This window comes from Humibacter albus DSM 18994, assembly GCF_000421825.1.
Lineage (GTDB): Bacteria > Actinomycetota > Actinomycetes > Actinomycetales > Microbacteriaceae > Humibacter > Humibacter albus.
Window position 1 is genome coordinate 1 of the sequence record NZ_ATXT01000014.1, and the last position, 447,369, is coordinate 447,369.

Annotated in this window: 390 protein-coding genes, 4 tRNA genes, 1 pseudogene and 5 riboswitches; of the genes and pseudogenes, 228 read left to right on the plus strand and 167 right to left on the minus strand. The window is 68.6% G+C overall.

Annotation, left to right across the window (positions count from 1 at the left end; all coding sequences use genetic code 11):
- The coding region (locus tag H623_RS18540) for a helix-turn-helix domain-containing protein (protein WP_022900325.1) at window positions 1–184 on the minus strand (184 nt) is incomplete at its 3' end.
- Between the two features lie 146 nt (window positions 185–330).
- Between H623_RS18540 and H623_RS21395 the strand changes: the two genes are divergently transcribed.
- Complete coding sequence (locus tag H623_RS21395) at window positions 331–936, plus strand: alpha/beta hydrolase family protein (protein WP_169514908.1); 606 nt, start codon at window positions 331–333, stop codon at window positions 934–936.
- A gap of 309 nt (window positions 937–1,245) precedes the next feature.
- Here H623_RS21395 and H623_RS18545 read toward each other — a convergent pair whose 3' ends face one another.
- Window positions 1,246–2,808 (minus strand): helix-turn-helix transcriptional regulator, encoded by a 1,563-nt coding sequence (locus tag H623_RS18545; protein ID WP_022900327.1) that lies wholly within the window; start codon window positions 2,806–2,808, stop codon window positions 1,246–1,248.
- Window positions 2,809–3,065: 257 nt separating this feature from the next.
- Between H623_RS18545 and H623_RS0107520 the strand changes: the two genes are divergently transcribed.
- From H623_RS0107520 to H623_RS18550, 3 genes are all read left to right on the plus strand, one after another.
- Window positions 3,066–7,286, plus strand: coding sequence for a DUF7927 domain-containing protein (locus tag H623_RS0107520; RefSeq protein ID WP_084485792.1), 4,221 nt, complete (start codon window positions 3,066–3,068; stop codon window positions 7,284–7,286).
- Window positions 7,287–7,348: 62 nt separating this feature from the next.
- Window positions 7,349–7,783: a YciI family protein gene (locus H623_RS0107525; RefSeq protein WP_022900329.1), complete on the plus strand. Its 435-nt coding sequence runs from the start codon at window positions 7,349–7,351 to the stop codon at window positions 7,781–7,783.
- 73 nt (window positions 7,784–7,856) lie between these two features.
- Window positions 7,857–9,074: an RNA polymerase sigma factor gene (locus H623_RS18550; protein WP_245558952.1), complete on the plus strand. Its 1,218-nt coding sequence runs from the start codon at window positions 7,857–7,859 to the stop codon at window positions 9,072–9,074.
- On the opposite strand, the gene H623_RS18555 is transcribed toward H623_RS18550, so the two are convergent.
- Window positions 8,974–9,639: a TetR/AcrR family transcriptional regulator gene (locus tag H623_RS18555; protein ID WP_022900331.1), complete on the minus strand. Its 666-nt coding sequence runs from the start codon at window positions 9,637–9,639 to the stop codon at window positions 8,974–8,976. The two genes, H623_RS18550 and H623_RS18555, sit on opposite strands and share 101 nt — an antisense overlap.
- Before the next feature lie 166 nt (window positions 9,640–9,805).
- On the opposite strand from H623_RS18555, the gene H623_RS0107540 reads away from it, so the two are divergent.
- From H623_RS0107540 to H623_RS0107565, 6 genes are all read left to right on the plus strand, one after another.
- Complete coding sequence (locus H623_RS0107540; protein ID WP_022900332.1) at window positions 9,806–11,164, plus strand: MFS transporter; 1,359 nt, start codon at window positions 9,806–9,808, stop codon at window positions 11,162–11,164.
- Between the two features lie 53 nt (window positions 11,165–11,217).
- A complete protein-coding gene (locus H623_RS0107545) occupies window positions 11,218–12,993 on the plus strand; it encodes a glycoside hydrolase family 3 protein (RefSeq protein ID WP_022900333.1) in 1,776 nt (591 codons plus the stop codon).
- A 58-nt stretch (window positions 12,994–13,051) separates the two neighbouring features.
- A complete protein-coding gene (locus H623_RS0107550) occupies window positions 13,052–13,570 on the plus strand; it encodes a MarR family winged helix-turn-helix transcriptional regulator (protein ID WP_022900334.1) in 519 nt (172 codons plus the stop codon).
- A 49-nt stretch (window positions 13,571–13,619) separates the two neighbouring features.
- Window positions 13,620–13,961, plus strand: coding sequence for a ferredoxin (fdxA, locus tag H623_RS0107555; protein WP_022900335.1), 342 nt, complete (start codon window positions 13,620–13,622; stop codon window positions 13,959–13,961).
- Window positions 13,962–14,002: 41 nt separating this feature from the next.
- Entirely contained in the window at window positions 14,003–15,352 is a 1,350-nt protein-coding gene (gene gdhA, locus H623_RS0107560; protein ID WP_022900336.1) for an NADP-specific glutamate dehydrogenase, read from the plus strand.
- Between the two features lie 72 nt (window positions 15,353–15,424).
- A complete protein-coding gene (locus H623_RS0107565) occupies window positions 15,425–16,063 on the plus strand; it encodes a helix-turn-helix transcriptional regulator (RefSeq protein WP_022900337.1) in 639 nt (212 codons plus the stop codon).
- 50 nt (window positions 16,064–16,113) lie between these two features.
- Here H623_RS0107565 and H623_RS0107570 read toward each other — a convergent pair whose 3' ends face one another.
- Window positions 16,114–16,548 carry a hypothetical protein gene (locus tag H623_RS0107570; protein ID WP_022900338.1) on the minus strand — a complete coding sequence of 145 codons (435 nt, stop codon included), beginning with the start codon at window positions 16,546–16,548 and terminating at the stop codon, window positions 16,114–16,116.
- A 137-nt stretch (window positions 16,549–16,685) separates the two neighbouring features.
- Between H623_RS0107570 and H623_RS0107575 the strand changes: the two genes are divergently transcribed.
- From H623_RS0107575 to H623_RS0107590, 4 genes are read left to right on the plus strand one after another with little or no spacing between them, the layout of a single operon-like run.
- Window positions 16,686–17,759 carry an NAD(P)H-dependent flavin oxidoreductase gene (locus H623_RS0107575; protein WP_022900339.1) on the plus strand — a complete coding sequence of 358 codons (1,074 nt, stop codon included), beginning with the start codon at window positions 16,686–16,688 and terminating at the stop codon, window positions 17,757–17,759.
- On the plus strand, window positions 17,756–18,601 hold the full coding sequence (locus tag H623_RS0107580; protein ID WP_022900340.1) for an EamA family transporter: 846 nt from the start codon (window positions 17,756–17,758) through the stop codon (window positions 18,599–18,601). The genes H623_RS0107575 and H623_RS0107580 overlap by 4 nt, the downstream gene beginning before the upstream one ends.
- Before the next feature lie 41 nt (window positions 18,602–18,642).
- Window positions 18,643–19,761: a M24 family metallopeptidase gene (locus tag H623_RS0107585; protein ID WP_022900341.1), complete on the plus strand. Its 1,119-nt coding sequence runs from the start codon at window positions 18,643–18,645 to the stop codon at window positions 19,759–19,761.
- Entirely contained in the window at window positions 19,758–20,681 is a 924-nt protein-coding gene (locus tag H623_RS0107590) for an arginase family protein (RefSeq protein ID WP_022900342.1), read from the plus strand. Before H623_RS0107585 ends, H623_RS0107590 begins: the two co-directional genes overlap by 4 nt.
- Before the next feature lie 4 nt (window positions 20,682–20,685).
- Here H623_RS0107590 and H623_RS0107595 read toward each other — a convergent pair whose 3' ends face one another.
- Complete coding sequence (locus tag H623_RS0107595) at window positions 20,686–21,438, minus strand: IclR family transcriptional regulator (protein ID WP_022900343.1); 753 nt, start codon at window positions 21,436–21,438, stop codon at window positions 20,686–20,688.
- Between the two features lie 101 nt (window positions 21,439–21,539).
- Between H623_RS0107595 and hutH the strand changes: the two genes are divergently transcribed.
- The 3 genes from hutH to hutI all read left to right on the plus strand — a co-directional run bounded on the left by hutH (window position 21,540) and on the right by hutI (window position 26,102).
- Entirely contained in the window at window positions 21,540–23,123 is a 1,584-nt protein-coding gene (gene hutH / locus H623_RS0107600; protein WP_022900344.1) for a histidine ammonia-lyase, read from the plus strand.
- 100 nt (window positions 23,124–23,223) lie between these two features.
- Window positions 23,224–24,879 (plus strand): urocanate hydratase, encoded by a 1,656-nt coding sequence (hutU, locus tag H623_RS0107605; protein WP_022900345.1) that lies wholly within the window; start codon window positions 23,224–23,226, stop codon window positions 24,877–24,879.
- Entirely contained in the window at window positions 24,876–26,102 is a 1,227-nt protein-coding gene (gene hutI, locus H623_RS0107610; RefSeq protein WP_026940067.1) for an imidazolonepropionase, read from the plus strand. Before hutU ends, hutI begins: the two co-directional genes overlap by 4 nt.
- A gap of 15 nt (window positions 26,103–26,117) precedes the next feature.
- On the opposite strand, the gene H623_RS0107615 is transcribed toward hutI, so the two are convergent.
- On the minus strand, window positions 26,118–26,549 hold the full coding sequence (locus H623_RS0107615) for a MarR family winged helix-turn-helix transcriptional regulator (RefSeq protein WP_026940068.1): 432 nt from the start codon (window positions 26,547–26,549) through the stop codon (window positions 26,118–26,120).
- A 208-nt stretch (window positions 26,550–26,757) separates the two neighbouring features.
- Here H623_RS0107615 and H623_RS0107620 point away from each other — a divergent pair, with 208 nt between their 5' ends.
- The gene (locus H623_RS0107620) at window positions 26,758–27,891 is read left to right on the plus strand and encodes an aminotransferase-like domain-containing protein (protein ID WP_022900346.1); all 1,134 of its coding nucleotides are present in this window, start codon (window positions 26,758–26,760) and stop codon (window positions 27,889–27,891) included.
- Here H623_RS0107620 and H623_RS0107625 read toward each other — a convergent pair.
- Together H623_RS0107625 and H623_RS0107630 are read right to left on the minus strand one after the other, a co-directional pair.
- On the minus strand, window positions 27,857–28,486 hold the full coding sequence (locus H623_RS0107625) for a hypothetical protein (protein ID WP_026940069.1): 630 nt from the start codon (window positions 28,484–28,486) through the stop codon (window positions 27,857–27,859). The genes H623_RS0107620 and H623_RS0107625 overlap by 35 nt on opposite strands.
- The gene (locus tag H623_RS0107630; RefSeq protein ID WP_051143154.1) at window positions 28,483–28,728 is read right to left on the minus strand and encodes a hypothetical protein; all 246 of its coding nucleotides are present in this window, start codon (window positions 28,726–28,728) and stop codon (window positions 28,483–28,485) included. Before H623_RS0107630 ends, H623_RS0107625 begins: the two co-directional genes overlap by 4 nt.
- Window positions 28,729–28,824: 96 nt before the next feature.
- Between H623_RS0107630 and H623_RS0107635 the strand changes: the two genes are divergently transcribed.
- Together H623_RS0107635 and H623_RS21705 are read left to right on the plus strand one after the other, a co-directional pair.
- On the plus strand, window positions 28,825–32,613 hold the full coding sequence (locus H623_RS0107635; RefSeq protein WP_245558953.1) for an AAA family ATPase: 3,789 nt from the start codon (window positions 28,825–28,827) through the stop codon (window positions 32,611–32,613).
- Window positions 32,614–32,635: 22 nt separating this feature from the next.
- Entirely contained in the window at window positions 32,636–32,869 is a 234-nt protein-coding gene (locus H623_RS21705) for a hypothetical protein (protein ID WP_157560912.1), read from the plus strand.
- Between the two features lie 39 nt (window positions 32,870–32,908).
- Here H623_RS21705 and mscL read toward each other — a convergent pair whose 3' ends face one another.
- From mscL to H623_RS0107650, 3 genes are all read right to left on the minus strand, one after another.
- Entirely contained in the window at window positions 32,909–33,379 is a 471-nt protein-coding gene (mscL, locus tag H623_RS0107640; RefSeq protein ID WP_022900349.1) for a large conductance mechanosensitive channel protein MscL, read from the minus strand.
- 61 nt (window positions 33,380–33,440) lie between these two features.
- Complete coding sequence (locus H623_RS0107645) at window positions 33,441–33,767, minus strand: FmdB family zinc ribbon protein (RefSeq protein WP_022900350.1); 327 nt, start codon at window positions 33,765–33,767, stop codon at window positions 33,441–33,443.
- Window positions 33,768–33,853: 86 nt separating this feature from the next.
- Entirely contained in the window at window positions 33,854–34,459 is a 606-nt protein-coding gene (locus H623_RS0107650) for a 5-formyltetrahydrofolate cyclo-ligase (RefSeq protein WP_022900351.1), read from the minus strand.
- 56 nt (window positions 34,460–34,515) lie between these two features.
- Here H623_RS0107650 and galU point away from each other — a divergent pair, with 56 nt between their 5' ends.
- From galU to H623_RS0107695, 9 genes are all read left to right on the plus strand, one after another.
- On the plus strand, window positions 34,516–35,457 hold the full coding sequence (gene galU / locus H623_RS18560; protein ID WP_022900352.1) for a UTP--glucose-1-phosphate uridylyltransferase GalU: 942 nt from the start codon (window positions 34,516–34,518) through the stop codon (window positions 35,455–35,457).
- Window positions 35,458–35,494: 37 nt separating this feature from the next.
- Window positions 35,495–36,142: a GNAT family N-acetyltransferase gene (locus H623_RS0107660; protein WP_425402086.1), complete on the plus strand. Its 648-nt coding sequence runs from the start codon at window positions 35,495–35,497 to the stop codon at window positions 36,140–36,142.
- A gap of 100 nt (window positions 36,143–36,242) precedes the next feature.
- On the plus strand, window positions 36,243–37,328 hold the full coding sequence (locus tag H623_RS0107665) for a hypothetical protein (RefSeq protein WP_022900354.1): 1,086 nt from the start codon (window positions 36,243–36,245) through the stop codon (window positions 37,326–37,328).
- A gap of 194 nt (window positions 37,329–37,522) precedes the next feature.
- Window positions 37,523–37,595 (plus strand) — tRNA-Ala (locus H623_RS0107670).
- 191 nt (window positions 37,596–37,786) lie between these two features.
- The gene (locus tag H623_RS22260; RefSeq protein ID WP_022900355.1) at window positions 37,787–39,274 is read left to right on the plus strand and encodes an InlB B-repeat-containing protein; all 1,488 of its coding nucleotides are present in this window, start codon (window positions 37,787–37,789) and stop codon (window positions 39,272–39,274) included.
- A gap of 250 nt (window positions 39,275–39,524) precedes the next feature.
- A complete protein-coding gene (locus H623_RS0107680; protein ID WP_022900356.1) occupies window positions 39,525–40,766 on the plus strand; it encodes a Gfo/Idh/MocA family protein in 1,242 nt (413 codons plus the stop codon).
- A 95-nt stretch (window positions 40,767–40,861) separates the two neighbouring features.
- Window positions 40,862–41,863 (plus strand): sugar ABC transporter substrate-binding protein, encoded by a 1,002-nt coding sequence (locus H623_RS0107685; protein ID WP_022900357.1) that lies wholly within the window; start codon window positions 40,862–40,864, stop codon window positions 41,861–41,863.
- A 9-nt stretch (window positions 41,864–41,872) separates the two neighbouring features.
- Window positions 41,873–42,934, plus strand: coding sequence for an ABC transporter permease (locus H623_RS0107690; protein ID WP_022900358.1), 1,062 nt, complete (start codon window positions 41,873–41,875; stop codon window positions 42,932–42,934).
- 125 nt (window positions 42,935–43,059) lie between these two features.
- A complete protein-coding gene (locus H623_RS0107695) occupies window positions 43,060–43,836 on the plus strand; it encodes an ATP-binding cassette domain-containing protein (RefSeq protein WP_026940072.1) in 777 nt (258 codons plus the stop codon).
- A 21-nt stretch (window positions 43,837–43,857) separates the two neighbouring features.
- Here H623_RS0107695 and H623_RS0107700 read toward each other — a convergent pair whose 3' ends face one another.
- The gene (locus tag H623_RS0107700) at window positions 43,858–45,081 is read right to left on the minus strand and encodes an HNH endonuclease signature motif containing protein (RefSeq protein WP_022900360.1); all 1,224 of its coding nucleotides are present in this window, start codon (window positions 45,079–45,081) and stop codon (window positions 43,858–43,860) included.
- Window positions 45,082–45,352: 271 nt separating this feature from the next.
- Here H623_RS0107700 and H623_RS20965 point away from each other — a divergent pair, with 271 nt between their 5' ends.
- Together H623_RS20965 and H623_RS0107710 are read left to right on the plus strand one after the other, a co-directional pair.
- The gene (locus H623_RS20965; RefSeq protein ID WP_022900361.1) at window positions 45,353–46,435 is read left to right on the plus strand and encodes an OmpA family protein; all 1,083 of its coding nucleotides are present in this window, start codon (window positions 45,353–45,355) and stop codon (window positions 46,433–46,435) included.
- Between the two features lie 14 nt (window positions 46,436–46,449).
- A complete protein-coding gene (locus H623_RS0107710) occupies window positions 46,450–47,079 on the plus strand; it encodes a hypothetical protein (RefSeq protein WP_157560913.1) in 630 nt (209 codons plus the stop codon).
- A 42-nt stretch (window positions 47,080–47,121) separates the two neighbouring features.
- On the opposite strand, the gene H623_RS0107715 is transcribed toward H623_RS0107710, so the two are convergent.
- Together H623_RS0107715 and H623_RS0107720 are read right to left on the minus strand one after the other, a co-directional pair.
- Window positions 47,122–47,724, minus strand: coding sequence for a bifunctional 4-hydroxy-2-oxoglutarate aldolase/2-dehydro-3-deoxy-phosphogluconate aldolase (locus H623_RS0107715; RefSeq protein ID WP_022900363.1), 603 nt, complete (start codon window positions 47,722–47,724; stop codon window positions 47,122–47,124).
- A gap of 16 nt (window positions 47,725–47,740) precedes the next feature.
- Entirely contained in the window at window positions 47,741–48,676 is a 936-nt protein-coding gene (locus tag H623_RS0107720; protein WP_084485796.1) for a sugar kinase, read from the minus strand.
- Between the two features lie 110 nt (window positions 48,677–48,786).
- On the opposite strand from H623_RS0107720, the gene H623_RS0107730 reads away from it, so the two are divergent.
- Genes H623_RS0107730 through H623_RS0107745 form a run of 4 tightly spaced genes read left to right on the plus strand, consistent with a single transcriptional unit; the run spans window position 48,787 to window position 52,817 of the window.
- Complete coding sequence (locus tag H623_RS0107730) at window positions 48,787–50,070, plus strand: type III PLP-dependent enzyme domain-containing protein (RefSeq protein ID WP_022900365.1); 1,284 nt, start codon at window positions 48,787–48,789, stop codon at window positions 50,068–50,070.
- The gene (locus tag H623_RS0107735; RefSeq protein ID WP_022900366.1) at window positions 50,070–51,671 is read left to right on the plus strand and encodes an N-acyl-D-amino-acid deacylase family protein; all 1,602 of its coding nucleotides are present in this window, start codon (window positions 50,070–50,072) and stop codon (window positions 51,669–51,671) included. Before H623_RS0107730 ends, H623_RS0107735 begins: the two co-directional genes overlap by 1 nt.
- 1 nt (window position 51,672) lies before the next feature.
- Window positions 51,673–52,404, plus strand: a complete 732-nt coding sequence (locus tag H623_RS0107740; RefSeq protein WP_022900367.1) for an IclR family transcriptional regulator — start codon at window positions 51,673–51,675, stop codon at window positions 52,402–52,404.
- A 38-nt stretch (window positions 52,405–52,442) separates the two neighbouring features.
- Window positions 52,443–52,817: a RidA family protein gene (locus H623_RS0107745; protein WP_022900368.1), complete on the plus strand. Its 375-nt coding sequence runs from the start codon at window positions 52,443–52,445 to the stop codon at window positions 52,815–52,817.
- A 2-nt stretch (window positions 52,818–52,819) separates the two neighbouring features.
- Here H623_RS0107745 and H623_RS20970 read toward each other — a convergent pair whose 3' ends face one another.
- Both H623_RS20970 and H623_RS0107755 read right to left on the minus strand, forming a co-directional pair.
- Window positions 52,820–53,959, minus strand: coding sequence for an NYN domain-containing protein (locus H623_RS20970; protein WP_022900369.1), 1,140 nt, complete (start codon window positions 53,957–53,959; stop codon window positions 52,820–52,822).
- Between the two features lie 149 nt (window positions 53,960–54,108).
- Window positions 54,109–55,038: an aminoglycoside phosphotransferase family protein gene (locus H623_RS0107755; RefSeq protein WP_022900370.1), complete on the minus strand. Its 930-nt coding sequence runs from the start codon at window positions 55,036–55,038 to the stop codon at window positions 54,109–54,111.
- 137 nt (window positions 55,039–55,175) lie between these two features.
- Here H623_RS0107755 and H623_RS0107765 point away from each other — a divergent pair, with 137 nt between their 5' ends.
- Window positions 55,176–55,757 carry a CG0192-related protein gene (locus tag H623_RS0107765; protein ID WP_022900371.1) on the plus strand — a complete coding sequence of 194 codons (582 nt, stop codon included), beginning with the start codon at window positions 55,176–55,178 and terminating at the stop codon, window positions 55,755–55,757.
- Between the two features lie 107 nt (window positions 55,758–55,864).
- Window positions 55,865–56,518, plus strand: a complete 654-nt coding sequence (locus H623_RS0107770; protein ID WP_022900372.1) for an NAD(P)-dependent oxidoreductase — start codon at window positions 55,865–55,867, stop codon at window positions 56,516–56,518.
- 19 nt (window positions 56,519–56,537) lie between these two features.
- Here H623_RS0107770 and H623_RS0107775 read toward each other — a convergent pair whose 3' ends face one another.
- Window positions 56,538–57,161: a LysE/ArgO family amino acid transporter gene (locus tag H623_RS0107775; protein ID WP_022900373.1), complete on the minus strand. Its 624-nt coding sequence runs from the start codon at window positions 57,159–57,161 to the stop codon at window positions 56,538–56,540.
- A 71-nt stretch (window positions 57,162–57,232) separates the two neighbouring features.
- Here H623_RS0107775 and H623_RS0107780 point away from each other — a divergent pair, with 71 nt between their 5' ends.
- Complete coding sequence (locus H623_RS0107780; protein ID WP_022900374.1) at window positions 57,233–58,093, plus strand: LysR family transcriptional regulator ArgP; 861 nt, start codon at window positions 57,233–57,235, stop codon at window positions 58,091–58,093.
- 28 nt (window positions 58,094–58,121) lie between these two features.
- Here H623_RS0107780 and H623_RS0107785 read toward each other — a convergent pair whose 3' ends face one another.
- Window positions 58,122–58,370, minus strand: a complete 249-nt coding sequence (locus H623_RS0107785) for a DUF2249 domain-containing protein (RefSeq protein WP_022900375.1) — start codon at window positions 58,368–58,370, stop codon at window positions 58,122–58,124.
- Between the two features lie 79 nt (window positions 58,371–58,449).
- Between H623_RS0107785 and H623_RS21710 the strand changes: the two genes are divergently transcribed.
- Window positions 58,450–59,604, plus strand: coding sequence for a hypothetical protein (locus H623_RS21710; RefSeq protein ID WP_022900376.1), 1,155 nt, complete (start codon window positions 58,450–58,452; stop codon window positions 59,602–59,604).
- A complete protein-coding gene (locus H623_RS0107795; protein WP_022900377.1) occupies window positions 59,601–62,246 on the plus strand; it encodes a multicopper oxidase domain-containing protein in 2,646 nt (881 codons plus the stop codon). Before H623_RS21710 ends, H623_RS0107795 begins: the two co-directional genes overlap by 4 nt.
- 16 nt (window positions 62,247–62,262) lie before the next feature.
- On the opposite strand, the gene H623_RS0107800 is transcribed toward H623_RS0107795, so the two are convergent.
- The 3 genes from H623_RS0107800 to H623_RS0107810 all read right to left on the minus strand — a co-directional run bounded on the left by H623_RS0107800 (window position 62,263) and on the right by H623_RS0107810 (window position 64,577).
- Window positions 62,263–63,120, minus strand: coding sequence for an LLM class F420-dependent oxidoreductase (locus H623_RS0107800; protein ID WP_022900378.1), 858 nt, complete (start codon window positions 63,118–63,120; stop codon window positions 62,263–62,265).
- Window positions 63,121–63,169: 49 nt separating this feature from the next.
- Window positions 63,170–63,376, minus strand: coding sequence for a cold-shock protein (locus tag H623_RS0107805; RefSeq protein WP_022900379.1), 207 nt, complete (start codon window positions 63,374–63,376; stop codon window positions 63,170–63,172).
- 82 nt (window positions 63,377–63,458) lie between these two features.
- On the minus strand, window positions 63,459–64,577 hold the full coding sequence (locus H623_RS0107810; protein WP_051143155.1) for a fatty acid desaturase family protein: 1,119 nt from the start codon (window positions 64,575–64,577) through the stop codon (window positions 63,459–63,461).
- A gap of 215 nt (window positions 64,578–64,792) precedes the next feature.
- On the opposite strand from H623_RS0107810, the gene H623_RS0107815 reads away from it, so the two are divergent.
- Together H623_RS0107815 and cofE are read left to right on the plus strand one after the other, a co-directional pair.
- Window positions 64,793–65,800, plus strand: a complete 1,008-nt coding sequence (locus H623_RS0107815; RefSeq protein WP_157560915.1) for a TIGR03557 family F420-dependent LLM class oxidoreductase — start codon at window positions 64,793–64,795, stop codon at window positions 65,798–65,800.
- Between the two features lie 40 nt (window positions 65,801–65,840).
- Window positions 65,841–67,331 (plus strand): coenzyme F420-0:L-glutamate ligase, encoded by a 1,491-nt coding sequence (cofE, locus tag H623_RS22330; protein ID WP_022900382.1) that lies wholly within the window; start codon window positions 65,841–65,843, stop codon window positions 67,329–67,331.
- 53 nt (window positions 67,332–67,384) lie between these two features.
- Here cofE and H623_RS0107825 read toward each other — a convergent pair whose 3' ends face one another.
- The 4 genes from H623_RS0107825 to cofD form a co-directional block, all read right to left on the minus strand.
- Window positions 67,385–68,896, minus strand: a complete 1,512-nt coding sequence (locus H623_RS0107825; RefSeq protein ID WP_022900383.1) for a flavin-containing monooxygenase — start codon at window positions 68,894–68,896, stop codon at window positions 67,385–67,387.
- Complete coding sequence (gene cofG, locus H623_RS0107830; protein WP_022900384.1) at window positions 68,893–71,340, minus strand: 7,8-didemethyl-8-hydroxy-5-deazariboflavin synthase CofG; 2,448 nt, start codon at window positions 71,338–71,340, stop codon at window positions 68,893–68,895. The genes H623_RS0107825 and cofG overlap by 4 nt, the downstream gene beginning before the upstream one ends.
- A gap of 124 nt (window positions 71,341–71,464) precedes the next feature.
- A complete protein-coding gene (locus H623_RS0107835; protein WP_022900385.1) occupies window positions 71,465–71,881 on the minus strand; it encodes a nitroreductase/quinone reductase family protein in 417 nt (138 codons plus the stop codon).
- A gap of 38 nt (window positions 71,882–71,919) precedes the next feature.
- Entirely contained in the window at window positions 71,920–72,948 is a 1,029-nt protein-coding gene (cofD, locus tag H623_RS0107840; RefSeq protein ID WP_026940081.1) for a 2-phospho-L-lactate transferase, read from the minus strand.
- 43 nt (window positions 72,949–72,991) lie between these two features.
- Between cofD and H623_RS0107845 the strand changes: the two genes are divergently transcribed.
- Both H623_RS0107845 and H623_RS0107850 read left to right on the plus strand, forming a co-directional pair.
- Window positions 72,992–73,477, plus strand: a complete 486-nt coding sequence (locus H623_RS0107845; RefSeq protein ID WP_026940082.1) for a nitroreductase/quinone reductase family protein — start codon at window positions 72,992–72,994, stop codon at window positions 73,475–73,477.
- A gap of 61 nt (window positions 73,478–73,538) precedes the next feature.
- On the plus strand, window positions 73,539–75,368 hold the full coding sequence (locus H623_RS0107850) for a cytochrome c biogenesis protein CcdA (protein WP_022900388.1): 1,830 nt from the start codon (window positions 73,539–73,541) through the stop codon (window positions 75,366–75,368).
- A gap of 9 nt (window positions 75,369–75,377) precedes the next feature.
- Here H623_RS0107850 and H623_RS0107855 read toward each other — a convergent pair whose 3' ends face one another.
- The 5 genes from H623_RS0107855 to H623_RS0107875 are packed head-to-tail and all read right to left on the minus strand — an operon-like array spanning window position 75,378 to window position 80,166.
- The gene (locus tag H623_RS0107855) at window positions 75,378–76,277 is read right to left on the minus strand and encodes a DNA-formamidopyrimidine glycosylase family protein (RefSeq protein WP_022900389.1); all 900 of its coding nucleotides are present in this window, start codon (window positions 76,275–76,277) and stop codon (window positions 75,378–75,380) included.
- Between the two features lie 45 nt (window positions 76,278–76,322).
- A complete protein-coding gene (locus H623_RS0107860) occupies window positions 76,323–77,222 on the minus strand; it encodes an ABC transporter permease (RefSeq protein WP_022900390.1) in 900 nt (299 codons plus the stop codon).
- Window positions 77,209–78,141 carry an ABC transporter ATP-binding protein gene (locus tag H623_RS0107865; RefSeq protein ID WP_022900391.1) on the minus strand — a complete coding sequence of 311 codons (933 nt, stop codon included), beginning with the start codon at window positions 78,139–78,141 and terminating at the stop codon, window positions 77,209–77,211. The genes H623_RS0107860 and H623_RS0107865 overlap by 14 nt, the downstream gene beginning before the upstream one ends.
- Window positions 78,138–79,262, minus strand: a complete 1,125-nt coding sequence (locus H623_RS0107870) for a LolA family protein (protein ID WP_022900392.1) — start codon at window positions 79,260–79,262, stop codon at window positions 78,138–78,140. The genes H623_RS0107865 and H623_RS0107870 overlap by 4 nt, the downstream gene beginning before the upstream one ends.
- Window positions 79,263–79,311: 49 nt before the next feature.
- Window positions 79,312–80,166: a DUF72 domain-containing protein gene (locus H623_RS0107875; RefSeq protein ID WP_026940085.1), complete on the minus strand. Its 855-nt coding sequence runs from the start codon at window positions 80,164–80,166 to the stop codon at window positions 79,312–79,314.
- A gap of 56 nt (window positions 80,167–80,222) precedes the next feature.
- Here H623_RS0107875 and H623_RS0107880 point away from each other — a divergent pair, with 56 nt between their 5' ends.
- Window positions 80,223–80,810 carry an isochorismatase family protein gene (locus H623_RS0107880; RefSeq protein WP_022900394.1) on the plus strand — a complete coding sequence of 196 codons (588 nt, stop codon included), beginning with the start codon at window positions 80,223–80,225 and terminating at the stop codon, window positions 80,808–80,810.
- Window position 80,811: 1 nt separating this feature from the next.
- Here the strand turns inward: H623_RS0107880 and H623_RS21715 are convergent, their stop codons facing one another.
- Together H623_RS21715 and H623_RS22055 are read right to left on the minus strand one after the other, a co-directional pair.
- Window positions 80,812–80,973 (minus strand): hypothetical protein, encoded by a 162-nt coding sequence (locus H623_RS21715; protein WP_022900395.1) that lies wholly within the window; start codon window positions 80,971–80,973, stop codon window positions 80,812–80,814.
- Window positions 80,974–81,056: 83 nt separating this feature from the next.
- The gene (locus H623_RS22055) at window positions 81,057–81,896 is read right to left on the minus strand and encodes a DUF2510 domain-containing protein (RefSeq protein WP_022900396.1); all 840 of its coding nucleotides are present in this window, start codon (window positions 81,894–81,896) and stop codon (window positions 81,057–81,059) included.
- A gap of 130 nt (window positions 81,897–82,026) precedes the next feature.
- On the opposite strand from H623_RS22055, the gene H623_RS0107895 reads away from it, so the two are divergent.
- Window positions 82,027–82,422, plus strand: coding sequence for an RNA-binding S4 domain-containing protein (locus H623_RS0107895; protein WP_026940086.1), 396 nt, complete (start codon window positions 82,027–82,029; stop codon window positions 82,420–82,422).
- 28 nt (window positions 82,423–82,450) lie between these two features.
- Here H623_RS0107895 and H623_RS0107900 read toward each other — a convergent pair whose 3' ends face one another.
- Genes H623_RS0107900 through H623_RS0107910 form a run of 3 tightly spaced genes read right to left on the minus strand, consistent with a single transcriptional unit; the run spans window position 82,451 to window position 84,483 of the window.
- Window positions 82,451–82,669 (minus strand): DUF6186 family protein, encoded by a 219-nt coding sequence (locus H623_RS0107900; protein ID WP_022900398.1) that lies wholly within the window; start codon window positions 82,667–82,669, stop codon window positions 82,451–82,453.
- Window positions 82,666–83,316: a hypothetical protein gene (locus tag H623_RS0107905; protein ID WP_022900399.1), complete on the minus strand. Its 651-nt coding sequence runs from the start codon at window positions 83,314–83,316 to the stop codon at window positions 82,666–82,668. Before H623_RS0107905 ends, H623_RS0107900 begins: the two co-directional genes overlap by 4 nt.
- Window positions 83,317–83,319: 3 nt before the next feature.
- The gene (locus tag H623_RS0107910) at window positions 83,320–84,483 is read right to left on the minus strand and encodes an acyl-CoA dehydrogenase family protein (RefSeq protein ID WP_245558955.1); all 1,164 of its coding nucleotides are present in this window, start codon (window positions 84,481–84,483) and stop codon (window positions 83,320–83,322) included.
- A 94-nt stretch (window positions 84,484–84,577) separates the two neighbouring features.
- Between H623_RS0107910 and H623_RS0107915 the strand changes: the two genes are divergently transcribed.
- Together H623_RS0107915 and gad are read left to right on the plus strand one after the other, a co-directional pair.
- Window positions 84,578–85,594, plus strand: a complete 1,017-nt coding sequence (locus H623_RS0107915; RefSeq protein WP_022900401.1) for an aldo/keto reductase — start codon at window positions 84,578–84,580, stop codon at window positions 85,592–85,594.
- 14 nt (window positions 85,595–85,608) lie between these two features.
- On the plus strand, window positions 85,609–86,997 hold the full coding sequence (gad, locus tag H623_RS18580; RefSeq protein ID WP_022900402.1) for a glutamate decarboxylase: 1,389 nt from the start codon (window positions 85,609–85,611) through the stop codon (window positions 86,995–86,997).
- A 16-nt stretch (window positions 86,998–87,013) separates the two neighbouring features.
- On the opposite strand, the gene H623_RS0107925 is transcribed toward gad, so the two are convergent.
- The gene (locus tag H623_RS0107925; protein ID WP_022900403.1) at window positions 87,014–88,225 is read right to left on the minus strand and encodes an MFS transporter; all 1,212 of its coding nucleotides are present in this window, start codon (window positions 88,223–88,225) and stop codon (window positions 87,014–87,016) included.
- A 427-nt stretch (window positions 88,226–88,652) separates the two neighbouring features.
- Here H623_RS0107925 and H623_RS0107930 point away from each other — a divergent pair, with 427 nt between their 5' ends.
- Together H623_RS0107930 and H623_RS0107935 are read left to right on the plus strand one after the other, a co-directional pair.
- Window positions 88,653–91,130 (plus strand): ribonucleoside-diphosphate reductase subunit alpha, encoded by a 2,478-nt coding sequence (locus H623_RS0107930; RefSeq protein WP_022900404.1) that lies wholly within the window; start codon window positions 88,653–88,655, stop codon window positions 91,128–91,130.
- A gap of 202 nt (window positions 91,131–91,332) precedes the next feature.
- Window positions 91,333–92,316 (plus strand): ribonucleotide-diphosphate reductase subunit beta, encoded by a 984-nt coding sequence (locus tag H623_RS0107935; protein WP_022900405.1) that lies wholly within the window; start codon window positions 91,333–91,335, stop codon window positions 92,314–92,316.
- A 517-nt stretch (window positions 92,317–92,833) separates the two neighbouring features.
- Here H623_RS0107935 and H623_RS0107945 read toward each other — a convergent pair.
- The 5 genes from H623_RS0107945 to H623_RS18585 form a co-directional block, all read right to left on the minus strand.
- Window positions 92,834–94,426, minus strand: coding sequence for an HNH endonuclease signature motif containing protein (locus H623_RS0107945; protein WP_022900407.1), 1,593 nt, complete (start codon window positions 94,424–94,426; stop codon window positions 92,834–92,836).
- 135 nt (window positions 94,427–94,561) lie between these two features.
- Entirely contained in the window at window positions 94,562–95,275 is a 714-nt protein-coding gene (locus tag H623_RS21400; protein ID WP_084485808.1) for an HAD family hydrolase, read from the minus strand.
- Between the two features lie 101 nt (window positions 95,276–95,376).
- Window positions 95,377–96,117 (minus strand): YidC/Oxa1 family membrane protein insertase, encoded by a 741-nt coding sequence (locus H623_RS0107955; protein ID WP_022900409.1) that lies wholly within the window; start codon window positions 96,115–96,117, stop codon window positions 95,377–95,379.
- 358 nt (window positions 96,118–96,475) lie between these two features.
- Entirely contained in the window at window positions 96,476–96,781 is a 306-nt protein-coding gene (locus H623_RS0107960) for a hypothetical protein (RefSeq protein ID WP_022900410.1), read from the minus strand.
- Window positions 96,782–96,790: 9 nt separating this feature from the next.
- Window positions 96,791–98,932: a DUF5107 domain-containing protein gene (locus tag H623_RS18585; protein ID WP_022900411.1), complete on the minus strand. Its 2,142-nt coding sequence runs from the start codon at window positions 98,930–98,932 to the stop codon at window positions 96,791–96,793.
- Between the two features lie 262 nt (window positions 98,933–99,194).
- Between H623_RS18585 and H623_RS0107970 the strand changes: the two genes are divergently transcribed.
- The 8 genes from H623_RS0107970 to H623_RS0108005 all read left to right on the plus strand — a co-directional run bounded on the left by H623_RS0107970 (window position 99,195) and on the right by H623_RS0108005 (window position 108,460).
- The gene (locus H623_RS0107970) at window positions 99,195–100,817 is read left to right on the plus strand and encodes an ABC transporter substrate-binding protein (protein WP_022900412.1); all 1,623 of its coding nucleotides are present in this window, start codon (window positions 99,195–99,197) and stop codon (window positions 100,815–100,817) included.
- Window positions 100,818–100,913: 96 nt separating this feature from the next.
- Window positions 100,914–102,008 (plus strand): ABC transporter permease, encoded by a 1,095-nt coding sequence (locus H623_RS0107975; RefSeq protein WP_022900413.1) that lies wholly within the window; start codon window positions 100,914–100,916, stop codon window positions 102,006–102,008.
- Window position 102,009: 1 nt separating this feature from the next.
- Window positions 102,010–103,089, plus strand: coding sequence for an ABC transporter permease (locus H623_RS0107980; protein WP_022900414.1), 1,080 nt, complete (start codon window positions 102,010–102,012; stop codon window positions 103,087–103,089).
- Window positions 103,086–104,786, plus strand: coding sequence for a dipeptide ABC transporter ATP-binding protein (locus tag H623_RS0107985; protein ID WP_022900415.1), 1,701 nt, complete (start codon window positions 103,086–103,088; stop codon window positions 104,784–104,786). Before H623_RS0107980 ends, H623_RS0107985 begins: the two co-directional genes overlap by 4 nt.
- Window positions 104,787–104,917: 131 nt before the next feature.
- Window positions 104,918–105,559: an FMN reductase gene (msuE, locus tag H623_RS18590; RefSeq protein ID WP_022900416.1), complete on the plus strand. Its 642-nt coding sequence runs from the start codon at window positions 104,918–104,920 to the stop codon at window positions 105,557–105,559.
- A 185-nt stretch (window positions 105,560–105,744) separates the two neighbouring features.
- Entirely contained in the window at window positions 105,745–106,650 is a 906-nt protein-coding gene (locus H623_RS0107995; protein WP_022900417.1) for an ABC transporter substrate-binding protein, read from the plus strand.
- A gap of 2 nt (window positions 106,651–106,652) precedes the next feature.
- The gene (locus tag H623_RS18595; protein WP_084485810.1) at window positions 106,653–107,639 is read left to right on the plus strand and encodes an amino acid ABC transporter permease; all 987 of its coding nucleotides are present in this window, start codon (window positions 106,653–106,655) and stop codon (window positions 107,637–107,639) included.
- A 68-nt stretch (window positions 107,640–107,707) separates the two neighbouring features.
- Window positions 107,708–108,460 carry an amino acid ABC transporter ATP-binding protein gene (locus H623_RS0108005; protein WP_026940089.1) on the plus strand — a complete coding sequence of 251 codons (753 nt, stop codon included), beginning with the start codon at window positions 107,708–107,710 and terminating at the stop codon, window positions 108,458–108,460.
- A gap of 257 nt (window positions 108,461–108,717) precedes the next feature.
- Here the strand turns inward: H623_RS0108005 and arfA are convergent, their stop codons facing one another.
- Window positions 108,718–110,259, minus strand: a complete 1,542-nt coding sequence (gene arfA / locus H623_RS0108010; RefSeq protein WP_022900420.1) for an arabinosylfuranosidase ArfA — start codon at window positions 110,257–110,259, stop codon at window positions 108,718–108,720.
- Between the two features lie 531 nt (window positions 110,260–110,790).
- Between arfA and H623_RS0108015 the strand changes: the two genes are divergently transcribed.
- From H623_RS0108015 to H623_RS0108025, 3 genes are read left to right on the plus strand one after another with little or no spacing between them, the layout of a single operon-like run.
- Window positions 110,791–112,137 (plus strand): extracellular solute-binding protein, encoded by a 1,347-nt coding sequence (locus H623_RS0108015; RefSeq protein WP_245558956.1) that lies wholly within the window; start codon window positions 110,791–110,793, stop codon window positions 112,135–112,137.
- Window positions 112,138–112,168: 31 nt separating this feature from the next.
- Entirely contained in the window at window positions 112,169–113,122 is a 954-nt protein-coding gene (locus tag H623_RS0108020) for a carbohydrate ABC transporter permease (protein WP_022900422.1), read from the plus strand.
- A 1-nt stretch (window position 113,123) separates the two neighbouring features.
- Entirely contained in the window at window positions 113,124–114,026 is a 903-nt protein-coding gene (locus tag H623_RS0108025; RefSeq protein WP_022900423.1) for a carbohydrate ABC transporter permease, read from the plus strand.
- 96 nt (window positions 114,027–114,122) lie between these two features.
- On the opposite strand, the gene H623_RS0108030 is transcribed toward H623_RS0108025, so the two are convergent.
- The gene (locus tag H623_RS0108030) at window positions 114,123–115,130 is read right to left on the minus strand and encodes a LacI family DNA-binding transcriptional regulator (RefSeq protein ID WP_022900424.1); all 1,008 of its coding nucleotides are present in this window, start codon (window positions 115,128–115,130) and stop codon (window positions 114,123–114,125) included.
- A gap of 189 nt (window positions 115,131–115,319) precedes the next feature.
- Window positions 115,320–118,040: a phosphoenolpyruvate carboxylase gene (locus H623_RS0108035; RefSeq protein ID WP_022900425.1), complete on the minus strand. Its 2,721-nt coding sequence runs from the start codon at window positions 118,038–118,040 to the stop codon at window positions 115,320–115,322.
- A gap of 171 nt (window positions 118,041–118,211) precedes the next feature.
- Here H623_RS0108035 and H623_RS0108040 point away from each other — a divergent pair, with 171 nt between their 5' ends.
- Entirely contained in the window at window positions 118,212–119,114 is a 903-nt protein-coding gene (locus H623_RS0108040) for an alpha/beta hydrolase (protein ID WP_022900426.1), read from the plus strand.
- 38 nt (window positions 119,115–119,152) lie between these two features.
- Window positions 119,153–119,695: a P-loop nucleotide/nucleoside kinase family protein gene (locus H623_RS18600; protein ID WP_022900427.1), complete on the plus strand. Its 543-nt coding sequence runs from the start codon at window positions 119,153–119,155 to the stop codon at window positions 119,693–119,695.
- Between the two features lie 43 nt (window positions 119,696–119,738).
- Here H623_RS18600 and hrpA read toward each other — a convergent pair whose 3' ends face one another.
- Window positions 119,739–123,776, minus strand: a complete 4,038-nt coding sequence (gene hrpA, locus H623_RS0108050) for an ATP-dependent RNA helicase HrpA (protein WP_022900428.1) — start codon at window positions 123,774–123,776, stop codon at window positions 119,739–119,741.
- A gap of 89 nt (window positions 123,777–123,865) precedes the next feature.
- Here hrpA and H623_RS0108055 point away from each other — a divergent pair, with 89 nt between their 5' ends.
- The 3 genes from H623_RS0108055 (at window position 123,866) to H623_RS0108065 (ending at window position 126,683) form a co-directional block, all read left to right on the plus strand.
- Window positions 123,866–124,603, plus strand: a complete 738-nt coding sequence (locus H623_RS0108055; protein ID WP_022900429.1) for an AzlC family ABC transporter permease — start codon at window positions 123,866–123,868, stop codon at window positions 124,601–124,603.
- Window positions 124,600–124,911 (plus strand): AzlD domain-containing protein, encoded by a 312-nt coding sequence (locus tag H623_RS0108060; protein ID WP_022900430.1) that lies wholly within the window; start codon window positions 124,600–124,602, stop codon window positions 124,909–124,911. The genes H623_RS0108055 and H623_RS0108060 overlap by 4 nt, the downstream gene beginning before the upstream one ends.
- 173 nt (window positions 124,912–125,084) lie before the next feature.
- Entirely contained in the window at window positions 125,085–126,683 is a 1,599-nt protein-coding gene (locus H623_RS0108065; protein WP_022900431.1) for a long-chain-fatty-acid--CoA ligase, read from the plus strand.
- Here H623_RS0108065 and H623_RS0108070 read toward each other — a convergent pair.
- A complete protein-coding gene (locus H623_RS0108070; RefSeq protein WP_022900432.1) occupies window positions 126,671–128,056 on the minus strand; it encodes an MFS transporter in 1,386 nt (461 codons plus the stop codon). The two genes, H623_RS0108065 and H623_RS0108070, sit on opposite strands and share 13 nt — an antisense overlap.
- Before the next feature lie 81 nt (window positions 128,057–128,137).
- On the opposite strand from H623_RS0108070, the gene H623_RS20985 reads away from it, so the two are divergent.
- From H623_RS20985 to H623_RS18610, 3 genes are read left to right on the plus strand one after another with little or no spacing between them, the layout of a single operon-like run.
- Entirely contained in the window at window positions 128,138–128,776 is a 639-nt protein-coding gene (locus H623_RS20985; protein ID WP_022900433.1) for a winged helix-turn-helix domain-containing protein, read from the plus strand.
- Between the two features lie 10 nt (window positions 128,777–128,786).
- The gene (locus H623_RS0108080; protein WP_022900434.1) at window positions 128,787–129,614 is read left to right on the plus strand and encodes an aldo/keto reductase; all 828 of its coding nucleotides are present in this window, start codon (window positions 128,787–128,789) and stop codon (window positions 129,612–129,614) included.
- 29 nt (window positions 129,615–129,643) lie between these two features.
- Entirely contained in the window at window positions 129,644–130,354 is a 711-nt protein-coding gene (locus tag H623_RS18610) for a phosphotransferase (protein ID WP_022900435.1), read from the plus strand.
- A 4-nt stretch (window positions 130,355–130,358) separates the two neighbouring features.
- Here H623_RS18610 and H623_RS0108090 read toward each other — a convergent pair whose 3' ends face one another.
- On the minus strand, window positions 130,359–130,682 hold the full coding sequence (locus H623_RS0108090; protein ID WP_026940094.1) for a hypothetical protein: 324 nt from the start codon (window positions 130,680–130,682) through the stop codon (window positions 130,359–130,361).
- Window positions 130,683–130,759: 77 nt separating this feature from the next.
- Here H623_RS0108090 and H623_RS0108095 point away from each other — a divergent pair, with 77 nt between their 5' ends.
- A complete protein-coding gene (locus H623_RS0108095; RefSeq protein WP_022900437.1) occupies window positions 130,760–132,703 on the plus strand; it encodes a thioredoxin domain-containing protein in 1,944 nt (647 codons plus the stop codon).
- A 105-nt stretch (window positions 132,704–132,808) separates the two neighbouring features.
- Here the strand turns inward: H623_RS0108095 and H623_RS0108100 are convergent, their stop codons facing one another.
- Window positions 132,809–133,126, minus strand: a complete 318-nt coding sequence (locus tag H623_RS0108100) for a hypothetical protein (RefSeq protein ID WP_245558957.1) — start codon at window positions 133,124–133,126, stop codon at window positions 132,809–132,811.
- Window positions 133,127–133,409: 283 nt separating this feature from the next.
- Between H623_RS0108100 and H623_RS0108105 the strand changes: the two genes are divergently transcribed.
- The 3 genes from H623_RS0108105 to H623_RS0108115 all read left to right on the plus strand — a co-directional run bounded on the left by H623_RS0108105 (window position 133,410) and on the right by H623_RS0108115 (window position 138,827).
- The gene (locus H623_RS0108105) at window positions 133,410–134,066 is read left to right on the plus strand and encodes a nicotinamide mononucleotide transporter (protein WP_022900439.1); all 657 of its coding nucleotides are present in this window, start codon (window positions 133,410–133,412) and stop codon (window positions 134,064–134,066) included.
- A gap of 105 nt (window positions 134,067–134,171) precedes the next feature.
- On the plus strand, window positions 134,172–135,203 hold the full coding sequence (locus H623_RS0108110; RefSeq protein WP_026940095.1) for an aldo/keto reductase: 1,032 nt from the start codon (window positions 134,172–134,174) through the stop codon (window positions 135,201–135,203).
- Window positions 135,204–135,266: 63 nt separating this feature from the next.
- Window positions 135,267–138,827, plus strand: coding sequence for a TM0106 family RecB-like putative nuclease (locus tag H623_RS0108115; RefSeq protein WP_022900441.1), 3,561 nt, complete (start codon window positions 135,267–135,269; stop codon window positions 138,825–138,827).
- On the opposite strand, the gene H623_RS0108120 is transcribed toward H623_RS0108115, so the two are convergent.
- Window positions 138,802–139,020 carry a hypothetical protein gene (locus H623_RS0108120; RefSeq protein ID WP_022900442.1) on the minus strand — a complete coding sequence of 73 codons (219 nt, stop codon included), beginning with the start codon at window positions 139,018–139,020 and terminating at the stop codon, window positions 138,802–138,804. The two genes, H623_RS0108115 and H623_RS0108120, sit on opposite strands and share 26 nt — an antisense overlap.
- Before the next feature lie 103 nt (window positions 139,021–139,123).
- On the opposite strand from H623_RS0108120, the gene H623_RS0108125 reads away from it, so the two are divergent.
- Window positions 139,124–140,413 carry a M18 family aminopeptidase gene (locus H623_RS0108125; RefSeq protein ID WP_022900443.1) on the plus strand — a complete coding sequence of 430 codons (1,290 nt, stop codon included), beginning with the start codon at window positions 139,124–139,126 and terminating at the stop codon, window positions 140,411–140,413.
- Window positions 140,414–140,488: 75 nt separating this feature from the next.
- On the opposite strand, the gene H623_RS0108130 is transcribed toward H623_RS0108125, so the two are convergent.
- Window positions 140,489–140,752: an acylphosphatase gene (locus H623_RS0108130; protein WP_022900444.1), complete on the minus strand. Its 264-nt coding sequence runs from the start codon at window positions 140,750–140,752 to the stop codon at window positions 140,489–140,491.
- 136 nt (window positions 140,753–140,888) lie between these two features.
- Between H623_RS0108130 and H623_RS0108135 the strand changes: the two genes are divergently transcribed.
- Both H623_RS0108135 and H623_RS18615 read left to right on the plus strand, forming a co-directional pair.
- Window positions 140,889–141,143, plus strand: a complete 255-nt coding sequence (locus tag H623_RS0108135) for a hypothetical protein (protein WP_022900445.1) — start codon at window positions 140,889–140,891, stop codon at window positions 141,141–141,143.
- Window positions 141,144–141,246: 103 nt separating this feature from the next.
- On the plus strand, window positions 141,247–144,267 hold the full coding sequence (locus tag H623_RS18615) for a helix-turn-helix transcriptional regulator (RefSeq protein WP_084485847.1): 3,021 nt from the start codon (window positions 141,247–141,249) through the stop codon (window positions 144,265–144,267).
- Between the two features lie 39 nt (window positions 144,268–144,306).
- Here the strand turns inward: H623_RS18615 and H623_RS0108145 are convergent, their stop codons facing one another.
- On the minus strand, window positions 144,307–144,687 hold the full coding sequence (locus H623_RS0108145; RefSeq protein WP_026940098.1) for a DUF5997 family protein: 381 nt from the start codon (window positions 144,685–144,687) through the stop codon (window positions 144,307–144,309).
- 179 nt (window positions 144,688–144,866) lie between these two features.
- On the opposite strand from H623_RS0108145, the gene H623_RS18620 reads away from it, so the two are divergent.
- Entirely contained in the window at window positions 144,867–145,490 is a 624-nt protein-coding gene (locus H623_RS18620) for a LysR family transcriptional regulator substrate-binding protein (RefSeq protein WP_022900448.1), read from the plus strand.
- Between the two features lie 67 nt (window positions 145,491–145,557).
- On the plus strand, window positions 145,558–148,167 hold the full coding sequence (locus H623_RS0108155; RefSeq protein ID WP_026940099.1) for a DEAD/DEAH box helicase: 2,610 nt from the start codon (window positions 145,558–145,560) through the stop codon (window positions 148,165–148,167).
- A gap of 11 nt (window positions 148,168–148,178) precedes the next feature.
- On the opposite strand, the gene H623_RS18625 is transcribed toward H623_RS0108155, so the two are convergent.
- Both H623_RS18625 and H623_RS18630 read right to left on the minus strand, forming a co-directional pair.
- Window positions 148,179–149,117, minus strand: coding sequence for a sulfurtransferase (locus H623_RS18625; RefSeq protein WP_022900450.1), 939 nt, complete (start codon window positions 149,115–149,117; stop codon window positions 148,179–148,181).
- Window positions 149,118–149,189: 72 nt separating this feature from the next.
- The gene (locus H623_RS18630; protein WP_022900451.1) at window positions 149,190–150,689 is read right to left on the minus strand and encodes a glycoside hydrolase 5 family protein; all 1,500 of its coding nucleotides are present in this window, start codon (window positions 150,687–150,689) and stop codon (window positions 149,190–149,192) included.
- Between the two features lie 99 nt (window positions 150,690–150,788).
- On the opposite strand from H623_RS18630, the gene H623_RS0108170 reads away from it, so the two are divergent.
- The 6 genes from H623_RS0108170 (at window position 150,789) to H623_RS18640 (ending at window position 155,797) form a co-directional block, all read left to right on the plus strand.
- Window positions 150,789–151,028: a helix-turn-helix domain-containing protein gene (locus tag H623_RS0108170; protein WP_211217987.1), complete on the plus strand. Its 240-nt coding sequence runs from the start codon at window positions 150,789–150,791 to the stop codon at window positions 151,026–151,028.
- On the plus strand, window positions 151,021–151,629 hold the full coding sequence (locus H623_RS18635; RefSeq protein WP_022900453.1) for a Clp protease N-terminal domain-containing protein: 609 nt from the start codon (window positions 151,021–151,023) through the stop codon (window positions 151,627–151,629). The genes H623_RS0108170 and H623_RS18635 overlap by 8 nt, the downstream gene beginning before the upstream one ends.
- 75 nt (window positions 151,630–151,704) lie before the next feature.
- Window positions 151,705–152,751, plus strand: a complete 1,047-nt coding sequence (locus H623_RS0108180) for a daunorubicin/doxorubicin resistance ABC transporter ATP-binding protein DrrA (RefSeq protein WP_022900454.1) — start codon at window positions 151,705–151,707, stop codon at window positions 152,749–152,751.
- The gene (locus H623_RS0108185) at window positions 152,748–153,593 is read left to right on the plus strand and encodes an ABC transporter permease (RefSeq protein ID WP_022900455.1); all 846 of its coding nucleotides are present in this window, start codon (window positions 152,748–152,750) and stop codon (window positions 153,591–153,593) included. The genes H623_RS0108180 and H623_RS0108185 overlap by 4 nt, the downstream gene beginning before the upstream one ends.
- A 30-nt stretch (window positions 153,594–153,623) precedes the next feature.
- Entirely contained in the window at window positions 153,624–154,142 is a 519-nt protein-coding gene (locus tag H623_RS0108190) for a PH domain-containing protein (protein WP_022900456.1), read from the plus strand.
- A complete protein-coding gene (locus H623_RS18640) occupies window positions 154,139–155,797 on the plus strand; it encodes a PH domain-containing protein (RefSeq protein WP_022900457.1) in 1,659 nt (552 codons plus the stop codon). The genes H623_RS0108190 and H623_RS18640 overlap by 4 nt, the downstream gene beginning before the upstream one ends.
- On the opposite strand, the gene H623_RS18645 is transcribed toward H623_RS18640, so the two are convergent.
- Together H623_RS18645 and H623_RS18650 are read right to left on the minus strand one after the other, a co-directional pair.
- Window positions 155,758–159,030, minus strand: coding sequence for an ATP-binding protein (locus tag H623_RS18645; protein WP_022900458.1), 3,273 nt, complete (start codon window positions 159,028–159,030; stop codon window positions 155,758–155,760). The genes H623_RS18640 and H623_RS18645 overlap by 40 nt on opposite strands.
- A gap of 33 nt (window positions 159,031–159,063) precedes the next feature.
- Window positions 159,064–159,858 (minus strand): hypothetical protein, encoded by a 795-nt coding sequence (locus tag H623_RS18650; protein ID WP_157560916.1) that lies wholly within the window; start codon window positions 159,856–159,858, stop codon window positions 159,064–159,066.
- A 130-nt stretch (window positions 159,859–159,988) separates the two neighbouring features.
- Here H623_RS18650 and H623_RS0108210 point away from each other — a divergent pair, with 130 nt between their 5' ends.
- Window positions 159,989–160,612, plus strand: a complete 624-nt coding sequence (locus H623_RS0108210; protein WP_022900460.1) for a class I SAM-dependent methyltransferase — start codon at window positions 159,989–159,991, stop codon at window positions 160,610–160,612.
- The gene (locus H623_RS0108215) at window positions 160,609–160,992 is read left to right on the plus strand and encodes a hypothetical protein (protein WP_022900461.1); all 384 of its coding nucleotides are present in this window, start codon (window positions 160,609–160,611) and stop codon (window positions 160,990–160,992) included. The genes H623_RS0108210 and H623_RS0108215 overlap by 4 nt, the downstream gene beginning before the upstream one ends.
- A 47-nt stretch (window positions 160,993–161,039) precedes the next feature.
- Here the strand turns inward: H623_RS0108215 and H623_RS0108220 are convergent, their stop codons facing one another.
- From H623_RS0108220 to H623_RS0108235, 4 genes are all read right to left on the minus strand, one after another.
- Window positions 161,040–161,636, minus strand: coding sequence for a CoA-binding protein (locus tag H623_RS0108220; RefSeq protein ID WP_022900462.1), 597 nt, complete (start codon window positions 161,634–161,636; stop codon window positions 161,040–161,042).
- On the minus strand, window positions 161,636–162,928 hold the full coding sequence (locus tag H623_RS0108225; RefSeq protein ID WP_022900463.1) for an O-acetylhomoserine aminocarboxypropyltransferase/cysteine synthase family protein: 1,293 nt from the start codon (window positions 162,926–162,928) through the stop codon (window positions 161,636–161,638). The genes H623_RS0108220 and H623_RS0108225 overlap by 1 nt, the downstream gene beginning before the upstream one ends.
- Before the next feature lie 84 nt (window positions 162,929–163,012).
- Complete coding sequence (locus H623_RS0108230) at window positions 163,013–164,590, minus strand: S53 family peptidase (RefSeq protein ID WP_022900464.1); 1,578 nt, start codon at window positions 164,588–164,590, stop codon at window positions 163,013–163,015.
- A 174-nt stretch (window positions 164,591–164,764) separates the two neighbouring features.
- The gene (locus H623_RS0108235) at window positions 164,765–166,453 is read right to left on the minus strand and encodes a dolichyl-phosphate-mannose--protein mannosyltransferase (protein WP_022900465.1); all 1,689 of its coding nucleotides are present in this window, start codon (window positions 166,451–166,453) and stop codon (window positions 164,765–164,767) included.
- Window positions 166,454–166,477: 24 nt separating this feature from the next.
- On the opposite strand from H623_RS0108235, the gene rsmI reads away from it, so the two are divergent.
- Both rsmI and H623_RS0108245 read left to right on the plus strand, forming a co-directional pair.
- Window positions 166,478–167,287, plus strand: coding sequence for a 16S rRNA (cytidine(1402)-2'-O)-methyltransferase (gene rsmI, locus H623_RS0108240; protein WP_026940104.1), 810 nt, complete (start codon window positions 166,478–166,480; stop codon window positions 167,285–167,287).
- Window positions 167,288–167,415: 128 nt separating this feature from the next.
- Window positions 167,416–168,468, plus strand: coding sequence for a hypothetical protein (locus H623_RS0108245; protein WP_022900467.1), 1,053 nt, complete (start codon window positions 167,416–167,418; stop codon window positions 168,466–168,468).
- A 184-nt stretch (window positions 168,469–168,652) separates the two neighbouring features.
- On the opposite strand, the gene H623_RS0108250 is transcribed toward H623_RS0108245, so the two are convergent.
- The 6 genes from H623_RS0108250 to H623_RS0108275 all read right to left on the minus strand — a co-directional run bounded on the left by H623_RS0108250 (window position 168,653) and on the right by H623_RS0108275 (window position 176,153).
- Complete coding sequence (locus H623_RS0108250; protein ID WP_022900468.1) at window positions 168,653–169,192, minus strand: DUF488 domain-containing protein; 540 nt, start codon at window positions 169,190–169,192, stop codon at window positions 168,653–168,655.
- The gene (locus tag H623_RS0108255) at window positions 169,189–169,410 is read right to left on the minus strand and encodes a hypervirulence associated TUDOR domain-containing protein (protein WP_026940105.1); all 222 of its coding nucleotides are present in this window, start codon (window positions 169,408–169,410) and stop codon (window positions 169,189–169,191) included. The genes H623_RS0108250 and H623_RS0108255 overlap by 4 nt, the downstream gene beginning before the upstream one ends.
- A gap of 142 nt (window positions 169,411–169,552) precedes the next feature.
- Entirely contained in the window at window positions 169,553–172,747 is a 3,195-nt protein-coding gene (locus H623_RS0108260; protein ID WP_022900470.1) for a glycoside hydrolase family 2, read from the minus strand.
- Window positions 172,748–172,888: 141 nt separating this feature from the next.
- Window positions 172,889–174,238, minus strand: coding sequence for an ABC transporter substrate-binding protein (locus tag H623_RS18655; RefSeq protein WP_022900471.1), 1,350 nt, complete (start codon window positions 174,236–174,238; stop codon window positions 172,889–172,891).
- A gap of 71 nt (window positions 174,239–174,309) precedes the next feature.
- On the minus strand, window positions 174,310–175,233 hold the full coding sequence (locus H623_RS0108270; protein ID WP_022900472.1) for a carbohydrate ABC transporter permease: 924 nt from the start codon (window positions 175,231–175,233) through the stop codon (window positions 174,310–174,312).
- Window positions 175,233–176,153 (minus strand): carbohydrate ABC transporter permease, encoded by a 921-nt coding sequence (locus tag H623_RS0108275; RefSeq protein WP_022900473.1) that lies wholly within the window; start codon window positions 176,151–176,153, stop codon window positions 175,233–175,235. The genes H623_RS0108270 and H623_RS0108275 overlap by 1 nt, the downstream gene beginning before the upstream one ends.
- 162 nt (window positions 176,154–176,315) lie before the next feature.
- Here H623_RS0108275 and H623_RS0108280 point away from each other — a divergent pair, with 162 nt between their 5' ends.
- The 12 genes from H623_RS0108280 (at window position 176,316) to H623_RS0108335 (ending at window position 191,628) form a co-directional block, all read left to right on the plus strand.
- Window positions 176,316–177,302, plus strand: a complete 987-nt coding sequence (locus H623_RS0108280) for a LacI family DNA-binding transcriptional regulator (protein WP_022900474.1) — start codon at window positions 176,316–176,318, stop codon at window positions 177,300–177,302.
- A gap of 203 nt (window positions 177,303–177,505) precedes the next feature.
- Window positions 177,506–178,804, plus strand: a complete 1,299-nt coding sequence (locus tag H623_RS0108285; protein ID WP_022900475.1) for an ABC transporter substrate-binding protein — start codon at window positions 177,506–177,508, stop codon at window positions 178,802–178,804.
- 19 nt (window positions 178,805–178,823) lie between these two features.
- A complete protein-coding gene (locus H623_RS0108290; RefSeq protein WP_022900476.1) occupies window positions 178,824–179,783 on the plus strand; it encodes a carbohydrate ABC transporter permease in 960 nt (319 codons plus the stop codon).
- On the plus strand, window positions 179,783–180,694 hold the full coding sequence (locus H623_RS0108295) for a carbohydrate ABC transporter permease (protein WP_022900477.1): 912 nt from the start codon (window positions 179,783–179,785) through the stop codon (window positions 180,692–180,694). Before H623_RS0108290 ends, H623_RS0108295 begins: the two co-directional genes overlap by 1 nt.
- 7 nt (window positions 180,695–180,701) lie before the next feature.
- Entirely contained in the window at window positions 180,702–181,517 is an 816-nt protein-coding gene (locus H623_RS0108300) for a DeoR/GlpR family DNA-binding transcription regulator (RefSeq protein ID WP_026940111.1), read from the plus strand.
- Window positions 181,517–183,706 (plus strand): alpha-galactosidase, encoded by a 2,190-nt coding sequence (locus H623_RS0108305; protein WP_026940112.1) that lies wholly within the window; start codon window positions 181,517–181,519, stop codon window positions 183,704–183,706. The genes H623_RS0108300 and H623_RS0108305 overlap by 1 nt, the downstream gene beginning before the upstream one ends.
- Window positions 183,707–183,923: 217 nt before the next feature.
- Window positions 183,924–186,002, plus strand: a complete 2,079-nt coding sequence (locus tag H623_RS0108310; protein ID WP_022900480.1) for an anthranilate synthase family protein — start codon at window positions 183,924–183,926, stop codon at window positions 186,000–186,002.
- Between the two features lie 42 nt (window positions 186,003–186,044).
- Window positions 186,045–187,628 carry a methionine--tRNA ligase gene (metG, locus tag H623_RS0108315; RefSeq protein WP_022900481.1) on the plus strand — a complete coding sequence of 528 codons (1,584 nt, stop codon included), beginning with the start codon at window positions 186,045–186,047 and terminating at the stop codon, window positions 187,626–187,628.
- Between the two features lie 17 nt (window positions 187,629–187,645).
- Window positions 187,646–188,551 (plus strand): TatD family hydrolase, encoded by a 906-nt coding sequence (locus H623_RS18660; RefSeq protein ID WP_022900482.1) that lies wholly within the window; start codon window positions 187,646–187,648, stop codon window positions 188,549–188,551.
- Window positions 188,551–189,387, plus strand: coding sequence for a 16S rRNA (adenine(1518)-N(6)/adenine(1519)-N(6))-dimethyltransferase RsmA (gene rsmA, locus H623_RS0108325; RefSeq protein WP_033371683.1), 837 nt, complete (start codon window positions 188,551–188,553; stop codon window positions 189,385–189,387). The genes H623_RS18660 and rsmA overlap by 1 nt, the downstream gene beginning before the upstream one ends.
- A 35-nt stretch (window positions 189,388–189,422) precedes the next feature.
- Window positions 189,423–190,364, plus strand: coding sequence for a 4-(cytidine 5'-diphospho)-2-C-methyl-D-erythritol kinase (locus tag H623_RS0108330; protein WP_022900484.1), 942 nt, complete (start codon window positions 189,423–189,425; stop codon window positions 190,362–190,364).
- A gap of 4 nt (window positions 190,365–190,368) precedes the next feature.
- Window positions 190,369–191,628 (plus strand): MFS transporter, encoded by a 1,260-nt coding sequence (locus H623_RS0108335; protein WP_022900485.1) that lies wholly within the window; start codon window positions 190,369–190,371, stop codon window positions 191,626–191,628.
- On the opposite strand, the gene H623_RS0108340 is transcribed toward H623_RS0108335, so the two are convergent.
- The gene (locus tag H623_RS0108340; protein WP_022900486.1) at window positions 191,612–192,598 is read right to left on the minus strand and encodes a hypothetical protein; all 987 of its coding nucleotides are present in this window, start codon (window positions 192,596–192,598) and stop codon (window positions 191,612–191,614) included. The genes H623_RS0108335 and H623_RS0108340 overlap by 17 nt on opposite strands.
- The gene (locus H623_RS0108345) at window positions 192,598–193,095 is read right to left on the minus strand and encodes a hypothetical protein (RefSeq protein ID WP_022900487.1); all 498 of its coding nucleotides are present in this window, start codon (window positions 193,093–193,095) and stop codon (window positions 192,598–192,600) included. The genes H623_RS0108340 and H623_RS0108345 overlap by 1 nt, the downstream gene beginning before the upstream one ends.
- 149 nt (window positions 193,096–193,244) lie before the next feature.
- On the opposite strand from H623_RS0108345, the gene H623_RS0108350 reads away from it, so the two are divergent.
- Window positions 193,245–195,653 (plus strand): tetratricopeptide repeat protein, encoded by a 2,409-nt coding sequence (locus H623_RS0108350; RefSeq protein WP_022900488.1) that lies wholly within the window; start codon window positions 193,245–193,247, stop codon window positions 195,651–195,653.
- A 14-nt stretch (window positions 195,654–195,667) separates the two neighbouring features.
- Here H623_RS0108350 and H623_RS0108355 read toward each other — a convergent pair whose 3' ends face one another.
- Window positions 195,668–197,485 (minus strand): ABC-F family ATP-binding cassette domain-containing protein, encoded by a 1,818-nt coding sequence (locus H623_RS0108355; protein WP_022900489.1) that lies wholly within the window; start codon window positions 197,483–197,485, stop codon window positions 195,668–195,670.
- A 163-nt stretch (window positions 197,486–197,648) separates the two neighbouring features.
- On the opposite strand from H623_RS0108355, the gene H623_RS18665 reads away from it, so the two are divergent.
- On the plus strand, window positions 197,649–199,121 hold the full coding sequence (locus H623_RS18665; protein ID WP_022900490.1) for an MDR family MFS transporter: 1,473 nt from the start codon (window positions 197,649–197,651) through the stop codon (window positions 199,119–199,121).
- 7 nt (window positions 199,122–199,128) lie between these two features.
- On the opposite strand, the gene H623_RS18670 is transcribed toward H623_RS18665, so the two are convergent.
- Genes H623_RS18670 through moaA form a run of 3 tightly spaced genes read right to left on the minus strand, consistent with a single transcriptional unit; the run spans window position 199,129 to window position 203,470 of the window.
- Window positions 199,129–201,456: an FdhF/YdeP family oxidoreductase gene (locus H623_RS18670; protein ID WP_022900491.1), complete on the minus strand. Its 2,328-nt coding sequence runs from the start codon at window positions 201,454–201,456 to the stop codon at window positions 199,129–199,131.
- Window positions 201,453–202,319, minus strand: coding sequence for a formate dehydrogenase accessory sulfurtransferase FdhD (fdhD, locus tag H623_RS0108370; protein ID WP_022900492.1), 867 nt, complete (start codon window positions 202,317–202,319; stop codon window positions 201,453–201,455). The genes H623_RS18670 and fdhD overlap by 4 nt, the downstream gene beginning before the upstream one ends.
- 59 nt (window positions 202,320–202,378) lie before the next feature.
- Window positions 202,379–203,470: a GTP 3',8-cyclase MoaA gene (moaA, locus tag H623_RS0108375; RefSeq protein ID WP_022900493.1), complete on the minus strand. Its 1,092-nt coding sequence runs from the start codon at window positions 203,468–203,470 to the stop codon at window positions 202,379–202,381.
- A gap of 122 nt (window positions 203,471–203,592) precedes the next feature.
- Between moaA and H623_RS18680 the strand changes: the two genes are divergently transcribed.
- On the plus strand, window positions 203,593–204,942 hold the full coding sequence (locus H623_RS18680) for a molybdopterin-binding domain-containing protein (RefSeq protein ID WP_084485851.1): 1,350 nt from the start codon (window positions 203,593–203,595) through the stop codon (window positions 204,940–204,942).
- Between the two features lie 126 nt (window positions 204,943–205,068).
- Window positions 205,069–205,647, plus strand: a complete 579-nt coding sequence (locus H623_RS0108385; RefSeq protein WP_022900495.1) for a hypothetical protein — start codon at window positions 205,069–205,071, stop codon at window positions 205,645–205,647.
- Between the two features lie 187 nt (window positions 205,648–205,834).
- On the opposite strand, the gene H623_RS0108390 is transcribed toward H623_RS0108385, so the two are convergent.
- Both H623_RS0108390 and H623_RS22060 read right to left on the minus strand, forming a co-directional pair.
- Complete coding sequence (locus tag H623_RS0108390) at window positions 205,835–206,716, minus strand: NADPH-dependent F420 reductase (protein ID WP_022900496.1); 882 nt, start codon at window positions 206,714–206,716, stop codon at window positions 205,835–205,837.
- Window positions 206,713–207,474, minus strand: coding sequence for a winged helix-turn-helix transcriptional regulator (locus H623_RS22060; protein WP_022900497.1), 762 nt, complete (start codon window positions 207,472–207,474; stop codon window positions 206,713–206,715). The genes H623_RS0108390 and H623_RS22060 overlap by 4 nt, the downstream gene beginning before the upstream one ends.
- Before the next feature lie 636 nt (window positions 207,475–208,110).
- Between H623_RS22060 and H623_RS18690 the strand changes: the two genes are divergently transcribed.
- Both H623_RS18690 and H623_RS18695 read left to right on the plus strand, forming a co-directional pair.
- A complete protein-coding gene (locus tag H623_RS18690; protein ID WP_022900498.1) occupies window positions 208,111–209,550 on the plus strand; it encodes an HNH endonuclease signature motif containing protein in 1,440 nt (479 codons plus the stop codon).
- 37 nt (window positions 209,551–209,587) lie between these two features.
- Complete coding sequence (locus tag H623_RS18695; RefSeq protein WP_022900499.1) at window positions 209,588–211,189, plus strand: flavin monoamine oxidase family protein; 1,602 nt, start codon at window positions 209,588–209,590, stop codon at window positions 211,187–211,189.
- On the opposite strand, the gene H623_RS0108410 is transcribed toward H623_RS18695, so the two are convergent.
- The 3 genes from H623_RS0108410 to H623_RS0108420 all read right to left on the minus strand — a co-directional run bounded on the left by H623_RS0108410 (window position 211,186) and on the right by H623_RS0108420 (window position 214,215).
- Window positions 211,186–211,965, minus strand: a complete 780-nt coding sequence (locus H623_RS0108410; RefSeq protein WP_022900500.1) for a nucleotidyltransferase domain-containing protein — start codon at window positions 211,963–211,965, stop codon at window positions 211,186–211,188. The genes H623_RS18695 and H623_RS0108410 overlap by 4 nt on opposite strands.
- 124 nt (window positions 211,966–212,089) lie before the next feature.
- Window positions 212,090–213,379, minus strand: a complete 1,290-nt coding sequence (locus tag H623_RS0108415) for an MFS transporter (RefSeq protein ID WP_051143159.1) — start codon at window positions 213,377–213,379, stop codon at window positions 212,090–212,092.
- Entirely contained in the window at window positions 213,376–214,215 is an 840-nt protein-coding gene (locus H623_RS0108420; protein ID WP_022900502.1) for a helix-turn-helix transcriptional regulator, read from the minus strand. The genes H623_RS0108415 and H623_RS0108420 overlap by 4 nt, the downstream gene beginning before the upstream one ends.
- A gap of 101 nt (window positions 214,216–214,316) precedes the next feature.
- Here H623_RS0108420 and H623_RS0108425 point away from each other — a divergent pair, with 101 nt between their 5' ends.
- Window positions 214,317–215,090 (plus strand): SDR family oxidoreductase, encoded by a 774-nt coding sequence (locus tag H623_RS0108425; RefSeq protein WP_026940120.1) that lies wholly within the window; start codon window positions 214,317–214,319, stop codon window positions 215,088–215,090.
- A 33-nt stretch (window positions 215,091–215,123) separates the two neighbouring features.
- Here the strand turns inward: H623_RS0108425 and H623_RS18700 are convergent, their stop codons facing one another.
- A complete protein-coding gene (locus H623_RS18700; RefSeq protein ID WP_245558958.1) occupies window positions 215,124–216,053 on the minus strand; it encodes a GNAT family N-acetyltransferase in 930 nt (309 codons plus the stop codon).
- 82 nt (window positions 216,054–216,135) lie between these two features.
- Here H623_RS18700 and H623_RS21725 point away from each other — a divergent pair, with 82 nt between their 5' ends.
- Window positions 216,136–217,107: a hypothetical protein gene (locus H623_RS21725; protein ID WP_022900504.1), complete on the plus strand. Its 972-nt coding sequence runs from the start codon at window positions 216,136–216,138 to the stop codon at window positions 217,105–217,107.
- A gap of 274 nt (window positions 217,108–217,381) precedes the next feature.
- The gene (locus H623_RS18705) at window positions 217,382–218,506 is read left to right on the plus strand and encodes a 3-deoxy-7-phosphoheptulonate synthase (RefSeq protein WP_022900505.1); all 1,125 of its coding nucleotides are present in this window, start codon (window positions 217,382–217,384) and stop codon (window positions 218,504–218,506) included.
- On the opposite strand, the gene H623_RS0108445 is transcribed toward H623_RS18705, so the two are convergent.
- Both H623_RS0108445 and H623_RS0108450 read right to left on the minus strand, forming a co-directional pair.
- Window positions 218,473–219,144 carry a GTP pyrophosphokinase gene (locus tag H623_RS0108445; RefSeq protein ID WP_026940122.1) on the minus strand — a complete coding sequence of 224 codons (672 nt, stop codon included), beginning with the start codon at window positions 219,142–219,144 and terminating at the stop codon, window positions 218,473–218,475. The genes H623_RS18705 and H623_RS0108445 overlap by 34 nt on opposite strands.
- 170 nt (window positions 219,145–219,314) lie before the next feature.
- Window positions 219,315–219,809, minus strand: coding sequence for a MarR family winged helix-turn-helix transcriptional regulator (locus H623_RS0108450; protein ID WP_022900507.1), 495 nt, complete (start codon window positions 219,807–219,809; stop codon window positions 219,315–219,317).
- Between the two features lie 141 nt (window positions 219,810–219,950).
- Here H623_RS0108450 and H623_RS0108455 point away from each other — a divergent pair, with 141 nt between their 5' ends.
- The 4 genes from H623_RS0108455 (at window position 219,951) to H623_RS0108470 (ending at window position 223,080) form a co-directional block, all read left to right on the plus strand.
- On the plus strand, window positions 219,951–220,421 hold the full coding sequence (locus H623_RS0108455; RefSeq protein ID WP_022900508.1) for an iron chaperone: 471 nt from the start codon (window positions 219,951–219,953) through the stop codon (window positions 220,419–220,421).
- Window positions 220,422–220,519: 98 nt separating this feature from the next.
- Window positions 220,520–220,591, plus strand: a tRNA-Gln gene (locus H623_RS0108460).
- A 16-nt stretch (window positions 220,592–220,607) separates the two neighbouring features.
- A complete protein-coding gene (gene glmU, locus H623_RS0108465; RefSeq protein ID WP_022900509.1) occupies window positions 220,608–222,071 on the plus strand; it encodes a bifunctional UDP-N-acetylglucosamine diphosphorylase/glucosamine-1-phosphate N-acetyltransferase GlmU in 1,464 nt (487 codons plus the stop codon).
- Window positions 222,046–223,080 carry a ribose-phosphate diphosphokinase gene (locus tag H623_RS0108470; protein WP_022900510.1) on the plus strand — a complete coding sequence of 345 codons (1,035 nt, stop codon included), beginning with the start codon at window positions 222,046–222,048 and terminating at the stop codon, window positions 223,078–223,080. The genes glmU and H623_RS0108470 overlap by 26 nt, the downstream gene beginning before the upstream one ends.
- Here H623_RS0108470 and H623_RS18710 read toward each other — a convergent pair.
- Window positions 223,052–223,873 carry a TetR/AcrR family transcriptional regulator gene (locus tag H623_RS18710; RefSeq protein WP_022900511.1) on the minus strand — a complete coding sequence of 274 codons (822 nt, stop codon included), beginning with the start codon at window positions 223,871–223,873 and terminating at the stop codon, window positions 223,052–223,054. The two genes, H623_RS0108470 and H623_RS18710, sit on opposite strands and share 29 nt — an antisense overlap.
- Window positions 223,874–223,974: 101 nt before the next feature.
- Here H623_RS18710 and H623_RS18715 point away from each other — a divergent pair, with 101 nt between their 5' ends.
- Complete coding sequence (locus H623_RS18715) at window positions 223,975–225,462, plus strand: MFS transporter (protein ID WP_051143175.1); 1,488 nt, start codon at window positions 223,975–223,977, stop codon at window positions 225,460–225,462.
- Here the strand turns inward: H623_RS18715 and H623_RS20995 are convergent.
- The 3 genes from H623_RS20995 to gndA form a co-directional block, all read right to left on the minus strand.
- Entirely contained in the window at window positions 225,452–225,790 is a 339-nt protein-coding gene (locus H623_RS20995) for a DUF202 domain-containing protein (protein WP_022900513.1), read from the minus strand. The genes H623_RS18715 and H623_RS20995 overlap by 11 nt on opposite strands.
- On the minus strand, window positions 225,787–226,146 hold the full coding sequence (locus H623_RS18725) for a YidH family protein (RefSeq protein WP_022900514.1): 360 nt from the start codon (window positions 226,144–226,146) through the stop codon (window positions 225,787–225,789). The genes H623_RS20995 and H623_RS18725 overlap by 4 nt, the downstream gene beginning before the upstream one ends.
- A gap of 92 nt (window positions 226,147–226,238) precedes the next feature.
- A complete protein-coding gene (gene gndA, locus H623_RS0108495; RefSeq protein ID WP_022900515.1) occupies window positions 226,239–227,693 on the minus strand; it encodes an NADP-dependent phosphogluconate dehydrogenase in 1,455 nt (484 codons plus the stop codon).
- Between the two features lie 135 nt (window positions 227,694–227,828).
- Here gndA and H623_RS18730 point away from each other — a divergent pair, with 135 nt between their 5' ends.
- The 7 genes from H623_RS18730 (at window position 227,829) to H623_RS0108530 (ending at window position 234,288) form a co-directional block, all read left to right on the plus strand.
- Window positions 227,829–228,365, plus strand: coding sequence for a gluconokinase (locus tag H623_RS18730; RefSeq protein WP_022900516.1), 537 nt, complete (start codon window positions 227,829–227,831; stop codon window positions 228,363–228,365).
- Between the two features lie 95 nt (window positions 228,366–228,460).
- The gene (rlmN, locus tag H623_RS0108505; RefSeq protein ID WP_022900517.1) at window positions 228,461–229,687 is read left to right on the plus strand and encodes a dual-specificity RNA methyltransferase RlmN; all 1,227 of its coding nucleotides are present in this window, start codon (window positions 228,461–228,463) and stop codon (window positions 229,685–229,687) included.
- A gap of 47 nt (window positions 229,688–229,734) precedes the next feature.
- A complete protein-coding gene (lpdA, locus tag H623_RS0108510; RefSeq protein WP_022900518.1) occupies window positions 229,735–231,132 on the plus strand; it encodes a dihydrolipoyl dehydrogenase in 1,398 nt (465 codons plus the stop codon).
- A gap of 313 nt (window positions 231,133–231,445) precedes the next feature.
- Window positions 231,446–232,066: a 50S ribosomal protein L25/general stress protein Ctc gene (locus H623_RS0108515; protein WP_022900519.1), complete on the plus strand. Its 621-nt coding sequence runs from the start codon at window positions 231,446–231,448 to the stop codon at window positions 232,064–232,066.
- A 6-nt stretch (window positions 232,067–232,072) separates the two neighbouring features.
- A complete protein-coding gene (gene pth / locus H623_RS0108520; RefSeq protein ID WP_022900520.1) occupies window positions 232,073–232,657 on the plus strand; it encodes an aminoacyl-tRNA hydrolase in 585 nt (194 codons plus the stop codon).
- 46 nt (window positions 232,658–232,703) lie between these two features.
- Complete coding sequence (locus tag H623_RS0108525; protein WP_022900521.1) at window positions 232,704–233,405, plus strand: alpha/beta fold hydrolase; 702 nt, start codon at window positions 232,704–232,706, stop codon at window positions 233,403–233,405.
- Window positions 233,406–233,577: 172 nt separating this feature from the next.
- Entirely contained in the window at window positions 233,578–234,288 is a 711-nt protein-coding gene (locus H623_RS0108530; RefSeq protein WP_022900522.1) for an alpha/beta fold hydrolase, read from the plus strand.
- A gap of 9 nt (window positions 234,289–234,297) precedes the next feature.
- Here the strand turns inward: H623_RS0108530 and H623_RS0108535 are convergent, their stop codons facing one another.
- Entirely contained in the window at window positions 234,298–234,558 is a 261-nt protein-coding gene (locus H623_RS0108535; RefSeq protein WP_022900523.1) for a hypothetical protein, read from the minus strand.
- Between the two features lie 296 nt (window positions 234,559–234,854).
- Window positions 234,855–235,427 (minus strand): YceI family protein, encoded by a 573-nt coding sequence (locus H623_RS0108540; protein WP_022900524.1) that lies wholly within the window; start codon window positions 235,425–235,427, stop codon window positions 234,855–234,857.
- A 230-nt stretch (window positions 235,428–235,657) separates the two neighbouring features.
- Here H623_RS0108540 and mfd point away from each other — a divergent pair, with 230 nt between their 5' ends.
- From mfd to H623_RS0108565, 5 genes are all read left to right on the plus strand, one after another.
- Entirely contained in the window at window positions 235,658–239,338 is a 3,681-nt protein-coding gene (gene mfd, locus H623_RS0108545) for a transcription-repair coupling factor (protein WP_022900525.1), read from the plus strand.
- 1,040 nt (window positions 239,339–240,378) lie between these two features.
- Window positions 240,379–241,341 carry an aldo/keto reductase gene (locus tag H623_RS0108550; RefSeq protein WP_022900526.1) on the plus strand — a complete coding sequence of 321 codons (963 nt, stop codon included), beginning with the start codon at window positions 240,379–240,381 and terminating at the stop codon, window positions 241,339–241,341.
- Between the two features lie 229 nt (window positions 241,342–241,570).
- On the plus strand, window positions 241,571–242,038 hold the full coding sequence (locus tag H623_RS18735) for a GntR family transcriptional regulator (protein ID WP_022900527.1): 468 nt from the start codon (window positions 241,571–241,573) through the stop codon (window positions 242,036–242,038).
- Entirely contained in the window at window positions 242,035–243,147 is a 1,113-nt protein-coding gene (locus H623_RS0108560; protein WP_022900528.1) for a DUF5808 domain-containing protein, read from the plus strand. Before H623_RS18735 ends, H623_RS0108560 begins: the two co-directional genes overlap by 4 nt.
- 33 nt (window positions 243,148–243,180) lie before the next feature.
- Window positions 243,181–244,125 (plus strand): CPBP family intramembrane glutamic endopeptidase, encoded by a 945-nt coding sequence (locus tag H623_RS0108565; protein WP_026940124.1) that lies wholly within the window; start codon window positions 243,181–243,183, stop codon window positions 244,123–244,125.
- On the opposite strand, the gene H623_RS18740 is transcribed toward H623_RS0108565, so the two are convergent.
- Window positions 244,073–245,299: a Na+/H+ antiporter NhaA gene (locus H623_RS18740; RefSeq protein WP_051143161.1), complete on the minus strand. Its 1,227-nt coding sequence runs from the start codon at window positions 245,297–245,299 to the stop codon at window positions 244,073–244,075. The two genes, H623_RS0108565 and H623_RS18740, sit on opposite strands and share 53 nt — an antisense overlap.
- Window positions 245,300–245,502: 203 nt before the next feature.
- Between H623_RS18740 and H623_RS0108575 the strand changes: the two genes are divergently transcribed.
- Window positions 245,503–246,171 carry a nucleoside triphosphate pyrophosphohydrolase gene (locus tag H623_RS0108575; RefSeq protein ID WP_022900531.1) on the plus strand — a complete coding sequence of 223 codons (669 nt, stop codon included), beginning with the start codon at window positions 245,503–245,505 and terminating at the stop codon, window positions 246,169–246,171.
- A 75-nt stretch (window positions 246,172–246,246) separates the two neighbouring features.
- On the opposite strand, the gene H623_RS0108585 is transcribed toward H623_RS0108575, so the two are convergent.
- Window positions 246,247–247,710: an MDR family MFS transporter gene (locus tag H623_RS0108585; RefSeq protein WP_022900532.1), complete on the minus strand. Its 1,464-nt coding sequence runs from the start codon at window positions 247,708–247,710 to the stop codon at window positions 246,247–246,249.
- Window positions 247,711–247,852: 142 nt separating this feature from the next.
- Here H623_RS0108585 and hisS point away from each other — a divergent pair, with 142 nt between their 5' ends.
- Complete coding sequence (gene hisS, locus H623_RS0108590; RefSeq protein WP_026940125.1) at window positions 247,853–249,139, plus strand: histidine--tRNA ligase; 1,287 nt, start codon at window positions 247,853–247,855, stop codon at window positions 249,137–249,139.
- Window positions 249,140–249,160: 21 nt separating this feature from the next.
- Here hisS and H623_RS18745 read toward each other — a convergent pair whose 3' ends face one another.
- Window positions 249,161–250,132 carry an N-acetylglucosamine kinase gene (locus H623_RS18745; protein ID WP_022900534.1) on the minus strand — a complete coding sequence of 324 codons (972 nt, stop codon included), beginning with the start codon at window positions 250,130–250,132 and terminating at the stop codon, window positions 249,161–249,163.
- 81 nt (window positions 250,133–250,213) lie between these two features.
- On the opposite strand from H623_RS18745, the gene H623_RS18750 reads away from it, so the two are divergent.
- The 10 genes from H623_RS18750 to H623_RS0108645 all read left to right on the plus strand — a co-directional run bounded on the left by H623_RS18750 (window position 250,214) and on the right by H623_RS0108645 (window position 259,448).
- The gene (locus tag H623_RS18750; RefSeq protein ID WP_022900535.1) at window positions 250,214–251,236 is read left to right on the plus strand and encodes a MurR/RpiR family transcriptional regulator; all 1,023 of its coding nucleotides are present in this window, start codon (window positions 250,214–250,216) and stop codon (window positions 251,234–251,236) included.
- A complete protein-coding gene (locus tag H623_RS0108605) occupies window positions 251,233–251,988 on the plus strand; it encodes a sugar isomerase domain-containing protein (RefSeq protein WP_022900536.1) in 756 nt (251 codons plus the stop codon). Before H623_RS18750 ends, H623_RS0108605 begins: the two co-directional genes overlap by 4 nt.
- Window positions 251,989–252,062: 74 nt before the next feature.
- Window positions 252,063–253,442 (plus strand): N-acetylglucosamine/diacetylchitobiose ABC transporter substrate-binding protein, encoded by a 1,380-nt coding sequence (gene ngcE / locus H623_RS0108610; RefSeq protein ID WP_026940126.1) that lies wholly within the window; start codon window positions 252,063–252,065, stop codon window positions 253,440–253,442.
- Between the two features lie 95 nt (window positions 253,443–253,537).
- Window positions 253,538–254,440 carry a carbohydrate ABC transporter permease gene (locus tag H623_RS0108615; RefSeq protein WP_084485821.1) on the plus strand — a complete coding sequence of 301 codons (903 nt, stop codon included), beginning with the start codon at window positions 253,538–253,540 and terminating at the stop codon, window positions 254,438–254,440.
- Complete coding sequence (locus H623_RS0108620; RefSeq protein WP_022900539.1) at window positions 254,437–255,345, plus strand: carbohydrate ABC transporter permease; 909 nt, start codon at window positions 254,437–254,439, stop codon at window positions 255,343–255,345. The genes H623_RS0108615 and H623_RS0108620 overlap by 4 nt, the downstream gene beginning before the upstream one ends.
- A gap of 175 nt (window positions 255,346–255,520) precedes the next feature.
- Complete coding sequence (gene eno / locus H623_RS0108625; protein ID WP_022900540.1) at window positions 255,521–256,801, plus strand: phosphopyruvate hydratase; 1,281 nt, start codon at window positions 255,521–255,523, stop codon at window positions 256,799–256,801.
- A gap of 40 nt (window positions 256,802–256,841) precedes the next feature.
- Window positions 256,842–257,291 (plus strand): FtsB family cell division protein, encoded by a 450-nt coding sequence (locus H623_RS0108630; protein ID WP_026940129.1) that lies wholly within the window; start codon window positions 256,842–256,844, stop codon window positions 257,289–257,291.
- A 4-nt stretch (window positions 257,292–257,295) separates the two neighbouring features.
- Window positions 257,296–257,811, plus strand: coding sequence for a DUF501 domain-containing protein (locus tag H623_RS0108635; protein ID WP_022900542.1), 516 nt, complete (start codon window positions 257,296–257,298; stop codon window positions 257,809–257,811).
- Between the two features lie 39 nt (window positions 257,812–257,850).
- On the plus strand, window positions 257,851–259,263 hold the full coding sequence (locus H623_RS0108640; RefSeq protein ID WP_022900543.1) for an NAD(P)/FAD-dependent oxidoreductase: 1,413 nt from the start codon (window positions 257,851–257,853) through the stop codon (window positions 259,261–259,263).
- A gap of 111 nt (window positions 259,264–259,374) precedes the next feature.
- A tRNA-Leu gene (locus H623_RS0108645) sits at window positions 259,375–259,448 on the plus strand.
- An 88-nt stretch (window positions 259,449–259,536) separates the two neighbouring features.
- Here H623_RS0108645 and H623_RS21420 read toward each other — a convergent pair.
- The 5 genes from H623_RS21420 to H623_RS0108670 form a co-directional block, all read right to left on the minus strand.
- A complete protein-coding gene (locus tag H623_RS21420; RefSeq protein WP_084485823.1) occupies window positions 259,537–259,887 on the minus strand; it encodes a tyrosine-type recombinase/integrase in 351 nt (116 codons plus the stop codon).
- A gap of 706 nt (window positions 259,888–260,593) precedes the next feature.
- Entirely contained in the window at window positions 260,594–260,884 is a 291-nt protein-coding gene (locus tag H623_RS0108655; protein ID WP_022900545.1) for a hypothetical protein, read from the minus strand.
- A 61-nt stretch (window positions 260,885–260,945) separates the two neighbouring features.
- Window positions 260,946–261,689 carry a hypothetical protein gene (locus tag H623_RS0108660; protein WP_022900546.1) on the minus strand — a complete coding sequence of 248 codons (744 nt, stop codon included), beginning with the start codon at window positions 261,687–261,689 and terminating at the stop codon, window positions 260,946–260,948.
- A 434-nt stretch (window positions 261,690–262,123) separates the two neighbouring features.
- Entirely contained in the window at window positions 262,124–263,251 is a 1,128-nt protein-coding gene (locus tag H623_RS18760) for a baeRF2 domain-containing protein (RefSeq protein WP_022900547.1), read from the minus strand.
- 108 nt (window positions 263,252–263,359) lie between these two features.
- Window positions 263,360–264,271, minus strand: a complete 912-nt coding sequence (locus H623_RS0108670; protein WP_033371709.1) for a helix-turn-helix transcriptional regulator — start codon at window positions 264,269–264,271, stop codon at window positions 263,360–263,362.
- Window positions 264,272–264,328: 57 nt separating this feature from the next.
- On the opposite strand from H623_RS0108670, the gene H623_RS18765 reads away from it, so the two are divergent.
- From H623_RS18765 to mctP, 9 genes are all read left to right on the plus strand, one after another.
- Window positions 264,329–265,744, plus strand: coding sequence for an MFS transporter (locus H623_RS18765; RefSeq protein WP_022900549.1), 1,416 nt, complete (start codon window positions 264,329–264,331; stop codon window positions 265,742–265,744).
- A 200-nt stretch (window positions 265,745–265,944) separates the two neighbouring features.
- Window positions 265,945–266,622, plus strand: coding sequence for a TetR/AcrR family transcriptional regulator (locus H623_RS18770; protein ID WP_022900550.1), 678 nt, complete (start codon window positions 265,945–265,947; stop codon window positions 266,620–266,622).
- Entirely contained in the window at window positions 266,619–267,896 is a 1,278-nt protein-coding gene (locus H623_RS0108685) for an MFS transporter (protein WP_022900551.1), read from the plus strand. The genes H623_RS18770 and H623_RS0108685 overlap by 4 nt, the downstream gene beginning before the upstream one ends.
- A complete protein-coding gene (locus H623_RS0108690) occupies window positions 267,896–269,158 on the plus strand; it encodes an alanine racemase (RefSeq protein WP_022900552.1) in 1,263 nt (420 codons plus the stop codon). The genes H623_RS0108685 and H623_RS0108690 overlap by 1 nt, the downstream gene beginning before the upstream one ends.
- Entirely contained in the window at window positions 269,155–270,483 is a 1,329-nt protein-coding gene (locus tag H623_RS0108695) for a D-arabinono-1,4-lactone oxidase (protein ID WP_022900553.1), read from the plus strand. The genes H623_RS0108690 and H623_RS0108695 overlap by 4 nt, the downstream gene beginning before the upstream one ends.
- Window positions 270,484–270,667: 184 nt before the next feature.
- Complete coding sequence (locus H623_RS0108700; RefSeq protein WP_022900554.1) at window positions 270,668–271,234, plus strand: LemA family protein; 567 nt, start codon at window positions 270,668–270,670, stop codon at window positions 271,232–271,234.
- 18 nt (window positions 271,235–271,252) lie between these two features.
- A complete protein-coding gene (locus H623_RS0108705) occupies window positions 271,253–272,158 on the plus strand; it encodes a M48 family metalloprotease (RefSeq protein ID WP_022900555.1) in 906 nt (301 codons plus the stop codon).
- A 165-nt stretch (window positions 272,159–272,323) separates the two neighbouring features.
- Window positions 272,324–272,635: a DUF3311 domain-containing protein gene (locus H623_RS18775; RefSeq protein WP_211217988.1), complete on the plus strand. Its 312-nt coding sequence runs from the start codon at window positions 272,324–272,326 to the stop codon at window positions 272,633–272,635.
- A complete protein-coding gene (gene mctP, locus H623_RS18780; protein ID WP_022900557.1) occupies window positions 272,632–274,368 on the plus strand; it encodes a monocarboxylate uptake permease MctP in 1,737 nt (578 codons plus the stop codon). Before H623_RS18775 ends, mctP begins: the two co-directional genes overlap by 4 nt.
- 38 nt (window positions 274,369–274,406) lie before the next feature.
- Here the strand turns inward: mctP and H623_RS0108720 are convergent, their stop codons facing one another.
- Window positions 274,407–275,624 carry a winged helix-turn-helix domain-containing protein gene (locus tag H623_RS0108720; RefSeq protein WP_033371716.1) on the minus strand — a complete coding sequence of 406 codons (1,218 nt, stop codon included), beginning with the start codon at window positions 275,622–275,624 and terminating at the stop codon, window positions 274,407–274,409.
- Window positions 275,625–275,702: 78 nt separating this feature from the next.
- Between H623_RS0108720 and H623_RS20730 the strand changes: the two genes are divergently transcribed.
- Both H623_RS20730 and ilvA read left to right on the plus strand, forming a co-directional pair.
- Window positions 275,703–276,962, plus strand: a complete 1,260-nt coding sequence (locus tag H623_RS20730) for an AI-2E family transporter (RefSeq protein ID WP_022900559.1) — start codon at window positions 275,703–275,705, stop codon at window positions 276,960–276,962.
- A 56-nt stretch (window positions 276,963–277,018) separates the two neighbouring features.
- Window positions 277,019–278,275, plus strand: a complete 1,257-nt coding sequence (ilvA, locus tag H623_RS0108730) for a threonine ammonia-lyase (RefSeq protein ID WP_026940134.1) — start codon at window positions 277,019–277,021, stop codon at window positions 278,273–278,275.
- Between the two features lie 58 nt (window positions 278,276–278,333).
- Here ilvA and greA read toward each other — a convergent pair whose 3' ends face one another.
- Both greA and H623_RS21000 read right to left on the minus strand, forming a co-directional pair.
- Window positions 278,334–278,825: a transcription elongation factor GreA gene (gene greA / locus H623_RS0108735; RefSeq protein WP_022900561.1), complete on the minus strand. Its 492-nt coding sequence runs from the start codon at window positions 278,823–278,825 to the stop codon at window positions 278,334–278,336.
- Between the two features lie 121 nt (window positions 278,826–278,946).
- The gene (locus H623_RS21000) at window positions 278,947–279,378 is read right to left on the minus strand and encodes a DUF4307 domain-containing protein (RefSeq protein ID WP_022900562.1); all 432 of its coding nucleotides are present in this window, start codon (window positions 279,376–279,378) and stop codon (window positions 278,947–278,949) included.
- 89 nt (window positions 279,379–279,467) lie between these two features.
- Between H623_RS21000 and mca the strand changes: the two genes are divergently transcribed.
- The 3 genes from mca to H623_RS0108755 are packed head-to-tail and all read left to right on the plus strand — an operon-like array spanning window position 279,468 to window position 281,886.
- Window positions 279,468–280,331, plus strand: coding sequence for a mycothiol conjugate amidase Mca (mca, locus tag H623_RS0108745; protein ID WP_022900563.1), 864 nt, complete (start codon window positions 279,468–279,470; stop codon window positions 280,329–280,331).
- Window positions 280,331–280,651 (plus strand): hypothetical protein, encoded by a 321-nt coding sequence (locus tag H623_RS0108750; protein ID WP_022900564.1) that lies wholly within the window; start codon window positions 280,331–280,333, stop codon window positions 280,649–280,651. Before mca ends, H623_RS0108750 begins: the two co-directional genes overlap by 1 nt.
- 41 nt (window positions 280,652–280,692) lie before the next feature.
- Window positions 280,693–281,886: an SLC13 family permease gene (locus H623_RS0108755; protein WP_022900565.1), complete on the plus strand. Its 1,194-nt coding sequence runs from the start codon at window positions 280,693–280,695 to the stop codon at window positions 281,884–281,886.
- A 40-nt stretch (window positions 281,887–281,926) separates the two neighbouring features.
- On the opposite strand, the gene trhA is transcribed toward H623_RS0108755, so the two are convergent.
- Window positions 281,927–282,598 carry a PAQR family membrane homeostasis protein TrhA gene (gene trhA / locus H623_RS0108760; RefSeq protein ID WP_026940136.1) on the minus strand — a complete coding sequence of 224 codons (672 nt, stop codon included), beginning with the start codon at window positions 282,596–282,598 and terminating at the stop codon, window positions 281,927–281,929.
- A 207-nt stretch (window positions 282,599–282,805) separates the two neighbouring features.
- Between trhA and H623_RS0108765 the strand changes: the two genes are divergently transcribed.
- The 3 genes from H623_RS0108765 to phoH2 all read left to right on the plus strand — a co-directional run bounded on the left by H623_RS0108765 (window position 282,806) and on the right by phoH2 (window position 286,368).
- Complete coding sequence (locus tag H623_RS0108765) at window positions 282,806–283,594, plus strand: isoprenyl transferase (RefSeq protein WP_022900567.1); 789 nt, start codon at window positions 282,806–282,808, stop codon at window positions 283,592–283,594.
- A 98-nt stretch (window positions 283,595–283,692) separates the two neighbouring features.
- Window positions 283,693–284,805: an aminotransferase class V-fold PLP-dependent enzyme gene (locus H623_RS0108770; RefSeq protein ID WP_022900568.1), complete on the plus strand. Its 1,113-nt coding sequence runs from the start codon at window positions 283,693–283,695 to the stop codon at window positions 284,803–284,805.
- A gap of 264 nt (window positions 284,806–285,069) precedes the next feature.
- Window positions 285,070–286,368, plus strand: coding sequence for an RNA 5'-3' helicase PhoH2 (phoH2, locus tag H623_RS0108775; RefSeq protein WP_022900569.1), 1,299 nt, complete (start codon window positions 285,070–285,072; stop codon window positions 286,366–286,368).
- A gap of 83 nt (window positions 286,369–286,451) precedes the next feature.
- On the opposite strand, the gene H623_RS0108780 is transcribed toward phoH2, so the two are convergent.
- A complete protein-coding gene (locus tag H623_RS0108780) occupies window positions 286,452–287,009 on the minus strand; it encodes a hypothetical protein (protein WP_022900570.1) in 558 nt (185 codons plus the stop codon).
- 86 nt (window positions 287,010–287,095) lie between these two features.
- On the opposite strand from H623_RS0108780, the gene H623_RS21005 reads away from it, so the two are divergent.
- Entirely contained in the window at window positions 287,096–287,692 is a 597-nt protein-coding gene (locus tag H623_RS21005) for a prepilin peptidase (RefSeq protein ID WP_022900571.1), read from the plus strand.
- A 16-nt stretch (window positions 287,693–287,708) separates the two neighbouring features.
- Here the strand turns inward: H623_RS21005 and H623_RS0108790 are convergent, their stop codons facing one another.
- From H623_RS0108790 to xseA, 5 genes are all read right to left on the minus strand, one after another.
- Window positions 287,709–289,130 carry a class II fumarate hydratase gene (locus H623_RS0108790; protein ID WP_022900572.1) on the minus strand — a complete coding sequence of 474 codons (1,422 nt, stop codon included), beginning with the start codon at window positions 289,128–289,130 and terminating at the stop codon, window positions 287,709–287,711.
- Between the two features lie 84 nt (window positions 289,131–289,214).
- Complete coding sequence (locus tag H623_RS0108795) at window positions 289,215–289,865, minus strand: carbonic anhydrase (protein ID WP_022900573.1); 651 nt, start codon at window positions 289,863–289,865, stop codon at window positions 289,215–289,217.
- Entirely contained in the window at window positions 289,862–290,515 is a 654-nt protein-coding gene (locus tag H623_RS0108800; protein ID WP_022900574.1) for a DUF4245 domain-containing protein, read from the minus strand. Before H623_RS0108800 ends, H623_RS0108795 begins: the two co-directional genes overlap by 4 nt.
- A gap of 4 nt (window positions 290,516–290,519) precedes the next feature.
- On the minus strand, window positions 290,520–290,804 hold the full coding sequence (locus H623_RS18800) for an exodeoxyribonuclease VII small subunit (RefSeq protein ID WP_033371722.1): 285 nt from the start codon (window positions 290,802–290,804) through the stop codon (window positions 290,520–290,522).
- 59 nt (window positions 290,805–290,863) lie between these two features.
- Window positions 290,864–292,132: an exodeoxyribonuclease VII large subunit gene (gene xseA, locus H623_RS0108810; RefSeq protein WP_026940178.1), complete on the minus strand. Its 1,269-nt coding sequence runs from the start codon at window positions 292,130–292,132 to the stop codon at window positions 290,864–290,866.
- A 60-nt stretch (window positions 292,133–292,192) separates the two neighbouring features.
- On the opposite strand from xseA, the gene H623_RS0108815 reads away from it, so the two are divergent.
- Entirely contained in the window at window positions 292,193–293,224 is a 1,032-nt protein-coding gene (locus H623_RS0108815) for a 4-hydroxy-3-methylbut-2-enyl diphosphate reductase (RefSeq protein ID WP_026940139.1), read from the plus strand.
- Window positions 293,221–293,850 carry a DUF6264 family protein gene (locus H623_RS0108820; RefSeq protein WP_022900578.1) on the plus strand — a complete coding sequence of 210 codons (630 nt, stop codon included), beginning with the start codon at window positions 293,221–293,223 and terminating at the stop codon, window positions 293,848–293,850. Before H623_RS0108815 ends, H623_RS0108820 begins: the two co-directional genes overlap by 4 nt.
- A gap of 96 nt (window positions 293,851–293,946) precedes the next feature.
- Here the strand turns inward: H623_RS0108820 and fbaA are convergent, their stop codons facing one another.
- Window positions 293,947–294,981, minus strand: coding sequence for a class II fructose-bisphosphate aldolase (gene fbaA / locus H623_RS0108825; protein WP_022900579.1), 1,035 nt, complete (start codon window positions 294,979–294,981; stop codon window positions 293,947–293,949).
- 224 nt (window positions 294,982–295,205) lie between these two features.
- Here fbaA and glpX point away from each other — a divergent pair, with 224 nt between their 5' ends.
- Window positions 295,206–296,249 carry a class II fructose-bisphosphatase gene (gene glpX / locus H623_RS0108830; RefSeq protein ID WP_022900580.1) on the plus strand — a complete coding sequence of 348 codons (1,044 nt, stop codon included), beginning with the start codon at window positions 295,206–295,208 and terminating at the stop codon, window positions 296,247–296,249.
- Window positions 296,250–296,378: 129 nt separating this feature from the next.
- Here the strand turns inward: glpX and H623_RS0108835 are convergent, their stop codons facing one another.
- Both H623_RS0108835 and H623_RS0108840 read right to left on the minus strand, forming a co-directional pair.
- Window positions 296,379–297,812 carry a DNA recombination protein RmuC gene (locus H623_RS0108835; RefSeq protein WP_022900581.1) on the minus strand — a complete coding sequence of 478 codons (1,434 nt, stop codon included), beginning with the start codon at window positions 297,810–297,812 and terminating at the stop codon, window positions 296,379–296,381.
- A gap of 101 nt (window positions 297,813–297,913) precedes the next feature.
- Window positions 297,914–298,498, minus strand: a complete 585-nt coding sequence (locus H623_RS0108840; protein WP_022900582.1) for an exonuclease domain-containing protein — start codon at window positions 298,496–298,498, stop codon at window positions 297,914–297,916.
- A gap of 219 nt (window positions 298,499–298,717) precedes the next feature.
- On the opposite strand from H623_RS0108840, the gene H623_RS0108845 reads away from it, so the two are divergent.
- From H623_RS0108845 to ychF, 4 genes are all read left to right on the plus strand, one after another.
- Window positions 298,718–300,451, plus strand: coding sequence for an ABC transporter ATP-binding protein (locus H623_RS0108845; protein ID WP_026940141.1), 1,734 nt, complete (start codon window positions 298,718–298,720; stop codon window positions 300,449–300,451).
- Window positions 300,448–302,550, plus strand: a complete 2,103-nt coding sequence (locus H623_RS18805; protein WP_022900584.1) for an ABC transporter ATP-binding protein — start codon at window positions 300,448–300,450, stop codon at window positions 302,548–302,550. The genes H623_RS0108845 and H623_RS18805 overlap by 4 nt, the downstream gene beginning before the upstream one ends.
- Before the next feature lie 22 nt (window positions 302,551–302,572).
- A complete protein-coding gene (locus H623_RS0108855) occupies window positions 302,573–303,346 on the plus strand; it encodes a class I SAM-dependent methyltransferase (RefSeq protein ID WP_026940142.1) in 774 nt (257 codons plus the stop codon).
- 83 nt (window positions 303,347–303,429) lie between these two features.
- A complete protein-coding gene (gene ychF / locus H623_RS0108860; protein WP_026940143.1) occupies window positions 303,430–304,503 on the plus strand; it encodes a redox-regulated ATPase YchF in 1,074 nt (357 codons plus the stop codon).
- A 106-nt stretch (window positions 304,504–304,609) separates the two neighbouring features.
- Here ychF and H623_RS0108865 read toward each other — a convergent pair whose 3' ends face one another.
- A complete protein-coding gene (locus tag H623_RS0108865; protein ID WP_281169287.1) occupies window positions 304,610–305,338 on the minus strand; it encodes an NADPH-dependent F420 reductase in 729 nt (242 codons plus the stop codon).
- Window positions 305,339–305,406: 68 nt separating this feature from the next.
- Between H623_RS0108865 and H623_RS21010 the strand changes: the two genes are divergently transcribed.
- From H623_RS21010 to H623_RS0108905, 7 genes are all read left to right on the plus strand, one after another.
- Window positions 305,407–305,850: a MarR family winged helix-turn-helix transcriptional regulator gene (locus H623_RS21010; RefSeq protein WP_022900588.1), complete on the plus strand. Its 444-nt coding sequence runs from the start codon at window positions 305,407–305,409 to the stop codon at window positions 305,848–305,850.
- 55 nt (window positions 305,851–305,905) lie between these two features.
- Entirely contained in the window at window positions 305,906–307,384 is a 1,479-nt protein-coding gene (locus H623_RS18815; RefSeq protein ID WP_022900589.1) for an MDR family MFS transporter, read from the plus strand.
- Window positions 307,385–307,459: 75 nt separating this feature from the next.
- Complete coding sequence (locus H623_RS0108880; protein ID WP_022900590.1) at window positions 307,460–308,221, plus strand: SDR family NAD(P)-dependent oxidoreductase; 762 nt, start codon at window positions 307,460–307,462, stop codon at window positions 308,219–308,221.
- A 192-nt stretch (window positions 308,222–308,413) separates the two neighbouring features.
- The gene (locus tag H623_RS0108885) at window positions 308,414–308,695 is read left to right on the plus strand and encodes a type II toxin-antitoxin system RelE/ParE family toxin (RefSeq protein WP_026940144.1); all 282 of its coding nucleotides are present in this window, start codon (window positions 308,414–308,416) and stop codon (window positions 308,693–308,695) included.
- Window positions 308,682–308,984, plus strand: coding sequence for a HigA family addiction module antitoxin (locus H623_RS0108890; protein WP_026940145.1), 303 nt, complete (start codon window positions 308,682–308,684; stop codon window positions 308,982–308,984). The genes H623_RS0108885 and H623_RS0108890 overlap by 14 nt, the downstream gene beginning before the upstream one ends.
- Window positions 308,981–309,496: a GNAT family N-acetyltransferase gene (locus tag H623_RS21015; RefSeq protein ID WP_022900592.1), complete on the plus strand. Its 516-nt coding sequence runs from the start codon at window positions 308,981–308,983 to the stop codon at window positions 309,494–309,496. Before H623_RS0108890 ends, H623_RS21015 begins: the two co-directional genes overlap by 4 nt.
- 478 nt (window positions 309,497–309,974) lie before the next feature.
- Window positions 309,975–310,805 (plus strand): DNA-formamidopyrimidine glycosylase family protein, encoded by an 831-nt coding sequence (locus H623_RS0108905; protein ID WP_026940146.1) that lies wholly within the window; start codon window positions 309,975–309,977, stop codon window positions 310,803–310,805.
- 15 nt (window positions 310,806–310,820) lie between these two features.
- On the opposite strand, the gene H623_RS0108910 is transcribed toward H623_RS0108905, so the two are convergent.
- On the minus strand, window positions 310,821–311,369 hold the full coding sequence (locus H623_RS0108910; protein ID WP_022900594.1) for a type 1 glutamine amidotransferase domain-containing protein: 549 nt from the start codon (window positions 311,367–311,369) through the stop codon (window positions 310,821–310,823).
- Window positions 311,370–311,435: 66 nt separating this feature from the next.
- Complete coding sequence (locus H623_RS0108915) at window positions 311,436–311,831, minus strand: PPOX class F420-dependent oxidoreductase (RefSeq protein WP_022900595.1); 396 nt, start codon at window positions 311,829–311,831, stop codon at window positions 311,436–311,438.
- 165 nt (window positions 311,832–311,996) lie between these two features.
- Between H623_RS0108915 and H623_RS0108920 the strand changes: the two genes are divergently transcribed.
- The gene (locus tag H623_RS0108920) at window positions 311,997–313,079 is read left to right on the plus strand and encodes an ATP-binding protein (RefSeq protein WP_026940148.1); all 1,083 of its coding nucleotides are present in this window, start codon (window positions 311,997–311,999) and stop codon (window positions 313,077–313,079) included.
- 31 nt (window positions 313,080–313,110) lie between these two features.
- Here H623_RS0108920 and H623_RS18825 read toward each other — a convergent pair whose 3' ends face one another.
- From H623_RS18825 to H623_RS0108950, 6 genes are all read right to left on the minus strand, one after another.
- Complete coding sequence (locus H623_RS18825; protein ID WP_157560919.1) at window positions 313,111–313,257, minus strand: hypothetical protein; 147 nt, start codon at window positions 313,255–313,257, stop codon at window positions 313,111–313,113.
- 110 nt (window positions 313,258–313,367) lie between these two features.
- The gene (locus H623_RS0108930; protein WP_022900597.1) at window positions 313,368–314,591 is read right to left on the minus strand and encodes a cysteine desulfurase family protein; all 1,224 of its coding nucleotides are present in this window, start codon (window positions 314,589–314,591) and stop codon (window positions 313,368–313,370) included.
- Between the two features lie 10 nt (window positions 314,592–314,601).
- Complete coding sequence (nadC, locus tag H623_RS18830; protein WP_022900598.1) at window positions 314,602–315,516, minus strand: carboxylating nicotinate-nucleotide diphosphorylase; 915 nt, start codon at window positions 315,514–315,516, stop codon at window positions 314,602–314,604.
- Window positions 315,510–317,207, minus strand: a complete 1,698-nt coding sequence (gene nadB / locus H623_RS18835) for an L-aspartate oxidase (RefSeq protein WP_084485829.1) — start codon at window positions 317,205–317,207, stop codon at window positions 315,510–315,512. Before nadB ends, nadC begins: the two co-directional genes overlap by 7 nt.
- A gap of 1 nt (window position 317,208) precedes the next feature.
- On the minus strand, window positions 317,209–318,507 hold the full coding sequence (gene nadA, locus H623_RS0108945) for a quinolinate synthase NadA (protein ID WP_022900600.1): 1,299 nt from the start codon (window positions 318,505–318,507) through the stop codon (window positions 317,209–317,211).
- A gap of 135 nt (window positions 318,508–318,642) precedes the next feature.
- Complete coding sequence (locus tag H623_RS0108950) at window positions 318,643–319,323, minus strand: NUDIX hydrolase (RefSeq protein ID WP_026940149.1); 681 nt, start codon at window positions 319,321–319,323, stop codon at window positions 318,643–318,645.
- A gap of 372 nt (window positions 319,324–319,695) precedes the next feature.
- A riboswitch (glycine riboswitch) is annotated at window positions 319,696–319,800 on the plus strand.
- Window positions 319,801–319,918, plus strand: a riboswitch (glycine riboswitch). It begins immediately after the preceding riboswitch.
- Window positions 319,919–320,002: 84 nt separating this feature from the next.
- Here H623_RS0108950 and gcvT point away from each other — a divergent pair.
- The 3 genes from gcvT (at window position 320,003) to gcvP (ending at window position 324,715) form a co-directional block, all read left to right on the plus strand.
- On the plus strand, window positions 320,003–321,301 hold the full coding sequence (gene gcvT / locus H623_RS0108955) for a glycine cleavage system aminomethyltransferase GcvT (RefSeq protein WP_022900602.1): 1,299 nt from the start codon (window positions 320,003–320,005) through the stop codon (window positions 321,299–321,301).
- 1 nt (window position 321,302) lies between these two features.
- Entirely contained in the window at window positions 321,303–321,689 is a 387-nt protein-coding gene (gcvH, locus tag H623_RS0108960) for a glycine cleavage system protein GcvH (RefSeq protein ID WP_022900603.1), read from the plus strand.
- 110 nt (window positions 321,690–321,799) lie between these two features.
- Complete coding sequence (gene gcvP / locus H623_RS0108965) at window positions 321,800–324,715, plus strand: aminomethyl-transferring glycine dehydrogenase (RefSeq protein WP_245558971.1); 2,916 nt, start codon at window positions 321,800–321,802, stop codon at window positions 324,713–324,715.
- A 77-nt stretch (window positions 324,716–324,792) separates the two neighbouring features.
- Here gcvP and H623_RS18840 read toward each other — a convergent pair whose 3' ends face one another.
- Both H623_RS18840 and H623_RS0108975 read right to left on the minus strand, forming a co-directional pair.
- Window positions 324,793–325,758 carry a hypothetical protein gene (locus tag H623_RS18840; RefSeq protein ID WP_022900605.1) on the minus strand — a complete coding sequence of 322 codons (966 nt, stop codon included), beginning with the start codon at window positions 325,756–325,758 and terminating at the stop codon, window positions 324,793–324,795.
- 239 nt (window positions 325,759–325,997) lie between these two features.
- On the minus strand, window positions 325,998–326,831 hold the full coding sequence (locus H623_RS0108975; protein ID WP_022900606.1) for a CPBP family intramembrane glutamic endopeptidase: 834 nt from the start codon (window positions 326,829–326,831) through the stop codon (window positions 325,998–326,000).
- A gap of 413 nt (window positions 326,832–327,244) precedes the next feature.
- Here H623_RS0108975 and H623_RS0108980 point away from each other — a divergent pair, with 413 nt between their 5' ends.
- The 3 genes from H623_RS0108980 (at window position 327,245) to H623_RS18845 (ending at window position 331,948) form a co-directional block, all read left to right on the plus strand.
- Window positions 327,245–329,005, plus strand: coding sequence for an ABC transporter family substrate-binding protein (locus H623_RS0108980; protein WP_022900607.1), 1,761 nt, complete (start codon window positions 327,245–327,247; stop codon window positions 329,003–329,005).
- A 170-nt stretch (window positions 329,006–329,175) separates the two neighbouring features.
- Window positions 329,176–330,708 (plus strand): ABC transporter permease subunit, encoded by a 1,533-nt coding sequence (locus H623_RS0108985; protein WP_022900608.1) that lies wholly within the window; start codon window positions 329,176–329,178, stop codon window positions 330,706–330,708.
- 55 nt (window positions 330,709–330,763) lie between these two features.
- Entirely contained in the window at window positions 330,764–331,948 is a 1,185-nt protein-coding gene (locus H623_RS18845) for an ABC transporter permease (RefSeq protein WP_022900609.1), read from the plus strand.
- Window positions 331,949–331,989: 41 nt separating this feature from the next.
- Here H623_RS18845 and H623_RS0108995 read toward each other — a convergent pair whose 3' ends face one another.
- Window positions 331,990–332,619, minus strand: a complete 630-nt coding sequence (locus tag H623_RS0108995) for a PH domain-containing protein (RefSeq protein ID WP_022900610.1) — start codon at window positions 332,617–332,619, stop codon at window positions 331,990–331,992.
- A 119-nt stretch (window positions 332,620–332,738) separates the two neighbouring features.
- Between H623_RS0108995 and H623_RS18850 the strand changes: the two genes are divergently transcribed.
- The 3 genes from H623_RS18850 (at window position 332,739) to H623_RS0109010 (ending at window position 337,333) form a co-directional block, all read left to right on the plus strand.
- Entirely contained in the window at window positions 332,739–334,649 is a 1,911-nt protein-coding gene (locus tag H623_RS18850) for an ABC transporter ATP-binding protein (protein WP_022900611.1), read from the plus strand.
- A 202-nt stretch (window positions 334,650–334,851) separates the two neighbouring features.
- Complete coding sequence (gene typA / locus H623_RS0109005; RefSeq protein ID WP_022900612.1) at window positions 334,852–336,762, plus strand: translational GTPase TypA; 1,911 nt, start codon at window positions 334,852–334,854, stop codon at window positions 336,760–336,762.
- Between the two features lie 133 nt (window positions 336,763–336,895).
- Window positions 336,896–337,333, plus strand: a complete 438-nt coding sequence (locus tag H623_RS0109010; protein WP_033371732.1) for a hypothetical protein — start codon at window positions 336,896–336,898, stop codon at window positions 337,331–337,333.
- Between the two features lie 72 nt (window positions 337,334–337,405).
- Here the strand turns inward: H623_RS0109010 and efeB are convergent, their stop codons facing one another.
- From efeB to efeU, 3 genes are read right to left on the minus strand one after another with little or no spacing between them, the layout of a single operon-like run.
- Window positions 337,406–338,689: an iron uptake transporter deferrochelatase/peroxidase subunit gene (efeB, locus tag H623_RS0109015; RefSeq protein ID WP_022900614.1), complete on the minus strand. Its 1,284-nt coding sequence runs from the start codon at window positions 338,687–338,689 to the stop codon at window positions 337,406–337,408.
- Window positions 338,686–339,912, minus strand: coding sequence for an iron uptake system protein EfeO (gene efeO, locus H623_RS0109020; RefSeq protein WP_022900615.1), 1,227 nt, complete (start codon window positions 339,910–339,912; stop codon window positions 338,686–338,688). Before efeO ends, efeB begins: the two co-directional genes overlap by 4 nt.
- Window positions 339,899–341,578 (minus strand): iron uptake transporter permease EfeU, encoded by a 1,680-nt coding sequence (efeU, locus tag H623_RS18855; protein WP_022900616.1) that lies wholly within the window; start codon window positions 341,576–341,578, stop codon window positions 339,899–339,901. The genes efeO and efeU overlap by 14 nt, the downstream gene beginning before the upstream one ends.
- A 106-nt stretch (window positions 341,579–341,684) precedes the next feature.
- On the opposite strand from efeU, the gene H623_RS0109030 reads away from it, so the two are divergent.
- The 4 genes from H623_RS0109030 (at window position 341,685) to H623_RS0109045 (ending at window position 345,034) form a co-directional block, all read left to right on the plus strand.
- Window positions 341,685–342,044 carry a DUF6113 family protein gene (locus H623_RS0109030; protein WP_022900617.1) on the plus strand — a complete coding sequence of 120 codons (360 nt, stop codon included), beginning with the start codon at window positions 341,685–341,687 and terminating at the stop codon, window positions 342,042–342,044.
- A 108-nt stretch (window positions 342,045–342,152) separates the two neighbouring features.
- On the plus strand, window positions 342,153–342,473 hold the full coding sequence (fdxA, locus tag H623_RS0109035; protein ID WP_022900618.1) for a ferredoxin: 321 nt from the start codon (window positions 342,153–342,155) through the stop codon (window positions 342,471–342,473).
- 13 nt (window positions 342,474–342,486) lie between these two features.
- Window positions 342,487–343,602: a succinyldiaminopimelate transaminase gene (dapC, locus tag H623_RS0109040; RefSeq protein WP_022900619.1), complete on the plus strand. Its 1,116-nt coding sequence runs from the start codon at window positions 342,487–342,489 to the stop codon at window positions 343,600–343,602.
- Window positions 343,603–343,723: 121 nt separating this feature from the next.
- A complete protein-coding gene (locus H623_RS0109045) occupies window positions 343,724–345,034 on the plus strand; it encodes a citrate synthase (RefSeq protein WP_245558959.1) in 1,311 nt (436 codons plus the stop codon).
- A gap of 4 nt (window positions 345,035–345,038) precedes the next feature.
- Here H623_RS0109045 and H623_RS0109050 read toward each other — a convergent pair whose 3' ends face one another.
- Both H623_RS0109050 and dapD read right to left on the minus strand, forming a co-directional pair.
- The gene (locus tag H623_RS0109050; protein ID WP_022900621.1) at window positions 345,039–347,711 is read right to left on the minus strand and encodes a penicillin acylase family protein; all 2,673 of its coding nucleotides are present in this window, start codon (window positions 347,709–347,711) and stop codon (window positions 345,039–345,041) included.
- Between the two features lie 63 nt (window positions 347,712–347,774).
- Complete coding sequence (gene dapD, locus H623_RS0109055) at window positions 347,775–348,815, minus strand: 2,3,4,5-tetrahydropyridine-2,6-dicarboxylate N-succinyltransferase (protein ID WP_022900622.1); 1,041 nt, start codon at window positions 348,813–348,815, stop codon at window positions 347,775–347,777.
- Between the two features lie 17 nt (window positions 348,816–348,832).
- Between dapD and dapE the strand changes: the two genes are divergently transcribed.
- The 3 genes from dapE (at window position 348,833) to H623_RS21425 (ending at window position 351,509) form a co-directional block, all read left to right on the plus strand.
- Window positions 348,833–349,903: a succinyl-diaminopimelate desuccinylase gene (dapE, locus tag H623_RS0109060; protein ID WP_022900623.1), complete on the plus strand. Its 1,071-nt coding sequence runs from the start codon at window positions 348,833–348,835 to the stop codon at window positions 349,901–349,903.
- Window positions 349,900–351,150, plus strand: coding sequence for a hypothetical protein (locus H623_RS0109065; protein ID WP_245558960.1), 1,251 nt, complete (start codon window positions 349,900–349,902; stop codon window positions 351,148–351,150). Before dapE ends, H623_RS0109065 begins: the two co-directional genes overlap by 4 nt.
- 185 nt (window positions 351,151–351,335) lie before the next feature.
- The gene (locus H623_RS21425; protein ID WP_022900625.1) at window positions 351,336–351,509 is read left to right on the plus strand and encodes a DUF3117 domain-containing protein; all 174 of its coding nucleotides are present in this window, start codon (window positions 351,336–351,338) and stop codon (window positions 351,507–351,509) included.
- 168 nt (window positions 351,510–351,677) lie between these two features.
- Here H623_RS21425 and H623_RS0109075 read toward each other — a convergent pair whose 3' ends face one another.
- The gene (locus H623_RS0109075; RefSeq protein ID WP_022900626.1) at window positions 351,678–352,310 is read right to left on the minus strand and encodes an O-methyltransferase; all 633 of its coding nucleotides are present in this window, start codon (window positions 352,308–352,310) and stop codon (window positions 351,678–351,680) included.
- 167 nt (window positions 352,311–352,477) lie between these two features.
- Between H623_RS0109075 and H623_RS0109080 the strand changes: the two genes are divergently transcribed.
- The 3 genes from H623_RS0109080 to H623_RS0109090 all read left to right on the plus strand — a co-directional run bounded on the left by H623_RS0109080 (window position 352,478) and on the right by H623_RS0109090 (window position 355,839).
- Window positions 352,478–352,801: a twin-arginine translocase TatA/TatE family subunit gene (locus H623_RS0109080; protein WP_245558961.1), complete on the plus strand. Its 324-nt coding sequence runs from the start codon at window positions 352,478–352,480 to the stop codon at window positions 352,799–352,801.
- An 88-nt stretch (window positions 352,802–352,889) separates the two neighbouring features.
- On the plus strand, window positions 352,890–354,257 hold the full coding sequence (locus H623_RS0109085) for an MFS transporter (protein ID WP_022900628.1): 1,368 nt from the start codon (window positions 352,890–352,892) through the stop codon (window positions 354,255–354,257).
- On the plus strand, window positions 354,247–355,839 hold the full coding sequence (locus tag H623_RS0109090; protein ID WP_022900629.1) for a pyridoxal phosphate-dependent decarboxylase family protein: 1,593 nt from the start codon (window positions 354,247–354,249) through the stop codon (window positions 355,837–355,839). The genes H623_RS0109085 and H623_RS0109090 overlap by 11 nt, the downstream gene beginning before the upstream one ends.
- A 25-nt stretch (window positions 355,840–355,864) precedes the next feature.
- Here H623_RS0109090 and H623_RS0109095 read toward each other — a convergent pair whose 3' ends face one another.
- The 3 genes from H623_RS0109095 to H623_RS0109105 are packed head-to-tail and all read right to left on the minus strand — an operon-like array spanning window position 355,865 to window position 358,857.
- Entirely contained in the window at window positions 355,865–357,013 is a 1,149-nt protein-coding gene (locus tag H623_RS0109095; RefSeq protein WP_022900630.1) for a P-loop NTPase, read from the minus strand.
- Window positions 357,006–357,560: a DUF1003 domain-containing protein gene (locus H623_RS18860; RefSeq protein WP_022900631.1), complete on the minus strand. Its 555-nt coding sequence runs from the start codon at window positions 357,558–357,560 to the stop codon at window positions 357,006–357,008. The genes H623_RS0109095 and H623_RS18860 overlap by 8 nt, the downstream gene beginning before the upstream one ends.
- A complete protein-coding gene (locus tag H623_RS0109105) occupies window positions 357,547–358,857 on the minus strand; it encodes a magnesium transporter MgtE N-terminal domain-containing protein (RefSeq protein WP_022900632.1) in 1,311 nt (436 codons plus the stop codon). Before H623_RS0109105 ends, H623_RS18860 begins: the two co-directional genes overlap by 14 nt.
- 83 nt (window positions 358,858–358,940) lie before the next feature.
- On the opposite strand from H623_RS0109105, the gene H623_RS18865 reads away from it, so the two are divergent.
- The gene (locus H623_RS18865; RefSeq protein ID WP_245558962.1) at window positions 358,941–359,741 is read left to right on the plus strand and encodes a YflT domain-containing protein; all 801 of its coding nucleotides are present in this window, start codon (window positions 358,941–358,943) and stop codon (window positions 359,739–359,741) included.
- Window positions 359,742–359,797: 56 nt separating this feature from the next.
- Here the strand turns inward: H623_RS18865 and H623_RS18870 are convergent, their stop codons facing one another.
- A complete protein-coding gene (locus H623_RS18870; RefSeq protein WP_022900633.1) occupies window positions 359,798–361,357 on the minus strand; it encodes an aminopeptidase P family protein in 1,560 nt (519 codons plus the stop codon).
- A gap of 156 nt (window positions 361,358–361,513) precedes the next feature.
- Between H623_RS18870 and H623_RS0109120 the strand changes: the two genes are divergently transcribed.
- On the plus strand, window positions 361,514–362,383 hold the full coding sequence (locus H623_RS0109120) for a PHP domain-containing protein (protein WP_026940158.1): 870 nt from the start codon (window positions 361,514–361,516) through the stop codon (window positions 362,381–362,383).
- A gap of 122 nt (window positions 362,384–362,505) precedes the next feature.
- On the opposite strand, the gene H623_RS0109125 is transcribed toward H623_RS0109120, so the two are convergent.
- A complete protein-coding gene (locus tag H623_RS0109125; RefSeq protein ID WP_022900635.1) occupies window positions 362,506–363,993 on the minus strand; it encodes a DEAD/DEAH box helicase in 1,488 nt (495 codons plus the stop codon).
- Between the two features lie 348 nt (window positions 363,994–364,341).
- On the opposite strand from H623_RS0109125, the gene H623_RS18875 reads away from it, so the two are divergent.
- A complete protein-coding gene (locus H623_RS18875; protein ID WP_022900636.1) occupies window positions 364,342–364,866 on the plus strand; it encodes a DUF6790 family protein in 525 nt (174 codons plus the stop codon).
- Between the two features lie 45 nt (window positions 364,867–364,911).
- Window positions 364,912–365,628, plus strand: a complete 717-nt coding sequence (locus H623_RS0109135) for a ferritin-like fold-containing protein (RefSeq protein ID WP_022900637.1) — start codon at window positions 364,912–364,914, stop codon at window positions 365,626–365,628.
- Here H623_RS0109135 and H623_RS0109140 read toward each other — a convergent pair.
- The 3 genes from H623_RS0109140 to H623_RS0109150 all read right to left on the minus strand — a co-directional run bounded on the left by H623_RS0109140 (window position 365,625) and on the right by H623_RS0109150 (window position 367,087).
- Entirely contained in the window at window positions 365,625–366,473 is an 849-nt protein-coding gene (locus tag H623_RS0109140; protein ID WP_022900638.1) for a tyrosine-protein phosphatase, read from the minus strand. The two genes, H623_RS0109135 and H623_RS0109140, sit on opposite strands and share 4 nt — an antisense overlap.
- 1 nt (window position 366,474) lies before the next feature.
- Window positions 366,475–366,789, minus strand: coding sequence for a hypothetical protein (locus H623_RS0109145; protein WP_022900639.1), 315 nt, complete (start codon window positions 366,787–366,789; stop codon window positions 366,475–366,477).
- A 73-nt stretch (window positions 366,790–366,862) separates the two neighbouring features.
- Entirely contained in the window at window positions 366,863–367,087 is a 225-nt protein-coding gene (locus H623_RS0109150; protein ID WP_022900640.1) for a DUF3107 domain-containing protein, read from the minus strand.
- 218 nt (window positions 367,088–367,305) lie between these two features.
- Here H623_RS0109150 and H623_RS18880 point away from each other — a divergent pair, with 218 nt between their 5' ends.
- The 3 genes from H623_RS18880 to H623_RS0109165 all read left to right on the plus strand — a co-directional run bounded on the left by H623_RS18880 (window position 367,306) and on the right by H623_RS0109165 (window position 374,824).
- On the plus strand, window positions 367,306–370,572 hold the full coding sequence (locus H623_RS18880) for an ATP-dependent helicase (RefSeq protein ID WP_084485859.1): 3,267 nt from the start codon (window positions 367,306–367,308) through the stop codon (window positions 370,570–370,572).
- A gap of 73 nt (window positions 370,573–370,645) precedes the next feature.
- Window positions 370,646–373,954, plus strand: coding sequence for an ATP-dependent helicase (locus H623_RS0109160; RefSeq protein ID WP_026940160.1), 3,309 nt, complete (start codon window positions 370,646–370,648; stop codon window positions 373,952–373,954).
- A gap of 141 nt (window positions 373,955–374,095) precedes the next feature.
- Entirely contained in the window at window positions 374,096–374,824 is a 729-nt protein-coding gene (locus H623_RS0109165) for a maleylpyruvate isomerase family mycothiol-dependent enzyme (RefSeq protein WP_022900643.1), read from the plus strand.
- Between the two features lie 129 nt (window positions 374,825–374,953).
- Here the strand turns inward: H623_RS0109165 and H623_RS0109170 are convergent, their stop codons facing one another.
- The gene (locus tag H623_RS0109170) at window positions 374,954–375,895 is read right to left on the minus strand and encodes a patatin-like phospholipase family protein (protein WP_022900644.1); all 942 of its coding nucleotides are present in this window, start codon (window positions 375,893–375,895) and stop codon (window positions 374,954–374,956) included.
- Between the two features lie 356 nt (window positions 375,896–376,251).
- Here H623_RS0109170 and H623_RS0109175 point away from each other — a divergent pair, with 356 nt between their 5' ends.
- The gene (locus H623_RS0109175) at window positions 376,252–376,686 is read left to right on the plus strand and encodes a VOC family protein (protein WP_022900645.1); all 435 of its coding nucleotides are present in this window, start codon (window positions 376,252–376,254) and stop codon (window positions 376,684–376,686) included.
- A gap of 24 nt (window positions 376,687–376,710) precedes the next feature.
- Here H623_RS0109175 and H623_RS18885 read toward each other — a convergent pair whose 3' ends face one another.
- Window positions 376,711–377,601 carry a helix-turn-helix transcriptional regulator gene (locus H623_RS18885; RefSeq protein WP_022900646.1) on the minus strand — a complete coding sequence of 297 codons (891 nt, stop codon included), beginning with the start codon at window positions 377,599–377,601 and terminating at the stop codon, window positions 376,711–376,713.
- Between the two features lie 19 nt (window positions 377,602–377,620).
- Between H623_RS18885 and H623_RS18890 the strand changes: the two genes are divergently transcribed.
- On the plus strand, window positions 377,621–379,066 hold the full coding sequence (locus H623_RS18890; RefSeq protein ID WP_022900647.1) for an MFS transporter: 1,446 nt from the start codon (window positions 377,621–377,623) through the stop codon (window positions 379,064–379,066).
- 76 nt (window positions 379,067–379,142) lie between these two features.
- On the opposite strand, the gene H623_RS18895 is transcribed toward H623_RS18890, so the two are convergent.
- On the minus strand, window positions 379,143–380,219 hold the full coding sequence (locus H623_RS18895) for a phosphotransferase (protein ID WP_022900648.1): 1,077 nt from the start codon (window positions 380,217–380,219) through the stop codon (window positions 379,143–379,145).
- 147 nt (window positions 380,220–380,366) lie between these two features.
- On the opposite strand from H623_RS18895, the gene nudC reads away from it, so the two are divergent.
- Entirely contained in the window at window positions 380,367–381,485 is a 1,119-nt protein-coding gene (gene nudC / locus H623_RS18900) for an NAD(+) diphosphatase (RefSeq protein WP_022900649.1), read from the plus strand.
- Window positions 381,482–383,272, plus strand: a complete 1,791-nt coding sequence (locus H623_RS0109200) for an ATP-dependent helicase (protein WP_022900650.1) — start codon at window positions 381,482–381,484, stop codon at window positions 383,270–383,272. The genes nudC and H623_RS0109200 overlap by 4 nt, the downstream gene beginning before the upstream one ends.
- Before the next feature lie 864 nt (window positions 383,273–384,136).
- Here the strand turns inward: H623_RS0109200 and H623_RS18910 are convergent.
- Entirely contained in the window at window positions 384,137–385,591 is a 1,455-nt protein-coding gene (locus H623_RS18910; RefSeq protein ID WP_022900652.1) for a zinc-dependent metalloprotease, read from the minus strand.
- 300 nt (window positions 385,592–385,891) lie between these two features.
- Here H623_RS18910 and H623_RS0109215 point away from each other — a divergent pair, with 300 nt between their 5' ends.
- The 4 genes from H623_RS0109215 to H623_RS0109230 all read left to right on the plus strand — a co-directional run bounded on the left by H623_RS0109215 (window position 385,892) and on the right by H623_RS0109230 (window position 392,052).
- Window positions 385,892–387,019, plus strand: coding sequence for a YlbL family protein (locus H623_RS0109215; protein ID WP_051143181.1), 1,128 nt, complete (start codon window positions 385,892–385,894; stop codon window positions 387,017–387,019).
- 229 nt (window positions 387,020–387,248) lie between these two features.
- On the plus strand, window positions 387,249–390,212 hold the full coding sequence (locus tag H623_RS18915; protein WP_022900654.1) for a UPF0182 family membrane protein: 2,964 nt from the start codon (window positions 387,249–387,251) through the stop codon (window positions 390,210–390,212).
- Window positions 390,213–390,216: 4 nt separating this feature from the next.
- Window positions 390,217–391,188, plus strand: coding sequence for a D-2-hydroxyacid dehydrogenase family protein (locus tag H623_RS0109225; protein ID WP_022900655.1), 972 nt, complete (start codon window positions 390,217–390,219; stop codon window positions 391,186–391,188).
- Window positions 391,189–391,275: 87 nt separating this feature from the next.
- Entirely contained in the window at window positions 391,276–392,052 is a 777-nt protein-coding gene (locus H623_RS0109230) for an SDR family NAD(P)-dependent oxidoreductase (protein ID WP_022900656.1), read from the plus strand.
- A gap of 52 nt (window positions 392,053–392,104) precedes the next feature.
- On the opposite strand, the gene H623_RS0109235 is transcribed toward H623_RS0109230, so the two are convergent.
- The 3 genes from H623_RS0109235 to H623_RS18920 form a co-directional block, all read right to left on the minus strand.
- A complete protein-coding gene (locus H623_RS0109235) occupies window positions 392,105–392,827 on the minus strand; it encodes an amino acid ABC transporter ATP-binding protein (RefSeq protein WP_084485861.1) in 723 nt (240 codons plus the stop codon).
- Window positions 392,828–392,859: 32 nt separating this feature from the next.
- Window positions 392,860–393,744, minus strand: coding sequence for an amino acid ABC transporter permease (locus H623_RS0109240; RefSeq protein WP_022900658.1), 885 nt, complete (start codon window positions 393,742–393,744; stop codon window positions 392,860–392,862).
- Window positions 393,745–393,817: 73 nt separating this feature from the next.
- Window positions 393,818–394,657 carry an ABC transporter substrate-binding protein gene (locus H623_RS18920; protein ID WP_033371634.1) on the minus strand — a complete coding sequence of 280 codons (840 nt, stop codon included), beginning with the start codon at window positions 394,655–394,657 and terminating at the stop codon, window positions 393,818–393,820.
- A 331-nt stretch (window positions 394,658–394,988) separates the two neighbouring features.
- Between H623_RS18920 and H623_RS0109250 the strand changes: the two genes are divergently transcribed.
- Window positions 394,989–396,260, plus strand: coding sequence for an MFS transporter (locus H623_RS0109250; RefSeq protein ID WP_022900659.1), 1,272 nt, complete (start codon window positions 394,989–394,991; stop codon window positions 396,258–396,260).
- Here the strand turns inward: H623_RS0109250 and H623_RS18925 are convergent.
- The 11 genes from H623_RS18925 to H623_RS0109305 all read right to left on the minus strand — a co-directional run bounded on the left by H623_RS18925 (window position 396,257) and on the right by H623_RS0109305 (window position 408,924).
- Window positions 396,257–396,721, minus strand: a complete 465-nt coding sequence (locus tag H623_RS18925; protein WP_022900660.1) for a cupin domain-containing protein — start codon at window positions 396,719–396,721, stop codon at window positions 396,257–396,259. The genes H623_RS0109250 and H623_RS18925 overlap by 4 nt on opposite strands.
- A complete protein-coding gene (locus H623_RS18930; RefSeq protein ID WP_022900661.1) occupies window positions 396,718–398,046 on the minus strand; it encodes an amidohydrolase family protein in 1,329 nt (442 codons plus the stop codon). Before H623_RS18930 ends, H623_RS18925 begins: the two co-directional genes overlap by 4 nt.
- Window positions 398,043–399,632: an adenosylhomocysteinase gene (locus tag H623_RS0109265; protein WP_022900662.1), complete on the minus strand. Its 1,590-nt coding sequence runs from the start codon at window positions 399,630–399,632 to the stop codon at window positions 398,043–398,045. Before H623_RS0109265 ends, H623_RS18930 begins: the two co-directional genes overlap by 4 nt.
- A gap of 62 nt (window positions 399,633–399,694) precedes the next feature.
- Window positions 399,695–400,642 carry a cytochrome b/b6 domain-containing protein gene (locus H623_RS0109270; protein ID WP_022900663.1) on the minus strand — a complete coding sequence of 316 codons (948 nt, stop codon included), beginning with the start codon at window positions 400,640–400,642 and terminating at the stop codon, window positions 399,695–399,697.
- A 94-nt stretch (window positions 400,643–400,736) separates the two neighbouring features.
- Window positions 400,737–401,264, minus strand: coding sequence for a universal stress protein (locus tag H623_RS0109275; RefSeq protein WP_026940164.1), 528 nt, complete (start codon window positions 401,262–401,264; stop codon window positions 400,737–400,739).
- A gap of 42 nt (window positions 401,265–401,306) precedes the next feature.
- Window positions 401,307–403,400 (minus strand): proton-conducting transporter transmembrane domain-containing protein, encoded by a 2,094-nt coding sequence (locus tag H623_RS0109280; protein WP_026940165.1) that lies wholly within the window; start codon window positions 403,398–403,400, stop codon window positions 401,307–401,309.
- The gene (locus H623_RS0109285; protein WP_022900664.1) at window positions 403,397–404,230 is read right to left on the minus strand and encodes an NADH-quinone oxidoreductase subunit B family protein; all 834 of its coding nucleotides are present in this window, start codon (window positions 404,228–404,230) and stop codon (window positions 403,397–403,399) included. Before H623_RS0109285 ends, H623_RS0109280 begins: the two co-directional genes overlap by 4 nt.
- Window positions 404,231–405,787 (minus strand): hydrogenase large subunit, encoded by a 1,557-nt coding sequence (locus tag H623_RS0109290; protein WP_022900665.1) that lies wholly within the window; start codon window positions 405,785–405,787, stop codon window positions 404,231–404,233.
- On the minus strand, window positions 405,784–407,274 hold the full coding sequence (locus H623_RS0109295) for a proton-conducting transporter transmembrane domain-containing protein (protein ID WP_022900666.1): 1,491 nt from the start codon (window positions 407,272–407,274) through the stop codon (window positions 405,784–405,786). The genes H623_RS0109290 and H623_RS0109295 overlap by 4 nt, the downstream gene beginning before the upstream one ends.
- Window position 407,275: 1 nt before the next feature.
- Window positions 407,276–407,962 carry a hypothetical protein gene (locus tag H623_RS0109300; RefSeq protein ID WP_022900667.1) on the minus strand — a complete coding sequence of 229 codons (687 nt, stop codon included), beginning with the start codon at window positions 407,960–407,962 and terminating at the stop codon, window positions 407,276–407,278.
- A 2-nt stretch (window positions 407,963–407,964) separates the two neighbouring features.
- Entirely contained in the window at window positions 407,965–408,924 is a 960-nt protein-coding gene (locus H623_RS0109305; RefSeq protein WP_022900668.1) for a respiratory chain complex I subunit 1 family protein, read from the minus strand.
- Between the two features lie 106 nt (window positions 408,925–409,030).
- Window positions 409,031–409,119: riboswitch (Fluoride riboswitch) on the minus strand.
- A 102-nt stretch (window positions 409,120–409,221) separates the two neighbouring features.
- Window positions 409,222–409,324, plus strand: a riboswitch (Fluoride riboswitch).
- A gap of 25 nt (window positions 409,325–409,349) precedes the next feature.
- Here H623_RS0109305 and eno (H623_RS0109310) point away from each other — a divergent pair.
- Genes eno (H623_RS0109310) through crcB form a run of 3 tightly spaced genes read left to right on the plus strand, consistent with a single transcriptional unit; the run spans window position 409,350 to window position 411,651 of the window.
- Window positions 409,350–410,687: a phosphopyruvate hydratase gene (gene eno, locus H623_RS0109310; protein WP_022900669.1), complete on the plus strand. Its 1,338-nt coding sequence runs from the start codon at window positions 409,350–409,352 to the stop codon at window positions 410,685–410,687.
- 44 nt (window positions 410,688–410,731) lie between these two features.
- On the plus strand, window positions 410,732–411,277 hold the full coding sequence (locus H623_RS0109315) for a fluoride efflux transporter FluC (RefSeq protein WP_022900670.1): 546 nt from the start codon (window positions 410,732–410,734) through the stop codon (window positions 411,275–411,277).
- The gene (gene crcB, locus H623_RS0109320; protein ID WP_022900671.1) at window positions 411,274–411,651 is read left to right on the plus strand and encodes a fluoride efflux transporter CrcB; all 378 of its coding nucleotides are present in this window, start codon (window positions 411,274–411,276) and stop codon (window positions 411,649–411,651) included. The genes H623_RS0109315 and crcB overlap by 4 nt, the downstream gene beginning before the upstream one ends.
- A 5-nt stretch (window positions 411,652–411,656) precedes the next feature.
- Here crcB and H623_RS18935 read toward each other — a convergent pair whose 3' ends face one another.
- Together H623_RS18935 and H623_RS0109330 are read right to left on the minus strand one after the other, a co-directional pair.
- Window positions 411,657–413,009, minus strand: a complete 1,353-nt coding sequence (locus tag H623_RS18935) for an MFS transporter (RefSeq protein WP_022900672.1) — start codon at window positions 413,007–413,009, stop codon at window positions 411,657–411,659.
- Window positions 413,010–413,018: 9 nt separating this feature from the next.
- The gene (locus H623_RS0109330) at window positions 413,019–413,525 is read right to left on the minus strand and encodes an inorganic diphosphatase (protein ID WP_022900673.1); all 507 of its coding nucleotides are present in this window, start codon (window positions 413,523–413,525) and stop codon (window positions 413,019–413,021) included.
- 200 nt (window positions 413,526–413,725) lie between these two features.
- A riboswitch (Fluoride riboswitch) is annotated at window positions 413,726–413,789 on the plus strand.
- A gap of 35 nt (window positions 413,790–413,824) precedes the next feature.
- Between H623_RS0109330 and H623_RS18940 the strand changes: the two genes are divergently transcribed.
- From H623_RS18940 to H623_RS18955, 5 genes are all read left to right on the plus strand, one after another.
- Window positions 413,825–415,444, plus strand: coding sequence for a MutS-related protein (locus H623_RS18940; protein WP_022900674.1), 1,620 nt, complete (start codon window positions 413,825–413,827; stop codon window positions 415,442–415,444).
- Window positions 415,441–416,967: a MutS-related protein gene (locus H623_RS18945; protein ID WP_022900675.1), complete on the plus strand. Its 1,527-nt coding sequence runs from the start codon at window positions 415,441–415,443 to the stop codon at window positions 416,965–416,967. The genes H623_RS18940 and H623_RS18945 overlap by 4 nt, the downstream gene beginning before the upstream one ends.
- Before the next feature lie 262 nt (window positions 416,968–417,229).
- The gene (ettA, locus tag H623_RS0109345; RefSeq protein WP_033371640.1) at window positions 417,230–418,912 is read left to right on the plus strand and encodes an energy-dependent translational throttle protein EttA; all 1,683 of its coding nucleotides are present in this window, start codon (window positions 417,230–417,232) and stop codon (window positions 418,910–418,912) included.
- Between the two features lie 5 nt (window positions 418,913–418,917).
- Window positions 418,918–419,292, plus strand: a complete 375-nt coding sequence (locus tag H623_RS21020; RefSeq protein ID WP_157560921.1) for a hypothetical protein — start codon at window positions 418,918–418,920, stop codon at window positions 419,290–419,292.
- 60 nt (window positions 419,293–419,352) lie between these two features.
- Window positions 419,353–419,952: a histidine phosphatase family protein gene (locus H623_RS18955; RefSeq protein ID WP_022900680.1), complete on the plus strand. Its 600-nt coding sequence runs from the start codon at window positions 419,353–419,355 to the stop codon at window positions 419,950–419,952.
- A 342-nt stretch (window positions 419,953–420,294) separates the two neighbouring features.
- Here the strand turns inward: H623_RS18955 and H623_RS0109365 are convergent, their stop codons facing one another.
- The 3 genes from H623_RS0109365 to H623_RS0109375 form a co-directional block, all read right to left on the minus strand.
- Window positions 420,295–422,712 carry a dynamin family protein gene (locus H623_RS0109365; protein WP_022900682.1) on the minus strand — a complete coding sequence of 806 codons (2,418 nt, stop codon included), beginning with the start codon at window positions 422,710–422,712 and terminating at the stop codon, window positions 420,295–420,297.
- A 170-nt stretch (window positions 422,713–422,882) separates the two neighbouring features.
- Window positions 422,883–423,638 carry an MBL fold metallo-hydrolase gene (locus H623_RS0109370; RefSeq protein ID WP_022900683.1) on the minus strand — a complete coding sequence of 252 codons (756 nt, stop codon included), beginning with the start codon at window positions 423,636–423,638 and terminating at the stop codon, window positions 422,883–422,885.
- Between the two features lie 13 nt (window positions 423,639–423,651).
- Window positions 423,652–424,077 carry a nuclear transport factor 2 family protein gene (locus H623_RS0109375; RefSeq protein WP_169514910.1) on the minus strand — a complete coding sequence of 142 codons (426 nt, stop codon included), beginning with the start codon at window positions 424,075–424,077 and terminating at the stop codon, window positions 423,652–423,654.
- 80 nt (window positions 424,078–424,157) lie between these two features.
- Between H623_RS0109375 and H623_RS0109380 the strand changes: the two genes are divergently transcribed.
- The gene (locus H623_RS0109380; RefSeq protein WP_022900685.1) at window positions 424,158–424,754 is read left to right on the plus strand and encodes a TetR/AcrR family transcriptional regulator; all 597 of its coding nucleotides are present in this window, start codon (window positions 424,158–424,160) and stop codon (window positions 424,752–424,754) included.
- A gap of 149 nt (window positions 424,755–424,903) precedes the next feature.
- On the plus strand, window positions 424,904–425,167 hold the full coding sequence (locus tag H623_RS0109385; RefSeq protein WP_022900686.1) for a hypothetical protein: 264 nt from the start codon (window positions 424,904–424,906) through the stop codon (window positions 425,165–425,167).
- A gap of 102 nt (window positions 425,168–425,269) precedes the next feature.
- On the opposite strand, the gene H623_RS0109390 is transcribed toward H623_RS0109385, so the two are convergent.
- Complete coding sequence (locus tag H623_RS0109390; RefSeq protein WP_022900687.1) at window positions 425,270–426,400, minus strand: DNA topoisomerase IB; 1,131 nt, start codon at window positions 426,398–426,400, stop codon at window positions 425,270–425,272.
- Window positions 426,401–426,430: 30 nt separating this feature from the next.
- Here H623_RS0109390 and prpB point away from each other — a divergent pair, with 30 nt between their 5' ends.
- Entirely contained in the window at window positions 426,431–427,330 is a 900-nt protein-coding gene (gene prpB / locus H623_RS0109395) for a methylisocitrate lyase (protein ID WP_022900688.1), read from the plus strand.
- 79 nt (window positions 427,331–427,409) lie between these two features.
- On the opposite strand, the gene H623_RS0109400 is transcribed toward prpB, so the two are convergent.
- Together H623_RS0109400 and H623_RS0109405 are read right to left on the minus strand one after the other, a co-directional pair.
- Complete coding sequence (locus tag H623_RS0109400; protein ID WP_022900689.1) at window positions 427,410–428,792, minus strand: FAD-binding oxidoreductase; 1,383 nt, start codon at window positions 428,790–428,792, stop codon at window positions 427,410–427,412.
- A gap of 231 nt (window positions 428,793–429,023) precedes the next feature.
- Window positions 429,024–429,713 carry an SDR family NAD(P)-dependent oxidoreductase gene (locus H623_RS0109405; protein ID WP_022900690.1) on the minus strand — a complete coding sequence of 230 codons (690 nt, stop codon included), beginning with the start codon at window positions 429,711–429,713 and terminating at the stop codon, window positions 429,024–429,026.
- Between the two features lie 93 nt (window positions 429,714–429,806).
- Between H623_RS0109405 and H623_RS0109410 the strand changes: the two genes are divergently transcribed.
- Complete coding sequence (locus H623_RS0109410) at window positions 429,807–430,397, plus strand: TetR/AcrR family transcriptional regulator (RefSeq protein WP_022900691.1); 591 nt, start codon at window positions 429,807–429,809, stop codon at window positions 430,395–430,397.
- Window positions 430,398–430,424: 27 nt separating this feature from the next.
- Here the strand turns inward: H623_RS0109410 and H623_RS21730 are convergent, their stop codons facing one another.
- Window positions 430,425–431,069, minus strand: coding sequence for a TetR/AcrR family transcriptional regulator (locus H623_RS21730; RefSeq protein ID WP_022900692.1), 645 nt, complete (start codon window positions 431,067–431,069; stop codon window positions 430,425–430,427).
- Window positions 431,070–431,157: 88 nt separating this feature from the next.
- Between H623_RS21730 and H623_RS18960 the strand changes: the two genes are divergently transcribed.
- Window positions 431,158–432,378: an alpha/beta hydrolase gene (locus H623_RS18960; RefSeq protein WP_022900693.1), complete on the plus strand. Its 1,221-nt coding sequence runs from the start codon at window positions 431,158–431,160 to the stop codon at window positions 432,376–432,378.
- Window positions 432,379–432,454: 76 nt separating this feature from the next.
- On the opposite strand, the gene H623_RS22195 is transcribed toward H623_RS18960, so the two are convergent.
- Window positions 432,455–432,937 carry a helix-turn-helix domain-containing protein gene (locus H623_RS22195; protein WP_245558963.1) on the minus strand — a complete coding sequence of 161 codons (483 nt, stop codon included), beginning with the start codon at window positions 432,935–432,937 and terminating at the stop codon, window positions 432,455–432,457.
- A 99-nt stretch (window positions 432,938–433,036) separates the two neighbouring features.
- A pseudogene (locus tag H623_RS22365) lies at window positions 433,037–433,282 on the minus strand (AraC family ligand binding domain-containing protein); the annotation flags it as partial.
- 79 nt (window positions 433,283–433,361) lie between these two features.
- Here H623_RS22365 and H623_RS0109430 point away from each other — a divergent pair.
- The 3 genes from H623_RS0109430 (at window position 433,362) to H623_RS21025 (ending at window position 437,256) form a co-directional block, all read left to right on the plus strand.
- Window positions 433,362–434,138, plus strand: coding sequence for an alpha/beta fold hydrolase (locus H623_RS0109430; RefSeq protein WP_026940173.1), 777 nt, complete (start codon window positions 433,362–433,364; stop codon window positions 434,136–434,138).
- Window positions 434,139–434,320: 182 nt separating this feature from the next.
- On the plus strand, window positions 434,321–436,795 hold the full coding sequence (locus H623_RS18965) for a molybdopterin oxidoreductase family protein (protein WP_022900696.1): 2,475 nt from the start codon (window positions 434,321–434,323) through the stop codon (window positions 436,793–436,795).
- A complete protein-coding gene (locus H623_RS21025; protein ID WP_022900697.1) occupies window positions 436,792–437,256 on the plus strand; it encodes a hypothetical protein in 465 nt (154 codons plus the stop codon). Before H623_RS18965 ends, H623_RS21025 begins: the two co-directional genes overlap by 4 nt.
- Before the next feature lie 3 nt (window positions 437,257–437,259).
- Here H623_RS21025 and H623_RS0109445 read toward each other — a convergent pair whose 3' ends face one another.
- Complete coding sequence (locus tag H623_RS0109445; RefSeq protein ID WP_245558964.1) at window positions 437,260–437,931, minus strand: Pr6Pr family membrane protein; 672 nt, start codon at window positions 437,929–437,931, stop codon at window positions 437,260–437,262.
- A 100-nt stretch (window positions 437,932–438,031) separates the two neighbouring features.
- The gene (locus tag H623_RS0109450) at window positions 438,032–439,726 is read right to left on the minus strand and encodes an APC family permease (protein WP_022900699.1); all 1,695 of its coding nucleotides are present in this window, start codon (window positions 439,724–439,726) and stop codon (window positions 438,032–438,034) included.
- Window positions 439,727–439,940: 214 nt separating this feature from the next.
- Here H623_RS0109450 and H623_RS0109455 point away from each other — a divergent pair.
- A tRNA-Met gene (locus tag H623_RS0109455) sits at window positions 439,941–440,014 on the plus strand.
- Here H623_RS0109455 and H623_RS22265 read toward each other — a convergent pair.
- Window positions 439,974–440,312 (minus strand): helix-turn-helix domain-containing protein, encoded by a 339-nt coding sequence (locus H623_RS22265; RefSeq protein WP_084485867.1) that lies wholly within the window; start codon window positions 440,310–440,312, stop codon window positions 439,974–439,976. The genes H623_RS0109455 and H623_RS22265 overlap by 41 nt on opposite strands.
- A gap of 98 nt (window positions 440,313–440,410) precedes the next feature.
- Between H623_RS22265 and H623_RS22370 the strand changes: the two genes are divergently transcribed.
- From H623_RS22370 to H623_RS0109475, 3 genes are all read left to right on the plus strand, one after another.
- Window positions 440,411–440,593 (plus strand): helix-turn-helix domain-containing protein, encoded by a 183-nt coding sequence (locus H623_RS22370; protein ID WP_033371642.1) that lies wholly within the window; start codon window positions 440,411–440,413, stop codon window positions 440,591–440,593.
- Window positions 440,590–441,294, plus strand: coding sequence for a DUF2637 domain-containing protein (locus tag H623_RS21445; RefSeq protein WP_084485841.1), 705 nt, complete (start codon window positions 440,590–440,592; stop codon window positions 441,292–441,294). The genes H623_RS22370 and H623_RS21445 overlap by 4 nt, the downstream gene beginning before the upstream one ends.
- A 372-nt stretch (window positions 441,295–441,666) precedes the next feature.
- Window positions 441,667–443,505: a DUF5979 domain-containing protein gene (locus tag H623_RS0109475; protein WP_157560923.1), complete on the plus strand. Its 1,839-nt coding sequence runs from the start codon at window positions 441,667–441,669 to the stop codon at window positions 443,503–443,505.
- A 347-nt stretch (window positions 443,506–443,852) separates the two neighbouring features.
- Here the strand turns inward: H623_RS0109475 and H623_RS0109480 are convergent, their stop codons facing one another.
- On the minus strand, window positions 443,853–444,146 hold the full coding sequence (locus tag H623_RS0109480; protein WP_022900703.1) for a hypothetical protein: 294 nt from the start codon (window positions 444,144–444,146) through the stop codon (window positions 443,853–443,855).
- A 496-nt stretch (window positions 444,147–444,642) separates the two neighbouring features.
- The gene (locus H623_RS0109490) at window positions 444,643–445,071 is read right to left on the minus strand and encodes an Hsp20/alpha crystallin family protein (RefSeq protein WP_033371768.1); all 429 of its coding nucleotides are present in this window, start codon (window positions 445,069–445,071) and stop codon (window positions 444,643–444,645) included.
- 138 nt (window positions 445,072–445,209) lie between these two features.
- Between H623_RS0109490 and H623_RS0109495 the strand changes: the two genes are divergently transcribed.
- Window positions 445,210–445,512: a MerR family transcriptional regulator gene (locus H623_RS0109495; protein ID WP_022900706.1), complete on the plus strand. Its 303-nt coding sequence runs from the start codon at window positions 445,210–445,212 to the stop codon at window positions 445,510–445,512.
- Window positions 445,513–445,910: 398 nt separating this feature from the next.
- Here the strand turns inward: H623_RS0109495 and H623_RS18985 are convergent, their stop codons facing one another.
- The gene (locus H623_RS18985; RefSeq protein WP_022900707.1) at window positions 445,911–446,876 is read right to left on the minus strand and encodes a diacylglycerol/lipid kinase family protein; all 966 of its coding nucleotides are present in this window, start codon (window positions 446,874–446,876) and stop codon (window positions 445,911–445,913) included.
- A gap of 238 nt (window positions 446,877–447,114) precedes the next feature.
- Between H623_RS18985 and H623_RS20735 the strand changes: the two genes are divergently transcribed.
- The coding region (locus H623_RS20735) for a transposase (protein WP_211217997.1) at window positions 447,115–447,369 on the plus strand (255 nt) is incomplete at its 3' end.

Below are 447,369 nucleotides of genomic sequence, written 5' to 3' on the forward strand. Positions count from 1 at the left end.
TGCTGGACCGATCCGCCATCCCGATCGGCCCTTCCGAGCGCAGTCGGGTTGCCCACTTTCGGGCGGTGACGGGCGAGACCATGAACATCTTCGCCGCGACCGACGGCGGCCACCCGTCCTCGACGATCAAGCGCGCCAGCCGCAGCCGGGCACGCGGAGTCAGGGCAGCATTAGCATGGGACACGAGGGCCTCCAGGTTCGTGAAGCGGTTGAACTCAATAGCTCCACTTCACAACCGGAGGTCCTCGCCCCTCAACTCCTCAAAGCCAAGTCACCGAAACAACGTCCCTGGACATCACAACTAGCGCGAGCGGGATGATATCTCTCGTAATGAGCTACGCGGGTGAAGAGCAATCTGTCTCGCGCCGAGGGGTTCACTCTTCGCTCGGACTCCGCGAGTGGCGTGACGTCGACGCGGCAATTGCCTTCGCACTTCGGTCGGGCGCAAAGCGGGTGGTGCTCTTTGGATGGTCCATGGGGGCGACAGCCGCACTTCTTTCGGGAGAGCGATCAATCAACCGCGATTCGATCGCAGCATTTGTTTTCATCGACCCGGCCACGAACTGGCGCAGCATCGTACGCTCCGCCGCGCGTCAGGCCCATGCGCCAGCCATCCTTGCGTGGCTGGCGTGTGCGATCCTGGCCGCTCCGGGGCTCTTCCGTCTGACTGGTTCGCCAGTTCGCTTGGACTTCGACGAACTCGACTGGACACGGCGGTGGAGGGTCGTAGCGCCCAGTCTCGTAATCCACTCGCATGGAGATCGGCTCGTTCCGTTCGAACTCTCCACAAGATTCGTGTCGGCTCAACAGCCCAACGTGCGGCTCGTCGTGTTCGATGACGTTCCACATTGTGCGGAATACAACGCCGACGCCGCGAGATTCGATAAGACGATTATCGATTGGCTGGGTTGCTACGTGGCTAACGACCCGAGCTGACGCGGCAGTTGTAGATCCAGCATGCGCAGCCGAACATCCCCGTCCGGCGGTCGTACCGCGACCTATCGCTACGGTTCCACAATGTGCCGCCTCATGTGCCAAACGGTGTGCTATCGACCGCGTGGCCATGCGTCTACGTATGCCGCAGAATGTCGATCGCGCGCCTTGCGCCCTGTGAATTACTGCGGTTCCAGCCGATTCATGTTGGTCCAGGTCGCTGATCAGGAATCAGTTCGGGTCCCTCCAGGGGCACCGTTGCGGATGCCTCGAACCGTTCGGTCACGCTGCCCGGGGCGGGCCATCCCGAGCTCAGAACCGCCCGTCACGGCGCAGGATCTCCACGGCGTCCGCCCGGGAGCTCGCGCCGAGCTTGCGGTAGAGGCGACGCACAGTGGCCTTGAGCGTGTTGGTACTGATGTAGAGACCCGCGGCGATCTCGGCCATCGGCTTCTCGGTCGCGAGCAAGGTGAGCACCTCGGTTTCTCGCTTCGTGAGCGAATAATCCGGAAGATCGCGGTCGTCCTTGTAGAGTGCCGCGGCCAGCGGTACCGTGACGCCGGCCAATGACGCGAGGCGCTCGAGATCCGGGGCGGGCACGCACTCGTATGCCGAGTACAGTCGCTCGTGTTCGATCAGGGCGTTCGCCTGAGCGAAGGCGTCGGCGGCGTGGCGAGTGCGACCGAGTGCTCGCTCTGCGGCGGCTGTGACGAGCAGGGCGGCGCACTGCGTGCGGGGCGGCTCGGACGCGGCCGCTGCGGCACTGGCCACCGTGATCGCCTTCTCGTACCGGCCCTTCGCGTAGGCGTGAGCCGATGAGATGACACGGTCGGCGGCCGAGAGGCTTCGTGTGGACGTGTCCTCACCGGGCGGGCGACGAAGCGCCGAGAGACGGGCCTGCGCGGCGCGCACATAACGACCGTGGGCGCCGCCATGCGCGAGCGCCTTCCCTCGACGGTTCACCTCCTCGAACAACTCGTTCTCAACGATCGCGGCGCCGGCGGGCCCGCGGGCGTGCATGGCACGCACCCACAGCGCCGCGGACCAGTACTCACCCACCTCGAGACCGTGCGCTCTCGAGAGCTCACGACCCGCGCCGGCGATGTCTCCGCGATCGAGCTTGAGCAGGGCGTCGGTCAGGTAGACGACCACCTCATAGCGGCCGCCGGTCGGCGCGAGTGCCATCGAACGGGCGAGCCAGGTTTCAGCGAAGTTCAGCCGTCCTCGCATCGCGAGCAGCCAGGCGAACTGTGCGGCCGCGCGACGTGCCACGGCCGGCTGCTCGGTGGCCATGGCGAGATCGTATGATTCCTCGTACTCGCGATCGGCACCCGGCGCATTGCCCAGCTCGAGCGAGCGTCCCCATTGGATGCGGTAATGCGGAAGCGAGACGCTCACTGCGGCCCGTTCGCGCGCGGTGGCCTCTTCCAGCGCACTGTGGGCCTGGAGCGCTGCGCGAACCGACTCGGCGAATCGTCCCTCGGTACGCAGGCTTGCCGTTTTGCCGGTGAACAGGCCGAGCGTGTCCATGAGCGTCGCCCGGCCCGAGTCGGTCGCGGAGTCCAGCCATTCGCCGTGCGAGAACGTGCCCGGCTTTCCACCGGCCAGAACGTGCTGGAGAAAATTGGCGGCCACGAGCATGGTCGGTCGCTCGATGAAGGCGTCGCCGGGCAGTGCGCGAATGGCCTCGAGAAGCCGGGCCGGCGCGCTCGAGACATAGCGGTCCCAGTGCCGTTCCACGAGCGCCTGCGCCGGTTCCCAGCCTTCCCGCTCTGCGGTGGATGCCACGACACCCGGCAGTCGATGCGGCGCTACCCAGGCGGTGCCCGGCCGATCGTCGGAGTCGGATGCTGAACCGTTTCCGTTGGACACCATGACACCTCAGTCTGTCATGGCGTGCATCACTGAAAGGAGGGCTTGACCGGAGCCGCGCACGTCGTTGACGGTCTACCCCGCAAACGGGGGCCGGAACGGTGCATTTCCACGGGCGCCGGGGTTAAAACGCTCCGCTCGGTTTGTGCTCCACGACTTCTTATCGATTGGCTTGAGAAAACCTGTGAGCACAGCCGCGCGTGGGGCGCGCGCCGAAGGAGAGCTGTGCCGTGAGTCGGTTTGAACCGGGGGATGCACCGATGGTCCGCAATTCTGTTGTGCTCAGCACGCGATCGCGAGTGACGCGCGTCACGGCAGTCGGCGTCGTGATCGCGATGCTCGCCGCGTTCCTCGCGCTTGTCACCACGGTGCAGACGGCCCAGGCTGCCGGCAATGTGCCGGGGACGAGCGGCTGGGGACACAACGTCATCTACGCGTACGCGAAGGCGGGCGAATCGGTAGTCGTCTCGGGCGGCGTCGGCACGGTTCAGGAACCAGACGGCACGGCGCATACCGGCGCGGGCACGTACCCCGCGACGACGGCGGGCGTCTGGACGATCGACCTGCCAAGCGCATCCACCTACAACTGGAACGTCACCGTCGACGCGGCGGGGGCCGAGGTGACCGGGCGGACCTGGACGAACTCGTACAGCATCGCCCAGACCAACGCCGTACCGGAGCTCAACTACTGGGTCGTCAACGACACGGGGTACCTGTACCAGGTGCACCTGCCCAGCTATAACGGCATCAATTCCACCATCCAGGCCAATTCGGTGGGCTGGCCTTCTAAAGACTGCACTCCGACATACGCCTCGTACGAGATCACGCAAGACGGTTCCAACGGCCCGCTGCCGCCGCTCCCCGACTGTGGAGAGCTGTACCGGGTGTTCTTCGAGGCGCCGTCCGCTGACCTTCCCCAGTCCGCACCGTCCGCAGCGGGCACGGTGAACGTGCTCCCGGACGTTCTCTCGCCCGCCGACCTTGCGGTGGACGACCTGGCGTTCGAGCAGGACTCGTTGAGCGCGAGCAGTGGAACGTTCAGCTACTCGATCAACCCGCGCTTCTCCGGGAGCTATCAGCTCCAGATCGACGTGGACGGAAACGGCAGCTACGACGACGCCCGGGACGTCGTGGCGCAACTCGGCGCCGATGGCAGCGGAAGCTACACGTACCACTTCGACGGAGTCGACGGCACCGGCGACCGGATCACGGACTGCACTCAGATGCATGCCCGGCTGTTCTTCGACAAGCTGGGCGAGATCCACGTGCTGCAGACCGATGTCGAGCAGCGTGGCGGCATCTCCATCACCCGCCTGAACGGCACCGGTTCACCCGACTCCACCATCTACTGGAACGACAGCACGATGCCCGGGACCAGGGCGAACGGAACCCCTCAGACCGATGGAACCGCCGGCGTCGATTCATCGACTCCTGTCCATGGCTGGGACTACAGCACGAACAGCTGGGGCAACCAGCGCGTCATCGACGACTGGACCTACCTGCCCGCGGATCTCGGAACCGGTGAAATCAGCCTGAGCGGCCGCTGTCTCTCGATAGTCAAGACGTCGACGGCGAGCAGCAGCACGCGAGTGGGCGACACCGTGGCATACACCGTGACGGCGACGAACAACGGCGACCTCGACTACACCGCCGACCAGCCGGCGACGGTCTTCGACGACCTCTCGGGTGTGCTGGACGACGCAGACTACAAGGGGGATGCGCAGGCGAGCGTGGGCGACGCGCCCACGTTCATCGCTCCGTCGTTCCTACGGTGGAGCGGCCCACTGGCGGCAGGCCGGTCAGTGACCCTGACCTACTCGGTCACGCTGAAGGCCGGCGGTGACGGAGCTGTGCGCAACGTCGCTTGGCAGCCCGAGGCGGTAACGCCGCCCGATGAACCGCCGGCCACCGTGCCGTCATGCGACATCACGGACGAGCCCGGCGCCGATCCGGCGACCGGCGAGCCCTGCGCGCCGGAGAACTTCACCCTGCCCAGGCTGACGATTGCCAAAGTGGCCGATCGCGCCGAGATCGGAGCCAACGGCGGGGTGGTCACCTACACGGTGACCGTCACCAACAAGGGACCGGGCGGCTTCACCGCCGCTGCTCCCGCCACCGCGACCGACGACCTCTCCCGGGTCATCGACGACGGTGAGTACCGGGACGACGCGTCCTCAACGGTCGGCACTGTCGTCTTCGACGACGCGCACACGTTGTCGTGGACCGGTGCGCTCGACGCCGACCAGTCCGCCGTCATCACCTACTCCGTCGCCTACGACTCCACCGCCGACGGTGATGCCTCGCTCGCGAACACGGCATGTGTTCCGGCGAACCTGGCGCTCGACCCGGCGGCGGCCTGCGCAGACGTCGTCGTGCCCGCCGCGCACCTGACCGAGTCGAAGAGCGTGAACCCGGCCGACGGCAGCAGCGTGGTGCCCGGTCAGAACGTGGAGTACACGCTCACGTTCGCCAACAGCGGTGGTGCCGCGGCGATCGTCGACACGTCGGACGACCTGTCCGGCGTTCTCGATGACGCCGATCTCGTGACGGGACCGACGGCATCCGCGCCCGGACTGACGCTCGGCGCGGTGAACGGCGATGGGGTGTTCACGATCACCGGTGCGGTTCCTGCGAACAGTACGACGACCGTCACTTACTCGGTCGCGGTGAAGGACTTCGCGGACCAGAGCGATCATGTGCTCGGGAACGTGCTGGCCTGCGATGCGAGCCTGCCGGCCTGCGACCCGCCGGCGACCTCGAACCCCGTGCGTCACATCGCCATCGACAAGGTCGCCGACCCGGCCGCCGGTGTGAACACGGGCGACACTGTCACGTACACGGTCACGGTGCACAACGACGGGGCGGCCGACTACACGGCGGGCGACCCCGCGATCGTGACGGACGACATGACCGGCGTTCTCGACGATGCCGTGCTCGACACCGACACCATCGACAGTGAGTCCGGCAGTACTGCATGGGACGACACGTCGAAGACGCTCACCTGGCGCGGAGCGCTGGCCTCGAGAGCCGTCACCTCGTTCAGCTACACCGTGACGGTGACCGATGTCGGCGACCACTCCCTGGTGAACGCGGTGACCTGCGCGGATGACTGTGCCCCGGTGACCGTCACCGTTCGGTTGCCCCACGTGGTTGCCGCCAAGGCATCGGATCCCGCCTCGGGCGCTGCGGTGCAGGCGGGCCAGGTGGTCACCTACACGCTGACGTACGTCAACGACGGAACGGCGGCCGGAGTCGTCGACTCCACCGACGATCTCAGCGGCGTGCTGGATGACGCCGACCTCACGAGCGCACCGGCGGCATCCGACCCCGCGGTATCAGCGGCGGTCGTCGACGAGAGCATTCGGGTGACCGGACCGATCGCCACGGGGACGACCGTCACGGTCACGTATCAGGTGACGGTGAAACCGGACGGGAAGCGGGGCGACAACATCGCCGCCAACGTGCTGACGCCCGACGTCCCGCAGATCTGCGGCGACGGGCCGTGCGGGCCGCCGACGACGGAACATCCGATCGGCGAGCTCACCGACTGGAAGACCGTCGACCCCGCATCCGGGACGAACGTGGCGCCCGGGCAGTCGGTGACCTACACGCTGCACTTCCGGAACACGGGCGCCGCGCCGGTCGCGATTGATCGTGAGGACGATCTGACGGGCGTGCTCGACGACGCGACGGTGACGGCCGACCCGGTGGCATCCGATCCCATCGTGTCGGTGTCGCCCCTCACCGATGGTCGTCTCGCTGTTCACGCGGATGCGCTGTCTCCCGGGCAGACGGTGACGGTGGAGTACACCGTGACGGTCAGCGCCGACGGTCAGCGCGGAGACGACCAGCTGGGCAACTTCCTGGTCGACCCGGGCGAGGCTCCGCTCGCGAGCTGCGACCCCGCCGACGACGAGTTCCCGGACTGCACCGTGAACTACGTCTCGCACATCATCGCGACCAAGAGCGTGAACCCGGCTTCGGGGACCGCCGTCAAGGACGGTCAGCGCGTGACGTACACGCTCGCGTTCACCAACGTGTCGACCAACCCCGCTGCTGCAGCCGGCCGCGTCGAGTACACCGACTACCTCAAGGACGTGCTCGACGATGCCGCCATCACCACGGCGCCACACAGCTCGGCGGCCTCGGTGAAGGCGTCGATCACCGGTGACGCCATGGAGATCAGTGGCAGCCTGGCGAGCGGAGCGGCGGCTCAAGTGACCTACACCGTGACGGTGAAGGATCACGCCAAGCAGGGCAACCACAGGCTCGGCAACATCCTCGCCGTGACCGGCGGCGACCCGATCTGCGCCCCGGGCAGCAACCTCTGCACCGACAACGGCATCACCCCGCCACCGCCGGGACTCGCCTCGACCGGCTCGAACCTGAGCCCTGCCGGGCCGCTGGGTGCGCTCTTCGCGCTCCTCGCCGGGGTCGGACTCATGATGATGCGCCGTCGGAGGAACGCCACCGACGACTGACGGTGACGGGGATCGCCCTGCACCCCTGGGCAATCCCATGGATCCCTGGCACGGTTGTCGATATGACGGTGCTCCCGTTCGTCGATGAAGTGAGCGGGTTCGACGTGAGCCCGACATTCACCTTCGAGGAGATCGAGATGGGCAAGTACATGCTGTTGATCCACGGCGACCGAGAGGCGTGGGAAGAGACTCCCGCCGACGAGCGTCGCCGCATCGAGGAGGGTCATCGAGGCTTCGTGGCCGCCGCCGGCACGAGGATCCTCGAGGGGCGCGAACTCGAGGCAGCGAGCACGGCGACCACGGTGCGCTCGCGACGCGACGGCGCCTCCGACGTGACGGACGGGCCGTTCCTGGAGACGAAGGAGGTCGTCGGCGGCTACTACGTCATCGAGGCGGCCGATCTCGATGAGGCGATCGGTCTCGCATCCCTTCTGCCCGAGACCGCCGCCCCCTACACGGCGGGCGTCGAGATCAGGCCGGTGGTCGAGCCTGTCTGAGCCTCGGTCGCAGGACACGAACGCGGTCGCCGAGGCGATCACGGCGGCCTCCCGTGACGAGTGGCCGCTGCTCGTGGCCACGATCGTCCGGCTCACGCGCGACCTCGATCTCGCGGAGGACTGCGTACAGGACGCGTTCACCGCGGCGCTTTCGCGATGGCCGCACGACGGCATCCCGAGCAGACCCGGTGCCTGGCTGATCACGGTCGCCCGGCGCCGGGCTCTCGACCTGATGCGCCGCGACGCCCGGGCCGCGCGAAATCTGCCGCTCCTGGTGGTCGAGGAACGGGATGCCGCCGATCCCGCAGACCAGGTCGCCGTCGGTCTCGACGACGACCGGTTACGACTCATCTTCACGTGCTGTCACCCGTCGCTCGAGCGGCGATCGCAGGTCGCGCTGACGCTGCGGCTGCTGTGCGGGCTCTCCACCGCGGAGGTGGCTCGCGCCTTCCTCGTGCCCGAATCGACGATGGCGGCACGCATCACGCGAGCGAAGCGGAAGATCGCTCTGGCTCGCATCCCGTTCCGCACGCCCGCTGCGGACGAGCTCGAGGAACGCCTCGACAGCGTGCTCGCCGTCGTGCACCTCATCTTCACCACGGGGCACACCGCGCCCTCGGGAGCGCGCTTGCGTCGTGACGATCTCGCCGATCGCGGCGTGCGGCTGGCGCGTCTGCTGCATGACCTCGTTCCGCGGGACGCGCGGGTGTCGGGTCTGCTCGCGCTGCTGCTTCTCATCGATGCTCGCCGCGGGACGCGGGTGTCTGCGACCGGGGAGGCGGTCATGCTCGCGGATCAGGACCGCTCGGGGTGGGACGCGGCCATGATCGGCGAGGGAACCGCGCTCGTCGCTCGAAGCCTGCGCGAGGGGACGACCGAGTACGGCGTCCAGGCCGCGATCGCGGCCGTTCACGCGACCGCCTCGTCATGGGAGGCGACCGACTGGGACGAGATCGTCGCACTGTACGGCGAGCTCCTCGAGCGGTGGCCATCACCCGTCGTCGAGCTCAACCGTGCCGTGGCGATCGGCTTCCGCGACGGACCGCAGGCCGGACTGGACGCGTTGGAACCGTTGCGCGCGGCGCCGATCTCCGGCGTGTATCCCTACGTCGCGGCCGCGTACGCCGATCTGCTTCGGCGTGCGGGGAAGCGGGACGACGCGGTGCGCGCGTATGAGGCGGCCATCGCCCTCACGCAGAACGACGTGGAGCGTGCGCTTCTGTCGCGGCACCGAGAGGAACTGCGTCGAACAGCGGCACGCACAGCACCTGCTCGATGCGGCGACGGATGACACCCGGCATGTCGACCGACTCGGGGTCGAGGAGCCACTGCACCTGCAGACCGTCCATCAGCGCCGTCAACTCGATCGCGGCATCCTCCACCTCCACGCCGTCCGCGAGGTAACCGGCGTCGCCCGCACGCCTCAGCGCCGTCGCAGTACCGCTGCGGATGCGCTCATATCGACGCACGAAGTAGTCGTGCGCAGGATGCGTCGGCGTTCCCGCCTCGGCGGAGAGCACGGCGTAGAGGCCGATGATCCCTGGCACCGCCGTGTTGTGCACCGCCAGGTCGACCATGCCGCGCAGGATGCCCATGCCGTCCGCACCCCCGGAGCCGTTCTTGCGGAAGCGCTCGAGGTCTTCGCGGTCGCGCGTCTCGAGCACCGCCTCCAGCAGCGACTCCTTGGTGGGGAAGTGGTGCGACAGACCCGCCCGCGAGATGCCGCACTCCGCGGCGACCTCGAGCATGGTGGCGCCGTTGAATCCGACCTGCCCGAAGAGCGTCGTGGCGACATCGATGATCTTCTCGCGGCGGGCTCGACCGGCGGCATATCCCTGTTCGGTGCGCTCAGACATCCCTGACATTCTGCCGTCGAAGGGTGAATGGACGCGCTCCCTGAGCATGAAAACCGGCACATTTGTAGATTTTTCTCAAGAAACCGGCAGAAGTGCCGGTTTTATGTGTTAGCGTGCATCCGATCGTCCATCCGAACCGTCGCACTCATCGCACCCAAGGAACGAAATGACACCGTCGTCAGAACCCTCGTCCTCGTCGTCCACCTCCGAACCCGTCATCCAGCAGATCGTGGAGCCGACCGCAGCTCCGATCGTGTCGGAGCCCCTCACGGAGACGACCTTCGTCGCCACTGCTGGAGGGACCGACGACCCGCCGGCGCCCGTGAAGGGCATCCGTCGCCTCCTGGTCTGGATCGCCCCGGCGAACTTCGCCGTCTTCGTGCTCTGGGGTGCGATTCCCGGTATCCTCCTTCCGCAGCAGGTGACCCTGCTGAATCCATCCGACAAAGTCGCGAACCTCGCGCTCGTGTCGACCATCGGTGCGTTCGCCGCCATGGTCGCGCAGCCGGTGGCCGGCCAGATCTCGGACCGCACCCGAGCCCGCTTCGGCCGTCGCGCGCCGTGGATGGTGCTCGGCGCGCTCGCCGGCGCCCTGTCCCTCGTCGGCCTCGCGTTCGCGAACAGCCTGTGGGGCATCGCCATCGCGTGGACGCTCGTGCAGATCACTTTCAACTTCGTGCAGGGCCCGCTGAGCGCGATCATGCCCGACCGCGTTCCGGTCGCCCGACGGGGCACGTTCGCCGCGCTCACGGGGATCGGCGCCATGGTCGGCGCGCTCGGCGGGCAGATCGTCGGCTCGATGTTCTTCAACAGCCTGGCCGCGGGCTACATCGTGTTCGCCGTGTTCACGCTTCTGGTCACGCTGCTCTTCGTCGCCTTCAACCCCGACCACCCCAGCACGAACATCACCCCCGAGCCGTTCAAGTTCATCGATTTCGTGAAGACGTTCTGGGTCAACCCGATTGCATACCCGGACTTCTTCTGGGCGTTCATCGGCCGACTCTTCCTCTACACCGGGTACTTCGCCGTTACCGGGTATCAGCTGTACATCCTGACTGACTACCTGCACGTGAAGGAGCCCCAGGAGGTCATCCCGCTCCTCGGAATCCTCAGCCTCGCCGGCGTCATCATCGCCACGCTCGTCTCCGGCCCGCTCTCCGACAAGGTCGGCCGCCGCAAGCCTTTCGTGTTCGCGTCCTCCGTGGTGACGGGTCTGGCGCTGGTGTTCCCCTGGCTCTCGCCGACGCTCGGCTCGTGGATGATCATGACCGTCGTCGCCGGACTCGGCTTCGGCATGTTCCAGGCGGTGGACACCGCGCTGATGAGCCAGGTGCTCCCGTCTGCGAAGTCGTTCGCCAAGGATCTCGGCGTGGTCAACATCGCCGCGACCCTGCCCCAGACGCTCGCCCCGGCGGTCGCCGGCGGCATCGTGCTCGCCTTCGGCTATGCGGGCCTGTTCCCGGTCGGCATCGTGCTGAGCATTCTCGGCGCATTCGCGGTCTGGTTCATCAAGTCGACCCGCTGACAGACATCCCTTGAAGGCATCCCTCACCGAGACGAATATCGAAGGAAGATCGAATGACCATGACCGACACCGCGCGCGACGCGCGCTTCCCGTACCAGGATGTCTCGCTCGGCCTCGAGCAACGCGTCGACGACCTGCTCTCGCGCATGGACACCGCCGACAAGGCCGGCGCCATGTTCCACATGATGGTCGGCGTCTCCGACCCGTCTGCCGGGAACTCCGCGTTCGGCATCCCGTCGCTGCTGGCGATGGTGCGCAACCGACGCATGAACCACTTCAACCTGCTCGGCGCGGCGCCCTCCGGACGCGAGTTCGCGGCCTGGCACAACGCGGCGCAGAAGATCGCCCTCGAGACCGGGCTCGGCATCCCGATCACGTTCTCGACCGACCCGCGCCACTCCTTCACCGACAATCCCGGTGCGGCCATGCTCGCGGGCCCGTTCTCGCAGTGGCCGGAGACGCTGGGCCTCGCGGCGCTTCGCTCGCCCGAACGCGTTCGCCGCTTCGCCGACGTCGCTCGCCGCGAGTACACCGCCGTCGGTCTGCGTGTCACACTGCACCCGCAGATCGACCTCGCCACGGAGCCGCGCTGGTCGCGCATCAACGGCACCTTCGGTGAGGATGCCGAGCTCACCTCCGAGCTGGTCGTCGCCTACATCGAGGGCTTCCAGGGCGAGAGAATCGGCGCGACATCCGTGTCGACGATGGTGAAGCACTTCCCGGGCGGCGGACCGCAGAAAGATGGCGAAGACCCGCACTTCGCCCACGGGCGGGAGCAGATCTATCCCGGCGACAACTTCGAGTATCACCTCAAGCCGTTCCGCGCAGCCATCGCCGCCGGCGCCCGCCAGATGATGCCCTACTACGGAATGCCCGTCGACACCGAGTACGAAGAGGTCGGCTTCGGCTTCAACAAGGCGGTCCTCACCACCCTGTTGCGCGACGAACTCGGATTCGAGGGCATCGTCTGCACCGACTGGGGCCTGCTCACCGACGTCTCGATCATGGGAACGCCGATGCCGGCGCGCGCCTGGGGCGTCGAGTCGCTCAGTCGCGATGAGCGCATGCTCAAGGCGCTGAACGCCGGCGTCGACCAGTTCGGCGGAGAGCTCTGCACCGATGTGCTGCTCGACCTCGTCGCCGAGCGACGCGTCACCGAAGACCGGCTCGACGTCTCGGTGCGCCGACTGCTGCGCGAGAAGTTCGCCCTCGGACTCTTCGACGACCCGTACGTCGACGAGGATCGGGCCGAGGCCGTCGTCGGCAGCGACGAGTTCGTCGCCGAGGGGCTGGATGCCCAGAGCGACTCGCTCACGCTGCTCACGAACCGAGACGCTCTGCTCCCGCTGTCGCGAGGCATCCGCGTGTACGTCGAGGGCATCGACGCGACGGCACTGGCGCCGTACGCCACCGTGGTCACGACCCCCGACGACGCGGACGCCGCGATCCTGCGCGTCAAGGCGCCCTACGAGGACCGCTCCGATCGCGGCGGTTTCGAGGGCTTCTTCCACGCGGGGTCGCTGGAGTTCCCGCCCGCGGAACTGGAGCGCATCACCGCTGTCGCGCGTGCCCTGCCGACGGTCGTCGACATCTACCTGGACCGACCGGCGGTGCTCGGCGGCCTGGAAGACGAGGCGGGGGCGATCGTCGCGGACTTCGGCGTAAGCGACGCGGCGCTGCTGCCGGTGCTCTTCGGCGACCGGGGACCGCAGGGCTCGCTCCCGTTCGACCTGCCCCGGTCGATGGACGCCGTCGTCGCGAGCCGCACCGACGTTCCGTTCGACACCGCGGATCCGACGTTCCGCTTCGGGCACGGCCTGCGATACTGACGGGCGCGAACGCACGCGCGCCTCCCCTGTCCGCTACCGTCGGCAGGGGAGGTGCGCGATGAAGGATGCGGAAGCCAGCCGCAGCGACGACGAGGTCGATCTCGTCATCGACGCGTGGTCCGGCATCCTTCCGGATGTCGATCTGTCTCCGCTCGACGTGATGTCTCGGCTCCGCCGCGTCGCAGCATCCGTGCGCCGGGTGCGAGAGCGTGCGATGAGCGAGGCAGGGCTCGCACCCTGGGAATTCGAGATCCTCTCCAGCCTGCGCACGGCGCCGCGCTCCACGCTGACGCCCTCGCAGCTGGGCGCGCAGATCCACATCTCCTCGGCGACCGTGGCCTACCGGATCGACCGGCTCGAGAAGCGACGACTGATCGAACGCACCGCCGATCCGGCCGACTCGCGCAGCCGTCCGGTGCGCATCACCGCGGGCGGTGCCGAGTCGGTGGAGAACGCGATGGTCGTGCTGGCCTCTCGCGAGGCCGAGGTGCTTTCCGCGATCTCCCGTCCGCAGCAGGATGCCCTGATCGCCCTGCTGCGCGAACTCGGACGGGTGGCTTCTCGCGCATCGAAGTAATATAAAGGAGAAACATCCTTTTTATAGTGCTTCAACAGCGGGAGGTGGGATGGTCTTCGTCATCGCCGAGCCGTGCATCGACGTCATGGACCGCGCCTGCGTCGACGAGTGCCCCGTTGACTGCATCTACGAGGGCGGCCGGTCGCTCTACATCCACCCCGACGAATGCATCGACTGCGGTGCCTGCGAGCCGGTCTGCCCGGTCGAAGCCATCTATTATGAGGATGATCTCCCCGCAGAATGGTCGGACTACCGGCTCGACAACGCCCGCTTCTTCGTCGATGTGCTGCCCGGTCGCGCTTCCCCGCTCGGCTCGCCCGGCGGCGCGCAGAAGATCGGTCCGCTGGGTGTCGACACCCCCTTGGTGGCGGCGCACCCTGTGCGGGGATGAACGCCGGAACGGAATGAACACCGAAACGATGGGAGAGCCGCGTGGCCGAACTCGAGACGAACCTGACCGAGATCTTCGAGGAAGCGACGCGTCGCAACCCGGGTGAACTGGAGTTCCACCAGGCCGTGCACGAGGTGCTGGAGAGCCTCGGACCGGTCGTGGCGAAGCATCCGGAATACACCGATGGTGAAGTCGTACGACGGCTGCTCGAGCCGGAGCGCCAGATCATCTTCCGGGTGCCGTGGACCGATGACAGTGGGCGCGTGCAGCTCAACCGCGGGTTCCGCGTGGAGTTCAACTCCGCGCTCGGGCCCTACAAGGGCGGATTGCGTTTCCACCCGAGCGTGTACCTCGGAATCGTCAAGTTCCTCGGGTTCGAGCAGATCTTCAAGAACTCGCTCACCGGTCTGCCGATCGGTGGCGGAAAGGGCGGAAGCGACTTCGACCCCAAGGGCAAGTCCGACGACGAGGTGATGCGGTTCTGCCAGTCGTTCATGACGGAGCTCTACCGACACATCGGCGAGTACACCGACGTTCCCGCGGGTGACATCGGCGTGGGCGGCCGCGAGATCGGCTACCTCTTCGGGCAGTACAAGCGCATCACGAACCGCTACGAGTCGGGCGTGCTCACCGGCAAGGGCCTCACGTGGGGCGGATCGCAGGTGCGGCCGGAGGCCACCGGCTACGGTGCGGTGTTCTTCGTCGACGAGATGCTGAAGACGTCGGGCGACTCGTTCGAGGGCAAGCGCGTCGTCGTCTCCGGCTCCGGCAACGTGGCCATCTACGCGATCGAGAAGGTGCACCAGCTCGGTGGCACCGTCGTCGCCTGCTCCGATTCGGATGGCTTCGTCGTCGACGAGGCGGGCATCGACCTCGACCTGCTCAAGCAGATCAAGAACGGCCATCGCGGCCGGGTGTCGGAGTACGCGAACGCTCGCGGGGCATCCGTCACCTACACCGAGGGCGGCTCCATCTGGGACGTGAAGTGCGACATCGCACTGCCCTGTGCGACGCAGAACGAGCTGGACGAGAAGGCGGCCCAGCACCTCATCGAGAACGGCTGCCTGGTGGTCGCCGAGGGCGCCAACATGCCGACGACACCGGAGGCGATTCATCTTCTCACCGCAGCCGGCGTGCGATTCGCGCCGGGCAAGGCGGCCAACGCAGGCGGCGTCGCGACCAGCGCGCTGGAGATGCAGCAGAACGCCTCCCGCGACTCGTGGAGCTTCGAGTACACCGAGCAGCGGCTGGCGGAGATCATGCGCTCCATCCACGATCGTTGCCTCGAGACTGCCGACGAGTACGGCGCGCCAGGCGACTACGTGCTCGGCGCGAACATCTCGGGCTTCACCCGGGTCGCCGACTCGATGCTGGCGCTCGGCCTCATCTGACGCGGCGCTGCTGAGCGTGCCACTCGGTTAAGAAGCAGAGAATTTCGGTTTAATCGGGTTATCGTGAATGACATGGATGACACGACGGCCGCACTGGAGCCGAGCGCGCGCAGACGTGTGCTCGACGTGCTCGCGGCGGCACAGCATCCGTTGGACGCCCACGCCGTCGCCGATGCGCTCGGCGTGCACGTGACGACGGCGCGCTTCCATCTCGATCAGCTCGGCGTTGCCGGACTCGTGCAGCGACGGGCGATGCAGGAGAAGCGGCGCGGGCGTCCCCGCATGGTGTACTCGCCGGCCGGCGAGGTGCGGGCGGCGGGAGCGCGGGAGCAGCTGCTCGAAGCGCTGGTGCAGGTCGTCGGCGGCGAGGACACGGGCGAACGCGCCTCCGTGAACGCGGGCCGGCGCTGGGCGGAGGCGATGCCGGAACCGGTGGTGCCGGCATCCGATGACGAGAGCGCCGTGAACGATCTCGTCGACGTGCTCGACACCCTGGGGTTCGAGCCGGAGCACGTCGGCGATGACATCCTGATGCACGGATGTCCGTTCCGCGACATCGCACGCGCACGTCCCGACGTGGTGTGCTCCGTGCATCGCGGCCTCATCGAGGGGCTGTTGCAGCGGGCCGGCACCGACGAGCCGGCGCGGCTCGTCCCCTTCGTCGAGCCGGAGCTGTGCAAGGTGTCGCTCGGCGGCACGCTGACGCGCTGACGGCGTCGCGCGACGAGGCTAGGCGGCGACGAGGCTAGGCGGCGACGAGGCTACGCGGCGACGAGGCCGATGACGCCGATCCACACCAGCAGGGCGACCTTGATCACCTCGAGGCCGACGTAGCCGAAGTGCAGGTTGTTCTTCGGCATGTGGTCGGCTGTCTTGCCATGCCGCACGCGGCGGTCCATCAGGGGACGCAGCACGAGCGCTCCGAGGATGAGCACGACCGCGAGGGCGATCGCGATCGGCAGCGACCATGCCCAGGCGGACGGCCCCTGCACGAGGACCGCCACGAGCAGCACGGCGGCGGCGACACCCTCCACCACGTTGAGCACGCCGAACACGAGGCGTCCGATGCCGACGCCGAGCTCGATCGTGATCCCCGGCGCCTGGAACTTGACCGGCGCCTCGATGAACGAGATGCCCAGCACGAGTCCGAGCCACACGAAGGCGACGGCGATCTGGAGAGCGAGAGCAGCGGACACGGGGAATGCCTTTCGGTGCGTGAGGCTGGACAATGGAGCCCAGAACGGCGGAGCGGGATGCGCGTGCGGGCTCCCTCGGCCGGCGCTCATAATTAACCGCACCTGCTTCCTTTTTATCATCAAACCAGGAGTGCCGCATGCAGACAGGATCCGCCGACCGACTCACCCGGACGCTCGGCATCGATGTCCCCGTCGTGCTCGCACCGTTCGGCGGCCTCTCGTCGGTGGAGCTGACGGCGCGCGTGAGCGAGCTCGGGGGCCTCGGGTCGTATGGGCTGTACGGGTACGACGCGGACCGCATCCGCACGACCGCCCACGCCCTGAGGGTGCAGACCGACCGCCCGTTCGGGCTGAATCTGTGGCTGCCGACCGGAACCGAGCGCGATGCCACGGCCGACGAGTACGCACGGGCGGTGGGTACGATGCTGCCCCTTTTCGCCGAGGTCGGGATCGAGCCGCCCGCGCCTCCGGAGCGCTACCTCCCGCCCTTCCAGGAGCAGTTCGAGGCGGTGCTGGAGGCACGGCCGGCCGTGCTGAGCCTCGTCTTCGGCGTTCCGGATGCTCGCACCATTGAGGCCGCACATGATCGCGGCATCGCCGTGGTCGGCACCGCCACCACGGTCGACGAGGCGGTGGCGCTCGCCGATGGCGGCGTGGACGCCGTGGTCGCGACCGGCGCCGAGGCGGCCGGCCACCGGGTGTCGTTTCTGCAGCCGGCCGAGCATTCGCTCGTGGGCCTGATGGCCCTCGTGCCGCAGGTGCGCGACGCCGTGCACATCCCCGTGATCGCCGCCGGCGGCATCGCGGACCGCCGAGGCGTCGCCGCCGCGTTCGCGCTCGGAGCTGACGGTGTGCAGGTCGGCACCGCCTTCCTGCACGCCCGTCAGTCGGCGGCGAACGACGCGCATCGCCGAGCGATCGAGGAGACGCCGGCGCACGGCAGCGTGCTCACCCGAGCGATGAGCGGCCGCCTCTCGCGCGGGGCGCGCAACCTCGCCGTGCGCACGCTCGAGGAGGCGGATGCCATCGCCCCGTTCCCGACGCAGAACTGGCTCACCGGACGGTTCCGCGCGCTCGCCGGGCAGCAGGGCAAGGGCGAGCTGCAGTCGCTGTGGCTCGGGCAGGCGAGCCGGCTCGCCCGGTTCGACGACGCGGGCGACGTGTTCGCGGAACTCGTGGCAGGCATCCCGAACGCCGCGCGGCGCCCGTGATCGGAGCACTGCTCGGTCTCGTCGCCGCGCTCGCCTACGGGTCCTCCGACTTCGTCGCCGGCGTCGCCGGCCGCCGCAGCCCCGTGCTGTACGTGACCGCCGTGACGCTCGTGGTCGGCTTCGTGTTCGGCGCCGTGACGCTGATGTTCGCCCACGGGTCGGGTCCGGCGTGCGCGCCCTTGCTCTGGGGCGCGATCAGCGGCGTGGGCAGCGCGCTCGGCACTCTCGCGCTCTACCAGGGATTCGCGGTCGGGTCGATGAGCGTCGTGGCGACGGTCTCGGGCGTGCTCACGGTGGCGATCCCCGCTGTCGTCGGCGTCGCCATTGGCAACCGTCTCTCGCCGCTCGGCGTCGCCGGCGTGATCGCGGCGATCGTCGCGGTGGCGCTCGTGTCGTGGGCCGGCGGCGGACTGCGCGCCGGAGGTGCGCTCTACGGGGTGGGCGCGGGTGCGGGATTCGCACTGCTGTTCATCGCGCTCGAGCGCGCCGGGACTGCTGCCGGGGTCTGGCCTGTCGTCACCGGCCAGCTCGTGGCGTGCCTCGTGATCGCACCGTTCCTGCTCGTTCCGCTGTGGCGAGGCGGGACGCCTTCCGCACGCACGCCCGCCCGCGGCTCGCTCCGGCTCCCTGCGCTGGCGGGCGTGCTGGCCGCCGTCGCCGCGATCGCGTACTCGGCCGGCACGGGCGAGGGCGAACTGGTGGTGATCGCGGTGATCACCTCGATGTATCCGGCGGTCACGGTGCTGCTGGCACGGATAGTGCTGAAGGAACGCTGGTCTCGCCTGCAGTCGACGGGGCTCGTGCTGTCCGCGGCGTCGGTCGCGGTGATCGCCCTGTCCTGAACAGTTCTGTCCTGACGAATACCCCGACGTAGGCTGAGCGCATGGCCGAGGAACGTTTCTCCGCATCCGTCTACGTCGCACGGCTGGCCCGCGCCGCCGAGCTCGCCCGCGACGCGGGACTCGACGCCGTGATCGTCACTCCGGGCCCCGACCTGCAGTACCTGACGGGATCCCGTGCGAGCACGTTCGAGCGGCTCACGGCGCTCGTCGTCCCGGCCGACGGCGACCCGTACGTGGTCGTTCCGCGGATGGAGCTCGCCGCGCTCCGTGCCTCTGCCGTGGGCGAGGCCGGGATCGAGGTGCGCGACTGGGTGGACGGCGACGACCCGTACGCCCTCGCGTTACGCGGCTTGGGCGTGCTGCGTCGGCTGGCCGTCGCGGAGGCGGCGCCCGCGCTGCACACGGTGCCCCTGGCATCCACGGCGGATGCCCGCCTCGAGCTCGCCACGCCCGTGCTGCGCCGCCAGCGCATGGTCAAGGACGCCGCCGAGCTCGACGCGCTGCGTGAGGCAGGTGCCGCCATCGACCGCGTGCACGCGCGTATGGCTCAGTGGCTGCGGCCGGGTCGCACCGAGCGGCAGGTCGCCGCGGACATCGCGGCCGCGATCGTGGAAGAAGGGCACGCTGTCGCGGACTTCGTGATCGTCGGTTCTGGACCGAACGGCGCCGACCCGCACCACGAGGTCTCCGATCGTGTGATCGGGGAGGGCGAGACCGTCGTCGTCGACATCGGCGGCCCGACCGCGCTCGGCTACAACTCGGACAGCACGCGAACGTACGCGACCGGTGAGGTGGGTGCAGGCATCCGCGAGGCGTATGACGCGCTGCAGCGCGCGCAGCAGGCCGCCGTCGACGCCGTGCGGCCCGGCGCGAGCGCGCAGAGCGTGGATGCCGCTGCGCGCGCCGTGCTCGCCGACGCCGGCTTCGCGGACCGCTTCATCCACCGCACCGGGCACGGCATCGGGCTCTCGGTGCATGAGGAGCCGTACATCGTGGCGGGCAACGGCATCGAACTGCAGCCCGGCATGGCGTTCAGCATCGAGCCGGGCGTGTACTTCCCGGGGGAGTGGGGCGCCCGCATCGAAGACATCGTCATCGTCACCGACGACGGTGTCGAGCGCCTCAACGTGCGGCCGCACGAGCTCGCGGTGCTGTCGTGACCGACGCCGCCAGCACGGTCGCGCCGCTGTTCGACGATCCGCACTGGCCGCGCGCGGGACGCTGGCCGTCCGCGCTCAGAGCATCCGAGTCCGTGGGCGTCGGCATCATCGGCGTGCCGACCTGGCGTACGTCGCTGTCGGCGACCGGAGCCCATGCGACGCCGGCGGCCATCAGGGCCGCGCTGCAACGCTATGGCACGTTCGCGCCGGGCGTCGATTGGCCCTCCGTCGCCGACTTCGGCGACGTGACGGAGCCGGACGGCGACGGCGAGGCGGAGGCGGTTGCGGCCGTGCGTACCGCCGCCTCGCGGGCGGGCCTCGTGATCGCACTCGGCGGCGACAATGCTCTCACCTACAGCGTCGCTCTCGGCGCCTGGTCTGCGGGTGAGGCGGGCGACCGGGTCGGTGACGCCGGTCTCATCACGATCGACGCCCACCACGATCTGCGCGACGGCATCTCGAACGGCGCGCCGGTGCGCCGCCTGCTCGAGGCAGGACTCGACGGACGCCGCACCGTGCAACTCGGCATCGCCGATTTCGCCAACTCGGCGTTCTACGACGGCCGCGCGCGCGAGGCCGGCATCACGATCGTGCCCCGCGGCGATTTCGAGGAGCGACGCCTCGACGACATCGTCGCCCAGGCGCTCGCGACCGGGGGCTCGGCGGGCGGTCCGATCCATGTGGACGTCGACGTGGATGCCTGCGACCGCTCCGTCGCTCCGGCCTGCCCGGCCTCTGTCCCCGGAGGCCTCAGCGCGTACCAGCTGCGACGCACCGTGCGGCTGCTCGCGCGCGACGAGCGCGTGACCTCCCTCGACATCGCCGAAGTGGATGCCACGCGTGACGCGGTCGACGGACGAACCGTTCGCCTGTGCGCGCTGGTCGTGCTGGAGGCGATCGCGGGCTTCGCCGAGCGCTGACGCGCTAGCCGCCGATGCGTCGGCCCAGTTCGGCCGCGGCGTGCGCGATCCGTGCGGCTGTGGCCTGCACGTCCACGTCGCGATCGGCCGCGAACGTGACGGCCACCGACGCGGCGGGCCAGCCGACGTGATCCGGCACGGCCACCGCCACCGACTTGATTCCGTCGGTGATGGACGAGTCCTCCACCGCGTACCCGCGCTCCCTGGTCGCCCGCAGCTCGGTGCTCAATTCGCGGTACGACCCGATACCGGAGCCGGTGCGGGTGGTGAACGAGCCGCGGTCGGGGTAGAGCGCGCGCACCTGTGCCGCCGGCAGGTCGGCGAGCATGGCGAGGCCCGAGGCGGTGAGATGCGCGGGAAGCCGCACGCCGACATCCGTCACGAGATAGGGGCCGTGCGGTGCGCGTTCCTCGACGAGGTAGACCACGTCGCGGCCGAGCAGCACCGTGAGATGGCCGCTCAGCCCGACCTCGTCGACGAGCCGCGCGAGCACGGGTGCCCCGACCCGGGTGAGCGGCTGCTGCCTGCTGAAGCCGCTGGAGAGCTCGAATGCCGCGACGCCCAGGCCGAACTTCGCCAGCTCGGGAATGGGTATCACGAATCCGTGCTCCGTCATGGCGGCGAGCAGTTGGTACACGGTCGAGCGGGGCAGCTCGAGCGTGCGTGCAATGGTCGCGGCAGCGACGGGCCCGCGCTGCTGGGAGAGGAGCCGCAGAATGCGCAACGTGGCGTCTGCGGCGGGGGCTTTCGGCGGCATGCCGCCAGTTTAGGCGGCGCAGGTCGATGTCATCCGGTATCCCGGACATCGATCGGCCGGCGCGGACGACGCCTCCACCGGTTCCGGCGTGCAATGGAACCATGACCAGCAGCACGACCGGAACCGACAACCGCGCCTCGTCTTCCGCCCTCGAGGTCGTCGTCGGCGTCGGCCCGCTCAGCATCCCCGACGTGGTAGCGGTGGCCAGGCACGACGCGCGGGTCGTGCTGCACCCGGATGCCCTCGCCGCCGTGGCGGAGACGCGTCGCGTCGTCGAGTTGCTCGCCGACGATCCGGAGCCGCACTACGGCATCTCGACGGGCTTCGGGGCGCTGGCCACCACGTACATCCAGAGCGAGGATCGCGAACGTCTGCAACTCAGCCTGATCCGATCGCACGCGGCCGGATCCGGGCCCGAGGTCGAACGCGAGGTCGTGCGCGCCCTCATGCTGCTGCGGTTGAGCACGCTGATGACGGGGCGCACCGGTGTGCGGCCGGCGACCGCGCAGGCGTACGCCGACGTGCTGAACGCGGGCATCACCCCCGTCGTGCGCGAGTACGGCTCGCTCGGCTGCTCCGGCGACCTCGCACCGCTCGCGCACTGTGCGCTCGCGGTGATCGGCGAGGGCGAGGTGCGCACGGCCGACGGGGTTCTCGTGCCTTCAGCACTGGCGCTGGCCGAGGCGGGCATCCGTCCGATCACCCTCGCCGAGAAGGAGGGCCTGGCACTCATCAACGGCACCGACGGCATGCTCGGCATGCTCGCGCTCGCCATCACCGACCTCTCGGCGCTGTACCGTACGGCCGATCTCACGGCTGCGATGAGCGTGGAGGCGTTGCTCGGCACGGATGCCGTGTTCGCCGCCGACCTGCAAGCGCTGCGCCCGCAGGTCGGCCAGGCGGACTCCGCCGCGAATCTGCGAGCCATTCTGGCGGGCTCGCCGATCGTCGCCAGTCACGCCGGACCCCAGGATCCGACGGTGCAGGACGCGTACTCTCTGCGCTGCGCACCGCAGGTGAACGGCGCCGGGCGCGACACGCTCGCGCATGCGCGGCAGGTCGCCGGCCGTGAGCTCGCCTCCGCGGTGGACAACCCGGTGGTCACGCTCGACGGTCGCGTGGTCTCCAACGGCAACTTCCACGGCGCCCCGGTGGCATACGTGCTCGACTTCCTCGCCATCGCCGCAGCGGATGCCGCCAGCATGGCCGAGCGCCGCATCGACCGCCATCTCGACGTCTCGCGCAACAAGGGGCTGCCGGCGTTTCTCGCCGATAAGGCAGGCGTCGACTCCGGGCTCATGATCGCGCAGTACACGGCAGCCGGGATCGTGAGCGAGCTCAAGCGGCTGGCGGTGCCGGCATCCGTCGACTCCATCCCGTCCAGCGCCATGCAGGAGGACCACGTGTCGATGGGCTGGGCCGCCGCCCGCAAGCTGCGCCGCGCCGTCGACGGCCTCACGCGCGTGCTCGCCATCGAGCTGCTCACGGCTGCGCGGTCCCTCGACCTGCGGGCCCCGTTGCAGCCGGGCCCGGCCACGGCCGCCGCGCGCGCCATGCTCCGCGAGCACGTCGCCGGCCCGGGCCCCGACCGGCCGCTCTCCGCCGAGATCGAGGCCGCAGTGGCGCTGGTCGCAGGTGGCGCCGTGCTGACCGCCGTCGAAGCCGTGACCGGACCCCTGCGTTGACAGAAGCAGGACAGAAAGCGGTTACCCGCTGAAAACAGGACGATCTGGCATGTTCTCGGCCGGATGTCCTGTTTCGGAAACGTCGAAGAAGGAGTTGCCCATGAACGGCCGAGAGCCGATCCACGCCCCTCGTGGCACGAAGCTGCACGCCAAGTCGTGGCAGACCGAGGCGCCGCTGCGCATGATCATGAACAATCTCGACCCCGAGGTGGCCGAGCGGCCGGAGGACCTCGTCGTCTACGGTGGCACCGGCCGCGCTGCGCGCAGCTGGGAGGCGTACGACGCCATCGTGCGCACGCTGAAGACCCTGGATGCCGACGAGACGCTCCTCGTGCAGTCCGGCAAGCCCGTCGGCGTCTTCCGCACCCACGAGTGGGCGCCTCGCGTGCTGATCGCGAACTCCAACCTCGTGCCCGACTGGGCGAACTGGCCCGAGTTCCGCCGGCTCGAGGCGGAGGGCCTCACGATGTACGGCCAGATGACCGCCGGGTCGTGGATCTACATCGGAAGCCAGGGCATCCTGCAGGGAACCTATGAGACCTTCGCGGCCGTCGCCGAGAAGCGATTCGGCGGCACTCTCGCCGGCACGCTCACGCTCACTGCCGGCTGCGGCGGCATGGGCGGCGCGCAGCCGCTGGCTGTCACGATGAACGACGGCGCCGTGTTGATCGTCGACGTCGACCGTGCGCGCCTGCAGCGCCGCGTCGACCACGGGTACCTCGACGAGCTCACGGACGATCTCGACGACGCCGTCACCCGGGCCTTGGCCGCCCGGCAGGCGGGGCAGGCGCACTCGATCGGTCTCGTCGGCAACGCCGCCACCGTCTTCCCGGAGCTGCTGCGCCGCGGCACGCCGATCGACATCGTCACCGACCAGACGAGCGCGCACGACCCGCTCAGCTATCTGCCCGAGGGGATCAGCGTCGAGACGTGGCACGAGGCCGCGCAGGCAGACCCTGAGGAGTTCACGACGCGGGCACGGGCATCCATGGCGAAGCACGTCGAGGCGATGGTGGGCTTCCTCGACGCGGGGGCGGAGGTCTTCGACTACGGCAACTCGATCCGCGCGGAGGCGCAACTCGGCGGGTACGAGCGGGCGTTCGCGTTCCCCGGGTTCGTGCCGGCGCACATCCGCCCGCTGTTCGAGGAGGGCAAGGGGCCGTTCCGCTGGGCGGCCCTCTCCGGCGACCCGCACGACATCGAGGTCACCGACCGCGCCATCCTCGAACTCTTCCCCGACGATGAGAAGCTGCGCCGCTGGATCACGAAGGCGCAGCAGAAGGTGCACTTCGAGGGCCTTCCGGCGCGCATCTGCTGGCTGGGGTACCAGGAGCGGCACCTGGCGGGCCTGAAGTTCAACGAGCTGGTGGCCTCCGGCGAGATCTCCGCACCGATCGTGATCGGCCGCGATCACCTCGACTCGGGCTCCGTCGCTTCGCCGTACCGCGAGACCGAGGGCATGAAGGACGGGTCGGATGCCATCGCCGACTGGCCGCTCCTCAACGCGCTCCTGAACACGGCGTCCGGCGCCACCTGGGTGTCGATCCACCACGGCGGCGGCGTCGGCATCGGCCGCTCGATCCATGCCGGCCAGGTGACCGTCGCCGACGGCACCGAGCTCGCGGCGCAGAAGATCGAGCGCGTGCTCACGAACGATCCGGGGACCGGCGTGATGCGCCACGTGGACGCCGGTTACGAACGCGCCGCACAGGTTGCACGCGAACGCGGTCTGCGGGTCCCCATGCTGGAGTCGTGAGCACGCTCTTCCTGCACGGCATCGGGTCGCTGGTCACGAACGACCCGCAGGCGCGCGGCGCGCGCGAGGGCGACCCGCTCGGCGCCATACCCGACGCAGCGCTCATCGCCCGCGAGGGAGAAATCGTCTGGGCGGGTCCCCAGGCCGACGCCGCACCGCAGGTCGCCCGCCTCCTGCAGGGCGACGTGGAGCGCGTGGATGCCGGTGGCCGCGCCGTCATCCCCGGTTTCGTCGACAGCCACACCCACCTCGCGTTCGCCGGCGACCGCTCCGCCGAGTTCACGGCGCGCATGGCGGGGGAGCGGTACGCGGCCGGCGGCATCCTGAGCACGGTCGCCGCCACGCGCGCTGCGAGCGACGAACAGCTGCGCGCCACGCTGCAGCGGTTCGAGCGCGAGCTCGCTTCGCAGGGCACGACCACATTCGAGGTGAAGACCGGTTACGGGCTCGACGTGCCGAACGAGGAACGCCTTGCCGCGCTGGCAGCCGAAGTGACCGACGAGGTCACCTTCCTCGGCGCCCACGTGGTGCCACCGGAGTACGCCGACGACCGTGCGGGATATGTCGATCTCGTGACCGGACCGATGCTGGATGCCTGCGTCGGCCACGCGCGCTGGATCGACGTCTTCTGCGACGAGGGTGCGTTCACGGCCGCCGAGGCCGAGCGCATTCTGAAAGCGGGCATGGCGCGCGGGCTCGGCGCGCGCATCCACGCCGGACAGCTCGGAGTCGGCGACGGCGTGCGCGTCGCGGTCGAGCTCGGCGCCGCGAGCGTCGACCATGCCACCTATCTCTCCGACGACGATGTCGCCGCGCTCGCCGGCTCGGCCGCGCAGGGCGTCGGCACCGTCTGCACGCTGCTTCCGGGTGTGGAGTTCAGCACGCGACACCCGTACCCGAGCGCACGCGGCCTGATCGACGCGGGCGTCACGGTGGCGCTCGCCAGCGACTGCAACCCCGGATCGTGCTTCACATCGTCGATGCCGTTCGTGATCGCTCTGGCCGTGCGGGAGTTGGGCATGACGCCCGACGAGGCGCTGTGGGCCGCCACCGCGGGCGGTGCCCTCGCGCTGCGCCGCCACGATGTCGGTCGGCTCTCCGCCGGAGCGAGTGCCGACCTCGTGCTCCTGGATGCCCCGTCGCCCGTCTACCTCGCGTACCGCCCCGGCGTGCCGCTCGTGCGTCGGGTCTGGAAGCACGGCGTCGAGCTGCGCGTGGACTGAGCCGCAGCGTGCGCGTCATGACGCGCCGAGCCGCCGCATCACCTCGTGCCAGTGCGCCTGGGCAGCTGGAGCGAGACCGCCGAATGCCTCCTCCAGCAGCTCCATCTGCGATCGCGTCAGCCGGCTCTCGAGCTCGGCCCCCGCCTCGGTGACAGTGAGCCGTCGCACCCGTCGGTCGGAAACGTCCGTCTTGATGCGCAGCAGGCCGCGCTGCTCGAGTTCCTTGATCGGCTTGTGCACCGCCTGCTTCGTCACGGCCAGCACACTCAGCAGCTCGCCGGCGGACAGGCCGGGGGTGCGATGCACGAAGTAGAGGATGCGGTGGTGCGTGCGCCCGAGGCCGCGCTCGGCGAGGATCTCGTCCGGCAGCGCCGTGAACGCGCGGTAGCCGAAGTACAGCTCTTCGATGGCGAGACGGAGCTCGGCCTCACGGTCGGCGCTGCTCATGATCTGCTGCCTTCCATTGCACGCATCTTTCGGCCCGCGTACCTGACGCATCTACGTCAAGCAGGTTGACCCGTCTCGTTCTCACCCGCATAATAAAGTCAACCACCTTGACCTATTCGGTGCGAGGGGCGACACACCCGCCGCCCAGCGCCCCTTGCGGCACGCGACACATGACGTCGGCCATCGAAGACCACCGAGGAATCACGTCATGTTCTCCGAGCGTATCGAGCGGCTGCGGCCCTCACCGATCCGAGCCATTCTGAGCGTCATCGATCGACCCGGCATGGTCTCGTTCGCGGGCGGCCTCCCCGCGACCGAGACGCTCCCCGACTGGTCGGGCACGGCATCCGCCGATGTTCTGCAGTACGGACCGAGCGAAGGGGAGCCGACGCTGCGCGCGGTGGTGTCCGACCGCCTGCGGGCGCTCGGGCTGGACGCCCCGCCCGAGCGCGTCATGCTGCTGAGCGGGAGTCAGCAGGGCATCGACCTGGTCTCCAAGCTCTTCGTCGACCCCGGAACGCCGGTGGCGCTCGAGTCGCCGACGTATCTGGCCGCCCTGCAGGTGTTCCGCCTCTACGGTGCGCGATTTCTCGACCTGCGACGCGAGCTCGAACGCGCCGCGCTGGCGTACGTCATCCCGACGTTCGCGAATCCCACCGGGGCGTGCGCCGATGACGCCGAACGCGAGGCGATCGCACGCCGCTGCCGCGACGCCGGCACCGTGCTGTTCGAGGACGACCCCTACCGCGACCTCGCCTACGACCCGTGCGAGCGCACCCCGATCGCCGCGCGGATGTCGGGCGGCTCGTGGGTCTACCAGGGCTCGTTCTCGAAGACCTTCGCTCCCGGCCTACGCCTCGGCTACCTCGCCGCGTCGGAGGACCTGTTCGGCCGGCTCGTCATGCTCAAGCAGGCCCTCGACCTGCACACCTCACGCCTGTCGCAGAGCATCGTGCTGGCGGCGATCACCGATTCCGGCTGGGATGCCCGTATCGACTCGCTCGTCGGGTTCTACCGCGCTCGCCGCGACACGTTCGAGAGCAGCCTGCGGCGGCACTTCGAGCACCTCGCCGAGTGGCAGACGCCGCACGGCGGGTTGTTCTACTGGCTGCGCCTGCGCGAGGTCTCCGGTGCCGGACCGATCGACACGCGTCCGTTGCTTGCCGCGGCGATCGATCGCGGTGTCGCCTTCATGCCGGGGGAGGAGTTCTTCCCGAACGAGCCGCTCCGGGGCACCATGCGGTTGAACTTCAGCCACGCGTCGGCGCAGGAGGCCGAACGGGGGTTGCACGTGCTCGCCGAGCTGCTCACCGAGCGCGGTGCGGCGGGGGCACCTGGATGACCTCCCGCACGTTGTCGGGCCACGTGACGGAGATCGCGTGCCCACCCCCGCCTGCCGGCGCCAGCTCGACTTCGGGGATCGACGACCCCGTGCTCCGGATGCGCAGGGGGCGGCCGTCAGCGTCCGTGCGCTGCTCTTCGACCCGAGGCATGGCCGGCGGAGAGGCGCTGTGCCGCACGGCGACGATGACCGGGTAGCCACAGGGCAGGTCCCGCACCCTCGCCAGCGGCGACGTACCGGCACGATCGCCCGTCGTCGTGTCGGCGAGGGTGATATCGCCGTCCCACGGCACGAGAAGCCGCAACTCCGAGTGGTCCTCGTCGTCACTGCCTCGCCGCGTGCAGAGGTCGACGCCCTGATGCAGGCGCGTGGCATCCAGCTCGACGTCCGCAAGTGCCGGCCCCGTCAATCGAACGCCGCGGCAGACGCCGTCGCCGTCGACGCGCACGATGCGCAGTTCCCACGGCGCGTGCACGGCGCGCACGAGGGTGAGAGGCCACCCGCCGAGCGTGGTCTGCGTGCCGGCGAACGGCATCCATTCCGTGCGTGCACCGGTCGCCGCGAGCAGCGCCACGGCGTCGGCCGGCGCCGTCACTCTTCGTGCTTGAGTGCCACACCGAGGGCGAGCAGCACGGCTACCCACTCCCCGATGAAGAGTCCCCACCGATCGGACTGGTCCCGTTCATCGTGCTTGATGCGGGAGACGACCCAGCTGAGGAAGACCAGTCCGAGCGAGACGAACGCTGCCAGGTAGGCGTGTTCGCTCCGGAATCCCCAGCCGTACAGGGTCTTGATCGGGTTGCCGCCCAGTTCGACGACGTCGTCGCGCTTGCTCATCGATACTCCCCAGGAATCACAGGTTCGAATCTGAAAACCGCCCCGCGTCAGCCTACGCCGACGGGTGCTCTTATACCCCATATTCGTCATGGACGGATGCCGCGAAACGGCCTCGCCTCACGGGCATCCGGGCCCCTGACGCATAGGGTTTCGGGTGTGCGCAGACCGGAGAAGAGACACGACGTGGATTTCACGTCGTTGGATTCGTGGGAAGACGAAGCCCTCGACCCGCGCACGGCGACGGGCCCGTACACCGTGACCCTCGGCGATCCGAATGTTTCGGCCGGCAATATCTCCGAGCCGTCGTGGGCATCCTGGCGTGAAGAGGTGGCCGCGATCGGGGGCCCGTCTCCGCTGCTGCACTTCGTCGATGCCCCGCGCACCCGCATCGAGCTGAGCTCGACGCACCCGGGCGGTCTGCCGCAGTTCATCACCGGCGACCGCACTCTGCTCTCCAGCCTCATCCGCGACGACATCGCCCTGCGCACGGCGAAGGCGGCCGCGGGAGCGATCACCGCGAAGGGCATCGAGCTGCGCGCCGTGCGCGGCATCGACGCCATCCATCTCGGCGTGGGGCTTGCACACTGGCGCGACGGTGCCGAGGAGTACGACGCCCCGGTGTTGCTGCGTCCGGTGGCGATCCGCCGCTACGGGCGCGATTTCGAGCTGAAGCTGCGTGGCCGCACTTTTCTCAACCCGGAGTTGAAGCACGCGCTGCACCAGCAGTTCCGCATCGAGCTCGATGCCGACGCGTTCGTCGCACTGTCGGAGTCGAACGGCGTCTTCAAGCCGCAACCCGTGATCGACCGCCTGCGCGGCCTCACCAGTCATCTCGAGTTCTTCTCCGTGCAGCCGCGGCTGGTGGTCTCGTCGTTCGCCGACGTAGCCAGCAGCATGTCGGCCGATCTCGGCAACTTCGATCACGACGTGCTGCTCGCGCTCTCCGGCAACCCGAGCGCCCGGGAGCGCATCGAGGGTGCTTTCTCTCCGGCCGAGGTGGTTCCGCAGGACAACCGGCCGCCCTCGATCGACACGCTCCTGGTGGATGCCGACCCCGAGCAGGAGGGGGTCGTGGCGCAGGTGGCCAGCGGCAACTCCATCGTGGTCAAGACGCTGCCGGGAACCGGCGCCACCCAGACCGTGGTGAACGCCATCGGCGCGCTCGTGGCGCGCAACCGGCGCGTGCTCGTCGTCGGCCCACGGCGTTCCAGCCTGGATGCCATCGCGCACCGCCTCGACCAGGTCGGCCTGGGCGGCGCCGCTGTGGCGACCCGTTCCGTGCGCCGGGATCTGATCAGGTCCATCACCCGCAATGAGAAGGCGGCCAAGCCCGCCACCGACGACGTCGACGACGCGCTCGTGCGACTGCGCCGGGTGCTGCTCGACTATCGCGGCGCCCTCACCTCCGCCGACCCCGCCTTCGGCGTGAGCGTGCTGGACGCCCTCGGCGAGCTCGCGCGGCTCGCTCTGCTGCCCACGCCGCCGCGCACGCGAGCGCGCCTCGATCGGGCCTCCATCGAAGCGCTCGCGCGCGACCGCACCGAGGCCGCCGGCATTCTGCGCAAGGCCGCGGCGCTCGGCGAGTTCCGCTACGGTCCGGGCGACTCGCCCTGGTACGGGGCGGACTTCGCCTCCACGTCGCAGGCGACAGCCGCGCACGCGCTGGCCAAGAAGCTCAGCAGCATCGAAGTTCCGCGGCTCATCGACCGCGCGACCACACTCATCGAGGGCACGCGGCTGCGACCGTTCGAGAACATCACCGAGCTCGGCGTCTATCTGCGGCTGCTCGCCGATCTGCGCGAGACGCTCGACCGCTTTCTGCCCGCGGTGTTCGACCGGCCTCTCGACGAGCTGATCACGGCCACCTCGAACCGGCGCGACACCCCTGGCATGTCGGGCGCGACCCGGCGCCGGCTGCGCAAGCTCGCTCTGGAGTACGTGCGACCCGGCGGTCACGTGGCCGACCTCAACGAGTCTCTGCGGCGCATCCAACAGCAGCGCAAGCTGTGGAACCGGTTCGCGGATGCGGGCGCTCCGCCGCGCGTGCCCGTGGGCGTCGCCGATGTGCAGGTCGCGTACCAGCGCGTCAGTGAAGACCTGACGAGCCTGGATGTCCCGCTCGGCCGCACCGGCACGGCGCAGTCGCTGATGACGCTGCCGCTGAACGAGCTGACGAGCGCGCTCGGCGGGCTCGCCGTCGAGTCCGAGGTTCTCATCAACCTGCAGGAGCGCACCTCACTGCTCTCCAGGCTGCGCGAACTGCACCTCGACCCACTGCTGTCGGACCTGTCGGCTCGGCACGTCACGAGCGAGAACGTGGCGGCGGAACTCGAACTGGCCTGGTGGCAGTCCGTGCTCGAGACGCTGCTGGCCGACGACACGGCGCTACTCGGCGCCAACACGCGCGTGCTCGACCGCCTGGAGGCGGACTTCCGGCTCGTCGACCAGGCGCACGCGTCAGCGACCGGCCAGATGCTGGCATCCCAGCTCTCGGTGCAGTGGAAGATCGCTCTGGCCGACAACCTCGAGCAGGCCGACGCGCTGCGCCGCATGCTCAAGGCCGGGAACGTGACACCCGCGCTGCTCGCCGAGCGCGCACCGCAGTTGAGCCGAGTGCTCGCACCGGTCTGGCTCGCGTCGCCGTACGACGTGGCATCCCTGCCCGCCTCGATGGCGTTCGACACCGTCGTGCTCGTGGACGCCGGAGCGTGCACACTCGTGGAGAACATCGGTGCGATTCGCCGCGCCCGGCAGGTGGTGGCGTTCGGCGACCCGGTGACGCAGACGCCGTCGCCGTTCCGCATCGCCGTCACCGACCCGTCGCCCGCGGCGCCGGAGCCGCACGATGTGGATGCCTGGCACGACTCGTCTGCGCTCGCGCGGCTCTCCGACCTCCTGCCCGTGTACACCCTCACGCGCAGCTATCGCTCCGTGGGCGACGACCTCGCGGAGCTCGTCAATCGCCGGTTCTACGGCGGCCAGATCGAGTCGCTGCCGTGGGCCGGGAGCTTTCTCGGGCACGCGAGCCTCACGCTCAGCTATGTGCGTGGTGGGCACGGCATGCCGGATGGCGACACCGGCACCGTGGAGAGCGTGGATGCCGAACTGGCTCGCGTCGTCGAGCTCGTTCTGGAGCACGCCCTGAACCGCTCGCGGGAGTCGCTCATGGTGGTGACCGCCAGCGCGAAGCACGCCGTGCGCGTGCAGCACGCAGTGCTGGCGGCATCCACGAAGCGGCAGGAGCTCGCGGACTTCATTCTCGGAGACCGGCCCGAGCCGTTCACCGTGGTCACGCTCGAGGAGTCCGTGGCGCAGAGCCGCGATCGGGTCATCTTCTCCATCGGCTACGGTCGCACGCCGCACGGCCGCCTGCTGTCGTCGTTCGGACCGCTCGGCGAGCCGGGCGGCGAGCGCCTGCTGGCGGTGGGACTCACCAGGGCGCGCCGGGCGATGGACATCGTCTCGTGCTTCCGTCCCGACGACATCGACGTCTCGCGCATGAAGCACGGCATCGTGGCTCTCGCGCAGGTGCTCGAAGAGGCGGCCGAGATCGAGGCGGCGGACGACGCGGTTCCCGACGACTCCGAGCCGTTGCTCATCGACCTCGCCTACCGGCTCGAGAAGCTCGGCATGAACGTGCAGCTCGGCCATCGCGGAGTGCTGCCCCTGGCCGCATCGTTCCGCGGCAAAGCCGTCGTGGTGGAGACCGACAGGGTGCTCGGCGGCGCGAGCCTGCGGGAGTCGCTGCGGCTGCGCCCGGAGGTGCTGCGCCGTCTGGGCTGGCACTACCTGCGCGTGCACAGCTTCGAGCTCTTCGCAGATCCCGAGGCCGTCGCCCAGCGCATCGGACGCCTGCTGGGCGCGATCGAGCGCGACGACGCCTAGCCAGCGCCGTACGCTGGTAGGCGTGGCCGAGCACGGAACAGGACAGCGCCGAACAGGACAGCGCACGACCGGCCGTCGTGCCCATCGCCCCGGTGCCCCGGGTGCCGACCCGACTCCGCAGGCGGGGGTCGAGGATGCCGCGGTGCCGGCATCCGAGAACACTGATCGAGCATGGGGAGAGCGGTCGCAGACGAACGATGATCGCCTGTTGCGCGACCTCCCACCGCACTGGGGCGCGGGGGACCGGCGGGGGTAGACCGCGCGCGTTCCGCGACGTCGCTACTCCGCGGCGCTGTTACTCCGCCGAGTTGTCGGCCGGCGCGTCCGCGTGCCGCCCGGCCGCCTGCAGCTTGGCGTCCGCCTGCGCCGCGAGCAGGTCGCGGATCTCGGTGAGCAGGTCGACGTCGGTGAGCGGCTCCGCCTCGGGCTCCTGCCCCGCAGCGCGACGCGCTTCGGCGAGCTTGCGGAAGTGGTTCATCGGCAGGACGAACACGAAGTAGACGACCACGGCGACCGCGATGAACTGGATGACGGCGCCGATGATCGCGCCGAGCGTCAGGTACGACGTGCCGCCCGACACGGTGGGGATTCCGACCTTGAGGGCGTCGTCGAGCGACTTCGAGTTGAAGACCGCGCTGATCAGCGGATTGATGAGCCCGGAGACGATCGCGTTGACGACCGCGGTGAACGCGGCACCGATCACGACCGCGACGGCGAGGTCGATGACGTTGCCCCGCATGATGAAGTCTCTGAAGCCCTTGATCACAGTGAACCCCCGTGTGTCTTGTGCCGCCTCTTCGGTTAGATCGTACGGAAGAAAGCGGCGATCAGGCCGCAGAACCCGCGGTCGTCGCCGCAGGAGTGCTCTTCTTCTCGCCGGAAGCGCTCTTCGTCTCGCCGGAGGAGCTCTTCGTCTCCGCGGAAGCGCTCGGAGACGAAGACTCCTTCTTCGCCGACGGCGCGGACTGCGTCGTGCCCGACCGCGAGTCGGTGCGGTAGAAGCCCGACCCCTTGAACGTGACACCGACCGAGCCGAACACCTTGCGCAGCTGCCCGCCGCACTCGGGGCAGGTCGTCAACGCGTCGTCGCTGAAGGACTGGTGGATGTCGAACGCGTGGCCGCATTCGGTGCACTTGTAGGAGTAGGTGGGCATGGGATCTCTTTCACTAGGGGCGGTGCCAGCTGTAGCGCTGTCAGCTGTAGCGCTGTCAGCTGTAGCGGGCGTCAACTGAAGCACTGTCAACTGAACCGGAGAATACGGGTCGGAGTCACCGCTCCGTTCACCGGCTCGTCGTGCCGTTCGCGGGGCACCTCGTCGAGCACCTCGCCGTCGAACACCACGGCATACACCGGTGGACATTTTTCCATGCTCCCCAAGGTTTTGTCGAAGTAGCCCCTGCCCCAGCCCATCCGCATGCCGCCGGAGTCCACTGCGGCCGCCGGAACGATGATGAGGTCGACGTCGTTGATCGCGATGGGTCCGAGCAGCTCTCCGACGGCCTCGGGCAGGCCGTGGATGCCCAGTGCCTCCGATTCCCCGTCGTCCACCGTCCAGTCCAAGAGTCCGTCGTCGCGGCTGATCGGGAGCAGCACGCGCAGCCCCTGAGCGAACGCCCAGTTCAGGAACGGGCGCGTGTTCGGCTCGTTCGGGCCGGAGAGATAGCAGGAGAGCGAATTCGCCCCGTACTGCCGTACGAGCTGCTGCAGCTGGGCCGTGATCCCCTCCGCGGCCTTCTCCCGCTGCATCGCGGTGGCGTTCTTGCGGCGCTCGCGGAGTTCGGCGCGAAGGGCGCGCTTCGCGCTGCTCGGATCCGCGGGCGACGCGCTGCTCGGGGCGGGGGCCATAGCAGGCATCCTAAAGGGATTCTCGTCGCGCTCGGCCAGCGGATACCCTGAGCAGCATGGTCATCACCAAAGCTGTCATTCCCGCGGCCGGGCTGGGAACACGATTCTTGCCGGCCACCAAGGCGATGCCGAAGGAGATGCTGCCGGTCGTCGACAAGCCCGCCATTCAGTATGTGGTGGAGGAGGCCGTGGGAGCCGGGCTGGATGACGTGCTGCTGATCACCGGCCGCAACAAGAACGCGCTCGAGAACCACTTCGACCGCGCGACCGAGATCGAGACCACGCTGCAGGCGAAGGGCGACCTCGAGAAGCTGCGCCGCGTGATGTACTCGACCGATCTGGCCGACATGCACTACGTGCGGCAGGGCGATCCCAAGGGCCTCGGGCACGCGGTGCTCCGAGCGAAGAAGCATGTTGGCGCGCAGCCCTTCGCGGTGCTGCTCGGCGATGACATCATCGACGGCCGCGACGTGCTGCTGACGCGCATGATCGAGGTGGCGCAGGAGCGCGGCACGAGCGTCGTGGCTCTGCTCGAGGTCGACCCCTCGCAGATCCACCTCTACGGCGCCGCGGCCGTCGACAAGACCGACGACGACGATGTGGTGCGCGTGCGCGGGCTGGTCGAGAAGCCGGCAGCCGAGGACGCCCCGTCGAACCTCGCCATCATCGGCCGGTATGTGCTGCAGCCGGAGGTGTTCGACGTGCTCGAGCACACCGAGCCGGGCAAGGGCGGCGAGATCCAGCTGACGGATGCTCTCCAGGAGATGGCGGCGGAGGCCGATGGCCCCGGTGTGTACGGTGTCGTGTTCCGTGGTCGGCGCTACGACACCGGCGACCGTCTCGACTACCTGAAGTCGATCGTGCAGCTCGCGGTGGATCGCGAGGATCTGGGCCCGCAGCTGCGCCCGTGGCTGCGCGAGTTCGCGTCGGGCCTGGCCGACGAGCCCTCCAGCGGACAGACGATCGACGAGCCGGGCGTCGGCAGTTCACAAGACTGAGAACGACGACTGAGGACAAGGCCGACGACTCGTGTACGTGCCCAGCTTGAACGACGGTGCGGTGGGCATCCGTCCCATTCGGTTGCGTGATGCGCGCGCCCTGGAGAAGGAGCTCGTCGACAATCGCACCTGGCTGCGGCAATGGGAGGCGACCAGCCCGCACGGGCCGGCGACGTTCGACACGCGGGCGAGCATCCGGTCGCTGCAGTCCTCGGCGCGCGCCGGACACGGGCTCCCGTTCGTCATGGAGTACGACGGCCAGCTCGCCGGTCAGCTGAACGTGTCGTCGATCACCTACGGTTCGCTGGCGTCCGCGACGCTCGGGTACTGGGTGGCGGAGCGTTTCGCCGGCAAGGGCGTGACCCCCACGAGCGTCGCGCTGGCGACGGACTACTGCTTCTTCCAGCTGGGTCTGCACCGCATGGAGATCTGCATCCGCCCGGAGAACGGACCGTCGCTGCGCGTGGTGAAGAAGCTCGGCTTCCGGTACGAGGGACTGCGTCGCCGGTACATCCACATCAACGGCGACTGGCGCGACCACTTCTGCTTCGCGCTCGTCGTCGAGGAGATACCGCAGGGCGTGCTGCGCCGGTGGCGCTCGGGCGACGTCCCCGCGGATGCCGCCACGGTTCCGCTCGCCGACATCGAGGCGGCGACGAAGCCGCTGCTGTCGCGGGGACGGTGAGCATCCTGGTTCCGGGGTGCCGATCGGGGACACAGCGCCGATCGGGGACACACGGGCTCGGCGACGGCCGGTTGCGTCGTGGTGCGCCTACCGTAGTGGCATGAACGGGGGGACGTTGAGCGGCGGTGTCGTCATCGCTCTCGCCGCGGTCCTGTGGCTCGCGTATCTCGTGCCGACTTGGCTGCGACGCCGCGACTACCTCAACGCCGAACGCAACGCGGTGCGTCTGCAGCAGACCTTGCGCATACTCGCCGAGACGGCGGAGGTGCCCGAAGAGGTGCGCGTCGAAGCGACGGCCCGTGATGTGGCACGACAGCAGAAACTTCTGAAGAAAGCCAGAGCCAACGCGGATGCCGCCGCTCGCGCTCACGCGCAGTCGGAGGCCAGGGCCGCGGCCCGGCTCGCCGCCGAGCGGGAGGCCGAGCGCGAAGCACAGGCGCAGGCGCGTGCCACCGCTCGCGACGCGATGCAGGCGCGGACCGGGTCGGGGACGGTCGCGCCGGCGACGCGTCTTCAGCGCGAGCGCACCTTCACCCACGCCGTGCGCCGCAGCCGACTCGTCACGTTCGGTGCCGTGGTCGCGTCGCTGATCGGGCTCTGCTTCGGGGCGTACGCGGCGGCCACCGCTGGATCGTGGTGGGTGTTCCTGGCCTCCGCAGCACTGCTCGTCTGTGCCATCGCCGTGCTGCGTCGGCTCGCGCTGCAGGTCGCCGCGCACCGTGCAGCGCGTCCGGCCCGGGTGGCGACAGTGCGAGCGGAGCCCGAGCTCTTCGACCACTCTCTCGAGGTCGCGACGGAGTCGCCGTCGGCGCCGGCAACGGTCACGTGGGAGCCGCAGCCGTTGCCCAAGCCGATGTATCAGTCGCCGGGGTCGCGGGCGGCCGCGGCCATGGCATCCCTCGATGCGGCGGTGGCCTTGCGCCGTGCCGCGGCGCGAGCGGAGCTGGAAGCGCGGGCGGCGAAGATCGCTGAAGCCTCCGTGCCGACGTTGCCGAAGCGGGAGGCGCCGGCCGCCCACGTCGAGGCGCCCGAGACGGAGAGCGCCGCGGTGGAGAGCATCGCGGTGGAGAACACCGCGGTGGAGAGCGCCGCGCCCAGCCGCTTCGCCCGCATGGGCGTGCTGGACGGCGTCGAGAGCGAGCACCTCGATCTCGACGAGGCGTTGCGCCGCCGTCGCGTCGGCTGACGCCAGAACAGCAGACATCGCCCGGAACAGCAGCATTCCTGCTGTTCCGGTGTCGCCGTCGGCGTGTCTGCTGTTGTCGACGACAGATGTCGGAGGTCACGTGGGGTATTTCGGGACGGCTTCATGGCGGCGGCCGGAACCCGTGCTCGATTCCGAATCGGCCCGCACCTCGTGCTAAAGTCACATACGCACTTGGGGCTATGGCGCAGTTGGTAGCGCGTCTCGTTCGCAATGAGAAGGTCCGGGGTTCGAATCCCCGTAGCTCCACCGAAGAAGACTCATGAGACCCGCTCCGGCAGGTTCTCGCCCGGCGTCTCGTACGAGAAGATTTCCTGTCGTCTGCGGCTCGGCCACCGGGGTCCGCCGTCCGCGGATCCACTAGGCTGGCGAACGCGCTGTCCAGCTGGTCGCGCCGCTCCGTGGCGACACGGGAGCTCCCCGACGAGAGTGGACCTGAGATGCCGCGCAGTGCCGTCGCCCCCGAGACCTCGGCGACCGAACGGACGCGACGAGTGGGCATGCTCGCCGCCGCCGCCGCGGTCGCTGCCGCGGCAGCCCTCGTCATCGGACCCGTCTCGGCAGCCCACGCCGACGAAGCGGTCAGCTCGATCTCCGATCTCGCGCACGCGTTCGCGACCCAGCCCTCCGGTTCGACGATCACCCTCGGCGCCGACCTCACCGGCGATGCCGACAGCGACGTCGTCAAGGTCCACGCCGGCAACGCGCTGACTCTCGACCTGAACGGCCACCGGCTCACATTGGTCGCCGGCGACGAGGACCCCGTCGGGTCGGCCGGGCTCGGCGTCCCGGTGGGAACCACCCTCACGATCGTCGACTCAGCCCCCGGCGGAGTCAACGGAGCCCTCGACGCGACCGGCAGCTACGGAGACACATCAAGTGGCGGCGGAGCCGGAATCGGCGGAGCCGACGGTGAGGACGCGGGCACGATCACGATCGACGGCGGCGTGATCGCCACCCGGGGACAGAACGGCGGAGCCGGAATCGGCGGCGGGAACGGCGGCGCCGGCGGCACCACCACCATCAACGGCGGCACTGTCACCACGACCGGTGGCGAGTGGGCTGCGGGGATCGGTGGCGGCCGTGACGGTGACGGCGGCAGGATCGTCATCGACGGCGGCACCGTGACGGCGGGAAACAGCAACGAGCAGTCCGCGGGGATCGGTGGCGGTTACTTCGGCTCCGGTGCATCCCTCTCGATCGGCGCGGGCGCCGTGGTCACCGTCGGCTCGGGGCTCAGCTCGAACGTGATCGGCCCCGGCGACGGCGTCGCGCCGGACAGCACTAACTTCGGATCGCTGTCCAACGCCGGCACCTTGATCCTGCCTCCTTTCAACCGCATCGACATCCCGGCGGGCGTCGTCGCCACCAACTCCGGCACGATCCGCAACGAGGGCACGCTCACCGTCTCCGGCACCCTCGCGAACACCGGCACCATCCAGAACCCCTACATCAGTCAGAAGCCCGACGCCATCCAGAACCCGGAGAACGTGACGGGACACAACGTCACCGTGCTGCTCGACGGCAACGGCGGTACGGTGCCGACCGCTTCCGGCGCCGTCTACGCGCGCACCTTCCAGGACGGCGAGGTCGACTTTCCCGCGGACGCGACTCGCGCGGGCTACGTCTTCGACGGATGGTTCACGCAGGCCATTGGTGGCACCCCGGTGATCGCCACAACCGACCTGGGCCTCGGCGGCCCGAAGTCGCTCACCCTCTACGCACGCTGGAGCAACCCGGCGACTGACGTCGGCGGCGATGACGACCCGCCGACAGTCGCCGCCGGCGACGCCCCGTCGGCAATCGGCGACGCCCCGTCGGCTCTCGCCAACACGGGCGTGGACGTGCTCCCGATCGGGTCCGCCGGTGCGGCGCTGATCCTCATCGGGTTCGCCCTGCGTCTGCGCAGACGCCGCACCGCGCGCTGAGCGGGCGAGCGCCGACCGGGGCCCTGCTGGCCGCATGAGGGCAGACCTCACCGGTCTACTTGCGTCTTTACTGCTCCACGCAGCGCCCACGCACAGGTGCAGGTGTCGCACGCCTTCCAGCCGGTGCACCCGAGCCGCGAACGGGCTCGGAAGCGAGACCGCGCCCGACAGACTATGTGGCCTAATGTCTTGACATATATACGTAAGTCGGTATCGTGATCATCATCTCAAGGGTGAGAGGAGGCGATGAATGGGGCAGGACTTCGACCGGCTTGGCGTGGGGCTGATCAGCGTGGGCTGGATGGGAAAGGTACACGCGCGCGCATACCGCGCGCTTCCCGAGTTCTACCCGGAGTTGGGTATCCGTCCCGTCCTCGTGCACGCGGCCGACACGGCGGCGGACCGCCTCGACTACGCGCGCGACGGACTCGGGTTCGCGCGGGCATCCACCGACTATCACGCGGTGATCGACGACCCGGAGGTGGACGTCGTCTCGATCTGCGCCCCGAACTTTCTGCACGCCGAGATGGCGACCGCGGCCGCGAGCGCGGGGAAGGCGTTCTGGATCGAGAAGCCGGCGGGCCGGGACGCGTCTGAGACACAGGCGATCGCCGAGGCGGCGGATGCCGCGCATGTCGTCACCGCCGTCGGCTTCAACTATCGGAACGCACCGGCCGTCGAACACGCGAAGAAGCTGATCGCGGACGGGGCGATCGGCCGCATCACGAACGTGCGGGGCACGATGTTCGCCGACTACTCGGCCGAACCGGCCGGCGGCCTGTCGTGGCGGTTCATCCGCTCGCTGGCCGGATCGGGAGTGCTCGGCGATCTGATGGGGCACCTCGTCGACCTGGTGCAGTATCTGGTCGGACCCATCGACGACGTGGCGGCGCTCACCAGCACCGTGCACGCCACGCGCCCGAAGCTCGCGATGGGTCAGGCCACGCACTTCGCAGTGAGCGACAGCGCCGAACGCGGCGAGGTCGAGAACGAGGACTATGCGGGGATGCTCGTGCGGCTGAGTGACGGAGCGGTCGGCACGCTCGAGGCGAGTCGCGTGGCCACCGGCCGTCGTGCGCACTACGAGCTCGAGGTCTACGGCACCGAGGGCGCCCTCGTCTGGGACTTCGAGCGGATGAACGAGCTGCGACTCGCGGTCGGGCGGGGCCCGCATTCCGGGTTCACGAGCATCCTCGCCGGTCCCGGCTTCGGTGACTTCGCGCGCTTCCAGCCCGGAGCCGGAACGGGGATGGGCTACGACGACCTCAAGGTGATCGAGGCGTCGAAGTTCCTCGCGTCGTACAGCGGCCGCGAGGCGCCGAGCGCCGACATCCACGATGCCCTCGCCGCGGCCCGCGTAGCGGCGGCGGCCGAGGCCGCTGCGAGCGACCGCACCTGGCACGCGGTTCCGCCGACTGCCGGCACGAACGGTGCAGGCACGAACGGTGCGGGGGCGAACGGCTCCGCAAGCCAGGCCGGCACGACGACCTGAAAATCCGCGGCCTCCGGGCCGCATTCGCTCCACCCCTGACGCGTCTACGCCGCGCAGGACTTCGTCACCAGACGTACCCAAAGGAGGATACGCACATGTTCCGAAGCACCAAGCAGGTCTGGCTCGCGGCTACCGCCGTGGCCGCCGGTGTCGTACTCACGCTCTCCGCGTGCACCGGCACCGGAGCCGTCGACAAACAGAAGGACTCGAACACGCAGGCCGCCGCATCGACCAGCGGCAAGTACACCTTCGCCGTCATCACGCACGCCGCTCCCGGTGACACGTTCTGGGACGTCGTCAAGACCGGAGCGATGGCCGGCGGCAAGGCGATGGGCGACAAGGTCACCTATCAGGGCGACCCCGACGTGCAGAAGCAGAGCCAGCTCATCGAGTCGGCGATCGCTCAGAAGGTGGACGGCCTGGTCGTCTCGATGGCGAACCCGGAAGGGTTGAAGGGCGCGCTCGCGGATGCCACGAAGGCCGGCATCCCGTTCGTTACCATCAACTCGGGGCTGGCCCAGTCGCAGGAGTACGGGGCGATCACGCACGTCGGCCAGGATGAAGAGCTGGCGGGCGAGTCGGTGGGCAAGAGACTCGACTCCGAGGGCTTGAAGAACGTGCTCTGCATCATTCACGAAGCCGGCAACCAGGGCCTGGAGCAGCGCTGCGACGGCATCAAGAAGACGTTCACCGGCACGGTGAAGAACGTGCAGGTCGACATCAACAACGTCGCCGACGCGGGCAACACGATCAAGAGTGCGCTGCTCTCCGACACTTCGGTGGATGGCGTCGTGGCTCTGAACCCGGAGGTCGCGGTCGCAGCGGAACAGGCGCGTGACAACGCGGGCAGCAAGGCGAAGGTAGCCACCTTCGATGTCTCCAGCGACGTGCTCAAGCTCATCGAGCAGGGCAAGATCCTGTTCGCCGTCGATCAGCAGCAGTACCTGCAGGGCTATCTTCCGATCGTCTTCCTGCACCTGTACAAGTCGAACGGCAACACGGTCGGCGGTGGGATGCCCGTCTACTCCGGACCGGGATACATCACGAAGGACAACGCCGCCCAGGTCGCGAAGTACGCGAAGAACGGAACGAGGTAAGGAGCATCCATGACCACCTCGACACTCCCCGGCGGTGCCGCACCGTCGCTCGACGAACGGCTCAAGCGCGCGAACCCGCTGGTGAAGGCGCTGCGTCGTCCCGAGGTCGGCGCGGGGGTCGCCGCGATCCTGATCTTCATCTTCTTCTCGGTCGTGACCGACTCGTTCCTGACTCCCGCCGGGGTGTCGACGTGGCTGTACTCGGCGTCGCTCTACGGCATCATGGCCGTGGCCGTGGCGCTGCTCATGATCGGCGGGGAGTTCGATCTCTCCGCCGGCGCGATGACCGGCACGACGGGTCTCATGGTCGGCGTCTTGACCACGTGGTACGGCCTGAGCGTCTGGGTGGCGCTGATCATCGCGCTGGCGTTCGCGTTGGGGATCGGCTTCTTCAACGGGATCATCGTCATGAAGACCGGCCTGCCGAGCTTCATCGTGACCCTCGGCACGTTCTTCATCCTGCAGGGCATCAACCTGGCTGTGACCAAGCTGATCACCGGCCAGGTCGCCATCCAGGGCATGACGAACGTGCCCGGGTACTCGGGGGTGAAGGCGATCTTCGGCGAGAGCATCGGCTTCGGCTCGAGCGGTTTCCACCTGGAGACCGCCGTCATCTGGTGGGTCGTGATCACGATCATCGCGACCGTGGTGCTGATGCGCACGCGTGCCGGCAACTGGATCTTCGCCGTCGGAGGTCAGTTGCAGTCCGCGCGGCAGACCGGCGTTCCTGTGAACCGCACGAAGATCGGCCTGTTCATGACCACGGCCGGCTGCGGCTGGCTCGTGGGCATGCTCTCGCTGTTCGACGTGGGCACCGTGCAAGCCACGACCGGTATCGGCGACGAGTTCATCTACATCATCTGCGCGGTGGTGGGCGGATGCCTGCTCACCGGTGGTTTCGGATCGGCCGCCGGTGCCGCGATCGGCGCGCTCATCTACGGCATGACGCTGCAGGGCATCGTGTTCGCCCAGTGGGACAACAACTGGCTGAAGGCATTCCTCGGCGCCATGCTGCTGCTGGCCGTGCTCATCAACCTGTACGTGCGACGACAGGCGGGAGGTCGCGAATGAACGAGAACGAGGAAGTCGCCGACGAACGGGTGCTCGAGAAGGCGCTCTCGCGCGACTCCGCACCCCCAGAGGCCGGTGCGGCCGGAACCGTCCCGGGGTCGGAGCTGCTGACGGATGCCGTCGACATGTCGATCGTCGGAGAGCCCGCCATTCTCGAGGTGCGTGACATCGGCAAGACGTACGGATCGATCATCGCGTTGAAGGGCGTGTCGGCCTCGGTCTCCGCGAGCGAGGTGCTCTGCGTGCTCGGCGACAACGGTGCAGGCAAGTCCACGTTCATCAAGATTCTCGCCGGTGCTCACGACTACAGCTCAGGCGCCCTGCTCGTGGACGGCGTGAAAAGACACTTCTCCAGTCCGCGTGCTGCACTGGACGCGGGCGTCGCCACGGTCTACCAGGACCTCGCCGTCGTGCCGCTGATGCCGGTGTGGCGCAACTTCTTCCTCGGATCCGAGCTGAGCTCTGCCGGCATGCTCAAGGTGCGGCAGATGAAGGCCATCACCAAGCAAGAGCTGGGCAAGATGGGCATCGACCTGCGCGACGTCGACCAGCCGATCGGCACACTCTCCGGCGGTGAGCGGCAGTCGGTGGCGATCGCCCGCGCGGTGTATTTCGGGGCCCGCGTGGTCATCCTCGACGAGCCGACCTCGGCTCTCGGGGTGAAACAGGCCGGTGTGGTGCTGAAGTACATCGCCCGCGCGCGCGACAACGGGCTCGGCGTGGTCTTCATCACGCACAACCCGCACCACGCGTATCCGGTGGGGGATCGCTTCCTGCTGTTGAAGCGCGGTGTCAGCCTGGGGCTCTACGACAAGTCCGAGATCGCGATCGACGAGTTGACCGGCCTCATGGCCGGCGGCGCCGAGCTCGAGGCGCTGGCGCACGAGCTCGCGCGGGCGTGAGGCTCGCGATCGGCGCGTTGATCAGAACGGCGGTGGATCGCTGTCGTACCCGGTCGGTGTTCGCACCCGGATTCCGCCGTTGGGCTTCGGGTCGAGGCGGATGCGCGTGGCCGACTTGAGTCGGTGCAGTCGCGGCTTGAGCGGGACGAGATTCGCGACATCCGTCACTCCGCCGTATTGGAACTCGATGATGTGATCGATCTCGGCATCGGGGGAGACGAAGGGCGCCGCAGCGTCGTCCAGCCCGTAGTTGAGGCGGAGCCAGGTGCGCTGATCGGCGGACGGCCGGTACTGCCCCTTGTCGAGCACGAGGCGGGCGGGGCGCACCGGGTCTTCGACGACGCGGCGGAACGACGGCGCATCGTGAAGCGAAGCAGCGGCGGTGCGCGGATCGATCGGACCATAGCCGAGCACCTCGGCGAACCGCCCGCCGCCGTCGATGAGGACGAACGGGTGTGCGGTGGCCGCGGTCGGAGTGCCGTCGCCGCAGAGCCAGGCGATGAAGGCATCCGCCCGCAGTTGTGCCTTGGTGCGGGCTTCGCCCGACTCCTTGCGCATGCGCGTGGCGGTCGCGCTCAGACGGGCGTCGGCGCGTGCCGCGTCTGCGAGCGGCACGTAGGCGCTGATCCACGCCATGCCGTCGTTCACCGGCTCGACGACCACGCGGCGCTTCGCGCGCTCCCGGTCGTGACGCTCCTGCAGGCTGTCGATGCTGAGCCGCTCGCGCACCAGCCTGCAGCGACGCGCGAACACGTCGGGACGAAGACCGGCAGCGACGGCAGCGAGGCGCTCGTCATACCGTTCGAGCGCCTCTGCGGGAACGCCGGTGGTGTTCTCCACGGCGGCTTTCACGTGTCGGTGACTGATGATGCCCTCGATGAAAAGGTCGCGGATGTGCGGAAGTGAGGAATCGAGCACGCGCGCCTGATAGTCGTAGTCGCGCACCACGTTCTCACTCAGGTGGAGGCGTTGGGCGAGATCGAAGGCGATCGACCGCCGTGCGAAGTCGAGATCTTCCACGCCCGGGATGGTGCTCGCCCCGACGGGCACGTAGACGCGCGGGCTCGCCAGCGCTGCGTCGAAGGCGTCGCGCACGGTGAAGATCTGGCGCGCGGCGAGCCGGTTCGCCATGAGTTGCGTCGTCTCGGCATCGTCGATCGTCCGGTCGAGGAGCTCGAACGGTGACGGCACGCGGATGCGTTGCGGCGGAAGCCCGTCGCCGATGTCTCCGTTCGCGTCGATCATAAGGCCGATTCTACCAGGAAACGGGGCGTCATAGATACGAACATATCTTCTAAACAGGATGAGTGTTCTCTCGCTCATGCAGGGTTGGGCGTACGAGCCGCCACCGGGAGGGGCACGGGGAGGACTTCCCCTGCGTGAGGAACATGGGGAGTCCTCCCCATGTCGAGGCAAGGCGAAGCTCCGTAACGTCTTCGACATGCGAGGGGGAGAAGTACGACCGGCCGTCCGCTCGACGATGCGGGGGCATCCTCGGCGACCAAGGCGAGAGGTCGTGCGCCCCTTCGCGCGCGGTGTGGCGGTGGCGCTGGGCGTGATCTGCGGGCTCGCTCTGGCCTCGCCGGCGAGCGAGGCGCCGGCACACGCCGCGACTGCACAGGCCCCTTCAGCCCAGGGGAAGTCGTCGTCGCACGGCGTGCCCGTAGCTGCCACCTTCACCTATGACCCGGCTCAGGACTCGTCGAACGAGGTGATCCACGGCGCGATCAACGCCGTGGTGCGCATTCCCGGCGGAACCGCGGTGTTCTACAGCCTGGGCGGCCCCGGCAACTCGTCGGCCTTGAACATGCCCTCGATCGGGCTGAGCACGCCGTACCGGGCGTTCGACGCGTGGGCCGTCGGCATCGTCGACACCGCGGGGCTGAAGTACTACCTGCCGCTGGTCGGTTCCGACCGTCACTGCCTGTGCAGCCGCATCGGTGACATCGGCGGTCTCAACGGCACGAGAACACCGCTGGTCGGCTACGCGGTGCTGCCGCCGCTTCCGGCTCGCATGAAGACCGCCACGATCGACTTCGGCTACGGCAACCTCGTTCAGGACGTGCCGATCACCGACGCGCTTCCGCGGCCCATCGTGGCGACGAAGCCCGTGAAGCTCGGCAGAGGATGGCCGACGCTGCCGACGAAGTCCGCGATCGACGCGGCGGACACGAGTCTGTCGATCCGACCGATGGCGACGAACACCGCGAATCCCAAAGCGGCGACGAAGGACACGCCGACGACGACCTCCATCGCGCTGAACTCCAGCGTGTTGTTCGACTTCGGGAAGTCGACGCTGACCACGGCGGCACAGGCTGTGCTGAAGGATGTCGCGACCAAGCTCTCGAAAGCGGGCTCCGGCACCGTGTCGATCGTCGGCTACACCGACAGCATCGGTGACGACTCGGACAACCAGACGCTGTCGGAGGCGCGTGCGAACGCGGTCAAGGACGCGCTGTCGACAATGGTGACCCGCTCGGGAATCTCGTTGACGGCATCCGGGATGGGCGAACAGGACCCGGTGGCCGACAACAGCACCGATGCCGGGCGCGCATTGAACCGGCGGGTGACGATCACGTTCACGACGGGAGGCAAGTGATGGAGGGGACGGGGATGACACGGCGCGGGATGTCCGTGCTCGCGACGGTCGTCGTGGCCGCGGGCCTCGTGCTGTGCGGCTGCACCGCTCCGAGTTCCACCGGCAGTACGGCGTCGCCCGGCTCGGCGGCAGGAGCGCGGGACGATACGCAGTCGCTCTCGCCGAAGGATGCGGTCACGAAGGTCATGGCGGACCCGAAGGCGCTTCCCGTTCTCGCGACGTCGAAGGGGACGATCGAGACGGGGACCGGCGCCGGCACGTCCGCCGTGATCGCGCAGGTGCTCGAAGTGCGGTCAGAGGCGAATTCGACACTCGTCGTCTGGCGCTTGAAGAGTGCGACGGGCGGCAGCGTGGACACGGCGTCGTTCCAGCTCGCGTACCCGCCGTTGATGGACACCCGATTGCTCGGCGTCGTCGACCCCGCGACGAAGACGACCTTTCGGCCATACACGTATGTGCCCGCGAACGGCGATGGCCGAGACCTGGACTGCGCGTGCAGCACGCTGCCGCAGAGCGTCGACGGTTCGGGTCAAGTGCTCTACGCTCTCGTTCCGTCGCTGCCGAAGTCGGTGCAGAAGGTCGAGATCACGATTCCCGGGTTCGCGACGACGAAGGGCATCAGCGTGGAGCGCGCCCGGGCCTAGTCGAGGTACGCGTGCGCGGTGACCCGCGAGATGCCGAACTCGCTACTTGACCAGCGCGGCGAGAGCGGGCAACTGCTCGGGATCTTCCAGCGCGGAGCCGACCGCGACCACGCGCACACCGGCTGCGAGGAAGGCGGGAGCGGTAGAGGCATCCATTCCGCCCGTGGCGACGAACGACATGTTCGGGAACGGGCCGCGCATCGCACCGAACCACCCTGTTCCGAGCAGCGACGCGGGGAAGGCCTTGAGCCAGGTGAGGCCCTCCTTGCCGGCCAACTGCACCTCCGTCGGCGTCGACACGCCGGGCAGAGAGGGCAGGCCGGCGTCGTGCGACGCTCGGACGATTTCGACATCGAACCCGGGGCTCACCGTGAACTCGGCGCCTGCCTGTTCGGCCAGACGAACGTGCTGCGGCGTGACGACCGTGCCGGCGCCGACGTGCAGACCGCGCGCACGGCCCGCTTCGGCGACGACGCGCAACGCCTCCACGTCGGTCGGGGTCTGCACCGGGATCTCGACGAGGTCGATGCCGAGCTCCCAGGCCGTCGTGGCGACGGCGAGACTGCGCTCGACGCCCATGCCGCGCAGAATCGCCATGAGCGGCACCTCGCCGAAGAGCTCGCCGAAAGAAGAGTTGTCTGTCATGGGCGCGGTCCGCCTTTCACTGAATGTGTTCCATCACGAAGTCGCTGGTCGACAGCAGAACGAGGTGCGCCCGTTCGTGCCCTGCGCGCAGACGGGAGGCGGCATCCGCGCCGTTCAGAAGCGCTGCGAGGTAACCGGCGGCGAACGCGTCTCCGGCGCCGACCGGCTCCACGACGGCGGTGGCGATGGCCGGCTCGAACGTCGTCTCGTCCCGATCGGCACCACGGTCGAACTCGGTGGCACCGATGTCGCCGTCCTTCACGACGAGTCGCGCCGGCTCGGGAAGCGCTGCGCGCACGTCGGCGGGGGTCTCGCAGCCCCAGAGTACGGATGCCTCGTCGAGGCCCACGAAGACGAGGTCCGCCCGGCGCGCGAGGGAGCGCAGAACGGGAGCGGCGGCATCCGGCGACCACAGTGGCGGACGGAGGTTGACATCGAAGCTGAGCACGGCGGCGGATGCCGCGACCCGCTCGATCACGGAGTCGACAAGCTCGGCGCAGCTGTCGGACAGCGCCGGTGTGATTCCGGAGAGGTGCACGACCTCGGCGCCCTCGAACGGCACGTGCGCGACGGCCTCGGCCGTGAGGCGGGAGGCGGCGGATCCGCGTCGGTAGTAGAGCACACCGTTGCCGGGGTCTTTGAAGTACACGCCGGTCGGCGCGTGCGGATCGCTCGTCACCCAGCGCACGTCGACGCCGCGCTCCGCGACGACCCGGCGCACTCGTCGGCCGAGCACGTCATCGCCCACCGCGCTAACCCAGGCGCAGGGAACGCCGAGCGCGGCGGCGTGAGTCGCCACGTTGGACTCGGCTCCGCCCACGTGCAGCCGCAAGTCGTCGGCGGTGGCCAGCGACTCGGCCCGCGCGGGGGTGATCATCACCATGGTCTCGCCGAGCGCGATGAGGCGGGGCAGCGGTGTGCTCAGGGGTGCGCTCGCCGGGGCGGATGTCATGACGCTAGTGTGAAGAGCGCGTGCGGAACGCGCAACGTACGTTGCATCATGTGCACATTCGCCGAAGCGATGCAGGGCGCGAAGGCCGACGTGATGCAGGGAGGGGACCTGTGAGCGAGGAACGCTTGAACGCCCGCGACAAGGGCATTCCGGATCGTGCTGTGGGGAAGACGCCCGCGGAGTTCCTCGCGACGGAGCCTGCGCTTTCGGAGTTCTGGACGCCACTGGTCGTGCTCGACGACGCGGCCATGCGGCACAATGCGACGACGATGGCCACGTGGTGCGCCGAGCGCGGGCTCGAACTGATGCCGCACGGCAAGACCACCATGGCGCCGGCGCTGTGGCAACGCCAGCTGGATGCCGGGAGCCTGGGGATCACGCTCGCGACGATGGGTCAAGTGCGCACCGCCCGGAGTCTGGGGTTCGACTCGATCATGCTCGCCAACGCCGCCGTCGATCCACGCGCGCTGCGCTTCCTCGCCGGCGAGCTGGCAGCTCCGGCACTCCGCTTCGTGTGCTGGGCGGATTGCATCGAGACGGTCGAGGCGATGGAGCGGGCGTTGGAAGGCACCGCGTTGCCGCGCCGCGTCGACGTGTGCGTCGAGCTCGGGGCACCGGGTGGCCGCACCGGGGCGCGCAGCGTCGGGGAGGCGACGGGCGTGGCGCGGCGGGTGGCGGCATCCGCGGTTCTGCGTCTCGCAGGGGTGGCCGGGTACGAGGGCGCGCTGGCTCACGACCGCTCCGAGGCAGGGCTGCGTGCCGTGCGCGGGTACCTCGAACGCCAGGTGGAGCTGCACGAGCGGCTGTTGTCGAGCTACGACGACGGCGACGTCTACGTCACGGCAGGAGGCAGCGCCTACTTCGACGTCGTCGCCGACGTGTACACCGCAGCGCGGCAGGCGGTCGGCCGGGCGCAGGGGCGTACGCACTTCGTGCTGCGCTCGGGCGCGTACCTCGTGCACGACGACGGCTACTACCGCACGGTCTCACCGTTCGACGAGGCACGAGCGCGGGACGACACCCCGCGCTTTCTGCCGGCGATGCGGGGCATCGCGCGCGTGGTATCGCACCCCGAACCGTCGCTGGCTCTGCTCGACGGCGGCCGGCGCGACTTCCCGTTCGACGAGGGACTGCCGATACCGCGCGCCGTCGCGGCGGACCTGGGCGAGCCGTCGGCTCCGCTGACAGCTGCCACGATCTCGGCACTCAACGATCAGCACGCGTATCTGCGACTGAGCGACGCGGATGCCTCGCGCGGCATCGCTCCGATCGGCTCCGTCGTCTCGCTTGGCCTCTCGCACCCGTGCACGGCTTTCGACAAGTGGCGGGTGCTGCCCGTGGTCGAGTCTGCGGACTCCGACCGGGTGGTCGAGCTGGTGCGGACGTACTTCTGATGCCGACACGGGTCGTCCTCCGCGGCGGTGAAATCGTGAGCGCGGGCGGCGTGCGTCGTGCCGATGTCGCCGTGCGCGACGGCGTGATCGCCGCGCTCGGCCAGGTCGAGCCGGTCGACGGCGACCACGTCGTCGATTGCGGAGGGCGGTACGTGCTGCCCGGGTTCGTCGACGCGCACTCGCACGCCGACGGCCTCCTCGGCGATGACGGTGTGCAGCGCTCGCTGCTGCGCCAGGGTGTCACCAGCGTGATCTGCGGCCAGGACGGCGTCTCGTACGCGCCGGGCGACGGCCGCTACGCGAGTGACTACTTCGGCGCGATCAACGGTGACCCCGCGGCCTACGCGGGCGATGGGGTGGCCGGCTACCTGGCATCCATCGACGGCACCACCCGGGTGAACGCGGGCTACCTCGTGCCGGCCGGCACCGTGCGGTTCGAGGTCTGCGGGCGGGACGACGGCGCCGCGGATGCCGCACAACTGGCGCGCATGCTGCACCTGGTGGAGAGCGGTTTGCGCGAGGGGGCGCTCGGCCTCTCCACGGGGCTCGACTACGTGCCGGGGCTTTTCCAATCGAGCGAGGAGATCGCCGCACTGTGCGAGCCCGTCGCCCGCGCCGGGGGCGTGTACGTGAGCCACCTGCGCGGCGGATACGAGGCGAACACCGTCGTCGGCACCGGCGAGGCGGCGCGCATCGCCGACCGCGTGCTCGCCGCGACGGGATCGCGCCTGCCCGTGCACGTCTCGCACCTGCACGCCGACGCCGACATCGTGCTGGGGGAGTTGGAGACGCTCGCCGCGCGCGGACACGACGTCACGTTCGACGCCTACCCGTACGTGCGTGGCTGCTCCCTGATGACGATGCCGCTGCTGCCGCCAGCGCTCTCGGCGCGGCCCACCGACGAGGTGGTCCGCGTGCTCGGCGATCCGGAGGAACGCGAGCGACTGCGCCGCGACTGGTTCCCGCTCGTCGCGCACAACCCGAGTCTCGGGCCGCAGTGGCCGCGGATGATCACTCTGGCAGGCATCGAGGCGTCGGAGTACGCGTGGATGCTCGGCCTCACCCTGGCGCAAGCCGCCGGCCGCGCGGGCCGCGACGTGATCGACCTCGCGCTCGACGTGATGCGGGCATCCCGCCTGGGCGTGAGCATCGTGATGGCCGTGCAGAACCCGCGGCCCGTCTCCGAGCTGGCGCGCATCTTCGCGCACCCGGCCCACGTGGGCGGCTCGGACGGCATCTTCCTCGGCGGACATCCGCATCCGCGTGCTCGCGGCACGTTCGCGCGGTTCCTGCGCGAGTACGTGCGCGAGACGGCGACCTGGTCGTGGCCGGACGCGGTGCGGCATCTCTCGCTGACGGCCGCGGAGCGTTTCGGGCTGGGGCGGCGCGGCGAGGTCGCGGTCGGAGCGGTCGCCGACCTGGCAGTCGTGGATCCGGGGACCGTCGCAGACCGGGCAACGTATGAGGAGCCGCTGCGCGATGCCGTCGGAATCGACGACGTGCTGGTGGCGGGTGTGCCGGTGCTGCACGACGGTGAGCTGACGGATGCCCGTCCGGGCCGGGGACTGCGCCGCGCGTCCCGTAGCGCGAGGAAGGCGTGACGTGTCGAACAGTGTGAAGCGGGCCGCCGACATCCTCGACTCCCTGGCGGCGGAGCCGAAGACGGTGATGGCGCTGGCCGAGGAATTCGGCATCCATCGCTCCACCATGTTCCGCGAGTTGCAGACGCTTCAGGAGGTCGGGTTCGCCCGGCGCCGCGCCGACGGGACCTACGCGCCGGGGTTCCGGCTCGGCGTGCTCGGGACGGCCGCGATGGAGCGGCTCGATCTGAGCGAAGCCGCTCACTCCGCGGTGCGACGGCTGCACCGCGCGGTGGGCAATACGGTGCACGTCGCCGCGCTCGTCGACGACGAGATCGTGTACGTCGACAAGGTCGAAGACCCGGGCCGGGTGCGGCTGTACTCCCGGGTCGGCTCACCCGTGCGGCCGCAATGCAGCGCGCTGGGCAAGGCGGTCCTCGCCGGGCTCGCACCCAGCAGACGGGATGCCGTGCTCGCCGGCGTGCAGTGGACCGCCTACACCGAGCGCACGATGACCACCAGGGCGCAGCTCGACGCCGAGCTCGAGGCGGTCGAGCACCGAGGCTGGGCGTGCGACGACGGCGAGTTCGAGGAGGTCGTGAACTGCATCGCGGTGCCGATCACGATCGCGGCCGGCGTCGTGGGCGCGGTCTCGATCACTGCGTTGCGGGTGGTGCGCGACCTGCACGGCCTTCAGGCCGGCATTCCTGCTCTCCAGCAGACCGCGGCGCAGATCGCCCGCGAACTCGGCTGAGCGAGACGAACGAAAGACCGAGAGGAAAGGGAAACACCATGTCGAAGACCGCAGTACACGCGACCGCCGCGCCGCAGCCGGCCGGCCCCTACAGCCAGGGGATCGTCGCGAACGGATTCTTCTACACCGCCGGATTCGGACCGCAGGATCCTGCGAACGGCGGTGCCGTCGCCGACTCGGTCGCCGAGCAGACCAGGCAGGTGCTGCGCAACATCTCGGCGGTGCTCGCCGAGCGCTCCCTCACGCTCGACGACTGCGTGAAGACCACGGTGCACCTGGCCGACCTGGCGGACTTCGCCGAGTTCAACGCCGCCTACCGGGAGTTCTTCACCGAGCCGTTCCCGGTGCGCACCACGGTCGGCTCGCAGCTGGCGGGCATCCTCGTGGAGATCGACGTGGTGGCGGCGCTGTAGCCTCAGCCCTTCGCGCGGCGGGGCACTCGCTTGCGCACGGGCGGCGGTGCGACTTCGTGCTGAGGCTTCAGCCGCACCTGCTGCGCCGTGCTCGAGTCGTCGAGGTCGGCGATCTCGGAGCGCGACTTGATGAAGTCGGAGAACGAGCGGTAGCCGAGTTGCTTCTCGCTGAACGACGGGTCCATGCGCTTCATCTGCGACTTCACCACGGAGCTGTGCAGCCACTCGGAGTCGTCCTTCTCATGGCCGATGCGCAGGGCGCGGTCGAGCAGGCGCGTGGCGTCCTGCTGCGGGTCGCGTTCGGCGTCTTCGGCATCCTGGCTCTCGGCACGGGCGGCGCGCTGCGCGGCGGCCGATGTGGTGGATGCCTTCGTGCCGCGCTTGGCGGTTGTCTTCGGCTTGGTCTCGGTGGACTCCGTCTCGGTGGACTCCGTCTCGGTGGGCTCCGTCTCGGGCGCACGTTCCGAGTCGGTCTCCGCGGCTTCAGTGCCCTCGGCCGGCTTCGCCGTGGCCTTCTTGCCCTTGGGCGACCGCGTCTTCTTGGGCTCAGCGGGCGGCGGTAAGGGCTTCTCGATGCCGGGCAGCGCGTCGTAGCTGTAGAACTCGTCGCACGCGGCGGCGAGTGTGCGGCTCGTCGAGCCCGCCACGCCGATGCCGACCACGTAACGGCCGAGCCGTTTGCAGCGCTGGGCGAGCGGCACGTAGTCGCTGTCGCCGGCCACGATGATGACGTGCGTCAGATCGGGCAGGCGGAACATGTCCTCGACCGCGTCGACGGCCAGGCGGATGTCCGCGCCGTTCTTCGCGTACGCCGCCGCCGGAAACAGCTGCACGAGGTCGACGGCGCGGCCGACGAGTTGGTGGCGGTACTCCGCGTTCACCGGTGCTGACCAGTCCGCGTACGCGCGGGTGAGCACGAGTGTGCCGAACGACGCCGAGAAGTCGATGACCGCTCCCACGTCGACGGTGGCGGCATCGAGGCGATCGGTCGTGACGGCATCCGCTCCGGTCTCGTCCGGATCGAACTGACGCACCCGGTCGCGCTGGAACGAGTTGCGCCCGTTCACCTGGTCGTAGCGGGAGATGACGATGTTGTCGAAGTCGATGTAGACGGCCACACGGCTGTCGGTGGTGTCGGGCATGGAGTCCTTTCGCCGCGGACGTCCGGCGCGGTGCACGGGCAGACGGGATGCTTCGAGCGTAGCCGCGAGCGAGGCGACTCGGGAGGGGGATCGGCGGCGTCAGGCGTGCGCGCCGGGCGACGACCTCGGTGACGATACATCGCCCCGTTTCACCCGGGCACGATGTCGGAGACCATGATCCGGTCCAGCGTGCTCCTGCCGAGTGCGCTCATGGCCGGGTTGCTCTCGCGGTAATACCAGACGAGCCCCAGCGCCTGCTCGAACGCCCAGGCCGCGCCACGGGCCCAGGTGAGGTCGTCTGGGAAAGGCTGGACGGCATGCCGCAGCATCGTGCGAACCGGCTCGTCGAAGACGTGCCAGGCCACGACCAGGTCGAGTGCCGGGTCGGCGGGGCCGAAGCCACCGGAGTCGAGCACGCCGGCGAGGTGACCGTCTACGACGAGCAGGTTGGCCGGAACAAGGTCCTTGTGCGACATGACGTCGGGGGCGCGGCGCGGGAGGTCGCGCAAGACGGCCCACGCCGCGGCGAGCCGGGGCACGTCGAGCAGGTCGGAGCTCTCGTCGAGGCAGAGGCGCATCCACTCGTCATGGTCGGGTAGGCTGCCGCCTCGCCCGAGCCCGGAGAACATGCGGCCACGCGTCGGGGCCGCCCGCAACTCCGTGAGGAGAGCGGCGATTTCGAGGGCGAAGTCTCGGGATGCCTTCAGCCCCGTGGGCGTCGCCGGCTCGCCGTCCAACCAGGTGGTGACCGACCACGGCCCCGGGTAGCCGCGGCCGGGTCTGCCGACGGCCATGGTGAGAGATGCAGGGACGTGCGTAGTGTCGGCGAGTTCGCGCGCGGCGGTCGCCTCTGTCTCGATGACCGCGGCGGTCGCATCCGGATCGTCGACGACGAGCGGGAACCGGGCGACGTGCTCTTCGCCGACACGGAAGATCGCGTTCACGGTGCCCGAGCCCGCGACCGGCACGACGGGCTCGCGCGCCCACCGGGGGAACTGATCGCGGAGCAGGGCGTGAACCGTTGACGCGTCGACTCTCAGCTGCCCCGCGTGCAGGGCGCCGACGGCACGCCCGGTCACGCCGGCACGAGGCTCAGCGTCGAGCCGTGTGAAGCCTCGTCGCCGATCGTCTGCAACTCCTGTCCACTCCACACCGAGGTCATGCGTCGAGGCTACGGAACGTGTCCCGGACGCGCACACTCTGCCAGTCTGATCGCATGGCCCTTCTGCACCGTGCGACCCTGACCCCTCCGAAGCTCGAACTCGTCGCCGGCTGGCTGCCGTCGCAGCCGTTCGGGCGCGCCGTCGAAGCGGAGCACATCGAACGCATCGCCGCCTTCCGCTTCGACGATCCCGCAGGAGAGGTCGGGATCGAGACACTCCTCGTGGGTGCGGGCGATCGTGTTCTACAGATCCCGTTGACGTATCGGAACGCACCGCTCGACGGCGCCGAGCCGTGGCTCATCGGCACGATGGAGCACAGCGTGCTCGGCACCAGGTGGGTGTACGACGCCGTGGGCGACCCCGTCTATCTGGCCGAGCTCGTGCGGGTCATCGCCACCGGCGACGGCGAGGTCGAACAGCACTACGAGGAGAACGGGGTCCGGATCACGAAGGAACCCGATGCACGCGTGCACGGCAGCGGGCATCCCGGCGCGGATGTTCCCGCCGTGGGTGCCGTCGACGTGAGCGTGGTGCGGGTGGTGGGGGAGGCATCCGATGATGCCGGCGCGGCCACGCTCAGGGGGACATGGGAAGGGACCGTCGACGCCCTGCTGGCGACCGTGCGGACCCGCTGAACGCCAGGGAGCCTTCGCGCGCGGAATGGCACCGCCGCCGCACGCGTTGCACCGCGGTGGCGCTCGAGAGCGAACGTCGCCACACGAACCAGGAAGGCTGTCGACGCATGCGCATCGCGATCATCGGAGGAACCGGCTACACCGGAGGCAACATCGCCCGCGAGGCGGTGAAGCGCGGCTGGCAGGTGCGTTCGCTCTCGCGCCATGAGCCCGCCGATCCGGTCGACGGCGTCGAGTACGTCACCGGCTCCTACGGCGACGCGGAGGATCTCGATCACTTCGCCGATGGTGCGGATGCGCTCGTCCTCGCCGTTCATGCCACGACCGATGACGGTGCGAGCGTGCTGCTGCCGCACCTGCAGACCATCGCCGATGCGGCCGAGAACGCCGGAGCGCGCCTGGGCATCGTGGGAGGCGCGGGCAGCTCGTTCGTCTCCGACGGCGGTCCGCGGCTGGTCGACACCCCGGAGTTCCTGGATGCCTGGAAACCGGAATCGCTCACGCACGCCAAAGTGCTCGAGTGGCTCGCGCAGAACCGTCCGGCCGGAAGCGGCCTGCACTGGTTCTATGTCAGCCCCGCGGCCCTGTACGGCAGCTACGCGCCCGGCGAGACGACCGGGAAGTACCGTACCGGCGGCGACATCCTGGTCTCGAAGGACGACGGATCGTCCGAGATCTCGGGCACGGACTTCGCGCTGGCGTTCGCCGACGAGCTCGCCGATCCGAAGCACCAGAACCGCCGGTTCACGGTCGGGCACTGAGGCGGCGCCGGCGCCGGTCTCAGGAGCCGGCGAGCACCTCGAGTGCGAGTGTCGCCGCGATCACGAACATCGTGACCGCGATCAGCACGTCGAGCACGCGCCAGGCGACCGGCGAGCGGAACACGGGACGCAGCATGCGCGCACCGAAGCCGAGCGCCGTGAACCAGAGGGCACTCGCCAGTGCGGCGCCGAGCGCGAACCACCATCGGCTCTCTCCGTAGCCGTTGCCGATCGTGCCCATCAGCACGACCGTGTCGAGGTAGACGTGCGGATTCAGCCACGTGAAGGCGAGGCACGCGGCGAGCGTCGCGCCGAGGCCCGCGGGGCCTGAGCCGGAAGCCGGATCGAGCTCTCCGGGATGCCACGCCCGTCTTGCCGCGAGCACGCCGTAGACGACGAGGAAGGCCACTCCCACCCAGCGCACGATCACGAGAAGCCAGGGCGCCGCGAGCACGAGCACGCCGACTCCCGCGATGCCCGCGAAGATGAGCAGGGCATCCGTGCCGGCGCACACGAGAACGATCGGCAGCACGTGCTCGCGGCGCAGGCCCTGGCGCAGCACGAACGCGTTCTGCGCGCCGATCGCGACGATCAGCGAGAGGCTGAAGCCGAGTCCGGCGAAGACGGTGGCGAGGGGATGCACGGAACGAGGCTAGGCATCCGCACTCGTGAAGTGAAGCTTCAGTTCCTTCACGACCATTAGCATTGCTGTTGATGGACCTCGATCCGGCTCAGCTTCGCGCACTCGACGCGGCGGTGACCCATGGCACGTTGGATGCCGCCGCACGCGCCCTGCACGTGACTCCGTCGGCGGTGAGCCAGCGGGTCCGCGCGTTGGAGGCATCCCTCGGGCGCGTGCTGCTGGTGCGTTCGAAGCCCGTGACGGTCACGGCCTCCGGCGCGGCGGTGCTGCGCGTGGCGCGGCAGATCGACGCGATCGCGGGGACGCTGTCGGCGGAACTCGAGCTCGAGGGTGCGCGGCGCACGATCTCTCTCGCGGTGAACGCGGACTCGCTCGCCACCTGGGTGCTGCCCGCACTCGCGGAGGTCGACGGCGTCGACTTCGAGTTCCACCGCGAAGACCAGGAGCACACCACCTCGTATCTGCGTGACGGCACGGTGATGGCTGCGATCACGGCCGACGCGGCACCGGTGCAGGGCTGTACCGTCGAGCGGCTCTGCGTCGCGCGCTACCTGCCGTGCGCAGAACGAGACTTCGCGGAACGATGGTTCCCGCACGGCGTCACCAAGACGGCGCTGCGACGGGCGCCCGTCGTGGAGTTCGATCGCAAGGACGAGCTGCAGCGGCGCTACCTGACACGCAGGGGCGCGGGGGAGGCGACGCCGCCGCGGCACCAGGTGCCGGCATCCGCCGACTTCGTGGCCGCCATCCGACTCGGCTTCGGCTGGGGGATGGTGCCCACCTGGCAACGCGAGGACGCCGGCAGCGACGTCATCGTTCTCGACGAGCGCGGCATCGACGTGCCGCTCTACTGGCAGCAGTGGAACCTGCGCAGCGCCGCCCTGGATCGCGTTCGCGAAGCGATCATGGCGGGGGCGGCGGCGCTGCGCTAGGCCCTGTTGTGCTGTGCGGGCCTCGGGCTCAGCTCGCGACGCGGCCGATCGCCACTCGCCAGGTCTCGGGGCCCTCCTCGAGGTACTCCCAGCTGAACTGGCCAGCGTGCTCGGCCGCGAACTGGTAGTACAGCGGCTTCGGGTCGTGGTCGTTGACGAGCACGAAGCGCTCGCCGGCCGGCAGTGCGCCGTACGTCTCGAAGATGAGCGTATGGCGACGCGCCGGCTCCTCGGAGCGCACGTCGAGGATGGCGTCGGGGGAAGTCGAATCAGGCACGATGGGTTCCTTTCGCAGGCGGGAAGATGACACGAACGTAGCACTCATTCGCGCATAAAACGGAATAGAATGCGGTTTAATGACGGACACGAACAGCGCTCGCCGCCCGCCCGCTGCGGCTGCGCGAAGCCGGCCGGTTCTCGCGCGCGGCGGAGTGCGAGCACTGTTCCTCATCCCCGGTGGGCTGGCGATGCTCGCCGGCCTCGACGCCGCCCTCCTGCTGCTCGGGCTTCCGGCGCCGGTGACCACCGCGCGACTGCCCGTCGTGCACGGACCCTTGCTCGTGTTCGGCTTCATCGGCACCGTCATCGCCCTCGAACGCGCCGTCGCACTGCGTCGCTGGTGGGCGATGGCGTCGCCGGCGTTCCTGGGAGTGGGAGGCATCCTGCTCATCACGCCGTTGCCGATCGTCGTGGGCCAGGCGTTCCTGGCCGCCGGGTGCGTGGGGCTGATCCTCATCTACGCCGGCATCTGGCGTCGACAGCAGATGCTCGCGTCGGCCGTGCAAGCGCTCGGGGCCTGGCTCGCCCTGGCCTCGACCATGCTCTGGATCGGCGGGCTGCCCGCCTCGTCGCTGGTGCCCGGCATGACGGGGTTCATCGTGCTCACCATCGCCGGCGAGCGCATCGAGCTGGCCCGCCTGGTGGCGATGAGCCGGCGCACCGAGGCCGTCGCCATCGCCGTGAGCATCACCCTCGGTCTCAGTGTGCTCGTCGCCATGCTCTGGCCGGCCGTCGGCTACCGGCTGTTCGGCGCCTGCCTGCTCGCGTTCGTCGCCTGGTTGCTCGTCTTCGACGTGGCCACGCGACTCGTCATCGGTGCCCGCCGCTTGCCGCGCTACGTCGCCGCCTGCCTGCTGGCGGGCTATGGCTGGCTCATCGTGGCCGGGCTGATCTGGCTGTTCGTCGGTCAGACGGTGGACGGTCCGTGGTACGACGGTGCCGTGCATGCGGTCTTCCTCGGGTTCACGGTGGGCATGATCATGGCGCACGCGCCCGTCATCCTGCCCGCTGTGCTGCGCCGACCTCTGCCGTACCGGCCGATGCTGGGCTGGCCCGTACTGCTGCTCAACCTGTCGCTCGTCGCACGCGTTCTCGTCGGCGACACGCAGAATCTGCCCGTCTGGGTGCAGATCGGCGGGGTCGCCGGTGTCGTGGCGCTGCTGCTGTTCGTGGTGCTCGCGGTGGCATCCTCGCTGATGGGGCCGCCGACACGGGAAAGGGTGGCGCGGTGAAGCTCTCCCGACGCACGTGGTACGCCGCCACGAACGGCGTGGTCGCCGCGTGGATAATCGCTGCAGGAATCGCACTCATCTGCAGCGCGCTCGTCGGCGCGCCGGTCTGGCTGGCCGTACACCTCATGCTGCTCGGCGGAGCGACGAGCGCCATCCTGGTCTGGAGCCAGCACTTCGCCGACACCATCCTGCGCAAGGCCGGCTCCCGCACGCCCATCGCTGTGCGGTTCGCCGTGCACACGCTCGGCGCGGTACTGGTGCTCGTCGGAGTGATGAACGGCCTGTGGATGCTCGCGCTCGCCGGCGGCACGCTCGTCGCCTTCGTCGCCGCCTGGCAATCCGCCTCTCTCACGGTTCGGATGCGCCGGGCGCTGCCGTCGAGGTTCGGTCCCCTCGTGCGCTACTACGTGTTCGCCGGCATCGCGCTGATCGCCGGCGTCACGGTGGGCGTCATCATGGCCCGCAGCGATGTTCCCGACCTCGCGCACGACAGGCTCTTCGTCGCGCACATCACGCTGAACGTGCTCGGCTGGATCGGGCTGACCGTGGTGGGCACGGTCATCCTTCTCTGGCCGACCGTCTTGCACGCGCGCATCGGCGACGCGTCGCAGCGCCGGTCGCGGGTGGCGCTGGCGGCGCTCTGCACGGGAGTGCTCGTCGTGGCCGCCGCGTGCGTGATCGGCGTGCGTGTCGGCATCCTCGTCGGGGTGGCGATCTACCTCGCCGGCCTCATCGTCGTCGGCGTGGACCTGGGCGAGGCGGCCCGACGCACGCCACCGGTGAACTACGGCGGCTGGAGCATGGGTGCGGCTCTGCTCTGGTTCGCAGCGAGCGTCGTCGCGTTCGGCGTCGAGGTGGCGTTCGCCCGCTCCTGGCAGGCCGTGGCGGCTGGCTTCGTCACGTTGCTCGTGCCGTTCGGAATCGGCTTCGTCGCCCAACTGGTGATGGCGGCCTTGAGCTACCTCGTGCCGGTGGTGTTCGGCGGCGGGCCGCTGCGGGTGCGCGCGACGAACGCGGAGCTCGACAGGTTCGGGCTGTTCCGCGTGATCCTGATCAACGGGACGCTTGCGCTCGCCGTGATCCCGTCCGTGCCGGCGCGCGGCGTGTTCCTCGCCGTCGCCGGCCTCACGCTGCTCGTGCCGCTCGTGCTCGGCGTGCGCGCCCTCGTGGTGGCGCGCACCATGCCGGATCCGACGCCGGGGGAGCGGCACGTGCGACACGAAGGCACCAGGCGGCCGACGGGGGCGGAGCACCTGCACGGGAACAGCGGCGGCATCATGGCCGCGATCGGCGTGCTCGTGCTCGTAGCCTCCGTGAGCGTCGGCGTGGTGAATGCCACGGGAAGCGCGCCGGCGGGTGCGAGTTCCTCGGCCGCGACGACCACCGTGCACATGGTGATGAAGAACATGCGGTTCTCACCGTCGACCATCGATGTTCCGGTCGGAAACAGGCTGATCATCCACGTGAAGAACGACGACGACATGGTGCACGACCTCACGCTTGCCGACGGCATCACGTCGGGGCGGCTCGTGGGCGGCGAGTCGGCCACCGTGGATGCGGGCGTCATCACCGCGTCCGAGGACGGCTGGTGCTCCGTCGTGGGCCACCGGCAGCTGGGCATGGTGTTCACCGTGGTAGCGACGGGCGCGGTCGCGTCGGGCGAAGCATCCGGCGAGGCGTCCGGCGGCATGGCGGGCATGCCCGGCATGACGGGTTCAGGTTCGGGGTCCGGTTCCGGATCGGCAGGGCCGTCGGCCGCCGACGACATCGACTGGGCGCGGGAGCCGTCGAAGTCGTTCACGGCGCGGGATGCCTCGCTCCCGCCGGCCCCGTCGGCTACCGTGCACGACTACACGTTCACGGTGCGCGACGTGGTGACCTCGGTGGCGCCGGGCGTCAAGCAGACGCTGTGGACCTACAACGGGACCGCGCCCGGACCTATTCTGCGCGGCAAGGTCGGGGACGTCTTCCACGTCACGCTCGTCAACAAGGGCACGATGGGTCACTCGATCGACTTCCATGCCGGGTCGCTGGCGCCGAACAAACCGATGCGCACCATCCAACCCGGGCAGTCCCTCACCTACACCTTCACGGCCACGCGCAGCGGCATCTGGCTCTACCACTGCTCGACCATGCCGATGTCGGCGCACATCGCGAACGGGATGTTCGGCGCCGTGATCATCGATCCGCCTGGGCTCGACAGCGTCTCGAAGGAGTTCGTGTTCGTGCAGAGCGAGTACTACCTCGGTCCGCAGAAGGGCATCGTCGACACCACGAAGCTCGCCGCCGAGAACCCCGACCTCGTCGTGTTCAACGGCTACGCGAACCAGTACCGGTACCGTCCGATCACGGTGAAGGCGGGCGAGAAGGTGCGCATCTGGGTGATGGATGCCGGTCCCAACAAGGCGAGCTCGTTCCACGTCGTGGGCGCGCAGTTCGACACCGTCTACAAGGAGGGCGACTATCTGCTGAGGAACGGCGGGTCCACCGGCACCGGCGGCTCGCAGGCGCTCGACCTGGAGCCCGCGCAGGGCGGATTCGTCGAGCTGACGTTCCCCGAGCCGGGCGACTACTCGTTCGTGACGCACATCATGTCCGACGCCGAGAAGGGCGCGGCGGGCACGTTCCACGTGGTGAAGTGACGCGGGCGCAGACGGCTCAGTCGCGAACGCGCTCGACCACCTTGCCGAGGAAGTCGACGGCGCGAAGCGGGTCGGGCATCCTCGTCGATACGTAGGCGGTCGTGAAGCCCAGCTCACGCAGGGCGTCGAGTTGGGCGACGAACTCGTCCAGATCGGTGTCGTCGTAGATCGCGGTCGTCGTGGTCTTCTCGACCGTGTCGTAGTCGCGGTTCTCCACGTCGCACCAGTGGCGCAGCACGTCGAGTTTGTGCGCCGCGTCCGGGCTGCCGAAGATGTTGCAGGCATCCGCGTATCTGGCGACGAAGCGGAGCGTCTTCTTCTCGCCGACGCCGCCGATCATCAGAGAGGGACGCGGTTTCGACAGCGGCTGCGGCGAGTTGAGCGTGCGGCCAAGGCGATAGTGCTCGCCGTCGTAGGGGCTCTCGTCGTCGCTCCACATCTGCAGGCAGATCTGCAGCGCCTCTTCGAGCCGTTCGAAGCGCTCCTTGGTGGGCGGGAACGGAATGCCCAGGCCCTTCGACTCCTCCTCGTTCCAGCCGGCGCCGATACCGAGGCCGGCGCGGCCGCCGGAGAGCACGTCGAGCGTGGAGATCTGCTTCGCCAGGATGGCGGGCTCGCGGTAGATCACGCCCGTCACCAGGGTGTGCAGCAGCACGCGCTGCGTGTGCGCGGCGAGGAAGCCGAGCGCGGTATAGCCCTCGAGCATGGGCTTCTCCGGCGTGCCGATCGAGCCGATCTGCCAGAAATGGTCCATGACCGTGATGCGGCTGATACCGGCGCTCTCCGCCTCCGCAGCGGCGTGCGCGAGCGTGGCGCCGAGCTGCGAGTCCGGCACGTCCCAGGTGAAATTCGCGATGTGGAATCCGATGTCCATGCCGGAACGCTAGCGTCGGCGCCCCGCCGTCGCTGTGGTTCTGCCGCTGCTACTGCGCGCTGCGGATGTTGGTCGCCTGCGGTCCCTTCGCGCCTTGCTCGACGTCGTACTCGACCTTCTGGTTCTCCTCGAGGTTGCGGTAGCCGCTTCCTACGATCGCGGAGTGGTGCGCGAAGACATCGGCCGATCCGTCGTCGGGGGCGATGAAGCCGTAGCCCTTGTCGGAGTTGAACCATTTCACGGTGCCGGTGGCCATCTCGTGATGTTTCCTTTCGTGGTGTTCCGGGCTGCGTACGCAGCCCTTGTATCGACAGCGCGGAGGCCGTCGAAATCTATGTCTACCTGTACTGTGCCACCAATGGGCACGCGAACGGGTCTCGGGCTTGAAGTCCGACCCGGTTGAGGTAGGCGATGACGATCCCGTAGGACTCGAACAGGTTGGCCTCGGTGTAGGCGACGCCGTGGGTCGCGCAGTGCTCGCGCACGAGCAGTCGTGCCTTCGCGAGGTGGGGGCGTGCCATGCTCGGGAACAGGTGGTGCTCCACCTGGTAGTTGAGGCCGCCGAAGAGCGTCGTCGCCCACCACCCGCCGCGGATGTTTCGCGAGGTCAGCACCTGCTTCGAGAAGAAGTCGAGCTTGGCATCGGCGGGGATGACCGGCATTCCCTTGTGGTTGGGCGCGAAGGACGCACCCATGTAGATGCCGAAGACGGCCATCTGCACACCGATGAAGGCAGCGGCGATCCCCGGCGGCAGGAAGAAGAACAGCGCGCCGAGGTACAGCCCGAAGCGCAAGGCGATAAGGGTGATCTCGGTCTTGCGATGCTTGACGTCGTGGCGGCCGAACAGCAGCTTGAGCGACAACAAGTGCAGGTTCACGCCCTCCAGCGACAGCAGGGGGAAGAAGAGGTAGCCCTGTCGACGGGTGAGCAAAGCCATGAAGCCGGTGCGCTTGGCCGCGTCTTCCTCGGTGAACGAGATGGTGTCGACCTCGATGTCCGGGTCTTTGCCGATCTGGTTCGGGTTCGCGTGATGACGGGTGTGCTTGTTCATCCACCACGCGTAGCTCATGCCGACCACGAACGTGCCGACGAATCGGCCCAGTCGATCGTTGGCGGGCCCGGATCGCAGCACGGCGCGGTGCGCGGCCTCGTGCGAGATGAAGGCGAACTGCGTCAAGATCAGGCCCAGCGCGCCGGCGAGGATGAGCTGATACCAGCTCTCGCCGAGTAGGACCATGCCCGTGACGACCCCGGCGCTCGCCAGAAAAAGGGCGACGGCGACCAACAGATAGAAGCCGCCGGTGCGCTCGAGCAGGCCGTCGGCTTTCACAGCGTGCGAGAGCTGTGTGTACGTGGCCACGACGTTCGTGCCGTCCTGGGTCTTGCGACGCGTTCCGCGCACAGCACCGAGCTTGCTGTCAGAAACAGAAATGGTTGTGCGAGATGAGGGGATGATCTTTGCCCGTCTGCTTGCAGCCTTCGGCTGATAGATGCCGCGACCTGCGGCTGCACAGTACCGCAGTCGTCCTCGTTGTCACGCGCCAAAGGCAAATCGCCGATCGCTTCTCCCATGCTAACCAGAACTCGCATGCCCAAACCGGCATCTTGCTGGCAATGCACCCGGTGAGGCACGTCGGGTGGTTGCGGGGCGCGATCGGCAGAATGGGATCCATGGCTACGCGAGAACTCCAGGTGGGATACGCCGCGATGCTCGAGCAGTTCGCCCCGATGGAGGCCGTCGAACTGAGCGCGCACGCTGAGAAGCACGGTTTCTCGGGGGTGATGGCGGCGGATCACTTCCAGCCGTGGGTGCCGACGCAAGGGCAGGCATCCTTCGTCTGGAACGTGCTGACCGCGATCGGCGAGCGCACGAAGGGGGACTTCGGGCCGGGCGTGACCACGCCGAGCTTCCGATTCCATCCTGCGATCGTGGCGCAGGCATCCGCGACGCTGGCCGCGATGTATCCCGGGCGGCACTGGCTGGGGCTCGGCTCGGGCGAGGCGCTCAACGAGCACGTCATCGGCGGGTACTGGCCGGAGGCGCCCGAGCGCATCAACCGCATGTTCGAGGCGATCGACATCATCAAGAAGCTGTTCTCGGCCTCACTTGCGGGCAAGGACGCCAAGCACTCCGGACAGTTCTTCAAGCTGGAGTCCACCCGGCTCTGGACGATGCCCGAGCAAGCGCCCGAAATCCTGATCGCCACAGCGGGTCCCGTCACCGCCAAGCGGGCGGGAGCGAGCGTGGACGGACTCATCACGGTGGGCGCGCCGCTGGAGAAGATCAGTGGGCTGTTCGCGAAGTTCGACGCCGGCCAGCGCGACGCCGGCAAGAACCCCGACGACGCCCCGCGCGTGCTGCAGCTGCATCTGAGCTGGGCGCCAACCGACGAAGAGGCGCTCGCCAACGCGGTGCACGAGTGGCCGAACGGCGGCATGAAGTTCCCGAAGGCGGACATCCGCTCGCCGTTCGAGTTCGAGCAGATCGCCAAGCTCGTGCGGCCCGAGGACTTCGAGGGCCGCATGGTCATCTCCAGCGATCCGGATGTGCACCGCGCCGCCATCCAGAAGTATGTCGACCTCGGCTTCGACCGGGTGTATCTGCACAATGTGGGCCGCAACCAGCGGGAGTGGATCGAGGTCTTCGGACGCGACGTGCTGCCTGCGCTGCATCGATGAGCGCGGCCGTGCTCCCTGAGCGAGCGAAGCGAGTCGAAGGGTGATCCCCGAGATCGCCGCCTGGGCCCCGCCGGGCATTCCCGAGATCGCCCCGGGCGACGACCTGGCCACCGCGATCGGCGATGCGCTGGATGCGGACGCGGCGGAGCATCCGGAGCACGCGTTGCGGTCCGGCGACATCCTCGTGGTGACGAGCAAGACCGTCTCCAAGGCCGAGGGGCGCCTCGTCGCCGCGGCCGACCGCGAGGATGCCATCACGAGCGAGAGCGTGCGCACCGTCGCGACCCGGGCGAACGCGGGTGGGCTCACCCGCATCGTGGAGAACCGCTTGGGAGTGGTCGGCGCGGCGGCGGGCGTCGACGCCAGCAACACGCCCGCTGGCCACGTTCTGCTGCTGCCCGAGGATCCTGACGCCTCGGCGGCCACCCTGCTCGCCGCCCTGAGCAGACGCTTCGGCGTAGGCCTGGGCGTGATCGTGAGCGACACGCTCGGGCGCACGTGGCGCCTCGGCCAGACCGACGTGGCGATCGGGGCCGCGGGCGTGCGCGTCGTCGATGATCTGCGCGGACAGACGGATGCCATGGGCAAGCCGCTCGCGGTGACCCAGCCGGCGGTCGGCGACGAGCTCGCGGCGCTCGGTGACCTCGTGAAGGGCAAGGCGAGCGGATGCCCCGTGGCCGTCGTGCGCGGCATGGCGCGCCTCGTGGTCACGGAGCCCGAGCCCTTCACCACCGGCCGTTCGCTGACCCGCACCGGACCGAGCGACATGTTCCGGCTCGGCACCGACGAGGCGCTCGCCGAGGGGTATCGCCGTGGGTTGCGGGCCGGCCTCGCGCTGGCGACGGCGTCGGACGGCGACGCGAGCGGACGCGCTGCGCGCTGGAGCGTCGTCATTCCGTTCAAGGGCGGCGTCGACGCGAAATCGCGGCTGGAGCACGCCGGCGTCGATCGCGCCGCCCTGGCGCTCGCGTTCCTGCGGGACACGGTGCGCGCTGCCGCGGCGAGCGAGCGCGTGGACCGCGTCGTGGTCGTCAGCGGCCACGACGGTTCCGTCCGGCGGGCCCTGGGAGAGGTGAGCGGCGCTGTCGTCGACGTCGTTCCCGACCCGGGCGGCGGGCTGAACGCCGCCGTGGCCGCGGGCCTCGTCCACGCTCATAACGTCGCGGCGGAGGCGTTCGCGGTCGTGCTGGTCGGTGACCTTCCGGCACTCACGGCAGCGGATCTCGAGGCGGCGCTGGATGCTGCGGTTCGGGCGGCGCGGGGCGGGCATCCGTTCGCCTTCGTCGCGGACCGAGACGGCACGGGCACGACGGCGGTCACCGTGGCGCCGGGAGCGACCGCCTCGACTCGGTTCGGAGCGAACTCGCGGGCACTGCATGCTGTCGCGGGCTTCGTCGAGCTGGCGGTGCCTACGGACTCGACGGTGCGGCTCGACGTCGACGATCCGGCGGGGCTGGACGCGGCGCGCGGGCTGCTGGGAGAGGCGTCGAGGCGGGTCGTCGACGCCGGTCCTCGTCACGGTCGGCGCTGACCCGTTCCGAGGGATTCACGGGCGGCAGAAGCAGCCCGGTGAACGCTTCGCGTTCAGCGCGCCGGTATCGGCGCACCGTCGAAGACTGCAGCGTCGAACGTTCCGTTCCGCTCCCGGAACGTGTGCGCGTATCCCGGCCAGAGAAGCGTGAGCCGGCCACTGCGCTCGTCGACGTACCAGCTGGTGCAGCCGCTCAGCCACACCGTGTCTGCAGCGGCGGCATCGAGCGCCGCCAGGTAGGCATCCTCGGCGGCGCGCGGGATCTCGAGCGGAGCATCCGTGCGTTCCAGGTGGTCGAGCGCGCCCAGCACGTAGTCGAGTTGGGCCTCGATCATGTAGATCGCGGAGTTGTGACCCAGGCTCGCGTTCGGCCCATCGAGCACGAAGAGGTTCGGGAACCCGGCCACGACGATCGACGCGTAGGCGCGCATGCCCTGCGCCCAGTGCTCGGCGAGACGGATGCCGTCTCTTCCCGTCACGAGGTCGGCGAACGGCGGCCGCGCGGCATGGAACCCCGTCGCGAACACGAGCACGTCGAGATCGTGCCGCGCGCCCGATCCCGCGATGGCCGTCGTCCCGTCGACGCGCTCGAGCGCGGACGCCTCCAGCGTGACGTTCGGCCGCGTCAGCGCCGGGTAGAACTCGTCGGAGAGAGGGACGCGCTTGCAGCCGATCTCGTAGTCCGGGGTGAGTGCTGCGCGGAGGGCGGGGTCGGCGACCTGGGACTCCAGGTGGACGCGAGCGCGGTCGTGGAGCTGCCCGATCGCCTCGGGCTCGCCGAGTCGCTGCGGGAACGCGCTCTCGGCCTGCCAGAAGATCTCGTCGCGCATCCGCTGGCGCTCGAGTGGGTCGGTGAAGCGCTCCTGTTCCTCGAGCGTGTAGGCGCGGTCGCCGCGCGGCACGACGTAGGGCGCGCTGCGCTGGAACACGGTGACGTGCGCCGCTTCACGGGCGAGGTACGGCAGCAGCTGCACGCCCGACGATCCCGTTCCGACGAGTCCGACGCGCTTGTCGCGCAGCGCGAGCGAGGAGTCCCAGGCTGCGGTGTGCAGGACGCGGCCGGTGAAGGTGTGCAGCCCCTTGATGCCGGGGACGCGCGGCTCGCTCAGCCGCCCCACGGCACTGACCAGCGCGCGGGCCCGGTAGGAGCCGCGCGGCGTCGTGACGAGCCAGCGGCCGGCATCCGCGTCCCACCGGGCATCGGTTACCGTCTCGCCGAAGCGCAGGTGAGGCAGTACGCCCTCCTCGCGCGCACACTCGCGCAGGTACTCCTGCAACTCGGCGCCCGACGGGTACACGTGGCTCCAGTCCGGCTTCGTCCGGAACGAGTACGAGTACAGGTGCGACGGAATGTCGCACGCCACTCCCGGGTACACGTTGTCGCGCCAGGTGCCGCCCACGTCGTGCGCGCGCTCGAGGATGAGGAAGGACGCCGCGGCGCCGGTCTCCTCCGCCCGCCGTCTCAGCCGGATGCCCAGCCCGAGCCCGGCGAATCCGGCCCCGACGATGAGCGTGTCGACCTCGTACCCGGCGCTGTGCTCGGGCTCGTGCTCGGCGGCGGTCATGAGGCGACCCGCCCGTAGGTCGTGGTGCGCTGGGCCAGTGCGCGGCCGGCCTCCTCGGCGATGCGGCGCATCTCGGCGATCGTCAATACGCGTCCTTGCTCCGGGCCCGCCCAGGGCGCGAGCTCGCCGTCGATGAGCACTCCGCCGAGGTCGTCGACGCCGCCGCGCAGCACGAGACGTGTCGCGCGCAGGCCGAGCTTGGTCCACGCCGCCTGCACGTGGTCGATGGATCCGGCGAGCATCAGCCGTGCCACGGCGTGCACGGCGCGCGTCTCGCGCAGCGACGGGCCGGGGCGGGCGCCGGGCACGTGAACCGGTGAGTCCTGCGGCACGAAGGGCATGGCGATGAACTCCGTGAAGCCGCCGGTGCGTGACTGCAGGGCCGCGAGCATCCTCAGGTGCGCCACCTGCTGCTCAGGAGTCTCGACGTGCCCGTAGACCATGGTCGCGGTGGAGCGCAGACCCGCCCGGTGGGCGGCTTCGATCGTGGCCAGCCACTCGTCGACCGGCAGCTCCGTGCCGCCGGACAGGATCTCCCGCACCCGGTCGTCGAGGATCCTGGCGCCGGTGCCCGGTACAGTCCCGACGCCAGCGCCACGGAGTGCGACGAGATATTCCGAAAGCGGCATGTTCGACCGCATGGCCCCGTCGCGCAGCTCGAGGGGCCGATACGCGTGCACGTGCAGCTCGGGATGGTGGGCGCGGATCGACCGGACGAGGTCGAGATAGGCAGTGGCGGGCATCCGCTCGGGAATGCGGCCCTGCACGCACACCTCGGTGGCGCCGAGTTCCGATGCCTCGTCGGCCAACGCCGTGGCGAGATCGAGGGTGAGGCCGCGGTCGTGCGTGTCGTGAGCATCCTCGGAGCGCAGAAGCGACGCGTCGAGGTTGCGGTTGATCACGTGGGTGATCGTGTCGCCCGCCCGTTCGTGCCGCACGTCGTCGGCGAGGGCGGTGAGGGCGTCGAGGTCCGCGCCGTCGGCGCTCAGGAGTGCGACGTAGTCCGCGTCATCGAGGCCGGCGGGGTCACGGCGGGCTGCGGCGAGGAGTGCGAGAGCCGACGGGTGGGCAAAGTGCGTATTTTGCGCATTTTGCGCGGACGATCCGGCTGAGGTGTCCCACGGCCTTCCGGCGACCGGGGCGGTCTCGTCAGCGAGACCGCCGGCATCCGCGAGCGCCCGCACGTGCGGCAGCACGGCCGGGTCGATCCACGGCTCGCCCGCCCGAATGAAGTGCGGATGCGTCGTCAGCCGCTCGTGCAGCGTGTAACCGGAGCGCGCCGTGAGTCGGGCGAGCTCATCGATCTGCGGCCACGGACGCTCGGGGTTCACGTGGTCGGGTGTGAGCGGGCTGACGCCACCCCAGTCATCGATGCCGGCGCGCAGGAGGAGAGCCAGCTCGTCGTGATCGGTGAGGTTCGGCGGGGCCTGCACGCGGGCATCCGCTCCGAGCACGAGACGGGTGACGGCGACCGCGGCGGCATACTCGTCGGCGGCGAGGTCGGGCCGGTGCATCATCGCTGTCGCGTACTTGGCGCGGAAGTTCTGCACGATGACCTCCTGCACGTGACCCCAGCGCGCGGATGCCTCGCGCAGCGCGAACATCGCGTCGACCCGGTCGCGCACGCTCTCGCCGATGCCGAGCAGCACGCCGGTGGTGAACGGGATCCGCGAGCGTCCGGCGTCGTCGATCACCCGCAGCCGCACGGCGGGGTCCTTGTCGGGCGAGCCGAAGTGCGCCTGGCCCTTCTCGGCCCACAGCCGCACGGACGTGGTCTCGAGCATCATGCCCATCGACGGCGCCACGGGCTTCAGCCGCTGTAGTTCCGCCCAGGTCATGACGCCCGGGTTGAGGTGGGGGAGCAGGCCGGTCTCCTCGAGCACGCGCACGGCCATCGCCCGCATGTACTCGATCGTCGAGGAGTACCCGTGGTCGGCCAACCACTCGCGTGCGACGGGCCAGCGGTTCTCGGGCCGATCGCCGAGCGTGAACAGGGCCTCCTTGCAGCCCATCGCCGCCCCCTGGCGGGCGATCTCGAGCACCTCCTCCTCACCGAGATAGGGCGAGATGCCGGCCTTCTTCAGCTTCGCCGGAGTCTGCACGAAGACGCAGTAGTGGCAGCGGTCCTGGCACAGGTGCGTGAGCGGGATGAACACCTTGCGCGAGTACGTGATCACGCCCGGCCGGCCGGCGTGCTCCAGCCCTTCGTCGCGCAGCCGCCCCGCGAGTTCGAGCACGGTGTCGAGGTCGTCTCCGCGCGCCGACAGCAGAGTCTGCGCGTCTTCGGCGGTCGGCGAGACGCCCGCTTCCGCCGCCGTCCCCGCCCGTGTCAGCGCCTGCGCCATGCGGCCCGGCGGCACCGGAGGAGCTGTGTGGCCGTCGGCGCCGTCGGACGCGGAGGCGGCGCGCGGTCGCGACGCGAGGGTGAGGGATTCGGCGGGCACAGGCATCCTCGTCAAAGAGCGGACACGGGAGGCAAAAGGAGGAGGCGGCCCAAATCCCAGGCCATACAGCGGATTCGCGCCGAGCCTACTCCGCGCACCCCGCGACGAAGGCGTGCCCCTGGCGTTATGAACGGCGGGTGAGGCGCAGCACGGGGATCGTGCGGTCCGTCTTCTTCTGATAGTCGAGAAAGCCGGGGTAGTGGCCCGTGAACTCCTGCCAGGCGCTCTCGTAGTCGGCGCCCGTCACCTCCGTGACGTGGATGGCGACCTCGCCGTCGTCCGGCGTCTCGATCGTGATGTCGGGGTGGGCGAGCAGGTTGTGGTACCAGGCGGGGTTCTCGGGGGCGCCGGCTTTCGAGGCCGCGATGAGCCAGGCATCCGGCGCGGTCTTCCACGAGGCCACCGGCGTGACACGTTCGGTTCCGCTCTTCGCGCCGAGGTGGTGAAGCAGCACGAGGCCGCGGCCGAAGTGGGTGACGGTGCCGCCGTTGGCGCGGAACTCGTCGATGATCGGCTGGTTGTATCCGGCGTTGTCGGCCATGGATTCTCCTGACGAATGCGAATGATTCCGTCGCGATCCTATGCGCGTTCTCCCGCGGCGAAGGCGAGGTCGAGTGCGTCAGAGGCCATGCGGGCAGTCGTCGCCACGTCTCTCATCCACAGCGGGACGGCACGGGCGGGGATGCCGGCCGCTGCCAGCGTCGGCACCGCGGGCGCGTCCACCTCGTCGACCAGCCAGCCGTCGAGCAGGCCGCCGGAGGCCCGAGCGCCGTAGTGGAGCGCTACCGCTTGTGCTGACGTGTCGACGCCGATCGTGGCGAGGCAGGCATCCGCCATGCCGCGCACCGCGGATCCGCCGATGATGGGAGAGACGCCGACGACGCGGGCGGATGTCTCGCGCAGCGCCGCGCGCACGCCCGGCACCGCGAGGATCGTGCCGACCGACACCACCGGGTTGGACGGCGGGAGGATCACGACGTCCGCGTCGCGGATCGCCTCGAGCACGCCCGGGGCCGGGACCGCCGACTCGAGTCCCACCTGCACGAACTCGGAGGCCGCGGCCCCGGCCCGATACCGCACCCACCACTCCTCGAAGTGGATCAGCGATCCCGCAGGATGCTCGTCCGCGGCCCCCGCGAGCCGCACGTGCGTCTCCACCGGCTGGTCGCTCATCGGCAGGAGCCTCGCCGCCGGGCGCCAGCGGCGGCAGAGGAACTCGGTCGCCTCGCTCAGCGTGGCACCGTCGCGCAGCAGCTCGGTGCGCACGATGTGCGTGCCGAGATCGAGGTCGCCGAGCGTGAACCAGTCCCAGCCGCGGCCGTACGCGGCGATCTCACCGGAGACGCGTTTCGTCTCCTCGTCGCGGCCCCAGCCCTGCTCCTCGCTGATGCCGCCGCCGAGCGTGTACATCACGGTGTCGAGGTCCGGGCACACCCGAAGCCCGTTCAGCGTCATGTCGTCGCCGGTGTTGACGACGACCGTCACGGCGACGCGGGTTCCGCCGTCGCCGTCGGGGTAGGCCTCCCCCAGGCGGGCGAGCAGGCCCCGGGTGAAGCGGGCGCCCCCGACGCCTCCGGTGAGTACTGTCACGCGCTGCAGTTCGGTCACGGCTCCAGTCAAGCAGGCGGCGCGCGTGCGCCAGAATCGACGCATGCGCTCGCCACTCTTCGTCGTTCGGGCCGGGGTCGCCTGGTTCTCGCGCACGCGGTTCTTCCGCACGATCGGGCCGAGCATCATGCCCCCGCTCGAGCGCGCCACGGCGTTCGTCAGCGGCGGGCGAGTGCAGCTCAGCGGGCTCCTCGTGCCCTCGCTCGTGCTGCGCACGACGGGCGCGAAGAGCGGGCTGCAGCGCGAGACACCCCTCATGTACTGCGCGGAACCCGGTGGCAGGATGCTCGTGACAGGCAGCAACTTCGCTCGCGGCACGCATCCCGCGTGGACCGCCAACCTGCTGGCGCACCCGGCTGCCGTCGCGATCGTGCGCGGACGTGCCGTGCCGGTGCGCGCGGCGCTCGTGGGGGACGACGAGCGCGAGGCCGTGTGGGACTACATTCAGCGGCAGTGGCCCGGGTATCGCGGCTATGAGCGCGCGAGCGGCAGAGTGCTACGGATCTTCCGGCTCACTCCTGTGAACTGACTTCTCTGTGAACTGGCATCAGGCGCGGCGCCGGACGTGGCCGCGCGCATAGCGTTGAGGCGTGACGCTGCTCTTCATCGGTCTGCTCGGCGGGTTCATCACGGGGATCTCGCCGTGCATCCTCCCGGTGCTGCCGGTGATCTTCCTCTCCGGCGGAGTGCAGAGCGCGCGGCCGGAGTTCGCCAACGATCCGGTGGCGGCGCTGCGCGCGAAGGTGCCGTCCGCTGTCGCCCGGCGCGCGGCATCCGCGCGGCAAGGCGGAGGGGTTGCCACGCTCACCGAGGCGCCGAGCGTGACGGAGCTGCCTGAGGAGCGCCTGCTTCCGCCGCGCTCCAGCGGCCTGCGCCCCTACCTCGTCATCCTCGGCCTGGTGCTGAGTTTCAGTGCGTTCACGCTGTTCGGCACGCTGGCGATCCAGGCGCTGCACCTGCCGGACGACATCATCCGGTGGATCGGTCTGATCGTGCTCGTGCTGCTCGGCGTCGGGCTCATCGTGCCGCGATTCGAGCGGGTTCTCGAGAAGCCCTTCTCGTGGATTCCGCAGCGGGCGGTCGGCACCGACCGCGGCGGCTTTCTGCTGGGCATCGTGCTCGGCGCCGTGTACGTGCCGTGCGCCGGCCCCGTGCTCGCGGCGATCACCGTCGCCGGCGCGACGGGCAAGATCGGCCTGCAGACCATCGCGCTCACACTCGCCTTCGCCGTCGGCACAGCCATCCCGCTGCTGTTCTTCGCGCTCGCCGGCCGCCGGGTCGGTGAGCGGGTGCGCGCGTTCCGCACGCATCAGCGCATCATCCGCACGGTCTCCGGTGTCGTGATGATCGCGCTCGCCGCGGCGCTCACGCTCAACATCACGGATGCCGTGCAGCGCGCCATCCCGGACTACACGGCCGCCGTGAACTCCTTCCTCGAGCACGGGGCGGCGCAGGGCATCAGCGGCGTGAGCGGCGGCGCGCTCGCGGGCTGCGCGGCATCCGCGTCCACCACGCTGCAGAACTGCGGAGCCGCCCCGGCGTTCACCGGCATCCAGAGCTGGCAGAACACGCCGGGCGACGAGCCGCTCACCATCAAGGGGCTGCGCGGCAAGGTCGTGCTCGTCGACTTCTGGGCGTACTCCTGCATCAACTGTCAGCGCGAGATCGCGCACGTGGATGCCTGGTACGCGACATACCACACGCTCGGTCTCGAGGTGGTCGGCGTGCACACCCCGGAGTACGCGTTCGAGCACGATCCGGCGAACGTCGCTGCCGGGGCGAAGCGGCTGGGCATCAGGTACCCGATCGCGATCGACGACAAGGACGCCACCTGGAACGCCTACCACAACTACTCGCGGCCGGCCGCGTACCTGATCGACGCGAAGGGCGTGGTGCGTCACGTCTCCATCGGCGAGGGCCGTTATGGCGACGAAGAGGCGCTGATCAGGCAACTGCTCGCGAAGGCAGACCCCGGGGTGTCGCTGCCGAAGGCGACCGACGTGCCCGACGACAGCCCCACCAACCCGCACCAGACGGCCGAGACCTACCTCGGCACGGATCGGGTGCAGGGCTACGCGGGCCCCACGTCGTACACGAACGGCACGCATGCCTTTTCCATGCCGAAGACCGTGCCCGATGACAGGTACGGGCTCGACGGCACCTGGACGCTGACCGACGAGGAGATCACGGCCGGTGCCGGGGCATCCGTCACGTTGAACTACGACGCGTCGAAGGTGTACCTCGATGTGGGCGGCACGGGGACGCTGACGGTGAAAACCGGAGTAGACGGCACTCGGACCATCGCCGTGACAGGAGCCCCGAACATCCGCACGGTGGTCTCGACGGCGACGCCGCACCGCGGCACGGTGACGGTGAAGCTCAGCCCGGGGCTGAAGGCGTACTCGTTCACGTTCGGGTGACCCGGCCGCCTATTTCAGCAGGCGCGAGAGCACACGATCGGCCAGCGGCTTGCCCCCGGTCTGGCAGGTCGGACAGTACTGGAAGGTGCTGTCGGCATAGATCACCTGCCGGATCGTGTCGTCGCAGCGCGGGCACGCCTCGCCGAATCGGCCGTGCACGGCCAGATTCGACTTCTTCTCGGCCTTGAGCTCGGATGCCTTCAGCCCATCCGCGCGCGCCAGCGCCTCACGCAGGGTGCGCTGCATCGCCTCGTACAGGAGGTGCACATCGTCGGGAGGCATGTCGGCGGGCTTGAACGGCGACATCTTCGCGGCCCAGAGGATCTCGTCGGAGTACGCATTGCCGATGCCCGCGATGCGCGACTGGCTGCGCAGCACACCCTTGAGCTGCGACCGGCCGGCCGCAGCGAGGATGCCGGCCAGCACTTCCTCGGTGAACTCCGGAGCCAGCGGGTCCGGCCCGAGCCGTGCGATGCCGGGCACGTCGATGGGGTCGTGCGCCACCCAGATCGCGAGGCTCTTCTTCGTGCCCGCCTCGGTGATGTCGAGGCCGGATCCGTCGTCGAGCACGAGCCGCGCCGCGAGCGGCCCCGTGCTTCGGCCGCGCGGGCGTGCCGTCGGGATCGGCGCCGCGTCGCGCCAGCGGATCCAGCCGGCGCGCGCCAGGTGGATGATCACGTGGAGCGCGGTCTCAGCGTCGTCGGCACTCGCGGCGGGCGCGAGCGTGAGGTCGAGGAACTTGCCGTGTCTGCCCACGCGGGCCACGGTCATCCCGTGCACGGCCGTCACCGGCGGGTCGAACGTCTTCAGCGCCGCGAACGCCGTGATGTCGAGCCGGTCGACGACGTGACCGCGCAGCCGACCGTCGAGGTCGGCGGCCAGCGCGTGGACTTCCGGAAGCTCCGGCACGCCACCAGTCTGCACCGCACGGGTGACAGCGGCCCGGGAACGCCGTCAGCTCAGGATGTCCTTCGTCGCGAACCGCGCGTATGCCAGCCCTCCGAACACCACGACGTAGCCGGCCTGCAGCGCGGCATTCTGACCGTAGGAGTCCCACACGATGGGGTCGCGCAGCAGATCGCCGAACCCGAGCCAGTAGTGGCTGAATAGCCACGGATGCAGCCAGTCCAGCTGGGGGAGCGCGTCGAGTATCTGAGACACCACCGCGAGCACCACCGTGCCGGCCATCGCACCGACCGGCACGGTCGTGAGCGTGGAGGCGAACAGCCCGATGGCGCCGAATCCGAGGAGCGACATCGCCACGTAGCCCGCCATGAGGGTCGTGCGCCCGACGAATCCCGCCGTACCGACCGTGTCGCCGGAGAGCAGCGTGATCGGGCCGACTGGGAACAGCAGGGCGCCGATCAGCACGCCGACGAGCACCACCGTCACGGTGGCAGCCAGAGCGAACGCGATGACGCCGGCGTATTTCACGAGCAGCAGCCGCAGCCGGCCCGTCGGCGCGATGAGCAGGTAGCGCAGGGTCCCGTGCGACGCCTCTCCGGCGACGGTGTCCCCGGAGACCACGCCGAGCGTGAGCGGCAGGAACAGCGGAATGCAGACGACCAGCGCCGTGAACGCCACGAACAGCCCGTTGTGCGTGATCGAGCCGAGGAACGCGGGGCCGCGTCCGCCCCCGCCCGCATTCGTCACGCGCACGGCCACCGCGATGAGCACGGGCACCGCGGCCAGCGCTGCGAGCATCGCGATCGTGCGGCCGCGCCGGAACAGCCGGCCGAGCTCCGAGCCGAGGAGCGCAAAGGGGCGAAGCCGGCCCTGTGCCGACTCGGGATGCGGCTCTGTGCGCGCGTCAGGTTCCTCGCGGGCAGCTGCTGCCGCCTCAGCCCGCGACATCGAAACCCTCTCCGGTGAGCTGCACGAACCGTTCCTCCAGCGACGGTGACGATACGGCGAAGCCCCGCACCCGCACCCCGTCGGCGACGAGGGCGGCGACGATCGACTCGGGCGTGGTCTGTGCCGGCAGCGCCGCCGTGACTCGCCCGTCGAGAACGGCGGGAGCGAGTCCGAGGCGACGCAGCGTGGTCGCGGCGGCACCGGCATCCGGCGTGCTCACCACCGCCTCGCGCCCGCCTCCGGCGCGCAGTTCGTCCAGCGAACCGGATGCCACGAGCCGGCCGGCGCGCATCACCCCGACGTGGCTGCACAGCTGTTCGATCTCGGTCAGCAGGTGGCTGGAGACGAAGACCGTGGCGCCCTCGTCGGCCAGTCGTCGGATGAGCGAACGCACCTCGCGCGTGCCCTGCGGATCGAGCCCGTTGCTCGGTTCGTCGAGCACGAGCAGGTCGCGAGGCCGCAGCAGCGCGCCGGCGAGCCCGAGCCGCTGCTTCATGCCGAGCGAGTACGCGTGCGCCCTCTTGTCGGCGGCGTGCGTGAGGCCGACGCGCTCGAGCGCCACGGCGACACGAGCGCGACGGGTGGCGGAGACCGAGCGGGGATCGGCGGCATCCAGCCGGGACAGGTTCGCACGGCCGGTCAGGAACGGCGAGAACGCCGGGCCTTCGACGAGCGCACCGACGCGGGGGAGCACGGAGGCCGAGGCGCGCGGCATCCGCTCGCCGAGCAGTTCCACCTCGCCGCCGGTCGGACGCGCCAGAGCCAGCAGCATGCGGATCGTCGTGGTCTTTCCCGAGCCGTTCGGGCCGAGGAATCCGAACACCGAGCCCGTCGGCACCTCGAACGCGAGGCCGTCCACGGCCACCTGCCGTCCGAACCGCTTCGTGAGGCCGCGGGCCCGGATGGCGGGGGCTGTCACCGCGCGGCCGACTCGAGCGCGCTCAGCGGCACCGCTCCCGCGTAGACGCGGCCGTCGTCGGTCAGCAGAAGCGAGAACACGGATGTCTGCAGCCCGCGCCCGCCCGACACCTTCTGCGTCAGCTCGTTCACCAGGTGCGACTGATCGGCGGTCAGCTCGCCGAGCCCGCCGAACGCGGAACCGGATGAACCCGCCGGAACGGCGAGGATCGACGTCCACCCGGACCCGATCACGCTCGGGCCCTCGAACGAGCCGGGGCGCCGGTTGTCGGGAGACTGCTGCACGGTCCCCGGCGTGCTGGTGTTCGGCGTGTTGGCGCCCGGCGTGCTCAAGCGCTTCGTCGTGACCTTGGCGCCCTTCGGCGGCGTGAACGTGAAGTTCTTCGCCGCGGGCCTTCTGAAGTCGATCGAGCTGAACGACACGGACGCGGCGGGAGTCGCCTGGCCGCGAGCATCCAACTCGACACGGAGCGGGACGCCGGTCTTCGTGTCGACGGAGACGATCGCCTTCGACACCAACGTGCCCGCGGGCTTCGGCGTCGCCGTGAGCGTGAAGACCGAACGCCCGGCGACCGATCCCTTCGTCACTCGGAACGTGGTGTCGTTCTTCGCCTCCGAGAGCAGACGGCCGGCCAGATCCTGTGGCGTCGTCGTCGGCGCGTCGGCGCGAGCGGCGCTCGTCGTGGGCGACGTCACGTGCAGGGCCGTGTTCTTCTTCGAGTCCCACACCCAGACCTGACGTCCGTTCCGGATCACGTCGCGCTCGGCGAGGCTGTCGAGCACCTGCACGCGCTGCTTGCGCGGCCCGTCCACGTAGACCTTCGCGGTGTGCGGGGCGGTGAGCAGGTCGAGGATGCCGGCGGTGCCGTCTGCGGAGCCGGCGCCCGATCCCGTCTGCAGCGACGAGAGATCGGGTAGACCGAGATCGCTCGTCTGGCGGAGGGTGCCGGAATAGTGCGCAGTGCCGGACTTGGCCACGAGGGCGAGAACGGCGGAAGCCGACGGCGTGCCGCTCTTGGCGGACTCGGCCGTCCGGGCGCCCGCGAACGCCGGTGCCGCCATCGCGCCGACCACGACCACCGGCGCAACCAGGGCCGGCAGCCACTTCAGAAGTCTCTTCATGGTGTGCTCCCGCCGTCAGGGTAAGCCCGGATGCTCCATCCCGGCTGTGTCAGATTCCTTCGCCCGAGAGGATGCGCGCCATCGCCTCCGCGTCATGCGGCGCACGCCCGTCTGCGTCGTTGTCGAAGTACACGTAGACGTCCCGCGGCGCGGACCCGCACGCCGCCTGGCGCCGGATCAGCGCGGCCCACCGGTGCAGTGCATCGTCGTCGTATCCACCCCAGTAGAGCTGCTCGGGCCCGTGCAGCCGTGCGTACACGAAGCCGGCGGTGGCGTGGTCGAACACCGGGAACCGGCCCGCGGTGTCCGCCAGCACGAGCGCGACGCCGTGGCGTCGCAGTATCTCGGCCGCCCGGTCATCCCCGAAACTCGGATGCCGAGGCTCGAGCGCGTGCCGCACCACGCCGTCGAGACCGGCCGGGATGCCGGGGATGCGCGTGTGCTTCGCCTTGTCGTCGTGGCGGCGTGCGAGCGAGGCCGCGCCGCGCCGCGTCGTCGGCAGCATCGCGCAGAACCGCTCCAGCAGATCAGGGTCGAACTCGAGCCGTTCCGGGAGCTGCCACAGCACGGGCCCGAGCTTGCCGCCGAGCAGCAGCACGCCGGAAGCGAAGAAGTTCGCCATCGCCCGCTCCGTGTCGCGCAGCCGCAGCATGTGCGTGAGGTAGCGTCCGCCCTTGACGCCGAACACGAAGTCGTCGGGCGTCGCGTCGCGCCATCGCTCGTACGACTCGGGAGTCTGCAGCGAGTAGAACGAGCCGTTGATCTCGACGGTGTTCAGGCGGCTCGCCAGGTGGGCGAGCTCATCCTTCTGCCGCAGCCCGCGCGGGTAGAAGTCGCCCCGCCACGACGCATAGCGCCAGCCCGACGTGCCGACGCGCACCTGCCCTCCGGCTGCACCGCTCACTGGTCCAGTCTGCGGGAGACACGCGAGAGGCGCACCCGCGGTCGCAGAATGGAGGCATGGCCCGAGCGCTCCTGATCATCGACGTGCAGAACGACTTCACCGAGGGCGGCGCTCTGGGCGTGACCGGCGGAAGCGCGGTTGCGGCCGGGATCACGCGGCTGCTGGCGGAGCATCCGCACCGGTACGACCTGGTCGTCGCCTCACGCGACTGGCACCACGGCCACGACGACAACGGCGGGCATTTCGCCGTGGATGCCGCACCGGACTTCGTGACGACCTGGCCCGCGCACTGCGTGGCCGGCACTGACGGCGCCGACTATCACCCGGCGTTGAACCGGGACGCGATCGACGTGCACATTCTCAAGGGGCAGGGAGTGCCCGCGTACTCGATCTACGAGGGAAACGCGCAGACGGGCGACGGCCTCACCGCCGTGCTCGATCAGGCCGGAGTGCGCTCTCTGGACATCGCCGGGATCGCCACCGACTACTGTGTGCGCGCATCGGCGCTGGACGCGCTGCGCGACGGCAGGACAGTGCGGGTGCTCACCGACCTCGTGGCCGGTGTCGCCGAGGAGTCGAGCGCGAAGGCGCTCCGCGAACTGCGGGAAGCCGGCGCTGTGCTGAGCTCCAGCGATCGGGAATGAACTAGTGGTGCGAGCTTTCGACGGCGAAGTGCTCAGTGTCGACGATCGAGGCGCGCTCCGGGTGCGCGGCGCGGGTCTTGGCGTCCTTCGCCGAGTCGAACAGCGCCCAGAAGCAGAACAGGCCGAAGATCACGGCTCCACCGGCAAAGACGATGTACTCCACGGAACGCTCCCTTTTCGTGACGGGCGATGGCGTGGCATCCACTCTACCGTCACGCGGAGGCGGCCGGAGGACGCCGGGCGGCGTCAGGAGACGCCGTAGCCCGAGTACGTGCCGACGGTGTCGGAGATCGAACTGAAGATGATGGCCACCTTGATGATGGCCAGGACGATGCCGATCACGTAGACCGCGATGAGTGCCCAGATCGGCCACAGCGTGTTCTCGCCACCGCGCCGGCGCGCCACGACCGTGCGGCCGATCACGTAGACGATGCCGCCGAGGAACGACCACGCCCAGTGGAACGGGCGCACGAATCCGCGACGAGATAGTTCCCGATAGTCGAAGTACGCGAACATCACGCAGAGCCCGTAGATGACGAAGCCGAGCAGATCGATCAGGATGATGCTGACCATGAAGGTGCCGACGGCGTCGGTGAAGCCGGAGATGGCGCTCGGATCCGGCGTCGTGTAGTTGCCGGATCCGTCACTGCCCTGCAACCCGAGGCGAAGGATGGCGTGCAGGTAGCCGCTGAAGTCGAGGAACATCAGGGCGATGGACGGCAGCAGGGGCAGGCCGACCACGAGCCAGATGAACGTCGTGAGGCTCGAGGTCCCGGGCGCGACCTTCGGAAAAGTCGTGGCGGTCGCGGGCTGCGGTGCATACGCCTGCTGTGCGGATGACTGCTGTGCGTATCCGGGCTGCGCAGCGTAGCCCTGTTGCGAGCTCTGCTGCTGGGGATAGCCCTGCTGAGGGTAACCCTGCTGCGGAGCGTAGCCGGCCTGCGAGGCGTAGCCGGGTTGCGCGGCCGGGCGGGTGTGCTGCGTCCACTGAGTGCCGTCCCACCAGCGTTCGCCGCCCGGATTCTGCGGATCCGGGTCGGGATACCATGCAGGCGGTGTGTTCTGCTGCTGGCCGTCGGCGCTCATGGGACTCGCTCCAGTTTCTTCTCGCTCACGGGGGACGCGGCGAGCGTAGCGCACCGCGGTGACGCTCGCGCCATCACACGCATGTGGGATGCCCATGAAGAGGTCCGCGTCGCCCGCCTACGATGGACCGATGGTCGTCTCGGACAGCGGGTCCACCGGCGCGCAGAGCACGCGCGCCGACATCTGGGTGTGGTCCGTGCGCTTCTTCAAGACCCGATCGCTGGCGACCGCGGCCTGCAAGGCGGGCCACGTGAAGGTGAACGGCGAACGGGCCAAACCCGCCCAGATCGTGCGCGTGGGCGACGAGGTGCGCGTGATGACGGACCGGGAGCACATCGTTCAGGTGCGCGGCATTCTCACGAAGCGCGTCGGTGCGCCGCTCGCGCAGGCCGCCTATCTCGACAGAACCCCCGCTCTGCCGCCTCGCGTGGAGCAGCCATCGGCCGTGCAGCGTGAACGAGGCAGAGGACGGCCGACCAAGCGCGACCGCCGGGAGCTCGATCGACTGCGCGGCCGCGGGGGCTGATCCGACGATGACGAGCCGGCCATCGCGATCATGACGCTGCCGGCGCCGGGGCCACGACGAAGAAGTGCCAGGCGAGCCACCACCAGAACACGATGATCGTGATACGCACGGCCCGCGAGGCCATGACCCTGTCGAGCAGGGTGCCGAACGGAGCCAGGCGCCGGCTCTCCCGGTGGCCGTACCAGGCCAGCACCAGCGAGAAGACGCCGACGGCGACGAAACCGAGGATCGTGATGATGCGGCTCATGAACGCCTCCCTCTGCGCAGCAGCATCGCGCCGCCGAGCACCCAGGCCGCCGCGCACAGAGCCCTGCCGAACGGATTCGCGACGATCGGGTCGATGAGGTCGGACAGCGGCGGATGCGCGAGTTCCGCCCGCGGCGACGGCATGGCGAGGAAGAACGAGGACAGTTCCCACAGGCAGAGCGCCACGCCGGCGACCGACCACAGGATCGCGGAACGGCGCAGTGCCCGTCGCAGCGAGGCATCCTCGTCCTTCGGCTCCTCGACGAGGTCGTCATCGCGCCAGGCGACGAGGATCGCCGTCGCCCCGATGACGCCGACCACGACGAGATCGGCGATGCCGAACTGCGGGGCGAACGTGATGATGGCGACCGCGAATGTGCCGAGCACGATCTGCACGATCAGGTGCAGGCGGGGAAGACGGTAGCGGGCGATCGAGGACAGCAGGCCTGCGGCATCGGCGAGCAGTGCTGCGCCGGCGGCGAGGAAGAACGCGCCGTCGATCGGGGCGCCGCGATAGATCTGGAACCCGCCGCAGATGAGCAGGATGGCGATCCACCACCAGTCGCGTCGCAGCCGAGCAGCGACCGCGGGGCGCGTGCGCACGGCACGGGCTTGCCGGCGATGCTCTTCGGAACGACCGTCGGCCATGACCTACGCCTCGATCGGACCCAGCCAGGCCGTCGCCACCGTCGAGTGGGCCGACTCGTCGTCCGAGGGATGGAACATGCCGGCGAGCACGTCGCGGTAGAGCCGCCCGAGCTCGCTGGAGGAGAAGTAGCTGCCACCTCCGGAGACGCGGATCGCCTTGTCGACGACATCGCGGGCGGTCTCGGTGGCGCGCACCTTCATGCCCACCAGCTTCGCGAACCACTGCGGGCCGTGGTCGACGAGGTCGTCGACGTCGCCGGTGATCGCGTCCAGCTGCGGGTAGAGGGCGTCCTGGGCCATCGCGGCATCGGCGATGCGCCAGCGGATGTCCGGATCTTGCGCGTACGAACGTCCGTCGTTCTTCATCGACGTGCGGCGCTTCACGGTCTCGACGGCGAGCTCCAGAGCGCGCTGGCCGATGCCCGTGTACACGGCGGCGAGCAGCAGCTCGAAACTGGAGAAGATGCCGAACGTGAGCAGGTCGGCATTGGGGCCGGGGTCGAGGCGGCGGACGATCCGGTCGGCGGGTGCGTGCGCTCCGGTCAGCCGCGTGGTGTTGGACTGGCTGGCGCGCATGCCCACCGTGTCCCAGTCGTCGACGACCTCGAAGCCGCCTGAACTCCGGTCGATGAAGCCGAATACGATCTTGGGCGCATCCGCGCTCGTGGAGTCCAGACCCATCGTGCCGAGCCGGGTCCAGGCGGGGGAGAGGGAGGTGAAGACCTTGGTGCCGTGGAACGCGTACCCACCCTCGTCGTCGGGACGGGCGTCCGTGCGCGACCCGAAGAGCACGAGGTCGTTGCCGCCCTCGCTGATGCCGAAGCCGAACACCTCCCCGGCCGCGGCTTCGCGCTGCAGGAACTCCAGTCCGTCGTCGCCGCGATCACGGAACACCTTCGCCACGCCGGTCCACACGAGGTGCATGTTCACCGCGAGCGCCGTGGCGGGGGCGGCCGAGGCCAGCCGCACCTGCTCGCGGGCGACATCGCGCAGGCTCAGACCGAGGCCGCCGAACTCCGTCGGAACGAGCGCGCGGAGATAGCCGGCATCCTTCAGCTCGGCCAGGTCGTCGGCGAAGAACGCGTTGTCACGGTCGTAGCCGGCGGCCCGTGAACGGATGCGCTCCAGCAGGTCGTCGGACAGCACGCGCACAGCAGGTTCGGTCACAATCCTCAGGCTACGCCGCGGTCCGCCGTGTCGAGGGAGTCCTGTTCGGACGGGCTCGAGACGGCGACGGCGCGCCCTGCGTATCGTGGCATGCATGCAACAGCGCATCCTGGGCCGCACCGGCCGTTCCGTGTCCATCGTCGGCCTCGGCACCTGGCAGCTCGGTGCCGACTGGGGGAGCGTGAGCGAGAGCGACGCGCTCGCCGTGCTCGAGGCATCCGCCGAGGCCGGTGTCACGTTCTTCGACACGGCCGACGTCTACGGCGACGGTCGCAGCGAGACCATCATCGGGCGGTTCCGCGCCGCGAACGCGGAGCTCCCGCTCACCGTGGCCACGAAGATGGGTCGTCGTCTCGACCAGGTCCCCGAGAACTACACGCTGGCGAACTTCCGCGAGTGGATCGACCGATCCCGTTCCAATCTGCGCATGGACACGCTCGACCTCGTGCAGCTGCACTGCCCGCCCACGGCGGTGTACTCGAGTGACGAAGTATTCGACGCGCTCGACACGCTCGTCGGCGAGGGGGCGATCGCGAACTACGGCGTGAGCGTGGAGCGGTGCGACGAGGCGCTGAAGGCGATCGCGCGGCCGAACGTGGCGAGCGTGCAGATCATCTTCAACGCGTTCCGGCTGAAGCCGCTCGAGAAAGTGCTGCCCACGGCGCTGGATGCCGGTGTCGGCATCATCGCGCGCGTCCCGCTGGCCAGCGGTCTGCTGAGCGGCCGCTACACCAAGGACACCACGTTCGCGCCGCAGGACCACCGCACCTTCAACCGGCACGGTGAGGCGTTCGACGTGGGCGAGACGTTCTCCGGCGTCGACTTCGAAGTCGGTGTCGAGGCGGCGCAGCGGTTCGCGGATGCCGTCGCTTCCGTTCGCGATGCCCGCGGACTCGACTGCGTCGACAAGCTGACGCCCGCCAAGGCGGCCATCGCCTGGGTGACGCAGCAGCCCGGCGTGAGCACGGTCATCCCCGGCGCACGCAACATCGACCAGGCGCGCTCGAACGCCGCCGCCGGATCTGTGGAGGCGCTCGGCGACGAGTTCGACGCCGAGGTGCACGGCATCTACGACGAGTACATCCGCGCCGACGTGCACGACCGTTGGTGAGGCAGGACCGAGCCATGGACGATGACGCCGACGACATCTTCGCCAGTGCCGCGATGGTGGCACCCGCGCCGAAGGATGCCTTTCCCTCCATCGAGCGGCCTGCACGCGAGGTCTATCAGAAGGTGCGCGACGAGCTGCTGCTCGACGGCGTCGCCCGCATGAACCTCGCCACGTTCTGCACCACCTGGCTGGAGCCGGAGGCCGCCCAGCTGATGGCGGACTCGGTGGCCAAGAACATCATCGACAAGGACGAGTACCCGCAGACCGCCGAGATCGAGCGCCGCTGCGTGGCTCTCGTCGCCGACCTCTTTCATGCACCGGACCCGGCGCATGCCACCGGCGTCTCGACGACCGGATCGAGCGAAGCCGCCATGCTCTCCGGGCTCGCCGCCAAGTGGCGCTGGCGAGCCCGACGTGCGGCGGTGGGCGCGGACACGACACGGCCGAACCTGGTCTGCGGCTCGGTGCAGGTGTGCTGGGAGAAGTTCGCGCGGTATTTCGACGTGGAATTGCGCCAGGTCCCGATGCCCGGCGGCCATCTGCTCACACCCGAGGATGCGCTCGCGCACTGCGACGAGAACACGATCGCGGTCGTCGCCACGTTCGGGCAGACCTTCACTGGATTGTTCGAGGACGTCGCCGGCATCGCCGCCGCGCTCGACGACCTGCAGGCACGAACGGGTCTCGACATCCCGCTGCACGTGGACGCGGCATCCGGTGGATTCGTGGCGCCTTTCTGCGCACCGGATGTGCTGTGGGACTTCCGGCTTCCCCGCGTGAAGTCGATCAACGCCTCCGGCCACAAGACCGGCCTGGCGCCGCTCGGCGCGGGGTGGGCGATCTGGCGAGAGACCGGCGATCTGCCGCAGGAGCTCATCTTCGACGTCAACTATCTGGGCGGGAACATGCCGACGTTCACGCTCAACTTCTCCCGCCCCGGCGGCCAGGTGATCACCTCGTACTACCTGTTCCTCCGGCTCGGCCGCGCCGGGTATGCGAAGGTGCAGTCCGCCGCGTACACCGTGGCGCAGCGCATCGCCGCCGGGATCCGCGACCTCGACCGATTCGAGCTGGTCTTCGACGGCGAACCTGAGCACGGCATCCCCGCGGTGACGTGGACGAGCAAGGACGGCGACGACTCCGTGCTGTTCGATCTCGCCCAGCAGCTGCGCATGCGCGGGTGGCTCGTGCCGGCGTACACGCTGCCGCCGGCGCAGGAGTCGCGAGCCGTGCAGCGCGTCGTGGTGCGGCACGGCATGAGCGTGGACATGGCGGATCTGCTGCTGGCGGACATCCGCCGCTGTCTCGACGACCTGTCAGCGCTCCCCGACGGCGTGCACCTGGCGGCTGCAGGCGCAAGCGGGTTCAACCACGACGCGACACCACGCGTCGCGGACGCCTAGCCGAAAGCGAGGCCGCTCAGCTCGGCTGCACGGGCACCGGCTCCGTGTCGGGGATGGGGCTCGCATCGCGGCCGCGCAGATCCGGATGCCATCTCTTGCCGATCAGAGGCACCAGGACTCCCACGATCGCGAACGCCCCGGCCACCCAGAACGCGCCGATCGCCGAGTACTGATCGATGAGGAACCCGGCGATCGCGCTGCCCAGGGCGGCGCCGATGAGCTGTCCCGTTCCGACCCAGCCGTACGCCTCCGCGGTGTCGGAGAACTTCACGCTCGACGCCACGATCGTGAAGATCACGGCGAGAGCGGGTGCGATTCCGGCGCCCGCGATCACCAACAACGCGGCCAGCCACCAGGTGTTGGTGATCCACAGGCTCGCGAGCGCGATGCCCACGAAGACGATGAGCATGCGGCGGGTGAGCGCCCAGGGACCGATCGGCACCGAGCCGAGGGCGAAGCCGCCCGCGAGCGAGCCGAGCGACCAGATGGCGAGCACGATGCCGGCCAGCGATCCGCCGTCGTTGAAGTTCGCGATGACACCGGCTTCGATCGCCGCGCACGATCCGACCAGGAGGAACCCCACGATCGTCGACAGCATCACCGTCGGCCTGCGCAGCACTGCACCGAAGCGACGCTTGCTCGGCGGAATGCGCACCCGTCCCAGCTCGGGGGAGAGGATGAACCATGCACCCCCTCCGACCATCACCGCGGCGCAGACCAGCAGGCCGATCGTCGTGGAGACCTGCGTGGCGATGAAGGTGATGACTACGGGTCCGGCGATCCAGATGATCTCCTGTGCCGAGGCATCCAGCGAGAACAGCGGCGTGAGCAGCCGCGAGTTCACGAGCTTCGGGTAGATGGTTCGCACGGCCGGCTGCACGGGCGGCGTCGCCAGGCCGCCGACGAGCGAGACGGCCATCGTGAGCGGGATCGGCATCACCATCAGCGCCATGAGCACGATCGAGGCGGCGCACACCGCCGTCGTGACGATGAGCACGGGACGCATGCCGACGCGCCCCATCAGACGGCTGGTCAGCGGACCGGCGACGGCCTGGCCGATGCTCGCCGCGGCCAGTACGAGACCGGCGGCGCCGTACGTGTGGTGCACCCGCTCGATGTGCGTCAGGAGCGCGAGGGAGAGCATTCCGCTGGGGAACCGGGCGGTGAGTTGCGCGGCGATGATCCGCCCCACCCCGGGCGTCTTCATCAAGTCCGAATACGCGCTCACCAACCGTCGAGTCTAGGCGGTGATCGGGGGATTTCCGTTGTCTTCTCCATCTTCGATCTTCTGTGGAAAGTGGGGATAACTCGGGCGAACTTATCCCCAACTGTGGACGACACGCCCACAACATCTGGGGTTGGCCGCTGGCGCGCACCCCGCTATATAGTGGTCACACGCCGGTCCCGTTGGGGGCCCCGACGACCGGCAGATCGGCCGAGCGGGCCCGCGAACAGGCGGGAACCCGGTGTCGGAGGTCTGCCGGAAGATACAGGCAGACGGCACGGCGTACGCGGGCTCGGCCCGCGGTTGACACGGGGGAGTTGAAGCGTCGGATCCGAACGAGGGTCCGGGCGTTGTCGCGACCCCGCGCAGATGTGGGGCGATGGATGCTGCGTGCCCGCGGCATCCGAGGCAGAAGTGAGGAAGAGGCGAAGTGACAATCACGGTCGTGAAGCGCAACGGCGAGCGGGAGCCGTACGACGCGAACAAGATCAACATCGCGATCGAGCGCGCGTCGGAGGGGCTCGACGAGAACATCACCTGGGTGACGCAGATCGCCAGCGAGCTGGAGCTGACGCTGTTCGACGGCATCACCACGCAGCAGCTCGACGAGGCGGTCATCCAGGTCGCGCTCCAGAACGTCAAGGACGACCCGGCGTTCGACACGGTGGCCGCCCGGCTTCTGCTGAAGACCATCTACAAGCGGGTGCTCGGCGACTACGAAGACGCCGAGGAGCTCAAGCGACTGCACCGCGAGGGCTTTCGCGCCTACGTCGAGCGCGGCGTCGCCGAGGAACTGCTCGACCCCCGCTTCCCCGATCTCTTCGACCTCGACCGCCTCGCGGCGGCTCTGGAGCCGGCCAACGACGGTCTGCTCAAGTACATCGGGGTCGTCACGCTGAACAACCGCTACGGCATCAAGGCTCGCAACGGCGAACCCCTGGAGGTGCCGCAGTTCTTCTGGATGCGCATCGCCATGGGCCTCTCGCTCAATGAGGCGGACCCGACCGGTATCGCTCTCGAGTTCTACGAGACGATGTCGCGCCTCGACTACCTCGCGGCCGGCTCGACGCTCGTGAACGCCGGCACCAAGTTCCCGCAGCTCTCCAACTGCTTCGTCATGGAGATGCACGACGACATCGAGCACATCGCCAAGAGCGTGCGCGACGTGATGTGGATCACCAAGGGCACCGGCGGCATCGGCCTCTCCGTCACCAAGCTGCGCTCGCAGGGGTCCCCGATCCGCTCCAACAACACCGTGTCGACGGGGCCGATCCCCTTCATGCACACCATCGACTCGGTACTGCGCGCGGTCAGTCGGGGCGGCAAGAAGTTCGGCGCTCTCGCGTTCTACATGGAGAACTGGCACCTCGACTTCCCCGACTTCCTCGACCTGCGCCAGAACTCCGGCGACCCGTACCGCCGCACCCGCACGGCGAACACCGCGGTGTGGATCAGCGACGAGTTCATGAAGCGCGTGCAGCACGACGAGCCGTGGTACCTGTTCGACCCGCTCGAGGTCTCCGATCTCAACGAGCTGTACGGCAAGGCGTTCTCGGAGCGCTACGCGCACTACGCTGCCGAGGCCGAGGCCGGTCGCATGCGCATGTTCAAGAAGCTGCCGGCCCGCCAGCAGTTCAAGGACATCCTGATGAGCCTGCAGACCACGGCGCACCCGTGGCTGACGTGGAAGGACACGATCAACAACCGTGCCCTGAACAACAACACGGGCACCATCCACCTCTCGAACCTGTGCACCGAGATCTGCCTGCCGCAAGACATCGACAACATCGCCGTCTGCAATCTGGCCTCGATCAACCTGTCCCGTCACCTGCAGGACGACGGCACGTTCAACTGGGCGACCATCGAGCGCAGCGCGCGCCTGGCGACTCGCCAGCTCGACAACCTGATCGACATCACGATGTCGTCGGTGCCCGAGGCCGACAACGCGAACATCAACAACCGTGCGATCGGCTTGGGCATCATGGGCTTCACGGATGTCGTCGAGCGGCTGGGTCTGAGCTACGAGTCCGAAGAGGCCTACGACCTCATAGACGAGGTGGCCGAGCGCATCTCGTACTACGCCATCGAGGAGTCGGTCGACCTCGCGACCGAGCGCGGCTCGTACCCGAACTTCGCAGGGTCCCGTTGGTCGCAGGGCATGGTGCCGTTCGACACGCTGGCGATCACCGAGCAGGACCGCGGGGTCGAGATCAAGGTCACGCGCAAGACCCGAATGGACTGGGACGCGCTGCGCCAGCGCGTGAAGGGCGGCATGCGGAACGCGACGCTGATGGCTGTCGCTCCGACGGCATCCATCGGTCTGGTCGCCGGAACCACGCCGGGCTTCGACCCGCAGTTCTCGCAGATCTTCAGCCGTTCCACCTCGAACGGCAAGTTCCTCGAGGTGAACCGCAACCTCGTGCGTGCGCTGCAGGAGCACGGACTGTGGGAGAAGGTGCGTGAGCAGGTGTTGCGCAGCCAGGGAGACATCCAGGGCATCGCGGACATCCCCGACGAGATCAAGCGCGTGTACAAGACGAGCTTCCAGCTGTCGCCCTACGCGTTCCTCGAGGTCGCGGCTCGCGCCCAGAAGTGGATCGACCAGGCGATCAGCCGCAACATCTATCTCGAGTCGCGCGACGTCGGCGACATGGTCGACATCTACGCGGCGGCATGGGAGCGCGGCGTCAAGACGACCTATTACCTGCACGTCAAGCCGCGTCATCAGGCCGAGCAGACCACGGTGCGCGTCAACAAGGCCGAGGAGATCGGCGGAGCGCGCAAGGGCTTCGGCGCCGTGCCCGCCGGAGTCTCCGCGACGGGATCCGGCCAGTCGGATGCCGCCTCACCGGCTCCTGCACGCCGCGGCTTCGGTTTCGGGGGACTCACGAACGGTGGTGAGAAGTGAACGACGAGCTCGAGTACTACGTGCCGGAAGACCCGATGGATGCCCTCCAGTGCGAGTCGTGCCAGTGAGGCACCCGTCAGCTCCCTGAGCGAGCGAAGCGAGTCGAAGGGCCCCTTCGACTCGGCCCTGCGGGCGCCGCTCAGAGAGCCGGGGCCACGCGAAACCAGACGAGACGAGAAAGAGAAAACGAGGCGCAAGCGAAATGGGCATTCTGGGTACCGGCATCGAAGAGGGACTTCTGCTCAAGCCGGTGAAGTACCAGTGGGCGATGGACCTGTACGACCAGGCGGTGGCCAACACGTGGTTCCCCAATGAGGTGCAGCTGGGGGAAGACCTCGCGGACTTCAAGAAGATGACGGACGAGGAACGGCATGCCGTCACGTTCCTGGTCAGCTACTTCAACCCGAACGAGCTTCTCGTGAACAAGGCTCTCGCGTTCGGCGTCTACCCCTATCTCAACGCGGCCGAGGCGCACATGTACCTGGCGAAGCAGATGTGGGAGGAAGCGAACCACTCCATGTCGTTCGAGTACGTGCTCGAGACGTTCCCGATCGACCGCGAGCAGGCGTACGCCTCGCACGTCGACATCCCGTCGATGGCACGCAAGGAGGAGTTCGAGGTCAAGTACATCCGGCGCATGCTCGAGCAGAAGCTCGACGTGACCACGACCGAGGGCAAGCAGGACTTCATCCGCAACCTCGTGGCCTACAACATCATCCTCGAGGGCATCTGGTTCTACTCGGGCTTCATGGTGGCGCTCTCGTTCCGGCAGCGGAACCTGCTGCGCAACTTCGGATCGCTGATCGACTGGATCGTACGGGACGAGTCCCTGCACCTGAAGTTCGGCATGAACCTGATCCTCACGGTGCTGGAGGAGAACCCCGATCTGCAGACGCCGGAGTTCGCTGCCGAGATCAAGCAGATGATCCTGGATGCGGTCGAGATGGAGGAGGCGTACAACAACGATCTCCTGCCCGCCGGCATTCTCGGGCTGAACGCCAACTACATCAATCAGTATGTGAAGTATCTCGCCGACCGTCGGCTCGAGGAGCTCGGTTTCGGGACGGAGTACAACGTGTCGAACCCGGCGAAGTGGATGGCGGCGGCCAACGACACGCTCGAGCTCGTGAACTTCTTCGAGTCGATCAACACGTCGTACGAGTCGAATGCGAAGGCGAGTAGCTGACGGTCGCCTGGCGATTCCCGAAGAGCGCGTGACTGATGACTGAAAAGGGCGTGCTCGTCGCCCTCTGATTCGAGGCGGTGCGGATCTGTTCTGTGCCGCCTCGATCTGTGGCTGTGCTGTGGCTGTGCGGCTGTGCGGCTGTGCGGGCTGTGCGGGCTGTGATCGTGGCTGTGCTGGCTGTGGTCGCGCTCCTGCGACGTATCGAGAGCCGCATGCGAAGCCGCGCGCTGCGCACCGCAAGTGACGTGCCGCAGCTGATCGAGTGACGTGCTGCGGCCGATTGGCTGACGCGCCGCAGCTGATCGGGTGACGTGCTGCGCCTGACGGGCTCACTCGTGCTGCACCCGACGGGCTCACTCGTGCTGCGCCTGACGGGCTCACTCGTGCTGCGCCTGACGGGCTCACTCGTGCTGCACCCGACGGGCTCACTGGTGCTGCGCCCGACGGGCTCACTCGTGCTGCACCTGATCGGGCTCGTTCAGGCGGCACCGTCAGAACGGAACCGCGTGGGTCCGCGTCACGCCGCAAGAAAACGCTTCGGTGGCGGGTCGATACCGGCCCACGCCGCTCGCAGGGCGGCACGTGGCCTCAGCGCGATGGCGGGAGTTCTGCCCGGGGGATGCAGTATGAACTCGCCGAGTTCTTCGCGTGTGATCCGCCAGCCGTGGTGATGGAGCTGCATGTGGTGGAAGCGGCAGAGCAGGATTCCGCGGTCGATATCGGTGCGCCCGTTGTCGGCCATCCACTCGTCGATGTGGTGCGCTTCGCAGTACGACGCGGGGCGGTCGCATCCGTTCCATCGGCATCCGCCATCGCGGACAGCGAGTGCGACTTTCTGCCGGGGCGAGAAGGTGCGCTGCTCACGACCGAGGTAGAGCGGGTTCCCCTTGTGGTCGATCGTGCATTCTCGCGCGCCCGTGCCGCACCGGTACTGGGCGGCCGCCCAGGCCGGAAAGCTGCTGCCGTCCTCTTCGAGGTGCGCCGCGGGAAGTGGGGCACCATTGCCAACCGTGACGGCCGCGTTGTCCGAGTCGATGACCGCCGCGTTGTCCGGGTCGATGACGGTGACGACGCGCACGCCCGCCTGACGCGTTCCGAAGACGGTCTCCGCGTCGGCGAGCGCTCCTGCACGCATCACGTCCATGAGCAGGTCGTAGGCGAGCTGGTCGTTGCTGCGCGGATCGGCCTCGAGCCGTTCGGCACGCGCCTTCTCGGTCGGGTCGATGAATCGCGGGCCGCCGCGCCGTGGCCTCAGCGCGCTGTCGATGATCGTGCGCATCCATGCGGCGCCGTCGTCATCGAACGAGAAGAAGCCGCGCGTGGTCCCGTCGTCACCGGTGCGCAGCCGGAAGGATCGTGCCTCGTGCCGGGCGGCGAACCGCTCCTCGGCTCCGATCGGATCGAGCCGGTCCCTGATCGATCGTGCGGCTCGAAGCAGCTCCTCGACAGTCCTACTCCCGGCCTCCTCGATCAGCTGCTCCGCCGCAGCAGCCCAGGCAGCACGCGCGTCGTCGTTGAAAGAAGTCGCGCCGTCCACGCTGGCGTCGGTGTTTCCGCCGTCAGCTGCACCCTCGCCCTCGCTGACGGATGCCATCGGTGGTTCCCCGAGACCGCGCAGGATCGCGTCGTGCTGGTCCGTCACGAGGATGCCTGCCAGGAGCGCACGACCTAGGCACGCGTGCCACGGCAGGCCGCTTTCATGAGGTGACCCGTCGGGATCCGTCGCCCGGGTTTCGGTCGGGGCGGTCGCATCGGTGTCGCCGTCGCCGGCAGCCAGAAGCGATTCACCGACCCTGACCTGTTTCAAGGCCCCGCCGCGCGACATGCCGGTCAGCTTCTGCACGAGCTCCACCGGTGTGCGGTGGCCCTCGGACTGAGCGAGTCCGCCATGGCCGCGCTCCCGCGTGGAACGCGAGGCGACCACACCGCTCGCGACGGTGCGGATCTTCTCCATCGTCGCGATCACGGCAGTGGCTTCGGTGAGCACGCTCAGCACGCGTTCGTCGCTGAGTGTCGCCGCGGCAGTGGCCAACCGACCGGCGTCGTGGACGTCTCCGAGCGCATTGCGCAGGCACGCCACGTGCTGCGCTGCGTCGGAGAAGATGTCCATACCTGATATTCTCAGGAGCCACTGACATTCGAAGGTGTGATCGAGTGCGCCGAACCAGCAGTGAGGTCACAGAACGATAACGAAGCGAACTCGGGAGCCGCAGGTCGGATCGTCGCAGACCGGTTCGAAGGAGTGCTATGACGTTGACGGGGCGAGGATCAGGTCGGCCGCTTCAGCCGTACTTCTGGCCATGAGGGTCGGTCGATAAGACTTCATCAGCGGCCGGTCACCGGCGGCGATCCAGATCGTTCGCAGGCCTGCCGCCGCACCTCCCGCGACATCGTGTTCGAGGCTGTCGCCGACCATCCATCCTTCAAGCGGGTGGCCCATGCGACGCGCCAGAATTCTGAATATCTCGGGGTCGGGCTTGCGCACACCCACTTCCTCTGAGATGACCCATGCATCGACGAGACTCGCGAGCCCGGTTGCCCGGATCTTGCCTTCCTGGTTCGCGACCGTGCCGTTCGTTGCGATTCCGAGGGACCATCCCGCTGCACGAAGCCTACGCAGGGCCTCGCGATCCGCGTCTGCGCAGCGAACAAGCTCGGGCATCCGGCGACGATACGCAGCCGCGATGTCTTCACCCGTGACACGCAGAGACCAGTCCTCAGCAATGTCTTGGAAGAGCGATCCCTTCGGCCTTCGTTCTCTTAGCCTGAGCGCGATGCTCTCGGCGGCGGCATCGGGCAGCTTCCAATCCTCAACGAACTCTGCAGCCCAGGCCTGCGCTGCTGCGACCTGGTCTACGAGAGTCCCATCAAGATCGCACACAACCAGCACGCGTTCACTCTTGCAGACAGGCGGAACCCGCTTCGACACCGGAGACGGATCTGTCAGCGGAAAACGCATGGTGCACGTGCCGCGTCTTTGAGCGTCAAAGCCTCGTGATCGGCAGCCGTCCGGTGCGCGAGCAGAGTTCCACGATGGGAGTTCCCTTCCGCCCGCCTTACTCACGCCGCCAGGTACCGCCGCGTCGCCAGCGTGCGCTCCACGCTCGTCCACGACATCGAGACGGCGAGATAGACCGACGCCGCCACCGGAGCGACCGCGGCGAACACGACGGTGAGCAGAGGCATCCAGCTGAGCACGCGGGCGACCCGGCTCGGCACGGGAGCACCAGGATCCATGGCGCGCGCAGTGCGCAGCGCGAGGTGCCGGGAGACGATGGCCACGGCGACGATCACCGCGAGCAGTGCGAGCGGGACCGCGAGTTGCCCGATCGCACCGGCTCCGACCAGTGCGGCAAAGGATGCCCCGAGCGGCGTTCCGAGAATCGTGTGCGCCAGCAGCGCGTTGGCGTGGCCGGCGACGCTCGCGCGGGTGAACACGCCGTACACGACGGAGACGACGGGGAGCTGCAGTAGCGATGGAAGCATCCCGGCGAACGGCGAGACGCCCTCCGATGCGTAGAGCTCCTGCGTCCTGCGGGCGAGCAGTGCGGCATCCTTGCGGTGCCGGCGCTGCAGCTCGCGGATGCGCGGCGCGAGCCGTGCACGTGCCACCTGTGCTCGGGCGTTCGCCAGCCCGGCCGGAATGAGGGCAGCACGCACGGCGAGGGTCACGATGCCGACCGCGGCGAGCACCGCGAGGCCGCTCGGCACAATGCCGGCCAGCGTGTCCGCGAGGCCGGTGATGAGCGCTGCCGCGCCATCGAGCACGGCGGCGAAGGGAGGAAAGGAGAAGGGATCCATGAGTAAGTCCTGACGGGTCGTGAAGGTGATCGATAGGGGTCGTGAAGGTGATCGATAGGGATGTTCGATGAGGGTGAACCGGCGGTCACCGCCACGAGCTGACGGGCTCGGAGGGGTCCCGAGGAGCCCGGAAGGGCCCGAGACGGTGGCGGTGATTGTGACGGTGAGCGCGACGGTGACGATGACGGTGACGCCGGATCGCGTCGTCGGAGCTCAGTGAGAAGAACTGCGAGGGAAGAACTCGGAGAAGAGAACTCGGAGAAGAGAGCTCAGAGAAAACACGAGCTCAGAGAAGACGCGAGCTCGGAAGAGACTCGGAGAAGACGAGCTTCCGAAAAAAGAGCAGCGAACGCACGACCTACAGCGCGAGCGACGGCGGACGCGGGCGCATCAGGGCGCGGACATCCGCGTGAGTGGGGGAGGACTCGACCGTCGACTCGAGCCACGCATCGCGCGCCGAAGAGACCCGCACCGCTCGCGTGCGGGCGCTGGCCGTCGCGACCAGTTGCACGACCGCGACGGCGATCGCCGCCGTGAGCGCGACGGCCAGAAGCAGGCTCGTCGCCGTGGTGGCCGTCGCGGTGGTGGCTGCCGCCGGCGTCAGCCCGAACCCGGCCGCCGCGACGAGCGCGGCGAGCAGCACGGGGAGCAGACGGCGGACCATGCGACGATCCTAGGCGGTCCGCGTGGTCGTCGGTGCGGTCGCGGTCGGCGCGGTCGTGGTCGGCGGGGCCGAGGTCGGCGGGGTCGAGGCCGGCGTCGTCGAGCCCGGCGCGCCGCCCGCGCGGGTGTGCATTCGGAAGTCGTAGCGCGCCGGCGGCGGGAACTCTCGCGCGGCACGCTCCCGGAAGGCGTCGTCGATCTCGCCGCGGATTCCCTCCGCCGCGGCGAGCCGCGCCGCCTGGTAGTCGATCCAGAGCGCGTCGAGCGAGCTCTCGCCCTCTTTCAGATCCGGAATCTCGATGCCCTCCTCGAGCATCCGGCCGCACTCGGTGAGCTCACCCCGTACGAGCAGGGCGCGAGCGCGGGCGAACCGCACTCGACCATCGGCCCGCGCGGCGGCATCCAACGAGTCGATGAGCGCGAGCGCGTCGGAAGGCCGATCGGCCACGAGCAGCTGACGGCACGCCTCCACGGTGAGGGGAAGCAGGTGCGGCAGCAGGCCGCGGGCGCGAGCGTAGGCCTTCGCCGCCGCCTCGTGGTCGTCGTCACGAACCGCCGCGACGGCGAGGTTGCGCCACGCCCAGCCGTTCTCGCGCTCGGCGATGGATGCCCGCCACGCCTCGGTCGCAGCATCCCACCTTCCGTCCGCCGCCGCGAGCACGCCCTCCTGCAGACGCGCACGCCAGCCGGGGACCCCGCTCACGATCGGCACCCACGCCGGATCCGCCTGGTAAGAGAGCGGAGCGATCGCGGGATCGAGCTCCGGGGACGGAACGCTCTCCGCGTCCAACGCCGCCGCCCACCACTCCTGCTCGGGCCCGAGGTCGGGCCCGGGGAACGGCGTGACCGCGTCGGAGAGCGCGGGCTCGCCCACCTGCCGGCGCCGGACATTTTCCAGAGCACCCCAGCCGGAGGCGCGCTGCAGCGTCTGCACGATCTCGTCCCGCGTCGTGTCGCGCCGGGACTCGCGCTCGAGCGCGTCGGCCGCGCCCGCCCGTTCGAGCGCGAGCGCGGTGGCCGCGACGGCAGCATCCCACGGGCCGTGGGCGGCCGCAGCGTCGGCCTCGGCCAATCCGTACGCCTCGGTCCACCGCCAGGTCGCCCCCGCGGGCATCGGCAGGTGCTCGAGCTGCGTGCGCGCCAAACCCGCCTGGATCTCCAGATACGGATGCTCGCCCTCCGTCAACCAGCGCTGCCAGTGCCTGCTTCCCGGCCCGGTGCCCCAGAAGAACAGCTTGCGGCCGCGCAGCTCCCGGGTGGATGCCTGGAACAGTCCCCGCCCAGAGCCGTCGAGTGCGGCGATCCACGGCATCGGCGCACGTTCGAGCTCGAAGAAGTAGTCGGCGGCATCCCGAGACCGCGTCGTGTAGCTGCGGTCGACGCCCTCGCCGTCTGCACGGTCACCGTCGTCGGGGAACGGCACGCGCGACAGCGTGCCCTCATAGCCGAACCGGTACGCCTCGGTGCCGGGCGTGATCACGCGCACGTCGTCGCTCTCCGGCACCGCGATGTTCGACCACCAGTAGACCGGAACCCCGATGTCTTTCGGGTTGCGAATGGTCACCGAGGCCAGCAGCAGCGGTCGGTCGGGGGCCAGCGAGAAGTCCAGGCGCACGACGAGTCCGCGCATCCGCTCGTACTCGTAGAGCCGCAGCGCCTCCGAACCGTCGGGCCGTCGAACGCGCACCGCGTGCAGCGGAGAGCAGGTGAGCGGCCAGTGCCCCGTCGTGCCGAGGTTCCACTCCACACCGCCCGCGAACCAGGCGTTGCGCAGGGCGAGGTTCGCCGGCCGGAACACCGGGTTGGAGTGCAACAGCTGGCGACCGGAGCGCTTGTCGATCAGCGACCACAGGCGTCCGCCGAGACCTATCAGGAACGTGGCGCGCATCCGCTCGTCCTCCAGAACTGCCACCGGATGCCGCGTGGGAACCAGTTCCCGCCCGTACCCGTTCTGCAGCAGATACGGCAACACGGTGGGCGCCTTGCCGTACGCGAGCCCGCGCAGCATCTCGTCGTCGAGGCCGGTGCCCGCGGCATCCGCGTGCAGATCGGCGCCCTCGGCCAGTGGCGGAAGCGGATCCGGTGCTCCGAGCGCGCCGGAGGGCAGGACGAGTTCGTCGAGACGCACGCGCGAAAGCGAGGGGATGCTCATGACCGCCCATCGTCGCAGAGGGAACGGCTCGGCTCCGCCTGGCGCGCGATTCCTGCGCGAACGCGCACGCTCGTGCACGAATCGTGTGTATGCGTTTCCATCGAATAACGATCGCCCCGGCGTGGTCGCCCCCGATGCAACGTGAGAGTTCGTCCTGTGTTAGGACGGGAGAACCCGTGAAAACGTGCGATCGGTCTGTGCGTCGTCACAGGCGGTCCCCGATCGGCCAGCAGAGATCGGCCAGCAGAGAGGCTCACACCGAATGAAATCGGCATCTTCCCGTCGCTCACGCGTCCTCATCGGCGCGTCCGCACTTGCCGTGACCGCCCTGGCGCTCACCGGATGCTCCGGCTCCGGTTCGAGCGGATCCTCCGGCGGATCCATCACCATCGGCACCACCGACAAGACGACCAGCCTCGACCCGGCCGGCTCGTACGACAACGGCTCGTTCGCCGTGATGAACCAGGTCTACCCGTTCCTCATGAACACGCCGTACGGCAGCCCGGACGTCAAGCCGGACATCGCCTCGTCGGCCTCGTTCACCTCGCCCACCGAGTACACGGTGACGCTCAAGAAGGGGCTGAAGTTCGCGAACGGTCACGATCTGACGTCGTCCGACGTGAAGTTCACGTTCGAGCGCCAGCTGAAGATCAACGACCCGAACGGTCCGGCATCCCTGCTCGGCAACCTCAAGGACGTCACCACCCCGAACAAGCTGACCGCGGTCTTCCACCTCAAGGTGGCCAACGACCAGACGTTCCCGCAGGTGCTCTCCAGCCCGGTCGGACCGATCGTCGACGAGCAGGTCTTCTCCGCCAGCAAGGTGACGAGCGACAACGACATCGTCAAGGGCGATGCGTTCGCCGGCCAGTACTACATCAAGTCGTTCAAGGTGAACAACCTGATCCAGTTCAAGGCGTTCGACGGTTACGACGGCCTGCTCGGCAAGGCCAAGACCGGCACCGTGAACATGAAGTACTACACGAACGCGTCGAACATGAAGCTGGACATTCAGCAGGACAACATCGACGTCGCGTACCGCCAGCTGTCGGCCACCGACATCGAGAGCCTGCGCGGTGACAAGAAGGTCAAGGTCGTCGACGGCCCCGGCGGGGAGATCCGCTATATCGTGTTCAACTTCAACACGATGCCGTACGGCGCCAAGACCCCCGACGCCGATCCGGCGAAGTCGCTGGCCGTGCGTCAGGCGGCAGCCGACCTTCTCGACCGCGCCGCGATCGCGAAGCAGGTGTACAAGAACACCTACACGCCGCTGTACTCCTACGTGGCCAAGGGTCTGACCGGTGCGACCGACTCGCTCAAGTCGCTCTACGGCGACGGCAACGGCGGTCCTTCGCTCGAGAAGGCGAAGAAGACGCTGGAGGATGCCGGCGTCACGACCCCGATCAGCCTCAGCCTGCAGTACACGCCGGATCACTACGGCCCGTCGTCCGCCGACGAGTACGCCATGATCAAGGACCAGCTGGAGAACGGCGGCCTGTTCAAGGTGAACCTCGCCTCGACCGAGTACGTGCAGTACTCGAAGGATCGCGTCGCCGACGTCTATCCGGCCTACCAGCTCGGCTGGTTCCCGGACTACTCCGACGCCGACAACTACCTCACGCCGTTCTTCTCGAAGGACAACTTCCTGGCGAACCACTACGACAACGCCGAGGTGCAGAAGCTCATCACGCAGCAGGTCGGGACCACGAACAAGGATGCCCGCACCAAGCTGATCGAGCAGATCCAGGACAAGGTGGCGCAGAACCTCTCCACGCTGCCGTACCTCCAGGGCTCACAGGTAGCGGTCACCGGCGCCAACGTGCACGGCGTCACGCTCGACGCCTCGTTCAAGCTGCACGTCGCGCCGATCTACAAGAAGTAACGTCGTAGCCACGACACCCACAGGCCGGCCCGGTCACCCAGACCGGGCCGGCCGGTGCGTCGCCTGGTGCGTCGCGCCGTCGACCCGAGGACGCCCATGACAGCCCTGATCGATCAGGAACCCGCCCTTCCAGCCGCCGACCCCATTCCGCGCGAGAAGAAGAGCGGTGGGGGCGGGCTGCTGCGCTACATCATCATCCGCTTCCTGCTGATCATCCCCACGGTGTTCATCCTGGTGACGGTCGTCTTCTTCTTGATGCGCTCCACCGGCGACCCGATCACGGCGGCGCAGGGAGGCAGGCTTCCTCCCGCGGAGCTGGCGAAGCGCATCCATGAGGCCGGCTACGACCAGCCGCTCATCCTGCAGTACTTCCAGTACCTCGGCCAGATCTTCACCGGCAACTTCGGCACCACGTTCAGCGACCACCAGCAGGTGACGACGGTTCTCGTCACCTACGGCGCCGCGACGCTCGAGCTCGCGTTCTATGCGCTGATCGTGGCGTTCATCGTGGGCATTCCGCTCGGCATGCTCGCCGCCTACCTGCGCGATCGGGGCTGGGATGCCGGCCTGCGTATCTTCGCCATCCTCTGCTACGCGACACCGGTGTTCTTCGCCGGCCTGCTTCTCAAGCTCATCTTCTCCGTGTGGCTCGGCTGGCTGCCCGTCTCCGGCCGCGCGTCGACCGGGGACGAGCTCACCATGCAATCGCTCGATCATCCGAGCGGCATCTACCTCATCGACGCGTTCCAGACGGGCGATCCGGCGGTCGTCGGCGACGTGCTCGCGCACGCGGTGCTCCCGGGCATCGCCCTCGGATTCCTGACCGCCGGCGTGTTCCTGCGGCTGGTGCGCACGAACATGATCAGCACGCTGTCGACCGACTACGTGGCATCCGGACGGTCTCGGGGCGTTGGCGAGTTCCGGCTCGTGCGCAAGCATGCGTACCGGCCCGCGCTCATCCCGATCATCACGGTGATGGGCCTGCAGATCGCCCTGCTGCTCGGTGGCGCCGTGCTCACAGAGACGACCTTCGAGTGGAAGGGCCTCGGCTTCCAACTGGCGCAGTACCTCCAAGCGAGGGACTACGTCGCGGTGCAGGGCATCGTGGCCATGCTGGCCGTGATCGTCGCCATCACGAACTTCGTCGTCGACGTGATCGCGGCGCTCATCGACCCGAGAGTGAGGTACTGAGATGGCCACCGCTGCCGCGCCCGCCTCTCGTCCCGCCAAACGGCCGCTGCTGGAGCGGCTGCCGATCATCCACCAGTTGCGGCAGTCCATGGGCGTTCAGCGCGGGATGCTCGTGACGGGCCTGGTCATCACCGTCGTCTTCGTGCTCGTGGCGATCTTCGCCCCACTGATCGCGCCCTACGGGTTCGCGCAGCTGCACGGAGCGAACGGCAAGGACTTCGGATCCCAGCAGCCGCCGAGCCCCGAGCACATCTGGGGCACCACCGTCGGTGGCTACGATGTCTTCTCGCGCGTGATCTGGGGAGCTCAGACGGCCGCCATCGTCATCATCGTGGCGGTCGTGCTCTCGATCTTCATCGGCGTGCTGATCGGTCTGGTCTCCGGCTATCTCGGCGGCTGGATCGATCGCGTTCTCGTCGTGGTCTGCGACGCGATCTACGCTTTCCCGACGCTGCTGCTGGCCATCGTGATGTCGATCGTGATCTCGGGCGGGCAGTCCAGCCTGTGGGGCGGCATCTTCGCGGCCGCCATCTCGATCACGGTCGTCTACATACCGCAGTACTTCCGCGTCATCCGTGCCGAGGCGGTGCGCATCAAGGCGGAGGCGTACGTGGAATCCGCCAAGGTCGTGGGGGCGAGTACCGGGCGCATCATGTTCAAGCACGTGTTCCGCAACTCCACGCGCACGCTACCGCTGATCTTCACTCTGAACGCCTCGGAGGCCATCCTCACGCTGGCCGGCCTCGGCTTCCTCGGGTTCGGCATCGAGCCGTCCTCCGCCGCCGAGTGGGGCTACGACCTCAACAAGGCGATCGCCGACGTCACGAGCGGCATCTGGTGGACGGGACTGTACCCGGGCCTCGCGATCGTGCTCGTCGTGCTCGGCATCACGCTGGTGGGCGAGAGCATGAACGATCTCGCCGATCCGCGGCTGCGCGGACGGCGGGCCGTGGCGGCCGCCGACGGCGAGACCGCCGACATCAGTGTCGTCCCCGGCGGACCGAACGAGGCCCCCGGCGGGCTGGAAGGACTCGAGCCGGGCGCCGGCATCGAGGCGGAGGGAATCGAGGTGCGCGAGTGAGCGCGACGTCCAGCGGCAGGGATGCGGTGCGCATCGAGAACCTCTCCGTGTCGTTCTCGACCGACGCGGGCGCGGTGCGGGCCGTCGACAGGGTGAGCCTGCGCGTCGCCCCCGGCGAGGTGCTCGCCATCGTGGGAGAGTCCGGCAGCGGCAAGACCGTGACCGCTCGCACCATCTTGGGCCTGCTGCCCGAGACGGCGACGTCCTCCGGTGCGGTGCTGCTGAGCACCGATCGCGGCGACGTGGACGTCGTCACGCTCAGCAACAAGCAGCTGCGTCAGGTGCGCGGCCCCGCCGTGTCCATGGTGTTCCAGGAGCCGTCCACCGCGCTGAACCCGGTCTACAAGGTGGGCTGGCAGATCGCCGAGGGGCTACGAGCCCACGGCCGCGTCTCGAAGAAGGCGGCGCGGGCCGAGGCGATCGACATTCTGCGCAAGGTCGGCATCCCGGATCCGGAGACGCGCGTCGACTACTACCCGCACCAGTTCTCCGGCGGCCAGAAGCAGCGCATCGTCATCGCGATGGCGCTCGTGCTCGGACCGCGGCTCATCGTGGCCGACGAGCCGACGACCGCGCTCGATGTCACGGTGCAGGCCGAGATCCTCGACCTGCTGCGCCGCTGCCGTGAGGAGTTCGGCTCGGCGATCGTGCTCATCACGCACAACATGGGCGTCGTCGCCGACCTCGCCGATCGTGTCGCGGTGATGTACAACGGGCAGCTCGTGGAGCAGGCGGACGTCAACACGATCTTCGCCGATCCCCAGGAGGACTACACGAAGCACCTGCTCTCCGCCGTGCCGCGCATCGGCGAGGGCACCGTGCAGGCCGCCGAGCGTGCGGCGGCCCGACCGGCCGGCTGGGCCGAGGCGGAGCCGGTGGTGCGGGCATCCGGGCTTCGCATCCAGTACCCCGGGCGGCTCGGGCAGAAGGGCTTCGTCGCCGTCGACGGCGTCGACTTCACCATCCGGCCCGGCGAAGTGCTGGGGCTGGTGGGGGAGTCCGGTTCGGGCAAGACCACCATCGGCCGCGCGATCGCCGGGCTCACGAAGGTGACCGGAGGCTCGTTGAAGGTGCTCGGGCACGAGATGAACGGTGTGGCGGAGCGCAAGTTCCGCAGCGTGCGCGACCGCATCGGCTTCGTGTTCCAGGATCCCGCGTCCAGCTTCAACCCGCTGCTGACCATCGCGCAGTGCGTCGCCGAGCCGTTCATCGTGCACGGCAGGGCGGCGAACGCGGCGGATGCCCGTTCTCGCGTCGACGAGCTGCTGGAAGCCGTGCAGCTGCCGCGGTCGTTCGGGGACAGGTTCCCGCATGAGCTCTCCGGCGGTCAGCGGCAGCGCGCCAGCCTCGCCAGGGCGATCGCGCTCACGCCGCCGCTGCTCATCGCGGACGAGCCGACGAGCGCGCTCGACGTCTCGGTACAACAGCGCGTGCTCGAGGTGTTCCGCGATCTGCAGGACGAGTTCGGCTTCGCCTGCCTGTTCATCAGCCACGACCTGGCCGTCGTCGACATCGTCGCGGATCGGATCGCGGTGATGCACCACGGCCGGCTCGTCGAGGAGGGGACGGGCGAGCAGGTGCTGGGCGACCCGCAGGATGCCTACACGCGCAAGCTGCTGGCATCCCTCCCTGTTCCCGACCCGGTCGAGCAGGCCGCGCGGCGTGAAGCGCTGCAGGCGATCGTCGCCGAGGGCTGAAGACAGCCCAGGCCCGGCGCGGTGGCGCGTGTCGTCATGTGACGCCTCGGTACGCCGGCCGCCGTCGGCGCGTTTAGGCTCGTGGGGGCGCCGCGCATGCGCACGCCCGCGAGAGTGAGAGGACAGACCGCATGACCGAGCCCCTTCGCGTCGTCGCCGTCTCGGGCAGCCTGCACAACCCGTCGAAGACGGACGTGCTGATCGACGAGGTGCTGCGGCAGCTGAACGAGGTTCTGGACATCTCGTCGCACGTCATCCGCATCACGGACATCGGTCCGAAGTTCGCCGGTGTGCTGAACCGCAAGGAGCTGCCGCGCGAGGTCGAGGACGAGCTGCGGCTCGTGGAGACGGCGGATCTGCTCGTGGTCGCCTCGCCGGTGTACCGAGCGTCTTTCACGGGTCTGTTCAAGCACTTCTTCGACTTCGTCGACCAGTACGCCCTCGTCGACACCCCGGTGCTGCTGGGCGCCACCGGCGGGAGCGAGCGGCACTCGCTCATCGTCGAACATCAGCTGCGGCCGCTCTTCGGGTTCTTCCAGGCGCTGACGCTGCCGGTCGGCGTCTACGCGCACGAGTCTGACTTCGACGGCTATCGCATCGACTCGCCGCTCCTGAAGGAGCGGATCAAGACATCCATTCGCCGCGGACTGCCGCTCATCACCTCGAGCGTGCAGGAGAAGAGGCGCATCCGCGAGGCGCTCGAGACGGGCGAGAGCGTCGACTCCGGGGTGGCGCCGGCGGAACCCCAACGCACGGTTCGCCTGTTCACGTGAGGCGTCCGGACGAAACGTCCGCGAAACGCGCCACGCGTAGCCTGTTCGCCGGGCGCTCGAGACCCGATCGTCACCCGGAGCGGTCACGGAATTCCGTAGACTTTCGCTCAGTCGTCTGACTCGGCGATCCCTCGACGTGATCACAGCTCACGAAGCGCCTCGAAGACGAGGAAAGGTATACGCACATGCGAATTCGATATGTGCTCCCGGTGGTCGCCGTGGCATCGGCGCTCCTGCTCACCGGCTGCGTGGACAACTCGGGATCCGGCTCCGGTTCGGACTCCGGATCGTCGACATCCAACGCGTACGGCGTGAAGAAGGACGACTCGCTCGCCAAGACGCTGCCTTCCGACATCCAGAAGGCCGGCGTGCTCAAGGTCGGAATGGACGCCACCTACGCGCCCAACGAGTACAAGAACGCCAGCGGTAAGCCGATCGGCTGGGACGTCGATCTGGCCAACGCCATCGGCGCCAAGCTCGGCGTCAAGATGAACTACACGATCTCGAAGTTCGACAACATCATTCCGAGCATCACGGGTGGGCGGTACGACCTCGGCGTCTCGTCATTCACCGATACGACAGAGCGCGAGAAGCAGGTCGACTTCGTCAACTACTACAACGCCGGCATCCTGTGGGCGTCCCAGAAAGGCAAGACCATCGACCCCGACAACGCGTGCGGGCTCAAGGTCGCCGTCGAGGCCGGGACGTACGAGGACACCGACGAGATCCCCGCCAAGTCGAAGAAGTGCACCGAGAATGGCAAGGCCGCCATCCAGGTGTTCAAGTACGACGGCCAGGACCAGGCGACCAACGCGCTCGTGCTCGGCCAGGTGGATGCCATGAGTGCGGACTCCCCGATCACCGAGTACGCGATCAGCAAGCAGAAGGACAAGATCCAGAAGGCCGGTGAGACCTTCGACATCGCTCCCTACGGCATCGCTGTCGACAAGGGATCCAAGCTCACGAACGTGATCAAGAACGCGCTGCAGTCCCTGATCGATGACGGGAGCTACACGAAGATCCTCACGAAGTGGGGCGTCGATGACGGGGCCGTCACCAAGGCCGAGGTCAACGCGGCGTCCAAGAACTGACGATGAGTGATCCCGTGCCTCCGGGCTCCACCGCGTCGGGCTCCTCTCCGACGGGAGCCACGCCGACGGGCGCTGCTCCCGTCGAACGCGCCGAGACGATCAAGGCGGTCAAGCTGCGGCATCCGTGGCGCCTCACGATCGCCGTCGTGCTCATCGTGCTCCTCGTGCTGTTCGTGCTCGACGCGGCGCAGCGCAAGGCGTTCGGATGGGAATACGTCGGCAAGTACCTGTTCGACATCCGCATCAGCCAGGCGGCGCTCATCACGCTCGAGCTGACCGTCTACTCGATGATCATCGGCATCATCCTGGGCCTCGTGCTCGCGATCATGCGGCTGTCGCCGAACCCGGTGCTGAAGGCCGTGGCGTGGCTCTACCTGTGGGTCTTCCGCGGCACACCGGTCTACGTGCAGTTGGTGTTCTGGGGTCTGATCACGCTGATCTACAACTCGATAGTGATCGGCATCCCATTCGTGCACACGTGGGACACCATCGCGATCACGTGGGTTCCGCCGCTGTTCTTCATCTCCGTGGTGGGCCTGTCGCTCAACGAGGCAGCGTATATGGCGGAGATCGTGCGTGCCGGCCTGCTGTCGGTCGATCCAGGCCAGGAGGAGGCCGCGAAGGCGCTCGGGATGTCGTGGTGGCAGACCATGCGCCGCATCGTCATTCCGCAGTCGATGCGCATCATCATCCCACCGACCGGCAACGAGGTCATCTCGATGCTGAAGACCACCACGCTGGTCGCGGCAGTGCCGTTCACGCTCGACCTGTTCGGGCGGGCGCGGGACATCTCCGCAGAGACCTTCACGCCCATCCCGCTGCTGATCGTCGCGTCGATCTGGTACCTGTTCTTCACATCGATCCTGATGATCGGGCAGTACTTCCTCGAGAAGCGCTTCTCCCGCGGCACCGATCGGGGAAGGCCGGTGGTCGGCGTGGGCGTCGATATCGAGCCGCCGGTCGCGGGCGGGACGGGAGGCCTCCGATGAGCGGGGCGACGGGGACGAACCCGGCGACCGGAACGGCGGGAACGACCGAGGCACGGGCATCCGTTCCGATGGTGGATGCCGTCAGCGTCTCGAAGAGCTTCGGCAGCAACGAGGTGCTCAAGTCGATCACATTGCGCGTGCAGCGCGGCGAGGTGATGTGCGTCATCGGGCCGAGCGGATCAGGCAAGTCGACGTTCCTGCGCTGCATCAACCATCTCGAGAGCGTCGACGCGGGAAGGCTCTACGTCGACGGCGACCTCATCGGCTACCGGCAGAAGGGCGACAGGCTCTACGAGCTGAAGGCCAGCGAAGCGGCGCAGCAGCGACGCGACATCGGGATGGTGTTCCAGCACTTCAACCTGTTCCCGCACATGACGGCGCTCGAGAATGTGATCGAGGCGCCGATCCGGGTGAACGGCATGTCGAAGCAGGCCGCGGTGGCCCGCGGAACGGAACTGCTCGCGCGCGTCGGCCTCGGCCAACAGGCCTCGCACTACCCGTCGCAGCTCTCAGGCGGACAGCAGCAGCGCGTTGCCATCGCCCGGGCCCTCGCCATGGATCCGAAGCTCATGCTCTTCGACGAGCCCACCAGCGCGCTCGACCCCGAGCTGGTCGGCGACGTGCTCGACGTGATGCGGGAACTGGCCACCAGCGGCATGACCATGGTGGTCGTGACCCACGAGATGGGTTTCGCGCGAGAGGTGGGCGACTCTCTCGTCTTCATGGACGGGGGAGTGATCGTCGAGGCGGGAACGCCGCGCGACGTGCTGGGGAACCCGCAGCACGAGCGGACGAAGGCGTTCCTGTCGAAGGTGCTTTAGGGGGCGCGAGGGAGCGAGGCATTCGTTTTCAGCTCAGACATTGAAGGGGAGGGGCGCCTAGCGGCGTCCCTCCCCTTCAAAACTCGCAAGAAAACGAACCATCCCGGCCCTCGCGCTGGGGTGGGTAGACGCCTCGCGCTTCGCGCATCGGCGAATTCCGTCGGGCCACCCCTTAACCGTCGGGCCACCCCCGAAATCACGTGATTTCAGGGGTGGCCCGACAACAAGCGGGTGGCTCGCCGGCGCCGCTTGCGCGGCTACGCCTTCGCGACCTCGAGCTCCACGACCGCCCAGGAGAGGGCGGGAAGGGTCGCGCGCAGCGTGCCGCCGTCGACGGCCACGTCCGTCAACGGAGTGAGGCCCAAGCGGTCCTGCTCGTTCTGCTCGTTGGTGGCGAAGCGGTCGGCGCCCTCCGGCACGGTCAGCAGTTCGGCACGGGCGATGCGGCCGGCATCGAAACCGCGCAGGTTCACCGCGATCTCGGCCGAGTCATCCAGGCCACGGTTGGCCAGGAAGAGCGCGACCTTGCCGTTCTCCTCGTCCCAGGTGGCACTCGCGTCGACCACGTCGGCGTCGCCGTACTTGGCGGTCTCGAAACGGTCGCTCGTCGTCGACAAGCGCAGGATCTCGCCGCGCGCCAGCTCGGACATGCGCGCGAACGGCCAGAAGATCGACTGCCGCCAGGCCGGGCCGTTCTCCTCGCTGAGGATCGGTGCGATCACGTTCACCAGCTGCGCCTGGTTCGCGATCGCGACGCGGTCGCCGTGCCGCAGCAACGAGTTGAGCAGCGTGCCCACGACGACGGCGTCGGTGACGTTGTAGTGGTCCTCGATGATGCGCGGATGCACGTTCCAGCCGCCGCGCGCCTCGATCGTCGCCGGCATGTCGTCGCCCTCGCGAGCAGTGGCGTACCAGACGTTCCACTCGTCGAACGACAGGTTGATGTGCTTGCTGTGCTTGCCCTTCGCGCGCACTGCGTCGGCGGTGGCGATGACGCCCTCGATGAAGAGGTCCATGTCGACGCCAGAGGCCAGGAAGCTGGCGTAGTCGCCGTCCTTCTCTTCGTAGTAGGCGTGCAGCGAGACGTAGTCCACGACGTCGTACGTGTGGCCGAGAACGGTCTGCTCCCAGGCGCCGAAGGTCGGCATGCCGCGGTTGGAGCTGCCGCAGGCGACCAGCTCGATCGAGGGGTCGATCAGGCGCATCGCCTTGCCCGCCTCCTGCGCGAGACGGCCGTATTCGTCGGCGGTCTTGTGACCGATCTGCCACGGGCCGTCCATCTCGTTGCCCAGGCACCACAGTTTGATGTCGAACGGATCGGCGGCGCCGTTCTTCTTGCGCAGGTCGCTCAGATACGTTCCGCCGGGGTGGTTGGCGTACTCGACGAGCTCCCGGGCGGCCTCCACACCGCGGGTGCCGAGGTTGACGGCCTCCATGATCTCGACGTTCGCCTTCTTCGCCCAGCCGGCGAACTCGTGCAGACCGAACGCGTTCGTCTCCACGGTGTGCCAGGCGCCGTCCAGGCGACGGGGACGCTGATCGACGGGACCGACACCGTCTTCCCAGTTGTAGCCGGAGACGAAATTGCCTCCGGGATAGCGCACGACGCTCACACCGAGCTCGTTCACGAGCGCGAGCACGTCGTTGCGGTAGCCGTTCTCGTCGGCCTCGGGGTGGCCGGGCTCGTAGATGCCGGTGTAGACGCAACGGCCCATGTGCTCGACGAACGAGCCGAACAACCGCCGTGGCACGGGACCGACGGTGAAGTCGCGGTCGACGGTGATGGTGGCGCGGGACATGGAACTCCTTGAAAGTGACGTTGGCGGCGACGCGAACTCTTCTCGAGGCGGTTCACACCTGCGTGGTCCGCGCCGAACGCCATTATTACATCGTTGAACTGATGGCGGAAAGCCCCGTCGGACATCCGCCTCGACTTTGTGCCGCGGACGAGGGACGTGACCGCCCGGAGGAGGGCAGAGGGCCGGCGTCGGACGTCGGTTCGGGGCAATCGTCCTGCCGTTCTGCCGAGATTTCTGCACCCTCGCGCCGTTTCGGGTGTGGATTCCCGGATTGCGAGTGCCCGCACGCACGAGGCGGCAGAGAAATCGAGGGGTTGCGTGCGGCCTCCAGGGTGCTACCGTTACCACGTTGGAATGAGCGTCTCGGCGTTCATCCCGTTGGTCCCACCCCCACCGAGGCTTCGCCGCTCGGGACCGCGGAAGCCGTGCGGGCGATCCCGCGCGACACCGTGATTCCGGCGGCGGGACGCGCACACTCACTGTTGCCGCGCGCGGCAATCACACGACAAGGAGGTCGTCAACGACATGGCGATGAGCGACAGAGCGATGACCAGGCGGGGATTCCTCGCCGCCGGTCTGGGCGCCGCAGCGGTGCCGCTGCTCGCGGGATGCTCCAGCAATCTGGGCAACACCGTGGCATCCGGCCTGTTCGGCGCGCGGCTCCCCAGCGAGACGCTGGTCTTCTGGAATCTCTTCGGCGGCGGCGACGGCAGCCGCATGGAGACGATGGAGGCCGGATACCGCAAGAAGTACGGACCGAACTCGCTGCAGGCGACCACGTTCGCGTGGGGGAACCCGTACTACACGAAGGTCACCCTCGCGACCGTCGGCAACAAGCCGCCGGACGTGGCCATCTCCCACCTGACGAGGGCGAAACCGCTGTGGAGCGGCGGTCTGCTCGAGCCGATCACGGCCGATGACCTCTCGTCCGTCGGCCTGAGCCCTGCAGACTTCTCGCCGGCGCCCTGGAAGGAGCAGAGGACCGACGGCAAGAACATCGCGGTTCCGCTCGACACGCATCCGATCGTGATGTTCTTCAACACCGACGTGTGCCGCAAAGCGGGCCTGGTGGACAGCGACGGCAAGCTCAAGGCGCTCGATGACATGGATGCCTTCGAGTCGGCCCTCGCGGCGATCAGCAAGGTCACCGGAGGGGTCGCGCTGACGATCCCGAATGTCGGCGGTGAGACGGCCACCCCGTGGCGCGTGTTCTGGACGTTCTACAACCAGAACAAGGCGGCCACCCCATTCCTCTCCGACAACGGTTCGAAGCTCACGGTCGACGAGGATGTCTTCGCCAAGGTCAACGAGCGGCTCCAGTCCTGGGTCAAGAAGGGCTGGGTCAACAAGGCGCTCGACTATGCGACGGCGGAGTCCTATATGTTCACCGGCAAGTCGGGTCTGTATCTCGAGGGCGAATGGGAGATCACGACGGCGCAGTCGGTCAAGGGCCTGAAGTTCGGCATGGTGCCGATTCCCAATCTGTACGACCAGCCGGCCGCGCAGGCGGACTCGCACACCTTCGTTCTTCCGCGCAAGGATCGGACTCCGCAGGAACGCCACCAGGCCATGCTGTTCATCCGCTCGATGCTCGACCAGAGCATGACCTGGGCGAAGGGCGGACACATCCCCGCCTTCCAACGCGTGGCGAACAGCGCCGCATACAAGGCGCTGGAGCCGCAGGCCGATTACGCATCCGCGGCGAAGCACGCGGTGTACGACGACCCGGCGTGGTACGGCGGATCGGGCTCGACCTTCGAGGGCATCGTCGGCGCGGAGCTGGGACTCATCCAGCAGCTCGCCTCGACGCCGCAGGCAGCCATGCAGTCCATCAAGGACCAACTCAGCGTGTACCTGAACACGCCGAGCCCGCTCTGACAGACATCCCTCGACCGGAGGAAACAAGGACGTGACCACCGCAACCGTCACCACACCACGATCCCGCTCCGCGCGGGAGACGAAGGTGCGCTTCAACTCACCGCTGCAACGCAAGGACAGCAGGTCCGCCTGGCTGTTCATCGCGCCGTTCGGCGTGTTCTATCTCGCCTTCCTGCTCGGTCCCACGATCTACATGTTCGTGATGAGCTTCTTCAACACCTCCACGGTGCACGCCGGACTCGGCAGTTTCGCCGGGTTCGCGAACTACGCGGAGATGCTCAGCAGGCCGGACTTCTGGAGCTCCCTGCTGCACACGCTGCAGTTCACGCTCTACACGACGCCGCCGCTGGTCATCCTGGCGTTCATCTTCGCCGTGCTGACCAACAGGATGAACCGGGGCCAGTGGTTCTACCGGCTCGCCTTCTTCCTGCCGTTCATCCTGCCGTCGGCGACGATCTCGCTGATCTGGGTGTTCATCTTCACACCGACAACCGGCCTGTGGGCGATGGTCGAGACGTGGTTCGGCATCACGCCCGGATCGGGCGTGCTCTCCAGCCCGAACACGGCCATGATCGGCATCGCGATCGCCACGGTCTGGTGGACGCTCGGGTTCAACTTCGTGCTCTACCTCGCCGGTCTCCAGGAGATTCCGCGCGAGCTCTACGAGGCGGCGGCCGTCGATGGCGCGTCGGCATGGGAGCAGATCCGCTTCATCACCATTCCGCAGCTCGGTCGCACCACCGCACTGGTCGTGCTGCTGCAGATCATCGCGAGCCTGAAGATCTTCGACCAGGTCTACCTGATGACCAGCGGCGGCCCGGGCACCTCGACGCAGGTTCTGCTGCAGCTGATCACCGGCACCGGCTTCACGGACAACAGGCTCGGCGCCGCGTCAGCGGCCAGCGTGCTGTTGTTCATCGTCATCATCATCGTCGCCATCATCCGCCAGCTCATCGGGCGTGCGGCAGCCAGGAAGGAGGCCTGACATGGCGATCTCGACGCCTCGGCCGCGCATGAAGTCCCCCGTCTCGGCCGCTGCGCCCGCGCGGAGCGTGCAGACCAAGACCAGCGGGCGCGCATTCAACATCGTCGCGTTGATCGTGCTCATCGTCTTCGCGATCATCTGGCTGATCCCGAGCCTGTTCGCGCTCAAGACCTCGCTGACCGACAACGGCACGGCCGCGCTCGGGGCATCCGCGATCCTCGCCGACTGGAACCCGACGCTCGCCTCCTACGCGTCGTATTTCACCTCGGGCAACATCTGGAACTGGTACATCGCCAGCGCGATCACCTCGGTCGTCACCGCGGTGCTGACCGTGTTCTTCGCCTCGATGACGGCGTACGCGCTGTCGCGGCTGAAGTTCCGCGGCTCGAACCTCGTGATGCTGCTGATCATCCTCGGCATCATGATCCCCAGCCAGGTGCTGATCGTTCCGATCTTCCAGGAGCTCAATGCGATGAGCCTGCTGAACACGTACTGGTCGGTGATCTTCCCGCAGGTGCCGGCCGTGATCGCCGTGTTCATCTTCAAGTCGTTCTTCGACGGCATTCCTCGTGAGCTGGAGGAGGCGGCGCGCATCGACGGCGCCGGACGCTGGCGCGTCTACTGGTCGGTCGTCATGCCGCTCTCGCAGCCGGTGATCGCGGCCGTGACGATCCTCACGTTCGTCGGCGTGTGGAACAACCTGCTGCTGCCGCTGTTCGTGCTCTCGAACCCCGATCTGATGACAGTCCCGGTCGGACTGGCCACCGTGCAGGGCAGCTTCGGACAGCGTTACGCCGACATCCAGGCCGGTGCCGTGCTCGCGGCGCTGCCTCTCGTGATCCTCTACCTCATCTTCCAGCGCCGCATCGTGGAGGGCGTGACGGGAAGCGGTCTGAAGGGCTGACACTCCGAACGAGAGGGACCGACGGCCGGGCGAGAGTCCGGCGTCGGTCCCTCTCGCTTGTCGGGCTCCGTCTGCGGCGGCGTCGCTCGGCCGGCGTCAGCGTCGCCGCGTGCTCTCGCGTTCCACCACCCGGTGCGGAATGGTGATCATCGTGACCGGAAGCGTGCGGTCAGTGATCCGTTCTGCGAGACGGTCGAGCGCGGCATCCACGAACGCCCGCTTGTCGAACGACACCGTGGTCAACGACGGGGAGGCGTACTCGCCGACGGCCACGTCGTCGAATCCGGCGACCGCCACGCCCTCGGGAACGCGGATGCCCCGCCTGAAGAGAGTGCTCAGCGCACCGATCGCGAGGGAATCGGTGAAGCAGAACAGCGCATCGGGCAGGGGAGCCCGGTCGAGGAACGCGTTCACGGACTCGGCGCCGCCGCGCGGCGTCCAGTCGTCGCAGGCGATCTCCAGGGCGGGATCGCACGGGATGCCCGCCTCCTTCAGCGCGCGCCGGTAGCCTTCCGCACGCAGCCGGGCGGTGAACGTGAACGTGCTCATCGGGGCGCCGACGACGGCGACGCGACGGTGGCCCAGCTCGATCAGTCGCCGGGTCATGTCGAAGGCGGCCTGATCGGGATCGACGCGCACGCGGTCCAGGAGCTGATGCTCCACCTCGCCGATGAGCACCGCGGGCGGCAGGAGGTCGGGGTCGTCGGGCAGCGCGAACTCGTCCGACACTGTCGGGTTCAGGACGAGGCCGTCCACGAGGCGGGCGCGCGCCTTCGAGAGCAGTTCTTCCTCCCGGTCAGGGCGCCCACCGGTCTCCTCGATCTGCACGCCCCAGCCACGGTCGTGCGCGGCATCCACGAAGTGATGTGCCATCTCGGCCGAATACGCGGTGGCGAGGTCGGGAAGCGCGAGCGCGATCACGCCGGAACGGCCGTTGCGCAGACCACGCGCGCTGAGGTTGGGAACGTAGTCGAGCTCGGCGAGTGCCTTCTCGACGCGTTCCTTCGTCTCCGGACGCACGAAGACCACGCCGTTGATCACGTTCGAGACCGTCTTCGGAGATACTCCGGCGAGCGCGGCCACGTCCTTGACGGTTGCGCGCATCGCCGACCTCTCTCGTTCCCGCGAGAAGCCTACCTGCCGCTTCACTCCGGCGGACATTGCGTGTCGTGCGGCGGGGAACGACTACTTACGCAACGTGACACGCTCTTCGAGGCGGCGGCGTGTACGGCGCCGAACGTGACCATGCACCTGGCCGACTGCGGTGCGCCGGGCGGGGACCGGCGCACAAGATCAACCCGTGTTCTGCAGGCCGGCGGCGACGCCGTTGACGGAGAGCAGCAGCAGACGTCGCAGTTCGTCCTGCTGCGTCTCGTCGATGGATGCCGCGTCGTTCTGGCTGCGCAGCGCCTTCAGCGCGCGCAGCTGCAGCAGCGAGAGGGCGTCGACGTACGGGCTGCGCAGGCGCACCGCGCGGCGCAGCACGTGTCGTCCGGCCAGCAGCTCGGATGCTCCGCTCGCCTTCAGGGCCCACTCGCGGGTGAGCGCCATCTCCTCGAGCACGAGGTCGGCGAGGTCGTTCCGGTCGCCGAGCTCGAGATAGCGTCGGGCGAGTCGGTCGTCGGTCTTGGCGAGCGACATCTCGACGTTCTCGATCAGCGTGCGGAACAGCGGCCAGTCGCGATAGGCATCCTGCAGCAGCTTCTCGTCGCCGACGGCGGCCAGGGCGGATCCCAGGCCGAACCAGCCGGCGAGGTTGATGCGGGCCTGCGTCCACGCGAACACCCACGGGATGGCGCGAAGGTCTTCCAGCGACTCGAGCGAGAGGCCACGGCGGGCGGGGCGGGAGCCCAGCGCGAGCAGGCCGATCTCCTCCTGCGGGGTGACCAGGCCGAACCACGGTGCGAAGCCGTCGGACCGCACCAGCTGGTAGAAGCGCTCGCGGCTGACCTCGTCGAGGCGTGCGGCGAGGTCGGCGAACTGCTCGGCGGCCCGTGCGTTGCGCTCTCCGATCGAAGGCGCGGATGCCATCAGCGTCGAGGCCGCGATCTGCTCCAGGTGGCGCACCGCGACGACAGGGTCGCCGTACTGCGCGAAAATGACCTCGCCCTGTTCCGTCAGCTTGAATCGGCCGTCCACCGACCCCGGCGGCTGGGCGAGCACGGCCTCGTTGGCGGGTCCGCCGCCCCGGCCGAGCGAGCCGCCGCGTCCGTGGAACTGCGTGAGCACGATGTCGTTGCGCTTGGCCCACTGCGCGATACGGGCCTGGGCGTCGTACAGGGCGAGCGTGGCCGAGACGGGGCCGACATCCTTCGACGAGTCGGAGTAGCCGAGCATGACCTCCAGACGCCGGCCGGTCTGCTCCAGGCGCTTCGCCACCTCGGGCAGGCGGATCATCTCTTCGAGGATGTCGGTGGACGCCTTGAGATCGTCGAACGTCTCGAACAGCGGGATGACGTCGAGCACGGGTGCCGCTTCGGCCGACCCGAGCGCGTGCGCGGCGAGTCGGTACACGTTCGCGATGTCGTCGGTCGACTGGGTGAACGAGATGATGTAGCGGCGGGCGGCATCGACGCCGTAGCGATTCTGGAGCTGCGCGATGACGCGGAACACGTCGAGCACCTCGGAGCTCATGTCGTCGAGCTCGCCCTCGCCGCGCTCCTTGGCGTCGATCGCGGCGAGCGTCTGGCGGTGCACCTTCGAGTGCTGGCGCACCTCGAGCTCGGCCAGGTGGAAGCCGAAGGTCTCGACCTGCCAGATCAGGTGCTGCAGCTCACCATAGGCGTTGCGCTCGTCTCCGGCCTGCACGAGCGAGCGCTGCACGACGCGAAGGTCGTCGAGCAGTGCCTGCGGGTTCTCGTAGGCGAGGTCGGCGTCGCGCTTGCGCGTGGCGGCGATGCGCTCGGCCGCCACGAGCAGCACGCGACGGTGCGGCTCGTTCGGGGAGCGGGTGGCGACGTCGGTCGTGAGCTCCTCGGTGAGGGCGCGCTGGCGCTGCCACAGGTCGAGGAGCTCGCTGCTGGGCGGGGTGTCGCGCGCGTCGAGCGTGAGCACGCGGCCGATGCGATCGGTGGCGTGCTCCAGGCCGAGCAGCACGTGCTCCGAGGCGATCGCGGCGGCCCTGCGCGTGATCTTCGAGGTGACGAACGGGTTGCCGTCGCGGTCGGCGCCGATCCAGCTGCCGAAGCGCACGAAGGCGCGGGCCTCGGGTTGCCGCGGCGTGGCATCCGCCCCGGCCAGCCGCTCGTCGATGAGCCGGTACACCCTGGGGATGACCTGGAACAGCGTCTGGTCGAAGATGTTCATCGCCGTGCGCACCTCGTCGAGCGGGGTGGGCCGGTTCGAGCGCAGCGGGGCGGTGCGCCAGAGTGTGTCGATCTCGGCCAGCAGCTCGCGTTCGTTCTCCTGACGGGCGAGTGCGCCCAAGCGCGGGTCGTCGTGCTCGGCGACCAGTTCGCTGATGCGGCGGATCGCGTAGGCGACGGCACGACGACGGGCCTCGGTGGGGTGCGCGGTAAGCACAGGACGGAACTCGAGGTTCGACACGCGCTCCCGTGCCTCGTCGTCGCCGACCTCCTCGCTCAGTGCGGCGAATGCGCTCGCGAACGACTCGGTAGCACGATGTCCGTCGGACGACCACGGGTCACGGGCGAGAAGCACGCGCACGCGGTGGCGCTCCTCGGCGAGGTTCACCAGGTGGAAGTAGCAGGTGAACGCGCGGGCCACCTGCTCGGCACGCTCCAGGCTGAAGCCGGCGACGAGTTCCTCGGCGTCTTCGATGGATGCCTCGCCGTTGCGCTCGTAGGCACCGATCGTCAGTGCGCGTAACTTTTCGACATCTTCGAGCAGATCCTGCCCGCCGGACTCGGCCAGAACGCGGCCGAGCAGCTCACCGAGGAAGCGCACATCGGCGCGCAGCGCCTCGGGCACCTCGCCGCTGCGCTGATCTCGCGCGGCGGGGGCGTCGTCGGAAGCGTCGGAGGGGGAGTGAATCGAGGGGGCACCGTTCGTCATCGCCCTCCAGGGTAGCGAGGGGGCCCGCGGGCGCGAAAACGCCCGGAGTTCGGGTGGGTGCGGACGAGGTCGTGATGTCGGTGGCATGCGCTGTGCTGAGGTATCGCCACGGCAGGTCGCCGAGGTGACCGGATCGGCGCCGGGAGGCGACGCCGACGACGAGGAGTGCAGATGAGCAGGCGGCAATGGCAGGAACTCGACGCTCGGCTGCGCGGCGCGCCACGGCCGGCCGGCCCGGTCCCGATCGAGGCGGCTCGAGCGGGTTTCGCCGTGTTCATGGGCCGGTTCCCTGTGCCCGGCGGAGTACGACGATCGTCGCGGAAGCTCGCCGGGCGCCCCGCGGTGCTCGTCGAACGGAGCGAGACGGGCGGCGCCGGCACCATCCTCTATTTCCACGGTGGATCGTTCTCGCTGGGCTCTCCCGAGACGGCGATGGCGGTGACGGCGAATCTCGTGGCGCGCACGGGCATCCGCGCGCTCTCGCTGGACTATCGGCTGGCACCGGAGCATCCGTTTCCCGCGGCGATCGAGGACGGACTCGATGCCTATCGTGAGCTGCTCGACGACGGATTGGACCCCGTGTCGGTCGCGTTCGCGGGAGACTCGGCGGGCGGAGGGCTGAGCGTCACGGTCGCGCTGGCGGCGCGGGATGCCGGACTGCCGATGCCGGCGGCGATCGTCGCGTTCTCGCCGGGGCTCGACGCGACACGCACGGGCGCCAGCATGCGCGGCAAAGAGGGGGCGGATCCGTTCTTCACGCTCGCCGGGCTCGAGCGCAGCGGCGACGTGTATCTGAACGGGCAGGATCCGCGGCATCCGCTGGCGTCGCCCGCCGTGGGCGCAGACCTCGCGGGCTTGCCGCCGATCCTGCTGCAAGTCGGAACGAACGAGCTGCTGCTGGATGACTCCGTACGGCTTTCCGAACGCGCCCGGGATGCCGGTGTGGACGTCATCCTCGATGTCACCGCCGACGTGCCGCACGTGTTCCAGGCGTGGGCGGGGGAGCTTGAGGAGGCGGACTGGGCGCTCGATCGTGCGGCACTGTTCCTCACGCAGCATGTGCGGGGTCGTTGAGCGGTGGCGGCGCCGTGGAGCACGTCTAGGCTGACCGCATGCCGCGGCTCATGCACGTGAACGGACCGTCCCGTGTCGGGAAGTCGACAGTGGCGCGCCGGTATGCGGCGGAGCATCCGGGAACGCTGAACGTCGACATCGATCTGCTCGTGGGGACGGTGGACGGCTGGCGAGACGACTTCGACGCGGCGCTGTCCGCGGCACGGGAGCTCGGGGCGGCGAGGGCGCTCGCGCATCTGCGAAACGGAGGCGACGTGGTGCTTCCGCAACTGATCACGAGCTACGACGCGAGCCCGTGGGCTCAGGAGCTCGCGGAGGAAGCGGGCGCCGAGTACATCGAGTTCGCCCTGCTCGTCTCGCGTGACGAGCATCGGCGACGGCTCGAGGCGAAGCGGCCGGACGGGGAAGTGGACGCGTGGGTGCAGGAGACGGTGTCGGGATCCGACGGTGCTCTGCTCGACAAGATCATCGCCGATCTCGACGACTATCTCGCCGGACGACCGGCCACGATCCGCATCGACACCGGGGCGCAGACGGCGGAGGAGACGTACGAGCTGCTGCTCCGTGCTCTTCGGGAGTGACGTGCTCTTCGGGAGTGACGTGCTCCGGGCTGCATCGCGGTCCTCAGGCCTTGAGCACCTTCTGAATGCGCTGCAGCGACACGGTCTCCGCCGTGCCGAGGTGCTGGGCGAACAGGCCGACCCGCAGCTCCTCGAGCATCCACCGCGCGTGCACGAGGTTCGGCGCGGTGTGTGGCGCCAACGGGATGCTCCCGCCCGCGTCGGTGAAACGCGTCGTCGCCGTCTGCACCTCGGTCATCCACACCCGATCACGACCCGGATTGTCGGGCAGCTTCTGGATGCGCCACACCAGAGCCTGCAGATACCGCGGCAGGTGCCGCAGCTGTGCAAGCCCCGTGCGCGAGACGAACCCGGTGAAGACGAGGCCCGCCAGCTGCGCCTTCGCGTCGGTGAGCGCACCGAGCAGCGCCATCGACGACGTCGCCGACAGTGATTTCTCGGCCGCCCGCTGCTCGGTGAGAATGCGCGCGACGAGCGAGACCGTCGTGAACAGGTCGTCCATCACGCGGGAGGAAACGGCATCCCGCGCCCGTTCGAACTCCGCTCGCGTGAACACCAGGCCGCCGGTCACCGTCTCGGTCAGCACTGCGTCGATCACCGCCGCGAGGCAGTCGTCGAAGAGCGCCTTCGTCGAGGCGTACGGGCTCGCCGCGAGCGCGAGCTTCTCGGCACTCGTCAGGTGTTCCTGCACGTATCCGACCGGCGACGCGATGCCGCCCAGCAGCAACGCACGCACCCCGTCGGGCAACGAACGCTCCTGCTCGCCCTGCGTGCCCACGACCCGGATGGCGACGCCGTCCTTCTCCGGCACCAGGGTGGGATACCCGCGGATGACGCTGCGCGGCATCCCGGTTCCTCGCCCGCCCTGCTCGGTGTCGACGAAGCGGGGCAACTCGTCGAAGTCCCAGGTGGTCAGCCCTGCGCGCTCGATCGGATCGCGCCGCTGCACGGATGCCTTCGCCACCGACTCGCGTACCTTCGGGGCGAGCCTGCGCTGCAGTTCGGTGACATCCTTCCCGGTGGCCACGACCTTGGATCGCTCGTCGACCACGCGGAACGTCATGCGCAGATGGGGTGGCACGCGCTCCACATCGAAGTCGGTCGGGTCGACCGGCGTGCCGGTGAGCCGCCGGATGGTGCGCGAGACGATGCTCGTGAACGGCTCGTCCGCGTCGGGACGACCGTTCGAACCGGTGGCGCCGGAACCCGAGCTGCCGGTCGTGCTTGCCCCGACACCCGGACCCGCGCCGACACCAGAGCCTGCGACGACGCCCGAGCCCGAGCCGACGCCTGCGGGCAGCTCCGCCGCGATGCGTGCGGCCCAGTCCGCGGCCGGCACCACGGAGCGGCGCAGCGCCTTCGGCAGTGTGCGGATCAGGGCCGTGATGAGCTCGGTGCGAAGACCGGGAACCTGGGCGTCGAAGCCGACGGGGATCAGGCGCGGCAGCAGGGCGATCGGCACTTGCACGGTGACTCCGTCGTCGTCGGAGCCGGGCTCGAAGCGGTAGCTCAGGGCGAGACGCTGGTCGCCCTGCTGCCAGACCGGGGGGAAGGCATCCTCGTCGACGACCGCCTCCTCGACGTCGTCGACGAGGTCCTCGCGGCGCATCGTGAGCAGTCGTCCGTTGGCGCGCCGTTCCTGGCGCCACCACGACTCGAACGCGCGGCTGTCGGTGACTTCGGCCGGGATGCGCTCCTGAAAGAACGCCACCATCGCCTCGTCGTCGAGCAGGATGTCGCGTCGCCGCGTGCGTTCCTCCACCTTCTCGAGCTCGGTGCGCAACTTCGCGTTGGCGCGCTGGAAGTCGAAGGCGTGATCTCGTGCCCGCGCCGCGGCGTCGCTCGGCCACTCGCCCCCGACCAGCGCGTGGCGGATGAACAGCTCCCGCGCGAGCGGCGCGTCGAGGCGACCGAGCTGCACCCGTCGCCGCGGCACGATCGGAACGCCGTACAGCGTGACCTTCTCGAACACCACCGCGGAGCCCTGGCGCCTCTCCCAGTGCGGTTCGCTGTAGCTGCGGCGCACCAGGTCGCCGGCCAGAGGCTCCGCCCAGGCCGGGTCCACGCCCGCGTTCATGCGCGCGAACAGCCGGCTCGTCTCCACCAGCTCCGCGCTCATCACGGCCTGCGGCTGCTTCTTTGCCAGAACGGACCCCGGGAAGATCAGGAAGCGCGTGTTGCGGGCGCCGACGTAGTCCTTCTTCGTAGCATCGCGCAGGCCGAGGTGCGAGAGCAGGCCCGACAGGAGCGAGACGTGGATGGCATCCCCGTCGACCTTGGCGTCGCCGGGCACGAGTCCGAGCGGCTTGGCCGTGCGTCGCAGTTGGCGGTACAGGTCCTGCCACTCACGGATGCGCAGGTAATTGAGGAACTCGCTCTTGCACAGGCGACGGAACGCGCTGGACCCGAGCTCCTTCTGTTTCTGCTCCAGGTGGTTCCAGAGGTTCAACAGCGTCAAGAAGTCGCTCGTCTGATCGGTGAATCGCGCGTGCTGCTGGTCGGCCTGGGCACGCTTCTCGAGCGGGCGTTCCCGGGGATCCTGGATGGTCAGCCCTGCGACGATCACCATCACCTCGCGCACCACGTTCTGCCGGCCCGCCTCGACGAGCATGCGCCCGAAACGCGGGTCGATCGGCAGGCGGGCGAGCGTGCGACCGGTCTTCGTGAGCCGGCCGTCGTGCACGGCGCCGAGCTCCGCGAGCAGATCCAGGCCGTCTTTGACGCCGCGCGAGTCGGGCGGTGTGAGGAACGGGAACGCCTCGATCTCGCCCAGCCCCAGCGAGATCATCTGCAGGATGACCGCGGCCAGGTTGGTGCGCAGAATCTCCGGCTCGGTGAACTCGGGCCTCTTCTCGAAGTCGTCCTCGGAGTACAGGCGGATCGCGATGCCGTCGCTCGTGCGACCGGACCGCCCTGAGCGCTGTTGCGCTGAGGCCTGCGAGATCGCCTCGATCGGAAGCCGCTGCACCTTCGCCCGCGTCGAGTACCGCGAGATGCGAGCCGTTCCGGCATCGATCACGTAGCGGATGCCCGGCACCGTCAGGCTCGTCTCCGCCACGTTCGTGGAGAGCACGATCCGGCGCCGGATGCCCGCGGGCGGGGCGGAGAAGACACGGTGCTGGTCCGGGGCCGACAACCTTCCGTACAGCGTCAGCACCTGCGTGGATGCCGCCTCCCCGCGACGCGTGAGATGTCCTCGGATCGCGTCTTCGGCATCCCGGATCTCGGTCTCCCCGGAGAGGAACACCAGCACGTCGCCGCTCTTCTCGCGTGCCAGCTCGTCGAGGGCATCGGTGATGCCGGTGAGGTAGTCGCGGTCGGCGGTCGGTGTGGCATCCACGTCGTCGCCCTCCTCACCGCTCTCGTCGGCGACCAACGGGCGGTAGCGCACCTGAACGGGATAGGTGCGTCCGGAGACCTCGATCACCGGCGCCGGCTCACCGGCGGCGTTCGCGAAGTGCCGCGCGAAGCTCTCCGGGTCGATGGTCGCGCTCGTGACGATGACCTTGAGGTCGGGGCGACGGGGGAGCAGCCGCCTGAGATAGCCGAGCAGGAAGTCGATCGTGAGGCTGCGCTCGTGCGCCTCGTCGATGATGATCGTGTCGTAGGCCTTGAGGTCCCGATCGCGGTGGATCTCGTTCAGCAGGATGCCGTCGGTCATCACCTTGAGACGCGTCGCCTTCGACACCTCATCGGTGAACCGCACCTTGAAGCCGACGAGCCCGCCGACTTCCTCGCCGAGTTCTTCGGCCACGCGCTCCGCGATCGCGCGGGCCGCGATGCGCCGCGGCTGCGTGTGTCCGATGGACTCTCGCCCGAGCTGCAGGCAGATCTTCGGCAGCTGCGTCGTCTTGCCCGACCCGGTCTCGCCGGCGACGATCACGACCTGGTTCTCGGCAATGGCGCGCGCGATCTCCTCGCGCCGTTCGCTGACGGGCAGTTCGGGCGGGAAGTGGATGACGGGGATGTCCGCGGTCCCGTGGCGAGGCGTCGCCGAGCGAGGCGTTGCGGAACGAGACGGTGCGTGACCAGACGGTGCGTGACCGTCGGCGGGATGATCAGCGGGGTGCGCGGGAGACATGAGCCTTCGATTCTATTCGCGTGCGCCGTCCCGCTCGTGTGCTCCCGTCGCACGCGCCGTAGCGTGCGCCGGCAAGGCAGACTGTCCCGGTGAGACTCTGGCATTCCCCGGCCGCCCGCACCGGGGCATCCGTCGCGATCGCCACCGGCCTGTACGGTGTCTCGTTCGGTGCTCTCGGCATCGCCTCCGGCCTGGACTTCTGGCAGACGCAGGTGCTCAGCCTGCTGCTGTTCTCCGGCGGTTCGCAGTTTGCGTTCATCGGCGTGCTGGCCGGTGGGGGAGCCGGCGGCGCCGCGCTCGGGTCGGCGGCGCTGCTCGGCATTCGCAACGCGGTCTACGGCATGCAACTCAACAGTCTGCTGCAGCCGAAGGGATGGCTGCGCCCGCTGGCCGCGCATGTCACCATCGACGAGTCCATGGCCACCGCCACGGCGCAGAGCGATCCGGCAGAGCAGAAGCGCGGGTTCTGGGTCGCCGGCGTCGGCATATTCCTGTTGTGGAATGTGTTCACCGCGCTCGGATCGCTGCTCGGGAACGCTCTCGGCGACCCGAAGGCCTGGGGCCTCGACGGCGCCGCGGTCGCCGCGTTCCTCGGGCTACTCTGGCCGCGCCTGAAAGCGCGCGAGCCCGTCGCCATCGCGGTCGCCTGCGCTGTTGTGACGATCGTCGCGGTGCCGTTCGTGCCGCCGGGCGTTCCGGTGCTCATCGCCGCGGTGGTCGCGGCGGTGTGGGGTGCGATCGGCAGCGGCGCCGCCGACGAGGGGCTGGAGCCCGACGTCGAACCGCATGAGTGGCACGAGCGATCCGAGGAGGACCGCCTGCCGTGATCACCTGGATCTACGTCATCGCCGCCGGAGTCGTCTCCTACCTGACCAAGTTCGTCGGGTATCTGGTGCCGGCGAAGCTGCTGAAGAGCAAGCGCATGACACGCATCGCCGGCACGCTGACCATCGGGCTGCTGGCATCCCTCACCGTGCTCAACACCGTGTCGAACGGCCAGCAGCTCGTGCTCGACTCGCGCATCGGCTCGCTCGTCGCCGCGTTCATCGCGCTGCTGCTGCGCGCCCCATTCCTCGTGGTCGTCGTCGTGGGGGCTCTCGCGGCGGCGCTGCTGCGGCTGGCCGGGCTGCCATAGGCGCCTCGCCGTGGCCCCGTGCCCGCCGTGGTCCCGTGCCTGCCGTGGTCCCGGAGGTACCGGGTGGCGGGGCGCCGAGCGACAGCGACGGGGAGTAGGTTGCTGGCAACCCGACAGGATTCGTCGATGGGGACGACATCCGGATGCCATGTCAAAGGAGACAAGGAGCAGCCATGACCAACGCAGCCGAGGCCATCGCACCGACATCGACGAGTGCCCAGCCGACCGGATTCGCCACCATCTCGGTGGCCGCGATCCTCGCGGAGGCGGCCCGCGCGAACCCCGAGCGCACGGCGGTGATCTTCGGCGACCAGCAGATCACGTACGACCGGCTCTGGTGGGAGACGCGGCGATATGCCGCTGCCCTGCGCGCTCGCGGCGTGGGGGAGGGGACGCAGGTGGCGGTGCTCATTCCGAACGTGCCCGACTTTCCGCGTGTCTACTTCGCGATCCTGGCGCTCGGCGGCGTCGTCGTGCCCGTGCACGCCCTTCTCAAGGCCGACGAGATCGCCTACGTTCTGCGCGACTCCGGTGCCACGGCGTTGATCTGCGCAGCGCCCCTGCTCGGCGAGGGCGCGAAGGGGGCGGCGATGGCCGGCGTCGACGTGCTCAGCGTGCTGGTGCCGGACGAGGCGCAGGCTGCGCTGCCGTTCCCGCGGTTGGAGGACGAGGCATCCGCTCTCGATCCGATCGACGGCTACGTGCCCCGCAACCCTTTCGACACCGCGACCATCCTCTACACGAGCGGCACCACCGGCAAGCCGAAGGGCGCGGAGGGATGCCACTTCGCCATCGTCGAGCAGACCAGCTCACTGCTCACCGACGCGTTCGACCTGACCGACGACGACGTCGTACTCGGATGCCTGCCCCTCTTCCACACGTTCGGCCAGGTGTGTGTGATGAACGTCGGATTCCGCGCGGGAGCGACGGTCGTGCTGGTGCCCAAGTTCGACGGCGCCACCGCGCTCGACCTCTTGAACAAGCACGGCTGCACGATCATGACGGGCGTCCCGACGATGTACATCGCACTGCTGGAGGCCGCCAAGGCGAATGCCGAGCGGCCGCCCCTGAAGTATGGGCTTTCCGGCGGGTCCGCGCTGCCGCTCGCGGTGATCGAGCGGTTCAAGGATGTCTACGGCGTGAACATCCACGAGGGCTACGGCCTCACGGAGACCTCGCCGGTCGCCACGTTCAACGTGGTCGGCAAGCCGACGCGGCCCGGCACGGTGGGCCAGCCCCTGTGGGGCATCGAGGTCGAGGTGGCCGACGCCGAGACCGACGATCGCATCGAACTGCTGCCGCGTGGCGAGCTCGGCGAGATCGTGGTTCGCGGACACAACCTGATGAAGGGGTACCTGCACCTGCCGGAGGCGACGGCCGAGGCGGTGATCGACGGCTGGTTCCGCACCGGCGACCTCGGCACCAAAGACGAGGACGACTACGTGACGATCGTGGACCGCAAGAAGGACATGATCGTGCGCAACGGCTACAACGTGTATCCGCGCGAGGTGGAGGAGGTGCTGTCGGCGCATCCGGCCGTCTCGATGGTGGCGGTGTTCGGGGTCTCGCACGCCACGCACGGGCAGGAGATCATGGCCGCCGTCACGCTCATGCCGGGCGCCACGGCGACCGAAGAGGAGCTCATCGAGCACGCGAAGGAGCACGTCGCGGCCTACAAGTTCCCGCGGCGCATCGAGATCGTCGAGACCCTCCCGCTCGGGCCGAGCGGCAAGGTGCTGAAGCGCGAGCTGATCCGCGTCTACGACGTCTGACCAGCACCGGCGGTGTCTGTGTCTGTGTTTATGTTTGTGCCGTTGCCAGGTCCAGTGCCGGTGTCGCTGCGTGCCGGCGGCCACTGAACGAGATCGGCCTCCCACGTGCTGGGCACGCCGACGCGACGCACCGAGCGGTTGGCGGCGAACGCGATGAAGCCGACCAGGAGCATCCCGGCGAAGGCCGCGAGGGCGAAGCCGACGCCGACGGTGCTGAGCAGGATGCCGCCGAGCAGCGGGGCGATCGGGGCGACGGCGTTCCACGAGAGTGAGAGCACCGAGTTCATGCGCGCCTGCACGTTCTGCGGTGTGATGGCGCTCACGTAGCCGAGCAGTCCGGCATTCACCGGCGGGATGAACACGGTCATCACGACCATGAGCAGCACATACCCCAGATAATCCGTGTCCAGCGCGAGGGTGAAGCCGCCGACGACCGAGGGAACCATGCAGGCGATCGCCAGCGGGCCGCTGGGGAATCGCTTCACGAGGGCGGGGGAGGCGATGGCGCCGACCAGCATGGACGCACCGGAGACCACGTCGATCAGCGCGATCAGCAGGGGTGCGGTGTGCGTGGCCACCAGGTGCAGATTGATCACCACGATCATGCCGCCGAAGGCCAGGTTGAGCAGGGCGAAGACTCCGATGCCGGTGCGGATGATGGGCACGGCCCAGACGAAGCGGAAGCCGTCGGCGAGCGCGGCCACCGAGCTCTGCTCGTGCCCTCCCGCGTGGCTGTCGTTGAGAGGACGGCGCACGAAGAGCGCCGTCACCCCGGCCACCACGTAGCCGAGCGAGCTGGCGAGGAACGGCAGCGCGCGGGAGAGCCCGTAGAGCAGTCCGCCGAGCGGGCCGGCGACGAGGCTGGCCACCGCGCCGCGCCCCTGCATGGCGGCCATCGCCGAGCCGAGCTGCTCTGCGGGCACGACATAACGGATGCCCGCCGCTTCCGTCGGCGCGTAGAACGCCGACACCGCCGAGACGACCAGGGGAGCGATCGCGAGCTCCGGTGCGGTGAGCGCGCCCGAGGCATCCGCGATCCACAGCCCGATCCAGATCGCGAAGCCCACCGCCGAGCAGACCAGGAGCAGTCGCCGTCGATCGATCCGGTCGGCGATGACGCCGGCAGGCAGTGTGGCCAGCAGCACACCCGCCTCGCTGATCGCGCCGATGACGCCCGCGAGGAAGACGGACTGCGTGATGCCGAACGCGATCAGCGGAACGGCGAACAAGGCGGCTCCGTTGCCGACCAGCTGCGCCGTCTTGCCCGTCATCAAGAGGAGGTACGGCGCGTTGCGCCAGAGGCTCGGCGCGACGGTGGATGCTTCGCGCGCTCCGATCGCGGACCCCGACGGCGGTCTCGTGGACTGGGTCATGTCCGCAAGTGTAAGTGCGCAACAACCATTGCGCAAGGATCAGTGCGCAATGGTTGTTGTCGTTTTTGATAGCCTGATGTTGTGGTCGAGCAGTCGTATGCGGTGACGGATCCTGCGGTGCTGCGGGCACTGGCGCATCCGCTGCGGCAAAGGATCCTGTGGGAGTTCGGTGCGCGCCTTCATCTGCGGGCCGCGGACCTCGCGAAGATCACCGGGGAGCCGGCCAACTCGATCAGCTTCCACCTCCGGTCGCTCGCCAAGGCCGGACTGATCGAGGAGAAGCCGGAGCACGCTCGTGACGGCCGGGACCGCGTCTGGGGCATGACGCACCCGGAGGGCGTCTACTTTCCCGAGGCCGACGCCACGACGAATGTGCTGGTGGCGGATCGGCTCGACTGGCTGCGAACGCTGATGGATGACAGCCTGCCGCGTGACCCGCGCGCAGCGCGCATGCAGTACATGGCGGCGGCGGTGCTGACGAAAGACGAAGCGCAGCAGATGTCCGACGAGGTGGCGGAGGTCTTCGAGAAGTGGCGGCTGCACGGAGCCGAGGCGGCGGCCGAGCATCCTGACGATCCGAACCGTGTGTTCCACTTCACAGCTGCGTTCGTCGGCAATCCTCGGCCGGAGGCCGAAGCGATGGAGACCGAGGCGACGAAGACCGAGGCGACGGCGCCGGGCGACGAAGGAGCGGTGTCGGCATCGGGGGCGCCTGAGTAGCGTTGACGTCATGACCACCACCGTTCCCACCATCGCCCTGAACAACGGCACGTCCATTCCGCAGCTCGGCTTCGGCGTCTTCCGGGTCGACCCGGAGCGCACGGCCGAGATCGCCGGCAACGCCCTCGAGGTCGGCTACCGGCACATCGACACCGCGGCCGGCTACCACAACGAGGCCGGCGTCGGTGAGGCGGTACGCGCCTCGGGCATCGCCCGCGAGCAGCTCTGGATCACGACCAAACTGGCCAACGGCGACCAGGAGCATCCCGAGGATGCCTTCCAGGCCAGCCTCGATGCGCTCGGCTTCGACTACGTCGACCTCTACCTCATTCACTGGCCGCTCCACGAGAAGGGCATCTTCCCGCAGGTGTGGAAGTCGCTCATCTCGATTCTCGAGAGCGGTCGGGCCAAGTCGATCGGCGTCTCGAACTTCCAGGTCGAGCACCTGCAGCGCGTCATCGACGAGACCGGGGTCACCCCCGCCGTGAACCAGGTGGAGCTGCACGTCGAGTTCCAGCAGCGCGAGCTGAAGGCCTTCCACGACCAGCACGGCATCGCGACCGAGGCCTGGTACCCGCTCGGCGGCGGGTCGCTGAGCGAGGCGCCGGTGCTGGAGCGTATCGCGCAGGCGCACGGCAAGTCGGTGGCGCAGGTCGTGCTGCGCTGGCACATGCAGGTGGGCAACATCGCGATCCCGAAGTCGAACCACCGCGAGCGCGCCGCGGAGAACCTCGACATCTTCGATTTCGAGCTGACCGCGGACGAGCTGTCGCAGATCGCCGGCCTCGACAAGGGCGAGGGCGGTCGGCGCGGAACGCACCCGCTGCAGATGCGCTGAGGGAGGCGACGCCTGTCTAGGCTCTAGCCATGGACCTCATCGCGCAGGGACGCACGGCCGACGTCTTCGATCTCGGGGAGGGCCGAGTGCTGCGCCGGTACCGGGACGGCGACCACGACGAGGCCGCCCGAGAGGCGAAGCTGCTCGAGCACCTCGCCGTGCTCCACTACCCGGCACCGCACGTGTACGGCGTCGACGGCGCCGACCTCGTGCTGGAGCGCGTCGATGGCGGCACCCTGTTCCAGGAGATGATGCACGAGCCTGCCCAGTTCCGCCGGTACGGACGCCTCCTCGGCGAGCTGCACGCGCGACTGCACCGGTTGAGCGCGCCGGCGTGGCTCGTCGATCAGGCGGGGCCGGCCGTCGGCGACGCTCCCGTCATCGTGCACCGTGATCTGCACCCGCAGAACGTGATCCTCTCCGAGCGGGGACCCCTCGTCATCGGGTGGGGCAGCGCATCCGCGGGACGTGCGGAGGTGGACGCCGCCGTCACCGCGATACTGGTGCTCGGCGCCGATCTCGGTCTGGAGGCATCCGTCGCCCAGCGCGTCGAGCCGTTCCGCATCATGCTCGTCGACGCGTTCCTGGAGACGTGCGGTGTGGACCCGCGGGACGGCCTCGACGAGGCGATCGGCTTCCGGCTCTCCACCGCGAACAACACGGCCGAGGAGACGCGCTGGCTGCGCGAGGAGGCACCGGACTGCCTCGACGCCTTCTACCTGGAGCCGCGGGCGGTCTGAGCGCTCACTCCTCTTCCGCGTGCCCGCGACGCGTCGGCACGAGCGCGAGCAAGAACATCAGGCACAACAGCACGAAGATGACCAGCCCGCACAACAGGTCGCTCGGCTTCGACGGGAACAGCCGCCCGTCGATCGAGATCACCATCGCGGTCTCCACGAGGCCGAACGCGACATAGAACGTCGCCAGTCCGGCGATCAGCCAACCGGGGCGCGTCCCGCGCCGGTGCAGGGCCGTGCGTCGCAGCTCGACAGTGAAGGCCAGGAGCAACACGGGCAGAATGTTGGCGAGCGCGGCGGCGGTGGGCGCGTCCACGATCACCAGCTTCACGCTGGGCACTCTAATCCAGGTGCGCACGTTCACTGCGGAACCGGTGCATGATGCGTCTGCGAGCCTAGGCTTGTCGCGTGCCGAACCGACTTGCGGATGCCGTCAGCCCCTACCTGCGCGCGCACGCGGACAACCCGGTGGACTGGCATCCGTGGGGCGAGGAGGCGCTCACCGAGGCCGCCGAGCGTGACGTGCCGCTCTTCCTCTCGATCGGCTACGCGACCTGTCACTGGTGCCATGTGATGGCACGAGAGAGCTTCAGCGACGCGGCGCTCGCCGCCCGGCTCAACGCGGAGTTCGTGCCGGTCAAGATCGACCGGGAGGAGCATCCGGACGTCGATGCCGCCTACCTCGCGGCCGCCGCCGCATTCACGCCGAATCTCGGCTGGCCGCTCAGCGTCTTCGCGACGCCCGAGGGACAGACGTTCTTCGCCGGCACCTACTTTCCGCCGGAGCCGCGCGCCGGCATGCCCGGGTTCGGGCAGATCCTCGATGCGGTGACGGATGCCTGGAAGAACCGCCGTGCGGACGTCGCCGACACCGCCCGTCGCGTCACGCAGGCGCTGCGCTCGCTGCGCGAGGACGCGGATGCGGGCGCCGACGCCGCCGGGAGCGCCGCCGGCGCGGATGACGGTGGCGGAACAGCGCTGCCGACGGTGGGCTCCTTGCGCCGCGCCGCTGAGTCGCTCGCGCTCGCGGAGGACCCGGAGTTCGGGGGATTCGGCAGCGCACCGGCCTTCTCAGGACCGAAGTTCCCGGCGGTGCCGGCGCTCGGGTTCCTGCTCGTCGCGGGTGATCCGGTCGCCGATCGCGCCGTTCGGCACACCCTGCGCGCCATGGCGGTCTCACCGCTGCGCGACGGCGTCGACGGCGGGTTCTTCCGCTACGGCACGCGCCGCGACTGGAGCGAGCCGCACTACGAGCGCATGCTCTACGACAACGCGGGCCTGCTGCGGCTCTACGCCGACGCTGCGACCGGCGACGACGCGCGCGAGTTCGCAGCCGTGGCCGACGGCGTCGCGTCGTTCCTGCTCGGCACCCTGCGCGTAGGCGGCGGCTTCGCCTCGGCACAGGACTCCGAGAGCGAGGTCGACGGCGTGCGACGCGAGGGGGCGTACTACCGGCTGGCCGCATCCGAACGCGAGAGGCAGCCCGCACCGGCCCTCGACGAGAAGGTGCTGACCGGCTGGAACGGTCTCGCCATCGGCGCGCTCGCGCACGCCGGCGCCCTGCTGTCCCGACCCGAGTGGGTGGACGCGGCACGTGCGGTCGCCGACGGGCTGCTCGCCGCGCACGTCTCCTCCGACGGCGGGATGCTGCTGCGCGCCTCGCTCGACGGCCGTGCCTCGGCGGCGTCGGCAGCGCTCGACGACTACGGCCTCTTCGCGTGCGGCCTGTTGGATGTCTTCCTCGCCACCGGCGAACCGGGTTATGCCCGCGCCGCCCGCGCTCTCGTCGACGCGACGCTGCGGGCGGCCGAGGCCGGCCCTCGCCCCGCGGTGTTCGCCGTGCCGGGCGGCGGCGATCCCGTGCTGGCGGCGCACGCCCTGGTGGCGGACGCCGATGCCTCAGAAGGCGCGTATCCGGGCGGGATGTCGTCGCTTGCCGACGCGGCACGCGTGCTGTACGCGCTCAGCGACGATGCCCGGTACCAGGAGGCGGCCGGCGCGGCGATCCGCACCATCGCGCCCGCGGCGCTGCGCTCGCCGATCGCCTTCGGCGGCGCGCTGCAGGTCGCTGTCGCGCTCGCCGGGGAGCTGCAGCAACTCGTCGTCGTGGTGCCGCATGGCGGCGAGGGCGCCGGCAACGGCGACGGCGCGGACATCCGCGCGGCCGTCGCGGAGCGGGTGCGTCGCGAGTCTGCGGGAACCGTCGGTGTCGTTGTGACGCAGGCACAGGCATCCGCTCTCGCCGACGACGGATTCGGGCTGTTCGACGACCGCAGCGCCCGCGACGGCGTCGCCACCGAATACCTCTGCCGCGCGTTCACGTGCGAGCTGCCGAGACCGTTCGCACGGTAGCGGGGCCGATCGCCGAGAGGAGCCCTCCCCGGTGGAAGCTCGTCAGCCCTCCCCGGTGGAAGCTCGTCAGTGGGTGCGCGGCGGCGGGCGCGCGGCGGCCCGACGTCAGGCGGCGTTCAGGCGTCCGAGCATGCCCCACACCGCCGGCGTGAGGTCGGGATGGTCGAGGGCCACACGGCGCAGCAGCTGGTATTCGAACCGCTCGCGCGCCTCCCGGCTCGCCGCAGGGTGATAGGCACGCGCGCGGGCCTCGCTCAGGTCGTGCGCCTCGATCGTCTCCTCGCGCAGCGTGAGCACCACCTGCTCGTCGACGCTCGGCAGATCGGGCAGGAACTCCCAGGGATCGTCGCCGAGCCGGCAGCGCAGCTCGATCACGGCCGCGAGCTCGTCGCGGGCCTCCTGGCGCAGCACCTCGAGGCTCATCGGGTGCTGGTACCGAGCATCCATCCCAGACCTCCCGTGAAGTTCGTCGACCTACTGCGCGTCGACCGTGCCCGTCGGCCATGCCGCGCACGATGCAGACAAGGGTACGACGCCGCGCCGACAGGGGCGAATCGCCTCGCGCGGAGCGTGAAGCCCGTGCGGATGGTCGGTGACGCATAACGATTCGTCACGAGAACGCCCAGTTGCCGCCTGCAGAGCCCACGACGCCCGGTGGTCGCGGCACAATGGGGTGTCCCCCGTCTGCTCGCCGAGAAAGGCCGTCATGCTTGCCGTGCTCGACTGGTTGAACGGCTCGCTCGTCTCGGTCGGTTCGCAAGACGTCACGCCCGCCGCGATCGTCGGTGTCTTCGTGCTGCTCGCGTGCGAGATCGCGATTCTGCGCGACCTGCGGAGCGCCTGGCCGCTGGCCGCGCTCGCCGCCGCGGTCTTCGCGCTGCTCGCCCTGGCCGATGGGCGGTTCGCGGATGCCGGTGTGCGCCTCATCCTCGCGGCACTGTGCGTCTACGGCTGGGTCGCGCGCCGTCGAGGCCGGGTGTGCGCTCCGCGACGCGCGGAGGGTCGGGAGATCGCCTACGGCGTCGTGCTGTTCGGAATCGCGACAGTCGTGGCGGCCTACGCGCTCACCGACCAGAACGGGGACTCGTTCCCCTGGGGATCCGCCGCGCTCGTCGCCGCCGTGTTCGTGCAGGTCGCCGCGCTGGCACGCGGGCTCCTGGTCGGCTGGTGGACGGCGCTCGGCGGTGCCGCACTCGCGACCGCACTGGCGGTGGCGGCGCAGGCCTGGGCATCCGCTGCTGCTGCCGTCGTCGTCGGCGTGGTCGCCGCGTACGGGTGGCGGCGCTGGCGGTGCATCGTCGAACCCGATTCGGCCCGCGTTCCCGTGGCCGCCGACGAACTGGACGAAGACGTCGTCGTCTGAGCCTGGGTTCGAGCGTCGTCGGCTCGGCTCGTGGTCAGGGCTCTTCGGCTGAGCAGAGCCCGCCCGGGAACGGGTCCCAGCCGCCACGATGGTGTCATGACGAATCTGAACCATCGAAACCTGGGGCGCAGCGGCACGTCCGTGAGCGACCTCGCACTGGGCACCATGACGTTCGGCCATGAGGCGAGCGAGGAGGCCTCCCACGGCATCCTCGACGCGTACGTGAAGGCCGGCGGCAACTTCATCGACACCGCGGATGTCTACACCCACGGGGTCTCGGAGGAGATCGTCGGCCGGTGGCTGGCCGCGCACCCGACGGAGGCCGACCAGCTCGTCATCGCCACCAAGGGGCGCTTCCCGATGGGCGACGGGCCGAACGACCTCGGGCTGTCACGACGCCACCTCTCGCGTGCCCTGGACGCGTCGCTGTCACGCCTCGGCGTCGAGACGATCGACCTCTACCAGATGCACGCGTGGGATGCCCTCACGCCGATCGAGGAGACGCTGCGGTTCCTGAACGACGCGATCACCGCCGGCAAGATCCTGTACTACGGCTTCTCGAACTTCACCGGCTGGCAGCTCACCAAGGCGGTGCACGTGGCACGCGCGCACGGCTGGGCGGAGCCGGTCACGCTGCAGCCGCAGTACAACCTCATCGTGCGCGGCATCGAGCACGAGGTCGTTCCCGCGGCGCTCGACGCGGGCGTGGGACTGCTGCCTTGGTCGCCGCTCGGCGGCGGCTGGCTGACCGGCAAGTACCGGCGTGACGAGGCACCGAGCGGCGCGACGCGTCTCGGCGAGGATCCCGAGCGCGGCATGGAGTCGTGGCGTGCGCGCAACGACGACCCGCGCACCTGGCGGATCCTCGACGTCGTGCAGGAGATCGCCGGGGTGCACGAGGCCTCCGCGTCGCAGGTCGCGCTCGCGTGGCTGTTGACGCGGCCGGCCGTGACCAGCGTCATCCTCGGCGTCCGCACGCTGCAGCAGCTGAACGACAACCTCGGGGCGAGCGGGCTCGAGCTCACCGAGGCCCAGGTCGCCGCCCTCGACGAGGCGAGCGCTCCCCGCGTCGAGGACTACCCGTACGGCGAGCCGGGCGTGCGCCAGCGCCATCGCCGCATCGACGGCGGGCGTTGAACGCCTCGACGTGCGCGCCGGCCGATCGGCGTGCACGTCGGTGGCCGGCGCTAACGTGGCGGCATGTTCCTCCTGTCCGATGACGCGGCGAGCGCCGACACCACGGCGCCGAGCACGGTGGTGCTGAGCCCCAGCGACCTCACCACCGCGTCCGCCTGCGAGTTCGACTTCCTCCGCAGGCTGGATGCCCGGCTCGGCTGGGGACCGCAGGTCGAGACCCCCGCAGACGCCATGTACGAGCGCACCTCGAGGCTCGGCGACGAGCACGAGCACCGCGTGCTCGAGCGTTACCGGGCGGAGTTCGGCGAGGCGGTCGCGGAGTTCGAGCGGCCGGACCACCCGAACGCCGAGACGCTGATCGAAGCGGCGGATGCCACGACCGCGGCTTTCCTGGCCGGCGCGCCCGTCGTCTATCAGGGCGTCTTCTTCGACCCGGCCGACGACGACGGCGTCGCCTTCGTCGGCTACGCCGACTTCATCGTGCGCGAGGCGGACGGCCGGTACCGGGTCGAGGACACCAAGCTCGCCAGACACGCGAAGGTGACGGCCCTGCTGCAGGTGGCGGCCTACGCGCTGCAGCTGGAGCGCATCGGCGTGCGGCCGGCCGACGAGGTGCTCCTGCTGCTGGGCAACGGGACGCAGAGCCGTCACCGGCTGGCGGACATCCTCCCCGTCTACCGCAAGCGGATCGCGCGACTGCACGCCATCGTGCGGGAGCACCTCGCCGACGGGGCGGCCGTCGCGTGGGGCGACGAGCGGTTCTCGGCGTGCGGACGCTGCGACGTGTGCGCCGCCGAGGTGGAGGCGCACCGCGACGTGCTGCTGGTGGCCGGGCTGCGGGTGACGCAGCGTCCGCGGCTGCGGGCCGCAGGCATCCTCACCATCGACGATCTCGCCGGGCAGAGCGACGACAGCGAGGTCGAGGGGATCGCGACGCATACGCTGACGACGTTGCGGCACCAGGCGCGGCTGCAGCTGGCGGCCGAGGTCGGCAGCCCGCCACCGGTGGAGGTCTACGACCCGCGGGCGCTCGCGGTGCTGCCGGAGCCCGACGACGGCGACATCTTCTTCGACTTCGAGGGCGACCCGCTGTACACCGAGGGCGACGACCGGGTGTGGGGACTCGACTACCTGTTCGGGGTCGTGCAGACCGACGGTGAGTTCAAGCCCTTCTGGGCGCATTCGTTCGCGCAGGAGCGCGAGGCGCTGATCGCGTTCCTGGATGACGTCGCGCGGCGCCGCGCGGAGCATCCGGGCATGCACATCTACCACTACGCGTCGTATGAGCGAACCCACCTGCTCTCTCTGGCCGCCCGGCACGGGGTAGGGGAGCAACAGGTCGACGATCTGCTGCGCGACGACGTGCTCGTCGACCTCTACCCGCTGGTGCGCAAGTCGGTCAGGGTCGGCAGCCGGTCGTACTCGATCAAGAAGCTCGAGCCGCTCTACATGGGCGAGCGGCTGCGCTCCGGAGACGTGCAGAACGCGGGAGAGTCGATCGAGGAGTACGCCTCGGCGATGGCGCTCGTGCGATCCGGCGACGTCGAGATCGGGCAGCGGGCGCTCGACTCGATCGCCGACTACAACCGTTACGACTGCGATTCCACGCTCGCGCTGCGCAACTGGCTGCTGGGGATCGCGGCGGAGCACGGCGTGATGATCGGACTTCCCGAGCCGGAGCGCGACGTGCCGGAGCTGGAGCAGTCCACGCTGCGGGACGAGCTGCTGGCGCTCTCCGGCGACCCGGCGGTGCCGCACCGCGCGGGAGCGGACGTGACGCGCACCCGTACCGACGATCAGACGGCGGCAGCGCTCGCGGCGGCAGCCCTCGACTACCACCGCCGTGAGCAGAAGAGCTTCTGGTGGGGCCACTTCGCGCGGCTCGTCGACCCTGTCGAGGCATGGGCGAACACGCGTGACGTGCTCATCGTCGAGCGCATGGCGGTGGAGCGCGACTGGTACCAGGAAGGGGCGCAGCGCACCCAGCGCCGGCAGCTCCGGCTGACCGGCGCGTTCGCACCGGGCTCCACGCTCAAGGCGGGCGGCGAGGTGTACCTGCTCTATGAGAACAGCGCGTCGGAGCCCGGTCCGTATCCGGTGACGCACGGCAGTCGCGGCTCGCGGTCATCGCACCGTGTGCGCATCCTCGATGCGGGCGACGACTGGCTGCTCGTCGAGGAGAAGCTGCCGCAGGCGCTGCCGCCGCACGATCGCGTTCCGCTCGCGGCGACGCCCGGGCCGCCTCCGCCTCCCGGTCAGCAGGTGTCGGCCATCGCCTCGTGGTGTCAGTCGATCGTGGACGCGCAGCCGCAGTGGCCGAGCGACCCGGTGACCGACCTGCTGCGGAGGGTGCCGCCGCGTGCGCGCGGGGCGAGCGTCGCCGATCGGGTGGAGCGGGCATCCGATGAGGATCGCATCGCTGCCGTGACGTCGACGGTGGCGGATCTCGACGACTCCTACCTCGCGGTGCAGGGGCCGCCCGGCACGGGCAAGACGTATCTCGGCGCGCACGTGATCGCCTCGCTCGTGCGCGATCATCGGTTCGCGGTCGGCGTCGTGGCGCAGTCGCACGCCGTCGTCGAGCATCTGCTCGGCGAGATCGTGACGAAGGCAGGACTGGATGCCTCGCTCGTCGGCAAGGCACCCCAGACCGGCACCGATGCCGGTGCGCCGCGCCCCTACACGGTGCTGCCCCAGGACGGCCAGCTCGCCTTCGCGCAGCAGAACCGCGGCACCGGGTTCGTGCTCGGCGGCACAGCCTGGGTCTTCAGCAATCCGGCCCGGGTTACGGCACGAAGCCTCGATCTGCTCGTGATCGACGAGGCTGGCCAGTTCTCCCTGGCCTCCACCGCGGCCGCGGCGGTCGCCGCGCGCCGGCTGCTGCTGCTCGGCGATCCGCAGCAGCTGCCGCAGGTCAGCCAGGGGCTGCATCCCGAGCCGGTGGACGGGTCGGCACTCGGCTGGATCAGCGACGGGCACGACGTGCTGCCGGCATCCCTCGGCTTCTTCCTCCCGCAGAGCCGGCGCATGCATCCCGCGCTCGCGCGGCGGGTCTCCACGCTCTCGTACGAGGGCAGGCTGCACGCGCACTCGGAGGCCGCGGCGCGCCGGCTCGACGGCGTCGAACCGGGCCTGCACGCGGTTCCGGTCGAGCACGAGGGGGATGCCACGGACTCCGCCGCGGAGGCGCAGCGCGTCGTCGAACTGGTCGAGCAGACGCTCGGGCGTCCGTGGCGCGACGACTCGGAAGGGCGTGGCGCGGGGCAGCGAGCGCTGGGCGAGGGCGACGTCATCGTCGTCACCCCCTACAACGCCCAGCAGGTGAGGGTGCGGGCCGCGCTCGACGGGGCCGGGCATCCGGGTGTGCGGGTCGGCACCGTTGACAAGTTCCAGGGTCAGGAGGCGGTTGTCGCAATCGTCACGCTCGCGGCGTCGTCGCCCGAGTACGCTCCGCGCGGCATGGGGTTCCTGCTCATGAAGAACCGGCTGAACGTCGCCGTCTCGCGTGCCCAGTGGGCCGCATACGTCGTCTACTCGCCGCTCTTGACGGAGTATCTGCCGGCGAAGCCGGACGGCCTCGCCGAGCTCAGCGCGTTCATCACGCTCGTGGAGGGTTCTTCTTAGCCGCGCGCCGTTTGCCGATGTACATGCCGATCATCACGGCGCCGATTGCGGCGAGCACGAATCCCGAGGCCTGCAGCCAGCCGATCCCGTCCGTCGGCAGACCGGTGTTGATCGCCACCACGACCTGGTAGCCGAACCCGGCCACGAGCCCGAGAACGATGAACACGATGCCGACGGTGAGGAGCGCTTTCACGTCCGTCAGCCTAGGTCGTCTGTGCTGAGCGAGCGGTCGACAGCGGTTCGACGACGATCGCCGACGGCAGCGGCCGTGGCAGTGGCCGTGGGAGCATGGGCGCATGGCATTCGGCTACATCGACGACTTCGCCGCGTTCATTCAGGCATCGCCCTCCTCGTACCACGCGGCCTCCGAAGTCGCCCGACGGCTGGAAGCCGCGGGGTTCGAGCGTGTCGACGAGACGGGTGCCTGGCCCCGGCCGAGCGCGAGCGCTCCGTCGCGGGGCGTGCTGGTGCGCGACGGAGCCGTGGTGGCCTGGTCGGTTCCCGCCGGCGCGGGGCCCACGGCGCCGTTCCGAGTCGTGGGTGCGCACACGGACTCGCCGGGCTTCAAGCTCAAGCCGAAGCCCACGACGGGCAACGCCGGATGGCTGCAGGCCGGCGTCGAGGTCTACGGCGGTCCGTTGCTGAACTCCTGGCTCGACAGAGAGCTGGAGCTCGCCGGTCGCGTCGTGCTGAAAGACGGAGTCGAGCATCTGGTGCGCTCGGGGCCGCTGCTGCGCATTCCGCAGCTGGCGGTGCACCTCGACCGGGCGGTGAACAACGACGGACTCGTGCTCGACAAGCAGCGCCACACTGCTCCGGTGTGGGGTCTCGGCGATGCGCAAGCCGCAGACCTGCTCGCGAGCGTGGTCTCGGACAGCGGCCTTCGGGCATCCGAGATCGCCGGTTATGACTTGGTCACATGCGACACCCAGGCGCCCCGGGTCTTCGGGCTCGACGCCGCGTTCTTCGCAAGCCCGCGGCTCGACAACCTGAGCTCCGTGCACGCCGGGCTGCGCGCCCTGGAGTCGGCGGCTACGGCCGATCCCGCTCCCGGGCACATCAGCGTGCTCGCGGCGTTCGACCACGAGGAGCTCGGATCGCAGTCGCGCTCAGGAGCGAGCGGCCCGATTCTCGTCGACGTGCTCACGCGGATCAGCGCCTCGCTCGACGCGGGGACGGACGAGCGGATGCGCGCGCTCGCCGACTCCTGGTGCGTGTCGGCCGACGCCGGCCACGCCGTGCACCCGAACTACCCGGAACGGCACGATCCGGTCAACAGGCCGATCGCCGGCGGCGGCCCCCTGCTGAAGATCAACGCGCAGCAGCGCTACGCCACCGACGCGTCCGGCGCCGCACTGTGGGCGAGGCTGTGCGCCGCGGCCGGCGTGTCGTACCAGGAGTTCGTCTCCCAGAACGACGTGCCGTGCGGGTCGACGATCGGACCACTGACCGCGACGCGGCTGGGCATCCGCACCGTCGACGTCGGCGTGCCGTTGCTCTCGATGCATTCCGCGCGCGAGCTGTGCCACGTGGACGATCCCGTGTCGCTCGCGAGGGCGCTCGGCGCGTTCTTCGCGGGAGCCTGAACGCACCGTGACTGAACGCGGCCCGGACGCACCGGGTCTGAACGCGCCCGCTCGAGCCCGCCGGGGCCGAACCCCTCAGCGGATCGTGAAGCCGTCGAGGCCCTCCGGCGGTTCGTCGACCACGTCGACGCCGGTCACGTGAGCCACTGACGGACCGTGACGGCACCACTCGACGGCGGCGCCGACTTGCTCGTCGCGACCCTCGAACACCGCCTCGACGGCGCCGTCCGGCCTGTTGCGCACCCAGCCCGCGATGCCGAGCGATCCGGCCGTCGCGGCACACGCGTACCTGTAGCCGACGCCGTGCACGCGACCGTGAACGAGAAGGTGTGCGCGCACCGTCTTATGCGTGGTCTCAGCCGTCAAACGGAACCCCGCGTCCGTGCCGGAGAAAGATAAGGCATCCGCCCGATCCGTACTCCCTACCTTAGCGAGAAACATCGTTCCCAGAACGCGGGAGAAGAAGGAGCGGACGATGTACAACGAGGCTTTGGCGGGAGCGTTGAACGCCGATCGCGAGCGGTTCTACGCCCAGCGGGAGAGGGAGCGGGCGCAGCGCGAGGTGCTCGCCGAACGGGCGGCGAGCGCGGCGGCGAAGGCGATGAACGTTGCCGTGGCCCCGCAGGGGGACGCTTCGAGCGATGAGGGCACCGGCACGCCACCGGCACGGCGGATTCGAGCCGGACAAGCCCGGCGTCGGGGCCGCGCAGTGGGCGTCGCGACCCGGTGAGGGCGCCCATCGGCCCGCAGGCGAATGTGCCGGTGACGTGCTCCGAGCAGGTACCGGGTGAGGGCGGCGGTCGATGTCGGTGGCACGTGGCACGATCGAAGGCATGAGGTCACCGGTCAGCAGCCCTCGCATGATCGGCCGAGAGGTCGATCTGGAGGCGTTGCGCGCCGAGTACGTGCGCAGCGCTTCCGAGCCGCGCGCCGTGGCGATCGGCGGTGAGGCCGGAATCGGCAAGACGAGGCTGGTGACGGAGTTCGCCCGCGAACTCGGCGACGACACGCTCGTGCTCACCGGTCGCGTCGTCGACATCGGCACCGAGAACGCGCCTTACGCGCCGTTCACGGCGATCCTGCGTGAACTGGCGCAGGCGATCGGCACGGACGAGCTGCTGGACGCCGCCGGTCCGGCACGCGCCGTGCTGTCGGTGCTCCTGCCCGAGCTCTCGCTCGACGGGGCGCTGCCGCAGCGAGCGGGCACCGAGCGCCTCTACGAGCTCGTCACGGTGCTGTTCGAGCAGGTGGCCCGCGATCGCCGCCTCGTGCTGGTGATCGAGGACATCCACTGGGCGGACCGCTCGACGCTGGAACTGCTGAGGTTCCTGGTCGGCATGCTGACGGGTGCGGGCATCCTCATCCTGGTCACGTACCGCAGCGACGAGATCGTGCGTGGCCACCCGCTGCGCCCTGTGCTGCCGGAGCTCGAGCGATCGCGCCGGCTCACCCGTTGGGAGCTGGCGCGACTGACGCGCGATCAGGTCGCCGCACAGGTCGAGGCGATCGCGTCGGCGACGTCGGGGCGCGCCACAGTGGGGCAGTCCGACGTCGACGAACTCTTCGAACGCAGCGAGGGGGTGCCGTTCTTCGTCGAGGAGCTCGCGGAGTCGGGCTCGGGAGGGACGGAGGCCGGACCGCTGCCGGAGACGCTGCGAGGCATCCTGCTGGCCCGCTACGACCGGCTGGATGACGATTCGCAGAGCCTGCTGCGGCTGCTCGCCGTGGGTGGCGCGTGTGTTCCACACGAACTTCTCGCACGCGTGCACACGGGCACGACGGCACAGCTGGATGTCGCGGTGCGTGCGGCGATCGACGGCGGTGTGCTGATCGCAGACAGCGTGGGATACGACTTCCGGCACGCGCTGGTGCGCACGGCGATCCTCGGGGAGGTGCTGCCGGGAGAGCGTGTGCGATACCACACGGCCTACGCCGATGCGCTCGAGGCGCAGGCGGCCACCGGGCAGCGGGTGGCGTACGACGTCGCTCAGCATCGCATGGAGGCGCACGATGCATCCAGGGCATTTCCGGCGGCCATCGCCGCGATGCGCGAGGCTCGTGAAGCGTACGACTTCGCGCGCGCCGCGCACATGGGCGAGAGGGCTCTCGAGCTGTGGGAGCAGGTGAGCGACCCGGCGGCAGCCGCGGGAATGGACCATGTCGAGTTCATGCAGCGCACGGCCACAGCGTGGCGCGACGCCGGCGACAACGATCGGGCGCTCACCGTGGTGGATGCCGCCCTCGAGGAATGCCCGCCAGACCGTGTCGAGCATCGAGCCGAGCTCCTGACCGAGAAGGCTCGCTACCTGGCGGCGCTGAGCAGAACCGGTTCGACGGGGCTTCTCGAGGAGGCACTGGGCGGACTCGGCCCCGACGCCTGCTCGGAGACGGCGGCGGCGGTGCTCGGAGATCTCGCTGGGCGGCTGATGCTCGAGGCGCGATTCGATGAGGCGATCGGCGTGGCATCCCGTGCGCTCGCCCAGGCGGAGGCGGCCGGTTCGCTGTCGCGGCGCTCGGTGTCGCACAACATCCGCGGCGTGTCATTGGTGGTGTCGGGACGCATCGACGAAGGACTGGCAGACCTGCATGAGGCGGGGCTGCTGGCCGCGCAGCGCGACGGTGCGATGCTGCGCTATCGCGTCAACATGTCCGACGTCATGCATCTGCTGGGCCGGTACGCCGAGGCGGTGCGGATCGGCGACGCGGGCATCGAGCGGGCACGCAGTCTCGGCGTCGAGCGCACGAGCGGGATCATGCTCGCCGCCAACACCGTGGAGCCGCTGGCCGCGCTCGGTCGGTGGGACGAGGCGACCACGTTGCTCGAGCCTGCGCTCGCCCTGACGCCACCGCCCGGGTTCCGGGTGCACCTGCAGCGCATGAAGCTTTGGCTGCTCACCTGGCAGGGCGAGCTCGCCGCCGCCGACGAGCTGTGGCATGCCTGGGCTCCGATGTGGCGTGTGCAATCGCAGATCGAGGAGCAGTCACGGCTCGGCGGCGCGCGCGTGGAAGCGGAGCTCGCGCTCGGGCTGGGTGACATCGATCGCGCGTGGCGCGCCGTGGGGGTGCTGCTGCACGATCACCGTCCGATGAGCGGCTACGACCTGCCGCTTCTCGCATCGGCCGCGAAGACGCTGACGCTGCTGCGCCGTGGTTCCCGCCGGAGCGACGACGAGCTCGATCGTGCGGAGTCGGCATTTCGCGCCGTGCTCGACGGTGCCCGCGATTGGCCGACCGCGCGGGTCTGGGGGCCCGTCGTCGAAGCAGAGCTCGCCGACGACGGCATGGATGCTCCGGGCTGGCACGTGGCCGTCGCAGCAGCGGATCTTGCGCTCGCCCCTGCGCACCTGGCGGCGTACACCCGGTTCCGACACGCCCGAGCCCTCATCGCGGCGGGAAGGCGCGCTGAAGGGCAGGCCGAGCTCGTGGCCGCCCATGAACGGGCCGATGCAGTCGGGTCCGGGCTCCTGATCTCGTGGATCGACGACCTCTCGCGACGCGCGGGCCTGGAGCCGGCGGCCGCGGGCACCGGAGCCGTGGTCGCCGGCGCGACGGCAGCCGGATCGACGGAGGACCCCGCCTCGCGGCTCACCGATCGCGAGCGGCAGGTTCTCGAACTCCTCGCTCAAGGCCTGAGCAACAAGCAGATCGGCGAACGCCTCTACATCAGCACGAAGACCGCGAGCGTGCACGTCTCGGCGATTCTGCGCAAGCTCGGCGCCACCAGCCGCACCGAGGCGGCCTACCTGGCGCGGCGGGAGCCGGCGGCGGATGCGCTGCGGTCCGCTGACGCGCAGTCCGCTGACGCGCGGCGCGCGGACGTGCAGGCCGCAGAGGCGCAGCCGACACGGATCTAGCGGCCCAGAGTCAACGGTACGCCAGTGAGAAGCGCCGAGCTAGCGGCGTTTATTGTCCGTCCCGCCGCTGTTCTTCTTGGCGCGCTCCGCCTTGACCCGCGTATTCTCCGCGCGCACTGCGGCCTGTGTCGCCCGCTCCCGCACGAGCCATTCCGGCGGCGCGGCGAGCAGGGCACGGATCTGCTCGGTGGTGAGGGCATCCGTGATGCCGGCCCGGGCGAGACCGCTCGTGGAGACGCCGAGCTTGCGGGCCACGACGTCGCGAGGGTGGGGTCCTTCTCGGCGCAGGTCGGTAAGCCACTGCGGCGGATCCGACTGCAGGGCGGCGAACTGCTCACGCGTCACCGCGGACGTGCGGAACGCGTCCGGCGTCGCCGGCAGATAGACCCCGAGCTTCTTCGCGGCCGTCTCGGGCTTCATCGCGCCCGGCCCGGGCTGCACGGTCTCGCTCATCAGACCAGGGTATCGCTGCGCGGGTGCTCGAGCGCGCGGTACCGTGCGGGTGCTCGAGCGCGCGGGACGACGACACCGCGGCGTCGCCGGGTAGCGTGGGGTGCGGCAGGCGGCCGCGCGTACGCGCACACGAGGGGAATGCATCCATGGCGACTGCGGGCTCGGGATCGAATGAGACATCGCGTTCGGCCGCGAGGCGGCCTCCGGCGACGCCGTTCCGGCTGGGCTACGTGCGCGGCGTCACGCCGGCCAAATGGGTGCGTATCTGGGAAGAACGAATGCGTCGGGTCCCGATCGAGCTCGTGCGCACCGATCGAAGCGACCAGGAATCCGTGCTTCGCGACGGCCTCGTCGACATGGCCTTCGTGCGGCTCCCGATCGACCGCGACGGACTGCACGCCATCCCGTTGTACGAGGAGCGACCCGTGGTCGTGGTGCCGAAGGACCACGTGCTGGCCGCAGCGGATGCCGTCACGCTCGCCGAGGTGGCGGAGCTCGGTTCGCCAGGGCATCCGTTCGATGCGACCATCGAAGACACCCTCGCGCTCGTGGCCGCCGGCGTGGGCAGCGTGGTCGTTCCACAGTCGGTGGCGCGGCTGCACTCGCGCCGCGATCTCGTCGCCCGTACGGTGAGCGATGCCGAGCCCACGCGCATCGCGCTCGCCTGGCTGAGCGAGCCCGGTCCCGCGCGTAGCGACTCGGCCCAGCACCGCGTCGACACGTTCATCGGCATCGTGCGAGGCCGCACTGCGCACAGCTCGCGCGGCTGAGAGCCCTGGCCCGCACAGACGCGCTCGGCCACGTCGGTAGCCTGGACGGGTGAGTCCGGCAGAGAGCATCCGCGCGCGTCTCGATGAACGGATCCGCGGACTCGACTCGCCGGACGACGTCTTCGACGTCTTCGTCGACTGGGTCTCCGAGGGCGGCATCACGCTGTATCCGGCGCAGGAAGAGGCGCTGATCGGCATCGTCTCCGGCGCGAACGTCATCGTCTCGACCCCGACGGGCACCGGCAAGTCCCTGATCGCGGTCGGCGCCCACGCGGCCGCCCTCGCCGACGGGCGTCGCACGTTTTACACTGCGCCGATCAAGGCGCTGGTCTCGGAGAAGTTCTTCGCACTCGCCGACACGTTCGGCGCCGAGAACGTGGGCATGATGACCGGCGACTCCCAGGTGAACCCCGACGCGCCGATCATCTGCTGCACCGCCGAGATCCTCGCCAACCTCGCGCTGCGGCTCGGTCCGGATGCCCCGGTCGGCCAGGTCGTGATGGACGAGTTCCACTTCTACGCCGACCCCGACCGCGGCTGGGCGTGGCAGGTGCCCCTGCTGCTTCTCGAGCGCGCACAGTTCGTGCTGATGAGCGCCACACTCGGCGACGTCAGCGGCATCTCCGACGACCTCTCCCGCCGCACGCACCGCGAGACGATCGCGGTGACCGGTGTGGAGCGCCCGGTTCCACTGGACTACGACTACGTGCTGACACCCGTGCACGAGACCATCCAGGAGCTGCTGGATGCCGGCAGCGCGCCGATCTACATCGTGCACTTCTCGCAGAAAGACGCTCTGGAACGAGCGCAAGCGCTGGCGGGGGCATCCATCGCCTCTCGTGAGCAACGGGATGCCATCGCCGCCGAGATCGCCTCCTTCCGCTTCGCCGCGGGATTCGGTCAGACACTGTCCCGGCTTCTGCGCCTCGGGATCGGCGTGCACCACGCCGGCATGCTTCCGAAGTACCGCCGACTCGTGGAGCAGCTCGCCCAGCGCGGGATGCTGCGCGTGGTGTGCGGGACGGACACGCTCGGGGTCGGCATCAACGTGCCGATCCGCAGTGTGCTGCTCACGGCGCTGACCAAGTTCGACGGCACGAAGATGCGGCAGCTGACCGCACGCGAGTTCCACCAGATCGCGGGCCGTGCCGGACGTGCGGGCTACGACACGGCGGGTACCGTGGTCGCGCAAGCGCCCGAGCACGACGTGGAGAACGCCCGGCTGGTGGCGAAGGCCGGCGACGATCCGAAGAAGAAGCGCAAGATCGTGCGCAAGAAGGCGCCGGCCGGCTTCGTCTCGTGGGGCGAGCCGTCGTTCCGGCGGCTGATCGAGGCGGAACCCGAGACGCTCGTCGGCCACATGCAGATCACCAGCGCGATGATCGTCAACGTGATCGCCCGCGGCGGCGATGTGTTCGGCAACGTGCGCACTCTCGTGTTCGACAACCACGAGCCGTGGAAGCGTCAGCTGGAGCTCGCACGCCGCGCGCTCGGGATCTACCGCACGCTCGTGACCGCCGGGGTCGTCGAGAAGGGGCCGGACGGCGTCCCGCGGCTCACGGTCGATCTGCAGCCGAATTTCGCGTTGAACCAGCCGCTGTCTCCCTTCGCCCTGTCGGTGTTCGAGCTGTTCGACCCGGCCGAGCGGCCGAGTTCCCTGAGCGAGGGACGCGGCGTGGGCACCGGCGACTATGCGCTCGACATCGTGTCGGTGGTGGAGTCCACGCTCGACGACCCGCGTCCCGTGCTCCTGGCCCAGCAGCACGCGGCCCGCGGCGACGCCGTCGCGGCCATGAAGGCGGAGGGCGTCGAGTACTCCGAGCGCATGGAGCTGCTCGAGGACGTGACGTGGCCGAAGCCGCTCGAAGGCATCCTTCAGCAGTCCTTCGAGGTCTACAGCGAGAGTCAGCCGTGGGTGCGCGACTTCGAGCTGCATCCCAAGTCGGTGGTGCGCGACATGTTCGAACGCGCGATGACGTTCGCGGAGTACGTCTCGTACTATTCGCTCGCGCGCAGCGAGGGCGTGGTGCTGCGCTACCTCTCCGACGCATTCCGGGCGCTGCGCCAGACGGTGCCCGACGAGGCGAAGAGCGACGAGCTCCGCGACATCATCGAGTGGCTCGGCGAACTCGTGCGCCAGGTGGACTCCAGCCTGCTCGACGAGTGGGAGGACCTGGTGCACCCGGATGCCGCGTACCACGCCGCACACCAGACGGCAGGAGCCGCCGTGGTTCCGCCAGCGCCGCGCACCCTGACGAGCAACCGGCGTGCGTTCACCGTGCTGGTGCGCAACGAGCTGTTCCGGCGGGTGCAGTGGGCCGCGCTCGACCGGCCGGACAAGCTCGGTGAACTCGACCCGGAGTTCGGCGAGGATGCCTGGACCCGCGCCCTCGACGCCTATTACGCCGAACACGACACGATCGGCACGGACGCGGACGCCCGCAGCCCGGCGATGCTGATGGTCGACGACGGCGCTGGCGGAGCGGGCAAGGGCGCTGGCGGGGCGGTCGACGGCGGGAGCGGGGGAGAGGGAGCGACGCGGCGGTGGCGGGTGCGGCAGATCCTCGCCGACCCGCAGGGCGATCACGACTGGGGCGTCGCCGCCGACGTCGACCTTGACGCCTCCGACGAGGCCGGTGCCGCTGTGCTGCGGGTGACGTCCGTCGACCGGTTGTAGCCGGCGGGCGCCTATTCGTGCGGAACGATGGTCGTCAGCGGTGCATTCTCGTCGGCGGCCCACTCGGCGAGCGAGCCGTCGTAGATCGTCACGTCGTCGCGTCCAAGGAGTGCGAGCGCGAGCGCGTTGGCGGCCGAGATGATGCCGCCCGCGCAGTACGCGACGATCGGGTCGGGCGACTCGAGAGCATCCTTCAACGACGTGCGGAGTGCGTCGTCAGCGAGGAACGTGTTGGTCTCACGGTCGACCAGGCGCGAGACAGGGGCGCTGAGGCTGCCGGGGATGTGTCCCAGGCGTGGCCGGTGGCCCCGTTCGCCGGTGAACTCGCGGTACGGCAGGCCGCAGACGAGCGTCGCAGGCTCAGAACCGTCGAGCGCGCGGTGCACGCGGGAGGCGTCGGTCCAGAAGCCGTCTTGCTCGGTGACGGCGACTCCCGCCGAGGCCGGCGGCGGAGTGTAGCCGATCTCCACCGCGCGCTCCTCGGCGGTCCACTTGCGCAGGCCGCCGTCGAGCACGAGCACGTTCTCGAACCCGAACGAGCGGAAGATCCACCAGAGACGTGCCGCCCACTGCCCGAAGCTGTCGTCGTAGAGCACGATCGTGCTCGAGGCGTCCACCCCGACAGCCTCGGCAGCGCGGGCGAACTGTTCCGCGCCCGGCCTGGTGAACGGCAGCCCGCTGGCGGCATCGCTGAACTCCTCGAGCAGATCGGCGAAGACGGCGCCGGGGATGTGCCCGTTCACGATGTACTGCTCGTGCCCCGTCACGTAGGCGGAGTGCCCGTCGAAGGCGGTGACCTGCAGCACCGTGGCATCCAGCACGAGAAGCGGTGCCGCACCGGGCTCGTCCGCGCCCGCCATCAGCACGGCCAGTTCCCGTGTCGACACGAGCGGCCGGCGCGTCCCGGCCCCGTCGGCCTCGAGTGAGGGGAAGCTGCGGGCGATGGTCACGGTCTCACGGTAGGTTCTGGCGGCCTCCGACGCCCATCGCGGCGAAACAGACCGTAACGCAGGGCGCGGGACTCAGTCCGTCTGGGAGTCTGTTCCGGAGTCCGTGTCGACGTTCATGTCGACGTTCATGTCGACGTTCATGTCGGTATTCACGTCGGCGTTCACGTCGGTGTTGACCGAGGCGTATCGGCCCACCGGCGACGAGCTCAGGTCGGGATGCGCGAGCTCGGCGATGCCGCGCGCGGCCAGAATGTCGGCGGCTGCGGCGTCCGTCGACGTCACGAAGGCGGGGTCGAATCCGGCGGAGCAGAGCTCCACCCACGTCTGGAACACAGCGCCGCCGGGACTCAGCGCCGTGCGGCTGACCGGGATGCCCGCCTCGTCGACCTCGACGACGATGGCCGTCGTGCGCGCGGCGGGTGCGGGACGGTGCGCACGCAGCTCGGCGGCGAGGGCCGCGTACCGCTCACCGATCGGTTTCACGCCGCCGCCCTGGTCGATCAGACCCAGCGAGTACTCGAGCTCCGGGAAGTCGGTGAGCGCGCGGCTGACATCGTGCGAGCACCACCAGGTGATGCCCCACAGCCCCGCGCAGCGCGCCGCCGAGCGCACCGTCGCCTCGAGGAATCCGGGCATCTCGTCGGTGTTCAGGCAGTTCGACGGCGCACCGACCTCCTGGAGCCAGATGGGCCGGGAAGGATCGCTCTGGAAGGCGCGCGCGAGCTCGATCAGGTACTCCGCGTGCCGGTCGGACGCCGTCGACCGGCCTCCGTAGCGCTGCGCTGTGCCGTTGAAGATCCAGGAGTGCACGGTCGTCATGGCGCCGAGCCGCGCGGCGTGTGCAGGAGTGAACGGATGGTCGTCGAGGTACCAGACGGCGTCGTACTCGCTGTGCACGTGGGCGGCGCGCGGCGCGGAGGAGTGCGCGGCATCCAAGAGCGCGGTCAGCCAGGCCTCGGCCTGTGCCACGGTGATGGGCCAGGGCGTCGGATGCGGGCGGTCGGAGAACTGGTTCACCTCGTTGCCGAGCGTGAGACCCAGAAAGTTCGGGGCGTCGGCGAGCCGGGTGCCGAGCGCGCGCACCAGGTCGGCCTCGGCGGCCACGACCTGCGGATCGGCGAACATGTTGCGGTCGTGCCAGGTCGCGAGCCACGACGGCACGAAGTCGAAGCTCGACAGGTGTCCCTGCAGTGCGTCGACGCTGACGTCGAGGCCGAACTCCGCGGCGATGTCGACCACTGTGCGCACGTCATCGAGCGCCTGCTGTCGGATGAGCGTGCGGTTCGGCTGCAGAACCGGCCAGAGCGGGAACACCCGCACGTGATCCAGTCCGAGAGCGGCGAGCCCGGCGAAGTCGCTCCGCACGTTCTCGGGCGAGAACGAGAGCCAGGAATGCATCCACTCGGCTGACGGCGTGTAGTTGGCCCCGAAACGCAGAGACGGCGCGGCGGCGGGTGCGGCACTCGTCGCCGTGGGCACGGCGCTCGATGCGGCGGTGGGGGAGTCGGGGATCAACGGTGGCCTCTCGGAGCGGAGCGGACGGGTCGCCTCCACGGTACGGCGCGCTGCCATGTCATCCGTGAAGCAACCACGGTTGCCTATCTGAAGGATGCCTGTGAACTAAGCAACGCAGGTTGACTAGCGTGAACGGGCAACCTAGGTTGCTTAACCGTGAACCCTGTACGAATTCCCTCGCCGGTGGGCGGAGCGGCCGACGAACTGGCCGCCGTCGTCGCGCTGCGCGACCTGGCCGACCGGCTCGAAGATGCCGCCGTGGAGCATGCACTCCGTGACGGTTGGAGCTGGAGCCAGGTCGCCGAAGCCCTCGGCGTCACCCGCCAAGCCGTGCACAAGAAGCACCTGAAGCGTCTCGCCGACGCCGACATCGATCTGAGGAGGCGTCGTGGCTGACGACACATCACGCGCACGCGAGGATCGCATCCCACAGCCGATGCGCGACATCATGATCGGAGCGACCCAGGAGGCGCAACGCCGCGGGTCCGCTGCGGTGGCTGCCGAGCATCTCATGCTGGCGATCCTCGCGCAGGACGACTCTCCGGCCTCCGCCGTGCTCGCCGACTTCGGCCTGGATCACGCCGCGCTCGACTCGGAGATCGCGCATTCGCTCGCCGTCATCGGCATCGAAGGGCTCGATTCCGCTCTGCTGGAAGCGACGGGCCGGGACTCCCGCCCGATGTGGTCCTCCTCCATCCGCGAGGCGTTCCGCCGGGCGCAATCCAGTGGTCGCCGTCGTCGCCGCGCGGCGGAGCTCGACCTGCTGTACGGCATTGTGACCGCGAACGTCGGCACGGTTCCCCGCACGCTCGCGTACGCCGGCATCGACCGGGATGCGCTCATCGGACGCGTCGAGCGTGAGCGACTCGCCTCCGACGACGAGGATCCGCGACCGGGTCACCAGGGTGCCACGGCGCAGGAGCGCCAGGCCATGCGCCGCGAGGCAGCCAGACGAGGTCAGGCGGGGCGGCGCGACACGGGGCGTGAGCATCCGTAAGCGTCGCGTAAGCGTCGCGAAAGCGGTGCGCACCAGGCTGAACATCGACTTCACAACCACACGAAAGGACTCGCTATGAACGCACCACGGTACAGCGCGGACACGCGCGCCGGGTCGGGCGAGGACTGGGCCATCGAGGCCCACGGACTCGTCAAGACCTTCGGCAGCAACCGCGCGGTCGACGGCGTCGACCTGCTCGTCAAGCCGGGCACCGTCTACGGCGTGCTCGGCCCGAACGGCGCCGGCAAGACCACCACTATCAACATGCTCGCCACCCTGCTCAAGGCCGACGCCGGCACGGCGGCGGTCTTCGGCCACGACGTGCAGAAAGAGGCGCAGATCGTGCGCCAGCTGATCGGCGTCACGGGACAGTTCGCCTCGGTCGACGAGACGCTCTCGGCCACCGAGAACCTCATCATCTTCTCCCGTCTGCTCGGCCTCGGCCGGGCGGAGTCGAAGGTGAAGGCGGCGGAACTGCTCGAACGCTTCGGGCTCACGGATGCCGCCAAGCGGCCTCTCAAGAAGTTCTCCGGCGGCATGCGCCGTCGCCTCGACCTCGCGGCCTCGCTCATCGCGCAGCCACCGCTGATCTTCCTCGACGAGCCGACGACGGGTCTCGACCCGCGCACCCGGGGGCAGATGTGGGACACGATCCGCGAGCTCGTCGCGAGTGGATCGACCATCCTGCTGACCACGCAGTACCTCGATGAGGCCGATCAGCTGGCCGACCGTATCGCGGTGATCGACCGCGGGCGCGTGGTGGCCGAGGGGACCGCCGACGAGCTGAAGGCATCCGTGGGCACGTCATCGCTGCAGCTGCGCATCGAGGACGCGGCCGACACCCAGGACGCCCTCACCGCCATCGAGCGTGTGCTCGGCGTGCGCGGCACGCTGACCCCCGAGGCGGCGCGCATCACGGCGCCGATGGCCGACCCGGACCGCGTGACGGACCTGCTGGTCACCTTCCGCGAGGCAGGCATCCATCTCACCGAGATGAGCGTTCAGAAGCCCAGTCTCGACGAGGTCTTCCTCACCATCACCGGCCACGACGCGGCCGACCAGAACGAGACGACGCCCGGCTCTGACGAGAACGGCGTCGAGAAAGAGAAGGTGAACGCATGAGCACCATCGTTCAAGCGCCGCTCAAGCAGACACCCGGACGCATCACACCGCCGTCCGAACGCAAGCTCAAGAACCACACGAGTTTCAGCCAGACGCTGCGCAACACGTTCACCATGGCCTATCGCGGTCTGGTGAAGATCCGCCGCACGCCGGAGCAGCTCGTCGACGTGACGGTGCAGCCGATCATCTTCACCCTGATGTTCGCCTACCTGTTCGGCGGGGCGATCGCGGGCAACGTGCAGAACTACCTGCCGACGTTGATCCCCGGCATCCTGGTGCAGACCGTCATCACGACCTCGGTCGTCACCGGCGTGCAGTTGCGCGAGGACATGGACAAGGGCGTGTTCGACAGGTTCCGTTCACTGCCCATCGCGCGCATCGCCCCGCTCTCCGGAGCGCTGCTGGCCGACACCGTGCGGTACGCGATCGCGACCACGATCACGTTCGTCGTCGGCTACGTGATCGGATACCACCCGGCAGGCGGCATCGGCCCGGTCGTGCTCGCCGCTCTCGTGGTGATCGCGTGCTCCTGGGCGATCAGCTGGATCTTCGCGTTCTTCGGCGTGATCGCACGCACCGCGTCGAGCGTGCAGGGCATCTCGATGCTGGTGCTGTTCCCGCTCACGTTCCTCTCGAACGCCTACGTTCCGGTGAAGAGCCTTCCGCAAGTGCTGCAGTGGTTCGTCAACATCAACCCGATCTCGCACCTGGTCACCGCCGTGCGCGATCTGGCCAACAACGGCACGGTCGGAGCGGACCTCTGGATCTCGCTGCTCGGCGCCGCCATCATCGTCGTGGTCTTCGCACCGCTCACGGTGCGTGCCTACATGCGCAAGGCGTAGGCAGGCGCTGCGCGCAGGGAGGAAGAGCTCATGAGCATCTCGGAGTCGTCCGGCCGGATCTCGCGTCTCGTGCGTGAGCCCGCCGGACGGCCGAGCCGCAGGGCCGTGCCGTTCTGGGCGTGGAACGCCGTGGTCGCCTGGTGCGTCTTCACGCTGCTCCAACTGGCGTGGATGTTCTTCGCGGATGCCTGGGCCGGCCCCCTGCACCTGGCCGGCCTCGTGCTCACGGTGTCCGTCGCCGCCGCCCACGTGTCGATCATGCCGCGCTGGCGCTACCGCGTGCACCGCTGGGAGATCACCGACGACGCCGTGTTCGTGCGCAGTGGCTGGCTCACCCAGGAGACCAGGGTCGCGCCGATCGCGCGCCTGCAGACGGTGGATGCCCGCCGCGGCTTCCTGCATCGCCTCTACGGCCTGACGACGGTCACCGTGACCACCGCGTCGTCGGCCGGGGCGCTGAGCATCCACGCCCTCGACGACACCGTGGCGCGCGAGGTGATCGCGACGCTCACCGCCGTGGCGCAGAACACCGAGGGCGACGCGACATGAGTGCGCCGCTTCCCGAGCGCGCGAAGCGATACACCGGCGTGCCCCCTGAACGAGCGGAGCGAGTCGAAGGGTCGCCCGACGCCCCCGATCCCGTTCCGTGGCGCCGCCTGAACCCGCGCATGCTGCTCGTGCACCCGGTGCGCGAGCTCATCAAGTACCTGCCCGTGCTGCTTCTCGCCGTGGTGGCCGGCTCGGTGGGCGGCGAGCCATGGTGGACGTACGCGCTCAGCGCGCTGGGAGTCGTGGTGGGCATCCTGCGCTGGGTGACCACCAGCTACCGCATCACGCCGAGCCACATTCAGGTGCGCCGCGGGCTTCTGAACCGCCGGATGCTGTCGGTGCCGCGGGAGCGCATCCGCTCGGTCGACGTCGATGCGACCCTGCTGCACCGGCTCGTCGGCCTCGCCGTCGTGAGGGTGGGCACGAGCGCGTCGCACGGCCAGGACGGACTCGACTTCGACGGGATCGCCTCCGGCGATGTGGTGGGTTTGCGGGCGGAACTGCTGCGCGGTGCCCGCGTGGAAGCGCGGCCTGCCGAGAACGACGCGGCCGAGAACCCCCCGGCGGTGCCGATGGCCACTGCCGAAGCCGAGGGCCACGACTTCAGCGGATGGCGCTGGTCGTGGGCCCGCTTCGCCCCGTTCACGCTCACCGGCGTCGCCGCGCTCGCCGCGGCCGCGTTCTTCGCCCTGCAGCTGCAGTTCTTCGATGGCGGGCTGCTGGTCAGACTGCCCATCGTGCGCGCCGGGATCGACACGGCGGAGCGCATCCCCACCGCGGAGCGCATCCCCACCGCGGAGCTGGTCGCCGCCGCCGCGCTCGCGCTCGTCGTGGCGGCGTCCGTGATCGCGCTCGTGCGCTACGTGCTCGCGTACAGCGGCTTCGCCCTCTGGCGATCGGATGCCACCACGCTGCACGTTCGGCACGGCCTGCTCCGCACGCGGCAGGTCACGCTCGACGAACGGCGCCTGCGCGGCGTGAGCCTGAACGAGCCGCTGTCTCTGCGGTCGGTGGGCGCGGCATCCGCCCACGCGATCATGACCGGGCTGGGCAGGGAGCGCGCGGGCTTGCAGGTCGTCGAACCCGCCGGGCCGCGTGAGGATGCGCTGCGTGTGGCCGGCGCCGTGCTCGGTCAGACCGACCCGCTCACCTGCGCGCTCGAGCAGCACGGTCCGCGAGCGCATCGGCGCCGGTACACCCGGGGCGCGACCGGCGTCGGCGTGCTCGCGGTCATCGCACTCGTTCTGCAGCTGCTCGGGTACGTGGGGCCGTGGGTCTGGAGTGCATTCGTCGTGGTCGTGCCAGCAGCGGCGTTCCTCGCCGCCGACCGCTGGAGGTCGCTCGGGCACAGGCTTCTGCCGGGGCTCCTCGTGACCCGGCACGGCTCGCTCGCGCGCAAGCGCGTCGCGCTGCAGACGGCGGGCATCATCGGCTTCACGGTGCGGCGTTCGCTGTTCCAGCGGCGTGCGGGCCTGGCGACGCTCATCGCAACCACGGCCGCAGGCAGGCACCGCTACTCGATTCCCGACGTCCCCGTCGAGGAGGCGTGGCGCATCGTCGAGGACGTGCTGGTGCACGAGCCACCGGCGCACCTCTCAGCCGACCGCGGAACCGGCTACGCGAAGAGCGACCTCAGCGAGCGCACCACCTCGTGAAAGCGGGCGGCGCGCTCGCGCAGGGTGAGGGCATCCACGCGCGCGATCGCGTCGTCGACGTCGAGCTCCGGATGCCCGTTCCTCACCTCGGCGACGATCCGCTCGGGGTCGAGTGACGGGAAGTCGCGGCGCGCGTGCATGCCGCGTCCGAGGGTGAGGAGCTCGAGTCCGGCGTCGATCTCGGCCGTGCTCGCTCCCTCGCGTTCCGGAGCGAGCAGCCAGACGCCGATGCCCACCCCGGCGGCGCCCGTGACAGGAAAGTCGATCATGCCGGCTCGGGCGCGGGCATCGCGCAAGACCCGCCGGCGGATGCGTCGCGCGACGAGCTTCGCCTTCGGATCGTCCGCGTGAGAGTTGTGCACCATCGTGGCGAGGAGTCCGGCAGCCACGTTGTAGTACCACGGGGCGAAGCCCGCGGGCGGGTCGCCCCACGTCTGCTCACCGCGGGCGTACAGGCGCTCCGCCTCGGCGGCGTCGCCACCGGCGCGCGCGACTTCGGCGAGGCCGCTGATGCCGATCGCCTTCAGATCGTTCCAGTCGAAGTTGCCGCTGTCCGGTTGCAGGGCTGCCAGCTCCTGAAAGATCTCCCGTGCCGGCTCGAGTTCACCGAGTGAGACCAGATTGATGGCGCGCAGCCACTCGACCTGCCGCAGGTCCTCGCCGGCATGCAGCAGTTCGAGCTGGGGCAGCGCGCGATCGGCCCACGAGATCGCTTCGGCGGCAGCGCCGAGCTCGCTGTGCAGCTGCGCGAGGGTCTGGGCGGCCATACCGATGGTCCAGGCATCCTGAGCGGCCTGAGCGTGGGCGAAGGCCTGCGTCGCGTCCGATACGCCGTCGTCGAGGCGGCCGCCGTTCTCGGCCAACTGAGCGGAGATGAGGAATGCGAACGACGCGATCGCGGGATCGTCGCTGGCGCGCATCCGCTCCACCACTGCCGCTCCGGCGACCATGTCGGGCATGACCAGCAGAAGGCTGAGCATCGCCTCGAGCTGCGGGCTGCTCGCCGGCCCGCGTGCGTGCAGTCTGCGCACGCGCACGATGGCGCGTAGGCCGCTGCGCATGTCGCCGATCATGGCGGTGCTGCCGATGAGCGCGAGTGCGACCATGGCGGCATCGCGGTGCTTCTCGTCGGGGTCGTAGCGTCGCAGCGTCTGCATCACCTGCGGAGCGAACGAGAGCACCTCCGAGTGGGCGCCGCGCACCGTCCAATGCATGCCGAGGGCGGCATAGACGCTGCACGTCGTGTCGGAGTCGCCGGCCGCGATGGCGTCGCGCAACGACGCCAGCAGGTTGTCCTGCTCCTCTTCGACCCGGTGGAACGTCTCGATCTGCTGGGGGCCGTACGTGGAGCCGAGGGCGGCCTCAGCGACGGAATCGGCCCAGGCGCGGATGCCGGCGCCCACCGCCTCGTGCAGGCCCGCTTGCCGCAGACGCTGTTCGCCGAACTCGCGCACGGTCTCGAGCATGCGATAGCGCACCCGCCCGGTGAGCGTGCTCTCGGCCGCGGTGAGCAGCGACTGGTTGACCAGGCCCTCGAGGTCGGCGTCGACGTCGGCTCGCCCGTCTCCGCCATCGTCGCCGCAGACCGCGTAGGCGGCGTCGGCGGCGAAACCGTCGGCGAACAGCGAGAGACGGCTCAGGGTGCGCTGCTCGGATGCCGTGAGCAGGTTCCAGCTCCAGTCGATCACCGCGAGCAGGGTGCGATGCCGCTCGGGAGCGGCACGGTCGCCGCCGCGCAGCAGCGCGAACCGGTTGTCGATGCGCCGTTCGATCTCCTCGACCGACATCGACCGCACGCGGGCAGCAGCCAGCTCGATCGCCAGCGGCAGGCCGTCGAGCTTGTCGCACAGGCTCTCGATCGTCTCGACGGGCAGCACGACGGAGGGACGTGCGGCACGGGCGCGCTCCATGAACAGCCGCACCGCGGGCCCGGGCTGCGATTCCATGGTCGTCGCCGGCAGCGGCTGAAGCTGGTAGACCTGCTCGGCCGCGATCATCAGAGGCGCCCGGCTGGTGGCCAGCACCCGCACGTTCGGCCGGGAAGCGAGGATGTCGGCGATCCATTCCGCCGCGGCGTCGATCAGGTGCTCGCAGTTGTCCATGACGAGCAGTGTCGGGCGTTCACCCAGAACGTCCAGAATGCGCTCGCGCACGTCCACTCTGGCCACCGGGTCGCTGAGCGGGAGGCGCGTTCCCGAGTACTCGCGAATTCCGAGTGTCGAAGCGAGCGCGAGCGGAACATCCTCTCCGCTGCGCACGCCGGCCAGCTCGACCACGACGACCCCCGGCATCCGCTCAGCGGCGCGGGCAGCGAGCGCCTGTGCGAGCCGGGTCTTGCCCAGGCCGCCGGCGCCGAGCAGAGTGGTGAGCCGAGCGGATGCCATCAGGCTCTCGACGGCCGCGATGTCGGCATCCCGGCCGAGCAGCTCATTCGGCGGCGTGCGGATGCCCACCCGCAGCACGCGGGCGGTCTCCGCCGCCTGTTCCGGGCCGCGCAGCAGAGCGGCGTGGAACTCGACCAGCTCGGGCGAGGGATCGGTGCCCAGCTCGTCGCGCAGTCGAACTCGGAACTCGCCGAACTCGCGGACCGCGTCGTTGATCCGGCCGTTCGCCTTCAGCGCGCGCAGCCGCAGGAGCTCGACGTCGTCGTCGAATGGCGCCGCGTCGGCGAGCGGCGCCAGGTCGGCGAGCGCCTCGGCAGCGTCACCCGCTTCGAGGCGGCCACGAGCGCGGACGAGGGTCAGCTCACGGCGCACGCGTTCGGCGGTGCTCGCCCATCGTTCGGCCAGTTCCGTCTCGCCGAGGTCGAGACCGGGTTCCCCGCGCCAGAGACCGAGACCCGCGGATGCCCGCGCCTCCGTCTCGCTCATGTCACCTCGCGCGGACGCCGCGCGGGCCTCCGTCAGCGCGAGGCGCGCGGCGGCGATGTCGGTTCGAGACGCGTCCGTGAGCGCGTACCCGCCCGGGGTGGAGGCGATGAGCCCGTGGCCGGCCACGGAGCGCACGCGGGAGATGAGGGTCTGCAGGGCCGCCTTCTCGTTGCGCGGCGGGTCGTCCTGCCAGACGTCGTCCACGAGCGAGCGCACCGACACCGGTCCGCCCGCGAGTGCGAGAGCGACGACGAGCGCCTTGGCGGTCGCACCACCCGGTTCGACCGCCGTGCCCTGTGCGGAGCGCACGGTGACGGGACCCAGCGCCGCGACGTCGTACGGTTGCTCGCTCGCCTCGCCCACCGGCCACAGTCTAGTGAGCGTCAATGGCGTCCATCACGTGGGCGATTCGGTCACCTTGAGCTCGCGCACGTCGAGGCGCGAGCCGAAGCGACGCATCGCCTCACGCACCAGCATCACCACGATCGCCGCCACGAACGCCGCCGTCACCACAGACCAAATGACCACCGCGATCGTCGAATGCAGGGGCCAGAGAATCCAGCCGACGGTGAGGAGATATCCGACGCCGTAGACGCACGCGGTCATGAACACGCCCTTGCTCGGCACCCAGCCGAGCAAGGAGGCGCCGAGCCAGAACCGTGACCAGCGCGTCGAGATCGTCGGGATCAGCGAGAGCGCCGTGGGGAACACGGTGACCGGACCGAGCGCCTCGCGCGACCAGCCCGTCGAGGACAGGCGCGTGCCGCGATACCGGGGCCTCAGGCTGCGCACGACATAGGTGAGCGCGAGCATCGCGAGCGGACCCGACGCCAACGGCAGAGCGAGAAACGCGTAACCGAAGATCGGTACCAGCAAGCCCAGCGTGATCAGACCGCCCAGGATGGCGGAGCCGAGGCCCATCTGGAGAATGAAGTCGGCCGTCGTAAAGTCGGGTCCGTCAGCGAGGATGCCGAGGGGCAGCATCGCGGGCAGAGCCAGCGTCACGGCGAAGAGTGCGGCCCACACGACGGCGACGAGAAGGTATCCGAGCGGTCGCAACACCACCTCCCAGCCTGCGGGCGGGGTGGCCGCGCGCTCGGCCGCCGAGAGATGTGGCTTCTTCGACCGGCCGCCCGAATAACGTGCTTCCACCGACGACGGATTGGGCCGCATAGGCGTGTAGTGGGGCATCGCAGGATCCTTGCCGGGTTTATGGCGGGTGCCCGCGCGAGGACGCCTGGGCGCCGCTGCGTTCTCGGTGAGCGCAGCGATGCGGCCACGCTAGCAGCACCCCGGCTGCCCCAGACGGCAGGATGGAACGATGGATTGGTCCGGCTTCTACGCACATCAGACGGGACGCGCGGTGCGCCCCACGTTCTCCGCGGCGCTCGAGGCGGCCGCCGAGGCTGCCGACGGGGCGAGGTTCGGGGCGAGCGGCGACGAGAAGCGCACCGCGGTCGATCTCGGCTGCGGCGACGGGCTCGAGTCGCGCACGCTCCTGGCAGACGGATGGCGCGTGCTCGCGATCGACGCGGATCCGAACGTCGTGCAGCGCGTCACGGCCGACGTCCCGGAGGGCGAGCAGGAGCGGCTGACCGTGCGACAGGCATCCTTCGCCGACGTCGCCGAGACTCCTCTGCCGGATGCCGATCTCGTCTACGCGGGGTTCGCGCTGCCGTTCTGCACGCCGGAGGTCTTCGAGAAGCTGTGGTCGAACATCCGCTCGGCGCTTCAACCCGGCGGCGTGTTCGCCGGGCAGCTGTTCGGTCCGCACGACGACTTCGCCGCGTGGGAGGAGACGAACACGCACGGCCGTGCCGACGTGGATCGTCTGCTCGACGGGCTTGAGGTGCTGCAGCTGCACGAGGAGGACAGGGACGGCACCTCGTTCGCGGGCCCGAAGCACTGGCACGTCTTCCACATCGTCGCGAGGAGGCCGCGATGAGCGTTCCCGGCGACTGGATCGAGCACCGCAGGCACGACCGCGAGCTCGTCGGATGGATGCGCCCTGCGGCGAGCGAAGAAGGCGACGGTTTCGTCGTGGTCGACATGCTCGGGCGCGAGCGCACCGGCGTCGTGGACTGGCTTCGTGCCGAAGAGACACTCGACGAGCTCGGTCTCGGCTATCTGGCAGACCCGTACGAGCTGCTGCTCGACGACGGGCGCTGGCTGCGCGTGCGCATCACCGAGGTGTCACCGGATGGCATCCGCGTGAAGCGGGACGACTGGGGCGCGATCGACGTGCCGCTGCTCGAGTACTCGCTGGCGTTCCCGGCTCCGCACGAGTTGCGGCCGGTCGAGCCGGGGCGGCCGCTCGTGTTCTGAGCAGGCTCGCGATCCTGACGACGCTGGGACGACGCGGGCAGCGCTCCTCAGCGCGCAGTCTTGCGCGAGGAGATGACGCCCGTGTCGAAGCCGAACAGGTACAGGTTGCCGTGGAAGCGCGCGTGCTCGATCTTGATGCAGCGGTCCATGACGACGGTCAGGCCCTTCTCCTCGCCGTAGCGCGCGGCATCCTCGTTCCAGATGCCGAGCTGCACCCACACCGTGGGGGAGCCGACCGCGACGACCTCGTCGATGACGGAGGGGATGTCGGACGGCTTGCGGAAGACGTCGACGATGTCCGGCACCTCGGGCAGGTCGGCCAGTGACTTGTACACCGGCTGGCCCAGGATGGTGTCGGCGTTCGGGTTCACGAAGTACACCCGGTAGTCGCTCGACTGCAGCAGGTACGTTCCCACGAAGTAGCTGGCACGGGACGGGTTGGCGGAGGCGCCGACGATCGCGACCGACTTGGCGCGCTGGAGGATGCCCAGTCGCTGCTTCGCGTCGGGTCCCGCCCAGGTGCGCTGCGAGCGCAGCAGCCGTGCGAGCGGGGAGTCGGCGGGAAGCGAGCAGCTGAGGCCGTTCGGCAGCTGCGTGACAGCCGTGCCGGTGGCCGGGTCTTGTGTTTGCGTGACCGTGCTCATCATTTGCCCTTCAGCGCTGACGTGAGCGCCTGATCCAGATCGTAGATGATGTCGTCGGCCTCTTCGATGCCGACGCTGATGCGCACGAGACCCGGCAGCACGCCGGCGTCGTGCAGCTGTTGCTCGGTGAGCTGGGCGTGCGTGGTGGAGGCCGGATGGATGACCAGGGTCTTCGTGTCGCCGATGTTCGCCAGGTGGCTGGCCAGGTTCACCGACTCGATGAACCCCTGTCCCGCCTCGCGTCCTCCGGCGATCACGAAGCTGAACACGCTGCCGGGTCCCTCCGGCAGGTACTTCTTCGCGCGGTCGTGGTGCGGATGCGAATCCAGACCCGCCCAGTAGACGTGCTCGATACGGGGGTCGGCCTCGAGCCATTCGGCCACCGCACGTGCGTTCGCGATGTGAGCCCGCATGCGCAGCGGCAGAGTCTCCACGCCCTGTGCGAGCAGGAACGCGGCGAACGGGTCGAGCGCCGGACCGATGTCGCGCAGCTGCTCGGCGCGCAGCCGGGTGAGGAACGCGTACTCCCCGAAGTTGCCGTTCCACTGCAGGTTGCCGTACGTGTGCACGGGCTCGCCGAACAGCGGGAAGCGCGGATTGTGCCAGTCGAAGCGCCCCGACTCGATGACCACGCCGCCGAGCGTCGTGCCGTGGCCGCCGAGGAACTTGGTGGCCGAGTGCGTCACGATGTCGGCACCCCACTCGATGGGCCGGTTGAGGTAGGGAGTGGAGATGGTGGAGTCGACGATGAGCGGAACCCCGGCGGCGTGCGCCACCTCGGCGAGGCCCTCCAGGTCGGCGATGTCGCCCGACGGATTCGCGATGGTCTCGGCGAACACGAACTTCGTCTTGTCCGTGATGGCCGCGGCGTAGTCGGTCGGATCCGCGCTGTCGATGAACGTGGTCTCGACGCCGAACCGGCGCAGCGTCACGTCGAGCTGCGTCACCGATCCGCCGTACAGGCTCGAGGAGGCGACGACGTGGTCGCCCGCCCCGGCGAGGCTCGCGAACGTGATGTACTGCGCGCTCAGGCCGGATGCCGTCGCCACCGCCCCGAGACCGCCCTCGAGGCTCGCGATGCGCTCCTCGAACGACGCGACAGTCGGGTTGTTCAGCCGCGAATAGATGTTCCCGTACTTCTGCAGGGCGAACCGTGCCGCGGCATCCGCGGAATCGTCGAAGACGAACGCCGCCGACTGGTAGATGGGGAGCGCACGGGCTCCGGTCACGGGGTCGGGGATGTTGCCGGCATGGATCGCACGTGTGCGAAAGCCGAATTCGCGGTCTGCCACCCCGCTACCGTAGCGGAGCATCCGCGCCGGGGCGCCCGGCGCCGTAACAGAGCGTCAACCACCGCATCGAGCGCGGTTCGACCGTCACGAGTTGGTCGTCAGGGCCTGCAGCAGCGCCTCGCCGTCCGGAACTCCGAGACCGGTGCAGGCGTCCCAGCCGGCGTGCGCCCGATAGGCGCCGTTGTCGCCGCTGACGATGTCGCGGAACCCGGGTGCCGTCGCGCCATCCGAGGCGCCGGGGTAGACCCGCAGCGGCAGGAGGCCGAGCGGTTTGCCGGTCGCTTGCACGAGGCGTGCCGCCAGTGCCGCCCAGAGCGGTGCGACCGCGCTCGTGCCGCCGATCACGGTGTCGGTGCCGTCGACACGCACCCGGTATCCCGTCTCCGGGTCGGCGTTGCCCGCCACATCCGGCACGCCACGCCCCGTGCCGCCGGAGGCGGACGGCGGAACGCCGACGTTCCGCTGCCACGACGGCGTGCCGAAGGAGTCGCTCACGCCGCCGCCGGTGGCGCCACGGCCGGAGCCGTCGTTCCACACCACTTCGCTTTGCACCTCACCGGTGGCGGCGTTCGCCTTCAGACTCGTGCCCCCGCAGGCGAGGAGGTGCGGGCTCGAAGCCGGGAAGTCCACGTGCGCCGCACCGTCATCCACGCGGTCGGAGCTGCCGTCGTCTCCCGCCGCGGCCGTCACCGTGACGCCGAGTGCTGCGGCATCGACGAGGGCGTCGTCGAAGGCAGAACGGGCCTGCGCGGTCCACGCGTCCTCGCTCTGTCCCCAGCTGATGCTGAGGGCGTCGGGTGTCGGGCTGGCGTGCGCGGCCTGCGTGATGGCATCCACGAATCCCGCGTCGGTGTTCGGGGCGAAGTACACGAGGAGGTGTGCGGCGGGCGCCAGCGCCCCGATCACCTCGATGTCGAGCAGCACTTCGCCGTCGGCGCCGTTCGGATCGCCGCCCGGCTGATTGGATGCCCCGTCCACGCCGACAGCCGAGACCTGCGGCGTGCTCAATCCCAGCGAGGAGAAGTACGTGTCGAGATCCGGCTGGTCGAATCCGCCGCCGAGCTCGACGATCGCCACGGTGCGGCCGGCGCCGGGAGCCGCGCCGCCGGGTGCTGCGGGGAAGCGGTAGATCTCGCCGACCTCGACCGGAGAGTAGCTGACCGCAGCGGCCGCGGCCGGCATCGCCACGAAGTGCGCTGTGGCCTGAGGGCGGTCGTCGAGGCCGAGCACCGCGACCACGCGCTCGTGCAGCTCATCGGGCAGCCGGATGGGCCCGGTGCGTTGCCGGAAGCGCACCTCGGCACCGTCGGGCGGCGTGTGCGTCGCGCTCTGCAGGCTCGTGCCGAACAGCTCGCGCACCACGGCGGCGCTCGCGCGGATGCGAACGCGCCGTTCGCCGGGATCCACGCTCAGCACCTCGGCTCCCGCGGCTTCCGCCTCGGCCGTCACGGCCCGCACATCGTCCGGATCGGCGCCGTAACGTCGCACGAACTCGTCTCGCGGGATCGGGTTCAGCAGCACCTCGTGCGGCACCGGCTCGCGCCGTCGCAGCACGAGGGTCGCCTCGATCTGCTCGTCGTCGGGCACCGGGGCGGTCGCCGGAGCGAACTCCTCGCGGTGGCTTCCCGGCAACTCGTGCGATGCGCTCTGCTTCTCGCTCATGTCTCAGGCGTACCACCGGCGCCCGACACGGGCGACGTGCGTGACCGTGCAGCTGGTCAACCGCGGTGCGCCGGACCTAACACCTCTGCGAGGCGTCGGCGTGTACGGCGCCGTGCTGTGTGACTGCACGGGCCGACTGCGGTGCGCCGGCCAGGGGACGGCGCACGAGACAACTCAAATCCACCCGATCGTTCCGATACCGGTCGTGAAGTTCGGCAGCCACATGTGCATCTGCCAGTACGAGAACGGGATCTGCATGCCCGTCCAGATCGGGTAGAAGAAGACACTGACGCCGGTGATGATCACGAGGAACACGACGAGCGTGCTGAGTCCGCGCACCCGGTCGTACGACTCGTCGGTGGGCCTGCCGACGATGAGCGCGAACACCGCCGCGAGCGCGAGGTACAGGTACGGGGCGAACGCGATCGAGTAGAACGTGAAGATGGTGCGGCCGGTGTAGAGCATCCAGGGCAGATAGCCGGCGGCGAGCCCCATCAGGATCATGCCGTGACGCCAGTCTCGGTAGCGGATCAGCCGGTAGATCAGGTAGATCACTGCCGCCGTGCCCGCCCACCAGATGATCGGATTGCCGAGGTCGGTGATGGCCGACGCGCATCCGCCGCTCGAGGTGCAGCCGCCCGAGCCGTCGTTCGTGCCGAGGTAGTACATGCTCGTCGGACGCAGCTGCAGCAGCCAGGTCAGCGGGTTCGACTGGTACGGGTGCGGCGTGTGCAGGTTGATCGAGTACCCGTACATCTCGCTCTGGTAGTGCCACAGGTTCTGCGCCCAGTCCGGCACCCACGACAGCGCCCCGGTCCAGTGCGCGCCCGGTGTGGTCTGCACCCAGTTCCGGTAGTAGCCGCCCGGGTTCAGCAGCCAGCCGGCCCAGGTTCCCACGTAGACGACGAACGCCACCGGCACCATGAGCACGAAGGCGACGATGCCGCCCTTCAGGATGCCCGCCTCCGGCCAGTCGGAGACGCCCGCCCGCCTGCGCGCCAGCACGTCCACCAGCACCACGTACACCGCGAAGAACGCGAGAAAGTAGAAGCCGGTCCATTTCACGCCCGCGTCGAGCCCGAGCAGGATGCCTGCGGCGAGCAGCCACGGACGCCACCACATCCAGGGTCCCCAGCCGAGTGTGCGGCCTTGCTCGACGCGGGCCGCCACCCACGCGGCGAGCCGTTTCTCGTGCCAGGAGCGGTCCAGCAGCAGGCATCCGAAGGCGAGCAGCGCGAGGAACATCACGGAGTCGTCCAGGATGGCCACCCGGCTCATCACGATGGCGTTGCCATCGATCGCCATGATGAATCCGGCGACCGACGCGATCAGCGTGGAGCGGAACATCCGCTTCGCGATCAGCATCAGCAGCACCACGGCGAGGATGCCGACCACCGCGGTCGAGATGCGCCAGCCCACCGCGTTCTGCGCGCCGAAGATCGCCAGGCCGACCGCCATCATCCACTTGCCGAACGGGGGATGCGCGACGAACTCCGGATCGTTCGTGTACGAGTTCACGTCGCCGTCGGCGAAGGCCTGGTCGATGTTCGCCGGCCACGCCGCCTCCCAGCCCTTGTGCAGAAGGGTCCAGGCGTCTTTGACGTAGAACGTCTCGTCGAAGATGAGCGAGTGCGGATCGCCGAGCGCCCAGAGCCGCGCGACGATGGCGACGAGTGTGACGAAGGCGGGGAGCCCCCAGTTGTAGAGCCGCAGCTTCGCCGGCGTGTTCACGGTGCGCGCGAACCAGCGGTCGAGGCGGGAGCCGCGCGGCTCGTCGAACCCGTCCGGCTCGTCGAACCCGTCCGGCTCGTCGGCGTCGCGGGGCGCATCGGCGCTCGCGGCCGTCGATCCGGGGGCAGTCACGACGGCAATGCTATGACTGAACACGTGATCATCCTCGCGGCGACGCCTATCGGCAATCTGGGCGACGCCTCCCGTCGGCTCGTGGACGCGCTCGAGAACGCCGAGGCGGTGGCCGCCGAAGACACCAGGGTCGCGCAGCGACTGCTGAAGGGCCTCGGGGTCGACAACCGGCCGCGCCTGATCGCGCTGCACGACCACAACGAGCGCGAGCGTTCCGCGGATCTCGTGGAGTTCGCGCGCGAGGGCGATCTGCTCGTGCTCTCGGATGCCGGCATGCCGACCGTCTCGGATCCGGGCTATCACCTGGTGACGGCGGCGATCGAGCAGGGCGTCGAGGTGACCGTCATCCCCGGGCCGAGTGCCGTTCTGACGGCGCTCGCCGTCTCCGGACTGCCGACGGACCGGTTCACGTTCGAAGGGTTCCTGCCGCGCAAGGCGGGGGAGAAGGCATCCGCTCTGGCGTCGCTGGCCGACGAGCGGCGCACCATGGTGTTCTTCGAGTCGCCGAACCGGCTCGCCGAGTCGTTGAAGGCGATCGCGCACGCGTTCGGCGCGCGCCGCGTCGCCGTCTGCCGGGAGTTGACGAAACTGCACGAGGAGGTGCGCCGCGGTATCGCCGAGGAGCTCGTGGAGTGGGCGGAGGGCGCTCGGGGCGAGATCGTCATCGTGGTCGCCGGCGCACCGGCGCGCGTGGTCGATCTGGAGACCGCCGTGCAGGAGGTGCTGTTGCTCACTGCGACCGAGAGCCTGAAGGATGCCTGCGCCTCCGTCGCCGCCCGCACCGGCCTCTCGCGCCGGACCCTCTACGAGGCCGCGCTCCGCGCGCGGGCCTAGGCCGTCCGCCCCGCCCGGCATCCGGTGCTGTTGCCGGCACCCGGGAACCGTCGGTGCAGTGTGCGTGGAACCCGTGGGTGTGGGCTGTCGAGAGCTCGCTGGGGAGCCCGCCGGGGGAGAATGGGACGATGACCGAACCCCGCGGAGCGCTGCTGGTCGGCAGCGTCAACTACGACGACGCCGAGACGACGATGCGCACGGCCGCGCAGCTGATGGGACCGCTGTTGAAGCGCATCCCGGACGGCGAGCCCGGCCGCCGCTTCCACTGGATCATGTTCCAGCCCGACGTGCTGGGACAGGCGGTGGGCATCGAGCGCGTGGGCGAGCATCCGGTGCCGCTGCGCATGCTCGACGCCCGTCCGCTTCGCGTCGCCGACGGAGTCGACCCCGCGTCGATCGAGTTCCCGCCGCTGGGCTATGCGGCGGCAGCCGTCGAGTCGTATGAGATCTTCCGCCGTCTTCGCGATGAAGGCCACATCCGGCCGGGGACACGGTTCCAGGTGTCGCTGCCCACGCCGCTCGCGGTGGTCGGCGCGTTCTTCCCGCCCGAGCAGCGCGCGGCCATCGAGCCCGTGTACCGGCGGGCGATGTATCGGGAGCTCGACGCGATCCTGGATGCCATCCCGCACGACGATCTCGCCATTCAGTGGGACAACGCGGTCGAGTTCGGCATCATCGAGGACATCGCGCATCGGGGCGGCCACGGCGCGGAATCCTGGTGGGGCGACGACGTGTGGGCCGGACTGACGCAGCGGTCGGCGGACCAGGCATCCCGTGTGCCCGAGGACGTCGAGGTCGGGTTCCACCTCTGCTACGGCGATGTGGCCGAGAAGCACTTCATCGAGCCGGCCGACGCGGGCAACCTCGTGCGCTTCGCGAACATGGTGACGGATGCCGCCACCCGGCCGATCACGTGGATCCACCTGCCCGTGCCCATCGAGCGCGACGACGACGCGTACTTCGCGCCGCTCGACGGCCTCCGGCTGCACGAGGACACCGAGCTGTACCTGGGGCTCGTGCACCGCGAGGACGGCCCGGATGGCGCGCGCCGCCGTATCGCCACGGCCCTCCGGCACGCGCCGGCGTTCGGAGTGGCGACCGAATGCGGCATCGGGCGGGCGCCGGAGGGGACGACGGACGGCATCCTGCGCACGCACGCGGAGGTCGCCGCCGCCTGGTGACCGCACTCGGGATGCCGGGTCGTCGCTCGGGATGCGGTGCGGGATGCGGGTCGCGCGCCGTCGTCGACATGACGGATCGCGCTCTTCCGACCGAAAACATGGCAGATGGGCATGTTTTGAGGCGGACGTCATGTCGGGCCGGAGCGGACCGGGCCGGACCGGCTCGGACCGGATGGCGACGGCGTCAATCGGACGGGTAGGTGACCTGCCCGTCGACTCCGACGTGAGCGCCCGGCGTGAGCGTGGCCGGGTCGATCCGGGGTCCGTCGGCTGAGCCCATGAGGTGACGCACGTCTTCCCCGGCCGCGAGCAGGTGGTCGGCGATGATGCGGCGGTGGCAGCGCCACCACACGGCTTCGGAGCACATCACGGCGACCTGCTCGGCACCCTCGGACCGCAGCCGTCGCAGGGCGTCGCTGAAAGCATCCGAGAGCGCGTAGTCCGCGTAGTTGTGGAAGCTGCGGTTGCGCCAGAGCGCGTTCACCTCGAACGGGATGGTCTTCGAGACGGGCCGCAGTCCGCCGAGCGCGGCCTCGTGCCGGTATCGGATGCCGGCGTCCGCCAAGGCGGGCTCCAGCGCCTCCTCGTCGAACTGCGGATTGCTGCGCGAACCGGGCAGCTTGCGCACGTCGACGAGCAGGGTCACGCGCGCTTCGGCCAGCAGAGCGAGGAAGGCCCCGATCGTGCGGTCGGAGTGCCCGACCGTGAAGAACCTGTTCGTCACCCGTCGCCGTCGATCAGGTGCAGCGCCGACCCCTTGTGCGCTGCGATGTGGTCGGTCTTGTCGCTGGCGATCTCGTACTGCGGGTCCGAGACGCTCGCACGGTGGGTGTGACCCTTGTAGTCGAAGTCCGCGGTGTGCACCGCGATGATGCGGCCCGACACCTGCCCCGCCTCGGAGTTCCAGCCCACGTGGTCGCCGATCGTGAAGCGCTGCGTCATGATGCCTCCCTCTGCGGTCGCGGCGAGGTCGCCTGGCGCGATGGCCCGGCCGCACCGGTTGCGATCGCCCCAGTGCACGAATGCCGTCGGCCGCGTCTCCAGACTAGGATCCGCGACCGACGGTGGGGCGTTTCGGAGGCCGCTACCGCGCCGCCAGCGACCACGTCCAGGAGTAGGTGCCCGGCCCGACGATGAACTCCGGCAGAGGCTCCGGTCCGACCGAGGCGGTGCCGAGCCCGCGCTGCACGAGGTCGGCGCGCACGATCGTCGTCTCGCGACGAGGCAGTTCCCACGAATGGGCCGTCTGCTCGAGATCGGCCACGCTGTGGTGGGACGCGGTGAAGAGCACGGCCTGCTCGAAGCGCAGCGTCACGGTACTTTCGCCGTCGGTGAGCTCCGCCTCAGTGACACCGGTTCGCGCACCGTTCTCCTGGGGTCGGACGTATGGCGTCTGCAGCTCGTCGACGGAGGCCTCCCATCGTCCGATCAGGCCGGACGAGCGTCGGTCGGGATACGTCTCGTGCGGCCCGTCCCCGAGCCACGACACCCGCTCGAAGCCGGGCACGAGCGCGAACTCGACGCCGATGCGCGGAACATCCGTGAGGCTCTCGGGCACCACCACCGTCTCTTCGAACACGAGAGACGATCCGGATGCCCTCACCTTCTGCTCGTGCTCGATGACGGCGCCGCTCGTGGTCGCGTACTGCGCGCGCACGATCGTCGTTCCGCCCGAGGCGGTGCCGTCGTCGCGGCGCTCGACGCTGACCACTCGGCGCTCGGGATCGCGCAGGCCCGTGGCTTCCAGTCTCTGCTGCCCGAGGAATCCCTTGTCGTTGTCAGTCAGTGCCCGCCAGAACTGGAGGCGCGGGGCCGACGCGAGCAGCGGGTGGCCGAGGAGTCCGTCGTCGCTGATGGTCGCCGTGGCCCCGACCCAGAGCGCTTCACGCGGCTCGCCCTCGGTTCGCTGCGGCAGCGGGAGGCCACCCGCGACCTCGGAGTCCTCGCGCACCCGCAGTTCCAGCACGGCGAGCTCGGTCCCGGCCGGCGCCCACGCCGCGTCGCGGGCGGTGCTCACCCTCAGCCGCAGCGACAGGGCGTGCGCCGAACCGAGCTCGCGCACGAGCACCTCGGGCAGCGCGACCGCCGCGGTCTCACCCGCGTCGGCGACGGCATCCAGGCGAACCTGCTCGCTCGCACCGCCATCTGCGTGGGCGACCGAGGCGTCGATGACGATGTCGTCCAGGGAGGCGAAACTCTGGCGGTTCAGCAACTCCAGACGACCCGCGAGCGCGGCCGGGGCGTCCGACGCGATCTCCACGGGCGAGAACACCCGTCGCACCTCCCAGACGGCGGGGTGCGGCGACCCGTCGGGGAACAGCAGGCCGTCGATGCAGAAGCTGCCATCGTTCACGGCGTGACCGAAGTCGCCGCCGTAGCGGTAGTGTCCGTCGTCATCCGGATCGAGGCCGTGGTCCTTCATCTCCCAGATGAATCCGCCCTGCAGGCCCGGTGTGGAGCGGATCGCCTTCCAATAGTCGTCGAACGACCCGTTCGAGTTGCCCATCGCGTGGCTGTACTCGCTCATGATCAGGGGGCGGTCGGCACCCGGGTTCTGCGCATACGCGACGATCGCCTCGATCGCCGGATACATCGGGGAGACGACGTCGGTCTGGCGGTGGCCGCCGAACCAGTCGCGCACGATGGCGCCCTCGTAGTGAACGGGCCGGGTCGGATCGTAGCCGCGCACCCAGCCGGCGGCGGCGTCGTGGTTCACGCCGGTGCCGGTCTCGTTGCCGAGCGAGAACATGATGATGCTCGCGTGATTCTTGTCGCGCAGCACCATGCGCGAGACCCGATCGACGAACTGGCCGAGGTATCGCGGATCGTCGCAGAGCGACCAGGCCCAGTCGTGGCCCTCCAGGTCGGCCTCGTCGATCACATAGAAGCCGTACTCGTCGGCGAGATCGTAGAACGCGGGCTCGTTCGGGTAGTGCGACGTGCGGATCGCGTTGAACCCCCAGCGCTTGAGATTCGCCAGCTCGCCGGCGGTCTGCTCCCGCGAGACCGTGCGGCCCGTGCGCGGGTCGGCCTCGTGCCGGTTGACCCCCTGCACCATGATGCGCCGGCCGTTCACGAGAAGGTCGCGGCCGACGATCTCCACGCGGCGGAAGCCCACGCGATGCTCGGCGACGTCGAGCACGCTGCCCGCGGCATCCACCAGCTCGACCCGCACCGTGTGCAGCACGGGAAGCTCGGCGCTCCACGGCGCGACCCGCGGAACCGGGATGCTCGTGGTCGCACGCCCGTCCGGCTCCGGCTGCATGAAGGCGGTCGCCGTGTCGGCCAGGAACTGCACCTCCGGCTCCATCGTCACGTGCGCCGCGTTGTAGGTGTGCAGCGTGAACGGATTCAGCCCGACGGGGATCCGGGCGATCAGCTCTGTCGGCTGTGCTTCCTCGTCGTCGACCATGATGCGGGTCGACACGGATGCCGTCGCCTGCGCGGTGCGCTCGCTCGCGGTGCGCTCGCTCGCGGTGCCCTCGCTCGCGGTGCTCGGGTGGTCGCCTCGCGTCAGCGTGACGCGCACGCCGAGTCCGGGCGGCGCGATGCCGTCGGGGGAGCCGATCTCCACGACCGCGTCCAGGCGCCCGTCACCCGTCTTCGGATCGAAGTCGGCGACCGTGCGCACGTCGCGCAGGTGCACGGCGGGAGTCGAGTAGAGCCGCACGCTGCGGATGATCCCGCCGTGCCACCACTGGTCCTGGTCTTCGATGAAACTGGCGTCACTCCACTTGACGACGGTCAGCTCCAGCTCGTTGTCGCCGGCGTGCACGACGGATGTGACGTCGAACTCGGCGGCGAGCCGGCTTCCCTTGCTCACGCCGAGCTCCGTGCCGTTCACCTGCACGTGCAGAACGCTCTCGGCGGCACCGACGTGCAGCACGACGCGCCGCCCCGCCCACTCAGCGGGCACAGTGAACGTGCGCCGGTACACGCCAGTGGGGTTCGCGTCGGGAACGACCGGTGGCGGCGTGGGGAACGGCATCGTGATGTTCGTGTACTGCGGTAGGTCGTCGGTGCCCTGCATCGTCCAGGCGCCGGGAACGCGGATGCCGCGCCAGCCCTCGTCGCCGCCGGTCACCTCGCGCTCGTCGCGCGCGAACGCTTGCTCGGGAGTTCCGAACAGGGCGAAGTCCCACGTGCCGTCGAGGTCGATCACGTTCTCGGGCAGCGTCCCGTCGACATTCGACGTGCGGCCGAGCGCGTGCATCGGCTCGCGTGCGATGGAGGAGAGTTCGGGATGGCGCCATGCGGCGAGCGCACCGTGCGATGACACAGTCGTGTTCCTTTCGGCTGGGCCCGTGGCTTCGGATCGCGAAGCGGGTCCTGGGGGAGCGGGGTCGGGTTTCAGGGGATGTGCGGAGTCGGCCGGTCGCCATGCGCCGGCCGACTCCGTCGTACGGGTCGTGGTTTCAGGCTACTTTCCGGTGACCTTGAAGCCCTGCTTGTTCCCGTAGCTGACGATCGCCTTCTGCCAGGCCTGCAGGCCCGGGTTGAGCGACGTGTTGTTGCTGTACGACGCACTCATGGCATCCGAGTACACCGAGTTCGCGTACTGCTGGTACGGCAGGTACTGCCAGCCGGAGAGCACGCTGTCCGAGGCATCCGCCAGCACCTTGTTGATCTTCTGACCGCCGAAGTACGCCGGCGCGTCGGAGAGCCAGGCCGAGGCGGAGAGGTCGCTCTTGGTCGACGGGAAACCGCCCTGCTCGCGGAAGATCCGCGTCGAGGTGGTGTTGGCGCACAGCCACTTGAGGAACCCCGCCGCCAGGGTCTGGTTCTTGCCCTGCTTCAGCACGGCGTGCGAGCTCCCGCCGTTGGCGGCGTTGGCGGGCGTCCCGTCGTATGTGGGGATCGGCGCGACGCGCCACTGACCGGATGCCTGCGCCACCGACGTCTCCAGAATTCCGGGCATCCACGATCCGGTCACCACGCTGGCGATCTCGCCGTTGCCGAGCTGGGCGTACCAGGCGTCGGTCCACGCGGTGGTCTGATTGAGGAGCTTGCCCTCGACGAGCTGATCCCACGTCGAGGTCCATTTCTTGGTGCCGGAGTCCTGCAGGTCGACGGTCACGGTGGTGCCGTCGACCTTGAACGGGCGGCCGCCTGCCTGCCAGATCATGCTGGTGGTGAAGCCGGGGTCGCCGGCGTCGTTGAGCAGGTAGAGCTTCGGGTTCGCGGCGTGCAGCTTCTTGGCCGCGGCGACGAACTCGTCCCAGGTGGTAGGAACGGAGATGCCGTACTTGTCGTAGACGGTCTTGTTGTAGAAGTACGCCATGGGGCCGTAGTCCTGTGGCAGGCCGTAGAGCCCGCCGTTCACGTTCACCGAGTCCCAGGTGCCGTTCGCGTAGAGCTTCTTCAGCGAGCCGAAACCGAAGTCGCTGAGCTCGACGAGGGACTTGGCGAGCACGAACTGGGGCAGGGCGAAGTATTCGATCTGGGCGACGTCGGGAGCGCCGGAGCCGGCCTTGATGGCGTTCGACAGCTTCGTGTACTGGGTGCCGCCGCTGCCGACGTTGCGCAGCTTGACCTTCACCTTCGGGTACGCCTTCTCGAAGGCGGCGAGCTGCTTCTTGGCCTGGGGCGTCCATGTCCACCAGGTGATGGAGCCGCCCTTCTTCATCGCCTTCTCGATGTCGTCGTCGCTGGCCGCGCTGCCTCCGGAACCACCGGAGCACGCGGCGAGCATGGTCGTGGCTGCGGCAGCGGCGCCGAGGCCGAGAAAACCGCGCCGAGTGAAGGCGGCGCCGGTCGATTCGGATGCCATGGGTGTGTTTCCTTTCGCTGTTATACGGGGATTGCGGGCACGACGCCCTGGGGAGATCGATGTCGAGGGACTCACTGTTTGACGCTTCCGGTGGCCAGGCCCGACTGCCAGAACCGCTGCAGGAAAAGGAAGATGATCACGACCGGGATGATCGTCAGCAGCGAGCCGGTGATCACCAGGTTGTAGATGGGGACCGCGCTCGCGCCGGTTCCCTGCTGACTCCAGTTGCTGAGTCCGACGGTGAGCGGGTACCACTTCGGGTCGGAGAGCATGATCAGTGGCAGGAAGTAGTTGTTCCAGGTCGCGACGATGGCGAACAGCAGCACGGTGACGATTCCCGGGGCGAGCAGGCGCGAGGAGATCGTGAAGAAGGTGCGGAACTCGCCCGACCCGTCGACGCGCGCCGCTTCGAGGAGCTCGGTGGGCACGGCCTCGATGGCGTAGGTCCAGATGAGGTAGAACCCGAACGGGCTGATCAACGACGGCAGGATGATCGCCCACGGCGTGTTCGTCAGGCCGAGGCTGCTGAACAGCAGGAACGTCGGAACGGCCAGCGCGGTGCCCGGCACGGCGATGGCGCCGATGACGACGGCGAACACGGCGCGGCGGCCGGGGAACTTGAACTTCGCCATGCCGTATCCGGCGATGGTGGCGAGCAGGGTCGCGCCGCCAGCGCCGACGACCACGTAGAGGAGCGTGTTGCCGAACCAACGGAGGAAGATGCCGTCGTCGTAGGTGAGCGTGGTCCAGATGTTCGTGAACAGGGAGAACGGACCGGAGAACCACAGGCCGAATGACGCGAAAAGGCTCGCCTGCGTCTTGGACGCGTTGATGATCAGCCACAGCAGCGGCACGATGGTGTAGATCACGAGGATGACCATCACGATGGTCAGGCCCACCGAGTGCCGGCGACGGCGTCGGGGGCGACCGTGCACGGCCACGACGTGGGAATGCTGTGCGGCGCGGGAGGGGCGACGGCTGGTCACGGTGGTCATCAGCGGTTCTCCTGTCGGGTTCCTCGGACCTGCACGACGTAGGCGATCACAGCGGTGATGACGCCCATCACGATGGCGACGGCGGCGGCGTAGTTGAACTGCTGCCCGGCGAACGAGAGGTTGTAGGCGTACATGTTGGGCGTGAAGTACGTGCTCACCGCGTTCGGTGCCAGCCCCTGCAGCAGCTGCGGCTCGTTGAAGAGCTGGAAGCTGCCGATGACGGAGAACATGGTCGCGATGACGATGGCGCCGCGGATGCCCGGGATCTTGATGCTGAAGATGGTGCGCCACGAGCCGGCGCCGTCTATCTCCGCAGCCTCGTAGAGCTCGGCCGGGATCACCTTCAGCGCCGAGTAGAAGATGAGCATGTTGTAGCCCATGAACTCCCAGACGACGATGTTGCCGATCGACACGAGGATCCAGCGCAGCGTCAGCGGCTGCAGCACCTGGCTGCCGAGGAAGTCGTTGATGTTGGCGGCGAGGCCGAACTGGGTGCCGTACATGAAGCCCCAGATCAGGGCGGCGACGACGCCGGGCACCGCGTACGGCAGGAACAGCATGATGCGGTAGAACCCGACGGCGTAGAGCCGGAGGCTGTCCAGCGCCAGCGCCGCGATCAACGACAGGATCAGCATGATCGGCACCTGGATGACGAGGAAGATCGCGACCCGCCACATGCCGGACCAGAACTTGGCGTCGGAGAGCACGTCCAGGTAGTTCTGAAGGCCGACGAAGGAGTTGCCGCCGACCAGCTGATCTCGGAACAGGCTCAAGTAGATCGCGTACACGATCGGAACGACCGTCATCGCGAGGAACACGAGGGCGAAGGGCGCGATGAATGCCCAGCCCTTCCAATCGCGGCGATCGCGCCTCAGCGTTCCAGGAGTGCCGGCACGGCGCCGTACGGACATCGTTGTCATGGAGTCGGACCTTCGTCGTCGGAGGTGATGTTGACGTCAACATCGGACGGGCGTCACAGTAGCATGTTGACGTCAACATGTGCGAGCGTTCATGGCGAACCGTGATCGCACCGTGAGGAGGTGCGCGTGGGCACGCGCAGCGTTCGAGTCAGAGAGCCCTCGATGAACGACGTCGCCCGGCACGCCGGGGTGTCGTCGCAGACGGTGTCTCGCGTGGCCAACGGTCTCGACAACGTGGGCGAGTCCACGAAGGAGCGCGTGCTGGCATCCATGCGCGAGCTCGGCTACCGGCCGAACAGCGCGGCGCGGGCGTTGCGCTCGGGACGCTTCCGCGACATCGGTGTGGCGATGTTCACGCTGTCGTCGTACGGCAACATGCGCATGCTCGACGCGATCACGCAGGCTGCGTCGGAACTCGGCTACTCACTCACGCTCGATCTCATGCGGGAGCCGACGCAGCGAGCCGTCAGCGGTGCCGTGACTCGGCTGCTCGACCAGGGCGTCGACGGCATCGTGATGATGATCGAGGCGGAGCTCACCGACAGTGCGATGGCCGAGCTGCCCGCCGGGCTCCCGGTGGTGGTGAACACGTCGACCGCGAGAACGGACTACCCCGTGGTGGATGGCGACCAGGCGGCGGCCGGGCGGCTCGCGACAGAGCATTTGCTCGATCTCGGTCATCGAACGGTGTGGCACGTTCCCGGGCCGGTCAGCTCGTATTCGGCGATGCGACGCCGGGACGCCTGGGCCGCCACACTGAGGGCGGCGGGACGTGAGGTCCCCGAGGTGCTGCAGGGCGACTGGACTGCGGAGTCCGGATACCGCGTCGGGCTCTCGATCGCCGAACGGGACGACATCACAGCGATCTTCGCGTCGAACGATCAGATGGCGCTCGGACTGATGCGCGCGCTGCACGAAGCAGGCAAGGACGTTCCCGGAGACGTCAGCATTGTGGGATGCGACGACACCACGGAAAGTGCGTCGTACTGGCCGCCGCTGACCACGGTGCACCAGGACTTCGAGGAGCAGGGGCGGCAGGCGGTGCACGCCGTGGTCGCCGAAATCGAGAATGGGCCCGTGACGCCTGCGCGCATACTCGCGCCGGTATGGCTGGTCGAGCGGTCCAGTACGGGGAGGCCACGCGCCTAGCGCACTCGAGCCGTACGACTCGCGTTTTGTCGACTCCCTGTGCGTTTTTTTGCGACTTCGTGATCGTTCACGGGCAGGAAGTGCGCGGGCGCGTTCGCGGAAGGAATCGTGTCCGCCTTGTTATCCCGGCCCGGCTTGTGCTCGAATATGGTCGAGATTGTGCGATTCTGCACACACCCTCTGCACGTTACAAAGGAGTCAACATGCAAGAGCTCAACCAGGGCGCGGGCTTCGACCGCCGCACGCTGCTGAAGGGCGTGGGAGTCGGGGCGCTCGGACTGGGCGCCGTTCCGCTTCTGGCCGCCTGCACAGGGACGTCGTCCGGAGGATCCGACTCCGGCTCGAAGTCCCTCAGCTTCGGTTCGAACGCCTCCGACCCGGTGCCGAAGAAGGCGTATGCCGCCTTCGTCTCGGCCTACAAGAAGAAGTCCGGCGACAAGGTGAGCGTCAACACCGTCGACCACAACTCGTTCCAGAACAAGATCAACAACTACCTGCAGGGCAGTCCCGACGACGCGTTCACCTGGTTCGCCGGCTACCGCATGCAGTACTACGCGAAGAAGGGCCTGGTCGCCGACGTCGACGACGTGTGGGACAAGATCGGCGACAACTTCTCGTCAGCGCTCAAGAAGGCATCCACCGGTGAGGACGGCAAGCAGTACTTCGTGCCGAACTACAACTATCCGTGGGGCTTCTTCTACCGCAAGTCGTTCTGGCAGGAGAAGGGCTACCAGGTTCCGGAGACCCTCGACGACCTCGAGTCGCTGTGCAAGAAGATGCAGGCCGACGGGATCATTCCGATCGAGTTCGCCGACAAGGACGCCTGGCCGGCCTGCGGCACGTTCGACTACATCAACATGCGCACCAACGGGTACCAGTTCCACGTCGACCTGTGCGCGCACAAGGAGTCGTGGAACTCCAAGAAGGTGCAGAACGTCTTCGACACCTGGAAGATCCTGCTGCCCTATCAGGACCCCGACGCGCTGGGCCTCACCTGGCAGGACGCTGCGCAGAAGCTCGGCGACAAGAAGTCCGGCATGATGCTGCTCGGCTCGTTCATCACGCAGCAGTTCACGGATGCCACGGTGCTGGCAGACATCGACTTCTTCCCGTTCCCGTCCATCGCGGTCGAGGGCAGAGACGCGGTCGAGGCGCCGATCGACGGTCTCATGCTCTCCAAGCGTGGGGGCGACAACCAAGCCGCCCGCGAGATGCTGCAGTTCATGGGCACCGGCAAGGGCCAGGAGGCGTACTACTCCGTCGACAAGTCGAACATCATGACGGCGAAGGATGCCGACACTTCCGACTACAGCGCGTTCACCAAGAAGCTGGCCGGCGTCATCGCCGACGCGAAGTACATCAGCCAGTTCTTCGACCGCGACGCGTTGCCCGCCATGGCATCCAACGTGCTCGAGCCGGCGATGCAGACGTTCATCAAGAACGGCAGCATCGACCTCGCCAACATCGAGTCGCAGGCGAAGACGCTGTACGCGGCCGAGTGACCGCGGGAGTATTCGTCTCATGACGGTCACGTCTGCTCGCACGCAGAAGACGACCGCTTCCGGGCAGGGAGAGCTCCCCGCCCGGAAGCGGCGCCGGCTGCGTCAATTCACTCGCAGGGACGTCGTGGTGCTCTCGATCATGGTGGGCATCCCCACCCTGATCCAGCTCTGCCTCGTCTGGCTCCCCACCCTGTTCTCGATCGGCCTGTCGTTCGTGCGCTGGAACGGCCTCGACTTCAGCGATATGAAGTGGGCGGGCTGGGGCAACTATCAGTATGTCTTCCAGGACTACACGCAGTTCTGGCCGGCAGTGCTGCACAACATCATCTGGTTGCTGTTCCTGGGTGTCATCGGCACGCCGCTCGGCCTTCTGCTTGCGGTGCTGCTCGACCAGGCCATCCGCGGCACCCGCATCTACCAGAGCATCTTCTTCGCTCCCGTGATGCTGTCGCTCGCGCTGATCGGCATCATCTGGCAGCTGTTCTATTCGCAGGACAACGGTCTGCTGAACTTCTTGCTCGGCACGGCGGGCAAACCGAATGCGATCGACTGGCTGGGCAATCCGAGCGTCAATCTGTGGGCGGCGATGGTCGCCGCCACCTGGCGGCACGCCGGCTACGTCATGATCCTGTATCTGGCCGGCCTGAAGAGCGTTGACCCCGGCCTGAGGGAGGCCGCGTCACTCGACGGCGCGAACTCCTGGCAGTCGTTCTTCAGCGTCGTGTTTCCGGCGATGAAGCCGACCAACATCATCATCGTGGTCATCACGATCATCGAGTCGCTCCGCGCGTTCGACATCGTGTACGTCATCAACAAGGGGACCAACGGCCTCGAGCTGCTCAGCGTGCTGGTCATCCAGAACCTCATCGGCGAGGGACAGGTGATCGGGGTCGGATCGGCGCTCGCCGTGGTGCTGCTGGTCATCTCGCTGGTGCCGATCGTGTTCTATCTCGCGCGCACGTTCCGAAGGGAGGCGTGATGAGCGCCACCACGACATCCGTGCGCATTCCGCCGCACGAGGCGACGCCGGATCGCCGGCACAAGAAGAGGCACTGGCCCACCATCGTCTTCGTCACGGTGATGGCGATCATGTGGCTGCTGCCCCTGGTGTGGGCGCTCTATACGTCGTTGCGGCCGAAAGCCGATACCGATAAGTACGGGTACTTCTCGATCGGCGGACACTTCAACTTCCAGAACTTCATCGACGCCTGGACGCAGGGCGGGTTCCCGATCTACTTCTGGAACTCGGTGATGATCACGGTGCCGGCCGTCATCCTCACGCTGTTCTTCGCCTCGATGATGGCGTTCGCCGTCTCGCGATACAGCTGGAAGTTCAACATCACGCTGCTGATCATGTTCACCGCGGGCAACCTGCTGCCGCCCCAGGTGCTGGCCGCGCCGCTGTTCGAGCTGTTCAAGCACACGGCGCTGCCGTACTGGCTGAGTGACTCCGGCACGCTGCTGAACACCTACGTGAGCGTCATCGCGGCGAACACGGCCTTCCAGATCGGCTTCTGCACGTTCGTGCTCTCGAACTTCATGAAGGCGATTCCGCACGAGCTCACCGAAGCGGCGCGGGTCGACGGTGCGAGCGTGTGGCGGCAGTACTGGAACGTCATCCTCCCGCTGACCAAGCCGGCGTTGGCCGCCCTGGGCACGCTCGAGGTGATCTTCATCTACAACGACTACTTCTGGCCGTTGATCTTCATTCAATCGGGCGACCGGCTGCCGGTCACGACGGCGATCAACAACCTGCAGGGGCAGTTCCTGTCGAACTACAACCTGCTGGCCGCGGGTGCCATCATCACCGTCGTCCCGACGCTTATCATCTATCTCGTGCTGCAGCGTCAGTTCGTCGCCGGCCTGACGCTGGGCGCCAACAAGGGATGACCCGATGATGCTCGCCGCCGCGCGCCAGAGCGCGATAGTCGCCCGCGCCCGGGAACGGGGCACGGTGCGGGTCACCGAGCTCGCCGCGCAGTTCGCGGTGAGTGAGATGACCGTGCGGCGCGACATCGATGTGCTGGTGACCAGCGGCCTGCTCGAGCGGGTGCACGGTGGTGCGACTCTGCCGGGCGGGGGGCTCAGCACCGATGAGCCGGGCTTCGAGTCCAAGGTCGTGCTCCAGGAACCGGAGAAGCTCGCGATCGCGCGGGAGGCGGCATCCCTCGTGCGCGCGGGCAGCGCGATCGGGATCAGCGCCGGCACCACCACGTGGCGGCTCGCGTCACTGCTCGCGGAATCGCCGCTGGACTGCACGGTGGTGACGAACTCGGTGCAGGTGGCGAGCGTGTTCTATCAGCGGGCGCGGCGACGGGCGTGGCACGTCATCCTCACCGGCGGACAGCGCACGCCGTCTGATGCGCTCGTGGGGCCGATCGCCATCTCGGCGCTGCGCCAGCTGCACCTGGACTACCTGTTCCTCGGCGTGCACGGCATGGACGAGCACGAAGGATTCACCACGCCGAACATGCTGGAAGCGGAGGCGGACCGCGCGTTCGTCGCGGCGGCCCGGCGGGTCGTCGTGCTGGCCGACCACACCAAGTGGGGCACTGTCGGCATGTCGACCATTGCGGAATTGGACGAGGCCGCTGTCGTGATCAGCGACGACGGCCTGGGCCCGCACGCCCGTGAAGTGCTCAGCGCCCGTGCGGGCGAGTTGCGCATCGTCTCCGACGACCGGAGCCGACCCCGTTCAGAAGGGATCTCGTGATCGACAGCCTCCATCTCCGCTCCGGCGGAGTCAGCCTCCTGCTCCAGCTCATCGACGGCGACGTGCGCGTGGTGCACTGGGGCGCCGACCTCGGGGAGCAGGTGGGCGACCTCGCTGCGTTCGGCGGATCGGTGCCGAACTCGTCGTTCGACAGCCCGCTCCCGGCCTCGCTCATCCCGCAGGCGGCGCGCGCCTGGCGCGGCGTCCCGGGGCTTTCCGGCGACCGAGGTGCACTGGCGTTCTCACCGCGACTGACGGTGCAGGAGGCATCCCTCGATGAGGTGCCGGGCGGTGGACTCGGGTCGAGGGCGACGCTGGTGCTGACGGACGAGGCATCCGGGCTGCGGGTCGATGCGGTTCTGACGCTGGATGCCACGGGCCTGCTTCTCGTGAACCAGACGGTCACGAACACCGGCGGCGACGACTACCGCGTTCACGCTCTGGACGTGTCGCTTCCGGTGCCGTCGCAGGCGACGGAAGCCCTGGACCTCACAGGACGCTGGGCGCGGGAGAAGCATCCGCAGCGTCGACGCATCGAGCAGGGCGCGTGGGTGCGCAGTGCTCGGCACGCGCGCACAGGACACGACTCCACGCTCGTCATCGCGGCCGGGACTCCGGCGTTCTCCTGGCGCTCGGGCGAGGTCTGGGCGATGCACCTGGGCTGGAGCGGCGACCACACCAGCCGGGTGGAGCAGGTGGGCACCGGCCAGAGGGTGCTCGCGGTCGGCGAGCTGCTGCACTCCGGCGAGCTGACGCTCGCGCCGGGGGAGAGTTACCGCGCCCCGACCGCGTACGCCGCGTACTCCGCCAGGGGCCTGGACGGCGTGAGCGCGCGGTTTCACTCGTACCTGCGGGCGCGGGACGGGCATCCGTCGACGCCGCGTCCCGTCGTGCTCAACACGTGGGAGGCCGTCTACTTCAACCACGATCTCGGTGTTCTGACCGAGCTGGCGGATGCCGCGGCCGACCTCGGCGTCGAGCGGTTCGTCCTCGACGACGGCTGGTTCCTCGGCCGCAGGGACGACACACGGGGACTCGGCGACTGGTTCGTCGATCCCGACGTCTGGCCGCAGGGCCTCACGCCTCTCGTGGAGCACGTGAAGAGCCGAGGGATGCAGTTCGGACTCTGGGTCGAGCCGGAGATGATCAACGAGGACTCACGCCTCGCGCGCGAGCACCCGGACTGGGTCGCGCGGCCGAACGGGGCCGACGGTCGCACCTCGCTGGCGTGGCGCAGCCAGCAGGTGCTCGATCTGGTGAACCCGGATGCCTGGGCCTTCATCCACGAGCGGCTCGACTCTCTGCTGACCGAGTACCCGATCGACTACCTCAAGTGGGATCAGAACCGCGACCAGCTCGAGCTCGGGCACGACGGGCGGGCGTCGGTGCACGAGCAGACGCTCGCCGTGTACCGTCTGCTCGACACGCTGCGGGCCGAGCATCCCCGCGTGGAGATCGAGAGCTGTTCCTCGGGTGGTGCGCGCGTGGATCTCGGGATCCTGGAGCGCACCGACCGGGTGTGGGCATCCGATACGAACGACGCGCTGGAGCGGCAGACGATTCAGCGCTGGACTGGCCTGGTGCTGCCGCCCGAGCTGGTCGGCGCGCACGTGGGCCCGGCGACCTCGCACACCACGGGACGCACCCACGACCTCTCGTTCCGCGTCGCGACGGCGCTGTTCGGGCACTTCGGCATGGAGTGGGACGTACGAACGCTGACGGATGCCGAGCGGACCGAACTGCGTGCCGCGATCGCGTTCTACAAGCAGAATCGGCCGCTGTTGCACGGCGGAGAAGCGGTGCGCATCGACCGGTCCGACGAGAAGGACACCGCGTACGGCGTCGTCGCGCCGGACTCCTCGCGCGCTCTGTTCGTGTACGCCACCCTCGCGAGCTCGCCGTACGAGGCACCCGCGCGTCTGCGCTTCGACGGGATCGACCCCGATCGCGTGTACCGCGTCTCGCTCGGGCTGTCGCTCGATCCGCACGCGGTGGCGCACCGCGGCCTGCCGGCCTGGCTGAGGGCTGGCGCCTCATCCGATGCGCCGACCGACGGTGCCGCACCGGGCACGACCGCGTCCGGCGCAGGCGTCGTCCTGACCGGTCGCGTGCTGCGGGAGGTGGGCCTTCCGATGCCGGGCCTGCACCCCGAGCACGCGATCGTGGTGGAGCTGACCGCGGTCGGCTGACGCCCGTCGCGGCTGCGCCGCGTGACGTCGGCCTCGGCGTCGCCGTCGGCCTCGGCATCCGGTAGTCTGCCGGTATGCGTTCGACCTTCCTCACCTGGTGGCCCGCCTGATCGGCGGACCGACGAACGCGCACCCACGCAGACGACGACCGCCTCTCGGCGGTCGTTTCTCGTATGCGTGAGGAGCGATCTCCGGCAGGCGGCCGGGAGAGACCGCCATGAACACGAATACCCCGCCCGCGCTGAGCGACCCGCGGCACGACGTACCGAACGACGCCAGACCCGGCTCGCTGCTCGCCGAGCTCGTCGACGCGGCGCTTCGTCCGCGTGCCCGCGGCGAACACCTCGCGGTTGATGCGGCAGGCAGCGCCACCGTCGCCTGTCCGCCCTTCGCCCTGCTGCGCCGCGGCACCGAAGACCTCGAGGTCTTCAGCGGTGACGTCGTCGACGTCGACGCGCTCGCAGGCATCCCGCTGCACGACGCGCCCGTGCTGGCCGCGGTGCCGTACCGGCAGATCGCCGAGCGCGGGTTTCAGGCGCATGACGACGGCGCGCCGCTGCGCTGCCTCGTGGCGACCCGTCGCGAGCGCGTGAGCCTGCAGGATGCCCTCGCCCAGCTTCCCGCGCACGCCCCACGCACCACGTTCCACGGCCCGGACACCTCCGATGCGGAATACGCGCAGACCGTGCGAGCGGTGATCGACGACGAGATCGGCCGAGGCGAGGGCGCGAACTTCGTCATCGCCCGCCGTTTCGAGGCGACGCTGCACGAGGAGCCGGTCTCCTCACTGCTGGCGTGGATGCGTGCCCTGCTCACCGGGGAGAGCGGCGCCTACTGGACGTTCGCGGTCTTCCTGCCCGCGCCTCCCGTGGCCGAGGAGGGAGCGCCGGCGGCGTCGGGCGAAGCGGCCGAACCCGTCATGCTCATCGGCGCCACCCCGGAGCGTCACCTCACGCTGAAGAACGGTCATGCGGTGATGAACCCGATCAGCGGCACGTACCGGCACGGCGATGACGGCGCGACGCGCGCCGGCCTCCTCGACTTCCTCGTCGACCCCAAGGAGACCGATGAGCTGTTCATGGTGGTCGACGAGGAGCTCAAGCTGATGAGCGCCTTGTGCCCCGATGGCGGCCGCATGGCGGGGCCGTTCCTGAAGCGGATGTCACGCCTCACCCACACCGAGTATCTGCTCGACGGGCATTCGTCGCTCGATCCCCGTGAGGCGCTACGCCTCACCATGTTCGCGCCCACCGTCACCGGCTCGCCCATGCAGAACGCGTGCCGCGTGATCGCGCGGCACGAGACCCGCCCCCGCGGGTACTACTCGGGCGTGATGGCACTGTTCGAGCCGGAGCGCGACGGGTTCTCGCTCGACGCGCCGATCCTGATCCGCACGGCCCGCATCCAGCCAAGCGGACGCGTCACCGTCACGGCCGGAGCGACCCTGGTGCGGCACTCCGACCCCGTCTCGGAAGCGGCGGAGACGCGCGCGAAGGCGGCGGGCATCCTCACCGCTCTCGGCCTGATGGATGCGACGCCCGCCCGCCCCGAGACCTCGCCCGTCGCCGACGGGCCCGGCTTCGACATCGAGGGGGACGCCGAAACCGTTGCGGCACTGCAGCGCCGCAACGCCGCGCTCGCGCCGTTCTGGATGCGCGAGCAGGAGCCGAGTGCGGCCGGCGGCGAGCGCCCAAGCGTGCTCGTCGTCGACAACGAAGACGGCTTCACGCAGATGCTCGCGCATCAGCTGCGACACCTGGGCCTCGCCACCCGCGTGCGGCAGTGCGCCATGGTCGACGACGTTCTCGAGGACGACCTCGTGGTGTTCGGCCCAGGGCCGGGCGATCCGCGGCGCAACCGGCCCCGCATCGGCCGGCTGCGTGCACTGATGCTGGAGCGCATCCGCAGCGGGCGCCCGCTGCTCGCAGTGTGCCTCAGCCATCAGGTGCTCGGGATGCTCGGCGGCCACGAGGTGGCGCCGCTCGCCGAGCCGCGACAGGGGGTGCAGCTGGCGGTGGATGTCTTCGGTCGGCCGGCCAGGGTCGGCTTCTACAACACGTTCGGGGTACGCGGCACGACGCGAGGCGGGGAGCAGGCGGGCGGGCGACGCGTGGAGGTCGGGCTGGAGGCATCCGTCGACGCCAACGGGTTCGTCACCGCGTTCCGGGCGCCGGGCATCGCCTCGGTGCAGGCCCACCTGGAATCGGTGCTCTCGCCCGATGGGGAGGCGCTGCTGCGCTCGCTCGTCGAACACGCCCTGACGACGGCGCCGGCGGTGACGTCCGTGGGCGCGTAACGCGGCCGAGTCGGCCATCCGGCTCCAATTAGGATGGAACGCATGTCCGACGGCTCCTCGTTCTACGTCACCACGCCCATTTTCTACGTGAATGATGTTCCCCACATCGGGCATGCGTACACGGAAGTCGCGGCCGACGTGCTCGCGCGCTGGCACCGCCAGTCCGGCGACGACACCTGGTTCCTCACCGGCACCGACGAGCACGGGCAGAAGATCTTGCGCACCGCCACCGCGAACGGCATGGAGCCCCGCGAATGGGCCGACCGGCTGGTCGACTCGGCGTGGAAGCCGCTGCTGAAGACCGTCGACATCTCGAACGACGACTTCATCCGCACGACCGACGAGCGGCACGAGACCGCCGTCACCCGGTTCCTGCAGAAGCTGTACGACGACGGGCACGTCTACGCCGGCGAGTACGAGGGCTACTACTGCGTCGGCTGCGAGGAGTACAAGCAGCGCGACGAGCTCGACGAGCCGCTCAGCGGCGAATACCAGGGCCAGCTGGTCTGTAAGATCCACTCGCGGCCGGTGGAGATCCTCAAGGAGAAGAACTACTTCTTCCGCATGAGCGCGTTCGAGGGCAAGCTGCTCGACCTCTACGAGTCGCAGCCCGACTTCGTGCAGCCGGAGAGCGTGCGCAACGAGATCATCCAGTTCGTGCGTCAGGGGCTCTCCGACCTCTCCATCTCGCGCTCCAGCTTCGACTGGGGCATCAAGGTGCCGTGGGATCCCACGCACGTCGTCTACGTGTGGTTCGACGCGCTGCTCAACTACACCACGGCGGTGGGCTACGGCACCGACCAGGAGCTCTTCGACCGCCGCTGGCCCGCCTACCATCTGGTCGGCAAAGACATCGCGCGATTCCACGCCGTGATCTGGCCCGCCATGCTCATGGCCGCCGGGGTCGAGGTGCCGCACAAGGTCTTCGGGCACGGCTGGCTGCTCGTCGGCGGCGAGAAGATGAGCAAGTCCAAGCTCACCGGCATCGCGCCGTCGCAGATCACCGACACGTTCGGCTCTGATGCCTTCCGCTACTACTTCATGCGCGCCATCAGCTTCGGGCAGGACGGCTCGTTCAGCTGGGAGGACCTCTCGGCCCGCTACCAGGCCGAGCTCGCGAACGGCTTCGGCAACCTCGCCTCCCGGGTGATCGCCATGCTGCAGCGCTATTTCGACGGCGAGGTGCCCGCCGCCGGTGACCCAGGTGAGTCCGACCTGCACGTGCAACAGACCGTCGCCGAGGCGACGAAGGACGCCGACGCCGCCATGCAGCGCTTCGCGATCCACGATGCGCTGGCCGCCATCTGGCGCGTGGTCGACGAGCTCAACGGCTACATCACGGAGCAGGAGCCCTGGGCGCTGGCCAAAGACGAGGGAAACCGCGCGCGCCTGCAGACCGTTCTCTACACCGCGGCGGAGGGCCTGCGCGCGCTCGCGGTGCTGCTTTCGCCGGTCGTCCCGCAGGCGACGGCGAAGCTGTGGGCGGCACTCGGCGCGAGCGACGCTCTCGGCGAGCTGACGGCACAGCCGCTGCGGGACGCCGGCCGGTGGGGCCAGCTGCCGGCGGGCATCCGAGTGGAGGCGTTGGAGGCGCTCTTCCCGCGCATCGATCAGGCCGCCGCCTAGGCGAGACGCGAAAGCCCATGCCCAGCGATCCGACCTACCCGCCGCTTCCGACACCGCTCACGGTGCCGGTGTACGACAACCACACGCACATCGATCCGTCGGCGCGCCCGGGACGGATCGAGGACGGCCTGGCACTGGAGTACCGGGAGCAGCTCGATCGGGCGTCCAGTGTCGGGGTGCGCGGCGTCGTGCAGGTCGGCACCGACGTCGCCTCCTCGGTGTGGGCGGCCGAGACCGCCGCGATCGAGCCGCGCATGCTGGCGGCCGTGGCCATCCACCCGAACGATGCTCCCGAGTTGGATGCCGCGGGCGAGCTGGACGACGCCCTCGGCGTCATCGACTCACTCGCCTCGCGTCCCCGAGTGCGGGCGATCGGCGAGACGGGGCTCGACTTCTTCCGCACCGACGAGAACGGCAGAGCGGCGCAGTTCCGCTCGTTCGAAGCGCACATCGAGATGGCCAAGCGGCACGACCTCGCGCTGCAGATCCACGACCGTGACGCGCACGCCGACGTGATAGCCACGCTGATGCGCGTCGGCGCCCCCGAGAAGGTCGTGTTCCACTGCTTCTCCGGCGGTCCCGATCTCGCCGAGGTGTGCGCGGCCCACGGCTGGTTCATGTCGTTCTCGGGCACCGTCACGTTCAAGAACGCGCAGAATCTGCGCGATGCGCTGCAGCTCGCCCCGCGCGCCCTGCTGATGGTGGAGACCGACGCGCCCTACCTCACGCCGACGCCGTTCCGCGGCCGTCCGAATGCGCCTTACCTCATTCCGCACACGGTGCGGTCGATGGCCGAGACCATCGGCACGGACCCGTCAGTGCTGGCGGCGCAGCTCGTCTCGAACACCGAGCTGGTGTACGGCAAATGGGACGCGGAGCCGGTGCAGGCGCCGCCGACCGAGCCGATCGGGATCATCGCCTGATGCAGCTGCTCGGCCCGGCGGAGATCCGCGAGCTCGCGGAGCTCCTCGACGTGACACCCACGAAGAAGCTCGGCCAGAACTTCGTCATCGACGCGAACACGGTGCGGCGCATCGTGCGCGTGGGGCAGGTGTCGGCTGGGGACGTCGTGCTCGAGGTCGGTCCCGGCCTCGGCTCGCTCACACTCGGTCTGCTGGAGACGGGCGCCCGGGTGGTGGCGGTGGAGATCGACGGGCGGCTGGCGGCGCAGCTGCCCGTGACCGTCGAGCAGCTCGCGCCCGAGGCATCCGACCGGCTCACCGTCGTGCACGAGGATGCCTTGGGCCTGGATGCCCTCCCGCTCGCCCCGCACCGCCTCGTGGCGAACCTGCCGTACAACGTCTCGGTGCCGGTGCTCCTGCACCTGCTGCAGACGCTCCCGTCCCTGGTCGCCGGCGTCGTGATGGTGCAGGCCGAGGTGGGCCGGCGCATCGCGGCGGCGCCCGGGTCGAAGGTGTACGGAGCGCCGAGCGTGAAGGCGGCCTGGTACGGGTCGTGGCGCACCGTGGGGCAGGTCTCGCGTCAGGTGTTCTGGCCGGTGCCGAACGTGGACTCGATCCTTGTCGGGTTCAGCAAGCACGAGCATCCGGGCGACGACGAGCTGCGCTCGCGCGTGTTCCGCATCGTGGATGCCGCATTCGGGCAGCGACGCAAGATGCTGCGGCAGTCGCTGGCCGGAGTCTTCGGCAGTGCGCAGGAAGCGTCGGCTGCGCTCGAGTCCGCGGGACTGCCGCCGACCGCCCGCGGCGAGGAGCTCACGGTCGACGACTTCGTCGCGCTCGGCCGTGTCGTCGGGTGACGGCGCGCCGGGTCTGACCACGTAGGTTGGTATTCATGATGACCGCGAGCCAAGGCCTGCCCGTGCACGCCCGCGCCCCCGGCAAGGTGAACCTCTATCTCGGCGTCGGCGCCGTGGGCGAGGACGGGTACCACTCGGTCGCCTCCGTCTATCAGGCAGTGTCGCTCTACGAGGACGTGCGCGTATGGCCGTCCGACACGGTGTCGCTGAGCTTCAGCGGCCCGATCGACTGCTCGGCGCTGCCCACCGACGACCGCAACATCGCGGTGCGCGCCGCGCGGCTGGTTGCCGACGCCGCCGGCGTCTCGGCGGGCGTGCGCATCGAGATCGAGAAGTCCGTGCCGATCGCGGGAGGTATGGGCGGCGGCTCGGCGGATGCCGCGGCCACCCTGGTCGCGTGCGATGCGTTGTGGAATGCGGGACTCACTCGCGACCAGCTGCATGAGCTCGCGGCGGAGCTCGGCGCCGACGTCCCGTTCGCACTGGCCGGAGGCACGGCGATCGGTCTCGGACGCGGCGACGAGCTCAGCCCGGTGCTGACGCAGGGCCGCTTCGAGTGGGTGCTCGTGCTGCCCCGGGGTGAGCTGTCGACCCCTGCGGTGTATCGCGAGCTGGATGCCCACCGCCTGCGCCACGCGGGCGACCTGCCCGAGGTGGACGAGCATCCGTCGGTGAGCACGGAGCTGTTGCAGGCCTTGCGCGCGGGCGACCCGTCGCTGCTCGCGGAGACTCTGGCGAACGACCTGCAGGCGCCGGCGATCCACCTCTCGGACGCGCTCTCCGACGTGCTCGAGTTGGGGGAGCGCGCGGGAGCCCTCGCGGGGCTGGTCTCCGGGTCGGGGCCGACCGTCGCGTTCCTCGCCGAAGACCGGGAGTCCGCGATCGACCTGCAGATCGCCCTGAGTGCGGCGATGCTCCGCGCGGTGCGCGTCTCCGCTCCGGTGCACGGGGCCCGCGTGATGCCCCTGGACGGCTGATGGGGTGAGCGACGCGGTCTCCTCGAGTGGCCCGAACCCTGCCTGGCGCGGCCACGATCGCGGTAGTCCGGAGTACTGCCGCATCCTGGTGGCACTCGGCTTCGTCGGTATCGCGACGTTCGCGCAGCTGTATTCCCCGCAGGGAATACTTCCGCTCGTGGCACGGGATCTCCAGGTCTCGGCGGCGCAATCCGCCCTGCTCATCTCGGCTGCCACGATCGGCCTCGCCGTCGGCGTGCTCCCGTGGTCCTGGCTCGCGGGGCGCATCGGATGCCTGCCCGCCATGCGTCTCGCGCTGATTGCCGCCGTGGTCTTCGGCGCGGTGGGCGTCGTGATGCCGGAGTTCACGGGCATCCTGGTGCTGCGTGTGCTGCAGGGGCTCGCGCTCGGCGGGGTGCCTGCGCTCGCGATCGCCTACCTGCACGACGAGGTGCGTCCCGCGCACACGGTGGTGGCGGCGGCCACCTACGTGTCGGGCACGACCGTCGGCGGGCTGGTCGGGCGCATCCTGGCCGCGCCGTTCGCCGAGCTCGCCGGCTGGCGCGTCGGCGTCGGTGCGGTCGTGCTGCTGTGCGCCGCGGCGACCGCCGGCTTCGTGTTGATCGCTCCCGTGCCGCGCGGCGGCGGGCGGTCACCGCAGGCGACGCTGCGCTGGGTGGCGAAGGCGGCCTGGGCGAATCTGCGCTCGGCCGGCATGCTCGTGCTGTTCGCGCAGGCATTCCTGCTCATGGGCGGATTCGTGACGGTGTACAACTACCTCGCGTTCCGCCTGGAGCAGCCCCCGTTCGAGTTGAACGCGTTCGCGGTGTCGCTGCTGTTCCTCGCCTATCTGGCGGGCACCTATTCCTCACGGCAGGCCGGGGGAGCGGCGCGCGCGTTCGGGCGCGCCCGCGTGCTGCTGGTCTCGATCGCGGTCATGGTGGTCGGGGTGCTGATCACGCTCTTCGGCTCGCTGGTGCTGGTGATCGTCGGACTCGTCGTCTTCACGGCCGGCTTCTTCGGCGCGCACGCGATCGCGTCAGGCTGGGTCGGCGCGCGAGCGGCAGTCGGACGGGCGCAGGCCGCGTCGCTCTACAACCTCTTCTACTATCTGGGCTCGAGTCTGATCGGCTGGTTCGGCGGCCTCGTCTTCGCGGTGGCAGGCTGGGGCGCGACGGTGGGGCTGGTCGCCGGGCTGGCGGTGCTGGCTGCCGCGCTCGCCGGAGGCTACGCCCTGGCCACACGAGGCTCAGTCACACCAGGCTCAGTCACACGAGGCTCATGAGCGCGACGCCGACCGCGAGCGGCACGAACGGCACGGTAACGGCGAGCAGTACGGGCATCACGCGGCTGCGCGTCGGCACTGTGCGTGCAGCGGCGGACAGGGTGTCACCCGGGCGCCGGGGCGAGCGCGGCGCGAGCGCGGGCGCGTCTTCGTCGCGGTAGAGCAGCGTGCGGCGGCCGAAGCGCTCGTGCAGCGCGGCGATCACCATGACGAACTGCTCGAGCCGGTCCTGCTTCGTGAGGTCTTCCGAGGGCAGGTACACGTGCAGAGTGCCGTCGACGATCTCCAGATCGAGGTCGGCGGCGTGATCCAGCAGGATCACCATCAGGTCGGGCGTGAGCAGATACAGGGCGTCCCGCTCGTAGCCGGCCGGGACGGACACCTGGAATACGTCGCTGAAGTTGCCCTCCAGCCGCAGCTCGCGCACCGAATTCGGGGTGCGGGGCAGCGCCGAGAGCGCACCGTGGCCGGCGCGCGAGCGCAGGACGATGCGTGGCGCTTCCGCCTGCAAGGGGATGCGCACGGCTCGGGTCGCGTACGTCCTCGCGCCGTCGCCGCTGCCCACCGTGAACGTTCGCGCGGCGGAGTCGAACGGGAGAGCCGTGCCGCGGGCATCTAGGTACGCCGTGGATCGGCGGCGCGTGCGGGGGATCTGCTCGTCGATCGACCCGCCCCAGATCCGGTCGCTCACGTCGTCGAGATACTCCCAGCCGAGTGCGGCGGCGATGTGCAGGAGCGCCGCGCGCATGCCATCCGCGCGGCGCACGGTGGTGGCGACGTAGAAGACCAGGGCCGCTCCCACCAGCAGCACCGCGACCTGAGACGCCAGCAGCGCGATCCCGGCGAGTTCGAAGCCCACGGGGAGCAGGTAGAAGGCGACCGCTGCCGCGACGACGAAGTAGCCGAGCGCCGCCACGACGACGGTCTTCCCGCCGCCGCGCAGCGAAGGGGATGACGCGGTGACCGTCATCAGGGCTGGTAGACGACGCCGATGCTCAGCTCGCCGTCCACCCGCACCCATGCCAGCCAGTGCGGCTCGCGGCTCGCGGTCAGGCGCTGGATCGGAATGACGTACACGCCGTGCTCCGGCCGCGACAGGTCGCGGAAAGCGGGCTTGTCCTTGATCCAAGTCCTGCCGCCGCCGTCCCACGCCTCCAGCGAGGAATACGTGTAGCCGTTCGCGCGCAGGTTCGCGACGTCGGCGAGCCGTTCCGCCTCGGGCGCCAGTTGCGCGAGCACCTCGCCGGGCACGACGCCGTCGAGCGTGAACGCGGCCACGTCGTAGACGTTGTCGTCGCCGTAGTCGCGAGTCGTCAGAAGCGACAGTTCGGTGACGCCCTTGTCGCTCGTCGACGTCCAGAGGGCGTGCGAGGTCTTGGCTCGCTTGTTCATCATGAACCCGCCGAAGTTCTTCTTCTGGAAGGCGAAGTCGTCGAGCTTGGCAGTGATCTCTTCTCGGGTCGTCATTGGTGCCTGTGTCCTTTCGCGGCAGGGGATCGCCTGCCGGGAGCCTACGGTGGGGACGCAAGGGGACGACCGGGGTCCGAACGATCCCGAACGGACCTCGTGGCACGCGCGCAGCGACGAGTTTCGTGGGCACGCCCTAGGCTTGACGGGTGCCCGTTCGTGCGACAGTTCCGCGCAATCTCGACGAGCTGAGCGCCCACCTCGGTACACTGCGTGCGGCCGCCGGATCGCCCTCGTACGCTGAGATCGCGCGGCGGATCGGCGCACTCCGCGGGGGCGTCGAACCGGCGAAGGTGACCGTCTACGACTGCTTCCGACGCGGGCGTCGTCGTCTCGACGACGCGCTCGTGGGCGACATCGCCCGCGCCCTCGGTATGCCGGAGCCCGAGGCGACGGCCTTGCGGGACCGCGCCCGCGAGCTCAACGGCGACCGTGCGGCGGTACACGTAGAGGTCACGGCCGCCAGCCGCGACGCGCACGGCGTGATCGGGCGCGAGCGGCTGGTGGCGGGCATCCCGCAGGCGCCCGTCGTGGTGCTCACCGGTCTGCCCGGCGTGGGTACGAGTTCCGTCGCCTCCGTGCTGGCGCAGGGTGAAACGCTCACGGTGCAGCTGCGTGCTTCGCACCTCGGTGGTCGCGTCGCGGACCCGGTCGAGGTGCTGCGCCGAATGCTGGGTGCGCTCGGGTACCGCTCCGTCCCCTACGAACTCGCACGGCTGCGCGAGCGGCTCGCGCTCGAGGGCCGCGACAGGACCGTCGTGCTCGAGGATGCCGCCGATTCCGCCCTCGTCTCCGCTCTCGTCGTTCCCGGTGTGCGCTACGTGATCACGGCGCACGCACCGCTCGACGGACTGGAGGACCAGCCGGGTCTCTCCGGCCTGGCAGTGCACCGGGTGACGGTCCCCCCGCTGGCGGACGACGACGCACGCGCACTGCTGAGCGCGCTCCTGCATGCCCCGCGCGACGAGCCCGCGCTCGCGCGGCTGGTTCGTGTTGCCGGCGGCCTCCCGCTCGATCTCGTGATGCTCGCGGCCACGGTCGGCGCCAGCCCGGGTTGGAGTCTCGACGACCTGGCGGACCGCTTCGAGCGCGAGCCGGCATCCTCACGCATGCGCCCCGCCCTTCACGCCGCGCTGGCCGCACTCGACCCCACGGACGCGGAAGTGCTCCGCGTCGCCGCGCTGTTCGATCGCGAGGTCGACGTCGCCGTGCTGCGGGCGGTCTTTCCGCACGCGGATGCCGCGCTGGCGCGCCTGGCCGCACGCCACCTGGTGACCGTCGACGAGGAGCGGGTGGGCATGCACGCCACGGTGTTCGCGTTCGTGCGCGAGGAGGCACGGGCATCCCTCCCCGTCTCCGCCCGGCGTGCGGTGGCCGAGCGTGCGGGCGCGAGGATCCTGGCCGCACTGGAGAGCGATCCCGAGTACGCCGCGCGGGAATACGCGACGGTGTTCGCCGTCGCCGCCGCGGCGTCCGAGCACGAACTGGACGACGTCGTGGAGCGTGTCGCGCTCGCGGCCTACCCCGCGCTGGCGGAGTGGTCGATGTGGGCGGAGGCCTTGCGCCTGCACGAGCTCGCATCACGGGCGTCGGCGTTGGAACTCGTGCCCGAGCTCGCCCTCAACGTGGCGGTGTGCGCCGAGAAGCTCGGCCGGTACGACGAAGCGCTCATGATCCTGAACCGTGTGCGCCGGGTTGCATCGGGGTCCGCTTTCGCCCGCACCTGGAATCAGATCGGCAGCGTGCACCGGCGCATGAGTCGTTTCGATGAGGCATTGCGCGCGTACCGCCAGGCGGCCACGGCGGCGAAGGCGGGCGGCGACCCTTTCGTGGAGGGGCGAGCGCGGGGAAACCTCGCGGACACCCTGCGCATCGTGGCGCGCTACGCGGAGGCCGAGAAGGGGTACGCGCGGGCACTCGCGATCGCGGAGCGGGTGAACGACGCCTTGAACATCAGCATCGTGCGCACCAATCGCGCGCTGCTGTACATCTCGATGGGCAGGTTCGACGAAGCCGAGTCCGAGTTGGCCTGGCTGAAGGCGCACGCGGGCGAGAAGCCGGTGCCGCACGTGCACACGGTGCTCGCGCTCGCCGCCGAGGCTGCCGATGACATGCAGTTGGCGCGGAAGAGGCTCGCCACCGCCGAGGCCGCTGCGTCGGCGGCAGGGGAGTACTCGGCCTCGAGCGAGCTCACGCTGTTGTCGGCGCGCCTGAGCGCGGCCGACGGCGACGCGGCAGGAGCGGTACCGGTCGTCGAGGCTGTGCTGGCCGACGGCGTGCGCACGGGATCGCCGCTGCTGGAGACCGACGCCGGCAACACGCTCGCCGAGATCCTGCTGCAGGTGGGGGATGCCGACGGTGCAGTCCATCGCGCCGCCGCCGCCGAAGAGGTGGCCGAGGCGACCGGCGACCTCGTCGAGATCGCGCGGAGTCGTGCGATTCGCGCTGACGCGGCAGAGCTCGCGGGTGACGCCGACCGAGCTGCCCGGCTTCGGGCATCCTCCCGCGAGTTGTATCGCCGCATCGGGCACCGGCTGGGAGCCGAGACGCCGCGCTGACGACTCCGCTGCGACTACCCCTCCAGAGCGTCCGACAGCTGGAGCCAGCGCTCCTCGAGGCCCGCGCTCTCGTCCTCGATCCCGCGCAGTTCGTCGCCGAGCTTCTGCAGTCCCTGGTAGTCGCTCTGGTCGTGCGCGGCGAGACGCTCGTGCACGCCTTTCGCCATCGTCTCCAGCTTCGTCAGGCGTCGCTCGATCGAGGAGATCTCCTTCTCGGCCGTCCGGCGATCAGCACCGCTGAGCGACTGCATGCCCTCCTCAGCCGGCAGGGCCGCGCTCGTCGGCACCGCGGCATCCTCAGCGCTGCGCAGCTTCAGGTACTCCTCCACGCCTCCCGGCAGGTGGCGCAGCCGGTGCTGCAGGATGGCGTACTGCTGGTCGGTCACCCGTTCGATGAAGTATCTGTCGTGCGAGACGACGATGAGCGTGCCCGGCCAGGTGTCGAGCAGATCCTCCATGGCCGCGAGCATGTCGGTGTCGAGGTCGTTGGTGGGCTCGTCGAGGATGAGCACGTTCGGCTGGTCGAGCAAGATGAGCAGCAGCTGCAGCCGTCGCTTCTGCCCGCCGGAGAGGTCTTTCACCGGTGTCGAGAGCTGCACCGAGCTGAATCCGAGCCGCTCCAGCATCTGCCCGGGCGTGAGCTCCTGCGCCTTTGACCCGGAACCGACCGTGTAGGTCGTGCGCAGCCGCCCGATCACCACGCGTACCGGGTCGTTCAGGTGCTCCTCGAGCTCGTCCATGCGCTGGCTGAGTGAGGCGACCTTGACCGTCTTGCCGTGCTTGACGCGTCCGCCGCTCGGCTGCAGCGTTCCCGCGACCAGGCCGAGCAGCGTCGACTTGCCCGCGCCGTTCACGCCCAGGATGCCGGTGCGCTCGCCCGGTGCGATGCGCCACTGCACGTCGCGCAGCACCGGTACCGGCGCGCCGCCGGGATCCGGCGCCGGGTAGCTCACCGACGCGTCGACGAGATCGACGACCTCCTTGCCCAGCCGCGAGACCGCCAGAGCCTTCAGCGAGACGGCGTCGCGGATCGGTGGTTCGTTCTCGATCAGCGCGTTGGCCGCGTCGATGCGGAATTTCGGCTTCGAGGTGCGGGCCGGGGCGCCGCGGCGAAGCCACGCGAGCTCCTTGCGTGCCAGATTCTGCCGCTTCGCCTCGCTGGCCGCCGCCATGCGGTCACGCTCCACGCGTTGCAGGATGTACGCCGCATACCCTCCGTCGAACGGCTCGACGAGGCGGTCGTGCACCTCCCAGGTGGCGGTGCAGATCTCATCGAGGAACCACCTGTCGTGCGTCACGACGAGCAGGCCGCCCGCGCTCTGGCTCCAGCGCCGCTTCAGATGTGTCGCGAGCCAGGTGATGGCTTCCACGTCGAGGTGGTTGGTGGGCTCGTCGAGTGCCAGCACGTCCCAGTCGCCGGCGAGCAGGGCGGCCAGGGCCACCCGGCGACGCTGGCCGCCACTCAGCGAGCCGATCACCGCATCCCACGGGATGTCCGTCAGCAGCCCCGCGATCACGTCGCGTACGCGTGCGTCGCCGGCCCACTCGTGCTCGGGCACGTCACCGACCACGATGCGCGAAACGATCTCGTCGTCGTCGAGCACGTCGTCCTGATCGAGCACGCCCACCCGAACGCCTCCGCGCACGGTCACCCTTCCGGCGTCCGGTTCGCGCCGTCCGGCGAGCATGCCGAGCAGGCTCGACTTGCCGTCGCCGTTGCGGCCGACGATGCCGATGCGATCGCCTTCGTTCACGCCGAGCGACACGGAGTCGAAGACGACCTTGGTCGGGTATTCGAGGTGGAGGGCCTCGGCCCCGAGAAGATGTGCCATGTTCCTTCCAGGGTAGGCCCGCGGCCGTGGGCTCGACGTCGGGATGCCCGGGGCTATCGCACGAATCCGATGGTGGATCGGAATGTATCCGCGCACTCCGGAGTTGAACCCCGATGTTCCGGTGATCGTGTGCGCGCCGGTGGCGCCAACAGAAAGAGGACGTGTGACGAAGACTGTCGATCAGGACCGGAACCGGGCCGCGAAGCCCGAGGTCGCCGCGGCGCGTCCGATGCTCATCATCGGTGTGATGGTGGTGACGGCGTTCGTCATGATCCTGAACGAGACGATCGTCTCCATCGCGTTGCCCGACCTGGCCACCACGATGGGCGTCACTGCCTCGACCGTGCAGTGGCTGGTGAGCGGGTTCCTCATCACGATGGCGGTCGTGATCCCGACGACGGGATTCCTCCTGGAGCGTTTCCGTGCGCGGCCGATCTATCTGTTCGCGGTGGGGTCTTTCGCCGTCGGCACCGTGCTCGCAGCGCTCGCCGTGAGCTTCCCCACACTGCTCGTCGGCCGCATCGTGCAGGCCTGCGGCACCGCGGTGATGATCCCGCTCGTGATGACCACGGTGATGCGACTGGTGCCGGCGAACCGCCGCGGCGCGATGATGGGCACCATCTCGATCGTGATCGGCGTGGCGCCGGCGATCGGCCCCACCGTAGGCGGCGCGATCCTGGCCGGACTGGGCTGGCGGTGGATGTTCTGGCTGGTGCTGATCCTCGCGCTGGCGATGCTGGTGATCGCGCTCGTCTGGCTGCGTGTGCCCAGCGAGATCAAGCGGGTTCCGCTCGACATCGCTTCGGTGGTCCTCTCGGCGATCGGCTTCGCCGGCCTCGTCTACGGCCTCTCCAGCTTCGGCCAGCCGGGGGGCCCGCTGCCGCCGTGGCTCACCGTGTCGGTCGGTGTGATCGCCCTCGTGCTCTTCGTCTGGCGCCAGCGCCGGCTCGAGCGCAGCGACAAGCCGTTGCTCGACCTGCGCACCCTGAATCACGGTCGCTATCGCATGGCCTTGATCCTCTCCGTGCTGGTCTTCCTCGCTCTGCTCGGGGCAGGAGCCGTGCTGCTGCCGATGTACCTGCAGAACGTGCTCGGTTACGACACCCTTCAGGCCGGCCTCGCGCTCCTGCCCGGCGGTCTCGTGATGGCGGCGATCTCGCGCCCCGTCGGTTCGCTCTACGACAGGGTGGGCGCCAAGGCGCTGCTCGTCCCAGGTGCCGTCGGCATGGCGGCGGCACTGTTCCTGTTCGCCCTGCTCGGATCCGCAGCGCCGCTGATCGCCGTGATCGGATGCGACGTGCTGCTGATGTTCTCGCTGGGCACGATGATGACGCCGCTGATGACCGACGCGCTCGGAGCCCTGCCCGGTGACCTCTACTCGCACGGCAGCGCGCTGATGACCACGTTGCAGCAGGTCGGCGGCGCTCTGGGCAGTGCGGTGTTCGTCGCGGTCGCGTCACTCGCCAGCACGCACTCTTCGGGGCTGCCGGACGCCGCGGGCATCCGTCTGGCCTTCACGGTCGCCGGATGCGTCGGCCTGGCCGCCGTCGTCGTCTCGCTGTTCTACACACGCGGCAAGCCGGACCCGGTGATCGAGCCGACCACGACGGGGGCGGTGCCGGTCCTCGACGCCTGAGTCAGACTCAGGCCGCGACGCCGATCGCCGCCGGTTCGATGCGGATCACGACGGATTTCGATGCCGGCGTGTTGCTCACCTCGGCCGTGAAGCCGAGCGGGACCAGCGGATTCGCCTCGGGGAAATACGCTGCCGCGCAACCGCGCGCGGTCGGGTACGCCACGAGCTTGAACGATCGGATGACCCGGTCGACTCCGTCGCTGAACTCGCTGTGGACATCCACACGCTGGCCGTCCGTCAGTCCCAGCTCCGCGATGTCGAGCGGGTTGACGAAGATCACGTCGCGACCCCGCTTCACCCCGCGGTAGCGATCGTTCAGGCTGTAGATCGTCGTGTTGAACTGGTCGTGCGCCCGCATCGTCTGCATCAGCAGACGTCCGGGCGGGCACTGGATGTACTGCAGCTCGTTGACCGTGAACTTCGCCTTGCCGGTGTCGGTCGGGAATGTGCGGGAGTCACGGGGTCCGTGTGGAAGAACGAATCCGCCGTCCTGACGGATCTTGCGGTTGTAGTCGTCGCAACCGGCGCAGACGTGCGCGATGTGGTCGCGGATGCGGTCGTAGTCCCGCTCGAACCCCGCCCAGTCCACGTCGACCTTGTCGCCGAGCGTGGCGCGCGCGAGCCTGGTGATGATCGAGATCTCCGAGAGCAGGTTCGGCGAGATCGGGTCGACCTTGCCCCAGGAGGGGTGCACGGCGCACACGGTGTCCTCCACCGAGATGAACTGCTCGCCGGATGCCTGCATGTCGATCTCCGTGCGCCCCATCGTCGGCAGAATGAGGGCTTCGCGCCCGACCACCGCGTGCGACCGGTTCAGCTTCGTCGACACCTGCACCGTCATCTCGGCGGACTGCATCGCCTTCTCGGCGGCCTTGGTGTCGGAGATGGCCGCCACCAGGTTGCCGCCGAGAGCGAACCACACCTTGATGCGTCCCTCGGTGAGCGCGCGGATGGCGTCCACACTGTCCACGCCGTTGACTCGCGGCGGATCGAACCGGAACTCGTGCTGCAGCTTGTCGAGGAACGCGGGCGGCATCTTCTCCCAGATGCCCATCGTGCGGTCGCCCTGCACGTTGCTGTGCCCGCGGATCGGGGATGCTCCGGCGCCGGGCTTGCCGATGTTCCCGCGCAGGAACAGCAGGTTCATGATGTCTTTGATCGTCGGCACCGCGCGCTTGTGCTGCGTGAGTCCCATCGCCCACGTGATGATCACGCGGTCCGCCTTGATGTACCGGTCGGCGAACTTGCCGATCTCGCCGCTGGTGAGTCCTGTCGAGCGCAGTACGTCCGACTCCTTCAGCGTGCGCAGGCTCTCGGCGAATTCGTCGAACCCCTGGCAATACGAGTCGATGAAGTCCCGGTCGAGCACCGTGCCGGGAGCGGCCTCCTCCGCCTCGAGCACGCGCTTCGCCACGGCCTGCATGAGCGCGCCGTCGCCACCGAGCCTGATCTGCAGAAAGTCGTCGGCGAGGCCGGTGCCCTCGCCGATCCAGCCGCTGACCTTCTGCGGGTTCTTGTACCGCATCAGCCCCGCCTCGGGCAGCGGGTTCACGGCGACGATCTTCGCGCCGGCCTCCTTCGCCTCTTCGAGTGCGGTCAGCATGCGCGGGTGGTTCGTGCCGGGGTTCTGGCCCATGATCACGATCAGGTCGGCCTTGGCGAAGTCGTCGTAGGTCACGGTGCACTTGCCGACGCCGATCACCTCGCCGAGTGCGGCCCCCGTGGACTCGTGGCACATGTTCGAGCAGTCGGGCAGGTTGTTGGTGCCGAACGCGCGGGCGAACAGCTGGTACGTGAACGCCGCCTCGTTCGAGGTGCGGCCGCTCGTGTAGAACGCGGCCTGGTCGGGGCTCTCCAGCGACCGCAGTCTGTCGGAGACGAGGCGGAACGCTTCGTCCCAGCCGATCGGTCGATACGTGTCGCTGTCCGCCGGCTTGTAGACGGGCTCGACGAGGCGTCCCTGCATGCCCAGCCAGTACTCCGACTTCTCCAGCAGCACGGGGATCGGATGCTCCGCCCAGAACGAGCTGGGCACGGTGACCGGTGTCGCCTCCCAGGTGACGGCCTTGGCCCCGTTCTCGCAGAACTCCGCGACCTTGCGGTGCGACGGATCCGGCCAGGCGCAGCTCATGCAGTCGAACCCGTCCTTGTGGTTCATCGACGTGAGGAGCTTCGCGGCTCGCCCCGCTCCCATCTCGCGCACGGCGGGGCCGACCGAGTGCACGATGCCGGGGATGCCGGCCGCCCAGTGCTTGGGATGCGAGATCTCGATGTGCTCGACGTCGTCGACCTTGCGCTCGGTCTTGCGCTCGTTCGGGGCTTCGTGGATCGTCATGCTGCACTTCCTTCCGCGCGGTGCTGATCGGCGGGCTGTTGTTCGACGCGCTGGGCGCCGGAGTACACGACCATCGACTCTCCCCGCAGAAAGCCGACGAGGCTCATGCCGGCGTCGATGGCGAGTTCGACGGCGAGGGAGGAGGGGGCCGAGACGGCTGCGAGCATCGGGATCCCGGCCATGATGGCCTTCTGAGTCAACTCGAAGCTCGCCCGACCGGACACCATGAGCACGGTTCCGGTGGCGGGCAGCAGGTCGTGCGTGAGCGCCCAGCCGACGACCTTGTCGACCGCGTTGTGCCTGCCGACATCCTCACGCACGACGAGCAGCTCGTCGTCTTTCGCGCTGTACAGACCGGCGGCGTGCAGGCCGCCGGTCTTCTCGAACACGTCTTGGGCGGCGCGCAGCCGATCGGGCAGGCTCACGAGCGTCTCGGTGGAGACGCGCAGGCTGTCGTCGCGCACGTTGAACGAGGACTGCGTGCGCACTGCATCGATGCTGGCCTTGCCGCAGATGCCGCACGAGCTCGTCGTGAAGAACTCGCGTGCCAGCGCCGGGGCGGGCGGCGCCACGCCGGGCGCCAACGTGACGTCGAGCACGTTGTATGTGTTGCCGTCTCCGGCATCGCCCGCGCAGTATCGTGCCGCGGCGAACTCGTCGCCGCGGGTGACGACACCCTCGGAGACCAGAAAGCCGGCCGCCAGTTCGACGTCGTGCCCCGGCGTTCGCATCGTGACCGCGAGCGAGCGACCGCCCACGCGGATCTCGAGGGGTTCCTCGACCACGAGGGTGTCTTCTCGCCGGGAGATGCCAGCGCCGAGCGTCAGTCGGGCGACTCGGCGTCGAGTCGTGACTCTGCCCATGATTCACCTGCCCACATTTCAGGGATACGCGTGTGTCCCCGATCGCGCAAGACGTTCGCTCATCCGCCGATGTACGACATCTCGATCTTCTTGCGGCGAGATCGGATGTCCGGGGTCGCCGAGGAGCGCAGCTCCGAGTAGCGGTCGTCGCGGGCGGACCAGACGCCTGCGATCGCATCGGTGAGCGAATCGTCGTCGGCTCCGCCGCGGAGCAGTGCGCGCAGGTCCGTGCCGTGGTCCGCGAACAAGCAGGTGTAGAGCTGCCCTTCGGTCGAGAGCCGCGCACGGTTGCAGCTGGAGCAGAATGGCTGCGTCACCGACGAGATGACCCCGATCTCGCCCTCCCCGTCGAGGTATCGCCAGCGCGCGGCGGTCTCGCCGGGAGCCGTCGGGGCCACGGGCTCGATCGGGTGCACGGCGGCGATGCGCTCGACGATCTCGCGCGAGGGGACGACCTCGTCGAGCTTCCAGCCGTTCGTCGTGCCGACATCCATGAACTCGATGAAGCGCAGCACGTAGCCGGTCCCTCGGAAATGCTCGGCCATCGCGAGCACGTCGTCGTCGTTCTGGCCGCGCTTGACGACCATGTTGATCTTGATCGGACCGAGGCCCGCCTCGTGAGCGGCGTCGAGTCCGTGCAGCACGCGCTCGAGCGGGAACCCGACGTCGTTCATGCGCCGGAACGTCTCGTCGTCGAGCGAGTCGACCGAGACGGTGACCCGGTTCAGGCCGGCCGCCTTGAGCGCCTCGGCCTTGACGGCGAGCGCCGATCCGTTCGTCGTGAGTGCGATATCGAGCGGATCGCCGCTCGGCGTGCGCAGCGCCGCCAGCATGCCGACCAGCTCCTCGATGCCCTTGCGCAGCAGCGGCTCCCCACCGGTGAGGCGTACTTTGTGCACGCCGAGACGCATGCCGGCGCGCACGACGCGCTCGATCTCTTCGAACGTGAGCAACTCGTCACGCGGCAGGAATGCGTAGTCGCGGCCGAAGATCTCGCGCGGCATGCAGTAAACGCAACGAAAGTTGCACCGGTCTGTGACCGAGATGCGCAGGTCCGTGAGCCGACGACCGAGCAAGTCCACCGGCATGCCCGTCGACGGCAGGCGGAGCACGTGCTGCGACCCGCCCGCGCGATGAAGCGTCTGCGTCACGGCATGCTCCTCGCCCTCGTTTCCGCCCCGGCCCCGGGGCCCTTCTCTCCCGAGGTTAGCGGCGCGGCCCGGCGATGGCGCCGAACGAGATGACGCCGAACCGCGGGTCGTACGCTGAGCGCATGCGAGAGGATGCCCGTGCCCGCGCCGAGTGGACCGACGCCCGTTCCGTAGCCCACGAGACGGCTCGGGCGCTCGCCGGCCGGCGCCCCGCCGCCGAAACGGTCCCGCTCGATGAGGCGATCGGACGAGTGCTGGCGACGGACCTTATGGCGAAGACGGACGTGCCGTCGGCGCCGTCGAGCGCCATGGACGGGTGGGCGGTGAGGGGTCGGGGCCCGTGGCGCGTTCTGGGTGACGCGATCGCGGAGGCCGAGGCCGAAGCCGACGCTGCCGCGGAAGCCGAACCTGCCGACGCGGTCGCAGATCCGGATGCCGAGGGTGCGGCCACCGGCGGACCGACCGCGGGCCTGCTCCATGACGGCGAGGCCGCACCGGTTGCGACGGGTGACCCCGTTCCGTCTGGCGCGAGTGCGGTGCTGCGGCGCGAGCGCGGGGAGGTGCGCGGGAGCATCCTCTCTGCGTCCTTCGGCGAGCCGGGTGGCGGACCGGAACACGGCGCAGACATCCGACTCGCGGGCGAAGACGCGCGGGCCGGCGCACTGCTGCTGCAGGCCGGAACCGTGCTCAACCCGGCGCAGGTCGTGGCAGCGTCGATCTGCGGGTACGACGAGGTGACCGTCGCGGCGGTGCCGGGTGCGGACATCCTGCTGGTCGGCGACGTCTCGGAGGCGCTCGAAGGACGGCTGCCGGCCCTGTTCCGGATGCTCGGGCTTCGCTCGAGCACGCCGCGTCACGTCGCGGACGACCGACAGGCGCTGCGACGGGCATTGCACGGCGAGGGCCGCATCCGCGATGCCGCCGGGGATGCTGGCGCCAACTCCGCGGCCGGTCCCACGGCCGATCCCACGCGGGACCCCACCGGAGCCGAAAAGGTCACGATCACCGTCGGCGGCATCGGTCGCTCCCAGTCCGACGACCTCCGCGGTGTGCTGCGAGACGCCGGTGCCGAGTTTGTCATCGACGGCGTCTGCATGCGACCGGGTTCGCCGAGCCTGCTGGTGCGCATGCCGGACGGTCGGCTCATCGTTGCGCTGCCGGGCACGCCGCTTGCCGCGTTCGTCGGTGCGACCGTGCTGCTGACGCCGCTCGTGGCCGGTCTGCGGTGCGTTCCGCTGCCGCAGCCGAGTGCGGTGCGACTCGCCGAAGACGTGCATGACGGTCGCGGCCGGGCGCGGATGCTGCCCTACGTGCTCACGGTCGATGGCGCCGTGCAGATTGCTCGCCGCGGCGCCGCCGTGCTCCGCGGACTCGGCGATGCGGACGGCCTGCTCGTGGTGCCCGCGGAGGGCGCGACGAGGGGAGCGGTCGTTCCCGCGTTATCCCTGCCGTGGACGTTCCCCACTGCATGACGGTGGGCCGCCGGCGCGTGAGTGCGCGGAACCCGCGGCAGGACGCGCCGAGGGCCAACCCTTGAAGGTTTCTGGGAACGGGGTCACTATGGGGTGGAGGGGAACTGTCAAAGAAGAAGGTTCACCATGCATTTCGCAGTGTCGTTGTTCCCGCCTCTGGCACTCGGATTCTTCGGCCTGGGCACCGGCTACCTGATCTACGGACCACAGGAACTGATCGGCTGGCCGAAGCGCGACGAACGTGTCGACCGAGCGACCGGAGTGTGGGGCATTTGGTTGCCCGGTTTCTGTCAGCTTGTGACCGGCGTGATCCTGTTCGTCGGAATGACCTGGTTCCAGGTCTTCAGAGAGCCGCCTCTGTACATGGCTGCTCTCGCGTTCTCGGCATATGGCATCCACTGGTTCGCGATCGGCTACAACCGGTATCGCGGCAATGATCCTCGGCCGAACGCCGGAATGTGCGTGGCGTTCTTCATCATCTCGGTCGTCGGTCTCGTCGTGTTCTTCGTGGCTGGTGACTGGCCCGTCGGGCTGCTGTTCGTCGGGCTTGCGCTGATCTACGCGTCGGACTTCTTCGCCGCGATCGGCCGCGCCTGGGGCGAGCGCTCGCTCGGCTTCTGGCACCTCGTCACCGGGCTCTGGCTGATGTACCTGATGATCGCCGTGGCGTTCAACTTCTCACTGGGATGGGCGCTGCCGGTCTGATCGGTTGATCCGACCTGATTCGTCCAGCGGGTCTAAGATCACGGTCGCCGCCGTCGCCGACGCACATTCCCCTCGCGTCGGTGACGGCGACAGCCGGTAGGCCTGTCAGCGCGTGGCGCGGACTCGTCGTGCCTCGCGCTGTCGGGCCGCAATGCCAGGGTCGCCGTGCCGGAGTGCGCAGTGCGTGTCAGGCGGCGGCGCTGCGTGCGCGGGCCACGACGCGTCCGCGTGCGGAGTCGGGGAAGGTGGAGAGCAGGTAGCGCACCTGGTCGGCGTCGACATCCGCGCCGAAGAGCTCGGTGTTCGGCTCCATGCGGATGCCCTCGGCAAGCGGGCCTGCGACCACGGGATCGAAGCCGAGGGCGTCGACGACGGAGGCGACGGCATCCAGGTCGTGTTCGTCATCGCCGGCGATCGCTATCGCCTTGCGTCCTGCAGCGCCGGTCGGTCTCGGCTCCTCGTCGAGGTCGTGGTACCCCATGTGGTTGAAGGCCTTGACCACCCGCGACGTGCGCAAGAAGCGTTGCACGATCTCGCTCGTCGAGGTGCGCGGGTCGTTGAGGTCGTCGCGTATTCCGTCGACCTCCCACCAGTAGTTCATCGCGTCGATCACGAGCTTGCCGCGCAACTCATCCACCGGCAGCGTCTCGTGTTTGCCGAGCGGCAGAGCCAGGATGACGGCGTCGGCTTCGCGTGCAGCCTCGGCTGCCGTCACCGCTCGTGCGCCCGGCACCAGGACCTCCACGATGAGCGCGATCTTCGCAGGGTCGCCGGATCCGGCCACGAGCACGTGGTAGCCGGCCTGGGCGGCCAGGCGGGCGAGCACGGTGCCGAGTTTGCCGGCGCCGAGGATGCCGATGGTGCGGATGCCGGTGCTCCCGCTCTCGCTCATGCTGTCGGTCATGCTCTCGGTCTCGTTCGCGTTCGCGTTCGTGCTCTCGGTCGCGTTCGCGCTCTCGTCGATGTGCGTGCGCGCGCTGGTGCGCGTGTGGGCGCCGACGTCCCTGTGGGCGCTGATGTCCTCGCGGGCGCTGATGTCCTGGTGGGCGCTGATCCCCGAGTCGGTCACGCGGCCTCCTGCTTCGTCTTGTTCGGGTTCGTCTTGTTCGGGTTCGTCTTGTTCGGGTTCGTCTTGTTCGGGTCCGGCTTGTTCGAGTTCGCTGTGGTCGGGTTCGTCTCGCTCCGGTCCACCGTCGGCGGTTCTGTCGCGCCGGTTGTCGTGGCGGTCGTGATCGCAGCCGACAGTGCGGCGGTCCATTCCACGCTCCAGCGGGCAATGGCATCCAATACCGGGGCGAGGCTGCGGCCCTCAGTCGTGAGTGCGTAGCCGGTGGTGCCGGGTCGGGTGGGTGCGGGCCGGACGGTTGCGGGCCCGGTGATCGCGGACTCGGCGATGCTCGTACGGTCCTCGTCGGGTGGAGTAGCAGCGGTTCGGGCAGTCATGGCCTGAGCACGGTCGGACAGGGCAGGCATGGAATGAGCGCGGTCGGGCGGGGCAGGCATGGCCTGCGCGGCGTCGGACGGGGCAGCCGCTGGCGGAGTGCGATCGGTTCGGGCACCTGGGGGCCGAGTGCCTCCGGCGCGAGCCTGGGTCGTGCTGTCGCCGGTCGCCTCGTCGGGCGATGCCGTGCGCTTGACCAGGCGGGCAGCTTCGAGCTCCTTGAGCCGTTGCGACAGCATGGCGTCGGTGATTCCGGGGATGCCCGCGCGCACTTGCGAGAACCGACGCGGACCGGCGAGCAACTCGCGCAGTATCAGCCCGTTCCAGCGGCGGCCGATGAGTTCGACGGCGTCGTGGAACGCCGGACAGGCGGAGGGATCGTGCATGTGTGCTTCCTCTCCTGTTGATTCCCTCTTCTGTGGGAGTTCCCGTCTTCTGTGGGATTCCCGTCTTCCGTGGGATTCCCGACTCGTGCGGGTTCCCGTCTCGTGTGGGGGTCCCCGTGGAGTTCCCATCGGGTTCCTCTCGAAGTACCCCTTCGGAGTCCTCTCGGAGTTCCCGTCCGATCGCCTTCGCATCGGAGGCCGACGGCGCGTGAGGGCAGACCGCTATGGAATCCATAGTAGGTCGCTGGCGCAGGATCAGTCGGTCGAGGTCAGGGTCGGAGTCGAGTTCGGAGTCGAGTTCGGAGTCGAGGTCGAGGTCGGGGTCGAGGTCGGGTTCGAGGTCGGGGTCGGGTTCGAGGTCGGGACTGGGGTCGGCGGTCCGGACTGGGGTCGGCGGCCAGGGCTGGGGTCGGCGGTCGGGGGTCGAGGCGAGGTCGGGTCCCGGTCGCAGCCGGAGCCGACGCCGCAGCAGCCGCCGCGGCGGAAGCGCGCAACGAATGCAAGCGCGAGGGCCGCGGTCAATGCCCGTCCGCCTGTTCTTTCCCTCCCAGGCCGAGCGGCAGTCAATAGTACACAGCTACGAATGTTTGATCCTCTAATCGAACAGCATTTCGAATATACGTGATACCATAAGGTATGGACTTCGAAGAGATCGCGATTGCCGAGCTCACCGGCCTGGCCAGCCGGTTCGCAGCACTCGAACGCGATCTCGCGCGGCTGCAGGCGCGACGGGTGGCGCTTCTTGGCGAGGCCGACACCTGGGCGGAACGGCACGCGAACGCTGTCATCGGGCTCACTGAACCGCCGGCTTCCCGTCGAGAACTCGCTCACCGAATGGCCGTTGCCGAACTGGCCACGGCGACGCACATCTCTGAGCGCACCATCGCCGGTCATGTCGCAACGGCGGTGGGCATCCTCTCCCGTCACGACACTTTCGCAGCCCTGGCCGATGGCTCGATCAGCATGGGACACGCGTCGCTCATCGCCGAGGAGGTCACCGGCCTCGTCGGTGTGGACGGTGAGCCGGCCGACGAATCGGTCGCCGCCGAGTTCGAGCACGCGATCCTCGAAGTCGCCACGGAGAAGTCGACCGGGCTGACGCGGCGCGCCGCGCGCAGGCTGCGTGAACGGTTCGCGCCCGAGTCCCTGACGACTCGGCACGAGCGCGCGTGCGAGCAGCGTCGCGTCTGGGTCGAGCCCGCCGATGACGGCATGTCGTGGATCCACGCTCTGATTCCCACCGACGCTGCGGCCCTCTTCTGGCATGACATCACCTCGATCGCCGTCGATCGCCGTGACACGACGCGCGTGCCCGGGCAGCCTGAGAGCGTGATGGACGAGCGCGATCTCGATCAATTGCGTGCCGATATCCTGGCCGACCAGCTCGGCTTTCTCTCGGCGCTTCAGTGCGAGGGCGCCTTCATCGACGGCACTCGCGACGGAGGAACCCCGATCGGATCCGCACCGACCCGAGTGATCCCCTCACTGCAGGTGCTCGTGACAGTGCCGGTGATGACGCTGACGGGAGTGTCCGACGAACCGGGCGAGCTGGATGGTTACGGTCCGGTCCCGCCGGAGATGGCGCGCCGCCTGGTCGCCCATGCGCCGTCGATGACCAGGGTCCTCACTCATCCGGTGACCGGAACGGTACTGGATGTCGACCGCACGACCTACAAGGTTCCCGCCGCGCTTCGAAGATGGTTGGCGCTGAGAGACGGAACGTGTCGATTTCCCGGCTGCGGACGGCGGTCCCTCGCGTGCGACCTCGACCACACGATCGCGTGGGAGGACGGCGGCACGACAAGTGCCGACAATCTCTCGCACCTGTGCCGAAAGCATCATCGTCTGAAGCATGTCGTCGGCTGGACCGTCGAGCAGACCAGCGGCGTCGCCGGCGAGTTGCGGTGGACGAGTCCGACCGGTGCGGTGCGCACCAGTGCGCCCGCTGTACGAATGGGAGCTGTGGCCCGAGTGCCGACTACGCCCGAAGCCACGGCTGCGGAGGCCACTGATGTGGAAGCTGCCGGTACGGAACCTGCGGTGTTGCAACCAGTAGCGCCTGGATCGGTGCGATGAGCCCGTGCGGGAACCCCGGTACGGCGAGCGAGGCGCGATGAGTACGGCCCTGCTGGCCGGCGACCGTGCAGTGCACGAGACTGAAGCCGTGGACGATGGCGAACACGATGGCGAACACGATGGCGAACACGATGGCGAACACGATGACGAGCCCGAGGGTGCACACGGCGCGGCGCACGACGACGAAAACCCGTTCGACGCGATCATCGTCGGCGCCGGCATCGCGGGCATCACAGCCGCCGCACTGCTCAACAAGGCGGGACGGAGGGTGGTGGTACTGGAGGCTCGGGACCGCGTCGGGGGCCGAACCTGGACCGATCACAGCGCGGGCTTCAGCGTCGACCGAGGTGCGTCATGGATCCACGGCGTCGACGGGAACCCGCTCGTTCCGCTCGTCGAGGCGTTGGGAGTGCGCACCGCCGAGTTCACGGTGGGCAGCTTCCAGGCTGGTGGCCGCCCGATCGCGGACCACGACGCTTCGGGTCGGTTGATGGATGTCGCCGCCCAACGCGAGTGGCTCGACGACATCGCGGCCGTCGACGGAGCACTGCTGAGCACGATCGCAGCATCGCAGCCGGGCGACACTTACGGCACCGTTGTCGGCCGGGCCATTGCTGCTGTCGGTCTCGAATCGCCGGGAGGCAGCTCGCCGGGTGGCGACGCCTCGGGAGCAGACTCCGCCGACGCCGACGCCGACGCCGACTCCGTCGCCTCCGCCGACGCTGCCTCCGACCGTGCCGACCGTGCTCGCTCGTTCCACATGCACCGAGTGGAGGAGCAGTGCGGCGCCTGGATCGACCAGCTCGATGCACACGGTCTCGACGACGACGTCATCATCGGCGATGAGGTGATCTTCCCCGACGGCTACGACGTGTTCGCGCGAACCCTCGCCCGCGGTCTCGACGTACGGCTCGGGCAGGTCGTGCACGAGGTCGAATGGGTTGACACAGGGGTCACCGTGCGCACTGCGGATGCCACCTTCCGAGCGGAGCAGGCGATCGTCACCGTGCCGCTCGGCGTCCTGAAAGCCGGAACGATCCGCTTCGAGCCCGCGCTGCCCGCCCCGATCGCCGACCTCGTGGACCGCGTCGGCATGGGCGTCTTCGACAAGGTGTTCCTGCAATTCCCGGAACGGTTCTGGGAGCCCGACGTCTATGCCATCCGGTTGCACGGCGCCGGCGGATGGCCGTGGCACTCCTGGTACGACGTGTCCGTCGTGAGCGGCACGCCGATGCTCCTCACGTTCGCGGCCGGACCGTGGGGCAGACGCGTCGAGGAGATGGGCGATGCCGAGATCGCCGCATCCGTGCTCGGAGCGCTCCGCACGATGTACGGCGATGCCGTCCCCGACCCGACAGGGTCGTGGATCACCCGCTGGGGACAGGATCCGTTCGCACTCGGGTCGTACTCGTATCTGCCTGTCGGCGTGCTCAACGAGGAGCGTGACGGACTCGCCGAACCGATCGGCGGCGTACTGCACCTCGCAGGCGAGGCGACGTGGTCGGAAGACGCCGCCACCGTGCACGGCGCGCTGCTTTCGGGACACCGAGCTGCCGAAAGGGTGCTTGGACGGGAGATCGAACTGGACGACCTCAAGGAAGGCGCGCAGAGAGGAACGGACCGGACGGGCGAGGCTTAATCCTCCGCCCGCGCGGCCCGCAGCTTCTCGGCGCAGTATGAGCGCACATCATCGACCAGGGCGATGAGTGATGCGGGGTCCGGTTCCGCTGTGGCGATGAGCTCATCAATGCCGTTCAGGCCCGCGCGCGCGAACAAGCGCTTCTCATTGGTGACCCAGATGCCACGCGCAGCGAGCACGGCATGCGCCGTGCACGTCGTCGCGCGCGCCAGTAGGCCCACGCACTGGGTGAGGCGCCCGGCCGCGGCAGGGTACCGTCGCGCATAGTCCAACTCGGCCGCCGCCTGACGCCACCACTCGTCGGATGCGTGCTGTCTCAGCGCGCCCGGATATGTCACGTCGGGGAGCGTCCCGACGAGCACGCGCTTGGACGCGAGTTCCGCCATCACGAGGTACGACGGCAGGGGAGCGAGATGGAACCACAGCGGCTCGGTGGTGAAACGGCCATCGGTGGCATCCTCGATGACGCGCTCGACGACATCCAGATCGCGGTAATGCACATCGCTCGCACGACCGTCGATGGTGAGCCACGCTCCGCCGTTGAAGACGGTGTGCGATACCGAGCTCCAACTCCCGAGCTCACCGACGGTACCGGGCCAGCCGAGTTCGCGCAGCGTGTGCGGATCGAAGTCGCCTCGGTAGTAGATCGAGAAGTCCCAGTCGCTGTCAGGACGATTCGTCCCCTCCGCTCGAGAACCTCCGAGCGAAACCGCCTCCACGCCGGGCAACGAGCCCAGGGTGTTCCCGACGTATTCGATGAAGGCTTCGTCGTCCACGCGGCCACGCTAGCAGCGGCGCGTAGGTCGCAGGCGCCGTGCCGAAAGTGGGGTGCCGAAAGTGGGGTGCCGGAAGTGGGGTGCCGGGAGTGGGGTGCCGGAAGTGCGGTGCCGGAAGAGCGGGCTAGGGGCGCCCCTCGTCGATCGGCACGTCCTCCAGACCCTCCGGCAGTTGCCGCATGCTGCGCAACGGCGAGAACACCACGATGCCGCACGCGAGCAGCCCGAGCAGACAGCCGAGCCACATCGTCGGCACCACACCGAGCCATCCGCCCAGCAGACCGGTGATCACACCACCGATCGGGATGACACCCCAGACGACGAAGCGGATCGAGGCGTTCATGCGCCCGAGCAACGGCGGAGGGCAGATGCGCTGCCGGAACGACAGTTGCCCCACGTTGTAGACGACGACCGCGAACACGAAGAAGAAGTCGCCCACGATGAGCAGCGGAATCGCCGCAGCAGAGAACACCGAGGTCAGCGGGATCAGGAACGGAGCGGTGGAGGCCACGAGCGCCGCGACCACGATGATGCGCCCTTCGCCGATCCGCCGCGACAGCGTCGACGCCGCAACAGCACCCAGGATGCCGCCCACCGCTCCGACCGCACCCACGACACCGTAGACGGCCGGCGACAACCCCAGGGTGCGCAGCACGAAGATCGACAGCAACGTGGTCACGAAACCCTCGAAGAAGTTGGCGGATGCCGTCATCATCACGATTCGCCGCAGCAAAGGGTTGCGGAAGACGAATCCCAGCCCTTCCCCGATCTCGCGCACGAGAGAGGCGTGCTCAGATCGTTCGTGCTTCGGCTCATCATCCCGAATGGATGCCACGAAACCGAACGAGAACAGATAACCGATCGAGGTCGCCAGCACCACGATCGGCGCCGGCATGATCGCCAGAAGCCCACCGGATGCCGCCGGTCCGCCGACACGCGCCACCTGCGAGCTCGTCTCCAGCGCCGAGTTCGCGGCGGTGACCTGCCGGGACCGCACGAGCCGCGGCACATAGCTCTGGTACGTCACGTCGAAGAACACGGTCGCGCCGCCCACCACAGCCCCGACCACATAGAGGTACCAGATCTGCAAGGCGCCGAGCCACCAGAGCAGCGGAATGGATGCCAGCGCCAGCGCACGCACCGCATCCGCGGTCATCATGACGCGTCGCTTGCGCATGCGGTCGACCCACGCGCCCACCGGCAACCCGATCACGAGGAACGCGAGTGTCTCTGCAGCGCTGAGCAGACCGACCTCCTGCGCCGTGGCATCCAGCACCAGCACCGCGAGCACCGGGATCGCGAACGTGCCGATCTGCTCACCCGCCTGGCTGAGCGTCTCGCCCAGCCAGAGCCGCACGAACGACGGATTGCGCCAGACGGGCTCGCGCACAGGCGTGCTCACGGGGGCGCTCACCGCGTGAACGCCTGCGTACCGAGCACCGACAGCAGCCGCAGCTTCTCGGCCGCCTCGTTCCCCGATGCGGTGAGCACGAGCAGCGCCTGTCCCTGGTCCTCGGTGAAGAGCACCTGGCAGTCCAGCTCGATCTCGCCCACCTCCGGATGCACGAGCGTCTTGTGGTCCTCGAACCGTTGCGCCACCTCGTGCCGCTCCCAGATCGCCGCGAACTCGTCGCTCACCCGACGCAGCCCGGCCACCAGCTCACCCGCCCGCGATCGCTCGCCGAGCGCCCCGTACGCCACCCGCAGATTGGCGACCAGCGCACGGGACTGGCGGTCGCGGTCGTCGGCCGGATACAGCATCCGCTCGCTCTCGGGATGCGCGAACCACCGGTACACATCGCTCCGCTCCCAGCCGGTCAACGCCGTGCGGTCGCCGAAGAGCGCGTCCGCCATGCGGTTCTGCACCAGCGACTCGCCGAGGTTCGAGAGCACGAGCGCGGGGGAGTCGTCCAGCCGCTCGAGCACCCGCAGCAGCGCGGGAGCGACGTGCGCCGACGTCGAGACCTGGTCCGGGATGCCGTGCCCCGCCATGCGATACAGATAGTCGCGTTCGTCGCGGCTCAGCCGCAGAGCCCGCGCCAGCGAGGCCAGCATCTGCTCGCTCGGCTGCGGTCCGCGCTGCTGCTCGAGCCGCGTGTAGTAGTCGGTGGACATGGCCGCCAACTGCGCGACCTCCTCGCGCCGCAGCCCCGGCGTGCGCCGCCGCGCACCCTCCGACAGGCCGAGATCGGCGGGGGCGAGCTCCGCACGGCGGCGGCGAAGGAACTCGGCGAGGGCGGCGGCATCCATGACTCCATCTTCGCCTGTGCGGGCGGCACGCAACCAGGGATCGCGGATCCCCGGATGAACGCTCTCTGCCGCAGCCTGTGCTCCGCCACGACGCTGGAACCATGCAGATCACCTCGAACACCGTTTTCATTCCCGGCGCCACCAGCGGCATCGGACTCGCTCTCGCTCTCGCGCTGCAGGAGCGCGGCAACACCGTCATCGTCGGCGGCCGTCGCGCGGAACTGCTGGAGCGCATCCGCGCCGAGCACCCCGGCATTGACACCGTCGCGATCGACACGGCCGACCCGGAGAGCATCCGGGTGGCAGCCCGCCACGTGCTCGACACCCACCCCGACCTGAACGTGCTCGTCACTATGGCGGGCATCATGCGCGCCGAGGACTGGCACACGCCCGACGGCTTCCTGGCCAGCGCGGAGGCGACCGTCACGACGAACCTGCTCGGTCCGATCCGCCTCATCGGCGCGTTCATCGAGCACCTGCGCACGCGTCCGGACGCCACGATCATGACCGTTTCGTCCGGCCTCGCGTTCACCCCGCTGAAGGCCACGCCCACGTACAACGCGACGAAGGCGGCCATCCACCGGCTGAGCGACAGCATTCGACTGCAGCTGGCCGACACCGCTGTGCAGGTCGTCGAGCTGGTGCCGCCCGCCGTGCGCACGGCGCTCATGCCCGGTCAGGAGAACAGCGAGGTCGCCATGCCGCTCGACGACTACATCGCCGAGGTGATGCAGCTGATCGAGACACAGCCGGATGCCCGCGAGCTGCAGGTGGAGCGAGTCAAGTTCCTGCGCTACTCCGAGGTGCGCGGCGAGTACGACCAGGTCGTGTCCGTGCTGAACGCGACGGACCCGCACGCCGACGCAGCGGCGTAGGAGCGGGCGCCGACACCCGCGCACGCACCGAGGTCATCGGTCGGGCGCGAGCAGGTAGCGATACGTCGCCACCTGCTCGAACCCGAGACCGTCGTAGAGTCGGCGGGCGGTGGAGTTGGACGCGAGCACCTGCAGCCAGAGCGCAGCCACGCCAGGCCCGGACCCGTCGTGAGCCGCGCCGGCCCGGACGAGTGACCGGATGACCGTGCGTGCGTGTCCACGCCCGCGGGCATCCTCTCGGGTCGCCAGCGCGTAGAGACCGCCCCAGAGGGTGTTGGCACAAGGGGTGTCGGCACAGGGGGTGTCGGCACAGGGGGTGTCGGCACAGGGGGTGTCGGCACAGGGGGTGTCGGCCTCGCCCGTGGCGCCGGCGGAGACGAGGGCGAGGCGACCCACGGATGCCGCACCGCACTCGTCCGGGACTGTCGCGTACAGCGCGTCGCCGCCGGTCAGGATGCCTCGCGCCACTTCCCGCTCCGCGTCGCCTCCGCGCCCGTCCACCGACCACCACAGATCGAGCCACTCGTCGTCGGGCGCGGCCGTCACGCTGGTGCTGGCGTCGAGGTCTGCACTCGATCGCCGTGCGGCGGCATCGAGTGCGCGCGCCACGACGGCGAGCGGTGCGGCCAGAACGAGCGTCTCGTTCCGAGGCTCGTAGCCTCGCGCGACGAGCGTGGCGAACAGCTCCTCGTCGACGTCCGCCAGCTGGAACAGTGGCGGCAGCCCCCGCTCGCGGTAGAGACGTTCGACCTCGGCGATGGCGGACGGCGTCCCGGTACGACCTCGCGGTGGATACACCGAGTTCGCCCGCTGCGTGACGCCGGGAGAACGACCGGCGCGCGACGCCTGGGCGAACCGCGCGACCCAGCCATCGACATCCACTCGTTCCAGTGCAGGCCAGCCGGCATCGGCCAGTGCGGCAAAATCGACGGCGGGCGCAGCACGAGGAGTTCTGGTCGTCACGCGCACCACGCTAACGGGCCGCCCGTCTTGCATGTGCGGCCGCGGCCTGCGAGGGTTACCGGACGAACGCGAGGGAGGACGCATGACGACGACGGACGTTTCGCCGCGCCGGGAGCCGACGAGCGGGCCCTCGGATGGTGCCGGTCCGCGGCGGCCGACCTGGGCACTGGCGTGGTGGACGGCTGGGCTGATCGCGCTCGGCGCGGTCGTGCTCGGCCTTCTGCCGTGGCTCGTGACCGGCATGCGATTGCCGCTGCAGAATCTCTGGGCGCGGGACACCATGCCCGGCGACATGCCCCGCGCTCTGCTTCCGATCAGCCAGTACGCCATATCGACGCTCCTCGCCCTGATCGTGGTGGCGTGGACGATCGCCGGCATCGTGGCGCGTGCGACGAAGGCGCACTGGCGCAGGGGTGCGTTCTGGAGCATGATCGCCGGCGCCGCGGGCCTTCAGCTGGTCGCACTCGTGCAGTCCATCGGCACCGTCGGCGCCGGCCTGAGCGACAGCGTCGCCTCTGCGCTCTACCTCGTGCTGCTCACGATCGTCGTCGTCTTCGCGATGCTGCTCGGAGTCGTTGTCTTCGCACTGCTCAGCAGGGCGCCGCGAGCGGGCGCTCTCATCGGCCTGGCGCTGGCCGCACCCCTCGCCGGATCGTGGGTCGCACTGTTCTTCGACCCGCAGAATGTCGGAGTCGGCGGCATCGGTGGCGGCGTCGCCTTCGTCGAGCGATGGCTGCCCGCAGTGTTGGTCGCGGCCGCGATCATCTGGTGCGGCGTCGGCTCGGTCGGCCGCATCGTGGCATCCATCGTCGGGCTGATCCTGCTCTGGATCTCGCCCGCCGTGCTGACCGGTGTCGCCGCCGCGGCAGGCATGCGGGTGCTCGCATCCACCCCGGGCGAGATGGCGTCGTTCGGACTGGGCGTCACGCGGCTTGTCGCGGGCACTCTCGGCCAGTCGCTGCCTCCGCTGATTCTTGCTGTCGTCATCGCCGCCGTCGGGCTCGGCGTGCGGTTCGTGGTCGCTCGACGTCGCGCGAGCGCAGCGACCGGCTGATCAGAACGGAGTGGCCGGCTGATCGGCCGACTGATTCGAACTGACCGGCCGGCTTGTGTGGCGACGCGGCGCCCGCTCTGCTAGCCTCACCCCCATGGAAAACCGCTGGTATGCGTATTTCGCGTTGGCTCTGGAGGAGCCGACGGTCGGAACACGCTGACCAGCACCCTTCTCCAGAGCCAACGGGCAGGATCATTCGGATCCTGCCTTTCGTCATTAACCGGCGGGCTGGCCTGGAGTGCGAAGGCCCTCGCCCCACCGAGAGGAACCTTCGATGAGCATCACCGTCCCCGATAGCGCCCCCGCCACGTCCATCACCTCCGACACCCGCGTCGTCTCGTTCGAGGCGCTTCCGACTCCAGCGCAGGTCAAGGCAGAGCTCCCGCTGGGGGAGCGCGCGGCGCAACTCGTGGCATCCAGCCGCAGTCAGATCCAAGCCGTGCTGGCCGGCGACGACCCGCGCCTGCTCGTGGTCGTCGGCCCGTGCTCGGTGCACGATCCGGATGCCGCCCTCGACTACGCGCGCCGCCTCGCGAAGGTGGCGCACGAGCGTCGCGACGACCTCCTGGTGGTCATGCGCGTGTACTTCGAGAAGCCGCGCTCCACGGGCGGCTGGAAGGGTCTCATCAACGACCCGCACCTCGATGGCACCCACCGCGTCGCCGACGGACTGCGCATGGCGCGCCGACTGCTCATCGACATTCTCGAGCTCGGCCTGCCGGTGGGCTGCGAGTTCCTCGAGCCGACCAGCCCGCAGTACATCGCGGATGCCGTGAGTTGGGGTGCGATCGGGGCGCGGACCACCGAGAGCCAGATCCACCGCCAGCTTGCCAGTGGACTCTCCATGCCGATCGGGTTCAAGAACGCGACCGACGGCGACGTGCAGGTCGCCGTCGACGGCTGCACCGTCGCGGCGCAGAGCCATGTGTTCTTCGGCGTCACCGACGACGGACGCGCCGCCCTCGTGACGACGAGCGGCAACGAGGCGGCCCACGTCATCCTGCGCGGCGGACGCGGAGCGCCCAACTTCGACTCGGACCACATTGCGGATGCCGCAACCCTGCTCGGGCGCGCCGGTCTCGCCCCACGCGTGGTCGTCGACGCCAGTCACGCCAACAGCAGCAAGGACCACGTGCGCCAGGCATCCGTTCTGCTCGCGCTCGCCGACCAGGTGCGCGCGGGTGACCCGATCGCCGGCGTCATGGCCGAGAGCTTCCTCGTGCCCGGCAACCAGCCGCTCACCGAGGCCGGGCGTGCCGGACTCGTCTACGGGCAGAGCATCACGGATGCCTGCATCGGCTGGGACGACACCGCCGCCCTTCTCGAGGTGCTCGCCGATGCCGCGCGGGCGCGGGCGTCCCGAGCTCAGATCGCGATGTCGGGGGAGGGCGGTCGGTAGCCTCGCACCTCGTGATGGAGCCGCTCCATCGTCTCGTCGAGGTGCGCGGCGGTGTCTGCCGCCTCGGTGAGCCCGTCGATGAGGTGCTGCGGCACCTGCTTGTCGTACTTGTAGTACGTCTTGTGCTCGAGACTGGCCCAGAAGTCCATCGCGATCGTGCGGAACTGCACCTCCACCCGCACCGGCTCGGGGCCGCCGGAGAGGAACACCGGCACCTCGAGAATGACGTGCAGGCTGCGGTAGCCGTTAGGCTTCGGGCGCGCGATGTAGTCCTTGACCTCCAGCACCGTGATGTCGTCCTGGGAGGTGAGCAGCTCCATGATGCGGTACACGTCGCTGACGAAGCTGCAGATCACCCGCACACCCGCGATGTCGGAGAGCCCGTTCTTGATCGCGTCGAGATCGAGGTCGATGCTCTTGCGCGCGGCCTTCTCGAGCACACCCTCCATCGTCTTGACACGGCTCGAGATGCTCTCGATCGGGTTGTAGCCCGCCGTCACGTTGAGCTCTTCGCGCAGGATCGTCAGCTTGGTCTCGACTTCGGAGATGCCGAACCGATAGCGCATCAGAAAGCGGCTCACCGTCTCGCGCAGCGCGTTGAGGTCCGAGATCGTGGTGCTGTCCGCGCTCTCCAGCAGCTGTACCGTGCTGGCCGAGAGCAACGGATGCGAAGAGAGAGCCGGCCGTCGGCCAGGACGAGCGAGTTCGGCGGAAGTCACGCCATCGACGCTATCCGACCGCCCTTGGCGACTCGTGAGAACCGAAGAGGGCTCGTGAGAGCGGAATAGGAGGAGAGGCCGGAGTACTGCTAGTCGAAGTCGAGGCTCAGCTTGCGAAGCAGGCCGGCGAGCCGTGCCTGATCGCCGGTCGGAAGCGTACGCAGCAGCTCTGCCTCCGCGTCGACGAGTCGGGTGATGGCGGCATCCACCCGGGTCAGTCCTTGACCAGTCATGCGCACGAGGATGCCGCGCCCGTCATGCGGGTCGGTGCGCCGCTCCACGAGGCCGCGCTCCACGAGCCGGTCGATGCGATTCGTCATGGTTCCGCTGGAGACCAGTGTCTGGGTGAGCAGTGCTTTCGGGCTGAGCTGGAACGGCGCACCCGCACGGCGCAGCGCGCTCAGCACGTCGAACTCCCACGACTGCAGGTCGGAGCGACCGAATGCCGCACGTCGGGCGCGATCCAGATGTCTGGAGAGCCGGTCGACACGCGAGAGCACCTTGAGCGGGGCGAAGTCGAGGTCGCCCCGCTCGCGCTCCCACGCGTCGACGATCCGGTCCACCTCGTCCGCGTGCTCCGCCATAGGTCCATTATCACGAGGCGGAGGACGAGCGCCGATTGCGCAGTTTCGGAGAAGCGGCCGGCGCAGCAGGCTTCCTAGCATGAGATGCATCAGGCCAGAGCGACAACCATCACGCATCAACGACAACGGAGAGGGACCACCATGGCAGAGCAGAAGACGACGAAGACCCCGGTGAAGGCGTCCACCAAGCCCACGTTCAGCGCGGACGAGCGCGCGGCGATGAAGGAGTACACGCAGGAGTTGAAGACGAACGCCCGCCGCGGAGGCAAGGCGACCCGGGAAGACGGCGAGCGCGACCTGCTCGAGAAGATCGCGGCGATGCCGCAGCCCGACAAAGCGATGGCGCAGCGCGTGCACGAGCTCATCAGCGAGGCCGCTCCGGAACTCGACCCGAAGACCTGGTACGGGATGCCCGCCTACGCGCTCGGCAAAGACACGATCTGCTTCTTCCAACCCGCGAGCAAGTTCAAGGCCAGGGTGGCGACGCTCGGATTCAGCGACAAGGCGAAGCTCGACGACGGCGACATCTGGCCGCTCTACTACGCGCTGAACCGCCTCACCCCACAGGTGGAGGAACGCATCGTCGAACTGGTCCGCCGCGCCATCGGCTGAGGATGCCGGCGGCACGGGTGATCCTCTGCTCCCGCGTGGCTCCCTGCTTGCGCAGCGCACGGGGAGCCCTTCGGTCTCTGGCAGACTGGAGGGCGCGATCCGCCGTGGTGTAATGGCAGCACGACAGCCTTTGGAGCTGTGAGGTCTAGGTTCGAGTCCTGGCGGCGGAGCGGGAATACTGTCAGGGTGACCGATCAGAACCTCGCCATCATCGTGCTCGCCGCTGGGCAGGGCACTCGCATGAAGTCCGCGACGCCCAAGGTGCTGCACCATCTGGCCGGCGTGCCGATCGTGACCCACGTGCTCGCCACAGCGCGCGAGCTCGATCCGGCCGTGGTGCTCACGGTCGTGCGGCACGAGCGCGACAAGGTGGCAGAGGTCGTCACCGCCCATCTGCCTTCCGCGGTGATCATCGACCAGGACGAGACGCCCGGCACAGGCCGCGCCGTGGAGCAGGCGATCGACGGCCTCCCGGCCGACTTCGGTGGCGAGGTGCTCGTGCTCAACGGCGACGTGCCGCTCCTGGATGCCGAGACCCTGCGCGAGCTCGTCGCCCACCACCGTGAAAGCGGAGCGGCGGCCACCGTGTTGAGCAGCGTCGTTCCCGACCCGAGCGGATACGGCCGCATCGTGCGCAGGGCCGATGGCGGCCTCGACCGCATCGTCGAGCACAAGGACGCGACGGCGGCGCAGCGCGCCATCGATGAGATCAACGCCGGTGTCTACGTGTTCGGCGCAGGGGCCCTCCGCGACCAGCTCGCCAACCTCAGCATCGCGAACGCGCAGGGCGAGAAGTACCTCACCGAGGTCATCGAGCTCCTGCGTCGTGCGGGCAGTGACGTCGCGGCCGTGCCCGTGGGCGAGCCGTGGAAGGCCGAGGGCATCAACGATCGTGCGCAGCTGGCCGAAGCGGGTGCGCGGCTGAACGCGCTCATCGTGCGCGGGTGGCAGCTGAACGGCGTCACGGTGCAGGATCCCGCCACCACCTGGATCGACCTCACTGTCACGCTCGACAACGACGTGACGATCCTGCCCGGCACCCAGCTGAAGGGCGCCACGACGGTGGCGAAGGATGCCGTGATCGGCCCGGACACCACTCTCGTCGATTGCGAGGTGGGCGCTGGCGCCACGGTGAAGCGCACCGACGGAACGCTCGCGGTGATCGGAGCGGGGGCATCCGTCGGTCCGTTCTCGTACCTGCGCCCCGGAACCGTGCTGAGCGAGAACGGCAAGATCGGCACGTTCGTCGAGACGAAGAACGCCCATATCGGCCTCGGCAGCAAGGTTCCGCACCTCAGCTACGTCGGAGACACGACGATCGGTGAGGGTGTCAACATCGGCGCCGGCGCCATCACCGCCAACTACGACGACATCGACAAGCACCGAACCGAGATCGGCGACGACGTGCACACCGGTGCGCACAACGTGTTCGTGGCGCCCGTTAGGATCGGAGACGGCGCGAAGATCGGAGCAGGTGCGGTCATCCGCAAGGACGTCCCCGCCGGTGCACTGGCCCTCAGCGTTGCCCCCCAGCGCAACATCGAGGGGTGGGTCGAGAAGAACCGACCGGGCACGGCAGCCGCCGAGGTGGCCGAACGAGCCCGGTCCGCACAGAAAGCGGACGATGGCTCGCAAAGACAAGACGGCTGATCTCGACCGCGCCAAGGGGCTGGCCCCGGGCATCGTCGCCAAGACGAAGAAGCGCCTGGTGGTCGCCTCCGGCCGCTCGCACGAGGCGCTCGCCCGCGACGTGGCCGCCGCGCTTGGCACCGAGCTGGTGCCCACGGAACACCGCACGTTCGCGTCGGGGGAGATCCTGACCCGCTTCGAGGTGTCCGTGCGCGGCTGCGACGTGTTCCTGGTGCAGTCGTTCGGCCCGCCCGTGAACGAGTGGCTCATGGAGCTGCTCATCATGCTCGATGCCGCCAAACGCGCCTCTGCCAAGCGGATCACCGTCGTGGCGCCCTACTACCCGTATTCGAGGCAGGACAAGAAGGGCCGCGGTCGCGAACCGATCAGTGCCCGCCTCGTCGCCGACCTGCTGAAGACCGCCGGTGCAGACCGAGTGATGAGCGTCGACCTGCACGCCGCGCAGATCCAGGGCTTCTTCGACGGACCGGTCGATCACCTGTTCGCCAAACCCGTGCTGCTCGAGTACTTCAAGCGCACGCTCTCGCCCGACGACCGGGAGAAGCTCATCGTGGTCTCGCCCGACACCGGCCGTGTGCGGGTCGCGGACCAGTGGTCGGACAGCCTGGATGCTCCGCTCGCCATCATCCACAAGCGGCGCGACCCCAACGTGGCCAATCAGGTGACGGTGAACGAGATCGTCGGCAAGGTGCGCGGTCGCGTCTGCCTCCTGGTCGACGACATGATCGACACCGGCGGCACGATCGTGAAGGCGGCGCAAGCGCTCAAAGAGAACGGTGCGGAACGCGTGATCGTGGCGGCCACGCACGCCGTCTTCAGCCATCCGGCCACCGAGCGGCTGCAGGACGCGGCGATCGACGAGGTCGTGGTGACCGACACCATCCCGGTTCCCGACGAGAAGCGGTTCGGAGCCCTGACGGTGCTGCCGATCGCCCCGCTGCTCGCGCGCGCCATCCACGAGGTGTTCCAGGACGGCTCCGTCACCTCGATGTTCGACGGGCAGGCGTAGCGGGCTCGGGGTCGAGAAGCAGACCTCGGAAGAGAGCTTGCAGGGTGAAGTCGAATCGCTCGTGGCCATCGCCTGCGGTGAGTTCGCCCGCATGGGCGATGGTGTGCGGGAACAGATCGATCGGCAGCATCCGGAATCGTTCGAGCGTCTCGTCGCGTTCGAGTGCGCGTGCGTCGGCATCCTGATCCGGATGCCTGCGCAGAGAGGCCTCGAGGCAGTACGCACACACGTACAGGTAGGCGGCGTCGATCGCCCACGCCGCTGACTGTGCCGGCACACCGCCCGCGAGAAGGATGCCCAACATCCCCTCGCTGATCCGGAGCGTGTCGAGGCTGTGGGGTGTTGCGGACAACGCGGCCTGGGAGATGCCCGGGTAACGCAGGAACTGGTCGCGCAGCCGAGCGCACACGTCGAGGATCTGCGCTCGCCAGGCCTTCTCGTCGGGTGTGGGAAGTTCGACCAGGGCGCAGAGCCGGCCGATCAGCAGATCGTCGAGCTCGGCCTTGCTGCCGACATGGGCGTAGAGCGAGGCGGGTCCTGTCTTCAACGAGGCGGCGACTCGGCGCATGGTCAGAGCCGGGTATCCCTCTGCCTCGACGATGTCGAATGCGGAGGCCATAATGCGTTCCGTCGTGAGCGGCTCCTTGCGCTTGCTCGCCGTGGAAGCTGCGCCGAGGGCCGCGATCTGCGCCGCCCAGCGGTCCCGGGAGCCGGCGCCACGGGAATCGGCGCCACGGGAATCCGCGCCGCGACCTCGGGAATCGGTGCTGCCTGAATCGCTGCTCTTCGCCATGCCCTTCACCTTAGCAGTTGACACGAACGCTGTTCGTATGTAGAACAGTGTTCGTACAACGAACGGTGTTCGTCCGTTCGTCCAACCTCAAGGAGTCATCCATGGATGCAACTCGCGACGGCCGGTTGGTCACCGCAGCTTCCCGCCGTTCGCCACGAACCCTCGCGGAAGCATGGATCGCGCTCGCCGGGCTGTCGGCGGTCTTCCTCTTCGAGATGCTCGACAACTCGATACTCAACGTCGCGCTGCCCACGATCGGGCGCGATCTGCACGCCTCGACGATCGAGCTCCAGTGGGTGACGAGTGCCTACGCCGTGGTCTTCGGCGGGCTCATGCTGGTGTTCGGCGCGATCGCCGACCGGTTCGGCCGCCGCCGGGTGATGATCATCGGCCTCGTGCTGCTGGGCCTCGCCAGCCTGGCGACCGCGTGGGTCAGCACGCCGGCCGAACTCATCGCGGTGCGCTGCGCCATGGGTATTGCCGCGGCCATGACGACGCCCGGCTCCATGGCGCTGGCGTTCCGATTGTTCCGGGATGACGGGTTGCGCGTGCGCGCCATCACGCTCATCTCGACGGTCGGTCTTGTCGGCATGGCGATCGGTCCGACCGCGGGCGGGTTGGTGCTCGCTGTCGCGCCCTGGCAGGTGCTGCTTCTGATGAACGCGCCGATCGCGGCTCTGGCGATCATCGGAATCCGGCTGGGCATCTCCGCGGACGACCCCACCGAGCTCCATCGCGATCCGGTAGACGTGCTCGGAGCGGTGCTCGGCACGGTCACGATCGTGCTCGCTCTGCTCGCGCCGACCCTGTTCGCGCGTGAGGGAGCAGGATCGTGGGGTGCGTGGGCTCTCACGGTGACAGCGGTTCTGACGGCGGTGCTCTTCGTCGTGCGCGAACGGGCGACACCGCACCCTCTGCTCGATCTGAAGCTCATCGCACTCCCGCTGGTGTCGAGCGGGTTGCTCTTCAAGGCCGCGGCGGGACTGGCGACCGCAGGGCTCGGCTACCTCGCCACTCTGCAACTCCAGCTTCAGTGGGGGTGGCCGCCCGCCCTCGCCTCTCTCGGCATGCTGCCGCAGGTGCTCGTCCTCATCGCGGGCGGTGCGTTCGTCGACCCCCTCGTCCGGTGGGCCGGTTTGGAGCGCGCCGCGTGGATCAGCGCCGTGACAGTCGTGGCCGGACTCGCCGTCTACGGCGTTCTGAACAGCTTCGGCTACGTGTTCGTGGCGATCTCCCTGGCGCTCGTCGCCGCAGGGCTCCGAGTTGTCGGGGTCGTCGCTGCGACCAACGTGATGCGGGGGCTGCCCGAGAGCCGCACCTCGATCGGAGCGGCTCTTACCGACACCGCCACCGAGGTTGCCAACGGCGTCGGTATCGCGGTCATCGGGACCGTTCTCGCCGCGCTCTTCACGGGCAGTATTGCGGCGACGCCGTGGACTGCCCACCAGGGCGAGCAATTTCAGACCGGTGTCACGGTCGCCGGTCTCGCTCTGACCGTGGTGGCCGCGCTGCTCGTCGGCTGGGGATTCCTCCGGGCCGGTCGGTCTTCGCGTCCCACTCTGCCTGCCGAGTCGGCCGCTACTCGCTGATCAACACCGACGAGATTCCCACCCCGCATGCGACGAGTGTGGAAATGGCCAACAAGCCGAGAGGCAGCGCCGGTGCCGCTCGTGGGAGCGTGTGGTGGTGACGCCCGGTCCCTGCCAGCGCCCGTCCGCGCAGAGTGCCGTAGATCATGAACGCGGATGCCGCGAGCAGCAGGAGCACGCCGGTGACGGTGAGCGGGGCGGCCCCGGACTGCCAGCCGCTGCGCACGGAGAGCAGGCCGTTCACCGCGAGAGCCAGGCACGTGCGCGACCACGAGAGCGCCGTGCGTTCGCCCTGCAGGCCGACATCCCGCAGCGGTGCGTCGCTCATTGCCCGTAGATCGCGATCAGCACCGCGATCACCGCACCGACGGCGAGCACGACGGCCGCGATGAACGGCACGGCGATCGTGAGCGGCAGGCGTCGCCCGTGTCGCATCGCGATCTCGTTGCCCCTCCAGCGCAGGTAGGCGATGACGGCGAGCGCGGCCGAGACCGCTGCGAGCACGATCGCCAGCACCACGATCATCCAGTGCGGGCCGAGCTTCTTCGAGAACTCCTCCAACAGCACGCCGCCAGCGAGAATGGCGAGCGCCGTGCGGATCCAGGCTAGGAAGGTGCGCTCGTTGGCGAGCGAGAAGCGGTAGTCGGGGTCTTCGCCCTCCTGGCGCCACTGAGGTTCACGCATGGGTCTCAGGGTATCCGCCGGAACGGGAGCGCCCCGTGCGCTCCGGGGTGCGGATCGGAGCGTACGGGGCGCAGGCGGCCTGTGCGATGCCGTCAGTGCGTGGAGGGCGTGGTCGCGATCTCGGTGCGGTTGCCCGACCACAGCGTGTGGAACACGCCGTCCTTGTCGACGCGCTTGTAGGTGTGCGCCCCGAAGAAGTCGCGCTGGCCCTGCACGAGCGCGGCGGGCAGCCGGTCGGCACGCAGACCGTCGTAGTACGCCAGCGAGGAGCTGAACGCGGGGGAGGGGATGCCCGCCTTCGCCGCCGCGACGACCACACGCCGCCACGCCTCCTGCGTGCGCTCGATCGCCTCGCGGAAGTACGGGGCCGTGAGCAGTGCGACGAGGTCCGGGTCGTCGGCGTACGCCTCCGTGATGCGGTTCAGGAACTGGGCGCGGATGATGCAGCCCCCGCGCCAGATGGCCGCGATGTCGCCCTTCTTGATATCCCACTCGTACTGCTGGGCGCCGGCGATGATCTCGTCGAATCCCTGCGAGTACGCGACGATCTTCGACGCGTACAGGGCCTGTCGCACGTCCTCGACGAAGGCGTCCGGGTCATCGAGGCCCCAGGCATCCGACGGACCGGGAAGGTCGGAGGCGGCGGCGCGCTGCGCCGGCTTGCTGGAGAGCGAGCGCGCGAACACGGCCTCGGCGATGCCGGAGACGGGGATGCCCAGCTCGAGCGCCGTCTGCACGGTCCAGGCGCCCGTGCCCTTGGCTCCGGCTTGGTCGAGGATGACGTCGACGAGCGGCTTGCCGGTGTCTGCATCCACCTGCCGCAGCACCTCGGCGGTGATCTCGATGAGATAGCTCTGCAGCTCGCCCTCGTTCCACTGCGCGAAGATATCGGCGATCTCGGCGGGCGACTTGCCGGTCCCGCGCCGGATCAGGTCGTACGCCTCGGCGATCAGCTGCATGTCGGCGTACTCGATGCCGTTGTGCACCATCTTCACGAAGTGCCCGGCGCCGTCGTGGCCGACGTGCGTGACGCACGGCTCGCCCTCGGCGACCGCGGCGATCGAGCGCAGGATCGGCCCCAGCGTCACCCAGGCTTCGTCCGAGCCGCCCGGCATGATCGACGGACCCCGCAGCGCGCCCTCCTCGCCGCCGGAGATCCCGGCGCCGACGAAGTTGATGCCGCTTTCGCGCACCGCCTTCTCGCGACGGATCGTGTCGGTGAACAGTGCGTTGCCGCCGTCGACGATGATGTCGCCCGGCTCGAACACCGAGACGAGTTCATCGATCACGGCGTCGGTGCCGCGTCCCGCCTGCACCATGATGATCGCGGTGCGGGGCTTGGAGAGGCTGGTGGCGAACTCCTGATAGTCCTTGGCGGGGATGAAACCCGCCTCGGGGTGTTCGTCGAGCAGCGTCTGCGTCCGCTCGTAACTCCGGTTGAAGACCGCCACCGTGTTGCCTTCGCGGCTCGCGAGGTTGCGGGCGAGGTTCGAACCCATCACGGCGAGGCCGACGACTCCGATGTTCGCGGGGGACTGTTCTGGCACGGCTCTTCTCCTCGATGAACGACGTGGACTAAGGAACGGGGATGAGGGATTTTCGCGTGGTATCCCACACGCGAGAGGGCTCCCACTCTACGTGACGCGACTAGTCGAACGCGGTTTCGCCGCCAGAATGGGTGCATGACCGTCATTCCACCGACCTCCCTCCCGCCGATCGTGCTGATGGGGGTGTCCGGCGCCGGTAAGACGGTCGTCGGCAGCGCCCTCGCGGACGCCTCCGGCAGGGTGTTCATCGACGGCGACGATCTGCACTCGACCGAGAACAAGGAGAAGATGCGCGCGGGCATCCCGCTCACCGACGCCGACCGGGAGCCCTGGTTGCGGATCATCGGGGAGCGTCTCGCGGTGGGTGACGGCGTGATCGTGGCGTGCAGTGCCCTGCGACGCCAGTACCGCGATCTGCTGCGCTCGTATGCGCCGGAGACGTTCTTCGCGCACCTGGACCCGGATCCCGGCACGCTCGAACAGCGGCTTGCCGGTCGGGTGCACGAGTACATGCCCGCCGACCTCGTCGGTTCGCAGCTGGCCACGCTCGAACCCCTGCAGCCGGACGAGTTCGGCGCCGTGTTCCGCTCCGACGGGTCGGTCGACGCGACCGTCGCCGACATCCGTGCGGTGCTCGCATCCGACCTCGAAGAACCGCCCGCCGTCCGCTAGGGGTGGGTGATGGCATCCAGATCCACCAACAATCCTGATCTACGGATGATCGTGGCACCGGCGGATGCCCAGCCGTGGCCTGAGAGAATGGCCGGGTGAGTGAGACGACCCTGCCCGAAGAGCGCACGATCGGCGTAGCGAGCAGGACCGGTCGACGCCAGGTCCGTCCCGCGGCCGAGGGCTGGACGCAGCAGCTGGCAGCCGACGGCCGGCCGGCGCTGCAGTTCGCCTCGCCGCGGCGCAAGCAGCCCGAGACACATCTGGCCGACCTCACGCCTGCCGAGCGCAAGGCGAAGGTCGAGGAACTCGGCCTTCCCGGCTTCCGCGCCAAGCAGCTGTCGACGCATTACTTCAGCCACTGCACGACGGATGCCGCGGCCATGACCGATCTGCCGGCATCCGGTCGCGACGAGCTCGTCTCGGCGCTGCTGCCGCCGCTCCTCACCGAGGTCAGACGGCTGCGCACCGATGACGGCCGCACCATCAAGTTCCTCTGGAAGCTGTTCGACGGCGCACTCGTCGAGTCCGTGCTGATGCGGTACCCGGGCCGCATCACGCTGTGCATCTCCTCCCAGGCCGGATGCGGAATGAACTGTCCGTTCTGCGCGACCGGTCAGGCGGGGCTGACCCGCAACCTGTCGGCGGCGGAGGTCGTCGACCAGGTGGTCGCGGCGAATCGCGCCATCGCCGATGGCGAGCTCGGGCACCGCCGCTCGGGCGCACCGGAGCGGGTGCACAACATCGTCTTCATGGGCATGGGGGAGCCGCTGGCGAACTACAAGCGCATGATGAACGCGATCCGCACGCTGCTGGCGCCGCAGCCCGACGGTCTCGGCATGTCGGCCCGCGGCATCACCGTCTCGAGCGTCGGGCTCGTGCCGGCCATTCGCAAGCTCGCCGACGAAGACATCCCGCTCACGTTCGCGCTGTCGCTGCACGCACCCGACGACGAGCTGCGCGATGAGCTCATCCCGGTGAACTCGCGTTGGAAGGTCGACGAGGCTCTCGATGCCGCCCGTTACTACTTCGAGAAGACCGGTCGCCGCGTGTCGATCGAGTACGCGCTCATCAAGGACATGAACGACCACGCCTGGCGCGCCGACCTGCTCGCGCAGAAGCTCAACGAGCGGGGCCGCGGCTGGGTGCACGTCAACCCGATCCCGTTGAACCCGACGCCGGGTTCCATCTGGACCGCGAGCGAGAGGGATGTCACAGCCGAGTTCGTGCATCGCCTCGAGTCCGCGGGCATCCCGACCACGCTGCGCGACACGCGCGGCAAGGAGATCGACGGCGCCTGCGGCCAGCTCGCTGCGGGTCAGTAGCGGGTAGCATCCCGTAGCGGACCCCGTCTACAGCCAAGGAGACACCCATGCCCCACTTCGATGTCGTCGTTCTCGGAGCCGGCCCCGGCGGATACGTCGCCGCGGTGCGCGCCGCACAGCTCGGTCTCCAGGTGGCGATCGTCGAGCAGCAGTACTGGGGCGGCGTGTGCCTCAACGTGGGCTGCGTTCCGGCGAAGACCCTGATCCGCAACGCCGAGGTGCTCGGCCTTGTCACCCGCGAGGGCGCCGAGTTCGGCATCTCCGGCGACATCCACGCGGACTACGGCGTGGGCTGGGACCGCAGTCGCAAGGTCGCCGATGCCCGGGCCAAGGGCGTCAACTTCCTGATGCGCAAGAACAAGATCACCCAGTTCGACGGTCGCGGATCCTTCACCGGACCGAAGTCGATGGATGTCGCGCTCACCGCCGGCGGCACCGAGCAGCTCACCTTCGACAACGCGATCATCGCGACCGGCTCCACCGTGCGGCTGCTGCCGGGCGTCACGCTCAGCGACAACGTCGTCACGTACAAGGAGCTCATCCTCTCGCGCGAGCTGCCGAAGTCGATCGCCATCGTGGGCGCGGGCGCCATCGGCCTCGAGTTCGCCTACATCCTGGCCAACTACGGCGTCGAGGTCACGGTCATCGAGTTCCTGGACCGCGCGCTGCCGAATGAAGACGTGGACGTCTCGAAGGAGGTCACGAAGCACTTCAAGTCCCTCGGGGTACCCATCCTCACCTCCACGAAGGTGGAGTCGGTCGCCGACGACGGCAACCGCGTGACGGTCACCTACACCGGCGCCGACGGCGCACAGGGCAGCGTCGTTGCCGACAAGGCGCTCATCTCGGTCGGGTTCGCGGCCAACGTCACCGGCTACGGCCTGGAGGCCACGGGCGTCGATCTCACCGAGCGCGGCGCGATCGCGATCGACGACTTCATGCGCACCAACGTGCCCGGCATCTACGCCATCGGCGACGTCACCGCCAAGCTGCAGCTCGCGCACGTCGCGGAGGCGCAGGCTGTGGTGGCGGCCGAGACGATCGGCGGCGCCGAGACGATGGCGCTCGGCGACTATCGCATGATGCCGCGGGCCACCTACATGCAGCCCCAAGTCGCCAGCTTCGGCCTCACCGAGCAGCAGGCCAGAGACGCGGGCTACGACGTGGAGGTCTCCACCTTCCCGATGCTCGCCAACGCGAAGGCTCACGCCCTCGGCGACGCCCGCGGCTTCGTCAAGCTGGTGGCCGACAAGAAGTACCACGAGCTGCTCGGCGGTCACCTGGTCGGGCTGGATGTCTCCGAGCTGCTTCCCGAGCTCACCCTCGCCCAGAAGTGGGACCTCGGCGCACTCGAGGTGGCGCGCAACGTGCATCCGCACCCCAGCCTCTCCGAGTCGATCCAGGATGCCGTCCACGGCCTGGTCGGCCACATGATCAACATGTAGCGACGGCGCTGAGCGGGCAAAGCGAGTTTTCGGCGCTGCCCCCTTGGAGAGCCGAGCTAGTCTTCCTACCGCCCCCGGAGCGAGCTGAGCGAGTCGAAGGGCCTGGTAGACTGGGCTCTCGAACTTCGGCGAGGGATGCCGTGCGCGCGCCGGCGGTGCACCGCTTCGGCGGCTGATCGGTCTGGCAGGCGCGGGCATCCGTGATCGACGCGGCGGACCAGGCTCACGTCTGTCCTCACGCTGACATGCAGCACGAGTTGACAACGAATCCCCTACACGTGGGCCGTGAGCCCACCGAAAGCGAGACATCACCATGGCTGACGACAGGAACAAGGTCGTCGCGGAGGCCCGCGACTCCTTCGGCAAGGGCGCAGCGCGCAAGATCCGCGCCGCCGGCAAGATTCCGGCTGTGCTCTACGGTCACGGCACCGACCCGCAGCACCTCACTCTTCCGGCGCACCAGCTCGGGCTCATCCTGCGCAAGGCGAACGCGGTGCTCGACCTCGACATCGCCGGCACCTCGCAGCTCGCCCTGGTCAAGGACGTGCAGAAGGACCCGGTGCACCAGATCATCGAGCACATCGACCTGATCATCGTGCGTCGAGGCGAGAAGGTGCAGGTCGAGATCCCCGTGCACATCGAGGGCGAGCCGTTCCCCGGCACCATCGTCGTGCAGGACCTCTCGACGGTCACCGTCGAGGCAGAGGCCACGCACATCCCGGAGCGTGTGGTCGTCGATGTCGACGGCCTCGAAGAGGGCACCCACATCGCGGCCGCCGACCTGAAGCTGCCGAACGGCGTGGCGCTGGTGAGCGACGCCGAGGCGATCGTGATCGCGATCAGCCTTCCGGCGGCCCCGGCCTCCGACGGGGCCGAGGGTGCCGAACAGGCTGCTGAGGCCGAGGCGGCCGAGACTCCCGAGTCCGCCGAGTAGCGCCGTATGGCGGAACAGCCCTGGCTCATCGTCGGCCTCGGCAACCCGGGCGCGCAGTACGAGCGCACCCGCCACAACATCGGCCAGCTGGTGGTCGATGAACTGGCGCGCCGGGCATCTGCCACGTTCAAGTCGCACAAGACCAACGCGAGGGTCGCCGAGGGACGGATCGTCCCGGGCGGCCCTCGCCTGGTCTTGGCCAAGCCGAACACCTACATGAACACCTCGGGTGGTCCCGTGTCGCAGTTGGTGCGGTTCTACTCGGTCCAGCCGGATCGGCTGATCGTGGTGCACGACGAGCTGGACATTCCGTTCGACACGATCAAACTCAAGACCGGCGGCGGGCACGGAGGCCACAACGGCGTGCGCGACATCGCCAGCGCGCTGCGCACCCCCGAGTTCACGCGGGTGCGCGTCGGCGTCGGTCGGCCGCCGGGACGCACCGACGCCGCCGACCACGTGCTCAGCCCCTTCACGAGCGCCCAGCGCGACGCCCTCCCCGTGCTGGTCTCGGATGCCGCGGACGCCGTCGAGCTCGTCACCACCGACGGCCTACTCACAGCTCAGCAGAAGTATCACGGGCGCTCGTAGTAGTAGCGGGACCGCCTCGGCGCTCACCGTTCGATAGCCTGCAGGAATGCAGCTTTTCACACGGGAATGGGGCGAGGGCGAGCGCATCGCGGTGCTCATCCACGGCATCTTCTCGAGCTCCCAGAACTGGCGGAGCCTCGGTCCCGTGCTCGCCGACAAGGGCTATCGAGTCATCGCGGTCGACCTACCGGGTCACGGGCAGAGCCCGCGCGCCCAGAACTATTCGATCGATCTGCTGGCCGACAGCGTGTTGCAGAGCGTGCCCGGGCGTCCGGAACTGGCCATCGGCCATTCGCTCGGCGGGCTGACGCTCTCCGCCGCCGTCGACCGGCTGCAGCCTCAGCGTGCCGTCTACGTCGACCCGGCGTTCACAGCGCCCCAGATGTCGTGGTGGCAGCGGATGTTCGTGCCCCTGGTCATGCGCCGGCTGCTGTCGTTCGACGCTGCGGCGATCGCGAAGCACAACCCGCGCTGGTCTCACGAGGATGTGGCCACGGAGGCCGAGGACTTCGCACACTTCGACCGCAAAGCGCTGCGCTTCTTGAAGGGAGCGGAGATGGCGGCGCCGAACGCGCTGGCCGTACCGTCGCTGCTCGTGCTCGCCGACGGCTCGCAGCTGGTCGGTGCGGAGCTCGCAGAGCGACTGCGCGGCCTCGGCTTCGAGGTGCGGGTGGTGGCAGGCGCGGGCCACACCGTGAACCGAGACGACTTCGACGGGTTCCTGAAAGCCCTCGGCGGGTGGATCTGAGGCGCTGTTCCGGCGCGGTCGCACCGCGTAGGGCGCTGACCGAGCCGAATCCGGGCGCGGGGCGCGGCATCCTCAGGATCTGCTCGCAGCCGGGCACCCTGCGCTCTGGCGGGTCGCGCCCATCAGCGCGACGTACCTTCTTCGTCATGAAGCTGTTCACGCGCTGGTCGTCATGAAGCTGTTCACACGCGAGTGGGGCAGCGGAGAACGAGTCGCCGTTCTCGTGCACGGTCTCTTCAGCAGCTCACGCACCTGGCATCGGTTCGGGCCGGAGCTCGCGGATCGCGGCTACCGTGTCGTCGCCGTTGATCTCGCCGGTCACGGAGCGAGTCCCCGCTCGCCGTGGTACTCGCTCGCGGGACTCGTGCGCAACATCACCGACAGCGTTCCCCTCAGACCCGAGCTCGCCATCGGGCACTCGCTGGGCGGACTCGCGCTGTCCCGGCTCGTGCGCCGGCTGCAGCCCGAGCGCGCGGTCTACATCGATCCCGCGTTCCTCGGCAGTCGGCTGCCCTGGTGGCAGCGAGCGGGTGCTCCGGTGCTGTTCCACGCACTGTTGAATCGTGGCGAGAGGGCGATCGCCCGCAGCAACCCGCGCTGGCAGCGCGACGACGTGCGGATCGAAGCCACGGACTACGCGGCCTTCGACCGGCGCTTCTTCCGCAGGTTCGGCGACGGCCGGGCGATGCCGTTGATGCCGCCCGAACGTATGAGCGTGCCGTCGATGATGATGCTGGCCGACCGCTCACGGCTGGTCAGCTCCGCGGTCGCCGACCGGATGCGCATGCTCGGCTTCGAGGTGCGCGTCGTGCCGGGCGCGGGGCATACGGTGCACCGCGACGACTTCGACGGCTTCCTGCGAGCGCTGGGCGGGTGGGCATAGGCAGCGGGCTCAGCGCCCGTGCGCAGCCAGGATCTGATCGAGGTCGAGACTGCCGAGCAGCTGCCTCCAGTCCAGGTCGCGCGCGACCTGCTCGACGTCCTTCTCGGCGAACACCCTTCCGTTGCGCTGCACGGTGACGCCCTCCGGAATGATGGCGTTCAACTCGGCGAGCACGGCGTCGTTCACCGCCTCGGTATTGAAATCGGCACCGTACCTGGCGTACACGTCGGCGGGAACCATGTATTCGATGGTCGTGATCTCGGTGGCCATGTCGCGAGCCTAGCTGCGCGACCCCGCGTCGACCTCGCAGTGTCTCCCCGGTCCCGGCTGATCGGCCGTGACGGCGAGCACTTCGGTCTCGTGCGGGGAGCGTCGCGACCGCGAGCCACCCCTCTAACGCCGAGCCACCCCCTTGTTCGCGTCGACAACGGGGTGGCTCGACAACAAAGGGGTGGCCCGACGGCGAAGGGGTGGCCCGACAATAAGGGGGCGGCTCGCAGGAGTGCCGCGGCGGGGACGTCCGCAGGGCTCGCCGAGTACGTGCGGACTACGCGTCCTCGTGCGGACTACGCGTCCTGCTGCAGTGCCGCCTGCACCTCGATCGTGATCGTCACGTCGTCGCCGAGAAGCATGCCGCCGGTCTCGAGCGCCGCGTTCCAGGTGAGACCGAAGTCCTCGCGCTTGACGACCGCCTTCGCGCTCGCGCCGGCCTTGTAGTTGCCGTAGGCATCCGGACCGAAGCCGCCGAAGTCGAACTCGAACGTCACCGGCTTCGTGATGCCCTTGATGGTGAGGTCGCCGTCGACGAGGAAGTCCCCCTTCTCGACGCGCACGCCCGTGGAGACGAAGTCGATGCTCGGGTGCGTCTCGGCCTCGAAGAAGTCGCCCGTGCGCAGGTGGCCATCGCGGTTCGGCTCGCCGGTGCTGATGGATGCCACCTCGGCGTGGGCCTCGACACGCGCCTCGAGCGGGTTGGCCGGCGTGACGAACGTGGCCTCGAACCGCTCGAACTTGCCCTTGACCTTGCTGATCATCAGGTGGCGGATGCTGAAGCCGACCTCGCTGTGCGCGGGGTCGATGTTCCAGGTGCCCTCACGGTAACCGGGGATCTCGAGCGTGGTCGTGGCGGTGTCGGTCATGGTTCTCCTCGTACGAACGAATGAAAGGAAAGAATGCGCGGGCCGCACCCGCACACGTATGCAAACGCATGCGGTGAGGCGCTATTCCCATCGACTCTGACTTTTCGCTCAGGCAAGCGCTGCGCGAGGACGCCGGTGAGGGCGAGGGCGAGGCCCGATGGCGCCAGTGCTGGACGGGGCGGGCCATCCTCGGGCTTCGGGTGTCGGCGCACGCACCTACACTTGATTCAGTGATCCTCGAGGGCTTGACCGGGGCGCTTTCGCGCGCCCAGACCTTTGCCGACGCCCTCGCCTACGCGAATCGCGACGCTGACTTCTCGGTGACCACCGGTCTGCGCGTCCCTCTTGCGGCGGCGCTGCTCGGCACCCGACCGGCGGCGAAGCAGGCGATGCTCGTCGTGACAGCGACCGGCCGTGAATCCGAGTCGTTGCGCGCCGCGCTCGGCTCGATCGACCCGACGGCGGAGGTGGTCGAGTTTCCCGCATGGGAGACGCTGCCGCACGAACGCCTGAGCCCGAGCCCCGAGATCGTCGGAAAGCGGCTCGCCGCACTCCGCAGGCTCGGCGCCTGGCAGGCGGCACAGAAGGACGGGCATCCGCTCATCGTCGTCGCCTCGGTGCGCGCCGCGCTGCAGCCGCTGGCCGCGGGCCTCGACCGGCTGGAGCCGATCGTGCTCGCCGAGGGCAGCCGGGGGCACGATCTCACGGGCATCGCCGAACGGCTCGTCGACCTCGCATACGCCCGCGTCGACATGGTCACGCGTCGCGGCGAGTTCGCGGTGCGCGGCGGCATCCTCGACGTGTTCCCGCCCACGGCCGAGCACCCGGTTCGCGTGGACTTCTTCGGTGACGAGGTGGAGCAGATCCGCGCGTTCTCGGTGGCCGACCAGCGATCTCTTCCGCACGACGTGCCCCGGGTCGAGTTGGCGCCTGCACGCGAGCTTCTGCTGACGGATGCCGTGCGCCAGCGTGCGGCAGAGATGGCGCACGAGTTCCCGGGACTGCAGCAGATCCTCACCAAGGTGGCCGAGGGCATCCCGGTGGAGGGGATGGAGTCGCTGGCCCCCGCGCTCGTCGACCGGCTCGTTCCCCTCACCGACTACCTGCCCGACGGCGCGGCGATCGCCGTGATGGCACCCGAGCGGGTCGCTGCCCGCGCCGTGAGTCTCGCCGAGACGAATCGCGAGTTCCTCGAGGCCGCCTGGAGCGCGGCGACGGTGGGCGCCGCGGCGCCGATCGACCTGGCCTCCGGCGATTTCCTCTCGCTGCGCCAGCTGCGCGACGCTGCCCAGCTCTCCCGGCCGGGCGCGCCCGCACCCGATCATCCGTGGTGGACTTTCTCCGGTTTCGACACAGGGGGCGCCGAGCCCGTAGCGTCGCTCGCGGAGCAGTCGGTCGCCGACCTCGTGGAGTCCGCCGGTGACTACGTGCGTGTGAACGCCGACGCGGTGCCGAGCTTCTCCGGCAACGTGGACGGCGCGGTCGATCACGTGGCACAGCGCGTTGCCGACGGATGGCGGGTGGCGATCGTGGCCGCGGGCGTCGGTCTCGTGGAGCGCGCGGTGCAGGTGCTCTCCGACCGCGGGATCGCGGCCCGTCAGGTGGAGGACTACCCGCAGGATGCCGAGACGGGCGTCGCCTACGTGCTGCCGGCATCCGTCGAGCAGGGTTTCGAGCTGTCCGAGGCGAAGCTCGCGCTGATCGGAGAGTCCGAGTTCTACGGGCGCACCATCGGCTACGACTCTCGTCAGGTGAAGAAGCTCGGCGTGCGCCGCAAGAACGTGGTGGACCCGCTGCAGCTCAAGCCCGGCGACTTCGTCGTGCACGAGACGCACGGCATCGGCAAGTTCGTCGAACTGGTGCAGCGCGAAGTCTCCTCGGGTGGCCGCAAAAGTCCGACAGGATCAGCACGGCGCGCCGTGAAGTCCACGCGCGAGTATCTGGTGCTGGAGTACGCGCCGTCGAAGCGCGGCTATCCGGGCGACAAGCTCTACGTGCCCACCGACCAGCTCGACCTGCTCACCCGTTACGTCGGGGGAGAAGCACCGCAGCTGTCGAAGATGGGCGGCAGCGACTGGGCTCAGGCGAAGGGGCGCGCGCGCAAGGCGGTGCGCGACATCGCCGTCGAACTCGTGAAGCTGTACTCGGCGCGGATGGCGTCGAAGGGACACGCGTTCGGGCCCGACACGCCGTGGCAGCGCGAGCTGGAGGAGGCCTTCCCTTTCGTCGAGACGCCCGACCAGCTGCAGACCATCGACGAGGTCAAGGCCGACATGGAGCGGGCCATCCCGATGGACCGGCTGATCTCGGGCGACGTCGGATTCGGCAAGACGGAGATCGCGGTGCGCGCCGCGTTCAAAGCGGTGCAGGACGGCAAGCAGGTGCTTCTTCTCGTGCCGACCACGCTGCTGGTGCGGCAGCACTTCGAGACGTTCCAGGAGCGCTTCGCCGGGTTCCCCGTTCACCTGCGACAGCTGAGCCGGTTCCAGACCGACCGCGAGGCCAAGGAGGTCATGGACGGACTCGCCGACGGCACCGTCGATGTGGTCATCGGCACCCACCGGCTGCTCTCGAAGAACCTGAAGCTGAAAGACCTCGGCCTCGTGATCATCGATGAGGAGCAGCGGTTCGGCGTCGAGCACAAGGACGCGCTCAAGAAGCTGAAGACGAACGTCGACGTGCTCGCGATGAGCGCCACCCCGATTCCGCGCACACTCGAGATGGCGGTCACCGGCATCCGGGAGATGTCGACGCTGGCGACGCCGCCGGAGGACAGGCATCCGATCCTCACGTTCGTGGGGCCGCACTCGGACAAGCAGGTCGCCGCCGCCGTGCGACGCGAGCTGCTGCGCGAAGGACAGGTCTTCTTCGTGCACAACCGGGTGTCGAGCATCCAGCGCACCGCCGCACAACTGGCCGAGCTCGTTCCGGAGGCGCGCATCGCGGTCGCGCACGGCCAGATGAACGAACACGCGCTGGAGCAGGTGGTCGTCGACTTCTGGGAGCGCAGGTTCGACGTTCTGGTGTGCACGACGATCATCGAGACCGGGCTCGACATCGCGAACGCGAACACGATCATCATCGACCGTGCCGACAAGTACGGGCTCTCGCAGCTGCACCAGCTCCGCGGCCGGGTGGGCCGGGGGCGGGAACGCGCCTACGCGTACTTCCTCTGGGATGCCGACAAGCCGCTCTCGGAGACCGCGCACGACAGGCTCTCCACGATCGCGGCGAACAACGAGCTGGGCAGCGGCATGCAGGTGGCGCTGAAAGACCTCGAGATCCGCGGCGCCGGCAACCTGCTCGGTGGCGAGCAGTCGGGTCACATCGCGGGCGTCGGCTTCGACCTCTACCTGCGCATGATCGGTGAGGCCGTGAGCACGTTCCGCGGCGAGGTCGCCGAGGGCCAGACCGAGCTACGGCTGGAGCTGCCGGTCGACGCCCACATTCCCGAGGACTACGTGGACTCCGAGCGGCTGCGGCTCGAGGCCTACCAGAAGCTGTCGGCGGCCTCGGGGCCGAATGCGCGACCGGATGCCATCGGTTCGGTGCTCGAGGAGCTCACCGATCGCTACGGCGAGCCTCCCGAGGCCGTCACGAACCTCATCTCGGTGTCGCGGCTGCGGCGACGGGCGCAGCAAGCCGGTTTGTCGGACGTCGTCGCGATGGGCTCCAATCTGCGCATCGCGCCCGCGGAGCTCGCGGACTCGCTGCAGGTGCGACTGCAGCGCATGTACCCGAAGTCGCGCATCGTCTCCGCGCAGAAGGTGCTGCTGGTGCCGCTGCCGGTCAAGGACGGCGAGCCGCTGCCCGACGCGGAGCTCGTCGGATGGGTGCAGGGGCTGCTCGACGCGATCTTCCCGGTGCCCGAGGGGGAGAAGGAAGACGCCGACACGGCTGCCGCGTCCTGAGATCGAGTTCCGATGGTGAGTTCTGGGATCCGGTGAATCCTGGTGATCCTTGTCAACCGGCTCGGCCCGGCTGCTACTTCGTGATCGGGATCCGGTGCTGAGCGCGTCCCTCGTCCCTCGTCGCTCGGCGCGCTTCCTGCGCTCGCCGAACCGCCCTGAGCGGGCGCACCGAGCCGAAACACCCGGTCACCTCCCCAGTACCCGAGTGCCGTTCCCGGCGGAGCGGTCGCACAGGTGGCATTCGACGGAATCTCGAACGAATCGGCGCGGATGACTACGTCGGATGTCCGAGGCACGACCTCGTAGACCAGGCCGTTCTGCGCATTCTTCGTGGCGGAGTACTCGATGAGGTCGGCTTCGATGTGCGCCTCGCCAGTGGCGTTGCTGCCGGTCGCCTCCTCGAATGTCAGCCCACGTGGCGTATGGGTCTTCAGGTAGTCGACGACGGAGTCCTCCGAGGCGCCGGGCACGGTCCAGAAACCGGTCACATGCGCCATCGGCTCGCACCAGAAGCTCAGCGCCAATGCGGTCGGTGCTCCCTCCGGCCTGCTCGAGGAGTGCACGGCGCGGGGAGGAAGATCAAGGGCGGCGAGTCGGTCCCGTGCGACGGACATCGATGCGGCATCGGGGGTCACGCCCGGGCGAGGCGACGGGAACTGCGGGGCCACCGGAGGGCCTTGCGTTGCCCGCGGATTCGCGTCGGCATCGACTGGAGAGTGCAGAGGAGCCGCCGGGATCTTCGGACCTCCGTCGCCTGAGGTCAGAGCGGCGCAGCCTGCAACGTCGAAGCACAGCACGCCGAGCAGAATGACGGCAGCGCCGTGCCGTACCGCAGCATGACCCGCGGTTCTACCGCCGGCCGTGCGGCGCTGTCGGGGTGTCTGGGTCCCGCAGTCAGGCAGAGGCTCGTCATCGAGGGGGCGCACCCGCGTCAGACTACTCGCGGTCAGGAGCGATCATCCGGCCGCGCTGACCCGAGTCGGGATCCGCGTCGAGCCGCGATCACGTCCTGAACGGGCAACACCGCTAGCGTCGACTCCATGGCAGAGATCCAATACCGCACACTCGGGCCCAGTGGCCTCGTCGTCTCGACGGTCGGCCTGGGGTGCAACAACTTCGGCCGCACCGGTACCCGCACGCAGACGCAGGAAGGCACGAACGCGGTGATCGATGCCGCACTCGATGCCGGGATCACGTTCTTCGACACCGCCGACATCTACGGAGGAGCCGGCACGAGCGAAGCCATGATGGGCAACGCGTTGAAGGGAAAGCGCGATCGCGTGGTCGTGGCGACGAAGTTCGGCATGGACATGCAGGGAACGAATGGCCCGGACTGGGGCGTGCGCGGATCGCGACGATACGTTCGCAAGGCGGTCGAAGCATCCCTCACCCGTCTCCAGACCGACTGGATCGATCTCTACCAGTACCACCGGCCCGACAATGTGACGCCGATCGAGGAGACGCTCGATGCGCTCGACGACCTCATTCGTGAGGGCAAAGTGCGCTACATCGGGCACTCCAACCTCTCCGGCTGGCAGATCGCGGAAGCCGAGTACCAGGCCGTGCTGCACGGCCATCCGAAGTTCATCTCGGCGCAGAACGAGTACAACCTCGTGCAACGTGAGTCGGAGCGCGAAGTGCTACCGGCCGTCAACGCGTACGGGCTCGGCTTCCTGCCGTTCTTCCCACTGAACAACGGCCTTTTCACCGGCAAGTTCTCGCGCGAAGGAGGCCCGGCCGACAGCCGCATCATGCGACAGCGCCGGTACGTCGTCGACAACGCACCGTGGGACGCGTTGGATGCCTACCAGTCGTTCTGCGATGCCCGCGGCATCACGATGCTCCAGGCCACGTTCGGCTGGCTGCTCGCACAGCCGGGGCTGACGAGTGTGATCGCCGGCGCCACCTCGCCCGAGCAGGTGGTGGCGAACGCCGAGGCGGGGACGGCGTGGCATCCGACGCCCGCCGAGGTCGAGGAGATCGCGGCACTGTTCGACGCGTAGGTCCCGTCGGGTTCCGTGCCGGCCGGGTTCGTCGTCGGCCGGGTTCGTCGTTGGCCGGGTTCGTCGTCGGGCCACCCGCTTGTTGTCGGGCCACCCCTGAAATGACGTGATTTCGGGGGCGGCTCGGCAACAACGGGGTGGCTCGGCGCCCTACAAATGAGATGCCGGCTCGACATACTGTATCGCTAGTGCTATAACAGATGGTACAGATGTTACCGAAGGAGAGGCCATGCAGATCGAGATCGATCCGCTCTCCGACGTGCCGCTCTATCAGCAGCTGCGCGATCGCGTCGTCGAGGGCATCGCGGCCGGCGAGTTGGTTCCGGGCGACCCGCTGTCGTCGGTGCGACAGCTGGCGATGGAGTTCGGCATCAACATCGCGACGGTCTCGAAGGGCTACGACCTGCTGCGTGCGGAAGGACTCGTGCGCACGCATCGGGCATCCGGCTCGGTCGTCGCGCGCGGCCCCCTCAGCGGGCGCCACGACGTGCAGCCCTGGACGCCGTCAGCGCGAGCAGGCTGGATCGCGAGGCTGCACACCATGCTCGCGGAGGCAGTGGCACAGGGCGAGACCGATGACGACGTGCTCGAAGCCGCGAGGGGCATCCTGACCGATCTCGCCGCGCAGCGACGCACCAACGACACGAAGAATGACAGAACGAACACGAAGAACGACAGAACGAAAGGCAACTCATGACCGCCGTCCTCATCATCGTGCCCTCCGCGCTCGTGGTGATCGCAGCCGTCATGCTGCTCCTGCCGGCGCTGATGCCGCCGACGCTGCCGCTCGGCGTGAGCGTTCCGGTCGAGCGTCAGGCCGAGCCGGTCATCCGCACGGCGTTGAAGCGCTACCGGCTGCTGGTCGGCGTCGCGTGGCTGGTGGCCGTGATCCTGGCCGTGGCGCTCGCCGCGGTCTCACCGCTCACGGCGTCGCTCGTCCCCATCCTGCTGTTCGTCGTCGCCGCCAGCGTCGCGTACATCATCGCCCGACAGATGATCGTGCGGACCAAGCACGACGAGCAGTGGTACAAGGATGTGCCGGTGCGGCTCGTCGGATCCGTCACCGTCGATCCCGTGCACACGAGCGTTCCCGCCGGCTGGTTCGCGGCATCGCTGCTCCTGTTGGCGATCGCCACCGCGATCGGCGTCGGCGTCTACGACAACCTGCCGCAGCAGGTTCCGGTGCACTGGGGCCTCGCGGGCGTCGCCGACCGGTTCGACGTCAAGAACGTGGGGAACGTGTTCGGCCCGCTGATCGTGGGCGTCATCGTCACGCTCGTGCTGTTCGCGCTGTCGTTCGTGAACCGCGTGGCGCCGATCCGGGCCGCAGCGTCCGCGAGCGCCGCCGACAACGAGCTGCGAGCCAGGGCGAAGCGAGCGGGCCTGGCGACACTGCTCGGCCGCATGATGTTCGTGATCGCGCTCGCGATCTCCTGGCTCTCCGTCGCGTCGTGGCTGCTGCCGGATGCACGATGGCCCGTGACGATCGGGACGATCGCCCTGCTCGTGCTCATACTGCTCGTGCTCGTCGCGTTCCTGGTGCGCTGGCGCCGCATCGTCGCCCAGGGCATCCCGAAGCCGGGAGCCGAACACGGCGGTGTGGACTCGCCCGACGACGACCGCTTCTGGAAGGCGGGCATCTTCTACGTCAACCGGGACGATCCCGCGATCATGGTGCAACGTCGCTTCGGGGTTGGCTGGACGATGAACCTCGGGCACCCGGCCGGTGTGGCGATCGGCGTCGCGCTCGTCGCCGTCATCGTCGGAGTCGTGGCGTTCACGATCGTGTCGAACGGGAAGGCCTGAGGCATGGAGTCGTCGGAAGCAGCGCAGACTATCGTGAGTGGGCGCCCGAGCCCGTTCCCGCGCCGGGTTCCGTGGATGGCCGTCGGTGCGTTCGTCGTGATCGCGTTCGGTCTCGCGTGGCTGATCGATCTGCCGCTCTGGACCAGCGGCCGGGGACTGGCGACGCCCGGCGCGGTCTTCCTCATCGCCCTGTCGATGTACGCCCCGGGAGCAGCAGCACTCGTGGTGTCGTTCTTCGTGCAGAAGCCGCGCCCGAGGCCACTGCCGGAGTACCTCGGCCTCTGGCCCCTGCGCCCGGCGAAACGGGTGCTGCTGCCCACCCTGGCCGGACTGCTGGGGAGCATCCTGCTCGTCATCGTCGGCGTCTTCGTCGCGGCGGCGTTCGGGCTCGTCCAGCTCGACCTGGTGCACTTCTCGGCCTTCGCGCAGACGCTCGCGAAGGCGTCCGGCGGTCGCGCCATTCCGATCCCGGTGGGCGTGCTGGTGCTGATCCAGCTCATCGCGCTGCCGTTCGCCTCTCTCGTGAACGCGTTCGCCACCATCGGCGAGGAACTCGGCTGGCGCGGCTGGCTTCTACCCAGCCTGCGGCCGCTGGGCACCTGGCCGGCGCTCGTCATCAGCGGCGCGGTGTGGGGGCTCTGGCATGCGCCGGTCATTCTGCTCGGTTACGACTTCGCTCAGCCGAACCTGCTCGGGCTGCTGATGATGGTCGGCGGATGCCTGTTGTTCGGCATCCTCCTCGGCTGGCTGCGCCTGCGCAGCGGCTCGGTGTGGCCGAGCGTGTTCGCTCACGCCGGCTTCAACGGCGCAGCCGGCGTTCTCGGGCTTCTCGCGGCGGCCGGAGCGGCGCCGAGCGCCGTCGTCGTCGGTCCGCTCGGTCTTGTGCCGTGGGCCGTGATGGCCGTCGTGATCGCGGTGCTGGCGCTCAGCGGACAGTTCCGGAAGCAGCCGCGCCTGGGGACTCACTCCGCTCGCTGAACTCCTGGTCGTGCAGCCGGCGATAGCCCCTGGCTCGAAGCGCGACGGCGGTCCCACCGGCGACGATCGCGATCGACGATCCGAGCAGCACGCCGAGCACTCCTTCGTCGCGCACCGTCGCGTCGCCCGCGAACGCGAGCTCGTTCATGAGCAGCGAGACCGTGAAGCCGATGCCGCCGAGCGCGGCGACGACGAGCGCATCGATGAGTCCGAGCCCGGGGGATGCTTCGCGCGGCCCGATCTTGCCGCCGAGCCATCCGCCGAGCGTGATGCCCACCAGCTTGCCCACCGGCAGCGCCACGAGGATGCCCCAGAACGCCGGAGACAATGCGCTGACGGGCACCGCCGGCACGGCGACGAGAGCGGCCGAGAAAGCGAACAACGGCAGGACGAGTCCGTTCGACCACGGCTCGAGCACGTGCGCGGTGCGGCGGGCAGGCGTCCCCGCCATCGCGAGCCCGAGGGCGACACCCGCGATGGTGGCGTGCACGCCGGAGGCATGCACGAGCATCCAGGTGACGATGCCGACCAGCACCATGAGTGCCGCCACGGCCGCTCGCGCCTGGCGCCGCATGCCACCGGCACCAGGACGGCGCAGGAGCCGACTCAGCAGGCCGAACACGACAACGCCGAGCGCCGCGAACATCAGGTCGAGGGGGTTCGGGTGCTTGGTGAAGAAGACGGCGATGATGAGGATCGCGATCAGGTCGTCGAGCACCGCGAGCGCCATCAAGAACACACGGATGCGGCGGGGCAGCCCGCGCCCGAAGATCGCCAGAACTCCGAGCGCGAATGCGATGTCGGTCGCCGTGGGGATGGGCCAGCCGTCCTGCCACCTGCTGCTGGCGGTGAACGCCAGATACACCAGGGCCGGTGCCGCGACTCCGCACACCGCGGCGATGGCCGGGTGCAGTGCGCGGTGCCACGAGCTCAGCTCGCCCGCCGTCAGCTCGTGTCGCAGCTCGATCGCCACGATGAAGAAGAACATCGCCAGCAGGCCGTCGCTGATCCAGCCGCCGACACTCAGGTCGAGGTCCAGAACGGCCGGCCCGCCGGTCGCCGCCTTGGCGGCCTGCAGCGCGGGCCCGATCGGGGTGTTCGCCAGCACGAGGCCGAGCACGGCAGCGCCGAGCAACAGTGCGGCCGCCACGCGTTCGGAACGGACCAGGCTCATGGGCACGCCTCTCATCGGAACCGCGAAGGCGGATGCCACCTGAAGAAGAATCGCGGGCCGACCAGACTTCCCGGCACACCGGTGCCGAGTCTATCGGGCATCCGCGTGTCCTTCACCGTCCCCGGATCCGCGCCGCCACGCAGAGGACCCGGCCCTCGAGGTCGCGCAGCACGTGGCACGATGAGGGCGACGAGGGGAGTGTGATGACCGATCTGGATGCGTTCGCGCGGGCCATGGCATCCGTGCTCGACACATGCGTGTGGTCGCAGACCATGACGCACGAGACCCTCGTGCCGTACCTCATCGAGGAGACCTACGAGCTGGTCGAGGCCATCGAGGCGGGCACGGTCGACGACGTGATCGAGGAGCTCGGCGACGTGCTCTGGCAGGTGGCGTTCCATTCCGAGATCGCGTCTCGCACGGCCGGCGAGGACTTCGACATCGAGGATGTCGCCGCGCGTGTCACCGAGAAGATGGTGCGCCGTCACCCGCACGTCTTCGGCGACGAGACGGCAGAGACGCCCGAGGAGGTGCTGCGGCTCTGGACTGCGGCGAAGGCCGCGGAGAAGCGGCAGCGCGACAGCGTGCTGGACGGCATTCCGCGCGCCATGCCGGCCCTCGCGCTCGCCGACAAGGTGATCGGTCGGGCCGGGCGCGTCGGAATCGACCCCGGCCGCACGCCGCGGTCGTTCGATGACGCGGGAAGCACGCCGACGTTCGACGACGAGGATGCGCTCGGGCGTCATCTGCTCGCGGTCGTCGCCTCCGCGCGCGCCCACGGCCTCGATGCCGAGCGCGCGCTGCGGGGGAGCGTGCGGGAACTCGAGGGCGAGATCCGGGCCGCCGAATCGCGGGCGCGCGGGCTCAGCTGAGCACGATCGATGGCGCGCCGACTGCGGGCTGTGCGCCGACCGTGGACGGTGCGCCGACGGTGGACGCTGCACGCGTCACGGTCTCGCCGGCACGTCATCGGCGGCCTCGTCCACGATCACCTGTGCTCGCCGCGTGGGCATGAGCAGCACGGCGGCCAGAAGCACGAGCGCGACCAGGGCGATCGCCGCGAACACGAGGTGCGCCGCGGTCGCCAGTTGCGGGCCGTACGGCGTGCCGTCGGCCGCGACCTTCGTGTTCGCGTTCACGATGGCGCCGAACACGGCGACGCCCACGGCCGACCCGATCGACCGGGCGAACATGTTCGTCCCCGTGACCATGCCGCGCTCCTGCCAGCCCACCGCGGTCTGGGCGGCGATCAGCGTCGGCACGGCCGTAAGGCCCATGCCTGCGCCGATCACGAAGCAGAAGACGCCGACGAACCAGATGCTGCTGTGCTCGCCCAGCGTGAGCAGCAGCAGCGCGCCGGCCGTCACGATGGATGCGCCGATCACGGACGTCGAGCGGAATCCGAGCCGCAGGTAGAAGCGCCCGGCGATCGATGACGTGAGCGGCCAGCCGACGGTCTGCGCGGCCAGGGCGAAGCCGGCGACAAGGGCGCTCACGCCCAGCACGTTCTGCGCGTAGATCGGAATGTATGTCGAGAGCCCGAGCACGATGGCGCCGATGATCAGCGAGGCGAGCGTCGACGCCCAGATGACGCGTCGTCGCAGAACGCCCAGCGGCAGGATCGGATGCTGCGCCGCGCGTTCCACGAACACGAACGCGACCAGCGCGGTCCCGCCCGCGACGAAGATGACGATCGAGGCCGCCGAGTTCCACGTCCAGGCGGTGCCCCCCTCGAGCAGGCCCAGGATGACGAGCGCGGTCCCGGCCGTGAGCAGCACGGCGCCGGCGTAGTCGATGCGCGGCCGCACGCGCTCGCCGTGACCCTTCTCGGTGAACCGGCGCCACAGCATCCACGCCGCCAGCAGAGACAGCGGGATGTTGATGAAGAAGATCCAGCGCCAGCTGACGAACTCGCTGAACACACCGCCCAGCGTCGGCCCGACGATGGCTGCGATGCCCCACACGCTGGCGAGATAACCCTGCGTCTTTGCGCGCTCCTCGAGCGTGTAGATGTCGCTGGCGATCGTCATGCTCATCGGCAGCACGGCTCCGGCGCCGAGGCCCTGGATGACGCGCGAGACGATCAGAACGGGCATCGACCACGCGAATCCGCACACGATCGAGCCGACGAAGAACAGCCCGATGCCGATCAGCATGAGGTGCTTGCGCCCGAAGAAGTCCGCCAGGCGACCGTAGATCGGCACGGAGACCGCCTGGGCGAGCACGTAGATGGAGAAGAGCCACGGAATCTGGGCGAACCCGCCGAGGTCCTTCGCGATCGAGGTCGATGCGGTCGCGATGATCGTGGAGTCGAGCGCCACCAGCGACGTCGCGAGCATCAGCGAGAGCAGGATCGGCCCACGCTCCGAGCGCAGGCCGACACTGCGGCGTGAAATCGTGTTCTCCGCCATCCCCGAGTGCAATCGCGGCGCGGGCCCCGCTATTCCCTCTTCGTGCGGCGCTGTGCTCCTGACCCGCGAAGCCCGCGGGTATCCGCCGGTACGCGAACAAGCGTGCGGGCGCACGCGTCGTGCCTTTGGAAGAATGGACACCATGGCCAATCCCGTGAACCCGCCCCGTGGCATGCGTGACTTCCTCCCCGCCGACAAGGCACGCCGGGAGCACGCGCTCGGCGTCATCCGATCCAGCTACGCCGCCCAGGGCTTCGACGAGATCGAGACGCCGGTGCTCGAGGATGCCTCGCGCCTGCACTCGGGACTCGGCGGCGACAACGAGAAGCTCGCGTTCGGCGTTCTCCGCCGGGGTCTCACCGCCGAAGCGGTCGGCGAGTACGCGGCGGCCGGCGACCTGGAGGGGCTCACCGACCTCGGCCTGCGCTTCGACCTGACCGTGCCGCTCGCCCGCTTCTACGCCACGCATCGCGGCGCGCTCCCCGGCGTTTTCAAGTCGATCCAGATCGCTCCGGTCTGGCGCGCGGAGCGACCGCAGAAGGGCCGCTACCGCCAGTTCGTGCAGTGCGACATCGACATCATCGGCGAGAGCGGGGTGGTCGCCGAGATCGAGCTGATCGCGGCGACCCTCGCGACTCTCGACGCGCTCGGCCTCACCGGTTGTTCCATCCGGATCAACCACCGCGCCATCCTGCGCGGCCTGATCGCGTCGTGGGGCGTGCGCGAGGCGAACTACGAACGCGCCATGATCACGATCGACAAAGAAGACAAGATCGGCGTCGACGGCGTGGTGGCCGAACTCGTCGAGCTCGGGCTCATCGACGACGCGGTCGCCGCACAGGCGGCCGAGAGCCTCACCGGGCTGCCCGATGACGGCTGGGGCCTCCTGGAGGCGGCCGATGCCGGCTCTGTTCCGTGGCTCGACGTCGAGGCGTACCGCCAGTTGCACGAGATCCGGGATGCCGTCACCGCCGTCGTCCCGGACGCCGCGCTGGTCTTCTCGCACAACCTGGTGCGCGGCATGGGGTACTACACCGGCGCCATCTTCGAGATCCAGCACCCCGAGTTCGGCTACTCCCTCGGCGGTGGCGGACGCTATGACGGCATGATCGGCCGCTTCCTCGGCTCCGATGTGCCGGCCGTCGGCTTCTCGCTCGGATTCGAACGTATCGTCGATCTGGTCGATCTGTCGGAGGGGCACGCCTCCGACTCCGTCGTGCTCGTCTATGACAGAGACGTCGACCCCGCGGTGCTCTTCGGGCTGAAGTCTCAACTGGTGCTCTCCGGGGCCCGGGTGCGGGTGGAGAAGCGGGTGAAGAACCTCAAGGCGCTTCTGGAACGGCTGACGGATGCCGGCTATCGCCGCTTCGCGCCCGTCACCGCCGACACGCGCACGGTCGGCGACCTCCAGGTGAAGCCGCTCGTCTGAGCCGGTCGCGGATGGCGGCGACTATCCGCGCAGGGCGGCAAGCGATTGACGCACACGTTCGAACACGTCTGCGTCGACGCTGACGCCGTTCGCGCGCAGAGCGAGTACGGCGGCGCCTACGGTGCCGTCGGTCACCGTGCGCACATCGGTGACGCCGGCGATGCCGTCCACCGGAAGCCCCAGCGCGCCCAGCACACCGCCGCCGCACACCACCGGTCCTCGCACGTCCTCGGTCGCGATCGCCGCCAGCGTCGTGCGCAGCGATGCCCGTGCCCGCTCGGCGATGTGCCGTGCGCTCTCATCGTCTCCCGCTGCGAACACCAGGGGAGCGAACCGCGCCAGCTCGATCGGGCGCAGTCCGTATACGGCGTCCAAGAGCAGTCGCAGTGCATCCGGGCGCCCGTCTGGCCCGCGTTCGAGCGACGAATCCATCGGGATCCCGAGCGCATCGAGGAGCAGCGTGGTCAGCCGCGTCGTCGGACCACGGGAATCGAGGTGTGCTGCCACGGCGCGTACGACCTGGCGGCCGATCCAGAAGCCCGACCCGTCGTCGCCGAGCAGCCAGCCCAAGCCGTCCGCCGCAGCCACGTCGCGGGCATCCTGCACGCGGATGGCCGCGGCACCGGTGCCCGCGACCACGGCGTATCCGTCGAGTTCCCAGGCGCCGGAACAGAACGTGGCGAGCAGATCGGACTGCAGCTCGATCCCCGCGTCGAGCCCGATCTTCCTCAGCGCCGAGGTGATCCAGCCCGTCGAGACGTGCGTGCGAGCGCCGGCCATCGCCAAGATCGCGGTGTCGCCGGTTTTGGGGGTGCCGGCACTCTCGATCGCGGCACGCACGGCTGTCACGATCTGCAGGGAGGCGTGCTCAGTCCCTGATGAGATCGGATTTCCGCTCCCGGCGACGCCGTATCCGACGCAGTCGCCGGAGCGTGTGAGGACGACCGCTCGGGTCGAAGTTCCGCCGGCATCGACGGCTATCAGATTTCGCATTGGTTGCTTTTCGGTTTCAAGACTTGCTCATCGGACGAGATGTCCTGATAATACTTTTCAGTCAGCCCCCAACGATGTGAGATGGATTTTCAGGTGAACGTTCCGACCGACGCGACCGACGACCAGGGCACAGCTCCCGCCGTCGTCACCGGACCCGGCGTCGGCATGCGCATCCAGTCTCGACTGCCGCAGATGTCGCAGGCAATGGCGAAGATCGCGATGCTTCTGCTCGAGACTCCGGACGCGCCGCTGCACCTGTCGATCACGGAGCTCGCCGAATCGGCGGGCACCTCGCCGGCGACGGTCACCCGGTTCTGCCGCACGATCGGCTTCTCCGGTTACGTGCCGCTGCGGGTCGCCGTTGCCTCGGACGTCGGTCGCGAGCGCGCACGGGAGACCTGGAGCGAGGACATCGGTCGCGCCTTCGGGCCGGACGATCCGCCCACCGAAGTGCTGAGCACGCTGCTGTCAGCACACACGCGGTCGCTTCACGAGACGGCCGAGCTGATCGACCTCACGCGTGTGGAGCGCATCGCCCAGCGCATCGCCACCTGCCGCCATGTCGACATGTACGGCATCGGCGGAAGCGCGACCATGGCCCAGGAGATGCAGTCGCGGCTCTACCGCATCGGCATCAACGCGCACTTCTGGCCGGAGGTGCACTCCGGACTCACCAGCGCTGCCCTGCAGGACGAGCACAGCGTGGCGATCGGCATCTCGAACACGGGCCGCACCGAAGAGACGATTCAGATGCTGGCCTGCGCGAAGTCGACGGGGGCGCTCACCGTCGCGGTGACGAACTCGCCCGAGACGCCGCTGGCGCAGCTGGCCGACGAGCACATCGTGACGCTGGCGCACGAGCAGTTCCTTCAGCCGGACGACCTTTCGGCCAAGCATTCGCAGCTCTTCGTGCTCGACCTGCTCTACCTGCTGATCGCACAGCGCAACTTCGGCCGCACGACCACCACGCTCGCCGCCTCCGCCGTCGCCGTGTCGCCGCACCGCCGCTCGGGACGTAGCCGCCGGGGCTTCGCCCGCGATGCGGGCAAGACCGCCGCCGCCCCCGTCCACCTCGACGACGCCCACGACAAGGAGCCCGCATGACCCACCTCTTCGATGACTTCCGACGCGAAGCCGCCACGCGCATCGACGCATTGACGGCCGAGGCGGATGCCGGTTCCCTCGACGCCGCCGTCGACCTCCTGGTCGACGCGGTCGCCGCCGGCGGCGTGCTCCAGGCCTTCGGCACAGGGCACTCGGAAGCCTTCGCGATGGAGATCGCGGGTCGGGCAGGAGGACTCATTCCCACCAACAGGATCGCGTTGCGCGACGTGGTGCTCTACGGCTCGCGCGATGTGGACATCCTTTCGGGCAGCAGCCTGGAGCGCGACCCGTCCATCGTCGACGAGCTCTTCGGCCTGTACCCGATGAACGAGCACGATGTGTTCCTGATCGCCTCGAACTCCGGCGTGAACGGCTCGATCGTCGGCATGGCGCTCAAGGCGAAGGAGACCGGGCACAAGCTCATCGCGGTCACCAGCCTGGAGCACACCGACGCGGTCGAGCCGAAGCATCCCAGCGGACTGAAGCTGCGGGACATCGCCGATGTCGTCATCGACAACAAGGCCCCGTACGGCGACGCCACCCTCGAGCTCGATGACGGCGTGAAGGTCGGTGCGATCTCCTCGATCACCGCCGCGTTCATCGCCCAGCTGCTCACGGTGGCCGTCGCCGAGCGCATCGCCGGGTCGGGGAAGACCCCGCCCGTCTACATCTCGGCGAACATTCCGGGCGGAGACGAGCACAACCAGGTATTGGAGGACCTCTATCGAGACCGCATCAGTCGCACGGCCTGACAGTGCGGCCGTGCGGTCGTACCCGACGCACCATCAACACCTACAACACAGAGAAGAAAGGCAACACCCACACCATGACCACAGAAAATAGAGGAGTCGATCGGCGCTCGTTCCTTCGCGGCGCCATGGCTGCCGCGGTCGCCGTTCCGATCACCGTTTCGTTGGCCTCCTGTTCGTCAGGTGGCAGCGGCGACAGCGGCAGTGGCGGCACGAAGTCGGCGAAGAACCCGTTCGGCATCAAGGAGAGCTCCAGCATCGAGGCTGTGATCTTCAACGGTGGCTACGGGTATGACTACGTGTCGTACGCGGCGAAGCTGGTCGACAAGAAGTGGAAGACGACCTCCAAGGTCAAGCCGCAGACCAACATCGCACAGTCGCTGCAGCCGCGCTTCGTCGGCGGCAACCCGCCGGACCTCATCGACAACTCGGGCGCGAACCAGATCGGCTTCAACACCATTCTGAAGAGCCTCGAGACGCTCGATGACGTGTTCGCGGCGAACAACTACGAGGGCAAGAAGATCTCGGACACGCTCTACCCGAACGTCAAGGTCCCCGGCACCTTCAGCAACAAGTTCGTGGCGATGAACTACGTCATGACGGTGTACGCGGTCTGGTACTCGGCGAGCCTGTTCGAGGAGAACGGCTGGACTCCGCCCAAGACTTGGGACGAGGCGCTCGACCTGGGTGCCAAGGCCAAGGCCAAGGGCAAGTACCTGTTCGTCTGGGGCAAGGAAGCCGCGACCTACTACCTCACGCTGGCGCTCGACTCGGCCATCAAGGAGGGCGGTCTCGACGTTATGAACGCCGTGAACAACCTCGAGAAGAACGCCTGGTCGCAGAAGCCGATCCAGGATGTCTTCAACGCGCTGGAGAAGATCGTCAAGGCGGGCTACTTCATCCCGGGCGGTGCCGGAACCCAGTTCACGGCCGCGCAGGCGAAGTGGTCGAACGACCAGCAGGCGATCCTCTACCCCTCGGGCGGCTGGATCGAGAACGAGATGAAGAAGGCCACGAAGGAGGGCTTCAAGATGACCGGCGCGCCCGCCATGACGGTGACGTCGGACTCGAAGCTGCCCTACGAGGCGCTGCGTGCCGCGGCCGGTGAGCCGTACATCGTTCCGTCTCAGGGCAAGAACGTCGCCGGCGGCAAGGAGATCATGCGCGCCATGCTCTCCAAGGATGCCGCGACGAACTTCTCGAAGACGCGTCTCGCGCCGACGATCGTCAAGGGCCTCGTGCCCGCCGACGGTTTCGGCTCGACCGCGCTCGTGTCCCAGACCAAGATGCTGGACGCCGCAGGCGACAACATCTTCGACTGGGAGTTCTCCAGCCTGTACGGCCTCAACACCGACCAGCTCGTGATCTGGAACTCGTTCCTCTCCGGGCAGGCCGACGTGGCCGCGCTGACCAAGCAGATGCAGAAGATCTCCGACGACGCAGCGGCATCCAAGTGACATCAACAACCAGTACTACGACGACGGGAGGGCGGGTTTCTCCGCCCTCCCGGCGCCGCCGCGCGAAGCGCTGGACCTTCGACCGGGTCAGCTTCATGGCGGTCTTCCTGATTCTTCCCCTGGCGATCTTCCTGCTCTTCGTGATCTGGCCGTTCGTCCAGGCGATCTACTACTCCTTGACGGACTGGGGCGGGTTCTCGCCGACGATGAACTTCATCGGCTTCGACAACTTCGTCAAGCTCGCCAACGACGACACGTTCATGCAGGCGGTGTTCAACTGCATCCTGCTCGGCATCTTCGTGCCGTTGATCACGATCGTGGTGGCGCTGATCATCGCCAGCGTGGTCACGGTGGCGGGACCGAGCAAGGGAACGATCCGTGGTGTGAAGGGCTCCGGCTTCTACCGCACCGTGTCGTTCTTCCCGTACTGCATCCCCGCGATCGTCATCGGCCTGATCTGGTCGCAGGTGTACGACCCTTCGGCCGGTCTGCTCAACGGGTTCCTCACCTCGATCGGCCTGCACAAGTTCACGAACTTCGCCTGGCTCGGCGAGGTCGCCACGGCCATGCCGGCATCGATGTTCGTCATCATCTGGGGCTTCATCGGCTTCTACACGGTGCTGTTCGTCGCCGCGATCAAGTCGATCCCGGCGGAGATCTACGAAGCAGTCCGCCTGGACGGCGCCACTCGGTTCCGTACCGCGTGGTCGATCACGCTGCCGTCGATCCGTGACAACATCCAGACCGCGTACATCTACCTCGGCATCGCCGCGCTCGACTCCTTCGTATACATGTCCGCACTGTTCCCGAACGCCGGCGGTCCGGCGAACACGACCCTGGTGATCAGCCAGGACCTGTTCAACACCGCCTTCCGCAAGGGCCAGTTCGGCTATGCCACCGCGATGGGCGTCGTGCTGGCGGCGATCACGCTGCTGTTCGCCGCGATCGTGTTCGGCATCGTGCGACTGACCAAGGGCCGGGAGGAAGGCCGATCATGACCTCGACTTCTCAGATCATCGCGCCCGGCCTGAACAAGCAGGGGCTCTCGCGCAACCAGAACAAGCAGAAGCTCACCAAGGGCGACGTCGCCGTCGGCACCGCATCGCACATCCTGCTGATCGTCTGGACGCTGATCGTGGCCGTCCCGCTGCTGTGGGTGTTCATGTCGTCGTTCAAGACGACGAAGCAGATCCTGGACTCCCCGTTCGGGCTGCCCAGCAAGCTCGACTTCACGAACTACGTCAACGCGTGGAACGGATCGGGCATCGGCAGCTACTTCGCGAACACGCTCATCGTGGTCGTCTCCGCCTTGATCATCGTGATGATCCTCGGCGCGATGTGCGCCTACGTGCTGGCGCGGTTCAAGTTCTTCGGCGCGCGGGCGATCTACTACCTGATGCTCGCCGGGCTGACGTTCCCGCCCTTCCTGGCGATCGTGCCGTTGTTCAAGGTGCTGCAGACGATCGGACTGCTGAACTCGCTGCCCGGCCTGATCCTCACCTACGTGGCGTTCGCGCTGCCGTTCACCGTCTTCTTCCTGTACTCGTTCTTCCAGACGCTCCCCGATGAGATCTACGAAGCGGCACAGGTGGACGGGGCGAGCGAGTGGCGCACGTTCTTCCAGGTGATGCTCCCGATGGCGACGCCCGGAATGGCGGCGGTGGCGATCTTCAACTTCCTCGGCCTGTGGAACCAGTTCCTCCTGCCGGTGGCGTTGAACTCCAACCAGTCCAACTACGTCCTCACCCAGGGCATGGCGCAGTTCGCCTCCCAGGCCGGATACTCGGTGGACTTCGGCGCGCTCTACGCTGCTGTCGTCATCACCGTCATCCCCGTCCTGATCATCTACGTGTTCTTCCAGCGACAGCTGCAGGGATCGGTGTCCCAAGGCACTTCGAAGTGATCGAGGACGCCTCGAGGTAACGCGGTACGCCGCGCTGCTTCCGCGCCCGCGCACCCACGGCAGATACGGCGATCCGACCGCCGGCCGTGTGCGCGGGCGCGCTTTCGCGCGCCACTAGACTGAGGCGCGGACGATCGTCCCCCTTCCCCGTCAAGACTTTTCTAAGGAGATCGTTGTGGCTCTGATCGAGGCTGTAGGCGCTCGTGAGATTCTGGACTCCCGTGGCAACCCGACCGTCGAGGTGGAGGTTCTGCTCGATGACGGCACGGTGTCGCGCGCCGCGGTTCCCTCCGGTGCATCGACAGGTGCATTCGAGGCGTATGAGCTTCGCGACGGCGACAAGTCGCGCTACGGCGGCAAGGGCGTCGAGAAGGCCGTGGATGCCGTGCTCGACGAGCTCGGGCCGGCGATCGAGGGCCTGGATGCCTCAGAGCAGCGCGCCGTTGACGAGGCGCTGATCGAGGTCGACGGCACCGAGAACAAGAGCCGCGTCGGCGCGAACGCCATCCTCGGCGTCAGCCTTGCCGTGGGGAAGGCCGCGGCGGATGCCGCTGACCTTCCGCTGTTCCGCTACATCGGTGGGCCCAACGCGCGCGTGCTGCCGGTCCCGCTGTTCAACGTGATCAACGGCGGCGAGCATGCCGATAACGGCATCGACATGCAGGAGTTCTTCCTCGCTCCGATCGGCGCGTCCACCTTCCGCGAGGCGCTGCGCTGGGGCGCCGAGACCTATCACGTTCTGAAGTCCGAGCTGAAGGCTGCCGGTTTCGCGACCGGCCTCGGCGACGAGGGCGGCTTCGCCCCCGACCTCCCCAGCAATCGTGAAGGCCTCGACTTCCTCGTCAAGGCGATCGAGAAGGCGGGCTTCACCCCGGGCGCCGACATCGCCCTCGGCCTCGACGCCGCCGCCACCGAGTTCTTCGACGACGGCGTCTACACGCTCGACAAGAAGCAGTGGACCGCGCCCGAGCTCATCGACTACTACGCCGACCTGGTCGACTCCTACCCGATCCTCACCATCGAAGACGGTCTGGCCGAAGACGACTGGGAGAACTGGCAGCTGCTCACCGAGAAGCTCGGCACGAAGATCCAGCTCGTCGGCGACGACCTCTTCGTGACCAACCCGAAGCGCCTGGCGAAGGGCATCGAGCTCGGCGTCGCGAACTCACTGCTGGTCAAGGTGAACCAGATCGGCACGCTGACCGAGACGCTCGACGCCGTCGAGCTCGCGCACCGCTCGGGCTACACCACGATGTTCTCGCACCGCTCAGGCGAGACCGAGGACACGACCATCGCCGACCTCGTCGTCGCGGTCAACTCCGGCCAGATCAAGAGCGGTGCCCCCGCCCGCAGCGAGCGCGTCGCGAAGTACAACCAGTTGCTGCGCATCGAGGAAGAGCTCGACACGGCCGCGGTGTACGCCGGAGCGAGCGCCTTCCCGCGCTTCACGGCGTAGCCTCACGGCGATCGAGGCGGGCATGTCTCAGACTGGAAGCATGCCCGCTTCGACCCGTCGTGTGTCCGCGAGCTGGCTGCGGGGCATCCGCTTCTCCTGGTTCAGCCTCGTGATGCTGGGACTCGTCGTCATCGGCGTGCTCGTGGTCGCCCCCACGCTGCACCTCTACGTCGACCAGCAGCACGAGATCGGCCGGCTGGAGAAGAACAACGCCGACACCGCCGCGAAGGTCGCCGATCTGAAGAAGCAAGCGGCGGACTGGAGCGACCCGGAGTACATCAAGGCCCAGGCCCGTGGTCGGCTGCTTTTCGTCATGCCGGGGGAGACCAGTTACCTTGTCATCGATGACCGCGCCCCGACGCCGCAGAAGAACCAGGCGCCGGTGAGCCGCGACATCCAGGCCACGAAATCCGATTGGCTCGGCGCGCTGGCGAGCTCGTTCCTCACGGCGGGGACGACCGGCGCGACGGCCGACCAGCTCTCGAAATGAATCCATGACGACACCTCCGTTCGACCCCGTGTCGGAGCGCGACATCGAGATCGTCTCTGCTCAGCTCGGTCGCCCCGCTCGCGGCGTCGTCGGCATCGCCGCACGATGCGTGTGCGGAGCGCCGACTGTGGTGGCGACCGCGCCGCGGCTGCCCGACGGCACGCCGTTCCCCACGCTCTACTACCTGAGCCATCCGGCGGCGACGGCCGCGATCTCCCGACTCGAGGCATCCGGGACCATGGCGGAGTTCGCCCGGATGCTCGCCGATGACGAAGAGTTACGGCTCGGCTACGAGCGTGCGCATCGCGCGTATCTGGCCGATCGGGACAGCATCGAGCACGTCGAGGAGATCGACGGCTTCTCTGCGGGCGGCATGCCCGTCAGAGTGAAATGCCTGCACGCGCTGGCCGCGCATGCGCTGGCCGCCGGAGAGGGCGTCAACCCCGTCGGAGATCTGGCGTTGACGCGCGCGGAGTGGTCGCCCGCCGTCTGTGAATGTGCTGACTACACGGTGCGGTAGATTAGAGGAATACTTTTCGTTTCAAGGAGACGCTGCACTGTGCCCAAAATCCTGATCGTCGGCGGCGGATACGCCGGTTTCTACACGGCTTGGAAGCTCGAGAAGTGGCTGCGCAAGGGGGAGGCCGAGGTCACGCTCGTCGACCCGCTTCCCTATATGACGTACCAGCCCTTCCTCCCCGAGGTGTCCGCCGGTGAGATCGAGCCGCGTCACGCGGTCGTCTCGCACCGCCGCCACCTCACGCGCACGAAGATCATCGGCGCGAAGGTCACGTACGTGAACCACGCCGAGAAGAAGGCGACGATCACGCCGCCGGTGGGCGAGCCCTGGGAGTTCGAGTACGACCAGGTGGTCATCACGGCCGGCGCGGTGAGCCGCACGTTCCCCATTCCGGGCGTCGCCGACGAGGCGATCGGCCTCAAGACCATCGAAGAGGCCGTGGGGATCCGCGACCGCATGCTCGAGAACTTCGCGAAGGCGGCGCTTCTGCCCGCGGGCCCCGAGCGCGAGCGACTGCTGACGGTGACCGTCATCGGCGGCGGTTTCGCCGGCATCGAGGTCTTCGCCGAGCTCCGCGCGTTCGCGAGCGCGCTGCTCAAGCAGTACCCCGAGATCACGTTCGAGGAGACGCACTTCCATCTCATCGAGGCGATGGGGCGCATCATGCCCGAGGTCTCGCTGCCCACGAGTCACTGGGTGATCAAGAACCTCGCGCAGCGTGGTGCCCAGATCCACCTCGAGACGCAGCTGCAGAGCGCCGTGAACGGCGTGGTCCAGATGAGCACCGGCGAGAGCTTCGAGTCCGACCTCATCATCTGGACCGCCGGTGTGATGGCGACGCCGCAGATCGTGCGCCACACCGACCTCCCGATCGAAGAGCGCGGTCGCGTGAAGACGCGCGCCGACCTGCGCGTGACCACCGACGGCGATGACGTCGTGGCCGACGCCTGGGCGTGCGGCGACGTCGCAGCGGTGCCGGATCTCTCCGGATTCGGCGTCGGCGGCAACTGCGTGCCCAATGCGCAGCACGCGGTGCGCCAGGCCAAGCTGCTCGCCAAGAACATCGTCGCGACACTGCGCGGCGAGGGTGTGAAGGACTACTTCCACAAGCCGCTCGGCGCGGTTGCCGGCCTCGGTCTCGGCGTCGGTGTGTACCAGTGGCGCAAGCTCGCGGTCAAGGGTTGGGTCGCGTGGTTCATGCACCGCGGCTACCACGGCCTGGCGATGCCGAGCTGGGAGCGCAAGTGGCGCGTGCTCGGCGACTGGTGGCTCGACTTCTGGCTGGGACGCGACAACGTGTCGATGGCGGCGGTTCAGCATCCTCGTGCCGCGTTCGAGGAGTTCGCCTCGCGTCCGAAGCCTCCCGTGGAAGCATCCGCGCCGAAGGCCGACGAGAAGCCGGCCGCCAAGAAGGGCGCCAAGGAGCCGGCGAAGGCTCCCGTCGCCGGCTGAGCCGATCGTTGTCGAACGGCCGCGCAGGATCTCTCCTGTGCGGCCGTTCCGCATGTGCGGCGGGTGGTGGCCGGAGTGCGTGCACTAGCCTGAAGCGTCAGGCACGACGGCGCCCCCGTAGCCCAATCGGCAGAGGCAGGCGACTTAAAATCGCTTCAGTCTGGGTTCGAGTCCCAGCGGGGGCACTGCACTAAACACCTGATGAGAGGGAGTTTCTGGGCCTCTCGTGCTCAGCGGTCGCAGTGGACCGCGTCACGAGATCGCCCGAATCTGTCACAAACGCCCCCGGCGAAGGGCACTGAAGTGCTCGGCTGCAGCCTTCAGACCGGCATCCGAGGCGTGGCTGTAGACCCTCAGCGTCATGGCCGGATCGTGCCCGGCGAAGGCGGCGACCGTCGGCACCGGAACACCTTGTTCGAGCAGGTAGCTGATGGCGCTGTGACGAAGATCGTGCAGCCGGATGCGGGGGAGTCCCGTCGCCTTCGTGTAGTGCTCGAACATCTCGTTCAACCTCGAGGGCCGCAGGGGTGAGCCGTCCGGCTCCACGGCCACGTAACGCCCGCTGAGCGCCCCATCCGCCGGTTCCGCCCATTGGATGCCCCAGGGCGGATTCGTCGCATCGATGTCCGCTAGTCCGGTACCTCGATGGCGGGATCTGCTCGGGGGGCGCGTTCGACGTCGTAACTCCGCCGTGTCCGCACGACCTTTCCGCTGCCTAGAGTCAGCGCGCCGCGAAACCGAGCGCTGTTCCGCTTCTTCGGGGCCGCACTAGCTGTCCAGCTCTCCGCGTCCCCTATTGCGACGCGCCACTCCTTCCGCGAGTGCGGTTCAAGGCGAAAAGGTAGATCGGGGCCCTCACTCGATGTTGTCCATGAGGTTCCGGTTGCAGTCTCAATGCCGACGTGAACGATATCCACCGGAAGCCTTCCCGCGTTGATCGCGACGATGATCACCCAGGACATGCCACCCGGAACGTAGGCGGGGAGAACTGGAGCCTTCCAGGGTTTCAGCCCTCGAAGCTTTGGGGGCACCGGTGATCCGTAGCGAGGCTCGGGGTAGCGGACCGACGTTCCACCGACGAGCATGCTCGTCGCTAGTTCAGCGCGGACGCGGGGTCCGCTGAGGACCCATTGCCAGACGGCCCATCCGAGGGCGGCGGCACTAAAGCACAGGCTGACGATGCTTAGAGTTCGTGCGAGCGGGTCCGCAGCGTTGCCGATGGTGACTGTGATCAAGGAACCGGCAACCATGCCGACGAGAATATACGTCCGAGGGAGCAGGGGCTCAGAGCGCGTGGCGTCCGCTGAGGAGGCAACTTGCGGCGGCTACCTCAGCGCCATGCTTCCCGTAGCGCATCGTCGACGGCGAAGACGCCGTCCCGGATGTCGTCGGGCAGTGCGTGAATCTCGTCCGTCTCGGTGCTCTCGATCCACTGTCCTCGTGGATATGGCCCGTCGAAGTCGGTCACTTCGGCAACCGCCTCGGTCCGCTTCGTGTTGACGATCCGGCCCATCTCGTTCGCCAGGAACGCCTTGATGGTGACACTGCGAGCTTCGGAGTCGGCATCCACCCGATAGACGACGATGGGGCGGCGGCGTGCGAGCGAACGACGGCGTGGCATGGGCCGAGACTAGCTGCGCCCTCCCTCTAGAACGCATCCCCCATGAGAGGGGACGATGGCACTAGGAGTCCGTCTCCGCCTCGTTAGCTTCCCCGTCGAGCTTTGCTCGGAGAGACGGGAGCGAGTCGAGCACGTCCTCGTCGAGGCTCTCCGCGCCGGGTGCGTTGGGAATCGTCGCAAGCACGTGACCGCCCGCGATGCTGACGATGAGCTGAGTCCGAACTGTCCTTACCGCCTTCAAGAGCAGCGCCAGCTGCATCAGCACGGTGTGCTCCAGCGTGCTGGACTCGACGTTCTCGAGGCGCGCCAGGCGTTCCTCGTCCTCGTGGAGCGCGACACCATTGATGTAGTCCATCGCGACCTGATCGGAACCGAGCAGCCTCCCCGGACCGACGCCGTTGTCGGATTCGATGCGACCGGAGTAGACGAGAGCACCATGGAGTCGACCGTCACGAACGAACTGATTCACGTACTCCTTGAGGGGCTCCAACGCCTGGGCATGCTCTCGTGTGGATTGGGCCCTCAGAGCGCTCACGACACTCGGCAGATAGCAGTCCTCACTGGTGAGGAAGAAGACTCTGGAGTCGACGATGCAGGCCTTGAGCTCTACGAGGGGAACGGAAGGGAACTCCAAGCGCGGTCCATCTATATGTCCGTCGGCGTGACGCTCCCACTTCAATTCGAGCTGGAACGCCTCGTCCCTCATCTGCGCGATCGAACCGGCCAACGCAATCTCGGATCGTCGGAGAAACTTCTCGAGCCGCCGGACATCACGTTCTTGCCGATCGGCTTGGCTGCTGGGCATGCATCGAACCTAGCGAGAAACGATCGCGATTCTTGTAGCTGTTTTGGCACCAATAGGGGGCCGATCCTCTGCGGGTGCTTGTGAGTGTGGAGACGGAGAGCGTTAAGCACAGAGGGCCCGTGACGAAATCGGGTGGGGTGGGGGTCATCTAGACCGTCTAGATGGGGCATGTGTCACGGAGATGTCACAAACGCTGTGACACGAAGTGATTCGAGCCGAAACGAGCCGACGCGTCGATCCCAGTGATGGCGCGGCGAAACGGCACGAGCGGACACGAGCCGAAACGAGCTGATGCCCGCTCGATCAGACTTAAAATCGCCTCAGTCTGGGTTCGAGTTCCACACGATTGAGGCGAGAGCACCGGATGCGAGCATCCGGTGCCGAGCCGATTGAGTGTGTTGAGCGGTTCGGGAAGCGAGCCGCGAGCACCACGATCAGCCTTCCTCGCCGCCCCACCGCAGCGCGGCCATCGGCGGAGCGATTGCCCGATCCGGCCGGGGCTCGTCGGCGTCGAGCTCGTCCTCGGCCACCAGTACGCGGGCTCCGGTGAGCACGGCGGCCCGGGCGAGGGCCTCGGCCGCGGACACCGCCCCGAGCACGTTGGCGTCCAGCGAGTCCTCGCCGCTCGTCGCGATCCAGGGTGCGGCATCGAGTGCCAGAAGGGTCTCGTCGGAGTTCACAGCGCGCGCGTCGAGGAGCAGCGTGTCCACGCGGGACTCCTGGAGAGCGCGCACGACGTCCGGTACGCCGCGGGCGCCCCTGCTCCCGTCGTCGGCGGACGCCCGGTCGCGCACCTCTGAGATGTCCGAGTTCGCGAGCTCGTCGAGCGCGTCGCCGACGGCATCCTGAAGCGCGGCGTCGCTGGACCCAGCCGCTTTCGTGTGCTCGTCGACCTCGATGAGGATCGAGCGGGTCGCGGGCGCGAGTTGCTCGGCCAGAAGCTGTCGCGCGCGGACGTCCCCGGTCACGACCACGAACTTCGGCCTGCGCGTGCGCACGAGCTCGTCCACCTCGGCCGCGACCTCGTCCTGGTTGTGCTTCCAGACGTCTTCGGTGTGCATCTGATATCGCTTGTGCGACCAACCGCCCGCCTGAACCTTCGGCAGGCTGTCCGTGCGGCCCTCGATCTCGTGACTCTCGTCGCCGACGCGCCGATGAGCGTGCTCCACCGAGATCCGTGCGCCCTCACGTGCCGTCTCGACGACGAGGTAGCGGGAGTCCGTCGCTCGCTCGCGAAGAAGGGGGAGAACGGGCGGCACCGGCCCGTGCCCGATGATCTGGGGGCCGAGCCGGGATCCCGGGAATGTCTCGTCGAGCTCGACCGCACCGTTGCGCACGAGGAGATACCGAACGGACGGACTGGGAACGCCGGCTCCCTGCGAGAGGGCTCCGTCGACGGCATCCCGATCGCTTTCGGGCGCACCAGCGTCGCGCAGGGTATCTCCGAGCGATCGTTGCCGCGTGCGCTCGGCGGGCGCCGGCTCCGCGCCCCGCCCGTCGGTGTAGACGAATGTCCACTCGCCCGGGGAGTCGAGCAGTCTCTCCAGAACGTGATCAGCCATGACTGCCTTCCTGCGACCCGCGGCCGCGAGTAATCGGTTCTCCATGGTGGTCTACGAGCAAGTCACGACAGCGTGGAGGGGTTGACAGTCCGGTGCCGGCGCCGGGTGTCACCGGGCATCCGCACCGCACATCGCCTTGGGGTGCACCGTGACGGCGGGCTCGTTTGCGACGAGAGCGGCGAGCTCGCGCAAGCGGGCGGCATCCTTCTGCGATGTCGGTTGCAGCACTGTGAGCAGAACACCGGAGGCGTTGTCGAGCCACATGCGAGTGAAGTGCACCGAGGTGTCGCCGACCCGCGGAAGGTGGAAGAGCTGGTCGTGCGCACCGACCCGGCTGAGCTCGTGGCGCTCCCACAATGATGCGAACAACGGCGACTGGGTCTGCAGCCTGGTGAGCAGCGAGATCCAGGACGGGTCGTCGAGGTGCTCGGTCATGGCAGCGCGCAGCCGACCCACCATGCGTGAGGTGACTCCGTCGTAGTCGTCGTATGCAGCCCGCCACTCGGGGTCGAGGAACGCCCGCACCATGCAGTTGCGGTTTTCGGCCGGCCCGGCGTCGAGATCGTTGATGAGGAACCGGTAACTGGAGTTGCTGGCGAGGATGTCGAACTTGGCGGACTGGATGCACGCCGGCGTGCCCGCCAGCAGCGTGAGGAGGTCGAGGTGCTCCTGGGCCACGACGGCGTACGACGGATCGTCGCTGACGGGCACCGGGCGCCCCTTCGCCAGTCGCCACAGGTGGTCGCGCTCGTCGACGTCGAGCATGAGCGCGCGGCCGATCGCGTTGAGCACCTGTTCGGACGGCGTGATCTCCCTGCCCTGTTCTAGCCAGGTGTACCAGGTGACGCCCACCCCGGCCAGGGCGGCCACCTCTTCCCGGCGGAGGCCGGGCGTACGCCGGCGCCCGCCCGCCGGAAGACCCGCTCGCGCCGGCGTGAGCCGCTCGCGGCGGCTGCGCAGGAATGCGCCGAGCTCACGCCGGATCGCCTCGCTCGTCGCATCGCCGGTTCCGATCACCATGAGTACCAGGATAACCACGCACTGGATACCTGGATAGAAGGCTCGTTCACTGATGACATGACGACTGAGCAGATCACCATTCCCGTGGATCGACGCGAACGTGCAGAAGGACTCGGGATACTCGGCGGCGCTGTCCTCCTCGCAGGCGGGCTGCTCGGCAACTTCGTCTTCGGCGCCTCGGCCATCGTGCTGCCGGCGATCGAGAAGGACCTCCGCATCGGCACCGCGGTCGGGAGCCTGTTCGTCGCGCTCTTCTCGCTCGGCTTCGCCGTGGCACTCGTCTTCGGTGGCCGGCTCGGCGACCGATACGGGCGCCGTCGCATCTTCATCATCGGTCTGGCCGCGTTCGCGCTGTCGTCGATCGCGGTCGCACTGGCGCCCGCTGTCCTCGTGCTGCTCGTGGCGAGAATCCTGCAAGGGATCATGGTGGGGCTCCTCTTTCCCCAGGTGCTCGCGACCATCCAACACCACTCCACCGGCGCGGCTCGCGCGCGCTGGCTCGCGGCGTACGCGGCTGTGATCGGCGGCGGCACGACGCTGGGGCAGATCCTGGGCGGTGCCCTGGTCAGCGTCGACTGGGGTGGCACCGGGTGGCGCCAGGTCTTCGTGCTCGTCGCACTGCTGTGCGCGGTGGTGGCGGGACTCTGCGGGGCGGTCCCGAAGACCCGGTCGGAGCATCCTGTCGGCACCGACGTGCCGGGCGCCCTCCTCTTCGGCGCGGGGATCGCCGCCGTGCTCCTGCCGCTCGCTCTCGGGCCGCAGTCGGGCTGGCCGTGGTGGTCGTATGCGGCGATCGCGGCGGCCGTACTGCTGCTCGCCGCCTTCGCGGTGCTGCAACGGCGCGGCGACCCGGCCCGCGTTCTCATGCCTCCGGCAGCGCTCCGTGAGCCCGAGCTCGTGCTCGGCCTCACGCTCGCCGTGCTCTTCTTCGCCGGGTACGGCGCGTTCGTGTACTACTTCTCGGTCTCGTTCGAAGAGGGGCTCGGCATGTCCGCGTTCAGCGTCGCCTTGTCGCTCGCGCCGTTCGCGATCGGCTTCATCGCGGCAAGCCTGGTCGTTCCGCGGATCGCGGGGCGGTTCGGTCCCGTGCGCACCATGCTGGCAGGTGCCATCGCCCAGGCCGTGCTGCTGGGTCTGATCGCCCTGCTCGTCTTCGCGCTGTGGCCGCATCCGTGGCAATGGATGCTTCAGCCAGCCCTGATCCTGATGGGCGTCGCCCAGGCGTTCATGTACGGGCCGCTCATCGGCACGGTGATGGGCGCGATGCCCAGACACCTCGCGGGACTCGCCAGCGGCCTCTTCGCCACGGCGCAGCAGGTGGCGATTGCGCTCGGAGTCGCCGCGTTCGGCGCGCTCTACGGGGCGTTCGCCCTGCACGGCCCGGCAGGTTTCGTCTGCTGCGCGGTGCTCCAGGCCGCCGTCGCGCTGGTGTTCGCCGCCGTGCTGCCGCGCTTGCGGAAGGTGGCGCGCTGAGTACGGGCTTGATCGAGGCGGCGGTTCCTCGCAGCGCCGCACCCGCCAGATGCATTTTCACAGGAGGTGATGCATACTTGGTCAACTGACCCACTTCGCTTCGGCACGCCGGGCGCGCGGTCACTCCCGACAGTTTCCGCCCGATGAAGAGCAGGAGCGCGCATGCAGCACGTCGTCGATACTCCCGAGGGAACCGTGCCATGACGCGCATGTCCGTTGCCGAACGCCGCGTCGCCTTGGTGGAAGCCGCGTTGCGGGTGATCGCTCGTGACGGCGTCGCGGCGGCCACGACGCGCGCGATCGCCGGCGAGGCCGGCATGCCGCAGGCATCCTTCCACTACGCGTTCGTCTCCAGGGATGAGCTCATGGGTGAGGTCATCGCCCACGTGGTCGCGGGGGAGGAGCGGTCCGTGCTGCCGGCGATGACACCGGCATCCGCCCCGTCCGACATGCGTGAGGCGCTGCGCGTGGGCCTCGAGCACTATCTCGCCGGGGTGCAGGCGGATCCCGAACGCGAGCGCGCCATGTTCGAGCTCGCGCAGTACGCCCAGCGCACGCCAGGTGCCGAGGGTCTCGCGCGAACGCAGTACGAGAGCTACTTCACACTCGCGCAGTCGGCGCTGCGTGCGGCGGCCGACCTGGTCGGCGCCCGATGGAGCGAGCCTGTCGAAAACGTGGCCGAGCTGCTGGTCGGCCTCACCGACGGGCTGACCTCCACCTGGCTGGCGACGCGCGATGACGCCGCTGCGCACCGGCTCGTCGAGTTCACCGCGGATGCCGTCGCCCGGCTCAGCCTGCCCGACCCGAGCGCGAGCCGCACCAGTGCGCCTGGTGAGCGCGCACACAGCACGCGTGAGCGGGACGAGGCACGCGCATGAGCGCCGACGGCGTGACAGCCTCCGGCGCGTCGACGACGGTCGCGGTCTTCGCCGAGCCGGTGCGCCGCGTCGGCGGGGGCTGGATCGCCGCGTTCGCGCTCGCCTGGTTCGGCGTCTGGATGGCGCAGCTCACCCCGGTGCAGCTGTTGCTCCCCGCACAGATCCAAGACCGGCTGAAGACCGACGACTGGGTGCAGAACGTGATCGCGTTCGGCATCATCTCCGGCATCTCGGCGCTCTGCGCGATCGTCGCATTCCCCGTCACGGGTGCCCTCTCCGACCGCACGACGAGCCGCTTCGGCCGGCGCCGCCCGTGGATCGCGGCGGGCGCCGCGATCTTCGCCCTCTCCCTCCTGCTTCTCGGGCTCCAAACCACCATGGTGGGCATCGGCGTGTTCTGGTGCCTCGCCCTGATCGGCTTCTGCGTGCTGACCGCCGCGCTCACGGCCACGATCAGCGACCAGATTCCGGTCGACCAGCGCGGATACGTCTCCGGCTGGCTCTCCGCACCGCAGGCGGTCGGCACGATCGCCGGCATCATGCTCGTCACGCTGCTCGCTCTCGGCACGTTCATCGGCTACACGGCCATGGCGGTGCTGCTGGTGATCTTCGTCATCCCGTTCCTCTTCATCCCCGACGCCGTGCTGAGGCCCGAGCAGCGCGCGCCCTGGTCGTTGCGCGTCATGATCGACTCGCTCTGGATCAGCCCCAAGCGCTATCCGGACTTCGGCTGGACCCTGCTCAGCCGCGTGCTCGTCAATTTCGGCAACGCGTTCGGCACGAGCCTGCTCCTGTACTTTCTGGAATTCGGTCTGGGCGACAAGCACGCCCAAGACGACCTCATCGTTCTCGTGCTCATCTACATGGTGTTCGTGATTCTCGCCGCACTCGTGTTCGGCAGGCTCTCCGACGCCCTTGGCCGCCGCAAGGCCTTCGTCTTCCTGGCCTCGAGTCTGCAGGCGCTCGCCGCGATCATCCTCGCCATCGTCCCGCTGTTCAGCGTGGCCATGGTGGCCGCCGGGCTGCTCGGACTGGGCTACGGATGCTTTCTGGCGGTCGACCAGGCGCTGGCCACCCAGGTGCTCCCCGACCCCGAGACCCGGGGCAAGGACCTCGGCATCATGAACATCGCCACGGCGGTGCCGCAGGCGGCGGCGCCCCTGCTCGGCGCGTTCCTGGTGTTCGTCGCCGGCTTCGCCGGCCTCTTCTTCACGGCCGCCGTGTTCGCGTTCGCGGGCGCCCTGGCCGTCTCTCGAGTGAAAGCGGTGCGCTGATGCAGAACCCGATCGACCTGAGCCTGCCGCCGACGGCCTCCCGCCGCCGATGGGGCAATCCGGCCCTGTACTGGCCGTCGTTGAGCGCGACGACCGCGCAGCTGGACGCGCCGGTCGCGGTCCTCGAGCTGGACGCGCTGCGCGCCAACGCCCACGACATGCTGAGCAGGGCGGCGGGCACGCCGATCCGGATCGCGTCGAAGTCCGTACGGGTGCGCGCCGTGGTGGATGCAGCGCTGCAACTCCCCGGGTTCCGCGGCGTTCTCGCATACACGCTGGCGGAGGCGCTCTGGCTCGCCGAAGGCGACGCCGACCACGCCCCGGTGGAGGATGTCGTCGTCGGCTACCCGAGCACGGATCGCGTCGCGCTGCGGCGCCTGGCGACCACACCCGAGCTCGCGGCGCGGGTGACCGTCATGGTCGACTCGATCGAGCACCTGGACTTCATCGACGCGACGATCGCTCCCGAGAAGCGCGAGAGCATCCGCATCGCCCTCGAGCTGGACGCGTCGTGGATCTCACCGATCGGCCGCATCGGCGTCTTCCGCTCACCCGTGCACACGCCGGAACAGGCGAGCGCGCTCGCCGAATGGATCGCGGCACGGGCGGGCTTCGACCTCGTGGGGATCATGGCGTACGAGGCCCAGATCGCCGGACAGGGGGATGCCCCGCGCGGCCGACCCGCCTACGCCGCCACGGTGCGCTGGATGCAGCGCAATTCCAAGGCGGAGCTGCTGGAGCGGCGCGCTGCGGTGGTCGCCGCGGTGCGCCGGATCGCCGACCTCGAGTTCGTCAACGGAGGTGGCACGGGCTCGCTCGAGTACACGGCGGCCGATCCGACGGTGACCGAGATCGGTGCCGGCAGCGGCCTGCTCGGCGGTCATCTGTTCGACAACTATCGCTCGTTCACGCCGGCACCCGCGGCGGCGTTCGCCCTCGACGTCGTGCGCAAGACGCACGAGAGCAGCGCGACGGTGCTCGGTGGCGGCTGGGTGGCATCCGGGCCCCCCGCCGCCGACCGGCTGCCGCGCGTCGTCTGGCCGACGGGCCTGACCATGGCACCGCGCGAGATGGCGGGGGAGGTGCAGACCCCGCTCACCGGCCCGAACGCGACGGGTCTGCGCATCGGGGACCGGGTCTGGTTTCGGCACACCAAATCCGGCGAGCTCAGCGAGCACGTGAACGGGTTCTCGCTCGTCGCCGGTGGCGAGGTGGTCGGCAGCGTTCCGACGTACCGGGGAGAAGGAAAGGCGTTCCTGTGACCGCCACGGGTGCGGTGTGGCGCAACTGGGGCCGCAGCGAGAAGATCAGACCCGCGCACGTCGAGCGCCCCAAAGACGTCGGCGCCGTGCAGCGCGCCGTCGCCTCCGCCGCGTCCCGCGGGCTGCATGTCAAGCCGGTGGGCGCCGGCCACAGCTTCTCCGGCATCGCCGTCGCGCCCGGCGTGCAGCTCGATCTGCACGAGCTGAGCGGCGTGATCGCCGTGGATGCGGCATCCGGTCGCGTCACACTAGGCGCGGGTACGAACCTCTACCGGCTGCCGGAACTGCTGAAGCCCTACGGCCTCGCGATGGAGAACATGGGCGACATCGACCGGCAGACCATCGCCGGCGCCACCGCCACCGGCACGCACGGCACCGGTGGGCGCTTCGGTGGCCTCGCCACCCAGATCGTCGGTGCCGCGCTCGTCACGGGCGACGGCTCCGTGCTTCGGGTGGACGAGAGAGAGAACGCCGAGCTCCTGCCCGCGGTTCGCCTCGGTCTCGGAGCCCTCGGCGTTCTGGTGGAGATCACGCTGCAGTGCGTGCCCGAATTCCTGTTGCACGCCGTCGAACGCGCCGAGCCGCTCGAGGATGTGCTGGATGCCTACGGCGAACGTTCGCTAAGCGACGACCACTTCGAGTTCTACTGGTTCCCGCACACCGACGTCGCCGTGACGAAGACGAACACCCGGCTTCCCTTTGACGCCGCGCGCCGACCGCGCGCGCCCTTCGGCGCCTGGGTCGACGACGAACTGGTCTCCAACGGCGTCTACCGCGCCATCTGCGCGCTCGGCACGGCGCTGCCACCGCTCGTGCCCCCGGTGAACCGCCTCGCCGCACGCCTGATGGGCCACGGCGAGTTCACCGATCACTCGGCGAAGGTCTTCGTGAGCGATCGCGCCGTGAGATTCCGCGAGATGGAGTACGCACTGCCGCGCGAGACGGTGCCGTCCGCGTTGCGCGAGGTCGAGCAACTCATCCGCCGCCGCGACTGGCGCATCTCGTTCCCGGTCGAAGTCCGCTCCGCCGCGGCGGACGACAACTGGATGTCCACGGCGTACGGCCGCGAGACCGGCTACATTGCTGTGCATCGTTACTTCAGGGAGAACCCCACCGAGTACTTCGCCGCGGTCGAGGAGATTATGCGCGCTCATGACGGCCGTCCGCACTGGGGCAAGATGCACACGCGCCGGGCGGAGGACCTCAGACCGGCGTACCCGAGGTTCGACGAGTTCCTCGCCGTGCGCGAGAGGCTGGATCCCGCCGGCGTCTTCGAGAACCGCTACCTGCGCTCGGTGCTGGGCCCCGTCGGCGTCACGGTCTGAGCCGAGTGCGCAGGGCGCGCGGACGCCCGTGCGCGACGCCTCCTCGGCATCGCCCGTGCCGTTGCTTCGAGAGTCGTGGGAACAGCCCGAGAGTGAGAAGACCGGCCGGTAGGATGGCCGGGTATCGCGCTTCGGAACAAGCGGTTTCGACGCGTCCCATCGGTTACCCGAGGAGTTGCCCGCCATGGAATGGCTGATCCCCGTCGTCATCATCGTCGTGATCCTGGCGATCATCGGAATCTACTTCTGGGCGACCTACAACTCGCTGGTCACGCTCAACGTGCGGGTGGACGAGGCGTGGAGCGACATCACCGTGCAGCTCAAGCGCCGTGCCGACCTCATCCCCAACCTCATCGAGACGGTGAAGGGTTACGCCGCGCACGAGAAGGGCGTCTTCGAAGAGGTCACGAAGGCACGCGCCGAGACGCTGTCCGCCAGCGGCCCCGCCGAGGCGTCCGTGGCGGAGAACCACATCCAGTCCGCGCTGAAGAGCATCTTCGCCGTGGCGGAGGCGTACCCGCAGCTGCAGGCGAGCCAGAACTTCCTGCGACTGCAGTCCGACCTGGTCGACACCGAAGACAAGATCCAGGCGGCGCGCCGCTTCTACAACGGCGGAGTGCGGGAGTTCAACACGAAGATCAAGGTCTTCCCGAACAACATCTTCGCGAAGCGCCTCGGCTTCACGCAGCGAGACTTCTTCGAGGTCGCCGACGCGAGCGCCATCGCCGAGCCGCCCCGCGTGCAGTTCTAGCCGCCGCGCGTCCCGTCGATGTATAGGGCGATCGCCGCGAACAAGCGGAACACCGTCTTCATCATTCTGTTCTTCCTGGTCATCATCGGCCTGATCGGATGGCTGGCGAGCTTCCTGTTCAACAGCTGGGCGATCTTGATCGTCGTCATGATCGTGGCCATCGGCTACGCGCTGATCCAGTACTTCGCGGCCTCCGGTCAAGCTGTCATGGCATCCGGAGCTGTGGAGATCCAGAAGGCCGACAATCCGCGGCTGTGGAACACGGTCGAGAACCTCTCGATCGCCACCGGCACCCCGATGCCGAAGGTCTACATCATCAACGATCCGGCGCCCAACGCGTTCGCCACCGGCAGGGATCCGCAGCACGCGGTGGTGGCGGCCACGACCGGGCTGCTCGACATCATGGACGACGCGGAGCTCGAAGGCGTGATGGCTCACGAGCTCGGCCACGTGCGCAACTACGACATCCGCGTCTCGATGATCGTGTTCGGGCTCACCGTCGCCGTCGGCCTGATCGCCGACATCCTGCTGCGCATGAGCATGTTCGGCGCGCTCGCCGGCGGGAACAACCGCAATAACAACAACAACGGCGGGGGAGGCAACCCGATTCTCCTCATCGTCGGCATCGTGGCACTGGTGCTCGCCCCGCTGATGGCCGCCCTCGTGCAGATGGCCGTCTCGCGGCAGCGCGAATACCTGGCGGATGCCACGAGTGCGATGACCACGCGCAATCCCGACGAGCTCGCCAGCGCCCTGGCGAAGCTGGAGCAGTACGGCCGGCCCATGCGCCGCCAGAACTCGTCGATGGCGCACCTCTGGATCGCCAACCCGCTCAAGCCGAGCATGATGAGCCGGCTGTTCTCGACGCATCCGCCGATCGATGAGCGGATCGCGAGGCTGAAGAAGATCGGCAGCAGCTTCTGACGCGCGAACAGCTTCTGACGCGCGAACAGCTTCTGGTGCGGCAGGTGCGTCGCAGTCCACGCGGCCGAAATACTGCTTGACCTCGCCTCACCGGCGGGTGGAAAGTTGTCTCTGCCCTGACCCCCATCCGCGGGGGATCGGAGCGTGTGAATGAAGGAGACAACGTTGTCCGCTCGTGATACCCCCACGCGAGGCCCGGCGAAGCCCGGTCCGTACGTGGTCGCCGGCATCCTGATCGCCATCGCGATCATCATGCCGCTCATCGTGCCCCTCTACGCCTTCGCCGAACCCTCGCTCTGGGGGATCCCGTTCTTCTACTGGTACCAGCTGCTCTGGGTGTTCATCGCCTCGGGCCTCCTCGCCCTCGCCTACCTGATCATGCGCAAGGAAGATCGCCGTCGCCGCGAGGTCCTGCGCACGCCAGGCACGACGGCATCCGGCGACTCCAACGACAAGACGGACGGAGGCGAACGATGACCAACGTGCTCCTCTCTCTCGCCGGGTCCGGCCAGCTGGCCGCGGCGTCCAACGTCGACGCGAACGGCAACCGCCCGGTCAACTGGGTCTCGCTCATCGTCGTGATCGTGCTCTTCGTCATCGTGGCCGTCATCGGCTTCCTGGCGTCGAGGTGGCGTACCGATCCGAGCGCCCGCGGCCTGAACAGCCTCGACGAATGGGGCCTCGGCGGCCGCGGCTTCGGAACCTGGGTCACCTGGTTCCTGCTCGGCGGCGACCTGTACACGGCGTACACGTTCGTGGCGGTCCCCGCCGCGATGTGGGCATCCGGTGCCGTCAGCGGCTTCTTCGCCGTTCCCTACACGATCGTGCTGTACCCGATCGTGTTCCTGCTGATGAGCCGTCTCTGGTCCGTCTCGCACCGGCACGGCTACGTGACGCCGGCCGACTTCGTCGGCGGCCGTTACGGCAGCAGGTGGCTCTCGGTGGCGGTGGCACTCACCGGAATCATCGCCACGATGCCGTACATCGCGCTCCAGCTGGTCGGCATCAAGGCCGTGCTCACGGTGCTCGGTCTGGGCTCCAACACCAACCCGTTCATGGCCGACCTGCCGCTGATCATCGCCTTCGTCGTGCTCGCGGCATACACGTACACCGGCGGCCTGCGGGCGCCCGCCTTGATCGCGATCGTGAAGGACATCCTGATCTACATCGCGATCATCGTCGCGATCGCCTACCTCCCCGCTCACTTCGGGGGATGGGAGAACATCTTCAGCGCGGCCGGCAAGAAGCTGAGCGCCACCAACCCGGCCACCGGATCGCCCTTCGGGGCGACGATTCCCGGCGCGGGCAGCTTCAACGCGTACTGGACGCTGGCACTCGGCAGCGCGATGGCACTGTTCATGTATCCGCACTCGATCACGGGTGTGCTGTCGACGAAGAGTCGCAACACGATCCGCCGCAACGCCATGGTGCTGCCGCTGTACTCGCTGATGCTGGGCTTCCTCGCTCTGCTGGGCTACGTGGCGATCAAGGCGGGCACGCAGCCCATCGACACCAATGGCGCCATCAACGCGCAGCTGGTCGTCCCGCAACTGTTCCTCGACTCGTTCCCGTCGTGGTTCAGCGGCATCGCGCTGGCGGCGATCGCGATCGGCGCTCTGGTGCCGGCGGCGATCATGTCGATCGCAGCCTCCAACCTGTTCACGCGCAACATCTACAAGGACCTCTTCAAGAAGAACGCCACCCCGAAGCACGAGGCGAACGTGTCGAAGCTGGTCTCCCTCATCGTCAAGGTGGGGGCTCTGGTGTTCGTGCTGGGCATGGACCAGTCCTCTGCGATCAACCTGCAACTGCTCGGCGGCATCTGGATTCTGCAGACCTTCCCCGCGATCGTCGCAGGCCTCTACACGCGCTGGTTCAACAAGTGGGCGCTGTTCGCGGGCTGGGCCGCCGGCATCCTGTACGGCACGATCGCGGCGTACAACGTGATCAACCCGGCGACGCACGCCCACTTCGGCGGTTCCATCGCGGCGTTCCCGTTCACCTCGGTCCCCGTGTACATCGGCGTCTCGGCGTTCGTGATCAACGCCATCGTCGCCGCGGTGGTCACCGTCGTGCTCCGGCTGCTGAAGGTGCGGGACACGTCGGATGCGACGCGCCCGTCCGACTACGGTGCCGACGAGAACGACCCGAAGGTCATCGAGCTCGAGCAGTCGCAGCCGCCGCTCGACCCCGAACTGGACGCGCGGTAAGAGGTCCGACGAGCGCTGAATCCGTGAGCGCCGTGGGCTCAGGTGGCTGAGCTCACGGCGCTCGCCAGGTCGCGCGCGAGCGTGCCGCGCGGGCGGACGTCGATCGCAGACAGACCCTGCCATTCGGCCGTCTCGCGCAGCAACGCCGCAAGGCGGTGCGCGCTGTCGCCGTCGGCGGAGGGCTCCGCCCAGGCAGCCTGCACGATGAGCACACCGTTCTTGCGATCGCTCTTCAGGTCGACTCTGGCCACGATGCGATCGTCCTGCAGCACCGGCAGCACGTAGTACCCGTAGACCCGCTTCGGCGCGGGGGTGTAGATCTCGATGCGATAGTCGAGCCCGAACAGGCGCAACGCCCTGGCGCGCTCCCAGACCACGGGGTCGAACGGCGACAGGAGGGCGGATGCCCGCAGCGCCCGCGGCATCCGCGCATTCGTCTCCCGCCACACGGGCAGCGGTCTGCCGTTGCTCTCCCAGCCCGTCACCCGCACGGGCTGCACCTCGCCGGCGTCCTCGAGCTCGCGGAGCGCGGTGAGAGTCGGCGCCTGCTTCAGCCGGTAATAGTCCGCGATGTCACGCAGCGTGCCGACTCCGAGGGCACGGATGGAGCGGCGCACGAGCTCGCGCACGGCATCCGTCGTCTCGATATGAGAGGCGAGGACGGAGCCGGGAAGAACCTGCTCAGGGAGCGCATACCGGCGCTCGAAGCGCTCCCGACCCGCGATCGCGACATCGCCGAAGCGGAACAGCAGCTCCAGCGTGTGCTTGACCTCGGACCAGCCCCACCACGGTCCGGTGCGCGTGTTCTCCTCGTGCTCGATCGCGCTCGCCGGCGTGGGGCCGAGCGCTGCCAGCTCGTCGAGCAGCCAGCGTGCGGTGCGGCTGTGGCGCAGCTCCCACGCGGCGTCCGCGTATTTGGTGCGGAAGGCATCCATCCGCCACTGGAACAGCGGCCGGTCATCGCGGCGCACGAACGCCGCCTCGTGGGCGATGTACTCGATGTGCGGCGCACGCGAACGCAGGGTGACGGCATCGAGAAGCGACTTGTCGTAGCCCCCGAGCCGGGCGAACGCGGGAAGGTAGTGGCTGCGCTCGAACACGTTCACCGAGTCGATCTGCAGGAGCCCGAGCCGATCGACGACGGCATTCAACTGCCGCGTTCCCACTCGCGGCGGCCGCGGGCGTCCGAACCCCTGCGCGGCGAGCGCAGTGCGGCGCGCGAGCGCGGGGGAGAGCGAGTGTTCGGTGGTGGCCATCGGCACGAGGCTAGCGTCGGCCACCGACACGCAGGGGGTCCGTGCGGCACTGTCGTGGGCGACAAATAGAATGAGACGATGCCGACCCCTCCGAAGCCGGTTCCGCCCGCCGACGACAGCGTCGAGGAGTCCATTCCTCGCGGAGTGCGCATCGCCGGCGCCTGGTCGTGGCGTCTCCTGCTGATCGGCGCGGTCATCGCCGTGCTGGTCTTCTTGATCGTGCAGTTGCGCCTGATCGTGATACCGGTGCTCGTCGCCGTGCTGCTGGCGGCGCTCCTCGTGCCGTTCGTCGACCTGCTGACGCGGCATCGATGGCCGCGGTGGCTCGGGATCGTGCTGGCGCTGGTGATCGTGCTCGTGCTCGTGGGCGGTCTGATGGTGCTCGTCGTCTGGCAGATCCGCGGGGAGGCGCACGCTCTCCAGGCCCGCACTGTCGACGCGTTCGAGGCGTTCAAGGACTGGCTCCAGGGACCGCCGCTGGATCTCACCGACCAGCAGATCACGGGTTATCTGGAGCAGGCCCTGAACGCCCTGCAGCAGGACAGCCAGGTGCTCGTCTCCGGTGCCCTGTCGATCGGCTCCACGCTGGGCCACGTGCTCACCGGCCTGGTGCTCACCATGTTCAGCACGCTGTTCATCCTCATCGACGGCAGGGGCATCTGGTCATGGATCGTGCGCATCTTCCCGCGCCGCGCGCGTGCCGCCGTCGACGGTGCCGGTCACGCGGGATGGCTGACGCTGACGAGCTTCGCGCGGGTGCAGGTGCTCGTGGCCTCGATCGACGCCCTGGGAATCGGGCTCGTCGCGTTCTTCCTCGGTCTCCCGCTCGTCATCCCGATCGCGGTGCTGGTGTTCCTCGGTTCGTTCATCCCGATCGTCGGCGCCGTCATCACGGGTGCGCTCGCCGTGGTCGTGGCGCTCGTCTACAACGGCTGGGTCGCCGCCGTCATCATGCTCCTCGGCGTGCTGGCCGTGCAGCAGCTGGAGGGCCACGTTCTGCAGCCGCTCATCATGGGATCGGCGGTGAAGGTGCATCCGCTCGCCGTCGTGCTGGTGGTGGCGGCGGGATCCTTGCTCGCGGGCATCCCCGGGGCGCTGTTCGCCGTGCCGTTCGCCGCTGTGCTCAACGTGATGGTCAAGTACGTCTCGTCCGGCGCATGGCGCAGCGGAACGCCTCCGGCGCTCGCCGGCCCCGTCGACGCGCTGTGGCAGACGGTGCCGAGGCCACGGCGCTGGCGCGACCGTCGCTCGGAGGATGCGGCTGCTCGGGAGGCGGAGACGGCGGATGCATCGGGCACGGGACACGAACGAGACGACGGCGTCGACGGTCGGTCTTGAGCGGCCGTATGCCGAAAGCGGCACGGGCTCGCTCGTAGACTGTGCCCGTGACAGTCGTGAGCGAAACCCCTCGTCCCTACACCGTCGGCCCCGGCCTGGATGAGATCGAGCACGCGCACGAGATCGTCTCCCGGGTCGCGAAGACGACGCCGGTCGAGACGTCGAGATACCTGTCCGACCTGCTCGGCTCCCCGGTCTTGTTGAAGTGCGAGAACCTGCAGCGCACGGGAGCGTTCAAGATCCGCGGCGCCTACCACATGATGTCGAAGCTCAGCGCGGACGAGCGTGCGCGCGGCGTCGTCGCCGCCTCCGCCGGCAACCACGCGCAGGGTGTCGCCTTCGCCGCACGAGAGCTGGGCGTCGCCTCCACCATCTTCATGCCTCTGGGAGTGGCGCTGCCCAAGCTGCAGGCGACGCGGGACTACGGCGCGCACGTGGTGCTGGGTGGTGCCACGGTGGACGAGTCGCTGCGTGCCGCCGCCGAGTTCGCCCGCAGCACCGGCGCCGTCTTCGTTCCGCCGTTCGATCATCCGGACATCATCACCGGACAGGCGGCTCTCGGGCTCGACATCCTCGACGACGTCCCGGATGTGGAGACCGTGATCGTCGGTGTCGGCGGAGGCGGTCTCATCGCCGGAGTTGCCGCAGCGCTGAAGCAGCGCGCACGACGGGACGGGCGCGACATCCGGGTCATCGGCGTGCAGGCGGAGAACGCCGCGGCGTTCCCGATGTCGCTGCGGGCGGGGACGCCCACCGAGGTCGCCGTCGGCCGGACCATCGCGGACGGCATCGCGGTCGGCAGACCGGGCGAGCTCACGTTCGAGATCGTCAAGGAGTTCGTGGACCACATCGTGACGGTCAGCGACGACGAGATCGCGAAGGCGCTGCTCGTGCTCCTGGAACGCTCCAAGCTGGTGGTGGAGCCGGCCGGGGCCGTAGGTGTCGCCGCGCTGCTCACCGGCGCCGCTCAGGAGGCGGCGGGCGAGCTCGGCCGCACCGTGGTCATCCTTTCCGGCGGCAACATCGACCCGCTGCTCATGCAGCGCGTCGTCGCGGCCGGTCTGCACGTCTCCGACCGTTACCTCAACCTGCGGCTGATGCTGCCGGACCGTCCGGGCCAGCTGGCCCGCACCTCCGAGCTGATCGCGTCGGCGAACGCCAACGTCGTCGAGGTGCTGCACACCCGTCACGGCAACGGCCTGCAGATCAGCCAGGTGGAGCTGCAGGTGAGCATCGAGACGCGCGGTTCCGAGCACAAGGACGAGGTCGTGCGCGTGTTGCGCGAGGCCGGTTACGACCCGATCGTCGACTGAGGAGCCGTTCGTCGGCTGAGAAGGACGGCCGCCTCGCGAGAGCGGCGCCAGCCGTCGCCTACTGGCCGGTCCAGGTCTGCACGTTCGTGACCTTGACCTCGATCTGGCGGCCGTTCGGCGCCGAATACGTGGTCGCATCGCCGACGCTGAGCCCCAGGATGGCGGCGCCCAGCGGGCTCGCCTCGCTGTACACCGAGAGCTCGCTGCCGTCGCCGATCTCCCGGTTGCCGATGATGAACGTGTCCTCATCGCCGGCGATCACGGCCGTCACGACCGTGCCCGGCTCCACGACACCGCGGCTTTCTGGCGCCTCGCCGACCTTGGCGTGGCGCAGCAGCTCCGTCAGCTGCACGATGCGCGCCTCCTGCACGCCCTGCGCGTCTTTGGCGGCGTGATAGCCGCCGTTCTCCTTGAGGTCGCCCTCCTCGCGGGCCGCCTCGATGCGCTTGGCGATCTCGGTGCGGCCGACGGTGCTGAGGTTCTCCAGTTCAGCGGCGAGACGGTCGTAAGCCTCCTGTGTGAGGAACGTGACCTGTGTGTCCTGAGACATGTGAACTCCTACGGATGAGGGACGGTAGGTAAAGCGAAAGGCCTCAGCGGCGGGGCCGTGAGACCTCTCATCAACATTGACGCCCCGACGTGTCCGTCAGGGCGTATCCAAGGATTTTACGTCAGCGGGACGAAGAAGACCAGCAGGAGTCCACGTCTCCGGCCACGCTCGGCTGCATGGTGCGCACGGTCGTGGTGAACGATCGCGTGGTCTTCGAGGACTTCGGCAGCTGGATCACCTTCCACCCGGTGACCGTGAAGTCGACGGCCTTCGCCTCGACCGCGCACGCGACGGAAGCACCGGCATCCGCCGTCACGGTGAACGAGACGCGCACGTGCTGCGAGTCCACGACGGTGTCGGAGCCGCTGTCGGCGGAGATGCCGGTACCGCTCACCTGGTCGAGGCCCGCCCAGACGGTCCAACATGCCAGGACGACCACGATGAACGCCCCGAACGCGATCAGGAGCCGGCGATCGCGCCGTCTCGTGCGAGCCGTGCGGCCGTAGCGCTCTCCGATCGCCTGGGCGGCGGGGGATGCCGTGGGTTCGGGCACGGAGGAACCTTCCGATGTGGAGCGATTAGGCTGTGCACCAAGCCTACGTGCTCTCGCCTGACAACCCCTCACGCCTACGGATGCCCACAGTGACCTTGCGTCTTCTCGCCGTGCACGCCCACCCCGATGACGAATCCAGCAAGGGAGCGGCGACCTACGCCTATTACGTCCACCGCGGTGCCGAGGTGATGGTCGTGAGCTGCACCGGCGGCGAGGGCGGCGACATCCTGAACGAAGGCCTCGCGGCCCGGGCCATGGCCGAACGCGACATGCCGGGACTGCGTCGCATCGAGATGGATGCCGCGGCGCGCGTCCTCGGCATCCAGCACCGTTGGCTGGGCTACGTGGACTCCGGCATGCCGAGCGAGGACGGGAGCGTTCCGCCGAACTCGTTCGCCGATATCCCACTGGAGATCGCCGCCGAGCCCCTCGTCAAGGTGATCCGGGAGTTCCGTCCGCACGTGCTGCTCACGTACGACGAGAACGGCGGATACCCGCATCCCGACCACATCCGCTGCCACGAGCTCTCGGTCGCTGCCTACGACTGGGCCGCCGACCCCGCGCGCTACCCGGAGCAGGGCGCGCCGTGGCGCATCTCGAAGCTGTATTACGACCGCATCTTCAACTCCACGCGGGTGTCCACGATGTTCGAGCACGTGCGCGCCGGCGACCCGCAGTCTCCGCTGCTCGAGCACTTCGAGGGCATGATGAAGCGTTTCGGCGAGGCGGCCGATCCGTCGACGACGCGTGTCCCCGTCGGCGAGTTCTTCGAGACGCGCGACGCCGCTCTGCTCTCGCACGCCAGCCAGGTGGCGCCGGAGAGCTCGTTCTTCTTCTGGCCGAACGATCTGCAGCGCACCGCGTGGCCCTATGAGGACTACCAGCTGATCGACTCCAAGGTGCCCACCAGCGTGCCGGAGAACGACCTCTTCGCCGGAATCGAGGATGCCTGATGCTCACCCCCCTGCTGCTCGCGGCGACATCCACGCCCAGCCCCAAGGCGCCGAACGCCGATCTGGTCACGCCTGGCGTCTGGGGATTCGTGATCACGCTCGCGGTCGCCGTGGCGACGATCCTGCTGATCTGGGACATGATGCGCCGAGTGCGGCGCACGCGGTACCGGGCCGAGGTCAACGCGAAGCTCGACGCCGAGGAAGCACGGCGTGAGGCCGAGGACGAGACGGCTCACGAGACGTTCCGCATCGAGGAGAGGCGGAGCATCCCGTCGGCGGACGATGACCGCGATGAGCCGAACACTCCCCGCGGGGAGTAGGCCGGGCCGAGCGTGGCGACGGCCGCGCCGACCACGGGCGCGTGCGTAGCGCGCTGATCGGCGGCGCGCTGCTGCTCGCCGGGTTGGCCGCCGTCGCCTTCGGCGTCTATCCGGCGTCGGATGCCGTCGTGCTGGCGGCACGGGTGTGGCCCGTGCTGCTCTTCGTCGTGGCCATCACGATCGTCGCCGAGCTGTCGGCGGAAGGCGGGCTGTTCGACGTTCTGGCGCTGTGGATCACCCGTGCCGCACGGGGGAGCGCGTGGCTGCTCTGGTTGTTCACCGTGGCGGTGGCGGTGGCGAGCACCGTGTTCCTCTCGCTCGACACGACCGCCGTGCTGCTCACCCCGATCGTCGTGGCGATGGCGAGGCGCGTGCGGCTGAACCCTTTGCCGTTCGCGCTCACCACGGTGATGCTGGCGAATTGCGCATCGCTGCTGCTCCCGGTGTCGAACCTGACGAATCTGCTTGCCGCCCAGCGATTCGGCGCCGCCGGTTCGTCCGGGGTCGCCGGATTCGTCGCGCTCAGCTGGGCGCCGGCGATCGTCGCCGTGCTCGTTCCTGCCGCCGCAGTGGCCGTGCTCGGCCGCCGCGCGCTGTCGTCGCGGTACACCCTTCCCGTTGAGCGCGGGGTAGGAGAAGGCGCGGCCCCGGACGGCGCGGCCGGGGACCGGGTGTTGCTGGGCGCGAGTGCGGCGGTCGTGCTCGTGCTTCTTCCCGCGCTGGTCTCCGGCGTGCCGGTGTGGGTGCCCGCGTGCGGCGCCGCGGGCATCCTTCTGCTCGTCTTCGCCGTGCGCAGGCCGGGAGTGCTGCGGCTCGCGCTCGTGCCGTGGCCGACCCTCTTGTTCGCGGGTGGGCTCTTCGTCGCGATGGGGGCGATCGAGTCCCTCGGCTCACTCGCCGTGGCCCGGGCCGTGCTCGGAGCCGGCACCGGACCCTGGGGCTTGCTGCGGGCATCCGGTGCCGGATTCGTGGGTGCGAACGCGATCAACAATCTTCCGGCCTATCTGGCGCTGGAAGGCGCGGCGCGGCATCCGCTGCAGCTCATGGCGGTGCTGATCGGCGTGAACGCCGGGGCGCTGATCACGCCCTGGGCCTCGCTGGCCACGCTGCTCTGGCACTCCCGGTTGTCGCGCATGGGCGTGCGGGTGCCGTGGCGACGGTACATGCTCATCGGGCTCGTGGTGGCGCCCGTGACCGTGGCCGCCGCGACGCTCGCGCTCTGGCTCGTGCACTGAGCGGCCGGCATGCCGGCCGACGGCGCCGGTCGCCGGAGTGTCAGACCCCGTTGTATGCGGGGTGGAGGACGATCAGCAGCGACGCCGTCCAGTGGCAGAGAAAGGCGAAAACGGTCAGCGTGTGAAAGATCTCGTGAAACCCGAATCGTCCGGGGAAGGGATTCGGGCGCTTGAGGCCGTAGACCAGGGCGCCGATCGTGTAGAGCCCGCCACCGACGAACACGAGCACCATCATCGCCGCGTTCGCATCGACCAGATCGACCACGTACATCAACGCGGCCCAGCCGAGCAGCACATAGAGCGGGACGTAGAGCCAGCGCGGCGCCGTGATCCAGAACACGTGGAACGCGATGCCGAGCAGGGCGCCGCCCCAGACGATCGTGAGCAGGATCGCACCCTTCTGCGGCGGCAGCGCCAACACTCCGAGCGGGGTGTAGGTGCCGGCGATCAGCAGGAAGATGTTCGCGTGGTCGATGCGGCGCAGCACTGCCTTCGTGCGCGGCTTCCAGTTGAAGCGGTGGTACAGGGCGGAGTTGCCGAACAGCAGCATCGAGGTGAGCATGAAGACCGCCGACGCCCACTTGGCAGGCGCGCCGTGCGCGAGGCAGATGAGCACGATGCCGGCAGCGATGGTCACGGGGAAGGTGCCGGCGTGGATCCAGCCGCGCCACGTGGGCTTGAGGTCCTCGGGGCGCGGAACGGCGGCATCCATCAGCGGGATGCTCGGGCCTCCTCGTTGCGACGTCTCGCCGTCGCTCGGCGTGGAGCCTCCCGAGTCTCCCGAGAGGAGCGGACCGTCGTCGGCGGGCCGGCCGGTGTGCGCTGCGCGGGGCATGCGGCCAGCCTACGGGCGAGCGGGGCGGCCAACCTGGGAACGACGGCCCGCTGTGGCCCACCGGTCAGGCGCTAACGTAATCGGGTGACATCACGCCGCATCCCGAAGCCGGGCCCAGGCTTTCTCTACGGGCTGTACCAGAACCGTCTGCGGCGCAGCCTCGACCCGGCCGCAGTGCCGCAGCACGTCGCGATGATCATCGACGGGAACAGACGATGGGCGAGACAGCTCGGGCTCGAGACCGTCGCCCACGGACACCGGGCCGGCGCGGCGAAGATGCTCGAGTTCCTGCGTTGGTGCGACGAGCTCGGCGTGAAGGTCGTCACGTTGTACCTGCTCTCGGCCGACAACCTGAGCAACCGCGATCGCGCCGAGCTCGCGGACCTGATCGAGATCATCGCCGATCTCGCACACTCCGTCTCGGCCGAGGACGACTGGCGCGTGCAGCACGTCGGTTCGCGCACGGGTCTGCCCGGCCGGCTGGTGAAGGCGCTCGCCGATGCCGAGGCATCCACGACGGCGAACCCGGGCATGCACGTCAACCTCGCGGTGGGCTACGGCGGTCGCAAAGAGATCACGGATGCCATGCGCAGCATCGTCGCGGAGCATCACGCCGGCGGCGGAACGATGGAAGACCTCGCGGAGCGCCTGACGCCCGACTTGATCGCGCAGCACCTGTACACCGGGGGACAGCCGGACCCCGACCTGGTGATCCGCACGTCGGGCGAGCAGCGCCTGAGCGACTTCATGCTCTGGCAGAGCGCGCATAGCGAGTTCTACTTCGTGGAGGCGCTCGGCCCCGATCTGCGCGAGGTCGACTTTCTGCGAGCCATCCGCGATTACGCGCGTCGTCACCGCCGCTACGGCGGCTGAGCGGCACACGCTCGCCGCGAACCGTTCCGCCGACGGCGACCGTGGGGTCTGTCTGGCGCGCGCCGGCAGGTCGGCAGCAGAATGAACCGGGAGGTCGTGTGACCACAATCGAAGAATTCGCCGGAGGTTTCCTGGAAGAACCGGGCTATCTGAACTTCGCGCGAGTCGGTCCGTTGTCGGCTTCCGTCGTGGCCGAAGTGCAGGGTATCGACGAGATCTTCGCCAAGGCGCGCTTCGGGTCGCTCGACGCGTTCGGTGCCGAAGACGAACGGATGCGCGTGGCGGCGTCGGCGCTCACGGGATTCCCGGCCGAGCAGATCGTGTTCCAGCCCAACGTCGGCACGAGCCTGATGCACGCGATGTTCGGGCTGAACGGCAGCGTGCTGGTCTCCAGCGCGGACTTCCCGGCGCTCACGTTCGCCGCTGCGCGGGCAGCGGAGGCGCTGCATGCGGTGAAGCCGCGCTGGCTGACGCCCGACCACGGTCGCGTGACGCCCGGCTTTCTGCGCGAGCAGCTGACGAGTGCGGTCACCGCCGTGGCCGTCAGCCTCGTCGACTCGCGTACCGGTTTTCTCGCCGACCTCGACGGCATCCGCCAGGTGATCGGCGATCGCCTGCTGATCGTGGATGCCGTGCAGGGCTTCGGCGTCGCCGACGCGCCATACGAGGTCGCGGACGTGGTGGTGGCGGGTGCAGAGAAGTGGCTGCGCGCGGGCTGGGGTGCCGCATTCATGGCGATGTCCGAGCGCGCGATCGACAACCTCACGCCGGTGTGGAGCGGCCACACCGGCGCCGGCGTCGTCGACCCGTTCGACGAGGTGCTGCCGCCCGAACAGGGCGTCGGCGCGTTCACGCTGGCGCGGCCCGACAGCGTGGCCGAGGCGCGGCTCTCGGCGGCGCTGGAAGACGTGGCATCCGTCGGTGTCGATGTCATCGAGGCGACGGTGGCGGACCGCGTCGACCACGTCATCGACCTCGCCGACGAGTACGCGATCGATGTCGCCTCGGCGAGGGAGACGACCGAGCGCGCCGGCATAGTCGTGCTGCAGCCCCCGCCGGAGCGGCTGACCCTTCTCAGTGCGGCGCTCTACAACCACGGCATCACCGCGACGACGCGCGCCGGAACGGTGCGGCTGAGCGTGCACGTCTCGCTCGGCGAAGAGACGCTCGGGATGCTCCGCGCGGCCTTCACCTCGTACGCCACGGCGTAGACGCGGCAGGCCGAGTCTTCTGCATCGCGTGTCGCGGCTCCGTTGTCGGCCCCCTGGCCTACGGTCGAGGTGTCGGGCATCCCGCCCGGCCGAGGCGGTCATCACGGATTCGTCTTGAAAGGTGCGACCGCTTCGATTCAGAAGATCCGCGCCGGCCATCACGGGTGGCGCGGGGTGGGAGTGGTTGTGACCGCGATGCATACCCCAGAGCCTCTGACTCAGGAGCAGACCCGGCGGGCGGGGAAGCCCACGTCGGATCACGCAATGCAGCAGGGGGAGCGCACGTACGTGCTCGACACGTCGGTGCTGCTGTCGGATCCACAGGCGGTCTTCCGCTTCGCCGAGCACGCGGTGGTCATTCCGGTGGTCGTGATCAGCGAGCTCGAGGGCAAGCGCAACGACCCGGAGATCGGCTACTTCGCCCGGCAGTCCCTGCGACTGCTCGACGAGATGCGGGTGCGCCACGGTCGTCTCGACTTTCCGGTTCCCGTGGGCGACGGCGGATCGCTGCGCGTCGAGCTCAACCACTCCAACATGTCGGTGCTGCCGAGCGGGCTGCAACTCGGGGACAACGACTCGCGCATCCTGGCCGTCGCTCAGAACCTCGCGAACGACGGACTCGCCGTCACGGTCGTCTCGAAGGATCTCCCCTTGAGGGTGAAGGCGGCATCCATCGGGCTCACGGCGGAGGAATACCGTGCGGAGCTGGCTCCGGAGTCCGGCTGGACGGGTGTGGCAGAGGTCTCGCTCGGGTCGAACGACATGGCGAAGCTGTACGAACACGAGGAACTGGCGACACCCGTCATCGACGGTCTACCGGTGAACACGGGCGTGATCGTGCATTCGGACCGTGGTTCGGCGCTCGGTCGCGTGTTGGACGGCGACGTGGTGAAGCTCGTGCGCGGCGACCGCGAGGTGTTCGGGCTGCACGGTCGGTCCGCCGAACAGCGGCTTGCGATCGACATGCTGCTCGACCCGGAGATCGGCATCCTCTCGCTCGGCGGGCGGGCGGGCACCGGCAAGTCGGCGCTGGCGCTGTGTGCGGGCCTCGAATCGGTGCTCGAGCGGCAGCAGCACAAGAAGATCATGGTGTTCCGTCCGCTCTACGCGGTGGGCGGTCAGGAGCTCGGCTACCTGCCCGGCGATCAGGGCGAGAAGATGAACCCGTGGGGACAGGCGGTGTTCGACACGCTCGGCGCCGTCGTCTCGCAGAACGTGATCGACGAGGTCGTGGAGCGCGAAATTCTCGAGGTGCTTCCGCTCACGCACATCCGCGGTCGGTCGCTGCACGACGCGTTCGTCATCGTCGACGAGGCGCAGTCGCTGGAGCGGAACGTGTTGCTGACGGTGCTGAGTCGCATCGGCCAGAACTCGAAGGTCGTGCTCACGCACGACGTCGCCCAGCGTGACAATCTGCGCGTCGGCCGGCACGATGGCGTCGCCTCGGTGATCGAGACGCTGAAAGGGCATCCGCTGTTCGGACACGTCACGCTGACCCGGTCGGAGCGCTCGGCGATCGCGGCGCTCGTCACGGAGTTGCTGGAGTTCGGCGAGATCGCCTGAGTCCCGGGCCGGCCCGACCGGCCCGATCCGGTCCGGTGCCTGGGCCGGGCTGAGCCTGAGCGTGAACCTGAGGCGCGGTGCCGCTAGGCAGCGGCACCGCCGATGACCGTCGCGACGGCGCCGGCCACGACCACGACGAAGACGAGCAGGTCGGTCCAGGTGGCGACCGTCTCCTGCGCGTTCTTGCCCCGTTTGGCGACGTGACGGGCGCCGGCGAGTCCGAGGTAGATCGCGCCGGCGAGCGAGCCGAGAACGCCCCAGCCCGGCAGGAACACGGTGAGGACGCTCGCAGCACCGAGCGCGAGGTTGGCGTACGCGAGCTCGTGCACGATGAGGCCGGCCTTCGGGTCGTCGATGCCCAGAATGTCCTGCGCTGTGCGCTCCGGCCGTGAGAGCTGACTGATTCCCGCCAGCAGCAGCCGCGTGCCGACACCCCAGAAGGCCCACCAGAGCCCGAAGACGATCAGCGCGTTCCCGCCGGAGACGAAGAACTGGATGCCGCCGGAGACGGCGGGGAGGACGACGGTCTGCAGCACGACCACGGCGATGTACACGATGAGCCTTCCGGCGACGGGAGCGGATTCGACGATGACGCTGTCCCGAACGCTACCGCCCCTGCGGCGCGCGGCGGCACGCCGCACCGACCCCTCGTTCGGGGGCCGGTGGCCGCGCTGGCGCCTGTGGAGAACTCGCTCGCCGCTCCCTCGCGCGAGGATACTGTCGTGGCGTGTCCGCTCCGTCTTCCGACCTCACCCGGCGTCGATTCGCGCCCCGGCATCAGGGAGACACGCGAGGTCGTCGACGGCGGTCGCGGCTGCTCTGGCAGGCGCCGCTGGCGCTGACGCTGGCCGGCATCGCTGTACTGGGCGCTGGGGTGCGGTTCGAACTGGTCGGATGCCTGTACCTCGCCGCCGTCACGCCCGAGCTGTGTCGCGTCGACCTCGCCGAGCACCGGCTCCCGAACGCCCTGGTGCTGCCGGGGCTGGTTTTCGCCGGCGTGGGCATCGTCTTCGGCTGGCTGCGGGCGGGCGACCTGTCGTGGAGTGCAGTGCTGTGCGCCGTGGCGATCGGCGCCTTCTTCGCGCTGCTGTCGGTCGCGGGCGGAATGGGTATGGGCGACGTCAAGCTCGCGATGGTGCTGGCGCTGACAGGGGGAGCGGTCTCGGTTCTGATCGTGGTGGGCACGGTCATGCTCGGATTCGTGCTGGCCGGCGCAACGGCGCTGGCGCGGGTCGCCTCCCGCGGCGCGAGCGGCGATCTCGCGTTCGGGCCGTATCTGCTCGGCGGTTTCTGGGCATCCCTGGCTCTGGTCCCGCTGAGTTGAGCGGGACCAGAGCCGACTACTTCGCGCTGGGCGGTGTGGTCATGCTCAGCACGTCGAGCGCCGTGTCGAGCTGCTCGAGCGTGATCTCGCCGCGCTCCACGAACCCGAGGTCGATCACCGCGTCGCGCACGGTGATGCCCTGCGCGACCGAGTGCTTGGCGATCTTCGCCGCCGCCTCGTACCCGATGATCTTGTTCAGCGGTGTGACAATCGAGGGCGACGACTCGGCGAGGGCGCGGGTGCGCTCGCGGTTCGCCTCGAGTCCGCGCACGGCCTTGTCGGCGAGCGCGCGCGAGGCATTCGAGAGCAGGCGGATCGATTCCAGCAACGCCGTGCCCATGATGGGGATCGCGACGTTGAGTTCGAATGCGCCGGAGGCCCCGCTGAACGTGATGGTCGTGTCGTTGCCGATCACCCGGGACGCGACCATGAGCGTCGCCTCCGGGATCACCGGGTTGACCTTGCCGGGCATGATGGAGGAGCCCGGCTGCAGGTCGGGAATGTGCAGCTCACCGAGGCCGGTGTTCGGACCGGAGCCCATCCAGCGCAGGTCGTTGCAGATCTTCGTGAGGCTCACCGCGATGGTGCGCAGAGCACCGGATGCCTCGACCAGTGCGTCGCGGTTCGCCTGCGCCTCGAAGTGGTTGCGCGCCTCCGTGATGGGCAGCTCGGTCTCTCGCGTGAGGAGCTCGATGACCAGCTGCGGGAAGCCGGCGGGCGTGTTGATGCCGGTTCCGACGGCCGTTCCGCCGAGTGGTACCTCGGCGACGCGGGGGAGCGCGGCCTGCACCCGCTCGATCCCGAGCCGGATCTGCGCTGCGTAGCCGCCGAACTCCTGGCCGAGGGTGACGGGCGTGGCATCCATCAAGTGCGTGCGGCCGGACTTGACGACGTCTTTCCACAGCTCGGCCTTCTCCTCGAACGCCACCGCGAGGTGGTCGAGCGCGGGGATCAGGTCGTCGATGAGTGCGCCCGTCACGGCGATGTGCACCGAGGTCGGGAACACGTCGTTCGACGACTGCGAGGCGTTCACGTGGTCGTTCGGGTGCACCGCACGACCCAGACGGCGCGAGGCCAGCGTGGCGAGCACCTCGTTCATGTTCATGTTCGAGGAGGTGCCGCTCCCGGTCTGATAGACGTCGATCGGGAATTCACCGTCGTGGATGCCCGAGATCACCTCGTCCGCGCTGGCCGCGATGGCGTCGGCGATGTCGGCATCGAGCACGTTCAGCTGCTTGTTCGCCAGCGCCGACGACTTCTTGATGCGAGCGAGCGCAGCGATCTGCGCTGACTCGAGCGTGGAGCCGGAGATCGGGAAGTTCTCTACGGCGCGCTGCGTCTGCGCGCCGTAGAGCGCGTCGCGGGGAACGCGCACCTCGCCCATGGTGTCGTGCTCGATGCGGAACTCGTCCGTCTCGCCGGGATGGTGGCTGTCCATTCGAAGATCCCTTGTCGTTTCGGTGTTGTCGGTTGTCGGTGTTGTCGAGTTTCGGTGTTGTCGCTGAGCGAAGCCGCGCTGTTCCTAGACCTCGCCGATGACGACGTGCGAGGTCACGGCGCCGTCACTGAGACGGTAGTGGCAGCCCACGATGGCCAGTTCGCCGTCGGCGACCGCCTGGGCGACGATCTCGCTGCGGCGCAGGAGCTCGCCGATCGTGCCCTGCACGTGCTCGCGGGCGACCTCGGTGGCGTCGATCTGGGCGGCGTCGATCGGGGCGGCGTCGACCTGGGCGCCGGCGGCGCCGACGGCGCGCTGAACGGCGGGCATGATCGGTGCGATCACGTCGGCGATGTGCGGCGGCAGCCTGTCGGCGTCGGGCGTCGACGAGTCGATGGCCGCGCGGATCGCGCCGCAGTTCTGGTGGCTCATCACGACCAGGACGGGGGTGTGCAGAAGGGCGACCGCGTACTCGATCGTGCCCAGCGCGGACTCCGAGATCACCTGCCCTGCGTTGCGAACCACGAATGCGTCACCCAGCCCGAGATCGAAGAGGGTCTCGGAGGACACGCGCGAGTCACTGCAGTTGAAGACGGTCGCGAACGGCGCCTGCGAGCCTTCGAGCTCGGCGCGCCGGGCGGCGTCCTGGTGGGGATGCTCCGCGCGGCCGTCGACGAATCGCTTGTTGCCGGCTTCCAACTGGGCCCAGGCCTCGGCGGGGGTGAGTGCGGTCATCCGTTGTCCTTCTCATCATCGGCGAGCTGCCGGCTCACGGCCTTCGCCAGTTTCGTGAACTCCTCGGTGTCGGCGGTGCCGTAGAGCACCACGGTGCTCTGGCCGGACTTCGCCGCGAGGGCGTATTTCGCGTCGCCGACATCGCGAGACGTGTCACGGTTGTCGTAGATGCGCCAGCGCACTCCGTCGACGGTGGTCGAACTCACGGCGTGCGAGTGCGCCACCTGCTCGGAGAGCCAGGTCGTATTGGCATCGAAGCCCTGGACGAGCCCGATGTACTGATCGGACGGCGTGATGAGTCCGATGTACCATTCGTCGACGCGGTCATCGGTCTTCTGCCGCAGCTGCGCGGAATTGGACTTCCACGACCTGGGCAGGGCCGGGGTGAGCAACGGGTCCGGTTCGACGCCGGCCGCCTGACGGGCGATCGCGGTGTAGTTCACGTTCTTGGCGCTCTCCGGGGTGGCCCTCGGCACCATGAGGACGATCACGGCCACGAGGGCGAGCGTCGCCAGAAGCGAGTAGACGAGATTGTTGACCGTCTGGTGCTTGCGATGATCCGCACTCGACTTGGCCTTGCGTGCGGCGGTCTCCGATGCCGTCTCGGGACGGCCGAGCTCGGCGACGACAGGATGCTCGTTCTTCGCCATCGGCTCAGGCCGCGTCTCCGTGCGGCTCGTTTCCGCCGGTCGACGAAGCAGCACCGGCTCGTGCCGCGTCGAGTCGGGCTTTCGCGCCGATCAGCCACTCCTCGCAACGTCGAGCCAGCTCCTCGCCACGTTCCCAGAGCTTCAGCGACTCCTCCAGGGTCGGCGTGCCCTGCTCGAGCCGGGAGACCACGGCGATCAGTTCGTCGCGTGCCTGCTCGTAGCTGAGCTCCGCGGCGGCCGAGGCTCCGGCGGAGGCATTCGCATCCGCTGAGCCGGAGTCGGAGCCCAGTCGATCTGGGCGCGCGTCGTCGGAGGCGACGGGGTCGGAGGGCATGGCATCCATTCTAGTTACGGCGTCGCCGGGGACTGGCTGGGCATGTGCTCGGCGGTGGATGAGGACTCGTCGTGCTCTCCTGTGGACAGCGCACCGAGCGAGCCCTCGGCGAGGGCGAGGACGAGTGTCGAGCCCGCCGGGGCGTCGGCCGGGGCTCGGACGATGCCCTGTGCGCCCTGCACGATCGCATAGCCGCGATCGAGTGTGCTCTGCGGTGACAGTGCGCGCAGCCGCACCGCCAGCTCTCGGGTGGCGGTCTCGGCCCGCTCGACACAGCGGTGCGTGAGCTCGACGCCGCGGGCGACGTAGCGGGTGAGCTCGTCCGCACGCGTCTCCACTATCCAGCCGTGGGAGGCCAGCACCGGACGCGAGCGGAGTTGAGCGAGCCGATCGATCTCGTGGGCGAGGAGCGCCGTGACGCGGGCGCCCATGCGGGTGGATGCCTGTTGCACGCGCTGCAGTTCCTCCGCGACGTCGGGGACGACGCGCTTGGCGGCATCCGTGGGAGTGGAGGCGCGCAAATCGGCGACATCGTCGAGGAGGGGGCGGTCGTTTTCGTGGCCGATCGCGCTGACCAGCGGCGTGGAGCACGCGGCCGCCGCACGCAGGAGGGCCTCGTCGCTGAACGGCAGCAGGTTCTGAAAGTCGCCACCGCCGCGCGCGACGATGATCACGTCGACCTCCGGGTCCGCATCGAGCTCGCGGATGCCCGCGGTCACGTCGCCCGCCGACCTCTCTCCCTGCACGGCCGCGTGCCGCACTCGGAAGCGCACGGCGGGCCAGCGCAGTTGGGCGTTGCGCAACACGTCTTTCTCGGCGTCGGAGTCCTTGCCCGTGACGAGGCCGATGCAATGCGGGAGGAAGGGGAGCCTCTTCTTGCGAGCGGGATCGAACAGTCCCTCCTCGCGCAGCTGCGTGCGGAGGCGCTCCAGCCGTTCGAGCAGATCGCCCAGGCCGACGTGACGCATGTCGAAGACCTGCATCGTCAACGTGCCGCCCTTGAACCAGTAGTTCGGCTTGATCAGAGCGACGACGCGGTCGCCCTGCTTGAGGTCTGCCGGGATCTTCGCTCGCGTCGACGACCAGATGGTGAACGAGATCGTCGCCTCGGCGCCGAGGTCTTTGAGCTTGCCGTAGACGTTGCCGCCCGAGGCGCCCCACTGCGTGATCTCGCCCTCGACCCAGACGGTGCCGAGCCGGTCGATGTAGTCGCGGAGCTTGCCGGCCAGAATGGCGACCGGCCACGGCGTCTCGACCGTGGGCAGGGCATCCGGCACGCTCAGTTCCCTCCAGCGTTCACAACCTAAACTGGACCCGTGAGCGACACGACTATCGACCTGGCGATGCCACGCGTGCCCGGGGTCCGGGGCAGGCTCAAGGATACCCCGGCGACCGGTCGCAAACGGGTGCTGCTGGCCGCACCCCGTGGATACTGCGCGGGTGTGGATAGAGCGGTCGTCGCCGTCGAGAAGGCGCTCGAGCGCTACGGCGCCCCCGTGTATGTGCGCAAGCAGATCGTGCACAACGTGCACGTCGTCGCGACGCTCGAGAAGCGCGGCGCGATCTTCGTCGACGAGGTCGACGAAGTGCCGACGGGTGCGCACATCGTGTTCAGCGCCCACGGCGTCGCGCCGTCCGTCGTGCAGGCCGCCGCCGATCGCGGGCTGCGGGCGATCGACGCCACCTGTCCGCTCGTGACGAAGGTGCACCGCGAGGCGGTGCGGTTCGCCCGCGACGACTACGAGATCCTGCTCATCGGCCACGCGGGGCACGAAGAGGTGGAGGGCACGTCCGGGGAGGCCCCCGAGCATGTGACTCTGGTCAACGGTCCCGACGCCGTCGACGACATCGTCGTGCGCGACCCCGACCGTGTGGTCTGGCTCTCGCAGACCACGCTGTCAGTGGACGAGACGATGGAGACCGTGCGCCGGCTCCGCGAGCGCTTCCCCCACCTCGCCGACCCGCCGAGCGATGACATCTGCTACGCCACCCAGAACCGCCAGGTCGCCATCAAGAAGGTGGCGAAGGAGGCGGACCTCGTGATCGTGGTCGGATCCGCCAACTCCTCGAACTCCGTGCGCCTGGTCGAGGTCGCGCGCGAGAACGGCGCGAAGGCGGCGCACCGCATCGACTACGCCGGCGAAGTGCAGCAGGAGTGGCTCGAGGGCGTCGAGACGATCGGCGTGACGAGCGGGGCATCCGTGCCGGAGGTGCTCGTGCGCGAGCTGCTCGACGAGCTCGCCGGCGCGGGCTATGACGACGTCGAGATCGTGAAGACGGCGGAAGAGGACCTGATGTTCTCGCTGCCCAAGGAGCTGCGCCAGACCGCGTCGGGCAAGCAGGATGCCCGTGCGATCGGAGGCAGATCCCGATGACCGATCCTCGGCCACGGCCGCAGTACGGCGAGTACGCGACCGAGGAGGAGCAGCGCGCGGCGATCAAGGATCCGGAGAGCAACCCGCATTACGCGCCGCCCGAGCCTGCGCTCGACGGGCCGTTGGGTCGCGGAGAGGACGTCGACGGCGCGCCGTTCTCGGGCCGTACCGGCGCGCATGAGTCGGGCGGGCGCGGCGCGGGCGTGTCCGGTGAGTCGAGCGGCGACGATCCGCAGGTCTCCGCATCACCTGCCCTGAGGCATCCTGCAGACCGCATGATCTCGATCGCGCTGCTCGTCTTCGGGCTGTACAACGTGATCACGACCATCATGGACCGCGACGACATTGCGACTGCCATCGACCAGGCCTATCGCAGCATGGGCCTGAGCGGTGACTACACGGCGACGGCGCTGACCGGCACGGTCGCCGACATCACGTCGATCGTCTCGCTGGCGCTGTGGGTTGCTGCAGCAGGCCTGACGGTCTGGGCGATCGCGCGAGGCAGACTTGCGTTCTGGATACCGCTGGCCGCGGGACTTCTGGCCGCGATCGTCAGCGGGGTCGGCTACCTCGTGCTCTTCCTGCACGACCCGACGTTCCTCGCGTACCTGCAGCAGGCGGGCTGACCCGCGCCTGCCGACACATGCCGGCTGACGGCAGCGCCGGGAACACGAAGGGCGTCGGACCGAGGTCCGACGCCCTGATCGCGTTCTGCGCGAGTGCTACTTGCTCGAGAGCGACTGTCCGGCCGAGCCGAGCTGCTGCGTCGCCTCGATGACGCGCTGCGCCATGGCGGTCTCGGCGACCTTGCCCCAGGCGCGCGGGTCGTACTTCTTCTTGTTGCCGACCTCGCCGTCCACCTTCAGCACGCCGTCGTAGTTCTCGAACATGTACCCGGCGACCGAGCGCGTGAATGCGTACTGCGTGTCGGTGTCGATGTTCATCTTGACCACGCCGTTGCCCACGGCGGCCTTGATCTCCGCATCGGTCGAGCCCGAACCGCCGTGGAACACCAGGTCGAGGGGCTTCTCGCCGGTGCCGAAGCGCTCCGCGATGCCTGCCTGGATCTCGCCGAGCAGCTCCGGCCGCAGCTTCACGTTGCCCGGCTTGTACACACCGTGGACGTTGCCGAAGGTGAGCGCCGCGATGTAGCGCCCGTTCTCACCGAGTCCGAGAGTCTCGACGGCCTTCGCGACATCGCCGACCGTGGTGTAGAGCGCCTCATTGGTGCCCTCGTGCTTCACGCCGTCTTCCTCGCCGCCGACGACGCCGATCTCGACCTCGAGAATGGCGTTGATCGCCTTGGTGCGCTTGAGCATCTCCTTCGCGATCTCGAGGTTCTCGTCGAGCGGCACGGCCGAACCGTCCCACATGTGCGACTGGAAGATCGGGTTGCGCCCGGCCCTGACCTCGTCCTCGGAGGCGGCGATCAGCGGAAGCACGAAGTCGTCGAGTGCCGGCTTCGGGCAGTGATCCGTGTGCAACGCCACGGTGATCGGGTAGCTCTTGGCCACCTCGGTCGCGAACTTCGCGAAGGCGAGTGCACCGGTCGCGCGAGCCTTCACGGTCTGTCCGGCGAAGTAGTCCGCGCCGCCGGTCGTCACCTGGATGATGCCGTCGGATCCCGCCTCGGTCAGCCCCTGCAGAATGGCGTTGATCGACTGCGACGAAGCGGCGTTGATCGCCGGGTAGGCGAATCCGCCCTTCTTCGCACGGTCGAGCATCTCGGCGTACTGTTCCGGGGTGGCGATGGGCATGAGGTCTCCTCGATGATGCGCAGGCGGGATTTCAGCCACGAGTCTAGTCAGTGGCGTGCCGCGCTCCCGACCCGATGCGAGGGCGAGGCCCGCGCAACACGTTCACCCCAGGTGAAGAAGCAGAAATGATTCCTCGATGGATGCCCGTCAAGACGCGGATGCCACTCCTAACGTTGAAATCGACAAGGACTTCACAAGGAAGGACTTGACGAGAGAGGGCGCCCATGCTCGAGGACCTGGCCGAACGCACTGATCCCGCGACCGAAGCGAGAGACGCACGCTCGCAAGACGCACCTGCGGGAGCGGGCATCCTGCACCCGGACCGCAATCTGGCGCTCGAACTGGTGCGGGCGACGGAGGCGGCGGCGATCCGGGCCACGCCGTGGATCGGAAAAGGACGCAAGAACGACGCCGACGGTGCCGCGGTGGATGCCATGCGCGCGTTTCTCGCGACCGTCGACTTCGACGGCGTGGTCGTGATCGGCGAGGGGGAGAAGGACCGTGCCCCCATGCTCTTCAACGGCGAGCATGTCGGAACCGGCCGCGGCCCCGCCTGCGATATCGCCGTCGATCCGATCGACGGCACTTCGCTGACCGCCGCCGGACGCCAGAACGCGCTGTCCGTGATCGCCGTGAGCGACCGGGGGACGATGCTGGACGCTTCGAGCGTGTTCTACATGGACAAGATCGTGACAGGGCCGGAGGGCGCCGGTGTGGTGGACATCCGCCGACCGGTCGGGGAGAACCTGCGCGCCCTCGCGCACGCGCTGGGCAAAGACGTGGGCGAGCTGCGCGTGGCCGTGCTGGACCGGCCGAGGCATGCCGAGCTGATCGCACAGATCAGGGATGCCGGGGCCGGCACCCGGCTCATGCTCGACGGCGACGTCGCAGGCGGCATCAACGCGGCACGGCACGACACGCGCATCGACGCGTGCATCGGGATCGGCGGCAGCCCGGAGGGGATCACGACGGCCTGCGCGATCAAGGCGCTGGGCGGCTTCATGCAGGCGCGACCCGCCCCGCGCGACGCCGCGGAACGCGAGCGCGCGGTGTCCGGCGGGACCGACCCGGACCGCGTCTACGGGCTCGACGACCTTGTCGCGAGCGACAACACGATCTTCGTGGCCACGGGCGTCACCGACGGTGGCCTGGTCGACGGCGTGCGCCGCGAGGGGCCGATCATCCACACCAGCAGCATCGTGCTGCGTGGCACGTCGGGAACGGTCCGCCGCATCACGGCGGAGCACCTGGTCTCCAAGTGGTGGTGACGGTCACGTCGCGGTGGTGACGGTCACGTGGTGGTGACGGTCACGTGGTGGTCGTGATCGGGACCGCGATCGCGATCGTACGAGCACGACCGCGCTGGGGGCGTGGGCCAGCGGCGACGGGTCGGTGCGTCAGCGGCGACGGTCGCCGATCGCGATCGGCTCGGCAGCGCCGGTCAGGGCGTCATCGTCCCGCTCGTCAGTGCCGCCGGTGTCCGCACCCTGAATGTCGGTGCCGTGGATGTCGGCAGCGGCGTCGGCGTCGGCGTCGATGGAGTTGACCAGTTCGAAGGCGGTCAGCTCGCGCGGAGACTCCTCCACCCCGCTCAGCGCCGGGATGATCTTCGACTCGTCGAGTGCGCCGAGCTTGCGCGCGGACGGGAGCACCTGTCGCTCCAGCGAGCCGACGAACTTGTTGTAGTCGTTGACGGTGCCCTTGATGGCGCGGCCGAGCTTGTCGATGTGCTGGGCCGTCGTGGCCAGGCGGGAGTAGAGCTCGCGGCTGAGGTCGAAGAGCAGCTTGGCGTCGTGGGTCAGCACGTCCTGCTGCCAGCTGAAGGCGACCGTCTTCAGCACGGACCACAGCGTCACGGGCGAGGCGAGCGCAACGCGCTTGCCGAACGCGAACTCCATGATCGTCGGATCGGCCTCCATCGCACCCGAGACGAGAGACTCGCTGGGGATGAAGGCGATGACCATCTCGGGCGAGGCGTCCAGCCCCGACCAGTACGCCTTGCCGCCGAGGGTCGTGATGTGGTCTCGTACCGCCTTGACGTGCTGCTTCATCAGCGCGGCGCGGCGTGCCCCCTCCTCGCCGGTGGCGGTGGCCGGAATCTGACTGGCCTCGAGGAACGCGTTGAACGGCGCCTTCGCATCGACGGCGATGTTCTTGCCTCCGGGAAGATGGACGACCATGTCGGGCCGGCCGGCTCCGGCGTCGGAACTGATGCTGGACTGGACGTCGAAATCCACACGCTCCAGCAGCCCGGCGGCCTCGACCACGCTGCGCAACTGGGTTTCGCCCCACACGCCGCGTGTGCTGTTGGAGCGCAGGGCGGAAGCGAGCGACTCGGCCGTGCCGCGCAACCGTTCCTCGGATTCCGCCGCCGTCTTGAGCTGCTGCGCGAGCTCGCCGTGCTGACGGCTGCGCTGCTCTTCCAAGTCGGTGACCTTCTTCTGCATGCCCTGCAGGCTCTCCCGCACCGGGGCGAGTGCCTGCAGCACCTTGCTTTCCGCCCTCTCCCGCTCGCGCTGCGCCGTCAATTCCTGCCGTTGCCGCTCGGCGAGCTCCTCGAACTGCTCTCGTTGACGCTCGATGCGCTCGCGCAGGCCCTGCGCCGTCGCCGAGACGGCGGCCAGCTGTTCGCGGAGTGCGGCCTGAGTCTTCTGCTCCTCCGCGCGGACCTCGACGAGCTCGGCCGCGTGCTGTGCGGCGAGCACCTCGGGGCTGACGGCAGGGACATTCGACACCGGGTCTTCGGCACGTCGCCGTGCCAGTGCGAGGCCGCCGAGAACACCGCCTGCGGCGCCGACCAGCAGTCCGATGATGAGGAAGAGAACGTCCATGCGTCCATGGTCGCAGCGGCCACCGACATCCTCGCCGCGCCTCGCCACAGGGCTCGCGACGGGCACACCGGCCCGTCGGCAGCGGAGGTGGTGAATACCGCTCAGGCGGCGACGGCGACCTCGCCGATGTGGCCGAGGCGCGCGGGTGCGGCGGCGGCCAGCTCGACGATGGAGTCCGCACCGTGGCGGGAGGCCGCGTGCACGATGATGGCGGCACATGCCTCGGCGTCGGCGAGCGCGTCGTGGTGGTGGAATCCCTCGTATCCCGCGGCCATCGCGGCCACGGGGAGTCGGTACGAGTCCAGTGCGTAGGTCTTGCGCGCCACCTGCAGGCTGCACAGGTAGTCGTGGCTGGGACAGGGGATGCCCGTGGCCGCGCACGCGCCGCGGATGACGCCCATGTCGAAGCCGGCGTTGTGCGCCACGAAGGCGTCGCCGTCGGCGAACGCGACGAGGTCCGCGAACTGCTCGACCCAGCCCGGGGCATCCAGCACGTCCTCGGCATGAATGCCATGGATGCGCACGTTCCATTCGAGGAACGCGTCGTGGCCGGGCGGCGGCTTGATCAGCCAACTCGCCGTGTCGATCACCGTGCCGCCTCGCACCTTCACGAGCCCGACCGAGCAGGCGGAGGCGCTGCTGGAGTTCGCGGTCTCGAAATCGATGGCGGTGAAGTCCAGTGGCACGCAGCCATGCTCGCATGAGCAAGGATCCACTGCCGAACCGGTCTCGGCGTGGCTCGGTATTGCCGGATTTCCAAACGCGATATATCGTGATCTCACGCACGTCGGCGATGATGGATGTCGGCGGTCGCGACCATGATGACGGGTACCGTTTTCGCCACCCTCGTCCTGCAGCACAGACTCAACCCCACACTCGACCCACACACTCAACCGGAGTACCGCGTGCTCTTCAAGCTCCTCGTCCGCTACCTCAAGCCCTATGGATGGCTTCTGGCCGGCGTCCTCGTCTTCCAGTTCGGGTCCGCGCTCGCGAGCCTCTATCTGCCCAGCCTCAATGCGGACATCATCGACAACGGCGTGACCAAAGGCGATACCGCGTACATCTGGCGTGCCGGAGCGGTCATGCTGACCGTCTCATTCGGTCAGATCGTCGCCTCGATCATCGCCACGTACTTCGCCGCGAAAGCCGCCATGCGGCTCGGGCGCGACGTGCGCGACGATGTCTTCGACCGGGTGTCCGGGTTCTCCGAGCGCGAGGTCTCCTCGTTCGGTGCCGGCTCGCTCATCACCCGCAACACGAACGACGTGCAACAGGTGCAGATGCTCGCCATGATGTCGGCGACGTTCCTCGTCACCGCACCGCTGCTGGCGATCGGTGGCATCATTCTGGCGGTGCGGCAGAGCGTGAGCCTCTCCTGGCTGATCGCGGTGTCTGTTCCGGCGCTGCTCATCGTGGCCGTGCTCGTGATCAGCCGCATGGTGCCGCTCTTCCGTCGCTATCAGGAACGGCTCGATGTCGTGAACCGGATCATGCGCGAGCAGCTGACGGGCATCCGGGTGATCCGTGCCTTCGTGCGCGAGCCGATCGAGGAGCAGCGGTTCCGCGGCGCCAACGACGGCATCCTCGACATCGGACGCCGGGTCGGCTCGCTGTTCGTGCTCCTCTTCCCCGCCGTCATGCTCATCCTCAACATCACGGTGATCGGGGTGATCTGGTTCGGCGGCCAGAAGGTGGACTCCGGCGAGGTGCAGATCGGCACGCTCTTCGCGTTCATGCAGTACGTCATGCTCATCCTGTCCGGCGTCATGATGGCCAGCTTCATGACGATGATGATCCCGCGCGCGGCGGTCTCCGCTGAGCGGATCGGAGAGGTCCTGGCCGCGGATTCGTCGCTCGCGCCGCCGCCGAAACCGGTCAGTGCGTTCCCCGAGCCGGGCCGTGTGGAGTTCGCGGACGCGACGTTCACGTACCCGGGCGCGGAGCAACCCGTGCTGGCCGGCATCCGGTTCCACGCCTCGCCGGGCGAGACCGTGGCCGTTGTCGGGTCCACCGGCGCGGGCAAGACGACCCTGATCTCGCTCATCCCGCGCCTGTTCGACGTGACGGGGGGCGCGGTGCGCGTGGGCGGAGTCGACGTGCGCCAGGCGGACCTCGACGCCCTGTGGCGCACCATCGGGCTCGTGCCGCAGCGACCGTTCCTGTTCAGCGGCACCGTGGCATCCAACCTGCGCTTCGGGCGCGAGGAGGCGACCGATGCGGAGCTCTGGCACGCGCTGGAGATCGCGCAGGGCAGCGACTTCGTCGCTCAGATGGAAGGCGGCCTCGACGCGCACATCGCGCAGGGCGGCACGAACGTCTCGGGCGGTCAGCGCCAGCGGCTCGCGATCGCGCGCGCGATCGTGCACCGGCCGCAGATCCTGGTCTTCGACGACTCGTTCTCGGCGCTCGACCTGACGACGGATGCCCGTCTGCGGCAAGCGTTGTGGCGAGAACTCCCCGAGGTGACCAAGATCGTCGTCGCCCAGCGGGTGTCCACCATCACCGACGCGGATCGCATCGTCGTGCTCGACGACGGGGGCATGGTCGGACTCGGAACGCACGAGGAGCTCCTCGAATCGAACGAGACCTACCGCGAGATCGTTCAGTCCCAGCTCGGAGTGGAGGCAGGCCGATGAGCCCGCGCAAGACCACCGCGAAGTCCTCGGCGCACGCCGAACTCACCGCCGAGGAGAAGGCCGAGCTCGCGCTGGCCGAACAGGCCAGGATCTCGGCCGACGACTGGAGTGGCGGAGTCGCTCCCGGCAAGGCCTCGAACTTCGGGCCTTCGTTCCGCCGGCTGATCGGGCTGCTCAAGCCGAACGCCCTGGCGTTCGTGCTCGTGTCGTTCCTCGGCGCGATCGGCGTCGTGCTCGCGGTGCTGGCGCCGAAGGTGCTCGGCCAAGCGACGAACATCCTGTTCGAGGGCGTCGTGTCGAAGCAGCTGCCCGCCGGCGTGACGAAGCAGCAGGTCATCGACCAGCTGAACAGCTCCGGTCAGCACGATGTGGCCAACATCGTCTCCGCGATGCAGAACCTCGTGCCCGGTGCCGGCGTCGACTTCGCCGCGCTCGGTCGGGTGCTGCTGATCGTGCTCGCGCTGTACGTCGGGTCGTCCGTGCTCAGCTGGCTGCAGGGCTACGTGATCAACATCATCATGGTGCGCACCATGTGGCGTCTGCGTGAACAGGTCGAGGCCAAGATCAACCGACTGCCGCTGAGCTACTTCGACCGCGTGCAGCGAGGCGAACTGATCTCGCGCGTCACGAACGACATCGACAACATCACGCAGATGATGCAGCAGTCGCTGTCGCAGGCGCTGACCAGCGTGCTCACCGTGCTCGGTGTGCTGATCATGATGTTCTCCATCTCGTGGCAGCTCACGCTCGTAGCGCTGGTCACGCTGCCGCTGATGGCGATCATCTTCGGTGTGGTCGGTCCGCGCTCGCAGAAGGCCTTCGGCATCCAGTGGCGCAAGGTCGGGCGACTGAACGCGCGGGTGGAGGAGTCGTTCTCCGGCCACGCGCTCGTGAAGGTGTTCGGCCGCGAGAAGAGCTCGCGCGAGGCATTCCGTGCCGAGAACGAGGAGCTGTACCAGGCATCCTTCAAGGCGCAGTTCCTGTCGAACACGATGATGCCGGCGATGATGTTCGTCGGGAATCTCACCTACGTCGGCATCGCGGTGATCGGCGCACTGATGGTGGCGGGCGGCCAGCTGCGGCTGGGTGACGTGCAGGCGTTCATCCAGTACTCGCAGCAGTTCACCCAGCCGCTGTCGGAGCTGGGTGGCATGGCGGCGGTCGTGCAGTCCGGCACGGCCTCGGCCGAGCGCGTGTTCGAGCTGCTCGATCAGGACGAGCAGGAACCCGACGCCGTGGATGCCCCGGCGCCGGTCGCCGGCGACGGCACCATCGAGTTCCAGAACGTCTCGTTCTCGTACACGCCGGAGCGGCCGCTGATCACGGACCTCTCCTTCAGCGTCGAGCCGGGGGAGACCGTCGCCATCGTGGGTCCGACGGGCGCGGGCAAGACCACGCTGGTCAACCTGATCATGCGGTTCTACGAGCTCGACGGCGGGCGAATCCTGCTGAACGGTCAGGACATCGGGCAGCTGGCCCGTCGCGACGTGCGGGCGAAGACGGGCATGGTGTTGCAGGATCCCTGGCTGTTCGCCGGCTCGATCAGGGAGAACATCCGGTACGGCCGCGCGGATGCCACGGACGCCGAGATCCTGGAGGCGGCCAAGGCCACTTACGTCGACCGCTTCGTGCACTCGCTGCCCGACGGCTACGACACCGTGCTCGACGAGGATGCCTCCAACATCTCGGCGGGGGAGAAGCAGCTGATCACGATCGCGCGGGCGTTCGTCGCCCGGCCGAGCGTGCTCATTCTCGACGAGGCGACGAGCTCCGTCGACACCCGCACGGAGTTGCTGCTGCAGCACGCCATGGCGGCGCTGCGCAAGGGTCGCACGTCGTTCGTGATCGCGCACCGGCTTTCCACGATCCGCGATGCGGACCTCATCCTGGTGATGGAGCACGGCGACATCGTCGAGCAGGGAACGCACGAGGAGCTCATCCAGGCCAAAGGCGCCTACTTCCGGCTGTACAACTCGCAGTTCGAGCAGGCCGCCACCGACCTGGACGAGGAGTTCGCGGAAGTGCAGGGCGATCCGCTGGCGGCGGAAGCTGCGCAGATCGCCGAGCGCGACGAGCCGGATGCGGCCGTGGTCGACTGAGGTCGCGCCTACTCTGGGAGACATGCAGTCGCGCGATGAGAAGCTCGAGCACGCCCGATCGTTCGGCGGCGTCGCCGACGTGTACGAGACATCCCGTCCCGGTTATCCGACGGATGCCGTCGCGTGGCTCGTACGCGCCGACCAGCGCCGCGTGGCCGACGTCGGCGCAGGAACCGGCAAGCTGACCCGCGCTCTGATGGCCGCGGCGCGGGGTGCGGGCGGTGTGGCGGAACGCGAGGTGCTGGCCATCGACCCGTCTGCCGAGATGCTCGACGTGCTAGGGGCAAGCGTGCCGGGGGTCGAGACGCTGATCGGAGCGGGCGAACAGATTCCGCTGCCCGACGAATCCGTCGACGCGGTCACGTTCGCGCAGGCGTGGCACTGGGTCGAACCGGCCGCGGCGTCCACCGAGGTCGGGCGGGTTCTCCAGAGCGGCGGCACGCTCGGCCTGATCTGGAACTTCCGCGATGAGCGTGTCGACTGGGTGCGCGAGCTGGGCGTGGCGATGCACGCCGACGGTGACCAGTACACGGACGGCATGGACGAGGCCCCGCACGTGTACGCGCCGTTCGGCGACCCCGAGCGTGCGAAGTTCGAATGGAAGCAGCCCCTGGATCGTGCCGGCGTGCTCGACCTCGTGCGCTCGCGCAGCTACTTCGCCGTCATGGACGAGGCGCAGCAGTCGCAGACGCTCGCCGACGTCGCGCGGCTGATCGACACGCATCCGCAGACCGCAGGCCGGGAGAGCATCGAGCTGCCGTATGTGACGCTCGCGTTCCGATATGTGAGGCCGTGATCGGGGAGCCGGCTCTGGGCATCCCACCGTCCGCGGGCTCCGGCGGTCGGGGCTCCTGAGCGGGCCGGATACGATGGATGCCCGTGGCTCTCACTATCGGCATCGTCGGCCTGCCCAACGTCGGCAAGTCCACCCTCTTCAATGCCCTGACCAAGAACCAGGTGCTCGCGGCGAACTACCCGTTCGCGACGATCGAGCCCAACATCGGCGTGGTCAACCTGCCCGACGGTCGGCTGCAGACTCTCTCCGACCTGTTCCACTCGGAGAAGATCGTGCCGGCCACCGTGAGCTTCGTGGACATCGCCGGCATCGTGCGCGGCGCGTCGACGGGCGAGGGCCTCGGCAACCAGTTCCTCGCGAATATCCGTGAGGCGGATGCCATCGCTCAGGTCGTGCGCGGATTCGCCGACTCCGACGTGGTGCACGTGGAGGGCGAGGTGAACCCTGCGAACGACCTCGAGACGATCGGCGCCGAGCTCATGCTCGCCGACCTGCAGACTCTCGAGAAGGCGATCACGCGCTACGAGAAGGAGGTGCGCGGCCGCAAGCTCGATCCCTCGGTGCTCGAGGCCGCCGTCGCCGCCCGCGAGTCGCTCGAGAAGGGGGTGCTGCTGTCGGCGACCGCGCTGGACCTGGCGCCGATCAAGGAGCTCGGGCTGCTGACATCCAAGCCGTTCATCTTCGTGTTCAACGTGGACGAGGCCGTGCTCACGGATGCCGCGCGCAAGGCCGAGCTCGCGGGTCTCGTCGCCCCTGCGCAGGCCGTGTTCCTCGACGCGAAACTCGAGTCCGAACTGATCGACCTGGACGAGGCGGATGCCGCGGAGCTTCTGGCCTCGACCGGTCAGGAGGAGAGCGGCCTCGACCAGCTCGCGCGCATCGGTTTCGACACGCTCGGGCTGCAGACCTTCCTCACTGCCGGGCCGAAGGAGTCGCGTGCGTGGACCATCCGCCAGGGCTGGAAGGCCCCGCAAGCGGCCGGGGTCATCCACACCGACTTCGAGAAGGGCTTCATCAAAGCGGAGGTCATCTCGTTCGACGACCTGGTCGAGCTCGGCTCGGTGCACGAGGCGCGCGCGCACGGCAAGGCGCGCCTCGAGGGCAAGGACTACGTCATGCAGGACGGCGACGTGGTGGAATTTCGTTTTGCGCGTTAACCTCTGGCGCTCGCCCTGACCTCCGTGAGAAAGCTCGCTGGCGGTTACCGGCGACATGGTCGCCGAGGTCGATCGTATGACCGAGGCAGTTAGCACGCGTCTGGAGTTAGCGCTGCCCAGGAAAGCCCGTGTGGCGCTTCTCTTCGCGCCAGGCCAGAGTCTGCGCCGGGTTGGCCAGGGACAGTCTCGCTTGCACTTGCTCCTTGCCGAGGTCGGTGGTGTAGGCCGGCGTGCCGGGCTGCTGATGCCAGGAATCGGCAAGCATGCCGCCGTCGACGGGGTCGAAGCCGACCAGGTCGACCAGCCCCATCACCAGTCGCTTCTGGTCAGCGTCGTCGCCGGCGACCGGCAGGGCGATCCGACCGGGCGTCCCTGGAGACGCGTTCTTGCCCTGCAGTGAGCGGTAGTTGATGCTGTTGAATGCCTTGATAACCCGGTGGCCGAACAGGTTGGAGATCCACTCGCTTTCGACGGCTCCGTGCTCGAGTTCGGGGATCTCGCGGTCACGCAGGCCGGGCACGTAATTGCTGCTGTCAACGATGGCGATCGTTGGAGGAATGCGGCCGCGTAGCTTCGCAGCGACGTCGGGCATCGCTTCGGTTGGGACGCTCAGGATGACAGCCTCGGCGTCATCGGCGGCGTCCTGAACGTCGACCGGTCGCGCACTGATTCGCTGTGCGAACTCGATCAGCTTCTCACCTCCGCGGGAGCTGGCGACCGATACCTCGTGGCCGGCGGCGGCGAGCCGCTGAGCGATCGTGCCGCCGATGTTGCCGATGCCGATAACCGTGATCTTCATTGTGCTGCTCCTTGTCGTCGTCGTTCTGAATCGCAGACAGTGCTAGTTGCCCACAGGCAACGATACCGATATGGTTGCCTGCGGGCAATGACAGGAGGCCGAGAATGGACGACGTCGAGCAGATCGAAGACGCGCTCAGCACGATCTTCAACGCTTGGTTGGCCAGTTCCCGATCTGTGAGCACTCGCATCGGACCGGACGTGGGGTACCACGGAATGGTGCTGCTGATCTGGCTGACTCATCGAGACGGGAGCCGGCTCACCGATATCGCGGACCACTTCGGTGTCGGGAAGGGGACGATGAGCCGGCAGCTGAGTGCACTGGAGGAGCGCGGCCACGTCGTGCGGGAGCCGTGCCCGAACGACGCCCGAAGCGTTCTCTTCAGCGTCTCCCAAGCGACCACGGCGGCAATTGCGGAGGCGCACAAGCAGGACTCCGCGTGGCGTCGCGCTGCCCTTTCCCAATGGGATCCGGAGGATCTGGCCGAATTCGGCCGTGTTCTCACCAAGTTCGCGGACCTCGAACGCCAGAGGGCCTCGGCTGTCTGATCAGACGCTCACACCCGCCCTTACACATCCACCAACTTCTGAGTGAAGGAACCTCTTGGCCTGCACCACAACCCAGACTGTCCCGCCCCGGAACGACCACAAGAGCCCAACGCAATCGCCGGGATCGGGCCTGACGATCGGTGTGCTCGTGCTCGCCGCGTTCGTCATGTTCCTCAATGAGACGGTGCTCAGCGTCGCCTTGAAGACCCTGGGCAGTGACCTGGCGCTGCCGACGGCCACGATCCAGTGGGTGACCAGCGTCTTCCTGCTCACCATGGCCATCGTGATTCCCACCACCGGTTACCTGTTGGAGCGTTTCACTGAGCGGCAGGTGTTCTTCGCTTCGACTCTGCTGTTCGTCGCGGGCACTCTCGCCTGTGCGCTTTCGCCGGGATTTGCTGTGTTGATCGCTGGGCGTGTGCTGCAAGCTGCGGGTACGGCGCTCATCATGCCGCTGCTGATGACCACCGTCATGCGGCTGATCCCGACGAATCGAAGGGGCACGGTGATCGGCACCATCATCATCGTCACGGCTGTCGCTCCTGCCCTCGGCCCAACGCTAGGCGGACTTGTCCTCGGCTCTCTTGGCTGGCGCTGGCTGTTCTGGCTTGTCCTGCCGTTGATGGCAGTCGTCATCGTGATCGGTGCCGCTAAGCTGCGCCCGTCGCGCACAGCGGAGCAGACTCCGCTGGACCTGCTGTCTGTGCCGCTCACAGCGGTCGGCTTCGGCGCTCTGCTCTACGGGCTCTCCACCATCGGGGAAGGTTCGGAAGGGCGGATCTCGGTGACCAGCGTGGTTTCCCTGGTCGTCGGCGTCATCGCCCTGGCTGCATTCATCGGTCGGCAGCTGCGACTCCAGCGCAAGAACAAGGCGCTGTTGGACCTGCGTGCGTTCACACATCGGCGCTTCGCCGTCGCCGTCGGGATCGTCTGCCTGCTGTTCACGTGCATGATGGCGCTTACCGCTGTCCTGCTGCCGCTCTATCTGCAAACCTCCCTCGCCTTCAGCGCCACGGCCAGCGGTCTGGCCATGCTCCCGGGTGGTCTGGCCATGGGTCTGCTCGGCCCGGTCGTTGGCCGGCTGTATGACCGGTGGGGAGCGCGCCCTCTGGTCATCCCCGGCGCAGCGCTCACCGCACTCGCACTCGTACTGTTCGCCCTCACGGGGACAAGCAGCCCGGTGTGGATGGTCATCATGATGCACGTGCTGATCATGGCCGGCATCAGCATCATGATGGCACCCCTCAACACGGACGCACTGTCATCGCTGCCGGAGCACCTCTACTCCCATGGCTCGGCGATCCTCAACACCGTCCAGCAAGTCGCAGGAGCCCTGGGCATCGCGGTGTTCGTCACCATATCCACACTCGCTTCCACCCGCGCCGACGTCGCCCCGGATGCCGCGGGTCTCCACACCGCGTTCACGATCATGGCAGCCGTCGGTGTCGCCGCCTTCGGGCTGTCGTTCCTGGTCCGCCGAGCGGAGTCGGACAAGGATGAGCCGACGAGGACGGACGAGGTCGCCCGCGGCTGACGGCATCACCGGACAGGTGGACCACTTGGACCATCCCATGCAGGACTAATCACCTATCAAACCCAGGAGACCGACATGTCTGCACAATCTGCGATTGCGCTGGTGACTGGTGGAAGCCGCGGCATTGGGCGAGCGACGGTAGAAGCGCTTGCGCAGCGCGGGATCGACACGATCTTCACCTACAAGAACAACCGTGACGCGGCCGACCAAGTCATCGCCGTGGCCGAACAGGCGGGCGCACGAGCGCTGGCGCTGCAGCTCGACACGAGCGACACCCCGGGCTTCACCGCCTTCGCCGACTTGTTGCGCCACACGCTCGGCCAATGGGAAGCCGACCGAATCGATTTCCTCGTCAACAACGCCGGCACCTCATACTCGGCACTGTTCCCGGAGGTAACGGAGGAAGAGTTCGACAAGCTCTACCGAGTCCACTTCAAAGGCGTGTTCTTCCTGACCCAGACGCTCCTGCCGCTGATCGCCGACGGCGGCCGGATCGTGAACGTCACCTCCTCCGTCACCCGCATCATCAGCCCAGACAGCATGTCCTACGCACTGATGAAGTCCGCCGTGGAGATGTGGACCGTCTACCTCGCCAAAGAACTTTCCGCGCGCCGGATTGCAGTCAACGCCGTGGCACCCGGTTCCACGATGACCGACTTCAGCGGCGGCGTCGTGCGAGACGACCCGGAGGTCAACCGCCAGATGGCTGAGGCAACCGCACTCGGCCGCGCAGGCCGGCCCGAGGACATCGGCCAGACGATCGCATCGCTGCTATCGCCCGAGAACGCGTGGATCACCGCCCAGCGGATCGAAGCTTCCGGGGGCCTGATGCTCTGAGCATCGCCCGCATCGAGAGTGGGGCTGAATATCGGCCTCACCCGGGGCATGTGGCAGAGGTCCCGGACGGTTCCGTTGTAGCGCTCGGACAGGACCAGCGGCGTTGGTTCAGAGGTTGTTACCTGCGGCGACGTGGTGGAGTTCCGCTTTAACGCCTAGCGTTAATGACGCTCGCCGTTATACGCTGGTCTCGTGATCAGATCGTTCGGTAGCAAGGACACCGAGCGGCTGTGGCGTCGTGAGCGAGTGCCCTCCCTGGATCCGCGGATCCTCCGGGTGGCGTTGCGCAAGCTTCGTCAGGTGGGGTCCGCTGAGGTGCTCGACGACCTCCGCGTTCCGCCCGGCAATAGGCTCGAGGCTCTCAAGGGCGACCGATCTGGTCAGCACAGCATCAGGATCAACGACCAGTGGCGGATCTGCTTCGTGTGGACCGACGCCGGACCAGAGGAGGTGGAGATCGTTGACTACCACTGACAAGATCGAGCCGATCCACCCGGGTGAGGTCCTCATGGAGGACTTCATCGAGGGCTTCGGCATCACGCAGAACAAGCTCGCTGTGTCCATTGGTGTGCCGCCGCGGCGAATCAACGAGATCGTGCACGGCAAGCGGGGCATCACGGCGGACACGGCGCTGCGGCTCGCGAAGTACTTCGGCACCTCGGCCGAGTTCTGGATCAACCTGCAGAGCCATTACGAGCTCGACCGTGCGGAGGATCTAGCAGGGGAGCAGATCGCAGCGATCTCGCCGCTGCGGGTCGCGTGAGCGACTTTGCCGTCTACGTGCCCGGCGTGAAGCCGTCGGCAGTGGCCGGGTCGTTCATCACCCGTGCGGCCGTCACGGCGGACGTCGATGCGCTCGCCACAGTCATGGCAGCGCGAGGCGGGAGCGTTGAAGAGCATGCCGATCACGCGCGGAAGATGATCGAGAGGCTGGATGTCCTGCTCATCGCTGAGAAGGATGGGGATGCGGTGGGCTGGTGCGGTGTTCAGAAGTTCGCAATCCACCCGGAAGCTGATCCGGAGTGGCTGATCGCCGGACTGACGGTCATTCCTGACGTGCGCCGACAGGGAGTTGCGGCCCGGCTGCTGAGCCAGGTGCTTCGAGACGCCTCGAAAAGAGCGCCTGGAGAGTCGGTCTACAGTGTGATCAACGCCAGGAACCTCGCATCGATCGATCTGCACCTGAAGCTGGGCTTCGTCGAGGTGGGGCGGTCGGCGAGCTACGCGGGGATCGAGTTCACCGGCGGTGAGGGAGTGCTGCTGAGGCGCGGGTGACCCTGCGAGTCAGAGATTGCTCTGTACCGGAACTCGGTGGAGTTCCGGTTTGACGTCTAGCGTTATTGACGTTTCGCGTCATATCTCGGTCTCGTGATCAGAACGCTATCACTGAGCCCGACCTGATCGAGCGCCGCGCGCTCCGTGCCGCTATTGCTCAGATCACCCCGTTGCAGGCGGCGTGAGTATCGCTGTTCACGATGCGGCGGCACTCGGAGAACTCATCGTGCGGTGTCGCCTCGCACACGATCATCCGAATTGTGGAGCGACGTCCGGACTCCCGACGAGATCGACTTCGAGAAGAATTGCGCTCCGCGGACTCAGGCCGATGTCCTGTACGTCGCATGATGCCGTTCGGCGTCGCAGTGTGGCAGAGCGGTGCGCTGATCCCGGGAGACAGCAGCGCCGGGCACCTCGGCGCCGTCGGGCATGACTCGGGCCTTCGCGGATGTCGCACGCACGTGGCACGATCGACCACATGCCCGAGTCACCCGAAGTGCAGGCGCTGGCGGAGGAGCTTCGCGCACGTCTGCGCAGTCGCGAGGTCGTGAGCGTCGACGTGCTCGAGTTCGCCCTGGTGAAAACTCGGGCACGACCCCCGTCGCGCTTGGTCGGTGCCCGGCTCGAGGATGTCGTCCGTCACGGCAAATACGTCGATCTCGTCTTCGACGCCGCGCACCTCGTCGTCTCGCTGGGGCGCCACGGCTGGGCGCGATGGGCTTCGTCGCAGGCCGAGGGGCCCGCCGGCGGTAACACGCCGCCGGCGCTGCTGAGCCTGGGATTCGATGACGGCACGGTCCTCGAGTTCACGGATGCCGGCGAGTGGGTCTCGCTGTCGGCGTGGGTCGTCGACGATCCGGCGGACGTGACGGGCGTGGCATCGCTGGGTTCCGATCCGACCGGCCCCGACTTCGTCCGGGCCGACTTCGACGCCGTCGTGCGCGGGCGACGCAAACAGGTGAAGGCCATCCTGCAGGACCAGAAGTCGCTGGCGGGCATCGGCAACGCATACTCCGACGAGATCCTGTTCGCGGCGCGCACGAACCCGGTCGCCCGGGCCTCCGACCTCGGAGAGGGCGACCTCGATCGTCTCTACGCGAGCACGCTGGAGGTCGTGCGATCTGCGATGGATGCGAGACGCGGCATCCCGATTGCGCAACTCAAGGCCGTGAAGATCGGCGCCATGATGGTGCACGGGCGCGCAGGTCAGCCGTGTCCGCAGTGCGCAGGTACGGTGCGCGATTTCGCGTTCGCGGGCACCACGGCCCAGTACTGTCCGGCGTGTCAGACCGGCGGAGTCATCCTCTGAGCAGCGCCGAGCACCTCACGCGGTCTGGCCCCGGTGGGCCCCCTCGCCGATCTCCTCGACGACCTTCGCGTCGAAGGCCGGAAGGTCGTCGGGCGTGCGGCTGGTGACGAGACCCTGGTCCACGACCACTTGCTCGTCTACCCAGTCGGCGCCCGCGTTGCGCAGGTCCGTTTGCAGACTGGCGTAGCTGGTCATCCGCCGACCGTCCACGACCCCCGCCTCGATCAGTGTCCACGGGGCGTGACAGATGGCGCCGACCGGCTTGTGCTGTTCGAAGAAGTCCTTCGCGAACGCGACGGAATCCTGATCGAGTCGGAGATGGTCCGCGTTGACCACACCGCCCGGCATCACGAGCGCATCGAAATCGGATGCTCGCGCGGTGCCGCTGACGGCATCCACCGTCTGTTCGTGGCCGTGTTCACCCGTGATCGTTCCCTGTTTCGGCGACACCATGGTGAGGGTGGCGCCTGCGTCGTTCAGGGCCTGCCACGGCGAGGTCAACTCGGCGTCCTCGAATCCGTCGGTCGCGAGGAACGCGACCCTTTTTCCTGTCAGATCAGCCATGCCCGCACAGTAGGGCGGTGGCGGGAAAGCCCTGCAGGGGTTGACAGCTCCCGCGGCCTGGCAGGCTCAGTTCGAGCTGACGTGCTCCACGCTCATCACGAGGATCACGCGGTCGGCATGGTCCGCCGGCGGTTGCGGGTGCGCCTGGCCGTACCGCTCGGCCAGGTGCACGTAGAACGCGCCCTCCGGGTCGGGGAGCACCTCGACGAGGCGCCCGCGCAGCTCCACGTAGCGGTACAGATCGGATGCTCGCGCGATCGCCAGGCTCATCGACGGGTTCTGCTGCAGGTTGCGGTATTTCTGGCGCTTGCTCGTGTGAGTGAAGCGCACGTTCTCACCGTCGAACTCGAACCACATCGGGTTCACCTGGGCCGTGCCGTCCGGACGCACAGTGCCGAGGAAGCCGAAGTTCGGCTCGGTCAGGAAGGGCAGGAATCGATCGGAAACGACAGAAGGGCTCATGGCATCCCATCCTGTCGGTCCCCGCGCGATCTCGCTCGGCGCGCCTTTGTCGGCGAGTCACCCGTCCGGCCCCGTCGCTCGGTGCGGGTGATCCTGCACGCCTCGAGATCGCCCCACGTCAGCCGGCCCGCACACTGGAGACGACGAACGAAAGGGGGAGCCGGCATGACTCAGTTGCCGATCGGCACGGTGTTCGGAACGACCGAGCCGGCCGAGCTGAACGCAGCGAAGCTGAACCGCCACACCTTCTGGTGCGGCCAGAGCGGCTCGGGCAAGACATATGCGCTCGGCGTGCTCCTCGAGCAGGTTCTGCTGCGCACGGAGCTTCCCATTCTCGTGCTCGACCCGAACGCCGACTTCGTACGCCTCGGCGAGCCTCGTGCGGAGACGGATGCCGCCACGGCCGCTGCCCTCCGCGGCCTCGACGTTCGCGTGCTGCACAGCACACAGCGCGACGTGGGCGAGGCGCTGAAGGTGCGATTCCTCGGTCTGAGCGTGCCGTCGAAGGCGGCCGTGTTGCGGCTGGATCCGATCGCCGACGCCGAGGAGTACAACATGCTTCTGCGCATCAACAGGTTCGCGGAGGGCTTCGACGAATCCACCTACATGTCGACATTGCGCGAATCGTCCAATCCCGCGCAGGTGCAGCTGGCGATGCGGATCGAGAACCTGCAGGTCATGGAGTGGGACGTGTGGTCGCGCGGCGCGCTCGCCGCCACCGACGTGATCGCCGAGCGTCCGAGGGTCACCGTGCTGGATCTGGGCGGGTTCACGCATCCCTCAGAGCCGAAAGCGGCGGCGCTCGCCGTGCTGGAGCAGCTCTGGGCGCGTCGCGAGGAGCGCCGGCCGATCCTGATCGTCATCGATGAGGCGCACAACATCTGTCCACCGAACCCGCAGTCTCCGGTCGAACGCGCGCTCACCGCCCTGGTTCAGTTGATCGCCGCGGAGGGGCGCAAATTCGGCCTCTGGCTGCTGCTCTCCACGCAGCGGCCGACGAAGATCCACCCCAATGTGCTGTCGCAGTGCGACAACCTCGGGCTGATGCGCATGAACTCGCCCCGCGACCTGCTCGAACTCAGCGAGGTGTTCGGCTACGCGCCGGAGGCCATGGTGCAGGCGTCGTCGTCGTTCGTGCAGGGACGTGCACTGTTCGCCGGCGGCTTCCTCGCCGAGCCCGCGTTCGTGCAGATGGGACCTCGACTCACGATCGAGGGCGGCGCCGACGTGCGAGTGCCGCTGTCGTGAGGCGGCAGCTCGGATGCGCCGGCAACGGTGCTCAGGGCGCGGGCGCCGGTCCATCCGTCGGCTCCGGCTCGGGCAGCCAGCCCTCGAGCTCCTCCTCCTCGGGCGCCACATCTTCTTCCGCACGCTCCTCAGGGGTGAGGTCCTCGTCGAGTTCGTCGTTCTCGTCGCGCTTGCTCATGCGCCCACGGTACGCCGCGGGGTGCGTCGCGGCGAGGGCTGAGGTGTCGGGCGCGAGAAGCAGCACCCGCCGAGTGGTCAGAACAATCGTGCTGGTCGTGCGTGAGTGCCTCAGAGCGCGCGCACCGCAGCCACCGCCTCCTCGAGCGCGACCGCAGCTCGCTCGAGGTCGGAAGTTGTGGCATCCGACCAGCTGAACCGCACCGAGGTGGTGGCCAGCTCCGCCGGCATTCCGAGCGCGGTCAACACGTGCGAGGGGTCGGAGCGCCCGGCCGCGCAGGCCGATCCGCTCGAGGCGAGCACCCCGCGACGCTCGAGTTCGAGGAGCACGGTCTCGCCGTTGACCCCGTCGATCACGAACGACGCGTGACCGGGAATGCGTGCGGCCGGATGCCCCGTGAGAGCCGCGCCGGGCACACCGGCCAGCACCCGGGCTATGAAGGCGTCGCGGAGGGGGTCCGCACACGCGGCCGTCACGGCGTCGCCTGCCGGCGCGGTCGCATCGCCCGTCACGGCCGAGCCAGCCATCGACGGCGGCGTGGCCCGGTCGGTCGCCTCGGCCAGGATGACCGCCCCGGCCCGCTCGAGGGCCGTCGCCAGAGCGACCGCGAACGCCACGTTCTCGGTACCGGATCGGCGCCCGCGTTCCTGCCCGCCTCCGTGCAGCACGGGTTCCAGGGGAAGGCCACCACGCACGAACATCGCGCCCGATCCCTTCGGCGCCCCGAACTTGTGCCCGGAGAACGAGAGGGCGTCGATGCCCAGCGCCCGCACATCCAGCGGAAGTCGTCCGGCCGCCTGCACGGCGTCCGTGTGCATCAGCGCGCCCGCTCGGTGGGCCACGCGGGCGAGTTCGGCGATCGGCTGCACGGTGCCGATCTCGTTGTTGGCGTACGCGATCGACGCCAGTGCGGTGTCGGGCCGCAGCACGGCATCGAGAGCGTCGGCGGAAACGCGACCCGCCTCGTCGAGAGCGACGAAGTCGACCTCGAAGTCGTGCACGCGAACCAGATAGTCGACCGACTCGAGCACGGCCTCGTGCTCGGTCGCCGTCGTCACGAGATGGCGTCCGCGCGGGTTCGCCAGCGCGAGACCTTTGACCGCGAGGTTGTCGCCCTCCGTGCCGCCGCCGGTGAACACCACGTCGGAAGCGCGACAGCCGAGCACCGCCGCGACGCGGGCACGGGCATCCTTCAGCGCCGAAGCCGCGCGCAGCCCCGCGCCGTGCGTGCTCGACGGGTTGCCGAAGTCACCGGTCAGGTACGGCCACGCGGCCTCGAGCGCCTCACGGCGCACGGGCGTGGTCGCGGCGGCGTCCAGGTAGAGGGCGGGCATCGAGCGCCTCCTAACGATCGGCACCGAGATCTTCAGGACCGAGGTTTTCGGCGCCGAGTTCTTCGGGAAGGGCCGGTGCGATCTCCACGTCGAGTCCGATGTCGAGCGAGCGCACGCTGTGGGTGAGAGCGCCAACGGAGATGACGTCGACGCCGGTGGCGGCGATGCCCGCAACCGTGTCGAGGTTGACGTTGCCGCTCGCTTCCACGATGGCCCGGCCGGCGACCAGCGCGACGCCGTCGCGCAGTTGCTCGACCGTGAAGTTGTCGAGCATGATCGTGTCGACGCCGCCGGCCAGCACGGGCTCGATCTGGTCCATGCGATCCACCTCGACCTCGACGTGTGTGGTGTGGCCCAGGCGGGAGCGCACGTGCCGGATCGCCTCGGTCACCGACAGGCCCCGCGCAGTGAGCACGGCGAGGTGGTTGTCCTTCGCCATCACGGCGTCGGAGAGCGAGTGCCGGTGATTGCGACCGCCCCCGCAGACGACCGCGTGCCGTTCCAGGGCGCGCAGGCCGGGCGTTGTCTTGCGCGTGTCGACGATGCGGGCTCGCGTGCCCGTGGTCAGCGCGACGTACTGCGCGGTCAGCGTCGCGATGCCGCTCATGCGCTGCACGAGGTTCAGCGCGACGCGCTCGCCGCGCAGAATGCCCCTGGCAGGCCCCTCGACCTGCGCGATCGTCTGTCCCGCCTCGAACGGTTTCCCGTCACCCAGCAGCGACGACACCCGAATGCGTTCGTCGACGGCGTGCATCACCCGCTGCAGCACCTCGCCGCCCGAGAACACGCCGGGCTCCCGGGCGATGAGGCGAGCGGATGCCGTCGCCTCCGCAGGAATGAACAGCTCGCTCGTGACGTCGCCCCACGGCGCGTCCTCGTCGAGAGCGTTCCGCACGACGCGGTCGATGATCTGTCGGGTCAGCACGCGGCGACCGCCTCTCCGAAAAGGGCCCGAGGGGCCGGGATGTCCATGGGTTCGAAATCGAGGGAGCCCGCGTGCAGCGCGCTCGCGCGGGCGATCCATGCCTCACCGTCTCGCCGTTGCAGCACGCTGTGCTGCGCCACCGCAGCGGTAGCGGGAGCGTCCGCGCGGAAGTGCGCGCCTCGCGACTCCTGACGCGTCAGCGCCGCGGCGGTCAGGAGCATGCCGACGTCGCGCAGATTCCGATCCTCGAGCGCGGCGAGGGAGGCCGACCCGGGCGTCGGCAGCGATGCGAGAGTGTCCACCACGTCGCGCAGGCCGTCCGCCGTGCGCTCGACGCCGGCTCCGTGCCACATCGCCTCGCGCACGCGGTCGCCGACGCCGAACGCGGGGGACGGGACGTCTTCGACGGTGTCCGCCGCGGCATCCCACGATGTCACCGGGGCGGACGACGCCTCGTCGAGCGGCGATCGAGGCAGCCGGCCGCGCACGCTCGCCGCACCGATGGCATCCGCTGCGCGTGCACCGAACACGAGCCCTTCCAACAGCGAGTTCGAGGCCAGCCGGTTCGCGCCCTGCGCACCGGTGCATGCCGCCTCGCCGACGGCGTACAGGCCGGGCAGGCTGGCGCGCGCCCAGGCATCCGTGAGCACACCACCCATCCAGTAGTGGGCGGCGGGCGTGACGGGCACCGGCTCGCTCGCCCAGTCGAACCCTGCCGCGCGCGTCGCCGCCTGGATGGTGGGGAAGCGGTGGGCGAGGAACGCACGGCCGAGACCCGTGGCATCCAGCAGCACGGGCGCTCCGCCCTGCAGGCTCATCCGCGCCGCGATGCCGCGGGCCACCACGTCGCGGGGAGCGAGTTCCGCCAGCGGGTGCAGACGCGTCATGAACCGTTCGCCGTGCGCGTCGCGCAGCACGGCACCCTCGCCGCGCACCGCTTCCGAGACGAGCGATCCCCCCGGCACCGCGAGCGCGGTCGGGTGGAACTGGTAGAACTCGAGGTCGGCGAGCCGTGCACCGGCGCGCCACGCCGCGGCCACACCGTCGCCCGTCGCGACCGCCGGGTTGGTGGTGTGCGCGTAGAGCCGCCCGGCCCCGCCCGTCGCGAGCACGACAGCCTCGGCTCCGAGCGTGTGCCGCCGCCCGTGCGCGTCGAGCGTCTCCACGCCGATCACGCGCGCGTCGTCGACGACGAGGTCGCAGAGCATCGTGTGCTCCAGAACACGAATGCCGGATGCCGTCAACCGCGCCGCCAGCGTCTCCTCGATCGCTCGTCCGGTCGCGTCGCCCCCGGCGTGCAGCACCCGGGGCCGGGAGTGCGCGGCCTCGAGCCCGCGCGCCAGTGCGTCGCCATCGCGGTCGAACGGCACCCCGATGTGCACGAGCTCGCGCACGAGCGCGGGTCCCTCCGAGCACAGGATGCGTACCGCTTCGTCGTCGCAGAGGCCGGCTCCGGCGCGCAGCGTGTCATCGCGATGCAGTCGAACGCTGTCGTCGGCGAAGAGCGCCGCTGCGATGCCGCCCTGGGCGTAGCGCGTGTTGCTCTCGGCGAGCTCCGTCTTCGTCAGCACAGTGACCTCGGCTGCCTCGGCCAGGCGCAGCGCCGCGGTGATTCCCGCGATGCCGCTCCCTACCACGATCACGCGGGGTAGGCAGCGGTGCAGCCGTGATCCCGGGGAGGCGAGGCGCATTTCAGGCCGCCATGGTGGTGTCGGGCCGGGCAGCGAGCATCCGCTCCAGGGCGACCCGCGCATCGGCGGCGATGTCGTCGCCGACCTTCACCTGGTTGACCACCTCGCCGCCCAGGAACGACTCGAGCACCCACGCCAGGTATCCCGGGTGGATGCGGTACATCGTCGAGCACGGGCACACCACCGGGTCGAGGCAGAAGATGGTGTGCTCGGGATGCTCGGCGGCCAGTCGCTGCACCAGGTTGATCTCGGTGCCGATCGCGAACGTCGAGCCTGCGGGCGCCGCCTGGATCGCCTTCGTGATGTAGTCCGTCGACCCGTACTCGTCGGCGGCGTCCACGGTCTCCATCGGACACTCCGGGTGCACGATCACGCGCACGTCCGGATAGTCGACGCGGGCCTTCTCGATCTGCGCCACGCTGAACCGCTTGTGTACTGAACAGAACCCCTGCCAGAGGATCACCTTCGCCTCGCTCAGCACCTGGGCGTCGTTGCCACCGAGCGGACGGGCCGGGTTCCACATCGGCATCTGCTGGAGCGGGATCCCCATCGCCTTGGCCGTGTTGCGACCAAGGTGCTGGTCGGGAAAGAACAGCACACGCTTTCCGCGCTCGAACGCCCAGCGCAGCACGGTCGACGCGTTGGACGAGGTGCAGACGATGCCGCCGTGACGGCCGCAGAACGCCTTCAGCGCGGCGGAGGAGTTCATGTAGGTGACCGGGATCACGGATGCCACGCCGTCGGCATCCGTCTCGCCTCCATACAGCTGGATGAGTTGCTCCCACGCCTCCTCGACCGAGTCGATGTCGGCCATGTCGGCCATGGAGCAGCCGGCCGCGAGGTTCGGCAGGATGACGCTCTGCTCAGGAGAGGTGAGCACGTCGGCGGTCTCGGCCATGAAGTGCACGCCGCAGAACACGATCGCCTCCGCTTCGGGGTGCGCCTTCGCGGCATTCGCGAGCTGGAACGAGTCGCCCACGAAGTCCGCGAACTGCACCACCTCGTCGCGCTGGTAGAAGTGCCCGAGCACCATGACGCGTTCGCCGAGCGCCTGCTTCGCGTCGTGGATGCGTCGGGCAAGCTCGTCCGCGCTCGCGTCGCGGTACTCCTGCGGCAGCTCGCCCTGCACGGGGGCATCGGCGGGCAGAGGATCGGCCATGGATGCTCCGGGGCCGTATCCGGGCATCCCGAGATCGAATTCCCACGGCGCCTCGACGAGCTCGGGCGTGCAGGTCTCGCCCGATTCTTCGCCGGCGGCGATGCGCTGAATGGTGAGGTCGACCGAAGCGGTGAGCGTCATGAGCGGTGCTCTCTTCTTTCTGCGTTGCTGGTCTGGGTGTGTTGTCGGTCTGGGTGTGTTGCTGGTCTGAGGTGTGCTGCGACGCGTGGCGCGGGTCGTGGTGCCAACGGCGCGAGCGGGGGAGTCGGAACGTGGTCAGGTGTGGGGCAGCGGGCCGTTGTCGACGAGCTGTGCGGAGGAGTCGTAGCGGTAGAGCTTGGGCGGCCGGTGTCGCGTGCCGGTGAGCCGCTCGCCGGTGTCGACCAGGGCGCCGGAACTCTCGATCGTGCGCCGGAAGTTCGCGGGATCGAGGCGGCGGCCGAGCACCGCCTCGTGCACCTCGCGCAATTGTGCGAGCGTGAACGTCTCGCCGAGCACGGCGTGGGCGATGCGGGAGTACTCCATCTTCGTGCGCAACCGCCAGAGGGCGTATTCGACGATGAGGTTGTGGTCGAATGCGAGGGGCGGAAGCTCGTCGGAGCGGAACCAGCGCACGTTCTGGCCGACCGTCGCTCGGGCGGCCTCGGACGAACCGACCAGTGCCCAGTACACGACCGACACGACGCGCGACGAAGGCGAACGGTCGACGTCGCCGAAGGCGTAGAGCTGCTCGAGATAGCGCGGCGCGAGGCCCGTGGTGTCGCCGAGAGAGCGGCGCGCGGCATCCGCCAGTCCCTCCGAGGAACGCAAGGGACCGCCAGGGAGCGCCCACAGTCCCTCGAACGGCTCACGGATGCGCCGTACCAGCGGCAGCCACAGCGTCGGCGTCGCGCCCTGCGCGCCGAAGCGATCGTCGGTGCGCAACGCGAAGATCACGGTCGAGACCGCGAGATCCACGGCTGCGGCGTCGGCCTGGGTGACGTCGGGCTGTGCGGCGCCGAAACTGCCGAGGGGCCACGTTCCCTCTCCGGCTTCTGCGGACGCGTCGGTGTGCCGGCTGCCGGTGTCTAGACGTTCGCTCACGGAGGTCCTTCAAGTAAAAGTCATTCTGACCAGAACATATTTTACACCTCAGGGTGCGTCTGACCCTAACCGGAGTCCCGATTGGTCGCTGCATCCAGCGCGCGGACGTGCGCCGTGCCGTTCGCACGCGAGACTCCGCTGCCCATGGCGGAGCCGGTCGCCGAGCCGCTGACGAGGCCGCGTTCTGCACCTCTCTGGCCGGCCTGTGCGGGGTAGGCTGTGCCTCACAAGCGAACATCGGGCCATACGGTCGACGCGGGAGAGTCCTCGCGGGTGAGAAACCCTGCGCCGGACACCGAAGGAGCAATCCTCCCCGACAATCTCTCAGGTATCCCATACCGCGTCGAGCGGGCCGCTCTGGAAAGCAGGCCGCGTGCACCGCGGTCTCGCCCACGGTGAAAGCCTCGTGACGACGAATGATCGTCGCCCGAGGCGAATCTCTCAGGCACTCCATGACAGAGGGGGAGTTCCCGCACGCGAACGCGCGCATGTGAAACGACGTGATCGTTCCCTCTCGAGGGAATCGCCCGCCTCGACACAGATCGGAGAACTCATGGTCCCGTCCGCACCGCTCGACGCATCGCCGGCGCCGAAAGGTTCTGCGCGGCTCTCGCCGCTGAATGACGCCCACATCGCCGCCGGGGCGAGCTTCACCGACTTCGCCGGATGGCAGATGCCGGTGCGCTACAGCAGTGACCTCGCCGAGCATCGCGCCGTGCGCACCGCTGCCGGGCTGTTCGACCTCTCTCATATGGGCGAGATCGTGGTGCTCGGCCCGCAGGCGGCGGAAGCACTCGACCACGCGCTGGCCGGGCGGCTCTCGGCGCTCGAGCTCGGGCAGGCGAAATACTCGCTGCTTCTGAACGACGCCGGAGGCATCCTCGACGACCTCGTCGTGTACCGCACGGGAGCGGACCGCTATCTCGTGGTGGCGAACGCGGCCAACCGGCAGACCGTGGCCGACGCGCTGACGCAGCGCGCGGCATCCTTCGAAGCGGATGTCTACGACGAGTCGGACGACATCGCCCTGATCGCGATCCAAGGCCCGCGTGCCCTGGAGATTCTGCAGAACGTTCCCGAGCTCGGCATCGAGGCCGGGGCCGACGTTCCCGAGGACTTCGAAGAGAAGGACATCGAACAGGCGCTCGCCGAACTGAAGTACTACCGCAGCCTCTCGGGCACCTATCTGGACCATCCAGTGCTCATCGCCCGCACGGGTTACACCGGCGAAGACGGCTTCGAACTCTACGTCTCGCCGGACGACGCGCCCGCGCTGTGGAGTGCGCTTCTCGAGACGGGCGCCGGCGCGGGACTCATCCCCGCCGGGCTCGCCAGCCGCGACACACTGCGGCTCGAGGCGGGCATGCCACTGTACGGGCACGAACTGACGACGAGCACGCTTCCATCGCAGGCGGGTCTCGGTCGCGTCGTCGCGCTGTCCAAGCCCGGCGACTTCGTGGGACGCTCCGCGATCGAGCGCGGAGCACCCGAGGATGCCCGTGTGCTCGTCGGTCTCGCCGGCTCGGGCAAGCGCGCCGCCAGGGCGGGGTACGCCGTGCACGCGCGTGCTGCTGACGGCGGCTCTGACGCAGGCGCCTCGGACGCAGGCTCCCCCGGCGCAGGCGGCCCTGAAGCAGGCTCACCTGGCGCAGGCGCCTCCGACGGCTCGAACACGCCGGTGGGCGAGATCACGTCGGGCGCGCTGTCTCCGACACTGGGGCATCCGATCGCCCTCGCGTACGTCGACCCGGCGCTCGCCGCCGTCGGCACCGCACTCGATGTGGAGGTGCGCGGAACGCGCATCCCGTTCACCGTCGTCGCATTGCCCTTCTACAGCAGAAAGAAGAACTGACATGGCCGTGCCCGTAGACCGCCGTTACACCGCCGAGCACGAGTGGGTCCGACTCGACGGCGACACCGCCACGGTCGGCATCACCGAGTACGCCGCCGAGAAGCTCGGCGACGTCGTCTTCGTCGACCTTCCGCAGGCCGGGAGCGAGGCGGCGGAAGGGAGCGTGGTCGGCGAGATCGAGTCGACGAAGTCCGTCGGGGAGCTTTTCGCTCCCGTGACGGGTGAGGTCGTCGAGGCGAACGACGCCGTCGCCTCCTCGCCCGAGCTCGTGAACTCGGATCCCTATGGCGAAGGCTGGCTCATCAGGGTGCGCGTCGCGGAGCCGGCGCGCCTGGAAGAGCTGCTGGATGCCACGGCCTACGCCGCCCTGATCGGCGACGGCGAGTGAGCGCGGACTCTCACGAGCACGGTCGCGTGACGACGGCGGGTCGTGGTGAGGCGTTCCGCGCCGCATTCGCCGACCGGCACATCGGTCCCGACGCCGATGCCACCGCGCGCATGCTCGCCGCGCTCGGCTTCTCCTCCGTGGACGAACTGGTACGCGTGGCGGTGCCCCGAGGCATCCAGTTGGCGGCGGATGCCGAGCTGCCGAACCGCACGCTGCCGCGCGACGGCGTGAGCGAGCGCGAGGCGCTCGCTCAGCTGCGGGAGCTGGCATCCCGCAACCGCGTGAACACCTCGTTCCTCGGACAGGGCTATTACGGGACGCTGACGCCGGCCGTCATCCAGCGGTGCGTTCTGGAGAACCCGAGTTGGTACACGGCCTACACGCCGTATCAGCCGGAGATCTCGCAGGGGCGCCTGGAGGCGCTGATCAACTTCCAGCAGATGGTCTGCGACTTGACCGGGCTCGACATCGCCAACGCGTCGATGCTCGACGAGGGAACGGCCGTCGTGGAGGGGATGCTGCTGGCCAGACGGGCCTCGCGCGCGAAGTCGAACAGATTCCTCGTCGACACGGACGCCTTCCCGCAGACGCTTGCACTGCTGCGCGGTCGCGCCGCCGCCGTCGGAATCGAGCTCGTCGAGCTCGACCTGAGCTCGCGGGGAGTCGACGGTTCGTCGGGTGAATCGAGTTCGTCGGGTGAATCGAGTTCGTCGGGCGACGCCGGGAGGTCCGCGAACGAGCAGGGCGGGTCGAAGGGCGCGGGCCCGGAGCTTCCGGACTGCTTCGGTGCGTTCGTGCAATACCCATCCGCGTCCGGGCGCGTGTGGGATCCGTCGAGCGTCATCCAGGCGGTGCACTCTCGTGGCGGACTCGCGGTCGTCGCGTCGGACATCCTCGCGCTCGCGCTCCTCACCCCGCCCGGAGAGCTCGGCGCGGACGTCGCGGTCGGCAGCACGCAGCGCTTCGGCGTGCCGATGGGCTTCGGCGGACCGCATGCCGGCTACCTCGCCGTGCGCAAGGGTCTGGAGCGTCAGATGCCGGGACGCCTCGTCGGCGTGAGCCAGGATGCCGCGGGCAAACCCGCCTACCGTCTCACGTTGCAGACGCGGGAGCAGCACATCCGGCGGGAGAAGGCGACGAGCAACATCTGCACGGCGCAGGTGCTGCTGGCGGTGATGGCGTCGATGTACGCCGTCTACCACGGGCCCCGTGGCATCCGTGCAATGGCGCAGCGCGTGCACGATGCCGCAGCGGAGGCAGCGCACCGTCTTCGCAAGGCGGGCTTCGGTGTCGCGCACGACTCGTTCTTCGACACCATCGAGGTGTGTGCTCCGGGTCGTGCCGACGAACTCGTGGCGACCGCGCATGAGGCGGGGCTGCTTATCGCGAAGCACGATGTCGACACGGTACGCGTCGCGTTCGACGAAGCCACCGCAACCGACCACGAGAGCATCGAGCGGCTCCTCGTCGACGTGTTCGGTGCTCAGAGCGGCTACGTGACGTTCCCGGGCGGTGCTCCGGGCATCCCCGAGAAGCTTGCTCGCACCAGCGACTACCTCACGCATCCGGTGTTCTCGGCGTACCACTCCGAGACGGCGATGATGCGCTATCTCAAGTTGCTCGCCGATCGTGATTACGCGCTCGACCGCGGCATGATCCCGCTCGGCTCCTGCACCATGAAGCTCAACGCCGCCACCGAGATGGCCGCGATCACGTGGCCCGAGTTCGCGCAGGTCCACCCGTTCGCCCCGCCCGAGGATGTCACCGGCTACCTCGATCTGATCGCCCAGCTCGAGACGTGGCTGGCCGAACTCACCGGCTACGACACGGTCTCCCTGCAGCCGAACGCCGGCAGCCAGGGCGAACTGGCCGGGCTGTTAGCCATCCGCGGCTACCACGATGCGAACGGCGACACGCACCGCTCCGTGTGCCTCATTCCCCAGTCCGCGCACGGGACGAACGCGGCGTCGGCGGTGCTGGCCGGCATGCGCGTGGTCGTGGTGGCGACGGATGCCTCCGGCAACGTCGACCTCGACGACCTGCGCGCCAAGGTGGCCGCCCACGCCCACGAGCTCGCCGCGCTGATGATCACCTACCCCTCCACGCACGGCGTGTACGAGCACGAGGTCGTCTCCGTGATCGACGCCGTGCACGCCGCAGGCGGACAGGTCTACATCGACGGCGCCAACCTCAACGCGTTGCTCGGCTTCGCCCGGTTCGGCGACTTCGGCGGGGACGTCTCGCACCTCAATCTGCACAAGACCTTCTGCATCCCGCACGGTGGGGGAGGCCCGGGCGTCGGCCCGGTGGCCGCGAAGGCGCATCTCGCTCCTTACCTGCCAGGGCACCCGCTGATGCAGTCGAACGACCACGTCGGCTACGCGCATGACGGCGCACCGGTTTCGGCGGCGCCGTACGGGAGCCCGAGCATCCTGCCCATCTCCTGGGCGTACGTGCGCATGATGGGGGCGGACGGCCTCGCCCGGGCCACGGGAGCCGCCGTCGTGTCCGCGAACTACGTCGCTGCGCGACTGCGCGACCACTTCCCGGTGCTGTACGCGGGGGAGAGGAGCCTGGTGGCGCACGAGTGCATCCTCGACATCCGACCGCTCACGGATGCCACCGGCGTCACCGTCGACGATGTCGCCAAGCGGCTCATCGACTACGGGTTCCACGCGCCGACCATGAGCTTCCCGGTCGCCGGCACACTCATGGTCGAGCCGACCGAGAGCGAGGATCTCGCGGAGCTCGACAGGTTCGTCGAAGCGATGATCGCGATCAAAGCCGAAGCGGATGCGGTCGGCACCGGAGCCTTCCCGGCCGACGACAACCCGTTGCGCGGGGCCCCGCACACCGCGGAGTCCCTCGTCGACGACTGGACGCACCCGTACTCGCGCGAACAGGCCGTGTACCCCGTGGCATCCCTCGTGCGCACCAAGTACTGGCCGCCGGTGCGCCGCATCGACCAGGCGTGGGGAGATCGCAACCTGTTCTGCGCGTGCCCGCCCGTTGAGGCGTTCGCGTAGCGCCCGTGCCCACTGAGACATACGGATTCGGCCGAAACCGCCCTCCACGCGCGGTGCCTCGGCCGAATCGGTATGTCTCACCCATCGCGCGCGGACGCCGGCGTGCTTCTGCGAGAAGCCTGACGCAGCGTCGCGAGAAGAGCGACGTTCGGCGCACGCTCGAGAATGAGGCCTGCGGCGCGGAGTTTCGCGTCGAGCCGCTGGGGGTGAAACGGATCGTGCGAGTCCCATCTCACGAACCCGCGCTCGTAGCGTCGGAGGCGGTCTTCGCGCACCTTCTCGGCGATGAAGCGGGCCTTCGACGACTCCGGGTCGCCGGCGTCGTATTTTCCGAATCCGTCCGCCTCTCCGATGGTGCGTCGGCGGCGCCAGTAGAAGTCGACGCGATCGTCGACGCCCTCGTAGCGGAACTTCACCTGGAGCTCGGGACGCTTGTACCCCAGCCAGCCGATCACGGCCCTGCTGATGGACTCGGTCACCGACTCGGCGAGCGGGTCGGCCTCCGACAGCATCCAAGCGATCTGACGAGATCCGCGTCTCGCGCGCTGGACTGCGAAGCGGCCGCGGAGTGATTCGACGCTGACCTCGTCGTGGTGCAGCGCCGCATCCGCCACGGCGAGTCCGAAGGCGGGCGGAAGCACCCTGCCGAGGTCGAGCACGGTGTCGGCGACCGATGTCGCCGACGTGTCGCGAAGTGACACCGCAGCTCGCGAGTCGAGAAAGGCATGGGCGACGACGTCGCCTCGGGTGACGGTGCGGGCGCCGCGCGCCAGCAGATGGATGTGCCGCGGCTCTCCGAACAGCGGCAGGCCCAGGAGCGCCGCCGCCGATTCGAGGCAGAAGACCGGGTGCCGAATTCGGACTCGCGTGGCGTGAACCCTCGCAAGGTAGCGTTCCCACGGCGCGAGCGGACTCCAGTCGGCGATCGGTGCGTAGACGCCGGGGCGTACGCGCACCAGGCTCTTGTCGTGCTGAGGTGCACGTCCGGCGAGATGCTCACCCGCTATGACCAGCGGTACTGGGGACGGGGCGAACGCAACCACGCTCCGATCATCGAGCCCCCGGCGCGTCCTCCGGCGGCAAAACGGTCACTCCGTGGACAACCCGCCGACGGCGGCGCCTGTGGATGACAAGTCCCGGCTCACGCACACTCCCGCCGAAACATACTGAACCGGCCGAGACAGCCCTCCTCGAGCGGTGTCTCGGCCGGTTCAGTATGTTTCAGGGGCTGTTCGGGCGCGCCGGGGGTGCGACGGGGCGTGGCGGGGCGCGACGGGGCGGCTCAGGCGGCCGGCGCGAAGACGCCGGGCCACAGCGCCACCGCGAGGGGGTAGCCGACGAACGACACGACATCCAGAAGCGTGTGCGTGACAACGAGCGGCGCCGTGCGTCCCCAGCGCCGGTAGCACCAGCCGAACAGGATGCCCATGGCCGCGTTCCCGAAGAACGGTCCGATGCCCTGGTACAGGTGGTAGCTGCCGCGCACGAGTGCGGAGACGACGATGATCCACCAGCTGTTCCATCCCAGCTGCGTGAGACGTGCGAAGAGGTAGCCGATCATGATGACCTCTTCCTGCAGCGCTGCCCGCACCGCGGTCAGGACGAGGATCGGCGCGGTCCACCAGTACGACGGATCCGGCCAGGTGCCGACCGCGACGGTGATGCCCATCGAGCGACCCACCGCGTAGAGGGCGAGCCCCGGGATCCCGATCACCAGGAACAGCACCGCGCCGGCACCGAGATCGCGCCAGGGGCGTGTCAGATCGAGGCCGATGCGTCGCAGGCCGCTGCGCCCCGGCATCCACAGCAGATAGACGACGAGCGCGACCGCCATCAGCGCGAAGACGATGTCGAGCAGCTGATACGTGAAGTCGATCCACTGCGTGGGCGACTGAGACGGATTGACCTGGGTGCTCTGGTCTTTCAGCGGCGTCGGCGCCGCCAGTCGTTGCACGATGGTGAAGATCGAGTAGACGGCCGATTGCCCGAGCGAGAGCCCGAGCACGATACCGACCTCCCACCACAGCCGCGCCCTCTGCGGGCGTGCGACCGGGGACTCGAGAGGAAAGGATGCTCGCGACGGCCGGGATCCGCTTGCTCGCGCCGCCTGCGTCATGACGACAATCCTGGCACGGGCCACGAGGCACGGGCCACGGGCCGCGAGGCACGGGCCACGGGCCGCGAGGCGCGAGCCGGAGCATCGTGTTCGTGGTCCGCCGGCGCCCCGCCGCCGTGCGGCGCGGCACGATGTGGACGTCTGATTTTCGGCCCTTTCCCCATGGCCCCCGCCCGGGTGATAGACCTCACAGAATCGAGGACCTCTCAGACATGCTCAAATGTTGCGATCGGCAGGGGAATTTCGGCGTGCGTCGTAGGAACCGTGCAACATAACGCCGCCATGGTTTCTACCTCGTAACGGTTTCTGCCATCGTTTTGCCCGACATCCGACGATTGCTTATCGTCGTGTCATCTGGCGCGCAGTCGATCGCGAGTGGTCGACGCGCGCGCAAAACCCAACCAGGAGGAAAATTGAAGATCACGCGAAAGCGCGTGCGTCCCGTTCTGGGCGCCGTCGCGGTCGCCGCAGCAGCCGGCATGGTTCTTGCCGGTTGCACGACCAGCACGCCATCGAGCGAGGCGTCGTCGAGCGGCAAGACCATCACGATGGCTCAGGTCAACGAGGTCACGTCGTTCAACTACAACACGCCGCAGGGCAACCTCGACATCAACGGCATGATCAACTACATGACTCAGCCGCAGTTCTTCACGCTGAATCAGAAGTACGACATCGAGCGCAACACCGACCTCGGCACGTACAAGAAGCTCAGCAATGACCCGCTGAAGGTCGAGTACACGCTGAACAAGGGCGACAAGTGGTCCGACGGCACCGCGATGACCGCCGACGACCTCCTGCTCGGCTGGGCGATCGGCTCGTGCTACTACGACTCGTCGAAGACCAACGACAACGGTGACGTGGTCAGCGGCACGCAGTACTTCTCGACCGCAGGCGGCTGCGTCTACCAGACGGACCTGCCCAAGGTCAGCAACGACAACCGCACGATCACGTTCACGTACAAGCAGCCGTACGTGGACTGGGAGCTCGTGAACCCGATCCAGCTGCCGGCGCACGTCGTCGCATCCGAGATCGGCGTGTCGACGAAGGACCTGACGAAGGCCTTCATGAACACTCCGGCGGGCGACGCCGACAACCCGGCTCCTGCGAACAAGACGCTCGAGAAGGCGGCCAAGTTCGTCAACACGGGTTACGACACCACGTCGCTGCCGAAGGACAAGAAGCTCCTCGTCTCGGGCGGCCCGCTGGTCGTCTCGGCGTGGACGCCCAAGCAGTCCATGACGCTGGTCCCGAACAAGTACTACACGGGCAAGCACAAGGTGAACTTCGGCAAGCTCGTCATCCGCTTCATCGCGGACGCGAACGCTCAGGTGACCGCCCTCCAGAACGGTGAGGTCGACGCGATCCAGCCGCAGGCATCCGCCGACACTCTCAAGGCGCTGAAGGCCGCGAGCGGTGTGAAGATCCAGACCGGTGACCAGGTCGCCTACGACCACCTCGACCTGAACTTCAAGTCGTCGGTGTTCAGCGACGCCACCGAGCGTCAGGCGTTCCTGCTGACGATCCCGCGTGACGAGATCCTGAAGTCGATCGTGACCCCGATCAACCCCAAGGCCAAGGTGCTCGACTCGCAGATCTTCCTGCCTGGCCAGGAGGGCTACGACCAGTCGGTCAAGCAGAACGGATCCTCCGAGTTCGACAAGGTCGACATCGCCAAGGCGAAGTCGCTGCTGGCCGGTAAGACCCCGACCGTCAAGATCCTGTACAACTCGCAGAACCCGAACCGCGTCGACGCGTTCCAGGCCATCCAGGCCTCGGCCGCGAAGGCCGGCTTCAAGGTGGTCGACGGCGGTTCGCCGCAGTGGGCCTCGCTGCTCGCCGGTGGCGACTACGATGCATCCATCTTCGGCTGGGTGAGCCCGGGCGCCGGAAACGCGATGCTGCCGCAGCTGTTCCAGATCGGCAACGGCTCGAACTACAACAACTTCAACGTCAAGGAGGCGAGCGACCTGGCTGTCAAGTCGCAGACCACCCTCGACGCGTCGAAGCTGCTGGACATCAAGATGCAGATCGACAAGCTGGCATTCACCAACTTCTACGGCCTGCCCCTGTTCCAGTCGCCCGGTCTCTTCGCCACGAACTCGAAGCTCAAGGGCGTCGAGTACTTCGGCGGCCAGACGGGTCTGGTCTGGAACGTCTGGGACTGGAGCAAATAATCCAGTTCTCTGACTGATCAGATACGATCACTCAGTCGCGCGGGGCGCCGGACTCACCAGGTCCGGCGCCCCGTCGCTGGGCGAAGCCGCCGCGGCGTAGTCTGGACGAACTCCGGCACCGTCGCCGCCGATGCGGTCGCGCCTCCATGAGATAGAGGTCCACGAAACCAATGGTGAGTTACATTGCGAGACGCATCGGCGTCTCGGTTCTGATCCTGATCGCCGCGTCGTTCATCATGTACGTGCTGGCCGCGCACTCCGGCGATCCCCTCCAGGATCTCGAAGGCAGCAGTTCCCCCAACAAGCAGGCTCTCATCCAGGCTCGCGTGCAGTCGCAGCATCTGGATCTCCCGTCGCCCGTCCGCTGGCTGCTCTGGCTCGGCGGTGTCGCGCGGTGCATCGTCCCCATCGGCGGGGGATGCGATCTGGGCACCACGTTCCAGAACCAGCAGGTCACCCAGCTCCTGCCCGAGGCCACCGCTGCGACGTTGCAGCTGGTCACCGTGGCATTCGTGCTCGCAGTGATCCTCGGTGTCGCACTCGGCATGATCACGGCGCTGCGCGCCTACAGCGGGTTCGATTACTCGATCACCCTCGTCAGCTTCTTCCTGTTCTCCCTGCCGTCCTTCCTGATCGCCGTTCTGCTGAAGAGCTTCATCGCCCTCGGCTACAACAACTTCCTCGCCGATCCGACACTGTCCCCGCTGGCACTGGCCGTCTGGGGAGTCGTCGTCGGCCTCATCGTGCAGCTGATCGTCGGCGGCACGTTCCGCAAGCGGGCACTCACGTTCGTGATCGCCGGCGTCGTGACGGCGGCCATCCTCTGGTACATGTCGATCACGAAGTGGTTCACGCAGCCTTCGCTCGGTCCCGTCGTCGTGATCGTGTTCTGCGCTGCGATCGGCTTCGCGTTCGTCGCACTGCTGGCGGGAGTGCACAACCGCAAGGCGTGGCTGACGGCTGGCATCAATGTCGCGATCGCGATCGTCTGCTACTTCGCGCTGCAGGGGCTGCTGAACGTCTCGTCGATCGGCACACTGATCATCCTGGCGATCGCGTCGGTCGTGGTCGGGCTGGTGGTCGGCTTCTTCGTCGGAGGCTACGACCGGGGCCTCATGATGCGCATCGGCGCGTTCACGGCGTTCTTCACCTCCGGGGTGATCGTGCTCGACCGGTTCATGCGATCGTGGCCGGCCTACATGGACATCACGAACGACAGACCGCTGGCCACGGTGGGCGGAGCGACCCCGGGACTGAACGGCGACGTCTGGATCACCGGCCTCGACACGTTCACCCACTTCCTGCTGCCCACGATCAGCCTTCTAGCGATCAGCTTCGCGAGCTATACGCGCTACTCCCGCTCCGGGATGCTCGAAGTGCTCGGGCAGGACTACGTGCGTACCGCGCGTGCCAAGGGCCTTCCGGAGCGCACCGTCATCGTGCGGCACGCGTTCCGCAACATGCTGATCCCGATCACCACGCTGGTCGCGACCGACGTCGGGGCCCTGCTCGGTGGTGCCGTCATCACCGAGACCGTGTTCGGCATCAGCGGCATGGGGCGCATGTTCGTCGCCGGTCTGTACAGCACCGACGTGAACCCGATCATGGGGTACTTCCTCGTGGTGGCGATCACCGCCATCGCATTCAACTTCCTGGCCGATCTCACATACTCGGCGCTCGACCCGCGGGTGCGTGTGCGATGAGCGGCATGACAGGGCGCGACCACCGCGCAGTTCCAGTGGCCGCGGAGGTGGCAGCATGAGCACGATTCAAGGAAACCTGCCCGAGCCGACGTTGAACGACGACGCCTCCGACGGACAGGCGGACACCAAGAAGGGTCAGAGCCAGGGCCGGATCATCCTGCGCCGGTTCCTTCGGAGCAAGGTCGCCGTCGCAGCGCTGATCATCTATCTCCTCATCCTCGTGTTCTCGATCTCCGCGATCGGCATCGGTCCGATCCACGGCTGGTGGCACTACACGTACAAGGAGCTGAACCCGCAGGTGAACCAGGGCGCGCCGACGCTGTCGCTGTGGCCGTTCAGCCTGGGCGAGCATCCGTTCGGTCAGGACCGCATCGGCAAGGACTACTTCGCGTTGACCATGCGAGGCATCCAGAACTCGGTGCTCGTCATGGTCGTGCTCGGTGTGTTCGCCACCGTCGTCGGCGTGGTCGTCGGCGCGATCGCCGGCTACTTCCGCGGCTGGGTGGACGCCGTTCTGATGCGCATCACCGACATCTTCATCGTGATCCCGGCGCTCGTCGTCGGCGCGATCGTGGGTCGCACGGCCGGAGGTCTCGGTGCCTTCGGCCTCGCCATCCTGCTCGGCCTCGTCTCATGGATGGTGATCGCGCGCCTGGTGCGTGCCGAGTTCCTCGCCCTGCGCGAGCGCGAGTTCGTCGAGGCGGCTCGGGTCGCCGGTGCCTCGGATGCCCGCATCATCTTCCGGCACATCCTCCCGAACGCCGTCGGTGTGATCATCGTCGCGTCGACCCTGCTGATCGCCTCGGCGATCCTGCTCGAGACGGCCATCAGCTACCTCGGATTCGGCATCAAGCCGCCGGACTCGTCTCTGGGTCTGCTGATCAGCCAGAACCAGAGCGCGTTCACCACGCGGCCGTGGTTGTTCTGGTGGCCCGCCCTCTTCATCGTGCTGCTGGCGCTGTGCGTCAACTTCGTCGGCGATGGTCTGCGCGAGGCATTCGACCCGCGGCAGCAGCGCTTCAGCCTTCGACGCACGAAGGAGACCGAGCCGACCGAGGACGAGGCCGCCGCACAGGTGAACGCCGCGAACGCTGCGAATGTCGCTGGAACCACGATCGACGACGGTCCGTCCCGCGCGGGCGTGCCCGATGGGCCGGCCTCCGATGATTCGGCAGGCGGGGACTCAGCAGGCAAGCCCGATGGCGGCGGCTCGTCCGGCTCCGACAAGGACCAGAGCTAGTGGCCGGCACCGAGGGAGCGCTGCGCGCGGGGCGCGCACGCTCAGAGCACCAGCACGAGCACGGTGCCCACCAGCAGCACCGCCATCGTGCCGCACCACCACCAGTGCACCTGGATGCCCACGGGCGTCTCATCCGCGACGCCCGCTTCGATGCGTCCCTCCTCGCGCAGCTTCGCCCATCGATCGCGCACGAGGTAGGCGACCTGCCCGGACTCGCTCGCGGTGAGATCGCCGGGGCGGATCTTGCCGTCGTCGCTCACCGGGGCCATCGCAGCCCGACCCCTGTCCTGCTTGCGGGCGGCGATGGCCGCACCCGTGCGACCGGGAGCGGGAGCCGCCCACGCGGCGTAGTGGTGTCCGGGCGTGTAGAGCGTGAGCGCGTACTTCGTGTCGACGTGGATGAGTGCCGGCCACGGCACCGTGATCGTACGGAAGACGTTGCGCAGCTCGATGCGCTCGTCGTCGATCACGACACGAGGGCGCCAGAGGCCGGTCCAGATCGCGACCGCGACGAGTGCGACCGGCACCAGTACCCAGGGATTGCGCGGACCGTCGTGCACCGTGATGTACGCGACGAGAGCGAAGGCATCCAGAGCCCAGGCGATCACCGCGAGGAAGCGGTTGAACGTGGAGACGAACACATCACGGTCGGCGCTGCCGGATTCCTGCATGGATCCATCGTGACAGCATCCGCCACCGGCGACGCGCACGCTCGGCACGCCATCACCGGCGCCGCGTGCAGCATCACCTATGACACACGGCCCGCGAGCCGAGAAGGGGCCGCCCGCTGATGGCACCTGAGAACAACACCCCCGTACTGCAGGTGAGCGACCTGAGCGTCGACTTCGCCGTCGACAACGTCTGGGTACCGGCGGTCAAGAAGCTGAACTATTCCATCAAGCGCGGCGAGGTCATGGCCCTGGTGGGCGAATCCGGATCCGGCAAGAGCGTGAGCTCGATGTCGGTGCTCGATCTGCTCCCGCGCAACAGCCGCGTTTCGGGCTCGATCAAGCTGAACGGCCGCGAGCTGCGCGGGCTGAGCCCGGCGCAGATGCGCAACATCCGAGGCAAGGACGTCGCCGTCATCTTCCAGGAGCCGATGACGGCTCTGAACCCGGTGCTGACCGTCGGCTTCCAGATCATCGAGACCCTGCGCATCCACTACGGCATCTCGCCGCACGAGGCGAAGGACCGCGCGATCGAACTGCTCGGCCTCGTCGAGATGCCCGACCCGATCAAAGCGTTCAACTCCTACCCGCACCAGCTCTCCGGTGGCCAGCGCCAGCGCGCCATGATCGCCCAGTCGATCTCCTGCGATCCGGGACTGCTCATCGCCGATGAGCCGACGACAGCTCTCGACGTGACGGTGCAGGCAGAGATCCTCGACCTGATCCGCAACCTCAGCGAGAAGCTCGACTCCGCCGTGCTGCTGATCACGCACGACATGGGTGTGGTGGCAGACCTCGCCGACCACGTGGCCGTGATGCGCCAGGGCGAAGTGGTGGAGGCGGGGCCGACGCTGCAGATCTTCCGCGAGCCGAAGCATCCGTACACGATCGCGCTGCTGGATGCCGTGCCTCACCTCGGCCAAGGCGCCGAAGGCCAGGAGATCGACGTCACGGTCGCGCTCGCGGCCGCGGCGATCGACGAGGACGAGGCGACGACCGGCCTGCTGAAGCAGATCGAGGTCAACGAGCGCGCGCTTGCTCAGGCACAGCGGGTGGCCAAGGAACTCGACGAGCGCGAGGTCGTTCTGCAGTTCAAGGATGTCGTCATCGAGTACCCGGGACACGGTCGCGTCAAGGCGTTCCGCGCGATCGACGGCGTCGATCTCACGGTGCACAAGGGCGAGGTGATGGGCCTCGTCGGCGAGTCCGGCTCGGGCAAGACGACGCTCGGGCGCGCGGCCATCGGCCTCTTGCCGATCACCGACGGGTCACTGAACGTGACGGGTGTCGACCTGTCGAAGTGGAACCGCAAGACGGTGCGCAAGGTGCACAAGAACGCGGGCATCGTGTTTCAGGACCCCGCTTCGTCGCTCAACCCCCGCATGACCATCGGGCAGTCGATCGGCGAGCCTCTGATGCTCGCCAACGGACTGAAGGGCCAGGCTCTCGCCCGCGAGGTGCGGTCGCTCCTGACCAGCGTGGAGCTTCCGACGGCCTATGAGTCGCGCTACCCGCACGAGCTCTCCGGTGGCCAGAAGCAGCGCGTCGGCATCGCTCGAGCACTGTCGTTGCACCCCGACCTGCTGATCGCCGACGAACCGACCTCCGCGTTGGACGTGTCGGTGCAGGCGACGGTGCTCGAGCTGGTGCGCAACCTTCAGCGCGAGTTCCATTTCGCCTGCCTGTTCATCACGCACGACCTCGCCGTGATCGACGTGCTCGCGGACCGCATCGCCGTGATGCACCTGGGCAGACTGGCGGAGGTCGGTACGCGGGACGAGATCCTGCGCAACCCGCAGGATCCCTACACGCAGCGACTCATCGCCGCCGTGCCGCTGCCCGACCCGGAGGTGCAGCGCGAGCGCCGCGAGGTGCGTGCGCGCATCCTGGCCGCGGGCAGCGACGAGTACGCGCACGGCACAGAGCCCGAAGGCGGTGAGTATGCGGAGCCGCAGCACTACGCGGCCGCCGAGGACTACGAGGAGTCGCACGACGATCCGGCGCGCGAAGACGACGGCCGCCCGACCGACTGAGGTCGCGACGCGCTCTGAAGGCGGGCGCGCAAGAGCGTACGGCAGCAGTCCAGGCTGCGTGCGGTAGTCTGAGAGACGGGCATTTTCTGCCCGTTCGCTGTGCCTGCCCGCACCGAGTGCGAGCCGCGGCGCATCCGACGTCGGTCTGCTCGCGGTGGCGCGGGCAGGCATCCATTCCCTTCTGCACGCGAGGAACACCGTCATGGCCATCCGCTCCCGGGACGATCTGCGCAACGTCGCGATCGTCGCACACGTCGACCACGGCAAGACGACGCTCGTCGACGCCATGCTGAACCAGACGCACTCGTTCGCCGAGCACGCGCACGTCGAGGAGCGCGCGATGGACTCCAACGAGCTGGAGCGCGAGAAGGGCATCACGATCCTCGCCAAGAACACGGCGATCTCGTACAACGGAAAGCACTCGAACGGCACGCCGGTGACGATCAACGTCATCGACACCCCCGGCCACGCCGACTTCGGCGGCGAGGTGGAGCGCGGCCTCTCGATGGTGGACGGCGTCGTGCTGCTGGTGGATGCCAGCGAGGGCCCGCTGCCGCAGACCCGCTTCGTGCTGCGCAAGGCGCTGGAGGCGAAGCTCCCGGTCATCTTGGCGGTGAACAAGACCGACCGGCCGGATGCCCGCATCGCCGAGGTCGTGCACGAGAGCCAAGATCTGCTGCTCGGCCTGGCCTCCGATCTGTCCGACGACGTGCCGGATCTCGACCTCGACGCCATTCTCGACGTGCCCGTGGTGTACGCCTCGGGCAAGGCGGGACGGGCGGCCATGGAGGAGCCCGCGAACGGCGCCCTGCCCGACAGCCCCGACCTGGAGCCGCTGTTCGAGGCGATCCTCACGCACATCCCGGCGCCGACCTACGACGACGAGGCGCCGCTGCAGGCCCACGTCACGAACCTGGATGCCTCGCCCTTCCTGGGCCGCCTCGCCCTGCTCCGTGTCTTCAACGGCACGATCAAGAAGGGTCAGACTGTCGCCTGGGTGCGCCACGACGGCGACGTGCACCAGGTGCGCGTGACGGAGCTGCTGATCACGAAGGCGCTGGACCGGTACCCCGCGGAGAGCGCCGGCCCCGGCGACATCGTGGCCGTGGCCGGATTCGCGGACATCATGATCGGCGACACGCTGGCGGACCCGGAGGACGTCCGGCCGCTGCCCGCGATCCACGTGGACGACCCGGCCATCTCGATGACGATCGGGACGAACACCTCCCCGTTGGTCGGCAAGGTCAAGGGGCACAAGCTCACGGCGCGCATGGTCAAGGACCGGCTCGACCGCGAGCTGGTCGGCAACGTCTCGCTTCGCGTGCTCGACATCGGACGTCCGGACGCCTGGGAGGTGCAGGGGCGCGGCGAGCTGGCTCTGGCCATCCTCGTCGAGCAGATGCGTCGCGAGGGCTACGAGCTCACCGTCGGCAAGCCGCAGGTGGTCACCAAGAGCATCGACGGCAAAGTGCACGAGCCGTACGAGCACCTCACGATCGACGCGCCCGAGGAGTATCTCGGCGCGATCACGCAGCTCCTCGCCGCACGCAAGGGGCGCATGGACAACATGTCGAACCACGGCACGGGCTGGGTGCGGATGGAGTTCGTCGTTCCGGCACGTGGCCTCATCGGCTTCCGTACCGAGTTCCTGACCATCACGCGCGGAACGGGCATCTCCAACGGCATCTCGCACGGCTACGGCGAATGGGCGGGCTCCATCGTGACCCGCAGCAACGGCTCGATCGTCGCCGACCGCGCCGGCGTCGTCACGCCGTTCGCCATCATCGCGCTCCAGGAGCGCATGACGTTCTTCGTGAATCCGACCGAAGAGGTCTACGAGGGCATGGTCGTCGGCGAGAACTCCCGCGCCGATGACATGGACGTGAACATCACGAAGGAGAAGAAGCTCACCAACATGCGTCAGTCGACGGCCGACAACTTCGAGTCGATGACGCCGTCGCGGCAGCTGACGCTCGAGGAGTGCCTGGAGTTCGCGCGCGAGGACGAATGCGTGGAGGTGACGCCCGAGAAGGTGCGCATCCGCAAGGTCGTGCTCGACCAGCAGACCCGAGGACGCCAGACCGCCAGGCTCAAGCGCGAAATGCAGTCCTGAGCACAGAAGCCGGTCGCGCGAAACGGGACCCGAAGAACCGGGGTTCGAAAGGGCGCCGCGCGAGGTGAAGGCTGGAATTGTGCTGCGTTTTCCTCCGTCGCACACCGCGTCGCGTTACCGTGACAGTGTGTTCGTGAAGCGTCGCGCGTTCGTCGCGGTTCCGCTCGCGGTGTTGCTGGCGTTCGGCTCGACGGCCGCGCTTTCGGGCTGCTCCGTGCGCTCCGTGGTGAGGAGCGTGACGCACGGTCACGTCGACGTGCGCGGGCACGCCGTGCCTCGTGACTTTCCGCAGGACGTGCCGCTCGCGCACGGCGAGGTCGTGTACGGGGCGTCGGTGGGATCATCCGAGAGCAAAGTGTGGAACGTCACCATCAAGGTGCACGGCACCGACGCGATGGAGTCGATCGGCGACCAGTTCATGCAGGCGGGGTTCGAGGAGAAGCTCGACAACTCGTCCACGAAGACGGCAACGGCATCGTTCACCAAGAAGCCGTACTCGGCGCTCGTCGTGGTGGCGAAGGATGCCGCGCGCGGCTGGGTCGCGAACTACACCGTGAGCGAGAAGGGATAGACCTGCGCGCTCCGTGGGGACTCGTGGGCAGGAGCCTCTCGGCGCGCAGATCGTCTCCGCGCGAAGAACGTCTCAGCTGAAGAGCTTCTCGGCCAGGTAGTGGCCCGGCTCCGGCGCGGGCGGAATCGCGAAGACGGCGGAGCCGATGTGGGAGATGTACTCGTTGAGGCGATCGTACGAACCCAGCTTCTTCTGCAGGCGCGCGAAGTGGTCGGGATCGTTCTGGTAGGTGATGAAGAGCAGGCCGGCATCCAACTGCCCGTACTGGTTGATGCCGTCGGTGTAGTTGTACGAGCGGCGCAAGATCTTGATGCCGCCGTTGTTCTCGTGCGCGGCCAGGGCGATGTGCGCGTTCTGCGGGATCACGTGCTCGCCGTGCCGCACCTCGGTGAACTTCGGGGTGTCGAACTCGGCGGTGCCGGTCAGCGGCGCGCCGACCGACTTCGTGCGGCCGAACACGTCCTGCTGGTCTCCGATGCGGTCCGCGTCCCAGATCTCGATGTCCATCTGGATCTTGCGGGCGACCTGGTAGGTGCCCCCGGACATCCATTCCTCGTCATCGCCGAGCCAGACGAACTTCTCGAACTCCTCGTCGGAGCGGATGTTGCGGGTGCCGTCCTTGAAGCCCATCAGATTGCGTGGCGTGCTCTGGCCCGCACCGGCCGAGGCGCGGCCGAACCCCATCACGGTCCATCGGGTGCTCACGGTGCCGCGCCCGATCCGTGCGAGGTCGCGGATGGCGTGGTACGCCACCTGGGGGTCCTCGGCGCACGCCTGCAGGCTGAGATCGCCGCCGGTGAGCGATTCCTCGAGGTTGTCGCTCGGCAGAGCGGGGAGCTCGGCGAGCAGCTTCGGCTTCTTGGCCGCCAGTCCGAACCTGTCATCGAACAGCGCGGGCCCCAGGCCCAGGGTGACGGTTAGGGCGTTCGGCTCCAGATCGGCGGCCTCGCCGGTGTCCTGCGCCACGGCCGAGGCGCGGGAGGGCTGGACGACGCCGACGGGGCGGCCGGCCATCAGCTGTGCGATGCCCGCCGACCAGCGAGCGAAGAGCGTCTGCAGGTCGCTCGTGGTGGTGCCCGGGTCGACGTCGAACGTCATGTAGACGCAGTGCCGTTGCGGCTCGGTCTGCACGCCTGACTGATGACCCGTTCCGTAGAACGGGTAGCTGACCGACGCGTCGACGGCCTCGCCGTTGTCGTCCGGTTCGAGGGCATGCGCGGCCATCGTGCCGCCGACCCCCGCGAGGGCGCCGACGACCAGGCCGCCGGCGCCCATCGCGAACAGTCCGCGACGACTGACGTGCTCTCCTGCGCGCGGCGAGTCGGGGTCGTCGGCCGGCTGTCTGGCATCCGTCATTGTGCTGTCGCCACTTTCTCGGCCAGACGCGACAGCGGGTCCTGCAGCGCCTGCACGGCCTGGCTCAGCTTGTTGGCGTCGCGCGCCTTGAGGGCGGGCGTGTACGTCTCGTAGCCGCCGATCGCCGCCGGGTCGCGGTAGGTGTCGAGCATGGCGTTGACCTTGTCGAACTGCGTGTTGATCTGTTTCGTCAGCGAGGCGTCGATCTTCTTCAGACCGGGCTTGAGGTATTCGAACGCCTGCTGCGAACCCTCGACGTTGGCGGCGAAGTCGACGAGGTCGATGTGGCTGAACGCCTCTTCCTCGCCCTTGATCTTCTCGGACTGCACCTCTTCGAGGAGCCCGGCGGCGCCGTTGGCGAGGTCTTCCGGCTTGTAGTTCAGCTTCTTCGCCAGGCTCGCCAGGGTGTTCACGTTCTTCTGCAGCTCGGTCGCGAGCGACTTCGTGCCTGCTGTGATCGCGCCGCCCTGCCAGAGATCGCGCTCGATGGCGTGGAAGCCGTGCCAGCCGACGGAGTCGTCGAGATTGGAAGCCCGCATGTCGATCAGGTAGTCGAGGTTGCCGGCGTTGTCGTTCGCTTTGGTGCCCGGGATGACGAAGCCCTCGACATCGGACTCGATGCGCTCATAGAACGGACGCGCCTGACCGTACGCCTTCTTCGCGGCGTCGATGTCGCCCGAGTCGACGGCGGTCTTCAGCGCGGCCACTCCGGTCACCATTCCGGCGATCTGATCGTCGACGTAGCCCGCGTACTCCTTCGAGCCCTGCTTGAGCAGCGTCTGCACGCTGCCGGTCTTCGGCGCCGTCGCTTTGCCGGTGACGGTGAAGGCGATGTTCTCGTTCTTGCCGCCCGGGCAGTAGACGGTGTACTTGCCGCCGTCGAGCGTGAGCGTGAAGCTCACGGGCTTGAGGCCGGGCGCGAGGTTCTCCTTCTCGCCGAGGATGCGCTGGTCGCTCTGCAGCTCGACCTCGCTGATTCCGGTGGCGCTCTTGTTGTCCACGGTGAAGGTGATCGGACCAGCCGGAGCCGAGGTGTGGTCCAGCGCGCAGGCGTCGTCCGATCCGTCGTTGGTGAGCATGATCTTCACATGCGACGCGCCGGACGACGTCTGCTTCGCGGCGCTCTGTCCGTCGCTCGCGCATCCGGTGAGAAGAAGCGCGGCGCTGACGAGCGCGGCTGCGGTGGCCGCGCCGGCACTGAGGCGGCGATTACTTGGCTGCATAGGGAGTACTCCTGGAGTTCGGTGGCGTCGCGGTGCGGGCGATGCCGTCGGATGCCGGGGCAGGCGTCGAAAGGGCCGCCTCGGGGGCGGACGGATCCTGAACGCGTGCGCCATCGAACGCGGGAGAGTCTTGAGGGACTTCGGCAGCGGCGATCGCGGCCGCCGACATCAGCGCTCGCCGGCTGTTCAGTCCCCTGATGCCGAGCACCAGCGCGGCGATCGCGAAGACGATCGGGAGCCACAGCTTCCAGAGCATGGCCTCGCTCGACGACGTCTTCGCCTGCGCGATCGACGAGCTCACCGCGGCGACGTGCGCGTCCCGCACCGACCATGCGGCGCCTGGATGGTCGATCGCGAACGCGCGCGGGGCGGTGAGGCCGCCGCCGGAGATCGAGACGACCGTGCGGACCCGAGACGAGGCATCCACGAGGCCGTCGTCGCCGTGGCTGTACGCGACGACGCGCGACGTGGTCGTCCACGTCGCCGTGTAGGGTCCCGGGGCATGGGTCGGGTCGACGCCGACGGGGATGCGGCCACCGCTCAGGTCGACGAGATCGTCGAGCGTGAGCGTGGCCGGCCGGTGGGCGGGATGCGTCGTGGCGGTGGTGGTCCAGGAACGGTCGGCGCCGTCGTGCGCGCTCGGCGACGATGCGTCGAACCGGTAGCGCGCGGCAGCGGTGCCGGTGACCTTCAGCACGGCACTCGCGCCATGTGAGGAGAACACGGCCGTTCCGCCGTTGCTGAGCGGGGCCGACGACGGAACGTCGGTCGCAGTCCCGGCCGGAACGGCGACGGCGAGCACGATGGCGGCCACGCCGAACACGGCGGCCGCGCCGAACAGCGCACGCGGGAGGGCGGCGCCCGAGGGGCGCCAGCGCTGCGGCCAGAGCGAGAAGGCCAGCACCGGAACGACGTACAGCACCCAGCCGAGTACCTCGATCACGCGGGGGTCCGCGGGGATGCCGAGCACTCCCGTCACGAGCGCCGCCTGCAGCGACCCGGCGGGAGCCAGCCAGGACAGGTCGAGCGTGGACTGCTGGCCGATCGTGATCCAGCCCGCCTCGTGAGCGCTGCGCAGCGTGCTGATCACGAGGCCGGCCGCCACGAACACGAGGAAGACGCCCGTGATGGTGAAGAAGCGGGAGAGGTTGAGCCTCACACCGCCGGTGTAGAGGCCGATGCCGATGACGACGGCGGCGGCGATGCCGATCACGGCTCCGAGGGCCGCGGCGGCGGCGCTGGTGGATGCTTGGAACGTCGCGAGCAGGAACACCGAGGTCTCGAAGCCCTCCTTGAGCACCGCGAGGAACGCCATTCCCGCCATGGCCCAGGTCGTGCCGGAGCCGAGCGCGGCCGCGGCCTCGCGCTCCAGCTCCTTCTTCATGCCGCGGGCGTGCTTGCGCATCCAGACGATCATGGTCGTCACGAAGACCACCGCGACGGCGCCGATCACGGCCTCCATCGCCTCCTGGCCGGACTGGGGCAGGCTCGCCTCGACGGCCTGCAGCCCGAATCCCACCGCGATGCTCAAGGCGAGCGCGGTCGCGACGCCGATCCACATCGGCTTCAGAGAGGCGCCGTTCCGCTTGAGGAATGCGGCGATGATACCGACGATGAGTGCGGCTTCAAGGCCTTCGCGAAGGCCGATGACGAGCGTGGCGAGCACAGCAGAGCCTTCGGATATGACGGGTGGGTTTCGGTAAGGCTTACCTTACCTCTATCGCGTCGAATCGCGTAGCCGCGGTCCATGAGGATCCGCATAGGATGTCCGCATGCTCTCCCGCGTGGTCGTCGCCGTGCTTCTGGGCCTGCTCGGGCTCGTGTTCGGCATGTTCGGCACGCTCGTGCACACGGCGACCTTCGGCTCCTTCACCTTCCCGTGGGGGATCATCGTCGCGCTCGTCGCGCTCGCCTGCCTGCTCACCGGCATCCGTCTGCTGAGCCGAGGACGCCTGAACGCCGCGTGCGCCGGGCTCGGGGCACTGGTGGCGATTGCAGTGCTGTCGCAGGAGAGCTTCGGCGGCTCGGTGCTGATCACCGACAGCGTGCTCGGCTGGACCTGGATGGGCGGTGCCGTCGTGGTCGCGCTCCTCGTGGTCGGCTGGCCCCGACTGCGCGCCGCTGCGGCCTGAGGGGCGCGTGCAGCGCACGAGGGAGAGCTCGCGCGCGCAGGAGCACGGTGTGCTGTCGTCCTAGACTGAGGTGGCGCCTGCGAAGGCCCGAAGGGAGTCGTTCGAGAAGTGACCTACGTCATCGCTTTGCCATGTGTGGATGTCAAAGACCGCGCATGTGTCGACGAATGCCCTGTCGATTGCATCTACGAGGGCGAGCGCACGCTCTACATCCACCCGGACGAGTGCGTCGACTGCGGCGCCTGCGAGCCGGTCTGCCCGGTCGAGGCCATCTACTACGAGGACGACCTCCCCGAGGAGTGGAGCGACTACTACCGGGTGAACGTGGAGTTCTTCGACGACATCGGCTCGCCGGGCGGCGCCGCCAAGGTCGGCGTGATCCCGAAGGACCACCCGCTGGTGGCCGCGCTGCCCCCGCAGAGCCACTGAACGGCACGCGCACGTGACGCGCCCCGACCTGCCCGACTATCCCTGGGATCTCGTCGCGCCCTACGCCGAACGCGCGCGCCGGCATCCCGGCGGCATCGTGGATCTGTCGATCGGATCGCCGGTCGACCCGACTCCGCAGGCCGTGCGCGACGCGCTCGCCGATGCGACGGATGCCCACGCTTACCCTCAGACGACCGGTACGCCGCAGCTGCGCCAGGCGATCGTGGACTGGTACGCCCGGCGCCGCAACGTTTCCGGCCTGACGACGGCGCACGTGCTGCCGACCATCGGCTCGAAGGAGCTCGTCGCGCTCCTGCCCGTGTTCCTGGGCCTCGGCCCCGGCGACGTGGTCGTGCACCCGCGCGCGGCGTACCCGACGTACGCGATGGGCGCCGCCATCGTGCAGGCCGACCCGTTCCCCTCCGATGATCCGGACGCGTGGCCGCAGGGCACGCGGCTCGTCTGGTTGAACTCCCCGGGCAACCCGGACGGCCGTGTTCTCGACGTCGCGTTCTTGCGGCGGGCCGTCGCCCGCGCGCGCGAGCTGGGCGCCGTGATCGCGAATGACGAGTGCTATGCCGAACTGGGCTGGGAGGGGCAGTGGGCGGACGAGCCGGTGCCGAGCATCCTCGATCCGCGCGTGGTCGACGATGACCTCGGCGACGTGCTCTCGGTCTACTCGCTGAGCAAGCAGTCGAACATGGCCGGCTATCGGGCGGCCTTCCTGGCGGGTGATCCGTCGCTCGTCGCCCGGCTGCTCACGGTGCGCAAGCACGCCGGACTCATGCTCCCGGCACCCTTGCAGCGGGCGATGACGGTGGCCCTGGCCGATGACGCCGACGTGCGCGACCAGGTGGCGCGGTACCGCGCGCGGCGGGCCGTGCTCAAGCCCGCACTGGAGGCATCCGGGTTCCGCATCGACCACAGCGAGGGCGGGCTGTACCTGTGGGCCAGCAGAGGTGAGGATGCCTGGACCACGATGGGCGCGCTCGCCGAGTCGGGCATCCTCGCCGGTCCCGGCGCGTTCTACGGGGACTTCTTTCCGCAGCATGTGCGGTTCTCGCTGACGGCCACGGACGAGCGCATCGCCACGGCGGCACGGCGTCTGGCGGACGCACCCTCGCACTGACGGGCGCCGTTTGTGCATTCCGCTGCGCGGATCATGCTCTTCGTTGGCGGGAGCAACAGTGGACCGGCTTTGCCCGTAGGCTGTACGGGCACGATCTTTGCCGATGCTCGAAGGAGGCGCAGTGAACGCAGGTGGTCACGACGGAGGAGACTCCGAAGCTCGAGCCACTCTGACGTATCCCGGCGGTACGGCGGAACTCCCGATCCTTCCGAGCGTTGACGGCGCGTCGAGCATCGACATCTCGACGCTGACCAAGCAGACCGGGCTCACCTCGCTCGACTACGGCTTCGTCAACACGGCGGCGACGCGATCGAAGATCACGTTCATCGACGGCGACGCGGGCATCTTGCGCTATCGCGGGTATCCGATCGAGCAGATCGCGGAGCACTCGAGCTTCCTCGAGGTGGCCTGGCTGCTGATCCACGGCGAGCTGCCGAGCGCCGACGAGCTCGGTGAGTTCGACGAGCGCATCCGCCGCCACACGCTGCTGCACGAAGACCTGCGTCGGTTCTTCGACGCGCTGCCGCACGACGCGCACCCCATGTCGGTGCTCTCCAGCGCGGTCTCGGCGCTCGGCACTTTCTACCAGGACTCGCTGAGCATCAGCGACCCGGAGCAGGTGGAGCTCTCCACCATCCGCCTCCTCGCGAAGCTGCCCGTCATCGCCGCCTACGCGCACAAGAAGAGCCTCGGGCAGGCGTTCCTCTACCCGGACAACTCGCTGAGCTTCGTCGACAACTTCTTGCGCCTGAACTTCGGCACTCTGGCGGAGCCCTACGAGGTGAACCCGACGGTGTCGAAGGCCCTCGAGCGCCTGCTGATCCTGCACGCCGACCACGAGCAGAACGCGTCGACGTCGACCGTGCGCCTCGTCGGATCCACGCAGGCGAACCTGTTCGCCTCGATCTCGGCCGGCATCAACGCTCTCTACGGGCCGTTGCACGGCGGCGCGAACGAGGCCGTGCTGGGTATGCTCGCCGGCATCCGCGACTCGGGCGAGAGCGTGCACCGCTTCGTCGAGCGCGTGAAGAACAAGGAAGACGGCGTGCGCCTGATGGGCTTCGGGCACCGCGTCTACAAGAACTACGACCCGCGGGCGAAGCTCGTCAAGGAGAGCGCGGATGCCGTGCTCGCCGGCCTGGGCGTGCACGATCCGCTGCTCGACATCGCCAAGGAGCTCGAGCAGATCGCTCTCGACGACGACTATTTCATCCAGCGCCGCCTGTACCCGAACGTCGACTTCTACACCGGCGTGATCTACAAGGCCATGGGCTTCCCGACGCGCATGTTCACCGTGCTGTTCGCCATCGGCCGTCTGCCGGGCTGGATCGCGCACTGGCGCGAGCTCAACACCGACCCGGCCACCAAGATCGGCCGCCCGCAGCAGCTCTACGTCGGCGAGCCCAAGCGGGACTATCCGACGGGTCGCTGAGAAGTCACTGCGGGCGCAGGGTCAGCGTGTCCCGCGTCGCCTTCGTCACCGCCTTCGGCGTGAACGGCCAGGGCCGCGTGCGGTTCTGCTGCCACAGCGGCAACTGATCCATGTAGTGCGGATTGAACGCGTGCCCGGAGTCGCCGGTGAGGTTGATCCAGCTCGAGCGGTCGAAGTCGGCGAGATCGACCACCTGCCGCATCGAGGGGACCCAGTTGACCGCATAACCGACGCTGGCGTCCCAGCCGACGGCATCCACCACCGATGAGCTGCCGCCGAGCTTGTACGGTCCACGGTTGAACAGCGCCTCGATGGGTGCGATGCCCGAGACGCCGAAGCTCTGGTTCGTGACTTCGAGGGTGTGGATGTCTCCCCACTTCCAGTCGGACGTCTCGGGTCCCATGAGCTTGACGGCCTCGTGGTAAGCCTGCGTGGCGGCATAGGCGAACATCTGGTCGCGGTCGTCGACGCCGAGTTTCGTGTCGAGCCACCAGCTCGCGTCCTTCTGCGCCAAGAGGTCGGCGACCACCTGGAACCATCGCGCGCCGCCCGTGGGCGCCGCCGAAGAAGGCAGTTTGCGGGCGAAGGCGTCGTGCAGCAGGTTGCGCCAGAAGATGTTGAAGTAGGCGGCGGCCGCGCTGTCCGCCTCGTCGCGGTAGTCCCAGTCCTTCAGCAGGGCGATGGCCTTGCTCGTGCCCGAGTCCACCGAGAGCTTCGTCAGGATGGGCACGAGCGTCGCCGCATTCTCGTCGTACGTGTCGGCGTCGATCCTCGACATGTCGGCCGAGGTGATCTTCGTGCCGTGATGGATCAGCTTCTTCAGATCGGCGGTGATGCGATCGGCGCGGTAGCCGGCGTCCCAGTCTTGCGTGAGGTTGACGGCGTACTTCGGCCCGACGGCGGCGTTGTTCGCTGTCACGATGAAGCCGCTCGACGGGTTGTAGAGGCTCGGCAGCTGGTCGAACGAGACGTAGCCGCTCCAGCCGTAGGCACTCGACCAGCCCGGCTCGATCGAGGTGCCGTCGCCCTGTTTGCGCACGGGGATGCGACCGGGCGCCTGGTAACCGATGTTCCCCGCCGTGTCGGCGTAGATCAGATTCTGGGCCGGCACGTCGAACTGGCGCGCGGCATCCCGGAACTGCGCCCAGTCCGTCGCCCTGTCGATCGTGAAGATCGCCTCGGCGGTGTGTCCGGGCGTGAGCGCGGTCCATTGCAGCGACAGGGCGTACTTGCCCGCCGGGAAGCCGCCGGACGCCTTCTTGTGATGGGCGGTGATGGTGTCGTACTGGCCGCCGGTGACGATCGGACCGTGCACGGTCGAGCGCACCGTGATGGTGACGGGCTTGGAGCCCGCGACTTTGATGGTCTCCTTGCGCACGGTGAACGGGACGACCTTGCCGTCGTACTCGTATCCTGCGCCGCTGAGCTTCTCGAGGTAGAGGTCGGTGACATCGGGGCCCAGGTTCGTGAACCCCCACGCGATGCTCTGGTTGTGGCCGATCACGACGCCCGGCAGGCCCGAGAAACTGTACCCGGCGACATCGAAGGGGCAGGATGCCGTGACCTTCGCACAGTGCAGCCCCACCTGGTACCAGATGCTCGGTGCCGCCGGTCCGAGGTGCGGGTCGTTCGAGAGGAGGGGCTTGCCGGTGGCGGTGTGCTTTCCGGAGACCACCCACGAGTTCGACCCGATGTCTTCGCTGTTCATGCCGAGCAGTGCCGGCACCGCCGCGGCCGCGGTTTCGACCCGGGAGGCGAGTTGCTTCAGGTCGGCTGTCGCTTCCTTCGCGGCTGTCGTCGTGCCCGCGATCGAGGCGGAGTCAGTCGAGCCGGAGCCCGTCGAGGCGGAGTCCGCCGAGGTCGAGCCCGTCGAGGGCGACTGAGAAGCCGTGGTCGACTTCGCGGAGGCGGAGCCGCCGGAGGCCTCGGAACTCGTGCGTTGCGTGTCGCCGCCTCCGGCATCCGTGATCGTCGGATGGTCGGCGTACGGGTACGTCGGGTGCAGCTGCGCGACCTCGTCGGGCGTCAGGGTCGTGCCGAGCACTGCTCGGTCGAGCTCCTCTTCGAGATTCGAGCGCAGGTCCCAGGCCATCGCCTTCAGCCAGGAGACCGAGTCGACCGGCGTCCACTTCGCGGGCGTGTACCCGGAGGTCTGCAAGCCGAGCACGGCGTACTCCAGTGAGATGTCGGCACCCTTGTGCGTCTTCAAGTACGCGTTCACGCCGTCGGCGTAGGCCCGGTAATACGAGAGCGAGGTGGCATCCATCTGCTTGACCTCCTGCTCGGCGACACGGCGCCAGCCGAGCGTGCGGATGAACTCGTCGGTGCCGAGCTGGCTGGCGCCGAACAGTTCGCTCAGGCGGCCCGCGGTGACGTGCCGCCGGAAGTCCATCTCCCAGAAGCGGTCCTGGGCGTGCACGTAACCCTCGGCGAGGAACAGATCGTGGGCGTCGGATGCCGTGATCTGCGGGATTCCCGCATCGTCGCGCTGCACCTCGACCTTCGAGTGCAGGCCGGGGATGTCGATGCTTCCGCTGGTCTGCGGGAACGACCGGGTCACGGTCCAGAACGCGAGCACGCCGGCGATCAGGGCGAGCGTCACCACGACGGCGAGCAGGATGCCCACGAACCGCCAGAACGGATGCCGCCGGGACAATCGGGATGCGTCGGTGCCCACGTCACTCCTTCGTGTCGGACCCGCTCATGCTATCGGCCCGCAGGCGGATGGAGCGTCGCGCGCTCAGGCGTGCAGGATCGTGTTGAGCTGTACGCCCTGCCCGCTGCGCTGCACGACCTCGACGGCGCCGCTGAGCGAGTTGCGGCGGAAGAGCAGGTTCGGCACGCCGGAGAGCTCGACGGCCTTCACCGTCTGCGGTCGGCCGTCGGCGGTGGGGGCGGATCCGGCGAGCAGCACCTTGGTGCCGGCCGTGACGTAGAGGCCGGCCTCGACGATGCAGTCGTCGCCGATGGAGATGCCGATGCCGCTGTTGGCGCCGAGCAGCGAACGCTGCCCGATGGAGACGCGCTGCGTTCCGCCGCCGGAGAGCGTGCCCATGATGGAGGCGCCGCCGCCGATGTCGGAGCCGTCGCCGACCACCACGCCCTGCGAGATGCGACCCTCGACCATGGAGGAACCGAGCGTGCCGGCGTTGTAGTTCACGAAGCCCTCGTGCATCACCGTGGTGCCGGGGGCGAGATGGGCTCCGAGTCGCACGCGCGAGGCATCCGCGATGCGCACGCGATCGGGCACCACGTAGTCGGTGAGTCGCGGGAACTTGTCGATCCCGTAGGCCTGGATGCCCGCCCGCTGCAATGCCGGACGCAGTCTCTCGTAGTCGGCCGGAAGCACCGCGCCGGCGTTCGTGAAGGCCACGATCGGCAGGTGGGCGAAGATGCCGTCGAGGCTGATCGAGTTCGGGGCGACGAGAAGGTGGGAGAGCAGGTGCAGCCGCAGATAGGCATCCGGAGTCGAGGTGATCGGTGCCTGCAGGTCGGCCTCGACGGCGCGCGCGTCGATGCACACGTTGCGGCGCGGGTCGTCGCCGGTCTGCGCGTCGAGCGCGGCGGGCACGAGCCACGGCTCGCTCGCCGACGGCAGGCGGCCCAGTGCGGGCTTCGGGTACCACGTGTCGAGCACAGTGCCATCGCCTGCCACCGTGACGAGCCCGTAGCCCCAGGCGTGGGTCGGCGCGCCGTCCGCGGCCGCGTTGCTTCTCGCGCCGCCCTCGGAGGAGGTTGCGATGGTCTCGGGCAGGACGGCGTCGGGTTCGGCGGCGGGCATGCCCCTAGATTAGTAGGGTGCTTCTGGACCTCACGGCCGGCCCGGTCGAACTCACTCGTGCTCTCTGCGACATCGAATCGGTCTCGGGGAATGAGCGTGCCCTGGCGGATGCCGTCGAGCAGGCCGTGCGTGCGCTCCCGCACCTGACGGTGACGCGCGTCGGCAACAACGTCATCGCACGCACGACCCTCGGGAGGGCGACGCGCGTGGCGATCGCCGGCCACATCGACACCGTGCCCGTGAACGACAATCTGCCCGCGCGGTTCGAGACGATCGGCGGTGTCGACTACCTGTGGGGCCGGGGCACCGTCGACATGAAGGCGGGCGTCGCGGTGCAGCTGGTCGCGGCGGCAGCGCTGAGCGACCCGCGCTACGACATCACCTGGCTCTGGTACGACAACGAAGAGGTGGCCTCCGAGCTCAACGGGCTGCGCCGCCTCTCCGTCGACCGGCCCGAGCTCTTGCGGGCGGACTTCGCGATCCTGGGCGAGCCCAGCCAGGCGCAGGTGGAGGGCGGTTGCAACGGCACCCTTCGAGTGGATGTTCGCACCACCGGCGTGCGCGCGCACTCGGCTCGCCCGTGGGCCGGCGACAACGCCATCCACCACGCCGCACCGATCCTGCAGCGGCTCTCGGGCTACGAGGCGCGCGAGGTCGAGGTCGACGGGCTCGTGTACCGCGAAGCGCTGAACGCGGTGCTGATCCGCGGGGGAGTGGCGACCAATGTCATTCCCGACGAGTGCGTCGTGCATGTGAACTACCGGTTCGCGCCGAGCCGCTCCGGACACGAGGCGATCGAGCACGTGAACGACGTGTTCGACGGCTTCGACGTGACCGTTGCCGACCTCGCCGAGGGCGCTCGTCCCGGGCTCGACACCCCGTTCGCCCGCGAGTTCCTCGACTCGGTCGGCGCGGTGGCCCGGCCGAAGTACGGCTGGACGGACGTCGCGCGCTTCGCTGCGCTCGGCATCCCGGCGGTCAACTACGGACCGGGCGACCCGACGAAGGCGCATGCCGACGACGAGCGCGTCGCGCTGAGCGAGATCGTCGCCTGCGAGCAGGGCCTGCGCCGCTGGCTCACGGCGTGACGACGGGAGCGGGCACGCGGCGGACGGCATCCTCGCGGATGTTGCCGGCCGGCCTGCGGACGCGCTACCGGCTGACGCCGTGGTGGGCGAAGGTCATCGTCGTCTACCTGCTGGCGCGCCTGATCACCACCGTGATGCTCCTCGTGCTGGCGAGCGTGCAGGGGCCGAACCCGTGGACGGGCGCCTCGCCGGGATACTTCGACTTCGCGTCCATCTGGGACGGCCGCTGGTACGACATCGTCGCCGAGTCCGGCTACCCGTCGACGCTGCCGATCGGAACGAACGGACACGTCGAGCAGAACGCGTGGGCGTTCCTACCGGCGTACCCGTTCCTCGTGAAGGTCGTGATGACGCTCACGTTCCTGCCGTGGTCCCCGGCGGCGGTGCTCGTGTCGTTCGGCTTCGGTCTGGCCGCCGCGCTCGTCTTCTACCGCATCATGGCGCTGCGTCTTCCCGGCTCGACGTCGCTCTTCGCCGTCGTGCTGTTCTGCGTGGCGCCCACGTCGGCGCTGTTCCAGCTCGCCTACGCCGAGTCGATGTACCTCTTCCTGCTGCTCGTGTCGCTGTACCTGCTGATGAGACGGCGGTACTGGTGGATGCTCGTGCCCGTCGTCGTCGCGGCGTTCGTGCGTCCCAGCGGGCTCGCCTTCGCGCTCGCCATGGGACTGCATGTGATCTATCGGTGGGCGGTTCGCCGGCGCGACGCATTCTCTGTTCGCGAGCGCGTGGCATCCGTCACCGTGACGATCGTGGCGGGCCTCGCCGGTGTGGCATGGCCCGTGATCGCCGGGGTGGTGACCGGGGTGCCCGACGCGTACACGGCCACGGAACTCGCCTGGCGGGCCGACTACATCGGGTACGTGTCGCTCGTGCCGTTCACCTCCTGGATCCAGGCTGCGCACTGGTGGTTCGCGCTCTGGCTCGGCGTCTTGCCGGGACTCGGATACCTCACACTGCTGCTGCTGATCGCCCTGTTCGCCCTGTGGATGTTCATGCCGTCGGTGCGCCGTCTCGGTGTCGACCTCCGACTGTGGTGCGCGGCGTACGCGCTCTACCTGCTCGCCGTGTTCTTTCCGCAGTCCAGCACCTTCCGCATCCTGATGCCGCTCGCACCGATGCTCGGCTCGATCGCGCAGCCGCGCAGCCGGCTCTACCGCGCGGCCGTCGTCATCGTCGCGATCGCGCTGCAGTGGGGCTGGCTGCTGATCGCGTGGGGCGTCGACGGGGCGGACTGGACCCCGCCGTGATGTGGCCACGGTGAACGGCGGACGGCCTCCGGTCGGGCCCTGAACCGGCCCTGACCGGATCGCGAACGGGACCGGAACCGCGCCCCGATCAGGGACGATCGTTGCCCGGGGTGACGGAGGCGATTTCCCCGCCGGTCGCCGGATGACGGATAATGGAAAGCAACATCCACTGAAAGGGGAGCTACATGGCGGCCATGAAGCCGAGAACCGGAGACGGACCCATGGAGGCTGTGAAGGAGGGGCGTCTCATCATTGTGCGCGTTCCTCTCGAAGGTGGAGGCCGGCTCGTCGTCTCGGTCAATGACGCCGAGGCCCAGGAGCTTCACGACGTGCTCGGCACCGTCATCACGGGTAGCTGAAGCACGACCAAGCACAATGCGCAAAGAGAGCGGATGCCCTGGGGCATCCGCTCTCTTTCGCGTGAGTACCGGTTCGCGTGAGTACCGGTTCGCGTGAGTACCGGTTCGCGTGAGGCCCGGTTCGCGTGAGGCCCGGTTCGGGCGCGTCCGCGTGACCCTCGGTCCGGGCTACTCGCCGAGCTTCGTGATCTGCAGCAGGCCGTCGCCCACGGTGCTGAGGGCGCTGACCACGGCCGGTGAGGCCGCGATCTCCGTGACGAGCGTGCGGAACCCGGTGGTGACCTCGTCGCGCTGGGCGGGATCGGCGACGCGACCCTTCCACAGGGCGTGTGCGACGAGCACCGTGCCGCCCGGCCTGGCCAGGCGCAGCCCGTGCTCCACGTATTCGATCACTCCGGCCGGATCGGCGTCGACGAAGACGACGTCGTAGGCGTTCTCGTTCATGCGGGGGAGCACGTCGCGCGCGCGCCCCGTGATCAGCCGCACCTTCGACGGCAGAACGCCGGCTTCGGAGAAGTTGGAGCGCGCGTGGTGCAGATGGTCGGCCTCCATGTCGATGGAGGTCAGCGTCGCGTTGGCCGCCCCGCGCAGGAGCCACAGCCCCGAGACGCCGACGCCGGTGCCCACCTCGAGGATGCTCGTGGCGTGCGACGCCGCGGCGATCACGGAGGACTGCGCCCCGATGGCGGCCGAGACGGGTTCGACGCCCAGCTCGAGGGACTGGGCTCGTGCCGCCTGGATCGTCTCGGGCTCCGAGACGATGTCGGTCGCGAACTTCCAGTTCTGATCGTGATGTGACACAGCGTTCCTTCCTCGGCGTCAAGAATACGCAGTCGACGGGGCCGGTCCTCGCGCCGCACCGCGCGGAGCGAACGTGCGAGTGGCATCGTTTTCAGGTAACGAGATGCGCACGACGGGCACCCGCATGCAGTTCGGCGGGTTACTCTGTACGGGTGTTCGGTTTGACCATGGAGAAATTGGTGATCATCGCGGTGATCGCCATCCTTCTCATCGGCCCCAATCGGCTGCCGAGATATGCCGCGCAGCTGGGGCAATGGGCGCGCAATCTGCGCAACATGGCCAACAACGCGCAAGAGAAGATGCGCGAAGAGCTCGGACCCGAGTTCGAGGACGTCGACTGGCACAAGCTCGACCCTCGGCAGTACGACCCGCGCCGCATCATCCGCGATGCCCTGCTCGACGACGAGCCAGCACCCACGCTGAGCAGACCGGCGAAGACGGCGCGGCTCGACGAGGGCGCGCTGCCGCCGTACGACACCGAAGCGACGTAGGCCGAAGCGGCGCAGGTCGCAGCACCGCCCGACCCGCGTCGCCGGTGCGCGTTCGATTCGCCTCACGGCATGCCGATAGGATGCCCGGGTGACCGCAACGAGGCGATCGTCGCCCGCCCGAACGGCGCTGCCCGGCCCCACCGTGGCGCGCTATGCCGTCGGGTCGCTGGGCACGGGCGGATTCGCCACGCTGCCCGGACTCGTCCTCGTCTTCTACCTCACCGACACGCTCGGGGTGGCCGCCCTCGCAGCGGGGATCCTGGTGACGGCCGCGAAGGTGTGGGACGTCATCATCGACCCGGTTATCGGGTCGCTCAGCGACCGGCAGCTGGGGCACCGCGGCACCCGCCGACCGCTGATGATCACCGGCGGCATCGGGCTGCCGCTCTTCTTCATGCTGACGTTCGCGGTCCCCGCAGGCACCGCGCCGGGGCTCGCCGGTGTCTGGGTGTTCCTGGCCTTCATGCTCACGGCCACCGCGTTCAGCCTGTTCCAGGTGCCGTACATCGCACTTCCGGCCGAGCTCGCCTCCGACTACGACCAGCGGACCAGGCTGCTCACCTGGCGCGTCGTCGTGCTCACGTTCGCCATCCTGCTCTTCGGCGCCGGCGGTCCAGCGCTGCGCGACGCGTTCCCCCGGGATCCGTACTTCGGTTACCTGGTGATGGCCGTCGTGGCCGGCGTCGTGATCGGCGTCGGCATGGTCGTGTCGTCGTTCGTCGCCCCGAAGGGCGTGACGGGGATGCCCGTCCCCGCGCGCACCTCGATCGTGCGGCATTACGCCACGGGCATCCGTGCGTTGCGCACGAGCCAGCCGTTCCGCGCGCTGCTCCTCGCCTACCTGCTGCAGGCGGTGGCGACGGGCGAGATGCTGGCGGCGGCGAACTATGTCGCGAAGCACGTTCTGCACTCCTCCGATGCCGTGACGTTCCTGTTCGTCGCGCTGATCGGTCCCGCGCTGCTCGTGACGCCGCTGTGGGGCGTGGCCGCGCGGCGGATCGGCAAGGAGCGCGGGTTCCTGCTGGCGAGCATCCTGTTCGGAATCGCGGCGCTCTCGATGCTTCTGCTGCTCTGGATGCCCGGCGCATGGGTCTACCTGCCCGTCGCGCTCTGCGGCGCCGGTTACGCGGGCATGCAATCGCTGCCGATGGCGATGCTGCCCGATGTGATCTCGCACGACGCTCGAGAGAACGGGCCGGGAAGGGCCGGCATCTTCGGCGGCATGTGGACGGCGGGTGAGACCACCGGCATGGCTCTCGGCGCCACCGTGCTCTCGATCGTGCTGGCGGCGACCGGTTACCTGGCGAGCACGGGAACGGAGTCGGTCTCGCAGCCTCCGCTCGCGGTCGCCGGGATCGTCTTGAGCTTCAGCATCGTTCCGGCGGTGCTGGTGGCAGTGAGTCTGGTGCCGCTACTGCGGTATCGGTTGCGCAAGGAGGAACTGGATGAGCAGTGACGGTGCGGACGACGGCGAGGCGGACCGCGGCGTGAATCCCGGGACGGCGACGCACGACGAGGTGCTCGCGCGGTTGCGGGCGCTCCGTGCGGCGGATGCTCCGACGCACGGCGGACATGTGCTCTCGTACGTGTACGACTCCGGCAGGCCGGACCTGGATGAGCTCGCGGCCGCGGCCGCTCGTGAGATGCAACCGGTCAACGGGCTGGATCCCACCACGTTCACGTCGGTCGCCGCTCTGGAACGTGAGGTGGTGGAATTCGCGCGCCTGCTGCTGGGCGGCGATCCTGCTTCGGACCGCACCGGTGACGACGTCGTCGGCTCGGTGACCTCGGGCGGGACGGAATCCTGCCTGCTCGCCGTGAAGACGGCGCGCGATCTGTGGCGCGCTTCGGGTGGTATGGGCACGCCGCGCCTCGTGGCGCCGGTCACGGTGCACGCAGCGTTCCGCAAAGCGGCCAAGCTCTTCGACGTGCACTTCGACGGTGTACCCGTGTCTCCCCTGAGCGGCACGGTGGAGGCCTCGGCGATCGTCGACCGGCTGGGCCAGGACGTGGCGCTCGTCGTGGTGTCGGCGCCGTCCTACCCGTTCGCCGCACTCGATCCGATCGGTGAGGTGGCCGCTGCGTGCGCTCAGGCCGGTGTCGCGTGTCACGTTGACGCCTGCATCGGCGGCTGGATCCTCCCGTTCTGGAGTGACGACGACGGCGCCGTTCTGCCACCGTGGGATCTGCGCGTACCCGGCGTGACGAGCCTGTCGGCCGATCTGCACAAGTACGGATACGCGCCCAAAGGGGTGAGCGTGCTCCTGCACCGTGGCCGCGACCGTCACCGCGCGCAGTACTTCGCGACCACCGACTGGCCGGGTTACCCGGTGGTGAATCCGACATTGCTCGGCTCGAAGCCCGCCGGCGCGCTCGCGGCCGCGTGGGCCATCATCCAGGTGCTCGGAAAGAACGGGTTCGCGCGCCTCGCCGACAAGTCCCTTCGGGCGACGCGGGTGCTTCTTCAGACCGTGGAGCGCATCGAGGGGCTGCGCGTCGTCGGCGACCCGGTCGGGCCGCTCTTCGCGGTGGCGACGGACGAATCCGTCGCCGAGGACCGCAGGGTGGACCCGCACCACTGGGCCGACGCCGCCCGCGCACGCGGCTGGGTGCTGCAGCAGCAGCCCGGGATCGTGCAGGAGAACGGGGTGCGTCTGCCGCACACCACGCACCTCACCGTGACGCCCGTCACCGAAGACGGGCTCGGCGAGCTCGTTCCGGTACTGGTCGGTGCGGCGGATGCCGTGCGAGGCATCCCCGCGGTCTCCGGCGCCGACGTGCTCGGCGCGCTGCCCGGTGGCGGTGCGGCACTGCCCGGCGGCCCGGCCGCGCTCTCGGGCGAGACGGGTCCCAGCGCCGGCGCTCTCGACTCGCAGACGGCGGCGACGCTGCTGGGCGCGCTCGGCCTGCTCGACAGTGCCGACGGCGCCCTGCCGGAGCGGATGGCACCGTTCCTGGCGCTGATCGAGGCGCTGCCGCATCCGCTCACCGAACGGCTGCTCACCGAGCTGCTCGCGCGGGTGGTCGAGCCGCGCTGAGCCGCCGTAGCCAGCGACTGGATGCCTAGAGCCGGTTCAGGTTCAGGGCGCGACCGGTGCGCTTGCGCGGCCGCGAGGCGATGCGCTCGGCAACCGAGCGGATCGCGACGGCGGCCGGGTCGTCGGGATCCGAGACCACGATGGGCTCGCCGGTGTCGCCGCCGGAGCGCAGCGCGACGCTCAGCGGGACGGACGCGAGGAGCGGCACCGGATCATCCATTCCCTCGGTCAGACGCGCCGCCACTTCGGCACCGCCGCCCGAGCCGAACAGGTCAAGCACGGTTCCGTCGGGCTGCGGCAGGCCCGCCATGTTCTCGATGACGCCGAAGACCTGCTGCCCCGTCTGGCGGGCGACCACCCCGCTGCGTACGGCCACGTCGGCCGCTGCGGGCTGCGGTGTCGTGATGACGAGCACGTCGGCGCCGGGCAGCAGCTGCCCGACCGAGATCGCGACGTCGCCGGTGCCGGGCGGCAGGTCGAGCAGCAGCACGTCGAGGTCGTCGAAGAAGACATCGGTGAGGAACTGCGAGATCGTGCGGTGCAGCATGGGTCCGCGCCACGCGACAGCCGTGCCGGCTCCCTGGCCCCGAGACGGGTCGAGGAACATGCCGATCGAGATGACCTTCACGTCGTAGGCGATCGGCGGCAGGATCATGTCGTCGACGCGCGTTGGCTGCTGCGTCACGCCGTCGTGCACCAGCCCGAGGATGCCCGGAATGGAGAAGCCGTACACGTCGGCATCGACGAGACCGACCTTCAGCCCCTGCTGCGCGAGCGCGACGGCGAGGTTGGCGGTGACCGTCGACTTGCCGACGCCGCCCTTGCCGCTCGTGACGGCGTAGACCCGCGTGGGCGAGGCGGCGGTGAACTGATTCGCGCGCTTGCGCGCTCCGCGCAGGCGCTCGGTGAGCGCGCTGCGCTCCGCCGGCGACATCACGGAGACCTCGAGATCCAACCCGTCCACGTCGGGCACGGAGGTGACGGCCTCGCGGACGTCGCTCTCGATCCTGGCGGCGGCGGGGCATCCGACGATCGTCAGCTTGATGCGCACGAAGGCGCGACCGGCGGCGTCGACGCTGATCTCATCCACCATGTCGAGCTCGGTGATCGGGCGCCGGATCTCCGGATCGATGACGCCGCTCAGCGCGGCACGGATGCCCTCGGCATCAACCACGCGACGCCTCCGGTCGCAGCGTCGCAGCGTCGTCGCCGCTGCCCGGGGATCGCTCGTCCCGGTCCCGCTCGAGCTCGTCGAGAAGAGAGCGCAGCTCAGCGCGGATGAAGTCCTTCGACGCCATGTCCTTCACCGCCAGGCGCAGCGCGACCACCTCGCGAGCGAGGTACTCCGTGTCGGCGAGATTGCGCTCCGCGCGCTGTCTGTCCTGTTCGATCTGCACTCGGTCCCGGTCGTCCTGGCGGTTCTGCGCGAGCAGGATCATCGGTGCCGCGTACGACGCCTGGAGCGACAGGATGAGCGTGAGCAGAGTGAAGTTCAGCGCCCGCGGGTCGAACTGGAGGCTCGTCGGAGCCCACGTGTTGTAGGCCAGCCAGAAGATGCAGAAGATCGTCATGCCGAGCAGGAACCACGGCGTGCCCATCGCCCGCGCGAACGCCTCGGTGAAACGGCCGAACCGGTCTCGGTCACCGCCCAGGCGCAGGACGCGCGTTCGCAGGCCCTTCGGGGCATCCAGCCGTGCGACGGCCTTGTCAGCTCGTGCCATTGCTCACCCTCTTTCCCGTGTTGTTGCGTTCGTCGTCCGTCGCGTTCTGCGCGGTGGGCGGTTCGTCGTCGTGACTTCGCCAGTCTTCGGGAAGCAGGTAGTCGAGGATGTCGTCAATGGTCACCACCCCGACGAGCCGGTAGTTGTCGTCGACGACCGGCACCGACACCAGGTCATAGCTGGCGAGGATGCGCGACACGTCTTCCGCCGGCGCCGTCGCCGTGACGGGTTCCAGGCTCTGGTCGATGATGGTGCCGAGGCGTTCGTGCGGCGGATAGCGCAGCATGCGCTGGAAGTGCACCATGCCGAGGAACCGGCCCGTCGGCGGCTCGTACGGCGGCAGCGTGATGCACACGGCGGCGCCGAGCGCGGGCGCGAGATCCTGACGGCGGATGAGCGCCAGTCCCTCCGCCACCGTCGCATCCGCCGAGAGGATGACGGGTTCGGTCGTCATGAGGCCGCCGGCGGTGTCGGGCTCGTAGCGCAGCAGGAGTCGCACGTCGTCGGCTTCCTCAGGCTCCATCAGCCCCAGCAGGTGCTCGGCGCGATCGCCGGGCAGCTGCGCAATGAGGTCGGCGGCGTCATCGGGCTGCATCTGGTCGAGCACGTCGGCCGCGCGATTGTCGCCGAGGCCGGTGAGGATCTCCACCTGCTCGGCTTCGGGCATCTCTTCGAGCACGTCGGCGAGACGGTCGTCCGGCAACTCCCCGGCCACCTCCAGCCGCCGTTGGTCCGGCAAATCGAGGAGGGTGCTGGCGAGGTCGGCCGGCTTCAGGTCGGAGTAGGTGGCGATGAGCTGCTCGGCGGACTGCGCCTCGCCCTTCGCCGCGCGCTCGCGCACCTGGTCCCAAGTCGCGAAGAGCGTGGCGCCCTTCGCGAAGGGCGAGGGAGAGGTCTTCGGACGGCGCACGAAGAGCTGCGACACCGACCATTCGCCGGTCGAGGCCTGTTCGATGGCGACGTCCTCGATGGTCGCGGGTCCCGAGCCGTCGCGGAAGACGACGGTGCGGCCGAGGATCTCCGCGATCACCCGCACCTCACCGCCCCGTTGCTCGAACCGGCGAACGTTGATGAGACCCGTCGTGATGATCTGGCCCGCGCCGATGCTGGTCACCCGCCCGATCGAGACGAAGACGCGGCGTTTGCCCGGGATCTCGACGACCAGTCCGACGACGCGCGGGGGATCGCTGTGGCGATAGACCACGAGCACGTCGCGCACCTTGCCCACGCGGTCCCCCGCGGGGTCGAACACCGTGCACCCGGCGAGCCGGGCCACGAACACGCGTGCTGCACTCACAACTAAACCTTAACGGGGCGCGGCGCTCGCGGGGCGCGGCGGCCCCTGGGTGCGGGCACACGCGTGCGTGCGACAATGAGGCGATGAGCAGCCAGAGCCCGTTCGGCGGGCGTCAGCGCCAGGTCATGCCGACGGTGCCGCGCGGTGAGGTCGTCGCGACGTTCGAGACCTACCTCGACGCGCAGGGAGCCGTTGACGTGCTCGCGAGGGCCGACTTCCCGGTCGCGCAGGTCTCCATCGTGGGCAGCGACCTCAAGACCGTGGAGCGGGTGACCGGCAAGCTGACGTGGGGCCGGGTGGCGGCGGCGGGCGCGGCATCCGGCATCTGGCTCGGCATCTTCTTCGGCCTGCTCCTGATGATCTTCAACCCGACCATGAGCTACGGCGTGCTGCTGGCAGCCCTGCTGCTCGGAGCGGGATTCGGGATGCTCTTCGGTCTCGTCTCGTACGCCATCACGCGCCGCCGCCGGGACTACACCTCGATGACGCAGGTGCTTGCCACGAGCTACTCGATCGTCGTGGATCCCGACCTGGCGAACCGCGCACGCAACCTGCTCGGGAACGAGGGCGCCGGCGTGCACGATGCCGGGGCATCCTTCGTTCCACCGCAACGGCATCCGTCCGAGCCGCCGCCGGCGATGCCGCCCGCGCAGAATCCGCCGACGCAGAACCCGCCGACGCAGCCGGGCGATGGCGGTGCGGGCGCCAACGGCGACGTGGGCGAGAACGGCGACCCGAGCCGCGCGCCCGGCGGTCAAGAGCCTCCTCGCTACGGCGAGCGCACCTCCCAGGCGGCGCCGCCTCGGTATGGAGAGCGGACGGCGCAGCCGGTCGAGCCACCCCGGTACGGGCAACGCGCACCGCAACCGCCGACGGACGAGTAGCGCACCGGACCGGCCCGGTCTCGCTCTGGAGGCTCAGTTGCGCACGCGCTGCAGGCTCAGTTGCGCACGCGCTCGATCCAAGCCTCGACGTCGTCGGCCGTGCGCGGGATGGCGATCGACAGGTTCTCGGCGCCCGAGTCGGTGACCAGGATGTCGTCTTCGATGCGCACGCCGATGCCCCGGAACTCCTCGGGCACCGTGAGATCGTCCGGCTGGAAGTAGAGGCCCGGCTCGATCGTGAACGTCATGCCCGCCTCCACAACGCCGTCGAGGTAGAACTCGCGGCGCGCCTGCGCGCAGTCGTGCACGTCGAGCCCGAGATGATGGCTCGTGCCGTGCACCATGTAGCGACGGTGCTGCTGCTGATCGGCCTGTAGCGCCTCCTCGACGCTGACCGGCAGCATGCCCCATCGCGCGACGTGCTGGGCGATCACCTCCATGGCGGTGGCGTGAACCTGGCGGAAACGGATGCCGGGACGCACGATCGCGAACGCGGCGTCGGCCGCCTCGCGCACCGCCTCGTACACCTGCCGCTGCGTCGCCGTGAACCGGCCGCTCACCGGCAGCGTGCGCGTGATGTCGGCGGTGTAGAGACTGTCGACCTCCACGCCGGCGTCGATCAGGACCAGGTCGCCCTCGCGCACCTCTCCGTTGTTGCGCGTCCAGTGCAGGATGCACGCGTGCTCTCCCGATGCGGCGATCGTGTCGTAGCCGACGGCGTTGCCCTCCAGTCGGGCGCGAGCGTTGAAGACGCCCTCGATCACGCGCTCGCCGCGGCGGTGAGCGGCGGTGCGCGGAAGCTCGCGCACGATGTCGTCGAATCCCGCGGCGGTGGCGTCGATCGCACGCCGCAGCTCGCCGACTTCCCACGCGTTCTTGGTGAGGCGCAGCTCCGAGAGATTCCTGGCCAGCTCATCGTCGGCATCCGCGAGGGCGGTCACGACAGCGAGATCGGCGTCGAGCGCGTTGCGCCGCTCGTCGACGCTCGCGGTCAGCAGCTCGTCTGCCTCGCGCACGAGCAGGGTGCGCGTGTCGACGGCCTCGAGCACCTCGCCGAGCTTCGAGAGGTGTCGGGTGCGCAGAGCGAGGTCGCCGGCGACCTGCGCCAGTGACGGGCGGGGTCCGATCCAGAACTCGCCGATCTCGGGATTGGCGTAGAACTCGTCGGAGTCTCGCCCAGCACGTTCGCGGAAGTAGAGGGTCGCCTCGTGTCCGTCGTCCTTCGGCTCGAGCACGAGCACGCTGCCGGGCTCGGCGTCCGATCCCCAGCCGGTGAGCTGCGTGAACCCGGAGTGGGCCCGGAACGGATAGTCGGTGTCGTTGGAACGCTGCTTCAGCCGCCCGGCGGGCACGATGAGGCGCTGGCCGAGGTGCCGGGCGGAGAGGGCGGAGCGGTGCGCCGCCGCCGAATCCACCGCCTCGCGAGGCGCCGGGACCTGCTCATCGCGATCCGCCCATCCCGAGCCGATGTAGGCGGCGAAAGCGGACGATGCCGGCGTCGTCGAGCGGTTCTCGGTGGCGCGGGGACGGGACGAGTCGACGGCGGATGCTGTGGCCGCGGTGTTCGCGGACGTCGCGTCGTGCGCGGTCTGCGAGACGATTTCGGTGTCGGACATCCCTCTATTGTGCTCCGCCGCCCCGAACGATCCGTGGCCGCCCGTCGCCGTCCCGCTCTCTTACCCGTTCCCTCCGTCGTCGATGCCGCGCGAATCGCAGAGTGGGAGCCGTCGATCGTCCGGTATGCGCGATTCGAACGGCAATACGATGGAACGATGGCCGACGATCTGCGGGACTTCAGGGCACCGATCGACCTGCACACGCACTCGCGCATGTCAGACGGGACGCAGTCTCCCGAGGAGTTGGTGCGCTCCGCAGCCGGCGTCGGCCTCGGCACGGTCGCGCTGACCGATCACGACACGACGGCGGGGTGGACGGATGCCGCGGCGACGGCATCCGAGATCGGCATCACCTTCATTCCGGGCATCGAGCTCTCCACGCGGTACGGCTGGCAGAGCGTGCACATGCTCGGCTACCTGTTCGATCCCGCCGACGAGCCGCTCACGGCCGAGTTGGAGCGCATCCGCAGCGCCCGCCTCACCCGGGCGGAGTCGATCGTGGAGAGGCTGTCGGCCGATTTCGACCTGACCTGGGACGACGTGCTCGCGCACGCCGCCCCCGGCGCGGCGGTCGGGCGCCCGCACATCGCCGACGCGCTCGTCACGAAGGGGCTCGTGCCCGACCGCTCGGCCGCCTTCGCCACGCTCCTGCACCCGCGCGGCGGATACTACGAACCGCTGTACTCGCCGACCCCGTTGGACGGTGTGCGGCTGATCAGGGCGGCCGGTGGAGTGCCCGTGCTGGCGCACCCGGCGACGCGTGGTCGAGACCGGATCATCAAGGACGTCTACCTGCGGCGGCTGATCGACTCCGGCCTCGCCGGATTCGAGATCGATCACAGGGAGAACACCGACGACGGCAAGGCCGAGTTGCGCCGCATCGCCGCTGAACACGACCTCGTTCTCACGGGCTCCAGCGACCATCACGGTGAGGGCAAGCCGAACCGACTGGGGGAGAACACGACGTCGCCTCAGGCCCTGGAGCGCATCCTCGACGAGTCCGCGTACCTGGCACGCGGCGTTTGAGAGGGGCGTCGAGCACCCCGGGCGCCCCAGGCACCCGCCCGGCGATACCCGGCTGAGCGCGTGCCGGACGTTGCCTGCCGGCCTGCGCGTGCCTGAGCACCTGCCCGGCCGCGCCCGCCCTGCTACGCCTGCGCCGCGGGGGCACCTCCGCCACCGGAAGGACGACGGCGGCGGCGCCGCCTTTGCGGCGCGGTGTTGCCGTCGTGATGCTGGCGGCCCTGTCCGTCGTGCGTGCCCGTTGCGACATTCTCCGTCGATGCAGAAGCCGGAGCCTCCGACGCGGATGCCGTGCCCTGCGTCGTCGAGGACCCGCCGCGCGTGCGGCGTCGGTTGCGGTTGCGCGACGAACCGGAGCGCTCCGCGCCTTCGCCTGCACCACGACCGCCCTCGGCGCGGCCGTGCGCCCGCTCCGACTTCACGGGAGGGGTCGGCTTGAGCCTTCCTTTCGCACCCTCGGGGATCTCGAGGTCGGCGTACAGGTGCGGCGACGAGGAGTACGTCTCCACCGGCTCCGGCTGTCCGAAGTCGAGCGCGCGATTGATCAGCGCCCACTTGTGCAGGTCATCCCAGTCCACGAACGTGACGGCCGTTCCCTGTCGCCCCGCGCGTCCGGTGCGGCCCACCCGGTGCAGGTACGCCTTCTCGTCCTCGGGGATCGTGTGGTTGATCACGTGCGTGACGTCGATGACGTCGATGCCGCGAGCGGCGACATCCGTCGCGATGAGCACGTCGCGCTTGCCGGCGCGGAACGCGTTCATCGCGCGCTCGCGCTGCTCCTGGCTGAGGTCACCGTGCACGGCAGCGGCGTTGAAGCCGCGGTCGTTCAGTTCTTCGACGAGCTTCGCGGCGGCGCGCTTGGTGCGCGTGAAGATCACCGTCTTGCCGCGGCCTTCGGCCTGCAGGATGCGCGCGATCACCTCGTCCTTGTCGAGCGCGTGCGCCCGGTAGATGACGTGCTTGATGTTCGCCTGGGTGAGGCCCTCGTCGGGGTCTGAGGCGCGAATGTGGATCGGCCGTGTCATGAACCGACGGGCGAGCGCCACGATCGGTGCCGGCATCGTGGCCGAGAAGAGCATGGTGTGCCGGGCAGCCGGCGTGAGCGAGAACAGCCGCTCCACGTCGGGAAGGAACCCGAGGTCGAGCATGCGGTCGGCCTCGTCGAGCACCATCTCACGCACCCGAGAGAGATCGAGGAGGTGCTGGCCGGCGAGGTCGAGAAGACGGCCGGGCGTGCCGACCACGATCTGGGCCCCCGCCTTGAGCTGCTCGATCTGACCCTCGTACGCCTTGCCGCCGTAAATCGAGGCGACCGTGGTGGAGCGGCCGGCGGTGGCCAGCTCCAGGTCTTCGGCGACCTGGATGGCGAGCTCACGCGTCGGTGCGACGATCAGCGCCTGCACGCCGGGCTCGGGGTCGAGACCCAGCCTCTGGATGACCGGGAGACCGAAGCCGAACGTCTTGCCGGTCCCCGTCTTGGCCTGGCCGATGATGTCCTGCCCGCTGAGCGCGAGCGGAATGGTCTGCTGCTGGATGGGGAAGGGTTCGGTGATGCCACGTGCGGCGAGAGCCTGCACCATGTCGGCATCGATGTTCAATTCTGAGAACGTCACGTTGTAACTGCCTGTCGGAAGAGGATGTACGGATCGAGGCCGACCCGATGGTTCGCGCCCGTTCTTCGCATCGACTCCAGGCGCGCATGCCGTCGATCCTGTGCCGACGACCCGACCAGTCTACCGGTGACGCTGAGAGCGGACGGCGTGGTGCCGGCGTCGGCGGCCATGGAGCCACTGCGCCCTCCGCGCGATCCGCTACGCCCCGAACGTGGCACGGCCCCGCCCTTGCCGTGCCGGAGGGCCGCATGGGATCGTACCGGTGTACCACCCTCGGGCCGGTCTCGTGCCCGGTCCGCTGCCGATCGCCGGCGACGGAGAAACATCGGATGCAGTGGGGGATAAGCCTTGTACATCGTCATTATCGTCGTGTGCTTCGTGGTGGGACCGATCGTCTCGATCATCATCGAGCGGGTGGTGAGACGGGAGAACCCTCGGTCGCGGGACCTGCTGACGCTCATCCTGCGATGGTTCACGTTCTGGATCGTGGGCGTGCGGCTGCTGCTGGCCGGCGCGACGCAAGCCCTCGACCCGGAGTTCACCGGGGAACAGATCTTCGGCACCACCGACCCGACCGTTCTCCCGTTCATCTCGGAGCTCGGTTACGCCAACCTCGGCTTCGGCGTGATCGGGATCCTCAGCCTGTTCCTGCGTTCCTGGGTCGTTCCGGCAGCACTGTCCGGTGGCGTGATCTTCCTCGGGCTCGACGGAATCCGACACCTCGTCGAGGGTGGAGCCTTCACGTCCGACCGTGCGACCGCGATGATCACGGACTTGATCGCGCTCGTCGTGCTCGGCGGCTGCCTGATCGCGCTGGCCGTGCGCTCGCGGCGGAACAGGGTCGACGGTCCGATCGTCGATCAAGCCGTGTGATCGAACATCCACGGGCCCGCATCCGGCGATCGCTAGACTTGCCGGGTGGCATCCTGGTTCTCTCGCCGCCCCGCACTCGTGGACGCGCCCAAGCTGACGCCGCGGCGAGAACAGGTGACCGGTGTACGCGTCGACCTGAGCGAGGTCGCGCCCGACCTCTTGCCCTACCTCGGGCAGGTGGCCTACCTGCAGCTGCAGGCCTTCGAGACACTGTCCCGCGTCGTGCAGCAGGTGCCCTCGCTCTCGAACAAGGAGGGCATCGCCTTGACTGCGGGCGCCGCCCTGAGCCGCCACCAGGCCGTGACGGCCGAGATCAGGCGCCATGACGCCGAACCCGCTGAGGTCATGGCGCCGTTCGCCCGGGCGATCGACGGCTTTCAATCGATCACCATCGGGCGCGATTGGCAGGAGACCCTGCTGGGCGTGTACGTGACCGACGGTCTGCTCAGCGACTTCTTCATGCGGCTGGCACAGGGGCTTCCGGGCGACGTGGGACCGCGCGCGGCGAGCCTGCTCGGCGCGCAGGCCGGGGGCGAACAGCTCGCGGGCATCCTCTCGCGGGAGATCGAGGCGGATGCCTGCCTCGGCTCGCGTCTGGCCATGTGGGGTCGACGCCTCGTGGGCGACACGCTGTTGGTTGCTCGCTCCGCCCTGCGGTTGTCGGGCAACGAGCGCTCCGATGAGGAGCGCATCGACCCCGTCTTCAGCGAGATCATCGGCGCGCACACCCGGCGGATGGACGCGCTCGGGCTCACCGCCTAGTGCAGGAACAGCTCGCGCAGGCGTTGCTGCGCTGAGGCATCCACCGACAGGCCGTCGGCGAAATAGCCTTCGACGGTGCCGTATCGGCCGTGCATGATCTCCAGCGCGCTGCGCAGGTACTCGGCCTTCACTCCGATCACCGGTTTCAGCAGCTCCGCATCGCCACCGCCGGCGGCGAACGCGTCGAGCATCGGCTGCAGTCCGGCCATCAGGTAGTCGTTGCTGCGCAGGTAGTCCTCGACCACGACGTCCTCCGCCACGCCGAGCAGCGTGAGCAGCGCGGCCGTCGCCCAGCCGGTGCGGTCCTTGCCCGTCGTGCAGTGGTACAGCGCGGGGAGCGTGCCTTCCTCGGCGAGCGCGAGGAACAGCCGACGGTAGGAGTCGACAGCGCTCGGAAGCGTGACCAGGCCGCGGTAGATGTTGTCGAAGATCGCCGGGATGTCCGTGCTCGCGAGCACCTCGCTGGCCTTCGCCGGGTCCGAGGTCAACTCGGGGATGTGCGCCGCCGCGGCCTCCGGCTCGTCCGCCAGCACGTCGAGGTCGATCTCGCGAACGCCCTGCGGCGAGCGGTCGGGCGACGCCGAGCGTTCCGCTGCCGTGCGCAGGTCGAAGATCGTGCGAAGACCCAAGCCGGCGAGCACGTCGAGGTCGGCATCGTCGGCACGAGCGAGCGCCGTCGAACGATAGACGAGGCCGAGACGCACGTGACGACCGTCCGTCGTCGGGTAGCCGCCGATATCGCGGAGGTTGGGGATGTTCGGGGTCGGCATCTGCGCGCCGGGGACTCCGCCCTGCGATTCCGCACCCGAACGTGGCCCGAGCCCGTTCGCAGCCGCGGGGCTCATGTCACGCGGCTCCGCCGGCCGCGAGTCCGGTGCGCGTCAGCGTGTGCAAGCGCTTCTCGTCACCGCGTGTGCGCAGTGAACCGATCAGCAGGTCGACGGCGACGCTGATCACGGCGGTGCCGATGATCGTGAACCACCAGATCCAGCCGCCGTCCCACTTCATGCCCAGCCAGGTGAGTCCCACCCAGCCGGCCGCGGCCACCACAGCGCCGAGGGCGGGGATGAGAACGCTCCCGTGCGAGTGACGGTACGGCAGCGTGTAGCGGGCGATGAGTCCGATGATCGCCCCGGCCAGGGTGATGAACAGCAGTTCCATGTGCGTCGCCTTCGTCGGTGCGGGCTGCGAACGGTGCGGACGGCCGCGCCGGACCGCACCCCCGTGCGCAAGGTTACGCGACGAAGCCGACGCGGCGCGATTCCTCGCTGCCCACCTGCACGTAGGCGATGCCCGCGGTGGGCACGATGAACAGGCTTCCGTGTTCGTCGCGCAGCTCGAGCGTGCCGGCACCGGAACCGAGCGCGGCGCTCACCGCGGCCTCGACCTCCGCCGACGACTGGGTCGACTCGAAGTTCAGTTCACGGGGTGCGTTGACGATGCCGATGCGTACTTCCACGAGGTGGCCTTTCCGAGACGTGACGTGCCATGCGGATGCCTCGTGCCGGCCCCAGCGCGCGGTGCGTGACCGGCGCGGCCGGGTGCGGCGGGGCATCCGTCAGTCACACTACGGCAGCGGTGCACGCCGTTCGCGGACCGTTCACTGACGGCGCAACAGAGGGCGCAGCGAGGGGCTGCTCGAGAGTGTCGCCGGCCACCCCTAAGGTGAACCGCGTGATGCAACAGAGCCCGCTGATCCCGACGGACGCGCTGGTCCCGGCGGCAGTGCCTGCCGCGACGGCAGAAGCCGGCACCGCAGCCACGGCCGCGGCCCGGCCGGGAGACACCGCCGGGTCCGCCCCCCTCGAGCCGGTCGTGCTCGACGCATCGCAGCGGGCCGTGCTGCACCTGGATGCCTCCGCTTCCGCCCTCGTCGTCGGTGCGCCCGGCACCGGCAAGACGACGACCCTCGTCGAGCTGCTCGCCGACCGGGTGCACCGCCTCGGGTTCGCACCCGAGTCGGTGCTGGCGCTCACGTTCGACCGGTCGAGCGCCACCCGGCTGCGCGACCGGCTCGGCCTGCGCATCGGCGAGGCGGTGAACGGCCCACTCGCGCGAACCGTGTCGTCGCTCGCCTTCGATGTGGTCGCGCAGGCCGCGATCCGCGCGGGTTCCGAGCCGCCCACTCTGCTCACCGGCAGCGAGCAGGATGCCGACGTGGCTTCCCTCCTCGCCGGGCACGTCGAAGACGGTGTGGGCCCGGCGTGGCCCGCGCCGCTCGGAGAGCAGGTACGGGGGCTGCGTTCGTTCCGCACCGAGCTGCGCGAGCTCATGATGCGCGCCACCGAGAACGAGATCACGCCCGAAAGCATGCGGGCGCTGGCGCGCGAGCACGAGCATCCCGAGTGGAGCGCCGCCGCCGACTTCATCGACGACTACCTCGCGGCGATCTCGAGTGCTCGTGCGCAGCAACTCGACTCCGCCGAGCTCGTGCGCTTCGCGGTCGCGGCCATCGAGCGCGGCGAGGTGAGCGAGCAGGTGGCGCGCCTGCGGCTGGTGGCGGTCGACGATCTGCAGGAGGCGACGGAACTCGGTCTCGCCCTCGTGACGGCGCTGCGCGAGCGAGGCGTCACGGTCGTGGGCTTCGGCGACCCGGATGCCTCCACCAGCGTGTTCCGCGGAGGTTCGGCCGACGTGGTCTCGCGCTTCGGCGCCGGGGCGCACACCCACGCATTGCGTGTCGCCCACCGCCAGAGCGCCGTGCTGCGCGATCTCACGCGTCGCGTGACCGAGCGGATCGGCACGGCCGGCGTCGTGGGGCACCGTGGGGCGCTGCCGGCCAGAGAGGCCGACGAGCAACTCGACCCGCTGCTCACGATCGAGGCGCCGACGCCCGCGCGGGAGTGGACCGCAATCGCGCGCGTGCTGCGGGAACGCCACCTCATCGACGGCATCCCGTGGTCGCGGCAAGCCGTCGTCGTGCGCTCGGGCGCGCTCATCGACGGCGTGGCGCGGGCGCTGGCAGTGGCCGAGGTGCCCGTGCGCACGACATTGGCCGCGATCGCGCTACGCGACGACCCCGCGGCCAGGGCACTGCTCGACATCATCGACGTCGGCATCGGGCGATCCCGGCTCGACATCGAGTCGGCGACGAGCATGCTGATCGGCCCGTTCGGGGGACTCGACCGGCTCGCCGTGCGTCGGCTGCGTGTGGCACTGCGCACCGAAGAGGTAGCGGGAGGCGGCCACCGCGGGGCGGACGCGCTGCTCGTCGAAGCGCTTCAGGCGCCGGGCCGGCTCGCGACCATCGACCACCGCATCGCCCGCGACGCCGACCGGCTCGCGCGCATCCTGGACGCGGTGCGACAGGCATCCGGTGCGGGTGCCGGCATCGAGGAACTGCTCTGGACCGTGTGGGAGCGCAGCGGGGTCGCGGCCAGATGGCGGAACGCTGCACAGGGGACTGGCGTGGCGGCGTCCGAAGCGAACCACAACTTGGACGGCGTGGTGGCGCTCCTCACCGCGGCCAAGCGGTTCGGCGAGCGCGAGCCGGATTCGCCGCCCGCCGTCTTCCTCAGCCGCCTGCTCGACGCCGACGTGCCGGAGGACACGCTCTCGCCGACGCGGTCGGTGGACTCCGTGCTCATCGCGACGCCGTCGGGCGTGGTGGGCCAGGAGTTCGACGTGGTGGTGGTCGCCGGCCTGCAGGAGGGCGTCTGGCCCGACCTGCGCGTGCGCGGCACGCTGCTGAACACCGACTCGCTGGTGCGGGCGGCTCGAGGCGAGGCGGATGCCGTGCTCGACCACCGCGCGCTCGTGAAGGCCGACGAGTTGCGCATGTTCGCTGTGGCGGTCTCGCGCGCGAGGCGCCAGCTGGTGCTGGCCGCGTGCAGCGATGACGACGAGTTCCCGAGCGTGCTGTTCTCACTGGCTCCGCGCGGCACGCCGAGCGTCGACACGAGTGCCGCCGCGTTCACGCTGCGGGGGCTGACGGGACGGCTGCGGCGCGAGCTGACCGCAGCCGAGGCGACGGGCGCGCCTGCGGCGACTCGCTCTGCATCGACGCCGTCGCGGCGTGCCGATCCGGCATGGCGTGATGCGACGGGCGCGACCGCCGCGGAAGCGGCATCCGCTCTCGCCGAACTCGCGGCGGCAGGGGTGACGGGCGCGCACCCGGGGGAGTGGCACGGACTCGCCACGCCGTCGAGCACGGCGCCGATGTTCGACGACGACGAGGCGATCCCGGTCTCGCCGTCGCGCATCGAGGCGATCGAGGAATCGCCGTTGGACTGGTTCCTCGACGACGTCGCCGGCTCCACCACCAGCACGTCGATGGGCATCGGCACGCTCGTGCACTGGGCGATGGAGACGGCGACCGATCCGAACGTCGATGCTCTCTTCGCGGCGGTCGAGACGCGCTGGAACGAGCTGGTTTTCGAGGCGCCGTGGATCGATGCCAGGGAGAAGCGCGCGACCCGCCGTCTCGTGCAGGGAGTGGCGGAGTATCTCGCCGATGCGCAGCGCGAGGGCGTCAGGGTCGTCGGAGCGGAGGAGGGATTCCGGCTCGACGTCGGCAGGGCGCAGGTGCACGGCAAGATCGATCGCATCGAGGCGGGCGCCGACGGCGGCGTGACGATCGTCGACCTCAAGACGGGCCGGCCCGTGACGAAAGAGGCGACCATCGCCCAGATGCCGCAGCTCGGCGTCTACCAACTGGCCTACGCATCCGGGCAGCTCGATGACCTCTGTGCCGCGTTCGCACCGCACCGTTCGGCGGGCGCGAAGCTGCTCTTCGTGAAAGCCGGCGTGGGCGACAAGTCCTACCGGGAGGCTGCGCAGGCCGCGTTGGATGAGGACGGGCTCGAGGGATTCCGCGAGCGCATCCGCCAGGCGGCTCGCGCGATCGCGGTGGCCGAGTTCGAGGGCACGGCCGAAGTCGAGGACTACGGCGGGCAGTCGGCGACGCGTCGACTGCACCGCGTGAGGGCGGTGACCAGTGACTGAGACAGATGTCGTGACGACGAGTGGCGGTGAGGCCCGGGGCGGTGCCTCTTCCGGTGGCGACGTCGATGTCGAGGTGGTGAACGCGGTCGACGCGGATGCCATCGCCGACGCTCTGAAGACCTATCACCCGACCGCACAGCAGCGCGCGGTGATCGAGGCGCCCCTGAAGCCCGCCCTCGTGGTGGCGGGTGCCGGCAGCGGCAAGACGGAGACCATGGCGTTCCGAGTGCTCTGGCTGCTCGCCAACCGGCTCGTGAAACCGCACGAGGTGCTCGGTCTCACGTTCACCCGAAAAGCGGCAGGAGAGCTGCGCGACCGCATCCGGGACCGCGTCGATGCCCTGGCCGAAGCCGGCATCATCGAGCCGCCGGACGAGCTCGAACCGACCCAGGTGCTCACCTACAACGCGTTCGCGAACCAGGTGTACCGCGAGAACGCACTGCTTCTGGGACGTGAGGGAGACGGCGCGGTGCTCGGCGAGGCATCCGCCTGGCAGCTGGCGCGCAGCATCGTCGTGGGCAGCGACGACGAGCGGCTGCTGCTACTCGACAAATCCGTCGACCAGGTGACCGCGGCCGTGCTCGAACTGGCGCACGCCCTGAACGAGAACACGGCCGATCGGTCGGAGGTGGCCGCGATGGCGCGCGAGTTCGCGAGCATCGAGAACCTGCCGAACGGCGGACGCAGCCCCTATGAGAAAGATGTGGTCGAGCCCGCGCGAGCCGTCGGCACTCTACCGGTCCTGCTCGATCTGGCCGCCCGTTTCGACGCGGAGAAGGAGCGGCGCGGGCTCGTCGAGTACTCCGACCAGGTGGCGTTCGCGCTGCAGATCGTGCGCGGAGCACCGCAGGTGGCCGAGAGCATCCGAAGTCGACACCGGGTCGTGCTGCTCGACGAATACCAGGACACGTCCGTCGTTCAGACCAGGCTGCTCGCGTCTCTTTTCGGCGGCCGACCCGTGATGGCGGTCGGTGATCCGCACCAGTCCATCTACGGATGGCGCGGCGCGAGCGCGTCGAACCTCGATCAGTTCGTGACCGAGTTCGGCGCGGCTCCGGAGCAGCGCTACGGGCTTTCCACGAGTTGGCGCAACGGCACGCGCATCCTGGATGCCGCCAATCGCCTGGTCGAACCGCTCACCGCACGCTCGCGCGTCTCGGTCGCCGCCCTGACACCATCGCCGGCCGCGAGCGAGCGCGCCGTGCAGTCGGTCTTCGCGGAGACGGTGCCGGAGGAGGCGGATGCCGCCGCCCGCTGGCTGCGCGACAAGCTCGCCGAACCGGTGCTGGATGCCGACGGCCGCCCCGTTCTCGATGCCCACGGTCGTCGCGCTGTGCCGAGCGCGGCGATGCTCTTCCGTTCGCGAAGCACGCAGGCCGTGTTCACTCAGGCGCTGCGCGAGCACGGCGTGAAGTACCACGTGCTCGGCGTCGGCGGTCTTCTCGCCGAGCCCGAGATCGCCGATCTCGTCTGCGCTCTGCGCGTGGTCGACGACCCGACCGCGGGGAGCGAGCTGATCCGCCTGCTCGCCGGTCCGCGGTGGCGCATCGGCGTGCGCGACCTGCGCGGTCTCAAGCAGGCCGCCCGCTGGCTGGCCGAACACGACTACAAGCAGCAGCGGATCGACGTTGAGGTTCGTGCCGCGATCAGAGCCAGCGTGATCGACAGTGAACAGGCATCCATCGTCGATGCGCTGGACGCCGTGGTGCACGCGCCCGACGGGCACCGCATGCTCGAGGGCATCTCGCCGCTCGGGCTGGCGCGGTTGCGCGATGCGGGCAGCCTGTTCGCCCGACTCCGCGCTCGCAGCGGCATCGAATTGCTCGACTTCGTCACACTCGTGGAGCACGAGCTCGGCCTCGACATCGAGCTCGCCGCGAACGAGACGCGCACCGGCGGGCGCGGCGCCCTGGATGCTTTCTTCGACGCGCTCTCGGACTACCTCGCGGTGAGCGAGACGGCGGGTCTTCCCGGGTTCCTGGGCTGGTTGCGCGAGGCCGAGCGACGCGACTCGCTCGCGCCCCGACCGGAGAAGCCGGAGCCCGGCACCGTGCAACTGCTGACCGTGCACGGCTCGAAAGGGCTCGAGTGGGATCACGTGGTGGTGCCCCGACTGGTCGAGGATGAGCTGCCGTCGAAACCGAACGAGGGAACGAACGCGTGGCTCGGGTTCGGACGCTTGCCGTGGGAGTTCCGCGGCGATGCGGACGAACTGCCCGCCTTCGAGTGGCGCACGGCGACGACTCGCAAAGAGGTGAAGGATGCCCGCGCCGCGTTCAAACAGCGAGTCGCCGAGCACTATGAGCGCGAGGAGCGGCGGCTGGCGTACGTCGCGGTGACACGGGCCAGGCACGGGCTGCTGCTCACCGGATCGTTCTGGTCGACCCAGGTGCGCCCCCGCCGTCCCAGCCGATACCTGGCGGAGCTGGCCGAGGCGGGCATCGTGCCGGCGTTGCCGCCTGCACCGGCGAACGATGAGAACCCGCTGGGCGACGGCAAGGAGCCCATCCGCTGGCCGATGGATCCGCTCGGCGGGCGCCGGCCCGCCGTCGAAGCGGCGGCCGAGCGCGTGCGCGCGGCCGAGCCGGGGCACGCGGGACGGTGGGCGCGCGACGTGGAGCTTCTGCTGGCGGAACGCGAGCGGATGCTCGAGGCGACATCATCTGTGATGCTGCCCACGCGCATCCCGGCATCCCGCTTCAAGGACTACATCTCTTCGCCCGCCGAGGTCGCCTCGGAGCTTCGCCGGCCGATGCCGGAGCGTCCCTATCGCGCGACGCGGCTCGGCACGCTGTTCCACGCCTGGGTGGAGCGCCGGGCCGGGGTGGCCGGTGGCACCGAGATGATCGATGCGTTCGAGGGTGAGCTGGACGACGAGTTGTTCGTCGTCGGCGAGCTGCCGAGGAGTGCAGAGGGCGAGCCGGATCGTACGAGCGTCGAGTCCACGGTCTCAGGTGAGGCGGACCTGGTCGAGCGGGAACGGCTCGCCGAACTGCAACGCACGTTCGAGCGCTCGCCGTGGGCCGACCGGCAGCCGGTAGAGGTGGAACGGGAGATCCACCTGCCGTTCGACGGACACCTCGTGATCTGCAAGATCGACGCCGTGTACGAGCGCGACGGGCGCTACGAGATCGTGGACTGGAAGACCGGCAAGCCGCCGAAGGACGACGACGACCTGGCACGCAAACAGTTGCAGCTCGCGCTCTACCGATTGGCGTTCTCGCGCTGGAAGGGCGTCGACCCCTCGCTCGTGGATGCCGCGTTCTACTTCGTCGCGGACGATCGGATCATCCGGCCAACCGAGCTCGTCGACGAGGAGGAGTTGACGCAGCTCTGGCGGGAGAGCACGGGAGGCGACGAGAGCGGATTCGCGGTGGCGTGAGCCGGAGGTCGATCTCGCGGTGGCGCACTATCTCGGTGTGCAGGATGCGGTGGCACCACGTATCGGACGGCCGAATGACCGCTGATCGATGACGCAGCGGCGAGTACCAGACGCGTGTGATCTTCCTGCGATACTGACCGGATGACGCTCCCGTACGTCGACTATCTCGAGTCCGCCGCGGCCGAGTTCGCTGCGGTGATCGAGCAGGCTGATCCGGCGGCGCGGGTGCCTTCCTGCCCCGGTTGGACGATCGCCGATCTCGTCGACCACCTCGCCGGCATCCATCGCTGGGCACTGTCGAAAGCCACGGGCGAACCGGAGACCGACGCGGATGCCGGGCTGACGACATCCGCGTCGTTCCGGCTCGGCGCCGCCCGGCTCGTCGCCGCGCTGCGTGAGCTGCCGGCGGACCAGTCGTGCTGGACGCTCTACCCGCCCGAGAACGTCGCGACCTGGGCTCGGCGCCAGGCCTTGGAAACCACGATCCACCTGTGGGATGCGGCCGCCTCCCTGGGAAGCACGGTGAGCATCGATCCGGAACTTGCCGTGGACGGCGTCGCCGAGGTCGTCGAAGACCTGTACCCGCGGCAGGTGAGACTGGGGCGCCAGACGCCGTTGGATGCCACCGTCGAGTTCGCGCCGACGGATGCCGCCCGTCACGTCCGCCTGACCGGTGCGTCCATGAGTGCCGGTGCCGCCCGTGATGCCCGTGACGCGGAGTCGTCGAGCGCCGCGGCCACCGTGACCGGCGCGGCGGCGGACATCCTGCTGCTGCTCTGGGGCCGAGAGGATCTGGAGTCCGCCGACATCGCCATCACTGGTGACCTCGACGCGATTCGCACGACGCTGGCCGCGTCGCTGACGCCATGACGCTTCCGTTTCGTGAACAACGGCGAGGATCGTGATCCGTCGGCTCCGACGGCGCTAGCACAACCCGGTGACGGCCGCACTGTGCACACTGGCCGCACTGTGCGCACTGCGCTCGCTGCCGACGGAGGACTACCCCCAGAACCCGGACATCTGATCCGCGAGCGCCAGGCCCTGGTCGAAGCCGGCCCGGGCGGCGTGCGGCCGCAGTGACAGGTTCATCGCGTTCGCACCGAACAGGTGCTCCGACGCGGCATCGGGGAATACCGTGTGCACGGTGCTGCCGCCTGCACGCAGTTCGTCGACTTGAGCGCCAAGCTGCATGCGCCAGCCCAGCGGATGTCGCGTGCGGCCGCCGAGCGGCGAGAGGATCAGCACGCGTTCGAATCCGGTGGCGAGATCGGCATTCTCGTTGCGTCGGTATCCGCCGTCGATGTAGCGGCGGTCGCCGATTCGGTACGCGAAAGCGCTCGAGCAACTGGCGGCGACGGCATCGGTGAGCTCGACGCCGCTCCCGCTATCGAAGAGGACCGGTTCGCCGGTGTCGGCGTCCACTGCGGTGATGAACAGGGTGCGCTGGGGCCAGTCCTGACCAGCAAGTCGCGCCGCGACGATCGCGCGCCAACGCGCCAGCGATTCGACATCGGATGACATCGAGTTCTCGAGCGCAGCGGCGCCCATGCGACGGCGCATGTCGGCGGCGTCGCGGGACGTCGCAATGATCGTGTTCGTCCGCGCCAGGTAATCGCTGGCCGGTTCGGACCGACCGCGGCCGCGCACCCGTGCTGTCGACACGCCGGACCGCGTCGATGGTGCGGAGGCCGAGACGTCTGCCTCCCGCACCGCTCGCGGACGCGCCTCGGGCGGCGGAACGAGAGTTGCCTCGTACAGTTCTGCCGGGCTCGAACCGGCGAGTTGCACCGCTGTCGTGGCGCCCGCCGAGGTTCCGACGGTGAGGCCTGCATCGGTCACCTCCACCCCGGCATCAGCGAGACCGGCGACGATGCCGATCAGCCAGGCATTGCCGGTGGATCCGCCGCCCCCGAGGACGAGAGCACGCTCACGGGCGGTCACTCCACGCGAAGCGGCGGCGGCAGCTGAGCAAGCGGCGGCAACGGAGGAAGGGGTCGCAGAAGAAGAGTTGTTCATGGGATTCGCCTTTCGCGAAGACACGGGGGCGCTCCCGGCGACGAGCCTGGTAATGATCAGCTCAGTCGCGCGATCGTGGACTTCGGGGGAGCACCCGTTGCGGACACTGCATTCATGGGTCTCACCTCCTGCCGACGGATCACGATCGCCACGACGGTAGCACGCGCGCATTCGAGAAAACGCTCGGTGACGACCCCGGCCACGCCGTTCGGGAACAAGAACGGCTGTGTCGGTCGGAACCGGGCCTATCGCCGAGCCTCACGGCCGTCTACCGTGGGCTCATGGCATCCGTTCGCACGTTCCAGGTGACGTTCGACTGCGCCGATCCCGAACGGGTCGCCCGTTTCTGGTGCGAGGTGCTCGGCTACGTCGTTCCGCCGCCTCCGCCGGGATTCGACTCGTGGGATGACTTCGATGCCGCCTTGCCGCCGGAAGAGCAAGGCAGGGCGTTCGCATGCGTCGATCCAACGGGAGTGGGGCCGCGGCTGTTCTTCCAGCGTGTTCCCGAGGGCAAGGTGGTCAAGAATCGCGTGCACCTCGACGTGCGCGTCGGCACCGGTCTCGTCGGGCCGGAGCGACTTGCCGCACTCGAGGCCGAGTGCGCACGGCTCATCCCGCTCGGCGCTACCCGGTTCCGGCTGGTGGAGGCCGACGGCGTGAACGAGTCGTGCCTCGTCATGCAGGATGTCGAGGGCAACGAGTTCTGCCTCGATTGACGTTCCGTCCCGCCGATCGACGGATCACCCGGGATTCGCGACGAGGGCGGGGATCAGCGCGGCCGTACGCGCGTCGGCGGGCGTGAACACGACCATCCTCAGCTCGCTTCGGGGCGCGAGCCACGAGGTTGCGACATCGAAGCGGAGCAGGCCGAGCCGCTCGTGTCGGATGGGCTTGTGTTCGGTGGCGGCCTCGGTCACATCGTGCCTCTCCCAGAGCCTTGCGAACTCAGGGGATGCCGCCACGAGGCGGCGGATGAAGCTCTGCCAGCTTTCGTCGTCGAGGTGGCTCGCCATGGTGGCGCGCAGCCGGGCGACCATGCGGGCCGTGACGACGTCCCAGTCGGGGAGGGCGGCGCGCCAAGCGGGGTCGGTGAACGCGAGCCACACGCTGTTGCGTTCCGTCTCCGGTAGCGCGGCGAGATCGCCGATCAACCGTGCATACGCGGGGTTGTACGCCAGGAGGTCGTATTTCGCGTTCTGTACGCAGGCGGGCAGCGGGAGCACGGCATCCAACACCCTGCGGGTCGGTTCGTCGACCGCGTAGTCCGCGACGGTCGGCGACGCGGGAGCACCCGCGAGTGCGAAGAGATGCGCGCGCTCATCGCGATCGAGGCGCAGCGTGCGGGCAACCGCTTCGAGCACTTGAGCGGATGCTCGGATGTTTCGTCCCTGCTCGAGCCAGGTGTACCAGGTGACGCCGATGCCGGCGAGTTGGGCGACCTCCTCGCGGAGCAGACCCGGCGCTCGTCGTCGCGCGGCCACCGGGAGACCGAGCGAATGCGGAGTGATCCGCTCTCGTCTGCTGCGCAGGAAGACACCGAGCTCGCGCCGTCGGGTAGCGGCCGCGACCGGAGTGGCGACGGTGGTGTTTGCACTACCAGCATCAGCGGGCTTCTGGTACCCGTTTCGCATACCTCCGATGCTAGCCGGTATGACAGCACAGATCACAGCCGACGAGAAGGACGGCGCAGCGAGGGACGCTACCAACGACGGCAGGGGGAACTTCGGCGGTCTCGGCGTTCTGGTGATGCTCGCCGGGCCGTTCCTGGCGAATCTCGACTTCTTCATCACCAACGTGGCGCTCCCGACGATCGGGCGTCAGCTGCATGCCGGGCCCGGCGCCCTCGAGGTCGTCGTCGCCGGCTACGGCACCGCCTACGCCGTGCTGCTCGTCACCGGAGGTCGCCTGGGCGACGACTACGGACGGCGACGCATGTTCGCCATGGGCATCGCCGCGTTCACGCTGACCTCGTTGGCGGCCGGACTGGCCCCTGGCATGTCCGTCCTCCTGATCGCACGCGTACTGCAAGGCGCGAGCGCCGCGCTGATGACGCCGCAGACCCTCGCCACCTTCCACAGCGGCCTCACCGGCCGGGCACAGCACCGCGCCGTCGGACTCTATGCAGCGGCAGGCGGCCTCTCCGCGGTGGTCGGGCAGCTGCTCGGCGGGGCGCTCGCCGACGTCGATGTGCCCGGCGGCGGCTGGAGATTGATCTTCCTCATCAACGTTCCGGTCGGGATCACGGCGATGCTCCTGCTGCGCCGCACCGTTCCGCAGACAAGGGCCGCGCAGCGAGCCGGCCTCGACCTGCCCGGCGCTCTCGTGCTCGCGCTCGCGATCGCCGCTCTGCTCGTTCCGCTGACCCAGGGGCCATCGCTCGGCTGGCCGTGGTGGTGCTGGACTGCGCTCGCTCTCGTTCCCGTGTTCGCCGCCGTTCTCATCCGCATGTCGCTGGTCGCCGAACGGAGTGGACGCACTCCGTTGCTCCCGCCCTCGATCTTCACCGTGAGATCCATGCGCCGCGGAATGCCCGTCGTGATCGGGTTCTTCGGGGTCTTCGGCGCGTTCATGTTCGTCTTCGCACTCGCCGTCCAGGACGGGCTGAAGGTCAGCGCGATGACCGCGGGACTCGCCATCACTCCGGTATGCGTCGCCTACTTCGCCACATCGTTTCTCGTGCCCGCGCTGCTGCGCCGACTCGACCGCAATGTGCTCACGATCGGGCTCGTTCTCCAGGCAGCCGGACTGGCCGTGCTGCTCGTCGTCGTCATGACGAGCTGGCCCTCGTTGTCCATCGTCGTCGCGGTCGCCGCCTTGGTCGTGGTCGGGATCGGTCAGGCGCTGTGCGTCGGATCACTGTTCCGTCTGGTCCTCTCCGAGATGCCGATCCGCCTCGCCGGCGTCGGCAGCGGTGTGCTCGTCACCTCGCAGCAGACCGCGATGTCTCTCGGCGTCGCCGGGCTCGGGAGCCTCTTCACCGCCATGGCCGCGCAGGGAACGATGGTTCTCGCGGTGACCGTCACGGTTGCCGTCTTCGCAGGAATCTCCTTCATCCTGGCCGGCCTCAGCAGGCGAGTTCCCCGCGTCGCGCGCTGATCCGGATGCGCGCCGCGGCCGAGAGGGCGGGCACGAGGGTCTCCGACGCTTACGCGCGTCCTCCCGAACCGGCGCGTCAGTCGTCGCGCTCGAACTCGTCGTCGGACGGCTCGCGCTCGTCGTCCACGGGCGGCAGACCCAGCGATGCGTCGTCGCCTGATTCTCTGGGCGAGGCATCCAGCAGCGCTTCCACCTCGGTGACCGCCATGATCGGCCCGGTGTTCGGAGCGAGCGGATCGAGGTCGTCATCGTGCACGCGCTCGACCAGGCTGTCGAGCATGGCGACGGCGTCGTCGACGATCAGCTGATCGTGCAGTTCCCGACCGTGGATGAGCCAGCGCGCCAGCTCCAGCTCCGCGTACAGCGTCGCCCGGAACAGCAGATTGGGGTCGGATGCCGACCCGCGCGCGAGCGAGTAGGCCTCGAGTGCGCTCTCCGCGGCATCCGCCTTCATGCCGAGAACCCAGTGCAGGTCGCGCGCGGGATCGCCGACACGCAGAGCGGACCATCCGATCAGGCCGACAACGGACTCCTCGCGCACGATGAACGAGTCGATGGTGAGCGCACCGTTGATGACCGCGGGCTGAAAGCGCCACAGGTCCTCGTCGTCGACGGCCTCCTTCCATCGCTTCGCGAGCGCCGCGGGCACCAGGCCGGTCGCGGTTGCCGACGCGATGAGCGACTTCGTCGCCGCCAGGCACTCGGCGGTGCTCAGGGTGGGCATGCCGGCATCCGTGACGAACGACGTCGGCAACGAGTGGATAGCCGCGATCGCTCGCCCGATGGAGGCGGCGAGACCGTCGCCCGGCTGCACGTTCTCCAGTGCCACCTTGTCGCCGGGCAGAAACGTGTAGAGCACGGCACGCGTGCCTCCGACCGGCGTCTGACCGACGTATTCGGGAACGTCGAACGGCATGCGAGCCCGCACTCCCGCGGTCAGGGCGCGCAACGCCACGAGGTCGGCTCCCTGCTCCGTCTCGGCGTCTTGCGAGGCCGGAACGCGGATGATGAACTCCGTTCCGTCGCGACTGGTGAGCAGCGCTGAGTCGAAGTCGCCGTGCAGGTCGTAGCTATAACTGCGGGTTCCGGCGATGTCCAGGTCGGGCACGGCCGACGTGGCCAGCGCGGCTAAGGTGAGATGGGATCTGGCCATACCGTCCAGGGTAGGCGCGGCCGGCGCTGCAGGGCCCGCGCGCCACGCGCTCACCGGAAGCATCGTCGGTGCCGCCAGCCGCGCATCCCGGCCTACCTCTCGCCATCGAGAACACCAGACATCGAGCGCCCAAGGAGTCACCTCAGGATGCGACGCACTCTCGGACCGCTCCCGCTGTCTCGGTCGGCCGTCGATCGCGACGGTGTCGCGCGGACGAACCCTGCGCTGTTCGACGAGCTGCTGGCGGACGAGGCGACCCGCGTGCTCCCGCTCCTGCATGGCCGCACGCTCACCGTGGACGCGGGGTCCGATGGTCCCGGGGCCACCGACACCGTACCCGTCGAACGCAGAGCCACCGACTCCGCAGCTCGCGCCTCCGCGACGGGGGATGCCGCCGGCACGCACCTGCGTCTGTTCCGTACCGACGAGGTCACCTCGGCGCTCACGCGGGTGTACCTCGGCCGCACGCTGCAGGCGACGGAGGCGGAACCCGCAGGGACCCCGATCATTCTGGCCGTGCTGACCGACGCGGCAGCGGGCGAGCTCGAACCCGACGATTCGCGCTGGCGCGGCCTGCGCGATCTCGCCACGGTGCTCGACGATCGCGACACCGGCCTGCTCACGGAGTCGGTCGCGATCGCGAACTGGCACGCTGTGAACACGCACTGCCCCCGCTGCGGCACGCCGACCGTGGTGGAACACGGCGGCTGGATGCGTCGCTGCTTCGTCGACGAGAACGAGATCTTCCCGCGCACCGACCCGGCCGTGATCGTGCGCGTGCTCGACGACGAAGACCGCCTCCTGCTCGGGTCCAACGCTCTCTGGGAGAACAACCGCTGGTCTCTGCTCGCCGGATTCGTGGAAGCGGGCGAGGCGTTCGAAGCCGCGGCCCAGCGCGAGATCGAGGAGGAATCCGGCGTGCTCGTCGGCGAGCCGACCTATCTCGCCTCACAGCCGTGGCCGTTCCCCGCCTCGATCATGGTCGGCATGGAGGCCCGTGCGCTGCCGGGCCACACCGACCCGCGGCCCGACGGGGAGGAGATCCTCGCGCTGCGCTGGTTCAGCCGTGAGGATGTCTGGCAGCAGCGGGCGGACATCCTTCTTCCCGGCGCCTCGTCGATCGCTCACTGGATCGTGCGCGACTGGTACGGGGGGCCGCTCGACGAGCCGCCGTCGCCTCGAGACCCCGCCGGAGACGGCGACTCGGCGCGAGACAGCGACCCGGCGCGAGTCGGAAACGCGGTGACGGACAAGGACCGGGCGTGACGCAGTCCGCCCAACAGCTCCTCGAGGGGCTCGACGACGCTCAGCGGGTCGCCGCCGAGGCGCTGCTCGGACCGGTGTGCGTTCTCGCCGGCGCCGGCACGGGGAAGACGCGGGCGATCACCCACCGCATCGCGTACGGGGTGGCCACCGGCGTGTATGCGCCGAACCGGGTGATGGCGCTCACGTTCACGAGCCGGGCCGCCTCGGAGCTGCGCGGCAGGCTGCGCGCGCTCGGAGCATCCGGTGTCGCAGCGCGCACGTTTCACGCCGCCGCTCTGAGCCAGCTGAACTACTTCTGGCCGATAGTGGTCGGCAGCGGCCTGCCGAACGTGCTCGACGGCAAGGGCCGCGTTCTCGGACAGGCGGCCGAACGACTGCACCTGCGCGTGGACACGCCGACCCTGCGCGACGTGGCCGCGGAGATCGAGTGGCGCAAGGTGAGCGAGCTGAGCCTCGACGACTACGAGCGCACGTTCGACGCCCGGTCCGACGGCATCCCGCCCCGCACGCCGCCCGGGTCGCTCAGCCCGCGGCAGGCGACCGACCTGCAGCGGGCGTACGAGGCGTTGAAGGACGACCGTCGCCAGCTCGACTTCGAAGACGTGCTGCTCGCGTGCGCCGGCATGATCGAAGCGGAGCCGTCGGTGGCGATGCACGTGCGCGAGCAGTACCGGTTCTTCGTCGTCGACGAGTATCAGGATGTCTCGCCGCTCCAACAGCGTCTGCTCGACCTCTGGCTCGGCGACCGCTCCGATCTGTGCGTGGTCGGCGACGCGAGCCAGACGATCTATTCGTTCGCGGGGGCATCCAGTTCGTATCTGCTCGGCTTCGGCCGTCAGCACCCGGATGCCACGGTCGTGCGTCTCGAACAGAACTACCGGTCGAGCGCGCCCATCGTCGAGACCGCGAACCGGCTGATGCGCGGGCGGCCCGGTGCGCTTTCTCTGCACGCGCTCACCGGCTCCGAGCCCGCCGAGCAGGCCGGACCCGCCGAGCAGGCCGGAAGGGAGCCGATGAATGTCGCCGACCCGCCCGCGCCGCCGTCGGTCACCGGCTACCGCACCGATGCAGAGGAGGCCCAGGCCGTCGCGGCCCAGTTGCGCGCCCGCATCCGCGACGGTGCGAAAGCACAGGAGATGGCCGTGCTCTACCGCATGAACGCGCAGGCGGCACCGCTGGAGGCGGCGCTGAGCGACGTAGGTGTCGCCTACCAGATGCGCGGCGGCAAGCGGTTCTTCGATCAGCCGGAGGTGCGGCAGGCGGTGATGACGCTCCGCGCCGCTTCCCTGGCGACGACCGACGAGCCCTTGTTCCAGTCGGTCAGCGACGTGCTGCGCTCACTCGGCTGGACGCTCGAGCCGCCGCAGACCGCGGGCAGCGTACGCGAGCGGTGGGAGTCGTTGAACGCGATCATGGGTCTGGTGGACGACGCTCCGGAGGGCATGACGTTCCGGGAATTCACCGACGACCTTCTCGCCCGTCAGGCGGCGCAGCACGAGCCGACCATCGCCGCCGTCACACTGTGCACCCTGCATGCGGCCAAGGGCCTCGAGTGGGATGACGTGCACATCGTCGGGCTGGGGGACGGGCTCATGCCCATCGGATACGCGCGCACTGCCGCCGCGGTCGACGAGGAGCGGCGGCTGCTTTACGTCGGCATCACGCGAGCGAGGCGTCGGCTGGCGTTGAGCTGGTCCGCGAACGCGGCCGGCCCACGAGAGCCGTCACGTTTTCTGGCAGAGCTCGGCATCCGCACAGACCGTGCGGAGAGTGCGAACGCTCGCTGACGCTGCCGTCTGCGTGCAATCGGATGCTCGTGGCTCGGCGCGAGACGTCGCCCTCGCGTACCCGCGCGTCCAGCCAGTGTGCAGCCACTGCGGCGGCCCGCGCCGAGAGTAGGCACGGCTCCGGTGCGGGCGGACGCATGTCGAGCTGCGCGGCGATCGCAGGCCACGCCGGGTCGGCGTCCGTGCGGGCCAGCGAGACGCAGCGCAGGCACGGCCCGTCGCCGTCGACGAACGGTCCGATCTCCACGCCGTCGTCGCTGAACACGATGGGCAGATGAGGCACGTCGCGTCGAAGCCATGGGCCATGCCGCCACGGCGGGATCATGAAGGATCCGACGAGGACGGCGGCCGCGACGCCCTCGGAAGCACCGGCACCGGCACGAGCCTCGGCGCCCGTCTCCGACATGCCCGCGGCTTCGCGGGCCGTGATCACGTGGTGGCCGGCCTCGCGCAGGAGCCTGTGGAGCCGCGCTGCCGTCTCGCCGGTGCCGTCGATCACGATCGACCCGACGCGCACGCTCGCATCGGGCAGCAGCGCGTCGGGCAGCAGCGCATCGGAGACCGACGCGAGCAGTGCGGCGGCCTCGACCGGGGCGTCTTTCGCCGACGTGCTCGGATCGGCCGACGCCAAGACCGCCAGCGCCGACTCCGGAGCCCCCCGCTGCAGGGCGGCGAGCATCCGTTGGGTCGCCACTGCGACGTTCGGAAAGACGCACACCACGCGGTCCACACCCAGCTGCAGGGTGTGCGGGTCGCGCCAGACGAGAGGTATCGCGGGGTCGAGCCGAGGGATCATGCGCACATCATGCCCAAGGTCGGCTCATCGCCTCCGGCGTTGTCCACAGACGCCGGCGGCGGCCGCGGTCAGTCCGGGCGGGAGTCGTCGCCCTGGTTGTCCTCGCCCTGGTCGTCCTCGCCCTGGTCGTCCTCGTCCTGGCCGGAGTTGCCTTGGTCGGCCCCGCCCTCGTCGGAGTCTTCGCCGACGACCTCACCGAAGTCCTTGCCGCTCAGCATGGCGGCGATCGCCTCGTCCAGCTCGTCGTACTCCGGCTCCACGCCCGACGCGGATGCCGTCAGCCTCGCCACGAGTGCACTCGGGTCGTCCACGTCGTCGGATGACGGCAGCAGGTCGGGGTGCGACCACAGGCCGTCCCTCGCCTCGTCGCCGACAGCATCCGTGACCGCGGACCACATCGCCGCCGCTTCGCGCAGCCGACGCGGCCGGAGCTCGAGTCCGACGAGTGTCGCGAACGCGGACTCGGCGGGGCCGCCCGCGGCGCGGCGCCGGCGCACGGTCTCGGCAACGGCATCCGATTTGGGAAGCCGAGCGGTGGCACGGGCCGTGACGATGTCGACCCAGCCCTCGATCAGGGCGAGCAGCGTCTCCAGGCGTGTCAGCGCGGCCTGCTGCTCCTGCGTCTTCGGCGGGATCAGTGCGCCGGACGCCATCGCCTCGCGCAGCTCCTCCGGATTCGACGGATCGAACCCTTCGGCGAGTTCCTGCATGCGTTCGACGTCGATGCGCACCCCACGCGCGAATTCGGTGATGGCGCTGATGAGCCGCAGGCGCAGCCACTTCGCGTGGCGGAACAGCCGCGCGTGGGCGAGCTCGCGCACGGCGAGGTACAGCGCCACCTGGTCGTCGGGAATGTCGAGGCCTTCGCCGAACGCGGAGACGTTCTGGGGGAGCAGCGCCGCCGAGCCGTCCTCCAGGAGCGGGATGCCAACATCGCCGCCCGAGACGACCTCCTGCGACAGCTGTCCCACCACCTGACCGAGCTGCATCGCGAACATCGTGCCGCCGATCGCGCGCACCATGTGGCCGGCGTTCTGCAGCATGCCGCGCATCTCTTCCGGCGCCTGTTCCTGCAGCACGTTCGTGAGGGCATCCGCGATGCTCGTGGCCACGGGCTCGGCGAGCTGCGTCCACACCGGCATGGTCTTCTTGACCCACTGGCGCCGGCTGAGCAGCACGGGTGTGGTGGTCAATTCCGAGATGCTCGTGACCTCGTCGAGCCACAGCGCGGCCACCTGGAACGCCTGGTCGAGCGCAGCACGTTGCGCGGGTGTCGGGTCGGAGGCATCCGTCGACGCGATGGTGGTGCCCTGCTCGAGAGCGATGCTCCAGTCGATGCCGTCAGAGGGGGAGCGCAGCGCGCCTTGCAGCTGACTCATGAGCGCCTGCAGGCTCGCCGCGTCGCCGGGCAGCCCGGCCGCGCCGGCCAGCTGGCTCGGGTCGAACGAGGCGTTGCCGGAAAGGAACTGGCGCAGCATGTCGCGCAGTTCGTCGTCGCGGTCGTCCTGGTCGTCGTCGGACATGCGATGCCTCTTCTCGTCGATGCATCATCAACGCTAGCCCGGGGCACAGCCGGTGGAGGCAGGAAATCGCTACGCTAGCCTCGTCCGTCGTCCGCCCGTCGCGAACAGGAGCTCCCTGACGTGTCCCTCTTCTCCGATGACGCACCCGGCAGGGGTGGGGACCGCGACGGATCCGACGTGGGCGGCGATGACGGCATCCGTGGTCTCGGGGATGACTCACAGGGGGCCGAAGGCGACGCCCGGGGCTCCGAGGGCGCGTCCGAAAGCGCTGACGATGACGGCTCCCGCGACGTCGGGAGCGTGCGCGAGAACACGAACGGGGAGGACGAGGACTTCATCGTCACGGTGGTTCCCCGGTCGCGTCGCGTCGGATCCTGGCTGGTGGTCGCCGCGCTCGTTCTGCTGCTCGTCATGGCGTTCACTCCCGCGCCGTACGTGATCGAGGCGCCGGGGCCGGTGTTCAACACGCTCGGTCAGAATCATGCGGTCGGTTCGACACCGACGAGCGCCGACGAGAAGAAGCCCCTCATCGTGATCAAGGGCCACAAGACCTATGCGACGAAGGGTTCCCTCGATCTGCTCACCGTCTCGGAGATCGGCAATCCGCAGCGCAAGCCGAACTGGTTCGAGGTGATCACCGCGTGGTTCTCATCGTCGCGGGCGGTCATCCCGATGGGCGTCGCATTCCCCGCGGGGCAGAACGTGCGGGAGCAGAACGCCGAGAACGCGCAGCTGATGACGAACTCGCAGCAGGATGCCATCGCCGCCGCACTCAATCAGCTCGGCTACGACTTCACCCAACACGTTGTCGTCGAGCAGCTCACCGACGGACCGGCCAAGGGCGTGCTGAAGGTCGGCGACGAGATCCTCACCGTGAACGGCGCGCAGGTGAAGGGCGTGCAGTCGCTGCGCGACCTGCTGAAGGAGAACGGCGCGGGCACTCCCGCGGCGATCGGGATCCGGCGCGACGGCGAGAAGACGATGGTGCACGTCACGCCGACGACAACGGCGGGAGCGGTCGTGATCGGCATCGGCGCCGGCATGGAGTACGACTTTCCGTTCACGGTGAAGATCCAGCTCTCGGACGTCGGCGGCCCGAGCGCGGGGCAGATGTTCGCGCTCGGCATCATGGACAAGCTCACGCCGGGCTCGCTGAACGGCGGCGCCCGCGTCGCCGGCACCGGCACGATCGACAGCGAGGGCAACGTGGGGGCGATCGGGGGCATCCGGCAGAAGATGTACGGCGCGCGCCAGGCGGGCGCCACGGTTTTCCTCGCGCCGAAGGCGAACTGCAACGAGGTGACCGGGCACATTCCTTCCGGCCTGCACGTGTACGCCGTGAAGAGCCTCGACGACTCGATCAAGGTGTTGGATGCCGTGCGCACGGGCTCCAGCACCGCGGATCTGCCGACCTGCCCCGCGTCCTGACGCCGTCGGCACGAGCGGCTCGAGGCTGGGCCCCTCGTTACGGTCGCTTGCCCCGACGGTCCGGTTGCGCGAGAGGCGCGCTTCGGGGGCGTTCTCGTAACGAATGCCTAGGTATCTGTGAGCGCGCTCGGATGTCGCTGACACCCTCCGGCCTAGGATGGATGTTCAGGCGCGTTTCCGACCCGTGGGCTCTTCGCCGAGTCCACGAAGCCCCCGAAGAGGATCACCCGTGACATCCGAAGCACTCCGAGGCCCAGGACACCGCCGTCGCGCGGCCGTCTGGATCACGCTCGGAATCGTGGCCGCCCTGGTCATCGCCTTCTTCATCTTCTCCAGCCTCTATACCGACGTGCTCTGGTTCTCTCAGCTCGGCTACCTCGAGGTGCTCACCACGCAGTGGGCGGCCGGGGGAACCATGTTCCTCATCGGCTTCCTCGGCATGGCGGTGCCGGTGTGGCTGTGCATGTTCCTCGCGTACCGGCTGCGCCCGGTGTACGCGAAGCTCGACTCCGGGGTCGGGCGCTACCAGCAGGTGTTCGAGCCGCTGCGCAGGTTGGCGACCTACGGCATCCCGATCGTGTTCGGCCTCTTCGCGGGCGCGGCGTCGGCGAGCCAGTGGAAGGCCGCGGCGCTCTGGATCAACGGGGTGCCCTCGGGAACGACCGACGCCCAGTTCCATCTCGACACGTCGTTCTACATGTTCGCGCTGCCGTTCTACCGCAACGTGGTGGCGTTCCTCTCGGCTGTCACCATCATCGCGCTGCTCGCGACTTTCGCCACCAGTTACCTGTACGGCTCGGTGCGGGTGAATGGGCGTGAGGTGCGCATCTCGCGCGCGGCTCGTGTGCAGATCGCCGTGCTCGCCGCCGTCTACCTTCTGCTGCAGGCCGTGAGCATCTGGTTCGATCGGTACGCCACCGTCACGGATTCCGCCGTCAGCGGCAGCGTGAACGGCGCGGCCTACACCGCAGTCACGGCGACCATTCCGGGCCGGGCGATCCTCGCCGGGATCGCAGCGGTCGTCGCCCTGCTCTTCGTGTTGACCGCGTTCATCGGCCGCTGGCGCTACCCGCTCGTTGGCACCGCGCTGCTCATCGTCTCCGCGATCATCGTGGGCGTCATCTACCCGTGGGGCGTGCAGAAGCTCGTGGTCGCGCCGAGCGAGAAGACCGTGGAGGCCACGTACATCAAGCGTTCCATCGAGGCCACGCGCAAGGCGTTCGACGTCGATGACGTCAAGGTGAGCACATACGACGCGAAGACCGACGCGAAACAAGGGGCGCTGCGCAAGGACGCCGACACGACGGCGAGCATCCGCATTCTCGATCCGTCCGTGGTCTCCGGCGCTTTCGCTCAGCTGCAGCAGTTCCGCCAGTACTACGGCTTCGGTGACCAGCTCGATGTCGATCGGTACACGATCAATGGCAAGGAGCAGGACAGCGTCGTCGCAGTGCGCGAGCTGCATCAGTCAGGGCTGTCCGATTCCGGCAAGTACAACGACACATTCGTCTACACGCACGGCTACGGCCTGGTGGCCGCCTACGGCAACAAGCGCGAGTCCGACGGCCAGCCCGACTTCTTCGAGTCGGGCATCCCCACCGCGGGCAAGCTCGGCAAGTATCAGGCGCGCGTGTACTTCGGCGAGGACTCGCCCCGGTATTCGATCGTCGGCGCTCCGGAGGGATCGAAGCCCGTCGAGCTCGACTATCCGGCCGGGTCCGGCGACAAGCAGGCCACGTACACCACCTATACGGGCGATGGCGGCCCGAAGCTCGACAACCTGTTTACGAGACTGGCGTACGCGATCAAGTTCCAGGATGAGCAGATCGTGCTCTCCGACGCTGTCAACAAAGACTCGCAGATCCTCTATAACCGCGACCCCATCTCTCGTGTGCGGCAGGCTGCGCCGTATCTCACGCTCGACAGCGACGCGTATCCGTCGGTCGTGAACGGCCGCATCGTGTGGATCGTCGACGGGTACACGACCAGCGACCAGTATCCGTACTCGCAGGAGGTGTCGTACGGCGACGCGATCGCTGACTCGCAACAGGCATCCACGGGTTACGGCATGGACAACGTGAACTACATCCGCAACTCGGTGAAGGCCACGGTGGATGCCTACACCGGCAAGGTCACGCTGTATGCCTGGGACGCGTCGGATCCGGTGTTGAAGACCTGGGAGAAGGTCTTCCCGGGGACGGTCAAGTCGATGAAGTCGATGAGTGGCGCCCTGATGAGCCACGTGCGGTACCCGGCGGACCTGTTCAAGGTGCAGCGTGACATCCTCGCCCGCTATCACGTCACCGGTTCCGGTGCGTTCTTCTCCAGCACGGACGCCTGGCAGGTGCCGGACGACCCGAGCAGCTCGGATTCCACTTCGTTGCAGCCTCCGTACTACCTGACGATGCAGATGCCGGGCCAGAGCTCCCCGGAGTTCTCGCTGTACTCGACCTACATTCCGCAGTCGACGAGCGCTTCGAACCGCAGCATTCTCAAGGGCTATCTCGCGGTGGACTCGAACGCCGGCAAGAAGTCGGGCACGAAGAGATCGGACTACGGGAAGCTGCGACTGCTGCGTCTGCCGTCGGATGACACGATCCCCGGTCCCGGACAGGTGCAGAACAACTTCGACTCCGATCCCAACGTGTCGACCGCGCTCAACCTGCTGAGACAGGGCTCGACGAAGGTGATCAACGGCAACCTGCTGACCGTGCCGGTCGGCGGTGGTCTGCTCTACGTCGAACCGGTCTATGTGCAGTCCAGCGGGTCGACGAGTTACCCGCTACTGCAGAAGGTGCTCGTGGCGTTCGGCGACAAGATCGCGTTCGAAGACACTTTGGACGACGCGCTCGACGTGCTGTTCGGCGGCGACTCCGGGGCGACCGCCGGCGACAAGGGTGCCGGTTCGTCCAGTGATACAGGGCAGAGCGGCGATACCGGATCCTCCGGCGGCGCCTCGGAAGGCTCGGGATCGTCGAACGGCTCCTCGCCCTCGCAGAACACCGACGAGCAGAAGCTGCAAGCGGCGCTCCAGGCGGCACAGCAAGACCTCGCCGACCGGGAGGCCGCGCTGAAGAAGGGCGACTGGGCCGCGTACGGCGACGCGGACGCCAAGCTGCAGAAGGACATCGCCGCGGCGCAGGCCGCGTCGGACGCGATCTCGAAGGACACGTCGTCCACGAAGTCGAAGTAGCGTCGTGGCACGCATTCTGACCGTTCTCGACGATTACCAGGGTGCGGCGCTCGCCTCGGCGGACTGGAGTGCGCTCGATGCCAGGCGCGGTGGCGAGTTCGAGATCGACGTCGTGACCGAACACCTCGCCGGCGACGAACTGCGACAGCGGATCGTCTCCAGCGAGGTGATCGTGGCGATGCGCGAGCGCACGCCGTTCCCCGTTGGCCTGTTCGAGTCGCTGCCCGCGCTGCGACTGCTCGTCACGACCGGCATGCGCAACGCGTCGATCGATCTGGATGCCGCCACCCGGCACGGCGTCACCGTGTGCGGAACCGGGTCGGCCGGCAACGGCGTCGTCGAGCTCGTTTTCGGCATGGCGATTGCCTTGATGCGGAACTTCGCCGGCGAGGACGCGGCGATCCGTGCCGGCGGCTGGCAGCACACGATCGGCCAGGGGCTGGCGGGCCGAACACTCGGCATCCTCGGGCTGGGGCGCCTCGGCATTCCCGTGGCGCGGCTCGGGCGCGCGTTCGGCATGGAGGTGGTCGCGTGGAGCCGCTCGCTCACGCGCGAGCGGGCCGCTGAGCACGGCGTGACGGCGGTCTCCCGCGACAGGCTGTTCAGCGAGCCGGACGTGCTGACGATCCACCTGCCGCTGAACGACACGACCCGCGCCATCATCGGGGCGCGGGAGTTCGCGGCCATGCGCGACGACGCCTACCTGATCAACACGTCGCGCGGCCCTATCGTCGACGAGACCGCCCTGGTGAACGCGCTCCGCACAGGCGAGATCGCGGGCGCCGCGCTCGACGTGTACGACACGGAGCCGCTCCCCGCGGATCATCCGCTGCGCTCGGCGCCTCGCACCCTCCTGCTGCCGCACATCGGGTACGTCACGACCGACAACTATCGCGCCTTCTACGGCGACGCGGTGGACGACGTTCGTGCGTATCTGGCCGGGCAGCCGGTGCGGGTGATCGCGGCGCCGGCGTGAGGCGCGTCTCGTCGCCGACCGTGTGACGTCGGCGCGCGGAGCCGGGCCGGCCGGTCCTGGGACGCGCGGGTCGATAATCTGACGCTCATGACCGAAACATCCGCCTCGCCGTTCGACCTCTCCGGAACGTCCGTGCTCGTGACCGGGGCGCGACGCGGCCTGGGGCGCGCCACCGCAGTGGAGTTCGCCCGCGCGGGTGCGGACGTGGCCATCGGGCTGCGTGACGTGCGGGATGACGCGGGGCTGGCATCCGAGATCGAGGGCTTCGGGGTGCGCGCTCTCAGCGTCGAGCTCGACGTGACTGATCTGGCCGGCGGCAGAAGAGCCATCGACCGCGTCGTGGATGAGTACGGCCGGCTGGACACGCTCGTGAACAACGCGGGCGGCGGCATCATGGGCGCCGCGATCGACGTCACCGAAGACGACTTCGACGTCGTGTGGCGGCTGAACACGAAGTCCACGTTCTTCCTGTCACAGCACGCGGCCAGGCGCATGAGGGATGCCGGTGGCGGCTCGATCGTGAACGTCGCCTCGCAGGCCGGGCTCGTCGCGTTGCCGGGGGAGTCGTCGTACTGCGTGGCCAAGGCTGCCGTGGTGCACATGACCCGGTGCCACGCGGTGGAGTGGGGCGAGTACGGCATCCGCGTGAATGCGCTCGCACCGACCTTCATCGAGACGGATGGCACTCAGACAGCGCTGTCGGATCCGGAGTTCCGCGCGGACACGCTCGAGCGCATCGCCGCGTTGCATCGCATCGGAGTACCGCGTGAGGTCTCCGGCGCCGCCGTGTTCCTCGCCTCGCCGGCGGCGTCGCTCATCACCGGGCAGACGCTGGCGATCGACGGAGGCTGGACCTCGCGTTAGGTACCGGCTCGCGCATCAGGCCCGGCCTGGGGCGTGGGATATCGCTCGACCCTCAGCCGACGGCGTGCACCCGCGCGAGGAACTCGCGGGTCTCCGGATGCTCGGGGTCGTCGAACACCTGCTCCGGCGGTCCCTGCTCCACGAGCACCCCGTTCTTGAGGAACACCACGAGATCGGCGGCTCGCCGGGCGAACGACATCTCGTGCGTCGCCATCACCATGGTCGATCCGGTGCTCTTGAGGCCGGCGACCAGGTCGAGCACCTCGCCGACGAGCTGGGGATCGAGGGCACTGGTGATCTCATCCAGGAGCAGCAGTTCGGGGCTGCTCGCGATCGCGCGCACGATGGCCACGCGCTGCTGCTGGCCGCCGGAGAGCCGGTCGGGGTAGGAGCGCAGCTTGTCGGCGAGGCCGATGCGGCCGAGGAGCTCGACGGCGATGCGCTCGGCCTCGTCCTTCGGCATGCCGTGCACCCTGCGGTTGGCCAGCGTCACGTTGTCGAGCACCGTGAGGTGCGGAAAGAGGTTGAACTGCTGGAACACCACGCCGATGCGAGCGCGCGTGGCATCCACGTCGACTCGGGGGTCGCTGATGTCCTGGCCCCTGAGGAAGATCTGACCGTCGTCGATCTGCTCGAGCAGATTGACGGTCTTCAGCAGCGTGGACTTGCCCGAGCCGCTCGCCCCGATGAGCACGACCACCTGGTGGCGGTGCACGTCGAGGTCGACGCCTCGCAGCACCGTGTTCTCGCCGAACGCCTTGTAGACGCCGCGCATGCTGAGCACGGGAGCGCCGGAGTCCGTGTCACTCACACCGCACCCCCCGTCTGCTCGCGTCGCTGCGCACGCGCCGTGTACCAGTCCGTGAGCCGGATCATCGGCCAACTGAGCAGCACGAAAAGCAGACCCGCCACGACGTACGCGGTGAAGTTGTAGGTCTCCGCGACGTTGATCTGGGCCGCACGCACGGCATCCACCGCGCCGAGCACCGAGATGAGGCCGACATCTTTTTGCATCGAGACGAAGTCGTTCATGAGCGCCGGTGTCACTTTGCGGATGCCCTGTGGGAACACCACGAGCCGCAGCGTCTGACCGTGCGTGAGGCCGAGCGACCGGGCGGCGTAACGCTGCGACGGATGCACCGCCTCCATTCCCGCGCGCAGCACCTCGGCGACGTAGGCCGAGTAGCAGAGCACGAGCGCGATCGTGCCCCACACCTGGGCCGGCACGCGAGGGAAGACCCCGAGCGCCGGGATGCCGAAGCCCACCAGGTAGAGCACGATCAGCACCGGTAGGCCACGGAACAGGTCGGTGTAGGCGGTGGTGAGGAACCGCAGCGGGAACCACACCGGTGACCGCAGCGAGCGCACCGTCGCGAGCAGCGTGGCCACGATCGCGACGCCGATGGAGGCGAAGAACAGCACCTGGATGTTCGTCCAGAGCCCCAGCAGCACGCTCGGCAGTGCCTCCCAGGCCGTCTTCGGATCGAAGAACGACTGCTGCACGAGCGCCCAGCCGGGTGTGTTGACGATCGCGATCCACACGATCACCGCGACGACGACGGTACTGACCAGTGCGATCAGCACCGAGCGCGCGGACTGCTTCTTGCGGAAGCGCGCGCGGTCGAGTGCGACCTGACTCGGCTGGTGCGGCGCGGCATCCGCCGTCGAGACGCGCCCCGACTCCGCCGACACGTCGGTCGGCGGAGTCGGGGCGGGAGAAGTGGAAGTCACGGTGGAGACGGTACTGCCTGTCGGGATGCGGCGACTACTTGAACGTGGGGACGTGCACGCTGTCGGAGAGCCACTTCTTCTGCAGGTCGGCCAGCGTGCCGTTCTTGCGCAGGGCGTTCACGGCCGCCGTGACTTTCTTGGTCTCGGGCGAGTTCTTCTGCAGCACGAGGCCGTAGTCGTCACCACCGGCGGTGTCGGAGAACTGGCCGACGACGACGGCGTTCTTCAGCTGGGCGCTCGTGATGTAGAAGGCGGCGGGGAGGTCGACGGCGATCGCGTCGATCTGCTTGCTCTTCAGCGCCTGCACGGCGTCGTCTTCGGAGTTGAAGACGGCGGGGGAACCTCCGACCTCCTTCATCAGCACGTCGTAGCTGGTCGTGCCGGCCGGGACGCCGATCTTGTAGCCCTTCAAGGCAGCGGCGCTCGTCGCAGAAGCGATGGGCGTGCCCTTGTAGGCGACGATCGCCTGCGTCGTCGTGTAGTACGGCGACGAGAAGTCGACGGCCTTCTTGCGCTTGTCGGTGATGCTGAACTGCTGCAGGTTGAAGTCCCAGTCCTTCGCGCCCGGTGCGATCGCCTGGTCGAAACCGGTGCGCACCCACGTCACCTCGCTCTTGGAGAAGCCGAGCTGCTTCGCCACCGCGTATGCCACGGCGGATTCGAAGCCCTTGCCGGACTGCGGCTTGTTGTCGAGCACCCACGGCGAATAGGCGGGCTGGCCGGTGGCGATGGTGAGCTTGCCTTCCGTCACGGTCTGCAGGCCGTGCGTGGTCGTGGCCGAGTCGGAGCTGCAAGCGCTCAGTGCGACGAGGGCGGCAGCAGCGACGGCAGCGGCGAGGCCGAGACGCGTGCGGCGACGAGGAGTGCGAGACACAGGAGGACCCTTTCATGAAGGGGGAGCGGGTTCGGGTGAGGGAGTCGCGCCGTTGCGATGCTCGAAACGATTCTACGGATGCGCGCGACAGCCGGCGATTCTCGGTTACCTCGCGTGACCGGCGCTGCCCGTATCGGGCGTCCGATTTCGGGCGCTGCCCGTCGCCTGATATGTCGTAGGGGTGAACATATGAGATAGCGTGAATGCGTCGGCGTTCACCGCTCACGTCCGTCGACTCCACCATCGCCTCCGTCGTCGAGCCCGACTCCTCGCCAGCGTCGGACTCACGGGTGAGCGGTGTCATCGTCGCCGAGACGTCGGAAGGTTCCGTATGCGCGATTCGAAGCAGGCCGCGCCCGACGGCGAGCTCGTCCCGCGTCGTTTCGCGGCGCTGCGCAACCGAGACTCCCGACCGTACCTTTTCACCTCGGGGCTGTCGATGATGGCCGACAACACCGAGCACGTGATCACGTACTGGGTGCTGTGGCAGACATTCCACTCGCCGGCGCTGGTCGGATTTCAGATCATCAGCCACTGGCTGCCGTTTCTCCTGTTGTCGGTGTGGACGGGCACTCTGGCCGAGAAATACGACTGCCGCCGCCTCATCCAGGCCGCTCAAGGCCTCTTCATGCTCGTCTCAGCACTGTGGGGCGTGCTCTTCCTCACGGACAGCCTGACGGTCTGGGCGGCGTGCATCCTGCTCGTGCTGCACGGCACGGCGGGCTCGCTCTGGGGCCCGGCCGAACAGCTGATGCTGCACGATTTCGTCGACCGCACGGAACTGCCCAGCGCGGTGCGGCTCAACGCGACCTTTCAGAGTCTCGGCATCCTGTTCGGGCCTGTGGTGGGCTCCGCTCTGCTCCTCGGGCTCGGCGCCACGGGCGGCATCTTCGTGAACGTGCTCCTTTACGTGCCGATGATGGTGCTGATGTTCCGCACCCGGTTCACTGGTCACCTGCGGGACGGGAACTCGATCGGCGAGAAGGCGAGAATCCGCCTGCGCGACACCGTGAGCGTGCTGCGCCGCATTCGTTCGAATCGCCTGATCATCGCGATGATCATCATCTCCGGGCTGACGGCGCTGACCGTGGGCAACGCTCTCCAGTCGTCGATGCCTGCATTCGCGGCACGACTCGGTGCCGGCTCCGACGGCGATCTCACCTACGGTGTGCTGCTGTTCGCCATGGGCCTGGGCGGTGTGCTCGGCGGATTCCTGCTCGAGGCGACCGGAGTCATCCGTCCGACACTGCGTTCCGCAGTCCTGTCCACCGTGCTGTTCGGAGCCGCGATCGTCGTCTTCGCGCTGACCGACGACTATGCCATCGCGGTCGCTTCACTCGTGCTGGCCGGATGCGGGGAGATCGCGTCGTTGTCGATCACGCAGAGTGTGGTGCAACTGGAAGCACCGGCGGGCGAACGCGGGCGAACGCTCGGCGTGTACGGCATGTTCGCCTCCGGTCTGCGCACGGGTGGCGGAATCACGATGGGAGCGCTCGGAGCCTTCGTCGGCGTGACCTCGGCCGTCGGAGTGTTCGCCGCCGTGCTCGTCGTGGGCGTGCTCGGGGCGTGGTGGTACGCGGCGACCTCGCGGCGCACGGCCTAAGAGTCTCGGGGGGAGCCGAGCGCCCAGTCGTCGAAACTGAACTCGGGCGAGACGACGCAGCTGACGAGCGTCTCGCCGTCGGCGGGCAGCGTCCGCTGCCATGTTCCTGCAGGAACGACTGCCTGGGCACGGTCGCCGGAGAGGATGTCGGGGCCGAGCGTCGTCGTCTCGCCCGCGAGCGGTACTTCGCCGTCTCCGCCGAGTTGCAGCGTGATCGTGCCGGGACCGTGCCAGAGCCAGATCTCGTCGGACTGCACGACGTGCCAGGCGGAGGCGTCGCCGTCCTCGAGCAGGTAATGGATCAGGGATGCCGCTGCTCGCTCGCCTCGGGGCAGCTGGATCGCCACGGGCGACGTCCAGGTGCGTCGGAACCAGCCCCCCTCGGGGTGGGGCTCGAGCCCGAGGCGCTGCGCGGTGGCAGGACGGACAGGTTCGTCGTGGGCGGCGTCGTCGTTGTTCATGCGGGTTCGTGCTCCTCGTGGTCCGGCGTCTCATGCACGCCCGGACGGGACCAGCGGTGGCGCCCGTCCACGTACGCGGCGACGCACGTGCCGGCGCCGGCCTCGATCAGGTGGGCGACGGCATCCGGCACCGCGGTGACCGGAATGTCGAAGAACGCGAGATCTGCCACCGCGCCGACACCGAACTGGCCGAGCCGACGCGGGCCCACGTCGAGGCCGAGCGCGCGGGCCCCGCCGAGTGTGGCGGCGCCGAGCAGACGGGCGTGCAGGTCGTCGGCGCGGTACCCCTGCGCACGGGCATGCCCGTACAGGGCGCTCACGTCGGCCATCAGGTCGAGCGACGGGCTGGAGGAGAGCGAGTCGGTGCCGACCGCGATCGCGTTGCCCTCGCGCAGGTAGTCCGCCACCGGCGGCGGTTCCAGGCCGATGACCTCGTTGGAGCGCGGGCAGAGCGCCACGCTCGTGCCCCGCAGTCGTAGCAGCCGGCGGTCGCCCTCGGTGACGTAGACGCCGTGCGCGATGTGACAGTCCGGCCCGAGCACACCGAGCTGGTCGACGAACTCCGTGGCGCTGGTGCCGAATCCGAGCTGCCGCAGGGCGCGGAAGCTCTGCACGCCCGAGAACCGCCAGTTCTCGTGTCGCTCTCCGCCGTCGTCGGGCACGCGTTCGCCCTCGAACTGCGACTCGCCCAGATGGATGTGCAGGCGCAGTCCGCGCTCGCGCACGATGTCGGGGATCTCGTGCAGCGGGACCGTATCGAGCGAATAGGGCGCGTGCGGCGACAGGCCGGCGCCCGGCGTGGTGGGGATGCGGTCGAGCTCCGCCTCCACTTGCGCGCGGCCGTACTCGCGCCACGGGGCGTCTTCCCAGCTCATCACCTCCCAATAGGCGATGCCGTGCAACCCGGTGTCGCTGAGCACACCCGCTGCCTCCAGATCGGTGACGACGTCGGCAGCCGCGGTGACGCCCGAGGTGAGAAGCTGTGCGGCCCCGTCGATGGCATCCGATCGCCAGTCGTGGTCGCGTTCGTAGAGTGCGTCGAACGCCCGCGCCCATTCCTCGAAACCGCGGTACCGGCCACGCCCGACCTCGGCCATGCCGGTGTATTGCAGGTGGGTGTGCGCGTTCACGAGCCCGGGGGTGAGGATGCCGTCGGCATGCGTCTCGGAGAACTCCTCACCGCGTTCGCGCAGCGCCTCGAGCACCCATGCCCGATCGCCGACGTGCAGCACGCGGCCGTCGCGTACCGCGATCGCACCATCGAGAACGGGTGGTGCCGTCACCGGCAGCACGAGATCGGCGGAGAAGACGTGGATGCCGCTCACACCGCACCGCCGCGGCTGAAGTCCGGTCGTGCGCCGAGCGCTCGCCGCGCGATCTCGCGGTCGGCGTCCTCCGGCAACGGCAGCAGTCCGGCCGGGAGAGCGGTCGCCGGCGTCGTCGCGTTCAGGAGGGTTCGCACGGCTTGCAACTGCGCGGCGAACGAGAGGTCCATGATCTCGATCGGGTTGCCCTCGCCGGCGCTAATGTTGACGCACGCGCCGCCGGCGACGATCGTCACGGTGTGGCCGTCGGCGAACGAGAACGTCTCGAGCGCGTCGCCCGCCGGCTCGACGCGCGCCGCGGCCCGTAGCCGGTCGACCTCGATCTCTTGATCGACGCCGCCTGCGACAGCGACGACTGCACCATGCTTGGCCCGCCGCAAGAGCTCGAGCGTGATCGTGCTCACGACGCCCGTGGCCGAGATGATCACGCCGGCCTCGGCGACCACGGCCTCCGGAGTTCCGGTGCCGTAGCCGGCGAAGCGCGCGTCGAGCGTCGCACGAGGATCGATGTCAGCCACGAGAACGTGCGCGCCGAGCGCGCGGGCGAACTGCGCGACGCCCTGGCCGACCGGCCCGAACCCGAGGACGCCCACGGTGGTGTTCTCGAGCGAGTCCGGCACGGTGCTGGTGCTGGTGCTTGCACCTTCTAACAGATCCGCCAGCGCGAAGACGCAGGACTGGCCTGTGCCGTAGCGGTTGTCGAACCGCGTCTTGGTCACGGCGTCGTTCACGGCGACCACGGGCATGCCGAGGTCGGTGCCGCGACGGGCTCTGCGCCGCAACGCCCGTACGCCGCTCGTCGTCTCCTCGGCGGCGCCAAGCATCGCCGAGGCGATTTCCGGGCGCTCATCGAGGGCCAGCTCGATGACGTGAGCACCGTCGTCGAGCAGTAGGTTGGGCCGGGTATCGAGAAGGCGCAGAGCGAGCTCGTGGTCTCTTTCGGCGTCGCCCGAGGCATCCGCGAACACCGGAACGCCCCGTTCTCGCAACTCGGCGGCCACCTCGGCGTCGGTCTCGTAGCGGTGCGAGAATACGGCGACATCGGCGCCGGCATCCCGAAGGGCGAGGGCGAGGACCGCGGTCTTCGGCTCCAAAACCATGGACACGGCGATGAGCCTTCCGATCGCCGTGCCGTCGTCACGTAGCGCGGAGGAGAAGAATGCCGCCAGTGGCATATGCTCGCCGGCCCACGTGATGCGGCCCGCCGCTGCGGGCAGCGGCGCTCGAGCCGGAAGGTTTTCGGTCGCCGGTACGAGACCGACTCCGTCGAGCTCGAGGATGCCGTCCCGCGCGGCCAGCCGGGCGCGCGAGGCGACGCCGGCCGTCAGCCGACCGTCGAGATCGGCGACGAGCCTCGCTCCGCTCGCGATGGCATCCGGCCACGCGGTTGCGGATGTCGCGAACGCGTAGTCCGCACGAGACGCCGTCTCTCGCGCTCCGCATGCGTTCAGAACCCGACGCACGGCATCCGCCCTTCCGTCGTCGCCGAGCACCGTGTACGAACGGCCGGTCAGGAGCAGGTTCGTCGCCCGGGCGAAGCGGCGAAGTGTCGTGCGGGCGAAGTGCAGATCAGCGGGGGAAGGCACGAGACCAGCCTACGGAAGCGGCGGGATGGCCGTCGGCACGCGGAACGGCGTTGATGTCGGGCTCAGCGGCGCTTGACGCTCCCGGTCAGCTCGGCGACGGCATCCAATCGCGGCGGGCGCAGCAGCGCCCACGCTACGGCGATCACGATGAGCGAGAGAACCCAGATCGCGAAGCCGAACCAGCTCTCGTCGTCGCGCAAGCCGTACATGTGATTCAGGTTGCGCAACGGTGAGGTGAGCAGCACGAGCGCGACGTGCACGATGGTGAATGCGACGAACCAGAACAGCACCGAGAAGTGCACGGTGCGCACGGTCGGGATCGGGAACGCCTTGTCGAGTGGGCGCAGCCGCACCGACAGGCCCGGGGTGAGCCGGATGCCCGTGAGCACGGCGAGCGGTGCCGCGATGAACACCGTGATGAAGTAGGTGAGCAGCTGCAGGGAGTTGTAGTTCACCCAGCCGTCTTCGTGCGGCCAGTGCAGTGAGGCGTATTGCAGTCCGGCGGAGATCGCGTTCGGAATGACGTCCCAGTGCACCGGGACGATGCGCACCCACTGTCCGGTGCAGAACAGCAGCACGATGAACACGAGACCGATCAGCACCCAGAGGGAATTGACCGTGAGATGCCACCACGAGGTGAGCGTGATGCGCACCGGCGGGTTCGCCGTGCGGAAGAGCCGGTCGTTGTCGCGGATCCAGAACTCGTGGGGCCGCTTGCCGCTCTTGCGCGTGTGGTGGACGGACCAGCCGGAAAGCGCGATGAGCAGGAGGAAGGCTCCGCTCAGGAAGTGCAGGATCGCCAGCCAGAGCGGGAAACCGACGGGTGCCCAGGCCGGCAGCTCGCTGGTTCCCGGGTAGGTGCGGATGAAGTCCGCGACGGCCGGCACTGCCACGAACCAGCGGGCGGCGAGCACGACGAGAACGGCGCCGATCACGATGACCGGGACGACCCAGGTGAGCGGTCGCCACCTGCTGCGCGTCACCGTCGCGATCTGCTCCTGCGTTGTCATCGGCTTCACGATAGCGCGCGCGAATGGGGGCGAAGTGAGGGGTGCGACACGGTCGGTAACCTCTCGGCCACGGCAGCGGGTGAGAGCGTGTGGATCACTCCCAGGGCAGGCGCTCTCCGTGCGCGACGGGGTCGAGCGGAATGATGATCACCGGATGATGCTGACGGTGTGCCAGATGGACTGCGACGGAGCCGTTGAAGAACTCGTGAGCGCTCGTGCGCAGACCGCGTTTGCGGGTGCCGACGATGATAGCGACCGCATCGACCTCATGCGCAAGACGCGCCAATTCGTGTGCTGGATCGCCCGCCAGGGCGTGCAGCGTCCAGGGCACGCCCGTCGGCGCGAGAATCGAGCCGAGGTGTGCTGCGAAGTCGGCGTCGAACTCCTCCGTGATCACCTCGGCGGTGTCGGGATCGATCGAGAAGGCGGCGACGCTGCCGTCGGAGTTGTGACCCGTCGTGTAGCGAGTGGGATCCACTGTGGCGATCACAAGAGACGCCCGCAGCATCGTGCCGAACCGGATCGCCTCTCGTATGACGTCATCCGGTTGTTCTCGCACCACGCCGACCACCAGGTTCGGTCGTGCGGCCACGTCGTTGTCGGTCTCATGGTTTTCGGACATGGCATTTCTCCCTTCCGGCGGAGAGGTCCTGTTCCTGCGCGTTCATCGGTTCACCGCCATCGACGTGACGACGGCGAGGATCGCGAGAAGCGCGATGAGCATGTAGGCGATGTAGGCATCCAGGCGCCCTGATTGCAGCCGTTGGGCGGTACGGACGATCCGCATGCCCAGCGGTATCAGCGGACGGTACAAGTACCGTTCTACGACGTCGACCACATCGATGGTGTAGCCGAGCCGTACTCCAGCCGGTCCACGCTGCTCGCCGCCGGTCTCGCCACCCGTCGCGATCTCCTCCCGGCGCAACTCGCCTCGTGTCATCAGGATCGCGGCGAGCACCTTGCGCATCGGGTTCGCGAACGCGAACGAAGTGTAGCCGCGGCCGTTGATCACGCCGGGCGACGCCGAGCGCCACGGCGGGACCCGTCGCACCCGCAGGAATCTCCTCCCCGACAGTGCGAAGGCGAGGATGCCCACCAGCAATACGTAGGCCGGGATCATGATCCAGAGCCAGCTCGGCGACAGGGCTGAGAAGCCGGAATACACCGGCTGCAGAATCCAGGTACCGGTGACTGCTTTCGATACGTCGTCAGTAATAGGAAGGATGCCGGCAGCGATCATGCGCACCTGGAGCGGCGCGACGACGGCCGTTCCGAGGCATCCGGCCACGAGAAGGACGATCCCGCCGCGATGTGTGAGGCGCCGTTCGTAGACTCGTCGTTCTTGAGGGATGTCCTCTCCCGCATGACCGAACGCGGTCAGTGCGATCAGCCGCACGAAGGCGATCGTCGCCACCCCGATGGTGAGGGCGACGAGCACCCCTGCGACGGCCAGGCTCAGGTTGAGCGGCAGATCGTCGACGCGGAACTGCTGCATGAGTGCTTCGAGGATGAACCACTCCGAAGCGAAGCCTGCGGTCAGCGGGACACCCGCAAGGGTGAGGGATCCGATGACAAGCCCGGTTCCCGAGAACGGGAGCCGGCGCGCGATGGCACGGAGGCGATCGAGATCTGTCGTGAGGTAGGCATCCTCGATCGCGGCGGCGGAGACGAACAGGAGTGATTTGCCCAGCGCGTGCGCGCAGACCTGGGCCGTCGCCGCCAGGATCCCTGCGGCGACGAGTGCCGGCTCGTGTGCGATGGCCCCTACCAGGCCAACGCCGTACGCGGTCACGATGAGTCCGGCATTCTCGACGCTCGACCAGGAGACGAGCGAGGCGAGGTCCGCGTTCACCGCGGCATGGCTGATCCCCAGGAGCGCGGTGAGGCCGCCCACGACGAGCACGGCGCAGGCGAGCCAGGCCGGGGGAGTGCCCAGTATGTCGAGCGTGCGCCAGAGTGCGTAGAAGCCGACGTTGACGGCGCTTCCGGCGAGCAGGGCGCGGGCGGGCCCGGGCGCAGCGGCGTACCCGCGAGGGAGCCAGATGTGCAGTGGCATCAGGCCGACCTTCACGGCGAAGCCGACGATGAAGAGCACGTACGCCGTGTCGCGGATCAGGCGCGGGGACCCGGCGGCGATCCCGGCCAGGTCGAGTGTGTGGCTGTACGCGAAGAGAAGGGAGCCGGCGAGCAGGATTGCCGCACCGCTGAACCCGCTGAACCCACCCGTGAGCACGGCCGCCCATGCTCGTCCCCGCCGATCGCGGTCGTAGCCGACGACCAGGTAGAAGGCGAACCCGAGACCCTCCCAGCCGAGAAGCAGCGTGAACAGGTCGCCGGCGGTGACGACGACCGCAGTGGCCAGAAGCACCAGTGCGATCCCGGCCGCGAGCCTCGGGCGCCGAACCATGCCGCGGGACGCAGCGGAGAGCAACACGGGTACGGCGACACCGAAGCTGATCACCAGAAACAATGCGGAGAGACGGTCCAGACGCAACGTGGTCGTCGACACCAGCGTGCCCTGTACGACCTGAGCGCCGGAGGCGCCGATGGGGCCGGCGGCATCCGCGCTTCCGTCATCGGCCCCGGCCAGCACCAGCGAGCCGGCGACGACGAAGAGTACCGCGGCCGCGAGATTCAGGGCCCACGTGATGCCGGAGATCGTGGAGGCCCCGGCGGGGCGCAGACGCGCCAGCCCGGCGAACCAGCCGAGCACGGCGGCGACGGCGGCGACGCCGATTCCGATCACCACGAGTGTCATGCGCGCCCTCCTCTGCGTGTTCGAAGACCCGACTCGTCGACCCGCCCCAGTGCGAGCAGGATGCCGTGCAGCACGCTGAACGGCGACGCGGGCGATCCCGGAACCCAGACATCCACTCCTCGGCCGCCGGACGCAAGGCGTGGTGCTATGCCGATCCCGTCCGTGTAGCCGCCGCCGACCAGACCGCCGCTGACGGCATCCGTACCCACCGCCATCACCACGATCGGCTCCGGCATGCCGTCGAGTGTGCGGCGCAGCGGTCCGGCCATGCCGTCGGTGCCGATGCCCGTGACCATCAGGATGTCGGCGTGGCGGGGGCTGGCCGTGAAGAAGATGCCGAGGCGGTGGATGTCGTACACGGGTGACGAGAGCGCCTGCAGTTCCCACTCGTCGGAGCCGTCCGATCCGGCGTCGACGTGCCGGATGTGCACCGAACGGCCCAGGTGACGCACCCGGGCCTTCAGATCGGCCCGAAGCCGCTGCAGTGCCTCGTCGTTCTCCTCGTGCGCGCCGACGATCAGGCCCTCGCGACCCAGAGACGCCGTGGCGGAGCCCGGCTCGAACCGGAACGTCTCGGGCGCCAGTCGTGTGCAGCGACCGCAGAGGATGCAGCGTCCACGGTCGAGCGAGACCTCACCCGCTTCGACGGCGATGGCCCGGGTCGGGCATGCGTTTGCGGCGGCGAGCACCGCGGCGTCCGCAGCCGGCGCTGCATCCTCGGGCACGACGACCTCGACCGATGCGGGGAAGTCGTCGAAGTAAGCGTCGGGTCGGCGCGGCCATTTCGTGGTGACGGTGCCGTTCGCCAGTCCGTGTGGTGCCCAGGCCATCTACATCGCCACCCCTGCATAGCTGAGGCCGAAGCTGGCCTCGATGAACGCGAAGTCGGTGAATACATCCGTGTGGAATGCATCGTGGAACGCGACCAGGTCGTGCAGCGCGGGGGATCGGGCGAGACAGCGTGCGATCACGCCGCCTTCGAAGCGCACCGAGTACAGCACCTCGCCCTGAGGGCCCTCGGCGACGCCCAAGGCCGGGCCGTCGGGCACCGTCACCGGGCGGTCGCCCGACCATCTGCTGTCCTCGATCTGATCGAGCGCGACGACCGCGCGCTCGATGAGGTCGAACGACGTGTCCACTTCCTGCCATCGCACCCGGAGGCGTGCGCGGGCATCGCCGTCGGTGTCGAGTGCGGGCTCGGCGGGCAGGGGTAGCGACCGGTAGCCGTCGTACGGGTGCTGCCAGCGGGCATCCACCGCGTGAGCGCTGGCGCGGCCGATCGGCCCCACGAGTGCCCAGCGGCGGGCGTAGTCGGCGTCGAGCACTCCCGTACCGCGCAGGCGGTCGAGGAACGACGACGTGCGCATGACGCGCCGACGGTCGTCGAGGATGCGGTTCCTGAGACGGGACCAATCCGCGTCGAACGCGACGACGGGGTCGACGCGCGGCGCGCGAACGCCGCCCGGGATCACGGCCCCTCGACCGAACCTCGAGCCGGTGAGCGTCGACATCGTGCGCATGACGAGCTCCTTGTGCCACGCGAAGCGAGCGATCGCCACACTGAGTCCCGCGGCGTCGCTGAGCCGCATAGCGCATTCCAGGTGGTTCGCGATGCGCTCCAGCTCCGCATAGACGACCCTCAGGAGCCGTGCTCGTGGCGGCACGCGCGTGCCGGCCGCCGACTCGACCGCGTGGCTGAATGCCAGGGCGTGGGCGACCGACGCGATCCCCTCGACACGTTCCGCCACGAGCACGGCGTCTTGTGGGGCCAGCGCCTCGAACCGCTTGGCGATGCCGCGGTGCTTGAAGTGTGGCCGAATGTTCAGGTGCGGGATGTCCTCTCCCGGTGTCTCGATCAGGAACTCGATCGACTCCGAGACGCCGGAGCGTACGGGTCCGAACATGAGCGTGAGAAGACCGTGGCCGCGCAGGTCGACGGGGCCGGGAGCATCCGTGTCGGCGGAGACGATGAGTGCGCCGAGATCGGTGACGGGAGCGCCCGGTGCCGGCCGGTCGCTGCCCGGATGCAACGGCAGCAACAACGGGTCGGGCCGAGGATGCCCGGTCGGGATCAGCCCGGAGAGGTCGTACGCCGCACGCTCGTACCAGAACGCCGGCGGCACCTCGTTGGACAGAGACGGGTACGAGGCGGTTCCGTCGGCGTCGCGCTCGATGGTCGTCTCGATGAGTTCGAAGCCGTGATCGCCGTCGAGCACTGCGATCAGCCGGTCGCGGTCCGCGTACAGACCGGCGAAACGCGCCCCTTCCGTCACTGCTGCGACGACGCCGTCGTGCCAGGATGCCGTGTCCGGGAGCGTCGTCACGCTCGGCGTCGTCAGCGGCGCTGTCGGTGCCGTCGGCGTCGCGTTGGTTCGCGCCTCGCTCATGAGCTCGCCCCCGTCAGCTCGGCCGCACCCCGCGTGAGCAGATCGACGAGCGTATCGGGCGGGTGCACCCCGAGCACGAGGAGCGCGACCACGCCGATCAGCGTGGGCACGACCATCCAATAGCTGGGCTCCGACGCCGGGAGCATCGCGCCGGTGCCGGGCTCGAACAGCACACGCGTGGTGGCGATCATGAGGCCGAGGAACGCTGTGGACAGCAGGACCAGCAGCACCGCGCCGACGACGCCGTGGCCGCTGGCCACGCCGCCCGAGACGATCTGGAACTCGCTGCGGAACATCCCGAATGGCGGCAGCGCGCCCAGCGTGAAGATCGCCACCAGGAAGATCGGCCCGCTGAACGGCAGGGCGCGGATCGCGCCGCGCATGCCGGACATCTCTTTGGTGCCGAACTTGTGCACCATGGTGCCGGCACCCATGAAGGCGGTCCCCTTCGCGGCCGCGTGGGCGAGCACGTGGAGCAGCACGCCCGCGAACGCGATCGGCGCACCGAAGCTGACACCGATGGCCAGGATGCCCATGTGCTCGACGCTCGAGTACGCCAACATGCGCTTGATGTTGCGTTGTGCGAACAGGTACAGGGCGGCGAGCAGCAGGGAGAGCACGCCGAAGATCAGCAGCGTGTTCTGGGGGAAGGCGGGCCCCAAGGCTCCAACCGCGATCTGGTAGTAGCGCAGGATCGCGTAGAAACTGGTCGCGAGCAGCGCGCCGGAGAGCAGCGCAGAGATGGGGGTCGGCGCCTCGGAGTGGGCGTCCGGAAGCCAGGTGTGCACCGGGAACAGGCCAACCTTCGTGCCGTACCCGATCACCGCGAGTCCGAACGCGAGCTGGACCGGCACGGCCGGCAGCTCGCCCGCCGACCGCAGCATCGACGCCAGCCCGAGGTCGTAGGATTCGCCGAGTACGGTCGAGCCGGCGTAGTACAGGATGATCGTGGCCAGCAGGCCGATTCCCAGACCGCACGAAGCGATCAGCACGTACTTCCAGGCAGCCTCCGTGGCGCCCTCCGTGCGGTCGATCGCCACCAGCAGCGCCGAGACCACGGTGGTGATCTCGATCGCGATCCACAGCAGGGCGAGGCCGTTCACGATCGGGGCGCAGATCATCGACCAGGCGAACGCGTTGAAGCCGACGTAGAACAGGCGGGAGTAGCGCCGGAACTGCGGGATGGCATCCGCGCCGTCGCGCGCGATCACCGAGCGTTCGCGCGCGAAGTAGCCGATCGTGTAGATGGCCGTCACCGGATAGAGGAACGCGGTCGCCAGCAGGAAGATCTCGGACAGGGCGTCGACTCGCAGGAACGGCGCGGTCACCACGCCGTGTGTCACCGAGGGCATCAGCGTCACCGCCAGCACGAACGTCACGACGCCGACCACGATCGTGGCCATCTCCGTGACGCGTCGAGGCAGCACGAGCGAGAGCAACGTCATCGCGAAGGGCAGGAAGAAGACGCAGATCAGCACGGCACTCATCTCAGCCTCGCAACCGGTCGAGGGCGACGGTGGAGAACGACTTCGTGCGGTCGCTCTGCACCCTGATCAGCACGCCGAACACGACGACGGCCACGAGCAGGTCGAACAGGAAGGCCACCTCCAGAATGAGCGGCAGCCCGGCCGCGATCACCAACGACGCCATCGACACCCCGTTCTCGAGCGAGAAGAACCCGATCGCCTGGCTGATCACGTCGCGCCGCAGGATCATCAGCACGAACGAGACGAGCACGACGGCCATCGAGAGGCTGAGCGCCGCCGCCGGCAGCACCTCGGAGTGGATGCCCAGCGCACCGACCGCGAAGAATCCGAACGCCGCCACGAGGATCGAGATGATCACTTCGCTCGCGACGCCCAGCGAACCGCTGCCGGCGATCTCGGCGCGGCTGTCGCGCAGCTGACCCATCATGACCAGCGGCACGATGACTGCTTTCAACAGCAACGAGAGCGCCGCCAGGATGAAGAGCTCCGGGACGCCGCGGCCGACCGCCACGACGCCGGCCAGCACGCTGACTGCGACCGACTGTGCGGCGTAGAGGCGAACCTGGGCGCCGAACAGCGAGGCACGCAGCATTCCGAACTCGAGCAGCAGCACGACCACGGCCACGGTGTTAGCGGTGCCGTCGAAGACGGTGGGTGCCGGCCGCGCCACGGTGAGGATCTCGATCATGATCAGCCCCCTCCGAGATACAGGGTGAAGATGGCCAGCACCGCGAGCAGGAACGCGGCGGATACGAACTCGGTGATACGGAAGAGGCGCAGTTTGGCGAACGTGTTGTCGATCACGCTCACCACGATCCCGACCACGATCGCCTTCGCGATCAGGGCGACGATCGCGAACAGCACGTCTCCGAGCTCTCGTGTCGAGGCGAGTCCCCAGGGCGCCGCGAACACGTTGAGGAAGAGCGTGTAGAAGATCAGCTGCTTCGCCGATGAGCCCCACTTGAGCAGCGCGTAATACGGTCCGGAGTGTTCGAAGGGACGGGCCTCCTCGATCATGCCGAGCTCGATGGTGCCGGTGTGCGTCTCGATCGGGATGCGCCCGGTCTCGTAGAGGATGACCATGAACAGCGCGGCCGACGCCAGCAGGTGCGCCGGTCGTACGAGTTGGTCCGGGCCGCTGGTGACCGTCGCGGCAAGCACGTAGGGCAGATCCGTGGAGGTCACCAGCGCGACGGTGAACACCACGAGCAGGACGACCGGCTCCGTGATGGCGCCGAACGTCTTCGCGCGGCTCGCTCCAAGTTGCGCATACGGATCACCGGTCTCGGCCGCGGCCGTCGCCACCATGAAGCTCGCAAACGCGAGGATGATGCCGCCGCCGAGGATGTCGCCCATGTTGCCGAGCGGCAACGCGTAGGTGGTGAGCACCGGGATGAGCATCGGCACCGTGAGGTAGCACGCGAAGGCGAGCACCGGCGCGAGCAGAAAGAACGGCCCGCTGTGCAACGGCGCGAGGCTCTCTTTTCGGAACAGCTTTGCCAGGTCGTAGTACGGCTGGAGGATGCGCGGCCCGCGTCGCCCCTGCATCCGCGCCTCGACCTGCGAGATCACCCCGGTGATGCCGGGGGAGGCGAAGACGACTGTGGCGACCTGCAACGCCTGAATGACGGGGAGCGGGAGCGTCAGCATGTGTCTGCCGACAGTGCACTGCGCGTCGGTGGAGGAGCGTCGTGCTCCACGGCGCGACTGACCGCCGCGCGGACCCACAAGTCTGTGCGCATACCTGTCCCCTTGATGGGAATCAGGCGCTATCAGCACTTTTGCGGTTCAGATCCGAGAAGGTTCGGAAGTCGGATCAAGGCGAGCACCATCGCCGGTCTCAGTAGACCAAACCCCCTCGTCCCCGTCAAGCAACTTCTGCTGGTGTGTTCGGAGCGGCGGCACGAGCTCTGCTCGACCGCACGACCTGCCGTCGTGCGGTACTCTCGAACCCTGGGTGATGGGGTTTCCACCCGTGCTCGGTTCCCGCGCGGCGACGGTGCAGGGAACGGCACGAACCGCCACGTCGGCTGATGGCTCCTACCGAACTCATCACGAGTCGAGGTAGGTGAACTGTGTCCGAAGCAACTGCCCCCCAGACAGGTCAGCCCGGTGCAACTCCGTCCGGTGCCGCGGGTGATCCGCCGAATGATGTCGGCCTGACCATCGCGTCCCTGCGTGCCGAGCAGGTGCTCGACTCCCGCGGCTGGCCGACCGTCTCGGTCGCGCTGACGCTCGATGACGGCTCCGTGCACGAGGCATCCGCACCGGCCGGCGCATCCACGGGCGCTTTCGAGGCGGTGGAATCGCGGGATGAGGGTGAAGAGTTCTCGGGGCGCGGCGTGCTCAAGGCCGTGGCCGGTATCGAGGGCGAGATCGCCGCGAGACTGACCGACCGCCGGTGGGACGGCATCCGTGCGCTCGATGACGCTCTGCGCGATCTCGACGGCACGCCGAACCTCGCGCGCCTCGGGGCGAACGCGGTCGTCGCCGTGTCGATGGCGGCGTCCCGTGCCTTCGCCCACGTGTCCGGCGTGGCTTTGTACGAGTGGATTGCTGCGCAGACCGGGGCGCAGCCGCTGATGCCCGTCCCGCACTTCAACGTGCTGAACGGCGGCGCCCACGCGGCCAACGACCTCGACTTCCAGGAGTTCATGATCGCGCCGCTAGGCCTCGTCTCAGAGGAACAGGCCGTGCGCGCCGGTTCCGAGATCTATCACGCACTGCAGTCCGCGGTGCGCGACGAGTTCCACACTGCGGGCCTCGGCGACGAGGGCGGGTTCGCGCCTCCGATCGCGAACCCGGTGCAAGCGCTCGACCTGTTGGTCGCCGCGATCGAGGCCGCCGGGTACACGACCGATCAGGTGAAGATCGCGCTCGATCCGGCGGCGAACGGTTTCTCCCTCGGTGATGGCAACTATCAGGTCGGCGGTCGCCGGCTCGATCGACGCGAGCTGGTCGACTACTACGACGGCCTGCTCGGTGACTATCCGATCTGGAGCATCGAAGACGGTTTCGCCGAAGACGACTTCGAGGGCTGGCAGCTGATGTTCGATCGGGTGGGCTCCTCGACCCAGCTGGTCGGCGACGATCTCTACGTGACGGATGCCGCGCGCATCCGCGAGGGGGCCGAGAAGCACTACTCGAACGCCGCCCTGATCAAGGTGAACCAGATCGGCACGGTCAGCCAGACATTCGACGCGATCGCCGCGGCGCGCGAGAATGACATGGCGTGCATGGTCTCGCATCGCTCTGGAGAGACCATCGATGCATTCATCGCGGACCTGGTCGTAGGGACCGGCGTCGGGCAGATCAAGTCCGGTGCTCCGGCTCGCGGCGAGCGTGTGGCCAAGTACAACCGTCTGATGAGCATCGAGCGCAGGCAGCCGCAGCTGCAGTACGGTCTGCACTGAGGGCATCCGAGAAGGAGCGACCGCTGAACGAGGAATCGACCACCATGACCACGCCGCGACCGGATGCCGGCGGTGCGGCCGACGACGCTGCATCCGTGCACGACCTCCCGATCGACAGCGACATCGAGGTGACGGATGCCAGGCCTGCCGCGCGTCCGAGGCCGGTGCACCTGCGCTGGTCGTACATCGGTCTCGTCGCCTTCGGCGGCGCCGTGGGAACAGGCGTGCGCGAGACGTTGAGCCTCCTGATCCCGGCGGCCGGGGCGTTTCCGGTCGGCATTTTCGTGATCAACATCACCGGAGCGTTCGCGCTTGGCCTGGTGCTCGAGACACTTCTGCATCTCGGAGCCGATGAGGGCGCTCGCCGCATGCTCCGGCTACTGATCGGCACCGGCTTCATGGGCGGATACACCACGTACAGCACGTTCGCGGTCGGTGTGGCGCAGGCCTTCACCGGTGGCCACGCGTGGGTCGGCGTGCTCTACGGCGTGCTCACCGTCGTGGTCGGTGCGGCGGCCTCGTTCGCCGGCATCGCGGTCGGGGCCGAGATCCAGCGCTGGCGTGCGCTTCCGGGCAGGCGGAACCGATGAATCCGGGTGTGTTCGCGGCACTGTGCGTTGCCGGGGGAGTGGGAGCCGCACTGCGTTTCGTGGTCGACGGCCTCGTGCGGTCTCGGGTGAAGTCGGTCTTTCCGTGGGGGACCGCGGTGATCAACGTCTCCGGCTCGCTCCTGCTCGGCGTCCTCATCGGCCTGACGCTGAGTGCGGTGGTCGCTCCGCAATGGGCGCTCGTGCTCGGCACCGGCATGATGGGCGGTTACACCACGTTCAGCACGGCCAGCATCGAGACGATGCGGCTGGTGCAGGAGCGCGAGTACGTGATGGCGTTCTCGAACGGGTTCGTGGTGCTGATCGCCACGGTGGCTGCCGGCTTCGGAGGTCTCTGGCTCGGCGCCGCCGTCTGAGCTCGTCAGTCCGCCGGCACGGGCGCGTCGTCATGATGACGGCCGGCGTACGCCACGGCGCAGGACGCCCCCATCCAGGCCGCCGCGTACGCGAACGCCCACAGCGGCCCCACCGTGGCGTAGACGATGCCGCCGATGATGGTCGCGGTGACATCGCCGCCGGCCTGAACCAGGCCGAGCAGCCCGAATCCCGAGCCGCGGAGGGCATCCGGAAGCGCGTGCGCCACGAGCGTGGACTGCGCTGTCTCGCCGAGCCCGATTCCCAGACCGCCGAGCACGAAGCAGACCAGTACGATCAGCCAGGCGTCCGACGTCGCGCCCGCCGGCGATGCATTACGTGTGGCGCCGCCGAGACCCGTCACATCGAGAAACGCGAATCCGAGGTAGCCGAGCACGTAGGCGGCGGCACCGAGCGCAAGAACGCGGCGTGGTCCGATGCGATCGATGAGTGCTCCCGCGGGCACCGCGATGAGTGCCGCTGCCGCGTTGTATGCCGCGTACAGCACCGTGGCCAGCACGGTGGCCTGCGGTTCGGTCATGCCGCCGTCGAGGAAGAACTGGTAGGCCCGCAGAATGAGCAGCGTCGCGGCCAGGTTGCCGCCCTCGAAGAGCGCGACCGGTATCAGGGCGTGGCTGAGCCGGGTGCCGCGCAGCCGGCGGTAACCCGCCATGATTCCGGCACGGGTGATGCGCGTCGAGCCGGTGCCCGGCCGGCCCGGCTCGGCGGAGGCACCCGACGCGCGGGACGCTGCCACGAGCTTGTGCGCTTGATGGGCGGCGACGCCGATCGCGACGGCGGCGAGCAGGCCCGGCACCACCGACAGCAGAATGGCCGGTCGCAGTCCGAGCCACACGACGAGCAGTCCGCCGAGCAACGGACCGACGACCGCACCGAGGTTGTCTCCGGCTCGTTCAATCCCGTACGCGCGGCCGTAGGCACCGGATGCCGCCAGCGACGCGAGCATGCTGTCTCGCGCGGGCGACCGGAAGCCGCGCGCGATCCATGCCACCCCGCGCAACACGCCGACCTGCCATGCCGCGGTGGTCAGCCCGATCGCGGCGGTAGTCACGGCTGTGGTCGTGTACCCCGCGCTCGCAATGGCGCGCCGTCGTCGTGGATCGTCTGCGAGCGGACCGCCGGCCAGTTTCGCGAGGCCGGTGAGGGCATCCGCGACACCGTCGATGATTCCAAGAGCGGCAGCACCTACGCCGAGTACGGAGGTGAGGAAGGCGGGCAGAACGGACGTGACCAGCTCGTGGCCGGCATCCGAGAGGAAGCTCGTCGCGCCGACGCTGAACACCCCGAGCGTGAGCCAGCGGGGACTGCCGGAACGGGTGTTCTGCTGCTTGTCCCTCATCGGCGGCGATCAGCTCTCGTACGTGTCGTGCTCGTGGTACGCGCGCTCGGCGTCGTGCACCATGACCTCGGAATCACGGCGAGATCCGAAGCCGTGCACCGTCACGAACTTGCCGGGTTCGAGGTCCTTGTAGTGAGTGAAGAAGTGTGCGATTTGGTCTCGCGTGGTCGCCGGCACGTCGTCGATGTCGCGCATCTCGGCCCAGCGAGGATCGCCGTCGGGCACGGCGATCACCTTGGCGTCGTGTCCGTTCTCGTCGTCCATGCGGAACAGGCCGATCGGACGGATGCGCACGGCCACGCCGGGAAAGGTGGGTTCATCGAGCAGCACGAGCGCGTCGAGCGGGTCGCCGTCATCGGCGAGCGTGTTCTCGATGAAGCCGTAGTCGGCGGGGTAGACCATGGCGGTGAACAGTGTGCGATCGAGAAAGACCCGGCCTGTCTCGTGGTCGATCTCGTACTTGTTGCGGCTTCCGGCCGGGATCTCGACGATCATCTGGATGCTGTTGGCGGACATGGAACTACCTCCTCGACAGGGGTAGGAAGCCATCAGCGGTGCGCGGTTCAGGCGACGGTGCCTCGGCGGGATCCATCGCCGTGGTGTTCATCGTAGTGGGCAGTTCGCGGGGGGACCCTTGCACGCCGCGCCGGGATGGTATCGCGAACACCACGCCCGGCAGTTGTTGGCGGGATCGGGTCTTCTCGTGCAGACTGGAGGTGGACTACGGCGATGGAGCTCGCCGCAACCGCGGAACGACCCGCTGATGGCTTCTACCGGTACCGACCGACCTCGGTACTGATAGTGAGGAGCATCAGATGACGAATCAGATCCAGGACGATCCTGTCCGTACCGTGACGGATTTTCGTAGCCTTCTGTTTCCGGAGGCCATGACCGCTCTCGCTACGACGGAACCGCCGTGCTTCCACGATCTCGGGCTCGACCAGCTCGTGCAGACGCTGACGGCGTCACGCGAGGAGTACGACCTCGTCCCCATCTACCGCACGGCGGTGCGCGATGCCGCCGTGGTCGAGTACCGGCAGCACGTGTACGAGGACCTCGGGCGCCCGGCGGTGCACGCCGCGGTCACGGCTTTCGCCGAGCAGATGCGGCTGCACCGAGTGCGCATGGTGCAGGCGTCCAAGCTCTACGCTGCCGAGCAGCGTCCGTTCTGGATGCTGTCGGCCATGCTCACCTACCAGGAGGCCGTGCGCTCGTTCGCGAGGGATCTCGACGCGGCTCCGATCAGGTCCGACGCACTGATGCGCTTGCGCGACTGGCTCGAGGACCTGGTCGCGTCGGATGCGTTCACGCGCGCCGCCACGGACGGTGCGGATATCCGCTCCCGGCTCGATGGTATCCATCTCACGGTGCGCCTGGACGGGCTGCGGGTGGAGGTCGCGCCGTTCGCGGACGAGCCGGATTACAGTGCTGAGGTCGAGGCGACGTTCGCCAGGTTCAAGCAGGGCGATGTCAAGGATCACCTCGTGCACTATCGCGACTACGTCGACGTGGACCGGGTCGAAGAGGGTGTGTTGCGTCTGGTTCAGGAGGAGAACCCCGAGGTCTTCGGTGCGCTGCACGACTACGTCGAGGGACGGCAGAAGACGTATCTCGATCCCACGGTCGCGCGTGTCGACCGGGAGCTGCAGTTCTTCCTCTCGTACCGCGAGCACATGCAGCCGATGATCGAGGACGGGCTGTCATTCTGCATGCCGAAGGTTTCGGCATCCAAGGCGGTCTCGGCGCGGAACACGTTCGACCTTGCTCTGGCGTCCCGTCTCGGCTCGCATCGTGCCTCGGTGGTCACGAACGACTTCGAGCTGCACGATAACGAACGGTTGATCGTCGTGACCGGGGCGAACCAGGGCGGGAAGACCACGTTCTCGCGCACATTTGGACAGTTGCACTGGTTCGCCGAGCTGGGTCTACCGGTACCGGGGGAGTCGGCGTCGTTGTTCCTGTTCGACGAGCTCTACACGCACTATGAACAGCAGGAGGACATCAACAATCTGCGCGGCAAGCTCGAGGACGAGCTGGTGCGCATCCACGACATTCTGGATGCCGCCAGCAGCGACAGCATTGTGATCATGAACGAGATCTTCAGCTCGACCACCCTGGATGACGCGGTGCTCTTGGGCACGGCGGTGCTGAAGCGGATCATCCAGCGCGACATCCTCGCGGTGTGTGTCACATTCGTCGACGAGTTCACCTCGCTCAGTGACACCACCGTGAGTCTCGTGGCCGCGGTCGACCCCGCCGAGCCGACGAAGCGCACCTTCAAGCTCGAACGTCGACCCGCTGACGGACTGGCCTACGCGTTGGCGCTCGCGGACAAGTACCGGCTACGGGGTCCACAGATCGTCGATGCGATCGGGCGTCCTGCGGTGGCAACCACCAAAGCAGCGAAAGCTACCGACGGGGAGAGTGCACGATGAAGACGTATCTGCTGTTCGCCGATCATGACCTTGCGCACGAACCGACTCCCGTGCCCAACGCGGAGGACCTCACGCAAGACGTGGCCCTGGAGCCATTGATCGAGGCGATGGCCTCGGGCGATCGCTTCTTGGAAGAGGTCGCCAACCGGATCCTTCTCGAGCCGCTCACCGCGGTCGACGGGATCGTGTACCGGCAGCAGGTTCTTACCGACTGCCTGCACAATGAGGACGTTGTGCGCGAGCTCTACGAGCTCTCAGTGGATGCCTACACGCGTCAGCGCAAGGTCTATGGCTGGCTCAGCGACCGCAACCCGGCGTCGATCCTTTCGCACGCGATTCAGGTGCTCGAGATCTTCGTCTCCGAATTGCGAACGCTGCGCATGATCGCGGTCGAGCACGCGAGCGAGTTCGAGTCACCGGGCTTCCGCCGTTTCTTCGAGATGACGATCAACGAACTCGATGATGCGTATTTCGCCGAGATCGACCGGCATCTGCGTCTGCTGCGTTTTCGCAACAGTGTCATGATCAGCGCGCATCTCGATCACGGGGGAAAACCTTCCGCTTTAGTGCTGCGGCGACCGCCTCGGGAGAAACGAACCATCGGAGACCGGTGGAACGCGTTGACGCATCCGGTCCCGTCGTTCCGGATAGCGGAACGCGACGAGGCCGGCGGCGAAGCACTGAATGTCATGCGCGGCAAAGGACTGAACCTGGTGGCAGACGCGCTGGCCCGCTCGACCGACCATATCCTGAGCTTCTTCCAGATGATGCGCTACGAACTCGGCTTCTATGTCGGATGCCTCAACCTCGCCCACACGCTCGAGGACAGAGGGCGACGCACCGCGCTTCCCGTGCCTGTGCCGAGTCAACGCCAGCACTTCGCAAGCGACGGTCTCTACGACGTGAGCCTCGCTCTGGTCAGCGCGAAAGGAACCGAGATCGTCGGCAACACCTTCGACGCAGACGGTCACCGCCTTCTCGTCGTCACGGGTGCGAACCGGGGCGGCAAGTCGACCTTCTTGCGTAGCGTCGGGCTCGGCCAGCTGATGATGCAGGCCGGGATGTTCGTCCCCGCGACATCGCTGTCTGCCACGGTGGTCACGGGTGTCTTCACGCACTTCAAGCGCGAGGAGGACGTCGAACTCGCCAGCGGCAAGTTCGACGAGGAACTCGCTCGGATGCACACGATCATCGCCCAGATCTCGCCCGGCGCCCTGATGCTCTTCAACGAATCGTTCGCAGCCACGAACGAGCGCGAAGGATCCGAGATCGGCAGGCAGATCGTGCATGCACTTCTTCAGTCCGGGATCCGCGTCGTCTACGTCACGCACCTCTACGATCTGGCACACGGATTCATCGGCGACCCGGACGCGTATTTCCTTCGCGCCGAGCGCGAGCGCACGTTCCGGCTCGTCGAGGGCGAACCCTTGCCGACGAGCTTCGGCGGCGACCTCTACCGCGGCATTTTCAAGGAAGACCCTGGGACCGCGGAACCCATTGCGGCGGCAGCCGGCGCAGAGTGACTCCTGGCGAACTACCGGGGCGACGGACTTCACGTGATCTGTAGCCATGCTCCGATCACGGTGACAACGCACCCGCCTACGACGATGCGGTAAGCCTACGGTGACGGTGACCGCGACGGCGGCCGTGGGTGAGGCGTACTCTGAGACCAGATCGTGGTGGAGGGGCTCACCATAACCGCGATGACTGCCAACGGCCCCTACCTGGCCGGCTCCGTGCTGCATGCGAAGTGCGACGGACGTCAACGGAGGGTAGGGGTGGCCCATGGCCGCGACACAGTGGTGCTTCCAACTGAGCCATGTGAGGGTGGCAAAGGGCGAGAGAGTCATCCTGGATGACGTCTCGTTGACATTCCTCCCGGGAGCCAAGATCGGCGTGGTCGGACCGAACGGCGCCGGCAAATCAACGCTTCTGCGCGTCATCGCTGGAATGGAGACACCGTCGGCGGGCGAAGCGACGGCCGCGCCGGGAGTGAGTGTCGGCATCCTGCTGCAGGAGCCGCCTCTGGATGACACGACGACGGTGCTGGGCAACGTGCAGGAGGCCGTCTCCGAGACGACCTCGATGCTCAAGCGGTTCAACGAGATCGCTCAGCAGTTGGCGACCGACTTCTCGGAGGATCTGCTGACCGAGATGGGCGAACTGCAGCATGAGCTGGACCACAGGGATGCGTGGGACCTCGATTCCCGGCTCGAGCAAGCGATGGCGGCACTCGATTGCCCACCTCCCGAAACGCCGGTGGCGGATCTCTCCGGCGGCGAGCGCCGCCGTGTCGCGCTCTGCGCGTTGCTCCTGCGGCAGCCCGATCTACTCCTTCTCGACGAGCCCACCAACCATCTGGACGCCGATAGCACGGCCTGGCTCGAGCAGCACCTCGCTGCCTATCCCGGCACGGTGATCGCGGTGACGCACGACCGGTATTTCCTCGACAACGTGGCGCAGTGGATCCTCGAGCTCGATCGGGGTCGTGCGTTCGCCTACGAGGGCAACTACACGACCTACCTGCAGACCAAGCAGGACCGCATGGCGGTGGAGGGAAAGAAGGACGAAAAGCGCCGCCGTCGCATCCGGGAAGAGCTCGCCTGGGTGCGTGCAGGCACGAAGGGGAGACAGCGCATGTCGGCGGCACGCCTCTCCCGTTACGAGGAGATGGTGACCGAGGCCGAGCGCACCCGCAAGCTGGACTTCGACGAGATCCAGATCCCGCCCGGTCCGCGGCTCGGCACGCTCGTCATCGACGCCGCGCACGTGACGAAGGGATTCGACGGTCGGATGCTGATCGACGACCTCTCGTTCTCGCTGCCTCGCAACGGGATCGTCGGCGTCCTCGGGCCGAACGGGGTCGGGAAGACGACGCTGTTCGAGATGATGGCCGGAAGGCAGCATCCCGACTCCGGCGAGTTCGTGATCGGCGACAGCGTGCGCATCTCTTACGTCGACCAGGCACGGGCGGGCATCGGCTCCGATCAGAGCGCGTGGCAGGCGGTGTCGGATGGCCAGGACATGATCGCCGTCGGGAAGGTAGAGATCCCCTCGCGCGCCTACATCGCGGCGTTCGGCTTCAAAGGCGCGGCGCAACAGAAGCCCGTTCGGCTGTTCTCCGGTGGAGAGCGCAACCGGCTCAACCTCGCGCTCACCCTGAAAGATGGCGGCAATGTGCTCCTGCTCGACGAGCCGACGAACGACCTCGACACCGAGACCTCCGCGAGCCTGGAGGCTGCACTCCTCGAGTTCCCGGGTTGCGCGATCGTCACCGCACACGACAGATGGTTCCTCGATCGGGTGGCCACGCACATCCTGGCCTGGGAGGGCACCGAACAGGATCCGGCGCGCTGGCACTGGTTCGAAGGTGACTTCGAGGGCTACGAGGCGGACCGGGCCGCGCGCCTCGGCCCGGAAGCCACGCGACCGTCGCGAGGAGTCCACCGCCGGCTGGCGAGGGGGTGAGCACCATGTACGACGACGGAATCCACGACGACAGCACCTTCGACGGCGACCTCTTCGGCGACGAGACGACCGCGATCTCACGGGCGGAGTTCATCCTTGCGCACGCGACACTCGTGGTGCACGAGGAGTTCGCGGTGCGGTCTCTCGAAGGCACCTGCGGTGTGGCGTTCGCGCCCCTCTTCGTCGAGGCGCCCGTCATCAACGCGGTGACGGTGGACGGCAGGCACATCGGCAGGGTGCGTCGTCTCAACCCTCACCGTTGGCCGGAGAAGTGGGTGGCTGTGCCGCTGCGTGGAACGCCCTACGGATGTTTCGGGTCGGCCTCTGAAGCCGCGGAGACGCTTGCGGTGCTCACCGCCGCATCGCCAGGGTGGACATGATGGAAACGATGACGCGTCAACAGCGATCGGTCCTGCAGGATGCGGATGAGGAGTGGACCAGTGACTGAGACCGAGCACTCTCGAACCCTGTATCTGGTGCGTCACGGGCGCACCGCGTTGAATGCGGCCGGCCGCCTGCGCGGGCACGCGAATCCGCCGCTCGATGACCGGGGAGAGTGTGAAGCGCGTGCCGTCGGGGCGGTCATCGCCCGCACTCGCCCAGCGCGCGTCTATTGCAGCCCTCTCGGTCGCGCCGTGCGCACGGCACAGCTGATCGGCGAAGCGTGCGGCATCGAGGCGGAGTCCGACGAGCGGTTCATGGACCGGGACTACGGGCCGTGGACCGGCGAACTCCGCGATGAGGTGATCACCCGATTCGGCAGTGTGGATGCCGCTCCCGGTGTCGAGCCGACCGCGTCCGTTCTCGAGCGGGCCCGCCCGGCGCTCGACGCTGTGCTCGACGAGACGATCACGGCCGGCCCTCACGGTCCGGTCGTGATCGTCACGCACGACGCGGTGATCAAGCCGTTGGTCCGCTCCATCGATCCGTCACGCACGGAGCTCACGGCTCCGACCGGCTCCTGGAACGAGCTCGTGCGCGAAGGCGGCGTCTGGACGGTCGTGCTGGTGGATCAGGTTCCGCCGGTGACGAGGGAGTAGCCGGCGTGGCGAGCGCAGAGCCGATCGCCGATCGACGCGGATGCGCGTTGAGAACCGCCATGACGACATCCTCTGCCGCATCGATCTCGACGGTTGCGGTCCACACGTCGTAGAGCGCCTCACCGGACTCGGAATGGTGGCGGTCGACCGGCGCGACCCATCCGGGGATGCCGCGACTCGCCAACGCGCGCAGCAGTCCGTCAGCGACAGGGTGCGGTTCGCGTGCGAGCTGCGCCCAGAAGAGTGCGTCGAGGCCGTTGCCATAGCCGAACGGCGGTAGCCAGTAGGCGCGGCCGGTGGAGAGAAGGTCGGACGCGGAGATCGGTTGCTCGTCGGAGTCGCTCATAGAGCATCCCCGGCCTCAAGAGCCGCAGAGCCCGAACGCGCGAGAATCGGGTCTCCTGAGATCATGAGAAGCGTCTCCTGATACGCATCGTTCTCCTCGGCCGTCAGCCAGGAAGCGGCGATGGCCTCGCGCTTGAGCGTGAATGCTCGCATGTCTTCGGCATGCCGGCTCAGGTTCGTAGCGAGTCGTCGCGCGAGGCCGAGAATCATCGGGATGGGCAGGTCTGCCGCGGCGGCGGCGCCGAGGTGCCTCATGCACACGTCGACATCTCCGCCGCCCGACTCCAACCGGCTCAGAGCTTCCTGTTCGGCGCTCATGATGGTGCGACAGACCGGGCACGTCTCGGGGTTGCCTCCGAACAGCGTCGTCGAGCCGCGCACCTCGGATGCCGTGAGCGCCGTGTTCAGGATCTCGGCAGCATGCGCCGCCAGCGGAGCGTACGCGGACGCGATGCCGACAGGCGAGGCCAGTGACGCGTAGGCCCAGGTGTGCTGGGCACACAGCCCGCCGATGCGTGCGAACTCACCCTGGTCGCGCTCACGAGTGGCGATGAGGAGCTGACGGTGACGCAGGTCCTCGATCAGCGCGTTCCGCTCGTGCGCGCAGACGACGCAGTCGAACGGCATACGCCGATTCGGTGGCCTCGGGGAGGAAGTGGGAACCAGGTCCGGGCTGCCGCGCGACGCCGAGCCGGAGGCGGCGTGCGCGCGATCGTGCGAAGGAGTCGCGTCGACCGCGTCGGAGAGCCGGCGGGTCACGGCATCCAGGCGTGCTCCTATGCGGGCCACCGCGTCGCACTCGAACTCGGACGGTGCAGTAGCGAGGTACCGTTCGACGCGCGCTCTGCTGCCGGCCGCGATGCGCGTCGCCTCGTGCTCGATCCATTCCGCGCGGCGGTCATTCTGTTGGTGCAAATGATCGTCGAAGAGACCGATGAGCCGGTCGGCTTCCTGCTCTCGGCGCCTTCGGGTGCGGGTGTGGAAACCTGCGGCGTGCTCCGATAGCGGCCCCTTGTCATCGGATTCGGGGCGTGGGGCCCCGAACCCGGGTAGCTCCGTGGCGTCCCATGAGGTTACGGGACTCTCGACGGAGAGTCCGACAGCTTCCAGCGCAGACCGCAGGACTGTGTGCAGGGTCGTCCCGAGTTCGTCGGAATGTCTGAGAATGGCTGCCCGTGACGCTTCTGACGCCTGAGCCGTCGCGGCCGACCACCACTCCTGTCCGCCCGCTGTCACCATCCCTGAGCCGTCCCCGTCATCAGCTGCACGCGCTGCGTGCGATCCGGAGGCAACCAGATCCTCGTGCCACTTCAGACGGTTCGCCGCGATCATCGAATCGAGGGCGACCTGCGCATCGTCGCGCATTGTGTCGATGATCCGTGCGCGTCGGGAGGATGCCCGCTCCGTGGATTCCGTCAACACCTCGCTCAAGCGCTCCGCCTCCGGCTCGCTCAGCTGTGTGAAACGGTCGCCGAGGTCGAGCATCCGTTGTTCGTCGTCGAGGATGCCGCGAGCCATGTCGAGCGCGGTCGCCAGCGCCACGGGGGCCCGCCTGGACGTCAGCGCTGCCTCGAGGCGCGCCTGGAAGGCATCGAGTCCGCCGTCGTGATGCATGCCATCGTCCGAACCTGGGTCCGACATCGATCCGCCTGGCGAGTCGAGACGGTGTCGGAGGCCCTGTAGCGCGGAGAGCGGCAGCACCTCGAGGCTCGCGCCTGGTCTCGACTCGCGCAGAGCTCGATCCACGAACGCGACGACGGACGACATCTCATCCGTCGTCGCCAGGTCCGCCTTGTTGACCACGCAGAACACCGGCGCGCTGGGCGGCACCGCGCGCAGCAGTGCCCGCTCCGAGTCCGTCAACGCGGAATCGACGGAGGTGACGAACAGGGCTGCGTCGACCTCGGGCAGGAACCGACGAGTGATTGCTGCCCCGGTCTCGTCGAAGGAGCCCACTCCCGGGGTGTCGACGAACGTGAGGCCGAGTCGGAGGAGGTCGGCCGGGACTTCGAGCTCGACACGGACGACCTCCAGTTCCGCCCGCCGGGCGCTCTCCCGTGCGACGAGCGCCGGAACGTCGGCGATCGACGTATGAAGAGCGACGTCGCTGCCGCGCCGGAAGTAGACGGCTCGCGGTTCGGAGCCGTACCTCACGAGCGTGATGACCGACGTCATCGGGAGGATGCCCGTGGGCAGGAATTCCGCGCCGAGCAGCGCATTCACCAAGGTCGTCTTGCCTCGACTGTGCTGACCGACGACCGCGATGGTGAATCGGTCTTCCGCGAGTCGCCTGAGCAACCGGCGAGTCGCGGCTTCGATCGCTTCATCCTTCCGGGCCCTCGCGAGATAGAGCAACGAGCGCGCCGCGTCCCCGAGGTCGAGACGCAGATCCCGGTACCGTTCCAACAGGGCCATGGCTCTCCCTTCGCGCCCCCGTGAAGGCGGAACAGAAGCCATCAGGCCGACAGGCCACGCGCGAGCTTCATCGCGTATCTCTGTCTTCCAGCCTGAGACGGTGACCCCAGAACGTCAAGCGTGGAACGGCGTCGGTCGGGCGATCCCCTCGGACGCGGCGGCGTCCGACTCTAGGGCGCGACGGTGAGTGGGCTCCCGGTCTCGATGACGGTCACCGGAACGGCGGGGGCGAGTCGTTTGACGGCGTTCACGAACAAACCCGGGTCTTTGTCGCTGCGAAGGATCAGCCGGTCGCCGACGGGACCGCCGGTGAACGCGTAGTGCTGGGGGACGACGAGTCTCGGGCGGAGTGCGGCGGTGAGTTCGGCGGCGTCGTCGGCGTTCATCACAACCTGCTTGTTCCCTGCCGTTCGGATGGCGAGGCCGTTGACGGGCAGGAGTGCGAGGTCGAACGTGCTGTGCCGCTCGGCCAGGGTCAGCAGGGGTGGTGTGAGCAGCGTGTCTCCCGCGAAGTAGACGCTCCGGCCGCCGGCCTGGATGACGTAGGTGACTTCGTAGACGCCGTGCAGCCCGGGTGCGGCGTGTACCGTGATGTCCCCGACCCGAGTGCTCTGCCACGGCTCGAGCGATGTGACGTCGGTGAAACCGGCTTTGCGCGCCTTCGCGACGACCGGGCCGGCGACGATCATCGGGACGTCGTGGTCACGATAGTGACGGAACGCATGGAGATCGCAGTGGTCGTAGTGCTCGTGGCTGATGACCACCGCGTCGAGGTGCGGGAGTGTCTCAGGTCGAAGCGCCACTGGCTCTCCGGGGTGGTAGAACATCTTCTCCGAGAACCACGGGTCGGTGAGAATCGTCTTGTCACCGATCTGGATCAGATGGCAGCTGTGCGCAATGCGGGTGACGGTCAGTGACTCGCTCATCGAAATTCCTTCTCTACTGCTCAGCGTCAGCTGGAGCATCGAGCAGGCCGCCGAGCGGCGCCCCCTGGGGCACGATCGTTCGTCGGGCGATTCGCCAGCCGACAGTGGTGCGGCGGAGGAGATCGTGGTGAGTGACGCTGCGCATCCGGTCATCGCTCGTCAGCATGAATCCCTTCGAGTCGACCTCGGCTTCATCGCCGCCGTCGCGAGCGATGAAGACGTTGGTGACGTGATGCGCGAGCGGGTTCTCCGCCCCGAGGCGAAGCGCTCCATCCCGAAGAGCCTCGACTCCTTTCATCACGGCGAGCCCGGCCGCGCTCATGTCGTAGATCGCATCGGCTGTGAAGACCGTATCGAGCATCTCCAGTTCCCCTCGGTCGATGATGTGGCTCTGCCGGGCGATGACCTCGGCGATCTCCAGGCGGTCGTGCGTGTCCATGGTCATCCTTTCGTTATCCACGATGGTACTCAGTTCCAAACCAAACGCAAACCCGTTTGGAACTTTGTTACAATGGGCGCATGACAGACGATGTCTCACTGATCGAGCGAAAGCAGCGTCGAGCACGTCAGCGGATCATCGAGGCCGCCGACGAGCTCTTCGCGAGTCGCGGATTCGATGGGGTGTCGGTCAGCGATATCGCTGAGCGAGCAGAGGTCGGTCGCACCTCGTTCTTCCGTCACTTCGGCGACAAGCAGGAGGTCGTGTTCGCCCGCGAGGGCGAGGTCCTCGCTCTGGTCGCAGAGGAAGACGTCTCTGGCCCCGGCGCGGACCCCCACAGCCTCACCGACGCGCTGCGCGCGCTGGAGCCGGTCATCCTGCGCATCACCGCTCAGATGACGGCGAACGCGGACGGCTTCCGGCGCCATATGCAGCTCGTGGAGGCCCACACCGAGTTGCGTGAGCGGGACGTCGCCAAGCTGCAAGTCGTCGCCGGCCGGTTGGGCGACCTGCTCACAGTCCGCGGCTGGGACGCTTTCGTGTCCGTTTTCTCCGCGCAACTCGCCGTCGCGTGCTTCTGGACCGCCCGACGGACCACGACGGACCCCGAAGGTCTGCTCGAAGCCACCCGTCGTGCCTTCGAGCGAGTCCTCACGCTCGGCGCGCCGCGCACCTGACGCCACACCGGTCCTTACGGACGCACGACCGAGGCGTCGAGTCGGATGAACGACGCGTCACGGCGTCGAGCACAACCCCTTGAGGGCCGCCGACGAGTGGCCGAGAGTCGCGCTGAGCAGCGTGACGATGGAAAAGGAAGGGGGTCCGCATGGCCAACGACGAGAAGAACGTGGAAAGGCAGACCTCGTACAGCCCGTCCAGCGAGCGGGAGACCGAGGAGCGTCAGCACGAGTCGCCGAAAGGGGATGCCGCGCTTCACGATCCGGAGATCGACAAGAGCGCCGTTCGACAAGGCCCTGGGGACGGCGGCGTGGACGACGCGGGAGACATAGAGGCGCCTCCCGGCGAGCTGGGCGACATCGACGAGGTGATGCGCCGCGGTGACCGCGCCCGTCACCGTGCGGAGTCGTGATCCGTAGCCTCTCGACCACGTAGGCGTGCACACTCGCCTGATCGAGCGGCGTGCCGGCCGGCTCGAGCCTTGCGTAGGAGTCGCCCGGGGATGGCGTGCGGGCTACTCCAACAGCGCGCACAGTGCGGCCTCGGGCGCACAGCCGAGCGCGAGAAGTTCGCCCGAGCGATAGCGGTCGAAAACCCGAGGGTCGATGTAGCTCGCCCGCGCCACCGCCGGAGTGTTGCCGAGCGCGTCGGCGGTGGCGGCGATGGCGGCCCGCACCGCCGCATCCTTCTCCCGCTTCGTCTCCGGTGACCCGATGCGCGCCAGCGTGGATGCCGCCACCACGCTTCCGCGTAGCGTGCGGAAGTCCTTCGCCGTGGCATCCACACCCGTACGACGGCGGATGTCGTCGTTCACCTCGGCCGTGGTCAACGCGTGCCACGTCGAGTCGCGCCAGGAGATGGCGCGGCTGCCCGGGCGCCGCGCACGAGTGATCTCGTCGAGGTAGCGCGCCAGCCCCGCATCGGTCACGGCCGATTCCCAGCGCTGCCCGCTCTTCGAGGGAAACGACAGGAGCACCATGTCGCCGTCGACGGTCACGTCCCGGCACAGCATCGTCGTGAGCCCGCGACTGCCGTACCGGCGGCGATATTCCTCGCTTCCGATGCGCAGCGAGACACGATCGATCACGCGGAACGCGGCGGCCAGCGCGCGATCGAAACCGAAGCCGTCGCTCTTCAGATCGTGGGTCACGGTACGGCGGGCGTGCGGAAGCGCACGGGCGAGCAAGAGCACGCGCTCGAACTTGACGGCATCCCGCTGTGCGCGCCACTGCTCGTGATAGAGGTATTGCCGTCGTCCGGCGTCGTCGACGCCCACTGCTTGAATGTGCCCGCGTTCGTCCGAGCAGATCCACACGTCGCTCCACGCGGGCGGGATCGCCAGGGCGAGAATGCGCTCGAGCTGCCGCTCGTCGACGATCCGGCGTCCGCGTGCGTCCGTGTAACGGGGCGGATCGCCGGGAACACGGAGCAGGCCCGGCCCGTTCGGATCGCTCCGGCGCAGTCGCCGCGTGCGAGGGCGCGCCGGGTCGTCGTTCGTCATGCCGGATGCCTCTCTCGCGGTGCGCTTCTCGCCGTCGCCGAGCCGATCGTAGACGGCCGGCCGGTGCGCGGGGGAGGTGTTGACAACGTCGTCGGAGACGACGCGGCGCTGCGCGCTGTTACGGTCGATACGCAGGCGGGTCACTCCGCGGCGACGTCTGGTGAAAGGATGCCCATGCTGTACTCCGGCACATCTCCCGCAGACAAGCGGGCTGCCCTTCGTGCGGCGCTGGCGAGCGGCGAGCTGCAGCGCTTCCCTGGGGCGTTCAACCCACTGAGTGCCCGGTTGATCGAGCGCAAGGGATTCGACGGGGTCTACATCTCCGGCGCCGTGCTCTCCGCCGACCTCGGCCTGCCCGACATCGGGCTGACCACGCTTACCGAGGTCGCCGGCCGTGCGAAGCAGATCGCCCGCATGACCGATCTCCCGGCCATCGTGGATGCCGACACCGGCTTCGGCGAGCCGATGAACGTCGCGCGCACGGTGCAGGAGCTCGAGGACGCCGGACTGGCCGGCCTGCACATCGAAGACCAGGTGAACCCGAAGCGCTGCGGCCATCTGGACGGCAAGCAGGTCGTCGACGAGGGCACGGCGCTGCAACGCATCCGAGCGGCGGTCGATGCGCGCCGGGACGCGAACTTCCTGATCATGGCCCGCACGGACATCCGTGCCGTCGACGGGCTGCAGGCCGCTGTCGATCGGGCGAAGGCGCTCGTGGATGCCGGCGCCGACGCGATCTTCCCGGAGGCGATGGCCACACTCGAGGAGTTCGCCGCCGTGCGTGCCGCGGTCGACGTGCCGTTGCTGGCCAACATGACGGAGTTCGGCAAGAGCGAGCTGTTCACGGTGCAGCAGCTCGCCGACGTGGGCATGAACATCGTGATCTGGCCCGTCTCGCTGCTGCGGCTGGCGATGGGCGCGGCGATGCGCGGGCTCGACGAGCTGAACGACAACGGCAGCCTCGTTCGCAAGCTCGGCGAGATGCAGCACCGGTCCGAGCTCTACGACCTGATCGATTACGAGGGCTACAACCGCTTCGACACGTCGATCTTCAACTTCACCGTCGAGCGCTGAGCCGCAGACGACGCGCCCCGACCGGATTACCCGCCGGCGGCAATTCCGATCGCGGCAGCGCGCCTGCGCGGGGGAGCGGTCAGCGGATGCTGTGCCCGGCCACGAACATCCCCTCCGGATCGACGCGATCGGCGATCGACAGCAGCCGCGCGCACGCGGTGCCGTAGGCATCCTCGCCGTGGGTGGTCCCTTCGGCGAACGTGAGCAGGCAGCTGTTCGGTTGCTCCCACGGGCGCATCACCTCGATGAGTGCGGCGCTCGCCGCAAGGCCTCGGGAAGCCGCATCCGGCGTCGGAGCGATCGCGAGAGCGTACAGCGCGTACGCGCCGTCGACTCCCGAGACGGCGCCGCCGTCGTCGGGATGCCGGGCGAATGCGCCTCCCAGCTGCCGAAGCTCGCCGAACATGAGACCGGACCGCGTGCCGTCGCCCAGATAGCCGAGAAAGGCGTCGATGGCTCCGTCGGTCAGGTTGCCGAGCACACAGCTGTCGCTCACCGCCGGTGTCGGCTGCGGCGGGTCCATGTGCATGAGCGGCAGGCCGGATGCCGGAATGCGGCTGAACGTGTCGACCTCCGGTCCCAGCGCCCGCAGCGGTGCCAGCAACTCGGATGCCCGTTCATCCGACTCGAGGATCGCGCCGTCGATCACGACCACGTCGCGCCCGGAGAGGAACGGCGGCATGTCGGGAAGGGGTGGGAAGGTCATCACCCGGAACGACATCGTGACCGACTCCGGAGCATCCTCCGTGAGGTCGCGCCAGGCGGGGAGGACTTCGGCCGCTCGCGAGCGATCCCACAGCATCATTCCCGCAACGAGGTCCGCGTACGGAAGCAGGTCGAGTTCGATCGCAGTGACGACACCGAAGTTGCCCCCGCCGCCACGGAGGGCCCAGAACAGGTCGGCATCGTGGTCCGAATCCACGCGGTGAAGCTCGCCGTCGGCGGTGACGAGTTCGATGGCGCGCACGGCGTTCGCCGTGATGCCGTGCCGTCTGCCGTAGAACGAGATGCCGCCGTTAAGTGCGAAGCCGGCGACCGCGACATCGCCCGCGCTTCCGTGCAGGCCGGTGAGGCCATGCTGAGCGGCGGCGGCGATCACGTCCTTCCACACCGTCCCGCCGACGACGCGTGCCGTTCGCAGCATCGGATCCACGGTGACGCCCGTGAGTGACGACATCCGGATGATCACGGTGCGGCTGAGGTCGAAGGCCGAGAGCGGCACGGCCGCGTGTCCCGTGCTGATCGGCGCCACACGCAGTCCCGCGGCCGCCGCCGCGCGCACCACCTGCTGAACCTCGGCCACGGTCTCGGGCACCGCGACCGCGGCCGGCTCGAGAACGGCGGCGAGGTTCCACGGGGAGCGGGCTTCGTCGTATCCCTCGTCGCCGGGGAAGAAGAGGCGTCCCGATAAGAGGCCCCTGAGGGGTTCGGCCGCCTCGGGGGCGGAAAGAAGATCGGTCATGATGTCGGTCCCTGTCGTTGAGGAGCTGAGAGCTGTAGCGACCGTGCTGATGACGGCCTCGGGTGGTGAGCAGCTCGGGTTGAGTGCAGCTGTGCTGCGAACAGCGGTGGGCCCGGTGCGCCGGCGGCGTCGCCGGGCGTTGCCCTCAGCATGGCCCGCGCCGGTGCAGGCCGCTATCCCCAACCTGCGGGGTCGACGGGATCGATCTCGGAGGATCGTCGCGGCAGACGGCTACCAGGGCACGACGCCGTCGTTGCCGTGGAACTCGCCGGTCGGTCCGTCGGGCGCGAGGGTGGACATCCGCACGATGACCTCGACGTTGTCTTGCACGGAGCCACCCTTGTTGGGCTCCGGCGTGAAGTCGGTCGCGGTTAGCCCGGGCGTCACGGAGTTGACGCGCCAGCGCGGAAACGCGTGCGCGTACTGGAGGGTGAGCATGTTGAGCGCCGCCTTCGACGCCGGGTAGGCGATCATCGACCACGGAGTCCCTGGGCCGGCGTTCAGCGTCAACGATCCGACCGCGCTCGACACGTTCACGACGAGGGGATGAGCACTCGCCTCGAGAAGCGGGGTGAAAGCGCGCAGCACCGCGGCCGCTCCGATCACGTTCGTCTCGAAGACGCGGCGAAGATCCGCGATGGTCGCCTCCGCCGGTGGTCGCTGCTCGCCGGCGATACCGGCGTTGTTCACGAGCACGTCGAGCGAGCCGCTCTCGCTTCGGACTCTCTCGGCCGCCGCGTCGACCGACTCCAGCTGCGTGACATCGATCTCGATCGGGATGGCTCCGATCCGCGACGCCTCTTCCGCACCACGCCGTGGGTCGCGCGCTCCGAGATAGACCGCGTGACCGAGCCCGCGCAGACGGCGCGCCGTCTCCAGCCCGAGCCCGCGCGTGGCGCCGGTGATGAGTGTGGTGGTCATGGGGAACTCCAGATCAGTTTCGGATGCCGTGTCGTACGTCGGCCGTACCAGTACTGTACGTACAGTACGCCAAGAATCCCGTACGCTCGACGCATGACGACAACGGACGGTGACGCGGAGCATCCGCGAAGTCGACGTGCGCGCCGTGCGATCCTGTCTGCGGCCGCGGATCTGCTCGAGGAGGCCGGCTTTCGCTCGATGGCGATGGACGCCGTCGTCGCTCGTGCGCACGCCAGCAAGGCGACGCTCTATCGCAACTGGCCCACCAAAGCGGCACTCGCCATGGATGCCTTCATGGCAGAGGTCGATCCGGCGTCGCCTTTTCCCGACACCGGTTCGGTCGTGGAAGACATCCGTCGGTCCGTCGCAGCGACCGTGCAGGTGTTCACGCGTCCGCGCGTGCGTCAGATGCTGCTCGGTGTGCTCGTGGAGCTTCCGCACGATCGGGAGTTACGCGACGCCTACGGGGAGCGGTACGTCGTGCCACGACGCCGGCAGGCGGAAGCCGCAGTACGGCGAGGGATCGCGCGCGGCGAGGTGAGCCGCGATGCGGGTGCGGACATCCTCTTCGATGAGATTTACGGTGCCATCTACCTTCGGCTTCTTCTCGGGAGTTCGCCGCTGGATGCCGCGTTCGTCGACGCACTCGTCTCGCAGGTTTTCGAGGGGGTCCTCATCGGGTGACCTGCTCCGGAGGCGGGAGAGGATCGCCTATCCGTTGCGGCCAAGCGGAACTCCGCAGCGGCCGGCGCTCGCGGCGGCTAGGGCGCTGTCGACCAGGCGATCGGCGTACTCATGGTCGATTCGCTCCTCCGTCACCAGCACTCGATAGTAGAGGGGCGCCATGACGAGGCTGATGACCTGGTCCGGGTCGGTGTCTTCCGGCAGTTCCCCGCGGTTCACCGCGGCGACGACCATCGCTTGCGCTTGGCGGTGTCTGCGAGCGTAGAACTCGCGCTTGAAGCCTCCGATCCGGGGGTCGCTTGCGGCTTCGGAGAAGAACGCTCGCATCACACCGAGCACCAGCGGGGAGTCGCTCGTGAGGAGATCGACCAGAGCGTGCCCCGCGCTACGCAGATCGGTTTCGATCGAATCGGTGACTCGAATGGGAAACATCTGCTCGACCAACTCGGCGATGGCTGTGGCGAGGACCGCCTCCTTCGTGCGCCACCGTCGATAGATGGTCGTCTTGTGGACTCCTGACCGTTCCGCGATCCGCTCGACCGAGAGCGCCGAGTACCCACACTCGGCGAGCTCTCTCAGGGTCGCGTTCAGAACGCTCGTGCGCACTCGTGCCGTTCGCCCACCGGCCCGAATCGTGCCGGGAAGGGGCCCGGAGACGTCGCCCTGCACCATAAACGCAACTTCCAGTTGTCATTGTCCAGCTTCGTTGCCATTCTTTCTAACACAACAACAGGTTGCATCAACACAGTTCGGAGCCACTATGACCAATGACCTCGTCGCCGCTCACCGCAGAGAACCACTGCCGGTCGGATTCCATGCGCTTCATCCCGACGTCGGTATCAACTTTCAGCTGAATCGGTTCTACAGCTGGGTGGGGAGGCCGGAGATGGTGGATGAGATGAGGGCGGCGGTTCGCGGTATCACGGACTATCCCGCTTTCGTCGAGGCCTTCCTCGCACTGAGTAGCCAGCGCCTGCACGACGGCGACACGCTCGAAGGCGCCGCGTACCTCAGGGTCGCCGAGTTCTTTCTTCCCACGGGCGACGTGCGGAAGGAGCCGGCGCGGCAACGCTTCATCGAGTTGGTCGGTCAGTATTACGGGATCTCCGATTCAGAACGGTTCGCGGTGCCGTACGCGTCCACCGAGCTTCCTGCATACCGCTTCACTCCCGAGAGCCCGAGGGGGACCGTGGTGGTCTTCGGCGGTTACGACAGCTATATCGAGGAGTGGTTCCGAGCCGCGTTCGCGCTCGAGGCGGCGGGGTACGACGTCGTGCTGTTCGAAGGGCCAGGGCAGGGGACAGCGCTGGAGCGAACCGGTCTGCCACTCACCGCCGAATGGCACAAGCCTGTTGCAGCGGTGCTCGATCACTTCGGACTCGACGTCGTCACCTTGCTGGGGTTCTCGCTGGGCGGTGGCTTGGTGCTCCGCGCGGCGGCGTACGAGGAGCGGGTGACGAGAGTGGTCTGCAACGGGATAGTGACCGATTTGCTGGATGTCGTGCTGCGGAGCTTTCCGGAGCAGGAACGTACTCGACTTCGGGCCCGGCTCTCGGCAGGTGATGCAGACTCCTTGAACAGCTCGGTCGCCGAGGCGATGGACTCCAGTCTGTTGTTGAGGTGGGCGATGGCTCAAGGCGAGCACGTCATGGGGCAGCGAAGTGCTTTCGACGTGTTCAAGGCGTTCGCACGCTTCGAGACGGCATCCGTGTCGCCGCTGGTGCGCCAGGACGTCTTGCTGCTGCACGGCAACGGGGACCACCTCATCCCCGGCCGGCAGCTTCTCGACCAGATCGACATGCTCGGCAACGCGCGCTCGGTCTCCACTAGGATCTTCACCGAATACGAGCAAGCCCAGAGCCATTGCCAGGTGGGGAATTTCGGGCTCGCGGTCCGGGAGATCACCGCCTGGCTCGGCGTGCTGGACGAGCGTGATGCCGTGCTCCGACCTCGTGAAACGGCCGGCATGAGCGCAGCTTGACGCGCCATGTTGTGCGGACGGGCTCTCTCGGGCGCCTACTGGCGGCGCTCTGCGGCGCCGGAGGAGTCGCAGCACCTCATTCCGGCACGAAATGCAGACGTTGCCAGGCACCGGGAGGCACCCCGGTGGCATTGCGGAAGAAGCTCGAGAAATTCGTCGGATCCGAGAAGCCGAGCTCGGCGGCCACGGAGACGGAGTTGTGCCGGTCGTGAGCGAGGAGCCGCTTCGCCTCGAGAACAACACGGTCGGCGATGTACCGCTTGGCGGTCCGTCCGGTTGCGTTCCCGACGAGGCGCGAGAGCGTTCGCGGTGAGTAGCCGAGCCCTCGTGCGTAGTACGCGGCGTCGTGGTGCGATCGGAACTGCTGCTCCACACGGGTGCGGAACGCTTCGAACGGTGACGACGGTCGTCGGCGAAGCGCGCTCAGAGTGGAGCGTAGACGCTCGATGAGCGCGGTGAGCAAGAGCTCCGGCACCAGCGGAATTCGTGCTTCGGCCGTCGACTCCGACTCGAGGTGATCGAGGGCGCCGATCACCCGGGACCACTCCGTCTCCGGCACGGTCCCAGCACCTCCACGATCCGGCATGGGAGTGCGTGTGAATGGAGCGCCCGGTATGAACAGGACGAGACGGCCGTCGAGTGTGGCGATTTCCTCCCAGCGGTGGACGGCACCGGGCGGGACCCACACGACCGTCCTCCTTGCGAGCCGATGTTCCTCGAAGTCGACGTCGACACTTCCGCGACCGTCTTCGACCACTGCGAAGACATGAAAGTCGGCGCGCTGGGTTCCCCCGCGATTCAACTCCCGGAGACGGTCGAATCTCATCACTTCGACGGGCGCGCCGGATGACACGGGCTGGTACGTCAGCTGTCGAACCGAGTGCATGTGTCCAGTTTTCACCATTTTCGGGCGACTCTCGACGATGCGCTGGGTCTGGGCAAATGATGCGATGAAGGCGTCAATGCAACCCGAGGAGAATTCTGTGCACGCCGATATTCATCATGACGTCCCTGTTTACGACCGCTTCCGGGGAACCGGTCCGACTCTGGTCTTCCTCCACTACTGGGGTGGCTCGGGTCGTACCTGGAACCTGGTCTTCGACCACCTGGGTGACCGTGACCGCCTCGCCGTCGACTTCCGGGGTTGGGGGCGATCGCACACCTTGCCGGGGCCGTTCACGCTCGATCATTACGCGAGCGACGTGCTCGCCGTGATCGGCGATGCGGGCATCGAGCAATACGTCCTCGTAGGGCATTCCATGGGTGGCAAGGTGGCGCAGCTCGTCGGCGCGCGAAGGCCGGCCGGGCTGCGCGGACTCGTACTCGTCGCCCCGGCCCCTGCCGTGCCGTCGCGCCAGATCACGGCCGAGTATCAGCGACACCTCGCCCACGCCTACGACACCGCCGATTCCGTCGCCGGCGTGCGCGACACCGTGCTGACGTCCGCGCGCTTGTCCGACGAGTTGCGGGCGCAGGTCGTGGAGGACTCCCGTGCAAGCGCGACCGGAGCGCGGGACGAGTGGCCTCTGCGCGGAATCGGCGAGGACATCGCCGACCGCACCCGTCTCGTGAGCGTGCCCACACTCGTGATCGGAGGCGAGCACGATCGGGTCGAGCCGGTCGAGGTGCTGCACGAGAACCTTCTGCCCTACCTCAAGACGGCAGAGTCGGTCGTGGTGCCGGGGGCAGGACACCTGCTCCCGCTCGAAGCACCGACGCAGCTGTCGGGCCTGATCCGCGAATTCGTGGTCCGTGTGTGACATCCGCACCTCGTGGTGCCTCGCCGGACCGGCACGATGCTCGGTGTTCGTCCGGCGTCGGGGGAGCGTAGTGTTCGAATTGTCCGTGTCGAGGGTCCGCGAGCACATCGCGACCGCCGCCCGGCTCGTCGAGGTCGACGAGGCATCCCGGCGGTCCTCGGCAACGGGGGACGGAGTCGACGATGACAGACCTCACGGCCCAGGAGCGGCCCGGTCGCGACCGGATCACGGACATCTGGGGCGCACGAACACCCTTCGCGGCGGGGGAGGCGTGGCCCGATCGGGTCGACGAGTACCTCATCGACGGGGTAGAGGCCGATCAGGTGCAGAACTGGGTACGTGGGGCGTGCCTGCTGTGCAGCAACGGATGCGGGCTCGAAGTGGCGGTCATCGATGGCCGGATGGTGGGGATGCGCGGCCGGGCGGACGATCGCATCAACCACGGCCGGCTGGGCCCGAAGGGCTTGTACGGCTGGCAAGGAGAGCAGGAAGGCCGGCTGACGAGACCGCTGATCCGTCGTGACGGGCGCCTCGTCGAAACCGATTGGGAGACGGCGATGGGTGCGATCGTGGAGCGCTCGAAGGCGCTCCTCGAGACGAAGGGCCCGCTCTCGCACGGTTTCTACACGTCGGGCCAGCTGACCATCGAGGAGTACTACACGCTGTGCGTGATCGGCAAGGCCGGCATCGGCACTCCGCACATGGACGGCAACACGCGTCTGTGCACGGCCACCGCCTCGGCCGCGTTCCAGGAGACGTTCGGCTCCGACGGTCAGTTCAGCTCCTACACCGACATCGACAGCTGCGATGCGATCTTCCTGTTCGGGCACAATGTGGCCGAGACTCAGACGGTGCTGTGGGCGCGCATGCTGGACCGCCTGGACGGGCCCAATCCACCTCAGCTGGTGTGCGTCGATCCGCGCCGCACCCGCGTGGCCGAACGCGCCACCGTGCACCTGCCGATCCGCAACGGCACGAACCTCGCGCTGATGAATGCGCTCGTCCACGAGCTGATCACCCTCGACGCCGTCGACCACGACTACGTGGATGCCCACACCGTCGGGTTCGACGATCTCGCACGTGCGACTTCGGACGCGACCCCGGAATGGGCTGCGGAGATCTGCGGGGTGCCGGCCGAAGACATCCGTCGGGCCGCTCACATCTTCGCGTCCGGTGAGCGGGTCGTCTCGACCTGTTCGATGGGCTTCTATCAGTCCCACCAGGCGACCGCGGCGTCGTGCCAGGTCAACAACCTGCATCTGCTGCGCGGCATGCTCGGACGACCGGGCGCCGGCGTTCTGCAGATGAATGGCCAGCCGAGTGCGGAGAACAACCGCGAGGCTGGTTGCGGTGCCGCGCTTCCCGGCTTCCGCAACTTCGAGAACGCGGAGCACGTGCGCGAACTCGCCGCGCTCTGGAACGTCGATCCGCTGGTCATTCCGGCGTGGTCGCCGCCGACGAACGCGATGACCATGTTCCGCTACGCCGAGGAGGGGTCGATCGGGCTCCTCTGGATCGCGGGCACCAATCCCGCGGTCTCGATGCCGAATCTGGCACGCATCCGTTCCACACTCGCCGGCGAGCAGTGCTTCGTCGTCGTCTCGGACGGGTACCTGAACGAGACGGCCGAACTCGCCGACGTGGTGCTGCCGACCGCGCTCTGGGCCGAGAAGACGGGCACGTTCACGAATGTCGATCGCACCGTGCACCTGCAGGAGAAGGCCGTGGATCCGCCCGGTGAGGCACGCACCGACCTGGAGATCTGGGTCGACTACGCGCGACGCCTCGGGCTGAAGGACAAAGACGGCGCCCCGCTGCTCACCTGGGACACCCCGGAGGCCGCGTTCGAGGGCTGGAAGGCGTGCAGCGCCGGACGGCCGTGCGACTACTCAGGGCTGACATACGAGATGCTGCACGAGCGCGGAGGCATCCAGTGGCCGGTGAACGCCGAGCATCCGGATGGCACGGAGCGGCTCTACACGGATGCCGAGTTCCCGACCCATCCGGACTACTGCGAGACGTACGGTCACAACCTCACGACCGGCACGCCGGTCGACCGCATGACGTACCTCGCGGACCATCCCGACGGACGTGCCGTACTCAAGACCGTGCCGTACGAGCCGGCCTACGAGACTCCGGATGAGGAGTATCCGTTCCGGCTCACGACCGGTCGCACCGTGTACCACTTCCACACGCGCACGAAGACCAAGCGCGCGCCTCAACTGCAGGATGCCGCTCCTTCCGCCTGGATCGAGCTCTCCGAGCCCGACGCGCTCGCCCTCGGCATCCGTGAGGGCGACATTGTGCGTGTGACCTCACGGCGCGGCCACGTGGATGCCCCCGCGCGCGTCTCGCACATCCGACAAGGAGTCGTGTTCGCACCCTGGCACTATGGATCCGACGCGGAGACCGCGGCGAACGAGTTGACGGTCACGGCCTGGGACCCGGTCTCCAAGCAGCCGGAGTTCAAGGTCGCCGCCGTGGCCGTGCAGAAGCTGCGCGACGGCGACGGACCATCGCCCGCCCCGACGATCACCGCATCCGCTCCCGTCAGCAAGGACGACCCGTGGCACGGCGAAACGAATGCCGCGCCGCCGCCCTCGGATGCGATCGCGTCGAACAGTGCTGACGTCGGCAGCGCGGACGGAGGTCGATGACCATGCGATTGCCGGCCCACCTCGCGATGCTCGGCGATGCCGAGCGTTCGCTGGCGCTCACGCACCGCGCCGTCACCTCGGAGCACGCGGCGGACGCCGATGTCGTTCTGGCCTGCGCACGTTTCGCCCGCCAGTGCGACGAACGCGCTCAAGCCGTCGACGCCTTCGCAGCAGAGCGATATCCGCTGAAGGGGGAGACCTTCAATCCGCTGGTGGCACCCGATTTCGGCCGGGCCGAGGGCGACTCGATCGGACTCCTCCGCGATCTCGCGGCTCTGCATCAGTTCGCGACGCGCGTTCAGGTCACCTGGGAACACGTCGAACAGGCCGGGCACGGACTCCATGATCGGGGCTTGATCGCGCTCGCGTCACGTGGCTTCGGCGACCTGGACGTGCAAGTGAAGTGGGTGAAGCACCGCATGAAGAACGAGGCGGCTCAGGCGCTCATCGCCACGGGGTGACGATCAGGCCGCATCGACAACGCCGCCGTCCTGCACGAGGGCCGGCAGACGTCTGTCGAGAACCGTGAGCAGCGCCGCTATGCCGATGGCGATGGCGAGGATGACGGCGCAGTTCCGGAACGAGGCGGCGTACCCGATGGCGGTGACGTCGAGGAAGGGATAGGGATACCACCCGGTCAACGCTCCGCGTACGAAGGTGTAGACGAGCCACGCGGCGGGCCAGATCATCGTGAGCAGCATGACGAACCACGACATTCGAGGGCGGGGCCCGAACACGAGCCAGCCGAGGAGTGTCGCCCACGGCGAGATGTAGTGGAATCCGATCGTGGCGGCCAGCGCCCAGCCGGTCGGGTGAACGAGCGGAGCCAAGATGGTCTCGTAGACGAGACCGGTGATGATGATGCCGAGTATGGCGTCGAACCGCAGGACCCGCCAGAGCAGACCGTCACGGCGAATGCTGACGGCGAGCGCGAACGACGTGCCGAGCACGAAGAGATTGCTCTGGATGGTGAAGTAGCTGAAGAGGCTCACGAGCCGCATGCCCAGGCTCTGCTTCGTGGTCGGCATGAACGTGTTCACGTCCTGGCCGCCCGTGAACACGAGCACCAGCTGGATAATCAGCGCGGCCGCCACCACCGCGGCGATGCCTCCGAACCAGAGCCGTGCTGCGCGCATGCGCGTATCCGTCATCGAACCCCCCATGAACCACTCCCTCGTGTTCGGCGGCGCAGCCGCGTGCCCAGAATAGTGGTGGGGAGGGGGACCGTGGATGCCGTCAGCCGACTTTTCCGCCGGCGAGTGTCTCATCCTCGATCGCGGACTCTTCCTCGGCGTCGGCGACGTACCGTTCGAGCCGCTCCTTCGGCAGCGTGAAGTTGATCGCGATCAGGTAGACGAGCAGCGACACGCCGAGGTTGATCAGGAACACCCAGAAGAACGTGCCCTTGATGACGGGCGTCGCCGGATCGAACAGCCAGCTGACGAGTCCGAACATGATCAGCCACGGGATGATCCAGAACAATCCGTACTTGAAATCGAGCCTCGGCATCGTCTTGCGATTGCCGGTCAGGCCGTAGATGGCGAAGAGCACGTAGCCGATCACGATGGCGATCAGGAGCTTCGAATTCGTCTGCCAGCCCGCCCAATACATGATCATGTTGGTGCTGTAGAAAGCCAGGAACGGGATGATGTGGCCCCCGGGCAACCTGAAAGGCCGGTGCCGCTCCGGCAGTACCCGGCGAAAGACCATCAGAGCCAACGGGCCGGTCCCGAACGTCAGCACGGTCGCGCTGGTGATGAACCCCACCAGTTGCTGCCAGCTGGGGAAGGGCAGAAGCAGAACGATGCTGACCAGGAACGACAACAGCAGGCTCCAATACGGCACGCCGTGCTTGTTGTTCGTGGCGAGCCAGCGTGGACCGTTGCCGTTCCGGCCGACCGCGTACGAGACGCGGGAGGTGATCGTGGTGTAGATGAGGCCCGTGTTGACCGGTGAGACGACGGCATCGAAGTAGAGGATGTATGCCAGCCACCCCAAACCACCGATCAACGCGAGCGCCGCCAGCGGCCCGAAGTCGTTCTTGAACGCCAGGTCGAGCCAACCGTGCGAATTCTCGAGCGTGCTCTGTGGCACCATCAGCGTGAAGGCAACTTGCAGGAGCATGTAGAGCACAGCGGTGATAGTGATCGAGCCGATCACGGCCAACGGGATGTTCCGCTTGGGATTGTCGGTCTCGCCGGCCAGCTCGATGCCCTGACGGAATCCCAGGAACGAGAACGTGATTCCCGCCGTCGCGATGCAGACGAAGATGCCGGGCAACCCGCCGGGCGCGAACTGATGCGACACGAAGTTGCCGGCTGCCGCGCCGCCGGTGGCGGCCAGCGCCGTGACGATGAACATGATGATGACCAGAACGATGACGCCGAGCTTCCACCAGACCATCACGTTGTTGACCTGCGAGAACAGCCGCACTCCGAAGTAGTTGACGGCGGTGAATGCGGCCAGTAACACGATCGCGACGACGATGCCCAACGGCGTCAGCACGTGAGCGGATACCCCGCCCTCTTTGGCGAAGACGGTGAAAGGCGCGTACTTGGTCGCGTATTGCAGCGCACCCTCGACCTCGATCGCCGGAGTGGCCGCCGTCGACATCCACATGATCCAGCCCATCGAATAGCTGCTGAACGATCCCCACACCAGATGCGGGTATCGCACGACACCGCCCGAGATGGGAAACATCGGGCCGATCTCGGCGTAACAGAGGCCGATCAGCATGATCATCGCGGCCGCGATCAGCCACGAGAAGATCGCAGACGGGCCGGCGATGACCGAGGCGTTGAACGCGCCGAACAGCCAGCCCGACCCGATCACCGAACCGATGGCGGTGAACAGGAGGCCGACGGGGCCGACATCCCGCCTGAGCTTGCTGCCTTTGACTTTCGGTCCGGTCCCGTGTGCGAGCTCTGCCATGACGACCCCTCCATGCATGCCCAAGCCCGAACGAGTCCTCCATGGGGCCGTTCGAGTTCGTTCGACACTCTTGTTACTGGGTCGAAGGGGTGAGCGCACCGGGTTGCGCTGAGCCGCAGAACGCGCTTCACGCGCGAGGATGCCTGCGTGTGCGGGTGTCGACGGCCGGCGATTTCATGGCGCGGGAACCGCATGCTAGGCTCATATCTCGTGCCGCGGGGTGGAGCAGTTCGGTAGCTCGCTGGGCTCATAACCCAGAGGTCGCAGGTTCAAATCCTGTCCCCGCAACGGTGGCCCCGGTCTCGGAAGAGGCCGGGGCCTTTTGCATTCCTCCGTGCGCTGGAGTCTCCTCGTCCGTCTCTCCCATGAGATAGCCGAGCGACACCCCTAAGAGCTCAGCGAGAGCCTTCGCTTCATGCAGATACCAGGGGCGGCCTCCGCGCAGCTTCTTCCCCAGAAGGGCGGGGTCTACGCCGATGGCCAGGCCCAGCCGGCGCTGACTTAGCTTCTGCCGCCACATCAAAGCTGCTACACGCTCGCCACTTATCAGATTCGAGTCCTCGGTGTGCCGCAGAATGTCGCTCATGCGTCGGATTCTACTTGCGTATGAACAAATAATCTATAAGCGCCAGCCTGATCGCATAGTTGTAGACAGAATGTCCACGTCTGTCATACGCTGGCCATGTGACAGATCTTCTGACCGTCGAGCAGGTTGCCGTTCGATTGCTCGTTTCACCACGCACCGTCCGGAGATGGATCGCAAACGGATCCCTCCATGCGATTCGTCTTCCTAGCGGTTCGGTCCGAATCTCAGAAGTCGCGCTTGCTCAGGCCCTCCGGACGTTCGGCCGTGAGGATGAGCGATGAAGGGCCCCATCTCTTTGCGATCTACCAGCGGACCGCTGAACGTGGGCGTTGCTATCGGGGTGGCTTTTCTCGCGGCCGGCGCGTTTTCGTTGTCGTTCACTGCCCTTCGGGATCTAGCGCTTCGCGCCGGCATTGACTCGCCACTTGCGTTCGCATGGCCCCTCATCGTCGACGGTTTCATCGTCGTGGCCACAGCGGCAGCATTTGCCCTGAAGCGGCGCGGCCGGCGCGTCACCTGGTATCCCTGGGCCGCAGTGGTCCTCTTCTCCGGCTTGAGCATCGCGGGCAACGCGCTACACGCGCTTGATAGCCCCTCTCCAGCTCTGCCTGTACCGGTTGCCGCCGCAGTGTCGTCCGTCCCGGCACTTGCACTCTTTATCGCGTCGCACCTCCTCGTGATTGTCATTGAGGCGCCCGCCGGCGGCCGCCCGAGTCCGGCCAGACGGCTGTCCAATGCGTTCCCAGAGACGTCAGGCACACAGGCTGGAGCACAAGTAGAAAAGCCGCAAACGACAGTACCTTCACCTTCTGAAGCAGTTCTTCTGGACCGTCTACGTCAGCTCATCCAGAGTGGGGAAACCATCACGGGTGCGACGGTAGCCCGAATCGCACATGTCTCGGATCGAACTGGGCGCCGTCGGCTTGAAGACCTCCGCGATCGCCATCCCGATCTGTTTTCTCTTTCGACTTCGGCGCAATGAATTCCATGCAAACCGATTCGAGTTCTGAATTCGAAAGACCACAACTGACGTTTGAACGCGAGTTCGGTCAATTCCGAAACTGGTGGGCCAGAGACCAGCGCATAGTCGGAAACGCTTTCTCGCTGTTGATGTACTTGCTCTCTCACGATCGCGCATTTCGAATAACTCAGCGAAAAGCGCAGTCAGATCTCGGCCTCGGCAAGGATGCATTTCTAGTCGCAAGACGGGGTCACGTTCGGTGCGCCGACGTTCGCCGCCTCCAGTGGCGTTGTCGTCAGCGACGGCGGCGCCACCGCGACGGCGACGATCACACCGAACACGAACATTCAGGTCGATCTCACCAATACGGCCCAGCTCGGCTCGGTGAGCATCGTGAAGAGTGTTGACGGCAACGCCGCCGACAAGGTGGATCCGGACCGTACCTACTCTGTGACGGCCGCTATCGACACGAGTGCACTCGGCAGCAGTTTTCCCGCGCAGCCCGACCGTCGGTTCACCGTGAAGTCCGGTACCCCGTACACGCTGACTGATCTGCCGATCGGCGCGAAGGTGACGCTGTCAGAGACGCCTCCGCCAAACGACGACGTGCTGACCTGGTCGGCCGCGACGATCAGCCCCGCCACCTACATCGTGACGGCAGCCGAGGCGACGACCCCGGCGACCATCTCGATCACTAACCATGTGTCGCGTTCCGTGGGCACGTTCTCGATCTCGAAGACCGTGACCGGCGACCAGGCGAACAACGCCGCGGTGCCGAGCATGGTGACGGTCAATGCCGCCTGGAACCAGGAAGGAACCCCGGGCAGCACAACGCTCACCCTGCCGACCGATGGAACCTCGGTCCCGTTGGGCGTTGACCTCCTGGTAGGCACCACCGTGACCCTCACCGAGGTGCCACTGTCCGACGGGCACAGCATCGCCTGGGCGGCGCCGGTGTGGAGCGGAACAGGCGTCTCGCTCGGCGCCGACGACACCGCACAGGTCGTCATTGGGCGTGACACGACGGCGCACGTCTCGCTTGAGGACCACGCGGCCACCTCGACCGCCGGCATCAGCCTCATCAAGGGCATCGCGGGCGCCGCTGCCGGTGAGGTGGACCCATCGACGACGTTCCCGGTGACCGCGACGTGGAAGGATGCCGATGGCCAGTCGCAGTCTAAGGACATCACGATCAACGCGCTGACGCCCACCAAGCTCGGCGTGCAGCTGCCCGCCGGGACGGTCGTGACCATCACCGAAGGGAAGCGTCCCCACATTGCGACCGTGGACTGGGGCGCAATCCAGATCAGCGGGAACAACGTCACCGACAATGGTGACGGCTCCGCGCAGGTCGTGGTCTCGGACCAGCAGGGCGAGGAGACGCTCGTGAGCGTGCTCAACGAGGCCGACTGGGCTCCCGGCACCTTCGACATCACCAAGACGATCACCGGAATCAGCACAGACGACCCCGACGTGCCGAAGACCGTCCAGGTCCGCGCGTCGTGGTACGACGCGGCATCCACGCAACAGTTGGCGACGCTGACACTGCCGACGGATGGCACGGTCGTTCCGTTCGGTGCCGACCTGCCCTACGGGACCCAAATCACCCTCACCGAGATCGCACCGGATAACACGGCGCGCTTCACGTGGGACGCTCCCCGATGGGGCGGCGACGCGACCCAGCAGGGCGATGAGGCGACCGTGATCATCGGCGCCGCGACGAACGCGAACATCTCCCTCGTCAATCACGCCACGGCGACGCTCGGAACCCTGGCACTGTCCAAAACGGTGCACGGCAGCGGCGCGGCCAAGGTTCCCGCCGGAACATGGTACCCGTTCACCGTGTCGTGGACGGACCTGCTCGGCAAGGACCAGAGCGTCGACGTTCGAGTACAGCCGGGCACACCCACGATCGTCAAGGACATCCCGATGGGCACGCACGTGACCGTCAAGGAAGGCGACGCTAATCTCCCCTCCGGCGTGGCCTGGAAGAGCGTGAAGTGGACATCCGGCGATGATGCAGTCACACTCTCCCCGAACGGTGAGAGCGTAACCATCACGGTGCGCGGCGACCGCGGCTCCCAAGCTACTTTGACGGCAACCAACGAGATCGTCGACCAACCCGGACTCGCGTCGACCGGATCCGAGGTTCTTCCCTGGATCCTCCCGGCCGCTGCCCTGGCCATCGCGGGCCTTGTCATGCTGCTCCTACTGCGCCGTCGGCGGGCATAACCCGAAGCCCATCGACGCCAGGAGCACCAGTCGGTGTCGGTGACGATACTGTCACCGGCACCGACACGGTCTGCACCAGGGCACAATCGAGAAAAACCCGGCTTCAGACGAAACTCATATCGCTGGCGACGTGTCGGCCATTGGGTGGGACTGTCAGAAGAATTGGGTGGGACTGTCAGAAGAACGGTGGATCTGGGACTGGCTTGACCGAAAGGTAAGGTAGTGACTCAGATGACCGGGATGATCGATCCCGTGACGGGAGAGATCATCGATGAACAACAGATCGCCGAGCAGTTGCTCGTGCAGGCCAGCACCAGATCCGCCGTTCATCTGACACTCCCCGAAAGTCAGGCCGATTCGTTTCGTAGAGGTCTTCGATGGGGGATCGGAATAGGTTTGCGCGACGGTACGTGTGTCGGATGCTCGGAGTTCTGGCGGATGCCGCGCAGCACGTCGTGTGGTGACGTCCAGGTCATCGGGAGGCCGAGGTCACGCAGCCAGACCGCCCCGTACTGGTACTGGTCTGCCTCGTAGACGCAGGCCACGGTGCGCGAGGGATCACCCGGGTCGCAGTTCGCGTCTACGATGATCCACTCGGTCGGGGTCAACTGCTGCAGGGTGAATCGGTCATTCGACAACATGGTGTTCCTGATGTTTCTTGGCACGGCGCACAGTTGTGATCAGGAGGGCAGCCACCCGGCCCGCTGATGAGATACGCGGGTCGCGTGTGGGCGATGCTCGGATGCGTCCGCCCTGGAAAATCGAAATGCGCGGGCGGGGTGGCTGTCACCTTCGTGTTATGTGGTCGAGCCCTGTGACGGGGCGGCGCACAGTTCGCCAGGCGGGGAGCGAGCGAACACGAGATCGCTGCTCACTCGAACCGACACTCTCATTCCGGGACGGAACCGGCGCCCTCGGCGATGGTGAACAGGGCTGGCCTCGCGGCCATCGGCGACGCTGGAGCTTGTGCGGTCTCCTGACGGCGGTATCGCCCATTCGGCGGCGACGATCGCGTCGAACTCTGCCTGCACAAGTGCGTCATCAGCACAGATGAGTTCGATGAACTGCTCATCGGCCCGCGGCTCTGTCCTCGCGTCCACGGAGGATGTGATCGTCATGGTCTTCTTCCGATGAGCCTCAGACGCTAATGGCGAGGTTCTCCGTCTTGCTGCCGACCGTGACCTTGCGCGGCTTCGCCTCCTCGGCGACCGGAATCTGCAGGGCGAGCACACCGTCGTCGTAGCTGGCGCTGATCTTCCCGGTGTCCAGGTTGTCGCCGAGCACGAGCTGCCGACTGAATACTCCGCGGGGTCGCTCGGCGGCCAGCATGTCGGCATCGCTCGCACGGATTGGTCGCTCGGCCTTCACTGTCACGACGTTGCGTTCGACGTCGAGGTCGATCGACTCTCGATCTACCCCGGGCAGGTCGAACTCGACGTGGAAGACGTCGCCGTCGCGCCAGGCGTCCATCGGCATTACCGAAGGGCGGGCCAGGGTTCCATCTGTTCCGAACATTTGCTGTGTGAGTCGGTCCAACTCACGGAACGGATCGGTGCGCATCAGCATCGTAACCACCTCCATGTCCTCGTTGAAGATGCCTTCTGGGTCATGGATCCATCGTCAGGATCTATGCCCTGCGCTGTAGATTTTTTATAGCACTCGTGCCAAGTTTGACGCAAGTGAAAATTCCTCCGGAAGGATCAGATGGTGCACGACCGCCAGCCTCGCGCCTCCCAGGGCGTCTACGGGATCACGGTTGCCGCCGACCTTGTCGGCACGGGCGTACAGAATCTCCGCGCATACGAGACACGCGGGCTGCTCACCCCAGCCCGAACCGCTGGTGGCACGCGTCGCTACAGTGCCGATGACCTGGACCGGCTTCGCCGCATCGGGGACCTCCTTGACGCGGGTCTCAACCTCGCCGGCATCGCCATGGTACTTCCTCTCCAGGACGAGAACGCCCGACTGCGCAAGCAGGGAGACGAGTTCTCTGGAGAAGAAGCCTGATCGCCGTCCGTCTCTTTGCGGGAGCCGCCCGAGACCGTGCGCTTGTTTGTCACCACGCTGGTGGCGTAGCTCTTCGATGGTCGGATTTGCGTTAGGGCGACCGGTGCAGTCGGCGCCATCGAAACCGGTCATGTAGGAGTCGAAGTCCGCAGCTGCGACACGCTTGAGCAGCGGATGGTCGGGCGGCCGGTCGGCCGGTCAGTCTTCCTCTTCCGCGCGTCATGCGGGTTGTGGAGGTGAGGTGGCGAGGGCCTTTCGCAGCAGCGCTATGAGGTCGTCTCGTTCTCGTTTAGCGAGGCTGCCGAGGATTTCGTTCTCAACTTGGAGGCCAGTTCTCTGGCGCGACAAAACGACGAAAGCAATCCCACCGAGCTCAGCCAAAGGTAGCGTCGTCCCCACTATCGGGCTGACTGCTCGTCAACGCGCACCAGTAGCGCACCCGGGCGCACCGTGACCCGTGCGCGCACTATCTGACCGAAACTGTCGCCGTCGAGTTCCACGCCGTGCGGCGTTTCGAAGTGGACGTCGAAACGTCGACCCTGCGCGTAGGCGAGCGCGCGCAGGTCGGGAGCGAGCTGAAGCATCCGGCGCCCGAATCGTGAACGGTGCGCAATCCCCTGGAGGGTCAGACGGGCTCCGATGCCCGCCCAACCGAAGCGGCCCTTCGGGCGCAGCATGACGACGTCGAGCAGCCCGTCGTCCAGGAGCGCATTCGGGATGAGAAGCATGTTGCCGGTGAGGGTGCCGCAGTTGCCAACGATGATGGTGTGCGCATGCGACGACCTGACGTGGCCGCCATCGAGGCGGTAGTCCACGTGGAAGAGACGGTTCGTGACGATGGAGCGGGCGATCGGAGTCACGTAGGCGAGCCAACCGAGGTGCTTCTTGGCTAGCGCGCTTGTGTTCTCCGCCATCTCTGCGTCCAGTCCGATGCCCGCCATGACGAGGAACGCGTGCGAGCTGCGCTGGCCCTCGTGGTTCTCCATGTCGGCGACAGCCACATCCACAGCATGTGTCGCACCCGAGAACGCCACGCGGACGGAGCGTTCGAGGTCGTTCAGGGGCAGACCGAGGTTGCGTGCAAGAAGGTTCCCCGTGCCTGCCGGCAACAACGCCAACGCCGTGCCGCTCTTGTGCATAGCCTCGGCGACGGTGCGCACAGTGCCATCGCCGCCCGCGACGATCACCACCGACGGATCGTGCGCGAGCGCATCCCGCGCTGCTTGCAAGCCCGAATCGTCACCACTCGTCTCGTACCAGACCGACTTCGCCCACCCATGCAGGGTTTCCTGCTCGCCCACAACACGACGGAGCCGATCAAGAGGGACCTTCACCGGGTTGTAAACAACCGCCGCCCGATTCACACCCCGAGCCTAGGCTGCGGTGACCGTCTTCTCTCGATGCCACCGACACTCATCGCGGGCGACGAAATGGGCCCTCCAGTCGGGGCCGACAACACGCGAAATATGTCACTCGTGGCGCCTCTCGGCCAGGGCCCTCAGTGCTTTCTGCGGTTCGAAGCCCAAGGCCAGGGAGTGTCCGATAAACGGTGTATCTGGTCTGGCCTGACTGAGAGGTAAGGCGATGACGGATGTCGTCGAGATGATTGATCCCGTGACGGGCGAGATCATCGATCAGCAGCAGATCGCCGAGCAGTTGCTCGCGGAAGCGAAGAAGAAGGGCGTGAGCCTGGTCGGACCGGACGGCCTGCTGGCCGGGTTGACGAAACGGGTGCTGGAGACCGCGCTCGAGGCGGAGATGACCGAACACCTCGGCTATGACAAGCATCAGCCCCGCACGAGGGAGAACGCCCGCAACGGGTCCCGGTCGAAGACGGTGCTCACCGAGGTCGGGGCC

Coding starts and splice junctions, on each gene's coding strand:
- H623_RS0108065 (WP_022900431.1), top strand. CDS start 125,085: ATGACCAACGCAGCCGAGGCCATCGCACCGACATCGACGAGTGCCCAG.
- H623_RS0108720 (WP_033371716.1), bottom strand. CDS start 275,624: ATGGCCACCACCGAACACTCGCTCTCCCCCGCGCTCGCGCGCCGCACT.
- H623_RS0109365 (WP_022900682.1), bottom strand. CDS start 422,712: ATGGCCCTGTTGGAACGGTACCGGGATCTGCGTCTCGACCTCGGGGAC.
- H623_RS0107945 (WP_022900407.1), bottom strand. CDS start 94,426: ATGGACATCTTCTCCGACGCAGCGCAGCACGTGGCGTGCCTGCGCAAT.
- H623_RS0107770 (WP_022900372.1), top strand. CDS start 55,865: ATGCGCATCGCGATCATCGGAGGAACCGGCTACACCGGAGGCAACATC.
- H623_RS0108855 (WP_026940142.1), top strand. CDS start 302,573: ATGCAGTCGCGCGATGAGAAGCTCGAGCACGCCCGATCGTTCGGCGGC.
- H623_RS21730 (WP_022900692.1), bottom strand. CDS start 431,069: ATGGTGCAGGGCGACGTCTCCGGGCCCCTTCCCGGCACGATTCGGGCC.
- dapD (WP_022900622.1), bottom strand. CDS start 348,815: ATGCCCGCCGCCGAACCCGACGCCGTCCTGCCCGAGACCATCGCAACC.
- H623_RS0108685 (WP_022900551.1), top strand. CDS start 266,619: ATGAGCGCCGACGGCGTGACAGCCTCCGGCGCGTCGACGACGGTCGCG.
- H623_RS0107780 (WP_022900374.1), top strand. CDS start 57,233: ATGGACCTCGATCCGGCTCAGCTTCGCGCACTCGACGCGGCGGTGACC.
- H623_RS0109120 (WP_026940158.1), top strand. CDS start 361,514: ATGGCCGACGATCTGCGGGACTTCAGGGCACCGATCGACCTGCACACG.
- H623_RS18750 (WP_022900535.1), top strand. CDS start 250,214: ATGGATTTTCAGGTGAACGTTCCGACCGACGCGACCGACGACCAGGGC.
- prpB (WP_022900688.1), top strand. CDS start 426,431: ATGCTGTACTCCGGCACATCTCCCGCAGACAAGCGGGCTGCCCTTCGT.
- H623_RS0108540 (WP_022900524.1), bottom strand. CDS start 235,427: ATGACCGACACCGCCACGACCACGCTCGAGATCCCCGGTTACCGTGAG.
- H623_RS0108180 (WP_022900454.1), top strand. CDS start 151,705: ATGAACGCACCACGGTACAGCGCGGACACGCGCGCCGGGTCGGGCGAG.
- efeO (WP_022900615.1), bottom strand. CDS start 339,912: ATGCAGCCAAGTAATCGCCGCCTCAGTGCCGGCGCGGCCACCGCAGCC.
- H623_RS0108215 (WP_022900461.1), top strand. CDS start 160,609: ATGAGCGTTCCCGGCGACTGGATCGAGCACCGCAGGCACGACCGCGAG.
- H623_RS0109495 (WP_022900706.1), top strand. CDS start 445,210: ATGGTGCACGACCGCCAGCCTCGCGCCTCCCAGGGCGTCTACGGGATC.
- H623_RS21025 (WP_022900697.1), top strand. CDS start 436,792: ATGACCATGCGATTGCCGGCCCACCTCGCGATGCTCGGCGATGCCGAG.
- H623_RS0108450 (WP_022900507.1), bottom strand. CDS start 219,809: ATGGCGGAGCACGCGGACGAGGTGGACCGGATCGTCGACGCGTGGGAG.
- fdxA (WP_022900335.1), top strand. CDS start 13,620: ATGGTCTTCGTCATCGCCGAGCCGTGCATCGACGTCATGGACCGCGCC.
- H623_RS21710 (WP_022900376.1), top strand. CDS start 58,450: ATGACGGACACGAACAGCGCTCGCCGCCCGCCCGCTGCGGCTGCGCGA.
- H623_RS0108470 (WP_022900510.1), top strand. CDS start 222,046: ATGGCTCGCAAAGACAAGACGGCTGATCTCGACCGCGCCAAGGGGCTG.
- H623_RS18805 (WP_022900584.1), top strand. CDS start 300,448: ATGAGCCCGCGCAAGACCACCGCGAAGTCCTCGGCGCACGCCGAACTC.
- H623_RS18845 (WP_022900609.1), top strand. CDS start 330,764: ATGAGCACGATTCAAGGAAACCTGCCCGAGCCGACGTTGAACGACGAC.
- H623_RS18825 (WP_157560919.1), bottom strand. CDS start 313,257: ATGAGCAAGCGCGACGAGAACGACGAACTCGACGAGGACCTCACCCCT.
- H623_RS0107545 (WP_022900333.1), top strand. CDS start 11,218: ATGACCATGACCGACACCGCGCGCGACGCGCGCTTCCCGTACCAGGAT.
- H623_RS0107895 (WP_026940086.1), top strand. CDS start 82,027: ATGGTCGTCTCGGACAGCGGGTCCACCGGCGCGCAGAGCACGCGCGCC.
- H623_RS18595 (WP_084485810.1), top strand. CDS start 106,653: ATGAGTGATCCCGTGCCTCCGGGCTCCACCGCGTCGGGCTCCTCTCCG.
- H623_RS0108385 (WP_022900495.1), top strand. CDS start 205,069: ATGCATTTCGCAGTGTCGTTGTTCCCGCCTCTGGCACTCGGATTCTTC.
- H623_RS0108630 (WP_026940129.1), top strand. CDS start 256,842: ATGCCCGCTTCGACCCGTCGTGTGTCCGCGAGCTGGCTGCGGGGCATC.
- H623_RS18925 (WP_022900660.1), bottom strand. CDS start 396,721: ATGAACAACGACGACGCCGCCCACGACGAACCTGTCCGTCCTGCCACC.
- H623_RS0109250 (WP_022900659.1), top strand. CDS start 394,989: ATGCGCGATTCGAAGCAGGCCGCGCCCGACGGCGAGCTCGTCCCGCGT.
- H623_RS0108025 (WP_022900423.1), top strand. CDS start 113,124: ATGGCGATCTCGACGCCTCGGCCGCGCATGAAGTCCCCCGTCTCGGCC.
- H623_RS0107680 (WP_022900356.1), top strand. CDS start 39,525: ATGGGGCAGGACTTCGACCGGCTTGGCGTGGGGCTGATCAGCGTGGGC.
- H623_RS0108615 (WP_084485821.1), top strand. CDS start 253,538: ATGGCGGTCTTCCTGATTCTTCCCCTGGCGATCTTCCTGCTCTTCGTG.
- H623_RS0108585 (WP_022900532.1), bottom strand. CDS start 247,710: ATGGCGGAGAACACGATTTCACGCCGCAGTGTCGGCCTGCGCTCGGAG.
- H623_RS0108670 (WP_033371709.1), bottom strand. CDS start 264,271: ATGGTGATCGGAACCGGCGATGCGACGAGCGAGGCGATCCGGCGTGAG.
- H623_RS0108420 (WP_022900502.1), bottom strand. CDS start 214,215: ATGGATGCCGCCGCCCTCGCCGAGTTCCTTCGCCGCCGCCGTGCGGAG.
- typA (WP_022900612.1), top strand. CDS start 334,852: ATGGCCATCCGCTCCCGGGACGATCTGCGCAACGTCGCGATCGTCGCA.
- H623_RS21425 (WP_022900625.1), top strand. CDS start 351,336: ATGGCGGCCATGAAGCCGAGAACCGGAGACGGACCCATGGAGGCTGTG.
- H623_RS18960 (WP_022900693.1), top strand. CDS start 431,158: ATGACCAATGACCTCGTCGCCGCTCACCGCAGAGAACCACTGCCGGTC.
- H623_RS18630 (WP_022900451.1), bottom strand. CDS start 150,689: ATGGCAGCGCGCCGTACCGTGGAGGCGACCCGTCCGCTCCGCTCCGAG.
- H623_RS18730 (WP_022900516.1), top strand. CDS start 227,829: ATGACCGTCATTCCACCGACCTCCCTCCCGCCGATCGTGCTGATGGGG.
- H623_RS18620 (WP_022900448.1), top strand. CDS start 144,867: ATGGCGACTGCGGGCTCGGGATCGAATGAGACATCGCGTTCGGCCGCG.
- H623_RS0107900 (WP_022900398.1), bottom strand. CDS start 82,669: ATGAGCCGCATCATCACGATCCTCGGTTTCGTCGCCGTCGGCGTCTTC.
- H623_RS0107955 (WP_022900409.1), bottom strand. CDS start 96,117: ATGGATCCCTTCTCCTTTCCTCCCTTCGCCGCCGTGCTCGATGGCGCG.
- H623_RS0108750 (WP_022900564.1), top strand. CDS start 280,331: ATGCTCACCCCCCTGCTGCTCGCGGCGACATCCACGCCCAGCCCCAAG.
- H623_RS21020 (WP_157560921.1), top strand. CDS start 418,918: ATGTACGACGACGGAATCCACGACGACAGCACCTTCGACGGCGACCTC.
- H623_RS18760 (WP_022900547.1), bottom strand. CDS start 263,251: ATGGCTGATCACGTTCTGGAGAGACTGCTCGACTCCCCGGGCGAGTGG.
- H623_RS0108535 (WP_022900523.1), bottom strand. CDS start 234,558: ATGGCCACCGAGATCACGACCATCGAATACATGGTTCCCGCCGACGTG.
- gcvP (WP_245558971.1), top strand. CDS start 321,800: ATGCTCGCCGCGCTCGGCTTCTCCTCCGTGGACGAACTGGTACGCGTG.
- hisS (WP_026940125.1), top strand. CDS start 247,853: ATGGCCAATCCCGTGAACCCGCCCCGTGGCATGCGTGACTTCCTCCCC.
- H623_RS0108040 (WP_022900426.1), top strand. CDS start 118,212: ATGAGCAGGCGGCAATGGCAGGAACTCGACGCTCGGCTGCGCGGCGCG.
- H623_RS0108880 (WP_022900590.1), top strand. CDS start 307,460: ATGTCTGCACAATCTGCGATTGCGCTGGTGACTGGTGGAAGCCGCGGC.
- H623_RS0107550 (WP_022900334.1), top strand. CDS start 13,052: ATGAAGGATGCGGAAGCCAGCCGCAGCGACGACGAGGTCGATCTCGTC.
- H623_RS0109295 (WP_022900666.1), bottom strand. CDS start 407,274: ATGAGTGCCGTGCTGATCTGCGTCTTCTTCCTGCCCTTCGCGATGACG.
- H623_RS0109300 (WP_022900667.1), bottom strand. CDS start 407,962: ATGATCGAGATCCTCACCGTGGCGCGGCCGGCACCCACCGTCTTCGAC.
- H623_RS0109285 (WP_022900664.1), bottom strand. CDS start 404,230: ATGGCCTGGGCACCACACGGACTGGCGAACGGCACCGTCACCACGAAA.
- H623_RS0107845 (WP_026940082.1), top strand. CDS start 72,992: ATGCGCTCGCCACTCTTCGTCGTTCGGGCCGGGGTCGCCTGGTTCTCG.
- H623_RS0107665 (WP_022900354.1), top strand. CDS start 36,243: ATGAACGGGGGGACGTTGAGCGGCGGTGTCGTCATCGCTCTCGCCGCG.
- H623_RS0108455 (WP_022900508.1), top strand. CDS start 219,951: ATGGCAGAGCAGAAGACGACGAAGACCCCGGTGAAGGCGTCCACCAAG.
- H623_RS18765 (WP_022900549.1), top strand. CDS start 264,329: ATGACGACTGAGCAGATCACCATTCCCGTGGATCGACGCGAACGTGCA.
- H623_RS0109165 (WP_022900643.1), top strand. CDS start 374,096: ATGACGCTCCCGTACGTCGACTATCTCGAGTCCGCCGCGGCCGAGTTC.
- H623_RS18860 (WP_022900631.1), bottom strand. CDS start 357,560: ATGGCACGAGCTGACAAGGCCGTCGCACGGCTGGATGCCCCGAAGGGC.
- H623_RS0108345 (WP_022900487.1), bottom strand. CDS start 193,095: ATGACGACCCGAGAAGAGATCACTGCCAAGCTCGACGACTTCGCCTTC.
- H623_RS18940 (WP_022900674.1), top strand. CDS start 413,825: ATGACGAATCAGATCCAGGACGATCCTGTCCGTACCGTGACGGATTTT.
- H623_RS0107970 (WP_022900412.1), top strand. CDS start 99,195: ATGAAATCGGCATCTTCCCGTCGCTCACGCGTCCTCATCGGCGCGTCC.
- H623_RS0108560 (WP_022900528.1), top strand. CDS start 242,035: ATGACCGCCGTCCTCATCATCGTGCCCTCCGCGCTCGTGGTGATCGCA.
- H623_RS0109090 (WP_022900629.1), top strand. CDS start 354,247: ATGAGCAGTGACGGTGCGGACGACGGCGAGGCGGACCGCGGCGTGAAT.
- H623_RS0108920 (WP_026940148.1), top strand. CDS start 311,997: ATGACTCAGTTGCCGATCGGCACGGTGTTCGGAACGACCGAGCCGGCC.
- H623_RS18695 (WP_022900499.1), top strand. CDS start 209,588: ATGAGTACGGCCCTGCTGGCCGGCGACCGTGCAGTGCACGAGACTGAA.
- H623_RS0108700 (WP_022900554.1), top strand. CDS start 270,668: ATGGAATGGCTGATCCCCGTCGTCATCATCGTCGTGATCCTGGCGATC.
- H623_RS0108660 (WP_022900546.1), bottom strand. CDS start 261,689: ATGCCCAGCAGCCAAGCCGATCGGCAAGAACGTGATGTCCGGCGGCTC.
- H623_RS0107575 (WP_022900339.1), top strand. CDS start 16,686: ATGCAGACAGGATCCGCCGACCGACTCACCCGGACGCTCGGCATCGAT.
- H623_RS0107715 (WP_022900363.1), bottom strand. CDS start 47,724: ATGACAGACAACTCTTCTTTCGGCGAGCTCTTCGGCGAGGTGCCGCTC.
- H623_RS21400 (WP_084485808.1), bottom strand. CDS start 95,275: ATGCGTTTTCCGCTGACAGATCCGTCTCCGGTGTCGAAGCGGGTTCCG.
- H623_RS0108035 (WP_022900425.1), bottom strand. CDS start 118,040: ATGACGAACGGTGCCCCCTCGATTCACTCCCCCTCCGACGCTTCCGAC.
- H623_RS0108930 (WP_022900597.1), bottom strand. CDS start 314,591: ATGCCCGCCCTCTACCTGGACGCCGCCGCGACCACGCCCGTGCGCCGT.
- arfA (WP_022900420.1), bottom strand. CDS start 110,259: ATGTCCCGCGCCACCATCACCGTCGACCGCGACTTCACCGTCGGTCCC.
- H623_RS0108820 (WP_022900578.1), top strand. CDS start 293,221: ATGACCGATCCTCGGCCACGGCCGCAGTACGGCGAGTACGCGACCGAG.
- H623_RS0109315 (WP_022900670.1), top strand. CDS start 410,732: ATGACCACGCCGCGACCGGATGCCGGCGGTGCGGCCGACGACGCTGCA.
- H623_RS0108125 (WP_022900443.1), top strand. CDS start 139,124: ATGGCATTCGGCTACATCGACGACTTCGCCGCGTTCATTCAGGCATCG.
- H623_RS21725 (WP_022900504.1), top strand. CDS start 216,136: ATGACGACGACGGACGTTTCGCCGCGCCGGGAGCCGACGAGCGGGCCC.
- gcvH (WP_022900603.1), top strand. CDS start 321,303: ATGGCCGTGCCCGTAGACCGCCGTTACACCGCCGAGCACGAGTGGGTC.
- pth (WP_022900520.1), top strand. CDS start 232,073: ATGGCGGAACAGCCCTGGCTCATCGTCGGCCTCGGCAACCCGGGCGCG.
- H623_RS0109290 (WP_022900665.1), bottom strand. CDS start 405,787: ATGAGCGAGGCGCGAACCAACGCGACGCCGACGGCACCGACAGCGCCG.
- H623_RS0109330 (WP_022900673.1), bottom strand. CDS start 413,525: ATGTCCGCCAACAGCATCCAGATGATCGTCGAGATCCCGGCCGGAAGC.
- H623_RS0108815 (WP_026940139.1), top strand. CDS start 292,193: ATGCCACGCGTGCCCGGGGTCCGGGGCAGGCTCAAGGATACCCCGGCG.
- H623_RS0107615 (WP_026940068.1), bottom strand. CDS start 26,549: ATGAGCAGCGCCGACCGTGAGGCCGAGCTCCGTCTCGCCATCGAAGAG.
- trhA (WP_026940136.1), bottom strand. CDS start 282,598: ATGGATGCCGCCGTTCCGCGCCCCGAGGACCTCAAGCCCACGTGGCGC.
- H623_RS18545 (WP_022900327.1), bottom strand. CDS start 2,808: ATGGTGTCCAACGGAAACGGTTCAGCATCCGACTCCGACGATCGGCCG.
- H623_RS18850 (WP_022900611.1), top strand. CDS start 332,739: ATGGCACCTGAGAACAACACCCCCGTACTGCAGGTGAGCGACCTGAGC.
- crcB (WP_022900671.1), top strand. CDS start 411,274: ATGAATCCGGGTGTGTTCGCGGCACTGTGCGTTGCCGGGGGAGTGGGA.
- H623_RS22060 (WP_022900497.1), bottom strand. CDS start 207,474: ATGCACGATCCCTCCGCCTGTCCGGCGTTCCACGACGCCGTCGAACTC.
- H623_RS18650 (WP_157560916.1), bottom strand. CDS start 159,858: ATGCCCCACTACACGCCTATGCGGCCCAATCCGTCGTCGGTGGAAGCA.
- H623_RS0108620 (WP_022900539.1), top strand. CDS start 254,437: ATGACCTCGACTTCTCAGATCATCGCGCCCGGCCTGAACAAGCAGGGG.
- H623_RS18670 (WP_022900491.1), bottom strand. CDS start 201,456: ATGACGATCCACGAAGCCCCGAACGAGCGCAAGACCGAGCGCAAGGTC.
- H623_RS0109450 (WP_022900699.1), bottom strand. CDS start 439,726: ATGGCAGAGCTCGCACACGGGACCGGACCGAAAGTCAAAGGCAGCAAG.
- H623_RS22260 (WP_022900355.1), top strand. CDS start 37,787: ATGCCGCGCAGTGCCGTCGCCCCCGAGACCTCGGCGACCGAACGGACG.
- hutH (WP_022900344.1), top strand. CDS start 21,540: ATGACCAGCAGCACGACCGGAACCGACAACCGCGCCTCGTCTTCCGCC.
- H623_RS18715 (WP_051143175.1), top strand. CDS start 223,975: ATGGATGCAACTCGCGACGGCCGGTTGGTCACCGCAGCTTCCCGCCGT.
- H623_RS0108005 (WP_026940089.1), top strand. CDS start 107,708: ATGGTGGATGCCGTCAGCGTCTCGAAGAGCTTCGGCAGCAACGAGGTG.
- H623_RS0108575 (WP_022900531.1), top strand. CDS start 245,503: ATGACCGATCTGGATGCGTTCGCGCGGGCCATGGCATCCGTGCTCGAC.
- glpX (WP_022900580.1), top strand. CDS start 295,206: ATGCTCGAGGACCTGGCCGAACGCACTGATCCCGCGACCGAAGCGAGA.
- H623_RS0109030 (WP_022900617.1), top strand. CDS start 341,685: ATGCTCTCCCGCGTGGTCGTCGCCGTGCTTCTGGGCCTGCTCGGGCTC.
- H623_RS0108800 (WP_022900574.1), bottom strand. CDS start 290,515: ATGGCGAAGAACGAGCATCCTGTCGTCGCCGAGCTCGGCCGTCCCGAG.
- H623_RS0107975 (WP_022900413.1), top strand. CDS start 100,914: ATGACAGCCCTGATCGATCAGGAACCCGCCCTTCCAGCCGCCGACCCC.
- H623_RS18690 (WP_022900498.1), top strand. CDS start 208,111: ATGGACTTCGAAGAGATCGCGATTGCCGAGCTCACCGGCCTGGCCAGC.
- H623_RS0107745 (WP_022900368.1), top strand. CDS start 52,443: ATGTCGAAGACCGCAGTACACGCGACCGCCGCGCCGCAGCCGGCCGGC.
- H623_RS0107690 (WP_022900358.1), top strand. CDS start 41,873: ATGACCACCTCGACACTCCCCGGCGGTGCCGCACCGTCGCTCGACGAA.
- H623_RS20995 (WP_022900513.1), bottom strand. CDS start 225,790: ATGAGCGACGCACCGCTGCGGGATGTCGGCCTGCAGGGCGAACGCACG.
- H623_RS0107800 (WP_022900378.1), bottom strand. CDS start 63,120: ATGGACATCGGATTCCACATCGCGAATTTCACCTGGGACGTGCCGGAC.
- H623_RS0108905 (WP_026940146.1), top strand. CDS start 309,975: ATGCCCGAGTCACCCGAAGTGCAGGCGCTGGCGGAGGAGCTTCGCGCA.
- H623_RS18890 (WP_022900647.1), top strand. CDS start 377,621: ATGACAGCACAGATCACAGCCGACGAGAAGGACGGCGCAGCGAGGGAC.
- metG (WP_022900481.1), top strand. CDS start 186,045: ATGTCCGACGGCTCCTCGTTCTACGTCACCACGCCCATTTTCTACGTG.
- H623_RS20730 (WP_022900559.1), top strand. CDS start 275,703: ATGCCGACCCCTCCGAAGCCGGTTCCGCCCGCCGACGACAGCGTCGAG.
- H623_RS0107650 (WP_022900351.1), bottom strand. CDS start 34,459: ATGGCCCCCGCCCCGAGCAGCGCGTCGCCCGCGGATCCGAGCAGCGCG.
- H623_RS0107620 (WP_022900346.1), top strand. CDS start 26,758: ATGTTCTCCGAGCGTATCGAGCGGCTGCGGCCCTCACCGATCCGAGCC.
- H623_RS0108705 (WP_022900555.1), top strand. CDS start 271,253: ATGTATAGGGCGATCGCCGCGAACAAGCGGAACACCGTCTTCATCATT.
- H623_RS0108530 (WP_022900522.1), top strand. CDS start 233,578: ATGAAGCTGTTCACACGCGAGTGGGGCAGCGGAGAACGAGTCGCCGTT.
- H623_RS21395 (WP_169514908.1), top strand. CDS start 331: ATGAGCTACGCGGGTGAAGAGCAATCTGTCTCGCGCCGAGGGGTTCAC.
- H623_RS18640 (WP_022900457.1), top strand. CDS start 154,139: ATGAGTGCGCCGCTTCCCGAGCGCGCGAAGCGATACACCGGCGTGCCC.
- H623_RS0108295 (WP_022900477.1), top strand. CDS start 179,783: ATGAGCGCCACCACGACATCCGTGCGCATTCCGCCGCACGAGGCGACG.
- H623_RS0108355 (WP_022900489.1), bottom strand. CDS start 197,485: ATGGCACATCTTCTCGGGGCCGAGGCCCTCCACCTCGAATACCCGACC.
- nadA (WP_022900600.1), bottom strand. CDS start 318,507: ATGACGCTCACCGCTTCGGTCGACCTCACCATTCAGCGCATCGCCGCC.
- H623_RS0109080 (WP_245558961.1), top strand. CDS start 352,478: ATGGAGAAATTGGTGATCATCGCGGTGATCGCCATCCTTCTCATCGGC.
- galU (WP_022900352.1), top strand. CDS start 34,516: ATGGTCATCACCAAAGCTGTCATTCCCGCGGCCGGGCTGGGAACACGA.
- H623_RS0107695 (WP_026940072.1), top strand. CDS start 43,060: ATGTCGATCGTCGGAGAGCCCGCCATTCTCGAGGTGCGTGACATCGGC.
- H623_RS0108995 (WP_022900610.1), bottom strand. CDS start 332,619: ATGCAGGAATCCGGCAGCGCCGACCGTGATGTGTTCGTCTCCACGTTC.
- H623_RS0109380 (WP_022900685.1), top strand. CDS start 424,158: ATGACAGACGATGTCTCACTGATCGAGCGAAAGCAGCGTCGAGCACGT.
- H623_RS0109445 (WP_245558964.1), bottom strand. CDS start 437,931: ATGCGCGCAGCACGGCTCTGGTTCGGAGGCATCGCCGCGGTGGTGGCG.
- H623_RS0108115 (WP_022900441.1), top strand. CDS start 135,267: ATGTTCCTCCTGTCCGATGACGCGGCGAGCGCCGACACCACGGCGCCG.
- H623_RS0108190 (WP_022900456.1), top strand. CDS start 153,624: ATGAGCATCTCGGAGTCGTCCGGCCGGATCTCGCGTCTCGTGCGTGAG.
- H623_RS18555 (WP_022900331.1), bottom strand. CDS start 9,639: ATGTCTGAGCGCACCGAACAGGGATATGCCGCCGGTCGAGCCCGCCGC.
- H623_RS0108285 (WP_022900475.1), top strand. CDS start 177,506: ATGCAAGAGCTCAACCAGGGCGCGGGCTTCGACCGCCGCACGCTGCTG.
- H623_RS0108330 (WP_022900484.1), top strand. CDS start 189,423: ATGATGACCGCGAGCCAAGGCCTGCCCGTGCACGCCCGCGCCCCCGGC.
- phoH2 (WP_022900569.1), top strand. CDS start 285,070: ATGCAGCAGGGGGAGCGCACGTACGTGCTCGACACGTCGGTGCTGCTG.
- H623_RS0108185 (WP_022900455.1), top strand. CDS start 152,748: ATGAGCACCATCGTTCAAGCGCCGCTCAAGCAGACACCCGGACGCATC.
- H623_RS0108230 (WP_022900464.1), bottom strand. CDS start 164,590: ATGAGCGAGAAGCAGAGCGCATCGCACGAGTTGCCGGGAAGCCACCGC.
- H623_RS0109275 (WP_026940164.1), bottom strand. CDS start 401,264: ATGTCCGAAAACCATGAGACCGACAACGACGTGGCCGCACGACCGAAC.
- H623_RS0108100 (WP_245558957.1), bottom strand. CDS start 133,126: ATGAGCCTCGAGGTGCTGCGCCAGGAGGCCCGCGACGAGCTCGCGGCC.
- H623_RS0107700 (WP_022900360.1), bottom strand. CDS start 45,081: ATGATCGACGCGAACGGAGACATCGGCGACGGGCTTCCGCCGCAACGC.
- H623_RS0107595 (WP_022900343.1), bottom strand. CDS start 21,438: ATGCCGCCGAAAGCCCCCGCCGCAGACGCCACGTTGCGCATTCTGCGG.
- H623_RS0107980 (WP_022900414.1), top strand. CDS start 102,010: ATGGCCACCGCTGCCGCGCCCGCCTCTCGTCCCGCCAAACGGCCGCTG.
- fdhD (WP_022900492.1), bottom strand. CDS start 202,319: ATGGGCAGAGTCACGACTCGACGCCGAGTCGCCCGACTGACGCTCGGC.
- H623_RS0109375 (WP_169514910.1), bottom strand. CDS start 424,077: ATGGACACGCACGACCGCCTGGAGATCGCCGAGGTCATCGCCCGGCAG.
- H623_RS0108290 (WP_022900476.1), top strand. CDS start 178,824: ATGACGGTCACGTCTGCTCGCACGCAGAAGACGACCGCTTCCGGGCAG.
- H623_RS18710 (WP_022900511.1), bottom strand. CDS start 223,873: ATGGCGAAGAGCAGCGATTCAGGCAGCACCGATTCCCGAGGTCGCGGC.
- H623_RS0108985 (WP_022900608.1), top strand. CDS start 329,176: ATGGTGAGTTACATTGCGAGACGCATCGGCGTCTCGGTTCTGATCCTG.
- H623_RS18885 (WP_022900646.1), bottom strand. CDS start 377,601: ATGCGAAACGGGTACCAGAAGCCCGCTGATGCTGGTAGTGCAAACACC.
- H623_RS0108310 (WP_022900480.1), top strand. CDS start 183,924: ATGAACACGAATACCCCGCCCGCGCTGAGCGACCCGCGGCACGACGTA.
- H623_RS0108135 (WP_022900445.1), top strand. CDS start 140,889: ATGTACAACGAGGCTTTGGCGGGAGCGTTGAACGCCGATCGCGAGCGG.
- nudC (WP_022900649.1), top strand. CDS start 380,367: ATGCGACGCACTCTCGGACCGCTCCCGCTGTCTCGGTCGGCCGTCGAT.
- H623_RS0108080 (WP_022900434.1), top strand. CDS start 128,787: ATGACCACCACCGTTCCCACCATCGCCCTGAACAACGGCACGTCCATT.
- H623_RS0109480 (WP_022900703.1), bottom strand. CDS start 444,146: ATGTTGTCGAATGACCGATTCACCCTGCAGCAGTTGACCCCGACCGAG.
- H623_RS18865 (WP_245558962.1), top strand. CDS start 358,941: ATGAGCAGCCAGAGCCCGTTCGGCGGGCGTCAGCGCCAGGTCATGCCG.
- H623_RS0108145 (WP_026940098.1), bottom strand. CDS start 144,687: ATGAAGCCCGAGACGGCCGCGAAGAAGCTCGGGGTCTATCTGCCGGCG.
- H623_RS0109305 (WP_022900668.1), bottom strand. CDS start 408,924: ATGCTGACGCTCCCGCTCCCCGTCATTCAGGCGTTGCAGGTCGCCACA.
- H623_RS0107635 (WP_245558953.1), top strand. CDS start 28,825: ATGCCGCGAAACGGCCTCGCCTCACGGGCATCCGGGCCCCTGACGCAT.
- H623_RS18705 (WP_022900505.1), top strand. CDS start 217,382: ATGAGCATCACCGTCCCCGATAGCGCCCCCGCCACGTCCATCACCTCC.
- H623_RS0109385 (WP_022900686.1), top strand. CDS start 424,904: ATGGCCAACGACGAGAAGAACGTGGAAAGGCAGACCTCGTACAGCCCG.
- H623_RS18740 (WP_051143161.1), bottom strand. CDS start 245,299: ATGAGCCTGGTCCGTTCCGAACGCGTGGCGGCCGCACTGTTGCTCGGC.
- H623_RS0108975 (WP_022900606.1), bottom strand. CDS start 326,831: ATGACGCAGGCGGCGCGAGCAAGCGGATCCCGGCCGTCGCGAGCATCC.
- hrpA (WP_022900428.1), bottom strand. CDS start 123,776: ATGTCTCCCGCGCACCCCGCTGATCATCCCGCCGACGGTCACGCACCG.
- H623_RS0107565 (WP_022900337.1), top strand. CDS start 15,425: ATGGATGACACGACGGCCGCACTGGAGCCGAGCGCGCGCAGACGTGTG.
- H623_RS18725 (WP_022900514.1), bottom strand. CDS start 226,146: ATGCGTGAACCTCAGTGGCGCCAGGAGGGCGAAGACCCCGACTACCGC.
- H623_RS0108690 (WP_022900552.1), top strand. CDS start 267,896: ATGCAGAACCCGATCGACCTGAGCCTGCCGCCGACGGCCTCCCGCCGC.
- H623_RS18600 (WP_022900427.1), top strand. CDS start 119,153: ATGCCGCGGCTCATGCACGTGAACGGACCGTCCCGTGTCGGGAAGTCG.
- H623_RS18895 (WP_022900648.1), bottom strand. CDS start 380,219: ATGGCCAGATCCCATCTCACCTTAGCCGCGCTGGCCACGTCGGCCGTG.
- H623_RS18680 (WP_084485851.1), top strand. CDS start 203,593: ATGCGAGAGGATGCCCGTGCCCGCGCCGAGTGGACCGACGCCCGTTCC.
- H623_RS18870 (WP_022900633.1), bottom strand. CDS start 361,357: ATGTCCGACACCGAAATCGTCTCGCAGACCGCGCACGACGCGACGTCC.
- H623_RS0108245 (WP_022900467.1), top strand. CDS start 167,416: ATGACCGAACCCCGCGGAGCGCTGCTGGTCGGCAGCGTCAACTACGAC.
- H623_RS21445 (WP_084485841.1), top strand. CDS start 440,590: ATGAAGGGCCCCATCTCTTTGCGATCTACCAGCGGACCGCTGAACGTG.
- H623_RS0108275 (WP_022900473.1), bottom strand. CDS start 176,153: ATGACAACGATGTCCGTACGGCGCCGTGCCGGCACTCCTGGAACGCTG.
- H623_RS0109280 (WP_026940165.1), bottom strand. CDS start 403,400: ATGACACTCGTGGTGATCGGAATCGGCGTCGCCGCCGTCGCCGCCGTG.
- H623_RS22265 (WP_084485867.1), bottom strand. CDS start 440,312: ATGAGCGACATTCTGCGGCACACCGAGGACTCGAATCTGATAAGTGGC.
- fbaA (WP_022900579.1), bottom strand. CDS start 294,981: ATGCCCATCGCCACCCCGGAACAGTACGCCGAGATGCTCGACCGTGCG.
- H623_RS0108340 (WP_022900486.1), bottom strand. CDS start 192,598: ATGACGGTCACCGCGTCATCCCCTTCGCTGCGCGGCGGCGGGAAGACC.
- H623_RS0107525 (WP_022900329.1), top strand. CDS start 7,349: ATGACGGTGCTCCCGTTCGTCGATGAAGTGAGCGGGTTCGACGTGAGC.
- H623_RS0108655 (WP_022900545.1), bottom strand. CDS start 260,884: ATGCCACGCCGTCGTTCGCTCGCACGCCGCCGCCCCATCGTCGTCTAT.
- H623_RS0108605 (WP_022900536.1), top strand. CDS start 251,233: ATGACCCACCTCTTCGATGACTTCCGACGCGAAGCCGCCACGCGCATC.
- gcvT (WP_022900602.1), top strand. CDS start 320,003: ATGGTCCCGTCCGCACCGCTCGACGCATCGCCGGCGCCGAAAGGTTCT.
- H623_RS0109400 (WP_022900689.1), bottom strand. CDS start 428,792: ATGACCGATCTTCTTTCCGCCCCCGAGGCGGCCGAACCCCTCAGGGGC.
- nadB (WP_084485829.1), bottom strand. CDS start 317,207: ATGCGCCTCGCCTCCCCGGGATCACGGCTGCACCGCTGCCTACCCCGC.
- H623_RS18965 (WP_022900696.1), top strand. CDS start 434,321: ATGACAGACCTCACGGCCCAGGAGCGGCCCGGTCGCGACCGGATCACG.
- H623_RS21010 (WP_022900588.1), top strand. CDS start 305,407: ATGGACGACGTCGAGCAGATCGAAGACGCGCTCAGCACGATCTTCAAC.
- H623_RS0107805 (WP_022900379.1), bottom strand. CDS start 63,376: ATGGCCACCGGCACCGTGAAATGGTTCAACTCCGACAAGGGCTACGGC.
- H623_RS0108105 (WP_022900439.1), top strand. CDS start 133,410: ATGCTTGCCGTGCTCGACTGGTTGAACGGCTCGCTCGTCTCGGTCGGT.
- H623_RS0107995 (WP_022900417.1), top strand. CDS start 105,745: ATGCGAATTCGATATGTGCTCCCGGTGGTCGCCGTGGCATCGGCGCTC.
- H623_RS18585 (WP_022900411.1), bottom strand. CDS start 98,932: ATGAGCATCCCCTCGCTTTCGCGCGTGCGTCTCGACGAACTCGTCCTG.
- H623_RS0108795 (WP_022900573.1), bottom strand. CDS start 289,865: ATGACCGCACTCACCCCCGCCGAGGCCTGGGCCCAGTTGGAAGCCGGC.
- H623_RS0107825 (WP_022900383.1), bottom strand. CDS start 68,896: ATGACCGCCGCCGAGCACGAGCCCGAGCACAGCGCCGGGTACGAGGTC.
- H623_RS18660 (WP_022900482.1), top strand. CDS start 187,646: ATGCCCAGCGATCCGACCTACCCGCCGCTTCCGACACCGCTCACGGTG.
- H623_RS0107765 (WP_022900371.1), top strand. CDS start 55,176: ATGGCCCTTCTGCACCGTGCGACCCTGACCCCTCCGAAGCTCGAACTC.
- H623_RS0109145 (WP_022900639.1), bottom strand. CDS start 366,789: ATGGAACTGCTGTTCATCACCCTGGCCGGGGCGATCATCGGACTCATC.
- H623_RS0107540 (WP_022900332.1), top strand. CDS start 9,806: ATGACACCGTCGTCAGAACCCTCGTCCTCGTCGTCCACCTCCGAACCC.
- H623_RS0109370 (WP_022900683.1), bottom strand. CDS start 423,638: ATGAGCGAGTCACTGACCGTCACCCGCATTGCGCACAGCTGCCATCTG.
- H623_RS18945 (WP_022900675.1), top strand. CDS start 415,441: ATGAAGACGTATCTGCTGTTCGCCGATCATGACCTTGCGCACGAACCG.
- H623_RS0108515 (WP_022900519.1), top strand. CDS start 231,446: ATGGCTGACGACAGGAACAAGGTCGTCGCGGAGGCCCGCGACTCCTTC.
- greA (WP_022900561.1), bottom strand. CDS start 278,825: ATGTCTCAGGACACACAGGTCACGTTCCTCACACAGGAGGCTTACGAC.
- lpdA (WP_022900518.1), top strand. CDS start 229,735: ATGCCCCACTTCGATGTCGTCGTTCTCGGAGCCGGCCCCGGCGGATAC.
- H623_RS0108210 (WP_022900460.1), top strand. CDS start 159,989: ATGGATTGGTCCGGCTTCTACGCACATCAGACGGGACGCGCGGTGCGC.
- H623_RS0107585 (WP_022900341.1), top strand. CDS start 18,643: ATGGCCGAGGAACGTTTCTCCGCATCCGTCTACGTCGCACGGCTGGCC.
- H623_RS0107710 (WP_157560913.1), top strand. CDS start 46,450: ATGACACGGCGCGGGATGTCCGTGCTCGCGACGGTCGTCGTGGCCGCG.
- H623_RS0108280 (WP_022900474.1), top strand. CDS start 176,316: ATGAACGACGTCGCCCGGCACGCCGGGGTGTCGTCGCAGACGGTGTCT.
- H623_RS0108915 (WP_022900595.1), bottom strand. CDS start 311,831: ATGAGCCCTTCTGTCGTTTCCGATCGATTCCTGCCCTTCCTGACCGAG.
- H623_RS0107720 (WP_084485796.1), bottom strand. CDS start 48,676: ATGACATCCGCCCCGGCGAGCGCACCCCTGAGCACACCGCTGCCCCGC.
- H623_RS0108425 (WP_026940120.1), top strand. CDS start 214,317: ATGCAGATCACCTCGAACACCGTTTTCATTCCCGGCGCCACCAGCGGC.
- H623_RS0109405 (WP_022900690.1), bottom strand. CDS start 429,713: ATGACCACCACACTCATCACCGGCGCCACGCGCGGGCTCGGGCTGGAG.
- H623_RS0107645 (WP_022900350.1), bottom strand. CDS start 33,767: ATGCCCACCTACTCCTACAAGTGCACCGAATGCGGCCACGCGTTCGAC.
- H623_RS18735 (WP_022900527.1), top strand. CDS start 241,571: ATGCAGATCGAGATCGATCCGCTCTCCGACGTGCCGCTCTATCAGCAG.
- H623_RS0108835 (WP_022900581.1), bottom strand. CDS start 297,812: ATGGACGTTCTCTTCCTCATCATCGGACTGCTGGTCGGCGCCGCAGGC.
- msuE (WP_022900416.1), top strand. CDS start 104,918: ATGACCGAGCCCCTTCGCGTCGTCGCCGTCTCGGGCAGCCTGCACAAC.
- efeB (WP_022900614.1), bottom strand. CDS start 338,689: ATGACGGATGCCAGACAGCCGGCCGACGACCCCGACTCGCCGCGCGCA.
- H623_RS0109270 (WP_022900663.1), bottom strand. CDS start 400,642: ATGACAACGCAGGAGCAGATCGCGACGGTGACGCGCAGCAGGTGGCGA.
- H623_RS20970 (WP_022900369.1), bottom strand. CDS start 53,959: ATGCCCGACACCACCGACAGCCGTGTGGCCGTCTACATCGACTTCGAC.
- H623_RS0107960 (WP_022900410.1), bottom strand. CDS start 96,781: ATGGTCCGCCGTCTGCTCCCCGTGCTGCTCGCCGCGCTCGTCGCGGCG.
- H623_RS0108550 (WP_022900526.1), top strand. CDS start 240,379: ATGGCAGAGATCCAATACCGCACACTCGGGCCCAGTGGCCTCGTCGTC.
- H623_RS18655 (WP_022900471.1), bottom strand. CDS start 174,238: ATGGCATCCGAATCGACCGGCGCCGCCTTCACTCGGCGCGGTTTTCTC.
- H623_RS0108255 (WP_026940105.1), bottom strand. CDS start 169,410: ATGACGCAGCGCTTCACGATCGGCGACCACGTGGGCTGGAACTCCGAG.
- H623_RS0108910 (WP_022900594.1), bottom strand. CDS start 311,369: ATGGCTGATCTGACAGGAAAAAGGGTCGCGTTCCTCGCGACCGACGGA.
- H623_RS18770 (WP_022900550.1), top strand. CDS start 265,945: ATGACGCGCATGTCCGTTGCCGAACGCCGCGTCGCCTTGGTGGAAGCC.
- H623_RS0107815 (WP_157560915.1), top strand. CDS start 64,793: ATGGCTACGCGAGAACTCCAGGTGGGATACGCCGCGATGCTCGAGCAG.
- H623_RS0108635 (WP_022900542.1), top strand. CDS start 257,296: ATGACGACACCTCCGTTCGACCCCGTGTCGGAGCGCGACATCGAGATC.
- H623_RS0108525 (WP_022900521.1), top strand. CDS start 232,704: ATGCAGCTTTTCACACGGGAATGGGGCGAGGGCGAGCGCATCGCGGTG.
- H623_RS0109175 (WP_022900645.1), top strand. CDS start 376,252: ATGGCATCCGTTCGCACGTTCCAGGTGACGTTCGACTGCGCCGATCCC.
- H623_RS0107735 (WP_022900366.1), top strand. CDS start 50,070: ATGCCGACACGGGTCGTCCTCCGCGGCGGTGAAATCGTGAGCGCGGGC.
- H623_RS0109235 (WP_084485861.1), bottom strand. CDS start 392,827: ATGCGCGGCGTCTACAAGGCGTTCGGCGAGAACACGGTGCTGCGAGGC.
- H623_RS18935 (WP_022900672.1), bottom strand. CDS start 413,009: ATGAGGGACAAGCAGCAGAACACCCGTTCCGGCAGTCCCCGCTGGCTC.
- H623_RS0107520 (WP_084485792.1), top strand. CDS start 3,066: ATGGTCCGCAATTCTGTTGTGCTCAGCACGCGATCGCGAGTGACGCGC.
- H623_RS0109140 (WP_022900638.1), bottom strand. CDS start 366,473: ATGAGCCCCGCGGCTGCGAACGGGCTCGGGCCACGTTCGGGTGCGGAA.
- H623_RS0109230 (WP_022900656.1), top strand. CDS start 391,276: ATGACCGAAACATCCGCCTCGCCGTTCGACCTCTCCGGAACGTCCGTG.
- H623_RS18610 (WP_022900435.1), top strand. CDS start 129,644: ATGGACCTCATCGCGCAGGGACGCACGGCCGACGTCTTCGATCTCGGG.
- H623_RS0108790 (WP_022900572.1), bottom strand. CDS start 289,130: ATGGACAGCCACCATCCCGGCGAGACGGACGAGTTCCGCATCGAGCAC.
- H623_RS0107685 (WP_022900357.1), top strand. CDS start 40,862: ATGTTCCGAAGCACCAAGCAGGTCTGGCTCGCGGCTACCGCCGTGGCC.
- H623_RS0107880 (WP_022900394.1), top strand. CDS start 80,223: ATGGCCCGAGCGCTCCTGATCATCGACGTGCAGAACGACTTCACCGAG.
- H623_RS0108220 (WP_022900462.1), bottom strand. CDS start 161,636: ATGAGCACGGTCACGCAAACACAAGACCCGGCCACCGGCACGGCTGTC.
- H623_RS18615 (WP_084485847.1), top strand. CDS start 141,247: ATGAGGTCACCGGTCAGCAGCCCTCGCATGATCGGCCGAGAGGTCGAT.
- ngcE (WP_026940126.1), top strand. CDS start 252,063: ATGACCACAGAAAATAGAGGAGTCGATCGGCGCTCGTTCCTTCGCGGC.
- ettA (WP_033371640.1), top strand. CDS start 417,230: ATGGCCGCGACACAGTGGTGCTTCCAACTGAGCCATGTGAGGGTGGCA.
- H623_RS0107870 (WP_022900392.1), bottom strand. CDS start 79,262: ATGAAGAGACTTCTGAAGTGGCTGCCGGCCCTGGTTGCGCCGGTGGTC.
- H623_RS0109410 (WP_022900691.1), top strand. CDS start 429,807: ATGACGACAACGGACGGTGACGCGGAGCATCCGCGAAGTCGACGTGCG.
- gad (WP_022900402.1), top strand. CDS start 85,609: ATGGACGATGACGCCGACGACATCTTCGCCAGTGCCGCGATGGTGGCA.
- H623_RS0107630 (WP_051143154.1), bottom strand. CDS start 28,728: ATGAGCAAGCGCGACGACGTCGTCGAACTGGGCGGCAACCCGATCAAG.
- H623_RS18910 (WP_022900652.1), bottom strand. CDS start 385,591: ATGTCCGACGACGACCAGGACGACCGCGACGACGAACTGCGCGACATG.
- H623_RS0107905 (WP_022900399.1), bottom strand. CDS start 83,316: ATGGCCGACGGTCGTTCCGAAGAGCATCGCCGGCAAGCCCGTGCCGTG.
- H623_RS0107835 (WP_022900385.1), bottom strand. CDS start 71,881: ATGGCCGACAACGCCGGATACAACCAGCCGATCATCGACGAGTTCCGC.
- H623_RS0108070 (WP_022900432.1), bottom strand. CDS start 128,056: ATGACCCAGTCCACGAGACCGCCGTCGGGGTCCGCGATCGGAGCGCGC.
- H623_RS0108030 (WP_022900424.1), bottom strand. CDS start 115,130: ATGCGCGCAACCGTCAAGGACGTGGCCGCGCTCGCCGGAGTATCTCCG.
- H623_RS0107860 (WP_022900390.1), bottom strand. CDS start 77,222: ATGTCGCGGGCTGAGGCGGCAGCAGCTGCCCGCGAGGAACCTGACGCG.
- H623_RS0108300 (WP_026940111.1), top strand. CDS start 180,702: ATGCTCGCCGCCGCGCGCCAGAGCGCGATAGTCGCCCGCGCCCGGGAA.
- H623_RS0108015 (WP_245558956.1), top strand. CDS start 110,791: ATGAGCGACAGAGCGATGACCAGGCGGGGATTCCTCGCCGCCGGTCTG.
- H623_RS22055 (WP_022900396.1), bottom strand. CDS start 81,896: ATGAGCGCCGACGGCCAGCAGCAGAACACACCGCCTGCATGGTATCCC.
- H623_RS18880 (WP_084485859.1), top strand. CDS start 367,306: ATGCAACAGAGCCCGCTGATCCCGACGGACGCGCTGGTCCCGGCGGCA.
- H623_RS0109490 (WP_033371768.1), bottom strand. CDS start 445,071: ATGCTGATGCGCACCGATCCGTTCCGTGAGTTGGACCGACTCACACAG.
- hutU (WP_022900345.1), top strand. CDS start 23,224: ATGAACGGCCGAGAGCCGATCCACGCCCCTCGTGGCACGAAGCTGCAC.
- H623_RS0108270 (WP_022900472.1), bottom strand. CDS start 175,233: ATGACCACCGTGACCAGCCGTCGCCCCTCCCGCGCCGCACAGCATTCC.
- H623_RS18745 (WP_022900534.1), bottom strand. CDS start 250,132: ATGCGAAATCTGATAGCCGTCGATGCCGGCGGAACTTCGACCCGAGCG.
- H623_RS0107915 (WP_022900401.1), top strand. CDS start 84,578: ATGCAACAGCGCATCCTGGGCCGCACCGGCCGTTCCGTGTCCATCGTC.
- H623_RS0107935 (WP_022900405.1), top strand. CDS start 91,333: ATGGGCATTCTGGGTACCGGCATCGAAGAGGGACTTCTGCTCAAGCCG.
- rsmA (WP_033371683.1), top strand. CDS start 188,551: ATGCAGCTGCTCGGCCCGGCGGAGATCCGCGAGCTCGCGGAGCTCCTC.
- mctP (WP_022900557.1), top strand. CDS start 272,632: ATGACCAACGTGCTCCTCTCTCTCGCCGGGTCCGGCCAGCTGGCCGCG.